The sequence below is a fragment of the Lentzea albidocapillata genome (genome assembly GCF_000719115.1).
Lineage (GTDB): Bacteria > Actinomycetota > Actinomycetes > Mycobacteriales > Pseudonocardiaceae > Lentzea > Lentzea albidocapillata.
In genome coordinates, this window is sequence record NZ_JOEA01000014.1 from 1 (window position 1) to 460,212 (window position 460,212).

401 protein-coding genes, 1 pseudogene and 1 riboswitch (1 of these 403 only partly in view) are annotated in these 460,212 nt (G+C 69.2%); of the genes and pseudogenes, 185 read left to right on the forward strand and 217 right to left on the reverse strand.

The features are described from left to right. On the reverse strand, positions 1-265 hold a 265-nt coding region (locus IG04_RS0121805), incomplete at its 3' end, for a hypothetical protein (protein ID WP_211257790.1). A gap of 23 nt (positions 266-288) precedes the next feature. Here IG04_RS0121805 and tnpA point away from each other — a divergent pair. Then, entirely contained in the window at positions 289-705 is a 417-nt protein-coding gene (gene tnpA / locus IG04_RS0121810; protein WP_084401131.1) for an IS200/IS605 family transposase, read from the forward strand. 81 nt (positions 706-786) lie between these two features. Continuing rightward, positions 787-1,110: an anti-sigma factor family protein gene (locus IG04_RS0121815; protein ID WP_051770383.1), complete on the forward strand. Its 324-nt coding sequence runs from the start codon at positions 787-789 to the stop codon at positions 1,108-1,110. A 10-nt stretch (positions 1,111-1,120) separates the two neighbouring features. Here the strand turns inward: IG04_RS0121815 and IG04_RS0121820 are convergent, their stop codons facing one another. The 6 genes from IG04_RS0121820 to IG04_RS0121845 all read right to left on the reverse strand — a co-directional run bounded on the left by IG04_RS0121820 (position 1,121) and on the right by IG04_RS0121845 (position 8,889). After that, the gene (locus tag IG04_RS0121820) at positions 1,121-3,049 is read right to left on the reverse strand and encodes a family 43 glycosylhydrolase (protein WP_030478534.1); all 1,929 of its coding nucleotides are present in this window, start codon (positions 3,047-3,049) and stop codon (positions 1,121-1,123) included. Further along, complete coding sequence (locus tag IG04_RS0121825; RefSeq protein WP_030478535.1) at positions 3,046-4,677, reverse strand: glycoside hydrolase family 27 protein; 1,632 nt, start codon at positions 4,675-4,677, stop codon at positions 3,046-3,048. The genes IG04_RS0121820 and IG04_RS0121825 overlap by 4 nt, the downstream gene beginning before the upstream one ends. A 63-nt stretch (positions 4,678-4,740) precedes the next feature. Then, positions 4,741-6,189, reverse strand: a complete 1,449-nt coding sequence (locus IG04_RS0121830; RefSeq protein ID WP_084401165.1) for a glycoside hydrolase family 62 protein — start codon at positions 6,187-6,189, stop codon at positions 4,741-4,743. A 31-nt stretch (positions 6,190-6,220) separates the two neighbouring features. Further along, positions 6,221-6,781 carry an SGNH/GDSL hydrolase family protein gene (locus tag IG04_RS0121835; RefSeq protein WP_030478537.1) on the reverse strand — a complete coding sequence of 187 codons (561 nt, stop codon included), beginning with the start codon at positions 6,779-6,781 and terminating at the stop codon, positions 6,221-6,223. A gap of 170 nt (positions 6,782-6,951) precedes the next feature. Then, positions 6,952-7,992: a LacI family DNA-binding transcriptional regulator gene (locus tag IG04_RS0121840; protein WP_030478538.1), complete on the reverse strand. Its 1,041-nt coding sequence runs from the start codon at positions 7,990-7,992 to the stop codon at positions 6,952-6,954. Positions 7,993-8,133: 141 nt separating this feature from the next. Further along, positions 8,134-8,889 carry a FadR/GntR family transcriptional regulator gene (locus IG04_RS0121845; RefSeq protein WP_084401129.1) on the reverse strand — a complete coding sequence of 252 codons (756 nt, stop codon included), beginning with the start codon at positions 8,887-8,889 and terminating at the stop codon, positions 8,134-8,136. 277 nt (positions 8,890-9,166) lie between these two features. Between IG04_RS0121845 and IG04_RS0121850 the strand changes: the two genes are divergently transcribed. Beyond that, entirely contained in the window at positions 9,167-11,539 is a 2,373-nt protein-coding gene (locus IG04_RS0121850; RefSeq protein WP_084401128.1) for an RICIN domain-containing protein, read from the forward strand. A gap of 49 nt (positions 11,540-11,588) precedes the next feature. Here the strand turns inward: IG04_RS0121850 and IG04_RS0121855 are convergent, their stop codons facing one another. Then, a complete protein-coding gene (locus IG04_RS0121855) occupies positions 11,589-12,956 on the reverse strand; it encodes a glycoside hydrolase family 6 protein (RefSeq protein WP_084401127.1) in 1,368 nt (455 codons plus the stop codon). 456 nt (positions 12,957-13,412) lie between these two features. Between IG04_RS0121855 and IG04_RS48810 the strand changes: the two are divergent. The 6 genes and pseudogenes from IG04_RS48810 to IG04_RS0121880 all read left to right on the forward strand — a co-directional run. Then, positions 13,413-13,893 (forward strand): annotated as a pseudogene (locus tag IG04_RS48810) (endo-1,4-beta-xylanase); the annotation flags it as partial. Between the two features lie 18 nt (positions 13,894-13,911). Beyond that, complete coding sequence (locus tag IG04_RS48815) at positions 13,912-14,595, forward strand: endo-1,4-beta-xylanase (protein WP_338043557.1); 684 nt, start codon at positions 13,912-13,914, stop codon at positions 14,593-14,595. Between the two features lie 77 nt (positions 14,596-14,672). Beyond that, the gene (locus IG04_RS0121865) at positions 14,673-16,046 is read left to right on the forward strand and encodes a glycoside hydrolase family 43 protein (RefSeq protein ID WP_030478542.1); all 1,374 of its coding nucleotides are present in this window, start codon (positions 14,673-14,675) and stop codon (positions 16,044-16,046) included. Further along, complete coding sequence (locus IG04_RS0121870; RefSeq protein ID WP_030478543.1) at positions 16,043-17,350, forward strand: extracellular catalytic domain type 1 short-chain-length polyhydroxyalkanoate depolymerase; 1,308 nt, start codon at positions 16,043-16,045, stop codon at positions 17,348-17,350. Before IG04_RS0121865 ends, IG04_RS0121870 begins: the two co-directional genes overlap by 4 nt. Positions 17,351-17,419: 69 nt before the next feature. Beyond that, positions 17,420-18,697, forward strand: a complete 1,278-nt coding sequence (locus tag IG04_RS0121875) for a CE1 family esterase (protein ID WP_030478544.1) — start codon at positions 17,420-17,422, stop codon at positions 18,695-18,697. A gap of 29 nt (positions 18,698-18,726) precedes the next feature. Then, a complete protein-coding gene (locus IG04_RS0121880; protein WP_030478545.1) occupies positions 18,727-20,007 on the forward strand; it encodes a ricin-type beta-trefoil lectin domain protein in 1,281 nt (426 codons plus the stop codon). A 48-nt stretch (positions 20,008-20,055) separates the two neighbouring features. On the opposite strand, the gene mmuM is transcribed toward IG04_RS0121880, so the two are convergent. From mmuM to IG04_RS0121915, 7 genes are all read right to left on the reverse strand, one after another. Further along, on the reverse strand, positions 20,056-20,952 hold the full coding sequence (gene mmuM, locus IG04_RS0121885) for a homocysteine S-methyltransferase (protein ID WP_030478546.1): 897 nt from the start codon (positions 20,950-20,952) through the stop codon (positions 20,056-20,058). A gap of 183 nt (positions 20,953-21,135) precedes the next feature. Continuing rightward, the gene (locus IG04_RS0121890) at positions 21,136-22,161 is read right to left on the reverse strand and encodes a LacI family DNA-binding transcriptional regulator (RefSeq protein ID WP_030478547.1); all 1,026 of its coding nucleotides are present in this window, start codon (positions 22,159-22,161) and stop codon (positions 21,136-21,138) included. Between the two features lie 235 nt (positions 22,162-22,396). After that, the gene (locus tag IG04_RS0121895) at positions 22,397-24,139 is read right to left on the reverse strand and encodes a glycoside hydrolase family 6 protein (RefSeq protein WP_030478548.1); all 1,743 of its coding nucleotides are present in this window, start codon (positions 24,137-24,139) and stop codon (positions 22,397-22,399) included. Between the two features lie 20 nt (positions 24,140-24,159). Next, entirely contained in the window at positions 24,160-24,627 is a 468-nt protein-coding gene (locus IG04_RS0121900; RefSeq protein WP_030478549.1) for a hypothetical protein, read from the reverse strand. Then, entirely contained in the window at positions 24,612-25,880 is a 1,269-nt protein-coding gene (locus tag IG04_RS0121905; RefSeq protein ID WP_036015456.1) for a lytic polysaccharide monooxygenase, read from the reverse strand. The genes IG04_RS0121900 and IG04_RS0121905 overlap by 16 nt, the downstream gene beginning before the upstream one ends. A gap of 11 nt (positions 25,881-25,891) precedes the next feature. Beyond that, positions 25,892-28,768 carry a glycoside hydrolase family 48 protein gene (locus IG04_RS0121910; protein WP_030478551.1) on the reverse strand — a complete coding sequence of 959 codons (2,877 nt, stop codon included), beginning with the start codon at positions 28,766-28,768 and terminating at the stop codon, positions 25,892-25,894. 241 nt (positions 28,769-29,009) lie between these two features. After that, complete coding sequence (locus IG04_RS0121915; RefSeq protein ID WP_030478552.1) at positions 29,010-29,942, reverse strand: pectate lyase family protein; 933 nt, start codon at positions 29,940-29,942, stop codon at positions 29,010-29,012. 182 nt (positions 29,943-30,124) lie between these two features. Here IG04_RS0121915 and IG04_RS0121920 point away from each other — a divergent pair, with 182 nt between their 5' ends. Further along, positions 30,125-30,880 carry a pectate lyase gene (locus tag IG04_RS0121920; protein ID WP_030478553.1) on the forward strand — a complete coding sequence of 252 codons (756 nt, stop codon included), beginning with the start codon at positions 30,125-30,127 and terminating at the stop codon, positions 30,878-30,880. Between the two features lie 34 nt (positions 30,881-30,914). Here the strand turns inward: IG04_RS0121920 and IG04_RS0121925 are convergent, their stop codons facing one another. The 6 genes from IG04_RS0121925 to IG04_RS0121955 form a co-directional block, all read right to left on the reverse strand. Further along, the gene (locus tag IG04_RS0121925) at positions 30,915-32,060 is read right to left on the reverse strand and encodes an enolase C-terminal domain-like protein (protein WP_051770390.1); all 1,146 of its coding nucleotides are present in this window, start codon (positions 32,058-32,060) and stop codon (positions 30,915-30,917) included. Further along, on the reverse strand, positions 32,057-33,325 hold the full coding sequence (locus IG04_RS0121930) for an ABC transporter substrate-binding protein (protein WP_030478555.1): 1,269 nt from the start codon (positions 33,323-33,325) through the stop codon (positions 32,057-32,059). The genes IG04_RS0121925 and IG04_RS0121930 overlap by 4 nt, the downstream gene beginning before the upstream one ends. Positions 33,326-33,335: 10 nt before the next feature. After that, positions 33,336-34,217: a carbohydrate ABC transporter permease gene (locus tag IG04_RS0121935; protein WP_030478556.1), complete on the reverse strand. Its 882-nt coding sequence runs from the start codon at positions 34,215-34,217 to the stop codon at positions 33,336-33,338. Continuing rightward, on the reverse strand, positions 34,214-35,089 hold the full coding sequence (locus IG04_RS0121940) for a carbohydrate ABC transporter permease (protein WP_036015593.1): 876 nt from the start codon (positions 35,087-35,089) through the stop codon (positions 34,214-34,216). Before IG04_RS0121940 ends, IG04_RS0121935 begins: the two co-directional genes overlap by 4 nt. Next, complete coding sequence (locus IG04_RS48195; RefSeq protein ID WP_084401125.1) at positions 35,086-37,269, reverse strand: pectinesterase family protein; 2,184 nt, start codon at positions 37,267-37,269, stop codon at positions 35,086-35,088. Before IG04_RS48195 ends, IG04_RS0121940 begins: the two co-directional genes overlap by 4 nt. 208 nt (positions 37,270-37,477) lie before the next feature. Continuing rightward, entirely contained in the window at positions 37,478-38,650 is a 1,173-nt protein-coding gene (locus tag IG04_RS0121955; protein ID WP_030478559.1) for an MFS transporter, read from the reverse strand. Positions 38,651-38,723: 73 nt separating this feature from the next. On the opposite strand from IG04_RS0121955, the gene IG04_RS0121960 reads away from it, so the two are divergent. Further along, on the forward strand, positions 38,724-39,707 hold the full coding sequence (locus IG04_RS0121960; RefSeq protein WP_030478560.1) for a LacI family DNA-binding transcriptional regulator: 984 nt from the start codon (positions 38,724-38,726) through the stop codon (positions 39,705-39,707). Here the strand turns inward: IG04_RS0121960 and IG04_RS0121965 are convergent, their stop codons facing one another. The 3 genes from IG04_RS0121965 to IG04_RS0121975 form a co-directional block, all read right to left on the reverse strand. Beyond that, positions 39,708-40,640, reverse strand: a complete 933-nt coding sequence (locus IG04_RS0121965; protein WP_030478561.1) for a cellulose binding domain-containing protein — start codon at positions 40,638-40,640, stop codon at positions 39,708-39,710. 74 nt (positions 40,641-40,714) lie between these two features. Next, positions 40,715-42,691 (reverse strand): RICIN domain-containing protein, encoded by a 1,977-nt coding sequence (locus IG04_RS0121970; protein WP_030478562.1) that lies wholly within the window; start codon positions 42,689-42,691, stop codon positions 40,715-40,717. A 157-nt stretch (positions 42,692-42,848) separates the two neighbouring features. Beyond that, positions 42,849-43,616, reverse strand: a complete 768-nt coding sequence (locus IG04_RS0121975) for a hypothetical protein (RefSeq protein ID WP_030478563.1) — start codon at positions 43,614-43,616, stop codon at positions 42,849-42,851. A 154-nt stretch (positions 43,617-43,770) separates the two neighbouring features. Here IG04_RS0121975 and IG04_RS0121980 point away from each other — a divergent pair, with 154 nt between their 5' ends. After that, a complete protein-coding gene (locus IG04_RS0121980) occupies positions 43,771-44,598 on the forward strand; it encodes an alpha/beta fold hydrolase (RefSeq protein WP_036015458.1) in 828 nt (275 codons plus the stop codon). Here IG04_RS0121980 and araA read toward each other — a convergent pair. The 6 genes from araA to IG04_RS0122010 form a co-directional block, all read right to left on the reverse strand. After that, the gene (gene araA, locus IG04_RS0121985; protein WP_030478565.1) at positions 44,568-46,070 is read right to left on the reverse strand and encodes an L-arabinose isomerase; all 1,503 of its coding nucleotides are present in this window, start codon (positions 46,068-46,070) and stop codon (positions 44,568-44,570) included. The two genes, IG04_RS0121980 and araA, sit on opposite strands and share 31 nt — an antisense overlap. Before the next feature lie 17 nt (positions 46,071-46,087). Then, on the reverse strand, positions 46,088-46,741 hold the full coding sequence (locus IG04_RS0121990) for an L-ribulose-5-phosphate 4-epimerase (protein ID WP_030478566.1): 654 nt from the start codon (positions 46,739-46,741) through the stop codon (positions 46,088-46,090). After that, complete coding sequence (gene araB / locus IG04_RS0121995) at positions 46,741-48,414, reverse strand: ribulokinase (protein WP_030478567.1); 1,674 nt, start codon at positions 48,412-48,414, stop codon at positions 46,741-46,743. Before araB ends, IG04_RS0121990 begins: the two co-directional genes overlap by 1 nt. Before the next feature lie 395 nt (positions 48,415-48,809). Then, on the reverse strand, positions 48,810-49,796 hold the full coding sequence (locus tag IG04_RS0122000) for a LacI family DNA-binding transcriptional regulator (RefSeq protein ID WP_030478568.1): 987 nt from the start codon (positions 49,794-49,796) through the stop codon (positions 48,810-48,812). 108 nt (positions 49,797-49,904) lie between these two features. Further along, positions 49,905-51,341 carry a family 43 glycosylhydrolase gene (locus tag IG04_RS0122005; RefSeq protein WP_030478569.1) on the reverse strand — a complete coding sequence of 479 codons (1,437 nt, stop codon included), beginning with the start codon at positions 51,339-51,341 and terminating at the stop codon, positions 49,905-49,907. Next, positions 51,338-53,806 (reverse strand): alpha-L-arabinofuranosidase C-terminal domain-containing protein, encoded by a 2,469-nt coding sequence (locus tag IG04_RS0122010; RefSeq protein ID WP_030478570.1) that lies wholly within the window; start codon positions 53,804-53,806, stop codon positions 51,338-51,340. Before IG04_RS0122010 ends, IG04_RS0122005 begins: the two co-directional genes overlap by 4 nt. Positions 53,807-53,965: 159 nt before the next feature. Here IG04_RS0122010 and IG04_RS0122015 point away from each other — a divergent pair, with 159 nt between their 5' ends. The 6 genes from IG04_RS0122015 to IG04_RS0122040 all read left to right on the forward strand — a co-directional run bounded on the left by IG04_RS0122015 (position 53,966) and on the right by IG04_RS0122040 (position 59,898). Further along, positions 53,966-54,937 (forward strand): ABC transporter substrate-binding protein, encoded by a 972-nt coding sequence (locus IG04_RS0122015; RefSeq protein WP_420843958.1) that lies wholly within the window; start codon positions 53,966-53,968, stop codon positions 54,935-54,937. 154 nt (positions 54,938-55,091) lie between these two features. Beyond that, positions 55,092-56,624 carry a sugar ABC transporter ATP-binding protein gene (locus IG04_RS0122020; protein ID WP_030478572.1) on the forward strand — a complete coding sequence of 511 codons (1,533 nt, stop codon included), beginning with the start codon at positions 55,092-55,094 and terminating at the stop codon, positions 56,622-56,624. A gap of 55 nt (positions 56,625-56,679) precedes the next feature. Next, the gene (locus IG04_RS0122025; protein WP_030478573.1) at positions 56,680-57,663 is read left to right on the forward strand and encodes an ABC transporter permease; all 984 of its coding nucleotides are present in this window, start codon (positions 56,680-56,682) and stop codon (positions 57,661-57,663) included. Continuing rightward, a complete protein-coding gene (gene yjfF, locus IG04_RS0122030; protein WP_030478574.1) occupies positions 57,660-58,622 on the forward strand; it encodes a galactofuranose ABC transporter, permease protein YjfF in 963 nt (320 codons plus the stop codon). Before IG04_RS0122025 ends, yjfF begins: the two co-directional genes overlap by 4 nt. Further along, positions 58,619-59,443, forward strand: coding sequence for an expansin EXLX1 family cellulose-binding protein (locus IG04_RS0122035; protein ID WP_030478575.1), 825 nt, complete (start codon positions 58,619-58,621; stop codon positions 59,441-59,443). The genes yjfF and IG04_RS0122035 overlap by 4 nt, the downstream gene beginning before the upstream one ends. A 29-nt stretch (positions 59,444-59,472) precedes the next feature. Then, positions 59,473-59,898 (forward strand): nitroreductase family deazaflavin-dependent oxidoreductase, encoded by a 426-nt coding sequence (locus IG04_RS0122040; RefSeq protein WP_030478576.1) that lies wholly within the window; start codon positions 59,473-59,475, stop codon positions 59,896-59,898. A gap of 7 nt (positions 59,899-59,905) precedes the next feature. Here IG04_RS0122040 and IG04_RS0122045 read toward each other — a convergent pair whose 3' ends face one another. The 10 genes from IG04_RS0122045 to IG04_RS0122090 form a co-directional block, all read right to left on the reverse strand. Then, complete coding sequence (locus IG04_RS0122045) at positions 59,906-61,324, reverse strand: cellulose binding domain-containing protein (RefSeq protein ID WP_245816115.1); 1,419 nt, start codon at positions 61,322-61,324, stop codon at positions 59,906-59,908. Between the two features lie 179 nt (positions 61,325-61,503). After that, on the reverse strand, positions 61,504-63,099 hold the full coding sequence (locus IG04_RS0122050; RefSeq protein ID WP_051770391.1) for a PHP domain-containing protein: 1,596 nt from the start codon (positions 63,097-63,099) through the stop codon (positions 61,504-61,506). 151 nt (positions 63,100-63,250) lie between these two features. After that, complete coding sequence (locus tag IG04_RS0122055) at positions 63,251-65,257, reverse strand: cellulase family glycosylhydrolase (RefSeq protein WP_030478579.1); 2,007 nt, start codon at positions 65,255-65,257, stop codon at positions 63,251-63,253. A 12-nt stretch (positions 65,258-65,269) separates the two neighbouring features. Next, complete coding sequence (locus IG04_RS0122060) at positions 65,270-66,724, reverse strand: glycoside hydrolase family 43 protein (RefSeq protein WP_245816113.1); 1,455 nt, start codon at positions 66,722-66,724, stop codon at positions 65,270-65,272. Continuing rightward, entirely contained in the window at positions 66,721-68,697 is a 1,977-nt protein-coding gene (locus IG04_RS0122065; RefSeq protein WP_211257791.1) for a beta-galactosidase, read from the reverse strand. Before IG04_RS0122065 ends, IG04_RS0122060 begins: the two co-directional genes overlap by 4 nt. Further along, positions 68,694-70,730 carry a glycoside hydrolase family 31 protein gene (locus IG04_RS0122070; RefSeq protein ID WP_036015466.1) on the reverse strand — a complete coding sequence of 679 codons (2,037 nt, stop codon included), beginning with the start codon at positions 70,728-70,730 and terminating at the stop codon, positions 68,694-68,696. The genes IG04_RS0122065 and IG04_RS0122070 overlap by 4 nt, the downstream gene beginning before the upstream one ends. A gap of 39 nt (positions 70,731-70,769) precedes the next feature. Further along, entirely contained in the window at positions 70,770-71,798 is a 1,029-nt protein-coding gene (locus tag IG04_RS0122075) for a LacI family DNA-binding transcriptional regulator (protein ID WP_030478583.1), read from the reverse strand. A gap of 6 nt (positions 71,799-71,804) precedes the next feature. Then, positions 71,805-72,773, reverse strand: a complete 969-nt coding sequence (locus IG04_RS0122080) for a carbohydrate ABC transporter permease (RefSeq protein WP_030478584.1) — start codon at positions 72,771-72,773, stop codon at positions 71,805-71,807. 5 nt (positions 72,774-72,778) lie between these two features. Beyond that, positions 72,779-73,672 carry an ABC transporter permease gene (locus IG04_RS0122085; RefSeq protein ID WP_030478585.1) on the reverse strand — a complete coding sequence of 298 codons (894 nt, stop codon included), beginning with the start codon at positions 73,670-73,672 and terminating at the stop codon, positions 72,779-72,781. A gap of 59 nt (positions 73,673-73,731) precedes the next feature. Further along, positions 73,732-75,414, reverse strand: a complete 1,683-nt coding sequence (locus IG04_RS0122090) for a type 2 periplasmic-binding domain-containing protein (protein ID WP_051770398.1) — start codon at positions 75,412-75,414, stop codon at positions 73,732-73,734. A 160-nt stretch (positions 75,415-75,574) separates the two neighbouring features. On the opposite strand from IG04_RS0122090, the gene IG04_RS0122095 reads away from it, so the two are divergent. Both IG04_RS0122095 and IG04_RS0122100 read left to right on the forward strand, forming a co-directional pair. After that, complete coding sequence (locus IG04_RS0122095) at positions 75,575-78,397, forward strand: glycoside hydrolase family 3 protein (protein ID WP_030478587.1); 2,823 nt, start codon at positions 75,575-75,577, stop codon at positions 78,395-78,397. Positions 78,398-78,427: 30 nt separating this feature from the next. After that, positions 78,428-79,402, forward strand: coding sequence for an acetylxylan esterase (locus tag IG04_RS0122100; protein ID WP_030478588.1), 975 nt, complete (start codon positions 78,428-78,430; stop codon positions 79,400-79,402). Positions 79,403-79,411: 9 nt separating this feature from the next. Here the strand turns inward: IG04_RS0122100 and IG04_RS0122105 are convergent, their stop codons facing one another. Both IG04_RS0122105 and IG04_RS0122110 read right to left on the reverse strand, forming a co-directional pair. After that, positions 79,412-80,101 carry a GH12 family glycosyl hydrolase domain-containing protein gene (locus tag IG04_RS0122105; protein WP_030478589.1) on the reverse strand — a complete coding sequence of 230 codons (690 nt, stop codon included), beginning with the start codon at positions 80,099-80,101 and terminating at the stop codon, positions 79,412-79,414. A gap of 152 nt (positions 80,102-80,253) precedes the next feature. After that, entirely contained in the window at positions 80,254-81,285 is a 1,032-nt protein-coding gene (locus IG04_RS0122110) for a LacI family DNA-binding transcriptional regulator (RefSeq protein WP_030478590.1), read from the reverse strand. 212 nt (positions 81,286-81,497) lie between these two features. Between IG04_RS0122110 and IG04_RS0122115 the strand changes: the two genes are divergently transcribed. Together IG04_RS0122115 and IG04_RS0122120 are read left to right on the forward strand one after the other, a co-directional pair. Next, positions 81,498-82,499 carry a LacI family DNA-binding transcriptional regulator gene (locus tag IG04_RS0122115; RefSeq protein WP_030478591.1) on the forward strand — a complete coding sequence of 334 codons (1,002 nt, stop codon included), beginning with the start codon at positions 81,498-81,500 and terminating at the stop codon, positions 82,497-82,499. 186 nt (positions 82,500-82,685) lie between these two features. After that, the gene (locus IG04_RS0122120) at positions 82,686-83,585 is read left to right on the forward strand and encodes a cellulose binding domain-containing protein (RefSeq protein WP_030478592.1); all 900 of its coding nucleotides are present in this window, start codon (positions 82,686-82,688) and stop codon (positions 83,583-83,585) included. A 15-nt stretch (positions 83,586-83,600) separates the two neighbouring features. On the opposite strand, the gene IG04_RS0122125 is transcribed toward IG04_RS0122120, so the two are convergent. The 4 genes from IG04_RS0122125 to IG04_RS0122140 are packed head-to-tail and all read right to left on the reverse strand — an operon-like array spanning position 83,601 to position 87,680. After that, entirely contained in the window at positions 83,601-84,596 is a 996-nt protein-coding gene (locus IG04_RS0122125) for an endo-1,4-beta-xylanase (protein WP_245816105.1), read from the reverse strand. 18 nt (positions 84,597-84,614) lie between these two features. Then, positions 84,615-85,430: a carbohydrate ABC transporter permease gene (locus tag IG04_RS0122130; protein WP_030478594.1), complete on the reverse strand. Its 816-nt coding sequence runs from the start codon at positions 85,428-85,430 to the stop codon at positions 84,615-84,617. A 1-nt stretch (position 85,431) separates the two neighbouring features. Then, a complete protein-coding gene (locus IG04_RS0122135) occupies positions 85,432-86,403 on the reverse strand; it encodes a carbohydrate ABC transporter permease (RefSeq protein ID WP_030478595.1) in 972 nt (323 codons plus the stop codon). Further along, positions 86,403-87,680, reverse strand: coding sequence for an extracellular solute-binding protein (locus IG04_RS0122140; RefSeq protein WP_030478596.1), 1,278 nt, complete (start codon positions 87,678-87,680; stop codon positions 86,403-86,405). The genes IG04_RS0122135 and IG04_RS0122140 overlap by 1 nt, the downstream gene beginning before the upstream one ends. Before the next feature lie 121 nt (positions 87,681-87,801). On the opposite strand from IG04_RS0122140, the gene IG04_RS0122145 reads away from it, so the two are divergent. From IG04_RS0122145 to IG04_RS0122160, 4 genes are all read left to right on the forward strand, one after another. Continuing rightward, positions 87,802-88,815, forward strand: a complete 1,014-nt coding sequence (locus IG04_RS0122145) for a LacI family DNA-binding transcriptional regulator (protein ID WP_030478597.1) — start codon at positions 87,802-87,804, stop codon at positions 88,813-88,815. A 7-nt stretch (positions 88,816-88,822) separates the two neighbouring features. Further along, positions 88,823-91,120, forward strand: coding sequence for a beta-xylosidase/alpha-l-arabinosidase (locus tag IG04_RS0122150; protein WP_030478598.1), 2,298 nt, complete (start codon positions 88,823-88,825; stop codon positions 91,118-91,120). A gap of 70 nt (positions 91,121-91,190) precedes the next feature. Beyond that, positions 91,191-92,186, forward strand: coding sequence for a TerC family protein (locus IG04_RS0122155; protein ID WP_030478599.1), 996 nt, complete (start codon positions 91,191-91,193; stop codon positions 92,184-92,186). 214 nt (positions 92,187-92,400) lie between these two features. After that, positions 92,401-92,670: a CocE/NonD family hydrolase C-terminal non-catalytic domain-containing protein gene (locus IG04_RS0122160; RefSeq protein ID WP_030478600.1), complete on the forward strand. Its 270-nt coding sequence runs from the start codon at positions 92,401-92,403 to the stop codon at positions 92,668-92,670. Positions 92,671-92,677: 7 nt separating this feature from the next. On the opposite strand, the gene IG04_RS0122165 is transcribed toward IG04_RS0122160, so the two are convergent. Then, positions 92,678-93,796, reverse strand: coding sequence for a serine/threonine-protein kinase (locus tag IG04_RS0122165; RefSeq protein ID WP_030478601.1), 1,119 nt, complete (start codon positions 93,794-93,796; stop codon positions 92,678-92,680). On the opposite strand from IG04_RS0122165, the gene IG04_RS0122170 reads away from it, so the two are divergent. Further along, a complete protein-coding gene (locus IG04_RS0122170; RefSeq protein WP_144065319.1) occupies positions 93,786-94,403 on the forward strand; it encodes a hypothetical protein in 618 nt (205 codons plus the stop codon). The genes IG04_RS0122165 and IG04_RS0122170 overlap by 11 nt on opposite strands. Here IG04_RS0122170 and IG04_RS0122175 read toward each other — a convergent pair whose 3' ends face one another. Beyond that, on the reverse strand, positions 94,404-95,417 hold the full coding sequence (locus IG04_RS0122175; protein WP_245816103.1) for a LacI family DNA-binding transcriptional regulator: 1,014 nt from the start codon (positions 95,415-95,417) through the stop codon (positions 94,404-94,406). It lies immediately after the preceding gene. A gap of 108 nt (positions 95,418-95,525) precedes the next feature. On the opposite strand from IG04_RS0122175, the gene IG04_RS0122180 reads away from it, so the two are divergent. The 9 genes from IG04_RS0122180 to IG04_RS0122220 all read left to right on the forward strand — a co-directional run bounded on the left by IG04_RS0122180 (position 95,526) and on the right by IG04_RS0122220 (position 106,243). After that, the gene (locus IG04_RS0122180; RefSeq protein WP_030478604.1) at positions 95,526-97,043 is read left to right on the forward strand and encodes a sugar ABC transporter ATP-binding protein; all 1,518 of its coding nucleotides are present in this window, start codon (positions 95,526-95,528) and stop codon (positions 97,041-97,043) included. Beyond that, positions 97,040-98,086 (forward strand): ABC transporter permease, encoded by a 1,047-nt coding sequence (locus tag IG04_RS0122185; RefSeq protein WP_030478605.1) that lies wholly within the window; start codon positions 97,040-97,042, stop codon positions 98,084-98,086. The genes IG04_RS0122180 and IG04_RS0122185 overlap by 4 nt, the downstream gene beginning before the upstream one ends. Beyond that, entirely contained in the window at positions 98,079-99,038 is a 960-nt protein-coding gene (locus tag IG04_RS0122190; RefSeq protein WP_036015473.1) for an ABC transporter permease, read from the forward strand. The genes IG04_RS0122185 and IG04_RS0122190 overlap by 8 nt, the downstream gene beginning before the upstream one ends. Beyond that, complete coding sequence (rhaS, locus tag IG04_RS0122195; protein WP_030478607.1) at positions 99,035-100,096, forward strand: rhamnose ABC transporter substrate-binding protein; 1,062 nt, start codon at positions 99,035-99,037, stop codon at positions 100,094-100,096. The genes IG04_RS0122190 and rhaS overlap by 4 nt, the downstream gene beginning before the upstream one ends. A 1-nt stretch (position 100,097) precedes the next feature. Beyond that, positions 100,098-100,409 carry an L-rhamnose mutarotase gene (locus tag IG04_RS0122200; RefSeq protein WP_030478608.1) on the forward strand — a complete coding sequence of 104 codons (312 nt, stop codon included), beginning with the start codon at positions 100,098-100,100 and terminating at the stop codon, positions 100,407-100,409. 18 nt (positions 100,410-100,427) lie between these two features. Then, positions 100,428-101,582 carry an L-rhamnose isomerase gene (gene rhaI, locus IG04_RS0122205; protein ID WP_030478609.1) on the forward strand — a complete coding sequence of 385 codons (1,155 nt, stop codon included), beginning with the start codon at positions 100,428-100,430 and terminating at the stop codon, positions 101,580-101,582. Next, a complete protein-coding gene (locus IG04_RS0122210; RefSeq protein ID WP_030478610.1) occupies positions 101,582-103,606 on the forward strand; it encodes a bifunctional rhamnulose-1-phosphate aldolase/short-chain dehydrogenase in 2,025 nt (674 codons plus the stop codon). The genes rhaI and IG04_RS0122210 overlap by 1 nt, the downstream gene beginning before the upstream one ends. Further along, positions 103,603-104,898, forward strand: a complete 1,296-nt coding sequence (locus tag IG04_RS0122215; protein WP_030478611.1) for a rhamnulokinase — start codon at positions 103,603-103,605, stop codon at positions 104,896-104,898. The genes IG04_RS0122210 and IG04_RS0122215 overlap by 4 nt, the downstream gene beginning before the upstream one ends. Before the next feature lie 109 nt (positions 104,899-105,007). Further along, positions 105,008-106,243, forward strand: a complete 1,236-nt coding sequence (locus tag IG04_RS0122220) for an SGNH/GDSL hydrolase family protein (protein ID WP_030478612.1) — start codon at positions 105,008-105,010, stop codon at positions 106,241-106,243. Positions 106,244-106,261: 18 nt separating this feature from the next. Here the strand turns inward: IG04_RS0122220 and IG04_RS0122225 are convergent, their stop codons facing one another. Together IG04_RS0122225 and IG04_RS0122230 are read right to left on the reverse strand one after the other, a co-directional pair. After that, positions 106,262-109,381, reverse strand: a complete 3,120-nt coding sequence (locus tag IG04_RS0122225) for a family 78 glycoside hydrolase catalytic domain (RefSeq protein ID WP_245816099.1) — start codon at positions 109,379-109,381, stop codon at positions 106,262-106,264. A gap of 141 nt (positions 109,382-109,522) precedes the next feature. Next, positions 109,523-111,784: a cellulase family glycosylhydrolase gene (locus IG04_RS0122230; RefSeq protein WP_030478614.1), complete on the reverse strand. Its 2,262-nt coding sequence runs from the start codon at positions 111,782-111,784 to the stop codon at positions 109,523-109,525. A gap of 379 nt (positions 111,785-112,163) precedes the next feature. On the opposite strand from IG04_RS0122230, the gene IG04_RS0122235 reads away from it, so the two are divergent. After that, the gene (locus IG04_RS0122235) at positions 112,164-113,456 is read left to right on the forward strand and encodes a jacalin-like lectin (protein WP_030478615.1); all 1,293 of its coding nucleotides are present in this window, start codon (positions 112,164-112,166) and stop codon (positions 113,454-113,456) included. 161 nt (positions 113,457-113,617) lie between these two features. Here IG04_RS0122235 and IG04_RS0122240 read toward each other — a convergent pair whose 3' ends face one another. Then, complete coding sequence (locus IG04_RS0122240) at positions 113,618-115,843, reverse strand: glycosyl hydrolase family 95 catalytic domain-containing protein (RefSeq protein ID WP_159460453.1); 2,226 nt, start codon at positions 115,841-115,843, stop codon at positions 113,618-113,620. A gap of 184 nt (positions 115,844-116,027) precedes the next feature. Between IG04_RS0122240 and IG04_RS46630 the strand changes: the two genes are divergently transcribed. Together IG04_RS46630 and IG04_RS46635 are read left to right on the forward strand one after the other, a co-directional pair. Next, on the forward strand, positions 116,028-118,271 hold the full coding sequence (locus IG04_RS46630; protein ID WP_030478617.1) for a rhamnogalacturonan lyase: 2,244 nt from the start codon (positions 116,028-116,030) through the stop codon (positions 118,269-118,271). Continuing rightward, a complete protein-coding gene (locus tag IG04_RS46635; RefSeq protein WP_030478618.1) occupies positions 118,268-119,269 on the forward strand; it encodes an SGNH/GDSL hydrolase family protein in 1,002 nt (333 codons plus the stop codon). Before IG04_RS46630 ends, IG04_RS46635 begins: the two co-directional genes overlap by 4 nt. On the opposite strand, the gene IG04_RS0122255 is transcribed toward IG04_RS46635, so the two are convergent. Beyond that, a complete protein-coding gene (locus tag IG04_RS0122255) occupies positions 119,266-122,100 on the reverse strand; it encodes a glycoside hydrolase (RefSeq protein ID WP_051770408.1) in 2,835 nt (944 codons plus the stop codon). The two genes, IG04_RS46635 and IG04_RS0122255, sit on opposite strands and share 4 nt — an antisense overlap. A gap of 1 nt (position 122,101) precedes the next feature. Next, positions 122,102-123,502, reverse strand: a complete 1,401-nt coding sequence (locus IG04_RS0122260) for a BNR repeat-containing protein (RefSeq protein ID WP_030478620.1) — start codon at positions 123,500-123,502, stop codon at positions 122,102-122,104. Between the two features lie 277 nt (positions 123,503-123,779). Between IG04_RS0122260 and IG04_RS0122265 the strand changes: the two genes are divergently transcribed. Next, positions 123,780-127,430 carry a glycoside hydrolase family 2 TIM barrel-domain containing protein gene (locus tag IG04_RS0122265; protein WP_245816097.1) on the forward strand — a complete coding sequence of 1,217 codons (3,651 nt, stop codon included), beginning with the start codon at positions 123,780-123,782 and terminating at the stop codon, positions 127,428-127,430. A gap of 42 nt (positions 127,431-127,472) precedes the next feature. Here the strand turns inward: IG04_RS0122265 and IG04_RS0122270 are convergent, their stop codons facing one another. The 10 genes from IG04_RS0122270 to IG04_RS0122315 form a co-directional block, all read right to left on the reverse strand. Then, entirely contained in the window at positions 127,473-128,255 is a 783-nt protein-coding gene (locus tag IG04_RS0122270) for a family 16 glycosylhydrolase (RefSeq protein WP_051770410.1), read from the reverse strand. Between the two features lie 74 nt (positions 128,256-128,329). Then, the gene (locus IG04_RS0122275; RefSeq protein ID WP_063758300.1) at positions 128,330-129,043 is read right to left on the reverse strand and encodes a cupin domain-containing protein; all 714 of its coding nucleotides are present in this window, start codon (positions 129,041-129,043) and stop codon (positions 128,330-128,332) included. Further along, positions 129,037-129,918, reverse strand: coding sequence for a DUF6807 domain-containing protein (locus tag IG04_RS0122280; RefSeq protein ID WP_211257792.1), 882 nt, complete (start codon positions 129,916-129,918; stop codon positions 129,037-129,039). The genes IG04_RS0122275 and IG04_RS0122280 overlap by 7 nt, the downstream gene beginning before the upstream one ends. Beyond that, positions 129,900-130,982: a Gfo/Idh/MocA family protein gene (locus tag IG04_RS0122285; protein WP_030478625.1), complete on the reverse strand. Its 1,083-nt coding sequence runs from the start codon at positions 130,980-130,982 to the stop codon at positions 129,900-129,902. Before IG04_RS0122285 ends, IG04_RS0122280 begins: the two co-directional genes overlap by 19 nt. Then, positions 130,979-132,289, reverse strand: coding sequence for an ABC transporter substrate-binding protein (locus IG04_RS0122290; protein ID WP_030478626.1), 1,311 nt, complete (start codon positions 132,287-132,289; stop codon positions 130,979-130,981). The genes IG04_RS0122285 and IG04_RS0122290 overlap by 4 nt, the downstream gene beginning before the upstream one ends. A 15-nt stretch (positions 132,290-132,304) precedes the next feature. Beyond that, a complete protein-coding gene (locus tag IG04_RS0122295) occupies positions 132,305-133,138 on the reverse strand; it encodes a carbohydrate ABC transporter permease (RefSeq protein WP_051770412.1) in 834 nt (277 codons plus the stop codon). Continuing rightward, the gene (locus tag IG04_RS0122300) at positions 133,128-134,051 is read right to left on the reverse strand and encodes a carbohydrate ABC transporter permease (protein WP_030478628.1); all 924 of its coding nucleotides are present in this window, start codon (positions 134,049-134,051) and stop codon (positions 133,128-133,130) included. The genes IG04_RS0122295 and IG04_RS0122300 overlap by 11 nt, the downstream gene beginning before the upstream one ends. A 214-nt stretch (positions 134,052-134,265) precedes the next feature. Continuing rightward, entirely contained in the window at positions 134,266-135,153 is an 888-nt protein-coding gene (locus IG04_RS0122305; protein WP_159460452.1) for a cellulose binding domain-containing protein, read from the reverse strand. 43 nt (positions 135,154-135,196) lie between these two features. Continuing rightward, complete coding sequence (locus IG04_RS0122310) at positions 135,197-135,742, reverse strand: PH domain-containing protein (RefSeq protein WP_084401118.1); 546 nt, start codon at positions 135,740-135,742, stop codon at positions 135,197-135,199. 9 nt (positions 135,743-135,751) lie between these two features. Continuing rightward, positions 135,752-136,993, reverse strand: coding sequence for an ROK family protein (locus IG04_RS0122315; protein WP_051770418.1), 1,242 nt, complete (start codon positions 136,991-136,993; stop codon positions 135,752-135,754). Between the two features lie 135 nt (positions 136,994-137,128). Between IG04_RS0122315 and IG04_RS0122320 the strand changes: the two genes are divergently transcribed. The 7 genes from IG04_RS0122320 to IG04_RS0122350 all read left to right on the forward strand — a co-directional run bounded on the left by IG04_RS0122320 (position 137,129) and on the right by IG04_RS0122350 (position 148,034). After that, positions 137,129-138,793 carry an ABC transporter substrate-binding protein gene (locus IG04_RS0122320; protein ID WP_030478632.1) on the forward strand — a complete coding sequence of 555 codons (1,665 nt, stop codon included), beginning with the start codon at positions 137,129-137,131 and terminating at the stop codon, positions 138,791-138,793. Between the two features lie 2 nt (positions 138,794-138,795). Then, positions 138,796-139,794, forward strand: a complete 999-nt coding sequence (locus IG04_RS0122325; protein WP_030478633.1) for an ABC transporter permease — start codon at positions 138,796-138,798, stop codon at positions 139,792-139,794. Further along, positions 139,791-141,470 (forward strand): dipeptide/oligopeptide/nickel ABC transporter permease/ATP-binding protein, encoded by a 1,680-nt coding sequence (locus tag IG04_RS0122330; RefSeq protein WP_084401116.1) that lies wholly within the window; start codon positions 139,791-139,793, stop codon positions 141,468-141,470. The genes IG04_RS0122325 and IG04_RS0122330 overlap by 4 nt, the downstream gene beginning before the upstream one ends. After that, positions 141,467-142,222: an ABC transporter ATP-binding protein gene (locus IG04_RS0122335; protein WP_030478635.1), complete on the forward strand. Its 756-nt coding sequence runs from the start codon at positions 141,467-141,469 to the stop codon at positions 142,220-142,222. The genes IG04_RS0122330 and IG04_RS0122335 overlap by 4 nt, the downstream gene beginning before the upstream one ends. Then, complete coding sequence (locus IG04_RS0122340) at positions 142,219-144,678, forward strand: glycoside hydrolase family 2 protein (RefSeq protein ID WP_030478636.1); 2,460 nt, start codon at positions 142,219-142,221, stop codon at positions 144,676-144,678. The genes IG04_RS0122335 and IG04_RS0122340 overlap by 4 nt, the downstream gene beginning before the upstream one ends. After that, positions 144,668-145,507, forward strand: coding sequence for a LacI family DNA-binding transcriptional regulator (locus IG04_RS0122345; protein ID WP_030478637.1), 840 nt, complete (start codon positions 144,668-144,670; stop codon positions 145,505-145,507). Before IG04_RS0122340 ends, IG04_RS0122345 begins: the two co-directional genes overlap by 11 nt. A gap of 214 nt (positions 145,508-145,721) precedes the next feature. Next, positions 145,722-148,034, forward strand: a complete 2,313-nt coding sequence (locus IG04_RS0122350) for a beta-L-arabinofuranosidase domain-containing protein (RefSeq protein ID WP_030478638.1) — start codon at positions 145,722-145,724, stop codon at positions 148,032-148,034. A gap of 51 nt (positions 148,035-148,085) precedes the next feature. On the opposite strand, the gene IG04_RS0122355 is transcribed toward IG04_RS0122350, so the two are convergent. Next, the gene (locus IG04_RS0122355; RefSeq protein WP_030478639.1) at positions 148,086-148,748 is read right to left on the reverse strand and encodes a lytic polysaccharide monooxygenase auxiliary activity family 9 protein; all 663 of its coding nucleotides are present in this window, start codon (positions 148,746-148,748) and stop codon (positions 148,086-148,088) included. 188 nt (positions 148,749-148,936) lie between these two features. On the opposite strand from IG04_RS0122355, the gene IG04_RS0122360 reads away from it, so the two are divergent. From IG04_RS0122360 to IG04_RS0122405, 10 genes are all read left to right on the forward strand, one after another. Beyond that, positions 148,937-150,262, forward strand: coding sequence for a TIGR01777 family oxidoreductase (locus tag IG04_RS0122360; RefSeq protein WP_030478640.1), 1,326 nt, complete (start codon positions 148,937-148,939; stop codon positions 150,260-150,262). 39 nt (positions 150,263-150,301) lie between these two features. Next, the gene (locus IG04_RS0122365; RefSeq protein ID WP_030478641.1) at positions 150,302-151,186 is read left to right on the forward strand and encodes an alpha/beta hydrolase; all 885 of its coding nucleotides are present in this window, start codon (positions 150,302-150,304) and stop codon (positions 151,184-151,186) included. A gap of 41 nt (positions 151,187-151,227) precedes the next feature. Further along, complete coding sequence (locus tag IG04_RS0122370; protein ID WP_030478642.1) at positions 151,228-152,283, forward strand: FecCD family ABC transporter permease; 1,056 nt, start codon at positions 151,228-151,230, stop codon at positions 152,281-152,283. Beyond that, entirely contained in the window at positions 152,280-153,344 is a 1,065-nt protein-coding gene (locus IG04_RS0122375; RefSeq protein ID WP_030478643.1) for a FecCD family ABC transporter permease, read from the forward strand. Before IG04_RS0122370 ends, IG04_RS0122375 begins: the two co-directional genes overlap by 4 nt. A gap of 29 nt (positions 153,345-153,373) precedes the next feature. Beyond that, positions 153,374-154,207: an ABC transporter ATP-binding protein gene (locus tag IG04_RS0122380; protein WP_030478644.1), complete on the forward strand. Its 834-nt coding sequence runs from the start codon at positions 153,374-153,376 to the stop codon at positions 154,205-154,207. Positions 154,208-154,301: 94 nt separating this feature from the next. After that, positions 154,302-155,330 carry an iron-siderophore ABC transporter substrate-binding protein gene (locus IG04_RS0122385; RefSeq protein WP_211257793.1) on the forward strand — a complete coding sequence of 343 codons (1,029 nt, stop codon included), beginning with the start codon at positions 154,302-154,304 and terminating at the stop codon, positions 155,328-155,330. A 142-nt stretch (positions 155,331-155,472) separates the two neighbouring features. Continuing rightward, a complete protein-coding gene (locus IG04_RS0122390) occupies positions 155,473-157,269 on the forward strand; it encodes an ABC transporter ATP-binding protein (protein WP_030478646.1) in 1,797 nt (598 codons plus the stop codon). Between the two features lie 29 nt (positions 157,270-157,298). Then, the gene (locus IG04_RS0122395) at positions 157,299-168,092 is read left to right on the forward strand and encodes a non-ribosomal peptide synthetase (RefSeq protein ID WP_211257794.1); all 10,794 of its coding nucleotides are present in this window, start codon (positions 157,299-157,301) and stop codon (positions 168,090-168,092) included. Further along, positions 168,079-169,770: an ABC transporter ATP-binding protein gene (locus tag IG04_RS0122400; protein ID WP_030478648.1), complete on the forward strand. Its 1,692-nt coding sequence runs from the start codon at positions 168,079-168,081 to the stop codon at positions 169,768-169,770. The genes IG04_RS0122395 and IG04_RS0122400 overlap by 14 nt, the downstream gene beginning before the upstream one ends. Then, positions 169,767-170,723 carry an alpha/beta hydrolase gene (locus tag IG04_RS0122405; protein ID WP_051770420.1) on the forward strand — a complete coding sequence of 319 codons (957 nt, stop codon included), beginning with the start codon at positions 169,767-169,769 and terminating at the stop codon, positions 170,721-170,723. Before IG04_RS0122400 ends, IG04_RS0122405 begins: the two co-directional genes overlap by 4 nt. Positions 170,724-170,738: 15 nt before the next feature. Here the strand turns inward: IG04_RS0122405 and IG04_RS0122410 are convergent, their stop codons facing one another. Further along, positions 170,739-171,071: a YciI family protein gene (locus IG04_RS0122410; RefSeq protein WP_036015480.1), complete on the reverse strand. Its 333-nt coding sequence runs from the start codon at positions 171,069-171,071 to the stop codon at positions 170,739-170,741. Between the two features lie 171 nt (positions 171,072-171,242). Between IG04_RS0122410 and IG04_RS0122415 the strand changes: the two genes are divergently transcribed. From IG04_RS0122415 to IG04_RS0122430, 4 genes are read left to right on the forward strand one after another with little or no spacing between them, the layout of a single operon-like run. Next, positions 171,243-172,316, forward strand: coding sequence for a hypothetical protein (locus tag IG04_RS0122415; protein ID WP_030478651.1), 1,074 nt, complete (start codon positions 171,243-171,245; stop codon positions 172,314-172,316). A 2-nt stretch (positions 172,317-172,318) separates the two neighbouring features. Beyond that, on the forward strand, positions 172,319-173,455 hold the full coding sequence (locus tag IG04_RS0122420) for a toxic anion resistance protein (protein ID WP_030478652.1): 1,137 nt from the start codon (positions 172,319-172,321) through the stop codon (positions 173,453-173,455). Positions 173,456-173,499: 44 nt separating this feature from the next. Further along, on the forward strand, positions 173,500-175,095 hold the full coding sequence (locus IG04_RS0122425; RefSeq protein ID WP_144065318.1) for a VWA domain-containing protein: 1,596 nt from the start codon (positions 173,500-173,502) through the stop codon (positions 175,093-175,095). After that, positions 175,082-175,648 (forward strand): hypothetical protein, encoded by a 567-nt coding sequence (locus IG04_RS0122430; RefSeq protein WP_338043561.1) that lies wholly within the window; start codon positions 175,082-175,084, stop codon positions 175,646-175,648. The genes IG04_RS0122425 and IG04_RS0122430 overlap by 14 nt, the downstream gene beginning before the upstream one ends. An 18-nt stretch (positions 175,649-175,666) precedes the next feature. Here the strand turns inward: IG04_RS0122430 and IG04_RS0122435 are convergent, their stop codons facing one another. Continuing rightward, positions 175,667-176,503: an IclR family transcriptional regulator gene (locus tag IG04_RS0122435; RefSeq protein WP_030478655.1), complete on the reverse strand. Its 837-nt coding sequence runs from the start codon at positions 176,501-176,503 to the stop codon at positions 175,667-175,669. A gap of 110 nt (positions 176,504-176,613) precedes the next feature. On the opposite strand from IG04_RS0122435, the gene IG04_RS0122440 reads away from it, so the two are divergent. From IG04_RS0122440 to IG04_RS44140, 19 genes are all read left to right on the forward strand, one after another. Next, the gene (locus IG04_RS0122440) at positions 176,614-177,267 is read left to right on the forward strand and encodes an ABC transporter permease (protein WP_338043562.1); all 654 of its coding nucleotides are present in this window, start codon (positions 176,614-176,616) and stop codon (positions 177,265-177,267) included. Further along, a complete protein-coding gene (locus tag IG04_RS0122445) occupies positions 177,260-178,231 on the forward strand; it encodes an ABC transporter ATP-binding protein (RefSeq protein WP_030478657.1) in 972 nt (323 codons plus the stop codon). The genes IG04_RS0122440 and IG04_RS0122445 overlap by 8 nt, the downstream gene beginning before the upstream one ends. Then, a complete protein-coding gene (locus tag IG04_RS0122450; RefSeq protein ID WP_030478658.1) occupies positions 178,228-178,974 on the forward strand; it encodes an ABC transporter permease in 747 nt (248 codons plus the stop codon). Before IG04_RS0122445 ends, IG04_RS0122450 begins: the two co-directional genes overlap by 4 nt. Before the next feature lie 32 nt (positions 178,975-179,006). Further along, positions 179,007-179,927, forward strand: coding sequence for a glycine betaine ABC transporter substrate-binding protein (locus tag IG04_RS0122455; protein ID WP_030478659.1), 921 nt, complete (start codon positions 179,007-179,009; stop codon positions 179,925-179,927). Positions 179,928-179,929: 2 nt separating this feature from the next. Then, entirely contained in the window at positions 179,930-180,433 is a 504-nt protein-coding gene (fae, locus tag IG04_RS0122460) for a formaldehyde-activating enzyme (RefSeq protein ID WP_030478660.1), read from the forward strand. Next, the gene (locus tag IG04_RS0122465) at positions 180,430-181,323 is read left to right on the forward strand and encodes an NAD(P)-dependent oxidoreductase (protein ID WP_245816094.1); all 894 of its coding nucleotides are present in this window, start codon (positions 180,430-180,432) and stop codon (positions 181,321-181,323) included. Before fae ends, IG04_RS0122465 begins: the two co-directional genes overlap by 4 nt. 11 nt (positions 181,324-181,334) lie before the next feature. Beyond that, the gene (locus IG04_RS0122470; protein WP_051770424.1) at positions 181,335-182,747 is read left to right on the forward strand and encodes an NAD-dependent succinate-semialdehyde dehydrogenase; all 1,413 of its coding nucleotides are present in this window, start codon (positions 181,335-181,337) and stop codon (positions 182,745-182,747) included. Further along, positions 182,747-183,514, forward strand: a complete 768-nt coding sequence (locus IG04_RS0122475; RefSeq protein ID WP_030478663.1) for an SDR family oxidoreductase — start codon at positions 182,747-182,749, stop codon at positions 183,512-183,514. Before IG04_RS0122470 ends, IG04_RS0122475 begins: the two co-directional genes overlap by 1 nt. Before the next feature lie 22 nt (positions 183,515-183,536). Beyond that, complete coding sequence (locus tag IG04_RS0122480; protein ID WP_030478664.1) at positions 183,537-185,012, forward strand: FAD-binding oxidoreductase; 1,476 nt, start codon at positions 183,537-183,539, stop codon at positions 185,010-185,012. Then, positions 185,009-186,397 (forward strand): FGGY-family carbohydrate kinase, encoded by a 1,389-nt coding sequence (locus IG04_RS0122485; RefSeq protein ID WP_051770429.1) that lies wholly within the window; start codon positions 185,009-185,011, stop codon positions 186,395-186,397. Before IG04_RS0122480 ends, IG04_RS0122485 begins: the two co-directional genes overlap by 4 nt. 65 nt (positions 186,398-186,462) lie before the next feature. Then, positions 186,463-188,787 (forward strand): glycoside hydrolase family 3 protein, encoded by a 2,325-nt coding sequence (locus IG04_RS0122490; protein ID WP_036015484.1) that lies wholly within the window; start codon positions 186,463-186,465, stop codon positions 188,785-188,787. Positions 188,788-188,796: 9 nt separating this feature from the next. Beyond that, positions 188,797-189,420 carry a TetR/AcrR family transcriptional regulator gene (locus IG04_RS0122495; protein WP_030478667.1) on the forward strand — a complete coding sequence of 208 codons (624 nt, stop codon included), beginning with the start codon at positions 188,797-188,799 and terminating at the stop codon, positions 189,418-189,420. A 307-nt stretch (positions 189,421-189,727) separates the two neighbouring features. Next, complete coding sequence (locus IG04_RS0122500) at positions 189,728-192,412, forward strand: AfsR/SARP family transcriptional regulator (protein ID WP_051770432.1); 2,685 nt, start codon at positions 189,728-189,730, stop codon at positions 192,410-192,412. A gap of 105 nt (positions 192,413-192,517) precedes the next feature. Beyond that, positions 192,518-192,700 carry a thiazolylpeptide-type bacteriocin gene (locus tag IG04_RS0122505; RefSeq protein ID WP_030478669.1) on the forward strand — a complete coding sequence of 61 codons (183 nt, stop codon included), beginning with the start codon at positions 192,518-192,520 and terminating at the stop codon, positions 192,698-192,700. After that, positions 192,697-195,114: a lantibiotic dehydratase gene (locus IG04_RS0122510; RefSeq protein ID WP_084401114.1), complete on the forward strand. Its 2,418-nt coding sequence runs from the start codon at positions 192,697-192,699 to the stop codon at positions 195,112-195,114. Before IG04_RS0122505 ends, IG04_RS0122510 begins: the two co-directional genes overlap by 4 nt. Continuing rightward, a complete protein-coding gene (locus IG04_RS0122515) occupies positions 195,111-196,190 on the forward strand; it encodes a hypothetical protein (RefSeq protein WP_030478671.1) in 1,080 nt (359 codons plus the stop codon). The genes IG04_RS0122510 and IG04_RS0122515 overlap by 4 nt, the downstream gene beginning before the upstream one ends. Then, the gene (locus IG04_RS47240; RefSeq protein WP_030478672.1) at positions 196,187-197,671 is read left to right on the forward strand and encodes a hypothetical protein; all 1,485 of its coding nucleotides are present in this window, start codon (positions 196,187-196,189) and stop codon (positions 197,669-197,671) included. Before IG04_RS0122515 ends, IG04_RS47240 begins: the two co-directional genes overlap by 4 nt. Further along, positions 197,668-199,182 (forward strand): YcaO-like family protein, encoded by a 1,515-nt coding sequence (locus tag IG04_RS0122525; protein ID WP_159460451.1) that lies wholly within the window; start codon positions 197,668-197,670, stop codon positions 199,180-199,182. The genes IG04_RS47240 and IG04_RS0122525 overlap by 4 nt, the downstream gene beginning before the upstream one ends. Positions 199,183-199,200: 18 nt before the next feature. Beyond that, positions 199,201-200,691, forward strand: coding sequence for a thiopeptide-type bacteriocin biosynthesis protein (locus IG04_RS44140; protein ID WP_051770436.1), 1,491 nt, complete (start codon positions 199,201-199,203; stop codon positions 200,689-200,691). Here the strand turns inward: IG04_RS44140 and IG04_RS0122535 are convergent. The 9 genes from IG04_RS0122535 to IG04_RS0122575 all read right to left on the reverse strand — a co-directional run bounded on the left by IG04_RS0122535 (position 200,686) and on the right by IG04_RS0122575 (position 210,159). After that, on the reverse strand, positions 200,686-200,955 hold the full coding sequence (locus IG04_RS0122535; RefSeq protein ID WP_030478675.1) for a hypothetical protein: 270 nt from the start codon (positions 200,953-200,955) through the stop codon (positions 200,686-200,688). The genes IG04_RS44140 and IG04_RS0122535 overlap by 6 nt on opposite strands. Before the next feature lie 25 nt (positions 200,956-200,980). After that, entirely contained in the window at positions 200,981-201,967 is a 987-nt protein-coding gene (locus tag IG04_RS0122540; RefSeq protein WP_051770438.1) for an acyl-CoA dehydrogenase family protein, read from the reverse strand. Next, on the reverse strand, positions 201,964-203,505 hold the full coding sequence (locus IG04_RS0122545; RefSeq protein ID WP_030478677.1) for an aldehyde dehydrogenase family protein: 1,542 nt from the start codon (positions 203,503-203,505) through the stop codon (positions 201,964-201,966). Before IG04_RS0122545 ends, IG04_RS0122540 begins: the two co-directional genes overlap by 4 nt. Before the next feature lie 36 nt (positions 203,506-203,541). Beyond that, positions 203,542-204,465, reverse strand: a complete 924-nt coding sequence (locus IG04_RS0122550) for a 2Fe-2S iron-sulfur cluster-binding protein (RefSeq protein WP_030478678.1) — start codon at positions 204,463-204,465, stop codon at positions 203,542-203,544. Further along, on the reverse strand, positions 204,462-206,231 hold the full coding sequence (locus IG04_RS0122555) for an NAD(P)H-dependent oxidoreductase subunit E (protein WP_030478679.1): 1,770 nt from the start codon (positions 206,229-206,231) through the stop codon (positions 204,462-204,464). The genes IG04_RS0122550 and IG04_RS0122555 overlap by 4 nt, the downstream gene beginning before the upstream one ends. Beyond that, positions 206,232-208,157 (reverse strand): molybdopterin oxidoreductase family protein, encoded by a 1,926-nt coding sequence (locus IG04_RS0122560; RefSeq protein WP_030478680.1) that lies wholly within the window; start codon positions 208,155-208,157, stop codon positions 206,232-206,234. A gap of 73 nt (positions 208,158-208,230) precedes the next feature. Then, positions 208,231-209,274: an MAB_1171c family putative transporter gene (locus IG04_RS0122565; RefSeq protein ID WP_030478681.1), complete on the reverse strand. Its 1,044-nt coding sequence runs from the start codon at positions 209,272-209,274 to the stop codon at positions 208,231-208,233. Further along, a complete protein-coding gene (locus IG04_RS0122570; protein ID WP_030478682.1) occupies positions 209,267-209,737 on the reverse strand; it encodes a hypothetical protein in 471 nt (156 codons plus the stop codon). The genes IG04_RS0122565 and IG04_RS0122570 overlap by 8 nt, the downstream gene beginning before the upstream one ends. Next, positions 209,734-210,159, reverse strand: a complete 426-nt coding sequence (locus tag IG04_RS0122575; RefSeq protein ID WP_030478683.1) for a helix-turn-helix domain-containing protein — start codon at positions 210,157-210,159, stop codon at positions 209,734-209,736. The genes IG04_RS0122570 and IG04_RS0122575 overlap by 4 nt, the downstream gene beginning before the upstream one ends. 139 nt (positions 210,160-210,298) lie before the next feature. Between IG04_RS0122575 and IG04_RS0122580 the strand changes: the two genes are divergently transcribed. Next, complete coding sequence (locus IG04_RS0122580; RefSeq protein ID WP_084401112.1) at positions 210,299-210,802, forward strand: hypothetical protein; 504 nt, start codon at positions 210,299-210,301, stop codon at positions 210,800-210,802. Between the two features lie 75 nt (positions 210,803-210,877). Here the strand turns inward: IG04_RS0122580 and IG04_RS0122585 are convergent, their stop codons facing one another. Beyond that, positions 210,878-211,855, reverse strand: coding sequence for a 2-dehydropantoate 2-reductase (locus IG04_RS0122585; RefSeq protein WP_030478685.1), 978 nt, complete (start codon positions 211,853-211,855; stop codon positions 210,878-210,880). Between the two features lie 98 nt (positions 211,856-211,953). Here IG04_RS0122585 and IG04_RS0122590 point away from each other — a divergent pair, with 98 nt between their 5' ends. Continuing rightward, on the forward strand, positions 211,954-212,679 hold the full coding sequence (locus IG04_RS0122590; RefSeq protein ID WP_030478686.1) for a GntR family transcriptional regulator: 726 nt from the start codon (positions 211,954-211,956) through the stop codon (positions 212,677-212,679). Between the two features lie 266 nt (positions 212,680-212,945). Next, on the forward strand, positions 212,946-213,131 hold the full coding sequence (locus IG04_RS0122595; RefSeq protein WP_030478687.1) for a hypothetical protein: 186 nt from the start codon (positions 212,946-212,948) through the stop codon (positions 213,129-213,131). Here IG04_RS0122595 and IG04_RS0122600 read toward each other — a convergent pair. From IG04_RS0122600 to IG04_RS0122625, 6 genes are all read right to left on the reverse strand, one after another. Next, positions 213,122-214,138 (reverse strand): TerC family protein, encoded by a 1,017-nt coding sequence (locus IG04_RS0122600; RefSeq protein WP_051770603.1) that lies wholly within the window; start codon positions 214,136-214,138, stop codon positions 213,122-213,124. The genes IG04_RS0122595 and IG04_RS0122600 overlap by 10 nt on opposite strands. 24 nt (positions 214,139-214,162) lie before the next feature. Continuing rightward, positions 214,163-214,609, reverse strand: a complete 447-nt coding sequence (locus tag IG04_RS0122605; RefSeq protein ID WP_051770440.1) for a hypothetical protein — start codon at positions 214,607-214,609, stop codon at positions 214,163-214,165. A 1-nt stretch (position 214,610) separates the two neighbouring features. After that, positions 214,611-216,104: an Nramp family divalent metal transporter gene (locus tag IG04_RS0122610; protein ID WP_051770441.1), complete on the reverse strand. Its 1,494-nt coding sequence runs from the start codon at positions 216,102-216,104 to the stop codon at positions 214,611-214,613. Between the two features lie 153 nt (positions 216,105-216,257). After that, positions 216,258-218,405, reverse strand: coding sequence for an acetate--CoA ligase family protein (locus IG04_RS0122615; protein ID WP_030478691.1), 2,148 nt, complete (start codon positions 218,403-218,405; stop codon positions 216,258-216,260). Between the two features lie 20 nt (positions 218,406-218,425). Continuing rightward, positions 218,426-219,655: a formyl-CoA transferase gene (gene frc, locus IG04_RS0122620; protein WP_030478692.1), complete on the reverse strand. Its 1,230-nt coding sequence runs from the start codon at positions 219,653-219,655 to the stop codon at positions 218,426-218,428. 10 nt (positions 219,656-219,665) lie between these two features. Next, positions 219,666-221,363, reverse strand: a complete 1,698-nt coding sequence (locus tag IG04_RS0122625; RefSeq protein WP_030478693.1) for a thiamine pyrophosphate-binding protein — start codon at positions 221,361-221,363, stop codon at positions 219,666-219,668. 126 nt (positions 221,364-221,489) lie between these two features. Between IG04_RS0122625 and sucC the strand changes: the two genes are divergently transcribed. Beyond that, positions 221,490-222,590, forward strand: a complete 1,101-nt coding sequence (gene sucC / locus IG04_RS0122630; protein ID WP_030478694.1) for an ADP-forming succinate--CoA ligase subunit beta — start codon at positions 221,490-221,492, stop codon at positions 222,588-222,590. After that, positions 222,590-223,468: a succinate--CoA ligase subunit alpha gene (gene sucD, locus IG04_RS0122635; protein WP_030478695.1), complete on the forward strand. Its 879-nt coding sequence runs from the start codon at positions 222,590-222,592 to the stop codon at positions 223,466-223,468. The genes sucC and sucD overlap by 1 nt, the downstream gene beginning before the upstream one ends. Here the strand turns inward: sucD and IG04_RS0122640 are convergent. From IG04_RS0122640 to IG04_RS0122675, 8 genes are all read right to left on the reverse strand, one after another. Next, entirely contained in the window at positions 223,465-224,526 is a 1,062-nt protein-coding gene (locus IG04_RS0122640; RefSeq protein ID WP_030478696.1) for a serine hydrolase domain-containing protein, read from the reverse strand. The two genes, sucD and IG04_RS0122640, sit on opposite strands and share 4 nt — an antisense overlap. Continuing rightward, on the reverse strand, positions 224,523-225,320 hold the full coding sequence (locus IG04_RS0122645) for a hypothetical protein (protein WP_051770442.1): 798 nt from the start codon (positions 225,318-225,320) through the stop codon (positions 224,523-224,525). The genes IG04_RS0122640 and IG04_RS0122645 overlap by 4 nt, the downstream gene beginning before the upstream one ends. Next, entirely contained in the window at positions 225,317-225,616 is a 300-nt protein-coding gene (locus IG04_RS0122650; RefSeq protein WP_030478698.1) for a type VII secretion target, read from the reverse strand. The genes IG04_RS0122645 and IG04_RS0122650 overlap by 4 nt, the downstream gene beginning before the upstream one ends. After that, positions 225,613-225,957, reverse strand: a complete 345-nt coding sequence (locus tag IG04_RS0122655; protein WP_030478699.1) for a YbaB/EbfC family nucleoid-associated protein — start codon at positions 225,955-225,957, stop codon at positions 225,613-225,615. The genes IG04_RS0122650 and IG04_RS0122655 overlap by 4 nt, the downstream gene beginning before the upstream one ends. A gap of 13 nt (positions 225,958-225,970) precedes the next feature. Further along, on the reverse strand, positions 225,971-226,588 hold the full coding sequence (locus tag IG04_RS0122660; protein ID WP_030478700.1) for an ESX secretion-associated protein EspG: 618 nt from the start codon (positions 226,586-226,588) through the stop codon (positions 225,971-225,973). Then, positions 226,585-226,887, reverse strand: coding sequence for a hypothetical protein (locus IG04_RS0122665; protein WP_030478701.1), 303 nt, complete (start codon positions 226,885-226,887; stop codon positions 226,585-226,587). The genes IG04_RS0122660 and IG04_RS0122665 overlap by 4 nt, the downstream gene beginning before the upstream one ends. Beyond that, complete coding sequence (locus IG04_RS0122670; protein WP_051770443.1) at positions 226,884-227,924, reverse strand: hypothetical protein; 1,041 nt, start codon at positions 227,922-227,924, stop codon at positions 226,884-226,886. Before IG04_RS0122670 ends, IG04_RS0122665 begins: the two co-directional genes overlap by 4 nt. A 96-nt stretch (positions 227,925-228,020) precedes the next feature. Next, positions 228,021-230,129: an XRE family transcriptional regulator gene (locus IG04_RS0122675; RefSeq protein WP_030478703.1), complete on the reverse strand. Its 2,109-nt coding sequence runs from the start codon at positions 230,127-230,129 to the stop codon at positions 228,021-228,023. Between the two features lie 88 nt (positions 230,130-230,217). Here IG04_RS0122675 and IG04_RS0122680 point away from each other — a divergent pair, with 88 nt between their 5' ends. Then, positions 230,218-230,817: a DedA family protein gene (locus IG04_RS0122680; protein WP_245816092.1), complete on the forward strand. Its 600-nt coding sequence runs from the start codon at positions 230,218-230,220 to the stop codon at positions 230,815-230,817. Here IG04_RS0122680 and IG04_RS0122685 read toward each other — a convergent pair. After that, complete coding sequence (locus IG04_RS0122685) at positions 230,780-231,499, reverse strand: SDR family NAD(P)-dependent oxidoreductase (RefSeq protein WP_030478705.1); 720 nt, start codon at positions 231,497-231,499, stop codon at positions 230,780-230,782. The two genes, IG04_RS0122680 and IG04_RS0122685, sit on opposite strands and share 38 nt — an antisense overlap. A gap of 108 nt (positions 231,500-231,607) precedes the next feature. On the opposite strand from IG04_RS0122685, the gene IG04_RS0122690 reads away from it, so the two are divergent. Then, on the forward strand, positions 231,608-232,450 hold the full coding sequence (locus IG04_RS0122690; RefSeq protein WP_030478706.1) for an alpha/beta fold hydrolase: 843 nt from the start codon (positions 231,608-231,610) through the stop codon (positions 232,448-232,450). Here IG04_RS0122690 and IG04_RS0122695 read toward each other — a convergent pair. The 7 genes from IG04_RS0122695 to IG04_RS0122720 all read right to left on the reverse strand — a co-directional run bounded on the left by IG04_RS0122695 (position 232,425) and on the right by IG04_RS0122720 (position 238,372). Continuing rightward, complete coding sequence (locus IG04_RS0122695; protein ID WP_030478707.1) at positions 232,425-232,643, reverse strand: hypothetical protein; 219 nt, start codon at positions 232,641-232,643, stop codon at positions 232,425-232,427. The genes IG04_RS0122690 and IG04_RS0122695 overlap by 26 nt on opposite strands. Before the next feature lie 307 nt (positions 232,644-232,950). Beyond that, a complete protein-coding gene (locus tag IG04_RS0122700) occupies positions 232,951-233,862 on the reverse strand; it encodes a Gfo/Idh/MocA family protein (protein ID WP_030478708.1) in 912 nt (303 codons plus the stop codon). 4 nt (positions 233,863-233,866) lie between these two features. Beyond that, positions 233,867-234,934, reverse strand: a complete 1,068-nt coding sequence (locus IG04_RS0122705) for an ABC transporter permease (protein WP_030478709.1) — start codon at positions 234,932-234,934, stop codon at positions 233,867-233,869. Between the two features lies 1 nt (position 234,935). After that, the gene (locus IG04_RS0122710) at positions 234,936-235,805 is read right to left on the reverse strand and encodes an ABC transporter ATP-binding protein (protein ID WP_030478710.1); all 870 of its coding nucleotides are present in this window, start codon (positions 235,803-235,805) and stop codon (positions 234,936-234,938) included. 95 nt (positions 235,806-235,900) lie between these two features. Continuing rightward, positions 235,901-236,701 carry a formate dehydrogenase accessory sulfurtransferase FdhD gene (gene fdhD, locus IG04_RS0122715; protein ID WP_245816091.1) on the reverse strand — a complete coding sequence of 267 codons (801 nt, stop codon included), beginning with the start codon at positions 236,699-236,701 and terminating at the stop codon, positions 235,901-235,903. Continuing rightward, on the reverse strand, positions 236,595-237,134 hold the full coding sequence (locus IG04_RS48200) for a hypothetical protein (protein WP_248782532.1): 540 nt from the start codon (positions 237,132-237,134) through the stop codon (positions 236,595-236,597). Before IG04_RS48200 ends, fdhD begins: the two co-directional genes overlap by 107 nt. Next, positions 237,131-238,372 (reverse strand): MFS transporter, encoded by a 1,242-nt coding sequence (locus IG04_RS0122720; protein ID WP_030478712.1) that lies wholly within the window; start codon positions 238,370-238,372, stop codon positions 237,131-237,133. The genes IG04_RS48200 and IG04_RS0122720 overlap by 4 nt, the downstream gene beginning before the upstream one ends. A gap of 62 nt (positions 238,373-238,434) precedes the next feature. On the opposite strand from IG04_RS0122720, the gene IG04_RS0122725 reads away from it, so the two are divergent. Continuing rightward, positions 238,435-239,577, forward strand: a complete 1,143-nt coding sequence (locus tag IG04_RS0122725) for a molybdopterin molybdotransferase MoeA (protein ID WP_030478713.1) — start codon at positions 238,435-238,437, stop codon at positions 239,575-239,577. Here IG04_RS0122725 and IG04_RS0122730 read toward each other — a convergent pair. The 8 genes from IG04_RS0122730 to IG04_RS47700 form a co-directional block, all read right to left on the reverse strand. After that, entirely contained in the window at positions 239,555-240,643 is a 1,089-nt protein-coding gene (locus IG04_RS0122730) for a winged helix DNA-binding domain-containing protein (RefSeq protein ID WP_051770445.1), read from the reverse strand. The genes IG04_RS0122725 and IG04_RS0122730 overlap by 23 nt on opposite strands. A gap of 34 nt (positions 240,644-240,677) precedes the next feature. Continuing rightward, complete coding sequence (locus IG04_RS0122735) at positions 240,678-241,847, reverse strand: 4-hydroxybenzoate 3-monooxygenase (RefSeq protein WP_030478715.1); 1,170 nt, start codon at positions 241,845-241,847, stop codon at positions 240,678-240,680. 61 nt (positions 241,848-241,908) lie between these two features. Further along, entirely contained in the window at positions 241,909-242,250 is a 342-nt protein-coding gene (locus IG04_RS42750; RefSeq protein ID WP_051770610.1) for a carboxymuconolactone decarboxylase family protein, read from the reverse strand. Then, positions 242,247-243,002: an alpha/beta fold hydrolase gene (locus IG04_RS42755; RefSeq protein ID WP_036015490.1), complete on the reverse strand. Its 756-nt coding sequence runs from the start codon at positions 243,000-243,002 to the stop codon at positions 242,247-242,249. The genes IG04_RS42750 and IG04_RS42755 overlap by 4 nt, the downstream gene beginning before the upstream one ends. Then, on the reverse strand, positions 242,999-244,177 hold the full coding sequence (locus IG04_RS0122745) for a lyase family protein (RefSeq protein WP_030478716.1): 1,179 nt from the start codon (positions 244,175-244,177) through the stop codon (positions 242,999-243,001). The genes IG04_RS42755 and IG04_RS0122745 overlap by 4 nt, the downstream gene beginning before the upstream one ends. Next, positions 244,174-244,668: a dioxygenase family protein gene (locus tag IG04_RS0122750; protein WP_030478717.1), complete on the reverse strand. Its 495-nt coding sequence runs from the start codon at positions 244,666-244,668 to the stop codon at positions 244,174-244,176. The genes IG04_RS0122745 and IG04_RS0122750 overlap by 4 nt, the downstream gene beginning before the upstream one ends. Next, positions 244,661-245,398, reverse strand: a complete 738-nt coding sequence (pcaH, locus tag IG04_RS0122755; RefSeq protein WP_030478718.1) for a protocatechuate 3,4-dioxygenase subunit beta — start codon at positions 245,396-245,398, stop codon at positions 244,661-244,663. The genes IG04_RS0122750 and pcaH overlap by 8 nt, the downstream gene beginning before the upstream one ends. Before the next feature lie 84 nt (positions 245,399-245,482). Further along, positions 245,483-246,169: a cellulose binding domain-containing protein gene (locus IG04_RS47700; RefSeq protein ID WP_030478719.1), complete on the reverse strand. Its 687-nt coding sequence runs from the start codon at positions 246,167-246,169 to the stop codon at positions 245,483-245,485. A 369-nt stretch (positions 246,170-246,538) separates the two neighbouring features. On the opposite strand from IG04_RS47700, the gene IG04_RS0122765 reads away from it, so the two are divergent. Beyond that, positions 246,539-246,949 carry a ribonuclease domain-containing protein gene (locus IG04_RS0122765; RefSeq protein WP_030478720.1) on the forward strand — a complete coding sequence of 137 codons (411 nt, stop codon included), beginning with the start codon at positions 246,539-246,541 and terminating at the stop codon, positions 246,947-246,949. 6 nt (positions 246,950-246,955) lie between these two features. On the opposite strand, the gene IG04_RS0122770 is transcribed toward IG04_RS0122765, so the two are convergent. Further along, complete coding sequence (locus IG04_RS0122770; RefSeq protein ID WP_030478721.1) at positions 246,956-248,086, reverse strand: PucR family transcriptional regulator; 1,131 nt, start codon at positions 248,084-248,086, stop codon at positions 246,956-246,958. A gap of 162 nt (positions 248,087-248,248) precedes the next feature. Here IG04_RS0122770 and IG04_RS0122775 point away from each other — a divergent pair, with 162 nt between their 5' ends. Further along, complete coding sequence (locus IG04_RS0122775) at positions 248,249-250,030, forward strand: FAD-binding dehydrogenase (protein ID WP_030478722.1); 1,782 nt, start codon at positions 248,249-248,251, stop codon at positions 250,028-250,030. On the opposite strand, the gene IG04_RS46645 is transcribed toward IG04_RS0122775, so the two are convergent. Beyond that, positions 250,027-250,179 (reverse strand): hypothetical protein, encoded by a 153-nt coding sequence (locus tag IG04_RS46645; protein WP_157512971.1) that lies wholly within the window; start codon positions 250,177-250,179, stop codon positions 250,027-250,029. The two genes, IG04_RS0122775 and IG04_RS46645, sit on opposite strands and share 4 nt — an antisense overlap. Before the next feature lie 133 nt (positions 250,180-250,312). Beyond that, entirely contained in the window at positions 250,313-250,555 is a 243-nt protein-coding gene (locus IG04_RS0122785; RefSeq protein ID WP_030478723.1) for a P-loop nucleotide/nucleoside kinase family protein, read from the reverse strand. 463 nt (positions 250,556-251,018) lie between these two features. On the opposite strand from IG04_RS0122785, the gene IG04_RS0122790 reads away from it, so the two are divergent. Together IG04_RS0122790 and IG04_RS0122795 are read left to right on the forward strand one after the other, a co-directional pair. After that, entirely contained in the window at positions 251,019-251,735 is a 717-nt protein-coding gene (locus tag IG04_RS0122790; RefSeq protein ID WP_030478724.1) for an SGNH/GDSL hydrolase family protein, read from the forward strand. A gap of 119 nt (positions 251,736-251,854) precedes the next feature. Further along, on the forward strand, positions 251,855-252,808 hold the full coding sequence (locus tag IG04_RS0122795; RefSeq protein ID WP_030478725.1) for a class I SAM-dependent methyltransferase: 954 nt from the start codon (positions 251,855-251,857) through the stop codon (positions 252,806-252,808). Between the two features lie 24 nt (positions 252,809-252,832). On the opposite strand, the gene IG04_RS0122800 is transcribed toward IG04_RS0122795, so the two are convergent. Beyond that, a complete protein-coding gene (locus IG04_RS0122800) occupies positions 252,833-253,444 on the reverse strand; it encodes a TetR/AcrR family transcriptional regulator (protein ID WP_030478726.1) in 612 nt (203 codons plus the stop codon). A 71-nt stretch (positions 253,445-253,515) separates the two neighbouring features. Here IG04_RS0122800 and IG04_RS0122805 point away from each other — a divergent pair, with 71 nt between their 5' ends. The 3 genes from IG04_RS0122805 to IG04_RS0122815 are packed head-to-tail and all read left to right on the forward strand — an operon-like array spanning position 253,516 to position 256,938. Next, a complete protein-coding gene (locus IG04_RS0122805) occupies positions 253,516-254,373 on the forward strand; it encodes a metal-dependent hydrolase (protein WP_030478727.1) in 858 nt (285 codons plus the stop codon). Between the two features lie 52 nt (positions 254,374-254,425). Next, a complete protein-coding gene (locus IG04_RS42765; RefSeq protein WP_051770450.1) occupies positions 254,426-255,322 on the forward strand; it encodes a PDR/VanB family oxidoreductase in 897 nt (298 codons plus the stop codon). Positions 255,323-255,324: 2 nt separating this feature from the next. Beyond that, entirely contained in the window at positions 255,325-256,938 is a 1,614-nt protein-coding gene (locus tag IG04_RS0122815) for an SDR family oxidoreductase (protein WP_245816089.1), read from the forward strand. Here IG04_RS0122815 and IG04_RS0122820 read toward each other — a convergent pair. From IG04_RS0122820 to IG04_RS0122845, 7 genes are all read right to left on the reverse strand, one after another. Next, positions 256,935-257,375: a tetratricopeptide repeat protein gene (locus tag IG04_RS0122820; RefSeq protein WP_245816088.1), complete on the reverse strand. Its 441-nt coding sequence runs from the start codon at positions 257,373-257,375 to the stop codon at positions 256,935-256,937. The two genes, IG04_RS0122815 and IG04_RS0122820, sit on opposite strands and share 4 nt — an antisense overlap. Beyond that, positions 257,372-258,532: a carboxylesterase/lipase family protein gene (locus tag IG04_RS48640; protein ID WP_276326704.1), complete on the reverse strand. Its 1,161-nt coding sequence runs from the start codon at positions 258,530-258,532 to the stop codon at positions 257,372-257,374. The genes IG04_RS0122820 and IG04_RS48640 overlap by 4 nt, the downstream gene beginning before the upstream one ends. Continuing rightward, positions 258,472-258,846 carry a carboxylesterase family protein gene (locus IG04_RS48645; protein WP_276326695.1) on the reverse strand — a complete coding sequence of 125 codons (375 nt, stop codon included), beginning with the start codon at positions 258,844-258,846 and terminating at the stop codon, positions 258,472-258,474. The genes IG04_RS48640 and IG04_RS48645 overlap by 61 nt, the downstream gene beginning before the upstream one ends. A 68-nt stretch (positions 258,847-258,914) precedes the next feature. After that, on the reverse strand, positions 258,915-259,883 hold the full coding sequence (locus IG04_RS0122830) for an NAD(P)-dependent alcohol dehydrogenase (RefSeq protein WP_030478731.1): 969 nt from the start codon (positions 259,881-259,883) through the stop codon (positions 258,915-258,917). 53 nt (positions 259,884-259,936) lie between these two features. Further along, complete coding sequence (locus IG04_RS0122835) at positions 259,937-261,946, reverse strand: leucine-rich repeat domain-containing protein (protein ID WP_063758302.1); 2,010 nt, start codon at positions 261,944-261,946, stop codon at positions 259,937-259,939. Positions 261,947-262,032: 86 nt separating this feature from the next. Continuing rightward, the gene (locus tag IG04_RS0122840) at positions 262,033-262,779 is read right to left on the reverse strand and encodes an SDR family oxidoreductase (protein ID WP_030478733.1); all 747 of its coding nucleotides are present in this window, start codon (positions 262,777-262,779) and stop codon (positions 262,033-262,035) included. Between the two features lie 80 nt (positions 262,780-262,859). Continuing rightward, positions 262,860-263,726 (reverse strand): RNA polymerase sigma-70 factor, encoded by an 867-nt coding sequence (locus IG04_RS0122845; protein ID WP_030478734.1) that lies wholly within the window; start codon positions 263,724-263,726, stop codon positions 262,860-262,862. A gap of 185 nt (positions 263,727-263,911) precedes the next feature. On the opposite strand from IG04_RS0122845, the gene IG04_RS48650 reads away from it, so the two are divergent. The 4 genes from IG04_RS48650 to IG04_RS0122865 all read left to right on the forward strand — a co-directional run bounded on the left by IG04_RS48650 (position 263,912) and on the right by IG04_RS0122865 (position 265,209). After that, positions 263,912-264,034 carry a hypothetical protein gene (locus tag IG04_RS48650; protein ID WP_276326696.1) on the forward strand — a complete coding sequence of 41 codons (123 nt, stop codon included), beginning with the start codon at positions 263,912-263,914 and terminating at the stop codon, positions 264,032-264,034. Positions 264,035-264,036: 2 nt separating this feature from the next. Next, on the forward strand, positions 264,037-264,324 hold the full coding sequence (gene catC / locus IG04_RS0122855) for a muconolactone Delta-isomerase (protein ID WP_030478736.1): 288 nt from the start codon (positions 264,037-264,039) through the stop codon (positions 264,322-264,324). Positions 264,325-264,398: 74 nt separating this feature from the next. Then, positions 264,399-264,812: a hypothetical protein gene (locus tag IG04_RS44150; protein WP_030478737.1), complete on the forward strand. Its 414-nt coding sequence runs from the start codon at positions 264,399-264,401 to the stop codon at positions 264,810-264,812. A 10-nt stretch (positions 264,813-264,822) separates the two neighbouring features. Further along, positions 264,823-265,209 carry an LLM class oxidoreductase gene (locus IG04_RS0122865; RefSeq protein ID WP_030478738.1) on the forward strand — a complete coding sequence of 129 codons (387 nt, stop codon included), beginning with the start codon at positions 264,823-264,825 and terminating at the stop codon, positions 265,207-265,209. 60 nt (positions 265,210-265,269) lie between these two features. On the opposite strand, the gene IG04_RS0122870 is transcribed toward IG04_RS0122865, so the two are convergent. After that, positions 265,270-266,187: a trypsin-like serine peptidase gene (locus IG04_RS0122870; RefSeq protein WP_144065317.1), complete on the reverse strand. Its 918-nt coding sequence runs from the start codon at positions 266,185-266,187 to the stop codon at positions 265,270-265,272. Between the two features lie 97 nt (positions 266,188-266,284). Here IG04_RS0122870 and IG04_RS0122875 point away from each other — a divergent pair, with 97 nt between their 5' ends. The 10 genes from IG04_RS0122875 (at position 266,285) to IG04_RS0122920 (ending at position 274,704) form a co-directional block, all read left to right on the forward strand. Then, complete coding sequence (locus IG04_RS0122875) at positions 266,285-266,971, forward strand: response regulator transcription factor (RefSeq protein ID WP_030478740.1); 687 nt, start codon at positions 266,285-266,287, stop codon at positions 266,969-266,971. Then, a complete protein-coding gene (locus IG04_RS0122880; RefSeq protein WP_030478741.1) occupies positions 266,958-268,640 on the forward strand; it encodes a sensor histidine kinase in 1,683 nt (560 codons plus the stop codon). Before IG04_RS0122875 ends, IG04_RS0122880 begins: the two co-directional genes overlap by 14 nt. Positions 268,641-268,680: 40 nt before the next feature. Continuing rightward, positions 268,681-269,208, forward strand: a complete 528-nt coding sequence (locus tag IG04_RS0122885; RefSeq protein WP_144065316.1) for a hypothetical protein — start codon at positions 268,681-268,683, stop codon at positions 269,206-269,208. Then, a complete protein-coding gene (locus IG04_RS0122890; protein WP_030478743.1) occupies positions 269,205-270,227 on the forward strand; it encodes a peptidoglycan-binding protein in 1,023 nt (340 codons plus the stop codon). Before IG04_RS0122885 ends, IG04_RS0122890 begins: the two co-directional genes overlap by 4 nt. Next, positions 270,224-270,898, forward strand: a complete 675-nt coding sequence (locus tag IG04_RS0122895) for an ABC transporter ATP-binding protein (RefSeq protein ID WP_030478744.1) — start codon at positions 270,224-270,226, stop codon at positions 270,896-270,898. The genes IG04_RS0122890 and IG04_RS0122895 overlap by 4 nt, the downstream gene beginning before the upstream one ends. A gap of 2 nt (positions 270,899-270,900) precedes the next feature. Next, the gene (locus IG04_RS0122900) at positions 270,901-272,079 is read left to right on the forward strand and encodes an ABC transporter permease (RefSeq protein ID WP_030478745.1); all 1,179 of its coding nucleotides are present in this window, start codon (positions 270,901-270,903) and stop codon (positions 272,077-272,079) included. A gap of 72 nt (positions 272,080-272,151) precedes the next feature. Further along, positions 272,152-272,523, forward strand: coding sequence for a YciI family protein (locus IG04_RS0122905; RefSeq protein ID WP_030478746.1), 372 nt, complete (start codon positions 272,152-272,154; stop codon positions 272,521-272,523). Next, entirely contained in the window at positions 272,520-273,713 is a 1,194-nt protein-coding gene (locus tag IG04_RS0122910) for an RNA polymerase sigma factor (protein ID WP_030478747.1), read from the forward strand. Before IG04_RS0122905 ends, IG04_RS0122910 begins: the two co-directional genes overlap by 4 nt. 113 nt (positions 273,714-273,826) lie before the next feature. Next, positions 273,827-274,162, forward strand: coding sequence for a VOC family protein (locus IG04_RS0122915; protein WP_030478748.1), 336 nt, complete (start codon positions 273,827-273,829; stop codon positions 274,160-274,162). A gap of 71 nt (positions 274,163-274,233) precedes the next feature. Then, positions 274,234-274,704: a MarR family winged helix-turn-helix transcriptional regulator gene (locus IG04_RS0122920; RefSeq protein ID WP_051770457.1), complete on the forward strand. Its 471-nt coding sequence runs from the start codon at positions 274,234-274,236 to the stop codon at positions 274,702-274,704. Here the strand turns inward: IG04_RS0122920 and IG04_RS0122925 are convergent. Both IG04_RS0122925 and IG04_RS0122930 read right to left on the reverse strand, forming a co-directional pair. Then, positions 274,641-275,072 (reverse strand): MarR family winged helix-turn-helix transcriptional regulator, encoded by a 432-nt coding sequence (locus IG04_RS0122925; RefSeq protein ID WP_030478750.1) that lies wholly within the window; start codon positions 275,070-275,072, stop codon positions 274,641-274,643. The genes IG04_RS0122920 and IG04_RS0122925 overlap by 64 nt on opposite strands. Positions 275,073-275,137: 65 nt before the next feature. After that, complete coding sequence (locus tag IG04_RS0122930) at positions 275,138-276,061, reverse strand: NmrA/HSCARG family protein (RefSeq protein WP_030478751.1); 924 nt, start codon at positions 276,059-276,061, stop codon at positions 275,138-275,140. 99 nt (positions 276,062-276,160) lie between these two features. Between IG04_RS0122930 and IG04_RS0122935 the strand changes: the two genes are divergently transcribed. Both IG04_RS0122935 and IG04_RS0122940 read left to right on the forward strand, forming a co-directional pair. Then, complete coding sequence (locus IG04_RS0122935; RefSeq protein WP_030478752.1) at positions 276,161-276,727, forward strand: TetR/AcrR family transcriptional regulator; 567 nt, start codon at positions 276,161-276,163, stop codon at positions 276,725-276,727. Positions 276,728-277,067: 340 nt separating this feature from the next. Next, positions 277,068-277,457: a nuclear transport factor 2 family protein gene (locus IG04_RS0122940; RefSeq protein ID WP_030478753.1), complete on the forward strand. Its 390-nt coding sequence runs from the start codon at positions 277,068-277,070 to the stop codon at positions 277,455-277,457. A 175-nt stretch (positions 277,458-277,632) separates the two neighbouring features. Here IG04_RS0122940 and IG04_RS0122945 read toward each other — a convergent pair whose 3' ends face one another. Next, positions 277,633-278,703 carry a lipocalin family protein gene (locus IG04_RS0122945; RefSeq protein ID WP_030478754.1) on the reverse strand — a complete coding sequence of 357 codons (1,071 nt, stop codon included), beginning with the start codon at positions 278,701-278,703 and terminating at the stop codon, positions 277,633-277,635. Between the two features lie 166 nt (positions 278,704-278,869). Continuing rightward, the gene (locus IG04_RS0122950; RefSeq protein ID WP_245816086.1) at positions 278,870-279,289 is read right to left on the reverse strand and encodes a winged helix-turn-helix transcriptional regulator; all 420 of its coding nucleotides are present in this window, start codon (positions 279,287-279,289) and stop codon (positions 278,870-278,872) included. Between the two features lie 50 nt (positions 279,290-279,339). On the opposite strand from IG04_RS0122950, the gene IG04_RS0122955 reads away from it, so the two are divergent. Both IG04_RS0122955 and IG04_RS0122960 read left to right on the forward strand, forming a co-directional pair. Continuing rightward, positions 279,340-279,729 (forward strand): RidA family protein, encoded by a 390-nt coding sequence (locus tag IG04_RS0122955; RefSeq protein WP_030478756.1) that lies wholly within the window; start codon positions 279,340-279,342, stop codon positions 279,727-279,729. Between the two features lie 58 nt (positions 279,730-279,787). Then, positions 279,788-280,204, forward strand: a complete 417-nt coding sequence (locus IG04_RS0122960; protein ID WP_051770459.1) for a hypothetical protein — start codon at positions 279,788-279,790, stop codon at positions 280,202-280,204. 84 nt (positions 280,205-280,288) lie between these two features. Here IG04_RS0122960 and IG04_RS0122970 read toward each other — a convergent pair whose 3' ends face one another. Continuing rightward, entirely contained in the window at positions 280,289-280,654 is a 366-nt protein-coding gene (locus tag IG04_RS0122970) for a hypothetical protein (RefSeq protein WP_030478758.1), read from the reverse strand. A 42-nt stretch (positions 280,655-280,696) separates the two neighbouring features. Next, positions 280,697-281,473, reverse strand: coding sequence for a heparin lyase I family protein (locus tag IG04_RS0122975; protein WP_036015495.1), 777 nt, complete (start codon positions 281,471-281,473; stop codon positions 280,697-280,699). 171 nt (positions 281,474-281,644) lie between these two features. Between IG04_RS0122975 and IG04_RS0122980 the strand changes: the two genes are divergently transcribed. Further along, on the forward strand, positions 281,645-282,676 hold the full coding sequence (locus IG04_RS0122980; RefSeq protein ID WP_051770461.1) for an FAD-dependent oxidoreductase: 1,032 nt from the start codon (positions 281,645-281,647) through the stop codon (positions 282,674-282,676). Between the two features lie 56 nt (positions 282,677-282,732). Here IG04_RS0122980 and IG04_RS0122985 read toward each other — a convergent pair whose 3' ends face one another. Genes IG04_RS0122985 through IG04_RS0123005 form a run of 5 tightly spaced genes read right to left on the reverse strand, consistent with a single transcriptional unit; the run spans position 282,733 to position 289,859 of the window. Continuing rightward, complete coding sequence (locus IG04_RS0122985) at positions 282,733-285,447, reverse strand: AbfB domain-containing protein (protein WP_030478761.1); 2,715 nt, start codon at positions 285,445-285,447, stop codon at positions 282,733-282,735. A 7-nt stretch (positions 285,448-285,454) separates the two neighbouring features. Beyond that, positions 285,455-286,417: an ABC transporter permease gene (locus tag IG04_RS0122990; RefSeq protein WP_030478762.1), complete on the reverse strand. Its 963-nt coding sequence runs from the start codon at positions 286,415-286,417 to the stop codon at positions 285,455-285,457. Further along, entirely contained in the window at positions 286,414-287,358 is a 945-nt protein-coding gene (locus IG04_RS0122995; RefSeq protein ID WP_030478763.1) for an ABC transporter permease, read from the reverse strand. Before IG04_RS0122995 ends, IG04_RS0122990 begins: the two co-directional genes overlap by 4 nt. Next, positions 287,339-288,829: a sugar ABC transporter ATP-binding protein gene (locus IG04_RS0123000; RefSeq protein WP_030478764.1), complete on the reverse strand. Its 1,491-nt coding sequence runs from the start codon at positions 288,827-288,829 to the stop codon at positions 287,339-287,341. Before IG04_RS0123000 ends, IG04_RS0122995 begins: the two co-directional genes overlap by 20 nt. Continuing rightward, the gene (locus IG04_RS0123005; RefSeq protein ID WP_030478765.1) at positions 288,819-289,859 is read right to left on the reverse strand and encodes an ABC transporter substrate-binding protein; all 1,041 of its coding nucleotides are present in this window, start codon (positions 289,857-289,859) and stop codon (positions 288,819-288,821) included. The genes IG04_RS0123000 and IG04_RS0123005 overlap by 11 nt, the downstream gene beginning before the upstream one ends. 127 nt (positions 289,860-289,986) lie before the next feature. Here IG04_RS0123005 and IG04_RS0123010 point away from each other — a divergent pair, with 127 nt between their 5' ends. Then, positions 289,987-290,973 carry a LacI family DNA-binding transcriptional regulator gene (locus tag IG04_RS0123010; protein ID WP_030478766.1) on the forward strand — a complete coding sequence of 329 codons (987 nt, stop codon included), beginning with the start codon at positions 289,987-289,989 and terminating at the stop codon, positions 290,971-290,973. Between the two features lie 37 nt (positions 290,974-291,010). Here IG04_RS0123010 and IG04_RS0123015 read toward each other — a convergent pair whose 3' ends face one another. The 4 genes from IG04_RS0123015 to IG04_RS44155 all read right to left on the reverse strand — a co-directional run bounded on the left by IG04_RS0123015 (position 291,011) and on the right by IG04_RS44155 (position 294,600). After that, positions 291,011-292,276, reverse strand: coding sequence for an alpha/beta hydrolase family protein (locus tag IG04_RS0123015; RefSeq protein ID WP_030478767.1), 1,266 nt, complete (start codon positions 292,274-292,276; stop codon positions 291,011-291,013). An 11-nt stretch (positions 292,277-292,287) separates the two neighbouring features. Beyond that, a complete protein-coding gene (locus IG04_RS0123020) occupies positions 292,288-292,656 on the reverse strand; it encodes an STAS domain-containing protein (RefSeq protein WP_159460450.1) in 369 nt (122 codons plus the stop codon). Positions 292,657-292,730: 74 nt separating this feature from the next. Beyond that, positions 292,731-293,639 (reverse strand): helix-turn-helix transcriptional regulator, encoded by a 909-nt coding sequence (locus IG04_RS0123025; RefSeq protein ID WP_144065314.1) that lies wholly within the window; start codon positions 293,637-293,639, stop codon positions 292,731-292,733. Positions 293,640-293,730: 91 nt separating this feature from the next. Continuing rightward, complete coding sequence (locus IG04_RS44155; RefSeq protein WP_159460449.1) at positions 293,731-294,600, reverse strand: SGNH/GDSL hydrolase family protein; 870 nt, start codon at positions 294,598-294,600, stop codon at positions 293,731-293,733. A 241-nt stretch (positions 294,601-294,841) separates the two neighbouring features. Here IG04_RS44155 and IG04_RS0123035 point away from each other — a divergent pair, with 241 nt between their 5' ends. Further along, positions 294,842-295,450: a methyltransferase domain-containing protein gene (locus IG04_RS0123035; RefSeq protein WP_211257795.1), complete on the forward strand. Its 609-nt coding sequence runs from the start codon at positions 294,842-294,844 to the stop codon at positions 295,448-295,450. 9 nt (positions 295,451-295,459) lie between these two features. On the opposite strand, the gene IG04_RS0123040 is transcribed toward IG04_RS0123035, so the two are convergent. Further along, positions 295,460-295,855, reverse strand: a complete 396-nt coding sequence (locus tag IG04_RS0123040; RefSeq protein WP_030478772.1) for a nuclear transport factor 2 family protein — start codon at positions 295,853-295,855, stop codon at positions 295,460-295,462. 58 nt (positions 295,856-295,913) lie between these two features. Between IG04_RS0123040 and IG04_RS0123045 the strand changes: the two genes are divergently transcribed. Together IG04_RS0123045 and IG04_RS44160 are read left to right on the forward strand one after the other, a co-directional pair. Further along, a complete protein-coding gene (locus IG04_RS0123045; protein ID WP_030478773.1) occupies positions 295,914-296,486 on the forward strand; it encodes a PadR family transcriptional regulator in 573 nt (190 codons plus the stop codon). Positions 296,487-296,501: 15 nt separating this feature from the next. Next, positions 296,502-296,810 (forward strand): hypothetical protein, encoded by a 309-nt coding sequence (locus IG04_RS44160; RefSeq protein ID WP_051770467.1) that lies wholly within the window; start codon positions 296,502-296,504, stop codon positions 296,808-296,810. Here IG04_RS44160 and IG04_RS0123055 read toward each other — a convergent pair. Then, positions 296,807-297,199: a GNAT family N-acetyltransferase gene (locus IG04_RS0123055; RefSeq protein ID WP_051770469.1), complete on the reverse strand. Its 393-nt coding sequence runs from the start codon at positions 297,197-297,199 to the stop codon at positions 296,807-296,809. The two genes, IG04_RS44160 and IG04_RS0123055, sit on opposite strands and share 4 nt — an antisense overlap. Positions 297,200-297,271: 72 nt before the next feature. Here IG04_RS0123055 and IG04_RS0123060 point away from each other — a divergent pair, with 72 nt between their 5' ends. From IG04_RS0123060 to IG04_RS0123075, 4 genes are all read left to right on the forward strand, one after another. Further along, complete coding sequence (locus IG04_RS0123060) at positions 297,272-297,784, forward strand: hypothetical protein (RefSeq protein ID WP_051770470.1); 513 nt, start codon at positions 297,272-297,274, stop codon at positions 297,782-297,784. 62 nt (positions 297,785-297,846) lie between these two features. Further along, the gene (locus IG04_RS0123065) at positions 297,847-299,142 is read left to right on the forward strand and encodes a PepSY-associated TM helix domain-containing protein (RefSeq protein WP_245816085.1); all 1,296 of its coding nucleotides are present in this window, start codon (positions 297,847-297,849) and stop codon (positions 299,140-299,142) included. Between the two features lie 130 nt (positions 299,143-299,272). Beyond that, positions 299,273-300,292 carry a YbaB/EbfC family nucleoid-associated protein gene (locus IG04_RS0123070; protein WP_030478778.1) on the forward strand — a complete coding sequence of 340 codons (1,020 nt, stop codon included), beginning with the start codon at positions 299,273-299,275 and terminating at the stop codon, positions 300,290-300,292. Between the two features lie 54 nt (positions 300,293-300,346). Next, the gene (locus tag IG04_RS0123075; RefSeq protein WP_030478779.1) at positions 300,347-301,678 is read left to right on the forward strand and encodes a M28 family peptidase; all 1,332 of its coding nucleotides are present in this window, start codon (positions 300,347-300,349) and stop codon (positions 301,676-301,678) included. A gap of 47 nt (positions 301,679-301,725) precedes the next feature. Here the strand turns inward: IG04_RS0123075 and IG04_RS0123080 are convergent, their stop codons facing one another. Further along, the gene (locus IG04_RS0123080) at positions 301,726-302,586 is read right to left on the reverse strand and encodes a DUF5829 family protein (RefSeq protein ID WP_030478780.1); all 861 of its coding nucleotides are present in this window, start codon (positions 302,584-302,586) and stop codon (positions 301,726-301,728) included. Positions 302,587-302,669: 83 nt separating this feature from the next. On the opposite strand from IG04_RS0123080, the gene IG04_RS0123085 reads away from it, so the two are divergent. Further along, positions 302,670-303,734 carry a class I SAM-dependent methyltransferase gene (locus tag IG04_RS0123085; protein WP_051770472.1) on the forward strand — a complete coding sequence of 355 codons (1,065 nt, stop codon included), beginning with the start codon at positions 302,670-302,672 and terminating at the stop codon, positions 303,732-303,734. A 55-nt stretch (positions 303,735-303,789) separates the two neighbouring features. Here the strand turns inward: IG04_RS0123085 and IG04_RS0123090 are convergent, their stop codons facing one another. The 3 genes from IG04_RS0123090 to IG04_RS0123100 form a co-directional block, all read right to left on the reverse strand. Beyond that, positions 303,790-305,481 carry a glycosyl hydrolase family 8 gene (locus IG04_RS0123090; protein ID WP_030478782.1) on the reverse strand — a complete coding sequence of 564 codons (1,692 nt, stop codon included), beginning with the start codon at positions 305,479-305,481 and terminating at the stop codon, positions 303,790-303,792. Between the two features lie 117 nt (positions 305,482-305,598). Beyond that, positions 305,599-307,272, reverse strand: coding sequence for a glycosyl hydrolase family 8 (locus IG04_RS0123095; protein WP_030478783.1), 1,674 nt, complete (start codon positions 307,270-307,272; stop codon positions 305,599-305,601). 123 nt (positions 307,273-307,395) lie between these two features. Further along, a complete protein-coding gene (locus tag IG04_RS0123100; RefSeq protein WP_245816082.1) occupies positions 307,396-308,226 on the reverse strand; it encodes a patatin-like phospholipase family protein in 831 nt (276 codons plus the stop codon). 64 nt (positions 308,227-308,290) lie between these two features. Continuing rightward, positions 308,291-308,371: riboswitch (S-adenosyl-L-homocysteine riboswitch) on the forward strand. 13 nt (positions 308,372-308,384) lie between these two features. Here IG04_RS0123100 and metH point away from each other — a divergent pair. The 3 genes from metH to IG04_RS0123115 all read left to right on the forward strand — a co-directional run bounded on the left by metH (position 308,385) and on the right by IG04_RS0123115 (position 315,040). Beyond that, positions 308,385-311,960: a methionine synthase gene (gene metH, locus IG04_RS0123105; RefSeq protein ID WP_030478785.1), complete on the forward strand. Its 3,576-nt coding sequence runs from the start codon at positions 308,385-308,387 to the stop codon at positions 311,958-311,960. Positions 311,961-312,086: 126 nt separating this feature from the next. After that, a complete protein-coding gene (locus IG04_RS0123110) occupies positions 312,087-313,121 on the forward strand; it encodes a sugar ABC transporter substrate-binding protein (protein WP_030478786.1) in 1,035 nt (344 codons plus the stop codon). Beyond that, positions 313,118-315,040: a putative bifunctional diguanylate cyclase/phosphodiesterase gene (locus IG04_RS0123115; protein ID WP_144065313.1), complete on the forward strand. Its 1,923-nt coding sequence runs from the start codon at positions 313,118-313,120 to the stop codon at positions 315,038-315,040. Before IG04_RS0123110 ends, IG04_RS0123115 begins: the two co-directional genes overlap by 4 nt. Before the next feature lie 153 nt (positions 315,041-315,193). Here IG04_RS0123115 and IG04_RS0123120 read toward each other — a convergent pair whose 3' ends face one another. Further along, positions 315,194-316,132 carry a phosphotransferase gene (locus IG04_RS0123120; RefSeq protein WP_030478788.1) on the reverse strand — a complete coding sequence of 313 codons (939 nt, stop codon included), beginning with the start codon at positions 316,130-316,132 and terminating at the stop codon, positions 315,194-315,196. A 54-nt stretch (positions 316,133-316,186) separates the two neighbouring features. Between IG04_RS0123120 and IG04_RS0123125 the strand changes: the two genes are divergently transcribed. Further along, entirely contained in the window at positions 316,187-316,627 is a 441-nt protein-coding gene (locus tag IG04_RS0123125) for an NUDIX hydrolase (RefSeq protein ID WP_030478789.1), read from the forward strand. Here IG04_RS0123125 and IG04_RS0123130 read toward each other — a convergent pair. Next, the gene (locus IG04_RS0123130) at positions 316,582-317,193 is read right to left on the reverse strand and encodes a TetR/AcrR family transcriptional regulator (RefSeq protein ID WP_036015500.1); all 612 of its coding nucleotides are present in this window, start codon (positions 317,191-317,193) and stop codon (positions 316,582-316,584) included. The two genes, IG04_RS0123125 and IG04_RS0123130, sit on opposite strands and share 46 nt — an antisense overlap. A gap of 70 nt (positions 317,194-317,263) precedes the next feature. Here IG04_RS0123130 and IG04_RS0123135 point away from each other — a divergent pair, with 70 nt between their 5' ends. Further along, positions 317,264-318,211, forward strand: coding sequence for a ketopantoate reductase family protein (locus IG04_RS0123135; RefSeq protein WP_030478791.1), 948 nt, complete (start codon positions 317,264-317,266; stop codon positions 318,209-318,211). On the opposite strand, the gene IG04_RS0123140 is transcribed toward IG04_RS0123135, so the two are convergent. Both IG04_RS0123140 and IG04_RS42780 read right to left on the reverse strand, forming a co-directional pair. Continuing rightward, positions 318,205-321,210 carry an amidohydrolase family protein gene (locus IG04_RS0123140; protein WP_030478792.1) on the reverse strand — a complete coding sequence of 1,002 codons (3,006 nt, stop codon included), beginning with the start codon at positions 321,208-321,210 and terminating at the stop codon, positions 318,205-318,207. The genes IG04_RS0123135 and IG04_RS0123140 overlap by 7 nt on opposite strands. A 255-nt stretch (positions 321,211-321,465) precedes the next feature. Then, positions 321,466-321,693, reverse strand: coding sequence for a hypothetical protein (locus tag IG04_RS42780; protein WP_157512973.1), 228 nt, complete (start codon positions 321,691-321,693; stop codon positions 321,466-321,468). A 189-nt stretch (positions 321,694-321,882) separates the two neighbouring features. Here IG04_RS42780 and IG04_RS0123150 point away from each other — a divergent pair, with 189 nt between their 5' ends. Beyond that, the gene (locus IG04_RS0123150) at positions 321,883-323,037 is read left to right on the forward strand and encodes a metallophosphoesterase (RefSeq protein WP_030478793.1); all 1,155 of its coding nucleotides are present in this window, start codon (positions 321,883-321,885) and stop codon (positions 323,035-323,037) included. Here the strand turns inward: IG04_RS0123150 and IG04_RS0123155 are convergent. Further along, complete coding sequence (locus IG04_RS0123155) at positions 323,024-323,569, reverse strand: histidine phosphatase family protein (RefSeq protein ID WP_211257797.1); 546 nt, start codon at positions 323,567-323,569, stop codon at positions 323,024-323,026. The two genes, IG04_RS0123150 and IG04_RS0123155, sit on opposite strands and share 14 nt — an antisense overlap. Then, a complete protein-coding gene (locus tag IG04_RS0123160) occupies positions 323,566-324,480 on the reverse strand; it encodes a hypothetical protein (RefSeq protein WP_030478795.1) in 915 nt (304 codons plus the stop codon). Before IG04_RS0123160 ends, IG04_RS0123155 begins: the two co-directional genes overlap by 4 nt. Before the next feature lie 375 nt (positions 324,481-324,855). On the opposite strand from IG04_RS0123160, the gene IG04_RS0123165 reads away from it, so the two are divergent. Next, the gene (locus tag IG04_RS0123165) at positions 324,856-325,968 is read left to right on the forward strand and encodes a hypothetical protein (RefSeq protein WP_036015503.1); all 1,113 of its coding nucleotides are present in this window, start codon (positions 324,856-324,858) and stop codon (positions 325,966-325,968) included. Here the strand turns inward: IG04_RS0123165 and IG04_RS0123170 are convergent. Continuing rightward, positions 325,921-327,084 (reverse strand): sugar efflux transporter, encoded by a 1,164-nt coding sequence (locus IG04_RS0123170; protein WP_063758310.1) that lies wholly within the window; start codon positions 327,082-327,084, stop codon positions 325,921-325,923. The genes IG04_RS0123165 and IG04_RS0123170 overlap by 48 nt on opposite strands. Before the next feature lie 100 nt (positions 327,085-327,184). Beyond that, positions 327,185-328,537 (reverse strand): gamma-glutamyltransferase, encoded by a 1,353-nt coding sequence (locus tag IG04_RS0123175; protein WP_030478798.1) that lies wholly within the window; start codon positions 328,535-328,537, stop codon positions 327,185-327,187. 117 nt (positions 328,538-328,654) lie between these two features. On the opposite strand from IG04_RS0123175, the gene IG04_RS0123180 reads away from it, so the two are divergent. After that, positions 328,655-329,248, forward strand: coding sequence for a DedA family protein (locus IG04_RS0123180; protein ID WP_030478799.1), 594 nt, complete (start codon positions 328,655-328,657; stop codon positions 329,246-329,248). On the opposite strand, the gene IG04_RS0123185 is transcribed toward IG04_RS0123180, so the two are convergent. The 3 genes from IG04_RS0123185 to IG04_RS44165 form a co-directional block, all read right to left on the reverse strand. After that, on the reverse strand, positions 329,155-330,363 hold the full coding sequence (locus tag IG04_RS0123185; RefSeq protein ID WP_084401101.1) for an MFS transporter: 1,209 nt from the start codon (positions 330,361-330,363) through the stop codon (positions 329,155-329,157). The genes IG04_RS0123180 and IG04_RS0123185 overlap by 94 nt on opposite strands. Positions 330,364-330,411: 48 nt before the next feature. Then, positions 330,412-331,623, reverse strand: a complete 1,212-nt coding sequence (locus IG04_RS0123190; RefSeq protein ID WP_030478801.1) for an MFS transporter — start codon at positions 331,621-331,623, stop codon at positions 330,412-330,414. A 139-nt stretch (positions 331,624-331,762) separates the two neighbouring features. Then, complete coding sequence (locus tag IG04_RS44165) at positions 331,763-332,497, reverse strand: carbonic anhydrase family protein (RefSeq protein ID WP_051770480.1); 735 nt, start codon at positions 332,495-332,497, stop codon at positions 331,763-331,765. Positions 332,498-332,831: 334 nt separating this feature from the next. Here IG04_RS44165 and IG04_RS0123200 point away from each other — a divergent pair, with 334 nt between their 5' ends. Further along, complete coding sequence (locus tag IG04_RS0123200; protein ID WP_030478803.1) at positions 332,832-333,182, forward strand: MmcQ/YjbR family DNA-binding protein; 351 nt, start codon at positions 332,832-332,834, stop codon at positions 333,180-333,182. 24 nt (positions 333,183-333,206) lie between these two features. On the opposite strand, the gene IG04_RS0123205 is transcribed toward IG04_RS0123200, so the two are convergent. After that, positions 333,207-334,076 carry an MBL fold metallo-hydrolase gene (locus IG04_RS0123205; protein WP_030478804.1) on the reverse strand — a complete coding sequence of 290 codons (870 nt, stop codon included), beginning with the start codon at positions 334,074-334,076 and terminating at the stop codon, positions 333,207-333,209. A gap of 149 nt (positions 334,077-334,225) precedes the next feature. Between IG04_RS0123205 and IG04_RS0123210 the strand changes: the two genes are divergently transcribed. Next, positions 334,226-335,770 carry a recombinase family protein gene (locus IG04_RS0123210; RefSeq protein ID WP_030478805.1) on the forward strand — a complete coding sequence of 515 codons (1,545 nt, stop codon included), beginning with the start codon at positions 334,226-334,228 and terminating at the stop codon, positions 335,768-335,770. 339 nt (positions 335,771-336,109) lie between these two features. Here the strand turns inward: IG04_RS0123210 and IG04_RS0123215 are convergent, their stop codons facing one another. From IG04_RS0123215 to IG04_RS0123225, 3 genes are read right to left on the reverse strand one after another with little or no spacing between them, the layout of a single operon-like run. Next, a complete protein-coding gene (locus IG04_RS0123215; RefSeq protein ID WP_030478806.1) occupies positions 336,110-336,328 on the reverse strand; it encodes a hypothetical protein in 219 nt (72 codons plus the stop codon). A gap of 4 nt (positions 336,329-336,332) precedes the next feature. Then, complete coding sequence (locus tag IG04_RS44170; protein ID WP_144065312.1) at positions 336,333-338,522, reverse strand: DUF3631 domain-containing protein; 2,190 nt, start codon at positions 338,520-338,522, stop codon at positions 336,333-336,335. After that, on the reverse strand, positions 338,519-338,863 hold the full coding sequence (locus IG04_RS0123225) for a hypothetical protein (protein WP_144065311.1): 345 nt from the start codon (positions 338,861-338,863) through the stop codon (positions 338,519-338,521). Before IG04_RS0123225 ends, IG04_RS44170 begins: the two co-directional genes overlap by 4 nt. 471 nt (positions 338,864-339,334) lie before the next feature. On the opposite strand from IG04_RS0123225, the gene IG04_RS0123230 reads away from it, so the two are divergent. From IG04_RS0123230 to IG04_RS0123245, 4 genes are all read left to right on the forward strand, one after another. Beyond that, positions 339,335-339,775, forward strand: coding sequence for an Imm1 family immunity protein (locus IG04_RS0123230; protein WP_030478809.1), 441 nt, complete (start codon positions 339,335-339,337; stop codon positions 339,773-339,775). Further along, the gene (locus tag IG04_RS0123235) at positions 339,762-340,055 is read left to right on the forward strand and encodes a hypothetical protein (protein ID WP_030478810.1); all 294 of its coding nucleotides are present in this window, start codon (positions 339,762-339,764) and stop codon (positions 340,053-340,055) included. The genes IG04_RS0123230 and IG04_RS0123235 overlap by 14 nt, the downstream gene beginning before the upstream one ends. 538 nt (positions 340,056-340,593) lie before the next feature. Then, positions 340,594-340,845, forward strand: coding sequence for a hypothetical protein (locus IG04_RS0123240; protein WP_030478811.1), 252 nt, complete (start codon positions 340,594-340,596; stop codon positions 340,843-340,845). Positions 340,846-340,945: 100 nt separating this feature from the next. Further along, the gene (locus IG04_RS0123245; protein WP_030478812.1) at positions 340,946-341,503 is read left to right on the forward strand and encodes an NUDIX hydrolase; all 558 of its coding nucleotides are present in this window, start codon (positions 340,946-340,948) and stop codon (positions 341,501-341,503) included. On the opposite strand, the gene IG04_RS0123250 is transcribed toward IG04_RS0123245, so the two are convergent. After that, positions 341,500-342,729: an NsdA family TPR-like regulatory protein gene (locus IG04_RS0123250; protein WP_159460448.1), complete on the reverse strand. Its 1,230-nt coding sequence runs from the start codon at positions 342,727-342,729 to the stop codon at positions 341,500-341,502. The genes IG04_RS0123245 and IG04_RS0123250 overlap by 4 nt on opposite strands. A 756-nt stretch (positions 342,730-343,485) precedes the next feature. On the opposite strand from IG04_RS0123250, the gene IG04_RS0123255 reads away from it, so the two are divergent. Further along, positions 343,486-344,325, forward strand: coding sequence for a LysR family transcriptional regulator (locus IG04_RS0123255; RefSeq protein ID WP_051770612.1), 840 nt, complete (start codon positions 343,486-343,488; stop codon positions 344,323-344,325). Positions 344,326-344,328: 3 nt separating this feature from the next. Here IG04_RS0123255 and IG04_RS0123260 read toward each other — a convergent pair whose 3' ends face one another. Beyond that, the gene (locus IG04_RS0123260; protein ID WP_420843956.1) at positions 344,329-344,868 is read right to left on the reverse strand and encodes a class I SAM-dependent DNA methyltransferase; all 540 of its coding nucleotides are present in this window, start codon (positions 344,866-344,868) and stop codon (positions 344,329-344,331) included. Between the two features lie 66 nt (positions 344,869-344,934). Between IG04_RS0123260 and IG04_RS0123265 the strand changes: the two genes are divergently transcribed. Further along, on the forward strand, positions 344,935-346,110 hold the full coding sequence (locus tag IG04_RS0123265) for an SGNH/GDSL hydrolase family protein (protein WP_030478816.1): 1,176 nt from the start codon (positions 344,935-344,937) through the stop codon (positions 346,108-346,110). A 36-nt stretch (positions 346,111-346,146) separates the two neighbouring features. On the opposite strand, the gene IG04_RS0123270 is transcribed toward IG04_RS0123265, so the two are convergent. The 10 genes from IG04_RS0123270 to IG04_RS0123315 form a co-directional block, all read right to left on the reverse strand. Then, the gene (locus tag IG04_RS0123270) at positions 346,147-347,076 is read right to left on the reverse strand and encodes a LamG domain-containing protein (protein ID WP_036015506.1); all 930 of its coding nucleotides are present in this window, start codon (positions 347,074-347,076) and stop codon (positions 346,147-346,149) included. Then, positions 347,073-349,130, reverse strand: a complete 2,058-nt coding sequence (locus tag IG04_RS0123275) for a PQQ-dependent sugar dehydrogenase (RefSeq protein ID WP_051770614.1) — start codon at positions 349,128-349,130, stop codon at positions 347,073-347,075. Before IG04_RS0123275 ends, IG04_RS0123270 begins: the two co-directional genes overlap by 4 nt. 113 nt (positions 349,131-349,243) lie before the next feature. After that, the gene (locus tag IG04_RS0123280; RefSeq protein WP_245816078.1) at positions 349,244-349,984 is read right to left on the reverse strand and encodes an ABC transporter ATP-binding protein; all 741 of its coding nucleotides are present in this window, start codon (positions 349,982-349,984) and stop codon (positions 349,244-349,246) included. Between the two features lie 68 nt (positions 349,985-350,052). Next, positions 350,053-351,057 carry an ABC transporter substrate-binding protein gene (locus IG04_RS0123285; protein ID WP_030478820.1) on the reverse strand — a complete coding sequence of 335 codons (1,005 nt, stop codon included), beginning with the start codon at positions 351,055-351,057 and terminating at the stop codon, positions 350,053-350,055. Further along, positions 351,054-351,875 (reverse strand): ABC transporter permease, encoded by an 822-nt coding sequence (locus IG04_RS0123290; protein ID WP_051770486.1) that lies wholly within the window; start codon positions 351,873-351,875, stop codon positions 351,054-351,056. The genes IG04_RS0123285 and IG04_RS0123290 overlap by 4 nt, the downstream gene beginning before the upstream one ends. A 237-nt stretch (positions 351,876-352,112) precedes the next feature. Further along, the gene (locus IG04_RS0123295; protein WP_063758311.1) at positions 352,113-352,805 is read right to left on the reverse strand and encodes a phytanoyl-CoA dioxygenase family protein; all 693 of its coding nucleotides are present in this window, start codon (positions 352,803-352,805) and stop codon (positions 352,113-352,115) included. Between the two features lie 2 nt (positions 352,806-352,807). Further along, positions 352,808-353,791, reverse strand: a complete 984-nt coding sequence (locus IG04_RS0123300) for an ABC transporter ATP-binding protein (RefSeq protein ID WP_030478823.1) — start codon at positions 353,789-353,791, stop codon at positions 352,808-352,810. Further along, positions 353,791-354,612 (reverse strand): carbohydrate ABC transporter permease, encoded by an 822-nt coding sequence (locus IG04_RS0123305; protein WP_030478824.1) that lies wholly within the window; start codon positions 354,610-354,612, stop codon positions 353,791-353,793. Before IG04_RS0123305 ends, IG04_RS0123300 begins: the two co-directional genes overlap by 1 nt. Then, positions 354,609-355,475, reverse strand: coding sequence for a carbohydrate ABC transporter permease (locus tag IG04_RS0123310; RefSeq protein ID WP_030478825.1), 867 nt, complete (start codon positions 355,473-355,475; stop codon positions 354,609-354,611). The genes IG04_RS0123305 and IG04_RS0123310 overlap by 4 nt, the downstream gene beginning before the upstream one ends. Further along, positions 355,468-356,847, reverse strand: coding sequence for an ABC transporter substrate-binding protein (locus tag IG04_RS0123315; protein ID WP_051770487.1), 1,380 nt, complete (start codon positions 356,845-356,847; stop codon positions 355,468-355,470). Before IG04_RS0123315 ends, IG04_RS0123310 begins: the two co-directional genes overlap by 8 nt. Positions 356,848-356,960: 113 nt before the next feature. Between IG04_RS0123315 and IG04_RS42785 the strand changes: the two genes are divergently transcribed. Then, the gene (locus IG04_RS42785; RefSeq protein WP_036015508.1) at positions 356,961-360,473 is read left to right on the forward strand and encodes an ATP-binding protein; all 3,513 of its coding nucleotides are present in this window, start codon (positions 356,961-356,963) and stop codon (positions 360,471-360,473) included. A 9-nt stretch (positions 360,474-360,482) separates the two neighbouring features. After that, on the forward strand, positions 360,483-361,154 hold the full coding sequence (locus IG04_RS0123325; protein WP_051770489.1) for a GntR family transcriptional regulator: 672 nt from the start codon (positions 360,483-360,485) through the stop codon (positions 361,152-361,154). Here IG04_RS0123325 and pdxY read toward each other — a convergent pair. After that, positions 361,132-361,983 (reverse strand): pyridoxal kinase PdxY, encoded by an 852-nt coding sequence (pdxY, locus tag IG04_RS0123330; protein WP_030478828.1) that lies wholly within the window; start codon positions 361,981-361,983, stop codon positions 361,132-361,134. The genes IG04_RS0123325 and pdxY overlap by 23 nt on opposite strands. A gap of 55 nt (positions 361,984-362,038) precedes the next feature. Here pdxY and bla point away from each other — a divergent pair, with 55 nt between their 5' ends. Beyond that, positions 362,039-362,938 (forward strand): class A beta-lactamase, encoded by a 900-nt coding sequence (bla, locus tag IG04_RS0123335; protein WP_030478829.1) that lies wholly within the window; start codon positions 362,039-362,041, stop codon positions 362,936-362,938. Here the strand turns inward: bla and IG04_RS0123340 are convergent. Both IG04_RS0123340 and IG04_RS0123345 read right to left on the reverse strand, forming a co-directional pair. After that, entirely contained in the window at positions 362,931-363,338 is a 408-nt protein-coding gene (locus tag IG04_RS0123340) for an ATP-binding protein (RefSeq protein ID WP_338043568.1), read from the reverse strand. The two genes, bla and IG04_RS0123340, sit on opposite strands and share 8 nt — an antisense overlap. A gap of 76 nt (positions 363,339-363,414) precedes the next feature. Then, positions 363,415-363,810, reverse strand: a complete 396-nt coding sequence (locus IG04_RS0123345) for an ATP-binding protein (RefSeq protein WP_084401098.1) — start codon at positions 363,808-363,810, stop codon at positions 363,415-363,417. 137 nt (positions 363,811-363,947) lie between these two features. Between IG04_RS0123345 and IG04_RS0123350 the strand changes: the two genes are divergently transcribed. Then, a complete protein-coding gene (locus IG04_RS0123350) occupies positions 363,948-364,502 on the forward strand; it encodes a copper resistance CopC family protein (RefSeq protein WP_030478832.1) in 555 nt (184 codons plus the stop codon). On the opposite strand, the gene IG04_RS0123355 is transcribed toward IG04_RS0123350, so the two are convergent. Together IG04_RS0123355 and IG04_RS0123360 are read right to left on the reverse strand one after the other, a co-directional pair. Then, positions 364,446-365,639 (reverse strand): RNA polymerase sigma factor, encoded by a 1,194-nt coding sequence (locus IG04_RS0123355; protein ID WP_144065310.1) that lies wholly within the window; start codon positions 365,637-365,639, stop codon positions 364,446-364,448. The genes IG04_RS0123350 and IG04_RS0123355 overlap by 57 nt on opposite strands. Then, complete coding sequence (locus IG04_RS0123360) at positions 365,639-365,986, reverse strand: YciI family protein (protein ID WP_030478834.1); 348 nt, start codon at positions 365,984-365,986, stop codon at positions 365,639-365,641. Before IG04_RS0123360 ends, IG04_RS0123355 begins: the two co-directional genes overlap by 1 nt. A gap of 60 nt (positions 365,987-366,046) precedes the next feature. Here IG04_RS0123360 and IG04_RS0123365 point away from each other — a divergent pair, with 60 nt between their 5' ends. Further along, the gene (locus IG04_RS0123365) at positions 366,047-368,275 is read left to right on the forward strand and encodes a PEP/pyruvate-binding domain-containing protein (RefSeq protein ID WP_030478835.1); all 2,229 of its coding nucleotides are present in this window, start codon (positions 366,047-366,049) and stop codon (positions 368,273-368,275) included. A gap of 32 nt (positions 368,276-368,307) precedes the next feature. On the opposite strand, the gene IG04_RS0123370 is transcribed toward IG04_RS0123365, so the two are convergent. The 4 genes from IG04_RS0123370 to IG04_RS0123385 form a co-directional block, all read right to left on the reverse strand. Beyond that, the gene (locus tag IG04_RS0123370) at positions 368,308-368,598 is read right to left on the reverse strand and encodes an HPF/RaiA family ribosome-associated protein (protein WP_030478836.1); all 291 of its coding nucleotides are present in this window, start codon (positions 368,596-368,598) and stop codon (positions 368,308-368,310) included. Positions 368,599-368,754: 156 nt separating this feature from the next. Next, positions 368,755-369,228: a TlpA family protein disulfide reductase gene (locus tag IG04_RS0123375; RefSeq protein ID WP_036015511.1), complete on the reverse strand. Its 474-nt coding sequence runs from the start codon at positions 369,226-369,228 to the stop codon at positions 368,755-368,757. 70 nt (positions 369,229-369,298) lie between these two features. Next, complete coding sequence (locus IG04_RS44175; RefSeq protein ID WP_051770495.1) at positions 369,299-370,423, reverse strand: helix-turn-helix transcriptional regulator; 1,125 nt, start codon at positions 370,421-370,423, stop codon at positions 369,299-369,301. 187 nt (positions 370,424-370,610) lie between these two features. Continuing rightward, positions 370,611-372,635: an ATP-binding protein gene (locus IG04_RS0123385; RefSeq protein WP_030478839.1), complete on the reverse strand. Its 2,025-nt coding sequence runs from the start codon at positions 372,633-372,635 to the stop codon at positions 370,611-370,613. A 521-nt stretch (positions 372,636-373,156) separates the two neighbouring features. Between IG04_RS0123385 and IG04_RS0123395 the strand changes: the two genes are divergently transcribed. Then, the gene (locus tag IG04_RS0123395; RefSeq protein ID WP_030478840.1) at positions 373,157-373,900 is read left to right on the forward strand and encodes a class I SAM-dependent methyltransferase; all 744 of its coding nucleotides are present in this window, start codon (positions 373,157-373,159) and stop codon (positions 373,898-373,900) included. A gap of 292 nt (positions 373,901-374,192) precedes the next feature. Here the strand turns inward: IG04_RS0123395 and IG04_RS0123400 are convergent, their stop codons facing one another. Further along, positions 374,193-374,693 (reverse strand): hypothetical protein, encoded by a 501-nt coding sequence (locus IG04_RS0123400; protein ID WP_051770497.1) that lies wholly within the window; start codon positions 374,691-374,693, stop codon positions 374,193-374,195. 146 nt (positions 374,694-374,839) lie between these two features. On the opposite strand from IG04_RS0123400, the gene IG04_RS0123405 reads away from it, so the two are divergent. Continuing rightward, the gene (locus IG04_RS0123405; protein ID WP_030478842.1) at positions 374,840-375,823 is read left to right on the forward strand and encodes a helix-turn-helix domain-containing protein; all 984 of its coding nucleotides are present in this window, start codon (positions 374,840-374,842) and stop codon (positions 375,821-375,823) included. Positions 375,824-375,864: 41 nt separating this feature from the next. Here IG04_RS0123405 and IG04_RS0123410 read toward each other — a convergent pair whose 3' ends face one another. Continuing rightward, positions 375,865-376,782: a helix-turn-helix transcriptional regulator gene (locus IG04_RS0123410; RefSeq protein WP_051770499.1), complete on the reverse strand. Its 918-nt coding sequence runs from the start codon at positions 376,780-376,782 to the stop codon at positions 375,865-375,867. A gap of 185 nt (positions 376,783-376,967) precedes the next feature. Between IG04_RS0123410 and IG04_RS0123415 the strand changes: the two genes are divergently transcribed. Together IG04_RS0123415 and IG04_RS0123420 are read left to right on the forward strand one after the other, a co-directional pair. Then, positions 376,968-377,444, forward strand: a complete 477-nt coding sequence (locus tag IG04_RS0123415; protein ID WP_144065308.1) for a hypothetical protein — start codon at positions 376,968-376,970, stop codon at positions 377,442-377,444. A 230-nt stretch (positions 377,445-377,674) separates the two neighbouring features. Beyond that, positions 377,675-378,190, forward strand: a complete 516-nt coding sequence (locus IG04_RS0123420) for a lytic polysaccharide monooxygenase auxiliary activity family 9 protein (RefSeq protein ID WP_030478845.1) — start codon at positions 377,675-377,677, stop codon at positions 378,188-378,190. Here IG04_RS0123420 and IG04_RS45470 read toward each other — a convergent pair whose 3' ends face one another. From IG04_RS45470 to IG04_RS0123450, 6 genes are all read right to left on the reverse strand, one after another. Continuing rightward, the gene (locus IG04_RS45470; RefSeq protein WP_051770501.1) at positions 378,191-378,394 is read right to left on the reverse strand and encodes a hypothetical protein; all 204 of its coding nucleotides are present in this window, start codon (positions 378,392-378,394) and stop codon (positions 378,191-378,193) included. A 119-nt stretch (positions 378,395-378,513) separates the two neighbouring features. Continuing rightward, positions 378,514-378,678, reverse strand: a complete 165-nt coding sequence (locus IG04_RS45475) for a DnaJ family domain-containing protein (RefSeq protein ID WP_084401095.1) — start codon at positions 378,676-378,678, stop codon at positions 378,514-378,516. Beyond that, positions 378,675-379,592: a prolyl aminopeptidase gene (pip, locus tag IG04_RS0123435; protein WP_030478847.1), complete on the reverse strand. Its 918-nt coding sequence runs from the start codon at positions 379,590-379,592 to the stop codon at positions 378,675-378,677. The genes IG04_RS45475 and pip overlap by 4 nt, the downstream gene beginning before the upstream one ends. 18 nt (positions 379,593-379,610) lie before the next feature. Then, complete coding sequence (locus IG04_RS0123440; protein ID WP_144065307.1) at positions 379,611-380,618, reverse strand: hypothetical protein; 1,008 nt, start codon at positions 380,616-380,618, stop codon at positions 379,611-379,613. Positions 380,619-380,630: 12 nt separating this feature from the next. Then, positions 380,631-381,830, reverse strand: a complete 1,200-nt coding sequence (locus tag IG04_RS0123445) for an MFS transporter (RefSeq protein ID WP_211257798.1) — start codon at positions 381,828-381,830, stop codon at positions 380,631-380,633. A gap of 4 nt (positions 381,831-381,834) precedes the next feature. Next, a complete protein-coding gene (locus IG04_RS0123450; RefSeq protein ID WP_030478850.1) occupies positions 381,835-382,827 on the reverse strand; it encodes an ABC transporter substrate-binding protein in 993 nt (330 codons plus the stop codon). A 187-nt stretch (positions 382,828-383,014) separates the two neighbouring features. Here IG04_RS0123450 and IG04_RS0123455 point away from each other — a divergent pair, with 187 nt between their 5' ends. From IG04_RS0123455 to IG04_RS48655, 5 genes are all read left to right on the forward strand, one after another. Then, on the forward strand, positions 383,015-383,332 hold the full coding sequence (locus tag IG04_RS0123455; protein ID WP_030478851.1) for a hypothetical protein: 318 nt from the start codon (positions 383,015-383,017) through the stop codon (positions 383,330-383,332). A 49-nt stretch (positions 383,333-383,381) separates the two neighbouring features. Continuing rightward, positions 383,382-383,534, forward strand: a complete 153-nt coding sequence (locus IG04_RS46650; protein ID WP_157512975.1) for a hypothetical protein — start codon at positions 383,382-383,384, stop codon at positions 383,532-383,534. 102 nt (positions 383,535-383,636) lie between these two features. Next, positions 383,637-384,566 (forward strand): C40 family peptidase, encoded by a 930-nt coding sequence (locus IG04_RS0123465; RefSeq protein WP_248782534.1) that lies wholly within the window; start codon positions 383,637-383,639, stop codon positions 384,564-384,566. Positions 384,567-384,787: 221 nt separating this feature from the next. Continuing rightward, on the forward strand, positions 384,788-385,774 hold the full coding sequence (locus IG04_RS0123470; protein ID WP_030478853.1) for a C40 family peptidase: 987 nt from the start codon (positions 384,788-384,790) through the stop codon (positions 385,772-385,774). A 164-nt stretch (positions 385,775-385,938) separates the two neighbouring features. Further along, entirely contained in the window at positions 385,939-386,499 is a 561-nt protein-coding gene (locus IG04_RS48655) for a LysM peptidoglycan-binding domain-containing protein (protein WP_030478854.1), read from the forward strand. A 102-nt stretch (positions 386,500-386,601) separates the two neighbouring features. On the opposite strand, the gene IG04_RS0123480 is transcribed toward IG04_RS48655, so the two are convergent. Both IG04_RS0123480 and IG04_RS0123485 read right to left on the reverse strand, forming a co-directional pair. Next, positions 386,602-386,904, reverse strand: a complete 303-nt coding sequence (locus IG04_RS0123480; RefSeq protein ID WP_030478855.1) for a hypothetical protein — start codon at positions 386,902-386,904, stop codon at positions 386,602-386,604. Positions 386,905-387,030: 126 nt separating this feature from the next. Continuing rightward, entirely contained in the window at positions 387,031-387,675 is a 645-nt protein-coding gene (locus tag IG04_RS0123485) for a hypothetical protein (protein ID WP_030478856.1), read from the reverse strand. Between the two features lie 178 nt (positions 387,676-387,853). Between IG04_RS0123485 and IG04_RS0123490 the strand changes: the two genes are divergently transcribed. Genes IG04_RS0123490 through IG04_RS0123505 form a run of 4 tightly spaced genes read left to right on the forward strand, consistent with a single transcriptional unit; the run spans position 387,854 to position 391,796 of the window. After that, positions 387,854-388,555: a VIT1/CCC1 transporter family protein gene (locus IG04_RS0123490; RefSeq protein ID WP_030478857.1), complete on the forward strand. Its 702-nt coding sequence runs from the start codon at positions 387,854-387,856 to the stop codon at positions 388,553-388,555. A gap of 25 nt (positions 388,556-388,580) precedes the next feature. Then, positions 388,581-388,799: a hypothetical protein gene (locus tag IG04_RS42795; RefSeq protein ID WP_036015514.1), complete on the forward strand. Its 219-nt coding sequence runs from the start codon at positions 388,581-388,583 to the stop codon at positions 388,797-388,799. A gap of 7 nt (positions 388,800-388,806) precedes the next feature. Then, on the forward strand, positions 388,807-389,484 hold the full coding sequence (locus tag IG04_RS0123500; protein ID WP_030478858.1) for an HAD family hydrolase: 678 nt from the start codon (positions 388,807-388,809) through the stop codon (positions 389,482-389,484). Next, entirely contained in the window at positions 389,481-391,796 is a 2,316-nt protein-coding gene (locus tag IG04_RS0123505; protein ID WP_036015517.1) for a glycoside hydrolase family 65 protein, read from the forward strand. The genes IG04_RS0123500 and IG04_RS0123505 overlap by 4 nt, the downstream gene beginning before the upstream one ends. Here IG04_RS0123505 and IG04_RS0123510 read toward each other — a convergent pair. The 5 genes from IG04_RS0123510 to IG04_RS0123530 all read right to left on the reverse strand — a co-directional run bounded on the left by IG04_RS0123510 (position 391,793) and on the right by IG04_RS0123530 (position 396,104). Then, positions 391,793-392,884 (reverse strand): IS630 family transposase, encoded by a 1,092-nt coding sequence (locus tag IG04_RS0123510; protein ID WP_030478860.1) that lies wholly within the window; start codon positions 392,882-392,884, stop codon positions 391,793-391,795. The two genes, IG04_RS0123505 and IG04_RS0123510, sit on opposite strands and share 4 nt — an antisense overlap. Positions 392,885-393,031: 147 nt before the next feature. Next, entirely contained in the window at positions 393,032-393,367 is a 336-nt protein-coding gene (locus IG04_RS0123515) for an SgcJ/EcaC family oxidoreductase (protein WP_030478861.1), read from the reverse strand. Position 393,368: 1 nt separating this feature from the next. After that, positions 393,369-394,070, reverse strand: coding sequence for an SDR family NAD(P)-dependent oxidoreductase (locus tag IG04_RS0123520; protein WP_030478862.1), 702 nt, complete (start codon positions 394,068-394,070; stop codon positions 393,369-393,371). 107 nt (positions 394,071-394,177) lie between these two features. Continuing rightward, complete coding sequence (locus tag IG04_RS0123525) at positions 394,178-395,095, reverse strand: LysR family transcriptional regulator (RefSeq protein ID WP_036015672.1); 918 nt, start codon at positions 395,093-395,095, stop codon at positions 394,178-394,180. A 37-nt stretch (positions 395,096-395,132) separates the two neighbouring features. Beyond that, entirely contained in the window at positions 395,133-396,104 is a 972-nt protein-coding gene (locus IG04_RS0123530; protein WP_030478864.1) for an alcohol dehydrogenase catalytic domain-containing protein, read from the reverse strand. A gap of 83 nt (positions 396,105-396,187) precedes the next feature. Between IG04_RS0123530 and IG04_RS0123535 the strand changes: the two genes are divergently transcribed. The 4 genes from IG04_RS0123535 (at position 396,188) to IG04_RS0123550 (ending at position 400,524) form a co-directional block, all read left to right on the forward strand. Next, positions 396,188-397,354 (forward strand): beta-1,3-glucanase family protein, encoded by a 1,167-nt coding sequence (locus IG04_RS0123535; protein WP_030478865.1) that lies wholly within the window; start codon positions 396,188-396,190, stop codon positions 397,352-397,354. Positions 397,355-397,436: 82 nt separating this feature from the next. Next, positions 397,437-398,108, forward strand: coding sequence for a response regulator transcription factor (locus tag IG04_RS0123540; protein ID WP_030478866.1), 672 nt, complete (start codon positions 397,437-397,439; stop codon positions 398,106-398,108). After that, entirely contained in the window at positions 398,105-399,430 is a 1,326-nt protein-coding gene (locus IG04_RS0123545) for a sensor histidine kinase (protein ID WP_030478867.1), read from the forward strand. Before IG04_RS0123540 ends, IG04_RS0123545 begins: the two co-directional genes overlap by 4 nt. Before the next feature lie 53 nt (positions 399,431-399,483). Next, positions 399,484-400,524 (forward strand): NAD-dependent epimerase/dehydratase family protein, encoded by a 1,041-nt coding sequence (locus tag IG04_RS0123550; protein ID WP_030478868.1) that lies wholly within the window; start codon positions 399,484-399,486, stop codon positions 400,522-400,524. Here the strand turns inward: IG04_RS0123550 and IG04_RS0123555 are convergent. Further along, the gene (locus IG04_RS0123555) at positions 400,511-401,671 is read right to left on the reverse strand and encodes a hypothetical protein (RefSeq protein WP_144065305.1); all 1,161 of its coding nucleotides are present in this window, start codon (positions 401,669-401,671) and stop codon (positions 400,511-400,513) included. The genes IG04_RS0123550 and IG04_RS0123555 overlap by 14 nt on opposite strands. 121 nt (positions 401,672-401,792) lie before the next feature. On the opposite strand from IG04_RS0123555, the gene IG04_RS0123560 reads away from it, so the two are divergent. From IG04_RS0123560 to IG04_RS0123575, 4 genes are read left to right on the forward strand one after another with little or no spacing between them, the layout of a single operon-like run. After that, positions 401,793-402,431 (forward strand): glycosyltransferase family 2 protein, encoded by a 639-nt coding sequence (locus tag IG04_RS0123560; protein WP_030478870.1) that lies wholly within the window; start codon positions 401,793-401,795, stop codon positions 402,429-402,431. Next, complete coding sequence (locus IG04_RS0123565; protein WP_030478871.1) at positions 402,428-403,060, forward strand: TIGR04282 family arsenosugar biosynthesis glycosyltransferase; 633 nt, start codon at positions 402,428-402,430, stop codon at positions 403,058-403,060. The genes IG04_RS0123560 and IG04_RS0123565 overlap by 4 nt, the downstream gene beginning before the upstream one ends. Beyond that, entirely contained in the window at positions 403,057-403,656 is a 600-nt protein-coding gene (locus IG04_RS0123570; protein ID WP_030478872.1) for a class I SAM-dependent methyltransferase, read from the forward strand. Before IG04_RS0123565 ends, IG04_RS0123570 begins: the two co-directional genes overlap by 4 nt. Next, positions 403,653-404,696, forward strand: coding sequence for a molybdopterin-dependent oxidoreductase (locus IG04_RS0123575; RefSeq protein WP_030478873.1), 1,044 nt, complete (start codon positions 403,653-403,655; stop codon positions 404,694-404,696). The genes IG04_RS0123570 and IG04_RS0123575 overlap by 4 nt, the downstream gene beginning before the upstream one ends. 326 nt (positions 404,697-405,022) lie before the next feature. Here IG04_RS0123575 and IG04_RS0123580 read toward each other — a convergent pair whose 3' ends face one another. Both IG04_RS0123580 and IG04_RS0123585 read right to left on the reverse strand, forming a co-directional pair. Next, a complete protein-coding gene (locus IG04_RS0123580; protein WP_030478874.1) occupies positions 405,023-405,838 on the reverse strand; it encodes an ABC transporter permease subunit in 816 nt (271 codons plus the stop codon). Further along, positions 405,838-406,698: an ABC transporter ATP-binding protein gene (locus IG04_RS0123585; protein ID WP_030478875.1), complete on the reverse strand. Its 861-nt coding sequence runs from the start codon at positions 406,696-406,698 to the stop codon at positions 405,838-405,840. Before IG04_RS0123585 ends, IG04_RS0123580 begins: the two co-directional genes overlap by 1 nt. A gap of 99 nt (positions 406,699-406,797) precedes the next feature. On the opposite strand from IG04_RS0123585, the gene IG04_RS0123590 reads away from it, so the two are divergent. Next, positions 406,798-407,847: a sensor histidine kinase gene (locus tag IG04_RS0123590; protein ID WP_030478876.1), complete on the forward strand. Its 1,050-nt coding sequence runs from the start codon at positions 406,798-406,800 to the stop codon at positions 407,845-407,847. After that, the gene (locus tag IG04_RS0123595; protein ID WP_030478877.1) at positions 407,844-408,488 is read left to right on the forward strand and encodes a response regulator; all 645 of its coding nucleotides are present in this window, start codon (positions 407,844-407,846) and stop codon (positions 408,486-408,488) included. Before IG04_RS0123590 ends, IG04_RS0123595 begins: the two co-directional genes overlap by 4 nt. Here the strand turns inward: IG04_RS0123595 and IG04_RS0123600 are convergent. Both IG04_RS0123600 and IG04_RS0123605 read right to left on the reverse strand, forming a co-directional pair. Next, the gene (locus IG04_RS0123600) at positions 408,474-409,094 is read right to left on the reverse strand and encodes a DJ-1/PfpI family protein (RefSeq protein WP_030478878.1); all 621 of its coding nucleotides are present in this window, start codon (positions 409,092-409,094) and stop codon (positions 408,474-408,476) included. The two genes, IG04_RS0123595 and IG04_RS0123600, sit on opposite strands and share 15 nt — an antisense overlap. Then, entirely contained in the window at positions 409,094-410,032 is a 939-nt protein-coding gene (locus IG04_RS0123605) for a GlxA family transcriptional regulator (protein WP_051770505.1), read from the reverse strand. Before IG04_RS0123605 ends, IG04_RS0123600 begins: the two co-directional genes overlap by 1 nt. Positions 410,033-410,137: 105 nt before the next feature. On the opposite strand from IG04_RS0123605, the gene IG04_RS0123610 reads away from it, so the two are divergent. From IG04_RS0123610 to IG04_RS0123620, 3 genes are all read left to right on the forward strand, one after another. Then, a complete protein-coding gene (locus IG04_RS0123610; RefSeq protein WP_030478880.1) occupies positions 410,138-411,142 on the forward strand; it encodes a GDSL-type esterase/lipase family protein in 1,005 nt (334 codons plus the stop codon). Positions 411,143-411,245: 103 nt separating this feature from the next. Then, positions 411,246-411,671, forward strand: coding sequence for a polysaccharide biosynthesis C-terminal domain-containing protein (locus IG04_RS0123615; RefSeq protein ID WP_030478881.1), 426 nt, complete (start codon positions 411,246-411,248; stop codon positions 411,669-411,671). Next, the gene (locus IG04_RS0123620; RefSeq protein WP_030478882.1) at positions 411,668-412,864 is read left to right on the forward strand and encodes a hypothetical protein; all 1,197 of its coding nucleotides are present in this window, start codon (positions 411,668-411,670) and stop codon (positions 412,862-412,864) included. The genes IG04_RS0123615 and IG04_RS0123620 overlap by 4 nt, the downstream gene beginning before the upstream one ends. On the opposite strand, the gene IG04_RS0123625 is transcribed toward IG04_RS0123620, so the two are convergent. The 4 genes from IG04_RS0123625 to IG04_RS0123640 all read right to left on the reverse strand — a co-directional run bounded on the left by IG04_RS0123625 (position 412,865) and on the right by IG04_RS0123640 (position 417,271). Further along, entirely contained in the window at positions 412,865-413,653 is a 789-nt protein-coding gene (locus IG04_RS0123625; protein WP_051770507.1) for a carboxylesterase family protein, read from the reverse strand. It abuts the gene before it with no gap. Positions 413,654-413,709: 56 nt separating this feature from the next. Beyond that, entirely contained in the window at positions 413,710-416,109 is a 2,400-nt protein-coding gene (locus IG04_RS47705) for a hypothetical protein (protein WP_063758303.1), read from the reverse strand. 119 nt (positions 416,110-416,228) lie between these two features. After that, positions 416,229-416,906, reverse strand: coding sequence for a hypothetical protein (locus IG04_RS0123635; protein ID WP_030478885.1), 678 nt, complete (start codon positions 416,904-416,906; stop codon positions 416,229-416,231). Further along, entirely contained in the window at positions 416,903-417,271 is a 369-nt protein-coding gene (locus tag IG04_RS0123640) for a YchJ family protein (RefSeq protein ID WP_030478886.1), read from the reverse strand. Before IG04_RS0123640 ends, IG04_RS0123635 begins: the two co-directional genes overlap by 4 nt. Before the next feature lie 95 nt (positions 417,272-417,366). Here IG04_RS0123640 and IG04_RS42800 point away from each other — a divergent pair, with 95 nt between their 5' ends. Beyond that, positions 417,367-417,918: a DivIVA domain-containing protein gene (locus tag IG04_RS42800; RefSeq protein ID WP_030478887.1), complete on the forward strand. Its 552-nt coding sequence runs from the start codon at positions 417,367-417,369 to the stop codon at positions 417,916-417,918. Between the two features lie 121 nt (positions 417,919-418,039). Continuing rightward, a complete protein-coding gene (locus tag IG04_RS0123650) occupies positions 418,040-418,789 on the forward strand; it encodes an SDR family NAD(P)-dependent oxidoreductase (RefSeq protein WP_030478888.1) in 750 nt (249 codons plus the stop codon). Positions 418,790-418,850: 61 nt separating this feature from the next. On the opposite strand, the gene IG04_RS42805 is transcribed toward IG04_RS0123650, so the two are convergent. From IG04_RS42805 to IG04_RS0123670, 3 genes are all read right to left on the reverse strand, one after another. Beyond that, positions 418,851-422,627 (reverse strand): DNA topoisomerase (ATP-hydrolyzing), encoded by a 3,777-nt coding sequence (locus IG04_RS42805; protein WP_036015528.1) that lies wholly within the window; start codon positions 422,625-422,627, stop codon positions 418,851-418,853. Positions 422,628-422,658: 31 nt separating this feature from the next. Next, the gene (locus tag IG04_RS0123665; protein WP_030478890.1) at positions 422,659-426,165 is read right to left on the reverse strand and encodes an ATP-binding protein; all 3,507 of its coding nucleotides are present in this window, start codon (positions 426,163-426,165) and stop codon (positions 422,659-422,661) included. Positions 426,166-426,241: 76 nt separating this feature from the next. After that, entirely contained in the window at positions 426,242-427,549 is a 1,308-nt protein-coding gene (locus tag IG04_RS0123670) for an alpha/beta hydrolase (RefSeq protein ID WP_030478891.1), read from the reverse strand. 200 nt (positions 427,550-427,749) lie between these two features. Here IG04_RS0123670 and IG04_RS0123675 point away from each other — a divergent pair, with 200 nt between their 5' ends. Genes IG04_RS0123675 through IG04_RS0123690 form a run of 4 tightly spaced genes read left to right on the forward strand, consistent with a single transcriptional unit; the run spans position 427,750 to position 433,306 of the window. Continuing rightward, a complete protein-coding gene (locus tag IG04_RS0123675) occupies positions 427,750-428,922 on the forward strand; it encodes a pyridoxal phosphate-dependent aminotransferase (protein ID WP_030478892.1) in 1,173 nt (390 codons plus the stop codon). Between the two features lie 45 nt (positions 428,923-428,967). Then, positions 428,968-430,566, forward strand: coding sequence for a DUF4331 domain-containing protein (locus IG04_RS0123680; protein WP_030478893.1), 1,599 nt, complete (start codon positions 428,968-428,970; stop codon positions 430,564-430,566). Further along, positions 430,563-431,864: a tetratricopeptide repeat protein gene (locus IG04_RS0123685; RefSeq protein ID WP_030478894.1), complete on the forward strand. Its 1,302-nt coding sequence runs from the start codon at positions 430,563-430,565 to the stop codon at positions 431,862-431,864. The genes IG04_RS0123680 and IG04_RS0123685 overlap by 4 nt, the downstream gene beginning before the upstream one ends. After that, on the forward strand, positions 431,861-433,306 hold the full coding sequence (locus IG04_RS0123690; protein ID WP_084401089.1) for a nickel/cobalt transporter: 1,446 nt from the start codon (positions 431,861-431,863) through the stop codon (positions 433,304-433,306). The genes IG04_RS0123685 and IG04_RS0123690 overlap by 4 nt, the downstream gene beginning before the upstream one ends. Positions 433,307-433,371: 65 nt before the next feature. Here IG04_RS0123690 and IG04_RS44180 read toward each other — a convergent pair whose 3' ends face one another. Then, complete coding sequence (locus IG04_RS44180) at positions 433,372-434,130, reverse strand: anti-sigma factor family protein (RefSeq protein WP_051770509.1); 759 nt, start codon at positions 434,128-434,130, stop codon at positions 433,372-433,374. A gap of 206 nt (positions 434,131-434,336) precedes the next feature. Continuing rightward, positions 434,337-435,086 (reverse strand): TetR/AcrR family transcriptional regulator, encoded by a 750-nt coding sequence (locus IG04_RS0123700; RefSeq protein ID WP_063758304.1) that lies wholly within the window; start codon positions 435,084-435,086, stop codon positions 434,337-434,339. Between the two features lie 98 nt (positions 435,087-435,184). Between IG04_RS0123700 and IG04_RS0123705 the strand changes: the two genes are divergently transcribed. Next, complete coding sequence (locus tag IG04_RS0123705) at positions 435,185-436,129, forward strand: daunorubicin resistance protein DrrA family ABC transporter ATP-binding protein (protein WP_030478898.1); 945 nt, start codon at positions 435,185-435,187, stop codon at positions 436,127-436,129. After that, the gene (locus tag IG04_RS0123710) at positions 436,126-436,905 is read left to right on the forward strand and encodes an ABC transporter permease (protein ID WP_030478899.1); all 780 of its coding nucleotides are present in this window, start codon (positions 436,126-436,128) and stop codon (positions 436,903-436,905) included. Before IG04_RS0123705 ends, IG04_RS0123710 begins: the two co-directional genes overlap by 4 nt. 73 nt (positions 436,906-436,978) lie before the next feature. On the opposite strand, the gene IG04_RS0123715 is transcribed toward IG04_RS0123710, so the two are convergent. Beyond that, entirely contained in the window at positions 436,979-437,725 is a 747-nt protein-coding gene (locus tag IG04_RS0123715; RefSeq protein ID WP_159460447.1) for a lipopolysaccharide core heptose(II) kinase RfaY, read from the reverse strand. 102 nt (positions 437,726-437,827) lie between these two features. Between IG04_RS0123715 and IG04_RS0123720 the strand changes: the two genes are divergently transcribed. Next, on the forward strand, positions 437,828-439,342 hold the full coding sequence (locus IG04_RS0123720) for a M20/M25/M40 family metallo-hydrolase (protein WP_051770513.1): 1,515 nt from the start codon (positions 437,828-437,830) through the stop codon (positions 439,340-439,342). Here IG04_RS0123720 and IG04_RS0123725 read toward each other — a convergent pair. From IG04_RS0123725 to IG04_RS0123775, 11 genes are all read right to left on the reverse strand, one after another. After that, a complete protein-coding gene (locus IG04_RS0123725; protein WP_084401087.1) occupies positions 439,335-440,741 on the reverse strand; it encodes a carboxylesterase family protein in 1,407 nt (468 codons plus the stop codon). The genes IG04_RS0123720 and IG04_RS0123725 overlap by 8 nt on opposite strands. A 33-nt stretch (positions 440,742-440,774) precedes the next feature. Continuing rightward, on the reverse strand, positions 440,775-441,629 hold the full coding sequence (locus IG04_RS0123730; RefSeq protein ID WP_030478903.1) for a bile acid:sodium symporter family protein: 855 nt from the start codon (positions 441,627-441,629) through the stop codon (positions 440,775-440,777). Positions 441,630-441,766: 137 nt separating this feature from the next. Further along, the gene (locus tag IG04_RS0123735; protein ID WP_245816075.1) at positions 441,767-442,783 is read right to left on the reverse strand and encodes an MFS transporter; all 1,017 of its coding nucleotides are present in this window, start codon (positions 442,781-442,783) and stop codon (positions 441,767-441,769) included. 154 nt (positions 442,784-442,937) lie between these two features. Continuing rightward, positions 442,938-444,269, reverse strand: a complete 1,332-nt coding sequence (locus tag IG04_RS0123740; protein ID WP_030478905.1) for a cellulose binding domain-containing protein — start codon at positions 444,267-444,269, stop codon at positions 442,938-442,940. A 118-nt stretch (positions 444,270-444,387) separates the two neighbouring features. Then, a complete protein-coding gene (locus tag IG04_RS0123745) occupies positions 444,388-444,696 on the reverse strand; it encodes a hypothetical protein (protein ID WP_030478906.1) in 309 nt (102 codons plus the stop codon). A 3-nt stretch (positions 444,697-444,699) separates the two neighbouring features. Next, positions 444,700-445,944 carry a choice-of-anchor P family protein gene (locus IG04_RS0123750; protein WP_030478907.1) on the reverse strand — a complete coding sequence of 415 codons (1,245 nt, stop codon included), beginning with the start codon at positions 445,942-445,944 and terminating at the stop codon, positions 444,700-444,702. Next, positions 445,941-446,594, reverse strand: coding sequence for an ABC transporter ATP-binding protein (locus IG04_RS0123755; protein ID WP_211257799.1), 654 nt, complete (start codon positions 446,592-446,594; stop codon positions 445,941-445,943). The genes IG04_RS0123750 and IG04_RS0123755 overlap by 4 nt, the downstream gene beginning before the upstream one ends. A gap of 14 nt (positions 446,595-446,608) precedes the next feature. Further along, positions 446,609-447,301, reverse strand: coding sequence for an ABC transporter ATP-binding protein (locus IG04_RS0123760; RefSeq protein WP_030478909.1), 693 nt, complete (start codon positions 447,299-447,301; stop codon positions 446,609-446,611). Further along, entirely contained in the window at positions 447,298-449,115 is a 1,818-nt protein-coding gene (locus IG04_RS0123765) for an ABC transporter permease (RefSeq protein WP_051770517.1), read from the reverse strand. Before IG04_RS0123765 ends, IG04_RS0123760 begins: the two co-directional genes overlap by 4 nt. Next, entirely contained in the window at positions 449,112-450,506 is a 1,395-nt protein-coding gene (locus tag IG04_RS0123770) for an ABC transporter substrate-binding protein (protein WP_084401086.1), read from the reverse strand. Before IG04_RS0123770 ends, IG04_RS0123765 begins: the two co-directional genes overlap by 4 nt. A gap of 142 nt (positions 450,507-450,648) precedes the next feature. Beyond that, positions 450,649-451,407 (reverse strand): SGNH/GDSL hydrolase family protein, encoded by a 759-nt coding sequence (locus IG04_RS0123775; protein WP_144065302.1) that lies wholly within the window; start codon positions 451,405-451,407, stop codon positions 450,649-450,651. A gap of 137 nt (positions 451,408-451,544) precedes the next feature. On the opposite strand from IG04_RS0123775, the gene IG04_RS0123780 reads away from it, so the two are divergent. The 5 genes from IG04_RS0123780 (at position 451,545) to IG04_RS0123800 (ending at position 458,071) form a co-directional block, all read left to right on the forward strand. Further along, entirely contained in the window at positions 451,545-452,444 is a 900-nt protein-coding gene (locus IG04_RS0123780) for a DUF4142 domain-containing protein (RefSeq protein ID WP_051770519.1), read from the forward strand. A gap of 94 nt (positions 452,445-452,538) precedes the next feature. Then, complete coding sequence (locus tag IG04_RS0123785; RefSeq protein WP_030478914.1) at positions 452,539-454,008, forward strand: DUF1996 domain-containing protein; 1,470 nt, start codon at positions 452,539-452,541, stop codon at positions 454,006-454,008. Positions 454,009-454,160: 152 nt separating this feature from the next. Next, a complete protein-coding gene (locus IG04_RS0123790) occupies positions 454,161-455,324 on the forward strand; it encodes an alginate lyase family protein (protein ID WP_030478915.1) in 1,164 nt (387 codons plus the stop codon). 177 nt (positions 455,325-455,501) lie between these two features. Further along, positions 455,502-457,190 carry a dihydroxy-acid dehydratase gene (ilvD, locus tag IG04_RS0123795; RefSeq protein ID WP_030478916.1) on the forward strand — a complete coding sequence of 563 codons (1,689 nt, stop codon included), beginning with the start codon at positions 455,502-455,504 and terminating at the stop codon, positions 457,188-457,190. Positions 457,191-457,330: 140 nt separating this feature from the next. Next, positions 457,331-458,071: a DUF2382 domain-containing protein gene (locus IG04_RS0123800; protein WP_030478917.1), complete on the forward strand. Its 741-nt coding sequence runs from the start codon at positions 457,331-457,333 to the stop codon at positions 458,069-458,071. A 61-nt stretch (positions 458,072-458,132) separates the two neighbouring features. Here the strand turns inward: IG04_RS0123800 and IG04_RS0123805 are convergent, their stop codons facing one another. Then, complete coding sequence (locus IG04_RS0123805; protein ID WP_030478918.1) at positions 458,133-459,731, reverse strand: AMP-dependent synthetase/ligase; 1,599 nt, start codon at positions 459,729-459,731, stop codon at positions 458,133-458,135. A 50-nt stretch (positions 459,732-459,781) separates the two neighbouring features. Here IG04_RS0123805 and IG04_RS0123810 point away from each other — a divergent pair, with 50 nt between their 5' ends. After that, positions 459,782-460,212: the 5' portion of a TetR/AcrR family transcriptional regulator gene (locus tag IG04_RS0123810; RefSeq protein WP_051770521.1), read on the forward strand. Its footprint extends 109 nt past the window's final position; only the first 431 of its 540 coding nucleotides appear in the window; the start codon lies at positions 459,782-459,784; its stop codon lies off the right edge, out of view.

Here is a 460,212-nt window from a genome sequence, read left to right on the forward strand (position 1 = left end):
TGCCTGCCTTGAGATTGGCCCGCAGGGTCGTGCAGGCGTCCACGGTCTTGCCGATCACCCGGATCGCCGGCTGGGCGGCCAGCCCGAACCGTTCCCGCAATTCGGCGTAGAAGCGCTTCTGCACATCAAACTTCCGCACGACCCCGGCAGTGTGCATCTGCTCAGACAGCCACGACGCGGCCGTGTTGCAGGCGCGCAGGGTATCGCCCAGCGCCGACGCCTGCTCAGGCGTCGGCAGCAACCGCACCTGCACAACCTGCTTCACGCTGATCACCATAGCGTTGGTCCATGTCACCACGATGGGAACCCGACCCCGACATACGCAGGGGACGCAGTGTCATCCACCACCTTCACGTCCACCTGGTCTTCGTCACAAAGTACCGGCATGGCGCGTTCACCGATCAGTTCCTGCGCCGCTGCAAGGAGATCATGCGGGACGTGTGCGCCGGCCAGGGCGCGGAGCTGCGCGAGTTCAACGGCGACACCGACCACGTGCACTACCCGCCCAGCCTGGCCCTGTCCACACTGGTCAACAGTCTCAAAGGCGTCTCCTCTCGACGCCTGCGGCAGGAATTCCCCGCGCACATCCGCCGATACCTGTGGCGGCAGCACTTCTGGTCACCCTCCTACTTCGCCGGCTCGTGCGCAGGCGCGCCCCTGTCACTCATCAAGGACTACATCGACCAGCAGAAGCGTCCCGACTGACGGCCCGCCGCGCGGGCCGGACAAGCCGCGATCGGCACCTCCTGGCCGCAAACGACCAGCCTCCCCCCGATTGGAGTTCAGGTGAACACACCGGATCCGTTCCGGGAGTGGGACGGCGCCTACGTCCTGGGATCGCTGTCGGCCGCGGACCGGCTGGCCTACGAGCAGCACCTCGCGCAGTGCGCCTCGTGCGAGCGCGAGGTCTGCGGGCTCGCGGGGGTGACGGGCCTGCTGTCGCGCGTGCCGGAGGCGTGGGCGGTGCTGGGCGACGGCCCGGAGGTGCCCACCGCCGTCCTGCCCCGGCTCGTCCGGACCGTGCGGCGGCGTCACCTCGTGGTCACGGCGGCGGCGGTCCTCGGCGCCGCCGTGACCGGTGCGGTGCTCGGTGTGCTGTTCTGGTGCTAACTGTGACCTGTCACGGAGTGGACAGCTCGAAGCGCTGCAGGCCTACCGAGCCGCCGAGCGCCTGCGTGGCGTGGTTGAAGACGCCGAACCGGTAGCCCATGAAGAACTGCCACTCGTTCTTCAGCGTGAAGCCGCTGCCCAGCGACGTGAAGTTCACGCCGTCCGTGCTGTAGGAGAACCGGGCCTGCCGTCCGCTGCCGGGACGGATGTCGGCGTTGGCGCGCAACCAGATCCGGGTGCCGGTGAGGTTCGCGCTCGCGACCTCGGTGCCGGTGCCGGTGGTGTTCCAGTTGCTGTCCATGGTCAGGCCGTTGACCATGGCCACGCGGTTGCGGCCGTTGTCGCGCTTGACCCCGATCCACGCCGAGGAGTCGCGCAGCATCGCCAGGCCGGTGCGGTCGCCGTCGCGCATCGAGGCGAGGTCGAGCGTGACGGTGGCCGTCGAGGCCGGGCCCTGTATTCGGTGGGTGAGGGTGTTGCGGGCGTTGTACAGATCGTTGGTGACGGTCGCGGTGGACAGCCACAGACCGTTGTCGACGCTGTACTTCGTGGTGTCCGGGTTGTGGTTCCACTCCCACTGCGGCCCGAGTCTCGTGCCGTCGAAGGTGTCCACCCCGGTCATGGGTTTGACCTGGCGCGGTGGCGCGGGCAGGTTCGGCATCGGGTAGTTCGCGCCCCAGCCGCCGTTGACGGTGGTGACGCGCGGCCAGCCGTCGGAGGTCCAGGTGATCGGCGCGAGCACCGGCACGCGGCCGCCGGGATAGGCGTCCACGAAGGCCATGTAGTACCAGTCGCCGTTCTGCGTCTGCACCATGCCGCCCTGGTGCGGCACTCCCCCGCCCTGGATCGGCGTGGGCATGTTCAGCAGCACCTGCTGCACGGTGTACGGGCCGAACGGGCTCGACGACTTGAGCACGTACTGGCCGTTCGCCGGCCTGGTCAGCCAGATGTAGTAGCTGCCGTTGCGCTTGTAGAACCTCGCGCCTTCCAGCGTGCCGATGTTGGACGGCGTCTGGAACACCTGCTGCGAGCGCACTTCCGACTTTCCATCCGCCGACAGCTGCGCGACGCTGATCGTGGTGTTGCCGTACGCGACGTACATCGTGTCGTTGTCGTCGACCAGCATTCCCGCGTCGTAGTAGCACTTGTTGATCGTGGACAGCTTCGACCACTGCCCGTCCACGGCCGCGGCGGTGTAGATGTGGGTCTGGGCGAAGTCGACGCACCCGCCCCAGTAGAAGGTGTTGTTGCTCTTGCGGTGGTTGAACATCGACGCCCAGATACCCCGCACGTACGCCCGGCCGCCGTTGAGGTCGTACTTGGAGCCGAAGTCCAGGCGTGGCACGGAGTGCCCGGCGAACTCCCAGTTCACCAGGTCGTAGGAACGCAGGATCGGCGCTCCCGGCGAATAGTGCATGGTCGACGCCGAGTAGTAGTACGCGTCGCCCACGCGGATGATGTCGATGTCCGCGAAGTCCTGCCACAGCACCGGGTTACTGAACGACGCAGGCCGGGGTGTGGTGGTGGTCGGTTCTGTGCCGCCGTTGCAGCTGGTTCCGTTGAGGCGGAAGGACACCGGGTCGGGGTTGGCGGAACCGGACGTGGCGTTGAACCCGAACTCGACCTTGCCCCCGGCCGGCACCGACCCGTTGTAGGAGGCGTTGCGCGCGCTGACCTGGCCGCCGCTCTGCGTGATCACGGCGTTCCAGTGCTGCCCGACCTGCTGGCCGGAGGCGTAAGCCCACTCGAGCGTCCAGCCGGTGATCGCGTCACCGGTGTTCGTGATGGACACGGACGCGCCGAAGCCGCCCTGCCATTCGGAGGTCTTGGTGTAGGTGACCGAACAGCCGGGAGCGGCCTGTGCCGTCGTGCTCGCGGCAAGTCCGGCGGCCACCAGCGTGAGGGCGGACACCGCCGCCGCCACGGGAGCCCACCTCATGATCGTGACCACCTCTGGTTGGTCTGGCCGTTGCAGGTCCACAGCACCAGCTTCGAGCCGTTGCCGGTCGCGGCCCGTTCCACGTCGAGGCACAGACCGGCGTTCGTGTTGCGCAGCGTCCCGTCGGAGCCCAGCGTCCAGCGCTGGTTCGCCTGGCCGTTGCACTGCCAGACGATGACCCTCGTGCCGTTGGCGGTGCCCTGGTCGTACGCGTCGAGGCACTTGTCGCCGAACACGCGGACCTCGCCGTTCGTCCAGGACGTCCAACGCTGCGAGGCGGGAGTGAGACAGTCCTGGATCACCACCGCGGCCCCTGCCGCCGTGGACCCGTTCTCGACATCTAGGCAGCGGTTCGACCCGGCCCCGCGCAACCGGGAGGTGGTGTTCTGCAGCGGGCTGCCGCCGGTCACCCGGAACGCGGTGACGCCGTGCGCGGTAACTGAGGCGGAGATCGCGCCAGGCGTGCTGGACGTGCCACCGGTCCAGAGGTCCGTCAGGGTGAAGTTGCCGCCGGACAGGCCGATCTGGGCGGCCGTGGTGGCGATGGTGGCGGCGGCACCGCCCCGGTTGAACAGGCCGACGGCGACCGAGCCGTCCGCGAGCGGTTTGGCGAACACCTCGGTGGCGCCGTCGTCACGCACCCGGCGGCCGCCCGCGCCGAGGCTGTCCTGGTTCACGGCGATCAGGCGCTGGTTGCGCAGGATCGCGCTGACGTCGGCGGACATGGTGCGGATGTCGTTGCCCGCCATGAGCGGCGCCGCCATCAGCGACCACAGCGTGAAGTGCGACCGCGACTCGGTGAGTGTGAGGCCGGGACGTCCGACGACGAGCATGTCCGGGTCGTTCCAGTGGCCGGGACCGGCCTGCACGGCGAGCGGGGCGGTGATGTCGACGACGTTGCCCACGCCCATCGGGTAGCTGTTGGTGTTGCCGTTCTGCCAGATGTCCAGCAGGTCCTCGGTGGTGCGCCACAGGTCGGCGACCTCGCTCCAGTCGTACCTGTCGCCGGTGGGAGCGTGGAAGCTGTTGGAGTTGATGCTGTAGACGATCGGGCGGCCGGTGGCGCGCAGGGCGTCGCGCATGATCGTGAACCGGGCGATCTGCTCGTCCCGGGTGCCGGCGCCCGAGCACCAGTCGTACTTCAGGTAGTCGACGCCCCACGACGCGAAGATCCGCGCGTCCTGGACCTCGTGGCCCTTGCTGCCGGTCGAACCGGGGTGCGCGCCGGTGCCCTGCGCGCACGTCTTCTCGTTCGGCGCCTGGTAGATGCCGAACTTCAGGCCGCGGCCGTGGATGTAGTCGCCCAGCGCCTTCATCCCGCCCGGGAACTTCGACGGGTGCGCCCGCAGGTTGCCGGCGGAGTCGCGCTGCGGGTCGAACCAGCAGTCGTCCACGACGACGTACTGGTAGCCGGCGTCGCGCATGCCCGACGACACCATCGCGTCGGCGGCCTGGCGCACCTGGCCCTCGGTGATGCCGCAGCCGAAGCTGTTCCAGCTGTTCCAGCCGAGCGGCGGGGTGAGCGCCGGACTGCCGGGAGCGGCGGTGGCGGGGTTCGCGGTGCCGGTCGCCAACGCCGCCAGCAGGACGGCGGCGAGGTGCGTGAGTTTCCTTGACCAGGAGGGCATCGTTGCCCCTTTCTCGCAGGGTGACGCCGCCGGTGGGCGTGCCCGGCGGCGTCGGTCCCGCACTCAGCAGGTCGAGTTGGTCTGGGTCAGCAGGCCGAGCCGCCAGGGCAGCCGGTTGTACTCACCGCCGGCGTTGGGATCCATGCCCTGGTAGAGGTAACTGAGCTTGCAAGGGCTGATCTCCATGGTCTGGTCGACGTTCGTGCGCACCATCTCGCCGTGGCTGATGTCGCGGGTCCACTGTCCACTTGGGAATGTAACATTGTTGGCGCGGGCGAACGGGTTCGACTCGCTCTCGGCCAGCCCCGTCCACGGACCGGTGATCGAGGGCGCGGTCCAGGAGCGGAACCAGCGGCGGCCGTCCGTGCCGATCGCCTCGTGCACCAGCAGCCACTGGTTCTTGCCGGCGATCTTGTAGACGTTGGCGGCCTCGAACAACCGGTTGCGGTCGCTGTCCTGCATGGCGATCACCGTGTTGGTGAAGCCGTTGGGGAACTGCGCGAGGCTGGTCTCCGACCGGTAGAGGTGGCCGTTGTCGTCGGAGGAGAACAGGTAGCACTTCCCGGTGTCGCACACCGTCCAGAAGTCGACCCAGTAGCCGTTGCCGATGTTGTCGCGGATGATCTGCGGCATCCCGTTGGCGTAGAAGTTCTTCGGCGTGGACCACGACGCCGGGTCGGCGATGTCCGTGGTCGTGGAGTACGACGCGTTGGACCCGGTCTGGTAGACGAGGTACCAGAGGCGTTGCGGCGCAAAGTAGAACACCTGCGGCGCGGCCCGGTACCCGGTGCCGATGCCGGAGCGGTCGAGGTAGTAGTGGGGTGCGGCCGACGCCTGGGACCAGTCGCTGAAGCTGGTGTACATCAGGTTGTAGCCGTTGGTGTACGTGGACGCGAACACGTGGTACTTGCCGTTGTAGAAGATGACGCTCGGGTCCTTGACCGCGACGTTCGCGTGCGTGGCGTCCGGCTTCGGACTGATCAGCACACCGCTGGAGTTCCAGCGGAAGCTCGACGGCAGGCTGCCCACGGGCGGGTTGCCGGTCGTGGTCGTGGTGGTCGTCGTGGTGGGGCCGACATCGCCGGTGCACAGGGTTCCGTTGAGGGTGAACGCCGTGGGGTTCGGGTTCGCCGTGCCCGTGGAGGAACCGTTGAACCCGAACTCGACCCGGCCACCGGTGGGGATCGCCGCGTTGTACGAGACGTTGCGGACGGTCACCTCGGTCCCCGACTGGGTCGCCTCGGCGTTCCAGGTCTGCTTCACCTGCTGGCCGGCGGAGAAGCTCCAGGTGAGCGTCCAGCCGTTGACGGCGTCACCGAGGTTGGTGACGCTGACGTTCGCCGTGAAGCCACCGTCCCATTGCGACGGTGCGGAGTAGGTCACCGAGCAGCCCGGTGCGGCAGCGGCGGGAGGCACCGCCACCGCGGCGAGCGTGGACACCGCGATGAGCGGCACGGCGGCGACGGCCGTGAGCAGGGCTCGTCGTGATGTGAACGATCGTGCGAAGAACATGATCACCCTTCGTCGTCGGAGGGAGCAGGGATCACGCGCCGGCGCAGGTGGCGGTTCCGACCGCCGCCGCACCGGGACCGGACGCGAGGAAGCCGAACGTCGCCGAGGCGCCGGGGCTCGGAACCGACGACAGCGCGGTGAACCAGACCGTCGCCATCTTGCTGTAGCCGGCGGCGTTCGGGTGGATGCCGTCGGGCAGGTCGGAGATCGGCACCGCCGGGTACATGTCCACGACGTGCACCCGCTTGCCCGCCGCGGCCTTAGCCCGCAGCAGCGGGACGATGGCGGCGTTGTAGCCGCGCACGGTGGCGTCGGCGAAGCGGATCGGGATGATGGTCAAGACGAACACGTCCGCGAGCGAGCCTGCGAAGTCGGCGGCGTGTCCGGCGGCACGCAGCTTCGTGCCGAGGTCGAGGCGGTAGCCGCCGATGGAACCGCCCTGGGTGATCGAGTCACCCAGCGGCATCACCCGCACCGGGCCGGCGGAGGCGGCCGGATAATCCACAGTGGACTGGTCGGCGGCGACGGCGGGAGACGCGGTCAGCAGGATGGCGATCAGCGCACCGCACAACGCTTTGAGCGGGCTCGGCATGATGAGCCTTTCGACGAGCGGTCAGCGGCGGGGCGGCTTCCAGCAATGTAGAAGACCCCGTCACGCCGGGTCAAAGCTAAATGTGAGCGCTAACCTTTAGCAGAACAGCATTCGGCTGCATCCATCACTCGACCAGACGCCTTCGCGCTGTTAGCGCGAACAAACGCTGTTCACGGCTGCGGCCGCGTGACCGAACCACCCTCGCGCACCGGCATCGGCACCCGGCGGATCAACGGAGGGCGGGCCCCGCGTCCCCGCCGGCCCAGCATCTCCACCAGCACCTCGACCGCCTGCACGCCGAGTTCGTGGTGCGGCAGGGCGATGGTGGTCAGCCGGGGACGCATCCACGAGGCGACGGGGTGGTCGTCGAACCCGAGCACGGAGACGTCGCCCGGTACCGAGAGCCCGGCCTCCCCGAGCGCCTGGTAGGCCCCGAACGCCAGGCGGTCGTCGAAGCACACCAGCGCCTTGGGCAGGTGGCGGCGCAGCAGTTCCCTGGTCGCGTCGTACCCGTCCTCGGGTGTCCACCTGGGACAGCGATGCGCGCTGACCACCTCGACGCCCGCGGCCGCGAACACCTCGCGCATCCCGATGAGGCGCTGCACGGCCGCGATGCTGTGGGGCGGGACATCGTAGAAACCCGGTCCCGCGCCGATCAGGTGCACGCCCTGGCGGTGCCCGGCATCAACGAGGAGGCGTGCCGCCGAACGTCCGCCCTGCACCTCGTCGGACACCACCGACGGAATGGCCGAGCGGGTGCCGGCGGTCGCGTTGAGCAGCACGGCGGGCCCGTGGTGCAGACGTTCCGGCACCGCGATCGCCCTCGTGTGCGTGGTGGCGAGAACGATGCCGTCCGCGCGCCGGTCGCGCATCGCCTCGACCAGCGACCGCTCGAGTCCCGGGTCCCCGCCGGTCTCCCCGGCGAACAGCATGAAGCCGTGCCCGTAGGCGGCCTCCACCGCGCCTTTCACCACCTCGCCCGCCAGGCCGGAGGAGGTGACGGTGTCGAGCACGAGCCCGATCGTCCGCGACGGTCCCGGACGTGGTCCGCTCACCAGCGTGCCGCGCCGGTAGCCCAACTCCTGGGCCGTCGACCGAACCCTCCGTTCGGCGTCCTCGGAGATGCGCAGTTCGCGCGCACGTCCGGTCAGCACGAGCGATGCCGTCGTCACCGACACCCCGCTCGCCGCCGCGACGTCGGCCAGGGTCACGCGAGTTCGTCCCACCGCAGATCCGCCTCCCGTGCCGTACGGGCCCGACCGCGTTCCAGCCGGATGTTCCACGAATTGGTTGTGGTCACGCGCCTTCCGCCGAACGGTCCTGGCGGAGGGACCGTCCGGCGACCGAGCGCTCTACCGCTTCAGGCGACCGGGGTCGCCTGCCTCGCCGCGGCGCACGAGCCAAGCCTCGGTGATGTGCGTGAACATGGCCTGCGCCGCACCGGCCCCGTCGTGGGCGGCGATGCGTTCGAAGATGCGGCGATGCCCTTTGTTGGACGCCTTGCACATGTCCCTGCCGCTGCGGCCGTGGTAACCGGCGGAGCCGAGGACCTGGCTCTCCAGCGAGCGCACCACGCCGCGGGCGATGCGGTTGCCCGAGGCCTGCATGATCGTGTCGTGGAACAGGCGGTCGTGCTCCTCGTAGGTGGCGGTGTCGCCGACGAGTTCGTCCATCCGGTCCACCAGGGCGCGCAACCGGTCCAGGACGGCCTGATCGGCGGTGCGCGCGGCGACCTGTGCCATGTCCGACTCGAGCAACCGGCGCGTCACCACCAGGTCGTCGAGGATCGCGAGGCTCTCGTCCCCGGCGACGGCGGCGGCGAGGACCAGCTCGTCGAGCATGTTCCACTGCGCCATCGGGGTGACCGTGGTGCCCGCGCCCTGGCGCACCCGCACCAACCCCTTCTCCTGCAGGACCTTCACCGCCTCGCGGATCACCGTCCTGCTCACCGAGAAGGTCTCGCACAGCACCGGCTCGGGCGGGAGCGTGGTGCCAGGGGCATAGGTACCGCGCACGACGCGTTGCACGAGCTCGGCGGTGACCGCGGCGGCCAGGCTCGCTGGTCTCCGCGTCCATCCAGGGATCTCCGCCGCACCCTGCTCCGACATCTCGCCTCCGTTGTGCCGCAACCTGTTGCCAGGACCCGACAGTATACGTAACACCATTGACGTCACACGTCATACGAGTTACGTTCGGATTGTTCCTGAACCGGCCCGGACGCCCGGTCCTCCCGTCCACGGAGACCCGTCCGCACGCCCCGTTCCACGGTGCCGTCGCCGCGAATTCCTCCGGCCGGCACGACGAACCCGAACGTCCACACAGGACACGAGCTGTCCCGTCCGCCGCAGCGGGAGAGGTGATCAGGCCACACCACCAGGAGGTCACTTGTCCACGTCCTCGTTCCCCGCTGTACGCGGGTGGATCGCACTCGCTGCCACGGCAGCGGTGATCGCCGCCCTCGCCACCGCTCCCCCGGCGACCGCTGCCACCACGACCCTCTACGCCTCTCCGTCGGGCACCGGCGCCGCCTGCTCCGCCACGGCGCCGTGCTCGTTACCTGGCGCGCAGGCCGCGGTGCGGTCCCGCAACACGTCGATGTCCGGTGACATCGTCGTGGAACTGGCCGGCGGGACCTACCGGCTCACCGCGCCGTTCCGGCTCACCGCGGCGGATTCCGGCAGCAACGGGTACCGCGTGCTGTGGCAGGCCGCGGCGTCGGCGCGTCCCGTCATCAGCGGCGCCAGGGCGGTCACCGGGTGGTCGCTGGCCGATGCCGGCAGGAACATCTGGCGGGCCGGCGTCGGCACCGGCGTGGAAAGCCGTCAGCTGTACGTCAACGGTGCGATCGCCACTCGCGCGCGGACCCTGGTGAACCGCGCCGACTTCACGTTCACCGACACCGGCATGCGCTTCTCGAACAGCTCGCTGAACTACCTCAACAACCTGGCGAACCAGAACCGCGTCGAGGTGGAGAGCGTCAACTCGTTCACCGACCGCTACTCGCCGGTGCAGAGCATCGCGGGCAACTTTCTCACGATGCAACAACCCGCGTGGAACAACAACACCTTCGGCTACGACACGCTCAGCAAGCCGCACCGGGCCGGACCGCTGTACCTGGCGAACGCGTACGAGTTCCTCGACGCGCAAGGCGAGTGGTACCTCAACCCCGGCGCGGGCGCGCTCTACTACATCCCGCTCGCCGGGCAGAACATGAGCAACGTCAGCGTGGAACTGCCGGTGCTGCAGTCACTGGTCAACGTCGGCGGCACCTACGACGCTCCGGCGCGCGACATCACGTTCGCCGGCATCACGTTCACCGGTACGTCGTGGCTCGGCCCCAGCAGCAACCAGGGGTTCGCCGACCAGCAGACCGGCGCCTACCTGGCGGGCAACCAGAACTGGCCGGCCGACCGCATCAACTCGTGCCAGCAGGGCTGTGCGCAGTTCGAGGCGGCGCGGCCGCACTGGTCCCAGATGCCCGCGGCGGTACAGGTTTCGGCGGCCGGCGGCATCACCTTCACCGACTCGCAGTTCGTCAACCTCGGCCAGACCGCGATCGGCATCGGCAACGACGCCAACGCGCACGCCAGCGGGGTGGGACTGGGCGCGTCCGGCGTCACGATCACCAGGTCGGAGATCGCCCGCAACTCGGCGGGCGGCGTCGTGGTCGGTGGCGTGCGAGCCGACGCGCACCACCCGAGCGACCAGCGGATGGTCAACCGGAACATCACGGTCAGCCACAACCGCATCCACGACATCGCCGTCGAGTACCGCGGCAACGTGTCGGTGCTCAACACCTACGTCAGCACGGCCACCGTGTCCCACAACGAGATCTACAACATGCCGTACTCCGGACTGTCCCTCGGCTACGGCTGGGGCGCCAACGACGCAGGCGGCAGCAACCACTACGCGAACCGCGGTCTGTACGACTACCAGCCGCGGTACTCCACGCCCACCACAGCGTCCAACAACAAGCTCATCAACAACTACGTCCACGACGTCATGCAGCAGATGACCGACGGCGGCTGCATCTACACGCTCGCCTGGAACCCGAACGCGGAGATCAGCGGCAACCACTGCGTGCGCACCAACGGATGGTTCGGGCTCTACTTCGACGAGGGCTCCAAGTACTACCGCGCGACCGGCAACGTCTTCTCCTCCACCGGCACGTGGGCCACCGCCAACTACTGGGGCGGCGAGAACATGGGCAACTGGACCCTCACCGGCAACTGGTCGACCAACAACAGCACCAACGTGACCAACGGCGACCGCGGCAACGTGGTCAACGGCAACGTCGTCGTCCCGGGCGGCAACTGGCCGTCCGGAGCCCAGGCCGTGATCGCCAATGCGGGGCCGGGCGGTAGCGGAGGCGGCCGGGAGAACGTCACGGTCGTCGGCAGCCAGTCGGGCCGTTGCCTCGACGTCGCCGGCACCGGCAACAACACCCAGGCAAGGCTCTGGGACTGCAACGGCGGCACGAACCAGCGCTGGAACCACACCGCCGGCAGGCAGCTCACCGTGCAGGGCAAGTGCCTCGACGCCTCCGGCGGAGGAACCGCCAACGGCACCGCGGCGATCCTCTGGGATTGCCACGGCGGCGTGAACCAGCAGTGGAACGTCAACGGTGACGGCACCATCACCGGCGCGCAGTCGGGGCTGTGCCTCGACGCCAGCGGCAACGGCACCGCGAACGGCACGCTGATCCACCTCTGGCCGTGCCACGGCGGGACGAACCAGCAGTGGAGCCTGCGCGGCTGAGAACGGGTCCCCGCACCGGCCGGTGCGGGGACCCGTTCACTCATCGCCCTCAGGAGCAGGCGACGCCGTTCAGCACCGCTGACGAGAACGGAGGCGTGCCACCGTTGTAGTTCGCGTTGAACCCGATACTCAGCTGCGCACCGGCGCCCAGAGAGCCGTTCCAGGCCGTGTTCGCCACGCGGACCTCACCGCCCGTGTCGGTCCACGTCCCGTTCCAGCCCTGCGTGACGGACACGCCGGGAGCGGCGAACGAGAACGTCCAGCCGTTGATCGCCTGGCCGCGGTTCTCGATCACGATCTCGCCGGTGTAGCCGCCCTGCCACTGGCTGACGACGCGGTGGGTCGCCTTGCAGCCGCCCGGGTTGCCGCCGCCCGTGGTGGTCGTCGTGGTCGTGGTGGTCGTCGTCGTGGTGATCGGGCCCGCCGCCATCGCGAGCTCGTAGGCGCGCTGCGGCACGAACTGACCGGCTGGCGCGATGCAGCCGTCGGACTCACCCGGCAGCTTGACCCACAGGAACGCCTCGATCTTCGAATCGCCCGTGTTCGTCGTGCTGGGCGTGCCGATCGCGCGTCCCGGCGGGTCGCACCACTCGCTGCCGGCGGGGCCGTTGCCGTTGCGGCTCGTGTCGACCACGGCCTTGAGGCGGCTGTCACCGACGGCGTTGAGCACGTTCTTGGCGAAGTTGACCTCGTCGGAGCTGGCGCGGTAGTTCGACACGTTCGTCGAGATGCCGTCGGCGCTGTTGGAGATGTCCGCGCCGCGCAGCCGGTTCGCGGCCTCCGCCGGGGTCAGCCACGCGGAGTGCCCGATGTCGAAGTACACCTTGGCCTGCCCGGAGCCGGACTTGAGCTTCTTGCCGGCGTAGGCCATCGACGCCTTGGTCTGGTTCTGCTGGTCCGCGCTCTGGCAGTTGGTCATCAAAGGCAGCACATCCGGTTCCAGCACGATCGTCGCGGGACGACCCGCCAGTCCCGCCGCCACCTCGTCCACCCATGCCCGGTAGGCCGCGTGGGAGGAGGCACCGCCGCCGCTGGGTCCTCCGCAGTCACGGTTGGGGACGTTGTAGACCACCAGGATCGGGATCTTCCCGGCGGAGGCCGCCGCGCCGACGAAGGAGCTGACCTCCGAGCGCACGGTCGACGTGTTGGTCGTCGTGTACCACCGCGCCTGCGGAACCGACGCGACGCGGTCACGGATGACCGCCGCGCGCGAGTCTCCCGGATTGGCGGCGACCCACCTGGCGCTCGAGCTGGACGGGTCGGTGTAGAAGGCCGACTCCGCCGCGTTGACGGTCGTGCCGCCGCTGACCACCAGGGTGGTGACCCCGGCGACGAGCGCGGACGCGAACAGGCACGCGCCCGCCGCCCGCCTCCTCGGTGCCGTCGTGTCTTCTCGGGACGGAACAGTTGCTGTCATTCAGGTCCTCGCAGCGTCGTTGCCATGGGGAAAGGGGGCGCGATGCATGAGAGCGCTCTCACAGACCGTGCGCGAATCGTGCGGCGCACAGCCGAGCACTCGGTCCGCTTCGGACCGGCATCGCGAAAAGCGAATACGAGTTCGGGTCAACGTAGCCTCGGAACACCGGTCCGTCAACGCTAAAAATGTTAGCGCTAACTTTAGCCGAATGCGGTTTCAATGCCGTTCGACGGCCGTGTTCAAACGATTTGACGTTTGCACTGGGAGCGCTCCCCTACATTCGTACGCCGATCGAGTCAACCTGCTGTCGAATTCGACAGTGCGTTCTTGTGAGCGTGAACAGGGAGCTGAGACACTCCTTGTCACTCAACGGGATCCGGCACTGGCGCACCGGACCTCATGAGCTGACCCCGTCCATCACACCCCGCAACGGGTGTTCCTGCGAAAGCGTGAATGATGAGACTGACATCGAAGTCAGTGGCTCTGATCCCGATCATTGCCACGGTCGCGACAGTGGTAATCGGCGCCACCCTGATCGCACCTCCCGCCGCGAACGCGGCGACCACCCTCGGAGCGGCCGCCCAGCAGAGCGGTCGTTACTTCGGTACCGCAGTCGCCGCGGGCAGACTCGGTGACTCGACCTACACCGGGATCCTGAACCGTGAGTTCGACATGGTCACGGCCGAGAACGAGATGAAGATGGACGCGACCGAGCCGAACCAGGGGCAGTTCAGCTACGGCAACGCCGACAGGATCGTCAACCTGGCGCGCAACCAGGGCAAGCGAATCCGCGGACACGCGCTGGCGTGGCACTCGCAGCAGCCCGGCTGGATGCAGAACATGTCCGGCACGGCGCTGCGCAACGCGATGCTGAACCACGTCACGCAGGTCGCGAGCTACTACCGGGGCAAGATCTACGCCTGGGACGTGGTGAACGAGGCCTTCGCCGACCGGCGTGCCGATCGACTGCGTCGGCTTACAGTCCCACTTCAACTCGCAGAGCCCGGTTCCCTCCAACTACCAGACCACCCTGCAGAACTTCGCCAACCTCGGCGTCGACGTGCAGATCACCGAACTGGACATCGAGGGCTCCGGCACCTCGCAGGCCCAGAACTACCGGAACGTCACCCAGGCCTGTCTGGCCGTGGCGCGGTGCACCGGCATCACCGTGTGGGGCATCCGCGACACCGACTCGTGGCGCGCTTCCGGCACCCCGCTGCTGTTCGACGGCAACGGCAACAAGAAGGCCGCCTACAACTCCGTGCTGGACGCGCTCAACGCGGGTGGTGGTCCGGGCCCGACGACGACCACGACGACCACCACAACGACGACGAGCAACGGCCCCGGCCCGGGCGGCTGCACCGCGTCGGTGTCGCTGAACCAGTGGGACGGTGGTTTCGTCGCCACGATCAAGGTGACCGCCGGTTCCAGCGCCCTGCGCGGCTGGAGCGTCGCCACCACGCTGTCGAACGGCACGGTCACCGGTTCCTGGAGTGCCAACCGCAGCGGCACCAGCGGAGCCGTCAACTGGTCCAACGTGGACTACAACGGGAACGTGCCCGCCGGCCAGTCCACCGAGTTCGGCTTCCAGGGCACCGGAAGCGGAGCCGGGCTGAACCCGGCCTGCAACGCGAGCTGATTCCCGAGCCACACGACCGGCAAGCTCCGGCGAACGGGTGACCGTTCGCCGGAGCGCCCTGCCCTGGGAAGAAGAAGATGGTCAAGACACGAAGGCTTTGGGCGAGCATCGCCCTGGTGGTGGGCACGATCCTGACGGTGGTCTCGCCGGTGAGGGCGGACAACCCGATCGTGCAGCACATCTACACGGCCGACCCGGCGCCGTTGGTCCACAACGGACGGGTCTACCTCTACACCGGCCACGACGAGGACGGCTCGACCTGGTTCACCATGAAGGAGTGGCGGGTCTGGTCCTCGGCCGACATGGTGAACTGGACCGACCACGGTTCTCCCCTGAGCATCGCCTCGTTCAGCTGGGCGAAACAGGACGCGTGGGCGGGCCAGGCCGTGGAACGCAACGGCAAGTTCTACTGGTACGTCCCCGTCGTCACCAAGGCCACCGGCCGCCCGGCCATCGGTGTCGCCGTCGCCGACAGCCCCACCGGCCCGTTCCGCGACGCCCTCGGCCGGCCCCTGGTGGAGAACGGCGAGATCGACCCCTCGGTCATGATCGACGACGGCGGTCAGGCGTACCTGTACTGGGGCAACCCCAACCTCTCCTACGTCCGCCTCAACGCCGACATGACGTCCTACTCGGGCGGCATCACCAGGATCCCGCTCACCACGGCCGGGTTCGGCACCCGCACCGGCGACCCGAACCGGCCCACCCTCTACGAGGAAGGTCCCTGGGTCTACAAGCGCAACGGCCTATACTACAACGTCTTCGCCGCCAAGTGCTGCTCGGAGTTCATCGCCTACTCCACCTCCCCCGGACCGACGGGGCCGTGGACCTACCGCGGCACCGTGATGGCCACGCAGGGCAGCAGCTTCACCAACCACCCCGGCATCATCGACTTCAAGGGCAGCTCGTACTTCTTCTACCACAACGGCGCCCTGCCCGGCGGTGGCGGCTTCACCCGCTCCGTCGCCGTCGAGAAGTTCACCTACAACGCCGACGGCACCATCCCGTCCCTCACCATGACGACGGCCGGACCACCGGCGGCGGACACCCTCAACCCCTATGCACGGCAAGAAGCCGAGACCATCGCCTGGGGCAACGGCATCGAGACCGAGGCCTCCAGCGAAGGCGGCATGAACGTCGGCTACATCAACAACGGTGACCACATCAAGGTCAAGAACGTCGCCTTCGGCAACGGCGCCTCGACGTTCACCGCCCGCGTCGCGTCCACCGTCGCGGGAAGCTCCGTCGAGGTGCGCAGCGGCAGCCCGACGGGCACTCTCGCCGGCCGTTGCACCGTGCCCAGCACCGGCGGCTGGCAGGCGTGGACCACGGTCACCTGCCCGGTGAGCGGGCTGACCGGCACGCGTGACCTCTACCTGAGGTTCAGCGGTGGCAGCGGTTATCTGCTCAACATGAACTGGTGGCAGTTCAGCGGAGGGAGCTCGTCATGAGCAACGCGAACCGGACGAGCCTCGACGGGCTCAGTCTTGCCGGCATCATCGCGGCCGTGCTGGTGCTGGTCGCGGCGGTGGCGATCTCACTCGTGCCGCAGCCGGCGCAGGCCGCGTCCCTGGTGCGGGTCACGAACTTCGGCACCAACCCGACCGGCCTGAACATGTACGTCTACGCGCCGGACAGGCTCGCGGAACGCCCGGCCCTGCTCGTGATGGTGCACTACTGCACCGGTTCCGCGAGCGCGGTGCACAACGGCGGCGGACGCGACTACGTCACCGCCGCGGACCGCAACGGGTACGTGATCATCTACCCGGAGGCGACGAGGGACGGGCACTGCTTCGACGTGTCGACCCAGAACGCGTTGCGCCGCAACGGAGGCAGTGACTCGACGGGTATCATGTCGATGGTGTCGTACGCGCGCCAGCGCTACAACGTCGACCCGGAGCGCATCGTCGTCTCGGGCATCTCGTCCGGCGCGATGATGACCAACGTGCTGGCCGCCCAGTACCCGGACGTGTTCAGCGCCGGCGCGGCCTTCGCGGGTGTCCCGGCGGGCTGCTTCGCGACGACGGACGGGTCGATGTGGAACAGCCAGTGCTCGGGCGGGACCCTGCTGAAGACCCCGCAGCAGTGGGGAGACCAGGCGAGGGCGATGTACCCCGGGTACACCGGGCGCTACCCGCGGATGCAGCTGTGGCACGGCACCTCCGACACGACGCTGGCGTACCCGAACTTCGGTGAGGCGCTCGACCAGTGGACGAACGTGCACGGGGTGAGCAGGACACCGGCGACCACCGACCAGCCCCAGCCGAACTGGACGCGCACCCGCTACGGCACCGGCACGCCGGCCGTCGTCGAGGGCATCAGCGCGCAGGGCACCGGGCACGACGTGCCGACGGCGGGGATGGTCGCGCACGCCATCACCTTCCTCGGCTTGGACCGCCCGCCCACGACGACGACCACGACCACACCGCCGCCGTCTCAGGGCTGCTCGGTCAAGGCAGTGGTCAACGCCTGGAACACCGGCCTCACCGAGACGATCACCATCACCAACACGTCCTCGACACCGGTGAACGGCTGGGCGCTGCAGTTCACGCTGCCCGGCGGGCAAACCGTCACGGGTGGCTGGAGTGCCACCTACTCCCCCGCCACCGGCGAGGTGACCGCCCGCAACGTCGGCTACAACGCGCAGGTCCAGCCCTCCGCCCAGGTGTCCATTGGCTTCCAGGCCACGCACACGGGCAACAGCGCACCCGCGGACGGATTCACGCTCAACGGCGTGCGTTGTGCCGTGAGCTGACCACGCACACCACTGGAAGCGTGACGAGCGAAGGGGACGACGATGTTCCACCTGCACAAGGGGTCTGCCATGTCCCGGCATAGGTCCGTGCTCGCGGCGGCCGTCGCGAGCGCCGTGGTCTTCCTGGGCGCGGCGGGGATCGCGCTGGGCGCCGGGGAGACCGGCACCGCGGCGGCGACGGCGGGGTGCGGCAAGCCACCGGCGCTGACGAGCGGCCAGCACACGATCAACAGCGGTGGTCAGAACCGCTCGTTCATCCTGCGGCTGCCGCCCGACTACGACAACAACCGCCAGTACCGGCTGTTCGTCGGCTTCCACTGGCGCGGCGGCACCGCGAACGACGTCGACTCCGGCGGCACCGACGGCTACAACTGGTCCTACTACGGGCTGCGGCGGCTCTCCGACGCCGCGAACAACGGCACGATCTTCGTGGCGCCGCAGGGCAACGGCAACGGCTGGGCCAACCCCGGCGGCCAGGACCTGAGGTTCGTCGACGACCTGGTCAACCGCCTCGACTCGGGGCTGTGCGTCGACACGACGCAGCGCTTCGCCGGTGGCTTCAGCTACGGCGGCGGCATGTCGTACGCGGTGGCCTGTGCCCGCGCGAACGTCTTCCGCGCGGTGGTCGCCTACTCGGGCGCGCAGCTCAGCGGGTGCGACGGCGGCACCCAGCCGATCGGCTACATGGGCATCCACGGCATCAGCGACAACGTGCTCGGCATCGGCCTGGGCCGCGGACTGCGCGACACGTTCGTGCGCAACAACGGCTGCACGCCGCAGAACGCTCTCGAACCGCGTGCGGGCAGCCGGACGCACATCGTCACGAACTACAGCGGCTGCCGTGCGGGGTACCCCGTGGTGTGGGCGGCGTTCGACGGCGGTCACACGCCGGGTCCGATCGACTCGGGCGGTGACGGCTGGCGGACCTGGACGTCCGGTGAGGCGTGGAAGTTCATCACCCAGTTCGCGGGCGGCGGCGGCCCGACGAGCACCACCACGACGACCACGACCACCCCGCCTCCCGGCGACGCGGCCTGCCGCGTGAGCAACGTGATCAGCGCCTGGAACAACGGGTTGACGTCGAACATCACCATCACGAACACCGGTTCCGCGACGATCAGCGGGTGGTCACTGGTCTTCACGCTGCCCGGCGGGCAGACGATCACGTCCGGCTGGAGCGCCACCTACTCCCCCGGTTCCGGGCAGGTCACCGCGAGAAACGTCCAGTACAACGGTGACATCGCGCCGAACGCGTCGATCACCGTCGGCTTCCAGGCCACGCACACCGGCAACAACTCGGCGCCGGCGTCGTACAGCCTCAACGGCAACACGTGCTCAGTCGCCTGACCGCCACTACGGGGAGCGCGAACAAACCCATGCACCAGCACAAGAAGTGGTGGCTCACCGCGGTGGCCGTCGCCACGCTCGTCCTCTCCGGCGTCAGCACCGCTGCCGCCGGCCCGCAGACACCTCTCGCCGCGACCCCGGGTTGCGGCAAGGCCCCGACCCTGCGCAGCGGCACGCAGACGATCCAGAGCGGGGGCAAGACCCGGTCGTTCGTCCTGAGCGTCCCGGACAACTACGACAACACCCGGCAGTACCGGCTGGTCTTCGGCTTCCACTGGTGGGGCGGCACGATGAACGACGTCGCCTCCGGCGGGAGCGACGGCGACGTCTACGCCCACTACGGCCTGCGGCGGCTGGCGAACAACTCCGCGATCTTCGTCGCGCCGCAGGGGATCGGCAACGGCTGGGCCAACTCCGGCGGCGAGGACGTCACCTTCGTCGACGACATGCTGCGCCGGATCGAGAACGACCTCTGCGTCGACACCACGCAGCGCTTCTCTCTCGGCTTCAGCTACGGCGGCGCGATGAGCATCTCGCTCGCGTGCTCCCGGCCGAACGTCTTCCGCGCGATCGCCGCCATCGCGAGCCCCGGCGAGATCAGCGGGTGCGCGGGCGGTACAGCACCGGTCGCGTTCATGGGCATCCACGGCATCGGCGACAACATCGGCTCGGGCCGCGGCCAGCGCGACAGGTGGGTGCGCAACAACGGCTGCCGGTCCCAGAACGCACCGGAACCGGCAGCGGGCAGCCGCACGCACATCACCACCACCTACGCGGGCTGCCGGGCCGGGTACCCGGTGGTGTGGGCGCCCTTCGACGGAGGCCACCAGCAGGGACCGGTGGACGGCTGCGCGGGCTGCGAGAGCGGAGCCCGCAGCTGGGTCAAGACCGAGGTCTGGAGGTTCTTCACCGGCGGCACCACTCCTACCCCGACCACGTTCCGGCTGCGCGGCGAGGCCTCGGGCCGTTGCCTGGACGTGAGCGGTGCCGGCACGGCCAACGGCTCCCCGATGGTCGTGTGGGACTGCCACAGCAACGCCAACCAGCAGTTCACCCGCACCGGCCAGACGCTGCAGGTCCTGGGCAAGTGCCTGGACGCTCCCGGCAACGCGACCGCGGGCACCGCGGTGCGGCTCTGGGACTGCCAGGGCGGCGCGAACCAGCAGTGGAACGTCAACGCAGGCGGCACGATCGGCAACGCCCAGACCGGGCTGTGTCTGGACGTCAACGGCGCCGGCACCGCCAACGGGACGGCCGCGATCGTGTGGACCTGCCACGGAGGCGCGAACCAGCGCTGGTCGCAGGTGTAGGCCGGTCGAACGGAGGGCTTTCACCGCCCCAGGTCGGTGAAAGCCCTCTCACCCTGCCGCCGCGAGCCCTTCCGCCAGCACCGCGATCGCGTCCGGCCCGGTCCGGCAGCACCCGCCCACCAACCGGGCACCGCCGTCGACCCACCCCTCGGCCTGCGCGGCGAACCCGCCCCCGTCCCCCGACCACGACCGCGCCGCCGCGTCCCATTGCTCACCACTGTTCGGGTACACCACGACCGGCAGTCCGGTCACCCGGCGGGCCACGGCGACCGCGCCCGCCACGTCTTCCGGTGCGCAGCAGTTCACGCCGACGGCGATGACCTCGTCCACACCGGACACGACGGCAAACGCCTCCTCGAGCGGTTGCCCGGCGCAGGTCCGGTCGCCGCGCACGGTGTAGGAGAGCCAGACCGGCACGCCGCTGCCGCGCACCACCTCCAGCACGGCCTCGGCCTCGTCCACGTCGGGGACGGTCTCGACCGCGAGCACGTCCGGGCCGGCCTCGCAGAGCGTCTCGACGCGAGAGGCGTGGAAGCGGACCAGCTCCGGCCGGCTCAGGCCGTAGCGGCCGCGGTACTCCGAGCCGTCGGCCAGCACCGCGCCGTACGGGCCGACCGACGCCGCGACCCAGCGGGGTCCGTCCACTTCGGACGCGGCGGACCGGGCGAGCTCGACGCTGGAGCGCAGCAGCCGTGCCGTCTCGGCCGCGCTGATGCCGCGGCGGGCGAAGCCCTCGAAGCTCGCCTGGTAGCTCGCGGTGATGGCGACCTCGGCGCCCGCCCGGTAGTAGGCGAGGTGCGCGGCTCGCACGGCGTCCGGGTCGGTGAGCAGCAGCCGGGCCGACCAGAGTTCGTCGGACAGGTCGTGCCCGGCGAGTTCCAGAACCGTCGACATCCCGCCGTCGAGCACGACCGCCCTGCGCGCCAAAGCCTCTGCCAGTTCCACCCCGGCGAGTCTACGGCCACCGAAATGAAGGGGAGGGGTGCGCGACGGCCGCTCCGCCGTGGTGTCGCGCACCCCTCCGGGACGATCTTCGGGGGCCTCCGCGTGTGCGCGCCGCATTTCCGCACGCGCGGAGGCCGTCCCAGCGACCGCCCGTCATGTCCCGGTCCGCCCGTGGCGGACCGGTCAGCCCGTCGCGCCGCGGTGTGCGGCGTGGTCCGGTGTGCTCGCCCGCCGGGAGAGCCTGGGGGGCAACAGCATCAGCGGTGGCGGCTGTTTCCCCTCCAGCTTGGCGACGAGCAGGTCGACCGCGTGCCTGCCGAGCTCCTCCGCGGGCAGGCGCACCGAGGTGAGCAGCGGTGACGTCTGTTCGGCCAGTTCGTCCGGGCAGATCGCGACCACGGCCACGTCACCGGGGACCTGGCGGCCGGCCGCGCGCAGGCACGCGGTGATCCAGCCGAGTGCCGCCTCGTTGTGCACGACCAGCGCCGTCATGGACGGGTGCGCGCGGATCAGGGCCTTGGTCGCCCTGAGCACCGAGTCGTGGTCACCCTCGACGGCCAGTGCCGTCGCGGCGACTCCCCTGCGCATCGCGGCCGCGCTGAACCCGTTCATGGTGCGGTGGGCGAAGCCGGTGCTGCGGCGGTAGACCGCGCTCGGCGCGCCGAGGAAACCGATGGAGCGGTGTCCGAGGTCGGCGAGGTGGTCGACGCACTTCGCGCCCGCCGCCTCGAAGTCCAGGTCCACGCAGGTGAGGCCGCGGGCGGCCGCCGGATGTCCGATGAGGACGGACGGTTTGGACAGCTGCCGGAGCAACGGCACGCGGTCGTCGTCCATCTCCACGTCCATCACCAGGAAACCGTCGACCTGGGCGCTGTTCGCGGCACGGCGCAGGCCCGCCGCGCCATCGTCCGCGGTCATCAGCAGGAGGTCCATGTCGTACCTGCGCGCTGTCGTCACCGCCGCCGTGACGAAGCGCATCACCGCGGGCAGGTGGGTGCCCGCCCGCAGCGGGAGCACCAGGCCGATCACGTTGGTCCTGCCGGTGGACAACACGCGATCCGAGGCGTGGGGCTGGTAGCCCAGTTCCCTGATGCTCTCCCGAACTCTCGTCTTCGTGTCCGCGGAGATCGATCTTTTGCCTGTGAGCACGTAGGAGACTGTGCTCGGGGCGACCCCCGCGTGCCGCGCGACATCCGCGATGGTGACCACACAGCCTCCATTCACACTTTCACTCACCGAGCGTGTCGACACCATAGGGAGCACCTTCTGATGACATCAAGAGAGATGTGCGCGTTAACATTGCGCGTCAACGGTGGTCCAGACGAATTCCGCACCGTCTGGAAAGTTGCCGGACAGAACTCCGTATCAATTAAGAAGAGCGTGCCCACGCGTCCGGAACTCCAGACGCGAGGCCGTCCGCGTGGGCACGCTCACATGCTCAGGCTCAGAGCGCCGGGTAGGCGTTGCGCATGAGCTCCTGGAGCTGGGCCGGGAACCAGTGCCCGGCCAGCGGCGCGTTGCCCAGCGAGCCGGACATGCTGTTGCCGTTGCGCGCGTTTCCGGTGTACGTGGGGTCGCACATCCGGTCGAAGCCCTTGCCCTCGTTGTTCGGGATCTCCTCGCTCGCGCCGTCGGACTCGCCCGGCGGCTTGATCCACACGTAGGCGTCGACGCCCGCCGCGGGTGCGGCCTTCGGGCGTTCGCCGATGCCCGCCCCGGCCTGGTTGCACCAGTTGCCGAGGTGGATGCGCCGGTCGAGCCTGCCTCCGTCGACGTAGGCGTCCACGCTCGTCCTCGGTCCGGGACCGGACGGACGGGCCGTGCCACCCCAGCCGTTGCGGCTGGTGTCGATCAGCATGCCCACGTTCGCGTCGAAGCCCGCCTGCACGGCCCGCTGCCGGAACGCCTGCGCGTAGGGCAGCTCACCGGTGTAGCGGTTCCAGTCCACCCACTTCGACTGGCGCACCGGCGTGCCGTTGATCGACTCGTCGATCGAGAAGTTCGGCTCGGTGAGGATGCCGTAGTTGGCGGTGTTGGCGACGAAGCCGTGCACGTTGGCCTTCGTGCTGCCGGACGCGTTGGCCGCCTGGAAGAGCAGCTCCGCCGACGGGCCGAAGTTGTCGTCCCAGCCCAGCCAGCCGTGGTGGCCGATGTCGATGTAGTTGTAGGTGTTCGGGACGGCACCCAGCTTCGCGAGCGCGTAGCCGACACCGGTGACGTAGTTCCCGTTCGCCTTCATGACGTCGCACTGCGGCGTCTGGGTCGGCCGCGGCGTCACGTTGGTGATCAGGTTCGGCAGCGAGTCGATCTCCACCACGGTCACGATGCGCAGGCTCGCGTACGCGGGCCTGGCGAGGATCGCCGCGATCGGATCGATGTACTCCGTCTTGTAGCGATCGATCTCCGTGGGCTTGAGCTCACCGTTGGACGCCAGCGCCGCGCAGTCGCGACCCGGCAGGTTGTAGATCACGACCTGGATGGTGAGTGGTGAGCCCGCAGCCTGGCGCACCGCCTCGTCGAGGTGCGAGGCGAGTCCGCGGGCACCGGGGGTGCCGTTGATCGCCGCGATGCGGTCCATCCACACGGCGGTCGGCTGGTTCGCGATCCTGCTGCCGCCCGGCTCCGCGTTCGCCTTGGCCGCCCAGTCCGGGTTCACGTACTGCTTCGCGCCGACGTACGGGTTGTCGACGCGGTTGCCGGGGTCCGGGTTGTTCGACGTCGTGGTGGTCGTGGTGGTGGTCGTCGTCGTACTCGTGGGCGGCGCTCCGGTGCACACAGTGCCGTTCAACGTGAACGTCGTCGGGTTCACGTCACCGCTGGCGGCGCCGGAGCCGTTGAAACCGATGTCGATGGACGCGCTGGTGCCGAGGCTCCCGTTCCACGACATGCTCGCAGCGGTCACGTTCGCGCCCGACTGCGTCCAGGTCGCGCTCCAGCCCTGCGCCACGCGCTGGCTGCCGGGCAACGCGAACTTCAGCGTCCAGCCGCCCGAGATCGCGTCACCGAGGTTGGTGATCTTCACCGAAGCGCCGAACCCTCCGCCGCCCCAGTTGTTCGCCGTGTAGTCCACACGGCAGCCGGGTGCGGCGCCCGCGGGTGGCGCGACAAGCGCCACCGCGATCGTCGCCGCGGTGGTGGCGACCACGACTCCAGTCGCGGCCCACCGCCTCTGTCCGTTGAGCTTCATTGCTCCGGATCTCCTGTCTGTCAATGATGTTCTATCTTCATGAGCGAACACGCGGTGGGCGTGCACTCAAGTCTTTTCAGCCCCAGGTACTCCATGCCGATCGAGCCGGTGAGCGCGAATCCGTCCCCGAAGGCGAGGTCCGGATCGCCGCGTACCTCGCCGTTGGCGAGCGCGGTGCGCCAGGCCTGTTCGAGTCCTGGCCTCAGGATCAGCAACCCGAGCCGTTCGTACGGTGCCTTGGCACAGGTCCCCCACTCCGCGACGAACGGCGCGTAGACCTTCGACCGCACCGGACCGGCGAAGCCCACGAAGTCGTCGTCCCGCCTGACGGTCGTGCACTCGTCGGTCAGGTCGTGCAACCACGCGGCGACGCCGTCGACGCCCCTGCTGAGGTCCGGGGCGGGTTCGGCGCGTCCGACGAGGAGGACGAACGCGACCGAACCCACCACCAGGAGGGCGGCCAGGGCCCTCGTCACCGGATGGCGCACGCCGACCCGTTGAGCGTGAAGGACGACGGATCAGCCGGTGCGGACGCCGTCGTGGCGTTGAACCCGAACGTCACCGAGCCTCCGGCCGGGATGTCCGCGTTGTACGACACGCCCTTCGCGGTCGCCTGCCCGCTCGCGACGGTCACCGTCGACGACCAGGCCTGCGAAAGCTGCTGCCCCGAAGGGAACGCCCACACGAGCTGCCACGCGCTGATCGCGCTGGTGCCACTGTTGGACACCGTCACGTTCGCGGTGAAGCCGCCGTTCCACGTGCTCGGCCGCGTGTACGCCACCGTGCAGGAACCGGTACTGCCGCCACCTGTCGCCGTTCTGACCGTGACGCCGGAAGACGCCGGCGAGGCGTTGCCCGCCGAGTCCGTCGCCACGACCGTGAACGAGTACTGGGTGTCCGCGGTCAGGCCGCTGACCGTCACCGAGTTGGTGGCGGAGGTGGCGACCACCTGGCTGCCGCTGTAGACGCGATAGCCCGTCACGCCCACGTTGTCCGTCGCCGCGGTCCAGTCCAGCTTCACCGTGGTGCCGGTGATGCCGGACGCGGCCGGCGTGCCGGGCGTCGAGGGCGCACTGGTGTCGGGCGTACCGGTGCCACCGCCGAACACGACGTCCGAACAGCTGTAGAACGCCTCCGGGCTGTCCGAACGCTGCCAGAGCGAGTAGATGATGTGCCGGCCGGACTTGTTGGGCAGCCGGGCCTGCCAGGCGTACTCGCCGTTCGCCAGCGGCGGGTTCGTCACCTTGTCGAACGGGGCCGGCTCGAGGTCGGACCACTTGAGCGGCATCGTCGGGTCGAAGCCGTCCTTGGTGACGTACTGCTCCCAGGTGCCGGGGTGCGGCGCCCACGCGTTGTACCGCAACGTGACCGTGCTGTTCGCCTGCACCTGGGTCACGGGCCAGTCGGCCCGCGTCAGGTTGTAGGCCGAGTACTTCGTGGTGGGACCGCACAGGTTGCCGTCGGGAATGATCTCCCGATGGCGCCCGGCGGCGTTGCTGATCAGGTTGCCAAACCAGTCCCACAACGGCTGCTTCCCGCCCTGGGCGACAGCCGCGGCGCACGCCGGGTTGGTGGGCTGGAGATCACCGCCACCGCCGCCGGCGCGGCCGTCCTCGTAGCAGAGGTAGGTGCGGCTGCCGGGCCAGACCATCGACCCGTGCGCGACGGCCGTGCCACCGGTATGCACCAACACAGCGCCTACCGCGGCTGCGACTGCTAACAACGCTATGCGTTTCTTCATCGCGGGACTCCTCACCCGTAGATCTCGGCGTGCAGGGAGAACGCCGTGGCGATCTCGGCTTGTGCCCAGAACCGGTGGTAGGTGAACGTCGGTGCCGGTCCACCGTCCAGATAGGACTGCACCTTCGGCCACTGCGGGTCGTTGCGGAACATCGAGCGCATCGACAGGAACGACGAGCCCTGCCCGATCTGGTCACCGTTGGGCATGCGCCCGGTCCAGCCGTTGGGCACGTACGGGCCCTCGGCGGTGGAGGTGTTGTAGACGTCGTCGAACCGGTTGTAGTCCGTGCGGGTCTCCGGCGTCGCGATGCCCAGACTGTCCTGATGCGAGAGCAACGACGTCAGCAACGACTCACCCGTGGTTTTGGCCTGGGCGTTGCCCGACCTCGCCGCGTAGTTGAGCAGGACCTTGGCGTACGACGCGGCGATCCCGACGTCCTGGTTGTGGTTGAGCACGCGGACCCGCAGGTTCGCGTTCGCGCCGGGGTTGGTCGCGTTCCACGTGTCCGGCGCTCCCGACCACTCCATGTCCGCGGGGATCCGGAAGTTCGTGCCGGTGGTGGTGTTCGCGATCGCCCACGGCACCCACTTGTCGAGGATCTTCTTGGCGCGTGCGTCACCGGTCAGCCGGTACAGCGCCGCCGTGCGCTCGATCCCCCACACCTGGAAGCCGAACCACCGGTTGCTCGGCGGGTCGCGCCACACCGGGTGGGCGTCGTAGTGCATGCCGTAGAACGTCGGCGTGCCCGCGGGAGGCGAGGCGTACTGGCCCTCCCAGCTGTTCGTGACGCCACCGGCGAGACCACCGTCGGCCGACTGCAGCCACTGCAGCATCTCGAGCTGCCGATTCAGGCTCGTCGCCCAGTCCTGCTGCCCGGTGGCGGACAACGGCTTGAGCGCCGGCACGTTCGCGAGAGCGTGCGCTGCCAACGGGTTCTGGTAGCCCTGGTGCGAGGCACCGTCGCCGATGCGCCACGCCCAGCCCGCGGAGGTGTCGGTCGCGCCACCCCACGCGTAGTACCAGGACATCAGGTAGTGCGCGCTGTCCTTGCCCGTCGCGCCGGGGCACGACGAGGGGCTGTTGCAGTTGCCGATGCGCTTGAAGTACTTGTCGAACATGGCGTACCGCAGGTAGTCGCCCATCTTCGCGGACTTGCCGATCTCACTGGAGATGTCCCCGGCCTTGCCCTGGGCCGTGGCCCACTGCTGGGCGAGCAGCGCCACCTGCACCACGCGGGCGTCCGCGTCCGGTGCGTTGGTGTACTTCCACTGCTTGGCGTAGGAGGCGTCCTTGGTGAACAGGTCCAGGAAGCCGTTGGGGCCACCGTGCTTGAACGTGTCGCACGAGGGCTGCGGGATGGTCTCCCACACCGACTCCGACGAGCCGCGCTGATAGGTGTTGATGTACGCGGGGGCCGTCGTGCCGTCACCGCACCGGCCGAAGCCGTACGTGTTGTCGACGTCGATGAGCCAGTGCATGCCGTAGACGTCCGAGTTGCCGTACGCGGTCTTCAGTTCCGCCGCGATCGGGTCCTGGCCCACGGGAACCGTGCCGTCCAGCGTCGACGGGTAGGCGTCCATCCTCGGGTGCTCGGGCGCGTAGGTAGCCGGCTTCGACGGGTCGTACTTGTCGTTGGTCGGCTGGTCGGCCTTCGCCGGGATGATGAACTTCTCCATCGACGCGAACGCGGACTTGAACGGCGCCCAGTCACCGGTGACCCGGCCGTAGCTCGCCTCCAGCCACAGGTAGTAGCTGAACGCCTCGGACGTGGTCTGGTGACCGTGGTCCGGTGCCTCCACCATCAGCGTCTCGACCGAGTGGTAGGGCACGAGCAGGTCGCCGAACTTGCGGAAGTAGCCGCTCGCCGGGTCCTTGATCTTGTTGTACTGGTCGAGGAACGCCTTGTTGAAGTCCGATGTGGACGGGTCGATCTCGTTCACCGTGACGCTCGCCGGGCTGTACCCGGTGGCCGACGCCGTGAACGTGGCGGTCCCGAGCGCGCCACCGTTGTTCGCCGACGTCACCGTCACCGTCTGCTTCGCGGTGCCGGAGAACGTGAGCGTGGCCGGGGTCGCCGTCAGGTCCGCACTGCCGCTGCGGGCGAGCGTGACGGTGACGGGCTGGCTCGGTGCCGTGGCCAGGGAGACGTCGAACGTGGCCGTCTGGCCCTGCTTGACCGAGACCGTGCTCGGCGAGGCCAGCACCGCCGGTCCGGACAGGACCTTGACCGCGGCCGGTGCCGAGGTCGTGGTGGCACCGCGGTTGTCCGTCGCCCGTGCGGTGATGCTGTGGTCACCCGCCGGCGCCGACGTCCACGTGCCGCTGAACGGCGCGCTGGTGTCGGTGGCGATCAGGGTGTCCCCCGCGTAGAAGTCGACCTTGGCCACCGTTCCGTCGGTGTCCTGCGCGGTCGCCGCCAGCGGGATCTGAGCGGGCACGGTGTAGCTGCTGCCGCTCGCAGGCGCCGTCAGCGCCACCGAGGGCGACTGGTTGGGGCCGGTGCAGGACACGCCGTTCACGGCGAAGTCCGTCGGTGGCCGGTTCGTCGAGCCCTTGCTGCCGTTGAACCCGACCTGCGCCGTGCCGCCAGAGGCCAGCGTGGGGGCCCAGGCAGGGTTGGTCACGCTCACCACCGCGCCGGTCTGCGTGAAGTTGCCGCTCCAGCCCTGCGTGACGCGTTGCCCGTCCGGGAACGTCCAGGTCAGGTTCCAGCCGTTCAGCGCCTCCCCGTCGTTGCGGATCGACACGGCCGCGCCGAATCCGGTGTTCCACTCGTTGGTGATCTGGTAGGTGACGGTGCAGGCCACCGCGGCCGGTGCCGCGACGGCGGGAGTTCCGCCGACCAGCACCACCGCCGCAACCGTCAACGCCACTTTTCGTCGAGTCATGCCGCCGCCCTCTCGACCTGGGAGCGCTCCCAGAGTTCACGGCACTGTAACGTGGCCCACAGCGATCAAAGGATCAGAGGTGTAATCGATTCTGAGCCGGAAAGCCCTTGGCATTACGCCTTTCGGCACAACACCCGTTGGTCTACCGGTTCCTCTTACTACTCTCTTCGAGTGGAATTCTGGGAGCGGTCCCAGAAGAGGGTGGGGGCGCCCACGCCACTTCGGGCGCCCCCTGGTCTCGTCAGCCGCGCCCGGCTCCGGCACCGGCCGTGACCACGCTCTTCACGCTGCTCGCGCTGTCCAGCGGGTACGAATAGGGAAGGCTCTTGACCGAGCCGCCCTGGTCGCCCGTTCCGGAGTTGACGAAGTGGTTGTTGCGCGCCACCAGCGAACCACCGGGCGAGCTGCCCTCACCGCGGTGGAACGGGTCCTCGGTGTTCTCGAAGTAGTTGCCTTCGACCAGGACCCCGGCCTCGACGGTCGACGCGACGCCGTAGTCGGTCACACCGCCGTAATAGTTGTTGTAGACGTGCACCGGGTTGCCGAACCGCACGCGCGGGTGGCGCTGCTGAGTGCCGGCGAACCAGTTGTGGTGGTAGGTCACCCGGAGCTTGCCGCGATCCTCCGAGCCGTTGCCGTCGCTGTGGCCCAGCAGCATCGCCTTGTTGTGACTGCTGAACTTGTTCCAGGACACCGTGACGTAGTCCGAGGCCCGCTTGACGTCGACCGCACCGTCGTAGCCGTTGGAGAAGGTGTTGTGGTCGATCCACACGCGGGTGGAGTACTGAACATTGACCGCGTCGTCACCCCAGCTTCGGAAATTGAGGTTGCGCACGATCACGTTCGAGGCGTTGGCGATGTTCAGGCCCTGCCCGGTGATCGTCGCGGTCGAGCCGACTCCCTCGATGGTCTTGTTCGAGGCGACCTTCGTCATGCTCGGCAGCGAGATCGTGCCGGAGACCCGGATCACCGCCGCGCCCGACGCCTTCGCGGCCGCGACGAACGCGGACGCCGTGGTGACGGTGACCGGAGAGGCGCTGCCGCCACCCGTCGTGCCACCACCCTGAGTGGCCCAGCCGACCAGCCCGAACGGAGCGGCGGCCGCCTGGGGAACAGATATCGCGCCCAGGACCAGCGCGACGGCGGAAATCAATGCTGTGCGCTTTGGAATCATTTACTCGCTCCCAATGAGAGTGAGCGGCGGTAGAACTCACACAACCAGCACCCGGCAGCACGGTCAACCAATTCGACGATATTCGATTCGAACGTTCGAATAGAGGTTGACAGGAAAGATCTCCGCTCTACCATCGAATTACCGCCGCGCATCCCCCTGCAAGCGGAGCGCACATGAAGAAAATGGCACCATTGGTGTTGGCCGCGGCCTTGGCCGCGTTTCTCGCACCTCAGGCACAGGCTGCGGGCAGCACCTTCCCCACCCCGTCCGGATCGAAACCGGTCGGCACGACCATCAAGGTCGGATCGAGCGGTTACGACGGTGGCATGCAACGGTTCTACGGCACCGGCGACCTCGGTTCGGGCGGTCAGAACGAGGACCAGGGCCCGATCTTCCAGCTGGCGAACGGCGCGACGCTGAAGAACGTCGTGCTCGGCTCGCCGACCGCGGACGGCGTCCACTGCCTCGGCACCTGCACGCTCACCAACGTCTGGTGGGAGGACGTCGGCGAGGACGCGGCCACGTTCAAGGGCACGTCGTCATCGCAGACCATGACCATCAGCGGTGGTGGCGCGCGCAAGGCGTCGGACAAGGTGTTCCAGCACAACGGGCCGGGCACGATGATCATCCGCAACTTCCAGGTGGACGACTTCGGCAAGCTCTACCGGTCCTGCGGCAACTGCAAGACGCAGCACAAGCGGCACGTCGTGCTGGAGAACGTCACCGCGTTCTCCCCCGGCAAGGCGCTGGTCGGCATCAACACCAACTACGGCGACACAGCGCGGTTCTCGAGGATCACCATCGTCGGGGACGGCAGCAAGAAGATCGCGATCTGCGACAAGTACCAGGGTGTCACGAGCGGTGAACCGAAGAAAATCGGCACCGGCGCGGACAGCACGAACTGCCTGTTCAAGTCCTCGGACATCACCTACCGCTAGAAGAAATGCCCCGGCCGCCCGGCCGGGGCATTTCTCACCTCACTTCAAGAGTGTGAACTCCGATGTGTTCGAAATTCCAGTCGTCCCCGATTCCGGGTATCAGCGGAAGCGCCACGTCGCCGTTCTCGTCCAGCGGATCGGCGATGGAGTTCCGGTGTGGCGGGACCCGGTCGAAGTCGACGTGCGGGTGCAGCAGACCCCGTTCGTACCAGCGGCCGCCATCGGTCGCGCCGAGCACGGTGAGGCTGCCCGCCCCGTTGCCGTGGATCTCGCAGTCCATGTTGAACGACTCCGCGAGGTGCACGGTCTTGAGCACCGGCGTGATGCCGCCACTGCCCGCGGGACCGGCTCGCAGGATGTCGCACGCCCCGGCGGTGATCCACTCGGCACGGGTGAGGTGCTTGCCCCACGCCACCTCCGGGCCGATCACCGGGATGTCCAGCTGCTCGGCGAGCCACCGGTAGGAGCTGATCGACGCCTCCTCCATCGGCTCCTCGAACCAGTAGTAGTCCATTTCCTGCAACGCCCTGCCGAGCCGCAGCGCCTCCGTCCGCGAGTACCAGTGGCTCGCGTCGAGCATCAATGCGATGTCTGGCCCCACCGCGTCCCGCACCGCCTGGCACGCCTCGACGTCCCGCGAGACGCTGGGCGCACCGGGCACCGGCGGCATCCACGTGTGCAGCTTGATCGCCCGGTAGCCCACCGACACGAGGTGCTTCGCGAAGTCCGCGTAGTCGCCCGGTGTCGCGAGGCCGTCCGTGTCACCGCACATCGTGCTGCCGTAGGCGGGGATCCGGTCACGCGCGCCCCCGGCGAGCTTCCACGCCGGGAGTCCGGCCTTCCGCGCGACGAGGTCCCACAGCGCCTGGTCGACGAACCCGAGCGCGCGGTCGGTGAACCCGCCGTGCGCGCCCCGCTGCCTTCGCCCGAGCAGCCGCCACAGCCGTTCCCGGTCCCACGGGTCCTGGCCCAGCAGCACCGGCCGCACGTGCTTGTCCAGCACGGCGGGCCGCAGCTGGTCGGGCTGGACCTGGCAGTACCCCGTGGCACCGTCGGTGTCGGTGATCTCCAGCAGTGCCTCGACCACCTCGTGCTCGGGCGCCGGGTGCCGGTGCCCCTCCGGGTCGACGGACGTGGCCGCCGTGGTCCTGAACGTCCGCACCACCACCCGTTCGATCACTTGCGCTGCTCCCAGTCCTGCTGGGCGGTGGTGAGCTTGGCCGCGAGCTGGTCGAGGAACTCCTGCGCGGACATCTGGCCCAGCAACACCTTCTGGTAGAGCGGTTCGGTGTCGGTCTTGGTGATCGACGAGTACTCGGGCAGGTAGACCGGCGCGGGCACGAGCACGGTGGCCGGGTCCTCCAGCACCCCGAGCGCCATCTTCACGGCCGGGTTCTTCTGGATCCACTCGGCGCCGCGCACGTCCGTGTTCGCCGGGATCTGGCCGACCTTCTCGTTCCAGTAGCCGTTGCTCTCGGCCGACGTCAGGAACTCGACGAACTTCCAGGACGCCTCACGGTTCTTGCCGCCCTTGAACACCGCGAAACCGTCGGTCGGGTTCGGCACCACCGTGCGCTTCCCGGACGGGCCCTTCGGCAACGGCATGGCGGCGACGCGTTCCGGGCCGAGCGCCTTCATCACGTCCGCGGTCGAGCCGAGGTTGTGGTGCATCATCGCCACCGTGCCGCCGGTGAACTGCGCGACCATCTGCGTGTAGCTGTTGTTCACGTCGGCCTCGGGCGTGGCCTTCTTGTACAGCTCGGCCACCTTGCGCACGAGCTCGGCGTTGCGCGGGTCGGCGACCGTGCTCTTGCCGCCGTCGTAGAACTTCTCGACACCGGAGTAGGAGTAGGCCTCGGACAGCAGCTGGAAGACGGACCCCGCACCACCGCGGATCGTGAAGCCGTACTGGTTGTCCGCCGGCCTCGTCAGCTGGGTGGCGGCCTTGGCCAGATCATCCCATGTGGACGGTTCCGGGATCTTGTTCTCCTCGAACCGGTCGGACCGGTACCAGATGATGTCCATGTTGCCCGACGCGGGAACGGCGTAGAGCTTGCCGTCGGGCGCGGTCTGCCGCACGGTCTCGAGCAGCCCCGGCAACAGCTTGTCCTTGAGCGCGCCGTTCTCGATCCGGTCGTCGGCCGGTTCGAGCGCGTCCTGGCCGACGAGGTGCGCGAGGTAGGACGTCGTCACGCCACCAACGTCCGGAGTGGACCCTCCCGCGATGGCCGTGTCGTACTTCTGCTGCACCGACGAGCTGGGAATGCCGACGTACTCGATCTTGATGTCGGGGTTCGCCGCCTCGAACCGCTTGATCAGCTCCTGGTAGATGGGTGTGCGGCCGGGGCCGCCGTTGTTGTCCCAGAACGTGACCGTCGTGGGCCCGTCCTGTCCCGCGGAACAACCGCTCAGCACGAGCACCAATGCGATCAGCAGCTTTCTCATGACCTCTCCCTCATCCTTTGACCGCACCGGCGCTGAGCCCCTGCACCAGGAACCGTTGCACCACGGCGAAAACCAGTACGACCGGCACCGCGGCGATGACTCCGCCCGCCGCGAGCGCCCCGAAGTCGGTGTTGAACTCCCCCAGCGCGTAGCTCAGCCCGACCGGCAGCGTGAACTTGTCCTGCTTGCTTGCGAACATCAGCGCGAACAGGAAGTTGTTCCAGGCACCGATGAACGCGAACGACCCGACCGCCACGATCGCGGGCTTGAGCTGCGGCAGCGTCACCGCGAAGAACGCGCGCAGCCGCGAGCACCCGTCGACCATCGCGGCCTCTTCGAGCTCGATCGGGACGTTGCGCACGAAGCCGCTCATCAGGATCAGCGCGAGCGGCAGCTGGAACGCGGTGTCCGCGATCACCAGGCCGGTGAGGCTGTTCAGCAGCCCGGCGGACTTGAAGATCACGAACAACGGGATCAGCATCATCGCGCCCGGGATGAACTGCGTGCACAGCAACGCCAGCAGGAACACCCGCTGACCGCGGAACCTGAAGCGCGCCAGCGCGTAGCCGCCCATCAGCGCGAACACGGTGACGACGATCATCGTGCCGACCCCGATGATCAGGCTGTTCTGGAAGAACAACCCGAACCCGATGCCGTTCCACACCGTGTCGAAGTGCTCGAAGGTGATCGGCCACGGCACGAGCGAGGTCTGGCCCGTCGGCCGGAACGCGAAGACGAGCATCCAGTAGAACGGGATCAGCGTGAACAGCAGGTAGAGCACCAGCGGGAGGTGCAGCCGGAAGTACCGGCTCGGGTCGCGGTGCTTCCTGCGGCGCGGCGGCGCCGGAGGCGGCACGACCGTCGTCGCCGGGCGGGTGAGTGTCTGGGTCATGCCCTGCTCCCGAACTTGGACAGCCTCAGGTAGAGGATCGAGAAGAACAGCAGGATCACGAAGCCGGCCATCGTCAGCGCGGAGCCGTACCCGAAGTCGTGCGAGTCGACGGCTTTGCGCGCCACGTAGAGCGGCAGCGTGGTGGTCTGGTTGGCCGGTCCACCACCGGTGAGCGTGTAGATGAGGTCGACGTTGTTGAACTCCCACACCGCGCGCAGCAACGTGGACAGCACGATCGCGTCGCGCAGGTGCGGCAGCGTGACGCTGATGAACTGGCGCCACCGCCCGGCACCGTCGACCGAGGCGGCCTCGTACAGGTCGTTCGGGATGGTCTGGAGGTCGGCGAGCAGCAGGATCGCGAAGAACGGCACCCCGCGCCACAGCTCGGTGACGACGGTCGCGGGGAACACGGTCGCCGGATCACCGAGCACCGAGGTGCCGGGATCACCGATGCCCCACTGGGCGAGCTGCTGGAAGATCCCCGTCGACGGGTTGTAGAGCAGGATCCAGATGCCCGTGGTGAGCACACCGGACACCGCCCACGGCGAGAACACCAGCGCCCGCGCGAGTCCCCGGCCGATGAACGTCTCGTTGACGATCAGCGCGAGGACGAGTCCCAGCACCAGTTGCAGACCGACCTCGACGACCACCCACTTGGCGCTGAACGCGAGGCTCTGCCAGAACAGCTGGTCCTCGAACAGCATCCGCCGGAAGTTCTCGAACCCGATGAAGCCGTTCTTCCACGGCTGCGTGACGGTGTGCTGGCGGAGGCTGAACCACCCGACGCTGGCGATCGGGTAGACCAGGAACACCGCCATCAGCACGAGCGTCGGGGCGATCAGGGCGTACGGCGCCCACGTGCGGGTCCTCACGCCGGGTTCCACCCGCTCAGGTAGGTGGCCTTCGTGTGCTGCCGCGCCTGCTCGTCGGTGAGCTGCGGACGGTCCGTTCCGGTACCCGCGCCGGGCCCGGTGTTGCGGTACTCGGCGAACTTGGCGTCCCGCCACGGGAATCCGGACATGTCGGTCCACGGCTGGCGTTTGATCGCCGCGGGCAGCTCGGTGTCGCGGATGACCACCTGCGCGATCGCGTCCGGGTCACCGCCGGGGTGCCAGGGCCTGCCGAGGAAGTACGTGCCGGCCGGGGCGTCACTGCGGATCTTCGAGTTGACGATCAGGAAGCCGTGCGGGTTGTCCCTGCGGGTGCTGGCGGCGGTCACGTACCCGTTGGGGTCGCCGCCGCGGTTCAGCGCGGTGATGGTCGCCCGTTCGAAGACCGCCGTCGCCCTGCCGAACAGGAAGTCGACGTCGCCGGTGATCGCGCAGTCCCGGTAGTACTGCCGCGACCGCGTGTTCACGGCCGGTGTGTCGGCGTACAGGGTGTCCTGGTGGCCTTCGAAGCGCACGCGGTCGAACAGCATTCGATCGCCGGTGGCCTTGACCGCGACCGCCTGCGTGGCCGTGATCTCCGGGTGCTTCGCGCGGTCGAACGAGTTGCGGAAGGTGACGTCACGGGCGGTGAACCCGTCCGCGGCGATGGTCGCCGTGGCGCTGCCCGTCGTTCCGTACGTGGTGCCGTCGGGTTTCTTCGTGCCGTTGGCGTTGTCGAAGTCGATCACCACGTCCTGGGCACGCCCGGTGGCGCCGCGCAGGGTGAGGTCCTTCTTGGTCGCCGGGATCATGACGACCTCCCGGTACACGCCCTTCGGCAGCGTGATCACGCCTCCCGCCGGTGCCGCGTCGATCGCGGACTGCACGGTGGCGAAACCCTTGCCCACCACGAGGTGGTGTCCCGCCGGTGGCGCGCCCGCCCGGAGGTGCCTGATCCGGTGCGCGGGTTCGAGACCGCGGTTCAGCGTCGGCGTCCACCCGGCGTCGGTGCCGAGGGCCTTGTCGGGGAACGCCGCGTTGTGCGCGTTCACCAGGCTCACCGGCCTGCCGTCCACCAGGTTGCCGGTGTCGGTGATCGCCGTGCCGCCCCAGTTGTAGACGATCCTCTCCGGCGCGATGCCCTTGATGTAGTTGTTCTGCGCGTGGATCTGGGACTTGACGCCGACGCCCCAGCTGTAGGTCTGCGCGCCTTCGTACAGGTTGTTGTAGACGTGCACCTGGCCGAACCGCACGCGGGGAGCGCGTTCCAGCACGTTGCGGAAGACGTTGTGGTGCACTGAGACCCGCAGCTTGCCTGGATCGGTCGTCGAGGAGTTCGACGAGCCGATCAGCATGGTTTTGCCGTGCTCGGCGAAGACGTTGCGGGACACGGTGACGAGGTCGGAGCCGTTCGTGATGTCGAGCTGCCCGTCGTGCACCTGGTACGGCCGTCCGAAGTGGAGCGGCTGGGTGCTGTCGACGTTCGGCTCGTCGGTGAACGTGCTGTGGTCGACCCACACGTGCTCGGACCGCTGGACCGACACCGAGTCGTAGAGCGAGTTCCAGTTGCCGGGCGGCGAGCCGGGGCTGTTGTCCGTGGGATCCCACTGCGGGAAGCAGTCGCGGGTGTCGCGGAAGGTCAGGTTGCGCACGATCACGTTGCGCGCGTTGTGGATCCTGAGACTGCCGCCGGTGATCCCGGCCCCGCGACCGACCCCGATGATCGTGGTGTCCGCGAGGACGTTCAGCCCGATGACCGCTTCCTGCTTCTTCGCCGACGCCACCCGAGCGTCCTCGAGCGCCCCTTCGGGTTCGCGCTCCCATCCCCAGACCGCCGGGTCGTACGCCGCGAGGTAACCGGCCAGCGTGTAGCCGTCGGTCGCGTAATCCTCACACCGCAACGGTTTCCCGTCGGCGCCGGTGTTCGCGTCGATCACACCCCTGACCTTGATGATCCGCGGAGCCGGCGAGGCCAGCGCCGCGACGAGCTCGGCCCGCGTGCGCACCTCGTGCACGTTCGCGGCGGGGGCCGCCGCTCCCCCGGTCGTGCCCGGCCCGGCCGACGCCCAGCCGTCCCCTGCGGCCAGCACCTGCCGCGCGGGGTCGTGACCGGCGTGCGCGGGAAGGCTCACCACCCCGGCGGATGCGCAGGCCAGAACCAGCGCGCCAACGAAAAGCCGCATGACGGAATACCCTTCGGAAAGGATTCACATTCTTGAACAAGGTCCACGATCGTGAACCGAGTATTACGAATGCTTCCGGCATGCGTCAACGAAGTGAATTCATTCGATGATTCGGCACGGTGTTCGACTATTCTTCGAATCGAATACCGTCGAACAACGCGAACGCCGCGATCAGAACTTGATCGCGGCGTTCGTGTTCCGTAGAGCCTCAGCTCTTGGGCTGTCGCAGCGAAGGCGTGAGCACCAGCGCGGGCAGCAACAACAGCGGCACGATCAGCAAGGCCCGCAACACCCCCGAATGGTTGCCGAGCAGCCCCACGAGCGGCGGCCCCGCCAGGAACGCCGTGTAGCCGATCACCGCGACAACGCTGACCCGAGCCGCGGCACGGTCGGGATCGTCGGCGGCCGCGCTCATGCCCACCGGGAAGCCCAATGCGGTCCCGAGACCCCAGATGGCCACGCCGGCGACCGCCAGACCGAACGACCCCGCGAACACCGCCAGCGTCACGCCCGAAGCGGCCAGCAGCATCGACAGAACTACCGCGGGGACGCGGCCCCAGCGGTCCAGCGCGATGGTGCCGAAGATCCTGCCGAACGTCATCGTCGTGACGAACACGCCGAACACCAGGGCACCCAGGGCCGGGTCGACCTCGTAGCCGTCGATGAACGCCACCGCCACCCAGTCGTTCGCGGTGCCCTCGGTGAACGCCAGCACCAGCACCAGCAGTCCGATCAGCAACGTGCGGGGCTCGCGCCACGCCGCCATGACACCGCTGCCGCTGCCGTGCTCCGCCTCGGCGGCCAGGCTGTACCTGCGCGCGGCCAGCAGCGTGCCGCCGGCGACCACCACAGCCACCACGGCCAGGTGTGCGGTGACCGGCAGGACCGCCCACGCCGCCAACGACGCCAGGGCCGCGGCTGCGACCGTGCCGAGGCTCCACATCGCGTGGAAGCGCGGCATCACCGTCTTGCCGAGAGCGCGTTCCACCTCCGCGGCCTCGACGTTCATCGCGACGTCGCACAACCCAGACCCGTAGCCGAGCACGAAGATCCCGATCGCCGTCACCACCGGCGACGGGTAGGCGCCGATGCCGACACCTGCCACCGCAAGTCCCAGCGCGACCGTCATCGCCGACAGGCTGACCGTCCGTTTCGGCCTGAGCCGGTGCGTGACCTCGCCCGCGGTGAGCATCGCCAGGCACGCGCCCACGGACATCGACAGCAGCAGCAACCCCAGCGCGCCCGGTGTGAGACCCAGCGCGTCACGGGCGGCGGGCACGCGGGCGAACCACGTCGCCACGGCCACGCCGTTCAGCCCGAAGGTGACCGCGACCCCCGCGGCGGCGGCTCGGACCTGACTGCGTGGCACCGTGACCGACATCCCGGCCCTCCTTTCTCGATACACGAAGTACCTACCCCATACATGGAAGCGCTTCCACCGCAATACTGCTGAGATGACGGGAGAACGCACCGCGACACTCGACGACGTGGCACGGGCCGCAGGCGTGTCCCGGGCCACCGCCTCGCGCGTGGTCACCGGCCAGGGTCCGGCATCGCCGCGGGCACGGGACAGGGTGACCGCGGCCGTGGCGGCGCTGGGCTACGTGCCGGACGCCTCCGCCCGCGCGCTGGTCACCCGTACCGGCACACGTCTCGCCATCGCCGTCATCGGCCACACCGCCGCCGTGCTCGACGATCCCTACGTCGGCCGCGTCCTGACGTCTGCGGCGCACGTCGCCGCCGAGCGCGAGGTCGGCGTCTCCCTGCACTGGCTGCCCCTGCGTGACCCCGGTTCGCTCGCCCGGCTCGCCGACGGGCGCGGGCTCGGTGGCCTGGTGGTGGTGAACCCCACGCGACCGGCGCTGGAGAGCGTGCCGCGGACCCTGCGCGGCCGGGTCGCCGCGGTCGGGGTCGGCGCACGGCACGTGCCGTCGTTCGACGTCGACAACCGCGCCGGCACGGACGGGGTCGTGCGGCACCTCGTGCGCACCGGCAGGCAGCGGATCGCGATGGTCACCGGACCGTCCTGGCTGCTCTGCTGCGACCGCGCCGTCGACGCCTACCGGCGGGTGCTGCGCGACAGCGGTGGCGAACCCCGGGTCGTCACCGGTGACTTCACCGCCGCCCGCGGCGCCGAGGCCGCCACCGAGATCATGGCGCGATGGCCGGACACCGACGCGGTGTTCGCGCTCAGCGACCTCACCGCGCTGGGTGTCCTCGACGGACTTCACGCGCTGGGCGTGCGGGTGCCGGGGGACGTGGCCGTCGCCGGGTTCGACGACATCGCGTTCGCCGGGCTCAGCCGCCCGGCGCTCACGACGAGCACACACCCGGTGGAGGACATCGCCGCGGCGGCGGCCCAGGCCGTCCTCGACCGCCGTGACACCTCCGGGGCGACGTTCTACCCCTCCGCCCTCGTCGTGCGGGACAGCGCGTGATCACTCGACCGAACAGGACTGGCCGTTGAGCGTGAACGCGCCGGGAACGGAGTTCCCGCCCCGCACCGAACCGTTGAATCCGATCGACACCGAACCGCCGGGCTGGATCTCCGGGTTGTAGTCGGCGTTCGCGGCGTTGACGGTCGCGCCGGACTGCCGTGCTTTCGCATTCCACATGTCGGTGACGTTCTGCCCGTTCGCGAAACTCCACCGCAGCGCCCAGCCGTGGACGGACGTGGAACCGGTGTTGCGCACGCTCACATTCGCCTGGAAGCCACCCGGCCACTGGCCGGAGATGCGATAAGCGACCGCGCACGCCCGTGCGGGCGGGCGTGGCACCGTCGTCGTGGGTGCCGGGCGGGGAGGCGCCGCGGTGGTGGGAGCCGGTCGCGGCGGCACTGTGGTCGTGCCCGGCGCCGGAAGATCCGTGGTGGCGGGAGGCAGGGGCGCGTCGAGACCGTCACAGGGCGGTCCCCACAGGCCCTTGTTCGCCCCGGCCGCCTCGGACTCCGCCGTGAGCAGCGCACCGCCGTCGACGCCTTCCGCCCGCAGCACGCCTTGCCGCACCGCGAGTAACGCGTAGTCGGTGCCGTCCTCCAGTGCCAGGTTCACGTCGCCGGAGACGACGGGACTGATGCGGACGGCGCTGGCCAGCAGCGTCGTCCTGGCGAACGACACCGCGCCCTCGGCCCAGCAGGCCGGAGGTTCCGCCAGCTGCGCGATGCGGGCCTTCGTGCCGTCCGCCAGCTCGACGGTCCGGCCGTCGATCACGTCGCGCACGAAGTGCAGCACGCCCTGGTACCGCGCCTCCTCGTTGACGAGGGAGGGCGGTTTCCAGGGCGTGCTGGTGGAAGGCGCCGGCGACGGCGGCCCTGCCGTGCAGGCTCCGGTGAGCAGGACCAGAACCACGAGCCAGTGCTTGCGCGCCACCACTACCCCAATTGTCGTTGAACCCTCAACAACCCTAGAGGGTCGCGGGCCCGGTTCAATCGACCGTTCGGAGTGGACTACCTGCGCGGAACGGCGGTCATCGACCAACGCTGGTTGGCACCGGATGTCGCTTGGTACAAACCAATTCTGGCACCGTCCTCACGCGACTCACCGGCCACGTCGAGCAGACTTCCGTTCTCCTGGTTGACGAAAGTCCACGTACCGTCCCCGGTCGACGACAGCACCCATCTCGCGGCCGGCCCGTCGGAGGAGCTCAGCACGACGTTCCCGCCACCCGCCGCGATCCTCTGGCCGGTGGCGGTGTTGACGATGGAGAACTGGGCGCGGTTGTCGTAGCCGCCGGTCCGCCGTTCCACGCGCCACACCTGGTTCGCCGCGGCCGGATCGGTGGTGCGCTGGACGAGCGAGGTACCCGACGGCGCAAGCGACTTGCCGCTCTGCACCCCGGTGAGCCGGTACTCGCCGCCCAGAGCCGCCGCGCGGTTCACCCCGCTCACCCCGGTCACCTCGAACGTGGTGACCGACTTCGCCGGCACGGAGAGCGTCGCCTTGCGGTCCTTCACCCGCACAGCGGCGCCCTTCATCAACGCGCCGTGCTGGTCCGTCACCACCGGACGTACCGAAGCGTTATGCCGCACCGACGCGAACGCCGACAGGTCCAGCGTCACGGACTGCGCCTGATCGGACTTGTTCAAGTGCACCACGGACTTCAGCTCGGTGTTGCGCACCGCCGCCACGTCGGTCGTGGTGTTGACCTTCACGAGGCGGTCGCCGGGCTTGACGAAGTGGGTGAAGTTGCGCAGCGCGTGGAACTTCGTGTTGACGCGCGCCGGGCACGTCGCGAGCGTGTCCTGCGCCCCGCAGTCGAACGGGATCTGGATCACGCCCCAGTTCATGCCGTCCGGTGACTCGGCACCGGGCGTCATGTTGTTGTAGTCCTCGATCGCCTGCCACAGCAGCCACGCACGCGGTTCCAGCTCGCGCAGGTCGTCGATCACGCGCTCGGCGATGCCCAGCCCCGGCTCCATGCTGGTGAAGCTCTGCCCCGAACCCCAGTGCCCGTCGACCTCGCTCATCCACAACGGCTTGTGCGAGCCCTTGGCGATGTCACGGGCGGACGTGCGGCGTGCCGTGCCGTACGTGTGCACGTTCAGCTGGCTGACCTGCGCGCGCACCGAGGCGGGATAGGCCGCCCAGTCGTCGGCGAAGATGCCGGGGTTGGTCTCGTCCGGCGCGGACACCGTGGCCTTCAACCTGTTGGCGCGCAACGCCTGCGCCATCGCGGGCACCACCTTCGCCTGCAGGGCGGGCCCGATGTGAGCGCCTTCCTGCCGCCCGCCCGTCGGGTTGCCGTCCGGGCCGAGCGTCGTGCGCCAGTAGGAGGTGTTGGGCTCGTTGAACGGGTCGACCGTGGCGAACTTGATGCCGTGGGCCCGTTCCAGTTCGGCGGTGGCCTGGGCGAGGTAGGCGGCGAAGTCGCCGATCCGATCCTCCCGCAACTGATCCGCGTTCGGGTCGAAGCCTCCGGAGACGTACCCGCTGACGGTCTGGAACCACGGCGGCGAGTTGCTGAACGACTCCCAGCGGGTCACGTCCTGCTTGATCCGGTCGACCCACCACCGCTGCCGCGGATCCGCGTCGGCGTCGAAGAAACGCGGATCGCCCGGCTTCCACCAGTCGGTGTCCGTGCGGGTGGTACCGGCGGGCGCCTTCCACCAGCCGGGCACCGCGGCACCCGCGCGCAGGTACTCCGGCACGTCCGGGGCATTGCCGCCGCCGACGTTGTACCGCGCGATGTTGAGGTTGAGACCGTCCTCGCCGAACAGGAGTTCCGCCAGCTGGTTGCGGATCTCGTCCGGGTAACCACCCGTGGCGTTGGCGAACCACACCAGGCTCGTGCCCCAGCCCTGGAACGGCTCCTGCTGATAGGTCGGATCCGGTCTCACCGTGACGGAACCGACGGCGGCCGTGGCAGGCACCGCAGTGGAGAGCGTGAGCGCCGAAGCGGCGAGCAGAGCGACAATTCTGGTCATCGGTTCTCCGTTGAACGCGCGATGTTCACGCTAACATCTATCGATGACCCGCTGGCACGTCAAGGTCCTGCCGGACGGAGGCGCAGCCGCCCGGCAGGACCCGCGGGAACGCTCGCCCCCGAGGAGACGGGCCCGCACGCTCGAACCCCGAGGAGAGTTACTTGAGCGAGCAGGTGGCGAAGCGCTCCAGCCCTTGAGGCCGCGCCCCCACGCGGCCGATGGAGATCGCGATCCGGTCCAGCGCCGCGGTCCGCTTGCTCGCCAGCGGGCCCAGGATCGCGTTCTGCACGAAGTTCGGCCCTCCCTGACCGGCCGACGTGCGCAGCCGCTCGTTGGCCTCCAGCAACTGCTTGCCGAGGTTGGCGAGTTCGCGGTCGACCTCGGCGCGCGCGGCTGCGGGGACGTTCTGCACCACCGGAAGCGGGCATTCGATCACCCGCCCGGCCGCCGAACCGGTGCCGGCGTTCGTGCTCGTGGACGCCGGTCGCGTCGTCGTCGGTGGTGCGGACACGGCGGGCGCCTGGCCAAGCCCGCAGGTCGCGAACCTTTCCAGCCCCTCTGGCTTGTCCGCGACCCGGCCGATGGCGGTCTCGATGCGGTTCAGCGCCGCGACCCGCTTGCTCGCCAGGGGGCCGAGAATCGCGTTCTGCACGAAGTTCGGCCCGCCTTCACCGGCCGACGTGCGCAGCCGGTTGTTCGCCTCCGCTATCTGCTTGTCGAGGTTGGCCAGCTCTCGCTGGACCTCGGCCTGCGCCGCGTCCGGCACCGCCGGGACGACCGGCTGCGGGCACGCGACCGAGCCGGTGGCGGTCTCCCCGCCGGCGAAGGCGACGGCCGCGGTCACCGCGGTGAGCGTCGCGGCGACGGCGACTCCGGCCACGAGCACCCGCTTGCCTCGCTGGGGTCGTGCATGCGCTCTCGACATATTCGAACCTCACGACTAGGGGACGGTTTGTGCCGGCACAACGGGATACGGACCGGGAAAGCAAAAAGTTCAACTACTTGTGAGCGTTCACAGCAAATGGCATGCTCACGACTCATTCCGCAGTCCCGCACCTGCGAAGAACCGGGGAACAGCCATGCCATCGGCAGACAGAGTCGTCCACGAGCAGATCCCGTTGCGCGTCCACGGCGTGAACCTCAAGGTCGCGTCGGTGCGTCGCGGGGGCGTCGACGCCCCCGTCGTCTTCCTGCACGGGTTCGGCACGAGCAAGGAGGACTACCTCGACGTCCTGCAGCGGCACGAGTTCGCCGGGCGCCCGTTCCTCGCCTACGACACACCCGGTGCGGGCGCCACGGAGTGCGCCGACCTGGGTGAGGTGGACCTGCCGTTCCTGGCGGAGACCGCGCGGGCGATGCTCGACCGCGCGGGCATCGGCCGGTTCCACGTCGTCGGGCACTCGACGGGAGCGCTCACGGCGCTTCTCCTGGCGCACAAGGAACCGGGCCGGGTGCTGAGCTTCGTCAACATCAAGGGTGTGCTGGCACCCGAGGACTGCGTGCTGAGCAGACAGGCGCTGAACCACCGCGATCCCGGTGACTTCCTCTTCAAGCTCGCGGAACGCAGCCGGGAGACGCCCTGCTACGGCGGCGGCCTGTACGCGGCGAACCTGCCGGGCAAGGTCCAGCGCGGCGCCGTGTCCACGCTCTTCCGGTCGATGGTCGAGCTCGCCGACCACGGGAACCTGCTGCAGAAGTTCCTGTCACTGCCCTGTCCGAAGATGTACCTCTACGGCGAGCAGTGCGCCGGTCTGTCCTACCTTCCGATCCTCGACGCGAACGGGGTGGAGCTGGCGGAGATCCCCCACAGCGGGCATCTCCCCCTGTACTCCAACCCCGTCGCGACGTGGCGGCAGATTGCCGAGTTCCACGCTCGTCAGCTGATTCCCAGTGCCAGGCGGTGGTAGGCGGAGTTCCAGCGCAGCCGGTCGGTGAACGAGGCCGGCGTCGTCGCGGAGTCGATCAGCACGAGCTCCGTGGCGGCCATCTGCGCGAAGTCGCGCAGCACCTCGGCTCCGACGGCCTGCGTCATCACCGTGTGGTGCGGGCCGCCCGCGGTGAGCCAGCACTCCGCGGACGTCGAGAGCGACGGCGCCGGCTTCCAGACGGCCCGTGCGACCGGCAGCTTCGGCAGCGGCTCGTCGGGCTCGACCACCGTGACCTCGTTGGCCACCAGGCGGAACCGGTCGCCCATGTCGGCCAGACCGACCACCACGGCGGGTCCGGGCTGGGCGTCGAACACCAGCCGCACCGGGTCCTCGCGGTCGCCGATACCCAGCGGGTGGATCTCGCAGGACGGCTGCGCCGCGGCGATCGTCGGGCAGACCTCCAGCATGTGCGCGCCGAGGATCTTCGGCTCGCCCGGCCCGAAGTGGTAGGTGTAGTCCTCCATGAACGACGTGCCGCGGCCGGTGCCGGTGCCCATGGCCTTCACGGCCGCGAGCAGCGCCGAGGTCTTCCAGTCGCCCTCGCCGCCGAAGCCGTAGCCGTCCGCCATCAGCCGCTGCACGGCGAGACCGGGTAGCTGCCGCAACCCGCCGAGGTCCTGGAAGTTCGTGGTGAACGCCCCGAACCCGCCGTCGTCCAAAAAGGACCGCAGTCCGATCTCGATGCGGGCCGCGTACCGCAGCGAGTCGTGCCGCTCTCCCCCGCGCGCCAGTTCCGCCGAAAGCCGGTAGGTCTCGGCGTAGTCGGTAACCAGCAGGTCGATGCTCGCGTCGGGTACGGCGTCGACCACGGCGACGAGGTCGTTGACGCCGTAGGTGTTGACCGAGACGCCGAACCGCAGCTCCGCCTCGACCTTGTCGCCCTCGGTCACGGCGACGTCGCGCATGTTGTCGCCGAACCGCGCCAGCTTCAGGCCTCGCAGGTGCGCGCGACCGGCCGCGGCACGGGCCCAGCCGTCGATCCGCTCGGCCACCACGGGATCACTCGCGTGCCCGGCGACCGTCTTGCGCGCCACCCCGATCCGGGTCTGCACGTAGGCGAACTCGCGGTCGCCGTGCGCGGCCTGGTTGAGGTTCATGAAGTCCATGTCGATGGTGGACCACGGCAGCGCCTCGTTGAGCTGCGTGTGCAGGTGCAGCAACGGTTTGCGCAGCAGGTCCAGCCCGGTGATCCACATCTTCGCGGGCGAGAACGTGTGCATCCACGCGATCACGCCGACACACGACGGGTCGTTGTTCGCCTCCTGCATGATCGCGCGAATGGCGCCGGAGTCGGTCAGCACCGGCTTCCACACGATCTCCGCGCTGATCCGGCCGGACTCGGTGAGCATCCGCTGGATCTGCTGGGACTGGGCCGCGACCTGGTCGAGCGTCTCGGGGCCGTAGAGGTGCTGGCTGCCGGTGAGGAACCAGATCTGGGGCTTGTCCGGCATGTGCTCTCCTTCTGGGCTCACTGGCCGTAAACGTTCTGGTAGCGCTCGTAGAGCCGGTCGACGTGCTCTTGCTCGATCACGTCCGGCTTGCCGAGCTGGAGTGCGAAGTGGACGGTGCGGGCGACGTCTTCCACCAGCACCGCGGCTTTCACGGCGGCGCGGGCGGTCGCGCCGACGGTGAACGGGCCGTGGTTGCGCATCAGCACGGCAGGAGACCTGCTGGCACTGAGGGTTTCCACGATCCCCTTGCCGATCGAGTCGTCGCCGATCAACGCGAACGGCCCGACCGGGATGGCTCCGCCGAACTCGTCCGCGATCATGGTGAGCACGCACGGGATGGGCTCACCGCGCGCCGCCCACGCTGTCGCGTAAGGAGAATGCGTATGCACGACACCGCCGACGTGGGGCATGTGCCGGTACACGTACGCGTGGGCCGCGGTGTCGGAGGACGGCGCGAGCTCACCCTCGACGAGGGTGCCGTGCAGGTCCGTCACGACCATCGCGTGCGGTCCCAGCTCGTCGTAGGACACCCCGGACGGCTTGATCACCATCAGCTCGTGGCCGGGCACCCGTGCCGACACGTTGCCCGCCGTCCAGCTCACCAGTTCGTAGCGGGTCAGCTCGCGGTGGAGTTCGGCGACCGTGCGGCGAAGTTCTGCCGTTGCGGACATCAGCTCTTCCCCTCCAGGGCGGCGCGGCGGTACTCACGCAGCCGGTGCATGACATCGTTGGCACCCCGGCCGAAGTAGTCGTGCAGCTCCAGGTAGTCGTGGAAGAGCCGTTCGTACGCCTCGACGTTCTCCTGAACGGGCATGAAGACGTTGCGCCGCACCGATCCCATCGAGTCCGACGCCTCGCGGATGTCCTGGTACGCGCCCGCCGCCACCGCGGCGTGCATCGCGGAGCCGAGCGCCGGGCCCTGCTCCGAGCCGATCACCGACAGCGGCAGGTTCACGACGTCGGCGTAGATCTGCATCATCAGCGTGTTCTTGACGAGCCCGCCGGCGATGACGAACTCGGTCACCGGCACGCCCGCGTCGGTGAAGGTGTCGATGATCATCCGCGTGCCGAACGCCGTGGCCTCCAGCAACGCGCGGTAGACGTCCTCGGCCTTCGTGGCGAGCGTCTGACCGACGACCACACCGGACAGTTCGTGGTCGACCAGCACGGACCTGTTGCCGCTGTGCCAGTCGAGCGCGACGAGCCCGTGCTCGCCGACCTGCTGGTCAGCCGCCAACTCGGAGAGCAGGTCGTGCACCGTGATGCCGCGCTCGCTCGCCTGCTCGTGGTAGGCGGGCGGCACCTGGTTGCGCAGGAACCACGCGAAGATGTCGCCGACACCGCTCTGCCCGGCCTCGTACCCCCACAACCCCGGCACGATGCCGCCGTCGACGACGCCGCACATGCCCGGCACCTCGCGCAGCACGTCTCCGCTCATCACGTGGCACGTGGAGGTGCCCATGATCGCGACCATCTGGCCGGGCCCGACGGCCTGCGCGGCGGGCGCCGTGACGTGGGCGTCGACGTTGCCGACCGACACCGCGATGCCCTGGGACAGCCCGGTCCACTCCGCGGCCTGCGCGGTCAGTGCGCCGGCCCGGTCGCCGAGCGCGGACAGCGGGTGGTCGAGCTTGTCCGCGACGAAGGTCGCGAAGTCGGGGTTGAGCTCGGCGAGGAAGTCGTCGCTCGGATACCGGCCGTCCTGGTGGATGCCCTTGTAGCCGGCGGTACAGGCGTTGCGCGTGTAGGTGCCGGTGAGCTGCCAGACGATCCAGTCGGCGGCCTCGACCCAGTGCGACATCGCCGCGTAGACCTCGGGTGCCTCCTCCAGCACCTGCAGCCCCTTGGCGAACTCCCACTCCGAGGAGATCAGGCCGCCGTAGCGCGCGAGCCACGGCTCCTTGCGCCGACGGGCGAGTTCGTTGATCCGGTCCGCCTGCGGCTGGGCGGCATGGTGGCGCCAGAGCTTGATGTAGGCGTGCGGGTTCTCCGCGAACTCCGGCAGGTCGCACAGCGGTGTGCCGTCCGCGGTGACCGGCACCATCGTGCAGGCGGTGAAGTCGGTCCCGATGCCGATCACCTGGTCCGCGGAGATCCCGGCCGCCTCGACCGCCTGCGGGACGGCGGTGCGCAGGACGTCGAGGTAGTCGGCCGGGACCTGCAGCGCCCACTCCGGCGGCAGCGGCCGGCCGGTAGCGGGCAGCACCTGGTCCACCACTCCGTGGCGGTACTCGTGCACAGCGGTGCCGAGCTCCGCGCCGTCGCGGACGCGCACGACCACGGCGCGGCCGGACAGCGTGCCGAAGTCGACACCCACCACGCACGCGTCGCGGTCGATCGTCATGTCAGTCACGACCTGAGTGTTATCGCTAACAATCAGGGAGTCAAGATGTGCCCGATACATCGTGATTTCCCTGTGAGTGAGGGAAATGGGTGCGACGTGAGCGCACGACAAACCGGTCCACGCCGAAGTCGCGCCACGAGACCCCGACAAGGACCACGCTCCGGGGAGTGCCCTGCTCCAGCCGCGCGTCCCAGCCCCCGCTGTTCGCGGCTCACGCGGGAGCCTTCGCACTCTCCTGGGGTACGAAAGTTCCCCGCGTGCACTCCGCGACGGCGGGACAGGACGAACCAACGGAGCCGCGCCTGCCGCGAAGCGAGTACGCGGGGAGCCTTCGTACTCTCCTACGGCACGGAAGGGCCCCGCGTGCGGCAAGCAGCGGCGCGGTTCGGTGTGGGTTATCGGGGCGGCGGCGCCACGCTGTCCCGCTTCACCAGGGTCGGCGCGACCGTCCGCCGCGGCCGGGTGGTCTCCCCGTCGCTGACCTGCTCGAGCAGCAGGCCGAGCGTCTCGTGCGCGACCGCGGCGAAGTCCGGGCGCACGGTGGTGAGCGGCGGGATGAAGTAGGCCGCCTCGGGCACGTCGTCGAAGCCCACGACGCTCACGTCGTGCGGCACCCTCCTGCCGCGCTCGCTCATCGCCCGCAGCACGCCGAGGGCTAGGTGGTCGTTCGAGCAGAACACGGCCGTCACCTCGGGCATCCTGGCCAGCATCTGCCCTGCCCGGTAGCCCGACGCCGCGCTCCAGTCGGCCGCCACGACCGGGGGCACCTCGGCCGAGGTGGCGTCGAGTGCCGCGCGCCAGCCCTGCACGCGGCCCGCCGCGTCGAACCAGTCGGCGGGGCCCGACACGTGCCAGACGGTCTCGTGGCCCGCGTCGATCAGGTGCTTCGTGGCTTCGAACGCGCCGGTCGCCTGGTCGACGGTGACCAGCGGGGTGGAGCGGTCCGGGTCGCCGTCCACGGTCACCAGCGGCACGCCGGCGGGTACGTCGGCCAGCGCGTCGGCCGCGGACGAGTTCGGCGCGATCACCACGATGCCGGCCACGCGCTGGTCGCGGTGCCGTTCCACGGCGGCGGCGATGGAGTCGCGGTCGAGCACCTTCACCCTGCCGACGCTGACCGCGAACCCGGCCTCGCCCGCCGCCTCCTCGAAGGCGGACAGCAACGAGGCCGGGCCGTACAGCGTCGAGTTCTGCGCGACGACGCCGATGAGCTGCGTCTTGCCGGTGACGAGCGCGCGGGCCGCGCGGTTGGGCCGGTAGTCGAGCTCCTTGATGGCGGCCTTCACCCGCAGCCGGGTCTGCTCGCGGACGTTCGGGTGGTTGTTGAGCACACGCGAGACCGTCTGGTGCGACACCCCGGCAAGTCGTGCCACATCGGTCATCGCGGGGTCACGCGACGTCTTCTCCACGAGCGGTCTCCGATCTTCGATCTGAGCCGGTGATGTTAGCGATAACACCAGGCCGGCTTCGATGCAGTGCTCATTGTCCACTTATTCGAGGCGGAATGTGGCACGTCGGCGCGCGTCGCGGTCGCTTCCTGGTCTGGACAACACGACACGGCCGTTGTCGTGGGCGAGGTACGTGTCCGCGCCGACCCGCAGCGACACGGCGCCACGGTCCGCAAGTCCCGGTACACGAACGAAACTCGCCGCCCGGCCGTACGCGTCGGTGTCCTCGAACGGGTCGATGCGGATCACGTCCCCGTCCACCCGCACGTACCGGTCCGGGAAGTTCACCGACTGCACCGCGACCGTGCCGGCACCGAGGAGTCCCGGTACGAAGCGGAACTGGCTGTCGCCGAGGTCCCGGACGTTGCCGTCGACCCGCAGCCGGTACTCGTAGTGCCGCACCACCAGCGAGGGCGCGTCCACAGGCGACAGCCGCACGATCGGCCCGCCACGCCCGACCGGAACGCCGAACGACGGTGTGCCGTCCGCGTTCCAGTGGAGCTTCTGAACGCGGGTGTGCCGGTTCGGGTCGAACAGCGGATCGCCGGTGATGTCGCGGTAGTCGCGGGCGTGGTAGACGAGCACGTCGGTGGAACCGACCGTGGTGAACGAGTTGTGCCCCGGCCCGTACTGCGACGTCGGCACGTGAGTCGCGAACACCGGGTTCGGCGACTTCGTCCACGACCGCGCGTCCAGGAGGTTCGCGTTCTCATCGGCGGTCAGCAGGCCCATGCAGTAACGGGCGTCGGTGGCGCTCGCGGAGAACGTCACGAACACGCGGCCGTTGCGGACCAGCACCGCGGGCCCCTCGTTCACCTTGAAGCCCTGCACCTCCCAGGGCAGCGTCGGCGTCGCGATGCGCACCGGGGCGGTCTTCAGCGCGAGCGGCGAGGCCATCTCGGCGATGTAGAGGTTGGTGTTGGTGGCGATGCCGGGTTCGCTCTGCGCCCACAGGAAGTAGCGTTTTCCCCGGTGGGCGAAGGTGGTCGCGTCCAGGGTGAACGTGTCCCACGCCGTCACCATCTGCCCGCGCAGTACCCAGCCGCCCTCGCGGGGGTCGGCGTTCGGCGACTCCAGCACGTAGGTGCGAATGCGGAACGGTTCGTCCTTGTCGCCGGCGGCGAAGTAGACGTACCACTTGCCGTCGATGCGGTGCAGTTCCGGCGCCCAGATGTAGCCGCCCATCCTGCCCGACGCGGGCCGCCGCCAGATGGTGCGCTCACGGGCGGCGGACAGACCGTCCAGAGTGGACGCGCCGCGGATGACGACCCGGTCGTACTCGGGCACGGACCCGGTCAGGTAGTACATGCCGTCGGCCGGCGGGGTGATGAACGGGTCGGCGCGCTGTTCGACGAGCGGGTTGCCGGTCGGCAGCCCTGCCTCGGGTTCGGCGGCGGTGGCGACGGGCGCGGCGGAGCTGAGCGCCCCGGTCGCGGCGAGCACGCCGCCCGTGGCCAGCAGAGATCGTCGGGTGATCACGAGCGGCTCCTGATCCGGAGGAACGTGACGGAGTTGGGCGGGAACGTGTGGGTGAAGCTGCTCGCCACCCTGACCTGCTCGGCACGCGAGCGGATCGGCTGGCTGAACTCGGTGTTCACGTCATCGGGACGGCCCTGCAGCACGGTCGCCCGCGCCGTCGACGCCACCGGGACGCCGAGGTCGATGCGCGTGCGAGCGGCGTTGTCCTGGGCGTTGACCACCTTGACGATCAGCTCACCGGTGGCGAGGTCGCGCGTGACGACCTGGCGGAACGGCTCGGCGAGCTTGTCGTCGGTGAACTCGCCCCACTTCTGGCCGTCGAGGAACAGCGCGACGTGACGTCCGCGGACCTCGACGCGCACGTCGTACGTGCGGCCGGCGTCGATGCGGGTGCCGTTGGTCATCAACGTGCTCTTGGCCCCGCCGACTGCCTTCTCCACCGCCGACTGGGTGTTGTTCCAGCCACCGAGGTTCCACCAGTAGTAGTTGCCGGTGTCCTGCACGCCGAACGCGACGAGGAAGCCCTCGCGCCCCGACTGCTTCGTGGCCTTGAGGTTCAGCGTGTAGTCACGCCACGTCTTGTCCCCCGCCGTGACGAGCGTGTCCTCGGCGGCCGCGTCGGACTGGACGTAGGCGCCGTTCACGACGTTCCACGCGCCGCGGCCGGACTTCGTCCACCGAGCGTCGGTGCCGGAGAAGTCGTCGCTGAACAACGCCTGACCGGACGCGCTGGTCACGCTCACATCGTCGTAGCTGGCCGCGGTCGCCCAGGTGGAGAGCCCGATCGCGCCGGTGATGGGCGCCTGGGTGGACGGCGTGGCGGACGCGGTGCTCGGCACGACGTGGTCACCCACGTTGGTCATGAAGAGCTTCTGCATCTCGTAGCTCGCCGAGCCCCACGACGCGTGGTTGTTGAACCAGATCATGTCCGGGCGCCACTGGACGTAGTCCTCGTTGGCCAGCAGCGGAGCGTACGAGGCGAGCTTCACGACGTCGGCGTTGCGTTCGAGACCGGTCATGAACGCCGCTTCGCTCAGCGCGTTGAAGTACCTGTTGTCCTGCGAGGCGTACTCGCCGAGGAACACCTTGGGGCCGTTGCGGTCGTAGGAGTCGTAGCGGTTGTTGTTCTCCAGGAACCAGCTCGGGCTGTTGTAGTAGTGCTCGTCGATCATCTTCACGCCGGCCTGCTTGTTCAGCTGCCACAGGCGGTCGAACGTGCCGCCCGTGTCGTCGGGGCCGGAGTTGCTGACGACGGTGATGTCCGGGTACTTCGCGTTGATGGCGTCGCGGAACTGGGTGAAGCGGGCCATGAACTCGTCGGGCAGGTTCTCCTCGTTGCCGACCCCGAGGTGGGTCAGCCTGAACGGCTTGGGATGGCCCATCTCGGCGCGCTTGCGGCCCCAGGTGGAGTCGGCGGGACCGTTGGCGAACTCGATCAGGTCGAGCGTGTCCTGGATGTGCCTGGCCAGCAACGCCGGGTCGTCCGTGGCGCGGTTCTGGCCGCAGCCGGTGACCAGCGCGGGGACGACGGGCAGCGGCATGGCGCCGATGTCCTCGGAGAACTGGAAGTACTCGTAGTAGCCGAGCCCGTAGGACTGGTTGTAGCCCCAGAAGTTCCAGTTCGTGGCGCGCTGCTCGACCGGGCCGATGGTGTCCTTCCACTGGTACGAGCGGCGGCGCTCGAAGTTCGGCGCGTCGTAGCCGTAGTGGCTGCCGGTGTTGACCAGGCAGCCGCCGGGGAACCGGACGAAGCCGGGCTTGAGCGCGGCGATCTTCTCGGCCAGGTCGCGGCGCAGGCCGTGGCCCTTGAAGGTGTCCTGCGGCATCAGCGAGACCATGTCGAGGCGCAGGGTCCCGGTGCCGCCGCCGGTGACCAGCAGCCTGCCCGTGGTGGTGGACTTCTGCGCGCGGATCGTTCCGGTGTAGCGGGTCCAGCCGTCGCCGTTGACCTGCACCTTCACCGGGTCGCCCAAGGCGGCTCCGGCGGGATCGGTGATCGTGGCGGTGAGCTGCGCGGCCTGATCGGCTCGCGCCCAGACGGAGAAGTCGTAGCGCTGGCCGCTCTGGACCGCGATGCCGCTGTTGTAGCCGGAGTTGATGACCCCGGCCGGCAGGCCCAGCTTCAGATAACGGCGGTTGCGTTCGTTCATCCGGCCGGTGTCATCGGCGAGGTCTACGGTGCCGCTGTGCGGTGCCCAGGAGGTCAGGCCGTGGTAGCTCGCGTTGTCCGCCGGGTCGTACTCGAACGAGCGGTTCTGCACGAGTTCGGCGTACAGGCCGCCGTCGGCGGCACGGTTGATGTCCTCGAAGAAGACGCCGTACATCGAGTCGTCGATCGACGGACCCTTCTTCGTGGCGTCGATCTTGAGCGTGTAGTCGGTGTCGGCAGCCGCGCCCGATCCGGGAACGGCGACCAGCAGGCTGGCCGCGAGTGCGGCGCTCAACAGGACGTGCTTGCGGGACACGGGGTTCCTCCCCAAGGCTCGGAAGTGAGCGTTAACATAGGGCTGCGAACTCGTTACGAGCAAGGCCTTGACGACAACAGTTGTGAGCGTTCACTCTTGTCCACCTGACAACCGCGGACACGCGGTCGAGCTCCGCGACACCGTCGTCACCCCGGAGGAATCCCAGTGCTGAAGAAGATCACGACAGTCGCCAGCGTGGTCCTGCTGAGCGCGCTCACCGCGTGCGGCTCGGGAGGCGGTGCGGAGACCGGTTCGACCGGTGGCACCATCACGATGGGCTTCGCCCAGGTGGGCGCCGAAAGCGGCTGGCGCACCGCCAACACCAAGTCGATCCAGGACGAGGCCAAGACGGCCGGGATCGACCTGAAGTTCTCCGACGCGCAGCAGAAGCAGGAGAACCAGATCAAGGCGATCCGCTCCTACATCCAGCAGAAGGTGTCGGTGATCGCGTTCAGCCCGGTCGTGGAGACCGGGTGGGACACCGTGCTGCTGGAAGCCAAGCGCGCCAACATCCCGGTGATCCTCACCGACCGCTCGATCGACTCCGACGACACGTCGCTGTACAAGACGTTCCTCGGTTCGGACTTCGTCGAGGAGGGTCGCAAGGCCGGCGACTGGCTGGTGGCCAACGCCTCCGGCCCGACGAACGTCGTGGAGCTGCAGGGCACCACGGGCGCGGCGCCGGCGATCGACCGCAAGAAGGGCTTCGAGGAGAAGATCGCCTCCAAGCCGGACATCAAGGTCGTGGCGTCGCAGACCGGTGACTTCACGCGGTCCGGCGGCAAGCAGGTCATGGAGGCCTTCCTCAAGTCCCAGCCGAAGATCGACGTGGTGTACGCGCACAACGACGACATGGGCCTGGGCGCGATCGAGGCGATCAAGGCCGCGGGCAAGGTGCCCGGCAAGGACATCAAGATCATCACCGTGGACGCGGTGAAGGACGGCATGCAGGCGCTGGCCAACGGCGAGATCAACTTCATCGTCGAGTGCAACCCCTTGCTGGGCAAGCAGTTGATGGAGCTCGCGAAGAAGGTCGTGGCCGGCGAGCAGGTGCCGGAGCGAGTCGTGACCGAGGAAGGCACGTTCACGCAGGAGCAGGCGAAGACCGTGCTCCCGCAACGCCAGTACTGAGTTCTCGGCAGTTAGGCCCTGTCCTGCAAGTCTGTTCGACTATCGCGAACGAGACTTACAGGACAGGGCCTTGACCCCCAAGACCCGCGGGGCCCGTCATTCGCGCGCATCCGCGTGACGGGTCCCGCGGCCCCATCGACGAAGGCCAGAGCCCATGACCGAGTCACCGCCACCTGTCGTCGAGATGCGGGGCATCAGCCTCGCGTTTCCCGGCGTGAAGGCGTTGCAGGACGTCGACTTCCGGCTGTTCCCCGGTGAGGTGCACGCCCTCATGGGCGAGAACGGCGCCGGGAAGTCCACCCTCATCAAGACCCTGACCGGCGTGCACCGGCCCGACGCCGGCCAGGTCGTGCTGGCGGGCGAGGACGTGGCGTTCTCCTCCCCCGGCGAGGCCCAGCACGCCGGGATCAGCACGGTGTACCAGGAGGTCAACCTCTGCGCGAACCTCACGGTCGCGGAGAACATCCTGCTGGGCCGGGAACCTCGCCGCCTCGGCGGCATCGACTTCCCGGCGATGCGGCGCCGTGCCGCGGAGGTGCTGGCGCGCATCGGCGTGCACATCGACCCGGCGTCGAGCCTCAGCGAGCACCCGATCGCGGTGCAGCAGCTGGTCGCCATCGCCCGTGCGATCGCGGTCGACTGCAGCGTGCTCGTGCTCGACGAGCCGACGTCCAGTCTGGACGCCGGCGAGGTCGCGGAGCTGTTCCGGATCATGCGGGTCCTGCGCGACGAGGGCGTGGCGATCCTGTTCGTATCCCACTTCCTCGACCAGGTCTACGAGATCTCCGACCGGATGACGGTGCTGCGCAACGGAACGCTCGTCGGCGAGCACCTCACCGCCGACGTGGACCGGCGCACGCTCATCGCGCAGATGATCGGCCGCGACCTCGGCACGCTGGAGGCGATCGAGGACGCCGCGGAGAAGCGCAGGCCCGGCGGTCCGGCGCTGGTGCGGGCCGAAGGACTCGGCAAGCGCGGCGCGATCGAACCGTTCGACCTCGACATCCGGGCGGGTGAGGTCGTCGGCCTCGCCGGTCTGCTCGGGTCGGGCCGCACGGAGCTCGCCCGGCTGCTGTTCGGCGCCGACCGCGCGGACTCGGGCAGGCTGCTCGTGGACGGCGCGCCGCTGCGACTGCGCGGGCCGCGTTCGGCGATCGCGGCGGGCATCGCGTTCAGCTCGGAGGACCGCAAGGGCGAGGGCCTCGTCGCGGACCTGTCGATCCGCGACAACCTGGTGCTCGCGATGCAGGCGGCCCGCGGCTGGACCCGTCCGCTGCCGCGCAGGACCAAGGACCACCTGGTCGAGAAGTACTTGAAGGCACTGGACATCCGGCCCGCCAACCCGGACGCCCTGGTGCGCACCCTGTCCGGCGGCAACCAGCAGAAGGTGTTGCTCGCGCGCTGGCTCGTCACCGAGCCGCGACTGCTGATCCTGGACGAGCCGACCAGGGGCATCGACATCGGCGCGAAGGCCCAGATCCAGCAGCTCGTCACCACGCTCGCCGCGGAGGGCACCGCGATCCTGTTCATCTCCGCGGAGCTGGAGGAGGTCGTGCGCATCGCCGACCGGATCGTCGTGCTGCGCGACCGTCGCAAGATCGCCGAGCTGGACGGTTCGGTGACCGGCGTGGACGAGGTCGTCGAGCTGATCGCGGGCGGGGCCGCACCGGAGAAGGTGGTGTCGTGAACCGCCCGGACGAACTCATCGCCCACGGCCAGACCGCACCGGAAAAGGTGACCCCATGAAGAACCGGTTGCTGTGGCCGCTGCTGGCGCTGGTCGCGCTGTTGCTGCTCAACCTCGCCGTAACGCCGTCCTTCTTCGCGTTGCGCATGCAGGACGGCCACCTCTACGGCGGCCTGGTCGACGTGCTGAAGAACGGCGCGCCGACCCTGCTGATCGCCCTCGGCATGACGCTGGTGATCGCCACCCGTGGCATCGACCTCTCCGTCGGCGCGGTGGCCGCGATCGCCGGGGCCGTGACGTGTGTCCACATCGGAACGTCGGGCAGCGCCGCCACCGCGTTCGCCGGCATGGCGCTCGCACTGGTGCTCTGCGCGGTGCTGGGCCTGTGGAACGGGTTCCTGGTGGCGGGGCTCGGCATCCAGCCGATCATCGCGACCCTGGTGCTGATGACCGCGGGCCGTGGCGTCGCGATGCTCGTGACCGAGGGGCAGATCGTCACGGTCAACAACACCGCCTACCGCCAGGTCGGCGCCGGGTTCGTGGTGCTGCCGGTCTCGATCCTGATCGCCCTGCTGGTGCTGGGGCTGGTGGCGTTCGTGACCCGGCGGACCGCGCTCGGCATGCTGATCGAGGCGGTCGGCGTCAACCCCGAGGCGTCGCGGCTGGCCGGGGTGCGGTCCCGCACGATCATCTGGACCGTCTACGTGTTCGCCGCGGTGTGCGCGGGCATCGCCGGGCTGATGATCAGTTCCAACGTCAGCGCGGCCGACGCCAACAACGCCGGGTTGTGGATCGAGATGGACGCGATCCTCGCCGTCGTCATCGGCGGCACGTCGCTCGCCGGCGGGCGCTACTCGCTCACCGGCACGCTGATCGGCGCGCTGATCATCCAGACCCTCACCACCACCGTCTACACGATCGGCGTCGCCCCGGAGGTGACGCTGGTCTTCAAGGCCATCGTCGTCATCGCCGTGTGCCTGGTCCAGGCACCGAAGGCCCGTGCCGCACTGAGCTTCCGGAAGGTGGCCGTCCCATCATGACCACTCTCACCCAACGGGTGCCCTCGCGGTTCCTGCCGGTGCTCGCGACCGTCGTGCTGCTCGTCCTGGCGTTCGGCTTCGGCTCGGTGCGCTACGACGGGTTCGCGTCCGGTCAGGTGATCGCGAACCTGTTCATCGACAACGCCTTCCTGATCGTGCTCGCCGCCGGCATGACGTTCGTGATCCTGAGCGGCGGCATCGACCTGTCCGTCGGCTCGGTCGTCGCACTGTCCACAATGGTCACGGCCTCGGGCCTGCAGGCCGGGTGGCCCGTGCCGCTGGTGGTCCTCGCGGTGCTGCTCACCGGCTCCACGCTCGGTCTGCTGATGGGCCTGGTGATCCACAAGTTCGACATCCAGCCGTTCATCGTCACGCTCGCCGGCATGTTCCTCGCGCGCGGCCTGTGCTTCCTGATCAGCGTGGAGTCGGTGTCCATCAAGGACAGGACGTTCCGCGACGTCGCCACCACCGCGATCGAACTGCCCGGCGGCGTGACCATCACCTACAACGTGGTGATCGCGTTGCTGGTCGTCGCCGCGGCGATGTACGTGCTGCACCGCACCCGCTTCGGCCGCACGGTCTACGCCGTCGGCGGCAACGAGTCGTCCGCGCTGCTGATGGGCCTGCCGACCACCCGCGTGAAGGTGGGCGTCTACGTCATCAGCGGCCTGTGCTCGTCGCTGGCCGGTCTGCTGTTCAGCCTCTACATGCTGTCCGGCTACGGCCTGCACGCCGTCGGCATGGAACTGGACGCCATCGCGGCCGTCGTGATCGGCGGGACGTTGCTGGCGGGCGGTGTCGGGTACGTGCTCGGCGGGCTGGCCGGCGTGCTGGTGCTCGGCACGATCCAGACGCTGATCTCGTTCCAGGGCACGCTCAGCTCGTGGTGGACGAAGATCGTGATCGGTGTTCTGCTGCTGGTGTTCATCGCCGTGCAGCGGACTATGGTTCGGCGGTGAGACGCACCCGCCCACTGCTGTTCGTCCTGCTCGCGTTGCTGGTGGCGGTCGTCGGCGTGGTCGTGCTGCGTGATCCTCAGGGCGTCGCGGGCACCCCCGTGGCCGGCCCGAGCGCTGCGCCCACGACCACCACGACCACGTCGGTCCCAAGTCCGACGACGACCACCACGACTACTACGACGACTACTCGGGCGGGCGCTCCCCTGGCCGGGAAGATCGAGCCGGGCGAGCCACGCCAGGGAGTCGCGACGTTCTACGACTCCGACGGCGGCGGCGCGTGCTCGTACGATCCGGGCCCCGATCCGCTGACCGCCGCGATGAACGAGGCGGACTACGACGGCTCGGCCGCGTGCGGCGCGCACGTCCTGGTCCAGGCCGGCGGGAAGAGCATCACGGTGCGGATCACGAACCTCTGCCCCGCGCCGTGCCGTCCAGGCCAGCTGGACCTCAGCGCGGAGGCGTTCGCGATGCTGGCGCCACCCGTGAAGGGCGAGATCCCGATCAGCTGGACCCTCGTCAGCCCGGAGACGGCAAAGACCATCGCGATCCGCTACAAGACCGGTTCCAGCCAGTACTGGTGCGGGATCCAGGTCCTCGACCACCGCAACCCGGTGGCCCGGCTGGAGGTCCAGGCGGGCGGGCAGTGGCGGCAGCTGAAACGATTCGAGTACAACTACTTCCTCTCCGAGAACGGCGCCGGGTGCGGAGGGGCCATCGGGGTCACCGACATCCACGGCGAACGCCTGGTGGTGAACGCCCTGCCGGTCAGGCCGGACGCGGTCCAGGCCACGAACGTGCAGTTCGCCCGCGCCGGGGAATGAGACGGGCGCCGACGTCGTTGATCGTGGACATGGCAGATGTGAAGCTCAGCCCGACCGAGTGGGTCCAGGAGCAGACGAAGAAGATCCTCGAGACGGGGACGACCGAGGGCATCAAGGTCCTCGGCAAACCGATCGTGCTGCTGACCGTGCGCGGCGCGAAGAGCGGTGCCCTGCGCTACACCCCGGTCATGCGCGTGGAGCACGACGGCAGCTACGCGGTCGTCGCGTCCAAGGGCGGCGCGCCTGAGCACCCCACCTGGTATTTCAATATCAAGGCACACCCGGAGATCGTTCTGCAGGACGGCACCGTGGTGAAGGACTACATCGCCCGCGAGGTCGACGGCGCCGAGCGGGCCGAGTGGTGGGAACGCGCTGTCGCGGCCTACCCCAGCTACGCCGAGTACCAGGAGAAGACCGACCGGCAGATCCCGGTGTTCGTGCTCGACCCGAAGTGACGGACCGCTACCAGGCCAGGGGAAGCGTGGCGAGGTAGTCGCCGAGCTTCCCCGCGATCAGCCGGTGGTCACGCGCGGAGAAGTGCCAGTCGCACCCGAGGCGGTCCAGCGCCGGGTCGCTGTAGTTCCAGTGGCGGACCCGGCTGTCGCCCTGGCCGTTGCGGTCCTGCACGACCTGGCGGACGGCGTCGGCGAACGCGCCGGACGCCTCGGGGACGCTCACGACGATCGTCGTGGCCGGGCCGTACCGGGTGCGCAGCTTGTCGAGGAAGCCCTGGTACGCGGACTTGTATGCGGTGACCAGGCTTTCCTGGGTGGGCCACTGCTCACCGGGGTTGAGCGCGGTGGAGAAGTCGTTGGTGCCCAGGCCGACCACGACGAGCTGCGGCCGCCACGTGCCGGGGTTGCGCCACACGTCGCCGTCGACGTGCAGCAACGCCCGGTCGTAGTAGGTGCGGTAGCTCGTTCCGGGCGTGTGACCGTTGTAGTTGCGCACCACGCCCAGCCCGGAGAACGCGTTGACCTGGTAGTCGGCGTTCAGCGCCTTCGCGGCGAGCGCTCCGAAGCTGATGTCGGTGTTGGTGTTGCGGGCGACGCCCCCGTTCGCGGAGCAGTCACGGGTGGTCGAGAGGTTGCCGTAGCCCGCGGTCAGCGAGTCGCCGATGAACTCGATCTGCCGGGTCCGTGCGGCGGGCTTGGCGAGAATCGACCCTCCGTTCGCCGCCACGAAACCACCGAACTCCCCCGCCGCCCAGGTGCTCTCGGTCCGCTTGACCAGCCGCACGCGGTGCTCGGTGTTCGCGAGGTCGCGGACCCAGTGCGTCGTCCTGCCCGGCGTCACCAGCGTCGCGACGGTGGCGCCGTCGATCTGCACGTCGTAGTCGTTCACCGTGTCGTCGAGGACGATCCCGACACCGGTGCCCCGGAACCGGCCCTCGAAGTAGACCCCCGGCCAGGTGTACTGACCGGACGCGGTGACCCGGCCCGCCGTGTGCGCCCGGGTCAGCGGGTCCGGTGCGGGCGCCGTTCCCGTGCACGCCGTGCCGTTGAGCGCGAAGCCGGCGGGGACGGGGTTCGCGCCGCTCTTGGTGCCGGTGAACCCCAGTCCGGTGCTCGCCCCGGTACCGAGGGAGCCGTTGTAACCGGCGTTGCCGACCGTCACGTCCGCGCCGGTCTGGCGCACGGTCCCGTTCCACAGCTGGGCGACCGTCTGCCCGGCACCGAACGTCCACGTCAGCTGCCAGCCATTGACGGCGTCACCTAGGTTGGTGACGGTCACGTCGGCGATGAAGCCGCCCTGCCACTCCTGGGTCACCTGGTAGGAGACCTCGCACCCGGCGGCGGCCCCGGCCTGGGGAGCACCGCCCAGCGCGGCCGCCGCGGTCAGGACGAGGACGGCCGTGGCCGCCGACTTGGACCGGTACACCTGCACCTCCGCAAACATCCACTGTGGACAGCTGAGACCGCCCACCTCACGAACCTAGCCCAGACACCGCCGCGTTCCTAGATCTCGTTTCACAGCAACAGTTTTCCAGCGAATCGACGGCGGCGTTTCGACAGCGGACGCGGATCGGATCGACGCCGTTCGACGATTTCGGGCCGCGGTCAGCGTTCCACCGCCGCGAACACCGGGTTCGAGTAGAACCAGAGGTCCTCCCACGGATCAGACTTACCGGCGACGTCGAGCGCGGGCCCGGCCGGATCGACCGCGGCGCCGTGGTGTCCCGGCGCGCTCCGCTTGCCGTCGGTGCCGCGGACACGGAGGTAGAACGGCCCGTCGGCGGTGATCTGGTGGACCAGCTCGACGACGCCGGTCCGCTGCCGGACGTCCCAGGACTTCACGACCTTCGTGTGCGGTGCGTGCAGCACCGACCGGTCCGCGGCGGGACCGGTGATCCTGCCGGTGATCAGGTCGACCCTGGCGAGCTCCGGCACGAACCCCGCGAAGTTCACGCTGTCCGCGAGGTCGATCCTGATCACCGCCTCCACCACGGCACCGCGGCGCACCCGCAGCGTGCCGCCCATCCCCGCACCGGGCTCGCGCGACCCGCGCGGGCGCAGCCGCACGTCCAGACCTGCCACGAGATCACCGTGGCAGACCCACATCCGGCCCGCCCGCATCGCCCGCATCACCTCGCGGTGCTCACGCCGGGTGACGCCGGTCCACGTCTTGCTGTAGGCACCGGGCGGGAACGAGCTGTACTCGATGATCGGCCGGCCGGAGTTGACCGGGTCCGGGAAGCGGCCGGTGCTGGTGAACGTGCGTCCCTCGCTGTCGTACGGCACGTTGTCGTAGGCCTGCTGGTCCAGCCGGTCGACGGGGTTCTTCACCCAGTCCCCGCAGCCCTGGTGGCCGTCGGAGGTCGCGGTGATCCACCACGGCCTTCCCTCGGCCAGCAGGCTGTCCCAGAAGCCGCCGACGGTGGCCGCGGTCCAGTCGAAGCCTCCCCAGGTGCGGTAGCTCTCGGCGGGATAGCCGGGGAAGGAGAACCTGCCGGGCGCCGAGTCGTACAGCCCGCGGCCCCGCGCCATGCCCGGCGCGGGCAGGCCGGCCGCCTGGTGCCCCGGCGCGCCCTCCATGCCGATCACGATGCCGGGGGCCGTGTCCCGCCAGTTCCTGGTCTCCTGCGGGGAGTTGATGCCGAGCCGGGACGGGTGGTTGGGCAGCACCAGCGCGTCGGCGACGCGTCCGGTGGCCACGGCGTCGCGCAGGAACTTCAACGCCTCCACCGCGATCGCCTGGTTGGCGGGCGTGCCGTCCCTGGTGCCGTTCACCCGCGCGTCGAACCTGGTGACGAACTCCTGCAGGAGATCGCCCTCGTGCCGGCCCGGAGCGAGCATCAGCGTGGTGTGCTCCCCCGCCGGGATGTTCCACTCCAGGCCGGTGAACACGAGCATGTCCTCGTACTGCCGCCGCGCCGCCGCGATGTCCGCGACCAGCGGAGGAACGCTGTGCGTCGCGAACGGCACGTTGCCGTGGTCGGTGATGGTGAGCCAGCTCAGGCCGTGCTTCGCCGCTCGTTGCACCTGAGCTGCCACCGGGTACATGGCGTCGTTGCTGTACTGGCTGTGGATGTGGTGGTCACCGGCGAGCCACAGGTAGCCGCCACGACGCTCGCCGTGCGCGTGTGCCGGCGTGCTGCTGAGCACGGCTCCGGCCGCGAGACCCGTGCCCTTCAGGAATCCGCGTCGATCGGTCATCGGGAGGTCCTGGTGTAGATCCGGACCATTCTCATCGCACGACTCCTGACGCCCGTTCGAGCTGACGTCCAGAGACTAGGACGATATGAATCAGATTCACATACTGCCGAAGTGACAACAACATGTACACAAGGCAACGTGAACGGCGATCCTAATTGGACTGGACGGCCGTACCGGTGACCGTACCGCCGGATTTGGTGACGTGGTAGCCGACCTCGACACCACTCCAGTAGTGGAACGTTAGCGTCACCCGCGCGTTCTCTCTGACAGCGGCGAAGAAGTCCGGCGTCAGAGTGGTGTGCCCGCCGGAGTAGTTGGGCAGGAAGGTCCGGTCGTACTCCTTGAAGGACGTCCAGTCGTGCGGTCCGGCGTTGGTGCCGTCGTCGTACTTCGCCTCCATGGTGGCGAGCTGGTCACCGCGGAACGCCGTCGGGATCTCGAACTTCTCCGTCGTCCCGGAAGCGTTCGACAGCAGCGGGGTGTCGTAGGTGATGACGTAAAGCCGCCACGGCACGCCCTGGGAGAAACGGGCCGTCAGCACCGCGTTCGTGCCGTAGCCCCGGGAACCGCTCAGCCTCGTCAGCGCCGGTGCGGTCAGGGTGAGCTGGTCGCCCGAGATCGTGTAGTCACGGCCGCGCGTCAGCTTCGTGGAGCCGTGGTAGAGGTCGGTGAACTTCGTGCCGTTGAGGTTGAGCGCGATGGTCTTCGCCGTGATGGGGCTCGACTTCGCGCTGAACACCTGGTCGGTGTAGGCCGTGCCGGAGCGGGTCGTCCAGCTCGACCTGATCTGCGCGTAGAGCTCGGGGTCGTTCCACTGCCCCGAGGTGCGGTTGAGGTGCTGACCGTTGTCCCACAACATGGTGGTGAGCCGCTTGGAGCGGGCGTAGTGGCCGAGGTACTCGAAGAACTTGAGCTTCTCGCCCTGCTCGATGGTGCCGGTGTGCCGGTCGAAGCCAAGCAGGCCGTACTCACCGATGATCACCGGGATGCCCCGCGCGACAAAGCTGTCGTGCACGCGGTCGAACGAGTCGGTGACGTCCTTCTGCACGGTCGCGTCGAAGCGCGTACCACCGGCCACGTTCACGCTGAACGGCCAGTAGCCGTAGTAGTGCACGGTCGCGATCAGGTTGGGATCGGCGAGCCCGCGGATCTGCTCGCCCAGCGCGTCGACGTACGTCTGCTCGGACGAGGTGTGCAGGGTCGGCAGGACCAGCAGGCGGGTGGCGTTGTTGCCGCCCGACCGGCGCACGATGTCGTGGAACGACGCGTTCAGCTCGCTGTTGAGCTGGATCTCCTGCGGTTTGCCGGTGCTCCCGGCGAACTGCGGCTCGTTCCAGCTCTCGAAGGTCAGCCTGGGCCCGAACTCGGCGAACGCGCCCACGAGCTGCGTCCAGATCGCGTTGAACCGGGTGAGCACGCCGTCGTGCTCCGCCGGCATGTTCAGGATCCACTGCCACGAGTCGTGGTGGATGTTGAGCATCACGTAGAGGTCGCGCGCCAACGCCCAGCGCACGACCTCCTTGACACGGGCCAGGTACGCCGGCTCGATCACGTGGTCGGAACCCAGGTGCGCGCTCCACGTGACGGGCAGGCGCACGCTCTTGAAGCCCTGCGCCTTCACGTTGTCCAGCAAGGCTTCCGTGATGCGCGGGTTGCCCCACGACGTCTCGTCGCTGCCGGTCGAGTCGAGCGTGTTGCCGAGGTTCCATCCCGGCTGCATCGCCGCGGTGTGCTGCATCGCGCTGAGGCGCGGGCCGCCGTGGACGCAGGTGACTCCGTTGAGCGAGAACGACAACGGCGCCGTGTTGGCCTCCGCCCAGGTGCCGTAGAAGCCGAACTTCACCGTCGCACCGGTCGCGATCCTGGCGTTGTACCCGGCGTCCTCGGCGGTGACCTGGTGGTCGGACTCGACGATCTTCGCGTTCCAGCCGTGGCCCGCCTGCTGGCCGGACGGCCACTCCCAGCTCAGCTCCCAGCCGTCGAGAGCCGCGCCGCGGTTGGTCACGGCGACGTCGGCGACGAAGCCGCCCTGCCACTGGCTCGTCGTGGAGTAGGTGATCTCACAGCCGGTCTCGGCGGCCGCGGACGCTGTCGCCGGCACGACGGTGGCCACCAGGGCCACCACCGCGCCGAGCACTGCCCTGCGTGATCCGAACATGAACCCTCGCTCTCAGTTGAGCTGCTGGTACTCGAACCAGTCGAAGTGGACGGTCCCCGCCGCGGCGTACAGGCCGATGACGCGGCCGGTGAACCCACCGGCCACCTCGGTCGAGAGGTACTTGCCATCTAGCGTGGCGAGTGAGGTGAAGGTGCCGTCGGGCTCCTCCACGCCGAACGACAGGGTGTCGGGCCCGGAGCGCGCGTCTAGCAGCGTCCGGGCCTCGTATACCCGCACCACCAGCACAATCGGTCCCTCCGGCACCGGCCGGGACGCGACCACGGTGGCCACCGGTCCTATGCGGGCGAGAACCCGTACCTCTCCGTACGCGGCCTCGATCTCGTAGTGGTGTGCCTCGTCGAGCCGGACCGCCAGACCACCGCGGCCCTCCGCCGGGTCGAGCAGCGTGCGGACGAGGCAGGAAAGGTGTTGCTGGCGCCGCCCGGCGAACACGACGGCGGGATCGTCCATTCCGGACCCGCGGGCGTGCAGCGTGAGCCGGCCCGGTCGTTCCTTCGTGGTGCAGTGCTGCTCGAAGCGGTCGCGCAGGGAGATCCAGGACGGCCGCAGTTCGGGGAGGTCGAAGTCGTCCCGTTCCGATGCGGGGGAACCGGGCTCGCCGGACGTCAGCTCGCCGACCACCGGCCAGCCGTCGGTCCAGGTCACCGGCGCCAGGAAGGTCTCCCGGCCGAGCACGTGCCAGCCGGGAGTGCCGCCGCCGGGCCGCACGCCGAGCAGCACCATCCACCACGCGCCGTCCGCTGCCTGCACGAGATCCGCGTGACCGGTGTTCTGGACGCGCTCGTCAGTACTGCGGTGGCTCAGAATCGGGTTGGCCGGGCACGGCTCGAACGGGCCGTTCGGCGACGCGGCGCGGGCGATCGAGACGCCGTGGCCGCGTTCGGTGCCGCCCTCGGCGATCAGCAGGTACCAGTGGCCGCCGATCCGGTACAGGTGCGGCGCTTCCGGTGCCTTGGCGCCGGGGGTGCCGGACCACAGCCGTCGCGGCTCACCGAACGTCTCGCCGGTGGCCGGGTCGACGCGGTACTGCTGCACGCCGGCGACCGTGCACCAGCAGTTGCCCTCGTCGTCCCAGGCCAGGTCCGGGTCGATGCCGGCGACACCGGGCAGCGGGACGGGATCGGACCACGGTCCGGCCGGATCCGTGGCGGTGAACACCATGTTGCCGCCGCCGTGGCTCACGCTCGTGACGACCAGCCAGAACCGGCCGTCGTGGTGGCGCAGCGTCGGCGCGTAGATCCCCGCCGACGACGGCGTTTCGGCGGTCAGGTGCAGTTGGCTCGGGCGCTCCAGGGCGTTGCCGATCTGGTTCCAGTGCACCAGGTCCCGGCTGTGGAAGACCGGGATACCGGGGAAGTACTCGAAGCTGGAGCACACCAGGTAGTAGTCCTCCCCCACCCGGCACACGCTCGGGTCCGGGTGCATTCCCGGAATCACGGGGTTCACAGCGGACCTCCCGTCAGCACAGCGCACCCGCCGGGTGGCAGCTCCCGCACCGGCCCGCCCGTCAGCACGTCGTGGGCGTCAAGCAGGGACACGGGTTCGGCAAGGTGGTTGAGCACGAACTGCCAGCGGCGGCCGTCCTCGCTTTGGCGGACAACGACTTCGACCCCGGGCGGCAGGCCTGGCAGGACCGGGCCGACACCGGCGGCGTCCAGCAGCCGGGACACCAGTGCCGTGTAGTCCGCGTCGTCGAGCCGCGTGGACAGGTACCAGGCATCGCCCGCACCGCAGTGGTTCCGGGTCAGCGCGGGAGAACCGGCGAGCGCGCCGTGGGTGTAGGCGGCGATGGTTTCCGCGCCCTGCGCCCGTACCGACTCGCTCCAGACCGTGCCGTGCGAGGAGTCGGAGAGGACGATCCGTTCCTCGTGCCGCAGCGGCCGGTACTCCTCGACCCGGATCCCCAGCGCCTCACGCAACGGGGCGGCCGGGTAGCCACCGAGACGGGCGTGCCCGCGGCTGTCGACGACTCCGCTGAAGTACTGGACCAGCAACGTTCCGCCGTGGACGACGTAACGGCGCAGGTTCTCCGCGCCCGCGTCGGAGAGCAGGTACAGCGCCGGGGCGACGACCAGCCGGTACCGGCCCAGGTCCGCTTCCGGATGCGCGAAGTCGGTGACGACGCCGTTGTCCCACAACGCCCGGTGCGCGTTTCGCAGTGCGGAGTGGTAGCCGAGTTCGGACGAGGGCAGGCCGTCCGAGTTCATCGCCCACCAGGCGTCGGAGTCGTGCAGCACGGCCACGTCGGCGGTCACGGTCGAGCCCGCGAGGTCTCCGAGCCGGGACACGGCCTCGCCCGTCGCCTTCACCTCGGTGAAGACACGGCTGTCCGGGCCGGCGTGCGGGACCATCGCCGAGTGCCACTGCTCGGCGCCCGCCTTCGACTGGCGCCACTGGAAGAACAGCGCCCCGTCCGAGCCGCGGGCGATGTGGCCGAGCGAGTGCCGCAGGATCTCGCCGGGTTCCTTGGCCAGCGTCCGACCTCGCTCGTAGACCGTGCTCGTGCCCTGTTCCATCAGCAGCCACGGCCTGCCGTGGCCGTACGAGCGGGCCCGGTCCGCGGCGAACGCCACGTCCGCCGCCGCGTCGAGGCCCGGCCGGTCCGGGTAGTGGTCGATCGCGACCACGTCGACCTCGCGGCTCAGCGCCCACAGGTCCACGTTCTGGTAGCCGGGCTGCATCATGTTCGTCGTCACGGGCCGGTCGCTGTGCGCGCGGATGGCGTCACGCTGCTCGGAGTAGGCGGCGACCACCTCGTCGGAGAAGAACCGGCTGAAGTCCAGCGTGAGGCCGGGGTTGCGGTGCCACTGGGTGGCGCGCGGCGGCAGCACCTGTTCCCAGCTGCCGTACCGCTGGCTCCAGAACGCCGTCCCCCACGCCTCGTTGAGCGCGTCCAGCGAGCCGTGCCGGGCGCGCAGCCAGACCCGGAACGCGGCAGCGGTGTGTTCGCACCAGCACAACGTCACGTACTCGTTGTGCACGTGCCACATCGCGACCGCCGGGTGGTCGCCGTAGCGTTCCGCGAGCGCGGAGGCGATGCGCCGGGCCGCCGTGCGGTAGGCCGGGGCGCTGAGGCAGTAAGTGTCGCGGCTGCCGTGCACCAGCCTGGTGCCGTCGCGGGTGACGGGCATGGCGTCCGGGTGGGCCAGCGTGAACCACGGCGGCGGGGAGGCGGTCGGCGTGGCCAGGTCGACCGCGATCCCGTTGGCGTGCAGTCGGTCCAGGTGCGCGTCGAGCCACGCGAAGTCGTAACGGCCTTCCTCCGGCTCGAGCAGGGCCCAGGAGAAGACGCCGACCGTGGCCAGGTTGACCCTGGCCTCGCGCATCAGCTCGTCGTCCTCCTTCCACACCGGCTCGTCCCACTGCTCGGGGTTGTAGTCGCCGCCGAAAGCGAGGCCGCCCAGCCGATCCGCGATCACGTCTCCTCCCGCACAGACAGCTGAGCGCCGTCGCGCAGGAAAAGCGGGATGCGGTCGAGCGGGGCCGCGACGGTGACCGTCCGTCCGCCGTCGTGTTCCTCGCCGGTCCACGCGTCGGTCCACCGCGCGCCGGCGGGCAGGTGGACGTCGCGTTCGCGGGCGCCCGCCTCGGTGATCGGAGCCACGAGCAGGTCGGGGCCGAGCAGGAACGCGTCCTCGACCCGCCACGCCGCCGGGTCGTCCGGGAACTCCAGGAACACCGGCCGCATCGGCGGCACGCCGGTCTCCGAGGCCGTGCGCATCTGCTCCATCACGTAGGGGCGCAGGCGTTCCCGCAGCCGCAGGTGCCCGGCGAGGATCTCGTACGCCTCCTCGCCGTAGGACCAGACCTCGTTGGCCAGCCCGGTCATCGCGGGCTCCAGCACCTGCTCGTCGCCGCGGAAGCCGTGCAGGCGGAACAGCGGGCAGAAGGTGCCGTACTGGAACCAGCGCACGAGGACCTCACGGTAGGCGGGATCGTCCGGATCGCCGCCGTGGAAACCGCCGATGTCCGTTGTCCACCACGGAATGCCGGACATCATCACGTTCAGCCCGGCCTTGATCTGCGTGCGCAACGTGGCGAAGTCCGTACCGATGTCACCGGACCACAGCGCGGCGCCGTACCGCTGCGCGCCCGCCCACGAGGAGCGGTTGAGCGAGATGATCTCGGTCTCCCCCGCCGCGCGCAGTCCGTCGTGGACGGTCCGGGCGTTCTCGCGCGGGTAGAGGTTGCCGACCTCCAGACCGGGACCCGCGTGGTAGCGCAGGTTGTACTGGTGACCGGGTTTGAGCTCGGGTTCGCCGGCGTCCAGCCAGAACACCGTGATGCCGAGGTCGTGGTAGCCGCACCGGATCCGGTCCCACACGTACTCGCGCGCCTCGGGGTTGGTGGCGTCGTAGAACGCGACCTGGGCGGAGTAGGCGCCGAGCCCCTTGTCCGGCCAGTCGGCGTGCGCCATCGGCCCGAACTCGGTGCCGACGAACAGGCCCTGGTTCAGCATGGGGTGGTAGTTCTCGCTGGCCGGGCTGACCGAGGGCCAGACCGAGACCATCAGCTTGACGCCCATCTCGTCCAGCTCGCGCACCATCGCCGCCGGGTCCGGCCACTCGGCGGGGTCGAACTTCCACTCGCCGAGGTGCGTCCAGTGGAAGAAGTCGCAGACGATCACGGACAAGGGCAGGCCGCGCCGCCGGTACTCGCGGGCGACTTCCAGCAGTTCCTCCTGGGTGCGGTAGCGCAGCTTGCACTGCCAGAAACCGGAGGCCCACTCGGGAAGCTCGGGCGAGTGCCCTGTCACGTCCGCGTAGCGCCGCAGCACGTCGGCCGGCTTGCCCGCGGTGATCCAGTAGTCGATCTGGCGGGCACTGTCGGACACCCAGCGAGTGCCGGTCTCCGCGAGCTCCACCCGTCCGATCGCGGGCGAGTTCCACAGCAGGCCGTAGCCGCGGTCGGAGACCAGCAACGGGATGGTGACCTCGGCGTTGCGCTGGACGAGGTCGATGACCGCGCCCTTCTGGTCGAGCATGCCGTGGGTGTGCTGGCCGAGGCCGTAGAGCCGTTCCCCCCGGTAGGCGCGGAAACGCTGCTCCAGCCGGTGGTGGCCGTTGCCCGTCGCGGTGGCGAGACGCGGCCCCGGCCACCAGAAGTGCGCCGGCTCCTCAGCGAGGAGTTCGGTGCCGTCCTCGGTCCTGGTGAACGTCAGCGTGCCCGCGGTCGCCCCGAGTTCCGGAGTCAGGGCGCCTTCGGTGCCGGCGTCGATCCGCACGGTGAGCGCGCCGTGGACGAGGGTGGCGTGGTGCTCGGAGATCTTGATCTCCACCGCGCCGCCGTCCGGTGGTGTGCCGAGCAACGCGCCGGGGAGGTCGTCGAGCAGCGGACCGGCGGGCGTGGCGCGCACGCGGACCCCGTCGGAGCCCCACGCCTCGACTCGGAGCGTCTCGCCCCTGGCCCGCCATTCGAGCGCGGTGCCGAGGTCTCGGAAGTACTGGGGCATGCGGAAGCTCCTCACGTTCCTGGATGAGTGCGGAGAAGGTCAGGGAAGCAGTGGCGCGGGTCCCGTGCTCTCGCGCACGGTCAGCGTCGGGGTGAGCAGAGCCCGGTCGTCGTCCGGACGGCCGCCGTCGCTCGACGTGGCGAGCCTGCCGACGATCTGCTCCACGGCGACCCGGCCGAGCTCCTGCGCGGACCCGGTCACCGCCGTGAGCCTCGGCGCGAACTGCTCGGCGAGCTGGTCCTGGCACAACGCGATCACCGAGACGTCCTCGGGGACCGTCCGCCCGCTGGTGCGCAGCAGGGTGAGCAACGGGCCGATCGCACCCTCGTTCTGCACCACGAACCCGGTCGTGCCGGGACGGTCCGCGAGAACGCGCGCGAGGGTGCCCGCGGTGCTCTCGTAGGTGCCCTCGCAGGTCCGGTGCAGGAAGCGCAGACCGCGCTGCCCCGCCCTGTTCCGGAACCCGGCGAGCGTGCGCTCGGCGTACCCGGCATGCCGGTGGTAGACCCCGGAGCCGTAACCGATGAACGCGATCTCGCGGTGACCGAGATCGGCGAGGTGGTCCGCGCACAACGCGCCGGCCGCGACGAAGTCGTGGTCCACACAGGACACTCCGCGCGCGTCGTCGGCCAGCCCGATTAGCGTGGCCTGGGTGCCCTGCGCGCGCAGCACCGGGATGCGCTCGTCGTCCAGCTCGACGTCCATCAGGATCAGGCCGTCCGCCAGGCCGCTGGCGGCGATCCTGCGGACCCCGCCCGGCCCCTCGTCGTTGGTGATCAGCAGGACGTCGTACCCGTGCTGACGGGCCGCCGTGGTCACCGAGATCGCGATCTCCATCATGACCGGGACGTAGACGTCGGTGCGCAACGGCACCATCAGCGCGATGATGTGCGACCGCCGTGCGGCCAGTGCCCGCGCACCGGCGTTGGGGTGGTACCCGAGCTCCCGCACGGAACTCCGCACCCGGCGGCGGGTCTCCTCGGAGATCGCGCGCTTGCCGCTGAGCACGTAGCTGACCGTGCTGGACGACACGCCCGCGTGCCTGGCCACGTCGGCAATGGTCACCATGGATGTTCAGCCCTTGATCGCGCCGGTCAGGACGCCCGTGCGGAAGTGCTTCTGCACGAACGGGTAAACGATGAGCAACGGCACGAGTGTCAGCACCACCACGGCCATCTGCAGCGACAGCGGCGCCGTCTGGGAGAACGCCGTGCCGAAGCCCGAGTTCACCGAGCCCGGCATGCCGTTGCCGCGGTTGACGTACGTGTAGAGCACGTACTGCAGCGGCCACTTCTCGCTGTCCGTCGGCATGTACAACATGACGTTGAAGAAGGAGTTCCAGTAGCCGACGCCGTAGAAGAGCGCCATCACCGCGGTCACCGCGCGTGAGGTCGGCAGCACGATGGACCACAGGATCCGCCAGTCCCCCGCGCCGTCGATCCGCGCGGCCTCGATCAGGTCGGCCGAGGTGCTGGAGTAGAACGACCGCAGGATCAGGATGTTGAAGACGGAGATCGCGCTCGGCAGGATCAGCGCCCACCACTGGCCGTAGCCGCCCAGACCGGTGACGACCAGGAAGGTGGGGATCAGGCCGCCGTTGACGAACATGGTGAGGATCAGCAGGGTCAGCAGGAAGCGGTGCGCGAACGAACGCGAACGGGACAGGCCGTAGGCGCACATGACGGAGACCGCCATCGACACGAGGGTGCCGATGGCGGTGATGCCGAGACTCACCAGCAGCGCGGTGCGCACCGTGGTGTCCCCCAGCATCACCCGGTAGGCCTCGACGGTCAGTCCGTCCGGCCAGACCACGAGACCACCGGCGCGGTTGACCGCGCCCTGGGTGGACAGGCTGGTCACCACGATGATCCACAACGGCACCAGCATCACCAGCAGCACGCCGCCGAGGGTGAGGCCCTTGACGGCCTCGCCGGCGATCGTCGGCGGTTCCTCCCACGCCGGCCTCGTGTTCCGCTTCTTCCTGCGGACCGCCTGCGGTGCAGGAGTTTCCGCGGCCTCGAGCGTGCGTTCGATCGTGAGCATGTCGGTCACCTCCGGTACAACCCGTCTTCGCCGAAGGCGTGCGCCAGCTTGTTCGCACCCCAGATGAGCAACAGCGAGATCACGCTCTTGAACAACCCTGCCGCCGCGCCGTAGCTGTAGTCGCCGGTCGCGATGCCGTAGTAGAACGAGAAGGTGTCCAGCACGTCCGCCGTGTCGTAGCCCACGGCGTCGCGCTGGATCAGGAACTGCTCGAAGCCGACGGTCAGCGCGTTGCCCAGGCGCAGCACCAGCATCAGCACGATGACGCCACGCAGGCCGGGCAGGGTGATGTGCCACAGCCGCCGCCACCGCCCGGCGCCGTCCGCCGCCGCGGCCTCGTACAGGTCGGTGTTGACGGCGGCGAGCGCGGCCAGGAAGACGATGATCCCCCAGCCCGCCTCCTTCCAGATCACCTGGGCGGAGACCAGCAACGCGAAGGTGTCCGGGTTCGTCATGACGTCCCAGGTACCGATGTCGTTGTTACGCAGGAAGTGGTTGAGCGCGCCCGCGCCGCCGAGCATCTGCTGGAAGATCGTGATGGCGAGCACCCACGAGAAGAAGTGCGGCAGGTAGACGACCGACTGGATGAAGTTGCGGATCCTCAGCGACAGCACCGAGTTGAGCAGCAGTGCCAGCGCGATCGGTACCGGGAAGAACAGGACGAGCTGGACGAAGCTCAGGTACAGCGTGTTCTGCACCGCGTTCCAGAAGTTCGCGTCACCGAACAGCCGCTGGAACTGGTCGAGTCCCGCCCACGTGCTGTACCAGATCCCGGCCAGCGGGTCGTACTCCTGGAACGCGGTGACGAGCCCGAACAGCGGGACGTAGTTGAAGACCAGCAGCAGGACGACGGCCGGCAGCGTCATCAGGATCAGCGACCGGTCGCGGCGCAACCTCACCCGCCAGCTCTGTCGCGCCGGTCGCGTCCCGCGGTCCGGCCGCGTCGGGGTCGCCGTGGTCACTGCCCGGTGCCGTGCTTCTGCAGGACGTTGTCATTGGTCCACTGGATCAGCTTGTCCCCGCCACCGCTGGTCTTCCAGCTCGCCACGGCCTCCCTCACCTCGGCCACCGACTTCTTGCCGTGGATGCAGTCCTTGATCGCGTCCTCGACCTGCTGTCCGGCGTCCGCCGTGGCCTGCGCCTGGGGCATGCTGATGTTCATGCTCCAGAAGACCGGCTTGGCCAGCGCCTTCACGTTGGCGGCCTGCCAGGCGAGGTAGTCCTTGGTGACGATCGGCACGCCGGGGCTGTTGGTCGCGGCGGCCGGCGCGGCCAGGAACGGGAAGGTCTGCGCCTGGACCTCCTTCTTGCCGGCCTCGGTGGCCGTCGGCACGCCGTCGACCATGGTGAAGTGGGTGCCCTCGACACCGAAGTTGACCATCGTGAACTCGGCCGAGCCGTACGGCGCGGCGAGGTAGTTCGCGATGGCCAGGCATTCCTCGATCTGTTCCGGCTTCAGGTTGATGTTGAGGTAGCTCATGATGCTGGCGCCTGGGCCCATGTCGACCCGCGGTGCGCTCTTGCCGTCGGCGGCGATGATGTTCAGGGCCCCGCGCCGGTAGTTCGGGTCGGCGGCCCTGCCGGACTGGAGGTCGGCGAGGTTCCACGTTCCCGTGCCACCACTGGAGATCAGCGTCTTCCCGCCGAAGAACCTGGTGTTGCCGTTGGCGTTGTCGCCCGCCAGCGCGTCCGGGTGCACGTACCCGGCGGTGGCGAGCCGGTTGTTCCAGTCGAGCGCCGCGAAGAACTCCTCGGTCTCGAACAGGTGGACCAGCTTCCCGTTGTCCACCCGCCACTTCAGCGGCGCACCGAAGGAGGTGTAGAGGTAGCGGTACACGTCGTCGAACGCCCACACGCCGTTCTTGGCGTCGGTCAGCTCCTTGCCGAGCCTCATCAGGTCGTCGGCCGACTTCACCTGGTCGGCGGTGATCCCCCTGGCGTCAAGGATGTCGCGCCGGTAGTAGAGCATGCCCGCGATCTGGAAGCCGCTGGCGTGGGAGGGGATCCCGTACAGCTTCTCGCCCCACGCCCCGGTGCGCCACGCGGCGGTCGGGATGGCCGCGAGGTTGGGGTACTTCTTGATGTTGTCGCCGGACAGGTAGGGCGTCAGATCAGCGAGCTGGTTCCCCACCAGCCCGCCGACGTTCATCTGGGAGTTCCACCAGGTCGGCAGCTGGATCCAGTCCGGCAGCCGCTTCGAGGCGGTCATCGTCGGGATGATGGTGTTGTAGGTGTTGCCGTCCGCCGGCTTCATCTGCAGCTGGACGCCCAGAGCCTTGTTCATGGCCGTGTAGAACGCGTTGTCGGCGGGCGGGATGGTGCCCCACAGCGGCGTGACCGCCGAGTACGTGCCGCCCTTGCCCGGGATGCCGGACACCGTGGCGACCTGGTTCGCCGGGTAGCTGAGGAAGCCCGGGTTCGTGAACACGTCGGGGCCGCCCGCGATGGACGGGATGTCCGGTTTGATCGCCGTGTTCGGCACGTAAGCCGGTAACACGGCCTTGAGAGCGGCTTCCGAACCGACTCCGGCCCGCTGCGCCGGGCCACTCCCGCAGGCGGACAGCAGTGGTCCCATCGCGACGAGCCCGGCCGCCGAGACGGCGACGTTCAGGAAGCTTCTGCGGTTCAACTCGTTGCCCATGGCGGAACCGATCCTTCATCGTTGAAGTGTCGAAGCGCTTAAACAGATGCCGGGGAGGTTAGTGACGCAGGTCGCAGGAAACAAGACCGTTGACAGCAGAAACCACAGCGTGACACCGTCGAAACGCTTCAACGCTAGCTCTGAGCTGAGGGGTCACCACGTGGTTTCCGAGTCCGTGCCCGCCGTCGATCGGCTGCCTTTTCGCGACTCCGCGCTGTCGACGCGCAAGCGCGTCGACGACCTCCTCGGGCGTCTCACGCTCGACGAGCGGATCGCGATGCTGCACCAGTACTCACCGGCCGTGCCCCGGCTCGGCGTGGACGCGTTCCGCACCGGATCGGAGGCACTGCACGGCGTCGCGTGGCTAGGTCCCGCCACCGTCTTCCCCCAGGCGGTCGGGCTGGGCGCGACCTGGGACGAGGAACTGGTGCGCCGCGTCGCCGAGGCCACCTCGGTCGAGCTGAGGGCGTTCCACTACCACCGCCCGGCCGCCGTCGGCACGGGCCGGAACAGCCTGCAGGCGTGGGCTCCGGTGCTGAACCTGCTGCGTGACCCGCGCTGGGGCCGCAACGAGGAGGGCTACTCCGAGGACCCGGTGCACACCGCGCGGATCGGCACGGCGTTCTGCCTCGGCCTCACGGGCGACCACCACCGGTTCCTGCGCACGGCCCCGGTGCTCAAGCACTTCCTGGCCTACAACAACGAGGACGACCGCTGCGTCACCTCCTCCGGTCTGCGCCCGCGCGTGCTGCAGGAGTACGACCTCGCGGCCTTCCGCCCGGTGGTCGCCTCGGGCGCCGCCACCGGTGCCATGGCCGGCTACAACCTCGTCAACGGCCGCCCGTGCCACGTCACGCCGCTCATCGAGACGGAACTGCGCCGCTGGGCCGAGCCGACCGGGCACGAGCTCTTCGTGGTCAGCGACGCGGAGGCGCCGTCCAACCTGGTGGAACCGGAGCACTACTTCGACGACCACGCCGAGTCCCACGCCGCCGCACTCAAGGCGGGCATCGACAGCTTCACCGATCACGGTCAGGACAGCGCTGTCCCGATCGGCAGGCTCCGCGAGGCGCTGGAGCGTGGCCTGATCGACGAGGAGGACGTGGACCGCGCCGTGCGCCGGCAGCTGGAGCTCCGCTTCCGCCTCGGTGAGTTCGACCCCGATCTCGACCCGTACGCCACCATCGGCCCCGAGGTCGTCGGCTGCGCCGAGCACCGCGCCCTCGCGTTGCGGTCCGCGACGGAGTCGGTCGTACTGCTGCGCAACGAAGGACTGCTTCCGCTGGACGCGGGCAAGACGCCACGGATCGCCGTGATCGGCCCGCTCGCCGACATGGTGTGCGAGGACTGGTACAGCGGCACACTTCCATACGAGGTCACTGTCGCGAGTGGACTCCGGTCCGTCCTGGGCGAAGGCGGCGAGGTGGTCGTCGCGGACGGCTCGGACCGCATCGCGCTGCGCTCGCACACGAGCGGCGAACTGCTGGGCAAGACGGCGTTCGACGTCGTCGACTGGGGCGACGGCGTGCTGACGCTGCGGTCGGTGGAGTCCGGGCGCTACCTGAGCCTCCAGGACACCTCGCTCGCCGCCGACCAGGAGCGGATCAAGAGCTGGGAGGTCCGTGAGACGTTCCGCCTCGTGCCCGTCGAGGACTCGGTGCTGCTGCAGAACGTGCTCACGGGCCGGTACGCCGTCGTCGATCCCGTCGACGGCCGGGTGACCGTCACCGCGGAGACCGCCGACGCCGCCGAACGCTGGGAGCGCGAGGTCCTGCGGGACGGCACCGCGGCAGCGCTGGCCGCCGCACTGTCGGCGGACGTCGCCGTGGTGGTCCTCGGCAACCACCCGCTGATCCACGGCCGGGAGACCGAGGACCGCGCCGGAATCGCGCTCCCGGCCGCCCAGGACGCGCTGCTGCGCGCGGTCGCGGAAGTCCGGCCCGAGACGACGCTGGTCGTGATGAGCAGCTACCCCTACGCCCTGGACTGGGCCGACGAACACCTGCCCGCGGTGGTGTGGACGTCGCACGGCGGGCAGGAGACGGGCAGGGCGCTGGCCGCCGTCCTGCTCGGCCAGGCCGATCCCGGCGGACGCCTGCCGCAGACCTGGTACCGCGGCGGCGACGCGCTGCCGGACCCGCTCGACTACGACGTCATCAAGGCGGGCTGGACCTACCAGTACCACCGGGCCACGCCGCTGTACCCCTTCGGCCACGGCCTCTCCTACACCGGCTTCGCCCACCGCGACCTGATCCTGTCGTCGGGCACCGCCACCCCGGGCAGCGCCATCGACCTCTCGGTGACGCTGGCCAACACCGGCACCAGGACCGGCAGCGACGTCGTCCAGCTCTACGTCCGCGCGCTGCACACCCGGTACGAGGCCCCGCTGCTGCGGCTCGCCGACTTCCGCAAGGTCACGCTGGATCCCGGCGAAAGCACGGTCCTGTCGTTCCGGCTGCCCATGGACCGGCTCGCCCACTGGGACGTCGCGACCGGTGCCTTCGCGGTGGATCCCGGCGCCTACGAGGTTCTCGTCGCCCGTTCCGCCGGGGACGTCGTGCTCACCGCCCCGCTCACGGTGGCGGGACCGGCGCCCTCTCCTCGCGCGGGCATCGGTCGCCTTCTCGCCGCCGACTTCGACGACTACGACAACGTGACCCTCGTCGACGCGACGCGCGTGACCGGTGACGCGGTCACCCCTGCCGGCGCCGACCGGCCGGGCACGCTGTGGTTCGGGCGAACCGACCTGTCGGGTGCGGTCCGCGTCGAGGCGGAGGTCTCGTCGGAGAATCCCTTGGCACGATTGGAGTTCAGGACGGACGAGGGAGTGCTGGCGGAACTTCCGGTGCCGGCCACCGGAGGCCGTTACGAGTGGACGACCATCTCGGCGGCACTGCCCTCACCGGTGACCGGGATCCAGGACCTGCGGGTCGTCCTGCACGGCTCCTTCCGGCTCACGGCCTTCCGCTTCTCCGCAGACTGAGATCCACCAGACCCGCCTGAAGGAGCCTCGATGCCGCTGACGGACGCCCCGCTCGACGAACTCGTCGTCTACCGCCCGGAAATGCAGGCACCGCCGGACTTCGACGAGTTCTGGGAGCGGACCCTCGCCGAAGCGCGCTCGGCCGGTGGCGCGGTGGAGGCCGCCGACGTCACCGACCGGCACCTGCTGCGCACCGTCGAGGTCGCCGACGTCCGCTTCCCCGGTTTCGGCGGCGAGCCGGTGGCCGCCTGGCTGCTGCGCCCGCGCGGCAGCGACGGCCCGCTGCCCGTCGTCGTCACGTACATCGGCTACAGCGGCGGTCGCGGCCTGCCCACCGACCACCTGCTGTGGTCCGCCGCCGGGTACGCCCAGCTCGTGGTCGACAGCCGTGGCCAGGGCCACGACACCCCGGACCGCACGGCGGGCGGCACCCAGTGGGCCAAGGGTTTCATGACCCGCGGCATCGACTCTCCGGACGACTACTACTACCGCCGTCTCATCACCGACTGCGTCCGCGCTGTGGACGCGGTCGCGCACCTGCCGGGCGTCGACCCGGAACGGGTGGTCGTCGCGGGTGGCAGCCAGGGCGGAGGGCTGACGATCGCCGTCGCCGGGCTGGCGCGGGACCGCGTCGCGGCCGCACTGCCGGACGTACCGTTCCTGTGCCACTTCCGGCGTGCGGCGGCGATGGCCGGCGAAGGGCCTTACGTGGAGATCGCGGAGTACCTGCGCTGGCACAGCAGGCACCGCGTGGAGCCTGCCTTCACCACGTTGTCCTACTTCGACGGTGTGCACTTCGCGCAACGGGCGACGGCGCCGGCGTTGTTCAGCATCGGGCTGATGGACCCGATCTGCCCACCGTCCACTGTGTACGCCGCCTTCAACCACTACGCGGGCGAGGACCGGACCATGACCGTGTGGCCGTTCGCCGACCACGGCGGCGGACACGGGTCCAACCCGGTCGCGCAGCTGGAGTGGCTGCGCGACCGGGCGCTGGCGCCGTGAGCCCCGGCGTCAGCCGTAGGAGACGGAGTAGCTGTTGGTGTTGAAGTTGAGACCGCCGCTGGACGAGGTGATCTCGTAGCCGAACTGGACGGAACCGACCGTGACGTCACCGAACCAGCCGCGGTTGCGGATCCAGTCCATCACCGCCTTGATGTTGACCGTGCCGGACCCGGTGTTGGACGTGCGGACGAACGAGAACACCTGGTTCGAGCCGTTCGAGCCGCGGTGGACGTCCCAGGTGTGGCCGCCCACCGACACCGTCGTCACCCGCGCCCCGATCGGGCCGACGGGGCCGACCTTGTTCATCCACAGCATGATCTCGTAGGCGTGGTTGTCGGCCCAGATGTCGTAGGCGGTCGTGTAGGCGCCGGACCTCGGGTAGGAGACGTTGAAGCTGCTCGACAGGCTCCCGAGAGAGCTGAGCCGCCGGTTCACCTGCCGTTCCGAGTGCGGGTAGGACTTGATGCCACCGGTGTTGGGGTGGTTCGCCCAGACGCCCCAGTTGCTGTAGGAGTTGGCCCAGACCGTCTGCGGCCCGTACCCGCTGCCCCAGATGTTGTTGCGCACCGTGTAGCCGCCGTTCGACCACGTCCCCCACCTGTCCGAGGAACTCCAGGCCGCGGCGGACGCGGTGCCGGCCGCCAGGGGGACCGTCAGGACAGCGGCCATCACGACAACAAGTGCACGCACGATTTTCATCTTTGTTTTCCTTCCGCACACCATTGAACGGAATTCGCACGGCCCGAGAAGCCGAAGCGGTTCAGCGAATTGAACCTAACATCGAAATCATCGAACACACCCGAGCGAAAAAATTCGATGGGGAATGACGTGCGCCGAATCCGATTCGCGGCTCAGCCGACCTGCCGGGGCGGGGGCGCCACCACGAGTCTGGGACCGGCCTGACCCGTCCGGCTGAACAGTTTCGGCGGCAGCAACGTGAGCGCGGGAGGCCGCTGCCCGTTCAGCTTGGCCATCAGCAGCTCGACCGCGCGCCGTCCCAGCACGTCGGCGGGCAGCTGCACCGAGGTGAGCCGCAGCTGTTCGGCCAGTTCGTCCGGGCAGATCGCGACCACGGTGACGTCCTCCGGCACGCGGCGCCCCTCGGCCCGCAGGGACTCCACGACCCAGCCCAGCGCCGCCTCGTTGTGCACGACCAGCGCGGTCATCCGCGTCAGTTCCCTGAGCAGCGTCGCGACCACGGCGCGCACGGCCTCACGCTGCCGCTCGGCGGGCAGGGCGGTCGAGGCGACACCACGCCGCATGGCCGCGCTGCTGAACCCCGCGAGGGTGCGCTGCGCGAACCCCGTGTTGCGCGCGTAGACCGCTCCCGGCGCCCCGAGGAAGCCGATGGTGCGGTGCCCGAGCTCGACGAGGTGGTCGACGCACCGCGCGCCCGCCGCCTCGAAGTCCAGATCGACGCAGGTCAGGCCGTTCGCCACGGTGGGATGCCCGAGCAGGACGGCCGGGCGGCCGAGGTCGCGCAGCACCGGGACCCGCTCGTCGTCCAGCCCCACGTCCATCACGAGGAACCCGTCCACCCTGGCGGTGCCGGCCACTCGCCGGAGTCCGGCGGCACCCTCGTTCGCGGTCACCAGCAGCACGTCCATGTCGTGCTCGCGGGCGGTGGTGACGACCGAGGACGCGAACCGCATCACCACCGGCAGGTGCACGCCCTCCCGCAGCGGCAGGACGAGGGCCAGCACGTTCGTCCGGCTGCCCGCCAGCGCTCTTGCCCCCGCGTGCGGCTGGTAGCCGAGCAGCCGAATGCTTTCCCCCACCCGCATTCGGGTTTCGGCCGAAACCGGGCGTTTGCCGGTCAGCACGTAGGAAACCGTGCTGGGCGCGACACCCGCGTGCTTCGCCACGTCCACAATGGTGACCACGCCGACACCTCCGGTCCCGCAGCGCCTGAGCAGAATTGAATCGAAGCGCTTCGAACGTGGTTTCAGAATGTGACACAGGCGAAACCCGCACGTCAAGCACACTCCGGCTGTTCGACGAGTTCGACCAATATCGAGCGGGCGTTCGACAGCTGTTCGACCACACAGGTCTTACGCACTACGATGCCGGTGGCGAACCAGCGCGAAGGGCGGGCATGATCACGATCAAGGAGGTCGCCCACCACGCCGGCGTCTCGATGAGCACGGTCTCGTACGTGCTGAGCGGCAAGCGCAGCATCTCCGAGGAGACCAAGCGCCGCGTCGAGCAGAGCATCGTGGCCCTCGGTTACCACCCGAACGCCGGAGCGCGGGCACTCGCCTCGAACCGGGCGCGCGTGGTCGGCCTGGTCGTGCCGCTGCACTCCGACCAGAACCTGCCGATCATCATGCGGTTCGTGTCGTCGATCGTGGCACGTGCCCGTGACCACGACTACGACGTGCTGCTGCTGACCAAGGAGGCGGGCCCCGGCGAGGCCCACCGCGTCATCGCGCGGTCCATGGCGGACGCGATCGTCGTGATGGACGTCGAGAGCGCGGATCCGCGCGTGCCGGAACTGCGTGCCGTCGACGCGCCGGTGGTCCTGCTCGGCGTGCCCGACGACCACGAGGGCCTGAGCTGCCTCGACCTCGACTTCACCACCGCCGGAAGGCAGATGGCGAGCCATCTGGCGGATCGCGGCCACCGTTCGATCGCGCTGATCGGCTCGCCTCCCCCGGTCTACGAACGCGGCACGAGCTTCGCCGCGCGGCTGCTGGCCGGGTTCCAGGGTGAGACCGCCAAACGCGGGCTGCTCGCCTCGGTCCACTCGTGCGCGGCCGGCTACGACGCGGTGTCCAAGTGCCTGGACGACGTGCTGCACCCGGACCGGGGCACCACCGGACTGGTGGTGCACAACGAGGCGGTCCTCGGCCCGTTGCTGCTCGAACTGCGGCGCCGGTCGCTGGACGTCCCCGGCGACCTGTCGGTGATCACGCTGTGTCCCGACGACGTCGCGGCGACCCTGCCCGTCCCGCTCACCTCGATCGCCGTTCCCGCGGAGGAACTGGGCGCGATCGCCGTCGAGATGGTGATGGCCCGCCTGGGCCGTGAACTCGCGCCGGAGGTGCGCCTCCTCCAGCCACTGCTCACCGATCGCGGCAGCACCGCCGTCCGCTGAACCCGCGTTCGCCATTTTCGCGCGCGCCATGCGTTCGACAGAAATTCGACTGGAAAGCGTCGAAGAACACTTTTCGTTGACACGAAATATCTTCCGTGTTCGTCCGAAAGGTCGTAGCCTCCCGGGACCACATCGACCGTTCGGGCGTACACCTCTTGGTGCTCGCCGCATCCCCGCAGAGGAACAATGACACGTTCACGAGGCGACGCGCGGTCCGCTCAGGCGACCAGGTGGCCGGTGATCGCCGCGGTTCTGCTGATCGGCGTCGCCGGCTGCGGCGGGGAGCCGGCACCACCGGTCGCCACCACGACGCCGCCCGCGTTCCCCTCGATCATCGAGCCGCCGCGCAAGACCGCGTACTCCTCGACCGTCCAGGACGTCGTGGACGTCCGGACGGTGCGGTTCTCCGACGGTGAGGAGGTGCGCGTCAAGGGACTCGCCGCAGCGGACGCTTGCTGGGCCGAAGCGTCGACGACGTTCGCGAAGACGATGCTGCTCGCAAAGCCGGTCGAGCGGACCCCGGACGGCGAACCGGTGGTGTCGCTACGCCTGGCGGACGGCACCGACTACGCGCTGCTCGCCGTCGAGATGGGCATGACGCGCAACGAGAATCCGGACGACCGCGCGATGCGGGAGGCGGAGGCGTCCGCGTCCACCAAGCGGCTCGGACGGTGGGGTCCGCCCTGCGTCGCTCCGAGCGCCACGACGGCACCGGCCCCCACCGCCCCGGCCGCGTCCACACCCGCCGCCCCGCCCGCGCCGAAGCCGGTGACCGGTTGTTCGGTCGCCTACGTCGTCACCCACACCTGGCAGGGCGGCTTCCGCACCGACGTCACCCTCCGCAACACCGGTACCTCGGAGATCAACGGCTGGACGTTGCGGTGGAGTTTCTCGGGCGGGCAGACGGTGTCCGAGATGTGGAACGCGACCCAGCGGCAGACAGGCAGGGACGTCTACGCGACCGCCGTACCGTACAACGTCACGATTCCCGCGGGATCGTCGTTGCTGATGGGTTTCACCGCGTCCGGGAGCAGCACCACGCCGCGCGCCTTCACTCTCAACGGGCACGCCTGCTCACTCGGCTGAAGCCCCGGCACACCGCTAGGAGTTGAGCCGGGCGTAGGCCGGCTTCGGCCTCAGGTTCTCGTCGAACAGGCAGGCCGCGCCCTCACCGGGGAACACGTCCGGCACCCACGAGTGCCGGTCGGTGAAGCCCCACGTGGTGAACTCGACGCACCGCCGCACCGCGTGGCAGGCGTCCCAGACCTGTTCGAAGTAGTCCGCCTGCGCTTCGAGCTTCTCCGGGGTGACGGGCAGCGGGATCCGCACGTCCGCCTCGGTGATCGCGACGTCCAGCCCGAGCGCGGCGAACCTGGCGATGTTCTCCTTGACGCCCGCCGGGAAGCCGTACATCAGCGAGAGGTGTGCCTGGATGCCGACGCCGTGGATCGGCACGCCCTGCCGCTTCAACGACTTCACCAGGTCGTAGACCGCGTCGCTCTTGGGGTTGAGCCCCTCGACGTTGTAGTCGTTGATGTAGAGCTTCGCCTTCGGGTCCGCCGCGTGGGCCCAGCGGAACGCGTCGGCGATGTAACGGTCGCCCAGCTTCTCCTGGAACACCGTCTGCCTGCGCGTGCCGTCCTCGTTGAACGCCTCGTTGACGACGTCCCACGCGCGGATCTTCCCGCGGTAGCGGCCCGCCTCGGTTCTGATGTGGTTCTTGACCACGTCCCGCAGTTCCGCCGCTCCGAGGTCGTCGACCCAGTCGGGCAGCTGGCTGTGCCAGACCAGCGTGTGCCCGCGCACGGACTTGCCGGTCTTCTTGGCGTACTTGACGATCTCGTCCGCCCCGGACCAGTCGTACTGGCCGCGGACCGCTTCGACAACGCCCCACTTCATCTCGTTCTCGGGCGTGACGCTGTCGAACTCCCGCGTCAGCACCTTCTTGTAGTCGGCCTCGGCATTCAGGTGCTGGGCGGCCACCGCGCTGCCCACGTACCTGTTCGTGACGCTCTTCAACGGCCCTGCCGCCGAAGCGGGAACTGTCTGCGACAGCACCACCAGAACGGCGATGCCGGCAGCTAAGCGGGTACGCACGATTCACTCCCTTGTGAGTCAGCCCTTCACGGAACCGGTGAGGCCCCCGACCATGCGGCGTTCGGCAAACACGAAGAACGTGAGTGCGGGGATCATGGACAGCGCCGTGAAGGCGAGTACCTTCGCGGTGTCCTGGGTGTGCTCGGACTGGAACATCGCCACGCCGAGCGGAAGCGTGAAGTTCGTGGAGTCGTTGAACACCAGCAACGGCAACAGGTAGAAGTTCCAGCTGGTGACGAACGCGAGCACGGACACCGTGATCAGCGCCGGTCGCGAGAGCGGGAGCAGGATCCGCCAGAAGAAGCCGAGCTTGGCCGCGCCGTCGAGCAGGGCGGCGTCCTCGAGCTCACCGGGGATCGCGTTCATGAACGGCCGCAGGATCACGATCGTGACGGGCAGTGAGAACGCCGCCTCCGGAATCGCGACACCGAGCGGGTTCTCCAGCAGGTTCAGCTGTCGCAGCCACAGGTACAGCGGCAGGGTGGCCACGCCGAGCGGGAACAGCAGGCCCAGCGTGAACAACGTGTAGAACGCCTCGCGGCCCCGGAACACGTAGCGGGACAACGCGAACGCCGCCATCGACCCGAGCACGACCGCCAGCGTGGTCGCGATCACCGCGATCAGCATGCTGTTGCCGAGCAGGCGCCAGAACTGCGGTGAGGTCGCCACCTCGCGGTAGTTGTCCCACACGAACGGGCCGGGCAACCCGGCCGGCGACGAGTTGATCTGGGCCGTGGTGCGGAAACCGCCCAGCACCACGAACAACAGCGGCACCATCGTCACGCCGATGACGGCGAACGCGGCGAGGTAGCCGACGGTGTTACGACGTGACATCTCAGCGCACTCCCGTCAACGCGCCCTGGGTGTCGCGACGCAGAGCGAACCTCTGGTACAGCAACGCGAACAGGAAGCAGATGATGAACAGGATCACCGCGACCGCGCTGCCGAAACCGAACTCGTAGCGCTTGAAGCCGTGGTCGACCAGGTAGGTGGCCATGGTCGTCGACGCGTTGGCGGGACCGCCGAGCGTCATGATCCAGACCAGGTCGAAGAGTTGCAGCGACCCGATCACGGACAGGAACACCCAGATCCTGATCGTCGGTCCCAGCAACGGGAGCACGACGTGCCGGGTGGTCTGCCAGGCACTCGCGCCGTCCAGTGCGGCGGCCTCCCGCAGCTCGGGCGGAACACCCTGCAGGCCGGCCAGCAGCAGGATCACGCCGAACCCGATGTACTTCCACGTGATCACGATGAAGAGCGTGTAGAGCACGAGCGACTGGTCGGCGAGCCACAGCTGCACAAGACCACCCAGGCCCACACCGCGCAGGATCTCGTCGACGAACCCGCCCGGCTGCAACATGAGCAGCCAGATCACCGCGGTCACCGCCTCCGACAGCACGTACGGCGCGAAAACCACCATCCGCAGGAACGTCCGGCCGCGCAGCTTCCGGTTGAGCAGCAACGCGAGTCCGATGCTCAACGGCAGCTGCACGACGACGGACAGCACGGCGATGATCAGGTTGTGCCCGATGGCGCCCTGGAAGACGTCACCGGAGAAGGCTGCGACGTAGTTGCCCAGTCCCACGAAATCCGTGAGCGGGCCGAAGCCGTTCCACGAGTAGAGGCTGTAGTACCCGGCGACCCCGATCGGGATCAGTACGAACCCGACGAACAGCACCAAAGCCGGGGTCAGCAGCAGAGCGAGTTCTAGGCGGGTGCGGAGCCGGGACCGCCGCCGGGTGCCCCCGGCCGCTGGCGCGTGCGGCACGGGGGCGGTCGGCGGCCGCGTGGTGATCGCGGCACTCATCATTTGTTCCCGGCTGCTGCTTCGCTGACCGATTTCACGATGGTGTCGGGTCCGCCCTGACCCGCGAAGAAGTTCGCGATGGTGTCGTTGAGGGCCTGACCGACCTTGGTCGGGAACGCGGTGTCGAAGTAGAACTGGAGGAACGACGCCTTGGTCATGGCCTCGGCGATCGTCTTGTGCGGCTCGCTCTTCAGCGCGGCCACCCCGGCAGGGGTCACCGGCAGACCGGAGTTGGTCTCGGCGAGGATCTTCTGCACGTCGTCGCCGACGAGGTGCCCGAGGAACTCCGCGCACGCCTTGGCCGCGCGGGTGGTGCAGGAGAACCCGTCACCACCGCCGAGCAGCACGCTCGGATCGCCCTGCCCGCCCGGCACGCTCGGGAACGGGAACCAGCCGATCTTCGAGCCGATCTCCTTGTCCTCGGTGAGCGCCTGCATCACGTCGGGGTTCCAGTCGCCCTGCAGCTCCATGGCGGCCTTGCCGTTGGCCACCAGGCCCGCCGAGCTGCCCGCCCCCTGCTGAGCGGGCGTCCCGACGAACCCGTCCTGGAACGGTTTCGTGTCCAGGAAACTCTTGAGGTTCTCGCCTGCCTTGAGGAAGCACGGGTCGGCGAGCTCGGTCTTCTCGACCGCCTTCTTCAGCGTGTCGACCGAGCACTGGCGCACCGCGAAGTAGGCCCAGTAGAACGCGTCGGGCCAGCGGTCCTTGCCGCCGAGCGCGATCGGCACGACGCCCGCGGCCTTCAGCTTCGTGACCGCCGCGTTCAGCTCGTCCACAGTGGTCGGTGTCGCGGTGATTCCCGCGGTGGCGAAGATGTCCTTGCGATACCAGAACCCGACCGCGTGCATCAGGTACGGCGCACCGTACTGCTTGCCGCCGGCCTTCCAGCCGTCGGCGTTCTTGGCCAGCGGGCCGATCCAGCCCGACGAGGCCTGCGTGATGTCGGCGATCTTGCCCGACTTCAGCTGGTCGGCGAGCGCTCCGCCGCCCCACTGCTGGAAGAGGTCCGGCGGGGTGTTTCCCTGCAGGGCGAGGGGCACCTTGGTCTGGAACTGCTCGTTCTGCAGCGGTTCGATCGTGAACGAGGTGTTCGGGTGGGTCTTGTGGAAGTCGTCCGCGATCTGCTGCCACTTCGACTTCATGGGCTCGGTGGTCCGGTTGTGCCACCAGGTGAGCGTGACGGGACCTTCCGTGGAGGCGTCGCCGCCACCACCACCGCATCCGGCCAGCACGAAAGCCGCGGCGGCGAAGAGGGCAAGGGGCTTTCTCGAACGCATTTCAGGTCCACTCCTGACGACGTCGGCCGAGTTGGACTGCTGTGTTGGGGCCAGAGACTGGCGCGAAATCCGGCTCGTGTCAATCGTTGTCGATAACGTTTTACACGGCTAGCCTGTGCCGGTGCCTCCACGCTCTCGCGTCACGATCAAGGACGTCGCCGCTCAGGCCGGCGTCTCGGTAGCCACCGTGTCCAAAGTCCTCAACCAGCGGTACGGCGTCTCCGCGGAGACGTTCGCGCGGGTCACCGCCGTGATCAAGGACCTCGGGTACGAGGCGAGCCTCGTCGCGCAGAGCCTGCGCAACCACCGCACGAACGTCATCGGGATCCTGGTCGCCGACATAGAGCCGTTCAGCACCGAACTGCTCAAGGGCGCCGCGGATGCCATCCGCGGCACGGGTTTCGAGCTGGTCGTGTACTCGGCGGGCGGCCGCACCGGCGACCCCCACGGCTGGGAACAGCGGTACCTCACGCGGCTGAGCGGCACCCTCGTCGACGGCGCCGTGCTGGTCACGCCGGCCGTCGACCTCGAAGGCCTGCCCGGCACACCCGTCGTCGCCGTCGACCCGCACACCGGGCGCGCGGCGCTGCCCACGGTCGACTCCGACAACCTGCACGGCGGACGGCTCGCGACCGAGCACCTGCTCGAACTCGGCCACCGCCGGATCGGGCTGCTCACCGGCCGCGAGGACCTGAAATCCGCGCAGCAGCGCGAAACCGGCTACCGGGGAGCCCTCGCCAGCGCGGGCGTCGCGGTGGACGAGACCCTGGTCCGGCGCGGCGACTACGACGCGGACGTGGCCGCCGCGTCCGCGCGGTACCTGCTGAGCCGCCCCGACCGGCCGACCGCGATCTTCGCCGCCAACGACATCACCGCCATCGCGGCCATCGACGCCGCCCGTGAGCTCGGCCTGCGGGTGCCGGAGGACCTGTCGGTGGTCGGCTTCGACAACATCCCCGAGTCCGCGCTGTGCACACCGCCGCTCTCGACGGTGCAGCAGCCGATCCGCGAGATGGGCCACCGCGCCGTCGAGCTGCTGGTGCGACTCATCAACGGCACCGAGCCCGGCGAAACCCACATCACCCTGGGCACCGAACTGGTCGTCCGGCAGTCGACCCGCCCACTGACCCCCTGAGGTTGTCGTGACGACAGAAGCCACCACGCCGGACGAACTCTGGCGGAACCCGCATGCCCCCGTGGAAGACCGCGTGCGCGATCTCGTCGCGCGGATGACCCCGGAAGAGAAGATCGCGCAGCTGCAAGGGATCTGGGCCGGCATCGACGCCGCCGGCGAGATGGCCCCGCACCAGCACGAGTTCGCCGTGACACCGCAGGACTTCGACGAGCTGATTCGCCACGGCATCGGCCAGCTCACCCGCGTCTTCGGCACCCGGCCGATCGCGCCGGAGGTCGGCGCGCGCACGCTCGCGCGCACCCAGCGGCAGATCATCGAGGCGAGCCGCTTCGGGATTCCCGCCGTGGCGCACGAAGAGTGCCTGACCGGGCTGGCCGCGTGGCAGGCGACCGTGTACCCCTCACCGCTGTGCTGGGGTGCGACCTTCGAACCGGACCTGGTGCGGCGCATGGCCGCGCGGTTCGGCGACTCGATGCGCCGCCTCGGCGTGCGCCAGGGCCTGGCCCCCGTCCTCGACGTCGCGCGCGACCTGCGCTGGGGCCGGGTCGAGGAGACGATCGGCGAGGACCCGCACCTCGTGGGCACCATCGGCGCCGCCTACGTCGCGGGCCTGGAGTCGGCCGGGATCGTGTCGACGCTGAAGCACTTCGCCGGGTACTCGGCCTCGCGTGCGGGACGCAACCTCGCGCCGGTGTCGATCGGGCCGCGCGAACTCGCGGACGTGATCCTGCCGCCGTTCGAGATGGCGCTGCGCGCCGGCGCCAGGTCGGTGATGAACTCCTACTCCGACAACGACGGTGTGCCCGTCGCCGCCGATCCGGCGATGCTCACCGAGCGGCTCCGCGACGAGTACGGCTTCACCGGCACCGTGGTCGCCGACTACTTCTCGGTGGCGTTCCTGCACAAGCTGCACGGTGTCGCCGCCGGACGCGAGGACGCGGCCGTACAGGCTCTGACCGCCGGAATCGACGTCGAACTGCCCACTGTGGACTGTTACGGCGAGCCGCTGCTCGAAGGCCTCCGTTTCGACCGGGTGGACACGGCGGTCGTCGACCGGGCGCTGTCGCGGGTGCTGGCGCAGAAGTTCGAACTGGGCCTGCTCGACCCCGGCTACTCCCCCGCGCCCGACGCGGACCTCGACCTGGACGACCCCGAGTCCCGCGCCCTCGCCCGCGAGGTGGCGGAACGCTCGATCGTGTTGCTGCAGAACGACGGCGTACTGCCGTTGGCCGGCCGGCGACTGGCCGTCGTCGGCCCGCGCGCGGACGAGCCCGGCGCGATGATGGGCTGCTACTCGTTCCCGCTGCACGTAGGCGTGCACCACCCGGACGCCGAGATGGGCATCGAGGTCACCACCGTGCTGGAGGCGTTGCGCGCGGACCACGACGTGGTGTTCGCGCGGGGATGTCCGGTGCTCGGCGGGACCGACGACGAGATCGCCGAAGCGGTCGAGGCCGCGCGGCAGGCGGAGATCTGCGTCGTGGTGCTGGGCGACCAGGCCGGCCTGTTCGGCAAGGGCACGTCCGGTGAGGGGTGCGACGTCGCGGACCTGAAGTTACCCGGCCGCCAAGAGGAACTGCTGGAGGCGGTGCTCGGCACCGGCACGCCGGTGGTGCTCGTGCTGCTGTCGGGCCGGCCCTACGACCTGTCCCGGCAGGCCGACCGGCTCGCCGCCGTCGTGTGCGGCTTCTACCCCGGCCAGGAGGGCGCGGCGGCGATCGCGGATGTCCTCAGTGGACGCGTCAATCCGTCCGGCAGGCTCCCGGTCAGCTTCCCCGGCGCCGGCTCCACCCAGCCGTCCACCTACCTCAGCGCCCCGCTCGGCACCCGCAGCGAGGTCAGCACGGTCGACCCGACCCCGTTGTTCCCGTTCGGCCACGGCCTGTCCTACGTGCCCGTCACGTGGGTGACGGCGGGGTGCGAGGAACGCGAGTGGCCGACCGACGGAACCTGCGCGGTGCACGTCGTCCTGCGCAACGACACGGACGTCGCGACCGCCGAGGTCGTCCAGATCTACCTGCACGACCCGGTGGCGGAGGTCGCCCGGCCCGTCCGGCAGCTGATCGGCGCGGTGAAGGTGGACCTCGCTCCCGGCGAGACCCGCACGGTCACCGCACGGCTGCACGCGGACCTCACCTCCTACACCGGCCGGGCGGGTAACCGCCAGGTCGACCCCGGCGACGTCGAGCTGCACGTCGGCACGTCGAGCGCGAACATCCACACCTCGTTGAAGCTCGCGCTGACCGGGCCCGCGCGGCAGGTCGGGTTCGACCGCGTCCTGACACCCGAGTTCGACACACCCTGACCTCCGACGGCCGCCTCCGCCGCCCGGTAACATCCATTGCGGACGGACCGGGCGGGTGGAGGGACTTGCGGTGCTGGAGATCAGCGGACTGACGTGGGCGACGACGATCGGGGTGATCGTCGCGCTGCTGGCGGTCGACCTTGTGCTCGCGGCGTGGCGGCCGCACCGGATCGGCTTCCGCGAAGCCAGTCTGTGGTCGGTGTTCTACATCCTCGTGGCCATCGGCTTCGGCGTGTGGTTCGCGAGCGCGCACGGCGGCGGGTTCGGAGCGGAGTACTTCGCCGGCTACATCGTCGAGAAGAGCCTGTCGGTCGACAACCTCTTCGTCTTCGTGATCATCATGACCACGTTCCTCGTGCCCGAGGAGCACCAGCACAAGGTGCTGACGTTCGGCATCGTGCTCGCGCTGATCATGCGGGGCATCTTCATCGCGGTCGGCGCGACGCTGCTGTCGTTGTTCTCGTTCATGTTCCTGCTGTTCGGCCTGCTGCTGATCTTCACCGCGGTGCAGCTGTTCCGGCACCGTGACGAGGATCCCGACGTCGAGAACAACGTCGTGGTGAAGACCGCACGCAAGCTCCTGCCCGTCACGGACGACTACGTCGGCGGCAAGATCTTCACCCGCGTCGACGGCAAGCGGATGGCCACTCCCCTGTTCGTCGTGCTGGTCGCGATCGGCGGCGTCGACCTGCTCTTCGCGCTCGACTCGATCCCCGCGGTGTTCGGCGTGACCGAGGAGCCCTACATCGTCTTCACCGCCAACGCCTTCGCGTTGCTCGGCCTGCGCGCGTTGTTCTTCCTCGTCAAGGGCCTGCTCGACCGGCTCGTCTACCTGTCGGCCGGGCTGGCGATCATCCTCGCGTTCATCGGCGTCAAGCTGATCCTGCACTGGGCGCACGTGGACATCTCCGCGAGCGTGCCCGAGATCCCGACGCCGGTGAGCCTCGGCGTGATCATCACGATCCTGGTCGTCGTCACGGTCGCCAGCCTGATCAAGACGCGCAACGACCCGTCGGCCAAGGCGCACCCCGGTTCGCTGCGCGGCCACCGCGACGAAGATAAGTAACACTTGACTATTCAGTAACATCCGGCCGTGGTCGGCCTGGTGACGGAACGGGGCACGACGGCGATCACGGTGTCCGAGGTCGCCGAGTCGTCTACCAGCCACTTCGGAGACCCGGACTCGCTGCTGCTGGTGGTGGGACTCGACCTCGCCTCTCCGACCAGACGCCGCCCGTGGACGCACGGGCCGAGACTCTCTCCCTACTCCTGGAGCCTCGATGATCAGCCGTCTTCTCCGGCGCGGGCTCAAGCTCTCGCCGCCGCTGGCCCGCGACATCGGGGTGCGGCGGGACCTGCTCGTGCCCATGCCCACGGCGTCGACCTACGTGTTCGTCCGGCTGTGCGATGTCGACCCGGAGGGATGTTCGTGGAACGTCTGCGACGGACCGGTGAATCTTACGTCGGCGGAGGAAGCGCGGTGCGCCGCAGTCCGGTTGTGGCCGACGGCGTACCGCTTCCAGCGCGGGCACCCCATCCCCGTGCGCTGACGGACCGTCAGTCTCCGTCCTTCTTGTCCTTGCCCTTGCCTTTGCCTTTGCCGCTGTTGCCCGCTCCGGCCGGCGTGTCCCTGTCCACGACCTGGACCGGTGGTGGCGTCACGACCGGAGCGGTCGGCTGCACCACGACGGGCGTGGGAGCGAAGTCGGCGGTGCGCGCGGGATTGGACGCCGGCGCGTTCGTGGCCGGCGGCTCGGAACCCGTCGAGGTGACGCCGTTCCACGCGCTGATCCCCGTGCCGATGGCCGAGATCAGCGCCACGGCCGACGCGGCCGCGAGCAGTCCTCGTGAGCGGGGCGGCCGGGCCACGACGGCAGTCGGCGGGTCCGCCACCGGAGAGCGCAGGGCCTCGGCGCACTCGCGCGCCGTCGGCCGGCGGGCCACGCTCAGGGCCGTCATCCTGGACAGCAGCCGCACGAGGTCGAACGGGAGGTGGTCCGGCACCACCGGCGGCCGATGCAGACGGGCGACGGCGGATTCGACCCCCGTGCCCTCGTACTCGCGGTGCCCGGTCAGGCACTCCAGCAGCACCAGCCCCAGCGCGTACACGTCGGCCGCGGCCGTGACCTCCTGACCCCGCACCTGTTCCGGCGCGAGGTAGGCGGCCGTGCCGACGACCTGGCCGGTCCTGGTGAGACCGGCCCCGCCCGCCATGCTCACCAGACCGAAGTCGGCGAGGCGGGGGATCTCGTCGTCGTCGAGCAGCACGTTGGAGGGCTTGATGTCGCGGTGGATGAAACCGCGGGCGTGCACGTGGGCCAGTGCGTCGGCCAGGGCCGCCCCCAGCCGGCGCATGTCCTCGACGGCCATCGGCCCGTCCTCGACGCGTTCGCGCAGCGTCCGGCCCTCGATCAACTCCAGCACCACGTACGGCGTCTCGCCGCCGGGATCCGCGTCGTAGACCGTGACCAGGCCGGGATGGGACAGTCCCGCGAGCGCGCAGATCTCGTTGTCGATCCGGCGTGCGTCGGAGAGATCCTCGCCCGGCCGGAACAGCTTGACCGCGACGTCACGCGCCAGCAGCACGTCCCTGGCCCGGCGCACCTGCGCGACCCCGCCGGTGCCGAGCACCTCGCCCAGCCGGTACCGGTCGGCCAGGAGACTCGTGTTCGACATGGGCACGGCCTTTCCGTTCGGGCGGTACCGCACTGGGGTGCCCACCCGAGCGGTGATCCAACCGTGCCGCAGGTCGGGCGTGCCGGCACACGCGGAATCGCGCGACGATCAATGGCCCCTCGCACCACTGAACACCTCGTGGCTAATGTCGGCGTGCGGCCGCATTCCGCTCTTCCACAAGAACGAGGTGAAAATCGTGCGTGCAGTTTCGGCGTTCGTGCTGACCGCGGCCGCATTACTGGCCACCGCATTGCCGGCGTCGGCGGGGACGGTGGAGGCCGCGGTGGCCCTTCAGTCCCAGGCCAGGCTGGAGGCGCGAGGCGCCGCGGTCGTCGTGCCGGTGCGGGTGATGTGCCAGAACGGTGCCACCGGGTCGTTGTGGGTGCAGGTCACGCAGAACGTGCGCGGTGAGCTCGCGACCGGCGACAAATACACGGCGAACGTTCCGTGCACCGGCGATCACCACAAGGTCGACGTGACCGTGGTGGCCCGCACGAAAGCGTTCCGGCCGGGCATCGCATTCACTTCCGCCTCGCTGAACGTCTACCTTCCGCCGGACAGTTCCGGCACTGTCGAAAGTGACAGGGAAATGATGCTCGTCCGATAGTTACGCTCGCCGCTTCACGGCGGTGGAGGCTCGGACCACGAGCTCCGGCTGGAACTTCACGTGCCGGTGCTCGTGGTCCGGCTCGTTCTCCGTCAGCAGCAACTGGGCGGCGGTGCGGCCCAGCTGCTCGCGCGGCTGGCGCACCGACGTCAGCGGAACGGCGGCGGCCGCGGCGAACTCGATGTCGTCGTAACCCACGACTGCGAGGTCGTCCGGTACGCGCAGGCCCTGCTGCGTCATCGACTGCAGCAGGCCGAGCGCGAGCAGATCGTTGGCGCAGAACGCCGCCGTGGGGCGGCGGGAGGCGGGCAGGCCCACCAGCCGCTCCCCCGCGCCCCTGCCTTCCGCCACCTGCAAGCTCCTGGTTTCGAGGAACGTGAGCGAATCCGCAGGCAGCCCCGCGTTTGTTAACGCTCGCAACGCGCCTTGGCGCCGGTCGCGCACCTGCTGGATGGACAGCGGTCCACCGACCATCGCGATGCGGGTGTGGCCGTTCTCGATGAGGTGGGTGACCGCGAGTTCGCCGCCGAGCACGTCGTCCACGGCAACCGAACAGCGCGTTCCGTCCGCCGCCTCGCGGTCGACCAGCACGACGGGCGTGCCGCGCTCGGCGATCTGCGCGCTCTCCGCGTCGACCGGGGTGATCAGGATGCCCTCGACGCGTTGTTCGTGCAACAGCTCCAGGTACTCGCGTTCCCGGCCGACGTCGGAGGCGCTGTTGCACAGGAACAACGCGAGGCCTGCTTCCCGTGCCGCGTCCTCGACGCCGCGTGCCACGTCCGTGAAGAACGGGTTCGCCGCGTCCAGCACGACGTAGGCGATCACCCGGCTGCTGCCCGCGCGCAGCTGGCGCGCGGACTCGTTGCGCACGAAACCGAGTTCCTCGATGGCGGCCAGCACCCGCTGGCGCGTGGCGGGAGCGACGACGTCGGGCCGGTTCAGCACGTTCGAAACGGTCGCGTTGGACACGCCGGCGTGCTGCGCGACGTCGCGGATGCCCACTGACGGCCTCACCGGCGGCTCCTTTGTTGAAACGTGACAACGAATCGTACCCCGGAACTCTTGACACAGTGGCGTAACACACCCAGAGTGCTCGTAACTCAGGCTTTAAAACGTTTCAACATCGAGGAGACGGACGTGGACCGACCTCCCGTGGTGGCACTGGACGAGGTGAGCAAGTCCTTCGGCGCCGTCCGCGCGTTGTCCGGGGTGTCGCTGCGACTGCTGCCCGGCGAGGCCCACGCGTTGCTCGGGGAGAACGGCGCCGGCAAGTCGACGCTGATCAAGACACTCGCCGGGGTCCACCGCCCGGACGCGGGCCAGGTGCTGGTCGACGGCTCCGCGCGGCGGTTCTCCGGGCCGGCCGACGCACTGGCGGCGGGCATCGCGATCATCTACCAGGAGCCCACGCTGTTCGGCGACCTGTCGGTGGCCGAGAACGTGTTCATGGGACGTCAGCCGCTCGGGTTCGGCCGTCGCATCGACGTCGCCGAGATGCACGCCCGCACGTCGGAGTTGTTCTCCCGCCTGGGAGTCAAGCTCGATCCGGCACGTCCGGCGCGCGGACTGTCCATTGCGGACCAGCAGCTCGTCGAGATCGCCAAGGCGTTGTCGTTCGACGCCCGCGTGATCGTCATGGACGAACCCACCGCCGCCCTGTCCGCACACGAGGTGCAGCGGCTTTTCGGTGTGGTGCAGGCGTTGCGCGCGCAGGACGCAGCTGTTCTGTTCGTCTCGCACCGGCTCGGCGAGGTGTTCGAGCTGTGCCAGCGCGCCACGGTGCTGCGCGACGGCGAGTTCGTGTGGTCCGGCGAACTCACCGACGAGACACCGGACTCCTTGGTGCGCCGGATGGTCGGCCGTGAGCTGTCGGCACTCTTCCCCAAGCAGGACACGACAGCGGGTGACGTGCTGCTCTCGGTGCAACGGCTGACCCGCGAGGGCGTGTTCACCGACGTGTCGTTCGACGTCCGCGCGGGCGAGATCGTCGCCCTGTCAGGGCTGGTCGGCGCCGGACGCAGCGAGGTGGCACGGGCGATCTTCGGCATCGACCGTCCCGACGCCGGTTCCGTGCACGTGGACGGCAGGCGGCTGAAGTACGGCTCGCCCACCGCCGCGATGGCCGCGGGCATCGGGTTCGTGCCCGAAGACCGCCGCCAGCAGGGACTTGTGATGGACGCGTCCATCGAACGCAACACCGCGCTCGCCTCGCTGGGCCGGCTCTCGACGTTCGGGTTGCTGCGCCGTCGTAGTGAACGTGCACTCGCCCAGGACTGGGCGGTGAAGCTGCGGCTGAAGTTCTCGAAGCTGAGCGACCCCGTCGGCGTGCTGTCCGGCGGCAACCAGCAGAAGGTCGTGCTGGCGAAGTGGCTGGCGCGCAACCCGTCCGTGCTGATCGTCGACGAACCGACGCGCGGCATCGACGTCGGCACGAAGGCCGAGGTGCACCGGCTGCTGTCCGAACTGGCCGGACAGGGCGTGGCGGTGCTGATGATCTCGTCGGAACTGCCGGAGGTGCTCGGCATGGCCGACCGCGTGCTGGTGATGCACGAGGGCCGGCTCGTCGAGGAGCTGTCACGGGCCGAGGCGACGGAGGAACGGGTGGCGATGGCGGCCGCGGGACAGGCGGTGGCGCCATGACCACCCAGCTCACCCCCGCCGTCACCCCACCCGCCCGGCGCACCGCGGCCCGCCGTCTCTCCACCCGCGTCGGCCGGGTCCGCGAGCTCGGCATCGTCGTGGCGCTGGCCCTCGTGGTCATCCCCACCGCGATCGTCAACCCGAGGTTCATCCAGCCCCAGAGCCTGCGCGACCTCCTCCTCAACGCCTCGATCGTCGCTCTCCTCGCGGTGGGCCAGACCCTCGTCGTCATCACCCGCAACGTCGACCTGTCCGTCGGCTCGGTGCTGGGCCTGTCCGCGTTCCTCACCGCCCAGCACTTCGCCGACAACCCAGGTACCCCGCTCCTGCTGGGCATCGGTTTCGGCGTCGCGGTCGGCCTCGCCTGCGGACTCCTCAACGGACTGCTGGTGGCGCTGGGCAATGTCCCCAGCCTCGTCGTCACGCTCGGCACGCTGTACGTGTTCCGGGGCATCGACTACGCGCTCGCCCAAGGCAAGCAGGTCAACGCCGCCAACCTCCCCGACGCCCTGCTGGACCTCGGCAGCAGCCGCGTCCTCGGCATCCCGATCCTCGTGCTGGTCGCCGTCGTGGTGATCGTGGTGGCCGCCGTCTACCTGCGTTCCTACCGGTCCGGCCGCGAGCTGTACGCCATCGGCTCGAACCCGGAGGCCGCCACGCTCGCGGGCATCCCGGTCGCCAGGCGCACGCTCACAACGTTCGCCGTCTCCGGGCTGATCGCCGGTCTCGCGGGTGCGCTGTGGGTCGCCCGCTACGGCACCGTCGACGCGGCCGCGGGCACCGGCCTCGAACTCCAGGTCGTCGCGGCGGTCGTCGTCGGCGGCGTCGCGATCTTCGGCGGGTCCGGCACGGTGACCGGGGCCGCGCTCGGCGCGCTCCTGCTGGGCACGATCACGAGTTGCCTGGTGGTGCTGCAGATCCCCGCGTTCTGGCAGCAGGCGATCGCGGGCGCGCTCCTGCTCAGCGCGATCACCGTCGACCGGCTCCTGGCACTGCGACTGGCCAAAGCCCTGCGCACCTCCGAAGGGACCAGCCATGCGTAACCTCCTGCGGTGGGAGACCGCGCTGGTGTTCCTGCTCGTCGTGGTAGCGCTCACCGGCCAGGTCAGCACCGACGGCTCGTTCCTGTCCGGTGGCAACCTCTTCTACCTCGGCCTCGACATCGGCGAGATCGCGCTGATCGCGCTCCCGCTCACGCTGGTGATTGTCGCGGGCGAGATCGACCTGTCCGTCGCGTCGGTGCTGGGCCTGTCCAGCGCGCTGATCGGCTGGCTGTGGAACGCGGGCTGGTCACTGGAGACGATCCTGCCGACCGTGATCGTCGCGGGCGCGGTGTGCGGAGCGGTCAACGGCCTGCTGGTCACGAGGCTCGGTCTGCCGTCGCTCGCGGTCACCATCGGCACGCTCGCGCTCTACCGCGGCCTCGCCCTGGTGGTCCTGGGCGACACCGCGGTCGCCGACTTCCCGGCGAGCTACACGTCGTTCGGCACGACCCCGTTGCCCGGCACCGACATCCCGTATCCGATCGTGCTGGCCGCGGTCCTCGCCGTCCTGTTCGGCGTCGCCCTGCACGCCAGCTCGTTCGGCCGGTCCGTCTTCGCGATCGGGGCCAACGAAGAGGGTGCGCGCTTCTCCGGCATCCGGGTCAAGCGCGTGAAGCTCAGCTTGTTCGTGCTCGCCGGAGCCGTGGCGGCGATCGCGGGCATCGTCTACACGTTCCGCTTCTCCAGCGCCCGCGCGGACAACGGCGTCGGGCTCGAACTGGCCGTCGTCGCCGCCGTGCTCCTCGGCGGCGTGTCCATCTTCGGTGGCAAGGGATCGCTCTTCGGCGTGCTCGCGGGCGTGCTGCTGCTGGGCGGCCTGCGCAACCTCCTGATCCTGCAGGACACCTCCACCGAGGTCCTCACCATCGTCACCGGGCTCCTGCTCCTGGTGAGCGTGCTCGCCCCGTCCGTCACCCGTCGCGTCGGAAGTCTGAGGAAGGCCGCACCATGAACACACGTCTAGTGCTCGCCCTGGTGATGTCCGGGGCCGTCGCGCTCACCGCCTGCGGTGGCACCACGAAGGACAGCGCCGGTGATCAGACCGGCGGCGCCACCAACGCCGCCAAGGGTGATCCCAACGCGGCGCTCAAAGAAGGTCTGAAGATCACGTTCCTGCCCAAGCAGGTCAACAACCCGTACTTCACGGTGGCACAGAAGGGTGCCGAACAGGCGGGCACGGCGATCAAGGCCGAGGTCAAGGCCACCGGACCGTCCGACGCGGCCGCGTCCTCGCAGGTCACCTACATCAACACCGCCGCGCAGCAGAAGCAGGACGCGCTGGTGATCTCCGCGAACGACGCCAACGCCGTCGCGCCCGCGCTGAAGAGCGCACGTTCACAAGGGCTCAAGGTCGTCACGTTCGACTCCGACGCCGCCCCGGACGCCCGCGACGTCTTCATCAACCAGGCCACCTCGACCGAGATCGCGGCGGGCCAGGTGAAGCTGATGTCCGAGGCCGTCGGCGGGTCCGGTGAGATCGCGATCCTGTCCGCGACTCCCAACGCCACCAACCAGAACGCGTGGATCGAGGTCATGAAGACAGAGCTCGCGAAGCCGGAGTACTCAGGCCTCAAGCTCGTGGAGACCGCGTACGGCAACGACGAAGACCAGACGTCGTTCCAGAAGACCCAGGGCCTGCTGCAGGCGCACCCGAACCTCAAGGGCATCATCTCGCCGACCACCGTCGGTGTCGCGGCGGCCGCGCGTTACCTCAGCTCGTCGGAGTACAAGGGCAAGGTGCAGCTGACCGGTCTCGGCACGCCGAACCAGATGCGCAAGTTCGTCCAGGACGGCACGGTGAAGTCGTTCTCGCTGTGGGACCCGACCAAGCTCGGCTACCTCGCCGCCTACACCGCCGCCGCGCTCGCGTCCGGGCAGATCACCGGCGCGGAGGGCGAGAAGTACAAGGCCGGCGAGCTCGGCGACTACACGGTCGGCGCCAAGGGTGAGGTCGTACTCGGCCCGCCGACCGTGTTCACCAAGGACAACATCGACAAGTTCGACTTCTGACATGCGCGTCTGCTTCACCTTGCGGGTCCGCCCGGATCGTCTCGACGACTACCGGGCGCGGCACCGCGAGGTGTGGCCGGAGATGCGGGCCGCCCTCAGCGAAGCGGGATGGCGCAACTACTCCCTCTACCTCGCTGAGGACGGCCTGCTCGTCGGCTACCTCGAGTGCGACGACTTCGACGCGGCGCTCGCGGAGATGGCGCGCACCGAGGTGAACGCGCGCTGGCAGACCGAGATGGCGGAGTTCTTCGTCGGCGACGGCAACGCCGACGAACGGATGCGGCCGCTCGACGAGGTCTTCCACCTCGACTGAAAAGCTTTGGGGAGAACAATGAGCGTGAAGGACGCGCTGCGCGAGCAGCGGATCGAGACGCCCTCGTGGGCGTACGGCAACTCCGGCACCCGGTTCAAGGTGTTCGCGCAGCAGGGAGTTCCGCGCACGCCGTACGAGAAGATCGACGACGCCGCGGTGGTGCACCGGCTCACCGGGATCGCGCCGACCGTCGCGTTGCACATCCCGTGGGACAGGGTCGACGACTACGGCAAGCTCGCCTCCTACGCGCTGGACCGGGGGGTCGCGCTCGGGGCGATCAACTCCAACGTGTTCCAGGACGACGACTACAAGCTCGGCAGCGTCTGCCACCCGGACGCGACGGTGCGGCGCAAGGCGGTCGGGCACCTGCTGGAGTGCGTCGACATCATGGACCGGACGGGGTCGCGCGATCTCAAGCTGTGGTTCGCCGACGGCCTCAACTACCCCGGCCAGGACAACCTGCGCGCCCGCCAGGACCGGCTCGCCGAAGCGCTGCGCGAGACCTACGACCGGCTCGGTTCCGGCCAGCGGATGTTGCTGGAGTACAAGCTCTTCGAGCCCGCCTTCTACGCCACGGACGTACCGGACTGGGGCACGGCGTTCGCGCATTGCCTGCAGCTGGGCGAACGTGCGCAGGTCGTGATCGACACCGGGCACCACGCCCCCGGCACGAACATCGAGTTCATCGTGTCGTTCCTGCTGCGGGCGGACAAGCTCGGCGCGTTCGACTTCAACTCGCGCTTCTACGCCGACGACGACCTGATGGCCGGGGCGGCCGACCCGTTCCAGCTGTTCCGGATCATGCACGAGATCGTCCTGGCCGACGCGCTGAAGCCCGCCGCCGGCATCGCGTTCATGCTCGACCAGTGCCACAACCTGGAGCCGAAGATCCCGGCGATCATCAGGTCCGTGCTCAACGTCCAGGAGGCCACGGCGAAGGCGCTGCTCGTCGACCACAGCGCGTTGGACGCGGCCCAGCGGGCCGGTGACGTACTGGAGGCGAACGCCGCGTTGATGGACGCCTACAACACCGACGTGCGGCCACTTCTGCGGGAACTGCGCGAGGACATGGGGCTGGATCCCGATCCGATGGCCGCGTACCGGCGGTCCGGGTACGCCGAGCAGATCGTCCGGGAACGAGTCGGTGGCGAGGCCGCCGGGTGGGGTGCGTGATGGAGCAGGTCCAAGCGCTGCTGGGGCGGAGCAACCGGCTCGGCGCCGATCCGCGCAACACCAACTACGCGGGCGGCAACACTTCGGCCAAGGACCAGGCGCCCGACCCGGTGACCGGGCAGCCCGTGGAACTGATGTGGGTCAAGGGATCCGGCGGTGACCTCGGGACGCTGGAGGAGTCCGGGCTCGCGGTGTTGCGGCTCGACCGGCTCCGCGCGCTGACCGAGGTCTATCCCGGTGTGGAGCGCGAGGACGAGATGGTCGCCGCGTTCGACTTCTGCCTGCACGGCAAGGGAGGCGCGGCGCCGTCGATCGACACGGCCATGCACGGTCTCGTCGATGCCGCGCACGTCGACCACCTGCACCCGGACGCCGGTATCGCATTCGCGACGGCGGCGGACGGCGAGGCACTGGTCAAGGCGTGCTTCGGTGAACGCGTGGCGTGGGTGCCGTGGCGGCGGCCGGGTTTCCAGCTGGGACTGGACATCGCGGCGATCAGGCGGGACCACCCGCAGGCCATCGGCGTCGTCCTGGGCGGGCACGGCATCACCGCGTGGGGTGCGACGAGCGAGGAGTGCGAGGCGCACTCGCTGGAGATCATCCAGACCGCGCAGCGCTACCTCGACGACCACGGCCGCGCGGAGCCGTTCGGACCGGTGGTCCACGAGCCGCTGTCCGCGGAGGAGCGCCGGGTGCGGGCCGCCGAACTGGCGCCGGTGATCCGCGGCCTGGCCTCCGCGGACAGCCCGCAGGCCGGCCACTTCACGGACTCCGGCGTGGTGCTGGACTTCCTGTCGCGGGAACGGCATCCGGAACTCGCCGCGCGCGGCACGTCCTGCCCCGACCACTTCCTGCGCACCAAGGTCCGGCCGTTGGTGCTCGACCTGCCGCCGAGCGCGCCGGTCGAAGACGTCGTGGAGCGCCTGCGACAACTCCACGCCGCCTACCGCGAGGAGTACCGGGCCTACTACGAGCGGCACGCCGAGCCGGACAGCCCGCCGATGCGCGGCGCGGACCCGGCCATCGTGCTCGTGCCGGGCGTCGGCATGTTCAGCTTCGGCCGGAACAAGCAGACCGCGCGGGTGGCGGGCGAGTTCTATGTGAACGCGATCAACGTCATGCGGGGCGCCGAATCGGTCTCGCGGTACGCGCCGATCGACGAGCGCGAGAAGTTCCGCATCGAGTACTGGTCCCTCGAAGAGGCCAAGCTGCGGCGGATGCCGAAGCCCAAGCCCTTGGCCACCCGCGTCGCCCTCGTCACCGGCGGCGGTTCGGGCATCGGCCGGGCGGTCGCCGAACGGCTGGCGGCTGAGGGCGCGTGCGTCGTGGTCGCCGACCGCGACGGTGACGCCGCACGTGAAGTCGCTTCAGGCATCGGTTCCTCCGACGTGGCGGTGCCGGTGACCGTCGACGTCACCGACGCGGCAGGCATCGCCGAGGCGTTCCGCGCGGCGGCACTCGCGTTCGGCGGCGTGGACCTGGTGGTCAACAACGCCGGCCTGTCGATCTCCAAGCCGCTCGACCAGACCACCGAGGCCGACTGGGACCTGCAGCACGACGTGATGGCCAAGGGTTCGTTCCTGGTCTCACAGCAGGCCGCCAGGGTCATGCGCGCTCAGGGCATGGGCGGCGACATCATCTACATCTCCAGCAAGAACGCGGTCTTCGCCGGCCCGAACAACGTCGCGTACGGGGCGGCCAAGGCCAACCAGGCGCACCAGGTCCGGTTGCTCGCGGCCGAACTGGGCGAGGACGGCATCCGCGTCAACGGCATCAATCCGGACGGCGTGGTCCGCGGTTCCGGGATCTTCGCCGGCGGCTGGGGCGCCCAGCGCGCCGCCGTCTACGGCGTGCCCGAGGAGAAGCTCGGCGAGTTCTACGCCCAGCGCACCCTGCTGAAGCGCGAGGTGCTGCCCGAACACGTTGCCGCGGCGGTGTTCGCGCTCACAGCGGGAGACCTGTCGCTCACGACCGGCCTGCACGTGCCGGTCGACGCCGGTGTCGCCGCGGCGTTCCTGCGATGACGGCGGTCGCGGCGGTCGACCTCGGTGCGTCCAGCGGCCGGGTGGTGCGAGGCGTCGTCACCGATGGCCGCGTTCACATCGAGGAGGTGCACCGGTTCGCCAACGGTCCGGTGCACCGGCGCGGCTCGCTGCACTGGGACCTGCCCGGCCTGTACCGCGAGGTGCTGGCCGGGCTGCGGCTCGCCGGTGAGGTCGACAGCATCGGCATCGACAGCTGGGCGGTCGACTACGGCCTGCTCGACGCGCGGGGCGAGTTGCTCGGAGACCCCGTCTGCTACCGCGATTCCCGCACCGACGGGATCAAGCCGCCCGACGGCCTGTACGAGATCAACGGGCTGCAGTTCCAGCCGTTCAACACGATGTTCCAGCTCATGGCCGAACCGCTGCTCCCCCAGACCTCCCAGCTCCTGCTCATCCCCGACCTGATCTCCTACTGGCTCACCGGCGACCGCGGCGCCGAGTACACCAACGCCACCACGACCGGCCTGATAGACGTCCGAACAGGACAGTGGTCACCCGAGCTGACCCGCGTACTGCCAGGCCTTCTCCCCGCGCTGCGCCGGCCTGGCGACCCCGCCGGTACGTACAACGGAGTCCCGGTCATCGCGGTCGGATCGCACGACACCGCGTCCGCCGTAGTCGCCGTGCCCGCCGAGACGGACCGGTTCGCCTACATCTCCTGCGGCACCTGGTCACTGGTCGGCGTCGAACTCTCCGAACCCGTGCTCACCGCCGAGAGCCGCGCTGCCAACTTCACCAACGAGGGCGGCGTGGACGGCACGATCCGCTACCTCCGCAACGTGATGGGCCTGTGGCTGCTGCAGGAATGCCTGCGGACCTGGAACGCCGAGCTGGCACCGTTGCTGCGGGAAGCCGCGCACTCGACCGGTTCGGTGTTCGATCCCAACGACCCGGTGTTCCTGCCGCCCGGTGACATGCCCGCCCGGATCGAGCGGTGGTGCGGGAAGAGCATGACTCGGGCCGAGATCGTCCGGTCCATTCTGGACAGTCTCGCGCTCGCCCACCGCGACGCGATCGTCGACGCGCAGCGGTTGTCCGGCAAGGAAGTCGACGTCGTGCACATCGTCGGCGGCGGCTCACACAACGAGCTGCTGTGCCAGCTCACCGCCGATGCGTGCGGGCTGCCGGTGGTCGCGGGTCCGGCCGAGGCGACCGCGCTGGGCAACGTCCTGGTGCAGGCGCGCGCTGTGGGCGCCGCGCACGGCACGCTCATGGACCTCAGGATGCTCGTCCAGCGATCACAGGCGTTGCACCGTTACCTCCCGCGATGATCCTGCCGAGAAGTTTCGAAAATTATTCTTCTGGCCCAAGCGATTGACTCTCGTTCGCGCGCGCTCCTACGTTCGTCTTTCAACCCCCTTCTCGAAAGGGATGTGAGAGATGCGCAGGCGTTCGTTCCTCGGTCTGGCCGCCACCGGCGTACTCGTTCCCACCGTCGCCCCGGCCGATGCCAGGAGCGAACGCTGGGTCACCACGTGGACGTCGATGCCACAGTTGACGGAACCGCACAACATGCCACCGCCGCCGTTCACCCAGGAAGGCCTGGTACTGGCGGATGCCACGCTGCGCCAGACCGTTCAGGTCTCCGTCGGCGGGCGGCGGATGCGGCTGCGGTTCTCCAACGCGTTCGGCGGGGTGGTGCTGCCGATCACCGCGGTCACCGTCGCACTGCCGGCGGACGGCCGCGCGGGCGTCAGCGCCATCCAGCCGGGAACGGTGCGGCCCGTGACGTTCAGCGGAAGGGCCTCGGCGAACGTTCCGGTCGGCGCGCTGGTCCTGTCCGATCCGCTCGCCTTCACGCTGGTTCCGGGCACGAACATCACCGTGACCGTCTACCTCGCGAACGGCCAGGCATCCACCGCGATCACCTCGCATCCCGGCTCCCGCACCACGTCCCACCTGGTGGCGGGCAACCACGTCGACTCCCCCGGCCTGCCGGGCGCGACGCCCACCGACCACTGGTACTTCCTCAGCGGCGTCGAGGTGCGCGCGGACGCCTCCAGCGTGGTCGTGATCGGCGACTCGCTGACCGACGGCCGCGGCTCGACCACCAACGGCAACGACCGCTGGCCCAACCAGCTCTTCGAACGGTTGCAAGGCAAGGACGTCGCGGTCCTCAACCAGGCCGCGGGCGGCAACCGCGTGCTGAACGACGGCCTCGGTCCCAGCGTGCTGGCCCGGCTCGACCGCGACCTCCTCGCGCAGTGCGCCGTCCGGTGGCTGATCCTCTTCGAGGGCGTCAACGACATCGGCACCGCCGCGCCGGAGGAAACGGCGCAGAAGCAGGTGTCCGACGACCTGATCGCCGCCTACCAGCAGATCACCGGCCGCGCCCACGCCCACGACATCCAGGTCTACGGCGCCACGCTGCTCCCGTTCGGCGGCAGCGGCTACGACGACCCCGGCGGCTTCCGCGAGTCGGCCAGGCAGGCCGTCAACCGCTGGATCCGCACCAGCCGCCGCTTCGACGCGGTCATCGACTTCGACGCCGCCGTGCGCGATCCGGCCGATCCGCGGCGACTCCTGGCCGCCGCGGACGTCGGTGACCACCTGCACCTGAACCCGGCCGGCTACCGGATGCTCGCGGAGGCGGTGCCGGCCCGGCTGTTCCGCTAGCTGTATCGACCGCGGACCTCAGGAAGCCGGTACAGCGGTCGCAGCCACCGCGGCACTACCTCCCCCGCTGAACCTCCACCGCCCGTGCGGCACCTTCACCACCGCGACACCGCCGGCATGCGGCACGTGTACCTCAGCGGTCGACCCCACCGGCACCTCGACGGTCAGCCGCAGCACGCCGTCGACCTTCGCCCACGCCACGCTGATGCGTCCGCGCACGCTCTCGAACTCGATCCGCGCCCAGGACAGGGCGGTCGTGGAAGGCCGGACCACGAACGTGCGGTAGCCCGCGTCGCCCGGCCGCAGACCGGCGACGTGCTCGTACAGCCACTGCGCGATGGTGCCCTTGAAGTAGTGGTTGCGCGAACGGGTGCCGGTGTCCCACATTTCCCACATGGTGTCGGCGCCGTTCGAGAACCAGTGGCCCCAGCTCGGGTACGACCGCTCGGTGGCCATGGCGTGCGCGACGTCGGCGTGACCGTTGTCGCCCAGCGCCTGTAGCAGCACGCTGGCGCCGAGGCAGCCGACGTTGACGTGGTTGCCGTTCGCCCGGACCTCGCTCGCGAGCTTGTCCGCGACGGTCTGGACGGAGCCGGCGGGCACCATGCCGAACGCGAGCGGGATCGCGTTGGACGTCTGCCGGTAGTCCTTGTCCTTGGCGGTGCGGTAGTAGCCGTCCAGGAACGCCTTGTTGAACGCTGACAACAAACCGGCCGCTACTTCGCGGTAGCGCGGGACGGGTTTGCCGATCACGTCACCGAGTTCGGCGGTGTGGAGCAGCGCCCGGTAGAGGTACGCGGTCGCGGTGAGCCGGGTGTCCTCCGGCGGGATGCCACCGGAGCCGGGCGGCAGGAAGTCGCCGAGCGCGGTGACCGCGAGGCCGTCCCGCAGCCTGCCGATCTCCCAGTCCAGGTAGCGGGTGAGTACCGGCCAGTGCTGCGCGGGCAACCGGTCGTCGCCGTAGATCCGGTACATCTCCCGCAGCACGAACGGGTACACGGTCGTCCACTCGGGCGCGGGGGCGAGTTCGCGGTAACCCCAGCCGCCGCTCGGCACGATCACCGGTAGCTGACCGGCGGCGTCCTGGCTGTCCGCGAGGTCGCCGAGCCACTTCGTGAAGAACTTCGCCATGCCGAACTCGGCGAGCATCGACGGCGCGCCGACCTGGGCGTCGCCCGTCCAGCCGTTCTTCTCGTAGGTCGGGGTGTCGGTGGGGATGCCGTGCAGGTTGTTCGCGACCGTGCGGCGCATCGCGGCGTCGTACTGCTCGAACAACGGCTCGGAGCAGCGGAACGTGCTGACCTGCGACACGTCCGAGTGCACCAGGCGCCCGACCAGCTTCGGTGCCTCCGTCAGGCCGGTCACCTCGACGTAGCGGAAGCCCTTGTAGGAGAACTTCGGTTCCCAGGTCTCCGTGCCCCCGGCACAGATGTACTCGTCGAGCTGGATCCGGCCACCGCTGACGTGACCGTTCTCCATGTGAACACTGCCATCGGAGTTCAGCGTCTCGCCGTGTTTGAGCCGCACTGTCGTGCCCGCAGGAGCGGTGACGGTGAGCTGGGTCCAGCCGGACATCGTGCGGCCCATGTCGGCCACGAAGACCCCGGGCTTGAGAACGCTCACAGTCGGCGTGACCGACTCGATCACACGGATCGGTTCGTGCTCCTGGGCTTTCAGCGTGCCCTTCGGTGCGGGCCTGACGGAAGTGCGCTGCCACGCGCCGTCGTCGAAACCGGGTTTCGTCCAGTCGCGCGGGGCGAGGCGGGCGTCGTAGGTCTCGCCGGTGTAGAGCGAGTTCGACACCGTGGGGCCGTCGGTCAGGCGCCACTGGTCGTCCGACGTGATGGTGGTGCGCGTGCCGTCCGGGTGGTCGATCTCCAGCTGTGCCAGCAGTTTCGGCTCGTCGTGCCACGGCGGGCGCTCCCACCGCCACACGTTCGGCGTCTTCATGCCGTAGAAGCCGCGGCCCAGCGTCACGCCGATCGCGTTGCGGCCACTGCGAACCAGGCTCGTGACGTCATGGGTCGCGTAGAGGACCGTGTTGTCGTAGTCGGTGAAGCCGGGGTCGAGCACTCGGTCGCCGACGCGGCGGCCGTTGATCTCGGTCTCGTGGTAGGCGAGGCCGCTGACGTACAGCCGGGCCCGCCTGACCGGCTTGGTGAGCGCGAACTCCCTGCGCAGCAACGGCGCCGGCTGCTCCTTCACCGTGACGTTCGCACCCCACGGCCCCTGGCCGTACGGGTCGAGCACGGTCGCCGGACCCCACGCCGAGTCGTCGAAGTCCGTTGTCTGCCAGCCGGGTTGCTCTGTCTCGGCGACCTTCCAGCCGGGGCCGGTGACCACCTCGCGCTGACCGTCGGCCAGATCGACCAGCAGGCGCAGCAGGAATCCGGCCGGTCCCGCCGACCTGTTGGTGGCGCGGGCGGCCAGCACGATCCGCCGGCCGGCCAGGCGGGTCACGTCCGCGCGTTGCCCGACCTTCCAGACGTCGACCTGCTCGGGCACGTGCAGGACCTCGGACCCGTTGACGTACAGGGTGAAGTCGTCGTCCGCCGTCGCGACGAGCCTGGCTCTGACCGCGTCCGCCGGAAGCTCGACCGACGTGCGGAACCACCGGCTCGCGGCCGGTGTTGTGGCCGACCAGATCCACCGCGCGCCGGTGAAGCCGATCGACGTGTCCGTCGCGCCGATCCACCGCGCCTGCCACGGCGTGCCGAGCAGCGCCGTCTCCCACCAGTTCGTGCTGCTCCACGCCGACGGCCGGTTCGCGCCGTCCCACACCCGGACGCGCCAGTGGTAGCGGGTGCGCGGCTTCAGTTCCTTGCCCGCGTAGGCGACTCCCGTGGTGCGGTCGGAGCCGACCTTGCCGGTCTGCCAGACGTCCGCACGGCCGGGCGCGGTGCCGACCTCGACCTGGTAGGCGGTCTGCCGGGCACCGGTGCCACCGGCCGCGAGCACCCAGCCGAGCCGGGGCGCGGTGACGTCCGTGCCCAGCAACGTTTCCGCGTACTCCACGCTCGTGCGCACCACGCGCACCCCACCGGCGCGCTCCGGCGGTGCGGCGTGTGCCATCCCGACCGGCAGTGCGGTGGCGGTCAGCCCGACCGCCGACGTCCTGAGGAACACCCGTCTGCGCACGTCGCCTCCACCTTCGTCGCTGGATGAAACGTTTCAATCGCGGCAGCGGGCCCAGCGTGTTGGGTGCGCGGAGGTGTGTCAAGGCACACGACAACAGGCTGTCCGCAATCGGACAGCCTGTTGAATCGTGTAAACGTCAGCTCAGCCGACCGTGCAGGTGCTCCCGTTGAGCGTGAACGACGACGGTGCCGGGTTGGACCCGCTGAACGTGCCGTTGAACCCGATGGTCGTGGACGCGTTCGGTGCGAGAGTGCCGTTCCAGGTCAGGTTGGTCGCGGTGACGGCTGCGCCGGACTGGGCGAACGTCGCGCCCCACCCCGGCAGGGTCACGCGCTGGCCGTTCGCGTAGCTGAAGGCCAGCGTCCAGCCGTTGATCGCGCTCGTGCCGGTGTTGGTGACGGCGATGCTGGCAGTGAAGCCGTTGCCGCCGCCCCAGTTCTGGCCCGAGTAGCCGACCTTGCAGGCACCGGTGCCGCCACCCGTGCCGGTCGTCGCCGACACGATGCCGGAACTCGCCGACACGTTGCCGGCCGCGTCCTTCGCCCGCACCTGGTACCGGTAGGTGGTCGACGGGGTCAGGCCGCTGTCGGCGAACGACGTCGTCGCTGTTGAGCCGACCTGCGTGAAGGAGCCGCTGCCCACGGCACGGAGCACGTCGTAACCGGTGACGCCGACGTTGTCCGTCGACGCCGTCCAGTTCAGCGTCAGGCCCGTGGACGTCACGCCTGACGACGTCGGAGTGCCGGGCGTCGACGGCGGCTGGGTGTCACCGGGACTGCCGCCGTAGATCGTGGCCTCCTTCGACGTCTGCCGGATCCCGTTGGCGCCGTTGAGGATCCGCTGACCCCACGAGGTCAGGCTCGCCGGGTTGAAGGAGTTGACCATGTCGAGGTAGCCGACATCGCTGCTGTTGCCGCTCCACGACCAGCCGAGATACCCGAGGCCGCGGGCCTGCGCCTGAGCCAGGATCGTGTCCTCGTCCGGGTCACCATCACTGTGGTTGTGGCCGAACTCCCCCACCACCAGGGGCAGACCCGCCGACTTGAACGAGTCGAAGTACGCGTTGACCTTGTCCGCGGTGTTGTAGACGCCGTACATGTGGATGGAGAACACGGTGTTGCGCTGCGGATCGGCGTTCAGCACCGACGCCGCGTTGTCGCGCATGATGTTCCCCCAGTCCTGGCCCCACATCGGCGCGTCCGCCATCAGCAGGTGCTGCAGCCCGGCTCCGCGCAACCGGCTGATCGCGCTGCTCGTCGCGCTCGCCCACGTGGCACTGATCTGGGCGTTGTTGCCGAACGGCTCGTTGCCCAGGTTGATGACGACGTAGTTCTCCTGCCCCTTGAGCGCGCTGGCCACGCTGATCCAGTAACTGGCCGCCTGGTCGAGGGTCGCGGCGCCGCTCTGCTCGCCGTAGCCGGTGGTGTCGTGGACCTCCAGCACGCAGATCAGCTTCGACTGCTTGCACAGCCCGATGACGCTCCCGACCTCCGCCGCCGGGGTCGGGCCCCACCGCTGACCGCTGCCGAGCACGACGCGCACCGTGTTGGCGCCGAAGGACTTGATGTCCGCGAACGCCCTCGTCTGCGACTGGTACCAGACGTGGGCGTGGTTCACGCCGCGCATGACGAACGGCGTGCCGTTGCCCTCGACGACCCGCGCGCCCTCGACGTGCAGGCCCACGGCGGCCGGGGGTTCGGTCCCCAGCGCGGACACGAGCGCCGGGTACCAGCGGCTCTCGATCTTCTGAATACCGGTGGAAGTGTTCGGGTGCACACCGTCGGTGGTGTCGGCCGCGGTGCTGAACCCGGTCCACTGGTCCACCACCGTGATCGGTGAGGCCGCCGTGCTGTTCGCCCGTGCCCAGCCGGGGATCGCGGCGTTCAGGTCGGTCACGCGCTGCCCGCACGCGGAGCAGTTCGACGGGTTCATCGGGATGATCTGGGCGACGACCAGCTTGATCGCCGGGTTGCTCGCCCGCATCTGACGGAGCAACGTGCTGTAGGCGTTCAGGATCGTGCTCGCGGGGATGTTGTTCCAGACGTCGTTGGTGCCCAGGTGCATGAGCACGACGTCCGGCCGCGCCGAGGAGAGCCAGCCGGGAAGCTGGTTGTCCCGCGCGATGTTCGTCGCGAGGTAGCCGCCGTGGCCCTCGTTCTCGCCGTCGTAGGTGAAGCCACAGCCCGGCGCCGGCAGTGAGCCGACGAAGTCGACGTCGGTGTGCCCGGTGTCCTGCAGGTGTTTCCAGAGCAGCGCCCGCCAGCACCCCGGAGAGCCGGTGATGGAGTCACCGAGCGCCATCACTCGTGCGGGAGCGGCGGCGTTCGCCGCGGTGGGAGCGATGACCACACAGGCCGCCAGCAGCAGACCGGTCACCACCGCTCGGAGAAATCGCAAGGTCACGACGACCTCCTGGGGAAATGTTCGGCTGAACTCAAGGATTCTGGGAGCGCTCCCAGAATCCGGACACTAGCCAGCCGATCACCCGAGGACACCGCCGAGTGGCCCACCGCCGGAACCTGTCCGGTGCGGACACGCGGCTGACGTCGGGTTTGTCCTGCCGGACAACCTCTGCCACACCGTCGAAGGCGTGCATCGAATCGTTCGCGAACATCCACCAGGCAGTTGACGGCCCCACTCCGCCGCCTCAGGATGTCAGCGCTCACATCATTTTCAGAACGCTTCTCCCTCGAAAACACCCTGCAAGCGAAAGTGGGCCTGCACCAATGCTTTTAACGCTCACTCACGACGGCGCCGTCAATCAGAAGTGGACGCGCAACTGATGATCAGACCCCTGCTCCTGATCCCGGTGGTGCTGGCAGCACTCGCCACGCCCGCACACGCCGCCACCGGTGGCAGCTTCGAGGTGCTGACCTACAACGTGGCGGGTCTGCCGGAGCCGCTGTCGTCCGGCGACCCCGCCGTGAACACGCCGTTGATCAGCCCGCGTCTCGCGCCCTACGACGTCGTCAACGTCCAGGAGGACTTCAACTACCACGCGGCCCTGTACGCGGGCGACAACCACGCCCATCGCACGCCCACGAGCGGCGGCGTCCCGTTCGGCAGCGGCCTGAACACACTGTCGCACCGGCCGTACAGCGACCTCGAACGCACGAAGTGGTCGTCCTGCAACGGCACGGACTGCCTCACGCCCAAGGGGTTCACCTACAAGCGGATCACGCTGGCGGCCGGCGTGAGCGTCGACCTGTACAACCTGCACCCCAACGCGGGCGTCGAGACCGCCGACCTCGCGGCGCGCAGGGCGAACATCACCCAGCTCTCCCGTCACATCGCCGCGCACTCGGCGGGCAACGCGGTCATCGTCATGGGCGACACCAACACCCGCTACACCCGTGCCGACGACAACATCCGCGAGCTCGTCACCACCAACGGCCTGACCGACGCGTGGGTCCAGCTCGAACGCGGCGGCCAGGCACCTGCGGCGGGCGCCCCTGCACTCGTGTGCGACCCGGCCGCGGTCACCGACTCCTGCGAGGTGGTCGACAAGATCCTCTACCGCGGCAACCGGCAGATCACCCTGACCGCGCGGGACTACCGCAACGACAACGCGGCCTTCCTCGACTCCCAGGGCAAGCCGCTGTCCGACCACTACCCGATCGCCACCCGGTTCGACTGGACGGCGGACGACAACATCCAGCTCAGTGCCGAAGCCGGCGGTCCGCACGGAAGCCCGTTCACCGACGTCGCGGCGGTGGACCTGGGTGCCGTGCGCACGCTCACATTGCGCGGTGGCAGCAGGTTGGACCAGATCGCGGCCACGCTCACGAACGGCACGACGCTCACCCACGGCGGCTCCGGCGGCACGGCCACGTCCCTGACGCTGGAACCGGGTGAACACTTCGTGTCCGCGAAACTGAGCCAGAGCAAGTACAACGGCCACACGCGGGTGTTCTCGGCAGCCTTCACCACCAACCGGGGGCGCACGCTCTCGGCGGGGCAGCCGACCGGGGAGACGGTCACCGTCATCGCACCCGCGGGCTGGCGCATCGCCGGGTTCACCGGCCGGTCGGGCACGGAGATCGACCGGCTCGGCGCGATCTTCGTGCCCGCCTGAAAGACCCGCGCGGTGCTTCGCACAAGATGACGTCCGCGCCCCGTGCGGGGCGCGGACGTTCGTCACCGCGGGACGAGGTTCTCGCCTGGTGCCGCGACTGGCGGCCTTTGCCCCGTATTTCGGTGGTCAGACGGGTGCATCGTGGTGCCGGCCCCGCGTCCTCATCCTGGTTGGATTCGGGCGTGGGGCCGGTGCAGCGAGGCGCCCTGCTGAGCGTCGGAAGACGCGGCGAAGGTTGCCAGTCGCGGCACCAGCATCAGCTGAACGTCCGGCCGGACCGTCACTTCCGCTACATGGCCCTGGCACGTCACGACAACCGTCTTCTCAGCGTGCAGACCTCGTAACGCGACAGCCTGCAACTTCCCTCCGTCCCACCACAGGTCGACCACCACGCCGCCCCGCGCCCGCAGTCCGCGCACCACCCCGGTCGGCCACGCCGAGGGCAGCGCGGGCAGCAGGCGCAGCTCACCGGTATGGCTCTGCAGCAGCATTTCCGCGATCGCGGCGGTGGCGCCGAAGTTGCCGTCGATCTGGAACGGAGGGTGCGCGCACAGCAGGTTGCGGTACACCCCTCCGCCGTGCGGGCTGCCGTCCGTCGCCTCCGTCAGCAACATCGACAGCAACGCGTGCGCGCGGTCGCCGTCACCGAGCCGGGCCCACAGCGCGGCTTTCCAGGCCAGCGACCAGCCGGTGCCCGCGTCTCCCCTGGCGACGAGCGCACGCCGTGCGGCCTCGGCCAGTTCCGGGGTGCGCACGGGATCGATCTGGTCACCGGGGTAGAGACCGAACAGGTGCGACACGTGCCGATGGTCCGGCTCCGCGTCGGGCACCTCGTCGGCCCATTCCAGCAGCCCGCCGTGCGATCCGATCGGCGGTGGCGGCAGCTCGATCCTCCGCACCTCGTCCACCACGTCGTCGCGCAGCCCCAGCACCTCGGCGACCTCGACCAGACCGGCGAAGAGGTCCGCCGTCAACGCCAGGTCCATCGTCGACCCGATGCCGGCCGCGACCGGTTCTCCCCCGGCCAGGTAGTGGTTCTCGGGTGACGTCGACGGCGCCGTCGTGAGCACGCCGTCGCGGGAGATCAGCCAGTGCAGGCAGAACTCGGCCGCTCCGCGCAGCACCGGCCACGCGTGGTCGCGCAACCAGTCGACGTCACCGGTGAAGGCGTAGTGGTCCCGGAGGTGCCGGCACAGCCACGCCGCGGCCATCGGCCAGTTCGCCCACGCCGGGTCGCCACCGCCGGCGCCGACCGGGGTGGTGAGGCACCACGGGTCGCTGTTGTGGTGCGCCACCCAGCCCGGCGCGCCGTAGAGCGCCTTCGCCGTCGCCGCACCGGGGCCCGCCAACAGTGCGACGAACTCCAGCAGCGGCTCGTGGCATTCGGGCAACGCGGTGACCTCGGCCGGCCAGTAGTTCATCTGCAGGTTGATGTTGAGGGTGTAGTTGCCGCGCCACGGCGGATCGGTGTGCGGGTTCCAGATGCCCTGCAGGTTCGCGGGCAGCGTGCCCGGCCGGGAACTGGTGATCAGCAGGTAGCGGCCGTACTGGAACAGCAACGCCGGCAACGCCCGGTCGGGCCGCGCGATCCGCTCGCCGGTCGGCAGGTCCGGCACCGGGCCCAGTTGGAGGCTCACCCGGTCGAACAACGTCCGGTGCGCCTGGACGGCCTGGTCGTGGAACGTCACCCAGCCCAGCCCGCGCGCCTGTTGGACCCGTTCGACCGCCACGCGGGAGCATTCCGCGGGATCGTCCACCGGCGCGGTGCCAGGCCCGCGGTAGCCGGCCTCGGTGGCGACGTAGACCGTGTCGCCGTCCACCGCCACGACCGCCGCCCAGGCCATTCCGGACGGCACCACGCCCCGCACGCCGACGATCCCGCCGGACGCGGTGAAATGCTCGCCGGGCAACGACCCGCTCAGCACCGGACTCATGGCGGCACCGGTCACCCGCAGTGCCAGGACGTGCAGGCCCGCGTGGCACACGGCCTCCCGCCGCACCACCGTCTCCCCGGTCCGGTAGGAGACCGAGTACACGCCGGTGCGCAGGTCGAGCTCACGCCGGTAGGCCTCGGCCGGGCCGGGGTCACCGACGAGCGAGACCTCGGCCAGCGGCAGGTACTTCGCGGTGTCAGGCCCCTGGACGCGTCGCAACACCTCTTCCGCCGCACGAGGTGACCCGGCCAGCACGTGCGATCGGGCCTGCTCCACCAGGTCCGGATCACCGGTCGGCGCCGGCAGCGGCGACCCTGTCCACAGCCGGTCGTCGTTGAGCTGCACCAGTTCGGTGCCGATGCCGCCGAAGCACATCGCGCCGAGCCTGCCGGTGCCCAGCGGCAACGCTTCCTCCCACGCCTCGGCGGGGGCCTCGAACCACAGACGGGTCACCGCGGCACCACCGCTGTGCGTGGACGGTTCGCGGAGGCGATGACGTCGATTCGACTCGTTCGACACCTCTTCCGTCGAACGCCGAGGTCGATTCGACGGGTGATCTGGAAAACGCTTTCCGCATTATGCAGCAACACATTCAAGCCCTTGCGTCAGGTGCTGGACAGGGTCCATCGTAGCCGTCGTGGATCTGCGACGAGGGGTTCTGCTGCCGTTGGTGTTCACAGCCGTCCTGGCCGGGCAGCTGCCTGCTGCCGCGCACCCCACACCGGATGAACACCGCGGGCTCGTCGCGGCCTCCGTCGAGGGTGGCGTGCACCTGAGCTGGCGCATGCTCGGCCGGGAAGCCACCGGCTCCACCGCCACCGGTCTCTCGGGTCCCGGCTTCGCGGTGTACCGGGACGGGAAGCGCATCGCGACCGTCAGCGACAGCACCACGTACGTCGACACCGGCGGGGCACCCGGTGCGCGGTACCAGGTCGCTCCCGTACGACGCGGTGTCCCGCTGGGGCGCAGCAAGCCCGTGACGGCGTGGACGGCGTCCCATCACGACCTGCCGCTGCGCAAGCCGGCGGACGGCGTGACGCCGGCCGGTGAGCACTACACCTACTCCCCCAACGACGTCAGCGTCGGCGACGTGGACGGCGACGGCCAGTACGAGTACGTCGTCAAGTGGGATCCCAGCAACTCCAAGGACGTCTCGCAGGTCGGCTACACCGGACCGGTGTACCTCGACACGTACCGCTTCGACGGCACGCTGCTGCACCGGATCGACCTCGGTGTGAACATCCGGGCGGGCGCGCACTACACCCAGTTCCTGTTCTACGACTTCGACGGTGACGGCCGCGCGGAGCTGATGACGAAGACCGCGCCGGGCACTCGGGACGGACGCGAGCGGTTCATCACGATGCCGCGCGAGGACGTGCGCGCCGGGTACCGGCACACCGACGACTACCGGCTCAGCCCGGAGGGCTACCACGACCACCTCGCCGGCGTGTTCCGCGGCTGGGACTCCCATCCCGAGGTGGTCGCCGGCCGGTGGCCCGCGACGCTGGAGCAGGCGTTCGGCATCGAGCAACGGTACACCTACCCGTTGTCCACAGAGGACGCTGCCGCGCTGGCCGACCACTTCATCGACGTGTACGCGCCGTCCCGCAGTGCCAACAACAAACTGCGCCAGTTCGCCGGGTTCGTCATCGACGGCCCGGAATACCTGACCGTGTTCGACGGCGCCACGGGACGCGAGCTGCAGACCGTCCGCTACGAACCCGGCCGCACCGACGACGGGCTCCTGTGGGGCGACTACGCGATGTCCCGCATCGAACCGGGCAACCGTGTCGACCGGTTCCTGTCGGGAGTCGCCTACCTGGACGGCAAGCGCCCTTCCGCGATCTTCGCCCGTGGCTACTACACCCGTTCCACGGTCGCGACCTACGACTGGGACGGCAGGCGACTCAAGAAGCGCTGGCTCGTCGACAGCGGCTGGGTGCCGATGACGAACCCGTTCCGCGACTCCCCGCACGGCCGCGACGGCACGAGCCCCAGCCATGCCAAGCTCACGACGCAGGGCTCGCACTCGTTGAGTGTCGCCGACGTGGACGGTGACGGCAAGCAGGAGATCATCTACGGCGGCGCGACACTCGACGACGACGGCTCGTTGCTGTACAGCTCGGTCGGTGTGCTGCCACCGGGCAGCGTGGAACCGGGAGCCACGGTCCGGGTCGGACACGGTGATGCCCTGCACGTCACCGACATCGACCCGAACCGTCCCGGCCTCGAGATCTTCATGGTCCACGAGGGCGCCCGCTCCGCCCCGTACGGCTACGCGATGCGCGACGCCCGCACCGGTGCGACGATCTACGGCACCTACTCCGGAATGGACACCGGCCGCGGCATGATCGGTGACGTCCGCCCCGACGTGCCCGGCATCGAGACGTGGGCGTCCATGCCGAACGGCTCCGAGTCCGCGGGCATCTGGAGCGCGGACGGCCGCCGGCTCGACACCCGTTCTCCCGGAACGAACATGAGCATCCGCTGGGCCGGTGACCTGACCACCCAGATCGTGACCGGCGCCCAGGACGCGACGCCGGCCGTCGAGGACTGGCAGCGCGGCACGCTGCTCACCGCCACCGGAACGCGCACCAACAACGGCACCAAGGGAAACCCGTCGCTCGTGGCCGACGTGTTCGGCGACTGGCGCGAGGAGCTGGTTGTGCGCACGCAGGACAGCACCGCACTGCGCTTCTACCTCAGCACCGAGCCGACGAACCACAAGATGTACACGCTCATGCACGACCGCCAGTACCGCGTCGATGTCGCCCGTCAGCAGACCTCCTACAACCAGCCGTCGTACCCGGGCTTCTACTTCGCCTCGGACGTCGACTGGTCGCGCGTTCCCCTGCCCTCGCACCGATTGGCCGGATCATGATCAAAGGACTTCTCGTCACGGTGGCGGTTCTCGTGAGCACCGCCGCCCCGCCGGCGTCCGCCGCCACCTCGAGCTCGCCCACCGACCCGAACGTCAAGTACTTCGGCCGCTGGAACACGAGCTCGTCGAGCGCCTACGTCTCCGAATGGGCGGGCGCCTACCTCGTCGTCGGCTTCACCGGCCGGACGGTGAAGCTCAAGCAACGCCGCGCGATCGACTTCTTCGTGAGCATCGACGGCGGACCTGACGTGTCCTATGTGAACCGAACCGGCACAGTGAACCTCACCCCGGCGCCACTGGCCGCGGGCAACCACACCCTGCGTGTCTCCTACCGCCCGATCGCGGGCTCCTACAAGGGCGACGCGGTGTACCAGGGCATCGAGATCGACACCGGCGCACGCACGTTCACGCCCGCCGTGCCGTCGAAGACCATCGAGTTCGTCGGCGACTCGATCACCGTCGGCCAGCAGTCGTCGAAGCAGGCGCTCACCGCGTACGGCTGGCTGACCGGCGAGAAGCTCAAGGTCGGCCACACCCAGATCGCGGTGGGCGGCGCGTGCCTGCACCCGGCGGCGGACGGCTGCCTGAGCATGCGGGAGGGCTTCCTGCGCACCGGCCTGGCACTGAACGCGCCCGCGTGGAACTTCAGCCGGTACAGGGCGAACGCCGTCGTGATCAACCTCGGCACGAACGACGTCGGCCACAGCGTGACCAAGGAGCAGTTCCGCTCCTCCTATGTCACTCTTCTCCGGCGTGCGCGGGAGAAATACCCGACCGCGGCGATCTTCGCCCTCACCACGTTCCGCAAGCGGTACGTCCCGGAGACCCAGGCGGCGGTGAAGGCGCTCACCGACGGCGGCGACCGCAACGTGCACTTCGTCGACACCCTGGGCTGGATCAACGAGGCCACCGACACGACGGACAACGTGCATCCCAACGACCAGGGTCACCGCAAGATCGCCGACCGGCTGGCGCCGATCGTGGCAGCCAGAATCTAAGCAGGTGCCTTCGCCAGCACCTCGATCTCGCCAAGAGTGAGGTACCCGGACGGGCGCGCGGTGAGGACGACTCGCACGGCGGTCGCCGGCGGCGATGGGTTCAGCACGACCTCGGTCCGCAGCGCGGTGACTTCGACGTCGCCGCTCGCGTCGACCCACGTGCCCTCGACCGTCCGCACCTGGACCTTGAGGCTCTGGGCGATACCGCCCTCGCCGTCGCGGTGAGAATGCACGGCCACCCGCGTGAGATCACGGGTTCCGGGCAACGAGAAGGTGATCGTGTCGGCAGGGTTCTTGGTGCCGGACCTCCAGTTCGACCATGCCTTCTCCTCCGTGACGCCGTTGCGCAGCCGTTCCGCGGAGTAGCCGGACTCGGTGTAGGTCGCCGCGACAGCAGCGTCCAGCGCCGCGTTCACCTCCACCGGCTCGGTCACCTGCACCACCGCCGTCGCGGCCACCGTGCTGCCGTCGACGACCTGGGCGCGGCCGGTCACCGTCACCGTCCCGACGTGGTCGAACTCCGCGGCGTCCCACACGACGGGGAGTTCGGCCCTGCCGCCTCGTTTACCCACACCTGTGACGGTGGCCGGCAGTTCGGGCCGCCCGCCGACGTAGGTCTTCGCGCGAGCGGGCAGTGTCGTGGCGATCGTGTCGACGGTGACCACGGCCAGCGCGGGCAGCTTGCGCCCGAGCACGTCCGTCGCCGTGCCGTGGACGCGCACGGTGCCGGGCTGTTGCCAGCGCCAGTCCGGCGGGAGGTTCCAGACCACGGGAACTGCGCCCCGTGCTCCGTCCGGGTACACCGGCGTCACGGTCTGCGGCAGCACGGGCCGAAGCTTGGGAACCGTGAACACAGCGGTGTCCTGAGTGCGCTGCACGGTCTCGTCGACCGGTGTCCAGCGCTGGTTCGCGCCTGATGTCGGGGTCTTCGCCGACACGGTCTCACCGGTCGCCTCGATCAGCGTGCCGGTGGCAGCGTTCACAAAAGTCCAGCTGCCGTCACCGGTCGTCGACATGATCCACTGAGCCGCGGTGTCCCTGGCCGACTGCAGCACGACGGCGTCACCCGATGCGGCCAGCCGGGTTCCGGTCACGGCGCTGACGATCTCGTACCGCTCGCGGTTTCCGTTGCCGTGTCCCAGTTTCCGCACCGCCCACAGCTGCCGTGCGCTTGTGGTGTCGGTCGTCCGCAGGACCGCTTTCGCCCAGTCGTCGGACGGCTGCAGGGACTTCCCGCCCGTGGCGATCCGGTACACGTGATCGGGCTGGACGAGCGCGGCGTCACCGGACACCCCCGCCACACCGTCGACGAGGAACGTGGTGACCGACTTCGCCGGCACCGTGACCGTCGCCGACTTCCCGGCCACCCGCACGGGCTTGCCTCGCACGAGGGCTCCGGACGCGTCGGTGACGACCGGGGTCACCTTGGCCAGCGGCGAGACGAGCCCGAACCGGGACAGGTCCAGCGTCACCGCACGGCCGGTGTTGCCGCTGTTGACGTGCACGACCGTCGCGTCCAGACCGGACCGCTTCACCGCGGCCACGCTCGACGGGTCGTCGGTCTTGACGAACCGGTCGCCCGGCCGGACGAAGTGGGTGAAGTTGCGGATGGTGTGGAACTTGGTGTTGGTCCTGATCGGACAGGACTCCAGCGTGTCGTCCGCCGTGCAGTCGAACGGGATGTGGATGCTGCCCCAGTTCTTGCCGGCGGCCGCCTGCGGGACGGTGTCCTCGATCGGTTGCCAGAACACCCAGGCGGACGGTTCGAGCTCGCGGATGTCCTCGAGCATCCTGGTCGCCATGCCCAGGCCGGGTTCCATGCTCGTGTAGTCGGTGGTGCCGTTGCCCCAGGTGCCCTCGACCTCGCTCATCCAGAGCTTCTCGTCGGCGCCCTTGGCGATGTCGCGGACGCTGGTGCGCTGGCCCGTGCCGTAGGTGTGCACGTTGAGCTGGTCGACCACGTCCCGCGCCGGGCCGTAGCCGTTCCAGTTGCGCACGAACGTGCCTGGGTTCGTCTCGTCCATCGCGGACACCTTCACCCGCGACCTCAGTTGGTCGAGCGCGCGGCGCGTGGCGAGCAGAACCTCTTGCTGCAACTCGGGTCCGGCGTGCGCGCCCTCCTGGCGTCCACCGGTCGGCTGGCCGTCAGGACCGATCTGCGTGCCCCAGTAGTTCGTGTTGGGCTCGTTCAACGGCGCGAGCGTGTCGAACTTGATGCCGTGCGCGCGTTCCATCTCCTGGGTCACGCGCGCCAGGTAGGTGGCGAAGTCCTCGACGCGGTCCCGGCGAATCTGGTCGGTGTTCGCGTCGAAGCCGCCGGAGACGTAGCCGCTGACGGTCTGGAACCACGGCGGTGAGTTGCTGAACGCCTCCCATTTCGTGACCTCGCGCTTGATCTGGTCGACCCACCAGCGCTGGTTGGCGTCCGCGGAGAAGTCCCAGTGGTCCGGGTTGTCCGGCTGCCACCAGTCCACATCGGCGCGCGTGGTGCCGGGAGGGGCTTTCCAGAAGCCCTCCATCGTCGCGCCCTTCTTCATGTAGTCCTTGCGGACGTCGGGCGCGTTGCCGCCGCCGATGTTGTACCGCGCGATGTTCAGGCGCAGTCCGTCCTCACCGAACAGCAGGTCGACGAGCTTGCGGCGGATCGGCTCCGGATAACCACCGGTGATGTTCGCGAACCACACCAGGCTGGTGCCCCAGCCCTCGAACTCCGGTTGCTGGTACGACGGGTCGACGCGAACGGTGACCCCGTTCTGCGGCAACGGGTCCGCGGCGGCCGGCGTGGCGAGACCGGCGGCGAGGAGGACGAGAACCAGCAGAAGTCGCGCCATGTCAGGCTCCCAGCCGGAAGTCGGCGACACGGATCGGCGACGGCGTGGTGCCGCTGGAGGTTTGCTGGTACTGCACCGACAGAATTCCCTGGGACGCGACGCGGGACGCGTCCACGTTCACCTCGCCGAACGCCCGCAGTGACGGGCGGTCGAACAACGTCGTCCAGTTCGTCCAGCCGCTCGCCTTGCTCGCCGCCACGATCTTCCCGCGCGGCAGCACGAGGTACGCGTTGTCGTCCCGGTCGAACACGATCTTCGTGCGCTGGGTGTGGTTCGGCGGGATCGGCACCTCCATCTTGGTCCACCTGCCGTCGGCTCCGCGGAAGACGTGGAAGGTGCGGCCGTACTGCGTGCGCTGCTGCGCGTAGTTCGACACGCACTGGGTGAACCGGCCGGGTACATAGCTGATCACGACGTGCGGCCGGCCCTGCGCGTCCACGGCCTGGCTCTCCTGGTTCATCAGGCCGTGGTTCGGGTCGAGCGGATCCGCCACCAGACCTGGCGAGTTGACGCTCACCCGCGCGCCACCGGTCGTGCCCACCACTGTTCCGGCACCGTTGCGCCACGTCCGGCCGCGGTCGTCGCTGTAGACGTAGCCGGTGTCGTGGTTGGTCAGCCCGCCCGCGTTGCACAGCACGCCGGTGTTGCCTTCACGCCAGGTAAAAGCGGCGTGCAACCGTCCACTTCGGTCATAGGTCAGGCCGTGCAGGTACATGTTGCGGGTCGTGGACACCACGCCGTTCGGGCCGGTGTACGAACCGGTGGCGGACGACCATCCGCCGAGCTTGCGCCACGTGCCGCCGGAGTACTCGGCCAGCTCGTTGACGCCGTTGCCGGAGCCACCGGTGCGGTAGCTGAACTGCAGTCTGCCTTCGGGTGTCACCACGAACTGCGGGTAGGTCATGGAACCGAGCTCGACGCCGCCGAGCGTACGCTGCACCGCACCGAACGCGGCGGCGTTCCACTGCTGGGCGCCGGTCGCGAGGCCGGGCTGGGACCGGAAGTAGAACAATCGTGTGTTGTGCGTGTCCAGCGCGACGTGGATCGTGTTGTCCTGCGGGGAGATTCCCAGCGAGATCACGTTGTGCGAATCGTTGGCGCTGAGCCGGTGCGGCAGCACCACGCTCTCCCACCGCGAGCTGCCCACGGTCCGCCGCGCCACCACGGCGTTGCGGCTCGCGGTGTACCAGGTGGCGTACTGACGTCCCTGGTAGGTCAGGATCGCGTCCTGCTGGAACGAGTTGTTGTTCACCACCCCGTCGTAGGACACGAAGTACAGCGCTGAAGGATCAAGCAGTGTGTCGGCCACGAGGCTCACCGCCGGTGCCGCCGCGGGCGCACCCAACGCGGTTCCCGACGACGCCAGCAGCACCGTCACCAAGCTCAGAACGATCCTCTTCACGGTTCCCCCGGCTGTCGCGGTTCGGCATGTTCCACGGAGCGTGAAGTCGAACAAAATCGAACGCAAGCCTTGAGTTGTTCGATAACACAATGCGCGCTGTGAACGGCGCGAACCTCGTGGCCTCTTGTCGCCCCTTCGCCCCGACTGTTCACTTGTGTTCAGTTCTGTCTGAACATGGAGGTTCAGCGTGCGGCGCGCGATTGTTCTTGCCACGGTGCTGTTAGTTGCGGTTGGTTCGACGACACCGATCGCCTCCGCAGTCGATCCACCTCCGGACGTGCACACCTACCTGGAGGATCCGCGCAAGATCGCCGAGGGCCAGGAGCCGCACCACGCATTGCTGCTCCCTCAGGCCGATGTCGCCTCGGCCGTCCGCGGCGACGAGCGCACCCCGTTCACGCAGTCGCTGGACGGCAAGTGGCGGATCTCCATGGCGGACAGGCCCGCCGACGTTCCGGCGCGGTTCTACGCCGACGACCACGACACGTCCGGCTGGCGCACCGTGACCGTGCCGCACACCTGGCAGACCGACGGCCTCGACCACCCGATCTTCCGCAACATCGCCACCGAGGTGCAGCCGGACGACCCGCCCCGCGTGCCCCGCGACGTGAACCCGACTGGTGCTTACGTCCGCGACTTCGACGTGCCCGCCGACTGGACGAAGCGCGCCACGTTCGTGCGCTTCGAGGGCGTGACGTCCGGCTACTTCGTGTGGGTCAACGGCACGTACATCGGCTACGACCAGGGCGGCTACACCCCGGCCGAGTTCGACATCTCCTCCGCGCTGCGACCGGGCCACAACAAGATCGCGGTCCAGGTGCACCGTTGGAGCGCCGGTTCCTACCTCGAGGACTACGACCAGTGGCGGTACTCGGGCATCTTCCGCTCGGTGTCGCTGTACTCGACGCCCGCCACGTTCATCCAGGACGTCACGCTCAGGACCGACCTCGACGCCACCTACACCGACGCGACCCTCACCGCGGACGTCGAGCTCGGCCACAAGCCCGGTGGCACCACCGGGACGCACCGCGTCACCGCCAGCCTGCGTGACTCCCGTGGCGCCGAAGTCGGTTCGGCGAGCCAGGAGACCGACGGCAGCACCGCCCGTCTCACCCTGCCGGTGCGCAACCCGGCCAAGTGGACCGACGAGACGCCGAACCTCTACACCGTCGTGCTGACGCTGACCGCGCCCGACGGCAAGATCACACACATCACCAGTGACACCACCGGTTTCCGCGAGATCGAGATCCGGAACAGGACGTTGCTGATCAACGGCAAGCGCGTGCTGTTCAAGGGCGTCAACCGCGCGGAGACAAACCCGGACCACGGCCGGCACGTCCCGCGTGCGGCGCAGGAACGCGACGTGGCGCTGATGGAGCAGCTCAACGTCAACGCCGTGCGCACCTCGCACTACCCGAGCGACCCGTACTTCTACGACCTCGCCGACAAGCACGGCATCTGGATCGGCGACGAGGTCGACATCGAGACCCACAACCACGAGAACTGCGCCCGGTGGTGCCAGGCCAACCAGCCGGAGTGGCGCGACACGTTCCTGGATCGCCTGATCGGCATGGTCGAGCGGGACAAGAACCACCCGAGCGTCTTCCTGTGGGACACCGGCAACGAGGCGGGGCTCGGCGCGCACCACTTCGAGATGGCGAAGTGGCTCAAGGCCAACGACCCGTCGCGGCCGATCTACCACCAGTCCAACAACCCCGACGGTGACGCGCCGTTCGCCGACATCTGGGGACCGCGCTACCCGTCGCCGGAGCGGTTCGCCGAGCAGGCGAAGAGCACGACCAAGCCGCTGATCTTCGGCGAGTACGCCCACGCGATGGGCAACAGCCTGGGCAACTTCCGGGAGTTCTGGGACATCATCCGGGCCAACCCGCAGACCCAGGGCGGCTTCATCTGGGACTGGGCCGAGCAGAACATCAAGCAGAAGACCCGCATCGCACCGGACAGTTCCGGCAACGACATCACGGCGCTGCTGTCCGGTGCGCCCAAGCTCGTCGACGGCCACCGCGGCAAGGCGCTGTCGCTGTCCGGGCTCGACGACTTCGTCGAGGTCTACCGCGACCGCAAGCTCGACATCACCGGCACGGCGCTGACGCTCGACGCCTGGGTCAAGCCCGGCAAGTGGACCGGCCAGTTCCCCATCATCGCCAAGGGCGACCACCAGTGGACGCTCAAGATGAAGGACGAGACCACGCTCGAGTTCTTCATCCACAGCGGCACGTGGCGCGCGGTGCAGGCGAAGGTGCCCGCCGACTTCTACGGCAAGTGGCACCGGGTCAGCGGTACGTACGACGGCACCGCGCTGCGGCTGTACATCGACGGCGCCGAGGTCGGCACCCTGCCGTTCACCGGCGCGATCGACTACTCGGCAGCGGACGTGAACATCGGCCGCGACTTCGAGATGTCGTGGAACGACCCGTCGACCGTCGGCTGGATGGCTCGCGGTGAGGTCGACGACGTCCGCGTCTACGACCGGGCGTTGCCGGCCGCCGAACTCGGCGTGTCCGCCGCCCCGGCCGGCGGCGCCGTGCTGGCGCTCGACTTCGACAGCGTGCAGGAACGTGGCACCCACTTCGCCTACGGGTCGACGCTGTCCGGTGTGGACGGTCTGATCGGCACGGACCGCAAGCCCCAGCCGGAGACCACGCAGATGGCGTGGGCACACCAGCCGATCCGGTTCGGCTACTCCGGCGGTGTGCTGTCGGTGACCAACGAACGCCAGTTCACCGGCACCGACGACCTCACCCTGCGCTGGCGCGTCACCGAAGGCTCGCGGGTGGTCAGGAGCGGTGAACAGCCGTTGCGGGTCGCCGCCGGATCGACCGCGCCGATCTCGCTGCCGGTGCCGGTCAACGACGCCGACCGGGAACGGTTCCTGACCGTCGAAACGGTCACGTCGTCGGCGGCACCGCTGCTCCCGGCCGGGCACGTGCTCGCGCACGACCAGTTCGCACTGGGCGGCAGCCGCGTTCCCGGTCTGGACAAGGCGCCGCTCGACTGGGCCGCCGTGTTCACCCACGAGGACGCCCAGAAGGTCACCGCCACCGCGGCGGGCGCCACCTACACGGTGGACAAGAAGTCCGGTGCGCTGACGTCCATCAAGTCGTGGGGCCGCGAGCTGCTTGCCAGCGGTCCAAAGCTCGACGCGTGGCGTGCGCCGATCAGCAACGAGACCTACACGTGGGGCCGCGCCGAGGGTGAGGACTGGCGCAAGGCCGGCCTGGACCGGCTGGAGACCACGGTGTCCGGTGTGCGGGTGGAGAAGGATGGGCACAAGACCACCAGGATCATCGTGGACAGCAAGGTGGCCGCGCCCGGTGTGAGCGGGGCGTGGTTCGACCAGACGATGGTCTACTCGGTCGACTCGGCCGGTGTGCTGCGACTCGGGCACCGCGTGACGCCGCAGGGTTCTATGCGGACGCTGCCGTACCTGCCCCGCATCGGTGTCCAGCTGTCCGTGCCCGACCGCTACTCCGAGTTCTCCTGGTACGGCCGGAAGGCGGAGAGCTACGTCGACCGCAAGGACGGCACGCCGATCGGGGTGCACTCCACCTCGGTGGCCGACCAGTACGTCGAGTACCACCGCCCGCAGGACCACGGCAACCACACCGACACCCGGTGGGCGTTGCTCACCGACGGACGCACGTCCGGTCTGCTGGTGTCGGGGGCTCGCGAGGTCAGCGTGACGCAGTACGACGACATCGAGCGCGCCGCGTACCCGTTCATGTTGCAGCGCAACAAGGGGTACTTCACGCTGCACGCCGACCACGCCGTGACAGGTGTCGGTGACACGCCGAACCCGGTGCGGCAGCGCAGCCAGGTCCGTCCTGACAGCACCTACGAGTACACGATCACCATGCGGCCGCTGACGTCGCAGGAAGCCAGGTCGGGCCTTCCGGCGGGGGCCTGACCGGTGGAGGTGGCCCCGGTGTTCGCCGGGGCCACCTCACTTTCACGCCCGTGTGCGTCCGATGTAGACGTTGCGGGCCCGGTACACGGTCTCCGCGGTCGGGCCAGGGCTGCCGGACGAGCCCTCCATCTGCATGTTGATGATCACCCAGAGCCGCTTGCCGACGAAGTTCCTCGCGGTGTGCTTGGCGATCCACTTGCCGTCGAGGTAGTAGTGGATGTCGACGTCGGTGCCGTTCACCTTGGTCATCCAGGCCCGGTAGGTGTGCCACGAGCCCGGCGACGAGACGGCGACGATCGAGCTCGACACGTCACTGGACGTCCGGAAGGTGTTGAACCAGTTCCGGTTGTCCCCCTTGAACTCCAGGATGTCGCTCTCCGGCGGCCAGCTGTTGACGCCGGTCAGCCAGAACGCGGGCCAGGTGCCGCGGGTAGACGGCGCCTGGAAGTCGCCCTTCACCTCCCAGTTCGGGAACTGGTCGTTCACCACGACGTGTTCCTTCGCGTGGATAGCGCCGGAGTGGTAGCGGATGGGCAGGTGCGGATCGGCCGTGCTGTTACCCTCGTCCCAGGAGATGCGCGTCGCCTTCACCGTCAGCACGCCGCCGGAGAGCGACACGTGGTTGTGGTCGCTGGAGCTCGCGTACATCCTGGCCGTGCCGTTGTGGTCGGAACCCCACGGGTAACGGTAGTTCCACTCCGACTCCAGCGCGCCGTAGCCGCTGAAGGAACCTGTCCCGATCACCTCTTCCCACGCCGCCGCGTTCGCGGGGGTCGTGGAAGCGGCGGTGAGGACGACGACGAGTGCGCCTGCTGCGATTCTCATCGCCTTACTGTCCTGGACAGACTCGTTGCCGCACAACAGTTCCGTCGATTCGACGGACGGTTCGATCGACGGTGTCAGTCGTGCGGTGAGCTGCCCTCAGCCGGGTCGTGGACGTCGAGCCGGCCGCACATCCCGAACCGCCTCGGGCCTTCCGCGCGGACCACGTGGACGTCCGCCTCCGCGAGGTGGCCGATGTCGCCGTCCCGCAACCGGTCCAACTGCTCACCGGTGCGTTCGGCCGACGCCAGCGCGCCGGTCCGCCACCGTTCCTCCCAATCGTCCAGAACGCCCTGCTTCAGCCGCACAGCCGAGCGGTAGAAGGCGTCCAGCGCCGCATCCTCGCCCGCCTCGACGCGTTGCCGCAGCTCCAGGAACCCTTCGAGGGCGAGGTCCCTGCGCCGCCGGGCGGACTCCTCGTCACCGGCCTGAGCGTGCGCGGCGTAGTTCCCGGCATCGGCCAGCACTTCGGCGGGAAAGGTGAACACCGCGTCCCCGGCCTCGGGCAGGCCGCTGTTCTGCATCACGACGATGATCCGCAGATCGCCGTCGTTGACCAGGCGGTGGATCGTGCCGGGCGTGAACCAGACGACGCCGCCCTCGCGCAGCGGCGTCTCGGCGAACCCGCGCCGGGTCAGGGTCTGGACGCTGCCCTGCCCGCCGATCACGTAGTAGCACTCCGAGCAGGCGAGGTGGACGTGCGGTGAACCACCGCACACCCCGTCCACCGTCGGCCAGTCGTACACCCGCAGGCCGGAGATGCCCACCCCGCCCGGAAACGGCGTCACCACGGATGTTCCTCCACATAGGATTCCAGTTGCGCGGCGTCCCACTCGCCGTTGGCCACGACGAGCCGGTAGCGCAGGTTCAGCGCGTCGCCCGGAGCCAGCTCCACCGTGTCGTGGAAGGCGAAGGACGGGTTGACCGCCGCGAACGGCGTGCTGCGCACGAACCAGTGTGTACCCATGTTGTCCGGGTGGTCCAGGAACAGCAGCGTCGACGAGCGATCCACCTCGTCGTGCCGGCCGACGAACGCGAGCCAGCGCGCTGTCCTGCCCATCATCTCCTGCCCGGCTCCCCCGTCCGCGGCGATCACAGTGCCCTCGGTGAACGAACGCGGGCCGCGCCAGAAGAACCCGGTGTAGCCGGCGAGCTCACGCCCGTTGGTGGTCGGGCTGCCGAACACCAGCGGCTCGGCACGCAGATTCGTCAGCGTGGTGGCGAACTCCAGCGTCCACGAGTCGTCCTCGACATCGCGCACCGCCATCGAACGCGTCTCACCGACCCAGCGTTCTCCCTCCTCGGTGAACCACGACAGCCGCTCGCCGATCCGGGAACCGTCGACCTCGAACTCCTCGTGCCGCATGGTTCCGACGTTCGACAGCGCCGCGTAGCCCCGGTCACGCACGTACGTGACGCCACCCCAGAAGTTCTCCCCCGACACGTCGGTCGCGGTCATCTGCACACCCTTGTGCCAGCGGTGGTCGTGCGGCCGGAACGCCGTCACCACGTCACCGGCGAGCGTGCGCACCGGGTGCAGGTAGGGTTTCGGCCCCTCGAACGCGGGCGTGGAGGGCCGGTAGACGTACCGGAAGAGCTCGACGTCGCCCACCGACACGGTGAGCACCTCGTCGTCCTGCCGCGTGATCACCGGGTGTTCACCCACGGGGCACCGATCCCTTCCATCGTCGCGTGGAACGGGCTGTCCGGGCCGATCTGGCCTGCCTTCACCACGGTGCCGGTGAACGCGGAGGCGTAGAGCGCCGCGATGAACTCCATCGTGTTCCTGGTGTCCGCGAGGGTCACCGGTGGCGTCTCGCCGCTGTCCAGCGCGTCCAGGAACGCCGCCAGCTGGCACCGGTGACCACTGACGATCCCCGACGGCTCCTCGCGCCAGCGCGTGACGATCTCGTCGTGGCCGGGCGCGGGAGTCACGGTCCAATGCGCGTCGGTGTAGCCGTAGAGGTGCTCGACCTCGACCGTGGCGCGTTCGAAGTCGAACCTCAGCTGCGACGTCTCCCTGGGCGACAGCACTGAGTTGATCACCGAGGCGACCGTGCCGTCGGCGAAGGTCACCAGTGCCATCGAGACGTCCTCGGTCTGCACGTCCCGCGCCTGCCGGACCGCCACCGCCCGGATCTCCTGCCAGGGTCCGAGGACCGACAGCAGGAGGTCGAACTGGTGGATGCCGTGGCCCATCGTCGGGCCGCCGCCCTCGCTCTCCCACGTCCCGCGCCACGGCATGTCGAAGTAGGCGTCGCCGCGGTACCAGAGCGTGTCGCACTTGGCGACGAACGACCTGCCGAACACGCCTTCGGAGACCAGCCGCCGCAGGCGTACCGCGGCCGGCCCGAAGCGGTGCTGGAACACGGTGGCGACGCGGCCGGTCGAAGCGCGTTCGGCCGCGATCAGCGTGTCGATCTCGCTCAGCGACAACGCCGGCGGCTTCTCCACCAGCACGTTCACGTTCGCGGCGAGGCAGTCCAGCGCCACCGGCACGTGATGGCGTGGTGGCGTGCACACGTGCACGACGTCCAGTTCTTCCGCCTCCAGCAACGCGGTGGCGGTGAGGTGCACGCGCGGCACACCCCACTCCGCGGCGAACGCCGAGGCGCGATCGGCGTCCACGTCCACCACCGCCACCAGTTCGACGCGCTCGCCCATCACCCGCAACGACTCGGCGTGGGCCGCCGCGATCGCCCCCGTGCCGACGATGGCCGCCCGCCTCACCGTGCGGCGTCCACTTCGGACTGGACTTCCCTGATGAACGCCGCCGCCGCGGTGTCGGGCGTGGTCCTGCCGAACAGGACGTCCTCGGTGTGCCGCTTGAGGATCGTGTCGAGCGTGCTGGCGCCGTTCGGCGTGATCCTCGGCGGATCGCTGACCGGAACGGTGTCGAGGTACTCCTTGGCGGCCTTGTCGGTGTCCTTGAGCTGCCCGGCGATCGCCTCGCGGATCTTCTGGTTGGCGGGCACGCCGCGTTCGGTCAGCAGGACCTTGGCCGCCTCGTCGTCGTTGGCGAGGAAGCTCACGAACGCCGCGGCCTCGGCCGGGTACTTCGACCTCGCGGACACCGACCAGAACATCGACGGCTTGTAGTAGGCGCCGGGCGAGGCGCCCTGGGTCTCGCCGGGCAGCCGCAGCAGCTTCAGCCTGGCGCCACTGGCGGCGGTCAGCGCGGTCAGCTGGGTGTTCCACCACAGGCCGAACACCGCGGTGCCGGTCGCGGTGGCCGACTGGTTCAGCCCGGCGGACGCCTTCTCGACGCTCACCGACGGCGGCGGCGCGACACCGGACTTGGACAGGTCGAGGATGTACTGCCAGTAGTCACGGGCGATCTCCTGCGGCAGCACGACCTTGGCGTCGGCGTCGAACATCGCCTTGCCCTGCTGCCGCGCCCGGATGCTCAGCCCGGCCGCGTCGTTGATGCCCGGCGACTGCACGCCGAACACCGCGCCGCCCCCGGCCTTCGACACCTGCTCGCCGATCTTCCTCAGGTCGTCCCACGACCACTTCGTGTCGTCGGGCACCGGGATGCCGTACTTCTCCAGCAGGTCGAGGTTGACCATGATCGAGTACATGCCGAGGCCGACCGGCAGCCCGTACTGCTTGCCGGCGATCGCACCGGTCGCGAGCGCCTTCTGGTCGAAGTTCGTGGTGTCCAGGTGCTTCTTGGCCTCGTTCAGGTCGAGCAGCGCGCCACGCTCGGCGTAGGAGGCGATGTAGAGCTCGTCCATCTGCATGATGTCGGGGGCGTCGTTGGCCGCCATGGTGGTGGCGAGGCTGTCCCAGTAACCGTTCCACTCCTTGAACTCACCTTTGACGGTGATGTTCGGGTGCTTGCGCTGGAACATCTCGATGACCTGCTGGGTGCGCTTGTGCCGGTCGTCCGCGCCCCACCAGGTGAAGCGCAGCGTGACCTTCTCGGTCGTGAGGTCGGCACCCGCCTCCGTTCCGGAACCACACGCCGCCAGCATGGACGCGGTCAGCGACAGCAGGACCGCCCACGCGGTCCCTCTGCGAACACCTCTGAGCATCAGCTTTCCTTTCGGCTACTTGCCACCGGTCGTCGCGATCCCCTTGACGAGGTACCGCTGGCCGACGAGGAAGGCGAGGAAGATCGGTAGGAGTGACACCACGCTCATCGCGAACTGCGAGCCCCACGAGGTGGCGACCGTCGAGTCCACGAACGAGCGCAGGGCGACGGGAACCGTGTACATGTCCGGGTCCGTCAGGTAGATCAGCTGGCTGAAGAAGTCGTTCCACGTCCAGATGAACGTGAAGATCGTGGTGGTGGCGAGCGCCGGTGTCATCAACGGCAGGATGATCTGGAGGAAGATCCGCGGGTGGCCGCAGCCGTCGATGCGCGCCGCCTCGTCGAGTTCGCGCGGCAGGCCGCGGATGAACTGCACCATCAGGAAGACGAAGAACGCGTCGGTGGCGAGGATCTTCGGCACGATCAGCGGCAGGAACGTGTTGACCCAGCCGATGTTCGAGAACAGCACGTACTGCGGCACGATGATCACGTGGATCGGCAGCATGATCGTGCCGAGCATGATGCCGAACCACCACCGCTTGCCGGTGAACTGCAGCCGGGCGAAGGCGTAGGCGGCCATCGAGCACGACACGAGGTTGCCGACGATGCAGCCGAGCACCAGGATCGCCGAGTTCAGCAGGTAGGTGCCGAACGACGGCGTGAGAGCGTTCCAGCCCTCGGTGTAGTTCTCGGTCTGGAGTCCGTCGAGGATCAGGCCGGGACTGCGGAAGATCTCGTCGCCCGGCCGCAACGAGCTCGCGATCATCCACAGCACCGGGTACAGCATCACGAACCCGATCAGGACCAGGCCGAGATGCTTGACCGGGGTGGCGAGCCTTCTAGTCGTCATAGAACACCCAGTACTTCGCCGCCCAGAAGTTGACCGCGGTGAACGCGGCGATGATCAGCAGCAGGAACCACGCCAGCGCCGACGCGTAACCCATGTCGAACCGGCTGAAACCCTGCTGGTACAGGTAGAGCGTGTAGAACATGGTCGAGTCGGACGGGCCGCCGGTGCCGCCGGAGACGACGAACGCCTGCGTGAACGACTGGAACGCGTGGATGATCTGCAGCACCAGGTTGAAGAACAGGATCGGCGAGAGCAGCGGCAGGGTGATCCGCCGGAACTGTGACCACCTGCTCGCCCCGTCGATCGCGGCGGCCTCGTAGTAGACCTCCGGGATCTGCCTCAGCCCGGCCAGAAAGATGATCATCGGCGAGCCGAACGTCCACACGTTCAGCACGATCAGCGTCGACAGCGCGGTGTCCGGGTCGGAGATCCAGCCCCTGCCCTCGACGCCGAAGAAGCCCAGCAACCGGTTCACCAGTCCGTCGGTGCCGAAGACCTGCGTCCACAGCACCGCGATCGCCACGCTCGACCCGAGCAGTGACGGCAGGTAGAACGCCGAGCGGTAGAACGCGAGCCCGCGCAGCCCGCGGTTGAGCAGCAGCGCGACGCCCAGCGCGCACGCCAGCTGCAGCGGCACGGAGACGAGCACGTAGGTGAACGTGACCCGCAGGGCGTTGTGCAGCCGGGAGTCGCTGAGGATGCGCAGGAAGTTGTCGAATCCGATGAACCTCGGCGGCTGGATCAGGTTGTACTTCGTGAAGCCCAGCGCGAAGGACGCGATCACCGGGCCGATCGTGACGAGGAGCAGTCCGGCGAACCAGGGCGCGAGGAACCAGAACGCGGCTCTGTTGTCACTTTTCCGTACCTGGACGCCACCTCGGCGCAGTTGACGCAGTTCGTCTAGAGCGCTCATCGACCCCCGACCTCGCCGTGTGGAAAACGCTTTCCGGAGTCTGCATCGGTGCCTGATGAGCGTCAAGCAAGCTGTCGAATGCCGTCGAACGACCGTGTCGAACGGCGTCGAACAGCAGAGGTTTCGAAACCATGGCGGCAGTTGACAACGTTCCACCGCGGTCGCTGAAGCTGTTGCGCCCCAGCGCAAAACCTCACCCAGCGCCAGCGAGTCCCTACTCCACCGCGCACTTCACACCGTTGAACGAGAACGCGGCGGGCGGGACCGGACGGCCGCGGGAGTTGCCGTTGAAGCCGAACTGCACCGACTTGCCCGCCTCGATCTGCCGGTTGTAGCTCGTGTTCGCGGCGCTCACAATCGACCCGTACTGCCTGCCGGACGCGTCCCACATCTCGCGGACGCTCTCGCCGTTCGAGAAGGCCCACTGCAGCGACCAGCCGTTCACCGCGGCGGTACCGGTGTTACGCACGGTCACGCTCGCCTGGAACCCGCCCTGCCACTGGCCGGTGATCCGGTAGGAGACGGCACAGGCCTTCGCCGGAGGCGGCGGGGTCGTGGTCGTGGGAGGCGGTGGTGGCGGCGCGGGGGTCGTGGTCGTCGTGGTGGGGGCGGGTTTCGAGGTGTCGGAACCCTCGCAGGGCGGGCCCCACAGCCCTCGCCTGGCCGCGGACGCCTCGTCCCGGGCGTTGATCAGCGGCCCGCTCTCGACACCCTCGGGTTTCAGGGCGCCCTGCTGCACGGCGAGCACGGCGTAGTCGGTGCCGTTCTCCAGTTCCAGGTCCACCACGCCGATCTCCAGTCCGGTGAACCTGACGGAGCTCGCCAGCAGGGTCGACCTGGCGAAGGAGAGCGAGGCCTGCGCGAAGCACGCCTTCGGTTCCGCCAGCGACGCGACGCGGACTATCGTGCCGTCGGCGAACTCGACGGTCCGCGCGTCGATCACGTCCCGCACGACGGTGAGCACGTCCTGCGGCGGCACCACCTCGTTGACCAGCGTCGGCGGTTTCAGCGGGGACTGGGGCGATGACGACGGTGCCGGGGGTTCCGCTGAGCACGCGCCCGTGAGCAGCAACAACATCACCAGCAGGTGCTTGCGCGCCACCGTCATTCTCCCCCGACAGGCTGTCTCGTGTGGACGACAGTACTCACCCGAGCCACAACCCGATCCAGGCGACGACGAGCAGGAACGCCACCATGCCCGCGAAGTGCCACGGCGCCAGGTCGAGGCTCCTGCGCACACCACCGCCATCGGACGGCGCCGGGTGCGGCCGGTGCTGCTCGATGGCCTCCCGGATCCGGGACTGCACCCGGCTGCCCCGCAACGAGCTGGCCGCGGAGAAGGCGCCGACGGCGACGTTGATCCGCTGCCCCGAGGTCGTGACGAGGGCGACCTCCCGCGTCGCCTCGACCGACGCGAGCTCGGCCCACGGCACCCAGTACCTGCGGAACCAGTTCACGACCAGCACACCCGAGTCGTGGACCTCCACCACCGAGTGCGCGCCGACCATCCACATGAACCACGTGAGCGGCGCCATGATCGCGATGAACTCCAGCTGGTGCCCGAACCCGTTGCCGGGGAACGGGTTGAGCAGCACGTACGTGCTCGTGCCGAGCGCGCCCAGCGTCACGACCCAGCTGAAGGTGCTGTCGAACTTCCTGCGCAGCACCACCGCTGCCCTGCCCCGGTTCATGGGCACACCCTAGTGGCGTGACCCGGAACGTCGGCGAGGTAATCCACGCTCAGCAGGACACCTCGCGGCGCCGCCCCCACGCCCCCGTACAACCAGTACGAGAACGTGGGGGCGACACCACGATGCACCCGTCTGACCCCGAATTCCCCCGGCAACGTTCCACAACCGCACGGAGATCGGGTGGGCGTCGCGCGCGATGAACGCGCTGTCGAGCTCGGCGCGCAGTACGGGCAGGTAGACCGAGCCCGCGATCGCGAAGCTCGGGCCGGTGAGCACCAGCACCTCCAGGTCCAGCACGTTCGCCAGCGTGCGCGCGGCGGCCGCGAAGTACCGGGCCGACCGTTCGAGCAACGCGACCGCACGGGTGTTGCCCTGCCGGGCCGCCCTGCTGATCGCCGCGAAGTCCGCCGCGACCGGCGTGGCCGCGCGGGTCCGGCCTCCGACGAGGCCCGCCGCGCGACTCAGCGCCCGGTCGGCCCGCGCCTGCTCCACGACCGCGGCGGGACCGGCCAGCACCTCCAGGCACCCACGCGCGCCGCACCGGCACCACGGGCCGTCGATGTCGAGGCAGGTGTGGCCGATCTCGCCGGTGTGACCGCTCGGGCCCCGGTAGGTGGCGCCGCCGAGTACGACGCCGGCGCCGACATCCGTTCCCATGAACAGCGCGGCGAACGTCGACGTCGCGCCGACGCCGCCGGACCAGTGCTCGCCGATCGCCGCCGCCGTCGCGTCGTTGTCGAGCACCACCGGCAGGCCCGTCGCCCGCTCGAGCGCACGGCCGAACTCGTGGTGCTCCGACGGACGTGCCGCCACGAGTCCCAGCCCGAGGATTCGATCGCGTTCGACGCCGACGCTGTCGATCAGCGCGCCGACCTCGCGAGCCACCCTGGCGACCACGACCGCCGGCTCGTCGGCGGCCGCGCCAGGGCGCGAGATCCTGGCGACGACCGCTCCGCCGAGGTTCGTCAGGACGTAGGTGATCCGCGCGTCGTCGAGGTGCACGCCGACGGCGTAGCGCGCGAAGTGGTTGAGCTGCAACATGACCCGGCGCTTGCCGCCGGTCGACTCGGCGTGCCCGGTCTCGGCCACCAGCCCCTCGTCGATCAGGCCGCGCACGACGGTGGAGATCGTGCCGCCGGTCAGGCCGGTGGCGTTGACCAGGCCGACGCGGCTGATCATGCCCGCCGCCCTGACCAGGTCCAGCACGGCCGCCCTGGTGCTGGCGTGGGTTACCCGCGCCGGTCCGCTCACAGCACTCCTCCGTCGAACGACGAACTTGATCCATCGACAACCTCGGATCAGTAAAGCATCCCGAGGCGTTGACTTTCTTTGTTTAGTCACTGAAGAATCCTCGCCGCGAACCACCCAGCCTCGGGAGGATCAACGATGTTCCTGCACAAGCGGCTCTGCGCATTAGGTCTCGCGGTCCTCGTCGCGGCCACTGCTGCCTGCTCCGGCTCCAGTGGCGCGGGCCGGCCACGCGACACGCTCGTCGTCTACACCGGGCAGGCCGGCGACTTCCAGCTGAACTTCAACCCGTACGCACCCACCCAGATCGAGGGGCCCGGAACGATCTACGAACCGCTGTTCTTCTTCAACATCGCGAAGGACGGACCGCCGAAGCCCGTGCTCGGCACCGAGTTCGGGTGGAACGCGGACGGCACGGAGCTGTCCGTCACCCTGAGAGACGACGTGACCTGGTCCGACGGCGAGAAGTTCACCGCCGAGGACGTCAAGTTCACGTTCGACATGGTCGCGAAGACCCCAGCGGTCAACAAGACCGGCTTCAAGGGGACGACGACCGCGGTCGACGACACGCACGTGGTCATCAAGTTCCCCGAACCGTCCTACATGGACGGACCTCAGGTGCTGGGCCAGCTGTGGATCATGCCCGAGCACGTCTGGAAGAACTACCCGACGCCGGCGACCGAGGTGAACGCGAACCCGGTCGGCACCGGTCCGTTCCAGCTCGGCGAGTTCAAGGCGCAGTCGTTCACCCTCAAGGCGAACCCGAAGTACTGGGGCGGCGAGCCGGCGGTGAAGCAGGTCCGCTACCTGTCGCTGTCGGGCAACCAGGCGGGCGTCGACGCGCTCAAGGCCGGTTCGATCGACTGGCAGACCGGCCCGGTCCCGGACGTCAAGGACGTCGAGAAGAACTACCCCGGCTACCGGGCGGTCACGTTGCCGCTCAACCAGGTCGCGCTGTTCACGTGCTCCGACGCGCGGCTCGGCTGCCAGGGGCCGCAGACCGATCCGGCCGTGCGCAGGGCGATCTACCACGGGATGAACCGCACCCAGATCAACTCGCTGGCCTTCCAGAACACCGGCAGCGAGATGTCCCCCGGCTTCACGCTGCAGCCGCGCGACACGGCGTTGCTGTCGGACAAGCTGACCGACCGCATGGCGCCGATGAACGCCGACGTCGCCAAGGCCACCGAGCTGCTCACGTCCGCCGGGTACGTCAAGGGTGCGGACGGCATCTACGCCAAGGACGGCAAACCGCTGGCACTGACCGTGAAGGTGGTCGCCGGCTGGACCGACTACATCACCGCGCTGGAGACCCTGAGCCAGCAGCTGCTCCAGATCGGCGTCAAGATCACGCCGCAGCAGCTGTCGTGGAACGAGTGGGCCGACGCGCGCGGCCGCGGCCAGTTCGAGCTGCTGATCGACTCGGTCGAGCAGGGTCCGGCGCCGGACCCGTACTACACCTACAGCTACTTCTTCTCGACCGCGACCACCGCACCGGTCGGGCAGGCCGCCAACCCGAACTTCGCCCGGTTCAGCAACCCGGTCGTGGACGCGGCGCTGGCCGAGCTCAAGAAGACCGACCGCGGCGACCCCGCGCGGCAGGCGCACTACGACACCATCCAGGTCGAGCTCGAGAAGTCCATGCCGTACATCCCGGTGCTGACCGGCGGTGTGCCGAACGTGTACAACGACAAGGCGTTCACCGGCTGGCCGACGAAGGACGACCTCTACGCGTTCCCCGCCGTGTGGAAGCGGCCGGACGCCTCGCAGGTGTACGCGAAGCTCAAGCCCGCCGGGTCCTGACGATGGGCTACCACCTGCGCAAGGTCGCCTTCTACCTGGTGGCACTGTGGGCGGCGGTGACGCTGAACTTCGTCATCCCGCGGCTGTTGCCTGGCAACCCGGTGGACATCCTGATGGCCAAGCTCCAGCAGCGCGGCGGGTCCGTCGACCCCGCCGCCCGGCAGGCCTACGAGACGTTGCTCGGCACCGGCGGGCGCGACTCGTTCGCCCAGGAGTACCTGGCGTACCTGAGGAACCTGCTGCGTGGGGACCTCGGGGTGTCGGTCAGCGCGTTCCCGGCGAAGGTCACCGACGTGATCGGCGACTCGCTGCCGTGGACGATCGTGCTCGTCGGGCTCGCGACCCTGATCTCGTTCGTGCTCGGGGTCGGGCTCGGCGCGCTCGTCGGCTGGAAGCGCGGCACCTGGCTCGACTCGCTGGTGCCCGCGACCACGATGCTGTCCGCGGTGCCGTACTTCTGGCTGGCACTGATCCTGGTCGCGCTGCTCTCGTCGGGGCTCGGCTGGTTCCCGCTCAACGGCGGCTACGACGTGGTCCTGGATCCTGGCTGGAGCGCGGAGTTCCTCGGTTCGGCGCTCTACCACGGCACGCTGCCCGCGCTGACGATCGTGCTCTCCTCGGTCGGCAGCTGGTTGCTCGGCATGCGCAACATGATGGTGTCGGCCATGTCGGAGGACTACGTGCTTACCGCGCGGGCCAAGGGCCTGACCGGCAGCCGGGTCATGGTCCGGTACGCGGCGCGCAACGCCGTGCTGCCCTCCGTCGCCGGGTTCGCGATCTCACTCGGGTTCGTCGTGTCCGGGTCGATCGTCACCGAGCAGGTCTTCTCCTACCCCGGCATCGGCTCGAAGCTCCTGCAGGCCGTGCAGAACAACGACTACGCGCTCATGCAGGGGATCTTCCTGGTGATCACGATCGCGGTGCTCGGCGCGAACCTCGTCGTCGACCTGCTGTACGGGTTGATCGACGCCCGCACGAGGGATCGGAGCACGGTGTCATGACCTGGTCGGGAAAACTCGCCGCAGGGCTCGGCCTTGCGGGTCTGATCGTCCTCTTCGGACTCGTCGGTCCGCTGCTCACCGGTGATCCCGCCACGATCAGGGACATCGGGCTCACCCCGCCCGGCGACGGGTACCTGCTGGGCACCACGGTCACCGGCCAGGACGTGCTCGCCCAGCTCACCCACGCCACCCGAGGATCGTTGTGGATCGGCGTGCTCGTCGGGGTCATGGCGACGGTGCTGTCCGGTGTCTTCGGCATCGTCGGCGCGTACGCGGGCGGTGTCGTGGACGAGGCGTTCTCGTTGTTCTCCAACGTGATGCTGGTGATCCCCGGCCTGCCGCTGGTGATCGTCGTCGCCGGGTTCGTGCCCGCCGACCAGCGCGGTACGTGGACGATCTCGCTGGTGCTCGCGATCACCGGGTGGGCGGCGGCCGCCCGAGTGCTGCGCGCGCAAACGTTGTCGTTGCGCAACAGGGACTACGTGGCCGCCGCACGGGTGTCCGGCGAGAAGACGTGGCGGGTGATCTGCGTGGAGATCCTGCCGAACCTGTTGCCTATCCTGGCCTCCCAGTTCGTGTTCGCCGTCATCCTCGCGATCCTGAGCGAGGCGGGCCTGTCGTTCCTCGGGCTCGGGGCAGCCGACTCCTCAACGCTCGGCACGATGCTCTACTACGCGCAGAACGGCTTCGCGCTGCAACGCGAGGCGTGGTGGTGGTTCGTCCCGCCGGGGTTGGTCATCGCTCTGTTCGGCGGCGCGCTCGCCCTCGTCAACTTCAGCATCGACGAGATCATCAACCCCGCGCTGCGCGAACGGGTCCGGCGCCGGCGTGACGTCGTGGCCACCACACCCGTGGTCGCGGCCGAGGACGAGGACGTGGTGCTGACGGTCAGCGACCTCAACGTCGTCTACCAGGGCACCACACCCGTGCACGCCGTCAAGAACGTGTCACTCACGTTGCGGCGCGGCGAGATCCTCGGACTGGCGGGCGAGTCCGGCTGCGGCAAGACCACCCTCGCCTACGCGATCAACCGCCTGCACCGGCCGCCGGCCGAGGTCACCTCGGGGTCGGTCGTGTTCGACGGCGTCGACGTACTGGCGCTGGGCCCGGAGGAGCTCCGCGCGTTCCGGTGGGTCAGGCTGTCCATGGTCTTCCAGGGCGCCATGAACTCCCTGAACCCGGTCACCCCGATCCGCGCGCAACTGCAGGACGTCCTGCGCACGCACCGCCCGGCGATGTCCACTTCGGACCGTGAGGCCCGGTGTGCGGAGGTGCTCCGGCTCGTCGGCGTCGATCCGGCCCGGCTCGGCTCCTACCCGCACGAGCTGTCCGGCGGCATGCGGCAACGCGTGATGATCGCCATGGCGTTGCTGCTCGAACCGCAGGTCATGATCATGGACGAGCCCACCACCGCTCTCGACGTGCTGGTGCAGCGCGAGATCCTCAACGAGATCAAGCGGCTGCGCGACGAGCTGCGGTTCGCGGTCGTGTTCATCACGCACGACCTGCCGTTGTTGCTGGAGCTGAGCGACCGGATCGCGGTCATGCGCGAGGGCGAGGTCGTCGAGTACGCGACGGCGGAGGAGATGTACCTGCGGCCACAGCACCCCTACACGCGGCAGCTGCTCGCGTCGTTCCCCAGTCTGACCGGCGAGCGAGGAGCCCTGATCCGATGACCACGCTCGAAGTCCGCGACCTCACCAAGACATTCCACCGGCACCGCGCGGTCGACGGTGTCTCCTTCACGCTCACCGCCGGCCGGACCGTCGCGCTGGTCGGCGAGTCCGGGTCGGGCAAGTCGACGATCGCGCGGATGATCGCCCGCCTGGTCCGTCCCACCTCCGGCGAGATCACGCTGACCGGCCAGGGCGGCGAACCCGTGGCGCGGCGGGCGTACCGCGACCACGTGCAGATGATCTTCCAGGACCCGTTCGCCTCGCTCAACCCGTTCCACACCGTCGAACACCACCTCGCCCGGCCGCTTGTCCTGCACGGGCGCTCGCGTGCGGAGGTGCCTCACCTGCTGGAGCGCGTGAGCCTCACCCCGGACCTCGCCCGCCGCCGGCCGCACGAGCTGTCCGGCGGGCAGCGGCAACGGGTGGCGATAGCCCGCGCACTCGCACCGGGCGCGAAGGTGATCATCGCCGACGAACCGGTGTCCATGCTGGACGTCTCGATCCGGCTCGGCGTGCTCAAGCTGCTCGACCGGCTGCAACGCGAGGAGGACCTCGCGGTCCTCTACATCACGCACGACCTGGCCACCGCCCGGCACTTCTCCGACGAGGTCCTGGTGATGCACCGGGGCCGCATCGTCGAACGAGGGCCCGGCGACGACGTGCTCCTACGTCCGCAGGACCCGTACACCCGGCAGCTCGCCGCCGCCGCGCCCGATCCGGAAGCCCGTTTCCGACAAGGAGGACAGCCTTGATCCGCCAGTACCTGCACGACGGCTGGCAGCTGACCGCGGCCACGAACGAGGTGCCGGACAACATCCGGGGCCGCACGGTGCCCGCCGCGGTGCCCGGCAGCACCCACCTCGACCTGCTCGCGTCCGGGCTGATCACCGACCCGTTCCTCGACCGGGCGGAGGAGGAGCTCGCCTGGATGCACCGTGCGGACTGGCGCTACAGCACCACCTTCCTCGCTGCCACGGCCAGGCCCGGACAACGGGCCGACCTCGTGTTCGACGGCCTCGACACCGTCGCCACCGTCGAGCTGAACGGGCATGTGGCCGGGCAGACGGCGAACATGCACCGCGGCTACCGGTTCGACGTCCGCGAGTTCCTGGTGGACGGCGGCAACGACCTGACGGTGTCGTTCTCGTCGGCGCTCGCGCACGCCGAGAAGGTCGAGGCCGCTCTCGGCAGCCGGCCGCACGTCAACGCGCACCCGTTCAACATGGTGCGCAAGATGGCGTGCAGCTTCGGCTGGGACTGGGGTCCGGACCTGCAGACCGCGGGCATCTGGCGGCCGGTGCGGCTGGAGCGCTGGCACACCGCGCGCCTGGCCCGAGTTCGCCCGATCGTCACCGTCGCCGGCACGACCGGGCAGGTCGAGCTGCACGTCGACATCGAGTGGACGCCGGACGCCGCCGAGAACCTGACACTGCTGATCACCCTGGGCGCGCACAAGCGCACCGTCATCGTCCCGGCCGGTCAGACGACCGTGGTCGCCCGCGTGGACGTGCCCGGCGCCGAGCTCTGGTGGCCGGCCGGACACGGCGAACAACCGCTCTACAACCTGGACGTCGTGCTGCGCGGCGAGTCCGAGCGGCTCGACAGCACGGCCAAGCGGATCGGGTTCCGCACGATCACCGTCGACACGACCCCGGACGAGCACGGCACGCCGTTCACCGTCGTCGTGAACGACAGGCCGCTCTTCGTCAAGGGCGCCAACTGGATCCCCGACGACCACTTCCTCACCAGGATCACCCGTGAGCGGCTGGTGCGGCGGGTGGACCAGGCCGTGGCCGCGCACGTCAACCTGCTGCGGGTGTGGGGCGGCGGGATCTACGAGTCCGACGACTTCTACGACGTCTGCGACGAGCGCGGAGTCCTGGTGTGGCAGGACTTCCCGCTCGCGTGCGCCGCGTACCCGGAGGAGGAGCCGATCCGCGGTGAGCTGGAGGCCGAGGCACGCGAGAACGTCGCGCGCCTGATGTCCCACGCCTCGCTGGCGTTGTGGAACGGCGGCAACGAGAACCTCTGGGGGTTCGCCGACTGGGGCTGGCCCGAGCAGCTGGACGGCCGGACGTGGGGCCTCGGTCACTACGACGAGCTGCTGCCCGGCATCGTGGCCGAACTCGACCCGACCCGGTTCTACTGCCCCGGCAGCCCGTACAGCCCGGTGGACGGCTTGCACCCCAACGACGAGGACCACGGCACGCGCCACGACTGGCACGTCTGGAACGAGGCCGGCTACGAGCACTACCGCGACCACGTGCCGCGGTTCTGCTCGGAGTTCGGGTTCCAGGGCCCGCCGGCGTGGGCCACGCTCACCCGCTGGATCCACGACCGGCCGCTGACCCCGGACTCGCCGAGCTTCCTGGCGCACCAGAAGGCCGAGGACGGCAACGGGAAGCTCGCGCGCGGACTGGCGGCGCGCCTGCCCTTGCCGGCGCGGTTCGAGGACTGGCACTGGGCGACGCAGCTCAACCAGGCGCGGGCGGTGGGCTTCGGCATCGAGCACTTCCGCTCGTGGTGGCCGCGCACGGCCGGTGCGATCGTGTGGCAGCTCAACGACTGCTGGCCGGTCACGTCCTGGGCGGCGATCGACAGCGAGGAACGGCTCAAACCGCTGTGGTACGGGCTGCGCCACGCCTACGCGCCCCGGCTCCTCACCTTCCAGCCGCGCGGCGACCGGCTCGTGCTCGTCGCGGTCAACGACCACGACGAGCCGTGGGACGCGCACCTCACCCTTGATCGGCAGACGTTCCGGGGGGTCACGTTGCACCTGACTAGACTGCGCCGGACGGTGCCGCCCCGCTCGGTCCTCTGCCTGGACCTGGAGGACGCGCTGCTACAGCCGGCGAACGACGACGCGGAGGTAATGGTGGCGACCACCGCCGAAGCCCGCGCGATCCTGCCGTTCCGGGAGGACGTCGAACTCGCGTACGACCCGAGTCCCCTTACCGCGCAGGCACAAGCCGTGCGCGGCGGGTACGAGGTCGAGGTGCGGGCCGGCTCGTTCGCACGGGACGTCGCCGTCCTGGCCGACCGGGTGGCGCCGGACGCGGTCGTGGACGACTCGCTCGTGCCGTTGCTGGCCGGAGAGGTGCGCGTGTTCCACATCCGCACGGACGCCGTCGTCGACCCGGCTGCCTTCACCGATCCGCTGGTCCTGCGCTGTGCCAACGACCTCCGTGCGGTGCCCGATGTCCGGTGAACCGACGGGCGCGGTGGGCCTGGTGCTCGCGAGGCCCGCACGCCTGCTCGGGGTCGAGCCGTTCTTCATGGAGTTCATCGCGGGCATAGAGGAACGGCTCGCCGAGCGCGACCTGTCCGTTCTGCTGCACATCGTGGCGGACCACGAGGCCGAGATCGCCGCCTACCGCCGCTGGGCGAGCCGCGGCCTGGTGGACGCCGTCGTGGTGGTGAACCCGGTGGCGGACGACCCGCGCCCGGCCGTGCTCGCGGAGATCGCACTGCCCGCGGTGGTCGTCGGCGACGATCCCCGGCTGCCCTCGGTCCGCACCGACCACGCCGGGCCGGTCGCCGAGGCGCTCGGGCACCTGCTCGACCTGGGGCACCGGCGGATCGCCAGGGTCACCGGCCCCTCGGCGTTGCTGCACACGCGGGCCCGCACGGACGCGCTGCTGGCCGGATGCGCACGGGCGGGCGTCGACCCGATGATCGTCGAGGGCGACTACTCCGAGGAGGCGGGCGCCAAGCTCACTACCGCGCTCCTGAGCGGGCCGGAGCCGCCCACCGCGATCCTCTACGACAACGACGTGATGGCCGTGGCGGGACTCGCCGCGGCCGCCGCGCTCGGTGTCGCGGTGCCGGACCGGCTCAGCCTGGTGGCGTGGGACGACTCGACGCTGTGCCGGCTCGCCTCCCCCGCCCTCACGACCATGAGCGTCGACGTCCACCAGTTCGGCGTGTCGGTGGCGGAGTCGGTGCTGGAGCGGATCGACGGCGGCCCGGTCACGCCGCGCTGGTCGCCGACCGCCCGCTACCTGGCGCGCGGCACGACGGCCCCCGCGTCCACTTAGGACACGTCCGTCCCTGAGGACACCACGGCACCGGTGGCAGACAGGCGGTGTGAACGCTAACAGATCTGGGCCGAACACAGCATGAGAGATGCTTTCAGTCGCGACATTGCTCAAAGTTAACGCTCACATTGAGCGTTGACCTCTCGGCAACCTCGTGGCTACATTCCGTTGCAGCGCCGCGACCGCAGTTTCGCCGAGCGACTGGAGCATCCTCATGTCCTCATCGTTGAGTCGACGCAGGCTCTTCCAAGCCGCGGGCGTGGCCGCCATCGCGACCACGGCACCGTCACTGGTGGCGGGGTCAGCGCAGGCGGCCTCGGTACCGCCTGTGCGCGCCGACGCCGGCGTGTCGGCCCACCCGTTCGACCTGTCCGAGGTCCGGCTGACACAGGGCCGGTGGCTGGACAACCAGAACCGGACGCTGTCCTACCTGCGTTTCGTCGACGTCGACCGGCTGCTCTACAACTTCCGCGCCAACCACCGGCTGTCCACGAACGGCGCCGCCGCGCTGGGCGGATGGGAGGCGCCGGACTTCCCGTTCCGCACGCACAGCCAGGGGCACTTCCTCACGGCCTGGGCGCAGGCGTGGGCGGTCCTGGGCGACACGACGTGCCGGGACAGGGCGAACCACATGGTCGCGGAACTGGCCAAGTGCCAGGCGAACAACGCGGCGGCCGGCTTCAACACCGGGTACCTCTCGGGCTTCCCCGAGTCGGACTTCGACGCGCTGGAGAACGGCTCCCCCAAGTCCGTCTCGTACTACTCGCTGCACAAGACCCTCGCGGGGCTGCTGGACGTGTGGCGCCACATCGGCAACACCCAGGCGCGCGACGTGCTGCTGCGCTTCGCCGGATGGGTCGACTGGCGCACGGCCCGGCTGTCCTACAGCAGGATGCAGTCCGTTCTGGGCACCGAGTTCGGCGGGATGAACGCCGTGCTCGCCGATCTCTACCAGCAGACGGGCGACTCCCGCTGGCTGACGGCGGCCCAGCGGTTCGACCACGCCGCCGTGTTCGACCCGCTCGCGTCCGGCCAGGACCGCCTCAACGGCCTGCACGCCAACACCCAGGTGCCGAAGTGGATCGGCGCGGCACGTGAGTACAAGGCGACGGGGACCACCCGCTACCGCGACATCGCCCTCAACGCCTGGAACATCACCATCGGCGCGCACACCTACGCCATCGGCGGCAACAGCCAGGCAGAGCACTTCCGCGCACCCAACGCCATCGCCGCCTACCTGAGCACCGATACGTGCGAGGCATGCAACACCTACAACATGCTCAGGCTGACGCGCGAACTGTGGCTGACCGACCCCGGCCGGGCGGCCTACTTCGACTACTACGAGCGCGCCCTGCTCAACCACCTGATCGGCCAGCAGAACCCGGCGGACCCTCACGGCCACACCTGCTACTTCACCGGGCTCAATCCCGGTCACCGGCGCGGCGACACCGGCCCGGCGTGGGGCGGCGGTCACTGGAGCACGGACTACGGCACGTTCTGGTGCTGCCAGGGCACCGGACTGGAGACCAACACCAAGCTCGCCGACTCGATCTACTTCTTCAGCGGCAGCACCCTGACCGTGAACCTGTACGCGCCGTCGGTGCTGACGTGGTCGTCCCGGCGCATCACCGTCACCCAGACCACGAGCTACCCGGCGAGCGACACCACGACGCTCACCGTCACCGGCAACGCGGCCGGTTCGTGGACGATGCGGTTGCGCATCCCCGCCTGGACCACGGGCGCGACCGTCAGCGTCAACGGCGTGGCGCAGAACGTGACCACGACGCCCGGCACCTACGCGACCCTGACACGCTCGTGGACGTCCGGCGACGTAGTAGCGCTGCGGCTGCCGATGCGCGTGATCGCCCAGCCCGCCAACGACAACGCCGGTGTCGTCGCGCTGACCTACGGCCCGGCGGTGCTCGCGGGCAACTACGGCAACACCAAGCCCTCCGGGCTGCCGTCACTGGACATCGGCTCCGTCACGCGCACCAGCACCTCGTCGCTGGCGTTCACCGCGACGGCGAACGGGACGCGGATCAACCTCGGGCCGTTCCACGACGCCCACGGCTTCAACTACAACGTCTACTGGAGCACCGGCGGCGCCACCGCGAGCCACCGGCTGGTCAACGCGGGCACCGGCATGGTGCTGGGCATCCAGAACATGTCCACAGTGGATGGCGGCCTCGCCGTGCAGTGGCACGACAGCGGAACCGCCGACCACGACTGGCAGATCGTCACCGACGGGTCCGACGTGCGGCTGCGCAACGTCCACAGCGGCAAGGTCCTCGGTGTGGAGAACATGTCCACGGCCGACAACGCCCGCGTCCTGCAGTGGTCCGACAACGGAACCGCCGACCACAGGTGGACGTTCGTCCCCGGCGGCGACGGCACCTACAAGATCCGCAACGCCCACAGCGGAAAGCTGCTCGGCGTCCTCGACGGCTCCACCACCGCGGGTGCGCAGGTCGTGCAGGACTCGGACAACGGCACCGCGGACAACCGCTGGCGCCTGGTCGCGAACTGAACGCGTGGTGCGTGTCCCCGGTGGTTTCCGGGACACGCACCACGTCGGTTCTCAGCCGAAGTTCACGTCACTGCACCACATGTACGCCTGGTCCAGGTGTGAGGCCTGCCAGATCGTGAACACCACGTGGTGGCCGCGGTACGCGCCGGAGGTCTGGACGTCGAACCTGATGTCCTTGGCCGGAGCGAACCTGCCGGTCTGCGTGATGAAGTCGAGGTTGCCCCAGCCCAGTCTCTGGGTGGCCGGGTCGAACCCGTTCTTGCTGATGTAGACGCGCAGGTAGTCGGCTCCGTGACTGGCCTGGTCGTACAGGTGCATCGAGAAGCTGCTGCCCAGGTTGGTGGTCTTCCACCGGCCGGGCGTGTTCAGGGAGTTGTTGCGCGTCAGGGCGTTGCTGCAGAGCTGTCCGTCCGGAGTGGCCGCCTGGAAGTTCCCGCGGAGGCCGTCCCGCAGCGCGCTCATCCAGTTCCACATGGTGTCGGCGTTGGCCTGGAAGGCCTGCCAGCACATGGGATCCTGTTGCTGCATGGCCGGGTTCGTGTGCTGGCTGCCCCACGTCTGCCAGCACTGGTAGGCGCGGGTGGCCGGACCGACGATCGTGCCGTGGGCCGACGCCGTGGGCGTCCAGAGGAACGTGCAGACCAGCACGCTGACGACGAGCGCGATCAAGCCCCGCCGTCTGGTGAGCGACCCGAAGGTGCTGCGCTTGCGCATGAATGAGCCTCCGATCTCCGATGATCGACGTTCAAACAGCAGCGGCGGATTGGGAGCGCTCCCAGGCCATCAACCCTACAGATAACGCTGAGAGATCACAAGAGTACGCGGAGTGATCACGGGGATCGGCCTGGCCTTGCCGGCGAATCCATCAAGCGAACGCCACCGGGCGCACTTAGCGTCGGGGCATGTCCCTGATCTTCTCCAGCGTCGTCGACGCTCCCCTCGACGAGGTGTTCGCCTGGCACGCGCGGCCGGGCGCCATCCACCGGCTCTCGCCGCCGTGGCAGCCGGTGGGGGTCGTGAGCGAGGCGAGCACCCTCGACGGTGGTCGTGCCGTGCTGGGGTTGCCGCTCGGACTGCGCTGGGGTGCGCGGCACACCGGCTTCGAGCCGCCGCACCGGTTCGTCGACGAGCTGGACTCCGCGCCGCTGAGCTGGGCGCTGAAGTGGCGGCACATCCACGAGTTCGCGGCGGAGGGCGAGCGGACGAGGATGACCGACCGCGTGGAGACGCCGGTTCCCGGTGCGCTGCTGCGGTCGATGTTCGCCTACCGGCACCGCCAGCTCGCCGCCGACCTGGCGGCCCAGGCCTCCGCGCGGAAGGCGGGCGACCGGCCGCTCACGGTGGCGATCACCGGTGGCAGCGGGTTCGTGGGCACGGCACTGTGGTCGTTCCTGAGCACGGCGGGCCACCGGGTGGTGAAGCTGGTCCGCCGCTCCCCCGCCGCTGTGGACGAGCGACGCTGGGATCCCGGTCACCCGGCGCCCGATCTTCTGTCCGATGTGGACGCTGTGGTGCACCTGGCGGGCGCGTCGATCGCGGGCAGGTTCACCGACGCGCACCGGCGGGCGATCCGTTCGTCCAGGATCGGACCGACCAGAGCACTCGCCGAGCTTGCCTCCGCCACCGGTGTGCCGGTGTTCGTCAGCGCGTCCGCGATCGGCTTCTACGGCGCCGACCGCGGCAACGAGGAGCTCACCGAGGACAGCGAGCGGGGCGAGGGCTTCCTCGCGGACGTGGTCGCCGACTGGGAGGCCGCGACCGCACCGGCCGCGTCGGCCGGCGTGCGGGTGGTGAACGTTCGCACCGGACTGGTCCAGTCCCCCGACGGCGGCACGCTGCGACTCTTCCACCCGCTGTTCGCCGCCGGGCTGGGCGGGCGGCTCGGTGACGGGCGAATGTGGCAGTCGTGGATCGGCATGGACGACCTGGTCGACGTCTACCACCGCGCGCTCTACGACAACGAGCTCAGCGGACCGGTCAACGCCGTCGCCCCCGACGCCGTGCGCAACAGCACCTACGCCGCCACGCTCGCGAAGGTGCTGCGCCGGCCCGCGCTGCTGCCGGTGCCGTTGTCCGGGCCGCGGCTCCTGCTGGGTGAGCAGGGCGCGCGCGAGCTCGCCGAGGCGAGTCAGCTGGTCCGGCCCGCCGCGCTGGCCAAGGCCGGGCACCGGTTCCGGTATCCGGACCTGGAACCGGCACTGCGGCACGTGCTGGGCCGCGTGCGTTAGTTGACTCGACACACCGAACAAGGCAAGGGGGATGCCCGAGTGCGACTGAGGTTGAACGACTTCATGGACCCGGAGCTGGCGCGGCACGTCGAGGAGGCCCAGGCCGAGAACACCCGCAGGGGAAGCAGAAGGGGCCCGGCCAACGCCGGTGAACTGGGGGAGATGAGGCCCGCCACGCTCGGCGGTTCGACGACGGTCGAGGCGAACGGCCGGCGGGTGCCCGTCAGGATCCACGAGCCGGCAGGCCGTCCGAACGGCGTCTACCTCCACTTCCACGGCGGCGGCTTCTACCTGGGTGTCACGGCGCAGGACGACGAACGCGACCGGCGGCTCGCGGACGCGCTCGGCATCGTGGTCGTCGGCGTCGAGTACCGGCTCGCTCCGGAGCACCCGTGGCCGGCCGCGCCCGACGACGCCGAGACGGCGGCGCGGTGGCTGATCGAGCACGCCGAGGAACGCTTCGGCACCCGCCGGATGGTCATCGGCGGCTTCTCGGCGGGCGCCACCCTCGCCGTGACGACGCTGCTCCGGCTGCGCGACCACCCGTTCGCCGGCGCGGCACTCCAGTTCGGCACGTACGACCTGAGCGGCCTCACCCCCGCCGGGCGGCTGATCGCGGACGAGTACTTCATCGAGGCCTACGCGGGACAGGCGCCCGACCGCACCGTCCCGGACATCTCACCGGTCTACGGCGACCTGCGCGGTCTGCCGCCGCTGCTGATGGTCGTCGGAGCCCTGGACGTCCTGCTGGAGGACAACCTGGCGATGGCGGCACGGGTGGCGGCGGTGGGCGAGGTGGACCTGCGGGTCTACCCGGAGTCCCGGCACGGCTTCACCAACCGCGACACGACGATCGCCCGGACGGCACGCCACGACATCGAGCAGTGGATCGCCGCGCGCGCGATCGAGGTAAGGGTGCCCTGACCGACCAGGCCGGGCGGGAGCTAACGTAGCCCGTCGTGAGCATGGTCGTGGAGCAACGCGTGCCCGAGGCCGCGCCCGGGGAGAGTCCGCACCGGCGGCGCCGGCTCGGGCTGGCGGGTCTGCTGGTGCTGCTCGCCGTGACGGCGGTGCTGTCGCTGGTGATCGGCGCGCGGTCGCTCACCCCGGCCGAGGTGTGGCAGGGGTTGTTCGGCGATCCCGGCGACGACCAGCGGCTCGTCGAGATCACGCTGATCGTGCAGACGCTGCGCGTGCCGCGGACGGTGCTCGCGATCGTGGCGGGCATCGGGCTCGGCGTCGCGGGCGCGTTGATCCAGGGGCACACCCGCAACCCCATCGCGGACACCGGACTCCTCGGCGTCAACTCCGGGGCGTCGTTCGCCGTGGTGCTCTCGGTCTACCTGTTCGGCCTGCAGAACCCGGTCCAGTACATGTGGTTCGCGTTCCTCGGGGCCGGGGTGGCGGGCGTGGTGGTGTTCGGGCTCTCGAGCCTCGGGCGCGGCGCGGGCAACCCCCTCACGCTCGCGCTGGCCGGGCAGGGCGTCACGGTGTTCCTGGCCGCGATGACGACCGCGGTCGCGCTGGGCGACAAGCAGACGCTCGACGTGCTGCGGTTCTGGAACGCGGGTTCGGTGCAGGGCGTCGGGTTCGACGTGATCATGGTCGCGGCGATCTTCATCGGTGTCGGCCTCGTGCTGGCGCTGATCAACCTGCCCGTGATCAACCTGCTCAACCTCGGTGACGACGTCGCGCGCGGCCTCGGCGTGAACATCGTGGCCGGCCGCACCGTCGGCGTCCTGGCCGTCACGCTGCTCGCGGGCGCGGCCACGGCGGCGTGCGGGCCGATCGCGTTCCTCGGCCTGATGGTCGCGCACGTCGCGCGGTGGTTCACCGGGCCGGACTACCGCTGGCTGGTGCCGTACGCGGGGTTGCTCGGCGCGGGCGTGCTGCTGCTCGGCGACATCGCGGGCCGGCTTGTCGTGCGTCCCGCCGAACTGCAGGCCGGCATCGTCATCGCACTCATCGGCGCCCCGTTCTTCGCGGTGCTGGTCTGGCTCGGGAAGTTCAGGCAGACATGACCATCGCACCGGAAGCACCCGAAATGCACCGCGGCCTGCGCGTCGGCGGCTGGTCCTGGGTCTGGCGGCCGTGGTCGGTGCTCGTCACGGTCGTGCTGGCCGCGCTGACGTTCCTGATCTTCTGCGTGTCGATCGCGGTCGGCGACTTCACCATCGAACTGCCCGCCGTGTTCAGGACGCTCATCGGGCAGGGCGAGCGGGTCGACGAGTTCGTGATCATGGATCTGCGGATGCCGCGATCTCTCGTCGGTCTCATCGCCGGGGTCGCGCTCGGCATCTCCGGCGCGCTGACCCAGTCGATCGCCCGCAACGCGCTGGCCAGCCCGGACGTGCTCGGCATCACCGGCGGCGCCAGCGCCACGGCGGTCTTCGTCGTGACGGCCGGCGGCGGCACGGCGATCGGCAGCGCCGTCGGGCTTTCCACGGCCGCGCTCACCGGCGGGCTGCTGACCGGCCTGCTCGTCTACTTCATGGCGTGGAAGAAGGGCATCGACGGGTTCCGGCTGATCCTCATCGGTGTCTCGGTCAACGCGGTCATGCAGGCGCTCACGACGTGGATCCTGGTGCTCGCCGACATCCGCGATGTGGCCCGCGCGCAGCGGTGGCTCGTCGGTTCGCTCGACTCGCGGTCGTGGACCGAGGTGTGGGCGTCGCTCTGGATCATGGCCGCGCTGGTCGTCGTCGTGCTGGTCGTCGCGTTCCAGATGCAGCCCATGCACTTCGGTGACGACGTCGCCGCGGGGCTCGGTGTGCGCTACTCGGCTGTGCGCGCGGTGCTCCTCCTCTGCGCGGTGCTGTTGGCCGGTGTCGCGGTCTCCGCCGCAGGTCCGGTGCCGTTCGTGGCACTGGTCGCGCCGCAGATCACCATGCGGCTGTTGCGCTCCCCCGTGCCGCCGGTGATGGCGTCGGGGCTCTTCGGCGCGCTGCTGCTGATCGGGTCGGACCTGATCGCGCGGACCTTGCTGCCCAACGACCTGCCCGTCGGCGTCGTCACGGCGATCATCGGTGGTCCGTTCCTCGTCTACCTGCTGGTGCGCTCGAACCTCCGACGCGCGGCCTGAGGTAAGCCTGCATTAAGTAAGGTTGACCTATGACCGCGCTGCGCAACGATGCCGCCCGACTGGGGGCCGAGGGCGTCACGGTCGGGTACGCCGACCGGGTCGTGCTCGACAACCTGGACGTCGCCATCCCGGCCGGGGTGATCACCACGGTCATCGGACCCAACGGCTGCGGCAAGTCGACGTTGCTGCGGACGCTGTCCCGGTTGCTCAAACCGCGCCAGGGCACGGTGCTGCTCGACGGCGGCGACATCGCGCGGCTGAAGACCAAGGACATCGCGAAGCGGATGGGCCTGCTCCCGCAGACCCCGATCGCGCCGGAGGGACTCACGGTCGCCGACCTGGTCGCCCGCGGCCGGCACCCGCACCAGAGCTGGGTGCGCCAGTGGTCGAGCGACGACGCGGACATCGTCGCCAGGGCGTTGCACATGACGGGCGTGGCCGATCTCGCCCACCGTCCGGTCGACTCGCTCTCGGGCGGCCAGCGGCAGCGGGTGTGGATCTCCATGACGCTCGCGCAGGGCACCGATCTGCTGCTGCTGGACGAACCGACGACCTATCTCGACCTCGCGCACGCGATCGACGTGATCGACCTCGTCGACGACCTCCACGAGGGCGGCTGCACGATCGTCATGGTCCTGCACGATCTGAACCTGGCCGTTCGGTACAGCGACAACCTGATCGTGATGAAGTCGGGATCAATCGTCGCGCAGGGGCATCCGAGCGAAGTGATCACGAGCGAGTTGTTGCTGGACACGTTCGGTCTGCAGGCGAAAGTCATCGACGATCCCGTCAGCGAGCGTCCATTGATCGTCCCTATCGGCCGGACACACGTGGTATCGAAGAGTGACCAAGACCTAAGTTAGCCTGCCCTAACCGGGTGATAAGGTTCGGCTGTCCTAATTTCCCCCGCCGCGTGGGCAGCGAAGAACGAGGTGCCGAATGGGCCAGAGAACGACCATGACCTGGAAGCGACTGACCGCTGTGGCAGCAGCCGTGGTGGTCGGTGCCAGCGTCCTCGCCGGGTGCGGTTCTTCCACGCCTGCCACGACCCCGGGCGCGGGCAACGCCTCCGGTGGCACGTTCCCGACCAAGGTCGAGCACTTCTTCGGCACGACGGAGATCAAGGAAGCGCCCAAGCGCGTCGTCTCCGTCGGCTACACCGACGAACAGACGCTGCTCGCGCTGGGCGTCGTCCCGGTCGGCATGGTCGACCAGTACCCGAACCCCGAGGGCAAGAAGCCCGACATCAACACCCAGTGGCCGTGGGTGAAGGACAAGTGGGGTTCGGCCACGCCCGAGGTCATCATGAAGAACGGCGACACCGAGCCGAACTTCGAGAAGATCGCCGAGCTCCGCCCGGACCTGATCGTCGCCGTCTACTCCGAGGCGACCCAGGAGTGGTACGACAAGCTCAGCAAGATCGCCCCGACGGTCGGCCGCACCAAGGAGGAGAAGGAGCCCTTCTCCGCCAAGTGGCAGGACAACGCGCTGCAGGTCGCGAAGGCGATCGGCAAGGCTGACGAGGGCGCCAAGGCCATCAAGGCGATCGACGACAAGCTCGCCGAGGCCAAGAAGGCGAACCCGGCCTGGGCGAACGAGACCGCGGTCGTCGCGTCCTGGTACAAGGACGCCATCGGGCCGTTCGCCACGACCGACGTGCGCGGACAGGTCCTCTCCGGCATCGGTTTCAAGGGCAACACGAAGGTCGACGAGCTCGCGGCCGGCAAGTTCTTCGTGTCGCTGTCCCCCGAGCGCATCGACGTGATGAACGTCGACCGCATCTTCATCATCAACGACGAGGCGGACCTGAAGGCGCTCAAGGGTTTCGAGCTCTTCAACAACCTGCCCGCGGTCAAGGCCGGCAAGGTCCACTACATCCTCGACGGCGAGGGCCCGGCCATCGGTGCCGCGATCTCGCAGGCGACCCTCGCGTCCATGCCGTACGCGGTGGACGAGCTCGTGAAGGCCGCCAAGTCCGTCGGCTGATCCAGTGGTGTGGCTCGGAACGTCGGCGAGGTAATCCACGCTCAGCAGGGCACCTCGCGGCGTCTGACCGCGAATTCCCCGGCAACCTTCCGACCCACACCACTAGTTCTGACACAACAGTTCCAGCGAAAGGCCTCCCCTCGTGACCACGAGCGTCTCCGGCGCGCCGGCGAAGATCCTGCGCACGGCGTCCGGGCGGGAGGCTTCTCGCTGGGTGTACGACCACTGCCGTTCCGCCCCCGGTCTGCCGATCGCCACCGTGCTGGCGACGGTGGCCGGGGCGGTGCTGCAGATCGTCCCGGTGTTCCTGCTGGGCACCGTCGTGGACGGGGTCGTGCAGGGCCGCGACGCGTCGATCCTCTGGACGATCGGCATCGCGACGGTCGTCTCGGCACTGGCCGGCGCGGCCATGACCGCGGTCTCGACCTACCTCGTCGGCCGGGTGGGCGCGGACATGCTGGCGCGCCTGCGGGAAGGCGCGGTCCGCGCGGTGCTCGGGATGCCCAGCGCGCGCATCGAGGAAGTCGGCCGCGGTGACGTGCTCTCCCGCGTGGGTGACGACGTCGCCGTCATCTCCAAGGGTTTCCGCACGGCGATCCCGACGATCTTCTCCGCGGTGGTCCTGGTCGTCATCGCCACCGGCGGCATGTTCGGGCTCGACTGGCGGCTCGGTCTCGCCGGCGCCTGCGCGCTGCCCGCCTACTGGCTGGCGTTGCGCTGGTACCTGCCGCGGTCGCAGCCGCTCTACCGCGCCCGTTCCGAGGCCCAGGCCGATCGCGCGCAGGCGTTGATCAGCGGCCTCGACGGCATTGCGACCGTGCGTGCCTACCGCCTGGAGAACGCGTTCCGGGACAAGGTGACCGCCGAATCGTGGCGGGTGCGCAACATCGGCATCGACGTCTTCCGGTTCTTCGGCCGGTTCATCGGACGCGAGAACCGCGCCGAGTTCATCGGGCTCGGGCTGATCATCGTCGTCGGCTACCTCCTGGTGACCAACGGGCAGTCGTCGCTGGGCCAGGTCTCCGTCGCGGCCCTGTTGTTCCACAAGTTGTTCGTACCGCTCGGCCTGATCATGGCCTTCTTCGACGAGGCGCAGAAATCCGGCGCGGGGCTGACGCGTCTGGTCGGCGTGACCACCGAATCCGACGGTGACGAACTCGTGCGCAGCGCGGTGGCCGTCGATCCCGACGCACGGCCACTTCCGGTGTCGGTGCGCGGGCTTTCCTTCCGCTACCCCGAATCCGAGCACGACGTGCTGCGGGACGTCGACCTGGAGATCCCGGCGGGAACGTCGCTGGCGCTCGTCGGCGCGACCGGCGCGGGCAAGACGACGCTGGCGGCGCTGGTCGCCGGGACCGGCACGCCGCTGACCGGATCCGTGCACATCGGCGAGTCCGACCTGGCCGGTCTGGACGAGGCGGGAGCCCGCGCGCTCGTCAGCATCCTGACCCAGGAAGCGCACGTGTTCGCCGGTCCACTGGCCGAGGATCTCCGTTTGGCCGCACCGGATGCGACCGACGACGAGCTGATGGACGCGTTGCGGACCGTGGGCGCGGATTCGTGGGTCGAAGCGTTGCCGCAGGGCCTGCGGACCGATGTCGGCGAGGGCGGCGAACGACTCGACGTGACCAAGGTCGCCCAGATCGCGCTGGCCCGCCTGGTGCTCGGCCGCTCCCCCGTCGTCGTGCTGGACGAGTCGACGGCCGAGGCCGGCAGCCAGGGTGCCGCCGCGCTGGAACGAGCCGCGCTCGCGGCGTGCCGGGGCCGCACCACACTCCTGGTCGCGCACCGCCTGACCCAGGCCATCGCGGCGGACCGGATCGCCGTTCTCGACGCGGGTCGCGTGCTGGAACACGGAACTCACGAAGAACTTGTCGCGCGTGACGGGCGTTACGCTGCCCTTTGGGCCGCTTGGCGATTCGGAACCTCAAGTACTTAGGTTAGGCTTCCTTCACCGATCGTGAAGGGATGGCTGAGTCGTCGATGGAACAGATGGCCGAGCACGACGTACTTCTTTCGACCGCCCGGATCGCCTCCGTCCGGCGCCGTGCCGGTGAGTACCCGCAGCGGACCATCGCCGTCGCGAGTGCCGTCGCCCTGAACCACTGGGCCATTCCCGGTTTCGCGGTCGACGGGTTCGAGCTCACCCCCGCGACGTTGTTCAGCGACGTGCTCGTGTGGGCCGACAAGGGCCAGAACTCCGATGTCGCCGAACGGCCCGACGGCTGGGCGATCCCCTTGCCGAACGGCGTCGACCTGGCTGCGGCGCAACGGGTCCTGGGCGACCTGGCCGAGTTCCCCAACCGCGCCATCGGCACCCTGACGTCCCGGACGGCCGACGACCGGCTCGCGGACCTGGCCCGCTGGAACGACAACGAGTTCCCGCGCGACCGGCCGAGCATCGTCGAGCTGTTCCGCGAGCAGGCCCGGCAACGCCCGGACGCCGTCGCGATCAACGACGGCGACCGCGCGTTCACCTACGGCGAGGCGCTGGCCCGGTCCAACCAGCTCGCCCGCCACCTGATCGCCCGCGGTCTCACCACCGAACAGGTCGTCGGCATCTCGCTGCCCCGCTCGGCCGAGATGGTGATCAGCCTGCTCGCCGTGCTGCAGGCGGGGGCCGCGTTCGTGCCGCTCGATCCGCAGTGGCCGGTTTCCCGCCGCGAGTCCGTCATCACCGACGCGCAGGTCGTCCTGCTTCTGGGCGCCGGTCAGGAGAACGAGCCCGAAGCAGTCGCGGTCGACCTGGACGACTGGGGGTTCGGCGAGCACTCCGCCGATCCCACCGATGTCACGATCCGCGGCGCGCAGCTGGCGTACGTGATGTTCACGTCCGGCTCGACCGGCCGCCCCAAGGGCGCCATGATCCGGCACGAGGCGATCAGCGAACGCCTGCTGTGGCAGGTCGACCAGATCCTCCACTTCGGACACTCCGACGCGTCGCTGTTCAAGGCGCCGCTGTCGTTCGACATCTCCATCAACGAGATCTTCCTGCCGCTGGTGTGCGGCGGCCGGACCGTTGTGGTGCGGTCCGGTGGTGAACGCGATCCGCACCACCTGCTGCACACGATCGACCGCCACCGCGTGACGTTCGTGTACCTGGTGTCGTCGATGCTGGACGTGCTGCTGAACATCGCGGGCGACGGCGAACTCGCCAGCCTGCGGCACGTGTGGTGCGGCGGCGAGGTGCTCACGCCCGAGCTGTACGAACGGTTCCGCACGCGGCTCGACATCCCGATGTACCACGGCTACGGCCCGGCCGAGGCCACGATCGGCGTCTCGCACGTGATCTACCGCGGCGAGGCCGAGCGGCTGTCGACGTCGATCGGCAAGGCCAACCCCAACACCGACCTGTACGTGCTGGACGACGAGCTGCGGCCATGCCCGGTCGGCGTCGGCGGTGAGCTCTACATCGGCGGATTCCTGCTGGGGCGCGGTTATGTGAACGCTCCGGGGCTGACGGCGTCGCGGTTCGTCGCGAACCCGTTCGCCACCGACGGTTCGCGCCTCTACCGGACCGGCGACCTGGCGCGGTTCGCGCCGGACGGTTCGCTCGACTTCCTCGGCCGCGTCGACAACCAGGTCAAGATCCGCGGCATGCGGCTGGAGCTGGAGGACGTCGAGGTCGCGCTCGCCGAGCACCCCGCGGTCCGCCACACCTGTGTCGTGGTGCGCAAGAACTCCGCCGGTGGCAACTACCTCGTCGGGTACGTCGTGCCGTCGGACGAGGGCCTGACCTCGGACGCCGTGAAGCAGTGGGCGACCGGGCACCTCGTCGAGTACATGGTGCCCACGCACATCGTGGTGATGAGCGAGTTCCCGTTGACCGCCAACGGAAAGCTCGACCGCCGCGCGCTGCCCGAGCCCGTGGTGGAGACCGGTCCGGTGACCGCCGCCGCCACCGACGACGAGGCCGTGATCTGCGCGGCCGTCGCCTCGGTGCTGCGGGTCGAGCAGGTCGGCGCGGACCAGGACTTCTTCGAGCTGGGCGGCGACAGCATCCTCGCGATCTCGTTGCTCAGCGCGTTGCGCGCGGAAGGCGTGTTCGTCACCGCCACTCAGATCTTCGTCAACCGCACGCCGCGCGCGCTCGCCGCCGTCGCGTCCCGTGATGGTGCTTCGACTGTCGACCACGACGACGTGCCGACCGGCCCGGTGGCTGGTCTGCCGATCGTGCAGTGGCTCGGCGAGACGACGGACGCGATCGACGGGTTCGTGCAGTCGGTCGTGCTCAACACCCCGGCCGAGCTGACTCCAGAGGCGCTCACCCAGATCCTGAACGCGCTGGTCGAGCGGCACGACATGTTGCGCGCCAAGCTGGTCCGGGGCTCGAGCTGGTCGTTCGACATCCCCGCGGACGGGCCTGTGCTGTGGGAGGAGAGCGACGCGCCGCTGGAGGAGTGCGTCGCCGCGGCCACCGGGGGACTCGACCCGGACGCGGGCATCATGCTGCGCGCGGTGTGGCGGCCGCAGGCCCGGCAGCTCGTGCTCGTGATCCACCACGTCGTGATCGACGGTGTCTCGTGGCGCATCCTGTTCGACGACCTCGCGCTGGCGTGGCAGCAGATCTCCTCCGGTACGGCCGTGGAACTCCGCCCCGTCGGCACATCGTTCCGGCGCTGGACCCAGTTGCTGGAGCAGGCCTCGTTCTCGGCCGACCGCGCGTACTACGAGCGCGCACTGCCGGGCGTGGACCAGTTGCTCGGCCGGCGTGAGCTGACTGACGCCGACGTGGTCGCGGGTGAGCAGGTCCGCACCGTGACGGTCGGTTCCCGGGCCACCGCGGCGTTGCTGAGCGACGTGCCGGCGTTGTTCCACGCAGGAGTCAACGACGTGCTGCTGACCGGTCTCGCGGTCGCGCTGGCCCGGTGGCGGCGTGACAACGGTCAGGACCAGACGTTCGCGCACGTCGAACTCGAGGGCCACGGCCGCGAAGGCCGGTTCGTGCCGCGCGACCCCGATCTGTCGCGCACGGTCGGCTGGTTCACGACGTTGTTCCCGGTGACGGTGGACCCGGTCGACGTCGACGACCTCGGTACGGCTCTCAAGCGCGTCAAGGAAGACCTCGCTCGGGTGCCGAGCAACGGCGTCTCCTACGGTGCTCTGAAGTACCTGCGCGACGAGCGGTTCGACGCGTCGCGCCCGCAGGTGCTGTTCAACTACCTCGGCCGGTTCGCCGGCGGCACGACCGGGGACTGGCAGCTCGCGGAGAACGCCGGGCAGCTCGGCGAGAAGCGCGATCCGGCGATGCGGCTGCCGCGCGCCCTGGAGTTCAACGCCTCCGCCGAACCCGGTGCCGACGGCGAACTCGAACTGGTCACCGTCCTGTCGTGGCCGTCCGGGGTCTTCACCGACTCCGACATCGCCAGGATCGGCGAGTACTTCGTCGCCGCGCTCGAAGGCCTGGCGGAGATCACCGCCGGTGGCCACTCCCCCAGCGACTTCCCGTTGCTGCCGCTCACCCAGGCCGACGTCGACGCGCTGGACTCCCCGGCGTTGCGCGAGATCCTGCCGCTGACGCCGTTGCAGGAAGGCCTGTACTTCCACTCCATCTTCGACGACGACTCCGCGCACCGCTACGTCGAGCAGCAGCTGCTGACGCTGACCGGCGCCGTCGACGCCAAGCGGCTCGAGGAAGCGGCGACGCGGGTGTTCGACCTGTTCCCGAACCTGGCCGCGCGGTTCACGAGCCTCGCCGACGGCCGGGTCGTGTCGGTACTGGAGTCGGGTGTGCGGCCGGTGTTCACCACGGTGAACGGCCAGGGCATGTCCGACGAGGAGATCGGCGCGCTCGCCGAACGCGACCGCGTCGCCGGGTTCGACCTCGCCACCGGACCGCTGATGCGCTACACGCTGGTGCTCACCGCGCCACAGCGGTACGTGCTGATCCAGACCGTGCACCACATCATCGCCGACGGCTGGTCGGTGCCGCCGATGCTGCGCGCACTGCTGGCCGAGTACGACGCGCCGGGTTCGGTGCACGTGCGCGGCAGCTACTCCGGCTACGTGCGGTGGCTCGTCGAGAGCGACGCCGCCGAGAGCGACCGCGTCTGGGCGCACGAACTGGAAGGCCTGACCGGACCGTCGATCACCGTGCCGGAGCACCTGCCGTCCGAGCGGTTCGCCGACATGGCCCTGGACGCACCGTCCGATGTGGACGAACGACTGCGGGCGGCCGGGGTGTCGCTCAGCGTCGCCGTGCACAGCGCGTGGGCCGTGACACTCGGCGGGATCCTGGGCAGTCAGGACGTCGTGTTCGGCTCGACGGTGTCGGGCCGTGACGCCGACGTGCCCGGCATCGACGAGCTCGTCGGCCTGTTCATCAACACCATTCCCGTGCGCGCCAGGTGGTCCGGCGACACGACCGCCCGCGAACTGCTGGACGCGATGCGCGAGCACCAGACAGCGGTGTTGCCGCACCAGCACGTGTCGCTGACCAGGATCGGCCGACTCGTAGGCGCCGGTTCGCTCTTCGACACGCTCGTGGTGTTCGACGTCGCGACCGACGTGACCTCGTTGCGCAGCGACTCGTTCGGCATCGCGGACGTCGTCAACGAGGGCGCGCCGCACTACCCGCTGACCCTGGTGGTCGCACGCCGGCACGACGGCTCGCTGTGGTTCAACCTGGTGCACGACACCGCGGTCGTCCGCCCGGCGGGTGCCCGCCGGATCGTGGAGACCTTCGCCGGCACCCTCACCGCGCTGCTGGCCGGAGAGAGCGTTCCCGTGCCGCGGAGCGTCGAGGGTGCTGTGGTCGAGCCCGCCACGCTGGCCGGCCTCGTCGACGCGGCCGCGGATCGTGCACCCGACGCGCGTGCCGTGACGTTCTGCCGGATCGACGGCACCTCGGAAAGCCTGTCGTACGGTGAACTGGCCGAGGCGAAGACCCGGCTGGCGCGCACGCTCGCAAACGCGGGGGTCGGGCCGCACCAGCGGGTCGCGGTCGCCGTGCCCCGGTCGCTGGAGCAGGTCGTCTCGCTCATCGCGGTCGTGTCCGCCGGTGGCGCGTACGTGCCGCTGGACGCGGCGTACCCGGACGACCGGCTCGAGTACCTGATCTCCGACACCGCGCCGCAGGTCGTGCTCATCGCCCCCGAACAGCGCGACCGCTTCGCCGCGATCGTCTCCCGGACCGGCGGCACCGCACGGGTGGTGGCGATCGGCGACGAGGTGCCCGGTGCCGGCGTGATCACCCCGGCGTCCTGTGACCACCCGGCGTACGTGATCTACACGTCCGGGTCGACGGGCAAGCCCAAGGGCGCGGTGGTGTCGCACCGCAACGCGGTGACGTACCTGGCGAACATCCAGCCGGACACAGGTTTCGGGCCCGGCGACGTGATTCCGCTGTTCCACTCGTTCTCGTTCGACTCCTCGGTGCTGGAGCTGTGGGGCGCGCTGACCAACGGCGCCGAACTGGTGGTGCCCGATCGCGGGCTGACCCGCTCGCCGGTCGACTTCCACCGGCTGGTGCGCGAGCGCGGCCTCACCTACGTCGTCCAGACGCCGTCGGCGTTCTACCAGTTCATCGAGGCGGACAAGCACTGCGAGCCGGTCACGTCCGTGCGCCGGTTCTCCATCGGCGGTGAGCTGCTGGAGCTCAGCCGGTTGCGCGACTGGGTGGCGCGGTACGGCACCCGCCGGCCGGAGCTGATCAACACCTACGGCCCGACCGAGTCCACTGTGTACACCTCACGGCACGTGCTCGACGACTCCGACTTCGAGCCCGGCCGTGCCGACGGCTGCCCGATCGGCACGCCCGTGCCCGGGCAGCGGACCTACGTGCTCGACGAGCGGTTGCGGCCGGTCGGGCCTGGTGTCGCCGGCACGCTCTACCTCTCCGGCCCGCAGGTCTCGTACGGCTACTCGAACCGGCCGGGGCTCTCGGCGAGCCGGTTCGTCGCCGACCCGTTCGCGGGCGACGGATCCCGGATGTACCACACCGGTGACCTGGCCCAGTGGAACCTGGACGGCGAGCTCGAGTTCCTCGGCCGAAGCGACGACCAGGTGCAGCTGCACGGCTTCCGCATCGAAATGGGCGAGGTCGAGGCCGTCCTGCGCGAGGTCGCCGGCGTGGTCGACGCGGCGGTGACCGTGGCGGACACCGCCGACCACCTCGTCGCGCACGTCGTGGGCACGCCGCCCGCCGACTTCGCGGCCGTGCTCGCCGCGAAACTGCCGCAGCACATGGTGCCGCAGCGGATCATCGCGCTGGACGAGCTGCCGCTGAACGTCAGCGGCAAGCTGGACCGCGCCGCGCTGCTGGCACGTGCCCGCGAAGATGAGACACCGGTCGTCGCGGCGGACACCTCCGTGCTCGACTCATTGGTCGAGATCTTCCGCTCCGCCCTGCCGGAGTCCGATGTGGACGCTGACACCGACTACTTCGTGGCGGGCGGCGACAGCATCATCGCGATCGGTGTGGTGAACCGGGCGCGGGCGCTGGGGGTGAGGTTCTCGCCCCGCGACATGTTCCTGCACAAGACCCCGCGGGCGCTTGCGGAGAAGTTCGCCGCGCAGCAGCAGGCCCCGGTCGTGGAGGAGATCTCCGACGGCCCGGTCGTGCCGACGCCGATCGTGTTGCGGCTGCGGGAGCTCGGCGGGTCGCTCGACGGTTTCGCGCAGGCCAGGCAGCTGGAGTGCGCAAGCCTGGAGAACGCCCGGCGCGCGGCGAACGCGGTCGTGGCAACGCATCCCGCGTTGCGGCTGCGGCTGAACACCGACCAGGGCGTGTGGTCGCTGCGGACCGAACCGGCGGCAGAGATCGACGTCGTGGTGTCGGCGGACGACCCGCAGGAGGCCGCCGAGGCCGCCGCAGGAAGGCTGGACGCCGAAGCCGGTGTCATGGCGGCGTTCACGTGGCTGGAGAACAGCCACACGCTCGTCGTCGTGGTGCACCACTTCGCCGTGGACGCCGTGTCCTGGATGATCCTGCTCGAAGACCTCGCCGTCGCAATGCGCGGCAACGAGCTGGCGCCGGTGACGACGTCGTTCGCCTCGTACGCCGCGGCGTTGACGCTGGACGCCCAGTCCGGCGGCGACCTGAGCCGGTGGATCGAGACGCTCAGCGCCCCGGTGCTCACACCGCAGCTCGGTGAGCGGCGCGAGGTCACCGTCACGCTGGCCGCCGACATCACCGGCCGCGTCGTGCGGACCGCACCGACCGCACTCGGCGTCGGCCTGACCGAACTGCTGTGCGGCGCGTTGCGGACCGCGCTCACCGAGATCCAGAGCACGCCGACGGACCTGGTGATCGACCTGGAACGGCACGGCCGCGTCCCTGCCGCCGAGCACCACGACTACACCCGCACGGTCGGCTGGTTCACCGCGGTCGCGCCCGTGCGGCTCGGCCCCGCCACCGATCCGGTCGCGGCGGCCCGGGAGGTCGTCACGCGGCAACCGGACGAGGTCGCGCACGTCGGGTTCGGTCAGCTGCGCTACCTGAACCCACAGACGGGACCCGTGCTGGCCACGTTGCCCCGGCCGCAGGTGCTGTTCAACTACCTCGGCCGCGCCAGCGAGTCGCAGGCACTGCACGTCGATCCCGAGAACCGGCCGAGCCCGTACGCGGTCGAGGTCAACTGCTGGGTCGACGCCACCGGCTCGCTGCGCGCCACGTTCGGGCTGACCGAGGACGTGTCGGACGAGATCGCGGCACGGTGGCTGATGGCGCTCGAACGGATCGCGGACGCCTCGGTGACCGTGCGGCGCACCGCGCCGGTCTCGCCACTGCAGCGCGGCCTCTACTTCCAGGCGGAGCTGGCCGGGAAGTCCGGTCAGTACGTGGCGCAGAGCTCCTTCACGTTCGACCGGCGGCTCGACCCCCACGCGCTCGGCAGGGCGTTCGCACACGTCGTCGCGAAGCACCCGGTGGTCGGTGCGGGCTTCGAGTCCGACGAGAACGGCACGCCGGTGCAGGTGCTGGGCGTCAGCGGCAAGGTGCCGGTGCGGACCGTCGACGTGCTGAACGAGGACGCCGTCGAGGCGTTGCGCGTCGAGGACCGCGCGACGGGCTTCGACCTGACCATACCGCCGCTGGTGCGGCTGACGATCCTGCGACTGCCGAACGGCCAGGACACGCTGCTGTTCACCAGCCACCTGCTGCTGTGGGACGGCTGGTCGCGCGGGATCGTGCTGGACGACCTGTTCGACGCCTACCGCGCGCTCCTCGCGGGCGAGACCGTCGACTCGACGCCCGCCACGCCGAGTTTCGAGAGCTACACCCGTGCGCTGGCCGAGAAGGACGCCGAGGCGGCGCAACGGTTCTGGGCGGACTACCTCGCCGGCCTCCCCGGCCCGACACTCCTCGGTGACGGGTCCACTTCGGACTCGCTGCCGGCCAAGATCGTGCGGACGTTGCCGGTCGAGGCGTCGAACCGGGTGCGGGAGGCCGCGCGCCGGTACGGCGTGACGGTGAACTCGGTGGTCACCGGTGCGCTCGGGCTGGCGCTCGGCCGGGAGACAGGTCGCGGCGACGCGGTGTTCGGCGTGACGGTGTCCGGACGTGAGCAGGAGGGCACCGAGGGCATCGTCGGCGTCCTGCTGAACACCGTGCCGATGCGGGTGACAGCTCGGCCACACGACACCGTGGGCGAGTTCCTGGCGTCCGTTCAGGACTCGCGGGTCGCGACGATGGAGCACGAGCACTTCGGGCTCGGCGAGATCCAGCGCGCGAGCGGCCACGACCAGCTGTTCGACAGCCTGTTCGTGCTGCAGAACTTCCTGGACGACGACACGTTCACCGAGTTCAACGAGAAGAACGGCATCACCGGCCACGAGGCGGAGGACTCGACGCACTACCCGTTCACGTGGGTCGTGACGCCGGGCGAGGAGCTCACGGTCAAGGTCGAGTACCGGCCGGACGTCACCGATCCCGCGTTCGCACAACGGTTGTTCGACGGGTACCTGCGGGTGCTCGACGAACTCACCCGCGCGGACGGCCTGCTCGGCGCGGTCGGCGGCTCGGTGGTGACGCCGGAGCTCAACCCCGCCAACGACTTCGGCGACCTCACCGTGGTCGACCTCTTCGACCAGGCGGCCGACCGCGACCCGGACCGCGTCGCTCTCGTCGCGCACGGCAGGACGATGACGTTCGCGGAACTGCGCGACCGCAGCCGGCACCTGGCCGGAGTGTTGTCCGCCAAGGGGATCGGCGTCGAAACCTCGGTCGCCATCGCGGTGCCGCGGTCGCTCGACTGGGTCGTGGCGTTGTTCGGCATCCTGCGCTGCGGCGCGGCGTACGTGCCGCTGGAGCTGGACCACCCGGACGAGCGGATCGCCTCGATCATCGACGACGCGCAACCGGCGTTGATCATCACGACGAGCGCGGTGGCACCGAGGATCCAGGGCACCACGTTCAAGCTGGACGAGCCGTGGCCGGACGCCGAGCCGGTGATCACGTTCGCACCCGGCGATCCCGACCGGCTCAAGCACGCGGCCTACACGATCTACACCTCGGGTTCGACCGGCAAGCCCAAGGGCGTCGTGACCGAGTACGCCGGCCTGACCAACATGCTCGTCAACCACCAGCGGCGGATCTTCGAGCCGGTGCTGGCCGAGCACGGGCACCGGACGTTCCGGATCGCGCACACCGTGTCGTTCGCCTTCGACATGTCGTGGGAGGAGCTGCTCTGGCTCGCCGACGGCCACGAGGTGCACATCTGCGACGAGGAGCTGCGCCGCGACGCGACGGGCCTGGTCGAGTACTGCCTGCAGCACGAGATCGACGTCATCAACGTGACACCGACCTACGCGCAGCAACTGGTGGCCGAAGGGCTGCTGGGCGCCGAACACAAGCCGGCGCTCGTGCTGCTGGGCGGTGAGGCCGTCACGCCGACGCTGTGGCAGCAGCTCGCGGACACTCCGGGCACGATCGGCTACAACCTCTACGGGCCGACGGAGTACACGATCAACACGCTGGGCGTCGGCACGTTCGACTGCGTCGACCCGGTGGTCGGCGTGGCGATCGACAACACCGACGTCTACGTCCTCGACCCGTGGCTGCGGCACGTGCCGGACGGCGTCGCCGGTGAGCTCTACGTGTCTGGCGTGGGCATCGCGCGCGGCTACCTCGGGCAGCCGGGGCAGTCCGCCGAACGGTTCGTGGCCTGCCCGTGGGTGCCCGGTGAGCGGATGTACCGGACCGGTGACCTGGTGATCCGGCGCCCGGACGGCAACCTGCTCTACCTGGGCCGCACGGACAAGCAGGTCAAGATCCGCGGCCACCGCGTCGAGCTGGGCGAGGTCGAGGCACGGTTCGCGGCACATCCGGGCGTCCGGTTCGTCGCGGCCGTCGCGCAGGCCGACCCGCAGGTCGACGGCGCGTACCGGCTCGCGGCCTACCTGGTGCTGGCCGACGGGGCGGACATCCCGTCGATCGCGGCGGAGGCCGGGGCCGGTTTGCCGGACTACCTGCGGCCGTCGCACTACGCCGCGGTGGACGCGATCCCGCTCACGGTCAACGGCAAGGCGGACACGTCGGCCTTGCCCGAGGCCCGTCCGCTCGGCACCCTGATGACCAAGGCCGAGGACCGGGAACTGACCGAGACCGAGACGCTCGTCCGCGAGATGTTCGCGGAGGCACTCGACCTCGACGAGGACGAGGTGGGCATGGCGAGCGGCTTCACCGAGCTGGGCGGGCACTCGATGCTCGCGGTGCGGCTCATCGGACTGCTCCGCCGCGAGTTCGGCCCCGTCGTCACGATCCGCGACCTGCTGTCCCTCTCCACCCCCGAAGCGATTGCGCGCCAAGTTGACGAACACTGAAGTCCACACGGGCAAGGAGATCCTGAGGATCGCCTTGCGCCGCAACCGCGGCGCCATGACGTCCGGGACCCTGCTGATGGGGTCCTACCAGGCCGCCGAGACCGCTGTGCCGATCCTGCTCGGCGTGATCGTCGAGTACGCGCTGCGCGGCGGGCAGCTCAGCTCGCTCGGGCTGGCGCTGCTCACGCTCGGGCTCGTCATGGCGACGGTGTCGTACTCGTGGCGGTTCGGCATGCGGATCCTGCAGAAGGCGAACACGACCGAGGCGCACCGGTGGCGGGTCGAGGTCGCGGACCGCGGCCTGCAGCCGGTGGCGCGCGAGGTCGACCTGAAGTCCGGCGAGGTGCTCACCATCGCCACCGAGGACGCCGACCAGACCGCGGACATCATCGAGGTGGTGCCGCTGCTGGTCAGCTCGCTGGTGTCGGTGGTCATCACGGGTGTCGTGCTGGCGGTGATCAGCGTGCCGCTGGGTGTGCTGGTGTTCGCCGGCACGGCGGCGATCCTCAGCGTGCTCAGCGTGATGTCGCGGCGAATCGGCAGCAACACCCAGGTGCAGCAGGCGAAGGTGGCACGGGCCGGGGCGAAGGTGTCCGACCTGATCGCCGGCTTGCGGCCGCTGCACGGGTTCGGCGGCAGCTACGCGGCCTTCCAGGCCTACCGCCGGGTGAGCACCGAGGCGAAGCAGCAGTCGATCGTCGTGGCGCGGGTCAACGGCGTCTACGCCGGGCTGGCGCTGGCCCTGAACTCGTTGCTGGCGGCGGCGGTGACGCTGTGGGCGGGCTTGCTGACGTTCCGGGGCGAGATCACCATCGGCCAGCTGGTGATGGTGGTCGGGCTGGCGCAGTTCCTGATCGAGCCGCTGAAGCTGTTCTCGGAGATGCCCAAGTACGTGATGATGGCGCGGGCCTCCGCCGAACGGATGGCGCTGGTCCTCGCCGCCCCCGCGCGGATGACCCCCGGTGTCGAGGAGGTCGTTTCGGCGAGCGGGCTCGAAGTCGCCGATGTCACGCACGGAACGTTGCGGGACCTGACGTTCTCGGTGCAGCCCGGTGAGTTCGTGGCCATCGCCGCGTACCAGCCGCAGGCCGCCGCCGAACTGGCCGCCGTGCTGTCCGTCGAGGTTCCTCCGGCTTCGTACTCGGGTGTGGTCCGGGTGGGCAAGCAGGAGGTCGCGGCGCTGACGATCGAGAGCGTGCGCACCCACCTGCTGGTCAACCCGTCGCACCACGAGGTGTTCGCGGGAACGTTGCGGGAGAACGTCGATCCGGCCGGCACCAGCACGCTGGTGGACGAGGCGGTGTCCGCCGCGATGCTGACCGACGTCGTGGCCCTGCACTCCGACGGCCTCGACTACGCCGTGCGCGACCGGGGCGCGAACCTGTCCGGCGGGCAGCGGCAGCGGCTGTCGCTCGCGCGGGCGTTGGCCGCGAACCCGGAGATCCTGGTGCTGCACGACCCGACGACGGCCGTCGACGCGGTGACCGAGCAGCTCATCGCCCGCAACCTGACCGAGTTGCGCCGCGGCCGGACGACCATCGTGATCACCAGCAGCCCGGCGTTGCTCGACGTGGCCGACCGGGTGATCGTGCTGGACGGCGGCACGGTCGCGTCCGAGGGCACGCACCGCGAACTGCTCGGCCGCGACTCCTCCTACCAGCTGGCGGTGGCACGATGACGAGGTTCGAGTGGCGTGGAGGCCCGGCCTCCCTGCGGTTCGAGAGCGTGCTGGACCCGGTCGAGCTGACCCACGAGAAGGACGACCTGTGGTCCGCCGATGTCGAGATGCCGGCCCGGCTGCGCGTGACCTACCACTTCTTCGCGGAGGGCGAGGAGCACGCCGACCCGTCGAATCCCGCCGGGGCGGGCCCGAACCGGTCGATCTTCACCACACCGGACCTGGAGCCGCAGCCGCACTGGCCCATCGTGGGGCCGGACGAGGTGCTGGACGTACCAACGCTCCGCATCCGCTGGAACGGTTCGTTGGGACGCAAGACGGTTCGCGTGCACCAGGGCGGCGAGCCGGTCGTGCTGCTGCTCGACGGCGACGACTGGATGTACGTGCACCCTGCCGTCGCCGCGTTCGAGTCGGCGGTGAAGAACGGCGAGATGCCGCCCGCCACGCTGGTCTTCCTTCCCACGCCTCGTGATCGCGATGCCGAGTACAGCTCTTCCAAGCTGTGGCAGGCGATCCGGGACGAGCTGCTGCCGTTGCTCGCCTCGAACGGCGTGACCGTGGACCTGTCGCGGTTCGTGGTGGCCGGGCAGAGCCTGGGCGGCCTCAGCGCGTTCCAGGCGGCGCTGGACTTCCCCTCGCTGGTGTCGAAGGTGGCGTGCCAGTCCGGGTCGTTCTGGTACGCCCGCGACCTGCCCGAGCACGGACTCTCGCTCGACGGCCCAGCCGGTGGTGACACCGCTTCACGTCTGCCCGCGGTGCCGGATCTGTCCGGGCTGCGGGTCGCGTTCGACGTCGGTGAGCACGAGCCGAGGATGCACCGGCACTGCTCGGTGGTGGAAGAGCTTGCGGCGCAGGCAGGTGCGACCGTGCGGGTGAACCGCTCCCCCGCCGGGCACGACCGGGCAGGCTGGCGGCACGCGCTGGTGCGCGACGTCGCCTGGTTGCTCAGTTAGGTTCCGGCCCTCCGGTCACCCCTGGGCTGACTGGAGCGGCCACACCTCGACGACTCCGTGAGCGACCGCGCACGGAGTCCCGGCCACCATGCGCACGGCGTCCTCCACCGAATCGGCCTCGATGATCGCGAAACCCGCGATCGGGAGGTCGGACCGGAGGAACGCCCCTTCCTTCGTGGTCGTGCCGGTGTTGCCGGGGTTGCGCACCTGCACGGGCTCCCCGGCGATGCCCATCTCCACCCCCTGCGCGCGCAGACGTGCGTCGTGCGCGTGCGCCTCGTCCCGGACGGCCGCTGCCGTTCGGTCGTAGTCCGCACGCTCTCCATAGCCGATCGTCACGAACTTCATCGCGGAACCTCCTCGATTCTGGCTCTTCAGCCGTACCGACTCCCGCGCGGCCCGAAACTCATCGGCCCGTTCATGGACTGTTCACCTCACGATTGCGACGACCCACCCGGAAACGGCGTCGAAGTGACGAAAGATCTGTTCTCTGACAGGGCTTTTCCGTAGAGGTGGACAGTGAAGAGAACGCTCGGTATAGGTCTTGCGGTCGTGCTGCTGGCCGGCGTCGTGACGGCGATCGTCCTGGGCCAGGGTTCCGGCGAACGGGCCCAGCTCCAGACCGTCCGCGGTGTGATCGGTTCGGAGAAGCTCGCCTTCTTCGCCGACCAGCGGGTCAAGGACGTGTTCGCGAAGCACGGTCTGAAGGTCGAGGTGGATCCGGCGGGATCGCGGCAGATCGCGACGGCCACCGACCTGAACTCGTACGACTTCGCCTTTCCCTCCTCGGCGCCCGCCGCCGAGAAGATCCAGCGCGACCGCAGGGCGGCGCGGACGTACGCGCCGTTCTCGTCGCCGATGGTGGTCGCCACGTTCGACCCGGTCGTCGACCTGCTGACGAAGGCCGGCGTGGTCAAGTCCGGGCCGGGCTACCAGACGTTCGACGTGCAGGCGTACCTGGAGCTCGCGGCCAAGGCCACCCGCTGGAACCAGCTGCCGGGCAACACGGCCTATCCCGCGCGCAAGAACCTCCTCGTCACGACGACCGATCCGCGTGACTCGAACTCGGCGGCGATGTACCTGGCGATCACGTCGTTCGTCGCCAACGGCGGGGTGGTGTCGTCCCAGGACGCCGAGGCCAAGGTGCTGCCGGCGGTGTCGAAGCTGTTCCTGGACCAGGGATACACGCAGAGCAGCACCGAGGGACCGTTCGAGGACTACCTGTCCGCGGGGATGGGCAAGACGCCGCTCGTGCTGGCGTACGAGGCACAGTTCGTGGACCGGGTGGTGCGGGGCGACTCGTCGGTCCGGCCGGACATGAAGCTGCTCTACCCGGCGCCGACCGTGCTGTCCAAGCACACGCTGGTGCCGTTGCGCGAGGCCGGCGACCGGGTCGGGCAGCTGCTGCAGGGCGACGCCGAACTGGGCAGGCTCGCCGCGACGTTCGGGTTCCGCACCGCTGATCCGAAACACTTCGACGACATCGTCAAGGAGAAGAGCCTGACCGTGCCGCAGACGATCGTGGACGTGGTCGAGCCGCCCGCGCACGAGACCCTGGAGCGGATGCTCGAGGCGATCGCGAAGCAGTACTGACGATGACCGACTTCGTTCTCACACCACCGGATCCCGTCGAGCCCGTGCCGGTCGACCGCGCGGCCGGGCTCATTCCCGTCGCCGACAGGACCGAGTTGTCGTCGCGCGCCGAGGCCTTCGTGTCGGCCCTGGGCGCCGTTGACCCGCAGTCACCGGACTTCGGCCGGATCGCCGACGAGGCACTGGTGCTCGGCGAGGCGGAGATGCGGCTGGCGGCGCAGATCGCGGGCCGGCTGCTCGACCGCACGCTCGCGTCCGTCTCGTCCCCGCACGGCGCCCAGGTCTCGACGAGCCTGACCGAGCTGCGGCGCTCCGTTCGCGAGCTCGACCCGCAGGACCTGAGCAAGCTGACCGGCCGCAAGATCCTCGGCTTCCTCCCCGGCGGCAACTCGGCCCGCGGCCTGCTGGCACGGCTGCGCGCGGCCGACGAGCCGCTCAACCGCATCGTGCTGAGGCTGCGGTCCGGCCAGGACGCGCTGAAGCGCGACAACGCCGCCATCAAGGGCGAGCGGCAACGGCTGTGGGACCTGATGACCAAGCTGTCACAGGACGCCGCCCTCGCCGCCGAGATGGACGAGGCAGTGCAGCGCCAGGTGGCGATCCTCGACCTCGCCGAACCCGCACGCGCCCAGGCGTTGCGCGCCGACGTGCTCTTCGGCCTGCGGCAACGACATCAGGACCTGCTGACCCAGCTCGCCGTGTGCGCGCAGGGGTACATGGCACTGGACGTGGTGCGCCGCAACAACGACGAGCTGGTCAAGGGCATCGAACGGGCGGTCAGCACGACCGTCACCGCGTTGCGGATCGGCGTGGCGGTCGCGGCGGCGCTGGCAGGCCAGCGCGAGGTGATCGACCAGGTCGACGCCGTGCGCGGCCTGACCGACTCGATCCTGCGCTCGAACGCGACGCTGATGTCGTTGCAGGGTGAGGAGATCCAGCGCATCGCCTCGACTCCGGCCGTCGGCGTCGAGGCGGTGCGGACCTCGTTCGACCAGATCTACGCGGCGATCGACGCGATCGACACGTTCAAGGCCCGTGCGGCCGACTCCATGTCCAGCACGGTCTCCGCGCTGGACACCGAGATCCGGCGCGCACACGACCACCTGACCCGCGTGCGGGAGATCGGGGACCAGCCGTGACCCGCCGCTGCCACGAGCCATCAGCGCGACTCCCAGGAGCCAGCATGATCCGCCGTCTCATTCCCGCGGCCGCCGTCGTGGCGCTGCTGGCGGGATGTTCCGACTCGACAGATCCGGCCAGACCGGTCGGCGACGCCGCCCCCGGCACCCTCCGCGTCCTCGCGGGCAGCGAACTGGCCGACCTCCAGCCGATCCTCGACGAGGCCGCCAAAGCCACCGGCATCAGCGTGAGGTTCAGCTTCACCGGCACCATCGAGGGTGCCGAGAAGGTCGCGAGCGGCGCGGCCGAGCAGGGCTTCGACGCGGTCTGGTTCTCCTCCAACCGCTACCTCGAACTCGTGCCGGAGGCCCAGAAGCGGCTCGGTACGCCGGCCAAGGTGATGTCCTCGCCCGTCGTGCTCGGTCTGCCCGCCGCCAAGGTGCGGGAACTGGGCTGGGACACCGAACGCGTCGGCTGGACGGAGATCGCCGAAGCCGCGGGCGCGCAGAAGTTCACCTACGGCATGACCGATCCGTCCGTCTCCAACTCCGGGTTCTCCGCGCTGGTCGGCGTCGCGGCGGCGTTGTCCGGGTCGGGTTCGGCGCTCGACGCGGCACGGATCGACGCGGTCGCGCCGCAGCTCAAGCAGTTCTTCTCGGCCCAGAAACTGTCGGCGGGCTCGTCCGGCTGGTTGTCGGAGGCCTACCAGCGGCGCGCACAGGACCCCGGCGCCCAAGTGGACGGTCTGATCAACTACGAGTCGGTGCTGCTGTCGATGCCCCAGCCGCTGACGCTGGTCTACCCGAGCGACGGCGTGGTGACGGCCGACTACCCGCTCACGTTGCTCACGTCGGCGTCGTCGGAAGCCCGTGAGGCGCACCAGAAGCTGTCCGACCACCTCAGGGGCGCGGACGTCCAGCGCAAGATCATGGAGACCACGCACCGCCGGCCCGCCGTGCCGCAGGTGCGGCTGGACGGCAAGTTCGCCACGAAGGACCTCGTGGAACTCCCGTTCCCCGGCAGTCAGTCCGCTGTGGACGGTCTGATCACCACGTACTTCGACCGGCTGCGCCGCCCGTCCCGGACGCTCTACGTGCTCGACACGTCCGGCTCGATGCAGGGCGACCGGATCGACGGCCTGCGTCAGGCCCTCACGGGGCTGACCGGCGCCGACGAGTCACTCGCCGGCAGGTTCAGCCGGTTCCACGGCCGCGAGCAGGTGACGTTGCTGCCGTTCAGCAGCAGCGCGCGGCCGCCGCTGAAGTACGAGGTGCCGCAGGACGACCCGCGGCCCGTCCTCGACCAGATCCGCACCACCGCCACGAGCCTCGACGCGTCCGGCGGCACGGCGATCTACAGCAGTCTGCGCGGCGGTTACGACGTGCTGCGCCGGCAGATCGACGCTGACCCGGACCGGTTCACGTCGATCGTGCTGATGACCGACGGCGAGAACACCGGCAGCGAGGGCATCACCGACTTCCAGCTGTTCCACCAGAGCCTGTCGCCGGACCTCAAGGGCATCCCGATCTTCCCGGTGCTGTTCGGTGAGAGCGCCACGACCGAGATGGAGCAGGTGGCGAAGATGAGCGGCGGCAAGGTGTTCGACGCCCGCAGCCGTTCGCTCTCGGCCGCCTTCAAGGAGATTCGTGGTTATCAGTAGGTACCTCGCCTCCTGGAAGAACCTGGCCGGCTGCGCGGGCGGGCTGATCGGCCTCGCCCTGCACCTCGCCGGGCTCGCCGGGTCGTACTGGGTCGTGGTCGTGATCGGCCTCTACGGCGTGGGCGCGCTGGCCGCGCCACCCGAGCGGATCACCCTGGTGACCGACCCGGAGGAGGAGGCGGGCGCGCTGCGGTCCGAGTTGGACGCGCTGGTGCAACGGGTGCAAGGCCTGCGAGTGCCGGACGAGGTCGCGCCGAAGCTCGCGGAGATCGCCGAGGTCCTGCGCGGCATGCTCGACCGCCCTCGCGCCCTGCGGGCCGACCCGGACGCCCTGCACGCCGTCACCCGGCTCGTCGGCACCGACCTGCCGCTGTCCGTGCAGACCTACCTCAACCTGCCGCGGTGGTACGCCGCCGCACGGGGATCGGGCACGGAACTGGTGCGGCAGCTCGACTTGCTGCACGCCGACGCGAGGAGGACCGCGGAGCGGTTCCATGCGGCCGACGCGCAACGGCAGGCCGACCACACCCGCTACCTCGAAGACCGCGAGTAGCGTCGTGACGTTCCCGGATCAGCCCGGATAGCCCAGCGCGGCCGACAGATCCCGGGCGGCACCGGAAACGATCCGGCCCAGCTTGTCCAGTTGCGCGCCGATCCGTTCCTTGGGCGCCGACACGTTCAACGCCGCCACCACCCGCGAAGTGAAGTCGTACACCGGTGCCGAAGCCGCGACCACGCCCCGTTCCAGCTCCTCGTCCGAGGTCGCGTAGCCGCGCTCGCGCACTCGCCGCAGTTCGGCGACCAGCGCGTCCAGGTCGGTGATCGAGTTGGGCCGCGACGAGGGCTGCTCCAGCACCGCGAACGTCGAGTCGGCCCGCTCCCCCGCCTCCAGCACACCTTCGTCGTGGCCGTGCTCGGCGTACCAGACGCCGAGCGACCCGGCGTCCCAGTCGCTGAGCAACGCGCGCCCGGACGGCGTCCGCCAGGCTGCCGTCGTCACGCCCTCCCAGCCGGTGGTGTGGAAGCGGTTCGGGCTCAGTTCGCTCAGCAACGTCAGCACGTTGCCGCCCCGCAGCACGCAGAGGTGCGCGGTCTCGCGCGTCACCTGTGCCAGGTGCTTCAGGTGCCCGCGCGCGTTCCAGGCCAGCGCGCCCTCCGCGGTCCGGGCCGCCAGCGCGTACAGGCGCGACCCGAGCCGGTAGGCCTGCGTGTCCGGGTCGCGGTCGACGAGCCCGCTTTCGCCGAGGGTCGCGAGTGTGCGCGACACGACCGTCTTGTCCCGGCCGAGGAGCGTGGCGATCCGGACGACGCCGAGGCCGCCGGACTGCACCGCCTCGGGCCGGCCGAGCAACTCCAGCACCTCGATGTCACGGGCCAGACCTGCGGAGTTGCGTCGAGATCCCTGCATGGCGCGGCACTCTACGAGGTCTGTTGCCATATCGCCAACACCTGTTGTGCATAAGACCACACCAAATCTACCGTTCCCGGCCATCGGCACCGATGCCGGAAGGAGGCCCCGTGTTCGGTTCTCTCGACGTGTTCCTGGCCCGCCGCTGGGAAGACCTCGTCATGCTGACGCTGCAACACCTCGCCGTGGTGGCCCTGAGCCTCGCCATCGCCACCGTTCTCGGCGTTCTGATCGGCTTGCTGGTGTGGGACAGGAACGTCCCGCGCACGGCGGCGCTCACCGCCGCCGGCATCGCGATCACCATCCCGTCGCTGGCACTGCTCGCGCTGCTGAGCCCCGTGCTCGGACTCGGCTGGGCGCCCACGGTGGTGTCGCTGGTCTTCTACTCGCTGCTGCCGATCGTGCGGAACACCGTGGTCGGCCTGCGCGAGGTGCCCGCACACCTCATCGAGTCGGCCAGGGGCATGGGGATGACGCCCGCGAAGACCCTGCTGAGCATCCAGCTGCCGCTCGCGTGGCCGGTCATCGTGACCGGCATCAGGGTCGCGGCGCAGCTCACGGTCGGCATCGCGGCGATCGCGGCCTACGTCGCCGGTCCCGGTCTCGGCCTCTACATCTTCAAGGGCCTGTCGTCACTCGGCTCGGTCAACGCGCTCAACTTCACGCTCACCGGCACGATCTGCGTCGTGCTGCTGGCCCTGCTCCTCGACGGCGCCTTCGTCCTGATCGCCCGCTACAGCACTTCTAGGGGTCTCCGTGTCTGAGCCAGGAGCCGGCATCGAACTGAGCCACGTCACCAAGCGGTACGCGGGCCAGCAGCAGGCCGCCGTCGAGGACTTCTCGCTGAGCGTCGACCCCGGCGAGCTGGTCATGTTCGTCGGGCCGTCCGGCTGCGGCAAGACCACGACGATGAAGATGATCAACCGCATCATCGAGCCGTCGAGCGGGTCGATCACGATCGACGGCCAGGACGTGTTGTCGCTGGACCCCAACGAGCTCCGCCGTCACATCGGGTACGTCATCCAGCAGATCGGCCTGTTCCCGCACATGACGATCGCGGAGAACATCGCCACCGTGCCGAAGCTTTTGGGCTGGTCCAAGGAGCGCACCGGCAACCGCGTCGACGAGCTGCTGCGAACCGTCCAGCTCGACCCCGGGACGTTCGCGCACCGCTATCCCAAGCAGCTCTCCGGTGGTCAGCAGCAACGCGTCGGTGTCGCCCGCGCCCTGGCCGCCGATCCGCCGGTGATGCTGATGGACGAACCGTTCGGCGCCACCGACCCGATCACGCGGCAGAAGCTGCAGGCCGAGTTCCTCAAGCTCCAGGCCGACATCGGCAAGACGATCATCTTCGTCACGCACGACTTCGACGAGGCCATCCGGCTCGGCGACCGGATCGCGGTGCTGAGCGAACGCAGCCGGATCGAGCAGTTCGACACGCCCGCGAACATCCTCGCCAACCCGGCCAACGACTACGTGTCGAGCTTCATCGGCCACGGCGCCGGCCTCATGCGCCTCGCGCTGATCCCGATCTCCGACGTCGAGCTCGACGCGCCGGACGCGAGTGCGCCCGCCGTCGATGCCGACGCCTCGCTGCGGGACGCGCTGGACCTGTTGATGGTCACGGGTGCCGAACGTGTCAACGTGCCGGGAGCGAACGGTTCGCTGACGCACGCGAAGATCTCGGCCGCGCTGAACAGGGTCAAGCAACCGGTGGAGGCGTCATGAGCGTCCACACAGGACAGGCTCCGCGGCTGGGGCTCAAGCGGTTCACGACACCGCTCGCGGTCGTGGTCGCGCTGGTCGCGTTGTTCGCCTGGCTCAGCAGCCTCACGCTCGACTCCATCGAGCAGCGCACACTCAACACGAGCTACCTCCTCGACCGCACGCAGGAACACGTCCTGCTCACCGTCGTCTCGTCCGCGCTCGTCGCTCTACTCGCGATCCCGGCGGGCATCGCCGCCTACCGGGTCCGCTCGAAGGCGGTCCGCGCGTTCGTGATCGGCCTGGGCAACATCGGCCAGGCGACCCCTGCGGTCGGTGTGGTGATCCTGCTGGCGATCGTGTGGCAGACGGGCTTCTACACCGCCCTGATCTCGCTGGTCGCCTACTGCTTCCTCCCGGTGCTGCGCAACACCCTGACCGGCCTCGAACAGGTCGACCAGGCAACCCGCGAAGCAGCCAGGGGCATGGGCATGACCCCGCGCCAGGTCCTGTGGCGCATCGAGCTCCCGCTGGCCTCACCGGTGATCCTGGCCGGGCTGCGGACCGCTCTCGTGTTCTCCGTCGGCGTCGCGACCATCGCGACGTTCATCAACGCAGGCGGCCTCGGCGACATGATCGTCAACGGCCTGAAGCTCCAGCGCTACCCCGTGATCGTCGTCGGCGCAGTGCTCGTCGCCGCGATCGCCGTCCTCATCGACTGGGCAGCCGGTCTCGTCGAGGACCTCGTCCGCCCCCGCGGTCTGTAAGTACCTCTCCTCCTCCGCCAGAAGGACATTCCATGTACAAGCGCGCCCTCATCGGCGTGCTGGCCCTCGGGCTGGCCGCCTGTTCGAGTTCCCCGTCCGCCGACACCGCCGCGAAGACCAGTGATCTCGCGGGCCTGTCCGGCGAGATCGGTTCGAAGGACTTCGCCGAGCAGTACATCCTCGCCCACCTGACGACCAAGCTGCTCAACGCCCACGGCGCGACGCTGGAGGCCAACACCAAGCTGGTCGGCTCCGCGAACGTGCGGCAAGCCCTGGAGAACAAGCAGTTCGTGGGCTACTGGGAGTACACCGGCACGTCCTGGATCACCTACAACAAGCAGACGGCGCCGATCAAGACCGAGCAGGAGCAGTTCGACGCGGTGAAGAAGGCCGACGAGGCCAAGAGCATCGCGTGGGTCTCGCCCGCGCCGTTCAACAACACCTACACCTTCGCGATCCGCAACGAGAAGGCGAAGGAGCTCAACGTCTCCAAGATGAGCGACATCGCCAAGCTGCCCGCGAACGAGCGGACGTTCTGCATCGAGAGCGAGTTCTCCACGCGGGACGACGGCTGGCCGGGCGTCTCGAAGGAGTACGCGTTCGACGCGCCGAAGGACAACGTGAAGCTGCTCGACACCGGTGTCATCTACACCGCCACCAAGGACGGCAAGGACTGCAACTTCGGCGAGGTGTTCGCGACCGACGGCCGCATCGCCGCGCTCGGGCTCACCGTGCTGCAGGACGACAAGGCGTTCTTCCCGATCTACCAGGGCGGGTTCACGCTGCAGGCCGACGTGCTCAAGAGCCACCCGAAGATCGCGGACGTGCTGGGGCCCATGGCGGACAAGCTGACCACCGAGGAGATGCAGAAGCTCAACGCCAAGGTCGACGTCGACGGTGACGAGCCGGACGAGGTCGCGCAGGAGTGGCTGACCGCGCAGGGGCTGATCTGATCATGCTGATCGGAGAGAGCTTCGTCGGCGAGGGCGTCAACGCCGCCCACATCAACACGGTGCTCGGTCATCGCGACGGACCGGCCGGCACCGCCTGGGCGACGGCCCTGGCCACGCCCTCAGCGGGCCACGTCCCGTTCGTCGCCGTGCTGCGGCCTTCGTTGCCGGTCAAGCCGATGACGTTGTTCGTCACCAAGGCCGCTCCCGCGAACGACGACCACGGGCTGCTGATCTGGGGTCCCGCGCAGGCCGGCGTCGCCGCCGGTGTCGCCGACGCGGTGGCCGCGGGCAGCATCCCGGAACCGGACACCTCGACACACGTGCTGATCGCGGCGGTCTGGGTCAACCCCGGCGCCGACGACGCGGACACCGTGTACCGCAACAACCGCGAGGCCACTCGGACAGCACTTGCCAACGGTGCCAAGGACCTGCCGGCGATCGACGCGGTGCTCGCCGCGAAGGACACCCCGAGCAACCCCTTCTACACGCCCAAGGAGAGAGCGTGAGTCCTACCGTCGGTTTCATCGGCCTTGGCAGCATGGGGTCGGGCATGACCCGCAACCTGCAGAAGGCCGGGTTCTCCCTGGTGGTCAACGACATCCGCCGCGAGTCGGCGGACGAGCTGGTCGACGGCGGCGCCAAGTGGGCGGCCACGCCCGCCGAGGTCGCCGCCGACAGCGACCTCGTGATCACCATGCTGCCCACGCCCAAGCACGTCCACGAGGTCATGAACGGCCAGGCCGGTGTGCTCGCCGGCATGGTCCCCAGCGGCACCTGGATCGACATGTCCACCTCGGTGCCCGAGGTGGCGGACGAGATCCGCAGGAAGAACCCGGGCCTGCACGTACTGGACGCCCCGGTGAGCGGCATGTCGGTGGGCGCCGCGAACGGCACGTTGCAGATCTTCGTCGGCGGTGACCTCGATGACGTGACGCGCCTGCGGCCGGTGTTTGACGCCATGGGAGATCGGGAACGCATCCTGCACGTCGGCGGTCATGGTGCGGGCTACACCGTGAAGCTGATGCTGAACCAACTGTGGTTCTCGCACCTGGTCGCGACGGCCGAGGTGCTGGCGATCGGCGTCAAGGCGGGTGTGGAGCTGGGTGTGCTGCGCAACGCGCTCGTCAACAGCCCGGCCCGGAGCAACTTCGTCGAGCACGACGTGCTGTCCGTCCTGGACCACGGTGACTACGACGAGGGCTTCGCGATCGCGCTGGCCTGTAAGGACCTCGGCCTGTCGACCAGCCTCGCGGCGTCCGTCGGAGTGCCCGCCGAGCTGTCCGCGCTGGTTGAGCAGATCTTCCGCCGCGCCCGCGCCTCGTACGGCGACACGGCCGGCGAGATGACCCCGGTGAAGCTCTACGAGGACCTCATCCGGGTCGACCTGAGGCTGTGAGGGGACAAGCCATGCACACCAAGTTGTACATCGACGGCAAGTGGCTCGATTCGAGTGACGGCCGCACGTTCGAGGTACTGGATCCGTCCACAGAGGAGGTTCTGGCCTCGGTCGCCGAGGCCACGCCTCAGGACGGCGTGCGCGCTCTGGACGCCGCCGTCGCCGCCCAGGCCGCGTGGGGCAGGACCGCACCGCGTGCGCGGGCCGAGATCCTGCGCAGGGCCTTCGAACTGGTGACCGAGCGGACCGAGGAGTTCGCTCGGCTGATCACCTCGGAGATGGGCAAACCGCTCGCCGAGTCACGGGCCGAGGTCGCCTACGGCGCGGAGTTCCTGCGGTGGTTCTCCGAGGAGGCACCGCGGATCTCCGGCCGGTTCACGACCGCGCCGGACGGCCGCAACCGCCTGGTCACGGTGAAGCGTCCGGTCGGGCCGTGCCTGTTCGTGACGCCGTGGAACTTCCCGCTGGCGATGGCCACGCGCAAGATCGCGCCGGCCATCGCGGCGGGCTGCACGATGGTGCTCAAGCCCGCCGAGCTCACTCCGTTGACCGCGTTGCTGTTCGCCGAGGTGCTGACCGAGGCCGGGCTGCCGGCGGGCGTGCTCAACGTGATCACCACAACGGATCCGGGCGCGGTGACCGGCCCGTTGCTCACCGATCCGCGGCTACGCAAGCTGTCGTTCACCGGTTCGACGGCGGTGGGCAAGAGGCTCATCGCGCAGTCCGCCGACCAGGTACTGCGGGTCTCGATGGAACTGGGCGGCAACGCGCCGTTCCTGGTCTTCGAGGACGCGGACGTCGACGCGGCCGCGGACGGTGCCGTGCTCGCCAAGCTGCGCAACGGCGGCGAGGCCTGCGTGGCGGCCAACCGGTTCCTCGTGCACGCCTCGGTAGCCGATGAGTTCACGGCGAAGCTGGCCGAGCGCATGAAGAACTACCCGCTCGGGCCGTTGGTCGACGCCAAGACCAGGGCGAAGGTGACCGAACTGGTCGAGGACGCGCTCGATCGTGGAGCCGAGCTCGCTTTGGGCGGAGCCGCGTTGGAGGGCAAGGGTTTCTTCTTCGAAGCGACCGTGCTCACCGGCGTGCCCGGCGACGCCAGGATGCTGGCGGAGGAGATCTTCGGCCCGGTGGCGCCGATCGTCACGTTCGAGACCGAGGAAGAAGCGGTCCGGCTGGCCAACGCCACCGAGTACGGCCTGGTCTGCTTCGCCTACACCCGTGACCTGAACCGGGGTCTGCGGCTCGCGGAGTCGCTGGAGACCGGGATGCTCGGCCTCAACACGGGAATCGTGTCGAACCCCGCCGCACCGTTCGGTGGCGTCAAGCACTCGGGCATCGGCCGTGAAGGCGGCGCCGAGGGCATCGAGGAGTACCTCGAAACCACTTATGTCGCGGTATCTGACCCGTTCGGGAGCAGCTGATGGACTTCGGGTTGGATCTCTTCTCCTTGAAGGGGAAGAACGCGATCGTCACCGGTGGCAACACGGGGCTGGGCCAGGCGTTCGCGCTCGGCCTGGCCGCCGCCGGGGCCGACGTGTTCGTGCCGAGCCTCGTCTCCGACGACGGTGAGACGCAGAAGCTCGTCGAAGCGCAAGGCCAGCGGTTCGCCGGGATGACGGCGGACATCACGGCACCGGGCGCGTGTGCGTCCGTTGTGGACGCGTGTTTCGAGCAGCTCGGATCCGTGGACGTCGTCGTCAACTCGGCCGGCATCAGCCTGCTCGACGACGTGGAGAACTTCGACCGCGCCAAGTGGGACCCGATGATCGCGATCAACCTGACCGCGGCCTTCGAACTGGCCCACGAGGCGACCAGGTACATGATCCCGCAGCGGTCCGGGAAGATCATCAACATCGCGTCGCTGTTCTCGTTCCTCGGTGGCCGCCAGTCCCCCGCCTACGCCGCGACCAAGCACGGCATCGCGGGGTTCACCAAGGCCTACTGCGACGAGCTGGCGCAGCACAACATCCAGGTCAACGCGCTGGCGCCGGGCTACTTCGCCACGAAGATCACCGAGGCCACCCGGTCGGATCCCGCGGCCAACCAGCGCGTGATCGACCACATCCCGGCCGGTCGCTGGGGCGACCCGAGCGACCTCATGGGCGCACTGGTGTTCCTCGCCTGCCGCGCCTCCGACTACGTCAACGGCCACACGCTGGTGGTCGACGGCGGTTATCTCGTCCGCTGACTCTCTTCTCGAAGGCAGAGCCATGTTTCCTGCACCGCCGCCCTCCGTCCCCTCCGCCTCCGGCCTGAGCCGCGAGCAGATCGTCGCCGGGCTGGTCGACCTGCTCGGCTCCGGGAAGGTCGACACCGACGAGCAAGAGCTTAAGGAAGCCAGCGTCGACAGGTTCCGCAAGTACACCTCGGTGCACGGCATCTTCACCGGCCCGATCCCGGCCGCGATCGTCAAGCCGGGGTCCGCCGAAGAGGTCGGCAGGGTGCTGGCGTTCGCGAACGAGCACCGGATCAACGTCGTCCCGCGCACCGGCCGGACCGCGACCGAGGGCGGGCTGGAGACGCTGGTGGAGAACACCGTCGTACTCGACGGCTCCACAATGGACGCGATCGTGAAGATCGACCCGGTCAACATGATGGTCACCGCGCAGTGCGGTGTTCCGTTGCAGCGCCTGGAGGACGCGCTGCGCGAGCAGGGCCTGACGACCGGCCACTCGCCGCAGTCCAAGCCGCTCGCACAGATGGGCGGACTGGTCGCGACCCGCTCGATCGGCCAGTTCTCCACGCTGTACGGCGGCATCGAGGACATGGTCGTGGGCCTGGAGGCGGTGTTCCCGGACGGCACCGTCAGCCGGATCAAGAACGTCCCGCGCCGCGCGGCCGGTCCGGACATCCGGCACGTCGTGATCGGCAACGAGGGCGCGCTGTGCGTGATCACCGAGGTCACCGTGAAGCTGTTCCGCTACCAGCCGGAGCACAACCACTACTTCGGCTTCCTGACCGACGACTTCGGTGACGCGGTGGAGCGGCTGCGCACGCTGATCACCGACGGCTACCGGCCTTCAGTCTGCCGCGTCTACTCCCCCGATGACGCGAACCAGCACTTCAGCCACTTCTCTGGCAACAAGAACGTGGTCGTGCTCGTCGCGGAGGGCCCGGAGGGCATCGCGCGGGCAACCGCCGAGGCGATCGAGAAGACGTTCGCGGGCACCGAGGCCGTGGATCCGAAGCTGATCGTCGAGTGGTTCGACAACCTCAACTGGGGCCAGGACAAGATCGACGCGGAGAGGCGCGCGATGCTGGAGACCCGGCACCTCGGCTACACCACCGAGGTCTCCGTCGACTGGTCGAACGTGACGCCGCTCTACGACGCGATCATGAACCGGGTGCGTCGGGAGTTCCCGCGCTTCGCCGACCTCACGATGCTGGGCGCGCACTCGTCGCACAGCTACCAGACCGGGACGAACCTCTACTTCGTCTACGACTACGACATCACCTGCGAACCGGAGCAGGAGATCACCGAGTACCACATCCCGCTCAACGCGATCATCGTCGAGGAGTCGCTGCGGCTGGGCGGTTCGATGGTGCACCACCACGGCATCGGCAAGTACCGCACGCCGTGGACGCGCGATGAGCACGGCAGCGCCTACCGGATGCTCGAAGTGCTCAAGCACGGCTTCGACCCGAACGGGATCATGAACGCCGGCACGATCTTCCCGGTGTCATGAGCTACCTGATCGCGATCGACAACGGCTCGCAGAGCACGAAGGTGTCGATCGTCGACGAGGTCGGCCGCGTGCACGCCTCGGCCCAGCGCCCGCTGCGGCCGTACGAGCACCCGAAGCCCGGCCAGGTCGTGCACCCGGACGACGACGTGTGGGACTCGATCGCCGAGGCCTGCACCGAGGCGATGCAACGGTTCACCGGCGCACCGGGCGAGATCGCGGGCGTCGGGCTGTGCACGATCCGGTTCTGCCGGGCCGTGATGGACCCCGGCGGCCGGCTCACCGAGCCGTTGCTGAGCTGGATGGACGAGCGGCTCGCGCAGCCGCAGCAGCCTGCCGGGACGAGACGTCTCGTCTCGGCGTCCTCGGGATACGTGACGCTCCGGCTCACCGGCGAGCGGCGCGACACGGCCGGCAACTACGAGGGCATGTGGCCGATCGACCACGAGACGTGGCGCTGGCCGGACTCATCACCGTCCTATGCGGACACCGGCATGCGCCGCGAGCAGCTGTTCGACCTCGTCGACCCGGGCGCGTTGCTGGGGAACGTGACCGGCGAGGCTTCCAGGGCCACCGGTCTGCCCGCCGGGCTGCCGGTGTTCGCGACCTCGAACGACAAGGCGGTCGAGGCACTGGGCAGTGGCCTGGGCGACGAACTGCTGGTGTCGCTGGGCACCTACATCGCCGCGATGACCACCGGGGACCGGCACACCGTCGATCCCGAAGGACGCTTCTGGTCGAACTTCGGCTCCGTGCCGGGAAAATACCTGTACGAGAGCAACGGGATCCGGCGCGGGATGTGGACGGTCAGCTGGTACCGCCAGCTGGTCGGCTCCGACCTCGGTGAACTGGAGGCCGGTGCGGCAAGCGTCGAACCTGGCTGCGGCGGGCTGATGACCGTCCTCGACTGGCTGGCCCCCGGCGACCACCCGTACCGGCGCGGCGCGCTGCTCGGGTTCGACGGCACACAGGGCCGCTACCACGTGTACCGGTCGATCCTGGAGGGCATCGCGCTGACCATGAGCCGCCACAGCGCGTTGATGGGGGATGCTCTCGGACGTGAGTTCCCGGAGCTGATCGTGTCCGGCGGCGGATCGCGGTCCGACCTGATGATGCAGATCTTCGCCGACGTGTTCGACCGGCCGGTGCGGCGCACGAGGATGAGCGACGCCGCCGGTCTGGGTGCCGCGATCTGCGCGGCGGTCGGCAGCGGCGTGCACCCGGACTGGGACAGCGCGGTCAAGGCCATGGTCACCACGGCCGATGTCTTCACACCGTCCGCCGCGGCGCCGGTGTACGCGAAGCTCGCGCAGGACCATGCCCGCATCACGGACCACACCGATCCGCTGTTCGCATCCCTGAACCAGCAAGACATCACGGCCAGATAACCGATTGATAACGGCAAGACATACCGACCGACTACTCGGTCGGTACTTCTGGTCTGCTCGAAGGCATGGACATCAAGAAGGCGATCGCCGGGCTGGACCTGCCGCGGAAGGTCCGGCTTCTCACCGGTTCCGCCCTGTTCGCGCTGCACGCGGAGCCGGAGATCGGCCTGGCGTCGCTGAAGTTGTCCGACGGCCCTACGGGTGTCCGCGGCGCCGAACTCAGGGGCGGCACGATCGCGTGCGTGCTGCCGAACGCGACGTTGCTCGCTCAGCACTGGGACGTGGCACTGGCGCGCGAGGTCGGCGAGGTACTCGCGGACGAGGCGGCGGCGCAACAGGTCCACGTCGTGCTCGGCCCGACGATCAACCTGCACCGCACGGCGCTCGGCGGCCGGCTGTTCGAGGCCTACAGCGAGGACCCGCTGCTCACCGGCGTCATCGCGGCCGCCTACGTGCGCGGCCTGCAGCACAAGGGCATCGCGGCGACGCCGAAGCACTACGTGGCCAACGAGTCCGAGACCGAGCGGCGCACGGCGAGCATGGTGCTGGACGAGAAGACGTTGCGCGAGGTCTACCTGCTGCCGTTCGAGATCGTGGTCGAGGACTCCTCACCGTGGGCGGTCATGGCGGCCTACAACAACGTCAACGGCATCCCCGCGACCGAGCACACCGAACTCGTCGAGGGCGTACTGAAGGGCGAATGGGGCTTCGACGGCCTGGTCATGTCGGACTGGTTCGCCACGAAGTCCACCGCGGCGAGCGCCAACGGCGGCCTCGACCTGGCCATGCCCGGCCCTGGCGGTCCGTGGGAGGACAAGCTGGTCGCGGCTGTGCAGGCGGGCGAGGTCGCGGAGTCGGTCATCGACGACCACCTCGCCCGGTTGCTGCTGCTGGCGTCACGGACCGGAGCGTTCGGCGAGCCGCGCTCCTGGCCTCAGGATCTGCCCGCGCCTGACAGCGCGGGCCGCCGCGAGCAGTTGCGCCGGTTCGCGGCGGGCGGCATGACCGTGCTGAAGAACTCCGGTGTGCTGCCGTTGCCGGAGTCCCGCGTCGCGCTGATCGGCCGTCACGCGATCGACACCGTCGCGCAGGGCGGTGGCTCCGCCGGCGTGCGGCCGCCGCACATCATCAGCATCGCGGACGGCCTGACCTCGCGACTCGGCTCCGTGTCCGTTGTGGACGGTGTCGAGGTCCGGCTCCGGTACGCCGCTCCCGGCGCCGGGGTGCTGAAGGACATCCGCGCGACGACGTACGACACGGACGGCCAGGTGCTGGCTACGCGAGACATGGAGATCGCCGAGCTCGCGGCGTACGGCGGCTGGGCACAGGGTGCCGCGTCGATCGAGGTGTCCGGCGAGGTCGTGCTGGACGAGCCGACGCGGCTGCTGGTCGGCGTGCGCGGCTTCGGCGACTGGACGATCGACGTCGCCGGACGGCAGTACGCCACACGTCTGGCCTGGGCGAACGGCATCGTCGAGGAAGCACTGCTCAAGCCGCCGCACTGGACGGCCGAGGTGCTGCTGTCGCCGGGCGACCGGATCACGGCCCGCGTTCGCGAGGCCAGCGCGCTGGTCGGCCTGATCACCCAGCCGGTCCCCCGCGCTCCCGCCGACGCGATCGGTGCCGCGGTGCGGGCCGCGCGCGAGGCGGACGTGGCGGTCGTGGTCGTCGGCCTCACCGAGGAGCAGGAGACCGAGGGCTTCGACAAGACCACGCTCGCGTTGCCCGGCGAGCAGGACGCGCTGGTCGCAGCGGTCGCGGCGGCCGCGCAACGCACGGTCGTCGTGGTGAACGCCGCCACGCCGGTGCTCATGCCGTGGCTCGCGCAGGTCGACGCCGTGCTGTGGGCGGGACTGCCCGGCCAGGAGGCCGGTGACGCGGTGGCGGCCGCGTTGCTCGGCGACATCGAACCGGCCGGGCGCCTGGTCACGACGTTCCCCCGCTCCGACGCCGACGCCCTGCCGCTGATTCCGGCCGATGGCGAGCTGCTGTACTCCGAAGGCACCGCGATCGGCTACCGGGGCGCGTCCGAGCCGTTGTTCTGGTTCGGCCACGGTCTCGGCTACACGACCTGGGAGTACGGGGCTGCGCACGCGTCCACTGTGGATGGCGTGCTCGCCTCGGTCTCGGTGGAGCTCACCAACACCGGCGAACGGGCCGGCCGCGAGGTCGTGCAGGTCTACCTCCGCCCGCGAGACGAGACGGTCCGTCTCGTCGGATTCGCGGTGGCGGACGTCGAGGCCGGGCGGACCGTGCGGGTCGAGGTGCCGTGCGACCCGCGGGCCCAACGGACTTGGGCGGCCGGTTGGCACCCTCTGACCGGCGGCGACGTGCTGATCGCCCGCGGGCTCGGCGACGTCCGCGCTACCCTGCCCGCTGATCAGGATTGAGGTGACGCCGTGTCGGTCCCGCCCCGGTACCGAGCCAAGTCGCGGGTGGACGTCTCCGGCGAGGAGTCCAGGGCCAAAGCAGTGGCCGTCGCGACCGAACTGTTCGCGCTGACGGGCTTCAAGGGCACGTCGGTCGCGGCCGTGGCGGCCAGGACCGGACTGTCGCAGTCCGGCCTGCTGCACCACTTCCCGAGCAAGGCGGTCCTGCTGACGGCCGTGCTGGAGGAACGCGACCGGCAGGACGGCGACTTCCTGGCCGGAAGCGCGGGGCCTCCGCTGGGCTGGGCGGCGTTCGACGCGCTGACCGCCCTGGTGGCGCGCAACTCGGCGCGCCCGCACCTGGTCGGCCTGTTCGTGCGGCTGGCCGCCGAGGCGACCGAACCCGGCCACCCCGCGCACGCGTGGGTGCGTCAGCACTACAGCGGGCTGCGGCAATGGCTGTCCGAGGCCGTGCGCACAGGCCAGGAACGAGGAGAGATCGCGGCGGACGCCCCGGTCGAGTCGATGGTGCGCACGACGATCGCGGTGATCGACGGGTTGCAGCAGCAGTGGCTGCTCCAACCGGACGAGGTGTCGATGACGGCGGAGTTCGAGGAGTTCACCCGAACCCTGCGAGCCCGCTGGGCGGGCTGACCGCGAAACGCAAGGTGGTGGCCCGGTTCAGTCTGGGGGACCCGTCCGGGCCACCGGTCTTGCGGTAGGTGGCCGACGTGCGCGGTGACTTTCACACGCCGGCCGGGTTCTGGGGGAACCGGACCCGGCAACTGCGCCGACCCCCACTCCCGGGAGTTCTCGGGCCCGGCGGCGCAGGTACCGGATCTGGACACAAAGATGACAGGGGGCGTGCACAGATTTCGCCCAGGCCGTGCACAGACCGTCAGGAAGTGCGCGAGGATGGCTGTGCACCCCAACGCCTGGATCATCGAGGAGCGATCGACCTGTGGAGTTCCTGCTGCTCGGCTCGCTGGCGGTACGGCGGACGGGCACGTTGCTCGAGCTGGGCGGCCCCCGGCAGCGCGCGGTGCTCACCATGCTGCTGCTGCACGCCAACGAGGCCGTCAGCGTCGCACAACTGACGGAGGCGGTGTGGGATTCGCCGCCGGTGTCGCCCGAATCGAACCTCCGCACGTACGTCGCCGGGTTGCGCAAGGTCCTCGGCGACCGGTTGATGACCCGGGCCGGCCACGGCTACCAGCTCGTGGTCGAGCCCGGCGAACTGGACCTCGACTCGTTCGACCGGCTGGTGCGCGAAGGGGAGGACGCGCTCGCGGACGGCGACACGGCGGCCGCGGCCGACCTGTTCGGCCAGGCGCTGGCCAGGTGGCACGGCATCCCGACCGCCGAGCTGAACGCGGGACCGTTGCTGCGCGCGGAGTTCACCCGCATCCAGGAACGCCGGCTCACGGCCGTCGAGCGGTTCGCCAAGGCGTCGCTGGAACTCGGCCGGTTCGACGACGTGATCGACCGGTTGCGGCGGGAGACGGCGCTGCACCCGTTGCGCGAGGAGCTCTGGGCGCTGCTGATGGTGGCGCTGGACCGCTCCGGCCGCCGCAGTGAGGCACTCGAGGCCTACGCGACGGCCCGCAGGCACGTGATCGAGCAGGTCGGCGTCGAGCCCGGCGCGCGGTTGCGCCAGTTGCAGCAGGTGGTCCTCGAAAGCCGGGTGCCCTCGCCCGCGGCTTTGAACGCGCATCGGCAGCTGCCGATGGACATCGCGGAGTTCACCGGGCGCGAGTCCGAACTGAAGCGGCTGTGCGAGCCGGGGCCCCAGACCACCGTCGTGATCTCCGCGATCGAGGGCATGGCCGGTGTCGGCAAGACGAAACTCGCTGTGCGCGCGGCCCACCGGCTCGTTGAGCGCTATCCGGACGTGCAGCTGTGGGCCGACCTGCACGGCTTCGACGCCGACGAGCTGCCCGCGGACCCGTCCGCCGTGCTGGAGAGCTTCCTGCGGCTGCTGGGCGTGCCCGGCGGGCAGATCCCGGAGTCGCTGGAGGACCGGGCGGCGCTCTACCGCGACCGGCTGACGGACAAGCGCGCCCTGGTGCTGCTCGACAACGCCGCCGGCGAGGACCAGGTGCGGCCGTTGCTGCCCGGCGGTTCCAGCTGCATGGTGCTGATCACGAGCCGCCGTACGCTGCTGCTGCTGGACGGCGTGAAGTCGGTCTTCCTCGACGTCTTCACGCCCGGCGAGGCGCTCGCGCTGCTCTCCCGGATCGCCGGTGAGGACCGGGTGCGGGCCGATCACGAGGCCGCGGAACGGATCGCGGAGCTGTGCGGGCACCTGCCGATCGCCGTCGCGCTCGCCGCGAAACGCCTGGCTCGCCGTCCACAGTGGACGCTGCGGGACCTGGTGGACCGGCTCGAACGGGGAGGCGGTCTCGGTACACGGGGCGTGTTCGACCTCTCGTACCAGGCGTTGCCGGAGAACCAGAGGCGCCTGTTTCGCCTCCTCGGACTCCACCCCGGCGAAGACGTCACCGCCGACTCGGCCGCCGCACTCGCCGGGCTGACCGCGTACGAGGCGGGCGACCTGCTGGAGACGTTGCTCGACGAACACCTGCTGCAGCAGCACACCCCCGGCCGCTACAGCCTGCACGACCTGCTGCGCGCGTACGCCGTCGAGCAGGTCATGGCCGCCGATCCGCCGCCCGCCCGCGCACTCGCTCGGCGCCGGGTGCTCGACTGGTACGTCCACACGTCCTGGCACAGCGCGCTGCAGCTCAACCCGCAGCGCAAGCTGGAGATCGGTCCCGCGGACCCGGCCGTGCACCCGCGCACGTTCCCGGACCGTGACGCGGCCCTGCTGTGGTGCGACACGGAACGAGCGAACCTCGTCGCCGCGATCCGCGACGCCGCCCAGCACGAGTTGCCCGAGCAGTCCTGGAGCCTGGCTCAATGCCTGTGGGACTTCTTCAACCTGCGCAAGCACTGGGCGGACTGGATCGACACGCACGGCGTCGCGCTGGCCGCCGCACGCTCGGTCGGCGACCGCGGCGCCGAGGGCCGGATGCTGATCACGCTGGGCATCGCGCTGCGCGAGGTCCGGCGGCACGACGAGTCCGTCGAGTGCTACCAGCAGGCGCTCGCGATCTTCCGTGCTACCGGCGACAGGTCGCGCCAGGTGCCGACGCTCAACAACCTCGGCATCGTCCGCATGGTGCAGGGCCGGACCGAGGACGCGCTGGCGTGCTACGAGCAGTGCGCCGAGATCGCCCGTGAGCTGGGCGACCTGCACACGGAAGCCGTGACGCTGAACAACATCGCACTGCTGCACGCCGACGCGGGCCGGTTCGACGTCGCGTTGTCGCGGTACCTGCGGGCGTTGGAGATCCGCGGGGACATCAAGGACCCGTACAGCGAGGCCATCCTGCTCAACAACATCGGCGAGGTGTACCGGGGGCTGCTCGACTTCACCGAGGCCGTGTCGTACGTCGAACGGGCGCTGGAGACGTTCCGGGCGATCGGTGACCTCTACGGACAGGCCGAGTCGCTGGACAACCTCGGCCTGGCGCTGGACGGGTTCGGTGATCGCCGTGGCGCGGAGAAGTGCTGGCTGGAGTCCGTGACGTTGTTCGAGGAGCTGGGCGAGCCCAAGGCCGCCGAGGTCCGTTCACGTCTTTGACCGGCCGATCAAGCAAAGTGCGATCCGTGCCGTATCGCGTTTCTTCAGCCTGTTCCGAACAGCCCGCGGGCGAGTTCGCCACAACTGAAGACGTGAGGACACGGCATGAAGGATCTCTCTTTCGACCCTGACGACCTGGAACTCGGCGACCTCGCGGTCACCTCCCTGCGCGACTCGGTCGCTTTGCCGGAGTCCGGAGCGTCCGGTGGCGCCTCGTCGTGCTCGTGCGGCAGCTCGTCGTGCAGCAGCTGCACCCAGCCGCCCCAGCTTCCCGCCCAGAACGCATGAGCGATCGCGTGCAGGGAGAAACAGCGCCATACGCACTCGTGCGCCTGGCGGCCCTGCCGCACCCGGACGGCGCTGCGACGGCAGCGCCGTTCCGGCGGGCGGTGGAGGCGCTGGCGGAGGTGGATGCCTCGCTGGCGTCGCTGGCCGGCCCGGTGTCCGACCTGTTGCACGACAGCGCCGGCACGCACTCCGATGCCTACCACCGCACCGTCGTGCTGCCGTTGCGCCGCGACGTCCACAACGGACGGTCGCCTCGCCCCTCTCTGCGCGGTGAGGCGGATTCGCTGGGCTCGCGCTTTCCGCAGCTCGGCGAGTGGCTGTCCGCGATGGACCAGCGGGCCGCGCTCACCGACGAGATCGAACGGCTGCTGCCGGACGCGCTCGCCGCCGAACGTGAGGTGCTCGCGTCGTTGTGCGGCAACGAGTCCGTGCGGAAGGCGGCCGTCTTCAGCGGCCGCGACCTGTGGCAGGGACTCGCGCGGGCGGGCGCCGGCGACAAGCGTTCCCGCAAGGCCGAACCGACAGTGCTGCGCTACGCCCTGCGCGCGACGTCGAAGACCAGTCCCCTGTCCTGGTACGCGGCGGTCGGCTGGGCCACCTGGTCCCCCGACGCGCCCGCACCCGACTGGGGCACGCCGGTCGCCGTCACGCGGGTCAGCCAGGTGCTGCTGTCGCGGTTGACCGCCGCCCTGCTCGCCGACCGCGCACACCTCTTCGACCACCCGCACCGCCTCGCCCCCGACGTGCACCTCGACGGCGGCCAGCTGAAGTTCCGCCGCGACGTTCCCGCTCGGGGACCGTTGCGCGCGTACGTCGGCATCCAGGAGGACGTGGAACTGGCGTCGAGTGCGCCGCTGCAGTTCCTCGTCGGCCTCACCGGCGCGAACCCCAAGGGCATCAGCCCCGCCGAGCTCGCCAGCGCGCTCGCGACCCGGCTGCCCGACGGCGAATCCGATCGCGCGCAGCACTACGTCGCGTTGCTGCTCGACATCAAGCTGCTCGTGCCGGTGCTGCCGATGGACCCTCAGGATCCCGCCGCCTGTCCCGCGCTGGCCTCGTGGCTACGTGACACCGGACGTCCCGAACTCGCCGACCGGGTCGTCTCGATCTACCGCGACACCTTGGCATTCGCCGAGATCGACGCCGCTGAACGGCCTGCCGCGCTCGCCGCCCTGTTCGCGGCCTGGGAGGAACTGGGCTCGGTCGTCGGGGTGGACCTGGGCGGCGTGACGCCGTTGAGCGAGGACGTCGTGCTGCCCCAGCCGGTCCGGCTCGGCCGTGCGCACGGCTACGACGGCGTGCGGTCGCTGGCCGGGCTGACCCCGTTGCTGATGCTGTTCGACCGGCACCTCGCGATCCGGCGGCACTCACGCGACCTGTTCGTCACGAAGTTCGGTCACGGCGGATCCGCCCGCCTCGCCGAGTGCGCGCCACTGATGCACGAAGCCATGTCCGGTGCGCCGACCGGTGGTCTCGGGGCGAGCCGCGCCCAGGTCGCCGATCTGGTGCGGGACGGCGTGATCACCGACGAGGTCGTCACCGCCGCCGCGGACCTGCTGCCCTCGTGGATGAAGACCAGGCCCGTCTCGTACTCGTTCTTCGCCCAGCCCTCGCCGGACGGCCTGGTGGTGAACCACGTCTACGGCGGGTTCGGCCGTTTCCCCGGCCGGTTCCTCGACCTGCTGCCGCCCGAGGCCTACGCGACCGTCCGGGCCACTTTGGACGGTGTGTTCCCGCGCGGGTTCGCCGAGTACCGGCCGGTGCAGGGCTTCAACCCGAACCTGCACCCACTGCTCGGGCGCGCCGAGATCGGCGAGGACCCGCGCTGGGCCGACCACACACCGGACGCGCTGGAGATCTTCCACGACCAGGAGACCGACGAGCTGCGGCTGCGGCGCCGGGACAACGGTGCCGTGCTGGACGTGCTGTATCTCGGCTACCTCATGCCGATCTCGCTGCCCGACCGCGTCGCCGCCCTGCACGCCGACCTCTCGTGCGGCGCCGCCGACCTCTCGCCGTTGCAACCCGTCGAGGTGCGCGGTGACGTGCGCGTCGCCGATCGGCTGCGCTACCGCGATGTCGTGCTCGGCCGGCGCTACTGGGACTTCCCCTCAGCTGCACTGGGAGACGCGTTCTCTTCCGTGGCCGGTGCGACCGCGCTGCGCGCCCGGTACGGCATGCCCGCGCAGCTGTTCGCGGGCATGGGCGGCGTCATCACCTCCCGCGAGGACTTCGAGGCGCGCGTGAACGGCCCGAAACCGCAATACGCCGACCTCACCAACGCGTTGCACCTGCGTTGCCTGCCGCGTCTTACGCCCCGCTACGGCGCCCACGTCCGGCTGACCGAGGCGCTCCCGGTGCCGTCCGGGCAGGTGCTGGAGGTCGTCGCGGAGACCTATCGGAGGGCCGGATGACCGACGTCGTCTGCTATTACCACGATCCGATCAAGGCACCGCTGCTGCGCGACGGCGTCCTGCCCGCTCTCGCCGCCACCGAAGCCGCCTTCTCCGACGTCACAGGCCACGTGGAACGCCACTGGCTGCACGGCCCGCACGTGCGGGTCGTGCTGTCCGGCCCGTCCTCACCGACCGCGGCGTTGCTGCTGGCCACCCTGCTGCGCTCCTACCTGGCCGCTCATCCGTCCACTGTGGAACTCTCCGAGGCCTCGCTACTCGCCCACGCCGAGTCTGCGGCCGTCGCCGAACTGCTCCTGCCGCCGTTCACCCCGTTCCACCCCAACAACTCCGTGCGCATCGAGCCGACCGACGACACTCGTCTGCGTTCGCTCCTGTCAGAGGCGCACATCGACGTGCGCGCCGAAGGCCTGAGGTTGGGCGTTCCGGCCTTACGCCAATCCTTCTCCGTGCCTCGCGCAACACTCGCGCTGACCTCGATGGCCGTCCACGCCAGCCGTTACCCGGCCGGCCTGCGGTACGGCTACCACTCGTTCGTCTCGCACGTCGAAGACTTCCTGCTGGCCAACGACTCCGACGGCACCATCCGGTCCAAACTGGACTCGGTCTGGACCGCGAACGCTTCCGCCGCCTGCGCCTTGGTCGAGCAGGTGGCGCTGGGCCACCCCACCAGCCACCTGGAAGCGGCCTGGCAGACCTGGACCATCGCCCTGCGGCTGACCACCCAGGAACGCTACGACGCGGGCCTGCTCACCGCGGACCCCAACCCCCGTCACGGCGAACGGGCCTACGAAGTGGGTGACGAGGACGCGATCCGCCGCTACAACTACGGCGAGCGAACGAAGTTCAGCGATTACCACACAGCGATGTGGACCGTGGACCTCTCCGACCCGGCGATCGCGCGCTCGATGGCCGTCTACCGCATCGGCACCAACGTCCTCTACCAGCTGCTGGCGATCTGCGACGTCACCCCGATGGAGCGTTACGCCGCGGCCCACCTCCTCGCCAACGCCGCGCAGCAGGTTCTGGGCACCACGTGGGCCGAACAGTTCGCCGCACTGCCGAAGGTCGGGTGACGCGCATGCTCGTGCGGCTGCGCCCGGTCGTCCAGGCCACCCGGACCGCCGACGGACTGCACCTGCGCGGCTGGGCGTCGAGCTGCACGCTCTCCGGCGGCTCCGGCCTGTGGAAGGTGTGGCAGCGCGTGGCCCCGCAGTTGGAGGCGGGAATCCCGCGCGCCTCGCTGGAGGTACCCGAAGACACTGCTCCGGCCGTGCGGGCCGCGGTCTCGCTGATCCTGGAACAGTTGTGGGAGCACGACATGCTGGTCGAGATGCCTTCCTGGGGTGCGGACACGCCTGCTCCGGAGGTGGCGGCCTGGCTGGAGTCGGCGGCCACGGAGCCGGTGGAGGCCTGGCGACGGCTTCGCGCGGCCACGATGGTCGTGGCGGGGCGCGGGGCGCTGGAGGACGCGGCCGTCGGGGCGGCGGAGGCGGTCGGGCTGAAGGTTCAGCGGTCGGACGGCAACCGCGAACTCGTTGTGTCCGCAGGAGATCTTGTTGTCGTGGCGGGCTGTGGAACTGATGTCGGCTATGTACTGCCACCGACAGTGGGGTTATCTTCGGTCAACACTGAAGTCACTATGCGAATCGCCGCGCGGCTCGGCGTCACGGGCGAACCGCCCGAGATCCTGGCCACCCTCATCGGATCCGCCGCCGTGCACCGCCTCGTCTGCGCCGTCGCCGGCCTGCCGGATCCCGCCGCCGAACTCGCCACGGGCACCTACCCGATGGCCCTGGTCGCCCACGCCGACCCCCTCACCGCGACCTACCACCCACTCCTGCAGGGCGCTCCCCCGTCAGATCCCTGGCAAGCCCTCGAAGCGCTCACCGACCACGAACTCGGCCCGGTCGACACCCCGGAGTTCGGCCCTCTCCCCCAGGTCCCGGCCAACCTCGCCACCTCGGGAGACGCACTGGGCATCGGCACCACGGCCGACAGCGCCCGCCTCAACGCCGCCCTCAACGCCCTCAAGACCGACGGCGTGATCGGCATCGACGAGGCCCATGCCCGAGGCGCCGCCCTCCGCCTGGCCGCACGCCACCACCGGGGCGAGCCGGCCGACGCGCACGAGTGGACCAGCGACCCGACCGCGCACCGGTGGTGGAAGGCGCTGACCGCGAGGTTCGGCATCCCCGCCGTGGTCCGGACCGAGCGCCTCGCACCGGGCGTCCACAAGGCGGAGATCAGCAACGGTCAGCGCGTTCTGGCGTGGGCCGTCGAAGCGACGGCCGCGGACGCCGTGGCCTTCGCCGCCCTGGCTGCCACCGGTTACGCCCAGGCGGGTCGCACCGGCACCGCCCACCTCAACGGCGCCGCTCCGCTCAGGCCCGCCGACCACCCCGACTGGGTCACCCGGCAATGGCACTGGCCCGCCGATGTGCGGGACCGCGAAGAACGGCTCCAGCAAGCGATCGCGATGTTGCCCGGCGTCAGGATCCGGCCGCTCCGGCTCGACCCGGAACTCCGTGCCGCCGGCCTCAGGGCATACCGATGAGCCGCGTGGACGGCGGCCTCACCCTCATCGGCCCGACCGTGAACGTCTGCGTCGACTGTGCGGAGAGCGCACGGCTCGCAACGGCCAAAGCGCCCCGCGACGTGCGGCTGAAAGGTCTGGTCGCACCGGCGTTCCAGCCGCTGGTGACCGCACTCGAAAGCCAGCAGCACGACACCGTGATCGCGATCCGCACCGACCTGGGGTTGGTGTCCACCCACCGGATCACCCCCGGCGCCTGCTGCTCCCCGACGCCCAAGGCCAACGAGGACACCAGGACTCCCAACGGCGAACTCCGCACCCCGAACAGGAGCACCGGGTTGAGGGACGCCGTGGTCGACTTCCGGCACGGACCGGTCACCGCGCTGTTCCGCACGGGGGACCTGCCGCTCGCCACGGTCACCGCCGAACTCGACTCCCACACCGCCGGCTACGGCCGCACCACGTCGTTCGAAGAAGCCGAACGCGTGGCCATCTTCGAAGCGATCGAACGCCGCAACGGCATGCGTCCGCGCCACCCGGACCCGAGGGAGATCTCTTTCGCCGAACTGGGACCAGACCAGGCGCTAGACCCGGAACGCCTGGGACTCAACGACTTCGGCAACGCCTACCACCCGGACCTGAGGATGCGCTGGGCGGAAGGCTGGTCCTACACGCACAAAAGGCCGATCCAGGTGCCGGAGCAGGTCGCGTACTGGGCCGCACACACACCGGCAGAGCAGCGGTTCGTCCACGAGACGTCCAACGGTTGCGGGCTCGGCAACAGCCTGACCGAGGCGGTGCTGCACGGCCTGTTCGAGGTGGCCGAACGCGACGCGTTCCTGCTGGCCTGGTACGCCGAGACGCCGTTGACCAGGATCAAGATCCCACCGGACCCGCTGCTGCAGCACCTCACCGACCGGCTCGAAGAACTCGGCTACGAGCTGCTGTTCCTCAACGCCACCAACGACCTGGGCATCCCGGCCGTGCTGACCCTGGCGAGAACCACCAGGAAAGGCCTGCCCCAGGCGTTCTTCGCCGCCGGCGCCAGCCCGGACCCGGCGAAGGCCCTGCGGTCGGCCGCCGTCGAGGTGGCCGTGGACGTCGAGGCGTTCGCCGACCGCACAAGGGCGAATCCCGAGAACTACAGCAGAGAACGCCTGTTGAGCCTCCTTCGCGACCCGGCGCAGGTCCGGAGCATGGACGACCACGTCGCCGTCAACACCCTGCCGGAGGCGAGGGAGCGGTACGCGAACATGGTCAGTGACGAGCCTCCGGAGGTCCTCCCCGACCGGCGAGACCACACCGACCTGCGCGATCTGCTCGACCGCTACACGGAAGACCTGCGCGGCCAGGGCCTGGAGCTGATCGCGGTCGACCAGTCCGACCCGCACACCACGAACACCCTCGGGCTGCACTGCGCCAAGGTCATCGTGCCGGGGACGCTGCCCATGACGTTCGGCCACCTGCACCGCCGGACGACAGGCCTGTCCCGCCTCGGCACGACCGCCGGCCACCCCCACCCGTTCCCCTGAACCACCGTTGGAGCAGCTGTGACCTGGACCGGCCTGCACTGCAGGGTGAACTGGAACCGAGCGGACCTCGATACGTTCGTCGCCGACGCCTTGGCCCCCGCGATGGCCGGCCAGGAGTGGTACTTCCTGCGCTACTGGGAAACCGGGCCGCACCTCCGAGTCAGGATCAGGAACGCGCAGAACGCCGACAAGCTCGAAGTGCGCCTGCGGGAGCTCATCGCGGCTCAGGACTTCGCGCAGGAGCATGGAGAACCGGACTGGCTCCCGCACGGCGACGTCCGCGAGGTCGAGTACGTCCCGGAGACCGAACGGTACGGCGGCCCGCAGGCGCTGCCGATCGCCGAAGAAGTCTTCTGCCACAGCACGGAGGTGGCGGTCGCGGTGCTCAAGGCGACCCACACGGACAGCGCCCGCCTCACCGCCGCCATCGACCTCACGATCGCCACGGCGAAGGCGCTCGACCTGAACCTGCCGCAGGCCGCGAGCTGGTTGCGCAGCCTGGGTTCCGGCTGGCGCAACGTCCAGGAGCAGGCACCCGTGCCCACCATCGGCTCCCAGCACGCCGCCAACCAGCTCATGGCCAAGCGCGGCCGCGACCTGGCCGCGCGCTGGCACCGCGAACCCCGAGGCGCGGTCGCCCACTGGCGGAGCACGATCAACGAAGCCAAGCAAAAACTCGACGTCTGGTTGCCGTACGTCTGGGCCTCGCAGCTGCACATGCTGCTCAACCGCCTGGGCATCACCCCCAACGAAGAACGCATGATCTGCTGGACCACCGCGGCCGCCGCCATGTCCCCCAACGGTCTGACGGACTTCCACGACGACGGCGAGACGGCGCCTGACCGCCGTTACCTGGAGGCGAGCAAGTTCCTGCCGGGCTTCAATGACCAGCTGCCCCGCAAGGCCGCACCGAACAGGCAGAAGTGGCCCGCCACCACGTCGTTGCCGTCCACAGTGGACACCGACACGCTCAGAGCGCGCAGGACCAGCCGCGACCTGACCGGTGACCTGAACGCGGAACAGCTCGGCACCCTGCTGTGGAACTCCATGTCCCCCAAGGACGGCCGGTGGCCGTACCCGAGCGCCGGAGCCCAGTACTGCGCCAGGATCAGGCTCATCGCGCTGAACGTCGACGGCCTGGCCAGGGGCCGGTACGAGGTGAACGAGGTCGAGCGCGCCCTGACGTGGTTCGGCGAGGCGCCGCCGATCGAGGACCTGGAGGCGACCTCGATGTGGTTCGGCCCCGGCACCACGGAACTCTCCGGCACCCCCGCCGTGCTGGCCCTCTACATCAGACTCGGCTCGCTGCGGCAGACCTACGGCCTGCGGGCGCTCAGGTTCGCGTTCACCGAGGCCGGGCACCTCGCCCAGAACCTCACCGTCACAGCGGCGAACCTGGGCATCCGCACCGGACTCGTCGGCGGGTTCTACGACGACATCGCCCACGACGTCATCGGGCTCGACGGCGTGGACGACGCTCTCGTCTACTTCCTGCCGCTGGCCTCATGACTTCGCGACGACGTTGCCCATCGCGATGACACCGATGAGCACGGCCAGCAACGACAGCAAGGCGCCCGCCACGGCGAACGCCTTGCCCCTGCGGTTCCCGAGCAGGCCGAGGATCGCGACCACGAACCCCGGCAGCCCGAAAGCCCAGGCGGAGTAAGGGCGTACACCGTCGAGGTTCATCGGCAGGAACGTCACCACGACCCCGAGCAACCCCAGCACCAGCGCGGCCACCCCGAGTCCGGGGCCCTTGGGTCCGTCAGACATGCCCGCGACCCTAGCCAAGCGACATTCAGATCTCCACTGATTCCAGGAGAACGTCGACCGTCGGTTCGATCGCGGCCGCCGCCCGTGCGTCCCGGAACCGCCGCTCGATACCCAGATCCCGGCGGAAGGCCGCGTCCCCGCACACCTTCATCGCCAGGTCCGTCACCGCGACGGCGGCCTCGGTCGCGGTGACCGCCAGCAGCCGGACGCGGTCGGCCGACCGTTCCGGATGCCACGTCACCGCGGACAGCGTGTCGTTGTACAGCACCCGGACCGCGTCCGTGCGCAACCGCATCCGGGCCAGATCGGACCGGGTGCGCGGATCACCGCCACCGAGGTGCCCGATCGCCGCCGCGAGCGCGCCCTCCATCAGCCCCAGCGACACCGCCGCCCCGAGCACCATGAACCACGGGAACGCCAGTTCCTCCGACCACAGCCGGTTGGACGCGGGTACTCGCACGGGATCCGCCTCCACGCAGGTGGCGACGGTCCCCCGCAGGCCCATCCCGGCATGATCGGCCGGGACCAGCAGCCCCGGCGCCTCGGCGGGAACGAGCCACAACGCCGAGCCGCACGACCAGACGTAGCTGTCCGCCTCGCCGGCCGCGATCACCCAGCTCTTGCGCGCCCGCACCTGCACCACGTCGCCATGGGTCGACATCTCGCCAGTCGGACCGAAGGCCGCCAACGTAGACAGGTGCCGGCCCGCCGCGATCTCGGCTCGCAACCAGTGTGGGCCCGAGCGGTCCAGCACGGCGGCCGCGGAGTAGTGCGAGCGCAGCACGGAAGCCGTTGCGCCACAGACCCTGGCGACCTCCTCGACCACCCTGCCGGCCGACCGGACGTCCTGGCCTCCCCCGCCGACCGTGCGGGAGATCGTCATTCCCAGCAGGCCCCGCGCGCCCAGGGCGTTCACGGCGGCGCGCGGGAATCTGGGGTGCTGGTCGACGTCCGCGGCGTTCGGCGCCACCACGGTCTGCACGATGCGGAGCAGGTCCGCCCGGTACGTCACGTGGGTGGGTAGAGCGAGTAGGACGGGAAGTTGCCGTACGGCCGTTCGTCGGCCGGGCCCTCGGTGACGGCGTGGACCAGCAACGAGCCGCCGACGAACGCGCCACGCCAGGAGGCACCGCGACCGCCGAACACCTCGTCCCGGTCACCCCTCGACCGGGGCTTGTTTATGCCGACCTTGAACGCCTGCACGTCCTCGCTCAGCCGCCGCGCGGTGGCCTCGTCGTCGCAGGCCAGTGACGCGACCAGGGCGCCGTTGGAGGCGTTCATCGCGGCCAGCAGCTCGGCCTCGGTGTCGACCAGGACGATCGTGTCGACCGGCCCGAACGGCTCGGCGTGGTGCAGCACCGACGAGCGTGGCGGGTCGAGGATCGCGACCGGCGCGAGGTACGCGGCGGTCTGCTGGCCCGGCAGGAACCGGCCGGAGTCCACCGATCCCCGGTACAGCGGCACGCCGCCGGCCCGGATCGCCTCGTCCACGACGTCGCCGAGCTCCTTGGCCTTCGCGTCGTTGATCAACGGCCCGAAGTCCAGCTCCGGCAGCTCATCACCAGGCGAAGCGACGGCGAGCGGGTGCCCGAACCTCACGTCCCGCACCGCGGGCAGGTAGACGCTCAGGAACTTGTCGAACAGCGACCGTTGCACCACGTACCTCGGATAGGCGGTGCAGCGCTGCTTGCCGTAGTCGAACGCCTTGCGGATCTGCGTGCCGAGCATGTCCCACGAGTCGGTCTCCCAGACGCCCCAGCAGTTCAGGCCCTCCTGCTCCAGGACGTGCCGCCGGTTCGAGTCGACCAGGCGCGTCGCGATGGCGCTGCCGACATCGCGACCGCCCACAAAGGACACACAGCCCAGGAACGACGACCCGACCAGCACCGGCGCGAGTTCGCTCCCGCTGCCGGACACGAGCGTCAACGGCAGTCCCGACCGGACGGCCAGCGCGGTCGCCAGCGTCAGGCAGCTGACGCCGCCGTCCGTCGGCGCCTTGGCGATGACGGCGTTGCCCGCCAGCGCCTGCACCAGCATCGCGTGCATCAGCACGCTCATCGGGTAGTTCCACGAGGCGATGTTGCTGACCGGGCCGTTCAGCGGCGCACGACCGGCCAGCATCGAGTCGATCTCGTCGACGTACCAGCGCACGCCCTCGATGCAGCGGTCGACGTCGGCCGTGGCGAGCCGCCACGGCTTGCCGATCTCCCACACCAGCAGCAACGACAGCAGGTCGCGGTGCTCGGTCAGAGCGTCCAAAGCCTCCGACACACGCGCCTTGCGGTCCGCCAGAGACACGTTGCGCCACTCGATGTGCTGGTCGACGGCCGCGACGACCGCCCGTCCCGCGACGTCGAAGTCGAGGAACGGCGGGCCCGCGATGGTGGAACCGTCGACCGGACTGGTGGCGGGCATCGGTTCGCCGGAACGACTCCACTCGCCGCCGAAGTGGTTGAGCAGCCGGTCGTCGTGGAACGCTTCGGGTGCAACCTTCACGCACTGCGAGTAGACGTCGTGCCACGACGTGCCGGGCTTGAGGATCAACGGCATTGGGCGGCCCTCCACTCCAGAAGGAGATGTCACTGCTCAGCGATTTTGCACGTGCTGCCAGCCGAAACGGCCCTTGATGCACAGGTTTCCGCGCGTGACCGTGCTTTCGTGCGGCGACGTGACCTTCACGATCTCGTTGTCCTGCACGTGCAGGGTGAGGTTGCACCCGACACCGCAGAAAGTGCAGATGGTCGTGGTCTGCGTCTGGGCCTCTTCGTCCCAGGTGCCGTCCTCGCGCTTGTCGTGCTCGCGCTTGAAGCTCAGCGCACCCGTCGGACAGACCTCGATGCAGTTGCCGCAGTAGACACAAGCGCTTTCGGGCAGCGGTGTGGAGAACTCCGTGGAGATCCGCGAGTCGAAGCCGCGGCCGGCCACCGAGATCGCGAAGGTGTTCTGCCACTGGTCGCCGCACGCGTCGACGCACTTGTAACACATGATGCACTTGCCCAGGTCGCGGACGTAGAGCGGATTGTCCACTTTGATCGGCTGCCGCACGGTGGCGGCCGTCTGGCCGTCGGGTTCCTCGTGCTCGCCCGGACGGCGGTCGTCCCGGTCGGTCGACGGCGGTGCCGGCGGGCCGAAGCGGGAGGGGTCGGCACCGCACGCGGACATCCACTCGTCCACGTGCGGCGTGGTGGAGAGGTCCGTCGCGGACCCGAGAAGTTCGAGAACCAGCTTGCGGCTGTGCGTCGTGCGCTCCGAGTCCGTGTGCACGACCATGCCCGGCTCGACCTTGCGCGAGCACGACGGCACGAGCGTGCGGGAGCCCTCGACCTCGACCATGCAGACGCGGCAGGCGTTCGCCGGCTTCAGTGTGTCGCCGTAGCAGAGCGTGGGGATCGACTTTCCCTTGGCCGTGCAGGCGTCCAGGATCGTCGCTCCCTCCGGCACGCGCACGGACTCGCCGTCCAAAGTCAGCTCGACCAGTCGTTTCGGGAGTCCGATTTCGACGATCGTCATGACGCTGCCTCCTCTGCGTAACCCAGGCGGTCGAGGGCTGATTCGATGGCGTTCCAGGCTGTTTGCCCGAGACCGCAGATGGACGAGTCGCGCATGACCTGCCCGACCTCCCGCAGCAGCTGGAGATCCTCCGCGCTGGTGCTCAGCGGACGCTTCCCCACGAGCCGGTGCATCGCCTCTTCCTGGCGCACGGTGCCGATCCGGCACGGCACGCACTGCCCGCACGACTCGTCGCGGAAGAACGCGGCAATGCGCAACAGGAAGCTGCCCAGGTCGGCCGTGTCGTCGAGCACCAGCACGACGCCGGAGCCGAGCGTGGTGTTCGCCGCCCGCGCGTCCTCCATGGTGAGCGGCAGGTCGAGCTCGTCCGGGCGGACGAACCCGCCTGCCGCCCCGCCGAGCAGTACCGCTCGCAGCTCCCGGCCTGGCGGCACGCCACCCGCCAGATCGAGGAGTTCCCCGAGCGTGGTGCCGAACGGCACCTCGTACACGCCCGGACGACTGACGTTGCCAGACAGGCAGAAGAGCTTCGGGCCCGCCGAGCCGGAGGTGCCGATGCGGGTGTAGGCCTCGCATCCCTCCGTGAGGATCACCGGTACGTTGACCAGCGTCTCCACGTTGTTGACCACCGTCGGTTTGCCGAAGAGCCCCGACTCCACCGGGAACGGCGGCTTCGACCTCGGCTCACCGCGGAAGCCCTCGATGGAGTTGAAGATCGCCGTTTCCTCGCCGCAGATGTACGCCCCCGCGCCGCGGCGGATCTCGATCTCGAACGAGAAACCCTCGTGGCCCATGATGTTCTCGCCGAGGAAGTTGCGTTCCTTGGCCCGCGCGATGGCGTTGCGCAGCAGGTGCAGCGCCCTCGGGTACTCGCCGCGCAGGTAGAGGTAGCCGCGCGAGCAGCCGGCCGCGTACCCGGCGATCGTCATCGACTCGATCACCGCGTACGGGTCGCCCTCCATCAGCAGGCGGTCCTTGAACGTGCCGGGCTCGCTCTCGTCCGCGTTGCACACCAGGTAGTGCGGGCGCACGGGCTGGCGGGCGGTCGCGTCCCACTTCCGGCCGGTCGGGAACGCCGCACCGCCGCGGCCCATCAGTTTGGCGTCGGTGACCTCGCGAATCACCCCCGACGGCCCCAGCAGGAGAGCCGTCCGCAACGCCGAATAGCCGCCCGTCGCCCGGTAGTCGTCGAGCGACTCCGGATCGACGACGCCAACCCGCTTGAGCAGCCGCAGGCCAGGGGACCCGGCCTGCGGCACCTCCGCGCGCTCACCGTCCACATGAGAGGGACCGGCGGCCGCCACCGCGATCACCTCCTCGGCGGTGGTGGGCGCCAGGAGCTGCTCCGCCGCCACCTCCCCCGCCTCGAACGCGAGCGCGACCGGAGCCTTCTCGCACACCCCCAGACACGGGCTGCGCAACCAGCCGCTCTTCGCCCCCGCCGGACCGAGCTCGGCGGTCAGCCTGTCGCACAACGACTTCGCGCCGTTGACCTGGCAGGCCAGGTCGACACAGACGTGCACGACCTTCGGCGGCCGTTCGGACAGCGAGAACAGCGAGTAGAAACTCGCCACCCCGTACGCCTCCGCCGGAGGGATGTGCAGGACGCGGCAGATGTGGTTCAGCGCGCCCTGACTGATCCAGCCGACCCTGTCGTTGACCGCGTGCAGGGCGGGCAACAGCTGGTCCCTGCCCATGCCGGTGAACAGGTCCACGACGACGCGTTCGGCCTCGGACGGCTCGACGTCGAGCAGTTTGAGATCCACTCAGCCCACCTTCACCGGAAGCTTGTCGATGCGGATTGCCGCGGCCTTGTACTCCGCCGTTCCCGCGATCGGGCAGGTCGCCTCGATCGTGAGCACGTTGACGTCGATCTCGTCCGGGAAGTGGAACGTCATGAACACCAGACCCGGCGTCAGTCCGTCGTCGATCCGCACCGGCGCCTGGATCTGCCCGCGCCTGCTGGTGATCGACACCTCCTCACCCGCGGTGACCCCGAGCGTCTCGGCGTCCTGCGGGCACAGGTCGAGCGTCTCGCCCATGCGCAGCGGCGACTCGAACCCGGCCGACTGCACACCGGTGTTGTAGGAGTCGAGCCGCCGGCCGGTGGTGAGCCGGAACGGGAACTCACTCGTCAGCTCGTCGACGGGCGGGCTGTGCAGCACCGGCGAGAACGTCGCGGGCATGCCGCGCTTGACCGGGTCCTCCTCCCACAACCTGCCGTGCAGGAAGCTGGGTTCGAGGGAGTCCTCGTCCGGGCACGGCCACTGGATGCCGCCGAGCTTCTCGAGCCGGTCATACGTCATGCCGGTGTGGATCGGCGACAGGCTGCGGAGTTCGTCCCACACGGCCTGGCCGGTCATGTGCTGCCAGGCCGCGCCGAGCCGCGTGGCGATCTCGCCCATGATCTCGATGTCGTCACGCGCACCCTCTGGTGGGGTGAGAGCTTTCCTGACGCGTTGAACCCGGCGCTCGCTGTTCGTGAACGTGCCGTCGGTCTCGCACCAGGCCGCGGCGGCGGGCAGCACGACGTGTGCGAGCTGCGCGGTCTTGGTGAGGAAGATGTCCTGCACCACCACGTGGTCCAAGTTGGACAGACGCTTGATCGTGTGCTCGCAGTCAGCCTCGGACTGCACCGGGTTCTCGCCGATGATGTACACGGTGGTCATGTCACCGCGTTCCATCGCCTCCAGCATCTGGGTGAGGTTCCAGCCCTTCGAGGCCTTGAAGTTCGAGCCCCACGCGTCGTTGAACTTCTTGGCGACACCGGGATCCGTGATGTCCTGGAAGCCGGGCAGCCGGTCGGGGATGGCGCCCATGTCGCCGCCGCCCTGCACGTTGTTCTGCCCGCGCAACGGGTTCAGCCCCGCGCCGTACCGCCCGACCTGGCCGGTCAGCAGCGACAGGTTGATGAGGCTCAGCACGTTGTCGGTGCCGTTGTGGTGCTCGGTGATGCCGAGCGTCCAGCTGAGCTGACCGCGGTCCGCTTTGGCGTAGGCGTGCGCGAGCTCGCGGATGAGCTCGGCCGGCACCCCGGTCTCCAGTTCGGCGACCGGCAGCGTCCACGGCTCGACGGCCTTCACGAACTCCTGGAAGCCCTCGGTGGCCCGCTCGACGAACGACATGTTGGTGAGGTTCGACGCGATGATCTCCCGCGCGATCGCGTGCGCCAGCGGGATGTCCGTGCCGACCTTGAGCCGCAACCACCCGTGCGCCCACTTGCCGGTGCTGGTCAGCCGGGGGTCGACCACGTAGAGCTTCGCGCCCTTGTTGACCGCCTTCAGCACGTGCTGGAAGAAGATCGGATGCGCCTCGCGTGCGTTCGACCCCCAGAGCACGATCAGGTCGGCGTCCTCGATCTCCTGGTAGGAGGAGGTACCGCCACCGCTGCCGAACACCTTGGCCAGCCCGGCCACGCTCGGGGCGTGACAGGTGCGGTTGCAGCTGTCGACGTTGTTCGAGCCGATCACGGCCCTGGTGAACTTCTGGGCCATGTAGTTCATCTCGTTGGTGGCCCTCGCACAGGAGAACATGCCGAACGCGTCCGGGCCACCGTTGGCCACGTTCCTGCGGAAGCCCTCTGCTGCCTTGTCCAGCGCCTCGTCCCAGGTGGCCGGCCGCAGGACTCCCGCGTCGCGCACCAGTGGCTGGGTCAGCCGCACGTAGGGCTCGGTCTTCTTCCGCCTGCTCATCGTCTGCACCTCCTACGCCCATACTGTATGCAATCTTCGGTATGCGCTAGCCCCCAGTTGCGGTTTCGTGCCACTACGCCTGCAGAACGCGGCGATCGTCCAGGAGTGAGAACGCGTCCGACACCTCGCACAGGAACGCGGTGTCGCCGTCCAGATCCGGTGCCCCCGCACCGGGTTCCACCCTGGGCGGTGTCATCCCCCGCGCCCTGATGGCCGCGGCGACCACCGCGGCCTCGACCTGTGCCGGGCTCGCCGCCGCGGCCCGTGCGGCGGCGGCGACGTCCGCGTCGCGACACGGCTGGAGGTCGAGCAGGCCGTCACGGATCTCGATCACGCGCCGGTACAGGCGCATCCGCATGTTCCACCAGCCGACGCGCGGGTTGAGCGCGATCCGCGGGTCCGCGTCGGCCAACGCGCGCCAGAGCGGTTCGAGCCGGGTGTACTGGCGGTATCGCCGCCTCCATGCCGCCACGGCCGGCACGGCGGCGCCCACCAGCACGACGACATGGGCGGCATTGGGCAGCACCGCACTCATCCAGAAGTTCCACCCGAGCGGATAGGCGAACTCGAAGCGGCTCGACCCGACGCGCACGACCCGGTTCACCAGATACACCAACGCCATCGCCGCACCGGCCACGATCAGGTGCAACCCGGACCGCAGCGCGCGGCCGGAGGTGGTGCGGGCATATCGCAGGCCGAGCCGGATCACGTTGCCGAACGCGGGTGCCAGCGCGAGCAGGTACGCCGTCCAGTACTCGAGAACCCACGGTGCCTGGGGAAGAAGGCTCGGCTTCAGCGCGAAGCACAGGCACATCACCCCGAACATGCCCGCCGTCCACCAGGTGCTCCACCGGCTACGCCGCAAGCCGTTGAGGTGCGCGAGGAGATCATGCGCCGACCACGCGACGAGCACCATTCCCGCGTGCCCGGCCAACCGTGCGAGCGTGGCCGTTCCGGTCAGGTGTCCCACCGCCAGCTGGACCGCCGGGGTGAGCGCGGTCAGCGACACGGCGAGCCCGAGGAACAACCTGCGGATCGCGTCCTGGCCGTCGCGCCAGCTGAACACCATCAGCCACGCGACGGCGGGCGGCACGTACCGCAGCAGGAGCTCACCCATGGAAACCGTCGAACGCGGCGTGCAGCCGGTCGGCCAGCGTGGTGCCGGTGTGCACGCGCTGGCGGATCAGGGTCGCGAGCAACTCCGCCTCGCGTTCCTCCTCGGTGGAGTACCCGGTGCGGCCGAGCACGCGCCGGACCAGCGCCGGATCGAGGCTGGGCAGCAGGAGCTCCGCCATCTCGGTGAGACTCGCCGACGCCGGGTAGTGGTCGCACAGCACATGGCTCAGCTCATGCAGCACGATGTGTTCCTGGTGGAACGGCGCGGTCTCCTCCTCGAAGAAGATGATGTCCGCGGCGTCGGTGGCGATCCAGAGACCGCACACACCGGTGAGCCCCGCGAAGGGCATCAGGTGGATCGGCCTGCCCCGGCGTGCGGCGATGCGGCCCGCGAACGACGACACGTCGAACGGGACCGGAATGTCCAGGCCGCGCAGGAGCTTTCGCAGCCTTCGAGCACTCACCTCGAGCCGTCCTCCTGGGACAGTCCTTCGAGCTCGCGCACTCGCTCGACCATCTCGGCGATGGTGGCGAGGCTCTTGTCCGACAGCCCTCTGGCACGCAGGGCGAGCTGGCGCACGGGCGCGTCCCGCAACGCGTTGAGCAGCGTCAGCTCGGCGTCGATCCGGGCGGCCTCGGCGGCGTCGAAGAAGTAGGCAGGCGGCACGCCGAAGAAGCTCGCCAGCGCCTCGACGTGGCGCTTGGTCGGGTTGTCCCGCACGCCCTTGCGCAACTGCCACAGGTAGGTGGCGGAGATCGTGGGGCCGCCCTTGGCCCTGATCGCCTCGGCGACCTCCTCGAAGGTGTACTCGCCGCCGTCGTCCGCCCGCACCGTGCGGAACAGGTGGTCGACCCGCGCGGCCAGCACCCCTTCGTCCTCTGACATGGCGACATCCTACCGACCGGCCCATGAACTCCCGTGGCACGGATTGGAGCTTTCGTCTACACGCGAGTTGACAGGTCCTGGCCATCTCAGTTTACTGCGTACGGCGCCTCATGAACTGAGGCAAATGGAGGGGGATTCCATGCTGACCAGAACGCTTGCTGCCGTCGGTACGGCAGCGCTGCTCGTAGCCACGCTTTTCAGTGGGTCCGCGGGGGCGGCCGACACTCCGGAGGTCGTCGAGGCCCTGCCGGTCACCGGCGCGCAGGTTCCAGGAACCGCCGACGACGCGTTCGCCGCGGCGGCCGCGACCCTGCCGTTCACCTTCAGCTTCCAGATGTGCTGCTCGCTGGACTCACGCCAGTTCACGCCTCCCGGCCGCGAGAACAGGGGTAAGGCCTGCGTGACCCTGCGGGGCACCAAGAGCGACGATCCGAAGTGGAAGGGCAAGATCGTCAAGGTGATCATGTGGGACGAGGACGGGATCGACGGTAAGAAGGGGCCCACGGTCGACTTCAAGCTCGACGGCACGTACTACAAGTACTGCTGGACCGGCCTCACCGTCGCCCACCCGCACCACTTCGAGATCCAGAAGCCGTGGGGACCGGCCCAGCTGTGGGGAGACGGCAAGGCCACCGGTAGCTGATCTGAGGGAGAGGGGAAACGGGGGCCGGTGCGTGACGCACCGGCCCCCGTTCGTCGTTGCGTCACAGGTCGCGACTCAGGACACCAGCGACGTGCGCGACAGCAGGTCGATCGCCGCGTAGACGTGCCGCAACGTCGGCGCCGGCACGCGGGTGAGCTCGGCGATCTCCACCACGGCGGCGATGATCGCGTCGATCTCCAGCCGCTTCCCGGCCTCCAGGTCCTGCAGCATCGACGTCTTGTGGTGCCCGACGCGGCGGGCACCGTCGATGCGCTTGTCGATGGAGATCCGCGGGTCGCAGCCCGCGGCCCGCGCGATGGTCAGGGTCTCCGCCATCATCTGGGCCACGAGGTCGCGGCTGTCGTCGTGGTCGCAGATCTCCACCATGGTCGCGCGGGTCAGCGCGCTCAGCGGGTTGAACGCCACGTTGCCCATGAGCTTGATCCAGATGTCCTCGCGGACGTCCTTCTCCACCGGGCACTTCAGCCCGCCCGCGATCATCGCCTCGCTCAGCGCGACGCACCGCGCGGAAATGCTGCGATCCGGCTCGCCGATCGAGAACCGCGTGCCCTCCAGGTGCCGGATCACACCCGGCGACTCGATCTCGGTCGAGCAGTAGACGACGCAGCCGATCGCCCGTTCCATGGGCAGCACGGCGGTGACCGACCCGCCGGGGTCCACGGCCTCGATCCGTTGTCCCTCAAGGGGATGTCCGGTCATGCCGTGGAAGTACCACCACGGGATCCCGTTCTGCGCCGCGATCACGGCCGTGTCCTGGCCCATCAGCGGTGCCAGCAGATCGCCTGATGACGCGTACGAGTACGCCTTCAGACCGAGGAAAACGTAGTCGACCTCGCCCACCTCCGCGGGATCCGAGGTCGCATGTGGACGCGCGGTGAAATCACCACGCGGGCTCAGCACTCGCACGCCGTGTTCACGCATTGCGGCGAGATGAGCTCCACGCGCGATCAGATGGACTTCCACGCCCGCACGATGCAAAGCCGCACCGACGTAGGCACCGATCGCTCCGGCTCCGAGAACAGCGATCTTCATAGCACGCCCCGCTCGCTAAGATTGCATACAGTATACGGCCAACATGCCCGAATCTCTAGAAGTGCTTTTTGCATACGAAAAGCTGTATTCTGTCCGGCATGACCTCTTTGCCCAGTGGCCGCCGGGCGCCCCGCGGTTCACTCAGTGCCGCGGCGACCCGCCGGGTCGAACGTCCCGCACCGCTGCGACAGGCCGTCTACGACGCCTTGCTCGAGCTGATCGTCAACCGCACCCTCGCCCCCGGCCAGCACCTGGTCGAGGCCGAGCTGGCCGAGTACCTGGGCGTGAGCAGGCAGCCGGTGCGCGAGGCCCTGCAACGGCTCCAGACCGACGGGTGGGTCGACCTGCGCCCCGCCCAGGGTGCCTTCGTGCACACCCCGACCGAGGAGGAGGCCGACCAGCTGCTCGCCGTGCGCAGCGTGCTGGAGACCTACTCGGCCAAGCTCGCCGCCGAGCACGCCACCGCGGCCGACGTGAAGCTTCTCAGGAAGCTGCAGAAGGCCGGCGAGGAGGCCCTGGGCACCGCGAACGTAGAGCGCCTGGTCAAGGCGAATGCCGACCTGCACGCGGCCGTCGCGGCGATCGGCCGCAACAAGGTCCTGTCCGAGATGATCGGCCTGGTCGACCGCCGGGTGCGCTGGTACTACACCCCGATCGCCCGCCCGCGCAGCCGCGACTCCTGGAACGAGCACGCCGAGCTGGTCACGGCCATCGCCGACGGCGACGCGGAACGAGCCGGCGAGGTCATGCACCGCCACGCAGAGCAGACCCGCCAGACCTACCACGACCGCAAGGCACCCGAAAGCTCCACCGAGAGCGACTGACTCATCACTCTCGGATCGCCCAATTCGGTCATTTGACACCATACGGGTGATCCGCGACACGATGGCGGACGATTGCATACAAAACGCAGTATGCTGAATCGCAACAGGGACGGGGTCAACGGAGACCCGCGAGAGGTTTCCCGCCGGGTACCCACACGATGGACATCCGGTGGAACAGACCCCGGCCGCAACCCTGTTCCTCCCGTGGCGCAGTGCCTGTCAGGTCTCTGCGCGCCCCGGGAACCACCATCGACAGGAGGAAGACCATGTCCCGCTTGAAGAACTTCGCGCGTTCCCTCACCGAGCCGCGCAACGGTGCTTCCGCTGACGGCCGCGCGCTGGGCCTCGGACTGTCCACCGCGCTGACGGAACAGCGCAAGGACGCCGAGGCCCAGGCGGCCGTGGCCAGGACGCTCCGCAAGGACGCCGAAGGCCACAGCATTCACGGCTGAGAGTCCCTGACAGGAGCGTCTTCTTCGCTCCTTCGCGCACTCTCGGCATCCTCCACGGCGGAACGGGCAGCCCGTCGTGAGGTGTGCAGGCTCCACACCGTCGTGACGGCCAGCGTCGCCACGATGACCCCGAGAGACACCACGATCGGAATCTCCGGAGCCCACGAGACACCGTGGTGGTGCATCGCCTCGAAGATGAGCTTGAACCCGATGAACGCGAGCACCACCGCGAGGCCCTTGCTCAGGTGCACCAGGCGATCCAGGAGACCGCCCACCAGGAAGAAGAGCTGGCGCAGGCCCATCAACGCGAACGCGTTGGCGGTCAGCACCAGGTACGGCTCCTTGGTGAGCCCGAAGATCGCCGGGATCGAGTCCACCGCGAACAGCAGGTCCGTGGTGCCCACGGCGACCATGACGATGAGCATCGGCGTCACGACGCGTTTGCCGTCGATGCGCGTCGTCAACGCGGCGCCGTGGTAGACCGTGGTCGCCGGCAGGAACTTCTTCACCGCGCGCAGGGCGGCGTTCTCCGGGACGTCGGCCTCCTCGGTCTCGTCCTGCTTCAGCAGCTTCCACGCCGTGAAGATCAGGAAGGCACCGAAGAAGTAGAACAGCCAGTCGAACCGCGAGATCGCCTGTGCTCCCAGGGCGATGAACACGGTGCGCAGCAACAGGGCCAGGACGATGCCGACGATGAGCACCTTCTGCCGGTACTCCCGCGGCACCGCGAACCGGGCCATGATGATCACGAACACGAACAGGTTGTCGACGCTCAGCGAGTACTCGGTGATCCAGCCGGCGAAGAACTCACCGCCGTGGCCGGGCCCGGCGAACACCGTGACGCCGAGTCCGAACAGGACGGCCAGGCCGACGTAGAACAGCACCCAGTACAACGACTCGCGGAACGACGGTTCGTGCGGTTTGCGTGCCACCAGATAGAAGTCGAACGCGATGACGGCGGCGATGCCGCCCATCGTCGCGATCCAGACCCAGACGGGAAGATCCAACATCCTTGCTCCTTCGGCGGAAGGTCAGCGGGAGGCGGTGGCTCGCAAACGATGTCGCAGTCGCAGGCGCATCGCGATGCGCTCGTGCAGCCACAGGAAACCGATGGCCCAGCCGAGGCTCACGATGCCTTGGTAGGCGAGGAAACCGGCCAGATCCGGGGGCAGCCGGACCTGACCGGCGAGCACGAGGCTCACCGTGATCTCGTGCACCAGCCGAGCCACGGGAAACGCGACCAGCCAGTACAGAGCCACCGGAGCGAACCGTCCCGCTGGGAGCCGGCCCGCCGCCACCAGCAGGCTGAAACCGCCGCCGAACGCGCCCAGCGGCAGGCCGAGCGCCACCGTCGTGACGAGTGCCCACCCGAGCGGCTGGCCGACGAGCGCGGCCAGCCCTCCCGCGATGAGCCCGGCGGCGAGACCGACGAACGCGCCGGGCACCGCTTCTTTGAGAAAGCCTTCGCGGATCGCCATCTCAGCCCACCACTACTCCGAACTTGACGAGACTGAAGAACAGCATGCCCAGGTAGAACACCGCGCCGAAGCCGATGATGATGTTCGTGATCAGCTTGGGGCGGATGGGTTTGGGCAGCATCCGGTTGTTCACCAGCAGGAGCACCACGCAGTAGGCGCCCATGGCGAACGTCGACAGGAACGCGAGCACGTCTAGGATCGCGCCCGGTCCGTCGGCGGGCCCGAACAGCAGGATCAGGATGCCGAAGGTGATGACACCCCAGAGGAATCCCGCGTAGAGGTGCGACATGCGGAACTTCTTCGCGCCCTTGACGAAGTGGTACGTCATGTCCGCCTGGCCGCGCGAGAACGAGTCGAACAGGCCCAGCGTGGCGTTCATGCCGATCAACGCGATGAACCCGAGGAACACCGCGCCGAGCACCGGTCCCCCCGCCGCCGCGAAGGCGTCCGACATGGCGTTCAGAGCGGCCTCCCGCTCACCGGACTCGATGAGCGCCTTGACGTCCGGCGACGTGCGGCTCGCCGACTGGGCGAGGACCGTGAAAGACACCGTGACGAGCATCGTGATACCCCAGAACAGCAACAGCGCGTCGAACGTGACCCAGCGCCGCCAGCCCTTCCACTTCGCGAGCTCCGCCTTGTCGTCGGTGTCGAACATGAAGCCGCGGGACGGCATCTTCTCCTCGTCGCCCGCGTGCCGCAGCCCGCGGACCTTCGGGATGTGCGCGCCCATGCCGGCGCCGCTGTCGCGCAGGTGCAGCGTGTACCACATCTGCTGCATGCCGGACGGGCCGGCGAACGCGATCGAGCCGACGATGATCGGGAACCACTCCGGTGACATGGCCTGCGCCGGGAAGTACCCGAACTGGAACATGCCGGACACCGTGCTGGTCAGGTCTCCCCAGGTGCCGACCATCGCCGCCACCACCGCGGTGCTGACGACGAGCAGTCCGATGAGGATGGACAGCAGGTTCTCGAGCAGGTTGTAGATGACCTTGGCGAGGCTGAACAGCACCCCGACCAGGATCAGGCCCACGCAGGCCGACACCGTCCAGGGTATGCCGGTGATCTTTTCCAGAGCCGCCGCTCCGGCCGACAGGTGACCTGGCCAGATGTAGACGAGTATGGCCACCACGAAGAAGAACCACATGATCGGTTTGAACACGCGTGCGGCGCCGAAGAAGATGCTCTCCCCAGTCGCCATCGCGTACCGCGCCATCTCGAGCATGACGACGGCCTGCAGCGTCACGCCGATCAGGAAGAGCCACCTGATGTCCGGTCCGAAGACCAGCACCAGGCGTGGCCACATGTAGGACTCGCCCATGCCCACGCCAAGAGCCACCAGGAACACCGTGGGGCCGAGCAGGTGGATCGACGGTGGTGCGTCGGGGAGTTTCCTGATGGGCATCGCTTCCAGCTTGCCCGCGGCCCAGACACGTTCCTTCTCGGGTGGTGTGCTGGTATCTGTGCGAGCGGCCAGATTTGGATCATCCACGGTTAACAACCTCCAGAGGACCGGCTGTCTTCGTTGACCTCCTTGGCGGGTTCGCGACCGTGGGCGTGTTCACGGTCGCGGACGGGCCATCTCTCCTTGTACTGCCGCAAAATGGTCGTGGCCTCTCCCAAGGCCACGACCACTCGCGACTACCTATAGCAAGCCGGCAGCACGGGCCCACCTGTACTTGGCGCCCAGTACTGCGACAGGCTTCTCCGTTGTGTACGGATACGCAACCACTCCGTGCCGGTACAGGTACTCGCTCGCTTCCTCCACCTCGACGTCACCTGCGAGGGAAGCGACGACGGGCTTGTGGATCCCGTTCGCCCGGTACTCCTCCACGACGTCGACCACGAGCTTCGCGAACACCATCGGTGGCGTGACGATGGTGTGCCAGTAGCCGAGGATCAACGAGTGGATGCGGTCGTCGGCGAGACCGAGCGCGATCGTGTTCCGGTAGGTCGAGGGCGGTTCCCCGCCGGTGATGTCGACGGGGTTGCCCGCCGCGCCGAAGGGCGGGATGAACTTCCGGAACGCCGCGTCCAGGTCGTCCGGGATGCTCATGAGGCTGAGTCCGTTGTCCACACAGGCGTCCGAGAGCAGCACGCCCGAGCCGCCCGCGCCGGTGATGATGACGACGTTCTCGCCCTTGGGCGTGGCCAGCAGCGGGATTCCGCGCGCGTACTCCAGCAGGTCGTTGAGGCCGGGAGCGCGGATCACACCGCTCTGCCTGAGGATGTCGTCGTAGACCCGGTCGTTGCCGGCGAGTGCGCCGGTGTGCGAGCTCGCGGCCTTGGCACCCTGGTCGGTCCGTCCCGCTTTGAGCACCACGACCGGTTTCTTCGCCGAGACGCGTTTCGCCGTTTCCGCGAAGGACCGGCCGTCCTTGAGGTCCTCCAGGTGCATCGCGACGAGCTGGGTGTTCGGATCGGACTCGAAGAACGTCAGCAGGTCGTCCTCGTCGATGTCGGCCTTGTTGCCCACACCCACGATCGACGAGACGCCCATGCCCGCGGAACGGCTGAATCCGAGGATCGCCATGCCGATTCCGCCGCTTTGCGACGTGAGGGCGACGCCGCCCTTGACGTCGTACGGCGTGCAGAACGTCGCCGAGAGGTTCTCCGGCGTGTAGTAGTAGCCGTAGATGTTCGGGCCGAGGATGCGCACGCCGTGCTTGCGCGCGATCGCCACGATCTCGTTCTGCAGCTCGATGTTGCCCGTCTCGCCGAAGCCGGACGGGATCATGATCGCGCCGCCGACGCCCTTCTTGCCGACCTCTTCGAGAGCGGCCGGCACGAACTTCGCCGGGATGGCGAACACCGCGACGTCGATGTCTCCCGGGACGTCGGCGATGCCGGCGAACGCCTTGCGGTCGAGGATCTCGTCGGCCTTGGGGTTGATCGGGTAGATCTCGCCCTGGTAGCCGCCGTTGACGAGGTTCTTCATCACCGAGTTGCCGATCTTGCCCTCTTCGTTCGAGGCGCCGATCACGGCCACGGCGGACGGCCTCATGATCCGGTTCATCGAGGCGAGGATCTCGTCCTGGGTGAACCTGTGCGGTTGCCTGGCGGCGTCCTCGTCCACCAGGATGCGGACATCGACCGCGGTGGCCCCGGAAGGCGTTGCCAGCACGGGGTTGAGGTCGACCTCCGCGAGCTGCGGGAAGTCCGTGACCAGGTCCGACACGCGGTGGATCAGGTCGGCGAGCAAGCCTGCGTCGACGCCCTGCGCGCCGCGGACACCGCGGAGGATCTCCGCCGCCGCGATGCCGTCGACCATCGACAGGGCCTCGTCCTGGCTGGTGGGCGCCAGCCGGAACGTGACGTCCTTGAGCACCTCGACCAGGATGCCGCCGAGGCCGAACGCGACAATCTTGCCGAACGTCTCGTCGGTGGTGGCGCCCACGATGACCTCGTGGACCTCTTTCCCGGTCGGCAGCTGCTGCTGGACCTGGACGCCGGTGATGTCCGCGTCCGCCTTGTAGTTCCCGGCGTTGTGGATGATCGTGCGGTAGCCCTCGGCGACCTCACCGGCGTTGCGCAGGCCCACCAGCACACCGCCGGCCTCGGTCTTGTGCAGGATGTCCGGTGAGACGATCTTGAGCACGACCGGGTAGCCGATCTCCTCGGCGAACGCGACGGCGCCCTCCGACGACTTCGCCAGCGCCTCGGCCGGGGTCGCGATCCCGTAGGCGTCGCAGACCCGCTTGCCCTCCGGCGCGGTGAGCGACGATCGTCCCTCCGCCCGCACCTTCGCGAGTACGTTCTCGACCGCGGCGCGGTCGTAGCCGTTGTCCGGCATGAGATTCCGTCTCCTAGAGGTTAGATGACGCCGGCGGCGCGCAGTCCGGCCAGCCGGTCGGCGCTGTAGCCCAGGGCTCCGAGGACCTCGTCGTTGTGCTCACCGAGCAACGGCGGACGCTGGATCTCGACGACCGAGTCGGAGAGCTTGAGCGGGTTGCCGACCGTCTTGAACGCGCCGCGCTCGGGGTGCTCGACCTCGACCACGGTGCCCAGTTCGGCCAGCGTCTCGTCCTCGATGATCTCCTTCGTGGACAGGATCGGTCCGCACGGGATGTTGTGGGCGTTGAGCTTGTCCATCACCTCCCACTTGGTGTGCTTCTCCGTCCACTCCTCGATCAGCGCGAACGCCTTGTCCAGCTTGGAGAGCCTGACCTCCGGCGTGTTCCACGCCGGGTCGTCGGCGAGCTCGGGCCTGCCGATCAGCTCGGTCAGCGGGGCCCAGCCGACGGGCTGGATGATCACGTAGATGTAGTCGTTCGGGCCGCCGGGGGCACAGCGCACCGCCCAGCCGGGCTGGCCACCACCGGATGCGTTGCCGGAGCGGGGCACCTCGTCCCCGAACTGCTCGTTCGGGTACTCCCCCAGCGGCCCGTGGGTGAGCCGCTGCTGGTCGCGCAGCTTCACCCGGCACAGGTTCAGGACGGCGTCCTGCATCGCGACCTGGACGCGCTGCCCGCGTCCGGTGTTGGTCCGTTGGTACAGCGCGGCCAGGATCGCGGCCACCAGGTGGATGCCGGTGCCCGAGTCGCCGATCTGCGCGCCGGTGGCGAGCGGCGGGCCTTCCTCGAACCCGGTGGTGCTCATCGAGCCGCCCATCGCCTGCGCGATCACCTCGTACGCCTTGAAGTCGGCGTAACGGCCGGGCCCGAAGCCCTTGATCGACGCGTAGATGAGCTTGTCGTTGAGCTCCTGCAGCTTCTCCCACGGGTAGCCGAACCGCTCGACGACGCCGGGGCCGAAGTTCTCGACGAGGATGTCGACGTCGCCGACGAGCTTCTCGAAGACCTCTTTGCCTTCGGGGGACTTCATGTTGAGGGTGATGCTCCGCTTGTTGCAGTTGAGCATCGTGAAGTAGAGACTGTCCACTTCGGGCAGATCGCGCAGCTGGCCGCGGGTGATGTCGCCCCGTCCCGGCGTTTCCAGCTTGATGACGTCGGCGCCCAGCCAGGCGAGCAGCTGGGTCGACGACGGTCCGGACTGCACGTGCGTCATGTCGAGGACTTTGACGCCCTCCAGGGCCTTGGCCATCTCAGCTCACCTACTTGTACATCGTCTGGTTCATGGTTCCGGGCGCGTACACGTCGGGGTCGATCCACACGTTGATCAGCGAGGGCTTGCCGGACTCGCGAGCACGCCGCAACGCGGGCCCGATGTCCTTGGGGTCGCGCACTTCCTCGCCGTAGCCGCCGAGCATCTTGGCGAACTGGTCGTAGCGGACGTCGCCGAGCGTGTTGCCGACGCGCTCGCGCTCCAGCCCGTACTTGGCCGCCTGGCCGTAGCGGATCTGGTTCATCGACGAGTTGTTGCCGACGATGCCGACGAACGGCAGGTTGTAGCGGACGAGCGTCTCGAAGTCCCAGCCGGTGAGGCTGAACGCGCCGTCACCGAACAGGGCCACGACCTCCTTGTCCGGCCTGGCCAGTTTCGCGGCCAGCACGAACGGGATGCCGACGCCGAGCGTCCCGAGTGGACCGGGGTCCATCCAGTGCCCGGGCGACTTCGGCTGCACGACCTGGCCGGAGAACGTGACGACGTCGCCGCCGTCGCCGATGTAGATCGAGTCCTCGGTGAGGAAGTCGTTGATCTCGCTCACCAGGCGGTACGGGTGGATCGGCATGTCCTCGGAGAGCAGGTGCTCGGCGCGCTTCTGCCGGGCCTTCTCCTCGACCGCCTGCAGTTCCTCCAGCCACACCTTGCGGCCCATCGCGCCGTTGTCCTCGCGACCCGACGCGGCCTGCGCGACACTCGACAGGACCAGGTCCGCGTCACCGACGATGCCGAGGTCGATGTCGCGGTTCTTGCCGACGGTGCGGTAGTCGAGGTCGATCTGGACGACCGTCGCGTTCGCGGACAGCCTTCGGCCGTAGCCCATCCGGAAGTCGAACGGGGTTCCGACGATCACGATGACGTCGGCGTTGTCGAAGGCGTACCGCCGCGACAGTTGGAAGTGGTGCGGGTCGCCGGGCGGCAGGGTGCCGCGGCCCGCGCCGTTCATGTAGGCGGGGATGTTGAGGGTGCGGACGAGGTCGATCGCGGAGTCCGTGGCCCGCGTCGTCCACACCTGACTGCCCAGCAGGATCGCGGGCTTGCGGGCGTGCACCAGCAGGTCCGCGAGCTTCTCGATGTCCGCCGGGTCACCGACGCTGCGCGTGGACGCGCGGTAGTGCCCCGCTTCGGGTACTCGGGCGGTGCTCACCGGCACCTTGGCGTCCAGGACGTCGCGCGGGATCTCCAGGAACGACGGTCCCGGCGCGCCGGCGTTGGCCTCGCGGAACGCCATCGACACCATGTCCGCGATGCGGGCGGTGTGCGGGACGTTCGCGGCGAACTTCGTGATCGGCGTCATCATGTCGACGTGCGGGAGGTCCTGCAGCGAGCCCATCTTGTGCTGGCTCAACGCACCCTGGCCGCCGATCAGCAGCATCGGGCTCTCCGCGCGGAACGCGTTCGCGACACCCGTGACGGCGTCGGTGGTACCCGGCCCCGCGGTCACGACGGCACAACCGGGCTTGCCGGTGATCCGCGCGTACCCGTCGGCCGCGTGCGCCGCGACCTGTTCGTGCCGGACGTCGATGACGGCGATGCCCTCGTCCACGCAGCCGTCGTAGATGTCGATGATGTGCCCGCCGCACAGTGTGAAGATGGTGTCGACGCCCTCTGCTTTGAGGGCCTTCGCCACCAGGTGGCCACCAGAGATGGACTCAGGAATCGACTCCGGCTCCGCGGAACTCGTCATCGGCGATCAGCTCCCCTTGGCGCTTCGACTGTAGATTGCATACCGTATGAGGTAGGCATATCGTTACTCCGCTACCAACCGGATGTCCAGAGATGGCCGCAAGTTTTCGGCGAGAGGACGTAGACGGTGGATCTTTTCGAACACGAGGCGCGGGACCTCTTCGAGCGGTACGGGGTGCCCGTTCCGCGTGGTTTCGTGGCGGACACTCCTGAATCCGCGCGCGAGGCCGCCGCGCAGCTGGGCGGCACCGTTGTCGTCAAGGCTCAGGTGAAGACCGGCGGACGCGGCAAGGCCGGTGGCATCAAACTCGCTTCGTCACCCGACGAAGCTCAGGCCGCCGCCACAGCCATCCTGGGGATGGACATCAAGGGCCACACCGTGCACAAGGTCCTGATCACCGAGGCGAGCGAGATCGCCGAGGAGTACTACCTGTCGTTCCTGCTCGATCGTGCCAACAGGACGTTCATCGGCATGACCTCAGCCACCGGTGGCATGGAGATCGAGGAGATGGCGGACTCCATCACTCGAATGCCGGCCTCGTCCTTCGACGCATCGGCGGCGTTCCCGCCTTCGATCGCGGCGGAAGTGAACGCGGTCGCTTCCGCCCTGTGGAAGGTCTTCGTCTCCGAGGACGCCACCCTGGTCGAGGTGAACCCGTTGGCGCGCACCAAGGATGGCCGGATCATCGCCTTGGACGGCAAAGTGACACTGGACGACAACGCGTCGTTCCGGCACTCTCGACCAACGGATGCTGTTTCCGGTGACCCGCTGGAGGTACGGGCCGCCGAGAAGGGCCTCAACTACGTCAAGCTCGATGGCACCGTCGGTGTCATCGGCAACGGCGCCGGACTCGTCATGTCCACTCTGGACGTCGTGGCGCTGGCCGGTGCCGCGCCCGCGAACTTCCTCGACATCGGCGGCGGCGCCTCGGCCCAGGTGATGGCCGACGGCCTCGACGTCATCCTCTCGGACCCGTCGGTCCGCAGCGTGTTCGTGAACGTGTTCGGCGGCATCACCGCGTGCGACGCGGTGGCAAACGGAATCGTGCAGGCCCTCGGCATGCTCGGTGACCGCGCCGACAAGCCCCTGGTCGTCCGTCTCGACGGCAACAACGCCGAAGCGGGCCACCGCATCCTCGACGCGGCCCGGCACCCGCTGATCACCGTGGCGCACACGATGGACGACGCGGCGGGCCGTGCCGCCGCCCTGGCCGGCAAGGAGTCCTGATGGCGATCTTCCTCGACGAGAACAGCCGCGTGATCGTGCAGGGCATGACGGGCTCGGAGGGTGCCAAGCACACCCGCCGCATGCTCGCGGCCGGCACGAAGGTCGTCGGCGGCGTCAACGCCCGCAAGGCCGGCACGTCCGTGGACTTCGACGACGTGACGCTGCCGGTGTACGGCACGGTCGCCCAGGCGATGGCGGAGACCGGCGCGACCGTGTCGGTGCTCTTCGTCCCGCCCGCGTTCACCGGCGACGCGGTGATCGAGGCCATCGACGCCGAGATCGGCCTGGCCGTGGTGATCACCGAGGGCGTACCGGTCCACGACACGGCACGGTTCTGGGCGCACGCCCAGGGCAGGTCCACGCGGATCATCGGCCCGAACTGCCCCGGCATCATCAGTCCCGGCAAGTCCAACGCGGGCATCATCCCCGCGGACATCACCAAGCCGGGGTCGATCGGTCTCGTGTCGAAGTCGGGAACGCTGACGTACCAGCTGATGCACGAGCTGAAGGACTTCGGCTTCACCACGTGCGTCGGCATCGGCGGCGACCCGATCGTCGGCACCACGCACATCGACGCCATCAAGGCGTTCGAGGCGGACCCGGAGACCGAGCTGATCGTGATGATCGGCGAGATCGGCGGCGACGCGGAGGAACGGGCGGCGGAGTTCGTGCGGGACAGCGTGTCCAAGCCCGTGGTCGGCTACGTCGCCGGCTTCACCGCGCCCGAGGGCAAGACGATGGGCCACGCGGGCGCCATCGTCTCGGGTTCCTCGGGCACGGCGGAGGCCAAGAAGCTGGCCATGGAGGCGGCGGGGATCAAGGTCGGCAAGACGCCGTCCGAGACCGCGGCCCTGGCTCGGGCCATCCTCACCGGCTAACCGGCGCAGATCGCTCTGTCGGCCACGTCGACGGCCGAGGGCTTGCCGGAGCCCTGCCAGTTCGTGTTGGTCACGACCGACGCGAACCGGCCGTCGTCGGTGGTCAGGGTGAACGAGTAGTGCCCGGTGGTCAGGGCACCGTTGTGACCCCATGCGACCACGCCGCACGACAGCGGCATCTTCACCAGGGCCAGGCCGTAGACGTCGGCGGGGCCGAAGGTGCGCTTCATCTCGGCCAGCGCCGCGGGTGAGACGAGCCTGCCGCCGACCAACGCGCGGTAGAACCGCTGGAGGTCGTCCAAAGTGGACTCCATGGCACCGGCGGTGCTCCAGAACGACAGCTCGACGGCGGTGGTCGCCTCGGTCCAGAAGAAGAGCTGGCCGAGGCGGCCACCCAGATAGCCGTTCAGGAAAGGCGTCTTCAGCGCACGGTCACCGGGTGCCGGGAAGCGCGTCCCGGTCAGGCCGAGAGGGTGGATGACCCGCTCGGTGATCGCGTCGCCGGCCTGCCTGCCGGTGAGACGTTCGATCAGCATGCCCAGCACCAGGAAGCCGACGTTCGAGTAGTTCTGAGCGGCACCGGGGGCGTTCTGGGCGGGCTCGTCCATCGCCGAGCGGACGAGCTCGGCCAGGGTGTACGTGCCGCCCGGGCCCGCCTTCGCGTCGCGGACGTCGCGGACGAGCCCAGCGGTGTGCTGCAGCAACTGGCGGACGGTGATCACATCACCGTTGTAGTTGCCGGTGACCACGCCGGGCAGGTACCGCGAGATGGGGGCATCCAGTTCGGCGCGGCCCTCGTCGACGAGTTGGAGCACCACCACGGCGGTGAACGTCTTGGTCTGACTACCGATCCGGAAGTGGTCGGCCGCGGTGATCGGGCGCCGCTCGTGGAGCTTCCCGGTGCCGGTCGACCGCGTGCCGGACCCGGTGTGCACGGCGGCACCCGGTCCCGCCTGCATCAGGTACTGGTCGAGCACCGTCTGCACACCGTCGTCGGCCTTCGCCGGCGCGGCACCGAGGAGCAGCAGCGCGCAGACGAGCACGGTGAGGCGCTTCACGCGGTCACCTCCTTCGCCGTCGGCAGTTCGGCCGAGCCGGACGCCTTGTCCCCGATCACCGACATCGCCTGCTGCACGATCTTTAGCACCGCCTGCGCGCCCTCGACGAGCTTGATCAGGTTCTCGCCGCTGGCCAGCAGTTCGCCGAGCTTGGCCGCGATCTGCCCACCGCACTCGACGGCGATCTGCACGCACTGCGGGATCGCCACGGCGATGCTCTGCCCGAACGTCACGCCCGCCGCCGCGATCGCCTGGGTCATGATCGGCACGATCTTGCCGACCGCCTCGGTGATCAGCCTCGTCACCTCGACGACCACCTGCGCGACCACCTCGCCCGCCTTGATCAGCGCGGTGGCGTTGGTCAGCGCGGTCTCGGCCACGGACAGCACGCCGTCGACGAGTTCCTTGCCCGTCTTGGCGTACTCGGCCGCGCTGTCGCCGGTCCAGCCGTCGGTCTCGCTGCTCGCCTTGGCGCCGTACTCGCCGGCGAGGCTGGTCGCGGCCTTGCTCGCGTTCTGGAACTCGCCCGCGCCCTGCTGGACGCCGTCCGGGTCGCCGCGCAGCTCGTTCAGCGGCTCCTCCAGGAACGAGATCATCGGCGTGAGGAAGCCGGCACCCGCGCTGTCCAGGGCCTGCAACGGTTTCCCGTTCGACCCCAGTTCGCTCATCGGGGCCTTGGGCGTCGCGGCGAGGTCGGACGACAGCCACTCGTCGCCCGCGATGGCGTTCGTGGTGGTGCGGAGCTCGTTCAGCAGGGCGGCGATCGTGCCCGCGTCCGTCGTGGTGGCGGTCATCGGCCCGCTCCCGTGATGTCCTCGGCGTTGCGCTCGTCGGTGCGCTGGTAGTTCTCGGCGGTCCGCCGCACGCCCTCACCGACCTTGTCCATTGTGGACGCGACGTGGGCGAAGGCGCCCATCGTCTCCCCCATCGGGCCGCTCAGGCCGGAGCTGAGGAACTGGGCGAACGAGCCGAGCGAGGACTGACCGACCTGGCCGGGCAACCGGGTGCCGGTGCCGGACAGCTGGTCGGCGTACCTGGTCAGGGTCCTGGCATGGCAGCGCAACTGCTCGTGGTCGGCGGTGAAGCTCATCGCACGGCCTCCGGCAGGTGCCTGGTGATCTGGTGCAACGCGTCGCTTTCGCCGAGGTAGTCCGCCATGACCTCGGTCATCCGCGCGCTCGCCAGCCGTTGCGCCTCCCGCGCGGTGCTGACGATCAGCATCGCGAGCGTGTCGACGTCGAGCTTGCGCGCCGCCGGCGTCAGCGCGACGTCGCCGAGCACGCCGCCCGCGTTCACCGTCACGGTGACCTCACCGCGTGGCGAGGTCGCCTTCGCCCCCACCTCGGCCAGGCTCGCGCTCGCCGACCGCGCGCTGTACGCGACGCGCTCCAGGCGTTCCTGGTAGTCCGCCAGCCACTGTGCTGGATCCACTTCTCCCCCTCAATCAGGCTCGCGCGACTGCGGCGAGCTCACCGATCATGCGGACCAGGTCGTGGTGCCGCAGCGGGTTGACGCTCACCCAGCCGTCATCACCGGCGTCGACCCTGACCCGTCCGCTCGCACTGTCCAACCAGGACACTTCCTGCCGCTGCCCGCCCCTGACCACGCCCGCCTGGCCCTGTCCGGTGACCTCCAGGTCGAGCCCGGCGCCGGGCGGCAGGGTGATCGGCATGAGCTGCGCGGGCCGGGCGTGCGGGACCAACGCCACGAGCTCGTCGCCGAGCGTCTCCGCCTCGACGTGCGCCACCCGGACCGTGCTCTCGGACTGCGTGCACACCACGGCTTCGTCGCCGTAGACCATCGCGACCGCACCCGTGCCGGGCACGACGAGATCGACCACGGCGGTGTGCTCGTGCAGCGCGGTGACCAGCGACGCGGCCATGCCGACAGGTCCGTGCGCTGCGGCGAGGCCGCGCGCCTGCAACCCGTGGCCCGCCTCGGCGAGGAGCCGCGCGCGTTCGTCGGCGAGCTTGCCGAACGACGGCACCCGCAGCGGGAACGGCCAGCGCACGCCTGCGTGCGTGGCGAGCAGGTCCATCTCCACCAGGTCGAAGGCGATCACCGGTCCGCCTTCCGCGCCTGCTCGGCGTCGGTCTCGGCGTAGGTGGACCGGATGTCGGCGAGCATCTGCCGGAACTCGCGCACCTCGCGTTCGGCGGCCCCCACCTCGCCCGCGAGCCCCGACCCGGCGTCCTTGAGCCGGCGCGACAGGTCCTGGGCGGGCGGCGCGGTCCCGAGCAACGGCTGCCGCTCGGCCAGCCTGCTCGACGTCGCCACAAGGTCGGCGGTCAGCTCGGCCAGTCTGCCCAGGATCCTCACCCGGTCCTGCAACTGGTCGGGCGCGACTTCGAAGCCGGTCACTGTTCCTCCCCGATCACGGCCGGAGACACCCGTTCGGTCACCGCGAACAGGTCGTGGTCGAGCGTCGGCATCTGGTTCTCGTGCTCCTGGTCCTCGTCCTTGCGCCCCGCTCCCGCCGGAGGTGCGCCCATCGCGTTGTTATGGCCGGACGTGCGCGCGTCGGCGGTGAGAGTGCCGGCCGCCGCGATTCCGCCGTGCTGACCGAACATCACCCCTGCCCGCATGCCCGGTGTGAGCTGCTGGCTGACCGGGGTGGCCCCGCCGATCACCGGACCCCGCGTGGCCGTCGCCACCGAACCGCCCACCAGCCGCTGCCACGGCACGCCACCCGAACTGGGCGTCTTCACCTGGGCCACGGCCGCGGCACGGGGAGTGGGGGCGGCCTGCGGGACGTTGCTCCTGGCGTCCTCGATGAGGCGGCCGCTGCCGTTGAGGCTGGACTCGTAGGTCTGCATCGCCCGGACCGCCTGGGCCTTCTGCTGGTCGGCGGAAGCGGCGCCGAAGTAGAAGTAGAAGCCCGAGGTCGCGCCCGAGGGCATCGTGGGCGCACTCGGCAGGGCCATCGGCGCGGGCGCGCTCGGCAACGCGAACGGCGCGGGCGCAAAAGACCCGGGCGCACTCGGCAATGCGAACGGCGCAGGCGCGAAGGAGCCCGGCGCGCTGGGCAGCCCGGCGAACGCCGGCATCGTCGTCCCCGGAGACGGTGGCGGCGGCATCGCGGCCCGCGCCGCGGCCAGCGCGTCGGCCGAGTCCTGCGCGGCCTTCTGCCCCGCCGCGGCCAGTTCGCTGATCTTCCCGATCCGCTCGGCCAGCGCACCGAGCCGCGTCGAGGCCTCCTCCGCCGCGGCCCCGGTCCACCCGTCGATCAACGCCGCCCGCTGCTCCCGAAGCACTTCGGCGTGCGCGTCCAGCGCGGCACGGTGACGCGTCCACTCGTCGGCGACCGTGCTCACGTCCGCGACGTCAGCGTCCTGCCACAGCATCCGGTGCAACTCTTCGTGGCTGTACGCCTCCCAGTTGATCTCACCAGGCGACACCCCTCGACCCCCTTCGTCCGTCCCGGCAAAACGATCACAGCGGGGCCGAACGAAAGACAGGCCAGACGACCGGCCACTTTTGGCCGGTCTGTCTGATCAGGGCAAACGCGCGAAATGCTCCTGCAGGCGCGCGTGCCGGAACTGGTAGACCGCACCCGCCCGGCGCAGCACGCCACGCCGGTAGGCGTCGTCGAGGAACGCCGGCATCCCCCACGGCAGCTTCCCGGTCAGCGGCAGCCAGATGCGCGCGAACACCACCCACTGTCCCCACGCGGTCAGGCTCAGTACGTACGCCAGCCCACCGCCGATCCCGCCGACGAGGCCGAGCGCCAGGGCCGTTGTCGGACTCCACACCACCACGAACCGCAACGCCGTGAGCCCGCTCGCGACGACCCCGGTGGCCCCCGCGACGAACACCGCGAACACCGGCACCATCACCCCGACGAGCCCGAGCACCGCACGCCGGTTCGCCGCCAGCAACCCGTCGGGACTGCCCGCGGACCGCACGTCGAGCGGTGCCTCCATCGCGGCGACCACGGCGAACACCATCCCGGCGCCGAACCCGAACACCAGCCCGAACACGCCGACGTCGACCAGCACCCCGGCCGTCATCTCGAAACCGGGCGTGACCAGCCAGTACGCCATGGCGCGCACCAGCCCGTACGCGGCACCGACCGCGCCGCCGAACGCCAGCCCGAGCAGTCCGCGCGACCACACCCGTCGCCCGGCACGGCCGCGCAGCCGCAGCCGGGTCCGCACGGGTTCGATCGGCGTCCTGCTCACCACGTACCGGTGCGCCACCCCGAACAACACCCCGGTGACCAGCCCGATCATCACCGCGAACGCCACTCCCCTGGCGACCAGCCCGCCTACCAGTACAGCCTCCAGCACCAGGTCCGCGACCCCGACCGCCACCCCGACGGTCAGTCCGGTCACCGCCGACGACGTGCCGAACCGCCACCAGGCCACGTCGTGCGTGCCGAGCCTGGTCAGGTGGACGGCGAGATGGCTGAGCCAAGGCTGCACACGTTCGGCATGCGCGCCGTACACAGCCGGTATGAAGCTGCCGAGCAGGTGGCGTTCGATCTGCTCCGGCTCGTGGAAGTCCAGCAGCGCGATCGGATCGTGGTCCGGGGTGTCGCTGTAGATCCGCCGCGCCAGCGCCACCATCAGCGGCGTCGTCAGCACCTCCGCGAGCGGACCGCCGTTGCGCACCTCGTCCAGCACGGGCTTCCAGGCGTTGCCGCCCGGCCCGGTCTTGCGGGTGGTGCGCGGCAGGTAGTCCGCCAGGTCGTCGCACGTCAGATCGGCCAGCACGACCGTGGCGGCCGACGTCAGCACGTCCGTGCCCTCGACGGCGTCGCGATACTCGTCCACCCGGCTGGTCAGCAGCAACGGCAGAGTGGTGGTGTTCAACGCGTTGAGCGCCGGTCGGTGCAGTCCGGCCGCGATCTCGTCGAAACCGTCCAGCACGGGCAGCACGCGCTGCGAGTCGACCAGCGCCGCCGCCAGCGTGCCGCCGCCGGGTCCCGGTGCCGCGAGGAACGGGTGGTCGCGCGTCAGCTGGCCGGCGAGCCAGTCGCGGAGCCCCAGGCGTCCGGGATGCCACGCACCGAGGTGGAAGATCACCGGCACCGGGTCGGCCGGGTTCCGCGCACCGAGCAGGTCCAGCACGAACCGCGTGGTCAGCACCGTCTTTCCGGCCCCGGCCCGCCCCAGCACGACCAGCCGCCGCGAGCCGACCCTGCGGTAGACCTCGACGACCTGGTCCAGCCGCCCGCCGAGCACGGCATCGGCGCCGATGTTGAGCCGGCTGTCCATCCACGTCGCGGGCGCCTCGTCCCACCGCACCGGCAGCGGCACCGGGTCGTGGACCTGCCGCTGCTCCTCCTCCCGCCGCCAGCGGGCCTCGACCGCGACCTTCAACGTCTCGACGGCCTCGTGCAGGGGGTCGAACCGGACCGGCTCCACGACCAGCGGTTCGTCCCGCCCGGCAGCGGAGAACAGCTCGACGCGTTCGGCGCCGGTGAGCTCCAGAGCGTCCGCCAGCGCGCGCACGGTGCCCATGCGGGGATCGGTCCGTTCGCCTGTCTCCAGCCCACGCACCGTGCGAATGCCCACGGCAGCGCGCTGAGCGAGCGCTTCCTGACTCAAGCCCGCCCGCTGCCGCCATTGACGCAGCAGTAAGCCGAACTGGCTCGCCACAACCGCCCCCTCGTCCAGATGATCAGCAGAGTACCGAGACGGCCGCGTCTCGTGGCCGATGCCATCCGGTTGGAGGAAGATCACGGATGTGCTGACTGAGTGGCTCGACGCTGTTCCGCCGTTGCTGGTCTACGTCGCCGTGGGCCTGGTGATCGGGATCGAGAGCATGGGGATCCCGTTGCCGGGCGAGGTCGTGCTCGTCGCGGCGGCACTCATGGCCTCGCACCACGACGGCGTCTCGCCGCTCTGGGTCGGCGTCGCCGCGTCCGCCGGCGCGATCATCGGCGACACCGCCGGGTACGCGCTGGGCAAGCGGTTCGGGCCGCGGATCTTCGGCTGGGCGGGCGAGAAGTTCCCCAGCCACTTCAGCCAGGACAAGGTCGGCCGCGCCCAGGCGCTGTTCGAACGGTTCGGCGCCTGGGCGGTCTTCTTCGGCCGGTTCGTGGCGTTGCTGCGGATCCTGTCCGGTCCGCTCGCGGCCACGATGGGCATGCACTACGGCAAGTTCCTGCTGGCCAACGCCGCCGGCGGCATCGCGTGGGCCGGTGGCACGACGGCGGCCGTCTACTTCGTCGGGGAGGCCGCCGAGCACTACCTCGCGGAGTTCTCCTGGATCGCGCTCGTGGTCGTGCTGCTGGCGGTCGTCGGGTTCAGCGTCCGAGCCCGGCTCCGCCGTTCACCCCGATGACCTGGGCGGTGACGTGCCCGGCCTCCGGCGAGGTCAGGAACGCGATCGCCGCGGCCACGTCCGCCGGGGTACCCGCGCGGCCGTTCGCCGGGTTGCCGACGAGCTTCCTGCGCCGTTCCTCGCTCAGGGTCCCGCCGAAGAACTCGGTGTCCTCGATGACTCCCGGCGACACCACGTTGACCGTGATCCCCCTCGCCCCCAGGGCGAACGCGAGGTCCGCCGTCCACGCCTCGACCGCGGACTTGGCCGCGCCGTAGGCACCCGAACCCCGCCGGCCCGCGATCGAGCCGAGCGTCACCACCCGTGCGTTGTCCGCCAGGCGCGGTTCCAGCGCGGTCGTCACCAGGACGGCGCTGATCACGTTGGACTCGTAGTTGGCGAGCCACAGGTTCCGCACGTCGGTCAGGTTCTCCGGCGCGGGCAGGCGGCGGGTCATGTTGCCGCCCGCGTTGTTGACGAGCACGTCCACAGAGGACGGCAGATCGCTCAGCGACGCCTCCACCGACTCCGGGTCGGCCGCGTCGAACACCACCGCCCGTGCGCCGATCTCCTCGGCCGCCGCCTTGAGCACGTCCTCCCTGCGTCCCGTGATCACCACGTCCAGGCCCTGTCCGGCGAGCCGGGCCGCCACCGCCTTGCCGATGCCGGTACCGCCGCCGGTCACCACTGCTGTGCGTGTCATGCGATCTTGATAACAGGGGAATACATGCAGGTCGATCGGCCTGTTAGCCCATCGGGGTTCACGTGTGTGACTAGGCTGATCAGACCCGACTCCACTGGGGAGAATCACATGGAAACTCATGTTCTGGAAACCGGCAGAGCCGCCATCACGTACGACGTGAGCGGTTCCGGTGGGCGTCCGTTGATGATGATCGGCCAGCCGATGGACGCCAGCGGGTTCGTCGCGTTGCGCGCCCAGTTCCCCGACCGCACGGTGATCACCTACGACCCGCGCGGCCTCGGCCGCAGCACCCGTTCGGACGGTCGCACCGACAACACCCCCGAGATCCAGGCCGCGGACGTCCACGCGGTGATCGAGGCCGTCGGCGGTCCGGTCGACCTGTTCGCGTCGAGCGGTGGCGCGGTCACGGCTCTCGAACTCGTCGCCGCGTACCCGGACGACGTCGTCACGCTCGTCGCGCACGAGCCGCCGATCATCGACGTGCTGCCCGACGCGGCCGCCGCTCGCCGGGCGCGCGACGCGTTCATGAACGCCTACCAGGCCAAGGGCCAGGGCGCGGGCATGGCGGCGTTCATTCAGATGAGCTCGTGGCAGGGCGAGTACACCGACGAGTACTTCGCGTTGCCCCTGCCGGATCCCGCGCAGTTCGGGATGCCGGCCGAGGACGACGGCAAGCGCGACGACCCGTTGCTCGGGACCACCTCGCTCGCCATCACCGACTACCACCCGCGCGTGCAGGCACTGGCCGCCGCGCCCACTCGCGTCGTGATCGCCGTCGGCGAGGAGACCGGTGACACGTTCACCGGCCGCACGGCCGTCCACACGGCACGCCTGCTCGGCCAGGAGGCTGCGGTGTTCCCCAGCCACCACGGTGGTTTCCTCGGCGGCGAGTTCGGTTACGCGGGCAAGCCGGAGGAGTTCGGCGTCAAGCTCCGCGAAGTCCTCGGCTGAGGATGACTCCGGCCGCTCTGAGGTCCGCGTGGTCGTCGACCCGTTCGCTGAGGCCGAGTTCGGCGACTCGGTCGGCGTTCGCGGCCTGTTCCGGCGTCTGCGGGACGACGACCCGGTAGAAGGCGGCGTCGCTCATGATCGAGCCGAGCGAGACGAACACCAGCGCGCCAGGTCGTCGCGGCGCGGTGACCACACCTCGTCGAGCCGGGCGCCCAGCACCGGGCCGGCGAAGTGGAACGACTCGTCGAAGGTCTCCGCGCGAGGCTGGAACTCGCGCAGTGGTCGAGCACGACCGGGTAGGTCGCGGCCATCGCCCTGAAGTAGTGCGGAAACACTCGTCGATCGGGTGGGCGGTGACGGGCTGGAAGGCGGGCAGTGCGGGGAGTTCCACCCACCGCGCGCCCGCTCCGGTCACCGCCTCGGCGTGACGTGGCCATGTCCTGCGAGCGTGACGAACAAGATCCCCATTGCGTCGATCCTGCCGAACGCACGCACGCGGATTACCGCAGGAAAGCCTCGACCACCTCGGCCACCCGCTGCCCGCTGGCGAAGTCCGCCAGGTCACGCGGGTGCTCGCCCCGCACGGCCTGCGCGAACAGCGTGAGCCGTGAGTAGTCGGAGCCGGTCTGCTCCAGCGCCACCGGTTCCCACGCGCCGCCGTCCGAAGTGGACAGCAGGGCCCACTGGTCGAGGCGCAGCGATCGTTCGGTGCCCCAAACAGTCCACTCGTAGACCTCGGGCCCGGCCAGTCCGGAGAACGCCGACACGTGCACCGGCACGCCATTGCCCCGCAGCACACCCCGTGCCGCCACCTCGGCCGCGCCGGGCTCGGGGAAGTCCGACGACATCGACTCGACCGTGAGCGGTCCGAGCATCCGGTCGGTCAGGTAGACGAAGTGCGACAACACCTCGCGGACGAACCCGCCCTGCTCGGAGCGAGACAGCCAGGCCGCCTCCGCCTGGAACGCCCTGGGCCAGCGCGGGAACTGCAGCCGGATCTCGACGCCCCGCAGCGTGCCCAGTTCGGGCAGCCGCCGTTCGACCTCGATCGTCGCCACCATGTCCGACAGCGCGAAGTTCACGGCGTTCGGCCGTCCGGCGGCGGCTTCGGCCATCGCGCGGGCTTCGGCGAGGTCGACGGCCAGCGGCTTCTCGCAGAACACCGCCTTGCCCGCCGCGAAGGCCTTCAGCACCAGCTCGGCGTGCGAGGCGGGTGGCGTCGAGATGTACACGGCGTCCACATCGGACAGCACGTCGTCCAGCGTCGTGACGACCGGGATGTCGAGCGTGCGGGGTACGACGTCGACGCCGGCGACCACGGTGAAGCCGGGATGCTGCCGCGCCGCCGTCAGCATCCGGGTGCCCATGGCTCCCAGGCCGACGACGGCGAGGCGAATCGGATCAGCGATCATGGCCCTATTCTGCAGGTGCCCAGGCCTTGGACAGCTTCACCCGTGCTCCGGTCTGCAACAACGAGTTGGTGTAGAGCCTGGACGCGACCAGCAGGATCGTCACCACGGTCGCCGCGAGGATGCCGAGTGACAGGATCGCCTCCCACGGCTTCGCCTGTTCGGCGAACAACCGCACCGGCATCGCGACGCCCGCCGTGAAGGGCACGAACGACATCCACTTCAGCACCACGGGGTTCTCGAAGAAGAACTGCACGCCGAAGTACGGCCCCATCACCGCGATCATGACCAGGCCCATGGTCGAGCCGAGGTCCTCCTGGCGGCTGACCAGGGCGCCGGCGACCGCCCACATGGACGAGATCAGCACGAACCCGAGCATCAGGAACGGCACGAACCAGCCGAGCGCGGGCGCCACCACTCCCAGCAGTTCGCCGAGTCCCGCGACCCGCAGCGCTATCGGTGCCGCGAGCGCCAGCACGACGACCTGTCCCAGTGTGAGGATCGTGTGGCCGAGGATCTTGCCGGCGAGCAGGGCCCGCACCGGCACCGTCGACACGAGGATCTCCACGATCCGGGTCTGCTTCTCGGTCACGGTGCTCTGCGCGATGGCCGCGCCGCCCATGCCGAACATCAGGAAGACCAGCCCGAACACGAGAACCGTGACGAACCGCTGGCCGGAGTTGACCGCCGAGGCCTCCAGCAGCTCCACCGGGGGCGCCTGGACGAGCTGGCTGACCACGTCGCTCGGCGCGTCGTTGAGCGCGAGGACCTTGATTCCGCCGCCGTCCGGCACGATCGCGGCCTCGACCTCGTCGGCCCTGACCAGGTCGGCGGCTTCCTCGACGGTGCCGACCTCCCGCACGTCGAGTTCCTTGCCCTGCACCACCTGCACGGCCGAGCCGACCGCGGCGATCTTGGGGTCGTCGCCGCCGAACACCGTCGGCAGCACGGTGAGCGCGAACAACCCGACGATCGTGAAGGCGAAACCGATCCAGAATCCCTTGGTGGTGACCAAGGTCTTCATCTCACGTTCGGCGACGAGCCACGTCGCCTGGCTGAAGGAGGCGCGAGCCATCTCAGATCACTTCCCTGAAGATCTCGTCCAGCGTGGGCACGACCGGCGTGAACGAGCGAACCTCGCCGCGTTCGAGTGCTGCCCTGAGCACCTGCTGGGGTTCCGCCTCGAACACCGCGCGCGGCCCGTCGAGCTCCAGGATCCTGGCGCCGGGCACATCGCGAACCCAGCCCGCGTCCTCCGCGACGACGATCTCGTAGCGGCTGCCCGCGTGCCTGGCACGCAGCTCCTCGCGTGACCCGTTGGCCACGACCCGTCCCTTCGAGATGATCACGACGTCGTCGCAGAGCCGTTCCACGATCGCCAGCTGGTGGCTCGAGAACAACACCGGCACGCCATTGGCGGCCCGCTTGCGCAGCACGTCCAGGACGGTCTCGACGGCGATCGGGTCGAGGCCGGAGAACGGCTCGTCCAGGATCAGCACGGCCGGCTCGTGCACCAGCGCGGCCGCGATCTGCACGCGCTGCTGGTTGCCGAGCGACAACTCCTCGAGCCGGTCCCCGGCCCGTTCGGTCAGCTCCAGGTCCTCGAGCAGCGCGTCGGTGTTGCGCTGCGCGGTCTCCCGGTCGACGCCGTGCAACCGCGCCAGCCACGTGATCTGGTCGCGCACCTTCATCTTGGGGTAGAGCCCGCGTTCCTCCGGCATGTACCCGAAGTCCGGCCGCGTCTGCGCCGTGACCTCCTGCCCCTGCCAGCTCACCGTTCCCCCGTGTGCGGCGAGCACCCCCAGCACGATGCGCATCGTGGTCGTCTTGCCCGAACCGTTGGCGCCCAGGAAGCCCGTCATCCGGCCGGGCCGGACGTCGAAGCTCACCTCGTCGAGCACCCTGTGATCGCCGAAGCTCCGGCTGATCCCCCTGACAGTCAACATGGGAGGAACGGTAAATCGTCGCGTTCAAGATCGCGTCCGCCGCGCGGCATCATCCTCGCGGAGGACGCCTTACGGGCTAACGGCCTGGTCCTGCACTAGCGAGCCCCGGCGGTGACCCCCAGCCGATGTCCGCCGGTGTAGACGTTCATCGAAGTCCCGCGCAGGAACCCGACCAGCGTCACGCCCATCTCCTCCGCCAGATCGGCGGCGAGCGACGACGGCGCGGACACGGCGGTGAGCACCGGAATCCCTGCCATGACCGCCTTCTGCACCAGTTCGAACGACGCCCGCCCGCTCACCATCAGCACGGTGCTCGTCAGCGGCAACCTGCCGTTGCGCGTCGCCCAGCCGACGACCTTGTCGACGGCGTTGTGCCGGCCGACGTCCTCTCGCAGGCACAGCAGGGTGCCCTGGGCGTCGAACAGCCCGGCCGCGTGCAGGCCGCCGGTGCGGTCGAAGACCCGTTGCGCGGCACGGAGTTTCGTCGGAAACTCCGTGATCGTCTTCGGGTCGAGGCGGATCGGGTCGGCAGCCACCTGCCAGGTCGCCACGGTGCGCACGGCGTCCAGGCTCGCCTTGCCGCACAGGCCGCACGACGAGGTGGTGTAGAAGTTGCGCTCGATCGACGGGTCTGGCGGCGCGACGCCTTCCCCGAGGCCGACGTCGAGCACGTTGTAGGTGTTGCCGCCGTCGGCCGTGGCGCCCGCGCAGTACCGGATCGACACGATGTCGGACGGCGCGCGCACCACCCCCTCGCTGACCAGGAAGCCGGCCGCCAGGTCGAAGTCGTCACCCGGCGTGCGCATGGTCACGGCGAGGGACTTGCCCCGCACGCGGATCTCCAGTGGTTCCTCGACCGCCAGCGTGTCCGGTCGCACGGTGGCCGCGTCGTCCACCAGCCGCACCACGCGCCGCCTGCTCGTCACTCGTCCCATGCCCTGCCTCCCAGCAGATCGCGACGCACTCGTCGAGCAGCCGCCGCAACACCTCGTCCCCGGACATCGCCCTGACGGCCCTGGCCACGACCCAGTCGCGCGGCCACCACTTCGGCGCGACGATCCCGGCCCTGCTCGCGCAGTGCGCGATCAGGCGTTCGGCGGGCGCCTGATCCGTGCCGATCACCTTGGTGGCGAAGGGCAGCAGCCTTCTCCGCCCGTCCTCTGTGGACTGGTCGTTGACGCACCGCGCCACGCACGCCAGCACCGGGTGCACGCAGGCGGGCCGGTCCGACCACACCTCGCCCGCGAGCAGGGACGTCAGTTCCATCAGGCAACAGCCGTCCGCCTGCGTCCGGTGCCAGCCTTTCGCGAGCCGCGGCACGCGGCTCACAGGCGTGGCCTTCCCGGTTGCGACAGGTGCGCGGTGAGTACCGCGCCCGCCAGCCCGAGCACGCCCGCCGCGATGAACGCGAACGTGGGCCCTTGCGAGGCAAGGACAACGGCGGCCAGCAACGCGCCCGCGGCCTTCGCGGTGTAAAGAACGCCGAAGTTCTGCGCGCCGTTCGTCTCGCCGAAGTACTCCCTCGTCACGCCGACCAGCAGCGAATAACAGCAGCCGGTGCCGAGGCCCGCGAGCGTGGCGCCGATGAGCAGCCCCGCGACGTTCTGGGAGTACAGCAACACGAACTGTGCCAGCCCGCCCGTCGCGAGCGTCCAGACCAGCGCCTTCCTGCGGCCGACCCGGTCCGAGATCCACCCGACCAGCACGCGCCCGGTGCCCGTCGCCGCCGCCAGCGTGGCCAGCGCGACGCCTCCGAGCACCTTGTCGCCGACGAACAACGGCAGGTACGCCAGGTCGTAGAGGGACACCGCCGCCGCGAAAGCGATACCGCCGTACAGCCACCAGAACGTGCCGCACCGCATGGCCTCGTGCGTCCGGAACTCCCTGAGCGCGGACCTGTTCGGCACGCGCGCCCGGTCGAGCGCCCACTCGCGGGGCGGGATGTGCGGCGGCCACCAGTGCTCGGGCGGGTCCTTCATCAACGCGCCCGCTACCGCCACGACGACGGCGATCACGATCCCGGCCTGCAGGAGGAACCCGCCACCGAAGAACAGCCCGGCGGCCAGCACGAACGGCACCGACCCGTACGCGAACGCCCCGCTGACGAACGCGACCTTCCGCGTGACGCGCTCCGGGTACCACCGCACGACAACGCCGAGGCACGTCGCGTAGACCAGCCCGGCGCCGATGCCGCCGAGGATCGCGTAGCCGACCAGCCAGCCCTGCCCCAGCGTCAAAAGCCCAGCGCCGCACAGGACCGCCCCGATCCACATCGCACCGGTGGGTGTGAGCCTCTTCTGCTCTCTCAACCAGGCCGCCGGAAACGCCGTGCCCGCCTGGCAGACGGTCCACAACGCCAGTGCCCAGAACAACTCCGGCACGCTCCACCGGTCCTGCAACTGAGGGATCAGCGCTCCGAACCCGTACTGCCCGATGCCGGCCGCGAGCATCGCCGCCCAAGCGGCCCACAGCACCGTGCGACGCGAACGCCCCGACGCCTCGACGTCGGTCTCCCCTACCCGGTAGAGCCTGCCGACGTGATCACGTACGTAAGTCGCGACTGGCATGCCCTTCACCCCGTCCCGAGGATTGCATACAGTATTCGGTAGGCTATACCACGGGAGCGACGATGAACATGCCCTGGACGCTCGCCCGACAGACGGCACGCGACGCCGCGAAGCCGTTGGACGCGAACGAACTCGCCCTGCCCGACGCACTGGGCCTCGCGCTCGCCTCCGGCGTGCGGGCCCTCACCGACCAGCCGACCTGCGCCACCTCGGCCATGGACGGCTACGCGGTGACGGGCCCCGGCCCGTGGCGCATCGTCGGCCGGGTGGCGGCCGGAGACCCGGTACCCGAGGCGTTCCTGCGTTCGGGCGAGGCGTTCGGGGTGGCCACGGGGGCGCCGGTACCGGACGGCTCGGACGCGGTCGTTCCCGTCGAACTCTGTTCGACCGACGGTGCCCTCCTGGTCGCCGACGCCCTGCCCGGCAAGCACATCCGCCGCCAAGCCGAGGACTGGACGGCCGGCGACGAACTGGTCCCCGCCGGTTCCCCGATCACCCCGGCCGTCCTGGGTCTGGCAGCCGGAGCGGGCCACGACACCCTCCTGGCCCACCGCCGCCCGAGGGTCGCCGTGATCGTGACCGGCGACGAACTCCTCCACGCCGGCCTGCCCCGCCCAGGCCGCGTGCGCGACGCCATCGGCCCGATGCTCCCCGGCCTGCTCACCAGGGCCGACCTCATCGGCACCACCCACCTGCGCGACGACCCGGCCGCCCTCGTCGACGCCCTCGCGTCCGGCCAGGCCGACGTCCTCGTCACGTGCGGCGCCACCTCGGTCGGCCCGGCCGACCACCTGCGCCGGGTGCTCGCCGACCTGGACGCCGAGGTCCTGATCAGCGGCGTCGCCTGCCGCCCCGGCCACCCGATGCTGCTCGCCGTCCTGCCCGACGGCCGCTGCGTCGTCGGACTGCCCGGCAACCCGTTCGCCGCCCTGGCCGCCGTGCTGACCCTGCTCCACCCGCTGCTCGACGCCCTCGGCGGCCACACCGCCCGTCCACCGGTCACGGCCTGGCTTCCCGACGTCGGTGCTCACCGGACGGACACCCGCCTGGTCCCCGTCACCCGGTCCGGCGGCCTGGCCGTTCCCGCCGGGCACGACCGCCCCGGTTCCCTGTGGGGCGCCGCCCTCGCCGACGCGCTCGCGGTCGTTCCGCCCGGTCACCGGGGCGGCGAGGTGGAGGTGCTCACCTTCGGGAGCGCCAGCTGACCTTCGACGAACCCACCTCGGGCGCGTCCTTCACGACCGTCCGCACCGGCAGCCCGAGGAACTCGCCGAACCGCGCGGTGTGCTCGGCGAGCCGGTCGACGTCGAAACCCGGCAGCGGCCGCAGTTCCACGTCGACCGAGGTCTTCTTCATGACCCGCCGCCACAGGCCCGCGATCTGGCCGTCCTCGATGATCGTCGCGTGGAACATGCCGTTGTAGGTGGAGATCGGGATCTCGTCGTACCGGGTGAAGAACGCGCTGCGGTCCTTGTAGCCGATCAGCAGTTCGTCGTAGGCGGGCAGCACGAACGCGCCCGAGCCCGGCGTGAGGTCGGGCGGCAGCCAGTACTCCTTGCCGTCGAACTCCTCACGCACCAACGAGTGCTTCACCGCCTCCAGGCCGCGGGAGGCCTCGCGCACGCCGATGCCGCACCAGTTCGCGAAGTCGGCCAGGGTCGCCGGGCCGTGGCTGCCGAAGAACCGTGACGCCAGCACGGCCATCGCCTCGTCACCCTCCAGTGAACGCTGCTTCGGCGCCCATTCGTCCAGCAGCACGAACGTCTGCTCCTTGCCGCGCGGGGGGCCTGGCACCACCAGGCCCTCCTGGGCGAGGTGGATGAACGTGAAGTAGCTCTGCTGCCGGTCGTCCGGGATGCCGACGCCCGCCATCAGGTCGATCATCTCGCGCCGGGTGAGGCAGCCCCCGCCGCTGAGCGCCTCGACGAACGTCTTGCGCGCCAACGACATCAGCTCGGGCGTCATGTGGTGGTACTGCCACGCCTTGGGCGTCAGCCGGGCCAGGTCGCGCGCGCCGAACAGGCCGAGCATCCACCGGACGTCCTCGGCCAGTACGTAGTGGATGGTGCCGCGCATCAGCCAGGTGCGGACGACGCGTCCGGTCCGCAGCGCCTCCTCGACGTCGGCGATGCGGGCCGCGGCGGTGCGCAGCCCGATCGCCCACAGCGACTGGCCGTAGTCCTGGCCCTGCACGGCTCCGAGCGAGCGGACGACGTCCTCCGCCGACTGGAGCCGCCCGATGTTGCCGAGGCGCAGTGCCGCGATGTCCATCAGGACAGTCTCGGCGACGGCGCTCCAGCCTCGCTCAAGCGGGCCGGCAGCCGGTGTACCCCTCGGCCAGGTACCTCGATCCGGCCTCCGACCCGACGACCGAGGCCAGCTCACCGAGTTGCCTGCGCACGTCGAAGTCCGTCGCGCCAGGCAGGGCGTGCAGCATCGTGGTCATCCAGTAGGAGAAGTGCTGCGCCTTCCACACCCGCTCCAGTGCGCGCGGGCCGTACTCGTCCAGCGCGTCCGGGTCGTTCTTGAGCAACGCGCGTTCGATCACCTCGCTGAGCACGCTCACATCGGCCAGCGCAAGGTTCAGGCCCTTGGCGCCGGTCGGCGGCACGGTGTGGGCCGCGTCGCCGGCGAGCAGCAGCTTGCCGTGGCGCATCGGTTCCGCGACGAACGACCGGAAGCGCAGCACCGTCTTCTCGGTGATCGGGCCTTCGTTGAGCGTGAACCCGTCCGGGCCGGCGACGCGCTCCTGCAGTTCCTCCCAGATCCGGTCGTCGGACCACGTCGCGGCCTTGGTCTCCGGGGCGCACTGGAAGTACATGCGCTGGTGGGTCTCGGTGCGCTGGCTGATCAACGCGAACCCGCGCGGCGAGTGCGCGTAGACCAGTTCGGGGGCGCTGCGCGGCGCCTCGGTGATGATGCCGAACCAGGCGAACGGGTACTCGCGGGAACTGTGCCTGCGCAACGCTTCCGGTACCTCGGCGCGGCAGATCGAGCGGGAGCCGTCCGCGCCGACGAGCAGGTCGCAGCGCACCTCCTGCGGCACGCCGTCGCTGTCGGTGAACCGGATCGCGGGCTGGGTGATGTCGACCGACGTGTCGCTGACGCCGAACCGCACGTCGCCGCCGTCGCGTTCGCGCGCGTTCGCGAGGTCCACGAACACGTCGGTCTGCGGGTAGAGCCAGACCGATTCGCCCACCAGGGCGCGGAAGTCGACGCGGTGGCTCTCGCCGCCGAACCGCAGGTCGATGCCCTCGTGCGGATGCCCTTCGCGCAGCACCCGGTCCGACACCCCGGTGCCGGCCAGCAGTCGCGCGCTGTCGGCTTCCAGGATGCCGGCGCGGACCGTGTTCTCGATCTCGGCGCGTGTTCTGTTGTCGATCACAACGCTGTCGATCCCGTTGAGGGACAACAGGTGCGAGAGCATCAACCCCGCCGGTCCCGCACCGACGATGCCGACCTGGGTACGCGTCATCGAAGCTCCTTCGTGAACGGGAATGGAAGTGGCGAGGTTGATCGCGCCACCGAGTGAACGTTCACAGGCCCTTCTTCAGGACCTGACGCGCCACCGAGAACGCGTGGTTCGCCGCCGGCACCCCGCAGTAGATCGCGCTCTGCAAGATCACTTCGCCGATCTCCGCCTCGCTCAGCCCGTTCCGCACGGCAGCGGCGACGTGCAGCTTCAGCTCGTCCCAGTGCCCGTGCGCGATCAACGCCGTGAGCGTGATCGCACTGCGCATCCGGCGGTCGAGACCGGGCCGCGTCCAGATCTCGCCCCACGCGTACTTGGTGATGAACTCCTGGAAGTCGCGGGTGAACTCGTCCGGTGCCGCTCTGTCCACATGCGCGTCCCCGAGCACCTCACGCCGAACCTTCATGCCGTCGTCGTAGGACACCGCATCTCCCTGAACAGCTCGATCAACGTCCGCGCCACCGCCGCCGGATCCTCCGCGGGCGGCAGATGCCCGCATCCCGCGAGCACCACGTCCGCCCCGTCCGGCGAGACCACGACGTCGTGCTCCCCCACCACCACACGCAGGGGCCTGACCGCCTCACCGGCCTGGAACACCGCCAACGCCTCACAAGCCAGGGCGTACGACTCGTTGTCGGTCTCCGCCAGCGCCGTGAGCAATCCCCCGGCTACCCGCGGCACCCGCTCGACGAACCCCGGCGCGAACCAGCGCCGCGCGGACCCGTCCACCATCACCGATGTCCCGGCCCGCCGCACCAGCGCGGCCCGCGCACGCCACATCTCCGGCTCGCCGATCCGCGGCGCCGCCCCGATGCCCACAACGGCCTCGAACGGCCCTTCGCGCCGCGCCGCCAGTTCGAACCCGACGGCCCCGCCGAACGACACCCCGGCATAAGCACACTGCCGCCCACCCGCCAACGCCCCGGCGCGTTCCGTCAGCTCGTCCGCGATGCCGGGCACGGTGAAGGCCTCTCTCGCCGGCGCACCGTTGCCGTGCCCAGGCAGATCCCACCCGATCACCTCGAACCCGTCACCGAGCGCCGCCGCACAGTCCCGCCACAGCAGGCTCACCGACGTGCCCAGCGAGGGCCCGACCACCAGCAGCAGTCCGGACCCTTCGGCCCCGGCCAGCCGCGTCAGGCTCAGCTCAGTCGTCATTTTCTGTCGGACCCCTCTGAGACGATTGGAGTGGGGGCCTCCGTGCTCCCCCGGAGGAGGCCGAATCGGGATCGATTCCGACGGAGCGCCTCGTCCACGAACGCCTCCGCAGCCCCGAGATACGAGGCCGGATCAGTGCCGCCGCCCCGCTCGGCCAGCAGTTCCGGAGCGGCGTCGGCGGCCCGGCGCGCCATCACGTCCGCATGCACCTCGAGCCCCTCCACCAGTTCCGCGGCCTGCGACGCCGCCACCACCGCCAGCTCCAGCAACGCCCGCAACGCCGGCCACTCCGCGTGCCACGCCCCGTCCGGCCGCTCGTCCACCGCCCGCGCCGCGCAGAGGTGCAGCTGCGCGCCCAGTCCGGGAGCCCGCAGGGCCGCGCTGTTCACCAGCACCGACAGCACCGGGTTCCGCTTGTGCGGCATGGTCGACGACCCACCCCGCCCGGCCACGAACCCCTCGCGGACCTCACCGATCTCCGGCCGTCCCAATGTCAGCAGATCAGCCGCCATCACTCCGAGCGCGTCACAAGAACGCACCACCGCGTCACCCAGCCGCGTGATCGGCGCGCGGTAGGTGTGCCAGGGCATTCCGGGCCACACCAGCCCCAGATGGCCGGCGAACGCCGATGCCGCCGCGACCGGATCCGCCACACGCGACAACGTCCCCGCCGCACCCCCGCACTGCACGGGCAGGGTGCGCGCCACGACCTCCAGTTCGTCGATGGCGTCGAGCACGCCCACCAGCCACCGCGCGGCCTTGAGGCCGAACGTGATCGGCACGGCGTGCTGCGTCAACGTCCGGCCCGCCATCACGCTGGACCGGTGCTCGTCCGCCAGCCCGGCCAGCGCATCGGCGACCCGGCCCAGGTCCGCCGACATCCGTTCCAGAGCCCCGCGCGCCAGCAGCATCAACGCGGAGTCGAGCACGTCCTGACTGGTCAGTCCGGTGTGGACGGTGTCGGAGACGCGCGCCCGCAAGGCGTTGACCAGTGGCAGCACCGGGTTGCCGGCGGCCTCCACCTCGACCGGGTCCAGCGACGGAACCCAGTCGCCGAGCGAGAGCGACGTCCCGAGCACGCGTGCCCAGGCGACCTCCGCCTCCAGCATCGCCCGCACCAGCGCGGCATCGTCGACGAGGCCGGCGGCACGATGAGAACCAGGCAGCACGATCACGTCCGCGGGAACTTGAGGAACACCGTCTCGGACGGCCCCTGCAGGTGGATGTCGAACCTGAGGCGCCCGTCGGACTCCCGCGAGGCGACCAGCCCGTCGACCGCGTCCGTGGCACCGGGCAGGTAGATGCGGGTGAACAGCCGGTCGAGCAGGCCGCGCGCGAACACCGTCACCGCGAAGAACGGCAGCGCGGGCTCGACCGTGCTGAACCAGTAGTGCCCGGCGCTGTCGGTGCAGGACCGGCCCCAGCCCGTGAAGCCGGCACCGCGCCGCCGCAGCGACCCGCCGACGCGCGGCACGACACCGGAGGCATCGGACTGGCGGATCTCGATCATCGCGTCCGGCACGGGATCGCCCGCGCCGTCGTGGACGTAGCCGTGCAGCACCACGGATCCGGCCGAGCCGAACGGCACCAGTTCGGAGTCGCCGGGGAACGCGAGCGCGTGGTGGAAGAACGGGCCGATGGTCTGGCCGGGAGTCGCTTCAGTCATCGGACGGCTCCAGATAGGTCGCGTGACTGCCGGTCAGCACTATGTCCCAGCGGTAGCCGAGCAGCCACTCGTGCTCGGACCGCGAGTGGTCGTACGACGCGATCAGCCGCGCCAGGGCGGCGGGGTCGGTGATCGACTGCGCGATCGGGTCCAACGCCAGCAGTTGGTCGCCGGGGAAGTACATCTGCGTGATCAGTCGCTGCGTGAAGTCGGTGCCGAACAACGAGAAGTGGATGTGCGCGGGCCGCCAGGCGTTGTGGTGGTTGCGCCACGGGTAGGGGCCCGGCTTGATCGAGGTGAACGAGTACCAGCCGTCGTCGTCGGTCAGGCAGCGGCCGACGCCGGTGAAGTTCGGGTCCAGCGGCGCCGGGTGCTGGTCGCCCTGGTGCGGGTAGCGGCCGGCGGCGTTGGCCTGCCAGACCTCGACGAGCTGGCGGCGCACCGGACGGCCGTCGCCGTCGAGCACGCGGCCGTGCACGCGGATGCGTTCGCCGATCGGCTCGCCACCGCGCTGCACGGTCAGGTCGGCCTCGATCGCGGCGACGTCGGAGTGGCCGAAGACGGGCGCGAGCAGCTCGGCGCCCTCGGGGTCGACGTGGCGCGGCTCCTTCGTCGGGTGGCGCAATGTCGTGCTGCGGTACGGCGCGAAGTCCAGCAGCGGCGCACCTCTCGGTGAGTCGGCCTGGATCTTCGCGATCTCGTCGCTGATCTCTTCCTGGCTGGTCGTCACACGAACGAACGCTAGGCAAACGTCGCATCGGAGTCGACCGACTCTTTCCATTCAGCGGAAAGCCACTCCATCGAGTGTCTGGCCTCAACCGGTCGTGCAGGCAGTCCCGTTGACGCTGAACGAACTCGGCGCCTCGATCGGCCCGGTGGCGGCGCCGTTGAACCCGAACGTCACCGAGCCGTCCTTGACGATCAGCGCGTTGTAGCCGGCGTTGGTCACGCTCACATCGGCACCGGACTGGGACACCGTGCCGTTCCACAGCTGCGCCACGGTCTCTCCGTCGGCGAACCGCCAGCGCACCGTCCAGCCCTCGACCAACGCGCCGCTGACGTTGCGGATGGTCACGTCGGCCTGGAACGCGCCGGCCCACTGGTTGGTGATCCGGTAGACCACGATGCACGGCGGGGCGGGCGGCGGAGCCGTGACGCTGGTCGACGAGGGCGGCGGAGCGGTCGGCGTGGGGCATCCGCCCTGCGCCCAGAGGCCGAGTTTCGCCTTCTCCGCCTTGCTTTCCGCCTCGACCAGCGGGCCACCGTCCACGCCGGCGGTGCGCAGAAAGCCGTACTGGACGGCCAGCAACGCGTAGTCGGTGCCGTCCGGCAGCGCCAGCGAGACCTCGCCCGGCGTGATGCTGCTCACCCGGACTTCTTTGTCCAGCAACGCCTTCGTGGCGAAGTCGAGAGCAGCGGGAGCGGCGCACGGCGTCGGCTCGGCGAGCAGCGAGATGCGGGCGCGCGTGCCGTCCGCCAGTTCGACGGTGCGGCCGTCCACAACGGCACGCACCTTTGTGGACGGCTCTTTCGCTGCTGTGTCAGGAGAAGAGACGCGGGGTGCGGGGAAAGGTCTGCCGTCCTGCGGGGCCGTGCACCCGGCCACGAGCAAGGTCAACAGCACCAACAAGTGCTTTCGTGCTGTCATTGGACAAATCTATCGCCGGAGGCAGCATCCGCAATCGGCTGTTCGGAGTTGATCAACTCGGGCGTTCAGAGTCGTGGACGGCCCGAGCCGTGCGCGGGGGCGCCGGATGTGCGAGCTTGGGGTGGCCACAGTTGCGCGGATGGTTCCCTGCCGTTCATCAGCTCGTGGTGATCAACAGAAAGGATCACGACGTTCCTCGTTCCCTGCCGATGGAGGTCTGAAGTGCAAACCCTGCAACCGCACCGGACACGTCGCCTGTTCGCCGCCCTCGCCGTCGTCGCGTCCGTCCTGGGCGTGACCACGGCCGTCGCTCCCGCGGCCGACGCCGCCGTCTACAACTCGTGCACGCAGTCGCGCTGTTCCGCGGCCCGTACCGCCAACTCGACCTGGTCGGGCAAGGGTTACCCGAGCACGCGTGGCTGGAACAGCTGGCCGAACGGCCAGTGCAACTTCGCGGGCGGTGTGCACCAGAACCGCGAGGGCCAGCTGCCCGCAGGCCACAGCTACCTGGAGTTCGACGTCTACCCGCGTGCCTGCGGCGCGTCCCGGGACGCGTACCGGATCATCGTCGACCGCACCGCCGGCACGGTCTACTTCTCCCCCGACCACTACGCCAACTTCTACCGCCTTTAAAGGGCGTCACCCGGCGCTGCGGTCGATCCACGACCGCAGCGCCCACCAGGTGTGCAGCGTCGTCAGCACGTGTGAACGTCCCGCATCCGGGTTCTCGCCGAGGTCCGTGCCGGTCAGCTCCACCAGCCGGTCCAACCGGTACCGCACGGTGTTCGCGTGGATGTGCAGCGCGGTGGCCGTCGCACTGAGCCGGCCACCGTTGTCCAGGTAGCACAACGCCGTCACGACCATCTCGTGGTGGAACGTGCTCTTCGGGTCCAACTGGCCGAGCAGCGCGTCGGCGAGTGTGTCCGCCAGCCCGGGGAACGCCGCGAGAGCGGTCTCACCAGCGAGATCGGTCAACAGCCGCACGCCCAGAGAGGCTCCCGCGGCCGCCAGCGCCCGCGTGCACATCGAGTACGTGCCCCGCAACGACTTCAGCGCGGTCGCGGGCGACACCACGAGCAGATCGTCCGACCACGACGGCGGCACGTGCGTGAGTCCCGCCAGGCGCCCCTCGACCAGCCCGTACACACCGCCGAACGCGTGCAGCCGCTGTTCCAGCGTCCGCGCGTGGCTCGGGTCGGTCACCCCGGACACCACGCAGTGATAACGCCCGTCGGGACGCAGGCCGGCGCGCGCGAGTTCGGAAACGTCCGGGAACTCGCCGGACACCAGCAACCGCCGCAGCACCTGGGCGTTGAGATCGCGGGCCGTGCGCGACAGCTGTATTTCGGCTGTGTGGTAGCCGCTGATGATGTGCCGCTCGACCGCGCCGACGTAGTGGTCCAGGTCGATCATGAAGTCCAGGATCGTGCCGTCGTCGACCCCCAGCGACCGCGCGAGCTCGACACTCGCCCTGATCAACTCGGTGCGCCCGGCGTGCACTCCGCGTAGCAACCCCGCCATCGACACGCCCTGGGCAGCGCGGTCGGCCCCGAGCGACAACGCGGCGGAGAAGTCGCCGTCGTCGGGCGAGCCGCCGCGTTCGAGGTGCGCGACCCCTTCGGACAGCAGGAACGCGATGTGCCGGCGGTTCTCCTCCGCGGGCAGCCGGGCGACCTCCGGCGAGTTGCCGCGGGCCGCGTCGACGACTCGTTCGACGACCTTGTCATCGGCGGCGACCGCTGCGAGCACCTGGCGGACCATCGCGGACATACCCGGCACGTCGACTCCCGAACACCACGTTGTGTGACGGCCACAACACAGCCGTCGCCGTTTGGTGGCGGGACCCTATCCCCCGCTCTCCGGTTACTGGTTAGTTCCTATACGCGAGAGTAATTCGCGTTGGCTCCACCCTTCAACGAGGAAGGCCCTGGGATGTCAGACCGGAACATCAGCCGCCGCGACCTGCTGGCCGCGAGTGGCGCGATCGGCGCGATCGCCGCGAGCGGGACTCTGGGGCAGGCAGTCGCCGGGGCGGCGCCGCGGGTCGACGCGGACGTGATCGTCATCGGACACGGCCTGGCGGGTCTCGTGGCGACCTCCGAACTGGCCGCGGCGGGCCGCAAGGTCCTGCTGCTGGACCAGGAACCCGAGGCCAGCCTGGGCGGACAGGCGTTCTGGTCGCTCGGCGGCCTCTTCTTCGTCAACTCGCAGGAGCAGCGGACCGCGGGCATCAAGGACTCGCTGGAGCTGGCCCGCGCCGACTGGTTCAACACCGCCGGGTTCGACCGCGGTGTGAACGATCCCCTGGGCGAGGACCACTGGGCCGCGAAGTGGGCAGAGGCGTACCTGAACTTCGCCGCCGGCGAGAAGCGCGACTGGCTGTACGGCCTCGGCGTGCGCTGGGTGCCGATCGTCGGCTGGGCCGAACGCGGCGGGCAGCTCGCGGACGGCCCCGGCAACTCGGTGCCGCGCTTCCACATGACGCTGGGCACCGGTCCGGGCGTGATGGAGCCGTTCGAGAAGAAGACGCGCGAGGGAGTCCGCGACGGCAAGGTCACCTTCAAGTTCCGCCACCAGGTCGACGGCCTGATCACCAGCAACGGCGCCGTCACCGGCGTGCGTGGCAGCCTGCTGGAGCCCAGCAGCGCGGCACGCGGCACCCCCAGCTCCCGCACCAAGGTCGGCGACTTCGAGCTGTACGCGCCGATGGTGATCGTCACCTCGGGCGGCATCGGCGCGAACCACGACCTGGTACGGCGCAACTGGCCCGCCCGCCTCGGCCCCGCACCCCAGCGGCTGGTCACCGGCGTCCCCGCGCACGTCGACGGCCGGATGCTGGCGATCACCGAGCTGGCAGGCGGCCGCCTGGTCAACCGCGACCGCATGTGGCACTACACCGAGGGCATGATCAACCACACGCCGATCTGGCCGGACCACGGCATCCGCGTGCTGGCGGCACCGTCGTCCCTGTGGCTCGACGCCCGAGGCAAGCGCTTCCCCAACCCCGGCATCCCGTCACTGGACACGCTGGGCACGCTGGAGCTGATCGGCAAGTCCGGCTACGACTACTCGTGGTTCGTCCTCAACAAGAAGATCATCGACAAGGAGTTCGTGCTCTCCGGTTCCGAGCAGAACCCGGAGATCACCGCCAAGAACCTCATCGCCTACCTCGCGATGCGACTGCTCAACAGCACGCCGCCGCCAGTGAAGGCGTTCATGGACAAGGGCGTCGACTTCGTCATCAAGAACAACCTGCCGGACCTCGTGGCGGGCATGAACGCGCTGACCGGCCAGAACCTGATCAACCTGGACGACCTGCGCCGCCAGATCACCGTCCGCGACCAGCAGACCGACAACCCGTTCACCAAGGACGTGCAGGTGATGGGAATCCGCAACTCCCTCGCCTACAGCGGCGACAGCCTCGCCCGCACGGCAAGCCTGCACAAGCTCCTCGACCCAGGCTCCGGCCCGCTGATCGCGATCAGGATGAACATCCTGACCCGCAAAACACTGGGCGGCCTGCAAACAGACCTGCAGGGCCGCGTACTGAACGCGAACGGCCAACCGATCCGCGGCCTGTACGCCGCAGGCGAAGTAGCCGGCTTCGGCGGCGGCGGCGTACACGGCTACCGCGCACTGGAAGGCACGTTCCTGGGCGGCTGCCTCTTCTCCGGCCGCGCGGCAGGCCGAGCAGCCGCAGCAGAAAGCGCCTAACGCCCCACGATCCCGGGGTCTGCGGTCTCCCCTGTTGACCGCAGACCCCGCACCAACTCCACCACAAGCGACACCGACCCGTCCGGAGTCTCCACGGCCGAGTCGAGCACCAGGTGGTCCTCGTCCCACGGCTCCCACAGCCCACGCATCCGCTCAACGTGCTGCCACGGAACCGTTGCGTGCCAACCAGGAATCCCCCGGCTACGCCCCTCGACCCGCTGCCGATGCACCACCGCGTCAGAACAAACACACTCGACGCCGACAAATACACCACCAAGCCGCTCAACGAGCGTCGATCCCCAACTGAACATGCCGGGCAACGGCAGCCGTGAGCTGGAGGTCAACCACCTCGGCCGCATTCTCGTCAGTGACCGCACGGGCAAGCACTAGCGACCCCATCACCCAGTCCATCGAGAAGATCGGCGTGCGAAGCCGCCTGGCCACTCCTTCAGCCAGCGTGCTCTTATCCGCACCCGGAATGCCCGCGACCAGCACGACCACCGGCGCCTCGGTGGTCGGCTCCACAGATCGCACGCGACGCCGAAGGCGAGCCGTCCTTACCGAACGGGCCAGGCGATGGGACCCCACCGCCAACGCAACCCTCAAACCAACCGGCAGCCGCCCAACTCAACAGGCGTGCCATCAACCCACCCGTGGCGTGGACCCCCTGATCAGATTGCCGGGGGTCTGGGGGCAGCGCCCCCAGGGGAAGCACGCAACCGCAAGCCCGCCGCCCGCAAGGTGACCACCCACAAGAGTCGCGGCCCGCAAAGCCGACCACCCACCAAAGCCGCCGCCCGCTGACAGGCCCCTCACGCACGGTTTCGTAGCCTCAACACATCAGTTCCAGACAAAAGGAGCAGTTGTGCCGAGGTTTGCGCTGTTCCTGACGCTACTGCTGGCGTTGGGCGCGTGCTCCTCAACGCCACCCACCCCAATCCCGGCACCCACATCAAGCACACAGCCACCGGACGACCAGCAGGTCCACGTGTCCATCGGCGACTCCTACGCGACGGGCTTCGGCCCGAACGGCCCCACCGAGAGCTTCGCGCAGATCGTCGCCAGGCAGTCGGGCCTCAAGCTGATCAACCTGGCCTGTAACGGCGCCACGTCCGCCGACCTCGCCTCCAAGCCGGCCTGCGGCCCGGACGCCGGCGGCAAGACCCAGCTAGACGCTGCGGTGGACGCGTTGCGCGGCAGGAAGACCGGCCTGGTCACGGTGGTGATCGGCGGCAACGACCTGGCGCCGTGCGCACTGTCGCAGGAACCGCTGGAGTGCGCGACCAGGACCGTCGCCGACATCCAGACCAACGTCGCCGGCACGCTCACCGAACTGCGGGAGGCCGCGCCGGACGTGAAGATCGTCGGGCTGACCTACCCGGACGTGTTCCTCGGCGCGTGGGTGAACCCGTCGTTCCCCAACGGCAAGAACCTCGCCCGGCTGTCGGTCACGATGTTCCAGGACTTCAACACCAGGATCGCGGCCCAGTACGGCCGGTTCGGCGCAAAGTTCGCCGACGTCACGAGCTCGACCGGCGGCTACGGCGCGCTGACCGAGCTGACCCAGGACCCGAAGTACGGCCAGATCCCGGCCTCGGTCGCCAAGGTGTGCACGCTCACCTACTTCTGCGACCGCACCGACGTGCACCCGACGCCCGCCGGCCACCAGGCGATCGCGGAGGCCGTCACCGCGGCGAGCCGCTGAGCTCGGGTGTTCTCCGGCGAACCGGGGCGGGGTTTTCCCCGTATTACCCGAAAGACTCTGTTGATCAGCCGCTCGGCCTGACAGGCTCTGGAACCGTTGCCGCACCGAGGAAGTGGTTGATGACCGTGCTCCCGCACAGCACCGACGTCCTGCACCGGCTCAACGACGCCGTCGACGGATTCCTGCGCAGCGAGCGGGAGTTCGACCTCGCCGATCCGTCGGCGCACATGCTGGTCGGTGGCCGTTTCCGCACGCTCAGCACGCAGATCGGCGCCGGCGTGCTCGCGGGCGTGCCGGACGAGGACATCGCCGCGATCGTCCAGCCCGCGCGCTCGAAATGTTCACGCTCTCCCTTCATGCGCGACGAGAACGAGTGGGCGCGCGGCTACCCGAGCGACTTCCAGCTGGTCGAGCACGTGATGGCGCAGGCCAACAACGCCCAGGCGGGCACGCTCGGCTGGCACGTCGAGGCGCACCTGCAGGGCTCCGCGATCACCCAGCAGCAGCGCAACCGGGTGATGCACCAGGCCCGCCTGATCAGCGACACCCTGACCGCGCCGCGCAACGGCCCGCGTTCGGTGCTGCTGATCGCCTCCGGCGCCGCCCCCGACCTGCGGCTCATCCCGCCCGGCATCCTGCGGCCCGGTGACCGGTTCGTGCTCACCGACGTGGACCCGGACGCGCTGGAACTGGCCCAGAAGCGGCTCGGGCTGCTCAACGAGGTCACGACCGCGGTCCCCGGCAACGTGTTCCGCGCGCTGCCGAAGCTCGCCGAACTGGGGCCGTTCGACCTGGTGCTGGTCAACGGCCTGTACGACTACCTCAACGACCGCGCGGCCGTGCGGCTGACCGAGGCCGTGCTGACCAGGCTCTGCCGTCCCGGCGGCACGTTCTACTTCTCCAGCAGCACGACCGGCAACCCGTTCCGGTGGTCGCTCGAGTACCTGATGGACTGGTCGGTGGTCGAACGCGACGAGCGCGCCGTCCGCGCGTTGCTGCCGGGCTGCGACGTGTCAGCCGGTCTCGACCCGACCGGGCTGGCACTGCTCACGCACGTCCGCACCAGGCGGTGACGACGTCCCGGACGCAGGCGGCGCTCAGCGCAGGCCGTGCGCGATCCGGGTCACGAAGGCCGCCAGCCGGTCCGGCGTGAACTTCTCCGGTTCGGTGAGGACCAGCCGTCCGGACATCTCCGCCAGTGCGAGCATCGCGTGGCCCAGCAGGGCCGAGTCGAGGTCGTCGAGGCGGCCGAGCTCCTTCAGGCCCAGCGCGGCGAGGTCCTCGATCTGGGCAAGGACGCCGGCGCGGACCAGTTCGACCTGGTCGCGGAACTCGTGCGGGGTGCCCTCCGGCGGGAGCAGCACGAGGCGCCAGCGGTCGGGCGCTTCGACCACGGCGTTCACGAAGACCCGGACGGCGTAGGCGAAGGCGTCGTCCGGGGATCGGGTGGCGAAGTCCGTGGGCAGTGCGGCCAGGACCTGTTCGGTGGCGCGGCCCGCCTCGCGTTCGAGCAGGGCGCTGATGAGCTCGCCCCGGTTGGCGAACAGGTCGTAGAGCACGGGCTTGGTGACTTCGGCGTGTTTCGCGACCGACTCCATGGTGACGGTGTCGAAGCCGGCGGGGATGAGGCTGAGGGCGGCGTCCAGCAGCTGCTCGCGGCGCTGCTCCGGCGGCAGGCGGCGGGCGTACTTACGACGCGTTGTGTTCACCCGACCATATTGCTACGGTGGCGTAGCTTTCACAAAGCTACGCAGGCGTAGTAATTGGCGGAGGTACTGCGATGGAGCCGGACAACCTCGTTCTGCAGCCGCGTGACGTGCAGTTCGACTGGTCGACCCTGCCGATGCACTGGGTCCCGGACGAGCCGGTGACCACGCACGTCATGAACGTCCTGCACCTGCTGCTGCCCGAGGGCGAACGGTGGTTCGTGCGGACGTTCCAGCAGGCCGTGCCGCTGATCTCCGACGACACGTTGCGCGAGGACGTGCTCGGGTTCATCGGGCAGGAGGCGATGCACGCCGAGGCGCACAGCGAGGTCCTCGATCACCTGCTCGCCAACGGACTGGACCCGCGGCCGTTCACACGGCAGATGGAGCACGTGTTCCAGCGGATCCTCGGACCCAGGCCGGGCCTCACCGAGGCGCAGGCACGCGAGCAACTGATCGAACGGGTCGCGATCGTCGCCGCCGTCGAGCACTTCACCGCGTACCTGGGCGACTGGATGCTGAACGCCGACGCGCTCGACCGGGCGGGCATCCACCCGGTGATGCTGGACCTGCTGCGCTGGCACGCCGCCGAGGAGGTCGAGCACCGCAGCGTCGCGTACGACCTGATGTGCCACCTCGACCGCCGGTACGTGCGGCGGGCGCGGGCGATGCTGCTGGTCGCGCCGGTGCTGTTCTGGCTGTGGGTGCGCGGAGCGCGGTTCATGGTGCGCGCGGACAGGACCACGCGGGTGCGGCTCACCTGGCGGGAGTCGATGCGGGCCGGGCGGCGCGGGCTGCTGCCGAAGCTGTCGGAGATCTTCCGCGCGTTCCTGCGGTACTTCCACCCCGCGTACCACCCGAAGCAGGAAGGGTCGACATCGCAGGCGATCGCGTACCTCGCCTCCTCCCCCGCCGCCCGCGAGGCGCACTGATGCGCCGCGACTCGACCGAGGCCGCCCCCTCCACGCACGGAGAGGCGGTTCGATGCTGCGGGGCCTGACTCGGTTCGGGAACCTCTACGACGCCGCGGTCACCCGGTTCGGCGGCCGGGCGCGACCCGGCACCGCACGGGATTCCTTGTGGCTCAACGTTGTCGAACGCTCACAAGTCGCGGAGGGTGTGGTCGGCCTCCGTTTCGGCGGGCCGGCACTGCCCGCCTGGCAGCCAGGCTGCCACCTCGACCTGCACCTGCCGTCCGGGCTGCGCCGCCAGTACTCGCTGTGCGGTGATCCGGGTGAGAACACCTACCGGATCGCGGTCCGCGAGGTCGGCGCCGGTTCGCGTGAGGTGCAGGCGTTGCGGGTCGGTGACCGGATCCAGGTGCGGGGGCCGCGCAACGCCTTCCCGTTCGCCGGGATCGGGCCGGTCGTGTTCGTGGCGGGCGGCATCGGGATCACCGCGATCCTGCCGATGGTGCACGCGGCCGCGCGGGCGGGCCTCGACTGGCGTCTCGTGTACTGCGGGCGTTCGATGGCGGCGATGCCGTTCCTGGACGAACTCCCGGTCGGGCGCGTCGACGTGCGGATCGGACGCGGTCAGGCACTGCTCGGGGAGGCAACGCCGCGCAGCGCGGTGTACTGCTGCGGACCGGCGTCGATGCTCGACCAGGTGCGGGCCGAGTTCTCCTCGCGCTGGCTGCACTTCGAACGCTTCAGCCCGCCACCGATCGTCGACGGGCGGCCGTTCACGGTCGAACTGCGGCGCAGCGGGGTATCCCTCGACGTGCCGGCCGACCGGTCGGCGCTCGACGTGATCAGGGACTTCCGGCCGTCGGTCCCCTACTCCTGCCGGCAGGGGTTCTGCGGCACATGCGACGTCGGCGGCGTGCGGATCTGCGTGGACCGGCCCGCTGGTGACAGGCTCGTCTTGGAGGAACTGTGAAGGTGCGTTCCGGGGAAGTCGAACTCGCCGTGCAGGTGCGCGGCACGTCCGGGCCGACGGTGGTCCTGGTCCACGGGTATCCGGACACGCACGAGGTCTGGGACCGCGTGGCCGCCCTGCTGGAGAAGGACTTCCGCGTCGTCACGTACGACGTCCGGGGCGCCGGTGCTTCGACGCCGCCGTCCACTGAGGACGGTTACCGGCTCGAACGACTGGCGGCGGACCTGTTCGCGGTGATCGACGCGGTCAGCCCGGACGAGCCGGTGCACCTGGTCGGCCACGACTGGGGTTCGATCCAGTCGTGGGAGGCGGTGACCACGCCCGGCGCGCGGATCGCCACGTTCACCTCCATCTCTGGACCGTGCCTCGACCACATGGGGCACTGGTCGCGGAAGGGGTTGTCGATCGCCCACCTCCGGCAGTTCCTCCGGTCCTGGTACATCGGCGCGTTCCACCTGCCGGTGCTCGCGCCCCTGTTCTGGCGGCTCTACCTCGGCCCGCGCTGGGGAGGCGCGCTGCGGCGGCTGGAGGGCGTGCAGGTCAAGCCCGCGCGCACGATCACATCCGACGCGGTGCGCGGGATCTCGTTGTACCGGGCCAACATCCGGCAGGTCATGCGCTCGCCGCGACAGCGGTTCGCACCCATGCCGGTGCAGGTCGTCCAGCCGGTCCACGACCGCTACATCCGCACCGAACCCCTGGACCTCGAACGCTGGGTGCCGTCGCTCACCCGCAGGAAGATCGCGGCCGGGCACTGGGCGCCGCTGAGCCACCCGGAGCCGCTCGCCCGGATGATCAGCGAGTTCGTCGCGGACTCCACGCCGAAGCGCGAGCTCGTCGTGATCACGGGTGGCGGCAGCGGCATCGGGCGCGCGACCGCGGTGGCGTTCGCCAGGACCGGCGCTCGCGTCGTGGTGTCCGACGTGGACTTCGCCGCGGCCAAGGAGACCGCAGGCATGGTCGACGGCCACGCCTACGAGGTCGACGTGCGCTCCGAAGAGGCGGTACGGGCCTGGGCGCGGCAGGTCGCGGACGAGCACGGCGTGCCCGATGTGATCGTGAACAACGCAGGTATCGGCCACTCCGGGTCGTTCCTGTCGACCTCGACCGAGCAGTGGCAACGGGTGCTGGACGTCAACCTGTGGGGTGTCGTGCACGGCTGCCGGGCGTTCGGCGAGCTGATGGTCGAACGCGGAGAGGGCGGCCACATCGTGAACCTGTCCTCGGCGGCGGCCTACCTGCCGTCGAAGATCCTCTCCGCGTACGCCACCAGCAAGGCGGCGGTGTTCATGCTGTCGGACTGCCTGCGGGCCGAGCTCGCGCCGCACGCCATCGGCGTCAGCGCCATCTGCCCGGGGCTGGTGAACACGAACATCACCGCGACCACGACGTTCTCCGGCGTCAGCTCCGAGGAGGAACGCCGCAAGCAGGACCGCGCGTCCCGGATCTACGCCCGGCGCGGCTTCGGCCCGGAGGGTGTCGCCACCCAGATCGTGCGCGCGGTGCGCCGCAACAAGCCGGTGGTCCCGGTGACGGTGGAGGCCAAGGCGGCCCGGCTCGCCGGCCGGGTCGCGCCGGGCCTCCTGCGCACGTTCGCCAAGCTGGACGTCGGCTAGACCTCGGCCAGTTCGCCACCGAACGCGGAGGCGAGACGGAGCCAGGGCGCGGCCTCCTCGGGCCGGCCCTGCCGCTCCAGCGTGCGGCCGAGCAGCAAGTGGGCGTAGTGCTCGACCGGGTCGCGGTCCACGATCACACGGAGCTGCGCCTCGGCCCTGCCCAGCTGCGCCGAGTGGTAGTAGGCGCGGGCGAGCAGCAGGTGGAGGTCCGTCTGGAACGGCACCTCGCCGACGACAGCGGCCAGCAGTTCCGCGGCCCTGACGTAGTCGCGGGACTCGAACAGCAGCTGTGCACGCTCCCACTTCTCGGCGGGAGTCTCGACGTGTTCGGCGTCGAACAGGCGCCTCGCCGTCACCCAGCGATCTGCCGCCACCTCACCGTTCGGCTGGTAGGCGTTGAACATCGTGCTGTCGTGCACCGAGAGTTCGTTGTTCATCGAACCTCCCTTCCGGCGCGTACAACGCCTTTCAGGGGCAGGTATTCCCACGTGTGGTCCTGCCAGATCAGCCGCGACCGCTCCTCCGGGTACGCGGTCACCTCGTCCTGGACGTCGAACACCCGCGTCGCGCGGCCGGCGAGGTCGTAGGCGGGCCAGCCCGGATCGCCGTTCAGGGCGAACCCCGTCCACGCCGCCCGCATCCGGGCGGACACCTCCCGCACCTCCGGCGTGATCTCGCCGAGCACCACGGCCGCCTGACCACGGTCGAGGTTGCCGAACACCAGCGGCACGTCGATCCCGTGGCACGCGCGGAACACGTCGGTCGGCTCGAAAGCCACCACGTACACGTGCGCCCGGCCGCCCGCCGCCACCTGTGCCTCCGCGAGGTGCAGCGACGGCATCCGGAACAGCCAGTCCGAGCAGACCACCTCGAACAGCTCCTCCGGCTCCATCGCCGGATAAGCGAGGCCGGGCGCGAACACCTCCAGCGCCTCCGACGCCTGCTCCGGCGTCACGCTGCCCACCAGGCCCTCCAACACGGACAGCAGCCGTTGCTCGTGACGCGTGTGCCCGGCGATCAGCTCTACGTCACGGCCGGCGCCGGACTTCAGCGCCTCCCACGGCGTCGTCGGCAGGACGTCACCGTCGACCACGGGCGCGAACGGGATCATCTTGTGCGCTGCCTGCCCCCACCAGGTGAACTGCCGCATCCTGGCCATGACCTCGTCGCCCGCGACCGGCAGCAGTTCCGGCTCCACAGTGGACAGATCGGCGACGGTGGGCCGCAACCCGAGCTCGGCGGCGCACGCGGTCGCGATGTCCGCGGCCAGCTCCGGCGCGAAGAACATGCCCGGCACGCTGCTCGCGATCGCCCGATGGAACAGCCCTGCAGCCCGTGGCATCGCTAACAACGCCGCCACCGAACCACCACCCGCGGACTGACCGAAGACCGTCACGCGGGCCGGATCACCACCGAACGCGCGGATGTTGTCGCGCACCCACTCCAGCGCCGCGACCTGGTCCAGCAGCCCGCGGTTCGCGGGGGCGCCCTCGATCAGCGCGAACCCCTCGATGCCGACGCGGTAGTTGAACGTCACCACGACGACACCGCCGGACGCGAGCCGCGCGCCGTCGTACTCGGGCAGGCCGGACATGCCGCCGTGTAGGCGCCGCCCTGGATCCACACCATCACCGGCAGGTCGCCGACGATGCCGGGCGACCAGACGTTCACCGTCAGCCACTCGTCACCGGCCGCGCCCATGCCGTCCATGCCGAACACCTCGGCCTGCGGTGGCGGTGGCCCGAACGCCGGCGTCTCCCGCACGCCGTCCCACGCCTCGACCGGCTGCGGCGCGGCGAAGCGGAACTCCCCGACCGGCGGCGCCGCGAACGGGATGCCGCGGAACACCGCCATCCCCCGCTCGGCGGTGCCGCGAACCGTCCCGCCGGTGACTCGAACCTCGACCATGGCCGAATGGTCGGCGGACGCCCGCGAAGAAGCCAGGGAATTACCGCTGAACGGTCCGGCCGACGCGCTCAGGCCGTGACGACGACCTTCGCTCGCGCGTGTTCCGACTCGACGTGCCGGATGGCGTCGGCCACGTCGGTCAGCGGGTAGGTCCGCTCGATCACCGGTACGAGCTGCCCCGACTCCGCGAGTTCCCCGAGCGCGGCCAGGTTCTCCTTGCTGGGCTTGGCTTCCAGCACCACAAGCCGCTGCCGCGAGAACGACGCGAGCAGCTTGCCCTGGATGATCAGCCGGTACGGCCCGAACAACACGCCGCCGGTGAAGCTGCCGCCGCCGGACAGCACCAGCGTGCCGTCGTCGGCGAGCAACGCCCGCAACTCGCCCATCGACCTGTTCCCCACCAGGTCGAAGACGACGTCGTAGCGCTGCCCGGAGCGGGTGAAGTCCGTCGTGCGGTAGTCGACGACGTGGTCGGCGCCGACCGAACGGACCTGCTCGACGTTGCGCGTGCTGCACACACCGGTCACGATCGCCTTGCGCGCCTTGGCGATCTGCACCGCCATCAGCCCCACCCCGCCGGACGCGCCGTTGATCAGCACCTTCTGCCCGGCCCGCAGTTCTTTCAGGCCCATCCACGCGGTGTTGCCCGCCAGCGGGAGCGTCGCCGCCTGCTCGAACGTGAGGTTGGACGGCTTGTGCTGGACCAGGTTCGCGGGCACCCGGACGTATTCGGCGAAGGACCCCTCGACCTCGCCGAACACCTCGTCCCCGACCTGCACCATGCCGCCCACACCGGGCCCGGTCTCCTCGACCACGCCCGCGAAGTCCATCCCCCGGATCCGCGTCTTCGGGCCCTTCAACCCCAGGAACAGCCGTGCGAAGTACGGGTCGCCGCGCATGATGTGCCAGTCGGCGGCGTTCACCGACGACGCCCGCACCCGCACCAGCACCTCGCCGGCGGCGGGCACGGGCCGTTCGACCTCCTGCAGTTCCAACACGTCCGCGGAGCCATATCTGTCCTGGACGATCGCCTTCATCGCGGCCTCCCTCGCTTGTGCAGGAAGGTAAGCGGCGGCAACACCCCAGCACATCAGGGACGCCCCCTAGGGTCTGTATCGAACGGGACTTCGATACAGACCCTAGGGTCCCCCGACACCACCTTGCGGGCGAACTCCTCGGCGGCGGCGAACTCCTCGGCGTACCGGGTCAGGCGTTCGGAGCGGTAGTCCTCCGTCGCCGGGTCCCAGTCCTCGTTCTCGCCGGGGAGGTACTTGAAGAGGTCGACGTGTGAGAGGAACGCGGCCAGCTCGGGACGTCCGGTCCTGATCAGTTCTTCGAGCTGGTCGCGCGGAAACCCGCACGAGTTGCGATGACCGTGGTAGTCGTCGATCACGCCGAGGTACAGCGCGTCCAGGTTCGGGAACGACTCCAGCGCCACGACCTCGGCCGGCAGCGGCACGCTGTGGCGGCGGCGGTGCGCGGTCCGGACGTCCTGTTCCAGGTCCAGTTCGAGAAGTCGTTGTGCCGCGCGGGATCTGGCCAGATCGACCAGGCCGTCGTCACCGATGATGTTCTCGTGCAGGTTCAGTTCCCACAGCTGCGGCAGCACCGCCCAACCGGCGAGCGCACGCGCGCCATCGGAGCCGATGTTGTTGTGCGCCAGGGAAATGCTCTCCAGGTGAGGAACGTTCGGTGGCAGCAACGCCGGGTCTCCGAACGCGCAGTCGTCCAGTACCAGCGTCCGGAGGGTGCGCCAGGCGGGTGCGTCCGGGAGCTGCGGCAGGTCGCCCAGCGGGTTGCTCGACACGTCCAGGAATTCGAGCGGCAGCTCCAGCACCGGACGAAGGCCGGCCGGTGTGAGACCCGTCGCCGAGAGGTACACCCGCTTCAGGCCCTTGTGCCGCGCCACGGCCTGAGCACCCGCATCGCCGATCGGCTGTGGCCGCGCGCAGCTGTAGTGCGGGGACGCGCTCACACAACCGAGGTCGAGGTGTTCGAGTGCGGGCATGCGTGCGGCGAGCAGCTTTCGCGCGCCGTCCGGGCCGAGGTAGTTCCCGCGCAGCCCCAGGTGACCCAGCCTCGGGTATTCGGTGGCGAACGCGTCCGCGATGCGGTCGGTGGCGACGAGGCCGGTCAGCGTGAGCTTCTCGATGATCGCGGCCTCGGTGGCGCCGAGGACGCGGGCGATCACGTCGTCGCCGCCCGGCAGTTCCGCGAGGGACAGTTCGGTGAGTTGCCCGAGCACGCCGCCGGCCGCGGTCAATCCGCGCGCGCCGCCCCTGTTCATGTCCGACCCGTGCACGGTGAGGCTGCGAAGGTTCGCCAGTTTCGCGCGGGAGAAGAACTCCTCGGACGCGATCTCGTCCGCGTCGATCGCGTTCTTGCCGCAGCGGAACCCGATCTCAAGCCGGTCCAGGGCGGAGAGTTCCTCGAACCCGGCCAGTTCACGTGCCTCGTCAACGCTCTGCACGAGCACGGTGACCGAGGTCAGGTCCGGCGCGAAACCGTTGCGCAGCAGGTGGATCAGGTCGGCCGCGAGCAGGCCGGCGTGCTTGAGCCTGGTCGGCCGCTCGATGCGCAGCGGCGGGTTGTCGAGGCCCCACAGGCTGTCCCGCACCCGCACGACCGTCAACGACTCCAACCGGGAGACCGCCTCGCTCGCCGCGAACCGCGCCATCGGTGCCTCGTCGTACTCCCACAGACCAGCGAACTCCACCGAACGCAGATTCTGCCAGTGGTCCGCGGTCTCGGCGAACGCCGCCACCTGGTGTTGGCCGTACTGGGTGAACTTCAGGTCGGTGACGGCACGCACCTCGGCACAGGTCCGCGGGTCGGGCAGCTCCAGTTCGCGCATCCCCTGGCGGACACCGCTGCCGAGGTCGAGCGAGCGGACCAGCGGCCACACCGGTCTGGTGAAACCGGACCGCAGCGCGGCGATCCAGGAGTACGGCGCCTGCCGGGTGTCGTCCGGCCAGGAGGCCAGCTGTTCTTCGCACCACGAAAGGAGATCCTCGCCGGACCTCGTCACGGCAGCACAAAGCGCGCGGAACGCCAAGGGACTCGGCGTTCCGCGCAGCGTTCTTGCGATTTCTTCGTTCACCCGCCCGAACCTACTGCGGGAGCGGCTCGCCCGTCCGGTCTTTGACCATGTACTCGGAAGCGATGACCGCGTCCCGGCCCATAGGTTCAGTTCCCGGCTGCCAGCCACTCCCGCAGGCTGGTCGGCTGCAGCTGCGCGCCGTCGTTCGGCACGAGCTGCTTGCCGGTCAGCAACGTACCGAAGTACTTGGCCTGCGGGTCACCGACGACCTCACGCGGGTCCTCGCGCTGCGTCAGCACCGTGCGGATCCAACCGTCCATTGTGAACTCTTCCGGCCCGCCGATCTCCAGCACGCCGTTGACCGGCTCGGTCGCGGCGGTCCGCGCGACCACCGCGGCGACGTCGGACGCGGCGATCGGCTGGACGCCACCGTGCGGGAGGTGCACGGCGCCGTCCAGCTCGGCGGAGTTCGCGATGGCACCCGCGAACTCGAAGAACTGGGTGGCGCGGATGATCGAGTACGTGAGGCCCGACTCCTTGATGAGCTTCTCCTGCGCGACCTTCGCGCGCAGGTAGCCGGACTCGGGCAGCTCGTCCGTGCCGACGATCGACAGCGCGACGTAGTGGCCGACGCCCGCCTCGGCGGCGGCCTTGGCCAGGTTCGTCGTGGCCGTGGTGAAGAAGTTCATGACGTCGTCGTCGGCGAACGACGGCGAGTTCGACACGTCGACCACCACGTCGGCGCCCTTCAGCACCTCCTCGACGCCCTCTCCGGTCAGCGTGTTGACGCCGCTGTTCGGGGACGCCGGCACAGCGTCGTGGCCGTGCTCGCCGAGCCGCTTCACGACCTGGCTGCCGATCAACCCGGTGCCGCCGATGACAACGATCCTCATGGGCCCGTCCCTCTCGTGATCCCCGCCCCGTGCGGGTGTTCACGAGCTAAGACAGGACAGGGCCCGAAGTTGTGACAGGCCTACTGGAACGCGGCCAGCTTCTCCGGGTTGACCAGCCACAACACCTGGTCGATGCCTTCCGCGGACGCCGTCACGGTGATCACCGCGTAGGTGCCGTCGGCCTTGCGCAGCCGCACGGCGGTGAGCCCGTTCGCCTCGACGAACGACGTTTCGGAGCCGGCCCAGAACGACGGTGCCCAGCCCGAGATGATCTTCGCCAGGGAGGCCGCGCCGAACAGCGGGCGACCGGCCGCCCGGATCGCGCCGTTGCTGTCCGAGTAGCTCACGACGTCCTGCGCGAACAGCTTCTCGAGCGCCGCCAGGTCACCGGCCTGCGCCGCGGCCACGAACGCCTCCAGCAGCTTGTGCTGGTCCGCGCGCTCGACGGGCACCCGGCGTTCGTCCGCGAGGTGCTTGCGCGCCCGGCTGACCAGCTGGCGCGTCGCGACCTCGCTGGTCTGCACGATCTCGGCGATCTCCCGGTACGGGTAGTCGAACGCCTCGCGCAGCACGTACGCGGCGCGTTCGGTCGGGGTCAGCTTCTCCAGCAGCATCAGCACCGCGAGTTCGAGCACCGCGCCCTGCTCCGCCCCGACCTGCGGGTCCGCGGAGGTGTCGACGGGTTCGGGCAGCCACGGCCCGACGTAGGTCTCGCGGCGGGCCCGCGCGGTCTGCGACTCGTTGATCGCGAGCCGGGTGATCGCGGTGGCCAGGTACGCCTCGGGGTTGAGCACGGCGGCGCGGTCCGCGAGCTGCCAGCGCAGCCACACCTCCTGCACCAGGTCCTCGGCGTCGGCCACGCTGCTGGTCATGCGGTAGGCGATGCCGAACAGCCTCGGCCGGGCCGCCGCGAACACCGACTCGGCCTCGTCGAGCTGCTGCGTCATCAGCCACCCCTCTCCTCACGGCAACGTTAGCGCTGATCGGAGGGGGTGGTGCTGTGGCGCCTCACACGGGGCTAGGCGCAGGTCGTCGATGTGGCGAACTCCCGCGTCACTCGATGCCCCCGTCCACGCTCACGCTGCTCGGCGACATCCCACTGGTGTGGTCCGGGGCGTGAGGGTCCGCGGACGTGTTCTGGCTGAAGACCGCCAAGTCCGGCGGGCTGCGCGCGACGGCGGCCATCGCTTCGATCGCGGCCGCGGCGGGTATTCCCTCTGGACCCGCGGCCGTCGCGGCCTTCACCAGGAGGTGACCGTGCTCTTCCACGTGCGGATGGACGTCTCCCTGCCCCACGGCATGGACCCCAACGACCGTGCCGAGTTGGTGCGCGCCGAGAAGGAACGCGCGCTGGAGCTGCAGAAGCTGGGTGTCTGGCCACATCTGTGGCGTGTCGTCGGGCAGTACAGCAACATCAGCGTCTTCGACGTGCCGTCCAACGACGAGCTGCACGCGTTCCTGTCGTCGTTACCGCTGTGGGAGTACATGCGGGTGCAGGTGACGCCGCTGGCGACGCATCCCTCGGACCTCGCGGCCCAGCCATGACGGCTGGTCACGAAGGCCAGGTGTGACGAACCGGCGTTTTACCGCCGGCTAACCGGCCCGCGTCACCGTGGGGCATGCGCAAAGTGATGTTGCTCCTGCCCGCCGTGGCGCTGTCGGCACTGGCCTGCATGGGCACGGCCCAGGCCGAGTCCGCGCCGGGATGCGCGAGCACCGTGCAGATCGGCTCCACCGGGTACGTGAAGAAGAACGGCACGATCATCGCCTCGGTGAAGCAGTTCAAGGGCTGCGGCAAGAACTGGGCCTACACCTACGTGTGGGACTCCTACGCCGCGCAGCCCGGTGGCTTCAGCTCCAGCGCCGCGATGGTCGTGAACGGCGACCGCGACTACGGCAGCAACGTCAACGGGCGCAACAAGCAGGACGTCTGGTCCAAGGGCACCAACACACTCACCAAGTGCACTCGCGCGTATGGCGAGGTTTGGGGCGACGGCAACGTCTACTGGGGACAGACCGACGAACGCTGCTAGCCCTGGGGACATGGGGCTGCGCTTGCCGGTGCCGATGAAAGGCGGCGACGTGCCGGAACTGTGGCTGCTGGGCTCGTCGCCGAGCACCTCGGTGCCGGCTGCGGAGCTGGACATGCGGTTCGCGTTCGCCCGGCACCTCCGCCCTGAACTGACCAGCGAGGCCGATCTGGTCAGCGTCTCGGTGATCTGCACGGAGGACGACGAACGGGCCGAGTGGCTCGCCGGGCCGATCAGGACGAGGGTGCGCAGCCGCCAGGAAGGCGACCGGATCCTGCCGCCAGCCCGCAGGACGCGGCCACGCTCCCCGACGACGGCCGCGTGCTGGTCGGCGGGCCCGGGATGGTCTCGCGCAGGCTCCAGGCCGTACTCGACGAGATCGGCACGTCCGAGCCGATGATCACCTCGCCGGTCTACCACCACGCGGACCGTCGTCGCAGCTACGAGCTGGTCTCCGCGATCAGTGGGTCGTTGACGCCCGCTGGTACAGCGGAGCGGTGATCTTCCAGCTGAACTGGGCCCCACCGAGGTGCCGCACGCACGGCTCCGTCTCGCAGTACCCGCCGGCCGCGTTCACCCGGAAGCTCTGGATGTTCACGCCCACAACCGCGTTGCCGCTGGTCCTGGGCCCGCCGCTGGACCCGCCGCCCATGTCGCACGGCACGCCCCAAACGTTCTCCGAGGGCAGTTCAGGGTGTCCGGGGTTGAGGACGGGCGTTCCCCAGCACTGCGCGAGCCGCTGGCCGGTGAATTCTGGCCTGCCCTGGTGGCCGGGCTGCCCCGCCGCACGGGGATAGCCGTACTCGCGGGCGAACCGGTCCGCCCGCCTGCCGAACGCGATGTTCTCGCTCGCGGCCGACGGCTTGTCCAGCACCAGGAAAGCCTGGTCGTACTCGGACTGCTGGTCGTCGGTGATCCACGTCCTGTTCACGATCGCCTTGCGCACCACGAACTCACCGAACGGCCGGGCACCGTCGCGGAACCCCGGCACGAACAGCATCTTGGAGTGCCACCGCGGGTCCTGGCCGATCAGGTTCGCCGTGTGGACGCAGTGCCCGCCGGTCACCGCCGTGCGCCTGTTAGCGCTCACCACAGAGGTCGCGGTGCAGCTGGAGTCCTCGCCGTCGCGGTCGACGAAGAACAGGCGGCCGATGCTGCGGCTGTCCGGAGCCGGAGCGCCGGTCGAGTCGTCCACCGGAGGCGTTTCGGGTGGGGCGGGTGGTCCGACCGGCATCGCCGCGATGCGTTCGGGGGTCCAGTAGGCCGCCACGCCGTCCGTGTCGAGGTCGTGCACGACCACGTCGGAACCTGCTGGAGAAGCCGCTGCCACGCCCGGCACGCCGAGGACGAGCAACACGACCACGCTCAGTATTCGCATGCCGCCGACCGTGGCAGTCAGTTGTGAGGATCTTGTGCGGAACGAGTCCTCATACCGTGCGGCGGCTGCGCGAGTGGCTATGTTGCGACGCATGAGCATGTGCGTTCTGGTGGCTGAGGACAACGTGATGCAGGCCGACATGCTCGGGAGATACCTGCGCCACGAGGGCTACCTGGTGCGGATCGTCCACGACGGACTCGCCGCGCTCGAAGAGGTGCGCCGCGATCCGCCCGATCTGCTCGTCCTCGACGTGATGATGCCGAAGGTCGACGGGCTGGAGGTCGTGCGGACACTGCGCAACGAGACCGACATCCCCGTGCTCATGCTCACCGCCAGGTCCACAGAGGACGATCTGTTGCACGGGCTCGGCCTCGGCGCCGACGACTACGTCACCAAGCCCTACAGCCCGCGCGAGCTGGTGGCACGGGTGCACACGTTGCTCAGGCGGGTTCAGCGCACGGCCGCGAACGACGTCGCGCTCGGCGAGCTCGTCATCGATCCCGACCGCCATGAGGTGCGGGTGCGCGGCGACCTGGCCGACTGCACCGCCTCGGAGTTCCGGATCCTGCACACGATGGCGGCGAGTCCCGGCCGGGTGTTCAGCCGCGCGCAGCTGCTCAGCGCCGTGCACGGGCTCGACGGGTACATCACCTCCCGCACCATCGACGCGCACGTCATGAACCTGCGCAAGAAGATCGAGGTCCACCCGCGCAAGCCCGCGTACCTGCTGACCGTGCACGGCGTCGGCTACAAGCTGGTGGACGGTTCAGGTGCAGGTGCATAGCGTCCTGGCGCGGCTGCTGGCCGCGTCGGTGCTCGTCGCGCTCTGCTCGATCACCGCGACCGCGTGGCTCGCCGCCCAGAGCACGTCGACGTCGATCAAGCAGGAGCTCGGGAACGCGCTGGCCGGCGACGCCGCCACCTACCAGACGCTGATCACGTTCGCCGTCGAGCACCGCGACTGGAACGGTGTCGCGCTGCATCCGGGCAAGGGCCGGTTGATCCTCACCACGGCCGACCGCAAGGTCATCGCCGACACCGGCACGAACCTCGACCCCGGCCAGTTGCCCGCCGTGCCGTCCGCGGTGATCAACCCGCTGGAGCTCGACCTCGCCCAGGCCCCGGGCTCCCCCGCCGACCGGATCGACGCGAGGATCGCGGGTCCGTTCCAGCTCACAGGCCGCGAGAAGGCGAGCCTGACGCAGGACGCGGAGGCCTACCAGACGCGGTGCCGTGGCACGGCCGGCCAACTGGAGACGGCAACGACCGCCTGGGGTCGTCCGATCGTGAACGTGGACAGAACGGGTCCTTCCCCGGTCACGCCCTCGTGCGAGGAGATCGAGACCCGGCTGAGCACGCTTACACTCGGCGAGTCCGCCGCGTTCGACGACCTCGGCCTCCGGGTGAACGACTGCCTGCGGCAGCACGGCCTGCCCGCCGAACAGCTGAGGATGAACGCGTCGTGGCAGCCCGTCGCGTCCAACGCCGACTGCCTGACGAGCGCACGCAAGGCTCAGCTGCGGCCTTACGTAGCACCGCCTGCGCTGCTGTTCGTGACCGACGCCGCGGGCAGGACCACCCAGGCGACGGTCGTGCGGTTCGACGTCGGCCGGATCGTGCTGGTCGCCGCCGTCGTGCTGGTCCTGACGGTCGGGGTCAGCGTGGTCGTCGCGCTGCGCATGACCAGGCCGTTGCGCACGCTCACAGCCGCCGCCGAGCGGTTGCGGCACGGCGACGACGCGCAGGTCGACATCAGGTCGCGCAGCGAGATCGGCCAGCTCGCGCGGGCGTTCAACGACATGGCCGCGCACCGGGCCCGCACCGACACCCAGCGCAAGGCGATGACCAGCGACATCTCGCACGAGCTGCGCAATCCTCTCGGCACGATCCGAAGCTGGCTGGAGGGCGCGCGCGATGGGGTGGTCGTGCTGGACCGGACCACGCTGACGTCGTTGCTCGACGAGGCTCTGGTGTTGCAGCACCTCATCGACGACCTGCAGGATCTCGCGCTGGCCGACAGCGGTGAGCTGCGGCTGCACCCCGAGCCCGTCGACCTGCGGGAACTGTTCGACCAGTTCGCCGCCGCGCATCCCGGCCTGATCGCGGAGGGCAGCGGGGTGGTGACCGCGGACCCGGTGCGGCTGCGGCAGGTGCTCACCAACCTCGTCACGAACGCCTTCCGCCACGCCCTCTCTGACGGGACGGTCCGTCTCGTCTCGGCGGAGGGCAGGATCATGGTGACCGACACCGGCTCCGGCATCTCCGCCGAGGACCTGCCGCACGTGTTCGACCGGTTCTGGCGCGCGGACCGCTCGCGCACCCGTGACACCGGCGGCAGCGGCCTCGGGCTGGCGATCGTGCACGCGATAGTGAGCGCTCACGGTGGCGCCATCACGGTGGAGAGCACGGTGGGGCGCGGGACCACGTTCACGATCACGCTCCCGGCACGCTGAGCGCATATTTACCTCACAACCGCCCGGCAGCATCGCCGCCATGAACCCAAGGCTGTCGATCGGCGCTGCCGTGCTGCTGCTTTCCGCGTGCAGCCAGGCCGCGCCGCCGTCCTCGAACGTCGCGTCCCTGCAGTCCACTGGGGCCGTCGCCTCTTCCTCCGCCGCGGCTCCGCCGGCCGACGGCGAGCAGCCGCGGTTGCGCATGGACATGACCGAGGAGGAGAAGCAGCGGTTGTACGACGCTCACACCGCCTGCCTCGCCGAGAAGGACCCGAACGCGACGGGCACCGGAGCCGGTCCGGCCGGGCGCGGGCAGTACAGCGACGAGGCGCGGAAGCTGTGCGCGAAGAAGTGGCCGCTGCCGCCGTGGGAGATGGACTCCGGCAACCCGGCGTTCGCGGACAACTGGCACAAGAACGTCCAGTGCCTGAACAGCCGCGGCATGAAGGTCATCGAGACCGAGCCTGGCAGCTGGACCTACGACGGCGAGCAGACCCTGCCGGACGAGCAGCGCCACCAGATCGAGAAGGAGTGCGAGCAGGAAGTCTTCGGCGGTGGACGCAAATGAGGCGGTGGATCATCGCCGGAGTCGTCGCTCTGGTTGTCGTCAGCGGGGTGCTGGCGCTCACTTGGACGCGCCGCGCACCCGCGCAGACCGCGCAGCCACCGGCGCCGCGGACGGTCGCCGTGGTGAAGACCGACCTGACCGACGTCCGGGAGTTCAAGGCCACCCTCGGTTTCGGCGCCCCGCAGGAGGTGACCGGGCGGCGGCCGGGCACACTCACCTGGCTTCCCGCGCCCGGCGCGACCGTCGACCGCGGCGCCGCGATGTACAAAGTGGACAATCGTCCGGTGTGGTTGTTCTTCGGGGAGACCCCGTTGTGGCGCAAGCTCGACAAGGTCGGCATCAAGGGCCCGGACGTCAAGATCGTGAAGGACAACCTGGCCGCCCTCGGTTACAAACTCGGCGGTGCCGCGGACGAACTGACGCAGGCCACCATCGACGCCGTCAAGCGGTGGCAGAAGGCCGAGAAGGTCGAGGAGAGCGGTGTGCTCGACCCTGGCGACGTCGTCGTGCTGTCCGGCAAGGTCCGGGTCGAGTCGGTCGCCGCCAAGCTGTCAGGGTCTGGTGAGGGCCCGCTGATGAGCGTGACCGCGACGGGCAAGGCCGTCGACGCCTCGATCGACGCGCGGCAGGCCGAAGTGTTCACAAAGGACCTGAAGGTCACCGTCGTGCTGCCCAACGGCACCGAGACGGCGGGAACCGTGCGGTCGGTGAGCACCGAGGCCAAGTCCGAGAAGAACGGCAACGGCGAGGAGACCGCGGTGATCGCGGTGGACATCGGTCTCGACGGCGAGGTCGGCGAGTTCGACTCGGGCCCGGTGCGGATCAGGCTGACGAGCACCGCGCGGACGGGTGTCCTGGCCGTGCCGGTGACCGCGCTGCTGGCGTTGCGGGAAGGCGGTTACGCGGTGCAGACCAAAGAGGGCGGGCTGCTCGCCGTGAAGACCGGCCTGTTCGCCGGCGGGCTCGTCGAGATCAGCGGCGGCGTCAGCGAGGGCATGCAGGTGGTGACGACGTCATGACCCCGGTTCTCCAGATCGTGGACGCCGTCAAGGAGTACGCGGGTGGTGTGCGTGCGTTGGACAGCGTTTCCCTGACGCTGCACGAGGGTGAGGCGGTCGCGATCGTCGGCCCGTCGGGCTCGGGCAAGTCGACGCTGCTCAACCTGCTCGGCACGCTCGACCGGCCGTCGAGCGGCACGGTGATGCTGGACGGGCACGACATCGCCACGCTGTCCGACCGCCGGCTGTCGGCGTTGCGCGGCCGGCGGATCGGGTTCGTGTTCCAGCAGTTCCACCTCGCGGACGGCCTCACCGCCATCGACAACGTCGCAACCGGCCTGCTCTACGCAGGCACGCCGCGTAAGTGGCGGGCCGCGATGGCGACCGAGGCGTTGACCCGCGTGGGGCTGGGCCATCGCCTCAGGCACCGCCCGCACGAACTCTCCGGCGGTGAACGCCAGCGCGTCGCCATCGCCCGCGCCGTGGTGAACCGCCCCGCGCTGGTGCTCGCCGACGAACCGACCGGCGCCCTCGACACGGCGACCGGGCGCGCCGTGCTGGACCTGCTGCTCGACCTGAACGGCGAGGGCACGACGCTCGCGGTCATCACCCACGACCGAGAGGTGGCGGCGAGGCTGCCGCGCCAGGTGGAGATCCGCGACGGCCGAATCCGGGCGGAGGTGCCGGTGTGAGCGTGAAACCGACCAGGCTCAGCCCGGCCGATCTCCTGCTGCTCGGCCTGTCCCCGCTGCGGACCAGGCCGATGCGGGCCGTGCTGTCCGCGCTCGGCATCTCCATCGGCATCGCGACGCTGGTCGTGGTCACCGGCATCCCGGCGTCGAGCCGCGCCGCGCTGATGGAGGAGTTCGACGCGCTGGGCACCAACCTACTGCGCGCCGAGGCCGCCACCGGTCTGAACGACGAGCCCGCCTCACTGCCGCCGGACTCCGTCGCGATGGTGGAACGCATCGGGCCGGCCGACGAGGTCAGCTCAGTGGCGAACACGCACGCCGTGATCCGCCGTTCGGACCGGATCCCGGACTCGGAGACGTCCGGGTTGACCGTGCTGGCCTCCCGGCTCAACCTCCTGGACACGCTCAACGGACGCGTTCGGACTGGCACGTTCCTCAACGAGGCCACCGAGAAGTTCCCGGCCGTCGTGCTGGGCGACGTCGCCGCGGCGCGGCTCGGCATCACCGCCCCGGACGCACAGGTCAGGATCAACGACACGTGGTTCACGGTGATCGGGATCCTCGCTCCCCTGCCGCTCGCGCCCGACGTCGAACGGTCGGCGCTCGTCGGGTGGGAGTCGGCGAGGAGCCTCGGCTTCGACCAGCGGCCCACGGTGCTCTACCTGCGGGCGGAGGAGCCGGCGATCGACAACGTGCGGGCGGTGTTGCCGCAGACCGTCCACCCGGAGCAGCCGTCGCAGGTACGGGTCAGCCGGCCGTCCGACGCGCTCACGGCCAAGCGGCTCACCGAGAACACCTTCTCGGCGCTGATGCTGGGCCTGGCCGGGGTGGCTCTGCTGGTCGGCGGCATCGGGGTCGCGAACACGATGGTGATCTCCGTGCTGGAACGCAAGCGCGAGATCGGGCTGCGCCGGGCGCTGGGCGCCCACCGCGGGCAGATCAGGACCCAGTTCCTGACCGAGTCGGTCGTGCTGTGCCTGCTCGGCGGCGTCGCGGGAGTGTTGTTGGGGCTCACGGGGACGGCCGGGTACGCGTTCGCGCACAACTGGCCCGCGGTGATCCCGGCGGAGATGGTCCTGGCCGGGCTCGGCGCCGCCGTGGTGACGGGCGTCGTGGCCGGGGTATACCCGGCGGTGCGGGCGTCGCGGCTCACCCCGACGGAGGCGCTCGCCGCGCCGTGAGAAACACCGCGTGCTCGAATGTCGACTTCCGGAGGTCTCGTTCGTCCTTGGATCGACGACTGGAGGGCACGCATGCATTACATGTTTCTCATTTATAACTGCAAAGACCGCCCGCACCCCGGTGACCCGCGGTTCGAGGAGATCCTCACGCGGGTCAACGCGTTCGCCGACGAGTGCCGGCGCCGGGGCGCGTTCGTGGCCGGTGACCCGCTGAAACCCGTCACCACCGCGACCACGGTGCGGGTGCGGGACGGCAAGGCGCTGCTCACCGACGGGCCGTTCGCCGAGACCCACGAGCACCTCGGCGGTTACTACCTGCTCGACTGCCGCGACCTCGACGAGGCGCTGGAACTGGCCGAGATGATCCCGCAGGCGCACTTCGGCTCGACGATCGAGGTGCGCCCCGTCGACCACATCCCCGGCCTGAACCACGGGGTGGCATGAGCGACCTCGCGTCGGCGGCGGTCGAACGGGTGTACCGCGAGCACCGGAGCCGGATGCTCGCGGCGTTGGTGCGGGCGCTGGGCGACTTCGAACTGGCCGAGGACGCGCTGCAGGAGGCGTGCTCGCAGGCGTTGCGGAAATGGCCACGTTCACAAGTGCCGGACGACCCGTTCGCCTGGCTGCTCACCGTCGCCCGCAACCACGCGCTGGACCGGCTGCGGCACGCCCAGATGGCCCGCACGAAGCTGCCCACACCGCCCGCGCCGATCACGATGACGGAGAAGCAGCTCGTCGACCTGGGCGACGAACGCCTGAGCCTGATCTTCACCTGCTGCCACCCGGCGCTCGCCGAGGACGCGCGGTTAGCGCTCACACTCCAGGCGGTCGCAGGATTCACCGCCGCGCAGATCGCCAGGACGTTCCTCGTCGCCGAACCCGCGCTGGCCCAGCGGCTGGTCAGGGCCAAGCGCAAGATCCGCGACGCCGGGATCACCTTCGAGGTGCCCGCCGACCACCTGCTGCCCGAACGGCTGCAGGGCGTGCTCGGCGTCCTCTACCTGATCTTCACGCGCGGCTACACGACGGCGGACGCCTCGCTGCGGCTGGAAGCGTTGCGGCTGGGCAAGCTCGTGGCCACGCTGATGCCCGACGAACCGGAGGCGCACGGCCTGGTGGCGCTGATGCTGCTGCACGACTCGCGCAGCGCCGCACGGGTCAACGCCGACGGCGATCTCGTGCTGTTCGAGGACCAGGACCGGACGCTCTGGAACGCCGACGAGATCTCGGAAGGCATGGCACTGCTTGACCGGGCGCTGCGCTTCGGCTCACCCGGCCCGTACGTGCTGCACGCCGTGATCGCCGCCCTGCACGTCCAGGACCCGGTGGACTGGGCACGCGTGGCGGCCCTCTACGCCGAACTCCTCGCGGTGGCACCGACTCCGGTGATCGAGCTCAACCACGCGGTCGCCGTCGCGATGACCGACGGACCGCTGGCGGGACTTGAGTTGATCGACCGGATCACCGGACTCGACTCCTACCACCTGCTGCACTCCGCCCGCGCCGACCTGCTGCGGCGCCTGGGCCGGCGGTCCGAAGCCGTTGTGGCGTACCGGCTGGCCTGCGAACTGGCGGCGAACCCGGCCGATCGCCGTTTCCTCGCCGGACGCCTGCGTTCCCTGGAGGTCTCCTGATGCGGCTCGACCACTACGACCAGGGCCGGAAGAATCTCGGCGGCTGATGTCGAGTTCCGGCGCATTCGATCGTCCTTCGCTCGTAAGTCACGGCAACCGAAGGAGCGATCGAGATGTCCGGACAGGTCAACTGGTTCGAGCTGCCCGCCGAGGACACCGCGCGGGCACGGGCGTTCTACGCGGGCGTGTTCGGCTGGGAAACCAGCCCCATGGGCGAGGACTACCACATGGTCACGAACGGCGCGGCCGGCGCGATCGCGGTCCGCGACGCCCAGCTCACCCAGCCGCGGATCTACTTCCACACCACGGACATCGACGCGTCCGTGCGCAAGGTCGCCGAACTCGGCGGCAAGAGCGACGACGTCCAGACCGTGCCGGACGTCGGCCGCATCGCCCACTGCGCGGACGACCAGGGCACGCCGTTCAGCCTGTACGAGCCCAAGGTCTGACCCGAGAGACAGGCGTGCCGAGTTCGTCCGTCCTCTTCGGACTCGGCCGCCGTCGGGTTAACATCGCCCCCATGCCAGACGTCGGCGTCCTTTCCGCGCACCTGCTCTCCGGGTTCCAGAAAGAGCTCTTCACCCGCCTCGCTGAGGCAGGCCACGAGCACCTGCGCCCGCGCCACGGCGCCGTCATGGCCTACGTCGACAAGGACGGCACGCGCGCGAGCGAGCTGTCCGAACGCTCGGGCCAGCACAAGCAGGTCGTCGGCACGCTGATCGACGAGCTCGAACGCCTCGGCTACGTCGCCCGCCGGCCCGACCCCGCGGACCGCAGGGCGAAGCTGGTCGTACCCACCGAACTCGGCCTCGACCAGATGGCTCAGGCCAGGAGGATCGTCTCCGAGATCGAGGCACGGCTCGCCGAACTCGTCGGCCGCGAGCGGTTCTACGAGTTCAAGGCGGTCTTCACGGAGATCACGCGCGGCTACAGCGCGTTCGTCGCCCCTGTCGTACCGGACACGGCGTTGAGCAGTTCCGTGAGCGAGTGACGGTCATCCGCTCGTAGACGGTCCGTGAAGGGCGCAAGAGCCGCACGAACCTCCTCTTGCAGCCGTTCCGCGAGTTCGCTGCCCATCGGAGTGATGAACACGTCGACGACGCGGCGATCATCCGGCGACTTGCCCCGTGCCACGAGACCTCGGCGCTCGGCTCGTTCGACGAGGCCGGACATCGTGGACTTGTCCAGCCCCAGGAACGCCGCCAGATCGGACATACGTGGCCGGCGGTCCCGCAGGAGGCCCAGCAGCCGCAGCTGCGTCAGGGACAGGTCGTGCTCCGAGCCGATGCGGGTGAGCACCGCCATCACCCGGAAGGACGTCCGGACGAGTGCGTCCTCGAGCGCGTCGTCAGATTTCATGCCGCGATCCTACTTGGCATGGTTTGCATTACCAATCACCCTGACAACTGCCGCCTGAACCGGAATCAGGCTTCAGCACGCATACGGTCCCGTGCCCATTCCGCGAAGCCGGTGAGAGGAATGCCGAGATCGCGCGCGTACTGCGGGCGGCCAGCCATGCCGTTGGCGTTCATCCATTCGTGCACAACGCCCATCGCCGGCATACCGGCGGCGACTGCCTGCTCCTCGGTCATGTTCGGCGCGGACAGCGGCGCACCGAGCGCGCGGGACAGCACCTCGGCGATCTCCGTCATCGACAGGTAGTCGCTCGCCAGCTCCAACTCGACCTTGTGGAAACGCTCCGGTTCGGCGATGGCGGCAGCCGCGGCCGCGCCGATGTCCTCCACCGCGACGAGGGACAACCGCGTGTCCGGTTTCAGCAGGGTCACCAGGCCGCCCTCGACCCCGCGCGGGAACAGGAACGCCGCGGAAGGCAGGAGGTTCTCCATGAAGAATCCGGGCTTGAGCAGCGTCCAGCGCTCGAAATCCGCCTCACGTAGCCGGTCCTGGATCTCGGCCTTGGCATTCAGCGTGGGCTTCATGAAGTCCCAACGACCTTCCGCCCAGCCGGGAACCCGAGTGTGCTGCCCCGCGCCGTCGACGGAGGTGTGCACGAACTGCCGCACGCCCGCGGTCCTGGCGCCCTCGATGAGGTTGACGCCCTGCGTCACCTCCCCGGCGAAATCGACGCCGTCGGCGCTCAGGGCGGGCATCTGCACGGAGAAGACAGCGCGAGCACCGTCTGCGGCACGGACCACCGAGTCGCGGTCGTGCAGGTCGCCGGTGACCAGCTCGGCGCCGAGCGCCGCGACGGCCTTGGCCCGATCGGTGGCTGGATCGCGCACGAGTGCACGGACTGGCACATCGGCGGCACGCAGAGCGCGCACCACGGCTCCGCCCTGTTTACCCGTGGCACCGGTGACGAGAACGGGCGCTGACGTTGCGGACATGATGCTCCTCATCGACTCGAACCCTAAACGGCGGACCCCGCCGTTTAGCTGCCGCTACGATATGGCGGGCCCCGCCATTTAGCAAGCAGGAGATCGATCATGGCCGACCGTCAACGCGCCGACGCCCGGCGCAACTACGCGCACATCCTCGCCGTGGCCGAGTCGGAAGTGGCCGAGCACGGCGGCAGCGCGTCACTGGAACAGATCGCCCGCGTCGCCGGAGTCGGCTCGGCAACGGTGCGCCGCCACTTCCCCACCCGCCGCGCACTGCTGGAAGCCGTGTCACGGCAACGGATCGAAGCGCTGGCCACCCGCGCCCACGAGCTGACCGGCACCGGGGACAGCCGGGACGCGCTGCTGGAATGGCTGACCGAGGTCCTGACCCACGCGGTCACCGTTCGCGGGCTGGCGGCAGCGTTGGCCTACGACGGCACGCAGACCGAGCCGGCGCAGGAGAACTCCTGCACAGCGGCACTGGAGGAAGCGGCAGAACCGCTGCTGCGCCGAGCCGCACAGCAGGGCGCCGTGGCCGCGGACGCCACCGTCACCGACCTGATCACACTGATCGTGGGCATCGTCCTGGCCACCGAGCACCACCCCGCCCCCGCCGCCCAGGCCAACCGACTGTTCCAGCTGGCCGTGACCGGTCTCGCCCCGCGACGCTGACGAACGGCCGGCAAACGTGACTCGAGCGCGCGGCAGACGCGGTAGAGCGCTCCCACCATGTCCGTGCCGCGCCGCTGTGGTGCATCTCGCAACCGAAGCCGGCCGCTTGCCGACCCGGCGTCGTCTCGGTAACGTTGTGTCGCAATTGGACGGTGCGTACCGACTGAGATAGTTCGTGCGCAAGATTCTGCCGTTCGATCGCAACGGAAAGTAGTACTAGCGCCGACTGCCCGCCCAGGCAGTTGTCTTCGGCGCGTGGGCATACCCGCACATCACGGGTTCCCGACTGCTTTTCCGTCATCGAAGCGCTCTCGGGAACCCTTTGGAGAGAGAGCCAACGATGTCCGATCTCGAACACAACAAGCAGGTCGTCGTCGACTACTACCAGACGGCGTTCAACGGCAACCCCGAGAAGGCGGTCGCCGACCACTTCGGACCGACCTACGTCCAGCACAACCCCGAGGCCGAGGACGGGCCGGAGGCGTTCATCGGCTTCGTGCACTACCTGCGTGGTGAGTTCCCCAACCTGCGGCTGGACATCAAGCGCATCATCGCCGAGGGCGACCTGGTCGTCACCCACTCCCACCTCGACCTGGAGCCGGGCAACCCGGACAACCCCGGGCAGGCACTCGCCGACTACTTCCGCCTGGAGAACGGCAAGGTCGTCGAGCACTGGGACGTCATCCAGCCCGTGCCGGCGAAGGCCGCCAACCCCAACGGCATGTTCTGAGGACGAACTGACGACGCAGGTCGAGTTCCGGGCCGACGGCGGGTAGCCGTGGCGCCTGGCTGACAGGTCCGCACGGCATCCCTGCCCCTTCGCCGGCGAGGGGGCAGGGATCGCGGGGCCTACAGCGCCGAGCGCTGATTGGGATGGTCTCAGGTGAGGATGATCTCGCCGGTGATCAGGGTTTCCACTCGCCGGTCATCTCGACGTAGTTCTCGCCACGGACGTTCTTGCCGTTGTACTTGCCGGTGAAGGCCGCCGTCGCCTCCAGGTAGCCGCCCCCGTCGGGAGTCTGGATCTCCTGGTCCGGATTTCCGGTGACCCGCACGTCGAGTTCGGTCTGGAGGGCGGGAATCCTGATGCGCCAACGAGTGGGGTACGTCTGGCCAGTTGCCGGACTGGTCCACTGCCGGGAGGCGCCCTGCGCGACCGGCTCGACGTCGACCACGTCGTAGGAGCCGTCCGGATGGAGAACCGTCGCCCAGCTGTCCTTGGATTCGGCGCCGATCGTGTCCCAGATGGCGATCTTGTCGCCGTTGGGCATGCCGAGGTTCATCCACGTCCACCGCAGCAGCGACGTCGGCATCTCGCCCCATTGCCTGTCCAGCCAGGAGGTGCCCCTGATCTGGTGCTTCCTGCCGTCGACGACGAGCGTTCCGGACGTCTGCATCTCCGGGAGTGCGAACTCGTAGTTCGGCACGCCGTCGGCCAGGTTGAAAATGCCGGTCGACGCGTAGTTCATGGCGGGGCCGGTGGGCGCCAGCTGGACGTCGAGGGATCCCCAGGGCGTCTCGACCTGCACCGACTGACGGACTGCGTCACCCGTCCAGCTCAGCCCTGGCGCCTTGATGTCGAGCTTGCCCTCGCTCCACCGATAGTCCTTCTGCTCGACCATCGCGTCGTAGTCCCTGTACCACCCGGTCGTCTTGTTGATCACCGAGAACGTCCAGCGATACGCGGCCTCGTCCCGGTTCGGGAGGATGCGCGTGTGGACCTGAAGGCCGAACTCCTGACCGTTGGCCCGCACCGAACTGGTGAAGTAGATCGAGTCGAACCAGGTCTGCTGGGGCCCCGGTGCGTGCCGGCCGAGGTCGGCCGCGGGGTCGACAAGCGCCGGGATCCCCGACGTGGCAGTCGGTGCCGCGGAGGAGACAGCCTGGACGGAAGAGCTGACGACCGCACTGAACGCTAACGTCGCCGTTGCGGCGACCAGGGCCGCCACTCGGCGCCTGGCCAGGATTGAGGGCATGACAAGTCTCCTTGCATGAGGATGGACGAGGCGTCGGGGACGGCCTGAGCCGGACACTTAGTTTGTAATCCCAACGACTTCATAATGGTTGGTAATCCAAACCATGTCAACCGCCCCGTGAACCGCGCGGTCCGAGGCCTCACCATTAGTCACCTATCGGTGACGATCAAGCTGGGCGACCAAAGCGACTGCGGGCCTCCTCGATCTCACCCAGATACCGCGTCGTCCAGGCGCACATCGCGTCCACGGTCGCCCGCAGCGCCTGTCCCGGTTCGGTGAGCGTGTAGTCGACGCGCGGCGGCACGGTCGGGTGCACGACGCGCGAGACGAGGCCGTTGCGTTCGAGCAGCCGCAGGTTCTGGGTCAGCATCTTGTGGCTGATGCCGTCGACCTCGGTCTTCAGTTCGGTGAAGCGCTTCGTGGTGTCGCCGATGGTCTCGACGATCAGCAGCGCCCACTTGTTGGCGATGTCGGAGAAGATCTCGCGTGCCAGCGAATCCGCGCGGGCCAGATCCCCGCTGAGCTGCTTGCTCACCTTGTGGTGCCCCACTCTCGAAGAAGTGCGTTCTTCCAGGTCGGCTTTCACTCTCCTACGGTGAGTGAGTAACTGCAAGAGAGCTAACAGGAGAACCGAAGATGGCCGTCACGCTCATCAACCCCGACGCGCTGCCGCAGATCGACGTCTACCACCACGTGGCCGTCGCGAGCGGCGCGAAGACGATCTACCTGGCCGGGCAGGTCGCCTGGGACGCCACGCCGGACCTCGCCATCCAGACCGAGCAGGCCTATGTGAACGTGCACACCGCGTTGAAGGCCGCGGGGGCGTCGTTCAAGGACCTGGCCAGGGTGCGGGTGTACGTCGTGGACTGGACGCCGGACAAGATGCCTGCGCTCCTCGAGGGCATCGAGAACGCCATGAAGAAGGTCGGCGAGTCCGCCAAGCCGCCCGCCACGTTGATCGGCGTGGCCGCGCTGGACGTGCCGGAGCACCTGGTCGAGATCGAGGCCACGGCCGTGATCGACTGATTTACCGACGGATAACCGGTGCGGCGCAGGCTCCTGGGCAAACGAGGAGGAGCACCGGATGCGCAAGATCCTGGCGGCGGTCGCCACAACGGCGGCCGCCCTGAGCATGACGGCCGGCATCGCCCAGGCCGAGACGAACCCCGCCTGCCCCAGCGCCACCCAGATCGGGTCGACCGCCTACGTGAAGAACGGCAGCACGACCGTCGCTTCGGTCAAGCAGTACGCGGGCTGTGGCAGGAACTACTCCTACGTCTACGTGTGGGACTCGTGGATCTCCAGCCATGGCAGGGACTTCACGCTCCGCACGTACGTCCAGACGCGGCCGAACAACTCGAACGGCTACAGGACCGGCGCTCGCGGGCAGCAGGAGTTGTGGTCCGGCGGAGCGGACACGCTCGACAAGTGCACGCGCGCTCACGGTGAGGTCGACGGGAGCAGCTACTTCCTGTTCGCGAAGACCAGCGAGCGCTGCTGAGTCAGCGGAACTCCGCCACCTCGACGGTGACGGTGGCGCGCCCGGCCGGACTGTGCCGGTCGGGCCCGTACTCCGGCAGCCGCGTCATCTGCGCAAGCTGATCAACCATGCCAATGCGGCCGACAGCGCGATGAGAGCGCTGACAACCAGTTGGTTGAGCCAAACGGCCGCACTGCCACCGTCCGCCGGCATCAACGCGACGACGATGAGGCACACCGCCAGCGCGATCGTCAGGTGCCGGATGAACGGCACGTCCAGCGGCGCCATCGCCCGCACCATGCCGAGCAGCATGATCACGACGGCCAGGCCCATCGACACCCAGTACGGGCGAAAGGCGTGCAGCGACGCGCTGAAGTGCAGGACCGGTGGTGCGGCGATCAGCCACACGCCCGCCAGGAAGGCGGTGACACCGGCCCTGCTCTCGGCGGTTCGTCCGTGAAGGTCCCCCACGCGAGTGATTCTCACCTCTGGAGGCTCTTCTGGGAACACCCACTATTCGTTTCGGTACGCCTTCATGTTGCGCAGCAACAGATAGGTGTCCTGCAGTTGCGCGGAGTCGTTGATGCTCCGGTAGATGCCCCACTTCGGATGCGCCTGGTCACCGCCCAGCCACGTGTCGAAACCGGAGCGCGACGCGTTGACCACGGTCGTGCCGCCGTCTTTCAGCGAGTAGCGCAGGCTGCCGGAGTCGGCGACCTTGATCTCGATCTCGACGTCGATCCACCTGTTGCGCAACGGCGCCAGCGGCGTGCTGCCGAGTTTCGCCTGGCCCGCGCCGAACAGTCTCATCTCGACGGTTTCCAGCGACCCCGAGCGGAACAACGACATGGTGACCACGGGCGAGGCCACGCCGGTGTGCTTGACCTGGAAGATGTGCGAGAAGCTGGTGGTGCCCTTCAACGACGTGGGGATGTACATCTGGTAGTTGTAGCGCCAGGTCTCGCCCTTCTTCATGTCGTGCCGGGTGCTGCCGGTCCGGATCGCGCGCACCTCGTTGCGCTGCCGGTCGGAACCGTCCCGATCGGACTTGTGCATGACGAACCGGTACTGGTTGCTCTCGGCGAAGATGTGCGTGGCCGAAGGGTGCGAGTTCGAGCGGTCGTCCTCGATGCCGGCGAACGCGCCGAGGCCCGCCGAACCGGGGTTCGGGGCCCACTTCTGCACGAACGCCATCGCACCCACATCGGCTGATGCCACCCCCGCGGCCAGTGGCGTGGCCGCGACGGCGAGCGCACCTCGCATCGCGGTGCGGCGGTTGAACAACTCCATCGGTCTTCCTCCTCGAACCAGGGCGGCGATTCGAGGCAGCGGTAGGCACACGATCAGCGACAGGCCTCCGGCGTGTCAAGGGCTCACGTCTGTGGAGAAACCGTGCAGATCCGGTGAAGGTGTTGCCTGGAAACGGGAGGCGGCCCCGTGATCGGATCTAGCGTCGGCGGCATGGACACCGTGGACGTGCTCGTCGTCGGCGCCGGGCTGGCCGGCCTCAACACCGCGCGCCTGCTCGCCGAAGCAGGCCTCGACGTGGCCGTTTGTGAACGCAGGACGAGCCTGGAGACCGGCATCCGGACGACCGGGATCTTCGTCCGGCGCACCCTCGACGACTACGAGCTTCCGCACCTGGGCCCGGCGGTCCGGCGCGTGCTGCTCTACCCGCCGTCGGGCGAAAATCCGGTGGAACTCCTGAGCGCGCGCGACGAGTTCCGCGTGGGCGACATGGAAGGCATCTACGCCGCCGCGGTCAAGGACGCCGAACGGGCGGGTGCGCGGGTCAGCCTGAACTCCAGCTATCCGGCGAAGTCCACGAAGGCCCGCTTCACGATCGGCGCGGACGGCGCGCGGTCCACCGTCGCGAAGACCCTCGGCCTGGACGTCAACCGGCGGCTGATCACCGGCATCGAGGAGGTCTACCCGGTCCGCACCGGTTCGACGCCGACGTTCCACTGCGTGGTCGATCCGCGGCTCGCACCCGGTTACATCGCCTGGGTCATCGACGACGGCGAGCACGCGCACGTCGGGCTGGCGGGCCGTGCCGACCGGTTCACCGCGCCGCTCCCCCAGCTGCTGCAACGGTTCCGCGAGAGCTTCCCGACGCCGGAACCCATCGGCCCGGTGAAGCGCCGGGGCGGACCGATCCCGGTCGGCGGGCTGCTGCGCCGGATCGTGTCGCCACAGGGGTTGCTGGTCGGCGACGCCGCAGGCGCCGTCTCGCCGCTCACGGCGGGCGGGCTCGACCCGTGCATGCGGATGTCCGAGCTCGCTGCCTCGGTCACGTTCGACTACCTGCGCAGCGGCAACAGATACGTGCTGGAGCACTACGACGGCGCGGCGATGCGCCGCCGCTACCTGCTGCGGTCACAGCTGCGGCGCGGACTGTCGCTCGTCCGGGGGCCCGGTCTCGCCGAGTTCGCGTTCACACTGCTGCGCACGCCGCCGGGAAAGGCCGTGGCCAAGAGGATCCTGTTCAACTAGGGATCCACCGGGACGCGCGTTGAGCACGCGTCCCGGTGGACACAGCATGTTCTTCCCTACGGTGCCCAAGGTGAGCTAACGGCCCAGCTCACGTCCTGGTTGTACGAGGCAGGGTTGTCGTACGTGTGCGCGCCGCCGTTTGAGGCGACCCAAACCTCCTCCTGGTAATGCCGGATGTTGGTGCCGAGCTCGTTGACCGACTCCAGCCGCACGCCGCCACTCCCCTGCTGCGCACAGAAAGTCGCGTCACGCCGGAACAGGTCGGTGTTGTCGTTGGTGCCGAGCCGGACGCGGAAGTCCGCGTGCCGCAGGAACTGCCCGGGGATGTTGCGGGACTCGAGCGAGTAGCAGGTCGGGTCGGCGAGCCCGCGCCGGACGACGAACGTCGCGTCCGCCTTCGTCAGACCGTCGCTCGCGCTGGTCACGACATCCGTGCGTGCCAACGACTCCCGGTGGCGCAGGTAGCGGTCCGTGAAGCCGGGCGTGGTCACGCGGAACGAGCGGGCCTGGTCCAGCGGCAGGTCCGCACCGCTGTGCCACAACCCGGTCCCGACCGCCCACGTGGAGTCCGCGGCGAAGGAGTTCGCGGTGTCCCAGGGGTTCGGGCCACCGGAGCGCGCCAGGTAGACGCCCTCGTTGTAGTGCCGCACGAAGGAACCGCGCACGTTGAACGACTCCAGCGCGGTGCCGCCCGAACCTTCACGGGCGCAGAACGTCGCGTCGGCCGCGATCGTGCCGTTGTTCACGTCCACACGGATGCGGCCGTTGCTGTGCCTGAGGAACTGGCCAGGGAAGTTCCGCGACTCGAACGAGAGGCAGGCCGCGTCGGCGAGTCCGGGACGTGGGTGGAACGTGGCGTCCAGCCTGCCCAGGTCCGTGCCGATCACGTCGGTGCGGGCCAGCGCGTCCTGGTGGCGCAGGTAGCGGTTCGTGTAACCGGTCGTGGTGACGCGCAACGACACCACGTCGTCCGGGCTGACCGCCGTGCCGCGGGCGACCGCGAGCACCCTCTGGTTGACGTCCCGCACCCGCGACTCGGTCATCTTCAGTACACGCCGATCGTAGGTGTAGAAGCCGTTGACCTCGTTCTCCACGTCGTACGGCTCGGTGTAGACCATCGCGGAGAGGCCACGGGTGTGGATCAGCCGCTGGACCTGCTTGATGACCTCCTCGTAGCGCTTGGTCAGCGACTGCTCGTCCGGATACAGGGCGCCGTAGGCGAATCCGGCGCCGGGCTGGTACTCGTGGCCGACGACCCTGCGGCCGAGGCCACCGAACTCGCCGAGCATCGCGACCCGGTTGTTGTCCGGCGGACGGGTGTTGGCCGAGATCTGGTAATGGTGGTCGTCGATCACGTCGCCGTTGCCCGGGTCGGGATCAGAGACGCAGCAGTTGGAGCCCGAGTTGTGGTTGATCAGCCGGGTGTTGTCGATCGAGCGGATCAGGTTCACGATCCGGCCGGCGTCGTACTCGCCCCAACCCTCGTTGAACGGCACCCACTGCACGATCGACGTGATGCCCTTGAGCTGGTCGATCATCCGGCGCAGCTCGGACTCGAAGTTCGCGTGCGAGTTCGGCGCCTCGTCGATCGAGTCGACGGACGGCATGTCCTGCCAGACCATCAGGCCGAGCCGGTCGGCGTGGTAGAACCAGCGCGCCGGTTCGACCTTGATGTGCTTGCGGACCATGTTGAACCCCAGCGCCTTCTGGCGTTCGAGGTCGAACCGCAGCGCCTCGTCGGTCGGCGCGGTGTAGATGCCGTCCGGCCAGTAGCCCTGGTCGAGCGTGCCGCTCTGGAAAACGAACTTCCCGTTCAGCAACGGCCGCATGACGCCGCCGACCATCGCCTTGCCGAGCGAGCGCATGCCGAAGTAGCCCGTCACGGCGTCCCCGCCGGCCAGCGTCACGCGCAGGTCGTAGAGGAACGGGTCGTCCGGCGACCACAGCCGGGCGTTCGGCACCGGCACTCGCAGCGCACTACCGGTCGTGCCGGTCTGCCGGCCGACCACCTGCCCGCCGCTGAGCACCTCGGCGGTGACCGACTGGCCCGCGGTGCCCTGCACGACCAGGTCGAGCGCGCCCGCACCGACGTTCGGGGTGGTGTCGAGACGCGTGATGTTCGCCGCCCGCACCGGTTCCAGCCAGACCGTCTGCCAGATTCCGGACGCCGCGGTGTAGAAGATCCCGCTCGGGTCGCGGCGTTGCTTGCCGATCGGATAGCGGCTGCCGTCGACCGTCGAGGTGACGCCGACGATGATCTCGTTCGCGCCGCCCGTCAGCGCGGAGGTGATGTCGAACGAGAACGCGTCGAAGCCGCCGGTGTGCGTGCCGACCTGCCTGCCGTTGACCCAGACCCGCGTCTCCCAGGTCACCGCGCCGAAGTTGAGCTTGACCTGACGACCGTTCCAAGAGGACGGAACGGTGAAGGTTCGGCGGTAGAACATGTTGTCCTCGTGCCGTTTGATCCCCGACAGAGCGGACTCGATCGGGAACGGCACGAGGACGCCCTCGGCCAGTGGCCGGCCGATGGGCGGGTTGTTCAGGTTCGGTGCCCCGGCGAACTCCCAGACACCGTTGAGGTTCTGCCACTCCGGGCGCTGGAGTTGCGGTCGCGGGTACTCGGGCAGTGCATTGGCCGGCGACACCTGGGAGGTCCAGGGTGTCGAGAGCGGAGGGACTTTCGGTACCCACTCCGCGGCGTGCGCTGTTGGTGTCAGGAAGGTTGCTGTGATCAGGATCGAGACCAACACGCCCAGGACGCGTCTGGTCATGGCTCTCCTATCTTCGCAATATTCGCTGCAGGACAACGACGATGAGCAAGAACACGCCGCTGACCACCGACTGGTAGTTGCTGTCGAGCGTGCCGATCTGGTTGATGACGTTCTGGATGACCTTGATCAGGCCGACGCCGATCACGGTGCCGAGGATCGTGCCCATGCCACCGGTCAGCAGGGTTCCGCCGATGACGACGACCGCGATGGCGTCCAGTTCGAGGCCGACGCCGATGACCGTGACGCCCGACTGCAGATAGGCGGCGGTCAGCGCGCCGGCGAGACCCGCCAGCGTGCCGCTCATGGTGTAGACGAGGACCTTGGTCTTCGCGACGGGCACGCCCAGGAGGACCGCCGACTGTTCGGCACCGCCTGTCGCGAACACGTTCTGGCCGAAGCTGGTGCGGTTGAGGATCATGCCGCCCAGGACGGCGAGCACGGCCGCGACGAAGATCGGATAACCGAACCCGAACACCGTGCCGCGGCCCAGTTCGACGAACGCGCTGTCCCCCGGGATCTGGTAGGTGTTGGCGCCCTCGTCGGTGATCGCCAGCAGCAGCCCGCGGGCGAACAGCAACGACGCCAGCGTGACGATGAACGGCGCCATGTTCGTGCGGGCGATCAGCAGGCCGTTGACCAGGCCGATCAACCCGCACACCACCAGCGGCAGTGTGAGCGCTGCCAGGAACCCGTACTGCGAGCCCCAGGCCGCGAGCACGCCGCCGAGGGCGTAGAGCGAGCCGACGGACAGGTCGATGCCGCCGGTGATGATCACGAACGTCATGCCGATCGCGATCACGACGAGGAACGAGCCCTGCAGGGCGAGGTCACGCAGGTTGTCGAGGCTGCCGAAGCGCGGGAAGACCAGCCAGGACACCGCGACCATCAGCACGAGCGCGACGGCGGCGCCCTGGCGTTGCAGGACCTTCGTCCTCGCTGCCGCCTTGGGAACGGAAGAAGTGGTGATCATCGGCGCTCCCGTGCCACGTACACGGCTGCGATGATGATCGCGGCCTGGATCATCTGCGCGATCGAGTCCGGCAGGTTGTGCTTGATCAGGGTGGCCCGGACGAGCTGCATGAGGATCACACCGAACACCGTGCCGAGCACGCGGACCTTGCCCCCGGTGAGCGGGGTGCCGCCGACGACCACCGCGGTGATCGCGGACAGTTCCATGAGCAGGCCCATGTCCGCCGGGTCGCTGGCGGCGAGCCGGGAGGTGGCCAGCACGCCGGCGATCGCCGCGAGCACGCCGGTGATCGCGTAGACACCGATCAGCACCCGGTTGACCGGAAGTCCCGCGAGCGTGGCCGCCTTGCGGTTGCCACCGATCGCGACGAGCTGGCGCCCGAACGTGGTGCGGTTCGTGAGGCCCGCGACGACGAGCGCCAGCAGACCCGCGATCAGCACGCTGATCGGGATGCCGAGCACGTCACCGGTGCCGAGCTCCAGGAACGTCTCGTCGTGCAGCTGGACGAGCTGACCGTCCGCGATGACCAGCGCGAGGCCGCGTCCGCCGACCAGCAACGCGAGCGTGGCGACGATCGGCTGGATGCCGACCTTGGCAACGAGGAAACCGTTGAACGCTCCCGCCAGCACGCCGACGACGAGCGCCATCGTGATGGCCGTGAGCGGACCGGCGCCGAGGTAGAGCGGGATGATCGCGGCGGCCAGCGCCATCACCGCGCCGACGCTCAGGTCGACGCCCTCGGTGCCGATCACCAGCGCCATGCCGAGCGCGACGATCAGGACGGGCGCTGCCTGCACGAGCTGGGTCGTGAAGTTGCCCAGCGTCAGGAAGTTGGCCGTGAACAGGGCGTTGAACAGCAGCAGCACGGCAACGGCGACGTAGACACCGTTGTCCTGCAACCAGCGCGTCCGCGCCGCTGTTCTACTGGCGGTCAGCGTCATCCATCACCTCCGCCGCGATGGCCGCGAGCACGTGTTCACGGGTGAGCTGGTCTCCTTCGAGTTCGCCCGCGACCGAGCCGTCGCGCAGCACGACGAGCCGGTCGGCGCCGTCGAGCAGTTCGTCCAGTTCGGAGCTGATCAGCAGCACCGCCAGGCCCTCCCGCGCGAGTTCGTCGATCAGCGCCTGCACCTCGGCCTTGGCGCCGACGTCGATGCCGCGCGTCGGTTCGTCGAGGAGCAGGATCTTGGGTTCCGTGCACAACCACCTGGCCAGCAACACCTTCTGCTGGTTGCCGCCGGACAGTTCCGCGACCTTCTGCTCCGGGCTGGACACCTTGATGCGCAGGCGTTCGATGAACGTGTCCACGATCCGGTCCTGTTTGGACCGGCTGGTCACGCCGAACCGGCTGAGCCTCGGCAGTGCGGCCAGCACGATGTTCTCGCGCACGGACAGGTTCGGGATGATGCCCTCGGTCTTGCGGTCCTCGGCGAGCATGCTGATGCCCGCCTTCATCGACGCCTTCACGTTGTGCGCCACCGGTTTGCCGGCGACGAGCACCGTGCCGCCGTCGAGCGGGAGCGCACCGATGACCGCCTTCGCGGTCTCGGTGCGGCCCGAACCGAGCAGGCCGGCGAGACCGACGACCTCACCGGGCCGGATCGACACGCTGACCCCGCCGATGCGCGGCTTGCTCGTGAGGTCGCGAGCTTCCAGTACCGGCTGCGTGTCGGCATGATGGCCTTCACCGAACGCCGTGGTGCCGTGTTTCTCGATCTCCTTGACCGATCTGCCGAGCATCAGCGAGACCAGTTCGATGCGTGGAAGTTCTTTGAGGGGCCCACCGTGAACGTTCACACCGTCCCGCAGGACCGTGACGGTGTCGCAGATCCGGTACAGCTCGTCCATGCGGTGGCTGACGTAGATGATCGCGATACCCGCCTCGTGGAGCTTCTGCACGACGCCGAGCAGCGTCTCGACCTCGCGTGGTTCCAGCGACGACGTGGGCTCGTCCATGATCACGACGTCCGCGTCCGCCGCGACCGCCCTGGCGAGCGCGACCATCTGCTGCTCGCCGACCGCGAGCGTCCCGAGTGGACTGCTCACGTCCGCCGTGATGCCGTAGCCCCGCAACAGTTCCGCCGCGTCGGCGTCGCGGCGGGCGCGGTCGATCAGGCCGAACCGGTTGCGCGGCTCGCGGCCGAGGAACAGGTTGGCGGACACGCTCATCAACGGGACGAGGTTCACCTCCTGGTAGATCGTGGAGATGTGCCCGTTGCGGGTGACGGAACCGGCATCCGGGGTGTGGATGCCGGTCAGCACCTTGATCAGCGTCGACTTGCCGGCGCCGTTCTCCCCGACCAGCGCGTGGATCTCGCCGCGCTGGAGAGTGAAGTCCACGTCGCCGAGTGCCCGGACGCCGGCGAACGTCTTCGTCACGCCGGCGACCTCGATCACCGGATCAGTAGGCATTGCCGAGCTTCTGCGCCGCGTTCGTGGAGTCGTACTCGTCGTCGGAGATCACGATGGTCTGCGGGATCTCGTCGCCCTTGCCGAACTTCTCCAGCGTGTCGAACGCGAGCGGGCCGAAGCGCGGGTTGGACTCGACGACGGCGGTGTAGCTGCCGTCCGCGATGAGCTGCACGGCGTTGCGCGTGCCGTCGACGGACACGATCTTGACGTCCTTGCCCGGCTGCTTGCCGGCGGCCTTGAGAGCGGTGACGGCGCCGATGCCCATCTCGTCGTTCTCGGCGTAGACGGCGGTGATGTCCGGGTTGCTCTGGATCAGCTGCTCCATCACGGCCTGGCCCTTGGACCTGTCGAACTCGCCGGTCTGCTCGGCGACGACGGTGAGGCCGGGGGTGCCGGCGATGCCGTCCTTGAAGCCCTTGGTGCGGTCGACCGTGACGTTGTTGCCCGAGGCGCCGAGCAGGATCGCGACCTTGCCGGTGCCGCCGGTCGCCTTGATCATCTGCTGGGCGGCGCGTTTGCCCTGTTCGACGAAGTCGGAGCCGATGAACGTGAGGTAGTCGGTGCAGGGCTTCGACGTCACCTTGCGGTCGATCGTGATGACCGGCACCTGCTTGGCCCTGGCCGCGTCGAACGCGGGCTGCAGGCCGTCGGAGTTGAGCGGCGCCACGATCAGCAGCTTCGCCCCGCGGTCGATCAGCGACTTGATGTCGCTGATCTGCTTGTTCAGGTCGCTCTGCGCGTTCGTGTACAGCAGCTCGGCTCCCCGCTTCGCGGCCTCGTCCCTGATCGACTGCGTCTCGGCGGTGCGGAACGGGTTGGCTTCCTTCTCCGACTGGGAGAAGCCGACCATCGCGCCCTTGACGGCGACCTGCGGGTATCCGGTCGTGCTGCGCGCACAGCCGGGACCAGCGCTTTGGTTCTGCGCGGCAGACGCGGCGGGCCCTCCACTGGTCGCGGTCGTCGGGGTTTCTCTGCTGGTGCACCCCGTCACGAGCAAGGCTGCGACGGCGATGAGCAACATGCGAGACATCGTTGGCTCCTACACGGCGGGCTATGCGTGGACGCGCTCTCAGGCGCTAGATTTGCATCGTTGTTCCAACGATGTAAAGACCGAGGACTTCCCGGTACTTTTCCCGGTACTTTTTCTGGAGGCTGTGTTGGCCACGCTCAAGGACGTCGCTCGGCTGGCGGGCGTCTCGGTGAAGACCGTGTCGAACGTGGTCAACGGCTACTCGTTCGTGAAACCGGACAACCGCCGCCGCGTCGAGGAGGCGCTGGAGGCGACCGGTTACCGGCCGAACCTCGGCGCCCGCAACCTGCGCCGCGGCCGCACCGGTTTCATCGCCCTGGTCCTGCCCGAGCTCTCGATCCCCTACTTCGCCGAGCTCGCCGGCCTCGTCATCGCCGCCGCCCAGGACCACGAGTGGAACGTGCTCATCGAGCAGACGTTCGGCACCCTGGCCGGCGAACGTTCCGCGCTGGCCTCCCTGGGTCCGCACCTGGTCGACGCCGCGATCCTCAGCCCGGAGGCCCTGCAGGTGGACGACTTCCAGCTGCCGGTGCCCGCCGTCCTGCTGGGCGAGCACGCCGTCGACGTCCCGATCTCCCGCGTGGGCATCGACAACGTGGCCGCCGCCCAGGCCGCCGTCCGCCACCTGATCTCGCTGGGCCACCAGCGCATCGCCGCGATCGGCGCCCACCCCCACCGCGGCACCGCCGCGCTGCGCCTGGAGGGCTACCGCCTCGCACTGGCCGAAGCCTCGCTGCCGTTCGTCGACGAACTCGTCGTGCCCGCCCTGAACTACCACCGAGCGGACGGCGCCGCCGCGATGAGGTCGTTGCTGGACCTGCGCAACCCACCGGACGCCGTGTTCTGCTTCAACGACCTCCTGGCCATCGGCGCCATGCGAGCGGCCGGCGAACGTTTCGTGCGCGTGCCTCAGGACCTCGCCGTGGTCGGCTTCGACAACAACGAGGAAAGCGCCTACAGCTCCCCGTCACTCACGTCCGTCGCGCCCGACAAGGCCGCCATCGCCCAGGCCGCCGTCGACCTGCTGCACCGGCGCGTCGAGGCCGCCGACGTCCTCGAGAACGTCGAGACGCCGTTCTCCTTGCAGGTGAGGGAAAGTACCGTCGCCCGATGACCGGCCCACGTGCACCCGCATGGCCAGGTCACCATCATCAGGAAAGCGGACAGGTCGCCACATCGGCCGGCCGAGGCAAAGTCGCCGACCGAGGCGGCTCCACCCCGTCCAGCCACCGCTCCAAAGCCACGAACGCCGCCCGATGGCAAGGCGCAAGTGGCCGCAACCGATCCGGATAGGCATCCACAAGCCCATCCACGTGTGTCCCCTGCTCCACCCGGTAGTACCGATGCAACCGATCAGGCGTCATAGCCGCGTACACGTCCGAATCCTGGCTGATAGGCAGCAGCACGTCATAAGTCCCATGCACGGTCAGCAAAGGCCGCTTCACCTTCCCGGTCAAGGCGACCGGAGACACCGCAGGCCCGGCAACGCGACGCCGCGCCGCATACGAGTAGTCCGCGTCGCAGGAAGGGGTGCCAGGAGCGCAGAAAGGCACCCCGGCCTCCAGGTCCCCGTCGAACCCCGGATCGAACTCCTCGCGGTAGATGCGTTGGGTGAGATCCCAGTAGTAGCGGTAGTGGTAGTCCCACAGGAATTCCGTGCCGGCCGGAAAGCCCGCCGCGACCATCGCCTCGTGCGCGCCCGGTTCGCCTGCCAGGTAGGCCGGGTAGGCGCGGAGGACGGGTGGCAGGAACGTCAGGGGGTTCGGGCCCTTGACCGTCCACAGTGTCCCCTCCCAGTCGACGCCGCCGTCGTAGAGGTGCGGGCGGTTCTCCAGTTGCCAGCGGACCAGGTAGCCGCCGTTGGAGATGCCGGTGGCGATGGTCCGGCGTGGGGTCCGGCCGTAGCGTTGGGAGACAACGGACTTCGCCGCGATGGTGAGCTGGGTGAAGCGGTGGTTCCACTCCTCCATCGCGCGGCCGTCGCGGTAGAACCGGGCTCCGGTGTTGCCCTTGTCCGTTGAGGCGAAGGCGTAGCCGCGGGAGAGGACCCAGTCGGAGATCGCGCGGTCGTTGGCGTACTGCTCGCGGACGCCCGGTGCGCCGGTGACGACCAGGCCGCCGTTCCAGCGGTCGGGCAGTCTGACCACGAACTCGGAGTCGTGCCAGCCGTGGTTGGTGTTGGTGCGCGAGGTGTCCGGGAAGTAGCCGTCGATCTGGATGCCAGGGACCGCGGCGGGGACGGGCAGGGCGGTGCTCGTGAGGCCCGCCCAGTCGGCCGGGTCGGTGTGGCCGGTGGCGGTGAGGCCGGTCGTGGTGAGGTCGGTCAGGCGGGCGAGTTGCTGGTGTTCGGCGCCGGGGACCGTCATCGCGGACGTCGGCGGGGTCAGCGCGAGTACCAGTACCAGCGGGAGCAACATAGCTGGTCAAGCTAGTTGCAGGGGCTCGGCGGCGACATGGTTGTCTCCCACACAAGGCCCGCTTTGAAGGTGGTGAAGCCGAACAGGTCCAGCACCCGGCGGACCCGGGGCTGGGTGTTGTGCACGCTGAACGACTTGCCGTTGCGGTGGGCCGCGCAGAGCAGGAGCAGCAGGGTGCGCAGGCCGCCCGCGGACATGAACGTCACCTCGGCCAGGTCGACCGAGACGCGGTCGGTGGTGGTGTCGGTGACGCCGGGCAGCACGGCGGCGAAGAACACGTCGCAGGTCGTCATGTCCATCTCGCCCTGGCAGGTGGCCACGAAGCGGGTGCCGGAGCGTTGTGTCCGCACGGTGAACGGACTGGTCTCGCAGGCGGTCATGAACCACTTCACCGCACTGCGAGCGCGGACGATAGCAGCGGAAACGAAGTCCGCGACCGGGAAAACGAAGCGCCCTAGCCTGACCGCAGGGTCTTCGACGGCAGGACGTCGTACGCGGCGCGGTAGTGCGCGGCGAAGACGCTCGGACGGGCGTATCCCCATCGGGCCGCGATCTCGGTGACAGAACCGTTGCCAGCCCTCAGATCCTCGTGGGCGCATGACAGACGCACGCCCCGGAGGTAGGCCATCGGTGTCGTGGCGAGGTGGCGGCGGAAGGCGAGTTGCAACGCCCGGATGGACACGCGAGCCGCACGCGCTATGTCGGCGGCGGAGATGTCGATCTCGGCGTTGTCCTCGATGAACGTGACCGCACGGCGCAGGCTCTTCGGGTGCGCGTCACGCCGGTCACCACACGTCGGCGCGGCGTGTGTGGTGTTCGGGAACGCGGCGAGGGTGGTGCTCACCAGCAGGCGAGTCGCATTCGCCATCACCAATGGGTTGTCGCCGAAGTGCGGCAGCACCTCGTCACGCAGATGCACGCAGGTGGACCACCACACCGCCGCGACCCGGGACGAGACCGGCCGGAAACCGGAGAACCGGACACCGTCGGCCACCTCGTCGATCACCGACTGGGTCAGCGTCACCGTCGACAGCAGCGGGTCGAAGATCGCCCCGATGAAGGAACTTTCGGGTGGTGCGCACAGGAACACGTCACCGGGCATCCAGTATCGGTCCTCGCCACCGGAACGGTAGTAGACCATCCCGGCGCCCGTGTGCCCGAAGACGAAGTTGTTCATCGGGTCGACGCTGACTTCCAGCGCGATGCGCCCGTACAGCTCGTCGAACCGGATGTGCCCGTGTATTCGTGACGACATCCGCATGTGAGGGTGCTCGATGCCGGCGTTGAGACGCATGTGGCCGTAAGCCGCGTTCAACAACTCGTGCACGGCATCCAAGTCCGCCACCTCGACGACCCGTTCCACGTGCTGCACGATCCTCGTCCGTTCAGCCGGTGTCCATCGCCAAGACGGCTGCTTCCGCTCACCCGGTGGACAGGCGGAAGCAGCCGGCACCCTAGGCCCGGACGAGCGAGGCCAGCGCGGTCTGTCCCTGCTGGTTCGGGTGGAACACGGCCTCCGGCCCCTCCTGGCCGGGCGCCAGCGCGTCGAATCCACGCAGGAACGGCGTGCCCGACTCGCACAGCGCGTGACCCTCGAACGTGCCGGGACGGGAGAACGGGCTGGCGTAAGTGGCGTGGACGCCCTTGTGCGTCGCCTTGGCCACGGCGGTGCGGAGGGTGGCGTCGATGCCGTCGGCCACCTGGTTGCCCTGGCTGCGCTCCGCGGCGGTCAGGATGCCCTCACCGCAGATCGGGTCGAGCGTGGCGCCGGGCGGGTTGTCCGAAGCGGATACCTGGCGGCCGTAGCCCACGACGACCACTCGCGCGTGCGGGCTGCGCTTGCGGATCTCGGTGAGCAGGGCGGTGACGTTGCTGCCCATCTGCGGCAGCCTGGCCAGGATCGCCTCGGTCGGGGCACCCGTGCAGTCCGCCTGGATGCAGATACCGCCGTACGTCGCGTAGCCGATGTCGTTGGTGCCGACGGTGAGCAGCACCAGGTCGGTGCTGCGCCGCAGGGCGTCCAGCTGGGCCGGACGGTCCTTGAACGGGCGGGAGAAGTCCGCGGTGGCGGCGCCGCTGCAGCTCACGTTGGTGAACGAGCCGAGCCGGCCGGCCGCGCGCAGGCCGGCAGCCACCTGTTCGCCGTAGGAGTTGTTGCTGCGCCAGCAGTTGCCGGCGGTTCCGTCCTGGTAGGACCCCGCGCCGGTGCCGGAGGCGTACGAGTCACCGAGCACCACGAGCGACGTGGAGCGAGCCGCGCCGGCCGCGGGAGCAATCCCCAAAGCAGCCAGAACCGCTGTGAGGACGACGATCGTTCTTTTCACCAGACCCCCGATGTTGATGTCATTGCCGCTCCATGGTGCCCGAACGACCACCTCGTGCGCCGCCGAACGCGACACTGCGGGATCTTCAGCGCAAAGCTCCCCATGCGAGGCTTGGATTACCCCGCCGACGTTCCGGGTCGCCCTAGGGCGTGTCCCGTAAGTCTCGTCCGCGATAGTCGCGGCCGAGGGCCCCGGAGGCGGCACCGCCGCAACGCCCGAATACGCCCGGTATGAGGCCGTCTTGGAGTTCGCGATCGGCACGGGCCGCATCGCGTTGCCCCTCAGGGAATCCGGTGTCGAGGTGGACGGCGTCGAGCTCTCCCCCGACATGGTCGCGCGCATGCGGGAGAAACCCGGCGGCGACGACGTCGACGTGGTCATGGGCGACATGTCCAGCGTCGGCACCGGGCGCACGTATCCGTTGGTGTACCTGGTCTACAACACGATCACCAACCTGCTCACCCAGGACGACCAGGTGCGGTGCTTCGAGAACGCCGCGCGCCACCTCACCGCGGACGGTGTGTTCGTGATCGAGTGCGGTGTGCCGAGCTGGGCTGCGCGGCAACGTCATCAGTTCATCGACGTGGAGGCCGTCGAGGTCGACCACGTCGAGCTGGACGTCAACCGCTACGACCCGGTCACCCAGCTGCTCGACGAGAACCACGTGCACATCGGCGCGGACGGCATCCGGTTCGGCGCGATCCGGCAGCGGCTGTCCTACCCGTCGGAGTTCGACCTCATGGCGCGGATCGCGGGACTGCGGCTGCGCGAGCGGCACGGCGGCTGGAACGGCGAGCCGTTCGTCGCCGACAGCAGGCGGCACGTGAGCGTGTACGAAAGATCCGCGTGACGTTCCGCGTCAGGAGTTGAACGCCTCCAGCGCCTCGGCCTTGATCTGCTCGAACTGGGCGGCCATCGCCTCGGACAGGGCCTGGGCGCCGGACAGCGGGCGCACCATGACGGTGAACTCGTCGATCAGCCCGTCCTCGTCGAGGTGCAGGAAGTCGCATCCCTGGATCTCCTTGCCGCCCACCTCGGTCCGGAACACCAGCGCGTGGTTCCGGCCGTCGATGATCTCGCGTTCGTAGCGGAAGTTCTCGAACACCCGCATGACGCCGCGCAGGATCGCCGCGGTGATCGGCTTGCCGGGGTACGGCGTGAACGCGACAGGGCTGGTGAACACGACGTTGTCGGCCAGGCACGCCGCCATCGCCTCGGTGTCCCGTGCTTCGACCGCCTTGCGGAATGCGTTCACAGCGACGCCCTCACATACTCAACTTGTTGACTAGGTCGATGCACCGTAACCTGCTGCTATGTCGCTGCGCAACGCCGTGATGGCGGCCCTGCTCGACGGGGAGTCGTCCGGCTACGACCTGGCCAAGGCGTTCGACGCGTCGGTGGCGAACTTCTGGATCTGCACGCCGCAGCAGCTCTACCGGGAGCTGGACCGCATGGAGACGGACGGGCTGATCGTCGCCAGGACGGTCGAGCAGGAACGCCGGCCGAACAAGCGCCTGTTCTCGCTCACCGAGCAGGGCCGTGAGGAGCTGACGGGGTTCACGGCCGGGCCGCACAAGCCCACCGCGATCCGCGACGAACTGCTGGTGGCGGTACTGGCGGCGGACTCCGGTGACGTCGAGGGGGTGCTGGCCTCGATCCGCGAACGCAAGCAGTGGGCCGAGGCGAAGGTCGCGCGCTACGAACGACTCAGGGCCAAGTTGCTCGACGGCCGTTCGGAGGAGGACTTTCTGGCCACCGCCGAACGGGTCGGGCCGTACCTGACTTTGTTGCGCGGCTTGTCGTTCGAGCGGGACAACGTGCGGTGGTGTGCCAGGAGCCTCACCGTGCTGGAGCGGCGTGGTGCCCGGCTCGACGCGCCGGGGTGAGGTTGAATCGGGTCCATGAACGGCATTTCGCTCTTGCAGGAGGCACTCAGCGCGCCCGCGGCAGAGGCGCGCAACCGGTTCGCGGGGCGGCTCAACGGCTACCTCGACGGGTCCGATGTCGTGCACGCCGTGCGGTTGCAGGGCTGGCTCGGGCTGGAGGTGCCGGGCCCCGGCTGTCACGTCGGCACCGGCAGCTGGGACTTCACCCGCTTCAAGGCGACCACGTCACCGGTGACGTGCGGGCGCTGCCGTTCCGCCGGGCTGCTCACCAGCTCGTTCACCGGAGGCCCGCACCAGCAGACGCTGGACCTGGAAGGGATCTAGAGCGCGGCGCGGTTGCGCAGCCCCATCCCCGTCAGCGCGGTCATGCCCAGGCGCTCGTAGTACGGCCGCAACGCGTCGTCGCACGTGAGGTCCACCGAGTACAGGTGCGCGGCCTCGGCCACGATGCGCCGCATCAGCTCCGTGCCGATGCCCTGGCCCTGGAACTCCGGCCGCACCTCCAGCCACGGGACGAACGCGGTCAGCACGCCGTCGCTGATCATGTTCACGAAGCCGACGACGTCGTCCGGTGAACGCGCGATCACCACGCGATAGCTTCCGCGCAGCACGGCGAGGTGCTGGGCCGGTGACGGCGGGGTGGGCCAGCCCACGAAGAACCCGGCGAGGTCGGCCTCGGTCAGTCCGTTGAGATCGGTGCGGTACGAGATCACCGCTGCATTGAACCGTTCCTCCCGGACATCCGTAGGGTGGTTTCTACCAATTCGGTCGCTAAGCTGCTGGTCATGACCCTGCCGACTGCTCCGCTGCGCCGTGCGCGCTGTGCTGCCGCCGGCATCGTCAACGGGACGCTCGCGGTTGTCGCGCACTCCAGCGCGGACGGCCGGTTACCCGACGCCGGGCTGGTCCTCTCGCTGGTCGCGCTGCTCACGTGGGCGACGGCCGGGTTCGCCCGGCACGAGCTGACCTGGCGAAAACTGCTCCTGCTGATCGGCGGCGGACAGCTCGCGATGCACGTCCTGGTATCACTCGCGGCGTTCCGGCACACGCACGAAGCCGAACCGGCGCGCATGATCGCCTCGCACGTCGTGGCCACGGCACTGACGGTCGTCGTGCTCGCCGTCGCGGAACGGTCCGTCCTCGCGCTCGCCCGCGCGGTCACGTCCGCACTCCCCCGCAGGCTCACCGTCCTGCCCGCCACCGCACCCCTGGTCGTCGCCACGCCTTCGCTCGCGCCGACCGCGATCGTCTTCCTGACCGTGCTGTCGTGGCGCGGTCCTCCGGCTGAACAGGCCTGAATCCCCTTCACAGGGCCGCTCACCGAGCGGTCCTGCCCCTGTTCACGCCCATTGGGAGCACCATGACCACCACAGCCGCTCCGTCACGCACGTCGTTCGCGTGGCGGGGACTCTTCCTGCGCCTGCACTTCTACGCCGGCGTGCTCGTCGGCCCGTTCATCCTGATCGCCGCGCTGACCGGCGTGCTCTACGCCCTGACACCGCAACTGGAGTCCTGGGTCTACTCCGATCAGCTCCGCGTTCCCGCTACCGCGCAACAACTTCCGCTGTCCCAGCAGGTCGACGCCGCGCTCGCGACCTCACCCCGGGGCGAGCTCGTCGCGGTCCGGCCCGCCCCCGAACCCGGTGCCACGACCCGCGTCCTGTTCTCCGAGAAGGGACTGGGCGAGTCCGAACGGCGGGCGGTCTTCGTCGACCCCGGCACCGGACGCGTCACCGGTGATCTCGTGGTCTACGGGTCGAGCGGTGTGCTGCCGCTGCGCACGACGCTCGACCAGTTGCACCGCAACCTGATGCTCGGCGAACCCGGCCGCCTCTACAGCGAACTCGCCGCCTCCTGGCTGTGGGTGGTCGCGCTGGGCGGCCTGGTCCTGTGGATCTCCCGGGCACGCAACAGCAAGCGCATCCGGACGCACGGGCTGATCGGCGTGTGGGTGCTGGCCGGCGCGTTGTTCCTGTCCGCCACCGGTCTCACGTGGTCGGCCTACGCGGGCGAGAACGTCGCCATGCTGCGCACCGCGGTCGGCTGGTCCACGCCGACGCTGACGATGCCCGGCGCCGGCGAGAGCCACGGTGACCACGGTTCGAGCACCTCGCCCTCCGGTGGGCACGGCGAGATCGACACGGTGTCCGCCATCGCGAAGCTGTCCGGCATCGACGCGAACGCGGTCGAGATCAGTCTGCCCGCCGTCCCGGACGGTGCCTGGAAGGTGGCCGAGATCGAGAAGGGCCTGCCCACCCAGAACGACTCCGTCGCGGTCCACGGCGGCGAGGTGGTCGGTTCGCTGAAGTTCGCCGACTTCCCGCTGGGTGCGAAGCTGACGAGGTGGGGCATCGACGCGCACATGGGCTTGCTGTTCGGCTGGCCCAACCAGTTGCTGCTGTTGCTCGTCGGCGGCGGACTGGTCGCTTCGGTCGTGCTCGGTTACCGCATGTGGTGGAAGCGCAGGCCCACGACCGGCTTCGGCCGCCCGGCCCCGCGTGGCCAGTGGCGCAGGGCCCCGCGCGGAGCGTTGATCGGGCTCGGCCTCGGCACGCTGCTCGCAGGGTGGTTCCTGCCGCTGCTCGGGGTCAGCCTGGTGATCTTCCTGGCCGTCGACGTGCTGCTCGGAAGGCGGGCGAAAACGGCGGACTCCTGACCGTCCACAGTGGACAAGGCTTGCCTGATCTGGACATTTACGGCATATTAATGGCCAGGTGCGCCGGGAAGCCTGGTCGGCTCGCACGCCACACCACCGTGGCGGCGGAGAGCTGACGAGGAGCGCCCACATGACGCTCATTCCCCATGCGATCCCTCTGATCAACGATCCCCAGGTCGTCCAGGCGCTCGCCGCCCGATGGCGCCGTACCAGGACGTTGCTCCTGCTTTCGGCCGGTGTCCTGCCCGTCGCCATCGGCATCGTGTGCATCGTGCTCGCCGGGATGACGTCGGCCGGGCAGCGCATCATGCCGTGGTGGTCGGCCATTCCGGCGGTCGCCGCGGCGGCGTGCGCGTGGGCGTTGCTGACCTGGTTGCGGCGCAACGGGTTGAGCGATCCGCACTCGTGGCTGCCCGCCACCACCCTGATGACGGGCGCGCAGCTCGTGCTCGGTGTGCTGCCGGGCTCGGGCATCGCGTTGCGGCTCAGTCCCGGCGCGGCGATCGCGGTGAAGGCGTTGTGCGCCGCCGGAGTGCTCGGCGCCGGATCCGCCAGCGCACTCGCCCGGCTGGCCCACCGATCACTGCTCTCGGCTCCCGTCCTCGAACTCGGGTCGACCGCGTTCCCGCTCGTGCTGGACAGCAGCGGCGCACGCGTGGTGATCGGCACGGATCGCGTCGACTGGACCACGCGCACGGGCGCGCGGGTCGACGCCGGGGTCTCGTTCGTGCGCATCCTCAGCGTGACAGCGCATTCGCACGCGATCACGCTGCACACCACGTCCGGCTCGTGGACGGTTCCCGTGGCGGATCCGGCGACCGCGCAGGCGTTGCTGCGCCGCCGGATCACGTGGTGGGAGGAGCGCCGTGACGCGGCCGCCGAACGCGAGCAGCGCCGTTACCTCGACCTGGTCAAGCTGCTCGCGGTCGTGAGCGGTGAGGGCACGCGCGGCGGCATCAGCGTGACGGTCGACTCGAACGGCCTCACGACGGGCATCGCGCTGAGCCCCGAGGTGCGCGAGCTCGAACCGGAACTGCTCGCGGCGCAGCTGATGGCGTGCGTGCAGAAGGCGAGGGCGGACGCGCGCAGGCAGGTTCAGGATCTGGTGCTCGACCACGCCGGCGACCAGATGGTGAAAGCCAGCCACTAGTCGCTTGTCCCGCGCCCGTCGACCTGCATACCTTCGCCCGGAGAACTTCCGGAGATGGGGGACGACTTGCGCAGACGTGACTTCTTCGCGGCGGCGGCCGGGGTGGCCGCCGTCGTGGCCAACCCCGCGAGCGCGCTCGCGGCCAACGAGCAGCGGCCGGGCGCCTCGCACCTGCCGGACCTCGACCTCGGCGATTTCCCGGTCGTGGCAAGGGTCCGTGCTCGCAAGGCGCTGGAGCACCTCAAGGTCCTGAGTGACGGGATCGGGCCGCGCATCGGCGGCACCGCGTCGGAGCACCGGGCGCGTGACTACCTCGTCCGCGAGCTCAAGGCGCTGCGGTACCAGGTGACGACGCAGCCGTTCACCGTGCCGGACAAGTACCTCGCCGACGTCAACGGCGGCTGGCAGGCCGGCGCCTCGCGCTTCGGCTCCCTCGGCGTCACCGTCAAGGCCCCGTTCGTCGAGGTCGTCGACGGGCAGCTGCCCGATCTCACCGGCAAGATCGCGTTCTACGTCAACGCTCCCGCCGGCTCCGCGCCGACGCACGCGGCGATCGAACGCGGTGCGGTGGCGGTGGTCCTCGGCCGGATCTCCGCGACGGCGAACAAGTCCAGTGCCTTCTCCCCCGCGCTCGACCGCAACGTCACCGTGCCGGTCATCGGCCTCGCCCAGGTGCACACGGAGAAGCTGCGCGCGCAGGGCTCCGGCGAGCTGACGATCAGCACCATCCACCACCCGAACCTCACGTCCTACAACGTGATCGCGGACCGGCCGGCGACGTTCCCGTGGCGTGACAACGGGGTCGTGATGGTCACCGCGCACTACGACAGCGTGCCGGGCTCACCGGGCGCCAACGACGACGGCAGCGGCACGGTCCTCTGCCTCGAACTGGCCCGCGTGCTGCGGTACCTGCCCACGCACAAGGCGCTGCGGTTCGCGTTGTGGGGTTCGGAGGAGCAGGGCCTGCTCGGGTCACGGCACTACGTCTCGCAGCTTCCGCCGGAGGAGATCGCGCGGATCAAGGGCGTGTTCCAGAACGACATGGTCGCCACCAGCCACGACCCGGCCACGGCGTACTGGCTGCTGTCGGTGGACGGCGCCGACAACGCCACGACGGCCGGGGTCCGCGCCGCGGCACAGCGGCTCGGCTACGACCCGAGGGTGCACGGGCCGGTGGCGCGCGGGTCGAGCGACCACGTGCCGTTCCACGAGAAGGGCATGGCGTCGGCGAACTTCAGCTGGCGCGGCGAGGGCGGGCCGGCGCAGCTGGAGCCGATCTACCACACCCCGGAGGACACGATCCGCGACAACATCAGCCTGGACCGGCTGCAGGTGTCACTGGAGCTGATCGGGGCGGCGGCGTACCGGCTCGCAGCCCAGAAGTAGGTGGTGCGCCCCGACCAGCGACACCCCAGTTCGTTCGGACTGGGGTGTCAGAAAGTCCAGACCGCTCGCTTGCCCGGACCCACCACCAGCGTGGACGAGCCCAGCTTCTCGACGTGCCGCGCGGCCGCGCGGTTGAGCTCGAACTCGACGCGCTTGAGCCCGGTCTGCCCCAGCGGCACCTCGTCGAACCGCATCGTGGTGCCGCCACGGGTGGCCACGACCGTGCCGGGGTCGGTCCGCAGCGTGAAGCCGCCGGCGCGCAGCAACGGCACGGTGTCGGCCAGGTCCGAGGCGGTGACTGCGAGGCGGACGAGCGTGACGTCGCGCATCAGCCTGTTCTCGTACGCGTCCGGCAGGTAGCGCTCACGTGTCACGTCGCCGGGGAACCGGGCGGGCCCCACTTTGCTGCGGGGATCGTTCAGGTACTCGTCGCGGTACTCCATGGCCCAGGCGCCGAACTTCTCGTACTTTTCGATCAGGAACAGCGAGTCGAACCACGGCACGGGCTTGCCGTCGCCGAAGTCGCGGGTCTGCAGGAAGTCGATCGGCTTCTGTCCCGCGGCGCGCAGCCGGGCGCCGAGCTTGTTGATGTCACCGTCGCGCTCGGTGGAGAGCCCCAGACCGGCGGAGCCCGGTTCGCCGTCCTGGCCCGGCACGTCGCCCGGCCCGAACACCTCCAGGTAGGTCTCGCGGCCGCGCAGGTAGCGCCCCGTCCAGACCCTGCCGTCCGCGCCGGTCGTCGTGCGCACCTCGAAGTCCGCGAAGTCCCTGAGGTAGCGCGAGTGCTCGACCGCGTCCGCGGTGGCTCGATCGAGCGTTCCCCATGCGTGGTTGTAGTACAACAACTGCCGCGCTCCCGCCAATGCCGGTCCCGCACCCGACACGACCAGAACTGCGGCCAAGATCATGCAAGACACCCGTCGGACACCCATACATTCGATCATAAAACGGACACGCTCGAGCCAGACTCAAGCCAGACGAGGGGAACCCCGTGCTCGACACCGCCCGATGGACGGTTCTAGCCCCGCTGCTGCAGGCCGCCACCGCCGGCCGCGACCTGCTGGACGACACGATCCGCAGGCTCACCCCGGCCGCCGTCGCCGCGGAGGTCCTGCGCGAGATCGGCGAGCACGACGTGCGCCTGGACCTGAGCTTCGACGGCCAGACCACCACCCACCTGTGCACGGACGCCGAAGTGGTGATCACGCTCGACCTGGCCGACGCCGTCCGCGGTCTCTACGGCACCGGCAGTCGGCCCTGGCCGAGCCTCGCCGTCACCACCCCGGACCCCGATCTCGACGAACGCGGGATCGCCGGGTGGTTCCAGGACCGCAAGGGCGTCGCGCAGTCCGTCCAGGAACTCCTGTCCGCGCTCAAGCCCGGCCACCGAGACCTGGGCGAGCTGGCCGTGGAGCACGGCTCGGACAAGTGGGGAGACCTGCACTGGTACACGCAGCACTACGAACGCCACTTCGCCCACATGCGCGACGAACCCGTACGGCTACTGGAGATCGGCATCGGCGGCTACGACGACCCGGACCGCGGCGGTGGCTCACTGCGGATGTGGCAGCGGTACTTCCGGCGTGGCCTCGTGCACGGCCTCGACATCGCGCGCAAGAACGTCATCGGCCCGCGGATCATGACCGTGCTGGGCGACCAGTCCGACGCCGGGTTCCTCGACCGGATGGGCCGCGAGCTCGGACCGTTCGACGTGGTCATCGACGACGGCAGCCACCTCAACGAGCACGTGCGAACCTCGTTCCACGCGCTGTTTCCGCACGTCCGCGCGGGCGGCCTCTACGTCGTGGAGGACCTGCAGACCGCGTACTGGCCGAGCTGGGGCGGCCATCCCGAGGCGACCGCCGGCACGTCGATGGGGATGCTCAAGTCCTTTGTGGACGGCCTGAACCAGGCCGAGGTCCGGGATCCGCGCGGCGAGGGCTCCTACCTGGAGCGCAACATCAGCGGGATCTCGTTCCACCACAACATCGCGTTCGTCGAGAAAGGACTGAACGCTGAGGAGGGCGGGCCGGCGTTCCTGCGCACCCTGATCTAGCTTGCGGAAAACCGCCCTGTCGCCGCATTCAGCGCGGCGACAGGACGGAACCGGGCTACGGGATCCAGTGGTTGCCGGACACCGTGATCATCACCTGGAGCTGGATGCTCGCACCGAAGTACGTGTTCGTGTTGACCGGCGCGTTCAGCATCTTGTTCCACAACGCGTCCAGCCACGCCTGGCTGCCCGCGTCCGTCGTGGCCGCGACCGCGAACGGCGCGAAGAACGCCGCGTCGCTGCCGCTCGCGATCTGGGTGCCGCCCAGCGAGTAGCCGACCGCGATCTTGTTCGGGTCACCGCCGGTCTTGCTCTTGATCCACGAGTTCATCTTGCGGGCCGCCGCCAGCGACCTGCCGTCACCGGTCAGCGCGGCGTCCGCACCGATGCGCCACGGGTCGCGGCACGCGTTGTACCAGTACTTGCCGTCGGTGTCGGACCGTTCGAGCATCTTGCCGACCGCGGGCTTCACCGTGGAGTTGGTGTCCTGCACGAAGTCCGGCAGCAGGCCGGTGCTCGACGCGTACTGCGACTGCAGGGTGGCGATCACGTCCTGGTGCTTGGTGCGGATCGTGTCCCACGCCGAGTCGCCGGTGGCCTTGCGGAACGCCCGGAAGTGGTCGGACATCCAGTCGGAGGAGCGGGAGCCGTAGTAGTGCCTGCTGTTGCTCGAAGTGGACCAGTCGCCCATCAGCAGCAGGTTCGTGTTCGGGTTGACCAGGCTCTTCTTGATCGCGTTGATGTTCCTGATCGCGAGCTGCTTGTAGTTGTACGTGCCACTGCTGCCCCACTGCCGGTCGGCCAGCAGCAGGCCGTAGGCGGTGTCCATGTCGCCGTCGGTCGCGCTGTCGCTGCCGTTGACGCTCTGACAGGAAGGATCCTGCTCGGCGGCCAGCAGGTCGGGGTTGTTGACGGACGGGTGCGCGAGCTTGTACTTCAGCAGGCCGTCGAAGATCTTCTTCGCGTCCGGGTCCGCGCCCGCCATCTGCGCGGTGATCACCATGCCGTAGCCCTGCGCCTCGGCGACGTACGGGTGGTCGGCGTCCGGCGAGATGATCTGGTACCAGCCGTTGCCGCAGTTCTGCTTGACGAACGCGGCCTTCCACCTCTGGTAGTACTCGACGATCTTGGCGTCCATAGTGGACGTGCTGCCGGACGGCCGCAGGATGCCGGCCGCGTACGGGGTCTGCCTGCTGCCGAACGGGTAGCCGAGGCCGGTCGACGGCGGAGTCGTCGTGGTCGTGGGCGGAGTGGTCGTCGTGGGCGGGGTGCCGTCACCGACTCCGTAGACCTCGAACTCCCACAACGAGTAGCCGTACGTCGTGCCGCGGGCCATGCCATAAACACGGACATATCGCCCGGAACCGGACACCGTCAAGTCGTCGATGCCACCGTCGCCGGCGCTGGTCGAGTACACGTCGGACCAGGCGGAGCCGTCAGGAGAGGTCTGCACGCGGTACGACCTGGCGTACGCGGCCTCCCAGTTCAGCTTCACCCGACTGATCGCGTGCGCCGAGCCGAGGTCGACCCGCAGCCACTCCGGGTCGTGCCCTTCCACCGACGCCCAACGGGTCGACGTACTTCCGTCGACCGCTTTGGCTGCCTCGAATCCCGGCCCCTCAAGGGAAGAGGCCGTCACCGCCTTGCCGCGGGAGACCAGTGGGTCCGCCGCCGATGCGATGGTCGTTCCCGCGACGAGGAGGCCGAGCACGAGCCCGGCCGCCCCGATCGCCGTCGTTCTGCCGCCCACGACCGCCTCCAGCAATTAGTTAACAAAGCTGTCAATGCGAGTGGTTGGCGACGGTATGCAGGTCAGACCTCGTCAACAAGAGGTGCAGACCTTTGTTGCGCGATCGAACAGTGCTGGTCAGGGAACCCAGTGGTTGCCCGTGACCGTGATCATCACCTGGAGCTGGATGCTCGCCGAGAAGTAGCTGCCGCCGTCGATCGGCGTCTGCAGCATCCTGGTCCACAACGCGTCCAGCCACGCCTGACTGCCCGGATCGGTCGTCGCCGCCACCGCGAACGGCGCGAAGAACGCGGCGGCGCTGCCACCGGAGAGCTGCGTGCCATTGAGCTGGTAGCCGATCGCGATGTTGCCGGGGTTGTTGCCCGCCTTGGACTTCACCCACGTGTTGAGCTTGCGGGAGGCCGCGAGCGACTGGGAGTCACCGCTGGTCACCGCGTCCGCGCCGATGCGCCACGGCACGCGGCAGGCGTTCCAGTAGTACTTGCCGTCGTTCACGCTCTCCAGCACCTGCCCGGCCGGCGGGCGCGGGGAGGAGTTCGTGTTCTCCACGAAGTCCGGCAGCAGACCGGTGTTCGGCGCGTAGTTCCGCTGCAGCTGCCCGATGAGGTTCTGGTGCGCGGCGCGGATCGTGTCCCACGCCGAGTCACCCGTCGCCTTCCGGAACGCCCGGAAGTGGTCGACCATCCAGTCCGACGACCGCGAGAGGTAGTAGTACTGGTCGCCCGCACTGGACCAGTCGCCCAGCTTGAGCAGGTTCGTCGACGGGTTCACCTCGCTGGCCTTGATCGCGTTGATGTGCCGGATCGCCAGCTGCTTGTAGTTGTGAGTGCCGGTGCTGCCCCACTGCCGGTCGGCGAGCAGCAGCCCGTAGGCCACGTCCATGTCGCCGTCCGTGGCGCCGTCACCGCCGTTGACGCTGCGGCAGTTCACGTCCTGCTCGGCCGCGAGGAGATCGCGGTTGATCGAGGACGGGTGGTCGATCTTCCACTTCACCAGGCCGTCGAAGATCTTCCGCGCGTCCGGGTCGGCCCCGGCCATCTGCGCGGCGATCACCATGCCGTAGCCCTGCGCCTCGGCGACGTACGGGTGGTCGGCGTCCGGCGAGATCACCTGGTACCAGCCGTTGCCGCAGTTCTGCCGCACGAACGCGGACTTCCAGCGCTGGTAGTAGTCCACCACCGCGGCGTCCAGAGTGGACGTCGCGCCGGAGGGCCGCAGGATGCCCGCCGCGTAGGGGGTCTTCCTGCTGCCGAACGCATAACCGAGGCCGTTCGAGGGCGGAGTGGTCGTGGTCGTCGGCGGGTTGCCGCCGGCCACGCCGTAGACCTCGAGCTCCCACAGCGAGTAGCCCCACTGCGTGCCACGAGCCGTGCTGAGAACCCGCACATACCGCCCGGAACCGGACACCGTCAAGTCGTCGACGCCTCCGTCACCGGCGCCGGTCGAGAAGACGTCCGTCCAAACCGAGTCGTCGGGAGAGGTCTGCACGCGATAGGACCTGGCGTACGCGGCCTCCCAGTTCAGCCGCACCCGGCTGACCGCGTGCGCCGAGCCGAGGTCGACCCGGATCCACTCGGAGTCACTGCCCTCCGCCGAGGCCCACCGGGTCGTTGTGCTGCCGTCCACGGCTTTCGCCGCCTCCAGCCCGGCACCCTCGACAGAGGACGCCACGACCGCCTTGCCCTGCGACACCAGCGGGTCCGCGGCCGTCGCACTGGTCGTCCCCGCCACCAGGAGACCGATCACGAGCCCGGCCGCGCTCACCGCCGCCACTGCCGATCGTCTGTCCACAACCACCTCCACCCAATAGTTAACAAACCTGCCTAAAAGGGCGATCGCGGCGACCATAGGCGGGTCTGCCCACTTGGACAAGAGGTGTGGACCAGTCATCTGAGCCGGAGCCGGTTGCGGAAACTACGCCCAGACCTTCCGCACGGCCTCCGCGATCGAGACGGCCTGCGCGTACCCCGCCTCCGCGGCGGGCTTGCGCCGGGCCGGGTCCAGCAGGTTCGTGCCGATGGCGGCCAGCGCGGCACGGTCCGGGCTGATCACGATCGACGGCACCCCGAGCTTCGCGGCCTGCGCACCGGGCGTCGCCGCCGGACTGGCCGACCGCGTCAACGGCGCGACGACCACCACCCGCGAGTACCCGGCGGCGAGGTCGGCGTTCGCCACGGAGCGCATGCCGCCGTCCATGTACCGGCTGCCGTTGATGCTGACCGGCGGCCACACCAGCGGGACCGCGCAGCTCGACGCCACCGCGTGCACCAGCGGCACCCCGCTGTCCCGGTCGAACGCCACGAACTTCCCGTTCACGGCGTCCACGGCGGTGACCTTGAGCGGACGCTCCGGCCAGTCCTTCGTGGACAGCCGGGAGTCGAACACCGCCAGCCGGGACTCCTCGGACGGCGTGCGGGCCCTGAGCGCGGCACGGCCGAGACGCGCCCGCTTCCGCGCCGGTGTCCCCGGCATCACGTAGGAAAGCGCGTACCTGACCACCATCCACGAAGCGAGACGGGCCGGGATCTCCCCGTCGGGCGGCGCCAGCTGACCCGCGTAGAGCTCGGCGAGCGGAGCACCTCCCGCCAGCTCCGCCGCCACCACGGACCCGGCGGACGTCCCGACGAACAGGTCGGCACCCGTCAGGTCGACTCCCTGCTCTGCCAGTCCGTGCAGAACCCCTGTCTCCCAGGCGATTCCGGTGACTCCACCGCCGCCCAGCACCAACGCGCGTTCTCCTGTCACAGCGGCCATCCTATGGAGTGGGACGGGTTCCTGGTCCATGGTCGTGGTTGGTAAACTTGACGGCGAAGCCGAGAAGCGCTGCAACGGGCCTCACGCCTGCCACGCTCGGCCTCGCACCACCACGTAACAAGGGCGCTTCCGACTATTCGGGAGCGCGCGTGGCTGGTCTCAGGTCTCTGTTGAACTCGCGCATCGCCGTGCTCGACGGCGCGTGGGGCACGATGTTCCAGCAGGCCAAGCTCTCCCCCGCCGACTACTACGGCACGGAGTTCGGCGACCACCGCCTCGACGTCGCGGGCGACCCGGACCTGCTCAACCTCACCCGCCCGGACCTGGTGCTCGACGTGCACCGGCAGTACCTCGCGGCGGGCGCGGACATCACGACCACCAACACGTTCACCGCCACCTCGATCGGCCAGGCCGACTACGGGCTGGAGGACCGCGTCCGCGAGATGAACCTCGCCGGCGCGCGACTCGCCCGGCAGGCCGCGGACGAGTTCGGCGGCCGGTTCGTCGCCGGGTCGGTCGGCCCGCTCAACGTCACCCTGTCCCTGTCGCCCAAGGTCGAGGACCCCGCGTACCGCGCCGTCACGTTCGACCAGGTCAAGGCCTCCTACGCGGAGCAGATCGCGGCGCTGCACGAGGGTGGCGTCGACCTGCTGCTGATCGAGACGATCTTCGACACGCTGAACTGCAAGGCCGCCATCGCCGCGGCCCGCGAGGTGGCGCCCGACCTGCCGCTGTGGATCTCGGTGACGATCGTCGACCTGTCCGGCCGCACGCTGTCGGGCCAGACCGTCGAGGCGTTCTGGGACTCGATCACGCACGCCGAGCCGCTGGTCGTCGGCGTGAACTGCTCGCTGGGCGCCGAGGAGATGCGTCCGCACGTCGCCGACCTGTCACGCCTCGCGAACACCTACGTCGCCTGCCACCCGAACGCGGGCCTGCCCAACGCGTTCGGCGGCTACGACGAGACCCCGGACGAGACCGCGGCCCTGCTGAAGGACTTCGCGGGCAACGGCATCGTCAACGTCGTCGGCGGCTGCTGCGGCACCTCCCCCGCGCACATCAAGGCCATCGCCGACGCCGTGCGCGGTACCCGGCCGCGCGAGGTGGTCAAGCCCCGCCACACCACCCGCTACAGCGGCCTGGAGACGTTCGAGATCGGCCCCGACACCGGGTTCGTGATGATCGGCGAGCGCACCAACGTCACCGGCTCGGCCAAGTTCCGCAGGCTGATCGAGGCCGACGACCACCAGGCCGCGCTCACCGTGGCGCTGGACCAGGTGCGCGGCGGCGCGAACCTGCTGGACGTCAACATGGACGCCGACCTGCTCGACGGCGAGCAGGCGATGACGACGTTCCTGAACCTCATCGCGACCGAGCCGGAGATCGCCCGCATCCCGGTGATGATCGACAGCTCCCGCTGGACCGTGCTGGAGGCCGGGCTGCGGTGCGTGCAGGGCAAGGGCGTGGTCAACTCGATCAGTCTCAAGGAGGGCGAGGAGCCGTTCCTGCGGCAGGCCCGCACCATCCGCGACTACGGCGCCGGTGTCGTCGTGATGGCGTTCGACGAGCAGGGCCAGGCCGACACGACCGACCGCAAGGTCGAGATCTGCGGCCGCGCCTACGACCTGCTGACGAAGAAGGCCGGGTTCCCGGCCGAGGACATCATCTTCGACCCGAACGTACTCGCGGTCGCGACCGGCATCGAGGAGCACAACGGCTACGCCAAGGCGTTCATCGACGCCCTGCCGCGGATCAAGGAGCGCTGTCCCGGCGTCCGCATCAGCGGCGGCATCTCGAACCTGTCGTTCTCCTTCCGCGGCAACGACGTCGTCCGCGAGGCCATGCACTCGGCGTTCCTGTTCCACGCCGTCAAGGCCGGGCTGGACATGGGCATCGTCAACGCGGGCCAGCTCGTCGTCTACCAGGACATCAATGCAGACCTGCTGGAACTGGTCGAGGACGTCATCTTCGACCGGCGTGAGGACGCGACGGACCGTCTCGTCTCGCACGCCGAGACCGTCAAGGGCCCCGGCCAGAAGCGCGTCGTGGACCTGTCGTGGCGCGAGGCCCCGGTCGGCAAGCGCCTGGAGCACGCGATCCTGCGCGGTGTCGTCGACTTCATCGAGGAGGACACCGAGGAGGCCCGGCAGGCCCTGCCGCGTCCGCTCGACGTCATCGAGGGCCCGCTGATGGACGGCATGAAGATCGTCGGCGACCTGTTCGGCGCGGGCAAGATGTTCCTGCCCCAGGTCGTGAAGAGCGCTCGCGTGATGAAGCGCGCGGTCGCGTACCTGGAGCCGTTCATGGACGCCGAGCCGAAGGCCACGGCGGGCGGCAACGGCAAGGTCGTGCTGGCCACGGTCAAGGGCGACGTGCACGACATCGGCAAGAACATCGTCGGCGTCGTGCTGGGCTGCAACAACTACGAGGTGATCGACCTCGGCGTGATGGTGCCGGCCGCGAAGATCCTCGACACGGCGATCAAGGAACACGCCGACGTCATCGGCCTGTCCGGACTGATCACGCCGTCGCTGGACGAGATGGTCTCGGTCGCCGAGGAGATGCAGCGGCGCGGCATGAAGCTGCCGTTGCTGATCGGCGGCGCGACGACCTCGAAGCAGCACAACGCCGTGAAGATCGCCCCTGTCTACGACGAGCCGGTCGTGCACGTGCTCGACGCCTCACGGGTCGTCGGCGTCGTCTCCGACCTGCTGGACGGCAAGCGCGCGCATGACCTGAACATCGCGAACCGCGCGGAGCAGGCCCGGCTGCGTGAGCAGCACGAAAACCGCAAGTCTGTGCCGTTGCTCAAACTCGACGCGGCGCGCACGAATCGGGAAGTGGTCGATTTCTCCGATCTGCCCACTCCTCAGTTCACCGGAACCCGTGTGATGACGCCTTCTCTCGCTGAACTGCGCGAGTTCATCGACTGGACGTTCCTGTTCCTCGCCTGGGAGCTCAAAGGCAAGTTCCCCGCGATCCTCGACCAGCCGGTGGCCCGCGAACTCTACGAGGACGCGACCACGTTGCTGGACGAAATCGTCGCCGGGGAACTGCTCGAGGCAAAGGGCGTGTACAGCTACTGGCCCGCGCATTCCGAGGGCGACGACATCATGCTCGACAACGGCGTGCGGATCCCGATGCTGCGCCAGCAGACGCAGAAGCCGCTCTCGCGCCCGAATCGCTGCCTCTCCGACTACGTGGCACCCGAGGGCGACCACATCGGCGGATTCGCGGTGACGATCCTCGGCGCCGGAAAGCTGGCCGCGAAGTACGAGGCCGAGAACGACGACTACCGCGCCATCATGGTGAAGGCGCTGGCGGACAGGCTCGCCGAGGCGTTCGCCGAATGGATCCACCTGCGGGCGCGACGCGACTGGTTCGAGCCGGACGCCCAGCCGGAACTCGCTGACCTGCACGCGGAGAAGTTCCGCGGCATCCGGCCCGCGCTGGGCTACCCGGCCTGCCCCGACCACACCGTGAAGCGTGAACTGTTCGATCTGCTCGGCGCGGAGGAGGAAATCGGGATCTCGCTCACCGAATCGTTCGCGATGAACCCGGCGGCGAGCGTGAGCGGCCTGATCTTCCAGCACCCCGGGGCGAAGTACTTCACCGTGGGCAGGCTCGGCCGCGACCAGGTGCAGGACTACGCGCGGCGGTACGGCAAGCCGCTCAAGGAAGTCGAGCAGTGGCTGCGTCCCAACCTCGGTTACGAACCCGCCTGATCGGTTCCGGAACGTGAAAGCGCTTGCCGGTATCGGCAGGCGTTATCCGGTTTGGCACCGTCCGATGTAGCATCGGCCGCTCTGGAGATCAATCACTCCGTAGGTCGAGCGAGCCCGAGGTCATCCATGCGAGCTGCGGCGCTGGTGCTGGTTCTGGTGCTGTCAGCGGGCTGCGGTGCCGCCGCGGAGTCCCAGGCGTTGCCGCACGTGGGTTTCGTGGTGAAGCGCACCGGTAGTTCCTTCGCACAGGAGATGACCAGTGGCTTTCACGAGGGCGTCGGCCGCGTCGGCGGGGTCAGCGCGACGGTGACCGGGCCTCCCGGACAGGACGGGCACAAGGAAGTCGAGTTGTTCCGCGATTTGACGATGGCCGCGAAAGGCGGAATCGCCGTGGCGACGTCGGAGCCGTCACTGATGGCGCCGTCCATCGGTGAGGCATTGGCGCAGCACGTCGCGGTCGTCGGCGTGGACATGCGGCTCACCAAGAGCGCAGGGGTGAAACTCCACGTCGGTAACGACAACTACGAACTCGGCGAAAAGCTGGCTGACGAGTTGATGCGCCGAATGCCCTCGGACGCGACCGGGACGGTGGTGCTGGGAAACACCGCTCCGGGACTCGCCGGGTTCGACGACCGGGCAGAAGGAATCCGGGGACGATTCGCCGAAAAGCTACCGGGGGTAGTGGTGCTGGGCCCGTTCGACACGCAACGTGACGACTCCGCGAATCGCGATACGTGGAAACGTCTCGTGGCGGCGAACCCGAACGCCCTCGCGTTCGTTGGTACGGGCGACTGCGACGGCGTCAACCTCGCCGCGTTGAAGACCGAGAAGTCGGCGAGGTGGCTGGTGGGCGGGTTCGGGGTCGACCCGAGAACGTTGCAGGCGGTGCGGGACGGCGCGATGGTGGCGTCGATCTCTCCCGAGCACTACCTCAAGGGCGCTGTGGCAGGCTGGCTTCTCGCGCGGCACGCCAAGGGCGGCGCGGCGCTGCCGGAGGGCTGGATCGAGACGCCGGGACTGACGGTGACCACGACGAACCTGGACCAGGTCCTGCACCGGCAGGAGTCCGAGAAGGCGCGCAGGGAGTTCTTCCAGCCTCAGATCGACAGCTTCGTCGAGGATCCGGCGAGCTGGGTGCGACCGTTGGAGCAGGCACGGTGAGCTTTTGGGAGGGCCGCGCCACCGCGAGGGTGGCGACGGTCGGGCTGACGTTCGGACTGCTGGTCCTGGCGGGACTGGCGCTGTGGAGCAGCATCAGCGCGCAGGCCACGACCGCGCACGTGCGGGAGCTCAACAGGACCAGCGAGCGGTGGGCCCGCGTGCTGGAACACATCAACGTCGCCGACAACGCGTTGCGCGACCTGCAGGTCGCGCGGACCGAGCAGACCGTCGAACCGCTGGAGAACTCCGTCGGTTCCGCACGCGCCGAGCTGGAGTGGCTGCGCGCCAACGGCCTGCCGCCCGACGCGGCGGAGGCCGGCAAGCTGCTGGCGCTGTACGACCAGAGCACGGCCATGCTGCGCGCGGTCGTCGCCGGCACCGACCCGTTGCAGGCGGACCAGGCAGGGCTCGCGCACTCGTCGTTGCGGCGCCAGATCTCCTCGACGATCGGGGTCAAGCGCCTCGACACCACCGAGTACCTGCGCTCGGCCGACGAGAAGAACGCGCAGCTGCGGATCGCGCAGATCGTGGTGTTCGTGCTGGACGCGGCCCTGGTCGCGTTGTTCGGCATGGTGCTGCTCGGACAGCGCCGCATGATCCTGCGCCAGGCCGCGAAGAACGAGCACGAGGCCCACCACGACGCCCTGACCGGCCTCGCGAACCGGACGCTGCTCGCGCGGCGGATGGAACAGGCCGTCGACAAGGCGCGCAAGAAGGACGAGGCGCTGGCGTTGCTGATCGTGGACCTCGACAGGTTCAAGGAGGTCAACGACTCACTCGGGCACCACACCGGCGACCTGCTGCTGCGCCAGGTGGCGAACCGCCTGTCGTGGGCGGTGCGCGACACGGACCTGGTGGCACGGCTGGGCGGCGACGAGTTCGCCGTGCTGCTGCCCGGCGTCGGCTCGGCGGAGAACGCGAGCATGGTCGCGGACAAGATCCTGCAGGCACTGGCCATGCCGGTGACGCTGGAGGGCCTGGAGCTCGAGATAGCGGGCAGCGTCGGCGTGGCCCTGTGCCCGTCGGACTCCGGCGACGGCCACGAACTGCTGCGGCACGCCGACATCGCGATGTACGCGGCGAAGCGCGAGAAGTCCGGTGTCGCCGTCTACGACGCCCGCCTGCACGAACGCGGCGCCGCCCACCTGACCGCCGTGACGGAGCTCCGGCACGCGATCGACCGCGGCGAGTTGCTCCTGCACTACCAGCCCAAGGCGCTGGCCGACACGGGCGCGGTGTGCGGGGTCGAGGCCCTGGCCCGCTGGCAACACCCGACGCGCGGCCTGGTGCGCCCGGACGAGTTCATCCCGATCGCCGAGGAGAACGGGCTCATCGAGCCGCTGACCCGGTACGTGATCGACGCGGCCCTGCGCCAGTGCCGTTCCTGGTCGGACGCGGGCTGGGAGGTGCCGGTCTCGGTGAACGTGGGCGCGGCCTGCCTGCACCACACCGAGTTCCCCGGCGACGTGGCCGACCTGATCAAGCGGCACGGGCTGCCCGCCCGCCTGCTGACGCTGGAGATCACCGAGTCTGCGATCATCTCGGACCCGGACCGAGCGGTGGAGGTGTTGCGCGGCCTGACCGAACTGGGCGTGCGGCTGTCCATCGACGACTTCGGCACCGGCTACTCGTCGATCTCGTACCTGCGCAGCATGCGCGTGCACGAGATGAAGCTCGACCGCTCGTTCGTGACGCACATGTGCACGGATGCCGGCGACAGCGCGATCGTGCACGCCCTGGTGGCGCTGGCCCGGAACTTCGGGCTGCAGGCCGTCGCGGAGGGCGTGGAGGACCAGGACACGTGGACGGCTCTGGCCAAGGCCGGGTGTGACGTGGTGCAGGGGTACTTCCTCAGCGAGCCGTTGCCCGCTGAGGAGATCGTCGCCTGGCTTGGGGATCGAGCGGCCGCTCACGCGTAAGCGCGGTGACCACTGACCTTTGCCGCGTCTTTCGCCCCTCAGACGGGTGCATCGTGGTGTCGGCCCCCGCCCCTCATATCGGGCATATGGGGGGCGGGGGCCGACGCCGCGAGGTGCCCTGCTGAGCGGTGAAAGACGTGGTGAAGATCGTGGTCACCGCGCGTAAGACTCGGTGTCCCGCCACTGGTTGATGAACGGCTGCATGAAGTCCACCATGGCGGGCAGCTGGTCCGCGCACGACAGGTAGGCGATCACCCGGATCGCGCCGACCGCGTTGACGAACCGGAGCACCTCCCTGTCAAGCTCACGCAGGCCGTTCTTGCGCGCACCCCGGTTGTAGGCGGCTTCGTACTCCAGGCCGAGGCCGGCCAGGTCCCATTCGACCGGGCCGTAGGTGATCAGCTCGAAGTCGGAGAACAGCGGGCCGTCGGTGCCGGCGAAGATGTTCGCGGGCGGTGAGTCGCCGTGGATGGGCTGCAGTCCGATGCCGGGGAACTTCGCCTCGAACGCGGCCTGGGAGCTGACGAGCGGCTCCAGGACCTCCCATTCCGCCTGCGCCCGCTGGAGATCCTCCTCGGTCACGATGTCGAGGCCGTGAAGTTTCTGCAGGCCCTCGCGGACGAACCGCGGTTCCGCCGACGACAGGAACTCGAGCTCGCCGGGATAGTCCTGCAGCGCCTTGTGCAGGTCGGCGGAGAGCTCGGAGTTCTTGATGTAGTCCGGTTCCGCGGACTTGTCCTCGTCGGTGAACGGCCAGAAGGTGATCGAGAAACCGTCGCGCTGCACGGGTTCGCGCGGTACCAGCGGGCTCGGCGGGATGACCGGAGTGCCCTGGTCGTGCAGCCACCGCGCGACGTCGAGTTCCTGCTGCTGGCGCCTGGCCAGTGACTCGAGGGTCGTGGTGTGCGGCAGGACGGTCGGGACGCGGGCCACGACGGGCGACGGTGCGAGGTGCACGACGACGGAGAACAGGTCGTAGAGCACCTTGCCCTCGGTGATCTCCAGGCCTAGTTCGCGACCTGCCGCCACCGCGGCGTCTCGTGCGGCGTTGGTGCGGGCGGCGATGTTCTCGGGGGTCGCGAAGGCTGTCATGGCACGATCGTGTCACGACCCCGTGGCTCAACGCAGATCATTTACGGTGGGCGCATGGCCGACCGCCACCTGATCGACGTCCACGTGCTGCTCGTGCGCGACGGCGAGGTGCTGCTCACCCGGCGCCGCGACGCCGACCCTCGGTTCGACGGCCTCTGGCACCTGCCCTCGGGCAAGCTCGACGCGGGCGAGTCCGTGCTCGATGGTGCCGTGCGTGAGGCCGCGGAGGAGGTCGGGGTGGTGATCGAGCCCGGCGACCTGCGGCACGTGCACACCTTGCACGCCAACGGATCCGGCGTGGAACCGCGGCTCGGGCTGTACTTCGAGGTCCGGCGGTGGAGCGGGGAGCCGGTCAACCGCGAGCCGGAGAAGTGTTCCGAGTTGCGGTGGTTCGGGCTGGACGCGCTGCCCGAGGACATCATCTCCTATCCCGCCGCCGGGATCACCGGCTACCTGGCCGGGGAGTCGTTCGGCATGCTCGGCTGGGCCCCCTGAACGAGCCCGTCCAGCACCAGGGTGATGACGCCGTCAGCCTCCGCCCGCCACCCAGGGCGGTCGTGGGCCGCACCGATGCCGTGCAGCGCCATCATGACGGCGCCGGCGCCCACGTCGCCCCGGACGGTGCCCTCCTCGACGGCGGCGGCCACCAGGTCGGTGACAGCCTCCTCCAAGGCCCTGCTGCCGTCGGCGAGCGCCTCCGAGCCGGTGGTCATGAGCGTGGCCAGCGTCCGGGCCAGGCCGTGGTGTTCGTGCAGGTAGTCGACGAAGTCGCGAAGGAAGGCCGCCAGGGCCTCCAGCGGGGGTGACGTGGCCAGCAGCCGGCGAGCCCGGTCGCACAGTGCGACGACCTCCTCGCGGTAGACCGCTTCGGCCAGCGCTTCCCTGGTCGGGAAGTGGCGGTACAGCGTGCCCGTGCCGACGCCGGCCAGCCGGGCGAAGTCGTCGAAGCGCAGGTCGAAGAACTCCCCGGCGTCGAAGATCTCCCTGGCCTTGGCCAGCAGCGCCTGGCGGTTGCGCTGGGCGTCCGCACGCAGCGGCCTGTCACTGCCTCGCGTTGACAAACTGAACCTGCCTCCCTACGTTCGAAAGTGGAGATTGTCTCCACTTTAATCGTAACCCACGAGGTGCACCGTGAAGATCCTGATGTTCGGCCGCGGCGTGATCGCCACCGTGTACGGCTGGGCGCTGGAACAGGCCGGGCACGACGTCGAGTTCTACGTCCGGCCCGGCCGCGCGGCGCAGTACGGGGACACGACGAGCCTGGACCTGCGCGACACGCGGCGGCGCGTGTGGGGGCAGCGTGTCGAGCAGGAGTGGCCGGTGCGCTTCCGCGAGGAACTGGAGCCGGACCACGACTTCGACCTGATCGTGCTGAGCGTGGGGCACCACCGGTTGACCGAGGCGGCGGACTTCCTGGCACCCCGCGTCGGCAAGGCCACGGTGCTGGTGTTCGGCAACATCTGGGCCGAGCCGCTGGACGCGATCGGCGCGCTTCCCGCCGAGCAGGTCGCGTGGGGCTTTCCCCAGGCGGGCGGCGGTTTCGACGAGAACGGCGTGCTGCGTGGCGCCATCCTGCCGTCCGTCCTCTTCGGAACCGTCGGCCCGCAGACGGAACGGGGGCGGGTCGTGCGGCGGGTGTTCCGCGAGGCGGGGTTCCGGATCAAGGAGGAACCGGACTTCCGCGGCTGGCTGCTGATCCACTTCGTGTCGGACGCCGGGCTGTTCTCACAGGGGCTGAGGCTGGGCGCGCTGGCCGATCTCGCGGGACGCAGGCGCGACCTGCGCGAGGCGTTGCTGGCCGGGCGCGAACTGCTGCCGCTGGTCGAGGCACGGGGTGTCGTAGTGGGACGCCGTGCGCTGCTGTTCCGCGCGCCGACCTGGCTGACGGCTCCCCTGTTCGCCTGGCTGACCGCTCACTTCGGGCCGGTGCGCGACAACTTCGCGGCGCACTCCGACCCCGAAGCCGAGGAGCCGCGGGTGATCTGCCGGGACACGCTGGCGGAGGCACGCCGGCTGGGCGTTCCCGCACCGCGGCTGGCGGCGGCGGAACCGAGCTTCGCGGCGGCACCCGTTCAGTGATCGCAGCAGACGCGCTCGGCCCACTCCGGCTCGTGCCACCAATGCTTGTTCTCCGCCGACGGCAACGGGTCCAGCGCGGCTGACATCGTGAGCGCCTGCGACTGCCGGTAGGGCGCAAGCAGGTCAGGGACCCGGTGGAGCACTCCGCCGACCATGACCTGCTCGACGTTCGCCGCCGCCTTGATGTCGGTCAGCGGGTTGCCCTGCACGAACGCGATGTCCGCTGGGGCGCCGGGCTTGATCGCGCCGAGCGGCAGGCCCAGCCACTTCGCCGGGTTGCGGGTCGCGGTGATGAGCGCTTCCCTTGGCGTGAAGCCGTATTCGACCAGTGCGCGCAGGTTCTGGTGCGTGGCGGTGGCGGGGCTGTCGAGCGGCGCGTCGGTGCCGGTGATGACGAACCCGCCGCCCCGGTGGACGTTCAGCGCGAACTCGACCCAGCCCTTCAGGATCGCCCGGGAGGCCGTGGCCGCCGGGGTGCCCTGGCTGTTGGCGTCGGCCAGGTTCCGCTCGTACTCCCACGGCGGGTAGAGCACGCGGGTGCGTTCGTCGGTGGCCAGCGACTTGTCGTTGTCGTACAGGGCGCGTGACTGGAACAGCGTGGGCGTCATCGACATGCCGGACCTGGTGAACAGCGCCACCACGTCCTGGTAGGCCTTGCCCTGCCTGGTGATGGTGTGGGAGTAGCCGAGCCGGTTGGTGGCGCCGACGTGTTCCATGCCGTCCATGCCGATGTTGGCGGCCGGGTACAGGTAGTGGGACGACAGCGGCACCTGGGACCGTTGCACGGCGGCGCGATGCAGTTCGACGGGCAGGCGGACGTAGGTCTTGATCATGTCGTAGCCGAGCTCGTGGGCTCGGCGCAGTTCGAGGTCGAGCTGGGCCTTGCCGAGCGTCGGGCGCATGAAGTTGTAGTAGACGCGCGAGCCGTCGACGGCCTCGCCGGTGGCGTAGAACCGCGGCCCCGTCAGGGTTCCCGCCGCCAGCGCCTCCCTGGTCTCGATCATCTGGTAGACCGGGTCGCCCGGTGAGCGGACGGTCGTGACGCCGTACGCGAGCCAGACGTTGCCCTGCCGCGCTCCCCACTGGCGGCCGCGCAGGTGCCAGTGGTTGTGGGCGTCGATCAGGCCCGGGATGGCGGTGAGGCCCGACGCGTCCACGTCCGCCCTGCCGCGGTGCGGGCGGATCTCCTCGACCTTGCCGTTCTCGACGACGATGTCGACGTTGTGCTTGAGCTCGTGCGCCTCGCCGTCCCAGTAGGCGCCGACGTGGACCACCTTGCGTTCCGGCGCCTTCGGCCTGCGCCAGGTCAGGCCGTGCCGGAGGGTCGTGACCCTGCCGTCCAGAGTGGACTTCCGGATCCGGCCGTTGTTCAGGTACACCAACGCTTCGTTGCCGTGCCACGCCAGCGAGTCCGTGACCTCGCGGGTGATCTGGCGCGGCTCGCCCTGGAAGGTGCCCTTGCCGTCGACCGGGACGACCCACGCGACGCTCTCGACGACGAACGCGAGGTGCCTGCCGTCCGGCGACCACACCGGGCCGTCGTCGCCGCGGGTGGCGATCGAGCGGAACGGCATCGGCTCGGTGTACTTCAGCTCGCCGCTCACGAGGTCGATGCTCAGGATCTGGCTGGTGCCTTCGCGGAACCGGCGGGAGAACGGCTTCACCGCGGCGAGTGCGACCGTGCCGCCGTCCTTCGACCAGGTCGGGCGGCCCGGCTGGAACAGCGTCGGCGTGACCCGCCTGCGCGCCTGCCGGTCGGTGATCCACACCTGGCCGTCCTGGTCCAGGTAGGCGACCTTGGTGCCGTCCGGCGAGAAGCGCGGCGTGATCTGCGCGTGCGGCGCCGGCGCGTACAGCTCGTCCTTGCCGGTGTCCAGGTCGCGAACCCACAGCTGCGCGACGCCGGTGCGATCACTGGCATAGACGATCTTCTTGCCGTCGGGCGAGAAGTCCGGGTCGGAGTCGAAGTACCTGCCGTCCGTGAGCTTCGTGGCCTTGCCGTCGCTCAGCACGTACAGCGCGTTCAACGCCCGGAAGGCGATCTTCCCGTCACTGGACACCACCGGACCGGCGATGCCCTTGACCGCGCCGCCGGTGAGGTTCCTGGTGCGGTGCGGCCTGCGGTTCGTGCGCACCGGAACCATGGCCTCGAACGGAATGTCCTCAGTGGACCCGTTGGCACGCCTGCGGATTCGGCCGTCCGCGGTGTAGAGCACGCTGTCGCCGTCCCAGACCGGCGCGAACCCGAAGACGTCCTGGCCCGTGACCACCGCGGTCGTCCCGAGCATCAACTCGGCCTGACCGGGCCGCATCCGCGTGTAGCTGGGCTGACCACCAGGCCCGAACGCCGCCCCGAACAACTGCGTACCCGCCGGAGCCGTGACGAGCCGCTCACGTACGCCGTCCAGCGTCACCGTGTCGACCGCCGCGTTGCCGACGGTGAAGATGATCCGCTTGCCGTCACCCGACCACTGCGGCGCCGCGGCCTCGTCCGGTACGCCGGTCAGCTGCGTGATGGTGCCGGTCGCGAGTTCGAGCAGGTGCACGCCGTAGCTGCCGGCCCGGTCGCTGACGAACGCGAGGTGCCTGCCGTCCGGCGAGAACGCGGGCTCCCGGTGGTCGTACCTCCCCCGCGTGAGTTGCCTGAGCCCCTTGCCGTCCAGCCCGATGACGTAGAGGTGGTAGTTGCCGTCCCGATAGGACTGGAACGCGATCTGCCCGCCCGGCCCGAACGACGGCAGCGAGGCGTCCTGCAGCTCGTCGGTGAGCTTGCGCGCTTCCCCGCCGGTGGAGGGCAGCACCCAGATGGCGGTGACGAGATCGATGGCGAGCCACTTGCCGTCCCGCGACCGCGAGACCGAGATGTTCGTGCCCTGCGTCAGCCTCACCCGCTCGCCGGGCTCCGCCTGGGCGGCGCCGATCGTGAGCGTGGACGCGGCGGTGGCGACAGCGGCGGCTTGGCCGGAGCGGGTCAGCAGTTCGCGACGCGACAGTTCCATAGCGGCAGCACTCCCCCGAATGATGTTCCCCTAGGAACCCCACCCTGGCACCGCCGCCGCCTTCCGCCATCGGCCGTTCGGACCAGCGCCCACCACTCGGGACGCTGGTCCCAGTCAACGGGCTAGGCCCTGTCCTGCAGGTCCGTTCGATGAGAGTCACGGTCGAGAGACCCGGAGACGGTGCCGCCGCAATGCCCTCATACCGGGCGTATTCGGGCTTTGCGGCGGTGCCGTCTCCGGGGCCCTCGGCCGCGACTATCGCGGACGAGACCTGCAGTCGATCTCCTCGTCGGTGCCGGCGGGCACGGACGGGCGGGCGCTGCCCAGGACGAGGCGCAGGTCGGGTGACAGGTTCGCGAGAGCGCGCAGGCCGGCGAAGCGTTCCTCCAGCACGGGGCCGGGGTCGGCGTGGGAAACCAGCAGCATGGCGCCGTACACGGCGGTGCGCAGCGTGCGGCTCTCCTCGTCGGTGTAGAAGATCATGTGGCCCACTCTATGTCGTCGGGTCAGGCGGTTGTTCTGGCGTTGATTAGAGGACTCCCCAAGCTCTCTCGCGGTTGCTCCTCAGCTGCGAAAACGCCTGTGACGGACGTCTATCGCGGACGAAGCGAACAAACTGACCGGTCTGCGCGTTGAGATGGGTTGAGACCGTCCAGCCAGGAGGATGCACGCATGACGACCACCGCTACCCGGCCCCGCATCACGGTTCGGCGGGTGGTGTTCACGCTCGTCCTCTTCAGCGTGACGACGTTGCTGTTCTGGGTGCCGTTCGAGGGGCTGTTCGCGGCCAGCGCGGAGTGGCCCGACCCGGTCCGGCCGATCGCCGCCGTCGTGTTCGTCGCGGCCGCCATCACGATGATCGTGCTGTTCACCCAGCGTGGCAGCGACCGCGCCGCGCGGGTCTCCCAGTTCTTGCTGGGCTTCGTGTGGATCGCGTTCGTATGGACGCTGATCTCCGACGTCGTGCGGCTCGGGCTCGCGCTGGGCGGCGTCGAGAACCCGTTCCGCTCCCGTTTCATCGCCGTGCTGCTCGCGGTCCTCATCGTCACCGTGACGGTCTATGGGGTGTACGAGGCGATGCGCGTGCCGCGGATCAAGCGGCAAGACGTGACGATTCCCCGGCTCGACCCCGCGTTCGACGGCCTGACCGTCGCGGTCATCACCGACACGCACTACGGCGCCATCAACCGCGCGAAGTGGTCGAGGGGCATGGTCGACGCGGTCAACGAACTCGGCGCCGACGTCGCCGTGCACGTCGGTGACATCGCGGACGGCACCGCCGAGCAGCGCCTGGAGCAGGCCACCCCGCTCGGTGAGGTGAACACGGAGCACCGCTTCTACATCACCGGCAACCACGAGTACTACTCGAACGCGCAGGGCTGGATCGACCTGATGACCCGGCTGGGCTGGAAGGCGTTGCGCAACGAGCACGTGGCACTGGAGCGCGGCGACGCCAAGCTGGTGTTCGCGGGCATCGACGACATCACGGCCGGCCACTCCGGCGAACCCGGCCACGCCGCCGACCTCGCGCTCGCGTTGCGCGGCGCCGACTCCACGGCGCCGGTCGTGCTGCTCGCGCACCAGCCGTCCGAGATCAAGAAGGCCGTCGGCGCCGGGGTGGACCTGCAGCTGTCCGGGCACACGCACGGCGGGCAGATCTGGCCGTTCCACTACCTGGTGCGGCTGCAGCAGCCGGTGGTCGCCGGCCTGAGCAGGCACAGCGACCGCACCCAGCTCTACACCAGCCGCGGCGCCGGCTTCTGGGGCCCGCCGATGCGCGTCTTCGCGCCCAGCGAGATCACGCTGCTGACGCTCAAAGCTGCGTGAGGTGCTCCCCGGCAAGATGGCCAGTGTCGTTGAACCTGATCAGCCGGGGTGACTCGCCGGTCGTGTAGCGGATGACCGTGAGCGCCGCGTGGTCGTGGTTCAGCGTCAGCCACCGCTCGGGCGGGGCGTCCAGCGCGTCCCGCACGAGCCAGCTGATCAGGAACGAGTGCGTCACGACCAGCACCGGGCCGTCACCGGGCCGGGCGAACCGCGTCTCGGCCTCGTGGGCCAGCGCGGGGCCGCGAGTGCGTTCCGACTCCGGGAACCGGTCGAAGAACTCGTCGTGGTCAGGGACGAAGTGCGGCACGTAGTCGTCCGCCGCCGCCTCGGCGCGGCAGGGCACGCGCAGCACGTCGGCGAGGATCGACGCGGTCTCGGTGGCTCGAGGCAGGGGGCCGTGGTGCACGGCCGCGAAACCCGTGCCCCGCAACCGTTCCGCCAGGGCCTCGGCCTGCTTGCGGCCACGCGCCGTCAGCCGGGACTCGTCCTTCGTCGCCTCACCGTGCCGGACCAGATGCAGATCTCTTGTCACGCCGTGCAGTCTGCCTTGACCGCACTCGCGGCGTGATGGGCATAGGTCGGTCCGGAGTTGTTCCAGTCCTGACCTCGCGTGACGAGCTGCACGGTCAGGTTTCCGCTGGCCTTGAACCTCCCGGCGGCGACCCACTGCCCGCGCTTGTCGACCTGCTTGATCGCGAACGACGCCATCGGGGTGCCGCCGACACCGTTGCGGTCGAAGACGTAGTACACGGTCGGGTTACCCCCGACCTCCTGCAGACCGCCGTTCGGGATGTGCACGGAGATGTCACACGTGCCGGTCGCCGCGAACGTCCACATGGCGTAGGCCGAGGTGTCGTCGCGGCGGGCGTCGCCGGACATCGGGATCGACACGAACGTCGAGCCGCACTTGCCGTCGCCGTGGTCGACCCAGCCCTTGCGGCCGTCGCGGTACGAACCGACGCTGGTGTAGCCGCCGCAGCCGGGACCCGTCGTGAACGACTTGGCGCCGCTGGGAACCCTGGCGGTGTCACCGGCGGGGGGCGGAGCGACGTTCCGCGTCGTCGTCGGCATCAGCCCCAGGGCGGACGAGGCGAGTGACGGGTCCAGGCTGTTCGCCGACGTCGACTCCGACGGCAACTCCTCCGGTGGGGTGATCAGGCCGGGGATGTAGCTGTGCGAGGGATTCGCGACGTCCGTGCCACCGCTGCCGGAGTCCCCGTCGAACGTCACGATGGCGATCCCGCCGAGAACGAGGAGCGCGGTGATGGCGACGATCGCGGCGGTGCGGGGCTTGAACGGACCGGCCGGCGGCTTCTCCTCCTGCTCCGGGAGGTCACCGGCCGAGGCCCAGCGGGCGGCTCCCCGGGCGCGGGCGGCCTCCATCAGCGCCTGGTCGGGCGCCAGATGGCGCTCGGTCGGTTCGTCAGGGAACTGGGTGGGCACGGAGCGCAGTGTGCCAGGGACACAGGGCCACTCGAACGTGTGGTTGTTTCACGAACGGGTTGTTTGAACTCAATGGACCGCACGCTGTGCAGGCGGTTACGCCGTTTCGTCCACGCACCGTGACGGCGACCGGCGGAGCAGACCCTGATTCCTGACTCGTGAGTCAGGCTAAGCACCGGGTCGCACCTGCGTACACCCGCCGCACCGACCCCGAAAAACCGGATCTTGTTCCGGTTGCCGTGTCACAGAACGAAAACGCCTGCAGAACGCCTTGATCTCGGTGCGTTTCGGGGGCGACAGAACCGGTTCAGCGTCTCGATCTTCCCGCGAGAACGGCGGTAGCCAAGCTCTTCCGGCCCGCCTAGGGTGCCCGCCATGCCCTCAGGTAGACAGGCCGTCGTGCTGCTTGCCGCCCTCGTGGCGGGTTGCGGCACGGCGATCCCCGGTACCCCCGTCGCCGGACCGCAGCAGTCACCTCAGACCTCGGCGTCCCAGACCGTCACCGTCGTGACGACGACGCCTCCGCCGGGCAGCAGCGCCGTCCCACCGCCTGCTCCTCCGCCCCCGCCTCCTCCCGTCGCGAAGTTCGGCAACCCGAACGGCACCGCCGCCGTGCCACCGGCCGCCGCCGCCGAGGACACCTCGAAGCCCACCCGCGTGATCGGCACCGGCGCGCCCGCGAGTTGCACGTCGCAGGCCGTGGTCGACGCGGTCGCGGCCGGCGGGATCGTCACCTTCAGCTGCGGCCCGCAACCGCTCACCATCCCGATGGCCACGACCGCGAAGGTCCGCGCGAGGACCGTTCTCGACGGCGGTGGCCGCATCACGTTGAGCGGCCAGGGTCAGCGCCGGGTGCTCGACCACAACGCGCCGAGGCTCGTGGTCCAGAACATCACCCTCGCCGACGGCAACTCGACCGGCGACACGGCCGACGGCGGGGGTGGCGGCGCGATCATGGTGCGCGGCGGTCAGCTCAAGGTCGTGAACTCCCGCTTCGCGAACAACAGGTGCGACGCCAACGGTCCCGACCTCGGCGGTGCCGCGATCCGCGTGACCGACTGGGCCGAGAAGGTGCCGGTCTACGTCACCGGCAGCACGTTCGAGGGCGGCGTGTGCTCCAACGGCGGAGCGTTGAGCAGCATCGGCGCTTCGTGGGTCGTGCTCAACAGCCTGATGAAGAACAACAAGGCCGTCGGCCGCGGCGCCAACCCTGCCCGCGGTGGCACGCCGGGTGGCGGCAGCGGTGGCGCGATCTACAACGACGGCAACACGTTCACGCTGCGCCTCGCCGGTTCGCTGATCGAGGACAACCAGGCCAACGAGGGCGGTGGCGCGGTGTTCTTCGTCAGCAACGACAACTCGGGCTCGATGTCGGTCGAGGGCTCCACGTTGCGCCGCAACCCGAGCCTGGGTTTCGAGACCGTCAAGGGGATCTTCTACCTAGGCGTGGGCGGCAAGCCGAAGGTCACCGCCTCGACGATCCAGTGAGCCCGCGACCAGCAGCAGCGCCAGGCCGGCGACGCACATCGTCAGGCTGAAGCCGTAAACCCAGCGGAACCCCAACTGCTGGGAGACACCGAGCAACGCGCCCGCGACCATGCCGCCGACGATCTGGGTGTTGCTGAACATCGTCGTGGCGTGACCAGGGCGGCCGGGGTCGAGGCTCTGGAAGTACGTGATGCCGACGCCCATGATCAACGAGATCACGGTGGCATGCAGGAGTTGCGCGGCCATCACCTGCCAGATGGCGTCGGTGAACACCATCAACCCGTGATAGCTCAACGAGATCACCGCGCCGATGAGCACGAGCCGGTGCTGCGACATCCGGTTCGCCAGCGAGCCGAACCACAGCATCATCGGGATCTCCAGCGCCGCGCACAGGCCCATCGCGAGCCCGGCATCACCGGCCGTGCCGTGCAGTTCGGTCGTGATGAACAACGGCAGGCCGCTCACCGCGAGGGCCACGGCCCCCTGCAGGAACAGGAAAGCGGCGGAGACGACCACCATGGTGCCGCCGGTCGAGCCTGCGGCCTCCTCGGCCTTCTCCTCCTCCGGCCGCGCGGGCGGCACCGGAAGCGTGAGGGCGAGGACCGCGACGCCGAGCTGCAGCACGGCGGTGGACGCGAAGAGACCCATCCACCCGGTCTGCGCGACGAGCAGCGCGGCCACCGGCGGCCCGGCGACCCACGCGACCGACAGCAACGTCCGCAGCACGCTGACGACCATCGACGGCCCCTGGGAGACCTGGCGGCCGTACGCGAAGAGCTGGGGCAGCAACGACGACGTGATCGCGACGAACACCACGGACGTGCCAAGCAGGAACCAGTAGTCGCGCAGTACTGCGAACAGGCCGTAGCCGATCGCACCGGCGACACCGCCCACGGCGAGCAGGTACCGGCGCTGCACCCGGCCGTCGGACAGCTTGCCCATGATCGTGCTGGCGACCACCGACGCGAGCGGGCTCGCGATCAGGAAGAAGCCGAGCTGGAACGGCGTGACCTTGATTTCGCTCGTGAGGAACAGCGAGCCGAACGGCAGTGCGAACGCCATCGACACGCCCGACACGACGCTGATGCCGGAGAGTTGGAGGAACGTACGGGACAAGAACGGCGAGGATGTTCTCTCGCTGAGTGCCGTCACCCGCTGATCGTGCTCGTTGAGCGGTCAATCAGGAAACTAGATATCCCATTATGCGGGCAATGTCTCACACCACGACGATCGCACCGTCGCGACGGTGATCTGCACCACCCCTGAGCAGGCCGGATTCGGTCATCTCGACCACCTGGCAACCGCCGAAGAACATGTTCGGCGCGCGGAATCGCGTCACCGGGAGTTCGCTTTCCGGTCTAATTCCCGGTTCGACGTGGAGGTGATCTCCGCTCAGGTGCATGCGCGGCGCGTCTACAGCGGCCTGGGCGGGCATGCCGCGGTCGAGCACGTTCACGAGCACCTGGAGGATCGCGCCGCAGATGCGGCTGGAGCCAGCGCTGCCGAGCACGAGTCCGGCCTGGCCGTGCTTCGTCACCACGGTCGGCGCCATCATCGACGGCAGCCGGTCGCCAGGCGCGTGGCTGAAGAACCCGTCCGGCGACAGGTCCTCCTCCCCCATCATGTTGTTCAGGTGCACGCCGGCGATCGAGATCCCGGACCCCGCGCCGTTCGTCGTGGTGACGCTGCACGCCGTGCCGTCCGCGTCGAGCACGGAGATGTGCGTGGTGGAGCCGAGGCGGTTCAGGTGCGCCTTCGGGGTGGCGAGCGCGCGGATGAGGTCCTGCTGCGACGGGTTGTCGGGCAACGCTTCCAGCATCTGCGTGAGCAACGCACCGCCCGCCGCGGGTGGTGGGTTCGTGTGGATGTCACGGCCGCGATGCCGCACGTGCAACGGCTCGCGCCGCACGGCTTCATAGGCTTCCAGGTCCTGGCGAGTGAGGTCACCGCCCTTCGACCTGATCCACTCGGTGACGGCGCCCGCGATGTCGCCGGTGTAGAACGGCGCCGCGCCGTCGCTGCCGAGCCGGTCGAGGGCCTCGGCGAGTGCGGGCTGCACGAGGAGTTCGCCTTCTTCGAACGCGGTGAGACCCGCGCTGTGGGCGAGCGGCAGCAGCAACGACGTGACGTACGCCTGGTACCTGTTGATCCGATGGCCTTCACGGGCGTGCATCGCCGCCGTGGCCACCAGTTCGTGCAGCGGCGCACGGCCGTAGGTGGCGGCTTTCGCGGCACCGGCGGGCATTCCGTACGCGGCGACCGAGGACGGTCCCACGTGGAATTCCTGCTCCGCGTCACCGAAGTGGACGGTGATGGGGTCCAGCGGAGCGCGGTCGCCCGCCGTCCCGCGTCCCGGCGCGACGGCCGAGAAGTCCAGCAGCACAGGGGTCTCCCCGGCGGGCGCGATCATCATGTACCCGGCGGAGCCGAGCCCGGTCAGCAACGGCTCGGTGACGCAGGACGTCAGCATCGCCGCGACCGCCCCGTCCACGGCGTTCCCACCGGCGCGCAGCATCGCCGCGCCCGCCTGTGCGGTGAGCGGGTGGCCCGCCGCGATCGCGCCTCGCACCGTCGACCTCCAGAAGAGAAGGCGGTCAACGGTAGACCTGGATGAGGCACGCCGACCACTCGGCCCGCTCTGACCCCGGAGGTTGAGACCCCGGGCAGAACGGGTATTTCGACGACCATGGAGTGGATCACTCGCCTGATGGAGGCGCTGGGCTCGCCCGGCGCGGGCCTCGCGATCGCGCTGGAGAACGTGTTCCCCCCGGTGCCGAGCGAGGTGATCCTGCCGCTCGCGGGGTTCACCGCCGGCCAGGGCAAGATCTCGCTGATCGCCGCCATCCTGTGGACGACGGCGGGCTCGGTCGTCGGCGCCCTGGTGCTGTACGGCCTGGGGGCGTGGCTCGGACTGGAACGGCTGCGCAAGGTCGCGGACAAGATCCCGTTCGTCACGGTGTCCGATGTGGACAAATCTGACGCGTGGTTCGACAAGCACGGCAGCAAGGCCGTGTTCTTCGGGCGGATGGTGCCGGTCGTGCGGAGCCTGATCTCCATCCCCGCCGGCGTGTCCGGGATGCCGGTCCTCAAGTTCACGCTCTACACGGCGGCGGGCAGCCTCGTGTGGAACACCGCGCTGATCCTCGCCGGCTACGCGCTGGGCGACAACTACGAGCTGGTCGACCGCTACCTGGGGTGGGTGTCGACGGTGGTGCTGGCCGCGCTGGCCATCGCCATCGTCTGGTTCGTCGTCTCACGCGTCAAGGCGCGCCGTTCGTAGAGCACCGAGGCCACCGCGATCGCGAGACCCGCCACCGACAGCGCCACGCCGACCCACGCCGTCGAGGTGTAGCCCCAGCCGGCCGCGATGGCCAGGCCGCCGAGCCACGCACCCGCGCCGTTCGCGACGTTGAGCGACGAGTGGTTGGACGAGGCCGCCAGCGACGGCGCGTCCGGCGAGGCGTCCATCAGCCTGATCTGCAGGGCGGCCGCGAGGATCTGGATGGTGAAGCCCAGCAGGAACAGCAGGAGCAACAGGAACACCGGGATGGTCGCGGTGAGCCCGAAGAGCACCAGGATCACGCAGACCGCGATCAGCCCGCCGAAGACCGAGCCCGCCGGCGAGCGGTCCACGAACCGGCCGCCGAACGTCGCCCCGAGCGTCATGCCGAGCCCGAACACCGCGAGGACCCACGGCACGGCACCGCCGGGCAGCCCGGCGACCTCGGTCGTCAGCGGGGCGACGTAGGAGTAGACGGCGAACATGCCGCCGAAGCCGATCATGCCGGTGAAGATCGCGAACCACACCGTCGGACGGCCGAACGCGCGGACCTCGCCCTTCATCGACGCACCCTCGACCTTGGGCACCAGCGGCACCCAAGCCGCGATCGCCGCGGCCGTGAGGAGCGCGATCACCGCGACCGCGAGGTACGCCGTACGCCACCCGATCTGCTGCCCCGCCGCTGTCGCGAGTGGCACGCCCACGAGGTTCGCCAAGGTCAGACCGACCATCACGCGTGCAACGGCCGTGCCGCGCCGTTCGGGAGCAACGAGCGTGGCGGCGACAACGGCCGCGATGCCGAAGAACGCACCGTGCGGCAGTCCGGCGACGAACCGCGCGAGGAGCAGCAACGTCTTGTCCTGCGCGGCAGCCGACAACCCGTTGCCCAGGGCGACCGCGAGCATGAGGCCGATCAGCATGCCCTTGCGCGGGAGCTTGGCACCGAGCACCGCGATCAACGGCGCGCCGACGACGACACCGGCGGCGTAGAGGCTGATCGCGTGGCCCGCCTCGTAGTCGGGGATGCCGAACGTCTCCGCGATCTGCGGCAGCAGGCCCATCGTCGCGAACTCGGTCGTACCGATGCCAAACCCGCCGAGCGCGAGAGCGGTCATGGCGCGGGTGGTGTTCAAGGCTTCCCCAATGGGTGTCAGCAGCAGAGACTAGTTAGCTACTGGAACGATTTTAGGGTCTTTCTGACGCGCTTCAGAAGAGCCCGGGGCGGTGCCGCTGCTCACACGCCGTTCGAGCACCACGGACACCACTGCGATCGCCAGGCCACCGACCGCGAGCAGGGCTCCGATCCAGTTCGGGGCGGTGTAACCGAGGCCATGCCCGATCGCGAGCCCGCCCAGCCACGCGCCGGCGGCGTTGCCCAGGTTGAACGCCGCGATGTTCGCCGCCGACGCCAGTGCCGGCGCGCCCGCCGCGGTCTGCATGACCCGCATCTGCAGTGGCGGCACCGTGGCGAACCCGGCCGCGCCGAACAGCACGATGGTGATCGCGGCCAGCACCGGTGAGTGCGCGGTGAACACGAACGCCGTCAGCACGGCGGCCAGCGAGATCAGGATGACGATCACGCTCTTCATCACCGACCGGTCCGCGGCCTTGCCGCCCAGCAGGTTGCCCGCGAACAAGCCGACGCCGAACAGCACCAGCAACCACGTCACGGCACCCGATGAGAAGCCCGCGACCTCGGTCATCATCGGCGCGATGTAGGTGAACGACGCGAAGACGCCCGCGAAGCCGAACGCGGTCATCAGCAGCGCGAGCCACACCTGTGGGTTGCGGAACACGGCGAGTTCACTGCGCAGGTCACCGCCCTGAGCCTGCTGCCGCGGCACGAGGAACACGATGCCGAGCAGCCCGATCACACCGAGCACGGTCACCGCCCAGAACGTCGAGCGCCACCCGAGTTCCTGACCGAGCGCCGTGCCCATAGGCACGCCCAGAACGTTCGCCACGGTCAGACCGGTGAACATCAACGCGATGGCGCTCGCCCGGCGTTGCGGCGCGACGAGGTCAGCGGCGACGACCGAGCCGATGCCGAAGAACGCGCCGTGCGCCAGTGCCGCGACCACGCGACCGCTCATCAGCACGCCGTAGGTGTCCGCGAGAGCAGAGACCAGGTTGCCCGCGATGAACAGCACCATCAGCCCGAGCAGCATCTTCTTGCGCGGCAGGCGGCCGCCGAGAACGGTCAGCAACGGCGCGCCGATCACGACGCCCAGCGCGTAGCCGGAGATCAACAGTCCCGCGTCCGGAATGGAAACGCCGAGGTCGGCGGCGACCTCGGGTAGCAGCCCCATGATCACGAACTCAGTCGTGCCGATGGCGAAGGCGCTGATCGCGAGGGCGAGCAGGGCGACAGGCATGTCACACAGTCCTTGAAGTCGTAGGTTGCCAGCGTGGGCAATAGTTGCACACGCGGGCATTTGTCTGCGACTCCTGAATCGGTGAAGCGCGTCACGCACAAGAGGCCGGCCCCGTGGGACCGGCCTCTTGTCGGCTACCTCAGATGCGCGGGACGTCCACGAACGTGCGGCCGTTGAGCGGCTGCGTCGCACGGGCGTTGCCCGCGGTGAACAGACCCTTGAAGCGCGCGATGGTCGCGGCCGACACGTGCTGCTCGCGGGTCAGGTACCACTCGACGCCCTCGGTGAACGGCGCCGTGGTGAGCGAGCCGGTGTAGTGCAGCGTGTGGTGACCCGAGGGCAGCAACCGGTTGAGGTCGATGGGCTCGATGTCGACCGGCGCGCCACACTCGGGCGAGAGCGTCGCCAGCACGTCGTCCACGACGGAGTGCGAGCCGACGACCAGCGGAACGCCGACCACCAGCAGCTTGCCCTCGGCACTGCGGTGCACGAGGTGCATCTCGAGCGGGGTGTTGCGGCCGCCGAACCTGTGCTCGGACGGCGTGTGGAAGTGGAACTGGACCAGGTCGTATCTGGTGCCCGCCACCGTGACGTGGCCGGCCCCTGGCTCGACCTCCGCCTCTTCTGTCTCCTCGTGGTCGCGGGTCGTGCAGCCGTCGGCCTGGTCCGCGTCCTTGCGGACGTATTTCAACTCCAGTGCGGAGCGCCCGTAGGACACGTCGAGCTTCGGCGCGTGCGGGTCGAACCGGATCGCGTTGGACGTGACGTTCACCGGGCTTTGCTTCGGCGTCGCCGACTCGGCCGGGCCATTCGCGAAGAAGGTCGCGGTGAGCACGAGCGGAAGAAGCGCCGGAAGGGACCGCTTGATGTTCATGACGCTACTTTTCACCCGATCGAGTGAAATGGGGAAGAGAATGTGGTCGCGCTCTCATCCACCGGAAATATTCCCGCCGTTCCGATCAGGACAAGCCTGAACTGATTCAGTCTCCTCACGTGCGAACATGCAGGTCAGAACGCTGCAACTTACTTGCAACAGCAGTTTTCGCAACCAGGTCGTTGAGGATGCAAATTCGAATTGAGACAGCACCCGATCGGTCTTCGAAATTGAAGAACGGGGCGTTCTCGATCACTATTGTCCGATTCAAGCTGATTTGCCGAATTTGCCTGAAGTGACTCCGTTGCCGCGGCGTATGCGACAAGATGGACCGATGGTGACCGTCGCCGACATCCGCGCCGTGGCTCTCACGCTGCCGCGCACCACCGAACACCTCATCCGCGACCGCGTGAAGTTCCGCGTGGGCCAGATCGTCTACGCGGCCCTCTCCCGCGACGAGACCGTGCTGGGCTTCGGCTATCCGCGCGAGGAACGCGAAGCGCTCGTCGCGAGCGATCCGGTCAAGTTCGCGTTCCCCAGCCAGTCCGACATGCGCTTCCAGTGGGTGCACGCCTCGATGGCCGAGCTCGATGTCGAGGAGATGACCGAGCTCGTCATCGGCGCTTGGACCATGTGCGTGCCCAAGAAGGTCATCCGCGAGCGCCTTGGTGACGACTTTATTTAGTCAACACTGAAGATATCGAGCCCACTACTCAGCGCAGAGGCAGCCCACGCCGGGTTCGATCCATTCCCGACCGGCCCACTCGGGATGCCGCTCCACCAGCACCGCCGTCACCTCGGCGACGATCTCGTCGAGCCCCGCCGCGGAGTCGCGCCGCCGCCAGGTCTCGTCCCGCAGCTCCCCCAGGTAGTCCCGGACCCCCTGCAGCACCGCGACATCGCCCACCGACCCGTGTCCAGGCACGACCACGCGCGGCTCGCCGGCGATCAGCCCGTCCAGCACACCGATCCACCCGAGCCCGGACACGTCGGTGTCGTGCGGAGGGAACCACGGGAAGATCGCGAACTGCCCCGTCTCGGCCAGGTCGCCGGTGAACAGCACGCCCGCGTCGGGTACCTCCACCACCTGGTCCCCCAGCGTGTGCCCGCGCCCGGTCGGCCGCAGCAGCACCGTGCGGCCGCCGAGGTCGAGTGAGCGGACGCCGTCGAACACCTCGTCCGGCACCGGGATCTCGACGTCCGCGAGCCGTTCGGCGATCGCGCCGCCGAAGCCGCGGAACATCTGCAGGTAGCCGGATCCCTTGCGCCGCAGATCGTCGGCCTGCGCGCGGTTCACCAGGTACGAGTCCTCGAACACGGACGCGCCGAACGCGTGCTCGGGGTGGAAGTGCGTCGTCGTCAGGTGGATCCGCCGGCCGCGCGCCACCCCTTCCGCGAAGTCCCGTACGAGCGACGCGTTCGTGAGGCCGAGTCCCGTGTCCACCACGAGGATCGCCTCAGTGCCGCTGACGATGCCGATGTTGGGCACCAGACCGACGTGCTCGTTGGGGATCACCAGCACGCCGCCGGCCACCTCGGTGGCACCGGAGACGTGGACGGCGGGGTCAGGAAGGTTCATGTCCCCACTCCACCCGCGCGGGCCGGGTGACGTCCAAGACCATCTGCGCAATCCCGATACCGTGCGAGTATCGTGCCTGATCATGGAGCTGCGGACCCTGCGGTACTTCGTCGCGGTCGCCAAGGATCTTTTAGTGCACACTTGCCCGCATGGCTAAGACACCGCGCAGGGAGATGGGCCGGACACTGATCGACACGGCCCCTGACCAGCTAGTTTGGATTCTGTCGGCCCGTGAGTCGAGGACCGAGGCAGACCGCGCGGCCGACGATGGCAAGGTCGATCACCAGTTGAGCGACCTGCGCAAGTTCGTCGGAAACATTGGCGGGCGGATTGCAAAAGAAGTCCCTGAGGCAAATGTGTCCTCATTCAAACGCAAGCGCGTTCTACTTCCTGACGGCACGTATGGGTATCGGGTGGTGCGGCCTGACTGGGAGTCGATTCTCACGTCATTGAGGCGTGGTGAGGCCAACGCGTTGGCGTGTGTGGATCTGGACCGCGCGACACGTGATCCGCGCCTGTTGGAAGACGTGATTGACGCGGTCGAGTTGTACGGCGTTTACGTGGTGTCGATGACGGGGAACATCGACCTGTCGACTGACCACGGTATTTCCGCCGCGCGTAGCACTGTGAACCAGCGTAATGACGAGTCGCGCAATACCTCGCGTCGTGTGGCTGTCGGCAAGCGCAAGGCAGCCGCGAAGGGAAAGAACCACGGCGGGCCGAACCGCTCTTACGGGTGGCGCAAGGACCGGGTGACGCTGCACAAGCGGGAGTCTGCTCACATCCTCGCGGCCGTTCCCCGCATCATCGCTGGCGCGCTGACGCCGTTGACGCTGGCGAAAGAATGGAACGATCGGAAGATTCCGACCGTGAAGGGTGGCGAGTGGCGGGCCGCGACGATCCGGAACATGTTCCTGCGTCCGCGCATGTGCGGGAAAGTCGTCTACCGGGAAGAAATTCTCATGGACGAGAACAACGAACCGGTGCGAGGCCAGTGGGAACCGATGATGACCGATAGCCAGTGGGATGCGGTGGTAGCGCAATGGACACCGGTCAACTCGGATAAGAGCGACCGTACGCGTCTGGGTTCGCGGGGTACCGGTTTCCGAACCAATACCCTGCTATCGCCGTTCGTGCGGTGCGGGAAATGCAAGGCGCGGATGATCGGTTCTCGCCGACCCAGCAGCCAAGGTGAAATGGCAAAGTATTACCTGTGCCCCTCGAAAGGGCAGGGCGGTTGTGGTGGCGTGGCCCGGTTGGCCGCTCCGGTAGATGAGTACATCACAGCACTGGTGATCGCCGATCAGGAGCGTATGGCGTCGCACAAGGTCGAGGACCTGCCGCCATGGCCACGCCGGAAAGAACTTGACGATCTCGAAGCGCGGATCAACGAATCCACACGCCGTTATGAGGCAGGCAAGTACCGCGCGGAACGCTACTTTCCGAGCTTGTCGCGTATGGAAAGCGATCTCGCGGTGCTGCGCCGTGAGCATCGTGAGTACGAGACGCAACGCGAGGGGATCAAAACCGTTGTCGCGAACCTGGCGCAGGAATGGGAGAAACCAGCGTTCACGATGGAGCAGCGGCAGGCCGCGATCGCGCGCAGCCTCACAGCCGTCATCATCGCCCCAGTGGGCAAAGGCAAAAAGTTCAATCCGGAGCAGATCACGCCAGTATGGCGAGAGATCCGCTGACCGGATAGCCGGACACGCGAGAGGGCGGCAGGGAAGATCCCTGCCGCCCTCTCCCTTTGGTGTGTGCTCACTGTCTAGTTGGGAAGCGTGAACCCGTAAACGGCCGCAACCGATCGTGCCCACTCTGGGGTGCGTTCGGGAGCGTTCGCCAGTTGTTGCTGTGCCCATTCCCGAGGTGTCGGGACTCTGACCTGTTCATCCTCGTTCTCCTTGCTGTGTTTCTGGTTGGGCGTGGCGTCGTCTAGTGCGGATTCACCTCCCTGTTGAATTGTCTCGTGTTCTTCGTTCATCGCGGTTTTCTCACCTCCTTTCGTGCTTGTGTCACCGGTCGCGGGGTGTTCATCCGAACAACCCGGACAGTGCGGTGATCCCGGAAATAATCAGTGCGTTGACCGCGCGGCCGATGTGTCCGGCGAGTCCGGTCGGCGCGAGGCTCACGCCGAACGCGATTCCGAGCAGTACCCCGAGGATCTTCTGTTTGCCGTGCTTGACGGCGTAGAAGATCACCAGCGCCAGAATCAGCGGGACGGCCACGGTCACGGTTGCTGTGGTGGTCATATGTTCACCCCCTCTCCGAGCGGCTGAGAGCGTCACTGACGGCCTGGCGGTGGTAGCCCTGCCGGTTACGCCCGTCCTGCCGTATCTGGGCCGGAGAGAGCCCCAGAGGCCGCAACGCGTCCGCCAGGTCTTCCGGGGTCCACTCCGCGTACCGCTCGTGCCGCCCGGCAAGCCGGGCCAGCAGGTCCACGGTCCACACGCGTTCGTCATCGCCGAACGCGGCCAGCACATCCGCTACTGCCATCCGGTCCAGCGGGGCAGGCTCCCCGCTACGCGGGGACGGCAACGCGAGTGCCGCACGGTGACGGCCACTCTTGCCGGGCGTGAAGCCGGATTCGTTGCTGTGACGGCGTTTGCGTGCCGCTTCCCATGACACCGCGTCCACCCTTGGGCGGTGCGGTGCGCGCTGTCGAGCGCGTTCGGCTGTGTCCTCATCGGACACGGGCCGGAACTTCGACAGCACGGGGTCGCGGTAGTGCGGGGCGTAGACGTACCCGCACCCGGCATCCTCGGGGCTGTCGGCCGATGCCGGGTTCAACCGGTCCGGCCGCCACCCCTCCCCGAGCATCGACGGCCCGAGCACCAACCGGACGTCCGCGTGTCGGCACGCGTGCAGGATCTTGAGCGCCGTGGTGTCGGCGATCGCATCCCCGAGCGTGTCCGACGTCGCCTCTGTCGAGGCGAGCAACAGAGACACCCGCGCCTTGCGTCCGATGCGGAGGATGTCCACCGCCATTTCCTTGGCAGCATTGGACAATCGCGGGTACTCGTCCACGAACACGACCACCGCCGGATGCTCCGGTGAAGGCACCCACTCACGCCCCGCCATCCCCATCTCCCGCAACAGATGCGGCCTGACTTCCGCCAAGGCCAGCGCGTCCGCGAGAGCGTCCTCAATGCCCGCGCGGGTGCGCTCACTGCGCTCGATCGAGTCGGCCAGCACGTCCAGCCCGGTCCCGGCAGGGTCGAGGTCCCACACGGTCGCGTCGGCACAGTCGGTCACCGCGTCGGCCAGCGTGCACAGGGTCGAGGACTTGCCCGAACCGGTGTCGCCGATCACGACCCCGTGCACCCCGAGCAACCCCAGTGCCAACGGCTCACCCGTGATCACCGAACCCACGTGCAACCGGGCGGTGATCGACCGCGACACCAACGGCAAGGCAGGGCGCGAGGGTGCCGCCGACAGGCCCGTGAACGGGTCCCGTTCGGCTAGCCGGATGACCACCCGGGCGCGCCGGGTGCGGTCCGGGGACGCCATCGCCCCGCCCGCTGGTAGGTCGAGGGTGGTCTCCAGCGCGGCCAACTTGTCGACCACCTGACTCGGGGTGCCCCGGCGCAAGATCACCGGGACTTCCCAGCCCCACCCCTGACGGACCGCTTCGCCGACCATCCGAAGATCCACACCTTCGGTCCGCAGCGCCCTAGCTACCGCGTCGGCCGCTTCGGCGCGGGTGTGCGCGTCGGCGATCGGGAACGGCTCATCCGGGCCACTGTGGACAATCACCTCCGGACCATGATCATCTCCGGCCGGCGTGGACCTGATAACCCGTCCTACCAGCGCAAACACGCCGCTGACGATGACAGCCGCGGTGACGGTCCCGATCTTGTTCGCGACACCGGTCACGACCAGCGCCACGACCACAGCGACGATCAGAACGAGCACCGACCGCAGCGCGGCCATACGCGCCCATTCCTCCCGCAACCGCTTCGCGGTCCCGTGCCGCTGGTCGTCATCCATCTGCCGGACCAGACCCGCATAGGAGGCATGCCCGGACGCCCATCGCACCGTGCGCGACAGCACCCACCACGCACCCACGAACGCGTAGAACGTGGCCCGCCAGATCCAGCGGGGAACACGCCGCGCCAACCAGCACAGACCCCGCCACACCACACCGGGCGCACGGTGCCGCAGCCAACCGACCGCGTCCCGCACAGGCGGCCCGACAACTCGCCACACCGCCCGTGCGACCGCCCGAATCCACTCCGCCAGAACGGGCCAGACGCGCCAATCCCTAATGCTTCCAACGGTTTTCTGCACTGACACCGATGCGGTGAGGTAGGCGGGCGAGCACAGCACGCGCTCGATCCACCATGCCGCCACCGCGTCGACCACGGCACCGACTGAGCTCAGCCACCCGAGCAGGGTGGCGCGCACCCGCGCCACCGCTGCCCGCGTCACACCACGCACGCTCATCGGTCACCGTCCACGCGCAACGGCACCTCGGGTGTGCGCTGTGTCGGCACCCAGCTGGCAGAGATCGACTCTTCGGTGTCTTGCCACGCTGCCCGCACCGCGTCCCGAGACTGCTCCCCGGGGGAGACTGCCGACAGCGTTCCGCGAGCGTCCATGAACACCCGCGCCAATTCGTGCTCCGACATGTACTCGGTAGCCACGGCCAGCACGGCCGCCGCTTCCCTGGCGATCTGCCGGTAAATCCACCCCCCGTCACGCTGTGCTGCGATCGTCGGGAGTTCCTCACCCAGCCACGCCAGGTGAAACAAACGGTCCTGCATTTGTTCTGGTGTTTCGAACATGAGGTGAACCCAATCTCTTGGTGGGGACTCTCTTGTGAGAGCCGTTGCCCCGCTCGGTGCGGGGCGATGACTCAAGTAAGCCGCCCGCCAAGAGAAACCTCTATGACAGATTCCGCATACGTTATTCTTCTGCGCGCATAACGCCAGGTCAGACGATCGCGCGTCATGATCGACATACAAAAGATGGGTAATTAGAGCCGGATATTCCGGATCTGTATGTTGATCTCTGTTTCTGTGACGGCATCCCTGTATGGCCTGCTCACGGCCTGCCCGTTCGCCCTGACGAGTGAGCGCCACCACGAACGCTTCCGACGTGCAGCCGCCCTGAACTGCGGATATGCAGGATCGCGGGTAGCGGCACCCGTGAACTGTCATAGACCTCGCTGGCCGCTGGTGAGCTAATCGGTGCGGTTGGTCGCACACGTGACCGGACAAACAAGCCGAGGCCTGATGAGATTGTGATCGGATGCGATGATCGTGACGGCGATCCTCACCACGCAGATAGGCCGCGTAGCACGCGGAGTCATCGAATGCACGCAACTGATAGACCAGGTACTCGACACCGAACACATGACCTGGGAAACACTTCTCGCGGTCGGGGATGTCGAGTTCTACAGCGACCAATCAGGGCCTTACCCTAATCATCAAATCAGGGTCAGCGTGTCACCGAAGAACGGTGTCGCCGCTTTGAGTTACACCGACCACGACGACCCCGCGTTATCCATCGCCAACTCTCACAACCAGAGCGATCGCAGTCCCGCTGTCGACCTGGTTTTTAATGGCGACACCGGAGCGCTATTCCCGCGCTCCGCATTGATCCCGATTCCTCGCGCACGCGTGGCGCTGATGGAGTGGCTGAGAACCCGCACGCGCCCGACGTGCATCGAATGGGTGCCCTATGACGAGTATTGACCACTACGCCCACACCTACGACATTCCCGCGATTGACAGCTACGGCAACAACATCACCATGCGGCTCAGTTGTATCGGACCGGCCATCGTCACCATGGAATTCCTGACGGCGAATAGCGCCCGGCTTGCCGAGTACCACGTCTCCATCACCAACACGGGCAGCCTGCTCACTGCGATGAGTGCCTGTGACCGATCGGCCCGCATGTGGCCCGGCTACAGCGAAACCGTTGCCACGCAACAGGAAACCCCCAGCGCCCGAGGGGACGGCGACGCGGTATGAGCGAGCCGTTGTCTCCCCAAACCCAAGTCCACATCGCCAACGAAATGCTCATTACCGCACTAGGGCCACACAGAGACTCGATCGCATACACGGAAGCACGAAAGTGGCTAGACGTGTTGCACGGATACGCAAAAGCAGGTGTCGAAATTCCGCTGGTCCTCGGACGGGAGAGCGCTGATGGCGATCAAGCCAACATCGTGGATCTACGTTAGCGAACTCAACATCAGCCTCCGGTGGATACAAGGCGAAAACCACCAAAGTGTCCTGCGTGGAAACTGGTCACTGTGCAGAGACCTGCCGGAGATCGAACGCGCATCTACGCCTAGTACATGGGTAGATGACGCCGACGTCTACAGGGAAGCAAATCGGTACCTCAAAGCTAGGTATGAGAACTGGCACGCCATACACGGCGCACTCCGGCCACCTTCGCTCGCCAACGGACCGCGAGTAATTCCTTCGACGCGTGCACCACTATCGACCCGTAGTCAAGAGGGACGATCCACGGACTTCGTAAAGCGATAAGAAGAGAGGTAATGCCGTGGCTACGGAGATTCTGACCGAAGATCTGTTGCGCGTTTCCTTGGTGCGATTGTCGCGCGAGGTCGTGAAGACCTATCCCGAATTCGGTGATGTGCTCACGCAGAAAACAATGCGCACGTGCGAACTGATTCCGGATTCGAAGCGGGCAGAATACTTTCACGAGCTTGGCGTGTTGCTCATAGATCTTGGACGTCTATATCTAGCTGAGTCGGACATTCTTGCGGGAGCATCCGAAGAGACGATGACCTAATTTGGAAACGTGCAGGATAGATCGGTGCGTACGTCCTACCGCGTGCAAGGGTGGCGCTCCCTGTGTCGCAACGCGCTGTGAACGGTGTAGATTGCTCCCCGTGGACTACTCTTCTAGCGATTTCGACGCCACTCGGTGGACCATTCACTCCGAGCGCGTTCTTGACGACACCCGTCGAATGCGCCTATCGGTCGCGTCTGTGGAATTGCCTGACGGCGTCAAGTTCGAGCAGTACGTCATGCGTATGCCAAAGGCTGCGATGACGGTTGTTCTCGACGACTCACGCGAGAATGTGCTGATGATCTGGCGTCATCGCTTTGTCATGGACACGTGGACTTGGGAACTTCCAGGTGGTTATGTTGACGAGAACGAAGATGTTGCTATAACTGCCGCGCGCGAGGTTGAAGAGGAGACTGGGTGGAAGCCGCGTTCTATGCGGCTCCTTCGGAAGTTTCAGCCGCTGACTGGAACCGCTGATTTCGAAAATCTCGTGTACCTTGCGGAAGGTGCTGACAACACAGGCTCAACGCCAGACATCAACGAGGCAGCGCGCGTCGCATGGGTTCCCCTACGGGAAGTCATCGCTTTGATCGACGCTGGTAAAATCATTGGTGCCGCAGCGCAAATTGGGCTTCTGAGCGTTTTGGCGGAACGCTAACGCGTAGGCGCGATACCCGCGCGGATGTATAGTTCGAATACGGACGATACATCCGCGCTGTGCCGATATTGCGCCAGTTTGGACGCGATCTCAGATAGATATTTGGCAGTCCGATTTGATTGCATTCTGGACGCCATCTTCAAGGCAAGCTTGCTCAACATGCATGCTTCGTCAAAGCTGCCCTTTTCGAAGAGGATCGTAGCAAGCAGAGCAGTGTTGAAGAGTTTGCCGCGATCATATCCGTCGGACATCTCTAGGGAGCGGCGCGCAAACGACTCAGCCTCATCAAAACTTCCTATCTCCCGGAAGCAGTGCGCGAACTTAGCGGCAAGATAGGCTTCATCGAAGTATTTCAACCAGTCAGGCCGCTGTGATTGATCCGCAAGCTCAAACAATGCCTCAGCTTTATGGAGCTTCTGACGGCATGCTGACGCGTCGTTCTTGATTGCGAACCCATGTGCCGCCATAACTGCGGCTTCTGTTTCAAGAAGTACGATTCCTGACCTTGCGGCGTGGCTTTGTGCTCCCTCTGCAAAATCAACGGCCAAGCCAGCTTCACGCAGGAAAGCCGCGTGATGACTCAATCCCGAAAGCATCTCCGAGGAACGAGCGTGGTCGGCTACTTCCATGCTCATGCGCAAGGCTTCTTTTAGGTGCCGTCGACCAGACTGAGCGTCACCGACGTCATAAGCCATCCATCCAGCTAGTTGGTTGAGGTCTGCTACCGCGCCGAAATATTCTTCACGGGCGCCGATGACAAATTTTCCCTCATGCAGGATTGGCGTAACTTCGGTGTGCAAGAAATTGTTCACGAGTGTGCGGGCGCGCCCGCCGCCGAACTTATTGTCTAGCTTCCGGAAGGTCGAAACCATTTCCCGAACCATCTCAACGTCATCGACGTCGACCTCTTGCTGCCGCGACTCTTTGCGATGTGTGGACTCAAACCAAATCGGGTTGCCGGATGGCTGCGCCAAGTTGACAATGTTGATGACCGTAACCTCAGCGTCCGAGGTTTTTTCGGTCGATCCTGCGGCGACGCTCCAGGGTTTCTCACCGCTTGTTGCGGTCATCTCGATCGCAGTGCGGGCCAGCTTGGATTCTGCGTGTTGCTCTCGCACGATGTCGGCCCGGTTTTCGCCAGGAAAGTCGAACCACAGTAGGTCCTTAGGCAAGTGCAGGGCCGTCGCATACTCGCGGAGCACTTTGATGTTTTGCTCAGGCTTCACGCCTTCGAGCCTGCTCACTGCCGTTTGGCTTAGGCCAAGCCACCGACCGAATTCTTCTTGGCTAAGTGGCCGACCAAGAAGCTTAAGAAACCGCTCATGCTGCCTGTACGCCTTGAATACCCTGCCGATGTGGTGACTGTTAAAGGCTGCGCACATCTCGGCTGTAAGGAAGAACTCTTTCGTTAGCCCGGCAGGTGGCTTGTCTAGTCCGCCGAAGTCGCGGAGACAGCGACCGCACATCCGTGTTGTGTTGTCAGCAGCCAACGGCGTATCGCATTTTCCGCATCGACGCTCATGCGGGGTTGAGGCACCACGTCCACGGTTCGGACTCATGACCGGACGCTCACCCCCATACGCTCCACCAGTGCTAAGAGCTCTCCAGACTACTCCCTGGTCACACCGGCTTCCTGCATTTGCAAATTGCAGTCTGTAGGGCCTCACTCGCGGGCACAGTCGGACGGACGCCGTCAGACCTGTTGTCGCCGGAAGACGTATGTGTTTCTGCGGCTGGCACCTACCGACCTACGTCGCAGGTCAGACGGCGTGTGAGGCCGCTACCTCGCTGCCCCTACGCCCCTACGTTGTAGGGGCGGCAACTCTTCGCTGTAGGGCCACCGGGGATGCTCGTCATACACGTCCGGAGCGGCGTGAAACCGTTGCTATGCTTGGACTTCCGCCACTGCCGACGTGCGGCGACATAGGCAGGATGAGGAACCTAACGCGGAGCTTCCGTGCAGACTCGCGAGGCGTTCCCGCATCTCCGCAGCTCAGGCGCAGTATGGAGAGTTCACTAGAGGCGCCTTAGTTGTCGCCGAGGAGTTGCACTTCGGGCGCGCCGCGCGACGGCTCCATCTGAGCCAGCCGCCGCTGAGCCGGGCGATCAAGCACCTGGAGGCCGACCTCGGCGCCACGCTGCTGCACCGCTCCCCCGCCGGCGTCACGCTGACCGACGCGGGTCACGTCCTGCTCGCCGAGGCGAGGGCGCTGCTCGACCACGCCGACCGCATCCGCGCCAAGCTCGCCAGGACGACGATCACCGTCGGCATGCTCGGTGACCACGGGACCCGCGTGGCCGAGGCGTTCCGGCGCAGGCACCCGCACGTCGAGATCCGCGTCCGCGAGACCGACCTGACCGATCCGACCTGCGGCCTGCGCACCGGCCAGGTGGACGTCGCCCTGACGCGCGGGCCGTTCGACGAGAGCGGCCTGAAAACCCTTGTGCTGCACCAGGACCCGGTCGGTGCGGTGCTGCGGCGCGACGATCCGCTCGCGGCTCGGGAGCGGATCACCACGGAGGACCTCGCCGGTCGCGACTGGTTCCAGTTCCCGGACGGGACCGACGAGATCTGGCGGAACTACTGGAACGGCGGGAGACCGCGCAGCGGCCCGACCGTCCGCGCGGTCCAGGAGTGCGTGCAGTCCGTGCTGTGGAACGGTTCCGTGGGCCTGGCGCCGCTCGGCCACGACCTGGGCGAGCTCGTCGTGGTGCCGCTGGCCGACATGTCGCCCAGCCCTGTCGTGATCGCGTGGATCAAGGACGACCCGCTGACCCTGGACTTCGTGGAGGCAGCCGCCCAGGCGTACAGGACCGGGTGACAGTCAGGGCCTGTTGAGACGGCTCACGGTCACCGCGTAGTCGCCGCCCTCGAAAGGTTTCCGGTCCCACGTCGCGAACCTTTCGACCAGCGTGAGCCCGGCTTGGGCGCAGTGCTCGTCGTAGTCCTCGGCGGTGTAGCCGCGGTCCAGGCTGAACCCGGCGACCAGCACGTTCCCGACGTGCCTGGCCACGCCTGCGACGAGCGCGCCCTGCGTGCCGGGCGGGGTGAACAGCGGCACGTTGCCCGCCATGACGACCACGTCGAACGTCCGGCCCAGGTCGAGTTCGGCCAGGTCGGACCGCACCCACGTGATGTCCGGCGCCTGCTCGCGCGCGTAGGCGAGCATCGAGGCGTCGACGTCCGCTCCGACCACCTCGATGCCGTGCCTGGCCAGCTCGATCCCGACCCGTCCGGTGCCGCAGCCGGCGTCCAGGACGGAGGCCGGCTCGAACGCGCGCACGAAGGTCGCCTCTCCGTGCACGTCCATCCCCGACTCGGCGAGCGAGTCGAACCTGCGCTGGTACTCCGCCCCGTTCCACACGACTCGCATCATAGATCCGAAGATCGGCGGATACCGGACGCGTGGGAGCGCTGCCAAGGTCAGAGCATGACGCGCTTTCTGCTGGCAGTGGCGTTGCTCGTGGCCGCGGCCTCACCCGCACAGGCCGCACCGCCGCGTTGGGTGGGCACGTGGGCCACCGCGCCGTCCTCGGCGGTCTCCGGTACCGAGAACGGTTATCCGAACTTCTCGATGCGCAACATCGTGCACGTCAGCGCCGGAGGCAAGGAGATCCGCGTCCGGCTCTCCAACGCCTACGGCCGCACGCCGATCCTGTTCGGCCAGGTCACGGTCGCCCGCGCGGCCGGTCCGGACACGCCCCTGGCGTTGCCCGGCACGATGCGCACGCTGACGTTCGGCGGCGCCCAGTCGATCACCGCCCCGCCCGGTGCCGACGTGGTCAGCGACGGCGTGGCGCTGAACGTCCCCGCCGACTCCGACCTGCTGGTGAGCGTCTACACGCCGGAGCCGGGCGGCCCCGTCACGCGCCACCAGCTCACGATGCAGAACTCGTACTTCACCCGCGACGGCAACCACACGGCCGACGAGTCCGCCGCCGCCTACCGCGAACGCACCACGAACTGGCACTACGTCTCGGGCGTGGACGTCAGGTCGTCCAGCCTGCGCGGCAGCGTCGTGGCGCTGGGAGACTCGATCACCGACGGCGCGAACTCGACGTGGGGCGCGAACCTGCGCTGGCCCGACCAGCTCGCCGACCGCGTGAACACCCGCCTGGGCGTGCTGAACGCGGGCATCAGCGGCAACCGCCTGCTGCTCGACGGCACCAGCGCCGGTCCCAACGCGCTGGCCAGGCTGAACCGTGACGTGCTCACCCAGTCCGGCGTCCGCTCGGTGATCGTGTTCGAGGGCATCAACGACATCCAGCAGACCCCGCACCAGACCGATCCGGCCAAGATCATCGCCGCGCTGAAGCAGATCGCGTCCCGGTCACACGACCGCGGCCTGCGGGTGATCGGCGCGACGATCACGCCGTTCAAGGGCTGGCGCAGCTACACCGATGAGCTCGAGTCGGTGCGCCAGGCCGTGAACGCGTACATCCGGACGAGCCCTGACTTCGACACCGTCGTCGACTTCGACCAGGTGATCCGCGACCCCGCCGACCCGCAGCGGATCAGGCCCGACTACGACGAGGGCGACCACCTGCACCCTGGTGACAAGGGCTTCGAGGCGATGGCGAAGGCGGTGCGGATCGCCACCCTCTGACACCCGGTGCAGCCGGCCGCCCAGGGCGTCCCGGTGTCAGCTCCTCATCCAGCGGTACTGCAATTGCACCTCCCACGGACGGACGGCCCGGTCGAGGAACATCAGGCTGTCCATCCGGCAGTTGCAGGCGTTGCCCTCGCGGGTGTTCTGCGGGTAGCTGCCGCCGATCTTGTACCCGCGCGGGTCGGTCGCCGTGGCGAGGTCCGGTTCCGGTTCGCCTTCGAGCTTCCACGGGTCACCGGCGGCGACGTACCTGCCCGCCAGCGGGCTTCCGTTGCGGTACAGGGCCATCGTGCCGGTGTCGAAGTCGAACGTGGCGGCGAGGAACACCCATTCGTTCTGCGGCAACAACTTCTGCCAGTCTTCTGAAGCCGCGAACGTCTGCGACTCGCCGCCGTCGAGCCTGCGGGCCAGGGCGACCAGCTTCAGTTCGCCGCCGACCTGGATCAGTTCCAGTAACGCGCGCACCGCGTGGCCGTTGGAGTCTCCGGTCAGGACGCCGGCCAGGCCGATGGCTCCGTAGAGGTCGGAAGGGTCGCCGGAGTTCGAGTTCGGGGCCGGGTTCTGGCCCGTCATCTTGACCCAGCCCATGATCGACGCCTGGCGTGCGCCGTTGAACGCCTTCAGCGTGGGCACGCCGGTTTCGCTGTACAGGCCCGCCTTCCAGTCGTCGTTGCCGGCCACAGCCGGGGTGATCTGCTTGAGCTGCAACGAGTTATGGCTGCGCCGGAACGCTCCGTCGCGCACGCGCATGTCGGCGCCGCCGTTGATCAGCTGCAGCTGGGTGCCTGAGCGGCCGCTGTCCTGTTCCAGGGTCTTGTTGCCGCGTACCGGGTGCTCGAAGTCGTAGTAGGACACAAGGTTGCGCTGCAAGGTGGGCAGGACCGTGCCGAACGTGGCCTGCGCCGGTGCTGCCAGGCCCACGCTGAACACAGCGACTAACCCGAGTGTGAGGAGCCGCTTCATCGGACCCCCTTGCCCTGCACGCGCAGGTCGCGGAGTCTGCCGATGTTGTCGAACGAGCCGAAGCCGACGCGGCCGCAGGCGAAAGTCTTGTCCACGGCGGTCATCAGCGGGTACGGCGATCCGTCCATGTACACGGCGATCTCGCCCGAATCCGCACAATGCTTGACCCGCACGCGATGCCACGCCGTGTCGGTGACGGCGGGAGGCGCGCCGACCGAGCGGACCGCGTCCCACTGGTGGTCCAGGCGCAGCCGGTCGGCGTTGTTCACGACGAATATGCCGTTGTGGGGGTAGATCCTGTTGTCCGACGAGAGGTGTGCGTAGTAGAACTCGGTGTCCGAGCGGTGACCGAACACGATGATCACGTCCCGGTTGGGCTCCGCGACCGGGGTGTCCAGCCGCACCGAGGCGTCGACCTGCACCGAGCCGAACGCCGGTCCCTTCTGCAGCACCGCGTACTCGAACGGGCGGCGCGGACCCGGTCGTGCGACCCCGGGCTGGGCCAGCACGACCTCACGGCCGGGGAACTGCCAGAGCGAAGGCGTCACCGGCTGCCACGACCGCGCGGAACCGGTGCCGGCGACGAAGTCGTGGCCGGAATCGCAGGAGGCGAAGGTGCGCGCACCCGTCACCTTCCAGACCTTGCCGTTCGCCTTGGCCAGTACGTAGAGCTCGCCGGCCGCGTCCTGGCCGAAGCGCAGGTCGACCCGGTTCGGGTCGTTCACCAGTGCCTTCATCGTGGTCAGCCGGCCGTTGACGTAGACCATCAGTTCGCGTGACACGGCCATCGGCCGGCCCGCCCGCATCTCGCGTTCGTCGGCGTAGTAGAGCAGGCCCTTCACGCCCTCGCCGTAGATGTACTTGCCACGCAACGAAGGAATCTTCGAGCCGCGGTAGACGAAGCCGCCCATCAACGCGTTGCCGCTGTCGGCGCACGGCCGCTGGGTCGACAGGCGGTTGTGGTCGAACGCGGTGACCGGGTAGGTGTAGCCGTACTTCGCGTCGTCGGCGGGCAGCGGGAACACACCGCACGACGGGTCGCCGCGCCGGTACTCCCAGATGCCCTCGCGTTCGCTCCAGCCCAGGTTGGCGCCCTTGCGGACCTCGTAGACCGCGTCGACGGCCTTCTCGCCGATGTGGCCCATGTACATCCGGCGGGTGACGCGGTCCCAGCTGAAGCGGTACGGGTCGCGCATGCCGTACGCGTAGATCTCGCCCAGCGCGCCTGCCGTGCGCACGAACGGGTTCGTGGGTGGGATGCCGTACTGCCCGTTCACACCGTCACGGCCGGCCGGATCGATGCGCAGGATCTTGCCCTGCGGCAGTGCCAGGTCCTGCGGCACGGTGGTCGAGACGCCGATGCCGCCGTCACCGGACGCGACGTAGAGCAGTTCGTGGTCCTCGTCCCACCGGCGCGCCGTCGGGTTGAAGCCGATCTCCTGGAAGCCGTGGATGAACGACGCGAAGCCGACCCGCAGCAGTTCGCGGTGCGTGCCGGAGAAGACGTCCGCGCGCGGGTCCGAGGCGGTCCACTCGGTGATCACGCCGTGCACCTGCGTGTCCGCGGGTGAGGGCAGGTCGGGCTTCTTCGTGGTCAATGCGGAACCGGTCTCGGTGTGCACGGTGTAGAACTTGCCGTTGCGACTGAAGTCCGGGTGGAACGCGGCGAACCCGAAGCCGCTGCCCAGGCCGCGATGGGTGTGGAAGTCGGGGCCGATGGCCGCCCCCAGGTCGAGGAACGCGTGCTGGACTCCGTCGTCCAGCAGGTAGAGCTTGCCGTTCATGTCGGGCACGAACATCCGGCCGGAGCCGTCCGGCACCTCGCCGAGGTAGTTGATCCTGTTGTAGCGCACCAGTCTGGAGTCGGTCGGCGGTGGCACGGGCTGCGACTTCGGCAGCTGCGCGACCTCGGTCAGCTCCAGGCCGATACCGGAGGCACCCGGCGTCGGCAGCGGGTCGGCGATCGGCACATCGGCCTGCGCCGACGCGATGGGCACGAGCAACGCGGAGAACACGAAGGTTGTTACTGCCAACCGGGATAAGCGTCGGAACATCCCCACCACCCTGTGGGCCAGGCCGTGCAGCACGGCGACGGAAAGCGCTTTCCAACGCGGCGGAACCCGAAATCTACCCAGTTAATAAAGTGGTTACAACCCTGCCCGAGCGATCAGTCCTGTCCTGTCACCGCTCCCAGGAGATCGCGGATGTGCGCGGTCGCCGACGCGAACTCCGGACGGGCCATCGTCGCGGAGTAGTCCCGTTCGGCGGGCAGGTCGACCTCGATGACCTCCTTGACCACGGCAGGACGTTGCGTCAGCACGATCACCCGGTTCGCCAGGTACACCGACTCCGCGATCGAGTGCGTCACGAGCAACACCGTCGTGCCGGTCTCCCGCCACACCCGATGCAGTTCGACGTTCATCTGCTCGCGCGTCAACGCGTCCAGTGCGCCGAACGGTTCGTCCATCAGCAGCACGCGCGGCTGGTGCAACAACGCACGGCACAACGCCACGCGCTGCTGCATGCCACCGGACAGCTCGTGCGGCAGGGCGTTCTCGAACCCGGAAAGCCCTGTCATCTCGATGAGCTCGTCGGCCCGCCTGCCGGCCTCGGCCGAGTTCATGCCGCGCATCTCGGCCTGCAGCAGGATGTTCCTGCGTGCCGACCGCCACTCCAGCAACGCGGCGCGCTGGAACACGAACCCGATGTCGTGGCGCGGCCCGCGCACCTGCTCGCCGAGCAACGTCACCGTGCCCGACGACGGCATCAGCAGACCGGACACCAGCTTCAGCAACGTCGACTTGCCGCAGCCGGACGGCCCGACGATGGACACGAACTCGCCCGGCGCGACGTCGATGGAGACCTGCTGGATCGCCGTCACCTCCGTGCGCTTCGACTGGAAGCGCACGGAGACGTCGTTTATCTCAACGGCGGAAGTGGTGGTTGCAGCCACATCAGTACTCATCCCTGCTGCGCTCATCCTTTCGGGGCAACGCTTTCTTCCCAGTAAGCCGACGGTTCAGCAGCTTCCTTGATGATGCCGGTCTTCTGGAAGGTCTCGATCGTCTTCTTCCAGTCCTCGACGGTGTTGACTCCCGGCGCCTTGCCCTTGGTGGCGTCGGTGTGCAGCAGCGTCAGCGTCGTCCTGAACTGCTCCAGCACGACGGTCGGCGACGGCAGCTGCTCGGCGGCGCCCTTCATCGACTCGGCCGCGGCCTCCGGCGCCTTCTCGGCCTCCGCCCACGCCTCCTGCGTGGCCGTGACCATCTTCTTCACCAGCTCGGGGTCCTTCTGCAGCATCGACTTCGACGTCAGCAGCCCGTTGCTGAAGTAGTTCAGCCCGAACTCGGAGAAGCGCAGGTAGCTCACGTCCTTGCCGGACTTCTCCTTGATCGTCGGCCCCTGGTCGGACGCGAACCCGAGCAGCACGTCGGTCCGGTTCGAGATGACCGCGGCCATCTTGCCCGCCGGGTCGATGTTCTGGATGGAGACGTCGGACTCCTGCATGCCGTTCTGCTTCAGGAAAGCCGGGAACGTCTTCGTCAGCGCGTCCCCCGCCGTGGTGGCGACGGACTTGCCCTTCAGGTCCTCCGGCTTCTTGATGTTCTTGTCGGTGAAGAACTGCACGGAGGCCGGAGTGGTCTGCAGGAACACACCGATGCTCTTGGCCGGCACGCCCTGCTCGACCGCGGTGGCCAGTGCGGACGTGTCGGCCCAGCCGAAGTCGGTCTGGCCGGCGCCGGTCGCCGTCACGGTCTTGCCGGAGCCCTGGCCCGCCTGGATCTTCAGCTTGATGCCGTGCTTCTCGTAGATGCCCTGCTTGACCCCGTAGTAGAACGGCGCGTGCTCGCCGTACGGGTACCAGTTGAGGGTCAGCGTGACCTCCTTGGCCTCACCGCCGGCCCCGGACGTCGTGTCGCCGCCACCACAGGCGGCGACCAGCAGCAATGCGGGAAGTAAGCCTGCGAGCAGTTTCTTCATGAACCGGCCTTCGCTAGGAGAGTGGTGACGGCGGCGCCGCGCCGGCTGGCGTGCCACGGCAGCATCAGCTTCTCGGCGAGGTCGAGCAGGAGGAAGAGCAGGACGCCGACCAGCGAGATGACGATCAGGCCGGCGAACAGCATCGGGGTGTCCATGTTGCCGTTGGCCTGCAGGATCACGTAGCCGAGGCCTTCGTTGGAACCGACGAACTCGCCGACCACGGCACCGGTCACGGCGAGCGTGACCGCGACCTTCAGGCCCGCGAAGAGGTGCGGGAGCGCCGCCGGGAAGCGGATCTTCACGAACGTCTTGACCGGGCCGCCGCCCATCGTCGCGGCGAGTTCGAGCATCTCCGTGTCGACCGACTTGAGGCCGGTGACCGTGGAGATGACCACGGGGAAGAACGCCATCAGCACGGCCACGATCACCTTGGGCTCGAAGCCGAAGCCGAGCCACACCACGAACAGCGGCGCGATGGCGATCTTCGGGATGACCTGTGCGAACAGCAGGATCGGGTACGCGGTGCTCTCGATCGTCCTCGAGTAGACCATCGCGACGGCCACGAGCACGCCGAGCACCCCCGCGATGACGAAGCCGAGGACGGTCTCGTAGGTCGTCACCCAGGTGTGACCCCAGAGGTACGACCACTTGTCGGCCAGCAGGCCGAAGGTCTTGGCCGGCGAGGGCACGAGATAGGCCTCGACCATGCCGGTGACGGTGATGAGGTGCCAGATGGCGAGGCAGGCGGCGAGCAGCGCGGCCGGACGCCACGTCCGCTCCACGACGCCGCGCCGGCGGTCCGCCCGATCCGTGTCCACGAAACTCCCTGAGGTCTCGGAAAGCGCTTTCCAGATACGCTATGTCCGGTCCACTGAACGGTCAAGACGGAGGAGGAGATGAAGCTGAACTGACGACCGATCGCGGGTCAGCGCGGACGGGGTCTGCGGATGGGGCGAGGCCACGCCGATCCTCGCTTGGACGAATGAGACGACTGAATCGATTTTCTCGACTATTAGTCATTATCTGACGCAGGTGGAGGTCGACGAGGCGGCGGTTCAGGAGTTGTCCGTCGAGCTGTAGGTGTTGCCGGCGTGATCGCGTCCGCGCGCGAGGTAGATCTTGTGACCGTCGGGCTTGAGGAACCGGACCGTCGTCGGCATGTACCGCATCGTGTACCCGCAGCGACGCAAGGTGCTGCGGTTCGGCGGACTGCCGTGCACCAGCATGGCAGAGTGCACGCTGCACGCCCCGCGCTCCAGTTCCACGTCGACAGCGCGTGACTGGTCCACCGCCGTCTCCTGGTTGAAGAACGAGTCGGCGGTGCCGGTGTGCTCGGCGGCCGCGAGATGGCTGCCCGGGATCACCCGCAGACAGCCGTTCTCGACGGTCGACGGGTCGATCGCCAGCCACACGGTGATCGCGTCGCCCGCGGGTGAGATGCTGTCGCGCCAGAAGTGCGCGTCCTGGTGCCACGGCACGGGTTTGCCGTCGCCGGCGGGTTTGCAGATGAAGTGCGACGAGAACAGCGCGATGTCCGGGCCGATCAGCGACTCGACGAGGTCCAGCACGTCCGAGTCGAGCAGCCACTCGAACAGGGCGGGGTCGGTCAGGTGCGGCACGTCCATGTGCTCGGGACGCTGCCCGTCGGGCAGGGCCGCGAGCTTGGCCTCGAAGTGCGCGGCCAGTGCCTCGAACTTCGCCGGCGCGAGCACGCTGGAGTGCGTCTCGTAGCCATCGGTCTGGAACATCGTCACCTCACGAGTAGGCCGGTCTCCTTGTCGTAACGCAGAACGCGCGCCGGCGGGGCGTCCACGGTCACCGTCGTGCCGATCGCGGGCTCGTCGTCCTCGGGCACGACGTAGCCGATCTGGTCCTCGCCGCAGTCGAGTGTCACGAGCGACGTCACGCCTAGGTTCTCCACAATGGACACCTCGCCGGTGAACAGCCCTTCCGCAGCGGGTGACAGGTATTCGGGCCGCACGCCGATGATCTCCGAGCCGCGCGGCACGAGGTTCATGGGCGTCGAGCCGATGAAGTTGGCAACGAACGTGTCCGCGGGCCGCTGGAACACCTCGCGCGGCGTGCCGAGCTGCCGGATCCGGCCTACGTCCATCACCGCGATCCGGTCGGCCAGCGCCAGTGCCTCGGCCTGGTCGTGCGTCACGAACACCGTCGTCAGCGCCAGCTCGCGCTGCAGCTTCTTGAGGAACGTCCGCGCCTCCAGGCGCAACCTTGCGTCCAGATTGGACAGTGGCTCGTCCAGCAGCAGCACCTCGGCCGACGCCGCAACGGCGCGGGCGAGCGCCGCCCGTTGCTGCTGACCGCCCGAGAGCTGGCCGGGCCGCCGGTCCAGCAGGGCGCCCAGGCTCAGCCCTTCGGCGGTGCGCACGGCCGTCTCCTGCTGCACGGACTTCGCGACGCCCCGCACCCGCAGCGGATAGGCGATGTTCTCCGACACCGTCATGTGCGGGAACAGCGCGTAGTCCTGGAACACCATCGCGATCCGGCGCTCACCGGGTTGCAGCCGCGTGACGTCGCGGTCGCCGATCGCCACGGCCCCGTCGGTGGCACCCTCCAGGCCCGCGATCGTGCGCAGCAACGTGGTCTTGCCGCAGCCGGACGGGCCGAGCAGGGCGAACAGCTCGCCGTCGGCGATCTCCAGGTCCAGCGCGTCCACCGCCCGCACCCCGTTGGGATACACAGTGGACAGACCCTCGACAGTGATACCCGCCATCAGCTCTTGATGCCTCCGTGGAATCGGAACCCGTACCGCTTGCTCACGAACAGGTACAGCACGACCACCGGGATCGAGTACAGCAGCGAGAACACCGGGATCACCGTCAGGTTGGCGCTGCCGCCCTCGTCGTAGAGGGTGCGCAGCAGCACGGCCGCCGGCTGCTGGCCGACGTCGCGCAGCAGCAGGAACGGCAGCAAAAAGTTGCCCCAGGCGTTGACGAAAGCCCACACGAAGATCGTCGCGACACCGGGCCGCGCGACCGGCAGCACGACGTGGGCGAGCACCTGCCGGGGTGAGGCGCCGAACACCCGCGCCGACTCCTCGTACGACCGCGGCACGGCGTCCATGAAGTCCTTGAGGATGAAGATGGCCGCGGGCAGCATGCCGCCCGCGAGCACCAGCGCCGTGCCGAACTGCGAGTTGATCAGGCCGAGCTGCAGCATCATCACGAAGATCGGCACCATCGCGGCCGTGCCCGTGACGACGCTCGACAACAGCAGGAGCAGGTACAGCAGCAGGTCCCGGCCGGGGATCCGCACCCGTGACAACGCGTAGGCCGCCAGCGCCGCGAGGACCGTCGTCACCACGGTCGCGATCACGCACAGCACCAGCGAGTTCACCAGCGACGTCAGCGTGTACGGGTGCTCGAAGGTCGCCACGACGTTGCGCAACGTCCAGTCCGGCCAGCGCAACCCTAGTCCGGGCTTCGCGTCGAACGGCGCCGAGGCCAGCCACAACATCGGCACCGCGAAGAACGCCAGCACCACCGTGATCAGCACGTAGAAGCCGATCCGCCGGACGATCCACAGAGGACTCACGCCCGCCTCCGCAGGAGCCGCAGGTACACCAGGGCGATCGCCAGGTTGCCCAGGAGCAGCAGCATCGACATCGCCGACGCGTACCCGAGCTGACCTCCTTCCAGCGCCTGCCGGTAGATCAGCACCGGCAGCACCTCGGACTGGTGGTTCGGGCCACCGGAGGTCAGCAGGAACGGCGTGAAGTCGTTGGCCGTCCACAGGCTGATCAGCAGCGTGTTCGTCAGCACGTGCCCGCGGATGTGCGGGAACACCACGTCCCGCACGGTCTGCCAGCCCGACGCGCCCACGAGCCGCGCGGTCTCCAGCTGTGATGGCGGCACAGCGGCCAACGCCGAGGTGTAGAGCAGCATCGAGAACGCCGTGCCGCGCCAGACGTTGAAGATGATCAGGCTGGTCATCGGGTACTGCACCAGCCACGACGTCTCCGGCTGCCCGAGCAGCAGGCCCAGGGTGCCCGTGTCGCGGCTCAGCACCGCGAACCACAGGAACGCCACGACCGTGCTGGGCAGGATCCAGGAGAGCAGCACCAGGCCCTCGGTCGTGCGCCGCAGCCACGGGCTCACCGAGCGCAGCAGCCACGCCAGCAGGAAGCCGACCACGTTCTGCCCGATGACGGCCGAGAACAGCACGAACAACGCCGTGAGCCACAGCGAGTTGGTGAACAGCGGGTCGCGGACGGCCTCGGCCAGGTTGTCGAGCCCGACCACCTGGGGGTTCGCCGCCGCGAGCCCGGTGAGCTGGTAGTTCGTGATGCCAATGTAGAGCGTCCACAGCGCCGGGAAGACCAGGAAGATCCCGATCAGGACCAGCGCCGGCGCGACGAACCCGACGGCGCGCCGGACGCCCAGGCCGGAGCTATCCAACGTTCTGCTCGCCGACCGCCTTCACCAACGCCTCTCTGTAGGACCGCGCGACGTCGTCAGCGCTCTTGCCGGACACCACGTCCGCGGTCGCCTGTTGCAGCGCGGCCGACACTTTGGGGTAGTCGGCGAGGCCCGGCCGGTACCGGGTGATCGGCAGGACCTTCTCGGCGATGAACGACAGCATCGGGTCGCCGCCGAGCACCTGGTCGTTCACGTCCTGGCGCTGGGTGAGCTGTGCGGTGCCGGCGAGCGACTCCTTGACGGCCTCTGCGGAGTTGAGGAACTGCATGAACTCCCAGGCCTGCCTGGGGTACTGGGTGTTCGGGTTGATCACGCGCACACCCCCGCCGGACATGCTCACGAAGTCCTGCCCGCCGACACCCGCCTTGGGCTCCTTGGCCGGGACCAGCGCCCAGCCGACGGCGGCGTCGCGGTCCGCCATCGCGGCCACGCCGTTCTTCGGTTCCACGACGGACCGCCAGAAGTAGTCGCTCTCCAGCAGGATGCCGATCCTGTTCTCGCTGAACAACGTGAACGAGCGCTGCCGGCCGTTGGCCTCCTGCTGCAGCACGGGATCGCCGAGCCCGCCGCCGTAGATCTTCTGGTAGAGCGTCAGGACGTCCTTGACCTGCGCCGAATCTCCTTGCCACTTCCCGTTCTCGTAGATCGGCCTGCCGGTGCCCACGAGTGCGGGCAGCACGCCCTGCATGGTCGTGGCCTCGCCCATCGCGCTGCCGGCGTTGAGCTGGATCGGCGTCACACCCTGGAGGGTCCTGAGCTTCGCCCCTGCGTCGAGCACGTCCTGCCACGACTTGGGCTGCCACTCCGCGGGCAACCCGGCCTGGGCGAACAGCTTCTTGTTGAAAAACAGCACGCGCCCGTCCGTGCCCATCGGCACGCCGTACCGCTTGCCGTCGAACTCGCCGAGCCCCTGCACGGCCTTGGGAATCTGGTTCCAGCCGTCCCAGCCGGTGTCGCCGACGACCTCGTCGAGTGGCTTGATCTGCCCGGCCTGCGCGAACTCTCCAAGCCAGATGCCGTCGATCTCGATGATGTCGCCACCACCGCCGGTCTTCAGGTCGAGCGCGACCTTGGTCTTGAAGTCCTCGTCGCCGGTGCCGTTCTGCTCGAACTTGATCGTCGCCGCGACGCCCTTGGCCTTCTGCATCTCCGTGAACTTCGGGATCACCCAGTTCTGGATCCAGTTCGCCCCGCGCGCGTTCTTCCCGCCCACCGCCGCGTTGGCGACGATCGTCAGCGTGATCTCCTTGGCGCCGGCGTTGCGCGCCTGATCACCGCTCTGCGTCTGCCCCAGACATCCCGCCAGCAGCCCGCACACCACCAGCAGCCCGAACCCCTTTGTTCGCCCCATCGGTCCAACTTGGCACTGGACCACGGCGGCCACAAGCTCTCAGCGCCGTCTCAGTGCGCAGCGGCGGGGAAGGCACCCGTCTGGCGCGGTGATCGGCGGTATGGTCCAGACCGATGTCTGTCGAGTTCGCGGTACTCGGTCCCCTGCAGGTCCGCGTGAACGGCAGGGAGCACCGGGTCGGCGGGTTCACCCGCCGGGCGACGCTGGGTCTCCTGCTGCTCAACGCGGGCCGCGTGGTGTCGATCAGCGAGCTCACGGCGGCGTTGTGGCCCGGCGGGCATCCGCCCACGGCACGCGGGATCCTGCTCAACGTCGTGTCGGCGTTGCGCAAGGCCGGGCTCGACATCGTCACCCGCAAGCCCGGCTACCTGCTGCGCGCGGAACCGGACCGCGTCGACCTGCACCGGTTCCGTGCCGCCCTCCACCGCGCTTCGGCCGCGCCGGGGCCCGAGCAGACCGCCGCGATCCTGCGGGACGCGCTGGCGTTGTGGCGCGGGCCCGTGCTCGCGGACCTGGTGGCGGACGGCGTCACGTGGCCGGCGCTGGTGGAGATCACACATCTTCGGGACGCGGCGGTGGAGGACAGGTTCGACGCCGAGCTGGCGTGCCGGCGTCACCGCGAGGTGATCGCGGAACTCGAGGCGCTGGTGAGCGATCACCCGTTGCGCGAACGCCTGCAGGGGCAGCTGATGCTCGCGCTCTACCGGTCCGGCAGGCAGGCCGACGCGCTCGCGGTCTTCCGTGCGGCGCGGGAACGCTTCGCCGCCGAGCTCGGCATCGATCCCGGGCCCGAACTGGCCGGGCTGGAACGGGCGATCCTCACCCAGGACCCGGCTCTCGCGGCCACCCCGTCCCTTACCCAGACCATGCTGGAGCGCAAGAAGGTCAGCGTCCTCGTCGTCCGGCTGGAGCTGCCGGGAGCGGACGAGGCCGCCGACGAACGGCTGGAAACCGCGGTCGCACAAGTGCTCAGGCACGTCGAGGACCTCGGTGGCACCACCGTCACGACGCTCGGTTCGACGGTCTGCGCGGTGTTCGGGGCGCCGGTCAACCGCGAGGACGACGCCGCACGGGCCGTGCGTGCCGCGTTCGAAATCACCGGCGATCATCCGGCGGCCGCCGCGGTGTCCACCGGGCCCGCGCTTGTCACGTCCGGCGATCGCGTCGAGGTCGGCGGCACGGTGCTCGACGCCGGTCTGAGATTGCTCGCCCAGACCGCGCAAGGCGACGTCAGGACGTGCCCCGTGACCGACCGGGCGCTCACACCGGCCGGGGACGACGCGCCGTTCGTGGGCCGCTCGCGCGAGATGGCCGTGCTCGTCGAGACATACGCGCAGGTCAGGGCGACGAGCCGGCCGAGGACGATCACGCTGGTCGGCGAGCCGGGCGTGGGCAAGAGCAGACTCGTCCGCGAGTTCGCCACGGGCCGCCGGACGCTCACCGGCCGCACGCCCCCGTTCGCACGCGACGACGTGTTCGCCCCGCTGGCGGAGATCGTGCGGAGCCACGCGCAGATCTTCGACACCGACGACGCCGCCGCGGTCACCGCCAAGATTCAAGCGATCAGCGACGATCCGTGGCTCGTCACGCAGCTCTGCGCGCTGGCCGGGGCCGGCCCGCAGGGCAGCGACGTGCTGATGGCGTGGCGCAGGCTGGTCGAGCACCTCGCGGAGGAACCGCTGGTGGTGATCGTCGAGGACGTGCACTGGGCCGACGGCCTGCTGCTCGGCTTCCTGCACGGACTGGCCGACACCGCGGACGACGTGCCGTTGCTGGTTCTCCTCACCGCACGCCCTGGGCCACCGGTCAGAGGTGAGTCGGTCGTGCTGGACGCACTGTCCGAAGAGGACACCGCGCAGCTGCTCGAAACCCTGATGGCCCGCCATGACGTGGTGGCGGACGTGCCGACACTGTTGCGACGGGCGGCAGGCAACCCGCTCTTCGCCGCCGAGTACGTCCGCATGCTCCGCGACGGTGCCCCGGACGCCCTGCCGGAGACGGTGCAGACCGTCATCGGCGCGCGGCTGGATTCGTTGCCCCAGCCGGAGAGGTCCGTGCTGCAGGACGCCGCGGTCCTCGGTCCGGCGGTCTGGCCGGGCGCGGTGGCGGTCGTCGCGGAACGGGACGCCGCCGAGATCGCGCGCAGCCTGGAGGTGCTGGCACAGCGGGACTTCCTCAAGCGCCAGACCAGCAGGGTCTTCGGCGAGGCCGAGTACGCCTTCAGCCACGTGCTGGTGCGCGACGTCGCCTACGACCGGGTTCCGCGTGGCACCAAGGCGATGAAGCACTACCACGCGGCCGAGTGGGTGCAGGCGCTGCCGCTGGAGCACGTTCCCCTGCTGGCGTACCACTTCCAGGAGGCGGTGTGGATCGCCGAGGCCTCCGGGAAACCGTGCGACATCATGGGCCGCAAGGCACGGACGGCCCTGACCGACGCGGGCCGCAGGGCCACCGCACTGGCCGCCAGGGACACCGCGATCCGGTGCTACCGAGCCGCGCTGGCCGTCTGCCCGCCCGGCCACCCCGACAAGGCCGGCCTGCTCACGTTGCTGGGATCGAGCCTGGCCTGGAGCGGCGAAGGGCTCGGGGAACTGACCGAAGCCGTCGAACTCCACTGCGGTGTCAAGAACTTCGCGGGCGCGGCGGAGGCCTCCCGGGCGTCCTGGCGCGCCACGTGGCACCAGGGCGACCACGCGGCCGCCGAACGGCACCTCGACCGCACGATCGAGTTCCTCGCGCTGGCCCGGCCGGACGAGCGGGTGTTCGGCGTGCAGGCGTACCTCGCGCACTCCCTCACGCTCGTGGACAGGCTGGACGACGCGGTCAGCGCCGCGCGGGAGGCGTTGCGAGGTACCACCGGCGTCGAACGAGCCATCGCGCTGGAAGCCCTGGGACTGGCCAGGGTCAAGCAGGGCGACCCGGACGGCATCGGTGACCTGCGCCAGGCCGTGACCGAGCGCAGGACGGCCGGCGTCTCGCCCAGCCTGTGCCTGTTCAACACGGGCACCGCCTACGCCGTGCTCGGCGACGCCAAGGCACGACTCGCGGTGAGAGCCGAGGCACGGGTGGCCGCTCAACGGCACGGCGACGACGACACGATCACCTGGCTCGACTCGTCCAGGTACCTGGACCTGTTCTGGGACGGCAGGTACGCGGAGGCCCTCCGGCACGTGGACGAGTCCATCGCCCGCTCCCCCGGCCAGTCCCACCTGCACGCCGCCCGCGGCCGCGTCCGGTTGCTGACCGGCGATCTCACCGGGGCCGCCGAGGATGCGGACCGGGCCCTGGAACTCGCGAGGAGCAAAGGCCATCCCGGCGAGTTGCAGCACCCGCTGACGCTGAAGGCCAGCATCGCGCTCCGGAACGGCGACCCGGCCGAGGTCAGCGAACTGCTCATCCTGCTGCGCGGCCGCCAGATCACCGGCCCGATCGGCGTCGGCCTGCCGATCGTCCTCTCCGCCGCGGGCCACGGCCCCGACTGCCTCGCCGAGGTGTCCTGGTCACGCTGGAAGGACGCCGCGGTCGCCTACCTCGGCGGGGACCGGCACGAAGCCGCCCGGATCTACCGGGAGATCGGCTCCGTGCCCGACGCCGACGATGAGTCGCTGGTTATCGGCCGGAAATAGCGTCCGGGTGTGCCCGCGATCCCGCGCTACTACCAGGCCAAGACCAGGCTGCTCGACCTGGTGAACGAGCTGCCCGACAACACCCCGTTCCCGCCGGAACGCGAGCTCTCGGACGTGTTCGGCATGTCCCGCACCACCATCCGCAAGGCGATGGACGAGCTCGTGCTGGAGGGCAGGCTCGTCCGCGGGGCCGGCCGGCAGGGCACCGCCGTCGCGCCCCGCAAGCAGGTCCACCAACTCAGTCTCGACGCGTTGGTGCAGGACCTCGCCGCCCGCGAACAGGTCACGGTCAGGACCATCGGCGCGCAGGACGTGATCAACGTCGAGTCGGTCCTCGTGCGCCGGGACGAACCGGTCGGCGTGCGGTCGACCTACCTGCGCGCGTCGCGGTTCCCCGGCTTCGCCGAGCGCTACGACGGCACGACCCCGCTGCGGCGGTTCCTCTCCGACGCCTACGGGATCCGGTTCGGCGAGCTGTGTCCCTGGTGCACCACCGCTCTCGCCACGCCCCGCGTCGCCGGACTGCTCGACGTCCGCCCCGCCACACCGGTGCTGTCGGTCGCGTGGCTCGACCACGACCTCCGCGGTGCGCCGGTCGAACGGTCGTGGGTCGTGCTGCGGGGCGACCGCGCGCACCTCACGGTGCAGGGCCTTCAGCTCAGCGCACCTGCTCGGCCTTGAACTGCATCCGCGGCGCCGCATAGAACTCCTGGGCCTGCACCAGCCGCAACTCGCGCTCACCGGAGCGGTAGGTCAGATCGATCAGGTCGAAGACACTGGACGCGGTGCGCTCCAGCGCCAGCGCCGCGTCCTTCGTCTGCACGTAGTGGGCGGTGAACAGCGCGGCCGTGACATCGCCGGACCCGTTGGCCTTGAACGGCAGATGCGGGGTGGTCACCAGCCACGCCCCGGCGCCGTCCACGACGAGCATCTCGATCGTGCCCTCCTCCCGGTCGAGCCGCTCGACGCTCGTGACCAGCACGGTCGACGGGCCCATCGCGCGGGCGAGATCGGCCGAGGCGAGCGTCGAGTCGATGCTCACCGGCTCGGTGCCGGTCAGGAACCCCAGTTCGAACTGGTTCGGGGTGATGATGTCGGCCACCGGCACGACCCGGTCGCGCAGCAGCACGGGGATCTCGGGAGCCACGAAACAGCCGGACTTGGCGTTGCCCATGACCGGGTCGCACGCGTAGAGCGCCGCCGGGTTCGCGGCCTTCACCCGGCGCACCGCGTCGATGATCACGTCGGCGATGCCCGCCCCGCCCTGGTAACCGGACAGCACGGCGTCGACCTGGGGGAAGATCCCGCGCTCCTCCACCCCGAGCAGGATCTCGGCCACGTCCGGCGGCGGGATGAGCGGCCCGCGCCAGGCGCCGTACCCGGTGTGGTTGGAGAAGTTGACCGTGGGGATCGGGACGACCTCGACCCCGATGCGCTGCAGCGGGAACACGGCCGCGGAATTCCCGACGTGGCCGTGAGCGACCACCGACTGGATGGACAGAACCTTCATTTCCCCAGCCTAGAGCGCCACTCCCCGCCCCGATCGTTGAACGTAGTGTGATCGGGTGGCCGACCGACGCACAGTCCTGAAAACCTTCGCCCTGCTCCCGCTCGCCGGATGCGCTGCCCCGCAGGCGCCGGCTCCGATCAGTACGGCACCACCGGCCACGACGACCAGCGCGGCGCCCGTGCGGCACGACGCGTTGTCCGAACTGGAGAAGAAGTTCGACGCACGGCTGGGCGTCTACGCGATGAGCGACAACGGCAGCACGATCGAGCACCGGGCGGACGAACGGTTCGCGTTCTGCTCGACGTTCAAGGGCCTTGCCGCGGCGGCCGTGCTGCACCGCAACCCGATGTCTCATTTGGACACCGTCGTCACGTACACCGAAGCCGACCTCATGAAGAGTTCGGCCATCACGAGGCAGAACGTCCGAACGGGCATGAAGCTGCGCGACCTGTGCGACGCAGCGGTCCGGTACAGCGACGGCACGGCGGGCAACCTGCTGCTGCGCGACCTCGGCGGCCCGGCGGAGCTCACGAAGTACCTGCGCGAACTCGGCGACACCGAGACCCGCATGGACCGCGTCGAGCCCGCCATCACCTCCGCCACGCCCGGCGACCCGCGTGACACCGCCACCCCGCGCTCACTCGGCACCGACTACCAGCGGATCGTGCTCGGCGACGCCCTCGAACCGGCGAAGCGCGACTTCCTGACCGGTCTGCTGGAACGCTCGGTCACCGGGGCGAAACGCGTCCGGGCCGCAGTGCCCGCGGGCAGCAGGGTCGCGAACAAGACCGGCACCGGGGAGCACGGCACGGTCAACGACATCGCGGTCGTGTGGCCGCCGGGCCGGGAGCCGGTCCTGATCGCGATCATGTCCAGCAAGTCCGCCGCGGACGCCAAGTACGACGAGGCTCTCGTCGCCGAAGCCGCCGCCTACGTCGTCAGGACGCTCACCTGACGGTCGACACGTCCGCCCACACGGTCTTGGAGTCCGGGAACCGGTTGTGCCCCCACACCTGAGCCAGGCCGTTGACCAGCAACAAACCCCGCTGCCGGCGCCCGAGGAACCCCATCCGGCCGAGTTGCGGGAACCGGCCGGGCGTTCCGTCGTCGACCTCGACCCGCACCACCTCGCGCTCCGGCAGGCACAGAATGCGCGCGCGTCGCTGCGGGGCGGCGTGGTGGTAGGCGTTGCTCACGAGTTCCGTGGCCACGACCATCACGTCGACCACGACGTTCTCGTGCATTCCTCTCAGGAGACGACGAACCTCCGCACGCACGTTCGCGAGCGGTAGAACACCCTCCGGTAGGACGAGGTCCAGTCGTTCGGTGGACCGTCCTGCAATACCCATCAGCATCTCCCCGCACCCTGTTGATTCAAGGCACGAGCCTCGGTACCCCAGAACGCACAGAATAAAACCTGCCGGCCTTCCATCACGTCGCCCTGGGAAGAACGGCCCAGACCACGGTGCCACCGTGAGCCCTGTCCACCCCCCAGCGATCCGACAGCCGGGCCACCAGGACCAGGCCGTAGCCGCGCTGCGGGCGGGACACCTTGCGCAACGGCGGATGGGCACGGGCGTCGTGCGCGATCTCGATGCGGATCTTGTGCGGTTCCACCACGACGCGCAGGAACGACGGTTCCGACGTGTACCGGTAGGCGTTGCTGACCAGCTCGTTCACCACCAGCAACACATCGGCGACGGCGTCGGTGTCCTCGCCCGTCAACTCCAGCCGTACCCAGCGGCGGACGGCCGCGAGTGACGGCCGGTGCCTGCCCAGGGGCAGATCCGCCGCCTCACCCGTCCTGGCTGCCTGGTCGCGAGCCAAACCGCTCCTCGGTCAGTTGATCAGTTCGGCCGCGGGTTACCCAGCTGCATCCGCCGCCAAACCACTCGTTCATCAACTTGATCTACCCTCGGTCCTGAGACTGCCGGACTGATCGACACAGCCACTACGCTGCGCACGTGACGCGTTACCTAAGCGTGCTCGTGCTGGCACTGCTCGCAGCGACGGCCATGGCCGTCCCCGCGCAGGCCCACGCCGAGCTCAAGAGCAGCAATCCGGCGTCCGGCGCGGCCCTGGCGGCTCCGCCCGAGCAGATCGAGCTGGTGTTCAGCGAGGCCGTCCAGCTGCCGGACGGGGACGCGGTCACCGTCACGGGGGCCGACGGCACCACGCTGCCGGTCACCCAGGTACACGCCGTCGACAGGACGATCACGGCGAAGATCGACACCGCCGCGGCCAAGTCCGGCGCGCACACGATCGCATGGTCGGCCAGGTCCGACGACGGCGACACCGTCAACGGCACGTTCAGCTTCACGATGACCGTCGTGGCGCAGTCCACGTCGGCCAGTGCCCCGCCGTCTGCGGTGACGCCGAGCGCGCCCGTGTCGAACGCTCCCCCGTCGACCACGTCCTCCGACTCCGGTGGCGTGCCGGTCTGGGTGTGGATCCTGGTCGGGCTAGCGGTCGTCGTCGGCGCGATCCTCCTGGTCCGCCGCAAGCCGGAGAGCCCGTAGCCGTTCGCCCAGGAGTTCGCGTTCGGCCGGGTGTTCGGCCCGGTCGAGTGCGGCCTCCAGTGCCGCCGCCGGGTCTTTCCCGAGCCGTTGCAGCAGGTCCGCGCGCACGGCGTGGAACAGGTGGTAGCGGTCGAGGTCGAGCGCGTCGACCTCCAGCAACGCCCGCTCCGGGCCTTCCGTCTCGGCCAGGGCGACGGCGCGGTGCAGGGCCACGACGGGGCTCGGCGTGATCGCCATCAGCTGGTCGTAGAGGGCGACGACCTGGTGCCAGTCGGCCGGCGGGTCGCTGTGCACGGCGTTGATCGCGGCCTGGAGCTGGTACGGGCCGGGCCGGTTCCAGCGCAGGCACCGGCGCACGAGGTCCTGGCCCTCCCGCACGAGATCCGCGTTCCACCGCGCCCTGTCCTGGTCCTGGAGCAGGACGATCCTGCCGTCGCGCAGCCGCGCCTCCCGGCGGGACGCGACGAGCAGCATCAACGCGAGCAGCCCCCACACCTCGGGCTCGTCCGGCATGAGCCCCGCGAGCACCCGGCCGAGCCGGATCGCCTCCTCCGCGAGTTCCGCCCGGTCGAGGTAGCCCTCGTTGAAGATCAGGTAGACGACGGCGAGCACGGCCTTCAGACGTTCGGGCAGGTCGGCGTCGCGCGGCACCCGGTACGGGATGCGGGCCGCGCGGATCTTGCCCTTCGCGCGCACGATCCGTTGCGCCATCGTGGGTTCCGGTACCAGGAACGCCTTGGCGATCTCCGCCGTCGTCAGGCCGCCGAGCAGTTTCAACGTCAGCGCGACCTGGGCCGGCAACGCGAGCGACGGGTGGCAGCAGGTGAAGATCAGCCGCAACCGGTCGTCGGGCACGTCCCCCACCTCCTGCTCTTCCGGTTCGTGGTGCAGCAGTGCCGCCTGCGCCTGCTTCTCGTGGCCCTTGGCTTCCCGGCGCAGCCGGTCGATCGCGCGGTTGCGGGCCGTCGTGATGATCCAACCGGCCGGAGCGGGCGGGATGCCGTCGACCGGCCACCGCAGCACCGCCGTGGCGAAGGCGTCCTGCACCGCCTCCTCGGCGAGGTCGATGTCGCCGAGCAGGCGGGTCAGAACGGACACCGCACGGCCGTACTGGGCCCGGAAGACGTCCTCGATCATCAGAACGCGACGGGCCTGATCTCGATCGACAACGGACTGAGCACGCCCGCGAGCCGGCGGCCCCACTCGAGTGCCTCGTCGAGGTCGGCGGCCTGGATGATCGTGAAGCCGCCGATGTGCTCCTTGCCCTCGGCGAACGGCCCGTCCGTCATCAGCACGTCGCCGTCCTTCGCCCTGAGCACGGTCGCGGTCGACGGCGGGTGCAGGCCGGCGGCGAACACCCAGACGCCCTTGGCCTGCATCTCCTCGTTCAGCGCGCCGAGATTCGCCATGATCGGTTCGAGCACCTCGGGCGGCGGGGTCTCACCGTCTGGCTGGTAGATGCTGAGCAGGTACTTCTGCGTCATGGTGGTCTCCTTTCACCCTTTGTACGAACGGGACAGGCCCGTTTCGACGACCATGGCGACATGATCCCGTTGATCCTCCCGCTCGACGACCCGCGAGCCGTGCTGGCCGTGGCCGGCGGCAAGGGCGAGTCGCTGGCAAGGCTCATCCGGGCAGGCCTGCCGGTGCCCGCCGGATTCCACCTCACGACCCGCGCCTACCGCGAGCGGTCGATGGAGGGCGTCCTGGAGGCGTTCCGCGAGCTCGGCGGACCCGTGGCGGTGCGGTCGTCGGCGACCGCGGAGGACCTGCCGGGGCTGTCGTTCGCGGGCCAGCACGACACCGTGCTGAACGTGTCCGAGGACGGGCTGTTCGACGCGGTCCTGCGGTGCTGGGACTCGCTGTGCTCCGAACGCGCCGTCGCCTACCGCGAGCACAACGGGATCACCTCGGCCGAGATGGCGGTCGTCGTGCAACGGATGGTGCCCGCGGAGATCTCCGGCGTGCTGTTCACCGCGGACCCCGTGACCGGGCGGGCCGAGCCGGTCGTCAACGCGGTCCGCGGGCTCGGTGAGGCACTCGTCAGCGGAACAGAGAACCCGGCCGACGTCCTGTCCGGCGACCAGAAGGCGTCGCTGGTCGCCCTGGGTGCGCAGATCGAGGCCCTGTACGGCACGCCGATGGACATCGAGTGGGCGCTGGCCGGGGGCGAGTTCCAGATCCTGCAGGCGCGGCCGATCACGTCGTTGCGGGTCGAGTGGAACGACACGCTCGACGGCGACTACCTGTGGTCCAACGGCAACGTCGGCGAGGCGATCCCCGAGGTGATGACGCCGGTGACGTGGTCGCTGGTGAAGGTGCTGTCGGGCACGGCGATCGGGCCGCACCGGATCTCCGGCAACATCGGCGGCCGCTTCTACCTCAACATCAGCACCTTCACCGCGCTCGGCGCGGCCGTCGGCAGGGCCGGCGAGATGCTGCGCTCCGGCGAGGAGACGTTCGGGCGCATCCCGGCCGGCGTGACCGTGCCGCCGCTGCCGATGTCGCGGGCGGCGATCCTCGGCGCGGTGCTGCGGAGTGCGGGCGGGCCGTTGAAGCAGCAGATCCTGTACCGGACGCGGTTGCCGCGGCTGGTCCGCGACAACCCCGCGCGCTGCGCCGCCGCACGCGAGGCCGTCGCCGCCTGTGCCACGCCGGACGCGCTGCTCGCCCTGTGGCACAACGATCTCGACCAGCTGCTGCGGTTCGTCTGCCCGATCCTCGACGCCGGTGCGCGCATGATCGGGGGCGGGCCGGTGGCGTTGCGGCGCGAGCTCGTGGCGCTGGCCGGCGAGGAGGACGCCGCCACGTTGCTGACCGGGTTCCACGCGGGTGCCGGGCTGTCGAGTGTGGGGCCGCTGATCGGGCTGGCGCGGGTGCGCTCGGGAGAGCTGAGCTGGGAGGAGTACGCGGAGCAGTGGGGTCATCGGTCCCACGACGAGTTCGAGATCCACCAGGCGCGTCCCGCCGAGGACCCGGCGTGGATGAAGACGCAACTGGACGCGCTGGCGGATCCCGTCGCGTTGCTGGAGCGGCAGGCGGCGGCGCGGGCCGCTGCCTGGGACCGGCTGATGGCGGCGCATCCGCGGCGGGCGCAGCGGATCGAACGGCGGCTGGCGCGGATCGGGGCCGGGGCGCGGGCCCGGGAACAGGCACGTTCCGAGATGGTGCGCGCGTTCTGGGTGATGCGGGCGTTCGTGCTGCGAGCCGGGGAGCTGACATCGTCCGGCGACGACCTGTTCTTCCTGCCGATCGACGACGTGCTGCGCGTGCTGGGCGGCGAGACCTCGTTGCTGGACCGCGTTCCCGCTCAACGGCAGGCCTACGAGCGCTATCGCGCGCTGCCGCCCTATCCGGCCGTGATCCGCGGGCGGTTCGATCCGGAGTCCTGGGCCGCCTCACCGGACCGCCGCGCCGACCTCTACGACGCGACCTCGGACGTGCCGATGCCGTCGGACGTCACCGGGTTCCCCGGCTCGGCGGGCGTGGTCGAGGGAGTGGCCCGCGTGCTCGCCAGGATCGACGAGGGCGGGGCGCTGGAATCCGGCGAGATCCTGGTGACGTCGGTGACGAACGTCGGCTGGACGCCGTTGTTCACCCGTGCCGCGGCCGTCGTGACCGATGTCGGCGCGCCCTTGTCGCATGCGGCGATCGTGGCGCGGGAACTGGGCATCCCGGCGGTGGTGGGCTGCGGCAACGCGACGACCCGCATCGCCACTGGGGACGTCATCCGGGTCGACGGTGCTCGGGGCACCGTGCAGAAGGTGCGCTGAGCCCACCACCCGTCCGCCGTGGTGGGCCGTGGTCAGTTGTGCGCGAGCACGCCGTGCATCGAGACGAGCTGACGGCGCATGCGCTCCCGCACCAGGTCGATCACCTCGGTCACCGTGTCACCCTCCGCGTACGCCTGCACCTCGACCCACTTCAGGTCGAGCCGGGCATGCGCGTGGATCACGGACTTGTCCGAGGTCAGGTTGACCCACGCGAAGTCGACCCGGTCCGGCGCGTAGCGGTCCAGCGAGCCGATCCGAGCGGACGCGTAGGCCCTGGCCTGCTCGGGAATGGCCTCCGCGAGCGAGACCTGGATGTAGTCCATCGACACCTGCCTCCTCAAGGCCATGCGGCACCGCCACGTGGCCGGTTCGACGATACGAATCCGATCGCGACGCCGAACCAGGCGTTGGTCCCGACAGCACAGGGACTTTCTACCGAGAAGACGGTGCCACCACCCGACCCGGCGATGTCACCGGGATCAAGTCTTTGGTACCAAAGAGGAAACTCGCTGGTCCAGCTGCTCCTCGGTGGGCGAGCCGGTGAGCAGCTCCACGGAACCGTCGGTGCCCACGAACGCGAACGTCGGCTGCGCGGTGACGCCGAACCGCTTCCACACCGCGCCGTCCAGGTCCGCCAGGTGGGGGAAGGCGGACATCCTGTGGTCGCTTACGAACTTCCTCATCGCGTCGAGCTGGTCCTCCGCCGCGACACCGACGAACTGGACCTTGCCGTGCCGCTTGGCCAGCGCCTCGACCGTCTTCGCCTCGGCGTTGCATGCCGGGCACCACGGCGTCCAGAACCAGAGCACGGCGGGCTGGCCGACGAGCTTGTCGCCGCGGAACTCCGCGCCCTCCAGGGTCTTGGCGGTGAACTGGAACTTCTCGGGCGCCGGCGCCTTCTCCGCGCAGCCGGCGAGCAGCAGGATCCCTAGCAGCAGTCCGAGGACGCGCATTCGCTCCTCACCTCCTGTCCGGACGTACGGCCTTGCGCCGCATCCGGTTCAGCCACCGGGCAGAAGGAAGTCAGGCCTGCGTAGTCCAGGCGGCGATCTGGGCGCGCGACCGCACGCCCAGCACGGACTTGAGGTCACGCACGTCCGCCTCCACGGTCCGCAGCGACACGTGCAGCCCGTCCGCGATCTGCTTGTTCGTCAGGCCTTCCGCGACCATCGCGGCGACGCGCAGCAGCCGTTCGTCGCGCCACGAGAGCGCGGCCTCCTCCGGTTCCGCCTGCGGGCGCGGCGTCGTGACCGACACCCCCGGCAACGCGAACTGCCGGACGGATTCGAGCATCGTGAAGTCGGGTTCGAGCAGTGACCGCGACCGCAGCCGCTCCGCCATCGCCTGCCCGACGGTCCCCGGCGTCAGCGCAAACCTGTGCAGCGCGACCTTCTCGGCCTCGGTCAGCAACTCGTAGCCGCGGTCGAACGCGGCGTGCAGCGACCGATGGTGCGCCGGAGCGTCACGAGGTCCCGTGGTGAGGACGGCGAACCGGTCGTCCAGCCGTGCCACGATCTCCTCCAGCGTCAGCACGCGCACCAGCCGTGCCGCGAGTTCGAGCGCCAGCGGCAACCGGTCCAGCCGCGCGCACACGACGTCCAGCAGCGCGGCGTTCTCGTCGAACTCGCTGTCGAGCGCCACCGCCCGGTCGACGAACAACCGCTTCGCGTCGCGCGCGCCGAGCGGCTTCAGCCGGTACACCTGCTCCCCCGGCACGTGCAGCGGCTCGTGGCTGGTGGCCAGGACGCGAAGCGAGGGGTGCGCGGCGATGAGGTGCGCGCAGTCGGCCAGCACGTGCTCGCAGCCGTCCAGCACCAGCAGACCGGGCCGCGAAGCGTCGGCGAGCAGGTCCGGGACCGTGGTGACGTCCGCCAGTTCTGTCAGCAGGACGTGCTGCCGGTTCGCGATCACCTCGTGCACGAGCCGCGACTTGCCGACCCCGGGCGGCCCGGTGACGGTGACGATCCTGTTGCGCGCCAGCAGTGTGGTGAGCTCGGCCAGCTCGGTGGTGCGGCCGGCGAAGGTGTCGAGGCGTGGCGAGGCGGGGACTACGTCGCGGGCACGTTTGCGGTAGGCGCGCTGACGGCACGCGCCGGAGCAGTACTTGGCGGTGGTGGTCAGCTTGGTGCCGCACTCCTCACACGTCACGAGGAACCGCCAGGGCGCTGCGGGGCAGGCTCGCGCAGGGGTCCCCTTCGGCTTCGGGTCCCCCGCGTCCCACCGTAGCCAGCAGGTCTGACAGTGCGGCTCGTCGCGCCGTCTCCGCCGGCACTGCGGGCACGCCCACTTACCGCGCCCTCGCCGTCCGCGCCGCCAGCGGCTCCGGCACGCCCACTCACCGGGCCCTCGCCGTCCGCGCCGCCAGCTGGGTCCGCGAGCTCAATCCCAGCCGCGACAGCATCTGCGTCACGTGCGACCGCACGGTCGCGACCGAGATCCCCAGCCGCACCGCGATCTCGGTGTTGGTCAGCCCGTCCGCCACGAGATCGGCGATCTCCCGCTGTCGCGCGGTCAGCGGTCCGTCCTGCCGCGGCGTGCTCACGTACGCGAGCAGCCCGGCGTGGTCGAGCCGCTCCCCCAGCGACCAGGCCCGCGACGCCCGCCGTGGCCCGGCGGAGGACAGCGCCAGCTCGCGTGCGTCCGCCACCATGCGGTTCCAGGGCTCCTCCTGCCGTGAGCCCCGTGTCCGGCGGGTGGCGGCCGCGGCGGCCATCAGCACCACGGCGCGGTCGGCGTCGCCCCGGTGTGCCGCCACGATGCCCAGTCCTTCGAGCAGACCTGCTTCCGAGACGGCTGCGGGGGCTCCTACGCGCAGGGCGATCGTGAAGTGGTGCTCGGCCTGGTCGACGTCGTTCGCCGCCAGCGCGATCACCCCCGCGGTGTGCCGGGAGGCCATCAGGCGGAAGCCGTCCCGGACACCGAGCGACAGCGATTCCAGCGCGGCCGCGAGGGCGGCGGTCAGGTCGTTCAGGCGCATCAGGAGCCAGGCGTGGTTGTTCAGGAACGTCATCAGCAGTTCCGGGTCGCCCAGGAAGCGCGCCGCGGCCACCGACCGTTCGTTGGCGGTGTGGGCGCCGGCGAGGTCGGAGTTGATCCCTCGCGCGTAGCCCAGGGTGTTCCACCCGCGGGCCTCCCAGGCCGGCCGGCTCATGGCCGGGTGTGCGACGAGGGCCTCCGCGTACCGCAGCGCGGCCGCCTCGTCGCCGGTGAAGCCGGCTAACCACACCGCGCGGAAGAGCAGCAACTCCGCGTGGGACGTCAGCGGGCCGTGCGCCAGGGCGGTGGACGCCAGGCGCATCGCCTCGTTGTAGGAACGGTGCAGGTACCAGACGTGCACGATGCCCGCGACGAGCCACGTGTGGCGCGAATCGGTGCGCGGGACGCGCCCCACGGCCTGCAGCAGCTGGTGTTCCTGGCTCGCCAGCCACGTGTCCATCCCGGCCGTGACCACCGGGGCCGCCGAGATGGACTGGATGGTCCCGGTCAGCGAGTCGACCAGCAGGTCGAACGTCGCGTCCGTCTCGCCGTTCTCCTCCAGCCGCGCCAGGCCGAACAGGCGGATCGACTCGAGCATCCGGAACCGCGCGCCCGACAACGACGGCGAGCGCACCACCAAGGACTTGGCGCGCAACGAAGCCATCAGTTGCACGACGTCCACCCGGTCGCCGCACACCGCGGCGGCCAGGTTCAGGTCGAAGTCGCCGATCAGCGCGGAGAGCCTGCGAAACGCGGACTGTTCGGCCGGCGGCAGCAGGTCGTAGCTCCAGCCGATCACGGCGTCGAGCGTGCGGTGGCGGGCGGGCACGTCGGTGCGGGCCGCGGCGAGTTCGATCGCCAGCGGCAGGTGGTCCCGCACCGAGTCGGCGAGTTCCGGGGCACCGCCGCATTCCACGAACAACTGCCGCGCGTCGGCCGGAGACAGCGGGCCGACCTCGACGCACATCTCCCCGGCCAGGTCGAGGGGTTCGCGGCTGGTCACCAGGACGCGCAGACGCGGGCACGCGGCGAGCAGCTCCGCCACCGCCGAGGCGGCCTCGTGGATCAGGTGCTCGCAGTTGTCCAGCACCAGGACGCGGTGATCGGCCAGTGCGCGCCGCACGGTCTCGCGCAGCGGCGAACCGGGCTCCTCCCACACGTTCAGCGAGAACGCGATCACGTGCCACAGCAGGTCCGGCCGGCGCACGGGCTCCAGTTCGACGACGGCGTCGCCGAGGCTCAGTTCGGCCGCCAGCCTCGACTTCCCCGCCCCGCCGGGCCCGACGAGCGTCACCAGCCGGTGCCGCCGCAGCAGCCGTCGCACGGTGGTCAGTTCCCGCTCTCGTCCCACCAGACGAGTTCGCGAGTCCAGCGACCACCACATGCGCGCGATTCTAGAAGCGGAGGCAATGCGAACAATCGTCGCCCGAGAAATGCAATACCGCTCACAAACCGGTTTGAACTGCGCGAACACCGATTTCCACAGGCAGGAGCCCGTGTCCAGGTGAAGATGGCGGATGGTCATGTTGCTGACCTGCGGCGGTTGTCTCGTCCAGCTGAAGTTTGCGGTGGTGCAGATCTGTGAGCTGCGGTCCGCAAGGTAGCGCGGACGGATGCGGACGGCTGTCGTCCAGGGCTAGCTTGCGGATTCCTGGCCCTGGGTCGTCGATGTTGGCCAAGGGCCAGGGCGGGAACGAACCGTCTGTCGTGGTCGGGGAGGCCAGGGAATCGGCTCGATCGCGGTGTCCCAGAACGGTGAGGACACTGGCTGTGGGCGTTCGAACTGCTCGCCTGCGAGCGCGAGGGTGTCTCCTTCGATGCCGGGGAGCGCGCTGCCCAAGCGGGCGATTGGCGAGGGAGATGATCTCCTGGCGCCCTGATTGATCACTGGGCAGTATGGGAAACATGCCTGCCATTCCCGAGAGCTCCGCCGTCATCGCCGATGTGGCCGTGGAGAACGACTACGACGGCTTCGCCGAGGCGTACACGGCCGAGAACGAGACCAGCCTCCTCAACGCCTACTACGTCCGGCCCGCGATCGTGGACCTGGCCGGCGACGTGGCCGGTCGACGAATTCTCGACGCCGGCTGCGGTGCTGGTCCTGTGTCCGTGGCGCTACGTGATCGGGGAGCCGTCGTGAGCGGCTTCGACCGCAGCGCCAAGATGGTGGAGCTGGCCCGGCAGCGGCTCGGCGACGACGTGGACCTGCGGGTCGCCGACATAACGGGCCCGCTGCCGTACCCCGACGGCGCGTTCGACGACGCCGTCGCCGCTTTGGTGCTGCACTACCTGGAGGACTGGACCGCACCTCTGGCTGAGCTGCGGCGGGTGCTGAAGCCCGGTGGCCGGCTGATCGTGGTCGTCAACCACCCCATCCTCCTCAAGATGGTGCATCGCGAGACTGACTACTTCGCGACCACCAAGTGGTCCGACGAGTACAACTTCAACGGCCAGAAGGCCGTGCTCACCTACTGGCACCGGCCGCTGCACGCGATGACCGATGCCTTCACCGCAGCAGGCTTCCGCACCGCCGTCATCAGCGAGCCGCCTCCGGCGCCGGAAGCCCACGAACTCTTTCCCGACGAGATGGCGAGGTTCCCCTCCGGGGCCTTCCTGAGCTTCATGTTCTTCGTCCTGGAGGCCGCCTAACTACGGCGTGGCACATGGGTGGCCGCAAGGTCGCGGCATGCTTGCTGACCTTGAGGCTGCGTACAGGCGCTACAGGCCGTTGGCAAGGAACCAACGCGGTTGTTGAGAATGCGCCAACTTCAGGCAGAACGTGTGGCGGCCCGCAAACTAGCTCGGACGCCGTAGCAAGCACCGCAAACTTGCCCTGGACACCGCAATGTTCGGCTGGACAGGATAGCGGTCGGCCAGGTAGGTCCGGACGGCCGGTCCGAGTTGTCCGGACCTACCTGGCGGATGCGGCGCCCCTACGCGGTCACGGGCTCAGGCCGGACGCTGCCGCAACCGCCGGCTTGTCCAGGGGCGGCACCCAGGGCCTCCCCACAGTGGGTCCGACGCAGACGCTGTTGCCGCGATAGCAAGTGAAGTATTCGAGGCCGTCGTAGGGGTTTCCGCTGGTCATCCAGACATCGACCGAGTAGGCCCCGCCTTCGACGTTCGCGGTGAGGGCAAGGGACGCGGGTCCGGACCTGTTGGACCAGGTGCTGGAACTCTGCCAGTCCAGCCAGGTCCCTGACCACGCCTGCGCGTAGATCCGCCGGTCCCCGACGGCCTTGAAAGCTCCGTCGACACCGACCGACCGGTTGTAGAAGGTGACCGTGCCTTTGTAGTAGCTCGCTCCGACCTCGATCGAGAAGGTGCTGGTGGGGTAGGCGGCGGCGGTGGCAGGCGCCGCCGCCGCGAAGACCATCCCCGCCGCCGACGTCACCGCGGCCACGACCGCCCCGATCTTCCTTCTGCGGTTCTTTGCCTTCATCGTGTCTCTCAGCCTCACTGTGACGACCACTCCCAATTCTTCGAGTACGGGTGTTCGGCTAACACCACTCAACCCCGCGTGGACCTCGCGCCGGAAAGCATTCGAGCCAGTTCAAATCCGCCGCGACGACTGCTAGCGTCGGGGCAGTGCTCACGCTGCGTGTAGACGCCGACACGGTCGCCAGGACACGGTTGGCGCCTTCCCCGGCGTCGGAGTCCGTGGCGTGGCTGAAGCTCACCGCCGCGTCGGGACGGCACCCGGTGTTCGGAGATCCCGGACCACTCGCCCGCGCGTCTCTTGCCCATCCGGACGTCGCCCTGCTCGCGGACCTGTTGCCGCAGAACGGCGACACCTACACGCCCGATCTGCTCACCCCGCAGCCGGGAACGGACGCGCAGCGCCGAGACGTGCTCGACGAGCAGATCGCGCAGATCGAGGCGGCAGCGCAGGACGACCTCGAAACCCAGCTCTTCACCTACACGCGGACCCACTGGAGCAGGCCGCTGCGGCCCGCGACCCGCCGGATCGCGGAGTCGGGACGGATGCAGCGACGTCTCGCGAACGGTCTCGCCCGGTTCTGGCGGGATGCGCTCTCCGACGGTTGGCCTGAACTGCGCTCGATCATCGATCAGGACATCGCCCAGCGCGCGACGGCCATCGTCACCCATGGCGTCGGCCGGGCGCTTGGAGCACTCCACCCCGACATCGACTGGACCGGGGACGCGGTCACCCTCGCCACGTCGTGGGACGGCGACATCGACGTCACCGGCCGTGACCTGGTCTTCGCCCCCAGCGTGCTCGGCAGGCCCGACGTCGTCGTCCAGGTCGACACCCCCGGGAAGTTCGTCCTGTACTACCCCGCCCAGCGGATCGGCGCCGGTCGGGACCGCAGGTCCGGAAGCATCGAGCAGGTGGTCGGCAACGTCCGGGCGGCCCTGCTGGCCGATCTCGAAACCGCCCGGTCCACCGCGGAACTCGCCACCCGGATCGGATACACCCCGGGCACCGTCTCCTACCACCTCAGCGCACTGCACCGCGCACGTCTCGTCACCAAAGTCAGAGCCGGGCGCTACGTGATGTACCAGCGGACCGCACGGGCGGCAGGTCTGCTGGAAGAAGCACGCGGCTAGATGCCGCTCGCGTGCCAGGTCGTCGAAGTGCTGTCCCAGTCTCAGGAACCGGGTTCCCGCCGATCCGACGGCGGCGGAGGAGTCCGGATGGCGACGTCGATGCTGCCGCCCAGGAAGATCTCGCCGTGCAGGCCGTCGAGGGTGAACATGTCGGTGGGGGCGTGGCCGGTCAGCGCGCGGAAGTCGAGATTGAGGTGCGGCTGGTCGGTGTAACCGCAGGTCGCGGCGATGTCGGACCAGCGCGGCGGGTCCGGCTTGGTCATCAACCGGATCGCGTGGTGCAGCCGGGCGATCCGGGCCACAGTCTTGGGGGCCAGCCCGACCTGCTCACGGAACCGGGCGTGCAGGTGCGCACGCGTCCAGCCGACCTCGTCGGCGAGTGAGCTGATCGTGGTGCGCCCGGCGGCGGTGATCAACCGCTGCCAGGCGGCCTGCACCGGCAAGGCCAGCCTGGGACCGTCGAGCATCCACTCTGACAGCCGTTCGTCAAGCAGTCGGAACCGGGCGGTCCAGCCGCGGGCCTCGGCGAGCTGTTCGGTCAGCCGCCGGGCGCGGGCGCCGAGCAGGTCGATCAGGCCGACGCGGGTGTTGGCCAGTTCCCGCAACGGCATGCCGAACAACGCGTGGGCGCCCAGCGGGGTCAGTTCCACGGTCATGCCGCGTTCCCGACCGGCTTGCTCGAACACCATCGGCCGGTCACTGAGTCCGCTCACCGGTGACACCGCCGCTGATGGTGGTGGCATGCCGGCCTCGGCCGTGATCATTCGCCGGCTGGGGGTGTCGAGGTCGATGGCGACGGTGATCGAGCCCAGCGCGGCGACACGTCGCAGAATCGGCTGGGTGTGGGTGCGGTCCTGCCCCAGGTAGATCCCGACGTGCCGGGACAGCCTGGGGTGCGGCGGGCGCGCGACCAGGGGTGCGTTGTCGTAGTCGTGGGACACGGTTTCCTGGCGGTCCATGACCTCAACCCCCTGGAATGCCGGTTGCCACCCGTACGTCCACCTTACATTTTTCCAAGCCTGGGGCACGTGGCGATCAGTAGTTTCGGCAGGGCAACGCGTGACCGCGAAACCGTTGCCGGGGGACACACTCATTTATCGCACGAGAACTCTCCTGACTCAATCCGGACAATAGGGGGCCGTTTATGCGAACGCTTTCCAGGTTATTGGTCGGCCTTTTTTCGGTGTTGTTCCTTGCCGGCTTCAGCACCGTTCCCGCCTCAGCTGCCGAGACCGCTCGGGCCGAGACCTCGGTGACAATTCAGGCTCTGTGCCATCCGTGCAACGGATTCAGGTATCAGAACCCCGGTTCGAAGGCTGTCTACGTGGTGATCGACGGCCTCCGGCACTACGTCCCCGACCCTACGACCTACTTCAACCTGTGGGGCGGCTGGGATGGGCTGCGTCCTGACGGCAGCACCATCACCATCGGGGATTCATTGATTCATGGAGCATTCCTTGCCAAGGAAGTCGAAACAGGCAAGGTATATCTGGTCGGCCGCACCAAACGCTGGATCCCGAGCCCGACCGTGTTCAACCAGTACGCGTTCGACCCGTCCAAGATCCGCTCGATGAGCCGGGCAAGTCTGCCCGCGGCGGGACCCAACATCCCCGGACGGTGAATCGCCGGTTTCAGGATGTCTCCGGCACCTGACATCCGTTGATGACCGCCTTGCCGGGTGATCACCGTTGCCGCGGTGATCACCCGGCGAGGACGCGGTCGGGGCAGGGCGCGCCACACCAGCCGTCAGCCACGTCTTGTGTCGCCGCGATTACGCGCGGTATGGTCTAGACCTTCAATCGCCGCCGCGATGTAACGGGAGTACGCACACATCAAGGCAAAGGAAGACACATGAAGATTGGACGTAAGGTTACGGCCGCCATGGCCGGCGTTCTCGCTGCACCGTTGATCGTCGTGGCACTCCCCAGCGGCACGGCGTTCGCGCACGGCTACGTGAACTCGCCTCCGAGCCGTCAGGCGCAGTGCGCCGCCCGCACGATCTCCTGTGGCGCCATCCAGTACGAACCGCAGTCGGTCGAGGGCCCCAAGGGTCTGCAGAGCTGCCACGCCAACCTGTCGCAGTTCTCCGAGCTGAGCAACGACAACAAGGGGTGGAGGGTCACCAACACCGGCCGTTCGGTGACGTTCAACTGGACGTTCACCGCGCGGCACCGCACGCGTGACTACGACTATTTCGTCGACGGCCGCAAGGTCGCGACGTTCAGCGGCAATAACCAGCAGCCGCCGGCCAACGTGCAGCACACCGTGAACGTGGGTTCGGCCGGCAGGCACAAGATCCTGGCCGTGTGGAACATCGGTGACACGCCGATGGCGTTCTACTCCTGCATCGACATCAACGCGAGCTGATCACTCTCCGCGTGAGGTCCCCTTCCTCTCACGCAGCAGCTCGCCGACGTCGAACGGCATCAGGTTCAACGGCGGACCGGACAACGGTTTCCGCAGCGCGTCGAGGATCTCCGCGTTCATCCGCTCGATGATCGAGCGCGCCTCCTCGTCGGTCGCGGCCGCCAGGGCACGGGCCCTGGCGGTCTCGGCCTGCCTGCGCAGCACCAGGGAAGGGGGCAACCCTGCCGTGCCCTCTTCCTCCCGGACCTTCTTCCTGATCCGCCAGTCTTCTTCTGGGGCCTGTATCGAAGTCTGGTTCGATGAGAGTCGCGCTTGAGGCCCGGCTATCGCGGATCAGACTTCGATACAGGCCCCAGCGCCTCACCCGCGCCGGGCAACGGTTTGCCCGCGCTCGGCAGGTTGTCGAACTCGCCCCGCTCCTGGGCTTCGCGGATCTGCCTGTCGATCCACGACTCGAAGCCCATTCCGGGCGGTTTCCGTTGTGTCATGGGGAGAACCTCCTGACCGCGGCCCCGATCGCCTCTCCGAAGGCGGGGCTGCCCTTGTGGCCACTGTCGTCCACGAGGGTCAGCTCGGCGTCCGGCCACGCCTGCGCGAGAGCGTAGGCCGTGTCCGGCGTGCAGCTCATGTCCCTGCGGCCGTGGATCAGCGCGGCCGGGATGCCGGCCAGCTTGCCGGCGCCACCCAGCAGATCATCCACGAAACCGCCGCGCGAGTAGTAGTGCGCGATGATCCGCGCGAGCGCGATCACCTCGCCGGACGCACGGTCGGCGAACACGTCCGGCTTGCCGAAGTTCTCCAGCGACAGCACGGTGTCCTCCCACCGGCACCACTCCAGCGCCGCCTGCTCCCGGACGTCGTGATCCGGGCTCTCCATCAGGTCCGCGTACGCGCGGACGACGTCGGGCGCGCCACCGGCATGCGCGCTGAACCGGGCCCAGGCCTCCGGGAAGAACCGGGAAACACCCTGGTAGAGCCAATCCAGCTCGCGCTGCGACGACAGCGTGACCGCGATCAGGATCATCTCCGACACCCGCTCGGGATGCCGCTGGGCGTAGGCGACCGCGAGTGTCGTGCCCCAGGAACCGCCGTACAGCAACCACTTCTCGATGCCGAGGTGCTCACGGAGCTGCTCCATGTCCGCGATCAGGTGCTCGGTGGTGTTGACGCTCATGTCCGCGGCCGGGTCGCTCGCGTGGGGAGTGCTCTGGCCGCACCCGCGCTGATGGAAGATCACGATGCGGAACTTCGCCGCGTCGAGCGACTTCCGCGCGCCCTTCGCCGGGCCGCCGGGGCCGCCGTGGAGGAACACGGCGGGCTTGCCGCCGGGATCGCCGACGGTCTCCCAGTAGATCCGGTTGCCGTCGCCGACGTCGAGCATGCCCTGGTCGTAAGGCTCCATGAGAACGAGCGTACCGAGCTACACCGACAAGATCTTCCAGGTCAGTCCGGCGTCGTCCGACCGGTGGACCTCGGCGAACTCCTGGCCGGGCCCGCCGCGCACCAGCGTGGCGTGGCGCGGGTCCGAGAACGCCAGGTCCTCGAACGGTGGTCCACCCAGTGTGAGCGGCGTGTCCCACTTCGCGCCGGCACCGCGGTGCACGAACGACCAGTCGCGTCCGGTCGCGGCCACGAGCGCCGCCTCCGATGACACCGCGAAGCCCGTCGTGATGCCCTCGCGCGGCGGCACGCTGACGGTCTTGAACGGCCCACCGCCCACAGCCTGACGCAGTTCCTTCGTCATGTTCCCGAAGCCGGGATCGAAGCTGCACAACGCATAACGGTCGGCGCCGACCGTGCCGAGCCGGGTGGCCGAGAACTCCGTGCACGGCGCCGGTTCCTCCAGCCAGCCCGCCGGTGACCGCGTCCAGTACCGGTTCTCCACGCCGATCGTCGACAGTGAGACCTGACCGGGAGCGATCTCACCATGCGACTGACCCTTGACCTCGACGCCCGGCACCGGCTGCCACGAGCCGAACCACAGCTCGCGGTGGAACAGCCGCGACGACGTGCCGTCGTAGATCACCGCGAGGAAGCCGGAGTCGTCGAAGCCCAGCGCGCCAACGGTTCCCTTGATGCCGGACGGTTCCCAGCGCGTGCCACCGTTGCTGGTGACGAACAGCTGCTCGCCGTCGGTCACCATGCCCGCCGCGTCGTTCGCGAACAACACCCGCAGCCGGTCGGTCTCCGGCACGGACAGCGCCGGGGTCTTCACCCGCGTCCACGACGCGCCGCCGTCGAGCGTGCGGACGAGCTGCGGGCAGTTCGCGGTCTGGCACAGGGTGTCGAGGCCCAGGACGAAACCCCGGTCAGCGGACGTCCACGAGGTCGACGCGGGCACGACCCCGGTGCCCGCCCGCGCGACGGAGGCGGTCGATCCGGTCAGCAGCAACGAAACAGCAAGAACAGCAATGCGTTTCCCCCACATCGCCTTCTCCCCTCAAGAGGCTGCTTCCCACTCAACACCTCTCGCCCGTGCGGCGGCAACCACCCACAACGACACCAAAACCCCCGCGCCGCCCGCGATCACGAGAATCAGCTGCGGCCCCAGCACGTCGATGAGCAGACCACCGGCGATGTACGACACCGCGGCCGCCACGCCGATCCCGCCGTAGAAGTTGCCGAACACCCTGCCTGTCCGATCACCGGGCACGAGCCGCTGGATCAGCGTGCTGTGCGCGACGTCCATCGCCGCGATTCCCAGTCCGCGCACCGCTTGCAGCGCGAACGCGGACGCGACGCCCCACGCCAGGCCGGTGAACAGGTTGCCGGCACTGCTGATCAGGAACCCGGTGACGAGCAACGCGACCATGCTCCACCGCGCAGAACCCTTGGCCAGCAACGCATAGCCGATCAGCAGACCAATACCCACCGCGCCGAGCACGACACCGGCCACGCTCTCCGACTCACCGAAGACCCCCATGGTCAGCTGCAGCACGGCGACGTCGTCGATGGCGGTGCACGCGACGACCCCGCAGAAGCCGAGGAACATGATCCGCAGCGCCCGGTTGCGCCAGATCTCGCTCACCCCGGCCTTCACGTCGGTGAACACCGTCTCCCCCGGCTCGGCCGGCACCACGAGTTTCGGCAGGCGCAGCAACAGCAACGCCGACAGGCCGAACGAGACCGCGTCCACGAGCAGCACGCCACGGGTGTCCATGAACTGCAGCAGCACGGCGGCGAGGAACGGCCCGATGACGTCGGCGCTGTTGGATCCCAGGCCCAGCGCGGTGTTCGCCTGCGCGAGGTCCTTCGGGGCGACCAGGCTCGGCACCGCCGCTCGCGAGGCGGGGATGAAGACCTGCCCGATCACGGCCCGCACGCCCACCAGCGCGAGCAGGATCGGCAACGGCGGCAGCGTGAGCGCGATGACGGCCAGCAGCACGCCCTGCGCGACCTCGCAGACGATCATGACGGTGCGCCGGTCGAACCTGTCGCTGATGACGCCCGTCAGGGGGCTGAGCAACGACGGCGCGAAGTCGCCCACGAGCAGCAGCGCCGCCACCGCGATGGCTTTCCCCAGCACGGACTGCACGTGCACCATCAGTGTGACGAGACTGAGCGCGTCCCCCACAACAGAAACGACCCGTGCCGTGCTGAGCACGCGCAACGGGCCGTTTTCCTTCAGAAGCGTCAGCACATGGCTACTTTGCCAACACCTGGTCCAGCTGGTCAGCCAGTTTGTTCATGATGCCGGCGTAGGAGGAGTAGCTCAGCGGCGCGACCGCGTTCCACTCGACGAACCGGCCGGCCTGCACGGCGGGCAGGCCCTGGAAGACCGGGTGGCCCTCCTTCATCTGCTCCGGGGCGAGCACGTGCTGGCGGGTGTCCCACATGATCACGTGCTCTTTGTACGTGCCTGAGTTCTCCCACGACAGCGACTGGAAGTAGCCGCCACCCTCGGCGTCGGGCGTGTCCGGCGTGAGCATCGGCAGCCCGAGCTCCTTGACGTACCAGTCGAGGTCGGGGTTGCGGGCGGGCACGGCGACGTAGAGGAGCTTCGGGTCCGCGCCGATCACCTGGATCTTCTGCTTCGCGTCCGTCATCTTCCTGCCGATGGCCTTGAGCCTGTCGGCGGCCTTGGTGAACGCCTCCTCGTCGGCCTTCACCTTCGCGGAGTCGACGTCGGCGCCGAGCGCCTTCGCGAGCTCCTTGAAGCGCTTGATCCCGTCCGGCAGCTGGATCTTCGACTGGCCGATGCCGACGGTCGGGGCGACCTTGAGGACCTTCTCCTCGAACTCGGCGGTGAGGTGCCAGAGCCCGGAGACCTCGGGGTAGTAGCCGGCGACGACCAGGTCGGCGTTCAGCGCGGCGAACTTCTCGAAGTCGATCTCGCCGTAGCCAGGGCCGGTGACGTCGGTGACCTGGCTCGGGTCGATGCTGCCGGCCTCCGGGTCGGTCGTGCCGTCCGCGCGCTTGAGCGGGCCGAACGTGCCGACGACGTTGATGCCGTAGTCCTTGAGTGCGCCCGCGGCGGACACCTGCGCGACGACGCGCTCCGGCCGTTTCGGCGCGGTGACCTCCTTACCGCGATCGTCCTTGAAGGACCACTGGCCACTTCCCTGCTCTGTGGGAGCGTTTCCACCGCACCCGGCCACTAGGCCGAGCAGCAGAACCGCGGCGACTGTCCTGCGCACCTGTCCACCTCCTGATTTAGGCTTGCCTAACCTATCAAGAGGGTTTGCGGACCAGGAATTCGCGGTAGGTGGCTCACCGTGCGGAATCACGCGGCGACTGCGCGTCGAAAGCCGGCGGCGCGTGTCGATTTCGCCGGCGCCGGTTCGACGTTCCAGCAGAAGGCAGGTTCCGGATCGGAGGGTCGCCATGATCGCCACGCTCATCGCAACACTGGTCGAAGAGGACCACGCCGAGGACGACGGCGTGCTGGCGCCCGACGACCGCCTGACCTGCCACGTGCACGGGAGGTGGATCCACCAGTGCGTCTCGTCGCCCGTGCACATCAACCCGGTCACGCGGCACCGCTGGTGCCGTGGCTGCGACTCGCCGCTGGGCGTCGTGGTCGACGAGCTCACCGGTGCCGTCGCGATGCGCTGCCCCCGCTGTGGGCGCGGGGGCAGCGCCGCCACCGCCCGCCTGATTGCCGCGTGCCGTGCCTCGATCGAGGCACGGCGGGCCGCCTGATCGGGTGAGGCCGCCCGATTTGCGACTTTTGGTCGTTAGGTTGCTCTTCGTGTCTTTTCCTTCACGCATCGCAACCGTCCTGGCCGCCACCGCGGGAGCCGCGCTGGTGACGGCCTTGCCCGCCCTCGCCGACGAGCTGGTGGACGTCGAGTTCGACGCACCCGTCCTCGTCGTCGAAGGACCGCTCGTCGACCTCGACTGAACCCCTGCACCCGTTCGGCCGTAGGCCTCCTCAGAAGCCGATTCCGACTCCTGAGGAGGCCGCGTGCCCGGCCGTGCTGCAAGGACTACCGCTTTGGCCGCCGTGATCGCCGCGACGGTGGTGTCGATGCCTTCGGCGCACGCGCAACCCGCCGACGACGCGCTGAAGGTCTACAACGACCTGACGCGGGAGGCGGAAAAGCTCAGCCAGGACCACCTCAAGGCGCAGGGCGACCTGTCGAGGGCGAACGGGATCGTGGTCGCCGCCACCGAGGCCGAGAAGAAGGCGCTGGCCGAGTCGGAGCAGTTCCGCGGCCAGGTCGACACGCTGACCGAGGCGACGTTCGAGGGAGCCCGGCTGGGCGACCTCTCGGCGTTCCTGACCTCGACGTCCCAGCAGGACTTCCTGGAACGCATGCAGGCGATGAACATCATCGCCGCCGACCAGAACGCGGCGGTGTCGCGGATGAACGCCACGCTGACCGAGGCGACGAAGGCCCGCACCGACGCGACCAACGCCGCGGCCGCCGCGGAGAAGCTCGCCGCGGACGTCTCCACCCGCAAGGTCGCCATGGAACAGCAGGTGTCCACCGCGCGGACGAAGTACCAGTCGTTGTCCGCGCCGCAGAAGCAGACCCTGGCCGCTCCCGGCCCCAAGGTCACCGTGAACGCGCCCGCGGGTGCGGCCGGCGCCGCGCTCACCTTCGCGCTGGGCGAGCAGGGCAAGCCGTACGTGTTCGGCTCGAACGGACCGAACTCGTGGGACTGCTCGTCGCTGATGCAGGCCGCCTACCGGGCCGCCGGGGTGTCCATTCCGCGCGTCACCTACGACCAGGCGAAGGTCGGCCGCGGCGTGGGTCGCGGCGAGGTCGCGCCGGGCGACCTCATCATCTATTACTCAGGACAGTCGCACGTGGCGATGGCCGTGGACGGCACCCGAGCGGTGCACGCGTCCACCGAGGGCGTGCCGGTGAAGATCGCGAACATCGACTCGATCGGGCCCATTTCGGTGATCCGCCGGGTTGTCGGGTGACGCGTCTCTCCCACCCCGCGATAAACCCACGTGGACGACTGTGAGAGCGTGCTGGCCGGTGAACTGATGGGCCCCGGTGCTAGACGAAGGCAAGGTCATTCCGTAACCTGTCCGAGACCTTCGGCCCAGCAGTTAACCCACTCGGGGCACACGCCAAGGTTGCCGCGTTACGCGCAGTAATTCTCGCGGAGCGGCTGCCAGGAAAAAGGAGGACCCGCGACGTGGTGTCGCAACCCTCACGCCGCATCGTGCGTGGAGCACTCGTGGCGACGGCAGCAGTTGTCGCCGCAGCACTGCCCACGGCACCGGCCACCGCACAGCCCAACGCCGCGGACGCGCTCAAGAAGTACAACGAGCTGTCCGAGCAGGCGTCCAAGCTCAACCAGGACCACCTCAAGGCTCAGGAAGACCTGAAGGCCAAGCAGGGCGAGCTGGACAAGGCCAAGGGCGACCTGGCCGGCGCTCAGCAGGCCGAGGAGTCCCTCCGCGGTCAGGTCGACCTCCTCACCGAGGCGACCAACTCCGGCGCGAACTTCAGCCAGATCTCCGCGCTGCTGGTGAGCGACTCGCAGCAGGACTTCCTCAACCGCATGTCGGCCATCAACATCCTCGCGGCCGACAACGCGGACGCACTGCAGAAGCTGACCGACGCCGTCAACGCGGCGGACGCGGCGACGAAGTCGGCCAACGAGGCGACCGAGACGTCGAAGAAGCTGCTCGCCGAGATGAGCCAGAAGAAGGCCGATCTCGACAAGCAGCTCGCCGAGGCGCAGACCCAGTACCGGTCGCTCAGCAACACGGTGAAGAACCAGCTGGCCGCGTCCGGCGACATGTCGAACATCAACGTCCCGGCGGGCACCGCGGGCCGTGCTCTGCAGTTCGCGCTCAACCAGCGTGGTCTGCCCTACGTCTACGGGTCGAACGGCCCGAACTCGTGGGACTGCTCGTCGCTGATCCAGGCCGCCTACCGCTCAGCAGGCGTGAGCATCGGCCGCACCAGTTACGCGCAGGCGGTCGCCGGTCGCCCGGTGAGCCGCAGCGAGGTCAAGGCCGGGGACATCCTGGTCTACTACTCGAGCCAGTCCCACGTGGCGATGGCGGTGGACGGCATTCGCGCCGTGCACGCGTCGACCGAGGGCGTGCCGGTGAAGATCGCCGACATCGACTCGATCGGCCCGATCTCGGGCATCCGCCGCATCGAGGGCTGATCTCCTTCTCGTGCTGAACGCCCCCTGCCTCCGGGCAGGGGGCGTTTTTCACTCCCTCGGGTGCACGTGCGCCGCTCACCCGGCGGCACGGTCGCGGCCTGACTAGGTTCCGCTTCGGGCGCCGCCGATTCGGGCGGTCGACATCGTCCGAAGTGGAGCTTCTTGTGGACACCTTGCAAGCCGGGCAGGAACTCACCCGCGGCCAGCAGCTGACCAGTGCCAACGGATACCTGCTGACCCTGCAGTCCGACGGCAACCTGGTCCTGTCTGAGAACACCGGCACGGTGTGGGCCAGCGGCACCGACGGCAAGGGCGCGGTGCGGGCCGCGCTGCAGGACGACGGCAACTTCGTGCTCTACACGAGCGACAACAACGCCGTGTGGTCCACCGGCACCCAGGGTAACCAGGGCGCGCGCCTGGTCCTGCAGGACGACAGGAACCTGGTCGTGTTCGGCAGTGACGGCGGCGCGAAGTGGGCCTCCAACACCAACACAGACTCGCCGCAGGCCTCCCCCGAGGCGGCCGCTCCCGCTCCGGTCGAGGAGGCGCCCGCCGCTCCGGCCGCTCCGGCCGTGCAGACCTACACCGTTGCGGGCGGCGACACGCTCTGGGCGATCGCCGAGCGCTTCTACGGCGACGGCAACCGCTACGGCGCGATCGCGTCCGCCAACGGCATCGCGAACCCGGACCTCATCCACCCCGGTCAGGTGCTGACCATCCCCTGATCCCGGGGCTGCCACGAACCGGGCCGGACACCTTCTTCACGGAGGGGGTCCGGCCCGGTTCGCATGTCGGGGAATCGCCGTTGATCCCGCCTGATCAGAATCTCAGCCGGACTGCTCCTGGCGCGCGATCGCGAAAGCCGGGTTGCCCTCGTCGTCCTGACGCACGTCGAGGACCTTGTCCTCCAGGTACTGGGCGGCCGCCGGTTCCAGGATGACCTTGGCGCCCGCTGGGGTCGCCACCACCTCGTCGCCGTCGGTGGCCTCGCTGAGTGACAGCTCCAGCGCCGCCTGACTGTTCTGCTCGGTGGCCAGGGCGAAACGCAGGCCGATGTCGTCGGTGGTGCCCTCTGACTGTGACGTCAGCTCGTTGATGACCTCCGCAGCCATCGGCGTGACTTCGAGCATGTCGGCCCCTTATATCGGAAACAAGAAACTCGTTCCGTGTTCCCGGCCTGGGCCGATTTCAATCATCGATCACCGAAGTCGCAGGTAGAACGCCCTTTTCTGGTCGGCCAGGCACCCTGCCGCCTCCTAGGCGACGCGGTGTGCCTGCCTCGACACCTCGTTCCGCACGTGCCCGCAGGACGAGCACACCCGCTGCACCGGGATCAGCTCGGCGACCAGCCGCCACGAGTCGGCGAACGACGGCACCTCCTGCCCCGGCACGAGCAGGCTGTCGAGCACCTCCTGCCGGCGCCGGCCCCTCTCGCGGCTGCGCTCCACCGGGTCGCGCCGGTGGGCGAGCGCACGCGTCTCCGCCTGCGCCTGGCGGCCCTGCGAGCTGAGGGCGCCGCCCCGGCGAGGGGCGTTCAGAGCGGCGTTGCGGCGGTTCACCCGGTACCACTCGCCGAGGGTGATGCCCGCCAGCGGCGGCTTGGCGAGGCCCGCGCCGTCCGCCGTCCAGGTGCGCAGGCGGGCCCGCAGGAACTCGTGCGCCACCTGCGCGCGGGAACGGGGGCGGCCCTGGCTGGTGCCGTCCGGCTTCTTGTCGATGGCCACGAGCAGGGCGTCGACGCTCCAGCCCGCCCTGAACCACGGCTCGAGCAGGCGCCGCACCCAGCGGCGGTCGGCGTCGGCCCACGAGGCGCGCACGCACAGGGACTCCACGGCGACGTCCACGTCGGAACCGGTGGACGGCACCACGCGGCCTGGCCAGCGGCTGGGTTCGATCTGCATCGGGAACTGACCTCCTCTAGCACGCACACGAACACCTGTTCGACATGCTGCCACGGGGGTCTGACAAAAAATGAACCTCCAGCCTCTGACCAGGGAGAACTCACCCGTTCAGCAGAGTCCGAACGATGCGGCGGCGTGGTCGTCCCGCACGCCGCGAAACCAGCGCTAACCTGCGGAAATGACCCACCACGAGCCCCACGACGAGGTCACCGGCGACCGGATGAACTGGCTGCGCGCGGGCGTTCTCGGCGCCAACGACGGCATCGTGTCGACCGCCAGCCTCGTGGTGGGCGTCGCGGGCGCCACCACGGACCGCGCCCAGATCCTCGTCGCGGGCCTCGCGGGTCTCTTCGCGGGCGCCATGTCCATGGCCAGCGGCGAGTACGTGTCCGTCAGCAGCCAGCGCGACGCCGAACGCGCCCTCCTCGCCCAGGAGCGCAGAGAGCTCCGGGACATGCCCGAACAGGAACTCGAAGAGCTCAAGGAGATCTACGAGGACAAGGGCCTCGACGAGCAGACCGCGGAGGAGGTCGCCAGGCAGCTCACCGAGCACGACGCGCTGGCCGCCCACGCCGAGGCCGAGCTGCACATCGACCCGGACGGGCTGACGAACCCGTGGGGCGCCGCCATCGCGAGCTTCGTCTCGTTCACCATCGGCGCGCTCCTCCCCCTCGCCGCGATCGCCCTGACCACGACCGGCCTGCGCGTGCCGATCACGGTCGCCGCCGCCGTCCTCACCCTCGCCCTGACGGGTTTCGTGAGCGCGAGGCTCAGCGGCGCCGGCAAACGACGGGCGGTCGTCCGCAACGTCGTGGGCGGGCTGATCGCCATGGGCGTCACGTACGCCATCGGCTCGCTGGCCGGCCAAAGCATCGGATAGCACCGAACTGGGTACTGGGAAGGATATGAGCGAAGAACGCGGCGCGTACATCCAGGAGAACTCCGACGACTTCGAGGGTCTGGACGAGGACAACCTCAAGCACGACCCGCTGGAGACCGAGCCGGAGGAAGGCTGGGCGGAGTCCACCAAGTACGGGATGACCGAGTACGAACAGGCGCACCCACGGCCGCTGGACGAGCGGCTCGCGGAAGAACGCGGCGATGTCGGCGAGACAGGTGCATGATCGAAACATGAGCCTCGGCATCCCGGAGAAGATCACAGCGTTGCTGTTCGACCTCGACGGCGTGCTCACCAGCACCGCCGTGCTGCACAGGCAGGCGTGGCGGCAGACGTTCGAGGCCATGGGCCAGCCGTTCAGCGAACAGGACTACCTGGCCTACGTGGACGGAAAGCCACGCTACGACGGTGTGCGCAGCTTCTTGGCGTCACGCGGCCTCACGCCGCTGGAGGACGAGGTCCGCCGCATCGGCGACCAGAAGAACGAGCTGGTCAACTCGATCATCGACGAACAGGGCATCACGCCGTACCCGGCCTCGGTCGACTACCTGAAGGCCGCCAGGGCAGCGGGCATGCCGATCGGCGTCGTCACGTCGTCCGCCAACGCCATGCGCGTCCTGCGGGCGGGCAACCTGCTGGACTACGTCGACGCACTGGTGGACGGCAACGTCATCACCGCGTCGAACCTGCGGGGCAAACCGGCACCGGACTCGTTCGTCGAGGGCGCCAGAAGACTCAGGACCGCACCCGGGAACGCCGCCGTCTTCGAGGACGCGCTGGCGGGCGTGCAGGCAGGTCGCGACGGCGGGTTCGGGTTCGTCGTCGGCGTCGACCGCGGCAACCAGGCGGAGGCGCTCAAGGCCGGCGGCGCCGACGTGGTGGTCGACGAGCTCGACGAGCTGCTGTCATGAGCTACGCCATCGAACCGTGGCAGCTGCGCTGGCAGGGCCTGTCCGTGGACCACCTGCACCAGACCGAGTCGACGTTCGCGTTGTCCAACGGCCACATCGGCATGCGCGGCAGCCTGGACGAGGGCGAGCCGAGGGGCCTGCCCGGCACCTACCTCAACGGCTTCTACGAAGAGCACCAGCTGCCGTACGGGGAGGGTGGCTACGGCTATCCGGAGGCGGGCCAGACCGTCGTCAACGTCACCGACGGCAAGATCATCCGGCTGCTGGTCGAGGACGAGCCGCTGGACATGCGCTACGGCAACGCCGTCGAGCACGAACGCACCCTCGACTTCCGCTCCGGCACGTTGCGCCGCCGCACGGTCTGGGAGTCACCGACGGGCAGGCGTGTGACCGTGCGCAGCGAACGGCTCGTGTCGTTCACGCAGCGCGCAGTGGCGGCCATCAGGTACGAAGTCGAGCCGATGGACGACCTGCAGCTCGTCGTCCAGTCCGACCTGCTGGCCAACGAGCCGACCAAGAGCCGCAGCAACGACCCGCGGGTCGCCGCCGCACTCGATTCCCCGCTGGTCAACGACTTCACGATGGCCGAGAAGACGCGGGCCGTGCTGTGCCACCACACCAGGGTGTCCGGCCTGCGCATGGCCGCCGCGATGGACCACGAGATCGACGTCGACGGCGTCGACATCCGCACGGAGATCCACGCCGAGGACGACCTGGCCCGGTTCACCGCGGCCGTCGACGTGCCCGCGGGCGGCTGCCTGAAGCTCACGAAGTACATCGCCTACGGCTGGTCCGGCCAGCGCTCGACGCCCGCGCTGCGAGCCCAGGTGGAGGCCGCGCTCGCCGGCGCCGGCCAGACGGGCTGGGAGGGGCTCCTCCAGGAGCAGAGGGTGTTCCTGGACGACTTCTGGGAAGTCGCGGACATCGAGATCGACGGCGACGACCAGCTGCAGCAGGCGATCAGGTTCGCGCTGTTCCATATCCTGCAGGCCGGGGCACGCGGCGAGTCCCGTGCCATCGCCGGCAAGGGCCTCACCGGACCGGGCTACGACGGCCACGCGTTCTGGGACACCGAGATGTTCGTGCTCCCGGTGCTCACCTACACGGTCCCGGACGCGGCCCGCGACGCCCTGCGCTGGCGTCACTCCACTTTGGACAAAGCCCGCGAGCGGGCGAAGGTGCTGGGGCTCAAGGGTGCCGCGTTCCCGTGGCGTTCGATCAACGGCGCCGAGTGCGGCGCGTACTGGCCGGCGGGCACGGCGGCGTTCCACGTCTCCGGCGACGTCGCGTACGCCACCCAGCAGTACCTGAACGCCACCGGGGACAGGGACTTCGATCGCTGCGAAGCCACCGAGATCCTCGTGGCAACAGCACGGCTGTGGTTGTCGCTGGGTCACCACGACCCGCACGACGGGTTCCGCATCGACGGCGTGACAGGCCCGGACGAGTACTCGGCGATCGTCGACAACAACGTCTACACCAACCTGATCGCCCAGCAGAACCTGTGGGCCGCCGCCGACGCCGCCGAGCGAAACCCTTGTGACGCCACGGAAGAAGAGATCGCGGCCTGGCGCAGGGCCGCGGACGCGATGTCGATTCCGTACGACGAGATGCTGCAGGTGCACCCGCAGGCGGACAACTTCACCAAGCACGCGGAGTGGGACTTCGAGAACACCCCGCAGGAGAAGTACCCACTGCTGCTGCACTTCCCGTACTTCGACCTGTACCGGCGCCAAGTGATCAAGCAGGCGGACCTGGTGCTCGCCATGCACGTGCGCGGTGACGCGTTCACCAAAGATGAGAAGGCGCGCAACTTCGCCTACTACGAGGCTCGCACGGTGCGTGACTCGTCGTTGTCGGCAGGTACGCAGGCGGTGCTGGCGGCCGAGGTCGGGCACCTCGGACTCGCGTACGACTACCTGGTCGAGGCCGCGTTCACCGATCTCCACGACCTGCACGACAATGTCACCAACGGCCTGCACATGGCCTCGCTGGCGGGTGCGTGGACGGCGCTGGTGGCCGGGTTCGGCGGCATGCGCGACCACGGCGGCGAGCTCACGTTCGCGCCACGGCTGCCGGACGACCTGACCCGCTTCTCGTTCCGGATGTCCTTCCGGGGCACGAGGATCTCGGTGGACGTGTGCGAGTCCGGGGCCACCTACCGGATCGTGGACGGCACCGAGCTGACCACGAGGCACCACGGCGAGCCGATCACGATCACCGCGGACGCTCCGGTGACCCTGCCGATCCCGAAGGCTCCCGACCTGGAGCGACCGAAGTCGCCGTTCGGCCGGGAGCCGCGCAGCCACTAGTGTGCTGCGCCGGAAATTCGCCTGCAAAAGCGTGCGAGTGACTCGAGGATCTCTTCGGCGGTCTTGGTCCAGAGGAACGGCCGGGGATGGGTGTTCCAGTCCGCGATCCAGGCCCGGACGTCCTTCTCGAGTGCTTGCACGCTCTTGTGGGCGCCGCGTTTGATCTTCTGCTCGGCCAGGAACCCGAACCAGCGTTCGACCTGGTTGATCCACGAGGATCCGGTCGGGGTGAAGTGCATGTGGAACCGGGGATGCTTGGCGAGCCAGGCCTTGATCGCCGCGGTCTTGTGCGTGCCGTAGTTGTCACAGACCAGATGCACGTCCAGCCCGGCGGGCACGGTCTTGTCGATCGTGATCAGGAACTTGCGGAACTCGGCGGCACGGTGCTGGCGGTGCAACTCGCCGATCACCGTGCCGTCAGCGACATTGAACGCGGCGAACAGGCTGGTGATGCCGTTGCGGACGTAGTCGTGCGTGCGGCGCTCGGGCATACCCGGCATCATCGGCAGCACCGGCTGCGAGCGGTCCAGCGCCTGCATCTGAGACTTCTCGTCCACGCACAGCACCACCGCCCGCTCGGGCGGATTGTGATACAGGCCAACAACATCCACGACCTTCTCCACGAACAACGGATCAGTGGAGAGCTTGAACGTCTCGGCACGATGAGGCTTGAGACCGAAATCGCGCCAGATCCGCCCGACGGTCGACTTGCTCAACCCGGTGCGCTCCGCCATCGACGTCCGAGACCAGTGCGTGGCGCCCCGCGGGACCTCCTCCAGCGTCGCCACGATCACCTCTTCGACTTGATCGACCGTGATCGACGGCGGCCGGCCCGGCCGTTGTTCATCGACCAGGCCGTCCAGCCGATCCCGCAGAAACCGCCTGCGCCACTTCGTCACCGTCGCCGGATGCACCCGCAGATCCTCGGCGATCCGCGTGCCCGGCACACCATCCGCACACGCCAGCACAATCCTGCACCTCTGCGCCAGCACCTGCGACGACTTCGCCCGCCGCGCCCACCGCTGCAACGTTTCCCGCTCCTGCTCGGTCAACGTCACCTCAGCAGGAGGACGTCCAATCCGCGCCATCACCCCACCATAGACTTACCCAGCGGATTTCAGGCGCAGGACACTAGTGGCGTGACCCAGAACGTCGGCTGGGTAATTCACGCTCAGCAGGACGCCTCGTCGTGCGTCTGACCGCGAATTCGCCCGGCAACGTTCTGGGCCACGCCACTAGCCGAGTCGGGAGACCTGGTAGTGCGCGATCAGGTCTCTCTTCACGAGCACACTGAGGTGGACGTTGAGCGTCGGACGGTCGATGAACGAGAAATCGACGTTCAGATAACCCAGAACGAGGTCATCGGCCAGCCGGCGCGTTTCCAGAACCTTGTACTCGGCTCTCAGCCCAATGGGCTGGGAATCGTAGTAGGCGGCGACCGCAGCCCTTCCCACGCTGTACGGGCGAAGCCCCTGGAAAATGGCGTCCTCGGTGAAGTTCGCGGCCACGCCCTCGGGGTCGTGCGCGTCCACGGCGGCCTTCCACCGGTCCATGACGGTCTCGATGATCATGTCAGTGCCCCGCGCTCTGGCCGCCGTCGACGTGCAGGACCTCGCCCGTGACGAACCCGGCCTGTTCCAGGAAGGTGATCGCGTCGACCACCTCGGAGATCTCACCGATGCGGCCGACGGGGTGCAGCCCGGCGAGCGCCTCGTGGGTCTCCGGGGCGTGCATCGGCGTCTTGATGATGCCGAGCGCGATCGTGTTGAAGCGGATGTTCCGCGCCGCGTACTCGACCGCCAGCGACCTGGTGACGGCGTTCAGACCGCCCTTGGTCAGCGACGCGAGGGCGGACGGCACCGCCGACAGCGCGTGGTCGACGAGGCTGGTGGACACGTTCACGACGTGGCCGCCGTTCGCCTCCATCGCCTTGACGGCGCTGCGCGTGACGTCGAAGAACCCGGTGAGGTTGGTGCCGGTGACGGCGGCGAAGTCCTCGTCGGTGTACTCGGTGAACGGCTTGGCGACGAAGATGCCGGCGTTGTTCACGAGCGAGTCGACCCGGCCGAACCGCGCCAGCGTCTCCCGCACGGCCCGAGCGCCCTCACCGGTCTTCGAGAGGTCGGCGCGGATCGCGAGCACCTCGGGGTCGTCCGAGTTCTCGATGGAACGCGAGACCGCGACAACCGAATAGCCGAGCTTGCGATAAGCGGGAACGAGTGCCGCGCCAATTCCCTGCGACGCTCCCGTGACGATTGCCACCTTGCTGGTCATTTTCCTGCTCGCTTTCGAAGGAGGAGTAGCGGATCTGACAGCCACAACCACCCGCGAACCGGCTTCATTTCACGGAATTGCGACCCCTTTCCTCCTTCGTGGAAGGCTCAGCCTCCCAGCGCACGGTAAGGGTCGTCCGAGGGCAGCCAGGCGCGGTCCAGACCGAGGTCGCCCACGTTCCGCACGATCGCGTCGGCCGCGGCGACGACGTCCGCGCGCTCCTCGTCCTCCCGGCGCACCAGCGACCAGGTCCACAGCACCTCGGGGTCGACGACGGGCCGTGCCACGAGATCCGGCGGCAACGGTGTGGTCTGCCCCTTCGGGGAGTTCAGCACCGGCGTCGTGCACACCCGCACGTGGTCGAAGAACGCCGGTCCGGTGATCGCGCCGTTGTGGATGCGCCGGACACGGCAGCCGGTGTCCTCGGCGAACTCCTCGGCGTAGTCGTTCCAGGACTGCCACGACGTCACGTCGTCGTCCACCAGCACCGCGATGTCCTTCGCCCTGACCGGGCTCGTGTCCGTGCCCACGGCCACCGCGTAGAGCCGGTCGGCGCCGAGCAGCTGCGCCTTCAGCCCGAGCTGCGCGGCCTCGGACTTGCGGATCCAGCACACGGCCAGGTCGAGGCTGCCGTCCGCCACCCGCGCCGCCTGCTGGTGCGACGGCACGACCCACGCGTCCACGTAGAGCTGCGCGACCCCGGCCGTGCGGGCGGTCAGGTCCGGCGGCAGCCAGTTCACGTACCCGATGCGCACCGGCCGCGACCCGGACAGCTGCCGTGCGTGCCGTTGCAGCTCGCCGGCCCGTTCCAGCAGCGCCCGCACCTCCGGCACCAGCGCGGCACCGGCGGACGTCAGCGCCACGGTGCGGCGGTCGCGGGCGAACAGCGGCACGCCGAGATCCCGTTCGAGCGCCTTGATCTGCTGCGACAACGACGGCCCCGCGATCAGCAGCCGAGCCGCCGCCCGGCCGAAGTGCAGCTCCTCGGCGACCGCGAGGAAGTACCTGAGTTGACGCAGTTCCACGCCGGACAGCATAGGAGGCCCTGGCTCATCGTCGAGATCACAGCTCCAGCACCACTTTCACGTCGCCGGGCCGCGACTCGAACGCCTCCGCGAAGGACTCCAGCGGCACCCGCCGAGTGATCATCGCCGACAGCCAGGCGTCGTCGGCACGGTCCAGCACGGCCGAAGCCTCCCGGTAGTGGCGCGGGTTCGAGTTGACCGTCCCGAACACGATCCCGTTGCGCAGCACCAGATCCCGGTTGATCTGCCCGACGTCGGCCGGCAGCACCTCGGTGGACGGCACCCCGGTCAGGCACACCAGATCCCGCCCGAGCAGCCGCGCGACCAGCGACGGTGCACCGGTCGCCTCGATCACGACCGGGCAGTCGGGCAACGTCCGGTGGTAGGTGGCGCCCAGCGACTCGACCAGCGCGGGCTTCGGGCCGTCCGCCGCCAGGTCGAACACGTGCACGTCCAGCCCCCGCTGCACCCCGATCAACGCCGCCAGCAGCCCGATCGGCCCGGCCCCGGTCACCAGCACGCTCTCGAACGGGTACAACGCCAGCCGGTCGAGCCGCTCCCACGCCTTGACCACGACGGAGGCAGGCTCGACCAGGACACCTGTCGCGGAGCTGACACCCACCGCATAAGCGGCAGGCACTGTCCACAAAGTGGAGCCGTAGCCGTCGAGTCCGGTGATGCCGCGCTCGGTGTACTGCCCGTTCCGGCACATGTCGAACTCCCCGCGCGCACACGCCACGCACGGCACCGGGTCCGGTCTGCGGACCACCCCGGCGACCAGTGAGCCCGGTTCGAACCCCGGACCGCTGATCACCCGGCCCAGGGACTCGTGCCCGATCACGAGAGTTCCGCCGACGCCGAACTCGCCGCGCACGATCTCGCGGTCCGTCCCGCAGATGCCGATCGCCACGCCCTCGACCAGCAGGTCCTCCGGTCCCGGCACCGGGTCGGGCAGTTCGGTCAGGGCCAGCGACCCGGCTCGTGCAAGATCCACCGTCAGTGCGCGCATGAAGACCATTCTTGACATATGAACAGCAACGCGCTGGTATGAGAGCGCTCTCACAGAACCCTGTCTCAGTGAGGAGATAGTCGATGCGCAAGCTCCTGCTGCTGGCGACATCGGCCCTACTTGGGCTGACAACGATGTCTGCACCGGTGCAAGCGGCTCCACCCAGCCAGCTCCCGCTCACCGTCACCAACAACTCGGGCCGCGGCGACGCGGTCCACCTGTACATCACCGGGATCATGAACGGCCGGCTCGGCTACCTGAACGGCAACGGCCAGTTCACGCCGTGGTCGGGCGGGGCGATCCCGCCCGTTCCCGCGCCGGACTTCTCGATCCCCGGCCCCGGCAACGGCGCCAGCAAGACCGTCCAGATCCCGATCAACTTCGCCGGCGGCCGGATCTACATGTCGTTCCGGGACAAGCTGAAGTTCAGCCTGGTCCCGAACGGTCTCGTGCAGCCGGCCCCGTGGGCGGGCGGCGACCCGAACCGCGACATCCTGTTCGACTGGAGCGAGTTCAGCTACGACGGCGGCGGTCTGTGGCTCAACAGCTCCCAGGTGGACATGTTCTCGGTCCCGCACGCGGTCGAGGCGACGTCCCAGGGCGGTGCCACGACGAAGAGGGGCCAGCTGGTCGCGAACGGGCGCAACCGCGTCTTCGACCAGCACCAGCAGCTCGGCGGCGACTGGGCGAAGCTGGCGTACAGCCGTTCCGACGGCACCCGGCTGCGCGTGCTGAACCCGAGCAAGGGCCTCGACGCGGGCCTGTTCTCCGGCTCGTACTTCCAGAACTACGTCAACAGCGTCTGGTCGACGTACCAGAACACGCCGCTGACCGTGGTCCCGTTCCAGCACGAGCCGAACCGCCGGTTCACCGGCCGCGTGAGCGGCGGGGTCATGCGGTTCACGAACACCTCGGGCCAGCAGGTCGCGGAGTTCCAGCAGCCGTCCACCCGGGACGTGCTCAACTGCGACGGCAGGCTCGCGGCGCCGAACAACGAGCTCGGCGCGATCTCGCGGTCGCTGTGCGCGGCGCTCAACCGGTCGACGCTCGGCTTCATCCACACCCAGCCGACGTACAACGCGAGCCAGTTCTACACCCGCGCGACCACGAACCACTTCTCGAAGATCGTGCACGCCAACATGACCGACGGACGGGCCTACGGGTTCGCGTTCGATGACGTCGGCGGGTTCGAGTCACTTGTCCACGAACCGAACCCGCGTTCGGCGAAAATCACGCTGACCGGATTTTAGGCCGAAGTATTCTTGCGTTTGATCGACTTTCACTCCACTGTGTGAGACGCCGTCGCCGCGGCTCTCACACAGTGGAGTCGTTGTGTGCGTACGGGTCTTGCTGGTCGAGGACGACGAGCGAATCCGGCAGGCTTTGGGCCTCGCCTTGTCCGATGAGGGTTTCTCTGTGGATCAGGCGGGTTCGGGCGAAGAGGCGTTACACCGTTTGGAGACGGAATCGTTCGACGTGGTGCTGGTCGACCTCACGTTGCCGGGCATGGACGGCCTGGAGGTCGTACGGACGCTCCGCACACGCGGTGACCTGCCGATCATCGTGGTGACGGCGCGCACCGACGCCCGTGACATGATCGCCGGACTGGAGGCGGGAGCGGACGACTACGTCACGAAACCGTTGATGGCAAGCGTTCTCGCCGCCCGCGTCCGCGCGTTGTTGCGCCGCCGCGGACCGGGCCGCGAATCCGTTCGGGTCGGGGCACTGGAAATCCGTCCGCAGGAAGGGCTCGTGCACCGGGCGGGTGAACGCGTTCACCTCACCAGGACGGAATTTCGGCTGTTGCTGGAACTCGCTGGTGCGGGCGGCCGAATCGTCACCAGGGAACAGTTGCTGCAGAAGGTCTGGGGATACGACTACTTCGGTGACACCCGACTGCTCGACGTGCACATAAGGCGCCTTCGCCGCAAGATCGAGGCGAACCCGGACGATCCGGAGCTGCTCCTCACCGTGCGCGGCAGCGGCTATCGGATCCGCTCGTGAAACTGACGTTGCGCTGCCGGGTCACCCTCTCGTTCGGTTTCGGCCTGCTGGTCGTCACGAGCGTGCTGGCGTTCGCCACCTGGAACCTCGCTTCCGGCTACATGCTGCGGCAACGGGAGGCGAGCGCGACGCGGCAGGCCGAGGTCAACGTACGACTGGTCGAGAGATCTCTCGCCTCACCCGGTCTCGACGAACTGCTGACCGGCCTCACCACCGGGCCCGACTCGTCGATCCTGGTGCTGAGCCACGACGGCCTGGTGAGGGCGGGCCGGGAGGTCGACCCGTCCCAGCTGCCGGCCGGGCTGGTGGAGCATCCACCGGGCACGGAGCGGATCACCGTGGACGGCCTGCCGATGCTCGCCGTCGCGCGGCCGGTGGCGGGCGACGCCGTCTACGTCGAGCTGTTCGGGTTGCAGCAGCTGAACCGGACGTTCGCGTTCCTGAGCGCGGTGCTGATCGCCGGCACGATCGCCTCGGCGCTGCTCGGGGCGGCGCTGGGCTCGTGGGCGTCGCGGCGGGCGCTGAAGCCGCTGGCGGAGCTGAACTCCGCGGCGGGCCGGATCGCCGGCGGCGATCTGCACGCCCGGCTGCCCGACCAGGACGACCCGGACCTCGCGGCGCTGGCGGCGAAGTTCAACTCGACGGCGCACGCGCTGGAGCAGAGAGCGTTGCGGGACGCCCGGTTCGCCTCGGACGTCTCGCACGAGCTGCGGTCGCCGCTGACGACGATGGTGAACGCGGGCGCGGTGCTGCGCCGGCGTCGTGACCACCTGCCGGGCACCGCCGGGACCGCGCTGGAACTGCTGACCTCGGAGGTCGACAGGTTCGCGCGGATGGTCGTGGACCTGCTGGAGATCTCGCGCGCCGACCAGACCGACGACTACGAGCCGGAAGAGCTCGACCTGAGCGCGTTGGTGCGCAACGTGATCGGCACCCGCTGGAGCGCGGTGCCGGTCGAGGCGGGCCCGGTGCGGGTGCTCGGTGACCGGAGGCGGCTGGACCGGGTCCTGGCCAACCTCGTGGAGAACGCCGAACGGCACGCGGGCGGCGCGATCTTCGTGGCGGTGAGCAGAGCGGGCGACAGGGCACGCGTCGAGGTCGAGGACGACGGTCCGGGTGTGCCGGAAGCGTTGCGGGAACAGATCTTCGAGCGGTTCACGCGGGGCAGGCCCGGCAGCCGGGGCGACGACTCCGGCAGCGGGCTCGGGCTAGCTCTGGTGCGTGAGCACGTGCAGCGCCACCACGGCCGCGTGTGGGTCGAGGACCGCTTCCCGCACGGCGCACGATTCGTGATGGAGTTGCCAGCTCTTACGAAGTCATGACGTGATGGGGTCTGGCGGCGCGCTACCCGGCGGTCCGGTCCTACGGTCGGTCCATGCGAGTACTCATCACTGGCGGGGCCGGGTTCATCGGGTCGCACGTCGCGGACGAGCTGACCTCCCAGGGCCATGAATGCGTGGTGCTCGACGCGTTGCTGCCCGAAGCGCACGGCGCCGTTCCTTCGCTGGAGCACGAACTTGTCGTCGGCGACGTGACCGACGCCGCCGTGCTGCGGCCGTTGCTGTCCACAGTGGACGCCGTGTGCCACCAGGCGGCGATGGTCGGGCACGGCGTGGATCCGTTCGACGCGCCTTCCTACGCGCGCCACAACGACCTGGGCACAGCGGTGCTGCTGGCCGAGATGCACCGGGCCGGGGTGTCGCGGCTGGTGCTGGCGTCGTCGATGGTCGTCTACGGCGAGGGGCGCTACCGGTGCCTCTCGCACGGAATCGTGCGGGCTGAACGGACCGCCGCCGACTTGGCTGCCGGCATGTACGAGCCGCGCTGCTTCTGCGGTGACTTCGTGGTGTCCGAACTGGTGCCGGAGAACGCTCCGCTGGAGCCACGCAGCACCTACGCGGCCACCAAGCTGGCGCAGGAGCACCTCGCGCTGGCGTGGGCCCGGCAGACCGGCGGCAGCGTGTGGGCTCTGCGGTACCACAACGTCTACGGCCCGCGGATGCCGCGCGACACCCCGTACGCCGGAGTGGCGTCGATCTTCCGGTCCGCGCTGCGGAACGGTGCCGCACCGCGGGTGATGGAGGACGGGCGGCAGCGGCGCGACTTCGTGCACGTCACCGACGTGGCTCGGGCCAACGCGCTGGCCCTGGCGTCCCCGCGCCCCGGTTTCGAGGCCGTCAACGTCTGCTCCGGCACCCCGCACACGATCGGTGACCTGGCGTTCGCGCTGGCCGACGCGTGTGACGGGCCGACGCCGGAGATCGTGGGCGGGGCTCGGCCGGGCGACGTCCGGCACGTCGTGGCGTCGCCCGCGAAGGCGTTGGACGTGCTGGGTTTCGAGGCCAGGGTCGGGTTCGAGGAAGGTGTGCGGGAGTTCGCCTTCGCGTCGCAGCGCGAGCCGGTCACCAGTTCGTGAGCACCAGGTGGTTCACCGCCAGGGCCGTGACGGCCTGGGCGGTGAGCCACCGCTTGTCCAGCCTCGCCGTGCCGGCGAGCAGCCAGACCGCGAACGGCAGCCAGATCCGCTCGGTCTCGGCCTTGCTCAGGCCGGAGAGGTCCGCCGCCAGGATCGCGATGCCTGCGGCGATGACCCACTTGTCCCTGCGCAGCCCCTTGATCCCGGCCGGGCCGATCACCAGCGCGAGTGCCGCGAGGTTCGCCCACGCCCAGTACCAGTACGGCCTGGTGTCGCCGATCCCCTGGTAGTAGCGGAGTTTCACGAGCTCGTAGCCGTCGAGCCACCAGAACCCGCTGATCGCGAACGCCGCCACTACCGCGAGCGCGCCCGCGACGGCCCAGCCGATCCTCCGGCCGACCGCGACGATCGCGAGCGGCGCCAGCAACACCAGGCCGTAGGACAGGAACAGGCACCAGCCGAGCACGATGCCGCCCAGCAACGGCCACCGGGTGAGCAGGTAGATGCCGACGGCCGCCACCCCCATGAACATCCCGTCCGCGGACGCCCCCACCCACACCGCGCCGGGGAACAGGACGAGGAACGGCAGCACCGCGTTGGAGCCGATGGCCTTGGGAATCGCCACGACGGCAAGCGATCCGACGAGGACGCAGAAGATCGACGCCGCCGCTCCCCCGCCGAGACCGATGCGGTCGAGCGCGACGAACGTGAGCAGCGCGCCCGGCGGGTGCCCGGAGACGTGCGTGGTCCACGAGTCGGGCTGGAAGTCCGGGATGCGCGCGGCGAAACCGCGCAGCATCGCGGGAATGTCGGTGACGCCCGGAACCTCGTGCAGGTACTCGTCCTCGGTCGTCAGCCTGGTGACGAACCGGGTCCAGCCGTCGACCATCGCCAGCGAGAACGTCCACGCCGTCGCGGCCATGTAGGCGATCGGCAGCGCGAACCGATGGTGCGCCAACTCCGGTCCCTTGGCGACGACGAGAAACGCGATCAGGACCGCGACGGGCGTGCCGGGGCCCACGTGCGGCTGCCAGTCACCGAAGAGCGGCGCGGCGGCGGCGAATAGGACGCCGGGGTCGTTGCCGTTGACGACGACCCCGGTGATGATGGCGGCAGCGACGAGCAGCCCTGCGATGACCAGACGCACCGCGCCCAACCTAGGGGGTCGGCCGGGTGCCCGCGGACCTCGCAAGACAATCGTAAGAACTCTTTGGTGCGTCACAATTCCGTAAGCACCACAACACTTTCCCATGGTCCAGGCTGGACGCATGGATGTCGTGTTGCCCTGCCTGGACGAGGCCGCCGCACTGCCCGCGGTCCTCGCCTCCCTGCCGGCCGGTTACCGCGCGATCGTCGTGGACAACGGGTCTTCCGACGGCTCGCCCGAGGTGGCTGCCGCGTACGGCGCTCTGGTCGTGCACGAGTCGAAGCGCGGCTACGGCGCCGCCATACACACCGGTCTGCTCGCGGCCACCTCCGGTCTCGTGGCGTTCGCCGACGCGGACGGTTCACTGGACCTGGCCGAACTACCCGCGATGGCCGCGCTCCTGGCCGATGCCGACCTCGTGGTCGGCCGGCGAAGGCCCGTGCACGCCGGAGTGTGGCCGTGGCACGCACGTGCGGGTAACGCCGTGATCGCGTCCCTGTTGCGGCGCAGGGGTTTGGACGTGCACGACATCGCACCGCTGCGCGTGTGCCGGCGGGAGGCGTTGCTGGCGCTGGACGTCCAGGACCGCGCGTTCGGCTATCCGCTGGAACTGCTGGTGCGCGCGGCGGAGGCGGACTGGCGGGTGCGCGAGGTCGACGTGGCCTATCGCGCCCGTGCGGCCGGCACTCGGTCGAAGGTCTCGGGCTCGGTGCGCGGCACGCTGCGGGCGGCACGGGACATGGCGGGGGTGCTGCGATGAGGTTCTGCCTGCTGATCATGGCGAAGTCGCCGGTGCCGGGCCAGGTCAAGACGCGGCTGTGCCCGCCGCTGTCGGCCGAGGAGGCTGCTGACGTGGCGGCGGCTTCGTTGCTGGACACGATCTCGGCCGCTCTGGACACCTCCGGCGCCGTGCCGGTGGTGGCGCTGGCCGGGATGGTGCGGCGTGAGGACGTCCGTGACGCTCTGGCCGAGTGCGTGGTGATCCCGCAGCGCGGTGTCTCGTTCGCCGAGCGGCTGGTGAACGCGCACGCCGACATCGCGCGGTTCCGGATGCCGGTGCTGCAGATCGGGATGGACACGCCGCAGGTCACGCCGTCGCTGCTGGAGTCGTGCGCCGAGTTCGGGGAGGCGGCGCTCGGGTTCGCGCTGGACGGCGGCTGGTGGGCGCTCGGTCTGCGGGATCCGTTGCGGGCCGAAGTGTTGCGGGACGTGCCGATGTCGCGCGCCGATACGGGAGCGCTGACGCTGGAGGCGTTGCACGGGCTGGAGGTGCGGCCGCTGCCGATGCTGTCCGATGTGGACACGATGGCGGACGCCCGCGCGGTGGCCCGGCTGGTGCCGGGCAGCCGGTTCGCGGCGGCGCTGACCCAGGCGGCGGTGGCGCGATGATGTTCGACCAGGCCCTGAAGGGTCATCCCGGCTGGCTCGACCTCCCCGGCACCACCTCGCGCGAACTCAGCGTCGCGCGCTGGCACGCCGACGCGGACGGCGGCGACTCCGTCCTCCTCGACGCCTGCACCGGCCCCACTCTCGACGTCGGCTGCGGCCCCGGCCGGCTCGTCGCCGCGCTACTGGCCCGCCGGGTCCGCGCGCTCGGCGTCGACGTGTCCCCGGAGGCGATCCGGCGCACCACCGAACGCGGCGGCATCGCGATCCGCCGCGACGTGTTCGACCTGCTGCCGGGCGAGGGCCGCTGGCAGCACGTCCTGCTCGCCGACGGCAACATCGGCATCGGCGGCGACCCGGCCGCACTCCTGCGCCGCGTCCGGAACCTGCTCAGGCCCAGCGGAACCGTCGTCGTCGAGGTCGAGCCACCCGGTGCGGGCCTGACGACCGGCCAGGCGCGGGTGCGGACCGAGGACACCCGCGGCCAGTGGTTCCCGTGGGCCTGGAGCGACGCGGAGTCCCTGACCACCGACGGTTTCTTCCTGCTGTGGCAGGCCGAACGCGCCGGGCGCTGGTTCGCGTGCTGGGAGCGACTGTGAAACTCCCCGTCTTCAGGGCCCCCGCCCACCACACGGGCGTGACCAGCCGGGTCGGCACGTGGCTCGGCATCACGTTCGGGCTGTGCTTCGTCACCGGGCTGCTCAGCCACGGCGCGCAGCACGACTGGGTGTGGCCGACCCGCCCGGTCGACCTCTACCGCGTCACCCAGGGCGTGCACGTGATCTCCGGGGTCGCCTCGATCCCGTTGCTGCTGGCCAAGTTGTGGAGCGTCTACCCGAAGCTGTTCGAACGTCCGCTGGTGAAGTCCGTGCCGCACGCCCTGGAGCGCGGCTCGATCCTCGTACTGATCGCGGCGTCGTTCTTCGAACTGGTCACCGGCCTGTTCAACGCGGCGCAGAACTACCCGTGGTCGTTCTACTTCCCCACCGCCCACTACGCCGTGGCGTGGATCGTGATCGGCGCCCTGCTGGTCCACATCGCCGTCAAGATCCCGCTGATCCGCCGCACGCTCGAACCGGCGTCGGAAGAGCGGACCATCCTGTCCCGCAGGGCTTTCCTGCGCACGACCGCGTTGACCACCGGCGTCGCCGTCGTGGCCACGGCGGGGGTGACGGTGCCGTGGCTGCGCAAGATCTCGGTGCTGGCGTGGCGGTCGGACGGCGACCTGCCGGTGAACCGGACCGCGCAGGCCGCGAACATCGTGGTACCGCAGGACTGGCGGCTGAAAGCAGGCGCGAAGAGCTACTCGCTGGCGGACCTCCAGGCGATGCCGCAGACCACCGTCGACCTGCCGATCGCGTGCGTCGAGGGCTGGAGCCAGAACGCGACCTGGACCGGCGTCCGCGTCTCCGAGCTGGTGGGACGCGGGGACGTGCGGGTCGAGTCGCTGGAGAAGGACGGGCTCTACCGCGCGAGCACACTGCCGGAGGCCTTCGCCCAGGATCCGCTGACCTTGCTGGCACTTCAGCTCGACGGCGAGGAGCTCAGCCTGGACCACGGATACCCGTGCCGGCTAATCGCGCCGAACCGGCCTGGTGTGTTGCAGACGAAGTGGGTCACGTCGCTGGAGGTGCGGTGAGAATCGCTCTGGGCATCCTCGGCGTGGCACTGGGAGCGTGGGGCGCCTGGCTGCTCCTCCCCCAGGTCACCGTCGAGCTCCTGATCTGGCTCGGCGGCGGCGTGGTCCTGCACGACCTCCTGATCGCCCCGCTCGTCGGTGCCGCCGGACTCGTGGTCAGACGCCCGTCCATCGGCATCGGCCTGACCGTCTCCGGCATCGTCACGCTCCTCGCGGTTCCGTTGCTGTGGCGCGAGGACAGCGGGCCGGTCAACCCAGGCCTGCACGACCGCGACTACCCCGCAGGAGTCGCGGTCGCACTGGGCGTGACCTGGGCCGCCGTCGTCCTATACGAGGTCGCGGCGCACCTTCAGCAGCGTCGCCGCACCAACGAAGAACACCACGTACCCGACGAGGAACAACGCCGCGGTGGTGCCGCTGAGGTCGGTCAGCACACCGGGAGCACCGGACCCGCCCACGGCACCGGCGAGGTTGCCGGCCGATCCGCCGGGCAGGACCCTGGTCAGCGACTCGACCGGTCCGAGCAGGGAACCCACGCCCCGCAACAGGTTCTCGGTGACGATCGCCCACATCAGCCCGAGGCCGACGGCCAGCGCGGGTCCCTTGGTGACGACGCCGAGGAACACGCCGAACGCCGTCCACATGGCGGCGATCAGCAGTGACGCACCCAGAGCCTGGAAGACACCGAGCCCCGGCAGACTCCAGTCCCAGCCTTCCAGCGACGCCACCGTGATGGACGCGCCGAGGTTCACGACGAACGTCAACGCCACCAACAGGACCACGACGATGCCGAGCGCGCCCAGCGTGCCGGCCATCGCCGAGACCCGGCGCGGGCCGGCCGTCAGGGTCGTCTTCCAGGTGCCCCAGCCATATCCGCTGCCGATGGCCAGCGCCGCCAGCACCAGGATGATCGCGCCGCCGAACATGGGCAGGCCGCGCACCACGGCCGCGCCGACGTTCTCCGGCTGCATCGCGCTGATCAGCTGCTGCTGGGACATCGACCGCGTGTTGGTGCCGCCGTTCAGGGCGAGGTAGTTGAACACGTAGCCGAACGTCAGCGTCATCACCAGCCAGACGCCGATCAGCACCCAGGTCGCCGGCCACTTCCACAGCCTCAGCAGCTCCGCCTTCACGCTGCCCATCACGCCGCTCCCGTCATCTCGAAGAAGACCTCTTCCAGCGTCCGGCGCAGCGGCCGGACCTCCTGCACGTCCACGTCGGCGTGCACCAGCGTGCGCACCAACGCCCCCGCGTCCGTCTCCCGCACGTGCAGCACGTCGCCGTGCAGCGAACTGCCCTCGATCAGCACGTGCGCCTTCTCGATCGGGTCGGCCTTGATCACCAGGACCGTCTCGCCGCGCAGCTGCTCGACCGTGCTCTCGGCGACGAGCTTCCCGTTCGAGATCACGCCGACGCGGTCGCAGATCTCCTCGACCTCGCCGAGCAGGTGGCTCGACAGCAGCACCGTCTGGCCCTGCGCGGCCAGCGCCCGCACCAGGTCGCGCATGTCGGCCATGCCCGCCGGGTCGAGGCCGTTGGTCGGCTCGTCGAGGATCAGCAGCTCCGGCCGGCCGAGCAGTGCCGCGGCGACGCCGAGCCGTTGCTTCATGCCGAGCGAGTACCGGCGGAACTTCTCGGCGGCGGCACCCACCAGGTCGACCTGCTCCAGCGCGGCCTCGACGTGCGTCCTGTCCACGCCCCTGCGAGCGGCGTGCACGCGCAGGTTGTCGCGGCCGGACAGGTACGGGTAGAAGCCGGGCCCCTCGATCAGCGACCCGACCTTGAGCAACGCCCTGGGAGTGCCCGGCTTCTCGCCGAGGACCCTGGCAGATCCGCTGGTCGGCCTCACGAGCCCGAGCAGCATGCGGATCGTGGTCGTCTTGCCCGCGCCGTTGGGACCGAGGAACCCGTAGACCTCGCCCCGCCGCACGGACAGACTGACCTCGTCCACCACGGCGCGGTCGCCGTAGCGCTTCGTCAGCTTCTCCGTCGTCACGATCATGGGCTCAACTGTGGTCCCGCGGGACCTCTAAGGCGTCCGCTCCGGAGCGTCATGAAGATACGCACATCTGCGTACGTCCCCAGTCGTATGGTCGGCGGCATGCGGATCAAATGGCAGGACGGCGCGCTGGCCGTGGCGCTGCTCGTCTTCGGCATCGGGGGGACGCGGTTCGCCGCGCGCCTTCAAGGCGCGGAAACCCTCGACGCCCTCGCGTACGTGTTGATCGCCGTGGCCGCCGCGGGGCTGCTGTTCCGCTCGGTTCGTCCGCTGTGGACGGTCGGCATCACGACCGTCGCCATCGCGGTCTACCTGGCGCAGGGGTACCCGTTCGGACCGGTCCTGCTGAGCGGCGTCGCGGCGATGTACGCCGTGGCCGTGTACGCGCGCGTCGAACTGGCAGCCGCGTCCGCGCTGGTCTACGCGCTGGCGATCCTGCCGTGGTGGAACGACTCGCTCACGTCGTGGATCACCTGGTCGGCGGGGTGGATCCTGCTGCCCGCCGCGGCGGGCGTGCTGATGAAGCTGCGCAAGAAGTCCGTTGTGGACGTTCGTGAGCGCACCGCGATCTCCGAACGGCTGCGGCTCGCCCAGGAGGTCCACGACGTCGTCGGCCACGGTCTCTCGGTGATCGCCATGCAGGCCGGAGTCGCGCTCTACGTGCTGGACAAGGATCCCGCGAAGGCGCGCGCCTCGCTGGAGGCGATCCGCGACACGTCCAAGGAGGCGCTGGACGGCCTGCGGTCCGAACTGGACACCCTGCGCGGCTCGGCTCCCCTGGCACCGGCGATCACGCTCGACGACATCCCGGCACTGGCGGCACGAATGCGCGAGGCAGGGCTCGAGGTGTCCGTCGAGGTCGCCGAGATCGAGCTGCCGGACACCTACCAGCTCGCGGTCTACCGGATCGTGCAGGAGTCGCTGACCAACGTCCTGCGCCACTCCTCCCCCGGCGTCACCGCGGCCGTTCGCGTGTATGCCGTGCGCAACGAGCTGGTCGTCCACGTGACCGACACCGGCACGCCCACCGTCTTCACCGAGGGCCACGGCATCACGGGCATGCGCTCACGGGCCGAAGCGCTCGGCGGCACGCTCGAAGCCGACGCATCGCACGGCTTCGCGGTGATCGCCCGGATACCGTTGCCGTCATGATTCGCGTGGTGGTGGCCGACGACCAGCCGCTGGTCCGGATGGGCCTGCGGACGTTGATCGAGACCGAGGACGGCGTCCAGCTCGCCGGCGAGGCCGCCGACGGACGCGAAGCCCTGTCGCTGATCCAGTCGGTGAAGCCCGACGTGGTGTTCCTCGACATCCGCATGCCGCTGATGGACGGCCTGGAGGTGTTGCGCCGCATCAGCGCCGACCCGGCGTGCGCCGAGGTCAGGATCATCATGCTCACGACGTTCGACCTCGACGAGTACGTGTTCGAGGCGCTGCGGACGGGCGCGTCCGGGTTCCTGGTGAAGGACTCCGACCCGACGGACCTCCTGCGCGCGGTGCACGTGGTGGCCGACGGCGGTTCGCTGCTCTCGCCGTCCGTCACCCGCCGGGTGATCGACCGGTTCGCGTCCGGGGCGTCGGCGCGGCCCGTGCCGCACCTGGACAGGCTGACCGAACGCGAGCGGGAGATCATGCGGCACGTGGCGTCCGGCGCGTCCAACGACGAGATCGCGGCGGTGCTGGTGATCTCGCCCGCGACGGTGCGCACGCACGTATCGCGGGCGATGGTGAAGCTGGGCGCACGTGATCGCGCCCAGCTCGTCGTGTTCGCCGTCCAGTCAGGCCTGACTTGATTCGAACGCGGCCTTGAGGCCTTGGGCGATCTCCGGCGGGATCGAGTCGTAGGCGCGCGGCGGCTGCGGGTCGTACTCGATCCCGACCTGCACGGCCTGCGCGACCATCTCACCGAACTCGGCCTCGACCAGCCGCAATGCCATGTCGATGCCCGCCGACACGCCCGCCCCGCTGACGACCTTGCCGTCGAACACCACGCGGTCGGTCGACACCTCGACACCACGCGTCTCCAGGTCCTCCCGCGCGGCCCAGTGCGTCGTGGCCTTCGAGACCAGCCCGGCCTCCGCGAGGAGCGTCGACCCCGTGCACACCGACGTCGTCCACTTCGTCGTCGGGTGGACGGCCTGCAGCCACTCGACGACGCCGCCGGAGTCCTTCAGCAGCTCGCGCCAGTGTCCGGAGCCCGGCACCACGACGATGTCGGTCGACCTCAGCGAGGAGAACGTGTCGGTCGGCAGCACGGTCAGTCCGTTGTCGGACGTCACCGGGTCGAGCGTCGCGGCGACGAACCTCGTCGTGACGACCGGCACGGAGCCGAGCACCTCGAACGGGCCGACGAAGTCGAGCGCCGTCATGTTCGGGTAGAGCACGAACGTGGCTTCCATCAGGCAACCCCAGTGGTCCGGAAACGGGCGCGGTAGCTGCCCGGCGACACGCCGAGCACGCGCAGGAAGGCCCTCCGCAGGGTCTCGGCCGAGCCGAACCCCGACTGGCGGGCGACGAGGTCGAGCGAGTCACCGCTGCTGGCCAGCCGGTCGGCGGCGGCCTCGACGCGGGCTCGTTCGACGTACTGCGCGGGCGAGACGCCCACGCTGCGGGAGAAGACCCTGGCGAAGTGCCGCACGCTCATCAGGGCCTTGCGGGCCATGACCGGCACCGTCCACTCCCGCGTCGGATCGGCGTGGATGTCGTCGAGCAACGCGCGCAGCGAGCCGTCCGGCACCGGCTTCGCGCGGGTGTGCACGCTGAACTGCGACTGGCCGCCCGAGCGTTGCAGGAAGACGACCAGGTACTGCGCGATCCTGCGGGCCAGCGCGGGCCCGTGGTCCTGCTCGACCATGGCCAGCGCCAGGTCGATGCCCGCCGTCACCCCTGCCGACGTGGCCACCTCGCCGTCGCACACGAAGATCGCGTCCGGCTCCACCTCGACGCCGCGGTCCTCCAGTTCGCCGGTGAACGCCCAGTGCGTCGTCGCCTTCTTGCCCTTCAGCAGCCCGGCCCCGGCCAGCACCACGGCGCCCGTGCAGACACCCGCGACGCGACGGGACCGCAGCGCCAGCCGCCGCAGGTTCGTCGTGAGCACCGCGTCGGACGCGGCCTCCTCGTACCCCCAGCCGCCGACCACGAGCAGCGTGTCGATCGGACGGTCCAGCGTGCTCAGATCGGCGCCCGCCTCGACGCGCACACCCGCGGTGGCGGTGAACGGTCCTCCCCCGAGCGTGGCGACGGTGATCTGGTAGCGCTGCTCGCCGTAGTTCGCCGCCTGGAACACCTCGATGGGCCCCGCCAGGTCCAGCAGTGCGGTGCGGTCGTAGCCGACCACGACTATCTCCCTCAGATTCCCCACACCTCCACTTTCCTCACCCCTGCCTGAGGCGGCAACGCCATATCGCCCTCGCATTCGGCCACCCACGTAAAGTGGTGCGCGATGCGCAGACTGCTCCTCCTCGCGGCAATCGGGCTGCTCACGATCGTCCTGGTCGTGAGCGACCACGTGTTCCCGCCACCCTCCGACCCGGACCGAGAGTCCAGGACCGCGGTCGTGGCACTGGGCGACAGCACGATGTCCGGCGAGGGCGCCGGCGCCTACGAGGCCGGGACCGACGGCGAGGACGGCGGCAACTGGTGCCACCGCTCACGCGAGGCCGAGATCATGAAGATCTCGTTCGAGGCCGACCAGAAGATCAACCTGGCATGCTCCGGCACGAACTCCGACAAGCTGCGCAACGAGCAGTTGCCCCGGCTGCGCGCGATCGCCGGGTCGAACCAGGTGGTCGCGATCGTCGTGGCCGTCGGCGCGAACGACGACCCGCGTTTCTCCGACATCCTCAACAAGTGCTTCGAGGCGTGGGGCAAGCGCACCGACTGCACGTCGTCCGTGGCGCCGGACTGGACCAAGCGCGTGCGGCGGATGATCCCGAAGGTCGAGGCCACGCTGAACGCCATCCGCCAGACCATGCGCGACTCCGGCTACCTCGACTCCTCCTACCAGCTCATCGTGCAGTCGTACGCGGCCCCCGTGTCACCGAAGATGCCCCAGTCGCTGCAGAACCTCTCCGGCTGCCCGCTGCGCAGCGCCGACCTGGAGTGGGTCGTCGAGGAGGCCGTGCCGGAGCTGTCGAACGGGCTGCGCGCCGCCGCGGGCAAGGTCAACGCGCGGTTCCTCGACCTGGCGCGAGCCGGCGAGGGCCACGAGGCGTGCGTGGGCGGGGACGAGCCGGAGACCGAGTGGTTCACGCGGCTGACGGTCGACTTCGACGGTCTGAAGGATGAGAGGCGCGCACCGCACGCGTTGCAGGAGTCGTTCCACCCCAACGCGCGCGGGCATGAGCAGATCGGCCGGTGCCTCACCGAGTTCCTGGCCTCGGACAAGCGCGACGGGGCGTGCGTGCCCCGGCTGGACGGCACGCTCGGCCTCAACACCGAGAGCTAGTGGCGCGACCCGGAACGTCGGCGAGGTAATCCACGCTCAGCAGGGCACCTCGCGGCGCCCTTCGCCTCGCTCGCCGACGACTTCTCTCGAGGAGACAGCGGACATGGTCGACCAGATGCAGATCGTCGAGCTGGACGACTCGACCGACGACCGCGGGTTCAGCTTCTCGCTGCTGCGGGAGCACCTGGGGTTGATCGACACGATCCGAGACGTGCACATCGCCGAGATCCGGCCAGGCGCGGTACGCGGCAACCATTATCACGCGCACCGGCGTGAGCTGATCGCCGTCGTCTTCACTGGCAGGTGGTCGGTCCACTGGGACACCGGTGAAGGCACGGAAGTGCACCAGCGGTCCTTCGAGGGACGTGGCGCCGTGGCCGTCGTGCCTCCCCGCGGCTGGTCGCACGCCGTCAGGAACGACGGCGACGACAGCATGTGGATCTACGCCGCGAGCGATGCCGCCTACGACCGGCACGACCCCGATCCGGTTGCCCGGGACGCGGTGCGCAGATTGGTCGTGCGGCCATGACCGATGTCTTTCGGACGTTCTGCCACATCAGCGAATACGGCGAGGCGGGATACGCGAACCTGCACCGGATGATCGCGACGAGCTCACCGCTCGTGCTCTGGGCACCGTCCAGCAAGCTGGTCGGCTCGCCGGGCTGCCGGGTGACCGAGCGGGAGTTCGTCGCGCTGGTCGAACGCGGCACGGTGCGGATCATCGGCAGGGAGTGGTGGCTGACCGACCGCGCGCGCCGCGACGACCACTCGTGGGACGGCGCCTCGTGGAGGCCGCTGATCGACGACGCGATCAAGGCAATCGCACGGCAGGACGCGAGCCTGCCGCGAAACGCGCGGCGCGTCGTCATCGCCGAGGAGGAGCGGGGAGACGCGTGGGGACGCGCGCACGTCGCGGAGAACCCCGTGCTGGCCACTCTCCTGCACGAGACGCTCCTGGCGCCGAACGCGGCACTGCACTTCCCGGTCGGTGTGGTCGAGAAGGCGAAGCGGTACTCCGAAGATCCAATCGGCCTCGCCGAGCACATCACGCGCGACGCCTACAACCACGACGCCGCCATCGCCCAGTCGGGGACCAGGACGCCCTTCCTGCTGGAGCGACGGGAAAGCCGGTTCAACGAGTTGCTGTGCTCGGTGCGCGACGCGTCGGACGTCGAGTTCCCGGCCGTGGTGCCCGCCGCCGAACTGTCCCGCTCCGACCTGGCCGAGCTCACCTCGGAGGTCCTCCAGGTGCTCGCGCACCTGGAGAACGGAGCCGGCAGCGGCGTCGGGAAGTTCGTGCGGGGAGACGGACATCAGCTGCTGGCCACGTGGATGAGGAACAGCTGCGAGTCGTTCGAGCGCACCAGTCCCACGAGCGTCCGCGGCGAGGTGATCGCCCGCCTGCAGCGGGAATTCGAGAGCGGCAGGCTCGAGAACAGCTGGCCGGAGATCTTCGGGACCCAGGACTCGATGGCCGGGTCGGTCGGAACCTCTGCGGGGATCATCGAGGCCGTCGCCTCCGAGCTGACCATCTGCGGTGCGGTGGGGCTGGCCGCCGGTACGTACTCGATCGGCAAGGGACTAGCCCAACGACTGGGCTACGCCGCCGTTCCCTACACCGGCCCGCAGTGGGCGTTCCTCTACGCGTTCGGCCGACGCGCTTCGGGACGCCGGCACGCGCGGCTGCAGCTCACCCTCGACAACCTCGGTTCCAGCGACTGATCAGACCCAGCGCTTCACTTCGTGCCGCGGCCAGCCGGGGTCGCCCGTGCGGGCGAACCTCGCCCAGGCCTCGGCGATGTCGCCGCGGAACATGTCCGGCACGTCCGCGCCGTGATGCGCCGGCGTGCGGGCGTAGACCGACCGGAACGCGCGCCCGTGCTCGTCGGCCAGCCGCATCGTCGGGCGCTGGAACAGTTCAGCGTCCTCGTCCGCGGTGTGGCAGACCATCAGGTCCACGTCGTACGGGCCTTCGAGCGGGCTGCGCGGCAGCGTGTCGCCGTCGATGATCGGCTGGTACAGCACGACTTCCGGGTCTGCCCGCCGCTGGACCTCGACGGCTTCGAGCGGCGTGAAGAACCTGCCGGCGAGGCTGTGCGCGATCGCCCGGTGGAACAGACCGGCAGCGGACGGCATGACCATCAGGCTCGCGACGGTCTGCGCGCCGGACGACTGGCCGGCCACGGTGACGTTCGCCGGATCTCCGCCGTAACGGGCGATGTTGCGCTGGATCCACCTCAGTGCCGAGACGACGTCGAGCAGTCCGCGGTTGTGCTGGATCCCTTCCAGGGCACCGTATCCGTCGGCCGCCAGCCGGTAGTCGCAGCTGACGAACACGATGCCGTGCGACGCGATGACGTCACCCGCGTACTCGGGCTGTGCCGACGATCCGACGGTGTTCGCGCCGCCGTGGACCCAGAGGAGCACCGGCGCTCCGGAGTCCGCTGCAGACCAGACGTTCAGCGTGTGCCGGTCGCCGAACGCGCCGGTCGGCTCGCCGTCGCAGTCCACCGGTGGGTGGAGGCGCAGCGGGCCGACCGGCGGTTCCGCATAGCGGATGCCGAGGTTCAGGCCGTCACCTGGTGCGAGACCGGCAGCACGCGCAGGTTCGCCGCCGCCCGTTCCAACTGGGAGAGCACGCTCGGCCGCAGTCCCGCGATCTCCTGGTCCGCGGCCGGTCCGGCGACCTCCTGCAGCAGCACCTGCTGCGGGTGGTCACCCTCGGCCTCGGCCACCGCGAGCACCCGGAAGGGCGTGCCGGGCGCGAAGACCACGCGTTCTTCGGTGGCCACGGCGACCCGGTCGGACACCTCGACCCGGCGGCCGGTGACCGACCAGATCAGGTACTCGGTGACGCCGTCGACGCGCTGGGACGGGTTCGCGATGGCGTCCAGCAGGCCGTGCTCGACCAGCACGTCACCGCTGCGGTAGCGCCTCGGCCCGGTCGGGCCGCTGACACCCCACACCGTCGCCACGCCGCTGTGCACGGGCAGGCGGTTCAGGCCCGAGACGATGCACGCGACGTACGGGCGCAGGCGGCCCAGACGTCCCATGCGGAGCGTCTCGACGACCATCTCCTCGTCCTGCGACACGCACGCCAGCAACGCCGTGAGGTCGGTGACCATGGCCTCGAACGCGGCCGGGTCCTCCTCCGCGTCCGGACGCTGGGAGAGCAGGCGGACGACCGTCGCCGCGTGCACGCCGTAGCGCTCACCGAGGGCACGGCGGACCGTGTCGCGTTCGGCGTCGGAGCTGCTGTGGTCCTGGGCGACCGTCTCGCGCTCGCCGTTGTCCTCCGGCGGGGCCTCCCACATGGCCAGTGGCTGCTGCGGGAGTGGGCCGTCGACGCGGAACCGCACCGGGGTGGAGTCCGGGTCGTCCGACGGGAACGCGGCCTCGTCCGGGTCGTCCGCCAGCGCGTGCGACGTCACGGTCGCCATCGCCGGACCGGCGCCCATGCTCGCGTACGCGGGCCGGTCCTGTTCGGGCTCGACCGGCGTGACGGCGGTGAAGAAGCCGGTGCCGTTGTCCGCCGGCTCACGCGTCGACAACGCGTGCGCCGCCGTGCTCGGAGCCACGGCGTGACTGCCGGACGGGGGCGGAGGCGGCGCGATGACCTTGGAGTCGCAGAACACCAGGCGCAGGAGCTTGCGCACCTCGGGTTCCAGGCGTTCCACGAGAGCAGCACCGTGCACCGCGACCGCACCGGGCGTCGTGCGTCCCGGCGTGCCCACGGTCAGACGAGCCCACTCCGGGTCCAACGGCAGAGTGCGCACCTCGGCGGCGTTGTACGGCTCGTCCTGCTCACGCACCCACAGGCCTGAGGGCACGACTTCCAGCACAACGCCGTCGCCGAGGGAGAACACCCCGGGCGAGACCTCGGTCAGGCCCTGCACCGGCGTCCGGTAGCCGGAAACGACGGGCACGGCCTCGTCCGGCACGCACAGCACCTCGGTGACGAACGGGCGCCACGTCTGCTGCCCGCGCGGGTCGACCGCGATCACCGCGGGTCCGCCGCCGCGCAGGTTGCCCACCGGCAGGCCGGTGAACATCGCGATCGGCTCGCCGATCTGGTCGGCGACGAGGCTGCCGATGGCGGCGTCGATGCCGTACGGGACCAGCCGCACGCGCGACCGGGCCGCCTGGGGCAGCGCCGTGAGCAGGCGGCACACCTCGTCGATCGGGATCGACGACTGGCCGGGCCCGCCGACGACGACCGTCAGCACGTTGTCGCGGCACGGCAGCGCCACGATCGGCCGCGAGTCCTGGGCGGCCGGGTCGAACGGCGGCTGCTGCGCGCGCAGCCAGAGTCCGCTCGGGATCGGCTCGGAGACGCCGATCTCGCCCGTCGGCCACGGCGAGTTCGGGTCCATCGCCTCCCACTGCGGCACCGGGAAGCGGCGGCCGTACGGCATCGGGGACGCGTTCGGCTGGAACTTCACCCAGCTGCCGTAGCCCTGCGTGCCGACGACGAACGCGGCACCGGGCACCGTGGTCAGCACGCCGTCCGGCGCCACGACCTCGGCCTGCAGCTGCTCGGCGAGCCACTGCGCGGGAGCGGTCGGCCGCATCGTCCCGGCGTGCGAGACCGCGAGCCGGATGGGCCCGCGGCCGTGCAGCGCCGTCACGACGTGCGGCCAGAAAGTGCTTTGGTCCCCGCCCGGGAAGTCGACCACGACGACGGTCCTGCCGTTGTCGGCCGGAAGCGCGCGGGCCAGGCCCGCGGCGCCCTGACTCGGGCCCTCGGGAGCGGAGACGACGAGCGTCGACCCGACGGAGTTCGCCGCGAACGGCGTCCTCTGGGGCACCTGCTCCGGCTGCGGTACCGCTGCCGGGGGCTGCTCGACGGGGTACAGATCCAGGTCCTGGTCGGTGCTCGTGATGGTCTGAACTCCGAAACTGTTCTGGCCAGAACTGTGCTGGGTCTGTGGTTGCTGGTCGCCATGGGCGGCGGCACGTCGGCCCATCAAGCGCCTGATCACCTCCGTGCCATCCCGGTCACTCGCCCTTTCGGCTTAATCGGGCAACGGTCGTGCACGCTATCAAGACGCGCCGCACTTCTGTCACCCAGTCGGGTTATTTGATCTCATCCGATCGATACCCACACGGCCCGTGCTCGTCCGCACACTCCGTGAGGTCCGATGATGGCGGACGCCGAGTAGGCCTTGCGTCCGTCCTTTCCAAGCTCCCACGCCAGGAGCACGTGGTCCACGCCCAGTTCGACCGGCCGCTCCACCTGGGCGACGAAGGTGCCGAGCACGAACGCCGGACCCCCGTCCGGTGCGACGGGCTGCGCGGACGGGCAGTCGAGCGCGGCCCAGACGATCTCCGGGAGCACGCCGGCCCCGTCGTTCGGCAGGAGGTCCGTCGGCCTCCACACACCGGCCCACTCGTCGCGGCCGTCGAGCGGGCCGAGCAGCGCGGCGATGCCGTCCTCGCGACCGGGACCGCAGCCGAAGCACGTCGGGAACGGGTGCCTGTCACGCCACGGCACCTTCGCGGAGGCCTTCAGCGCCTCGTCGAGCGTCGGCGCGGCGGGAACCTCCAGGTCGAGCGCGGCGGGCTCGGCCGAGGCGATCACGACGTCGCCGTCGAGCAACTGCCCGTCCCTGACCTGCAGCTCCCGGTCCAGCGGCACCGGCTTGCGCAACCGGACGCTCACGGTCCGGGCATCAACGTGCGCGGCGAGCAGACCGGCCGAGTAGCCGCCGTTGCCCATGCCGGGCGGCCCGTTGAACCTGCTCGCGACCGTCACCGTGCTCATTCCAGGCCCTCCGCGTACACCCACTGGCCGTTCTCCCTGATGAACCTGCTCCGCTCGTGCACGACACCGCCGACGTAGTGCGCCCGGAACTCCACCACACCTTCGGCCTGGAGCAAACCGCCGTTCTCGGTCGACAGGATTTCGAGCTTCAACCAGCGGTCGGTCGAGTCGATCCCGGCACTCGAGGGACGGTGCCTCGCGGCCCACGTGCGCAGCAGGTAGTCCTCATCGGACACGGCGAAAGCGCTGTAGCGAGAACGCATCAGCTGCTCGGCGGTGGCCGCCTTGCGGGCCCCGGAGTGCAGCGCACCGCAACAGTCCACATAGGACTGACCGGTACCGCAGGGGCACAGTTTGTTGTTCACGTCCACATTGTGCCTGGTGAACCCGTTAGAACCGATGCCGCGCCCCGTACGTACCCCTTGTCAGGACTGACTCGCGGGAGGCAGAGGAGACGGCAGTGAGTGTCGACAGCAGGACTGAGCTCGTACCGCTACGCACGTGGTTCGGGCTCCGATGGCGCGGTTACGACCGCGACGAGGTGGACGACTACGTCGCCGAACTGGAAGCCGAGCTTCGCCTGGTCACAGCCGACCGGGACGCCTCGGAGGCCCGCGCGGAGGCCCTGGCCGCGAGACTGGTCACGGTCCAGGAGGAGAACGCCGCCCTGCAGGACGGCCTGCACCGCATCTGCCTGACCCCGATCGACCTGAAGGGCCTGCCCGAACGGCTCGCCCGGATGGTCGCCCTGGCCGAGGAAGAACGCCGTGAGGTCATCAGGGATGCCCAGCTCAAAGCGTTGATGATCGTGGGCGAGGCCGAACAACGAGCCCGCCGGCTCGACGAGGAGGCGGCCGAGAAGCGCGACGGGATCCGCGAGGACTTCCGGCTCGCGATGTCGGCCCGCCGCGCCGAGGCGATGCGGGCCCTGGCCGAACTGCGCAACGTCGCCCGTGACGAGGCGGACCGCATCGTCACGGAGGCGAAGATCCAGAGCCTGCACATCGAATAGCCACGAGCCTCTGCGGGAGGATCAGGCAAGAAGCCGACAGCATTGGTCTCCTACTGACACTGTCCCCACTGGTCTTATTGGTTCATCCAAAACCAATAAGACCAGGACAGGCGGTAGGAACATGTCAGTCGCGATCGTGACCGGCGGCAGCTCGGGCATCGGCTGGAGCACAGCGGTGGAACTGGCCAGGCGAGGCGCCGCCGTGATCCTCACCTACAGCTCGAACGAGACCGGCGCCCAACAGGCGGTCGCGGCCATCGAGCAGAACGGCGGCAAGGCCACCGCGCTGCACCTGGACGTCGGCCGCAGCGACACCTTCGCGGCGTTCCGGGACCAGGTCGGCGAGGTGCTGCGCGGCTGGGGCCGGGACGAGTTCGACGTCCTGGTCAACAACGCGGGCTTCGCCCAGACCGCCCTGTTCCCGGACACGACGGAAGAACTCTTCGACAGGTTCTACCGCGTTCTGCTCAAGGGCCCGTTCTTCCTCACCCAGACCCTGCTCCCGCTCCTCGCCGACGGCGGCGCGGTGGTCAACACGACGAGCAGCTCCACCGACCAGGCCGAGCCCGGCTACTCCGGCTACGCCACCATGAAGGGCGCCCTGGTCGTGCTGACGCGCTACCTGGCCAAGGAGCTCAGCCCTCGCCGCATCCGCGTCAACTCCGTCTCCCCCGGCGCCACCCGGACCAGGCTGGGCGGCGACGCCTTCGAGAAGTTCCCGGAGTTCATCCCCGTGCTGGCCGAGAAGACCGCACTGGGCCGTGTCGGTGAGCCCGGCGACGTGGCGGTGGCGATCGCGGCGCTCGCCGGTGAGGACGGCCGGTGGATCACCGCGCAGAACGTCGAGGTGTCCGGCGGTTTCGGGCTCTAGCGCCGGATCAGCCCGGCGTCGGCGAGAAGGAGTTGCTCCTCCTCGCCGGCGCCGGGGCACGCTAGTCCCGTTCGATCAGGTGCCCGATGATGTCCGGACCGGGGTGCGCGTGGCCGGAGCCGTCGCGACGCGGGTCGATGGCCGGCAACTCCACCGGCGTGCCCTTGTCGTCCGCGCCCGCGGGCCTGGTGCCGATCCACGCGAGCACCAGGTGCGTCTCGCCCTTGAGGAAGCGTTGCGATCGCACGCCGCCCGTCGCGCGGCCCTTGGCCGGGTACTCGCTGAACGGCGTTACCTTGACGCTCTGGCCGGACGAGGTGACGACCATCGGCTCGCCGTGTTCGTCGTCGTCCGTGCGGATCGCACCGAAGAACACCACATACGCGTCACCACTCAGGTTGATCCCCGCCATGCCGCCGCCCTTGAGGCCCTGTGGCCGCACGAGTTTCGCGTCGTAGCGCAGAAGTGACGAGTCGGAGCTGACGAACGCGAGAGTCTCACTGCCGTCCGTGAGCCAGGTGCAGCCGACGATCTCGTCGCCGTCCTTGAGCGAGATGACCTCGAACTCGTCCGAGCGGACCGGCCACTCCGGGACGCAGATCTTCACGGTGCCCAGCTTCGTGCCCAGCGCGATGCCCGGTGAGTCCTTCGGGTCCAGCGGTGCGATGCCGACGACCTTCTCGCCCTTGTCGAGCGGCACCAGCTCGGACGCGGCCATGCCACCGCGCAGCGACACCGTGCCGCTTTGTTCTGGCAGCACGGGTAGTGGGAGCACGTCCGTCTTGAACGCGCGGCCCAGGTTCGTGATGAGGACGACCTGGCCTCGCGCCGTGGAGTGCACCACGGCCAGCACCGCGTCGTGCTTCACACGGCCCGCCCGGCGCTTGCCCTCGGAGGCCTCCTCCGACTCGGCCGCGGTGCGCGCGACGAGACCGGCGGCGCTCAGGATGACCTGGCACGGGTCGTCCGCGACCTCCAGCGGACCGGCGGGCTTGGACGCCGCCAGCACCTCCTTGAGGTCGCCGTCGATGAGGCTGGTCCGGCGCTCGCCGCCCAGTTCCTTGGCCACGACGGCGAGTTCGCTCGAGACGAGCTTCTTGAGGACGCCCTCGTCGTCCAGGATCGCGCTCAGTTCGGCGATCTCCTGGCGGAGCTTCTCCTGCTCGCTCTCGAGTTCGAGCTTGTCGTAACGGGTGAGGCGGCGCAGCGGCGTGTCGAGGATGTAGGTGGCCTGGACCTCGGACAGCCTGAACTGCTTCATCAGGCCGTCCTTGGCGGCCGCCGCGTTCTCGCTGCCCCGGATCAGCTTGATGACCTTGTCGATGTCGAGCAACGCGAGCAGGAGGCCCTCGACGAGGTGCAGGCGTTCCTCACGCTTGCGGCGGCGGAACTTCGTACGCCGCGTGACGACCTCGTAGCGGTGCTGAAGGAAGACCTCCAGCAGTTCCTTGAGCCCCAGCGTCTGCGGCTGGCCGCCCACCAGCACCAGGTTGTTGATGCCGAACGACTGCTCCATCGGCGTCAGCCGGTAGAGGTCGGCGAGCAGCGCCTGCGGGTTGACGCCGACCTTGCACTCGATGACGAGACGGATGCCGTTCTCACGGTCGGTCAGGTCCTTGACGTCCGCGATGCCCGTGAGGCGCTTGGACTTGTTGACCTCGTCGGTGATCTTCTCGACGATCCGCTCCGAGCCAACGCCGTACGGGAGCTCGGTGACCGTGATGGCCTGACGGCCGCGGCTGCCTTCCAGCGGGCCGATCTCGACCTTGGCGCGCATGCGGACGACACCGCGGCCCGTCTCGTAGGCCTTCCGGACCTCGTCGAGGCCGAGCAGGATGCCACCGGTCGGCAGGTCAGGACCCGGCACGAACTCCATGAGCTTGTCGAGGTTCGCGTCCGGGTGCGTGATCAGCCACCGCGCCGCGCCCACGATCTCGCGGAGGTTGTGCGGGATCATGTTCGTGGCCATGCCGACCGCGATACCGGACGTGCCGTTGACCAGCAGGTTCGGGAACGCCGCCGGCAGCACGACCGGCTCCTGCAGCGAGCCGTCGTAGTTGGGGCGGAAGTCGACCGTGTCCTCGTTCAGCTCGCCGACGAGCTGCATGGCGACCGGGGACATGCGGCACTCGGTGTAGCGGCTCGCGGCCGGTCCGTCGTCTGGGGACCCGAAGTTGCCGTGGCCGTCGATCAACGGCTCGTTGAGGCTGAAGTCCTGGGCGAGGCGGACCAACGCGTCGTAGATCGCCGTGTCGCCGTGAGGGTGGTATTTGCCCATGCAGTTGTGCACGACCTGGCCGTCGACGACGAACGCGTGCTCTTCGGTCGCGACCTGGATGTCGTATGTCGTGTCCGGTGCGACCGGCTCGACCGACACCACTTCGAGGAAGCTGAATCCTGACAACGCTTCCAGGTGGCCGGCCAGCGGCGACCCGATCCGGCGCAGCTTCTCGGACCAGCCGTTCTCGTGTGCTCGCCCGAGCGGGAAGGAACGGTCGGCGAGCGCCTTGCCGTGCCTGTCCTTGCCGTAGCGGACGTCCGTGCCCAACGAAGCCCGGAACGCGACGCCATCGGTGTCGCGGAACCAGCCACCGCCCTGGTGAGCAGCAGAGAACTCCGCCATCACCGGCGCGTAGGGCAGCCTGTCGTTGCCCTGTTTGCCGCCGTAGCGGTAGCCGATGGACAACACCTGCCGCAGGCCGTCCTGCTTGTAGCCGATCTTCGTCCAGGGCAACAACGCCAGCGCGAGCGCGGCGGCGTCACGACCCGAGATCGACAGGCCCAGCAACGTCTTGTTCCCGGTCGTGCTGACCCGCGACCAGTGGTGACCGTGGATACCGGCGTCCGCGAGCATGCCGTGCAACTGATCGATCAACCGCTGGCTGGTGCTGACCAGCACGATCTCGCGGTTCTGCTTGCGCACGTAGCCATCGCCGTCGAAGAACCCGGCGATGAACGGAGCCCACGCGGACCGGTCGGCCAGCACGCCCGGCGGCACGGCCTTCTCGGCGCTGCGAGGCGTCGCGGCCTCCAGCAACGCCTCGTGGCGCGCGAACGTGAGGATGTGCTGGTCCTTGTGCTTCGGGTTCTTCGCGACGCGCTTGCCACGCGACACGTTGACACCGTTGAGAATCGCCCAGCCATGTGCGACGTCCAACGGCTCGGCGTCGACCATGTGGATGCGCACCCGGCCATCGGCGGCACGCTTGCGGTCGACGGCGAACCCCTCGGCGACGATGAGGCCCTGCACGTAGGCGGTGACGTCGCCGGCGTCCGACGCGAGCCCGGCCTGCCGGTCCGCGCCGTAAGCGATCGTCTGGCGGCCTGACAGGTCCGTCGCCGCGGTCCAGCCGATGGACAGGTCGGATTCGACGGTCCGGAACCGCTGCCCCGGCGTGACGAGCATCGTGCGGCCGTTCGACCACGTGATGCGCACGAGATCGGAGATCGGGTTCTCGTACACCTCGTTCACGCGCACCGGAGTGCCATGGCCGTCGAGCACGAGATCACCGATCGAGATCTCCTCGATCGGCCGCAGCCCGCCGGGCGTCGACACGAGCGCGCCCCGCACGAAGCAGTCGCCCACGACGCGTGACGACTTCACGTACGCGTGGTTCGGGCGGTAGCCGTTCTCGTGCATCGAGTACAGGATGCGGCGGTGCACCGGCTTGAGGCCGTCCCGCGCGTCCGGCAGTGCCCGCGAGTGGATGACCGAGTACGCGTACTCCAGGTACGAGTCCTCGATCTCCGTCTTCAGCGGGTTGTCGAGCACCTTGGCGCCGGCCCGGTCGAACGCGGCTGGGTCGACCTTGGTCGTGGGTCCCTTGCGGCGTGCCATGACTTCGTGACTCCGTCTGTCTCTTGAAGGCTTAGAGGTCGATGGCCGACTGGTCGACCCGTGCGGCGGACTCGACGAGCCAGTTGCGGCGCGGTTCGACCTTCTCGCCCATCAGCAGTTCGAGGGCTTGCTCGGCGGCTTCGACGTCGTCCATGGTGATGCGCCGGACCGAGCGGGTGGACGGATTCATCGTGGTGTCCCACAACTCGTCCGCGTCCATCTCGCCCAGGCCCTTGAACCGCGGCACCGGCGTGACGACCGTCTTGCCGGCCTTCTCCAGCCTCGCGACGGTCTGTTCCATCTGGCGCTGGGTGAAGGTGAAGTGCGTTTCGGCGTTCCGGCCGCGCGTCACGACCTTGTGCAACGGGGGCATGGCCGCGTAGAGGCGGCCGTCCTCGATCACGGGGCGCATGTACTTGGCGAACAACGTGATCAGCAACGTCCGGATGTGGCTGCCGTCGACGTCCGCGTCGGCCATCAGGATCACGCGGCCGTACCGCATCTGCGGGAGGTCGAACGTGCGACCCGTTCCAGCGCCCAGGACCTGGACGATGGAGGCGATCTCGGCGTTGCGCAACGTGTCGGCCAGCGAGGCCTTCTGGACGTTGAGAATCTTGCCGCGCAAGGGAAGCAGCGCCTGGTACTCGGAGACGCGCGCCATGCGGGCACTGTTGTGGACGAACACACCGGCTTCGAGTGCGAAGTTGTGGTAGCCGTCGACGGTCAGGTCGTAGACGTCTTCCCGCTCCGGCAACGCCTCGACGGACGCGACCGAGTGGTTCACCATCGACGCCGCCTCACGCAACCGCGCGAAGTCGTCGTCGTAGTGCGCCAGCACCTTCAGGAACTTCAGTCCGGTCTTGGCGTTCTTCTTGCGGTCGAGCTCGTAGGACAACGCCAGTTCGAAGTTCGACGGCGTGTCCAGCATCGGTGCCATCCGCTTCAGCGCGGCGAGCCGACGGCCTTCGACCTGCTTGGCGACCCGCTCAGCGCGTGGAGTCGATTCCACGTACCGGCGGCGGCCCTTCTGGACCTTCTCCAGGTGACCGGGCGAGGCGTCGGCCATCCGCTGCTTCATCCGAGCCGAGTGCTCGCGGCCGAACTCCGGGTTGTTCTCGTGCCAGGAGAGGACCGCGTCACGCTGACGCTGACGCTCAGAGGGGTCCGAGAACTGGTCGATCGTGGTGCGGGAACGCCAGGCGAGCAGCTCCTCGTCCTGCCACTGCGCCAGGGACCGCTCGCTCCACTCCTCGCGCTTGCCGGGTTGCGTGAAGAACGCGCGCACCCGCTCTGCTGCGGCCGCGCGGTGCTCGGGCTTGGCCCAGTACTCGGCTTGCAGCGCACGCAGGCGCTCGGCGTAAGCCGTCTTCTCGGCCTCGCTCAGCGCCGAGTACCAGTCCAGAAAGCCCTGCTCGATGCGAGCGCGGAATTCCGGGTCCTGGTTGCGTTCAGCGAGCCGGGCGAGGCAGGAGGCGCGGAAATCAGGATTCTTCCACTGCTCGGACAGCATCGCGGATTTGAATTCGGTGCCGCCCGCTGTGAGCCATGCGCGGTAGCCCTCGTGCACGTGCTCGCCCATCATCGCAGCGTGCAGTGCTGAGTGGTCTTCCCACGTCATGCGCTTGAGGTTGCGCGGGTCGTTGTTCCGCTTGTTGACGTCGACGTGGTGCCGGACGTTGCCGTCCTCGGTGCTGTCGAAGCCGTGGCGCAGGTTGTACGCGTCGGCCAGGTAGTGGGTGTAGACCCATTCCTGCCGGTCGTTCATCCAGATCCGCTCATAGCCGTCGAGGTTGTGGCCCTCCGCCTTCGAGGACACCGACCGGTACAACGGCATCAGCGAGTCGCCGGCCTGCAGAGCGTCCGCACGGCGGTAGGAACCGTCACGCAGTCGGAACAGGTGGTCTGGCGTGCATCGCACGGACTCACCGCTGTCCAGGGTGACGCGGACGAGCGGCGCGTCCTTCTTGGTCAGCCGGGGCTCGACCAGCGGCACGACGACGACGCGGCCGGCCTTGTTGGTCGCATATCCGAAGTGCGTCACGCCGCGCTGCCAGTCCTCGACCAGTTCGAGGAACGACAACGACTTGCCGGACGCCAGCGCGACCTGAGTCTCTCCGACAAAACAGCCCAACGCGCTGTCGCCCTCGACGAGAAAAAGTTCGCTACGCGAAACACCTGTGGTGCGGCAGTCGACCAGCTTGGCCGGCATCGCCGCGCCCTCAAGGGCCGTCTTGCGCCGCGCCGCGTCCTTCTGCTGCTTCTGGGTCAGCCGGACACGCGAGGCGTCGACGACCTTCTGCAGCACGGTCTTGGCTTCGAGCTTGGTCTTGCGGTCCTCGGTCCACGCGCGGATCTGCTGGTCGACGATGCCCTGCAGCACCTTGGTGATGCCGGCGGTGGAGAGCTCGTCCTTGGTCTGCGAGGTGAACTGCGGTTCGGGGATGCGGACGTGGATGACGGCCGTCATGCCTTCGAGCACGTCGTCCAGGGTCGGCATCTCCTCCTTCGGCTTCAGCAGGCCGCGGGTCTTGGAGATGGCGTCCTGCACCGACTTCACCACGGCGCGGTCGAAGCCGCGGCGGTGCGTGCCGCCGTGCACGTTGCGGATCGTGTTGGTGAAGCATTCGACGGTGCGCTCGTAGCCGGTGCCCCAGCGCAGCGCTACCTCGATCTCGGCCTGACGCTCCACTTTGGACCGCATCACGCCGTTCTCGTCGGCGGCGTTCTCGAAGTAGGTGCCGGTGCCGGTGATCACCAGCGTGCCGGAGACCGCGCGGTCGCCTGAGGGGGCGAGGAAGTCGACCATGTCGGTCAGGCCGTGCGGGTAGTGGAAGACCTCTTCGGAGATGGTGTCTTCCAGCGCGGACCGCAGGACGTAGGTGACGCCCGGCACGAGGAACGCCGTGTTGCGCAGCTTCTGGCGGACGGTGTCCACGTCGAGCGCGGCGCCGTTCTCGAAGTAACGGGCGTCGTACCAGTAGCGGGTCGAGGTGCCGGTCGACTCGTTGCGCTTCATCTTGCCGACGATGTTCAGCCCGTTCTGGCGGGTGAACTTCGCCTTGGGGCCGGGGCCGTCGAAGACGCCGGGGACGCCGTGGGCGAACGACATCTCGTGGACCTTGCCACCGCGGCGCACCGTGACGTCGTAGCGGTGGGAGAGGGCGTTGACGGCGGAGGCGCCGACGCCGTGCAGGCCGCCGGAGGTCTTGTAGCCGGAGCCGCCGAACTTGCCGCCGGCGTGCAGCTTCGTGAGCACCAGTTCCACACCGGACAGACCGGACTTCGCGTGGACGTCGGTCGGGATGCCGCGGCCGTCGTCGTCGACCTGGACGCTGCCGTCGGCGTGCAGGGTCACCACGACCTTCGTCGCGTGGCCCGCGACGCCCTCGTCGGTGGAGTTGTCGATGATCTCGCTGAAGAGGTGGTTGATGCCCCGGCTGTCGGTCGACCCGATGTACATGCCTGGCCGTTTGCGTACGGCCTCCAGACCTTCCAGATGGGTGAGGTCGTCGGCCCCGTACAGGGTCTCTGCGGTCACGGGTATTGCTCCCTGATTGTGTGCGGACTGCCAGCAGGGTATCCGCACCCACTGACAATTCTTCGCAGGACGCCCGTCACGGTCGCGGAAACCGTCCTGGGTGGTGCGTCACAAAGCCCGGCGCCACGGTCTCCTCACGGGGTGGAGTCGTGGTCCAGTCCTGGAGTACCCGCATCTCAGGGCCGTACTGCCCGGCGAGGGCGTTCACGTCGGCGTGCTGCCAGCGGCCGGTCGAGATGCGGTCTTCCAGGACACGCAGAGCGACGAGTTCCTCTGCCGCCGTGTGCATGCAGTGCCCGGCGCGGTTGACGAAGAGTTGTCGTACGTCACGTCCCCGGTAGGCGCCGGAGTGCTCGACGGCGGTGGGGTCGCCGAGCGCGTGCAGTGTCACGACGGGTGACCGGGGGCGGCCGGAGGGATCGCCGAACGACCGAAGCCAGCGGACCGCGGAGGCGTCCGCGGTCACCCGTGGAGCGGCTGCCAGCGAAGCCAGGTCGTCCTCCAGGGCCACGCCGGCCTCCCGGTAGGCCGCCAGCACCAGTTCCCGCTGGGAGGAGCGCTCCAGCAACTGCCGGTAGTCCACACCCGTGTTCCAGCTCGGGTTGCCGCCGGCGCGCGCCTCGATGTCGGCGCGGCCGCTGCCCCACGCGAGCGACCGGGCGAGCGTTCGGTCGTGAACGGCTGCCTGCGTCACCGCCTCCACCACTTCCACCGGACGGGGTTCGTGCACCCGTGACCAGGCCGGGATACCCGCTACGGCGTTGGCCAACGCCAGCCGGGCGCGTCCGGTCCCGGAACCCAGCGCAGAGTCGACGGCCGCGACCGCCCGCGTCTCGTTCACGGCCACGTCGGAGATCCGCACGACCTCCAGGGACGGTTCCAGCAGGGTCCGGACCACGAACCCCAGGTCGAGCAGCTGGTTGGACCGCTCGACGGCTCCTCCGAGCGCCCCGCACAGGGCGAGCACCCCGTCGAACCGGCCGCGCTCCCCCAGCAGCACGGAGGTCAGCCCGCCCAGTGACGATCCCCAGGCGATCACTCGCCGTGGACGTCCCACGGCAGCCGAGAACCACGACACGAGCGCGGGTTGGTCGCGCAGCGCGTCGGGCACCGAATGGCCGTGCGGAACGCGGTATCGGGAGGCCGCGAGAGCGTAGCCACGCTCCAGGAGTTCGGCACGCGCGGCAGGCCGTGAGGCCATCTCGATCGGCGGCGTGTACCCGGCGGGGTAGGTGCCGTGGCTGTAGAGCAGAAGCGTTCCGTTCCAACGAGATGGCACCTCGACCCGGTACTCGGCGCCGTCGATCTGTCCGGTGTGGACAGTCGGCGAACCGGTCTCCACCGGCATCAGCAACGACACCGCGAGCAGCAACTTCCCGAGCATCACGACCCCCTCCGACGATCACGTGAGAAACAGCCTCCCGGGAACCGGACGAACCGGCGTCCGCCGAGCTGAGGATCCGGAGTACGCGAGGTTGCGTACGAGACCGTTCCGAGACCTTCCCGAAACGGACCCGTGAACCGGGATGAACATCGGCACGTATGCCCCGGTGTCGGAAGCGGATCGAAGGACGGAGTGGTCGCGTGCGGCATGGTGTGGACTCGGGTCTGTTCCAGCAGACCGCGCACAGCCCGTCCTACTTCGAGCTGTCGCGGACGGGTGCGGGTGAGCTCGTCGACTTCTGCATCCCGTGCAATCCGTACTTTCCGACGCCGGAGATGTTCGAGGAGCTGTCGAAGAGCCTGGAGTCGATCCTCAAGTTCTACCCGAGCGATTCCAGCAAGATCGCGGACCAGCTCTCCAAGGTGCTGGGGCTGAACCCGGCGACGCTCGCGATGTCGAACGGCTCGACCGAGCTGATCACCTGGATGGACCACCTGTGGATCCACGAGAGCATCGCCATCCCGATCCCGACCTTCGGGCGCTGGACCGACCAGCCGATGGAGAGCAACAAGCGCGTCGACATGTTCCTGCTCCAGGAGAGCAACAGCTTCGAGCTCGACATCGACGAGTACATCAAGTTCATCCGCACTCGCGGCAGCAGGGTCGCGGTCATCTGCAACCCGAACAATCCCGACGGCGGCTACCTGCCGCGCCGGGAGATCATCCGGTTCATGGACGAGCTGTCCGACCTCGATCTGATCGTGATCGACGAGTCGTTCATCGACTTCGTCGAGGTCGAGCGCAATCCGTCGGTCGCGGCCGAGGCGTCCATCCGGCCCAACGTGGTGGTGCTGAAGAGCCTCGGCAAGAACTTCGGCCTGCACGGCATCCGGTTCGGCTACCTGGTCGCGAACCCGGGACTGGCCGGGAAGATGCGCAGGACGCTGCCCAAGTGGAACCTGAACTCCCTCGCGGAGACCGTCGTGTTCATGCTGGCCGAGCACGAGGGCGAGTACGCCGAGAGCCTGCGGCTGCTGAGCCGCGACCGCTACCGCATGGGCATGGAGCTGTCGCGCATCCCCGACCTGACCGTCTACTCGTCACAGGCGAACTTCCTGTTCGTGAAGCTCGGCGGAGGCATGGACGGCCGCGAACTGCGCGACCACCTGCTGGCCAAGCACCAGGTCTTCATCCGTGAATGCGGCAACAAGCTCGGTATGACCAGCAAGTTCGCCCGGCTCGTCGTGCGGCCCGAACAGGACGTGGAACGACTCGTCGAGGGCATTCGCGACTTCACCCAGGCGAGGTGGACGAGCCACGCCGTGCACGCAAGCCACTCCAGCGAACCGTCGCTGCTCATGCACAGCGCCTGATCGCAGACAGCACCCCAGAACTCATCTCCGAAAGGTTGCCCACAGATGTCATCACCGCACGCCCTCAGCGGTCGGCGCGGCCAGGTGGCTGCGGCCGCGCTGGTGGCCGCCACACTGCTGAACGCGGCCATGTTCGGCGGTACCAACGCCACGGCGTCGTCTCACCGCGAGGCTCCGCTCATCGCGGGTGACCCGGCCGTGGACAACACGGACCTGTACGCGTTCGTGAGTCCCGACCACAAGGACACCGTGACGCTGGTCGGCAACTGGTCCGGGTTCCAGGAACCCAACGGTGGCCCCAACTTCTTCCCGTGGGCCGAGGACGCGCAGTACGACTTCAACGTCGACAGCGACGGCGACGCCAAACCCGACGTCACCCTGCGGTTCACCTTCCAGGACGACGACCGGCGCAAGAACAACACGTTCCTGTACGCCAACGGTGTCGTGGACTCGCTCGACGACGAGAACCTGCTGTTCCGGCAGCGCTACAACCTCGAGGCGATCTACCAGAACGGCCAGAAGGTCAAGCTGGTCAGCAACGCCCCGGTCGCGCCGTCCCCGAACGGCCCGGCGTCGATGCCGGACTTCAAGAAGCTGCGCGACCAGGCGATCACGCAGATCGCCGGTGGCGGCAAGGTCTACGTGGGCCCGTCGGAGGACGCGTTCTTCGCCGACCTGCGCGTGTTCGACCTGCTCTACGGCGGCAACCTGAGCGAGGTCGGCCAGGACACGCTGCGCGGCTACAACGTCAACACCATCGCGATCCAGCTGCCCAAGCAGGCGCTGGCCCTGCGCAACGACGCCCACCGCAACCCGAACATCGGCATCTGGAGCACCACGCAGCGCCGCACCCTGAAGCTCTCGCCCGGCAAGGCGGAGGCGGTCGGCGACTTCGTGCAGGTCTCCCGCCTGGGCAACCCGCTGGTGAACGAGGTCGTGGCCCCCGCGGGTCTCAAGGACGCGTTCAACGGCCTGCGCCCCGACCAGGACGCCGGCGTGAAGGAACTCGTCGACCGGGTCGTGAACCCGGAGCTGCCGAAGCTGATCGAGGCGATCTACAAGATCCCGGCGCCACAGGGTCAGCGCGACGACCTGGCCGAGATCTTCCTGACCGGCATCACCAAGAAGCTCGGCGCGCAGATCAACGCCGATCTGAACTCGCAGGTCAACAACGCGGACGTGGACGCGCGGCGGTTCCGCCCGTCCGAGATGCTGCGGCTGAACATGATGATCGAGCCGAACGCCAACCCGAACCGCCTGGGCCTGCTCGCGGGTGACACGCAGGGCTTCCCGAACGGCCGTCGGCTGACCGACGACGTGGTGGACATCGCGGTCCAGGCAATGGTGGGTGCGGCGGCGTCCGGCAAGCTCGTCGACGCACTGGCCACGGGTGACAAGGTCGACGCGAACGACCAGCCGTTCGAGGCGAACTTCCCGTACGTGGGCCTGCCCCGCAACGGCACCGCCGTCAACGCCTCGGGCACCACGGCCGAGGTCGCGGTCAACCCGGTCGGCCGGATCGGCAACATCGACCCGATGGCCATGACCACGGCGGTCGGTTCCGCGCTCGTGTTCGGCGCCGGCTTCCTGTTGTGGCGCAAGCGTCAGCAGCACATCCGCAAGTACGGGTCGCACTCGAAGTGAAGTACCAGCAACGGCAGGCCGTCGCGGTGGTTCTCCTGGTCACCGCGGCGCTTGCCTACCTCGCCGCCTCCGGTCCTGCCGACAGCAGGGCCGGGGGCGCGCCCCTTGAGCCCGTAGTTCCCGCCGTGGCGCAGCAGAACCAGATGCACAAGGTGGTACACCAGCTGCAGCAGCGGCTGCACGAGCTTCCGCAGGACAAGGACTCCTGGGCGCGGCTCGGTTCGTCCTATGTGGAACTGGCGAGGGTGACGGCCGACCCGGTCTACTACGCGAAGGCCGAAGGCGCACTGAAGAACGCGGGCGACACGGGTCCTGCCGCCATCGGCATGGGCACGCTGGCCAACGCCCGCCACGACTTCCACACGGCCCGTGACTGGGCCCTGAAGGCTGTTGCCGCACTGCCCGCCTCCGCGGAGGCGTACGGCGTGCTGGCGGACGCGTTGACGCAGCTCGGCGACGACGCGGGCGCGCAGGACGCGGTGCAGAAGATGCTGGACCTCAAACCGAACACGGCGTCGTTCGCCCGCGCTTCCTTCCACTTCGAACTCCACGGTGACGTCGAGGCCGCCCGCGACGCGATGCAGCGTGCGCTGAAGTCCTCCACGACACCCGAGGAGATCGCGTTCTGCCGTTACCGGCTGGGCGAACTCGCGTTCGACCACAACCGGCTGGATGTTGCCGCTGAGCACTACGAGCAGGGACTCGCGGCGAGAGGAGACGACATGACTCTCACTCAAGGCATGGCCAAGGTCGCGGCGGCACGGGGCGACGTCCCGGTGGCGCTGGAGTCGTACCGCAGGCTCGTGGCGCGCGCTCCCCTGCCCCAGTACCTGCAGGAGTACGCGGAACTGCTGGAAGCCGCCGGGAAGACCGCGGAGGCCGCCCAGCAGTACGCCGTGCTTTCCGAGCAGCAACGACTGATGGAGTCGCAGGGTGCTTCCGACGATCTGGCCGCGGCCCTCGTCGCCGCCGACCGCGGTGATGGCATGCAGGCGCTGCGCCGTGCGGAAAGCGAGTGGAGCCGCCGGCAGAGCGTCTTCGTCGCCGACGCCATGGCGTGGGCCCTGCACGTCAACGGAAGGGACGCGGAGGCGTTGAGCTACTCCGACCGCGCGGTGGCGCTGGGCTGGCAGAACGCCACGTTCTCCTACCACCGCGGCATGATCCTGGCCGCGCTCGGCCGGGTCGCCGAAGCGCAGGAGGCACTGGTGCAGGCACTCAGGCTGAACGCGAACTTCTCCCCGCTGCAGGCTCTGAAGGCGGGTCGCAAGCTCGCGGAGCTCCGAGGCGGCCGGTGAGCCTGTCCAGCTGGCTGGTGCGGCCCGTCCTGGTGGCGGCGTTGCTGCTCGCCGGCATCTTCTTCATCAACGGCGAGGCGTCCGCCCACCCGCTGGGCAACTTCAGCGTCAACCATTACCACGGGCTGCACCTGCACCCGGACCGGATCGACCTGCGGTCCGTGGTCGACGTGGCGGAGATCCCGACGCTGCAGGAGAACCTGAAGACCCGCGACGCGAAGCAGTGGTGCGACGAGGTCTCCAGGACCGATCGCTCCACTGTGGACGGTCGGCAGATCTCCTGGACGCTCTCCAGCTCCACCAAGGAACACCCCGTCGGCCAGGCTGACCTCCTCACCACCCGGCTGGTCTGCGAGTTCACCGCCAAGGTGGATCTCGACCGGCCGGCCAGGCTCGAGTTCCGCGACGAGTCGAACACCGACCGGGTCGGCTGGCGTGAGATCACCGCCGCCGGCAGCGGCATCCGGCTCACCGACTCGAAGGTGCCGACCGAGAGCATCAGCGACGAGCTGCGGACGTACCCGGAGGATCTGCTCAGCAGTCCGATGGACGTCCGTTCGGTCGTGTTCAGCGCCGAACCGGGCAGCGGGTCCGAGCCGAAGATCGCCACCGGCTCCCCCGTCCAGTCGTTGAGCGTCACGGCGGCCAGGCTCAACGACATCCTGGGCAGCGACGACCTCACGCCGTGGCTCGGGTTTTTGGCGTTGTTGCTGTCGTTGGTGCTCGGCGCCTCGCACGCCGCGTTGCCCGGTCACGGCAAGACGCTCATCGCCGCCTACCTGGCCGGACGACAGGGCACGCCGAAGGACGCGTTCATCGTCGGTGCGTCGGTCACGGCCACGCACACCGGTGGCGTGCTGGTCCTCGGCCTGATCATCAGCGCCTCCAGCGCGCTGGCCGGTGAACAGGTGCTGCGCTGGCTCGGACTGGTCAGCGGCGTGCTGATCGCGATGATCGGCGTGATGCTGCTGCGCTCGGCCCTGTCGACGACCCGCGAACCCGCACTCACCGGAGTCACGACGGGGCACGGACACGGCCATGGTCACGGTCATGGCCACGGACATGGGCACGGACATGGGCACGGGCACGGGCACGGGCACGGTCACGGGCACGGGCACGGGCACGGTCACGGCTACAGCCGCGCGAGCCTCGTCGGCATGGGCGCGGCCAACGGCCTGGTCCCCTCGCCGTCCGCGCTGGTGGTGCTGCTCGGCGCGATGGCCCTGGGCCGCACGTGGTTCGGCGTCCTGCTGGTACTGGGCTACGGCATCGGCATGGCCGGCACGCTCACCGCGGTCGGGCTGCTGCTCGTGAAGGCGCGCGATCGCGTCGAAAGAATCCTGGACGGCCGAGCCACCCGCCTGCTGTCGCATTACGCACCCGTCGGCACGGCCGCGACGGTCATCGTCGTCGGCGCCTGGCTGACATTGCAGGCCGTCTAATTACACCAATGTAAGTCGAAGGGCCCGGATTCAGATGAATCCGGGCCCTTCGTCTGTTTCCACCCTTACAGGTTCGCCACCACGAACTGCTTGCCCTCGGTGTTCTCGACCGCGATCGACTGCACCTGGTCCGACGGGACGCTCACCATGCCGCGTACCGTCGCGCCCTCGACCCTGCCCTTCTCGGACGAGGTCCACGCGAACGCCTCGGACTTCGTGCCGTCCTTGGCGATCACGACCAGCTTGCACTTCTGCAGGGCGGGCAGACCGTTGATCTTGGCCGTGACCAGGTACCGGCCCTGTGACGACGGTTCGATGCCCGCCACCAACCTGATCCCGCCCGTCGCCGTGGCCTCGCCCGAGCGAGGTCCGGCGATCGACGTCTGCGGCGCCTGGTTCTGCATGAACGCCGCGGCACCCCCGAACGCGACCACCGCGGCTACTGCCGCGGCGGCGAGATAGCCCGGCCAGCGCCGGGGCTTGGCGTGCAGCGGTTCGGGAAGGTCCTCCACCGGCTGCGGACTGGCTCTCGGGCGTGGGGCGGCCTCCCGCTGCTGCGGAATGGCCGACTCCTGCCTGATCTGCCGCAGCGTGCGCTGCAGCACCAGGTCCGACGGCATGGGCAGGTCGTCCTCGAGCTCGTGCAGAAATGCCTCACGAGGCACGTCGTCAAGTGCTGTTCGGATCCGATGGAAGTCGGCGACCTGCGCACGGCAGGACGGACAGCCCCGAAGGTGCTGCTCCACGCCAAGACTCTCGTGCGCGTCCAGAACGCCGAGCGCGTAGCAGCCAAGGGTGACCGCGTCGTGCGCGCCAGCTGTCATACGACCTCCTCGTCGTCCCGATTCGACCCCCGCGGCGAAACGGTGTCACAAGGAAAACGGGCAGATAGGAGTGGTCGGTTCAGCGTTCGAACGAGTTCATTCTGATTGCGCATAACAATGGCATTACGTAACCGCCCAACTACCCTTCCACCCCGCGCTGAGCTGCCCTTTTCACTCGATCGGACGACTCAAGGTGCGGTGATTGACTACAAGCACGCCTGTGGACGAACCAGCGGTCGTTCCTCGGACTCGATGAACACCGCGAGGCCGTCCAGGACCCGTGCGAGACCGAACTCGAACTCGTCGAGGAGGCGTTCGAAGCCGCCCGAGTTCCAGATGTGGGTCATCATCGGCAGCCGGTCCGGCGTGAAGTGCTCCCAGAGCGCCTCGTGGCCGTCCCACCAGTCCTCCTCGGACACGCCGGTCTCCCGTTCGGCCTGGACGCGGTCCGCCATCGTGCGGCCGACGCCGTCGACGAAGTGGGACACCGTCGTCACCACGGCGACGATCTCCTCGGACGCCAGCCCCAGCTCCGAGACAGCGGCGTAGGCCGCGTCCTGGCGCGTCATGGCGTGCGGGCCGGGCATCCGGCGCGAGGTCGTCAGCTGCAGCATCCACGGGTGCGCGCGGTACATCGCCCACACCTGCCGGGCGAAGAACTCCAGACCGGCACGCCACGGGCCCTTGGGCGTGGGCTCGGTCTCGCCCCACACCGCGTCGACCATCAGGTCCAGCAGCTCGGACTTGCCCGGCACGTGCCGGTAGAGCGACATCGCGGTGTTGCCCAGTGTCTCGGCGACCCGGCGCATGGTGAGCGCGTCGATGCCGTCGGCGTCGGCCACCTTGATGGCCGCCTCGACGACCCGCGACTGACTCAGCGCGGCCTTCGGTCCCCTGGTCGGCTCGGCCGGCGGCTCCCACAACAGGCGCACGCTCCGATCCCGATCGCTCTTCACCCAGCCCCCTTCACAAACCTGCTTGCTGTGAATCCTAGAACCGTGTACAACGTACACCCGGCGTACAAAGTAAGCAGTTAAGCCACGGGGGTGAAGTCGTGGGACACGCGGTACTCGCGGAAGGCCTGCGCAAGAGATTCGACAAGAACTGGGCGCTCGACGGGTTCGACCTGGCCGTGCCGACGGGGACGGTGTGCGGGCTGCTCGGCCCGAACGGCGCCGGCAAGACCACGGCGGTGCGGATCCTGGCCACCCTGCTGCGCCTGGACGGCGGCCGCGCCGAGGTCGCGGGCCACGACGTGGTGCGTGAGGCGCCGGCGGTGCGCCGGCAGGTGGCGTTGAACGGCCAGCAGTCCACGGTCGACGACGTGCTGACCGGCAAGGAGAACCTGGTGATGTGGGGACGGCTCTACCACCTCTCCAAGCGCCAGGCCGAGGCGCGGGCGGACGAGCTGCTGGAGCAGTTCGGGCTCACCGACGCGGCGGACAAGCGGGCCAAGCAGTACTCGGGCGGCATGCGGCGGCGCCTGGACCTGGCGTCGAGCTTCGTCATGCGGCCATCGGTGCTGTTCCTGGACGAACCGACGACCGGCCTCGACCCGCGCAACCGCGGTGAGGTCTGGCGGGAGGTGAAGCGGGTCGTCGCGGAGGGGACGACGGTGCTGCTGACCACGCAGTACCTCGACGAGGCCGACCAGCTCGCGGACCAGATCGTCGTGATGGACACCGGACGGGTCGCCGCGCAGGGCACGCCGGACCAGCTCAAGTCCAAGCTCGGCGGCGACCGGATCGAGGTCGTGGTCCGCAACGCCGACGAACTGCCGGTCGTGGCGGACGTGCTCGGCCCGGACGCCGAGGTGGACCCCGACACGTTCCGGGTGAGCGCGGCCGTCGCCGACCGGGTGGCGGCGCTGACGCGGGTGACGTCGGCACTGGCGGCACGCGGTGTCGAGGCCGAGGACATCGCGCTGCGGCGACCGACGCTGGACGACGTCTTCCTCGCCATCACCGGGCACAAGGCAGTCTCGGAGGTGCAGGCATGAGGTACGCGGTCGTCGACTCGTGGATCGTCGCCAAGCGGGACCTGATCCACTGGGTGCGCGAGCCCGTCAGGGTGTTCGCGAACCTCGCCTACCCGATCATCTCGGTGCTGATCTTCGGGCTGGTGTTCGGCAGCGCGATGAACGTCTTCGGCGGCGGCGACTACATCGAGTTCCTGCTGCCGGGCATGTTCGGCCAGACCATCGCGTTCGGTGTCGGCTCCACGCTGATGATGGTGTCGATGGACGCCGACCGGGGCGTCACGGACCGGTTCCGCGCCTCGCCGATGTCGCAGACCGGCGTCGTGGCCGGGCGCAGCATCGCGGACCTGGTGAACTCGTCGCTCGAACTGCTGGTGCTCGCTCTGTGCGGGCTGGTGATCGGCTGGTCGTTCCGCGACGGGCCGCTCAACGCGCTGCTGGCGTTCGCGCTGTTCCTGTGGCTGCGGTTCGCGCTGGTCTGGGTCGGCGTCTACATCGGCCTGCTGGTCAAGCCGGAGGCGGCGCAGGCGTCGTGGATGTTCCTGTTCCCGCTGACGATGTTCGCGAATACGTTCGTCTCGCCGGAACTGATGCCGGGCTGGCTGCGGGTGGTCGCGGAGTGGAACCCGCTGTCGTCGACCGTGGCGGCGGCGCGTGAGCTGTTCGGCAACCCCGGGGTCGGCGGCGACTCGTGGGCCGCGCAGAACTCGTTGCTACTCGCTGTGCTGTGGCCGGCGGTGTTCGTGGCGATCTTCTGGCCGCTCTCGGTGCTGAAGTACCGCAACCTGAGCCGATAGCGCGTTGCCCGCTAACCCTTGCCGGGTGAGTTCGCTGTCCAGACGGGTGCATCGTGGTGCCGACCCCCGCCCCTCATATTGGACATATGGGGGGCGGGGGTCGGTGCCGCGAGGCGCCCTGCTGGGCACCGAAATCGCCCGGCAAGGATTGCGGGCAGCGCGCTAGGTCTGTCCGGAACTGGTCGGCTAGCCACTGCGCGAGCAGTCGCCGCCAGTTCCGGACCCTGGCCAGCATCTCGGGCTTCAACGTCCGGTCGTTCTCCCACTCCTGCCAGTCCTCGCTCGCGAGCCAGCCGATGCACCCGGCGATCCGGTGCACGCGCAGCAGGTTCGGATCGGGCCGGGCGCCGTAACCGATCCAGAACGCCTGGGGCAGCACGGTTCCGTGCAGGTAGAGGTGTTCCTCGAACGCCGCGAGCTCGTCGAGCGGGTTGCCCAGGCCGGGGTTGTCCCAGTCGATCAGCGTCGCTGATCCCTCGCTGACGATGATGTTGTGGAGGTTCACGTCGTTGTGCAGCAGCCCGACCTCGTGGACCTTCGCGAACGCCTCGCCGATGCGCCGCCAGACCTCTTCGGACACCGGCAGCGCGTCCGCCAGCGTCCGGCCCTCCACGTACTCGACCAGCACGTCGCCCCGGCCGTTGTGCGCGAGGACCTCCGGCGCGCCGGGCACCACGAACTTCGGCAGGTCGCGCGCCACCTTGGGTTGCCGCAGCACGGCTCTGCGCCCGTCGGCCAGCGTCACGAGGTGCAGGACGTTGGTGAGGCCCTCCCCCTGCAGCGGCTCGACACGGATGGCGGTCTCCAGCAATCGGAACAAACACCCACCTCCAGTAGTGATCGGTGTAACACAAGGCACATCGGACAGATAAGGAATCTCGGGGGATGCATTCGGCGGCGAAGTACGCATGGAGGCATACCGATGGCTCAACGTCCACGGCGCTTGGCGCTGCTCGCGGTCCTGACACTGGTTCTACCACTGGCTGTGACCGGACAGGCACTCGCTGATCCCGACAACAACTCCCCTGCGAAGCTCACCAAGGCCGTGACGCTGGACGGTGTCCTGCGACATCTCGACGCGTTCCAGTCCATCGCGGACACCCACGGCGACCGCGCGGCCGGACGTCCTGGATACCAGGCGTCGGTGAACTACGTGGTCTCGCAACTGAGCGCGGCCGGCTACTCGCCCAGCGTGCAGGAGTTCGACTTCCCGTACGTGGAGGACAACTCACGGCTCGACCGCGTCGCGCCGGTCCCGCGGACCTTCCAGCGGGACAACGAGTTCACCCGCAACGGGTTCACGCCGACGTTCGAGGGAGACGTCACCGGCGTCATCCAGCCCGTCGACGTGATCGTCCCGCCCGCGCCCGTGCCGAACACGAGCAGCAGCGGGTGCGAGGCAGCCGACTTCGCCGGGTTCGCACCCGGCCGCGTCGCCATGCTGCAGCGCGGCACGTGCGGGTTCAGCGTCAAGGCGCTGAACGCGCAGGCCGCGGGTGCTGCCGCGGTCATCCTGTTCAACGAGGGTCAGCCCGGCCGCACCGGCCTGACCACACCGATCGGCGACACCCCCGGTCTCGCGATTCCCGTGGTGTTCGCGACCTACGCCGCCGCCGAGGAGCTCATCCTGCTCACGCCGGGCGCCACGGTGCGGGTGAAGGTCGACTTCACCGAGGAGACGCGCAAGGCGTGGAACGTGTTCGCCGAGTCCCGTGACGGCAACGCGAACAACGTCGTCATGGCCGGCGCGCACCTCGACAGCGTGCAGGACGGGCCGGGCATCAACGACAACGGCAGCGGCACGGCGGCGTTGCTGGAGACCGCGATCCACATGAAGAAGGTCAAGACCAACGCGAAGGTCCGCTTCGCCTGGTGGGGCGCCGAGGAGGAGGGCCTGCTCGGGTCCGAGCACTACATCGCCACGCTGCCGCAGGCCGACCAGGACAAGATCGCGCTGTACCTGAACTTCGACATGGTCGGCTCGCCGAACCACTTCTTCGGCATCTACGACGGTGACGACTCGAGCGGCACCGCTCCGGTGCCGATCCCGCCGGGGTCGGCGCAGATCGAGGACGTGTTCGAGAAGTTCTACGCCGACCGCGGCCTGCCGTCGGAGGACACGGACTTCTCCGGCCGCTCGGACTACGGGCCGTTCATCGCGGTCAACATCCCGGCCGGCGGCCTGTTCACCGGGGCCGAGGACGTGAAGACCGCCGAGCAGGCGGCACGGTACGGCGGCACCGCGGGCATCGCGTTCGACCCGTGCTACCACCAGCCGTGCGACACCAGGTCGAACCTGAACCTGACCGCCCTGGACGTCAACGCCGACGCGATCGCCACCGCGGTGATCACGTTCGCGTTCGACACCTCGACGGTGAACGGCGTGCGCGCGCCCGGCAAGTCGCACGGACGCGCGCCGCAGGGTTCTGCTAGCTAGCCCAGAGGTCGCACCGGTTGTCCACCGGTGCCACCTGCTCGGTCGCGAAGATCCGGACGTCCTGGCGTGACCAGCCGGGATGTCCGGTCTTCGCGAACCGGGTCCACGCCCGCACCATCTCGTCGGAGAGCTTCTGCTGCTTCCCGGCCGGCTCGACACCGGCGTACCGCAGCAGGAACGGCAGCTCCGAGCCGTGGTAGGCGCCGTACGGGAACTCCGGCATGCCCGGGAAGATCATCGGCGGCTCGGGTTCGGCGAACTCGTAGCCGAACGCCCGCGTCTGCGTGCGCAGCTCGGCGGTGGGGCAGACCGAGGTCATCGCCGAAAGCGCCGCGGAGAGCGGCACTCGTTCGTCGCCGCCGCGCGGCGGGTAGGCGGCCAGGATCCGCTGCGCCTTGGCCGCGCCGAAGCCTTCGACCAGCACCTGCTCGTACCCGGCGGCGTCCAGCGGCGGGTAGAACATCGCGGCGAACACCGAGAACTCGTCGCGCGCGGTGCCCGCGAGCACCGGGACCTTGTGGAAGCGGCCTTCGCGCACCGCCGTGATCGGGTTCTCCGGCAGGGCTTCCGTGCCGTAGGCGGGGGACGAGAACAGCGGCGTCAGCGCGTTCACCCGCTCGACCGGGAGCCGGCGCAGGCACGCGACGTCCGCACAGCCCGACGCTTGGGCACCGGCTCGTTCGACGTCTTCGCGCTTGGCCCAGATGTGCTGGACGTTGTTCTCGCCCGCCGGGAGGCCGAACTGGCACGGTCCACTTTGGATGATCGCCCGGTGGAACAGGCCGCGCGTCCGCGGCGTGGTCAGCTGCGCGCACGTCGACAGGCCACCCGCCGACGCCCCGAAGAGCGTGACGTTGTGCGGGTCGCCGCCGAACCGCCGGATGTTGCGCTGGACCCATTCGAGCGCGGCCTGCTGGTCGCGCAGGCCGAACGCGCCCGATCCGGCGAGTCCCGGGAAGCCGAAGTACCCGAACGCGCCGAGCCGGTAGTTGATCGTGACGACGACGGAACCGTTGCGCACCAGCTGGTCCACGCCGTAGTCGGCCCCGGCGCCGCTGGTGAAGCCGCCGCCGTGGATCCAGACCAGGACCGGGCGGTGCGCGGCTTTCACCGGCGTCGTGACGTTGAGGTACAGGCAGTCTTCGTCAGTCTCGCAACGAGGACCGGGCCTGTCGGCTTTCCGAACGCCCTGCCAGGGCTTCACGGGCTGCGGATCGCGCCAGCGGTTCTCCCCGGTCGGCGGCGCGGCGAACGGGACGCCCTGAAACGTTCGCTGGGCGTTGAGGATGGTTCCTGACACGAATCCGGTGTCAGTGCGGACGGTTCCCGCGGCGTGGGCGGGAACGGCGGTTGCGGCAACGAGTACGGCCGCCATCAAAAGGGTTGTGGTTGAACGCATGTCACGATCAACCTAACCCGTGCCGCAACCGCTTTAGACCACGGCTTTGTTCCGCGACAACAACCGTGCCGCCACCGCTGCCGGCAGGTACATCAGCACGCCGTACACGGCGGGCGGGATCGCCATCGTCTCGTCGTTGAGCACGGTCAGCGCCAGCGTGATCGCGATCGTGGCGTTGTGGATGCCGATCTCCATCGCGCTGGCGATCGCCTGCTTGCGCTCGACGTTGAACGCCTTGGGCACGTAGTAGCCGATCAGCAGGCTGAAGATGCTCAGCAGCAACGCCGCCGGGCCGAGCGTCCCGATGTTGTCGATCAGCTGCTGGTAGGCCTGCGCGATCGCGGCGATGATGACGAGCACCAGCACCACGACGGACGCGATGCGCACCGGGTCGTTCATCTTCAGCGCCCACGCCTCGAACCTGCGCCGCACCAGCATGCCGATCGCCACCGGCACCAGCACGATCGCGAAGACCTGCACGAACTTCGCGGGCTGCAGCCCGACCTCGGCGTTGTCCGCCATGAAGTGCGCCATGCTCAGGCCGACCACCAGCGGCAGGGTGAACACCGCGAGCACCGAGTTGATCGCGGTGAGCGTGATGTTGAGCGCGACGTCACCGCCGGCGAGGTGGCTGAAGAGGTTCGCCGACGTGCCGCCCGGCGACGCGACGAGCAGCATCATGCCGACCGCGAGCACGCCCTTGAGCCCGAACGCGAGCACCAGGCCGAGGCAGATCGCGGGCAGGACGATCACCTGGCAGGTGAGTGCGATGACCGCGGCCTTGGGGTACTTCGCGACCCTGGCGAAGTCCGCGACCGTGAGGGTGAGACCGAGTCCGAACATCACCAGGCCCAGTGCCAGCGGCAGGAAGATCTGTACGACTAGCACGGTGGCCTCCGCGGGTGTCCAGCTTGTCCAGTGTGATCTGTTCGGAAGATCCTGGCGTTACGCCCGGGCTGATGGAATAGGCCAAGTGGACGCCTCGCGGTGGAACCGTCTGAGCTCCCGGCCGCAGGCTGCGCGCCTCACCGGCGCCGGATCACCAGCGCCACCACCAGGACCATCACGCCGATCGCCACCGCAGATCCGAGCACCCACAGTGCGTAGACCGCGAACGCCACGAACTCCGCCCCGATCGCGGCCACGGACGTGACCGTCGCGCGGGAATCAGACTCGATCCGGTGCTGGAGCTCGGTCTCCACGTGCACCAGCACGAACCGGTACAGGCCGTAGAACAGTCCCAACAGGATGATCGCGAGCGGCACGGCCAGCAGCGCCGCCACGATCAGCAACGCACCCGAGGCGAACAGCACCCAGCAGCGGTTCGGCAACCGGCCGGCGAGCGAGGCACCGGCGGCGCCCATCAGCGGCACGCCGATCGTCGCCATCGGCACCCACACCGTCGGCACACTCCAGTCCTGCGCCAGCAGCGTGAAGTACTCCTCGAACGCGTCGATCGCGTACACCAGAGCCACCGCGAGCACGGCACGTTTGATCGGCACGGACGCGCGCAGGCCGGTCGTCAGCGTCGCGAGGTACCCGAGTTCGTCGTCGTCCTCGTCGTCGCGTTCGGGTTCCGGGAACCGCGACGCGATCACCGACGACGCGAGGCACATCGCGACCGACATCCAGCCGGCCAGCTCGTAGCCACCGAACGAGAACAACGCCGTGGCGATGACCGCGACCGGGACCTGAGCGATCAGCTCGATGGTGTCGACGCGGGCGTTGAGCCGTCCGTACCGGTCCTCGTCGCCGTTGGCCGCCAGCCCGTCGTAGAGCAGGGCTTCGAAGGCACCGGACTGCAGCGTGCCGCCCAGGCCCCACAGCACGAAGCCGGCCGCGAATCCCCAGAACGACGGGAACAGCACCCAGGCCGCGTACCCGAAGGCTTGCAGCACACCGGAAGCGACCAGGCAGCCTCGCCGCGAGAAGCGGTCCGCGAGCGCACCCGACGGCACCTCGAACACGACCGAGGTCAGCGACCAGATCGCGAGCAGCACCGAGATGGAGGCGTCCGACAGCCCGCTGTCGGCGAAGAGCAACGCGTACAGCGCGTAGATCGGGATGAGGTGCGAGCACCACGCCCACGCCGTCGCGGTTCGGGATAGATCAGTTGAAGATCAATGTCGTCGTCGCATGGGACAAGACTAGGCCGCCAGCGCCACCGAATAAATGGCGCTGACGGCCTGTAGTCGCCTAGAAACCGGCGGTGATCTTAGTGAACGCCAGCTCGGATTGCTGGATGCCGGAGCAGCTCGCGGACACCTGGCCGTCGCAGCCACCGCGGTCGCGGTTGACCGACCAGAAGGCCAGTCGCCCGAGGCCGTTGGACTTCGACCAGTCGCGGATCGCGGTCCAGTCGTCGACCGTGGTCAGCTCGCGCTGGTCCGACAGGCCGTTCATGCCCGAGATGCCGACGTGCTTGAACGCCTCGGCGTCGCTCCAGCCGAAGGTCGACTTGAGCTTGTTCTTCAGCCCCGTGGCCGCGTTGATGGTGTCGGTGCGGATGTTGGAGCTGCCGAAGTCGAACGGCATGATCGTGAACACGTCGATGTTCGCGTTCAGCGCCTTGGCCTGGTCGATCAGCCGGGCACCGTAGAAGTTCGGGCCGGTGGTCGAGGTGCCGAAGGTGACGATCGTCTGGATGCCCGGGTTGTTCTGCTTGACGATCCGCAGGGCGGTGATGATCCGGTCGGCCACGACGGTGTTCTCGAACTCGTCGGTGTTCTCGATGTCGATGTCGATGGCCTTGAGCCCGTAGGCGTCGATGACCTGCTGGTACGCGCCGGCCAGTGCCTCGGGGGTCGAGCAGTTCGGGCCGAGCTTGTTGCCGCTCCAGCCACCGAACGACGGCACGATGTCACCGCCGGCCGCGCGGATGGCGTTGATCGCCTGCTGGTCGGCGCCACCGGTCAGCGGACGCTGGCCGTCCCACGACGGGGTGCACCCGCCGCTGGACAAAATGAACGCGAGAGTGAACCACTTGACGCCGGTCTGGCTCATGACCTGCGTGGCGCTCTGCGGGTTGCCCCAGCCCAGGTACAGGTAGGGCGCGCCACGGCCGGTGCCCGGCAACGGCGGGTTCGACGTGGTGGTCGTGGTGGTCGTGGTCGTCGTCGGCGGGTTGCCGGTGCCGTCGCACGAACCACCGTTGACCTTGCAGCCGGACGGGCTCGCGCCGGAGCCCTTGACGGTGAAGCCGAAGCTCACCGAGCCGCCGACGGGCACGCTGCCGTTCCAGGTGTTGCGGACGGTGATGTTCTGACCGTTCGCCCCGTAGCTGCCGTCCCACAGCGACGCGATCGACTGCCCGCTCGGCAGCGTGAACTCGACGGTCCACGACGTGAGCGCGGACCCGCCGCTGTTGGAGATCGTGTACTTGGCCTCGTAACCGCTGCCCCAGTCCGAGGTCTTGGTGAACGCCGCCGTCACGCCCGGCGCGCCACTCGCGGGCGCGGCGACAACGCCTCCGACCACGGTGGCTATCGCCAGACCGAGGGTCAGGATCTGCCAGCGAAATTTCTTCATGGTGCTCCATTCACGCGCAGGGGGTACGTGATGGCAGGCACATTAACTGGTCTAAACCACCTGTTCAAGGGGATGAACCGGACATCGTTCGCCCTCGTCAGAGTGCACGAGAACGCTCTCACCGCACGCTGGATCGTTCCTCGGCGCGCTCCTCCAGCAGTTGCAGCAGGGCGTAGGCGGTCTGCCGCTGCTCCTCCACGAGCTTCGTCAGCCACGATCCGAAGTAGAGGAACCCGCCGACGCCGATCAGCCCGACACCCAGGATGCCGCCCGACACCACGTACGGGATCTGCTCGAACGTGTAGCCGGTGTGCGCGACGCCCCACCAGGCGAAGAGGATCGCCGCGATCCCCGCCGTCATCAGCATCGTGCCCACGAGCCCGAGTCCGCTGCGCATCCGTGCGCGGCGCCGGTCCTGGATCGTCATCGCTCACCCGTTGCGGAGGTCGGGGACACCGGTCGGGTGTCCGGAGGGACAGGGGGCGCCGCCCAGCAGGAAGGTGCCGAACGACTTCATGCCGAACGCTCCCGCCGCGGCGACCCCGAGACCGGTGAGCACCAGCAGTGCCGGTACGCCGGGGAAGTCGAGCAGCGAACGGGGTTTGGCGCGGGCCGACGCGACCGGTGTGACCGTCCTGGGCGGCGTCACGCCCGCGACCGGAGGCGCGCCCAGTGCCGGTGGCGGGATATCGGCGGCGGGCGGTACCACCGGCACGACCGGGGCCGGCACGTCAGGCGGTGTCAGAGACGTTGAGGCGGAAGCGTTTGCGACGGCCTCGGTGTCGCCGACGACCACCACCATCTTGCGTAGCGGGTTGAGCAGCGGCACGAGTTCCTTGGGCAGCAACGGAGCCAGGACGCCGTCCAGGATCCCGCCGAGGCCGAGCTTGGTGCGCAGCGCCAGCACGTCGACGGTCAGAGTGAGGCCGCTGCTGGAGGACGTCGCCGCCGTGCCTTCGAGCTTCGTCGCGGCCGTGGGCCAGGTGAGGGTGATGCCCAGCGGTTCCAACGCCTTCAGCAGTCCGTCCGGTGGCGCGTCCGGGGCCTTGACCGGGAACTTCTGGCCCAGCACGGCGAACTCGGCGATCGAGAACGTGCTCGTGCCGCTCCCCTTGCTGCCGTCGCTCACGGCGACGGACTCGAACTTCACGCCCGACAGCACGACCAGGCCCGCCAGCAGTGAGATCGTCTGCGCGGACGTGACGGCGGTCGAGCGGGCCTCGGACGCGCCGGCCGAACTGACACTGCTCGACGACAGCCCGTCGGCGGTCAGCAGGAACGGCACCTCCTGCTTCGCGCCCGCGTAGGACTCGGCCTTCGCGGCTCCGGCAGCGGCCTTCATGCCCGGCTTCGACTCGTCCGCCGGGCCGCCGGGGTGCGCCGCGTTGGCCTGCACCGGGTAGGCGAAGCCGAGCAGCTGCGGCAGGCCGGTGCCGACGGCCGCGCCCGGCCACAGCGAGCTGGCGACCGACCGGCCGATCGGGCCGGAGCCCAGTTCCGTCTGCGTGTAGGAGAGGTGCACCTCGCCCTGCGGTTCGGCCGGCACCGGGATCAGGTCGGTGTGCAGCAGCACGGACACAGGCGCGGCGTGGGCGGTCAGCGTGAACCCGCCGATGTCCGCCTTCGCGGGTGCCGGGAACAGCAGGAGGAGCAGCAGGACGAGCGCGTACCTCATGACGTCCCTCCGAAGTAGACGGTGGCCAGGTCGCTCCCGGCGGAGATCTCGCCGTGCGTCATCACGACGACCTGGTCGGCGACGGCCGAGGCGGTCTCGGCGAACTGCTCGACGATCAGCATCGTCACGCCGGACCGCGCCAGCTCCCCCACCACCTCGTACAGCTCGGCGACGATCACCGGGGCGAGGCCCATCGAGAGTTCGTCGATCACGAGCACGGCCGGGTCGGTGATCAACGCGCGGGAGAACGCGAGCATCTGCTGCTCGCCGCCGGACATCGAGCCCGCGAGCTGCCGGTGGCGCGCCTTGAGCTTCGGAAAACGTTGGTAGACCAGCTCGGCATCCCCGCGCATCAGCCTCAGGTTCTCCGCCACGGTCAGGTTCGGGAAGATCGCGCGGCCTTCCGGGATCGTGCACAGGCCGGCGCGGGCGAGTTCGTCGGGCGGGGCGTCGTTGACGTGCACCCCACCCAGATGGACGTGGCCGGCGGTGGCCCTGATCTGTCCACTGAGGACTTTGACCAGCGTGGACTTGCCCGCGCCGTTCGGGCCGAGCAACGCGGTGACGGTGCCGCGCGGCACGTTCAGCGACACCCCGCGCAGCACCTCGATCCGGCCGTAGCCGGCGTGGACGTCACTGAGTTCGATCATTTTGGCGAGGTCGATCATCCGAGGTACGCCTCCCGGACACCTTCGTGCGCACGGACGACGTCGGGCGTGCCGGAGACCAGCAGCCGTCCCAGGTTCAGCACGTGCACGTGGTCGCAGTAGCCCATCACGAGGTCCATGTCGTGCTCGACCAGCACGACCGAGCGGCCCTCCGCGCTCAGTTGCCGCAGCAGCTCACCGAACGCGTCGGTCTCCGCCCGGTCGAGGCCGGACGACGGTTCGTCGAGCAGCAGGAGGCTTGGGTCGGTGGCCAGTGCGCGAGCCAGTTCCAGCAGGCGCGCGGCGCCGGTCGGGACGGTGTCGGCCTGGTTGCCCGCGAACTCCGCGATCCCGACCCGTTCCAGCAGTTCCCTGGCCAGCTTCGCGGGCCTGCGGCGGCTTTCCAGCGCCACCACGACGTTCTCCCAGACCGTCAGCGACCCGAAGACCTCCAGCCGCTGGAACGTCCGCGCGACGCCCAGCCTCGACCGCTGGTGCGGCCCCTTGGTGGTGATGTCCTCGTCGTCGAGCAGCACCCGTCCGGCCGTCGGCTTGCGCAGCCCGCTGATCACGTCGAACAACGTCGTCTTGCCCGCGCCGTTGGGCCCGATCAGCCCGGTGACGCCGGGTTCGACGGTCAGGGACACGTCGCCGACCGCGGTCACCTCGCCGAAGCGGACCGTCACGCCCTCCACCCGCAACGTGCTCATGCGCGCCGCCAGGACCAGGCCCGGAAGCCCCAGCCGGCCAGCCCGTTGGGCTCGCGCGCGAGCCCGGCCGCCGCCACCCCGAGCAGCACGACCGCCACTCCCGCGAACGCCGGGAAACCGCTCTGCAGTACGGGGAGCAGCATCAGCAGCACCCCGCCGAGCAGCGCGCCGGACACCGACGTCACGCCCGCGATCACCGCGAACAGCAGCAGCGGCAGGTTGTTGAACAGCTGGAAGTCGCTCGCCGCGACGGTCTCCCGCAGCTGGGCGAACAGCCCGCCCGCCAGGCCCGCGATCGCCGCAGACAGGGAGAACACCCAGACCCGGATCCAGCGCACGTTCAGCCCGAGAGTCGCGCACGCCGCAGAGCTGTCCTTGACCGCGATCATCCGCCGCCCGAGCCGTCCGCGCCGGACGGCCAGCACGCCGACTCCGACCAGGACGAAGACGGCCGCGCACAGCAGCAGCTGAGCGGTCGCCGACTCGACGAGCTTCGGCACCTGCAGACTGCCCCGCACGCCGAACGCGATCGGTGACTGCAGCACGAGCTTGTCCATGAGCTGCGCGAACCCCAGCGTCGCCAGCGCCAGGTACAGCCCGCTGACCCGCAGTGCCGTCAACGCGATCAACGCCCCGACCGCCGCCGCGACTGCGGCCCCGATCAGCAACGTCACGGGCGACGGACTGCCGAGCCGCGCCACCGTCACCGCGCCCACGCCGACGAACGTGAACTGCCCCAGCGACACCACACCGCCGTACCCGGTGAGCAGCACCATCGACAGCAGCACGATCCCGAACACCAGTGCCAGCGCGAGTTGCCCGGCCACCACCGAGTCCACCAGCAACGCCAGCACGACGACCACACCCGCGAACAGCCCGGCGCCCACACCGGTCGTCAGCGCGTTCGGCACGGCCACTCCGCGCGATCCCCGGACACCGCCGATCCGCAGCGGCGACTGCGGCATCGCGAGCAGCACCACGAACAGCAGCAGGGCCGGAATCGCCGCCCGGAAGGAGATCCAGAACGGCGACGACGGCAGGTACGCCACCGCGTACGACTGCACCAGCCCGAGCCCGAGCGCGCCGGCGAACGTCCACGGCAGACTCCGCAACCGTCCCACCAGCGCGGCCGTGTACGCGGTGATCACGAGCAACGTCATCGTCACGTAGTCGAGCTGCACGACCGGCGTGAGCAGGATCCCGCCCAGCGCCGCCAGCGCCGACCCGATCGCCCAGCTCAGCGCCGACAACCTGGTCGGCCGCGTCCCGTAGAGCGCGGCCAGTTCCGGCGCGTCGACACAGGCCCGCATCGCGAGCCCGGTCCGCGTCCGGTTCAGCAGCACGTACAGCCCACCGGCGACGAGCACCGCGCAGGCCAGCGTCACCAGGTCGTGCCCGCTGACGAAGGACTGTCCGATGTGGACGCCGAGCTGGTCGAGGAACGGCCGCACCGGACGCGCCTGCGGCGGCCAGACCACCTGCGCCACCCCGATCAGCCCGACCAGCAACCCGACGCCGGCGACCAGCGTGATCCCGACCGGCGCACCCGCGAGCCGCCGCATGACGAACCGCTCGACCACCAGCCCGAACAGCGGCGCGCACACACCGACCACGAGCAGCAGCGCGAGCCACTGGGGCAGGCCGCGGTTCTCGGCGAGTTCCCAGTAGAGGAACGCCATGACCATGCCGATCGCGCCGTGGCCGACGTTGAAGACCTTGGAGGTGCTGTAGGTCAGCACGAGGCCGCCGGCGACTACGGCGTACGCGCCGCCCGTGACGAGGCCGAAGATGGTGTAGGCGAGGAGAGCCGTCATCCGCCCACCCCCGTGTCGATCAACGACCCGCACGAGTACCCCGAAGCCGGCGCCAACCGGCTCCACGTCCCGCCCTTCAACCGCACCAGCGTCATGCAGGCCGAAGTCCGTTTCCCTCCCACGTCCTGCGGCGCGACCATGCCCTCGGCGGTGAAGTCGTGCACCCCGCGCACCGCCTCGATCATCGCCTTGCGGGTGAGCTGCGGCCCGACCTTCGCCGCCGTGGTCACGAACAACCGGGCCGCCGCCCAGGCGAACATCCCGAAGTACGAGGGCGCGGCACCGGGCGCCACCCGCCCCAGCCACTGCTTGTACAGCGCCACCTGGGCGTTCGCCTCCTCGAACAGGGCGCCGTTCGTGTAGACCACGGTCCCGTCGACCGCCGCGCCGCCCTGCTTGATGTACTGCGGGTCGTACGCGGACGGGTCCGTGATGAACGCCTCCGGCGTGTACCCCTGCTGCCGCATGGCCTGCTGCAACCGCACCGCGTACTGCGCCGAGCCGATCCAGTACACGATCTTGGTGCCGGTCTCCTTCAGCTTCGCCACGTACGGCGCGTAGTTGACGTCGGTGATGTCGATGGCCTGCGAGTAGACGAACTTGATCCCGCGTGCCTCGGCCGCCTTCTGCATGCTGCGCGCGTTCTGCGCGCTCGCGTCGGCGTTGAGGTAGAGGTAGGCCGCGGCACCGATGCCGCCGGGGAAGCTCGACTTGACCAGGTCCGGTCCGGCCGACGACACGAGGTTCACGACGTTCGACGCCACACCGAAGCTCACGGGCGTGCGCTGGCGTTGTGCGGTGACGGTCGAGGCCCGCAGGTCGGGTATTCCGCAGCCGGCAGCCGCGGGTCCGCCGCCCTGGTCGAACGCCGACATCGAGCCGACCAGCGCGAAAGCCTGTTCGCAGGCCTGGGAGGTGGCCTGCTGGTCGCCTCCGCTGTCGGTGCGGGAGTCGAACGAGACGAGCTTGAGCTTGCGCCCGCACACCGAGCCCTGGGTGGCGTTGAAGTACTCGACGAACGCCTTGGTGGCCTGCTGGGCCGACTGGAAGAGGCCGGGCACCGGGCCGCTGATGTCGGAGATGTTGGCGATCGTGATCTCGCCGGCCGTGACGCCCTTGTCCGTGGCGCCGCCGGTGCCCTGGCAGCCGCCCGCGATGCTGCCGGGCGGGTTGGGCTTCTTGTCGGGCTGCTGCGGGTTCGCGGCGCCCGGCTGCTCCGCGGTGCCCTCGGGCACCGCGGCGTCCTCGCCGGTCACCGCACCGTCCTGGGTGCCGGCCGACCCTCCCTGCGGCACGACGAGTGCCGCCCGTTGCTCGTCGGTGAGCCTGCTTCCGCATCCGGCGAGCAACGCGCAGATCGTCAGTGCGATCAGTGCGGTCCTGCGACGCATGCGCACTGACGCTAGGGCTCTGCATCAATCCAGGTCTACGCATCTTCTAGAACGCGTTCTACATGCAAACAATCGTCGCAGAATCCGTCACCAAAACGCGGTCGCCTCGTTAGAAGCGACCGCGTCAAGGAACACGTTCTACCTACGACGGTGGCAGCGGCTCCGGACGGCGCGGCAGGATCACGTCACCGGACGACTCACCGCGCACCCGTCGCATCACCCACGGCACGACGTGCTCGCGCGCCCACTTCCAGTCCTCCGCGCGCCGGACGCGGCGGTCGACCAGCGGGGCCACGCCCAGCACGGTCCGCTGCAGCGAGTGCGGAACGCCGAGAGCGTCCAGAACGGAGATCGCGACCTCGGCGTGCCCGGACGAGTTGAGGTGCAGCCGATCCGGCGACCACATGCGACGGTCGCGCAGCTGACGCATGTTCCACATGTCGCCCAGCACGCACGAGTGCTCGGCGGCGATCGCGCGCACGTGCTCGTTGTAGATGGCCACGCGACCACGCATCTTGCGGAACACCGGGTCGTCCCCACCGTCGACGCCGGTGAAGAGGATCACGCGCGCGCCCGCGTTGGACAGGCGTGCGACGGCCGCGCGGTAGCGGCGCATCAGCGCGTCGATGTCCACCTTGGGCCGCATGAGGTCGTTGCCGCCCGCGTAGAGCGAGACCAGGTCCGGCTTCATCGCCAGAGCGCGTTCGAGTTGCTCGCCCAGCACCTGCGGCAGCAGCCGGCCGCGCACGGCCAGGTTGGCGTAGGTGAACTCGGGGTCCGCCGCCCCCAGCACGTCGGCGACGCGGTCCGCCCAGCCCCGCACACCATTAGGACGACCAGCGTCTTCGTCGCCCACACCCTCGGTGAACGAGTCCCCCAACGCCACGAAACGCTTGCTCATGCTCACGACCCTATGACGGGCATTCGGAGCAGAGTCGACGGGGGTTGCGGCCGCTTCGATAACGTTTCGGTAACGGCGACGTCTCGAACTGAGGCGGCTTCCCATTCCTGGCCGTATTCCCGTTCGTGCGACTCCCCATGGACTTGGCGAAGCCGACGCGACTGATGGTCGCGCTGGCAGGCTGTGCGCTGGCGGTGCTCCTGAACACCGGAACCGCTGCCGGGCAGCCCTCCACGCCGTCCACCCCCATCTCCACGCCGCCGCCGGACAGCAGCGGCAAGGGCGACGAGGTCGTCCAGACGCAGTGGGGGCCCCTCGGGCCGGCAGACCGGGACTTCATGAACCGGGTCAAGACAGCCGGCCTGTGGGAGAAGCCCGCAGGCGAGAAGGGCAAGGCCAAGCGGGCCGACCAGCCCAAGATCCAGGAGGCCTGCAAGCACCTCATCGAGGGGCACACCCTCCTGGACAACGTGGTGAACCGGGCGGGCGTTCTGCTCGGCCACACGTTGCCCACGGAGGCCTCGGACGAGCAGAAGGGCTGGCTCGCCGAGATGGACGCGGCGACCGGCGACGAGTTCGACGCCGTCTTCGCCAACCGGCTCCGCGCGGCGCACGGCAAGGTCTACGCCTACGCCGCGCAGATCCGGGCCGGCACCAAGAACGAGCTCATCCGCATCCTTTCCACGCAAGCGATGATCACCGTCTTCGACCACATCAAGGTGCTCGAGGAGACCGGTCGCGTCGACTTCGCCGGACTGGAATCGCCACAACCGCTCGCACCGCCCCCGCCCGCGAACGACTCCGGGACTCCGGAGGCGACGGGTGACCAGGCGGCCGAGCAGACGGCCAACCCGACCGACGGCGTGATCCCGACCGTGCCGCAGGGCACCAGGTTCACCCGCACCGCCGAGCAGGGCGTGTTCGGGGACAACAACGGTGTCTTCTTCGGTGCCATCGGAGTGCTCGCGCTCGCGCTGGTGGGGATGCGAATGATATCCCGGTCGAAGAAATCACGGCGGAAATCTCGTTCGTACTGACAAAACAGCACACCCAGGTTCATCCCGAAGATAGCGGCCCCTAACCGCCGTCAGCTTCACCATGCCGTTTTATCGGACTACCACGAGGTGGCAAATGGCTATTCACCGGAGGAAATCCACGATCTGGCTCACCGCCGCCGCTGCGGCGATGGCCGTGGTCGCGGGCGGTGCCGCGGTGGTGGCCATCAGTTCTTCTGATGGCTCCGCGCTCGCCGACGGTGCGGACAAGAGCTTGTTCGTCGACATCACCAAGGTGAAGCCGAACGTCAAGAAACCAAGGGCGGAAAACGACGCCACCACCGGCACGTTCACCGTGGACTGCGGCAGGAACGAGAACGGGCACTTCAACCCGGACAACTTCATCGCGCAGCCGGGCGTTCGCAACGGCGCCGAGCACCTGCACGACTACGTCGGCAACCTGTCCACGAACGCGGACTCGAACAACAAGTCGTTGCAGGCGGCAGGTACGACCTGCAAGAACGGCGACAAGTCCGCCTACTTCTGGCCGGTCGTCCGCATCGTCGACGAAGAGCCGGACGAGGCCGCACCGCCCGCGGAGCAGGCCCCGCCGAAGAAGGACGACAAGGCCCAGCAGGACAAGGACAAGGCGGCCAAGGAGGCTGCCCAGCTCGAGTGCCCCGATGTCGCGTCGCTGCTGCCCGAGGACGTGCCGGACGCCGCTCAGCCGGAGATCGACCGCGAGCTCGAGAACCTCGAGAAGGTGACCGCGGAGGCCGAGAAGAGGCTCGAGCAGATCAAGGCGCAGGACCGCGACAACATCATCGTCGGCCCGACGCGCAACAAGCGCGCCGCCATTCTGGACCGGATGATGCTGGCGTTCAGCCGCCTGGGCCAGCAGGCTCCCGACCTGAACCCGGCCGCCGCCTGCGCGGTGAAGGACAAGGCCGCGGGAGAGAAGGGCCTCGACAACGGCGGCGAGAACGCCGACGCCGCCCAGGCCGAGGGCACCGAGAACAAGAAGAACAAGAACAACCCCGAGGAGAACGGCAACAACGAGCTCGAGGGCAACGAGGGCAAGATCCAGCGCCCCGCCGTCGTCGACCTGACCTTCCGCGGCAGCCCGACCGGCAAGGTCACCGCGATGCCGAAGTTCCTCCGCGTTCTCTACGGTGACGCCAAGGCCGGCCAGAACGGCCCGAAGAACGCCAAGGCGTCCTGGACCTGCACCGGCTTCGAGGACAAGGTCCTGATGGACAAGTACCCGATCTGCCCGCAGGGCTCGAACGTCAAGCGCGTGCACGACTTCCCGAGCTGCTGGGACGGCAAGAACATCGACTCCGCGAACCACCGCGACCACATCGTGTTCCCCGACCAGAACGGCAAGTGCAAGAGGGGCTTCAAGGCCGTCCCTCAGCTGCGCATCTCGCTGACCTACAACATCCCGCTCGACGTCCAGAAGGACGGTCGCTACCTGGTCGACTCCTTCCCCGAGGAGGAGCACAACCCGCTCACCGACCACGACGACTTCGCGAACGTGATGTCGCAGAAGATCATGAACCGCCTCGTCAACTGCGTCAACACCGGCAAGAAGTGCCGCGAGTGACGCTCTGACCTTGCAGTTCAGATAGGCGAAATCCCCTGGTGCCCCTCCCGCGCACCAGGGGATTTTCGTTGTGCGGCTTGGCTTTGTTCACCAGCGTGAATCCTGTGCCGGAATAGTTGACCGCAAAGGTATAGACCACTGACACTGGCCGCATGGTCACCCGTTCCTGCACGGTTTTGATCGCACTGCTGGCATCCCTTCTGGTCCCGGTCACCGCCCAGGCGGCACCGGCGACGTTCGTCCATCCGGGAGTCGTGGTCTCCCGGCCACAGCTGGACTTCATGCGCACCAAGGTCCTGGCCGGCGCCCAGCCGTGGAGGACCGCCTACGACCGCATGATGGCGTCGAAGTACGCCGACCTGAACCGCACGCCGAAACCACGGGCGGTCGTGGAGTGCGGCCCCGTCAGCAAGCCCAACAACGGCTGCACCGACGAACGCGAGGACGCGCTCGCCGCCTACACGCTGTCGCTGGCCTGGTACGTCACCCGCGACGCCAGGTACGCGACCAAGGCCATCCAGATCATGGACGCCTGGTCCGCCACCATCCGCGACCACACCAACTCCAACGCCCCGCTGCAGACCGCGTGGTCGGCCAGCAGCTGGCCCAAGGCCGCCGAGATCATGAAACACGTCTACGGGACGTGGCCGGGCAGCGCGCGGTTCGGCACGATGCTGCGCAACGTCTACCTGCCCGAGATCCAGAACGGCCGCGCGAACACCAACGGCAACTGGGAACTCAGCATGATGGAGGCGTCGATCGGCATCGCCGTGTTCCTGGAGGACCGCGCGGCCTACGACAAGGCCGTGAGCATCTTCCGGACGCGCATCCAGGCGTTCATCTACCTGACCACCGACGGGTCGCTGCCGAAGACGCCGCCGGGCAGTGGCATCGACACCAGGGCCGAGATCATCTCGTACTGGCACAACCAGTCCACGTTCGTCGACGGCCTCACCCAGGAGACCTGCCGGGACTTCGCCCACACGGCCTACGGGCTCTCCGCCGCCTCGCACCTCGCGGAGACCGCGCGGCACCAGGGCCAGGACATCTGGGGTGAGATCAAGGACCGCATGCGGCACGCGTGGGGCCTGCACTCCAAGTACCAGAACGGCGCGCCCGTGCCGTCCTGGCTGTGCGGCGGTTCCTACCGCCGTGAGCTCGGGCCGACGCCGGAGGTCAGCTTCAACGCGCTGAACACCAGGCTGGGCATCGGGATGGCGAACACCAAGATCTACACCGAGTCGAAGCGTCCACACGGGACCGACAACCTGTTCATCGCCTGGGAGACGCTGACTCACGCAGCCAACCCCAGCTAGGACGTAGTGCCGTGGGGCGAAATTGGGCGAGCTAATTCACGCTCAGCAGGGCGGCTCGCGGCACCGCCCCCACGCCCCCATACGTCCAGTATGAGGACGTGGGGGCGGCACCACGATCCACCCGCCTGACCGCGAATTACCACGGCAAATTTCGCCCCACGGCACTAGCGTGCGCTCATGACCGAGACACCGGACGTGAAGCCACGCAGCCGCGACGTGACCGACGGCCTGGAGCGCACCGCCGCGCGCGGAATGCTCCGGGCCGTCGGCATGGGCGACGAGGACTGGGAGAAGCCGCAGATCGGCGTCGCCTCGTCGTGGAACGAGATCACGCCGTGCAACCTGTCCCTGGACCGGCTCGCGAAGGCGTCGAAGGACGGCGTGCACGCGGCCGGCGGCTATCCGCTGGAGTTCGGCACGATCTCGGTGTCGGACGGCATCTCGATGGGCCACGAGGGCATGCACTTCTCGCTGGTCTCGCGCGAGGTGATCGCCGACAGCGTCGAGACCGTGATGATGGCCGAGCGCCTCGACGGCTCGGTGCTGCTCGCGGGGTGCGACAAGTCGTTGCCCGGCATGCTGATGGCGGCGGCGCGGCTCGACCTGGCCAGCGTGTTCCTCTACGCGGGGTCGATCCTGCCTGGCCGGGTCACGCTGACCGACGGCACCGAGAAGGAAGTCACGATCATCGACGCGTTCGAGGCCGTCGGGGCCTGCGCGCGCGGACTGATGAGCCGTGAGGACGTCGACCGCATCGAACGCGCGATCTGCCCCGGCGAGGGCGCGTGCGGTGGCATGTACACGGCGAACACCATGGCGAGCGCGGCCGAGGCCCTGGGCATGTCGTTGCCCGGCAGTGCCGCTCCCCCGGCCACCGACCGGCGCCGGGACGGGTTCGCGCGCCGCTCCGGCCAGGCCGTGGTCGAGATGCTGCGCAAGGGCATCACCGCGCGGCAGATCATGACGCGCGAGGCGTTCGAGAACGCGATCGCCGTCGTGATGGCGTTCGGCGGCTCCACCAACGCGGTGCTGCACCTGCTCGCCATCGCGCACGAGGCCGGTGTCGAACTGAGCCTCGACGACTTCAGCCGCATCGGCGCGCGCGTGCCGCACCTGGCCGACGTGAAGCCGTTCGGCCGGCATGTCATGACGGACGTCGACCGCATCGGCGGCGTGCCCGTGGTGATGAAGGCGCTGCTGGACGCCGGTCTGCTGCACGGCGACTGCCTCACCGTCACCGGCCGCACGGTCGCCGAGAACCTCGCCGACATCGACCCGCCCGACCCGGACGGCCTCGTGCTGCGCGCGCTCGACAAGCCCATCCACCACACCGGCGGCATCACGATCCTGAAGGGCTCGCTCGCCCCGGAGGGCGCCGTGGTCAAGTCGGCGGGCTTCGACTCGGACGTCTTCACCGGCACCGCCCGCGTGTTCGACCGCGAACGCGCCGCCATGGACGCCCTGGAGGACGGCACCATCACCGCGGGCGACGTCGTCGTCATCCGCTACGAGGGTCCCAAGGGCGGGCCGGGCATGCGCGAGATGCTCGCGATCACCGCGGCGATCAAGGGCGCGGGCCTCGGCAAGGACGTCCTGCTGCTCACCGACGGCCGCTTCTCCGGCGGCACGACGGGCCTGTGCGTCGGGCACGTGGCGCCGGAGGCGGTCGACGGCGGCCCCATCGCGTTCGTGCGCGACGGCGACCAGATCACGCTGAACGTCGCCTCCGGGACCCTCGACGTGGCCGCGGACCTCGACAGCCGCCGCGAGGGCTGGGCTCCGCTGCCTCCTCGCTACCAGCGCGGCGTGCTCGCCAAGTACGCCAAGCTGGTCGGTTCGGCCTCGCGCGGCGCAGTGTGCGACTAGGCCTTGTCCTAGGTCCCCCACTCGGTTGAATTGCCAGGCGGGCGCGGGTCACCCGGTCGGTGGATGACCCGCGATCCGCCCGCGATGGTGGGTACTTCGCCTGCACACAGGCAGACAGCCAACGCGGAGGGACAAAGACGATGATCGACCAGGCGCACGTTGAGGCCCTGTACGACTGCGACGTGATCGACAACCATGGCGAGAAGATCGGTTCGGTCAAGCAGGTCTGGCTCGAAGACGGCACTGGCGCGCCCCTGTGGGCCGAGGTCCATACCGGACTGTTCGGGACGCGGCAGAGCTTCGTCCCGATCCAGGAGGGCCAGGTGGCGGGTGGCGCGATCACCGTTCCCGTCAGCAAGCAGCAGGTGAAGGACGCTCCGAGCGCGCGCACCTCGGCCGACCACATGTCGGACGAGGAGCAGGAGGCGCTCTACCGGCACTACGGGATGATCCCGCAGGCCAAGACCGGCGAACACGACCGGCTCGGTGGCAGGCGCGGTGGACGTGGCACGGGCGACGCGGCCGAGGTCACGCTCTCGGAGGAGAAGCTGGACGTCGGCACCCGCAACGTCGAGGCGGGCCGGGTGCGGCTGGTCAAGCACACGGTCACCGAGCAGCGCAACGTCACCGTGCCGGTGACACACGAGGAGGCCCGGGTCGTCCGCGAGCCCGCGAAGGGCAAGCCGGGCAAGGCGTTCGCCGACGAACAGGCGGAGGTCACCCTGCACCGCGAGGAACCGGTGGTGCAGAAGCACACGGAGGCAGTGGAGCGGGTCCGGCTGGAGAAGGACGCGGTCACCGAGCAGCGGGAGGTCAAGGGCGAGGTGCGCAAGGAACGCGCCGAGGTCGAGCGGGAGGGCGAGCGCCGCGACCGCCGCTGAATGATCTGGCGCGCACCGCTCACCACTTCCGCCGGTGGGCGGCGCGCGCCTGGTCGCCACCTCAGTACAGGCTGTCGAGCACGTCCGCGTAGCGCCTCTCGATCTCGCGGCGGCGCGGCTTCAGCGACGCGGTCAGCAGCCCGTCCTCGACGCTGAAGTCGTGCTCCAGCACCGCGAAGCGCTTGATCGTCTCGTGGCGTGCGAGCTGCGCGTTGACGGTCTTGATCGCGGCCTCGACCTCGGACTCCGCGTCGGTGAGCCCGCCGGCGGTGTCCGGGTCGAGCGTCACGAGTGCCACGCAGTACTTGCGCCGGTCGCCGTGCACGATCACGTTGCTGATGTACGGCGACGCCGCGTTGATCATGCTCTCGATCCGGGTCGGCGCCACGTACTTGCCGCCCGAGGTCTTGATGAGCTCCTTCTTGCGGTCGGTGATCTTCAGCCGCCCCGCGTCGTCGAGTTCGCCGATGTCGCCGGTGTGCAGCCAGCCGCCGACCAGCGACTCGGCGGTCGCGTCCGGCCGGTTGTGGTAGCCGCGCATGACGCCGGGGCCGCGGAGCAGCACCTCGCCGTCGGCGGCGATCTTGACCTCCATGCCGGGGATCGGCGGGCCGACCGTGCCGATGGCGATCATGCCCGGCCGGTTGAAGAACGTCGCCGCGGACGACTCGGTGAGCCCGTAGCCCTCCAGGATCGTGATGCCGGCGCGCTCGAAGAACTCGGCGATCTCCGGGGCGAGCGGCGCCGAGCCCGACACGAAGTAGCGGATCCGGCCACCCACGCGATCGCGCAACTTGCGGTACACCAGGCGATCCGCGAGCCAGCGCGTCGCCGGGCCGTGATCGCGGTCGGACCACCGGAAGATCTTCTCGGTGATCCCGCCCTTCTCCCGCGCGCCCGCGACGATCCGGCCGTGGATCTTCTCGAAGATGCGCGGCGCGGCGGCCACGATCGACGGCCGCAGCTCGCCGAGGTTGTCCACGATCCGCTCGACGCCGCCGTCGACGGCGGTCGGCACGCCCGCGGCGATCATCGCCATCGTCAGCACCTTGCCGAACGCGTGCGACAGCGGCAGCCACAGGAAGTGCAGGTCCGTCGGCTGCAGAATGCCCAGGGACGCAATGGCTTCCGCCGTCGTCAGCCAGTTCTCATGGGTGAGCTCGACGCCCTTGGGCGTGCCGGTGGTGCCCGAGGTGTAGATCAACGTCGCCAGGTCGTCCGGCGCCAGCCCGCCGATCAACGCCTCGTAGTCGCCCGAACCCCGTGGCACCGCACCGAACCGCAGCACCTCGACGCCGTCCGGCACCATCGCGGCGTGCTCGTCGGTCTCCACGACCACGATCCGGCTGCCGGAGTCACCGATGATGTGCGCGACCTCCGCGGCCGTGCTGTTCGGGTAGATCGTCGTGGTGGCGCCACCGGCGGCGAGCACGGCGAGGTCGGTGACGATCCACTCGATGCTCGTGCGGCCCATCAACGCCACGCGGTCGCCCTTGCGCAGGCCCTTCCCGGCGAGCCCGAACGCAACCGCTGCCACCCGTTCCTGCAGCTCGGACCACGTCAGCGAGACCCAGCCACCGTTGTCGCGGTACCGCATCGCCTCGGCGTCGGGCGTGCGCGCGACACGATCGCGCAGCAGGCCGGGAATCGACAGCGCCATTGCTTCTCCCCTTCTCTGGAGCGTCGCTCCAGAGCGGTACTCTAACCCTCATGCCCGACCGACGACAGTCTCTCCTCGACGCGGCGCTCCAGCTCGTCGGGGAAGGCGGCCTCGACGCCGTCACGATCGCGGCCCTGACCAAGCGGTCGGGCATGTCGAACGGCAGCATCTACCACCACTTCGGCAGCCGCGCGGGCGTGTTCGCGCAGCTCTACGCCGACAGTTACGGCCGGTGCGTCGCCGCGATGCTGCCCGCTCTTCAGGCCGGATCAGCCGAGGAGGGCGTGCGCGGCCTGACACTGAGCTACCTCGACTGGGTCATGGCGAACCCCAGCAGGGCACGCTTCCTCTACGCCGCACCGGACCACGCCGACCCGGCGGCCAAGATGGCGGAGTTCGCGCCGGTGCTGGCCTGGTTCCTCGACCGGATGGCGTCCGGCGAGCTGCGCACGGTGCCGCCGTGGGCGCTGGAACCCGTGGC

What these genes read in the sequence shown, in the direction of transcription:
- IG04_RS0123580 (WP_030478874.1), bottom strand. Translation starts at nt 405,838, where the DNA reads ATGGGCAGCGTGAAGGCGGAGCTGCTGAGGCTGTGGAAGTGGCCGGCG.
- IG04_RS0123275 (WP_051770614.1), bottom strand. Translation starts at nt 349,130, where the DNA reads ATGTTCCGACGCTTATCCCGGTTGGCAGTAACAACCTTCGTGTTCTCC.
- IG04_RS0122185 (WP_030478605.1), top strand. Translation starts at nt 97,040, where the DNA reads ATGACCACCCAGCTCACCCCCGCCGTCACCCCACCCGCCCGGCGCACC.
- IG04_RS0123285 (WP_030478820.1), bottom strand. Translation starts at nt 351,057, where the DNA reads ATGAAGAAACTGCTCGCAGGCTTACTTCCCGCATTGCTGCTGGTCGCC.
- IG04_RS42750 (WP_051770610.1), bottom strand. Translation starts at nt 242,250, where the DNA reads ATGAAGGTTCGGCGTGAGGTGCTCGGGGACGCGCATGTGGACAGAGCG.
- IG04_RS0121855 (WP_084401127.1), bottom strand. Translation starts at nt 12,956, where the DNA reads ATGACAGCAACTGTTCCGTCCCGAGAAGACACGACGGCACCGAGGAGG.
- IG04_RS0122435 (WP_030478655.1), bottom strand. Translation starts at nt 176,503, where the DNA reads ATGCAGGGATCTCGACGCAACTCCGCAGGTCTGGCCCGTGACATCGAG.
- IG04_RS0123205 (WP_030478804.1), bottom strand. Translation starts at nt 334,076, where the DNA reads ATGAACCTTCCTGACCCCGCCGTCCACGTCTCCGGTGCCACCGAGGTG.
- IG04_RS0123745 (WP_030478906.1), bottom strand. Translation starts at nt 444,696, where the DNA reads ATGACGATCCAGGACCGGCGCCGCGCACGGATGCGCAGCGGACTCGGG.
- IG04_RS0121895 (WP_030478548.1), bottom strand. Translation starts at nt 24,139, where the DNA reads ATGAAGCTCAACGGACAGAGGCGGTGGGCCGCGACTGGAGTCGTGGTC.
- IG04_RS0122930 (WP_030478751.1), bottom strand. Translation starts at nt 276,061, where the DNA reads ATGTCCGCAACGTCAGCGCCCGTTCTCGTCACCGGTGCCACGGGTAAA.
- IG04_RS0122025 (WP_030478573.1), top strand. Translation starts at nt 56,680, where the DNA reads ATGAAGAACCGGTTGCTGTGGCCGCTGCTGGCGCTGGTCGCGCTGTTG.
- IG04_RS44160 (WP_051770467.1), top strand. Translation starts at nt 296,502, where the DNA reads ATGAACGGCATTTCGCTCTTGCAGGAGGCACTCAGCGCGCCCGCGGCA.
- IG04_RS0122235 (WP_030478615.1), top strand. Translation starts at nt 112,164, where the DNA reads ATGATCAGACCCCTGCTCCTGATCCCGGTGGTGCTGGCAGCACTCGCC.
- IG04_RS0123805 (WP_030478918.1), bottom strand. Translation starts at nt 459,731, where the DNA reads ATGGCGCTGTCGATTCCCGGCCTGCTGCGCGATCGTGTCGCGCGCACG.
- IG04_RS44180 (WP_051770509.1), bottom strand. Translation starts at nt 434,130, where the DNA reads ATGACAGCTGGCGCGCACGACGCGGTCACCCTTGGCTGCTACGCGCTC.
- IG04_RS0123600 (WP_030478878.1), bottom strand. Translation starts at nt 409,094, where the DNA reads ATGGAAGCCACGTTCGTGCTCTACCCGAACATGACGGCGCTCGACTTC.
- IG04_RS0121870 (WP_030478543.1), top strand. Translation starts at nt 16,043, where the DNA reads ATGAGCAACGCGAACCGGACGAGCCTCGACGGGCTCAGTCTTGCCGGC.
- IG04_RS0122840 (WP_030478733.1), bottom strand. Translation starts at nt 262,779, where the DNA reads ATGAGGATCGTTGTCATCGGCGGCACCGGGTTGATCGGCAGCCAGGTC.
- IG04_RS0122525 (WP_159460451.1), top strand. Translation starts at nt 197,668, where the DNA reads ATGAGCCGCGTGGACGGCGGCCTCACCCTCATCGGCCCGACCGTGAAC.
- IG04_RS0122200 (WP_030478608.1), top strand. Translation starts at nt 100,098, where the DNA reads ATGCGCGTCTGCTTCACCTTGCGGGTCCGCCCGGATCGTCTCGACGAC.
- IG04_RS0122895 (WP_030478744.1), top strand. Translation starts at nt 270,224, where the DNA reads ATGACCCCGGTTCTCCAGATCGTGGACGCCGTCAAGGAGTACGCGGGT.
- IG04_RS0123670 (WP_030478891.1), bottom strand. Translation starts at nt 427,549, where the DNA reads ATGCTCGGGAAGTTGCTGCTCGCGGTGTCGTTGCTGATGCCGGTGGAG.
- IG04_RS0122625 (WP_030478693.1), bottom strand. Translation starts at nt 221,363, where the DNA reads ATGACGAGTTCCGCGGAGCCGGAGTCGATTCCTGAGTCCATCTCTGGT.
- IG04_RS0121935 (WP_030478556.1), bottom strand. Translation starts at nt 34,217, where the DNA reads ATGACCCAGACACTCACCCGCCCGGCGACGACGGTCGTGCCGCCTCCG.
- IG04_RS0123455 (WP_030478851.1), top strand. Translation starts at nt 383,015, where the DNA reads ATGATCGCCACGCTCATCGCAACACTGGTCGAAGAGGACCACGCCGAG.
- IG04_RS0121910 (WP_030478551.1), bottom strand. Translation starts at nt 28,768, where the DNA reads ATGACTCGACGAAAAGTGGCGTTGACGGTTGCGGCGGTGGTGCTGGTC.
- IG04_RS0122385 (WP_211257793.1), top strand. Translation starts at nt 154,302, where the DNA reads ATGACCTGGAAGCGACTGACCGCTGTGGCAGCAGCCGTGGTGGTCGGT.
- IG04_RS0122770 (WP_030478721.1), bottom strand. Translation starts at nt 248,086, where the DNA reads ATGTCCGCGATGGTCCGCCAGGTGCTCGCAGCGGTCGCCGCCGATGAC.
- IG04_RS42795 (WP_036015514.1), top strand. Translation starts at nt 388,581, where the DNA reads ATGAGCGAAGAACGCGGCGCGTACATCCAGGAGAACTCCGACGACTTC.
- IG04_RS0123560 (WP_030478870.1), top strand. Translation starts at nt 401,793, where the DNA reads ATGGATGTCGTGTTGCCCTGCCTGGACGAGGCCGCCGCACTGCCCGCG.
- pip (WP_030478847.1), bottom strand. Translation starts at nt 379,592, where the DNA reads ATGGAGCCTTACGACCAGGGCATGCTCGACGTCGGCGACGGCAACCGG.
- IG04_RS0122985 (WP_030478761.1), bottom strand. Translation starts at nt 285,447, where the DNA reads ATGACCAGACGCGTCCTGGGCGTGTTGGTCTCGATCCTGATCACAGCA.
- IG04_RS0122220 (WP_030478612.1), top strand. Translation starts at nt 105,008, where the DNA reads ATGCGCAGGCGTTCGTTCCTCGGTCTGGCCGCCACCGGCGTACTCGTT.
- IG04_RS0123420 (WP_030478845.1), top strand. Translation starts at nt 377,675, where the DNA reads ATGAAGATTGGACGTAAGGTTACGGCCGCCATGGCCGGCGTTCTCGCT.
- IG04_RS0122605 (WP_051770440.1), bottom strand. Translation starts at nt 214,609, where the DNA reads ATGGCGATCCGCGAAGGCTTTCTCAAAGAAGCGGTGCCCGGCGCGTTC.
- IG04_RS0122310 (WP_084401118.1), bottom strand. Translation starts at nt 135,742, where the DNA reads ATGAACCGGGGCAGGGCAGCGGTGGTGCTGCGCAGGAAGTTCGACAGC.
- IG04_RS0123080 (WP_030478780.1), bottom strand. Translation starts at nt 302,586, where the DNA reads ATGATCTTGGCCGCAGTTCTGGTCGTGTCGGGTGCGGGACCGGCATTG.
- IG04_RS0122995 (WP_030478763.1), bottom strand. Translation starts at nt 287,358, where the DNA reads ATGACGCTGACCGCCAGTAGAACAGCGGCGCGGACGCGCTGGTTGCAG.
- IG04_RS0122890 (WP_030478743.1), top strand. Translation starts at nt 269,205, where the DNA reads ATGAGGCGGTGGATCATCGCCGGAGTCGTCGCTCTGGTTGTCGTCAGC.
- IG04_RS0123440 (WP_144065307.1), bottom strand. Translation starts at nt 380,618, where the DNA reads ATGTGGGGGAAACGCATTGCTGTTCTTGCTGTTTCGTTGCTGCTGACC.
- IG04_RS0122215 (WP_030478611.1), top strand. Translation starts at nt 103,603, where the DNA reads ATGACGGCGGTCGCGGCGGTCGACCTCGGTGCGTCCAGCGGCCGGGTG.
- IG04_RS0122735 (WP_030478715.1), bottom strand. Translation starts at nt 241,847, where the DNA reads ATGACGCGTACCCAGGTCGGCATCGTCGGTGCGGGACCGGCGGGGTTG.
- IG04_RS0121970 (WP_030478562.1), bottom strand. Translation starts at nt 42,691, where the DNA reads ATGACCAGAATTGTCGCTCTGCTCGCCGCTTCGGCGCTCACGCTCTCC.
- IG04_RS0122120 (WP_030478592.1), top strand. Translation starts at nt 82,686, where the DNA reads ATGACACGTTCACGAGGCGACGCGCGGTCCGCTCAGGCGACCAGGTGG.
- IG04_RS0122885 (WP_144065316.1), top strand. Translation starts at nt 268,681, where the DNA reads ATGAACCCAAGGCTGTCGATCGGCGCTGCCGTGCTGCTGCTTTCCGCG.
- IG04_RS0123185 (WP_084401101.1), bottom strand. Translation starts at nt 330,363, where the DNA reads ATGACCGCTCTCGCGCTCGGCGGGTTTGGCATCGGTACGACCGAGTTC.
- IG04_RS0122795 (WP_030478725.1), top strand. Translation starts at nt 251,855, where the DNA reads ATGACCGTGCTCCCGCACAGCACCGACGTCCTGCACCGGCTCAACGAC.
- IG04_RS0123590 (WP_030478876.1), top strand. Translation starts at nt 406,798, where the DNA reads ATGCGGATCAAATGGCAGGACGGCGCGCTGGCCGTGGCGCTGCTCGTC.
- IG04_RS0122350 (WP_030478638.1), top strand. Translation starts at nt 145,722, where the DNA reads ATGTCCTCATCGTTGAGTCGACGCAGGCTCTTCCAAGCCGCGGGCGTG.
- IG04_RS0123395 (WP_030478840.1), top strand. Translation starts at nt 373,157, where the DNA reads ATGCCTGCCATTCCCGAGAGCTCCGCCGTCATCGCCGATGTGGCCGTG.
- IG04_RS42765 (WP_051770450.1), top strand. Translation starts at nt 254,426, where the DNA reads ATGCTGCGGGGCCTGACTCGGTTCGGGAACCTCTACGACGCCGCGGTC.
- IG04_RS0122295 (WP_051770412.1), bottom strand. Translation starts at nt 133,138, where the DNA reads ATGACGACTAGAAGGCTCGCCACCCCGGTCAAGCATCTCGGCCTGGTC.
- IG04_RS0122820 (WP_245816088.1), bottom strand. Translation starts at nt 257,375, where the DNA reads ATGAACAACGAACTCTCGGTGCACGACAGCACGATGTTCAACGCCTAC.
- IG04_RS0122080 (WP_030478584.1), bottom strand. Translation starts at nt 72,773, where the DNA reads ATGCTCACGATCGAACGCACGCTCGAGGCCGCGGAAACTCCTGCACCG.
- IG04_RS0121825 (WP_030478535.1), bottom strand. Translation starts at nt 4,677, where the DNA reads ATGCCCTCCTGGTCAAGGAAACTCACGCACCTCGCCGCCGTCCTGCTG.
- IG04_RS0122865 (WP_030478738.1), top strand. Translation starts at nt 264,823, where the DNA reads ATGGGGCTGCGCTTGCCGGTGCCGATGAAAGGCGGCGACGTGCCGGAA.
- IG04_RS45475 (WP_084401095.1), bottom strand. Translation starts at nt 378,678, where the DNA reads ATGACACAACGGAAACCGCCCGGAATGGGCTTCGAGTCGTGGATCGAC.
- IG04_RS44150 (WP_030478737.1), top strand. Translation starts at nt 264,399, where the DNA reads ATGCGCAAAGTGATGTTGCTCCTGCCCGCCGTGGCGCTGTCGGCACTG.
- IG04_RS0121865 (WP_030478542.1), top strand. Translation starts at nt 14,673, where the DNA reads ATGGTCAAGACACGAAGGCTTTGGGCGAGCATCGCCCTGGTGGTGGGC.
- IG04_RS0122455 (WP_030478659.1), top strand. Translation starts at nt 179,007, where the DNA reads ATGTACAAGCGCGCCCTCATCGGCGTGCTGGCCCTCGGGCTGGCCGCC.
- IG04_RS0122160 (WP_030478600.1), top strand. Translation starts at nt 92,401, where the DNA reads ATGATCAGCCGTCTTCTCCGGCGCGGGCTCAAGCTCTCGCCGCCGCTG.
- IG04_RS0121915 (WP_030478552.1), bottom strand. Translation starts at nt 29,942, where the DNA reads ATGATTCCAAAGCGCACAGCATTGATTTCCGCCGTCGCGCTGGTCCTG.
- IG04_RS0122830 (WP_030478731.1), bottom strand. Translation starts at nt 259,883, where the DNA reads ATGAAGGCGATCGTCCAGGACAGATATGGCTCCGCGGACGTGTTGGAA.
- IG04_RS0122935 (WP_030478752.1), top strand. Translation starts at nt 276,161, where the DNA reads ATGGCCGACCGTCAACGCGCCGACGCCCGGCGCAACTACGCGCACATC.
- IG04_RS42780 (WP_157512973.1), bottom strand. Translation starts at nt 321,693, where the DNA reads ATGATCTTCTACACCGACGAGGAGAGCCGCACGCTGCGCACCGCCGTG.
- IG04_RS0122710 (WP_030478710.1), bottom strand. Translation starts at nt 235,805, where the DNA reads ATGTTGACTGTCAGGGGGATCAGCCGGAGCTTCGGCGATCACAGGGTG.
- IG04_RS0123225 (WP_144065311.1), bottom strand. Translation starts at nt 338,863, where the DNA reads ATGTTCGAAACACCAGAACAAATGCAGGACCGTTTGTTTCACCTGGCG.
- IG04_RS0123760 (WP_030478909.1), bottom strand. Translation starts at nt 447,301, where the DNA reads ATGAGCACGTTGCGGGTGGAGGGCGTGACGGTCCGCTTCGGCGAGGTG.
- IG04_RS0122565 (WP_030478681.1), bottom strand. Translation starts at nt 209,274, where the DNA reads ATGGGTGAGCTCCTGCTGCGGTACGTGCCGCCCGCCGTCGCGTGGCTG.
- IG04_RS0122470 (WP_051770424.1), top strand. Translation starts at nt 181,335, where the DNA reads ATGCACACCAAGTTGTACATCGACGGCAAGTGGCTCGATTCGAGTGAC.
- IG04_RS0123270 (WP_036015506.1), bottom strand. Translation starts at nt 347,076, where the DNA reads ATGAAGCGGCTCCTCACACTCGGGTTAGTCGCTGTGTTCAGCGTGGGC.
- fae (WP_030478660.1), top strand. Translation starts at nt 179,930, where the DNA reads ATGCTGATCGGAGAGAGCTTCGTCGGCGAGGGCGTCAACGCCGCCCAC.
- IG04_RS0123535 (WP_030478865.1), top strand. Translation starts at nt 396,188, where the DNA reads ATGCGCAAGCTCCTGCTGCTGGCGACATCGGCCCTACTTGGGCTGACA.
- IG04_RS0123710 (WP_030478899.1), top strand. Translation starts at nt 436,126, where the DNA reads ATGAGGTACGCGGTCGTCGACTCGTGGATCGTCGCCAAGCGGGACCTG.
- IG04_RS42755 (WP_036015490.1), bottom strand. Translation starts at nt 243,002, where the DNA reads ATGACGACTGAGCTGAGCCTGACGCGGCTGGCCGGGGCCGAAGGGTCC.
- IG04_RS0123165 (WP_036015503.1), top strand. Translation starts at nt 324,856, where the DNA reads ATGCCCTCAGGTAGACAGGCCGTCGTGCTGCTTGCCGCCCTCGTGGCG.
- IG04_RS0122505 (WP_030478669.1), top strand. Translation starts at nt 192,518, where the DNA reads ATGAAGGATCTCTCTTTCGACCCTGACGACCTGGAACTCGGCGACCTC.
- IG04_RS0122335 (WP_030478635.1), top strand. Translation starts at nt 141,467, where the DNA reads ATGACCACGCTCGAAGTCCGCGACCTCACCAAGACATTCCACCGGCAC.
- IG04_RS0123490 (WP_030478857.1), top strand. Translation starts at nt 387,854, where the DNA reads ATGACCCACCACGAGCCCCACGACGAGGTCACCGGCGACCGGATGAAC.
- IG04_RS0123565 (WP_030478871.1), top strand. Translation starts at nt 402,428, where the DNA reads ATGAGGTTCTGCCTGCTGATCATGGCGAAGTCGCCGGTGCCGGGCCAG.
- IG04_RS0123140 (WP_030478792.1), bottom strand. Translation starts at nt 321,210, where the DNA reads ATGGAACTGTCGCGTCGCGAACTGCTGACCCGCTCCGGCCAAGCCGCC.
- IG04_RS0123765 (WP_051770517.1), bottom strand. Translation starts at nt 449,115, where the DNA reads ATGACGGCTCTCCTCGCCTACACCATCTTCGGCCTCGTCACGGGCGGC.
- IG04_RS0121835 (WP_030478537.1), bottom strand. Translation starts at nt 6,781, where the DNA reads ATGCCGAGCCCGCTCAAAGCGTTGTGCGGTGCGCTGATCGCCATCCTG.
- IG04_RS0122450 (WP_030478658.1), top strand. Translation starts at nt 178,228, where the DNA reads ATGAGCGTCCACACAGGACAGGCTCCGCGGCTGGGGCTCAAGCGGTTC.
- IG04_RS0122485 (WP_051770429.1), top strand. Translation starts at nt 185,009, where the DNA reads ATGAGCTACCTGATCGCGATCGACAACGGCTCGCAGAGCACGAAGGTG.
- frc (WP_030478692.1), bottom strand. Translation starts at nt 219,655, where the DNA reads ATGGCCAAGGCCCTGGAGGGCGTCAAAGTCCTCGACATGACGCACGTG.
- IG04_RS0122255 (WP_051770408.1), bottom strand. Translation starts at nt 122,100, where the DNA reads ATGGCGCGACTTCTGCTGGTTCTCGTCCTCCTCGCCGCCGGTCTCGCC.
- IG04_RS0122875 (WP_030478740.1), top strand. Translation starts at nt 266,285, where the DNA reads ATGTGCGTTCTGGTGGCTGAGGACAACGTGATGCAGGCCGACATGCTC.
- IG04_RS0122585 (WP_030478685.1), bottom strand. Translation starts at nt 211,855, where the DNA reads ATGAAGATCGCTGTTCTCGGAGCCGGAGCGATCGGTGCCTACGTCGGT.
- IG04_RS0123200 (WP_030478803.1), top strand. Translation starts at nt 332,832, where the DNA reads ATGGTGACCGTCGCCGACATCCGCGCCGTGGCTCTCACGCTGCCGCGC.
- IG04_RS0123570 (WP_030478872.1), top strand. Translation starts at nt 403,057, where the DNA reads ATGATGTTCGACCAGGCCCTGAAGGGTCATCCCGGCTGGCTCGACCTC.
- IG04_RS44165 (WP_051770480.1), bottom strand. Translation starts at nt 332,497, where the DNA reads ATGAACATCAAGCGGTCCCTTCCGGCGCTTCTTCCGCTCGTGCTCACC.
- IG04_RS0123750 (WP_030478907.1), bottom strand. Translation starts at nt 445,944, where the DNA reads ATGAGGTACGCGCTCGTCCTGCTGCTCCTCCTGCTGTTCCCGGCACCC.
- IG04_RS0122805 (WP_030478727.1), top strand. Translation starts at nt 253,516, where the DNA reads ATGGAGCCGGACAACCTCGTTCTGCAGCCGCGTGACGTGCAGTTCGAC.
- IG04_RS0122515 (WP_030478671.1), top strand. Translation starts at nt 195,111, where the DNA reads ATGACCGACGTCGTCTGCTATTACCACGATCCGATCAAGGCACCGCTG.
- IG04_RS0123680 (WP_030478893.1), top strand. Translation starts at nt 428,968, where the DNA reads ATGTCATCACCGCACGCCCTCAGCGGTCGGCGCGGCCAGGTGGCTGCG.
- IG04_RS0122355 (WP_030478639.1), bottom strand. Translation starts at nt 148,748, where the DNA reads ATGCGCAAGCGCAGCACCTTCGGGTCGCTCACCAGACGGCGGGGCTTG.
- IG04_RS0123125 (WP_030478789.1), top strand. Translation starts at nt 316,187, where the DNA reads ATGGCCGACCGCCACCTGATCGACGTCCACGTGCTGCTCGTGCGCGAC.
- IG04_RS0122590 (WP_030478686.1), top strand. Translation starts at nt 211,954, where the DNA reads ATGACCTCTTTGCCCAGTGGCCGCCGGGCGCCCCGCGGTTCACTCAGT.
- IG04_RS0122410 (WP_036015480.1), bottom strand. Translation starts at nt 171,071, where the DNA reads ATGAAGTTCGTGACGATCGGCTATGGAGAGCGTGCGGACTACGACCGA.
- IG04_RS0122300 (WP_030478628.1), bottom strand. Translation starts at nt 134,051, where the DNA reads ATGAGCGCTCTAGACGAACTGCGTCAACTGCGCCGAGGTGGCGTCCAG.
- IG04_RS0123755 (WP_211257799.1), bottom strand. Translation starts at nt 446,594, where the DNA reads ATGATCGAACTCAGTGACGTCCACGCCGGCTACGGCCGGATCGAGGTG.
- IG04_RS0123005 (WP_030478765.1), bottom strand. Translation starts at nt 289,859, where the DNA reads ATGTCTCGCATGTTGCTCATCGCCGTCGCAGCCTTGCTCGTGACGGGG.
- IG04_RS0123120 (WP_030478788.1), bottom strand. Translation starts at nt 316,132, where the DNA reads ATGACAGCCTTCGCGACCCCCGAGAACATCGCCGCCCGCACCAACGCC.
- IG04_RS0123385 (WP_030478839.1), bottom strand. Translation starts at nt 372,635, where the DNA reads ATGTGGTGGTCGCTGGACTCGCGAACTCGTCTGGTGGGACGAGAGCGG.
- IG04_RS0123790 (WP_030478915.1), top strand. Translation starts at nt 454,161, where the DNA reads ATGGTCACCCGTTCCTGCACGGTTTTGATCGCACTGCTGGCATCCCTT.
- rhaS (WP_030478607.1), top strand. Translation starts at nt 99,035, where the DNA reads ATGAACACACGTCTAGTGCTCGCCCTGGTGATGTCCGGGGCCGTCGCG.
- IG04_RS0123485 (WP_030478856.1), bottom strand. Translation starts at nt 387,675, where the DNA reads ATGCAGATCGAACCCAGCCGCTGGCCAGGCCGCGTGGTGCCGTCCACC.
- IG04_RS0122475 (WP_030478663.1), top strand. Translation starts at nt 182,747, where the DNA reads ATGGACTTCGGGTTGGATCTCTTCTCCTTGAAGGGGAAGAACGCGATC.
- IG04_RS0123000 (WP_030478764.1), bottom strand. Translation starts at nt 288,829, where the DNA reads ATGCCTACTGATCCGGTGATCGAGGTCGCCGGCGTGACGAAGACGTTC.
- IG04_RS42785 (WP_036015508.1), top strand. Translation starts at nt 356,961, where the DNA reads ATGTCTGTCGAGTTCGCGGTACTCGGTCCCCTGCAGGTCCGCGTGAAC.
- IG04_RS0121990 (WP_030478566.1), bottom strand. Translation starts at nt 46,741, where the DNA reads ATGTCCGCAACGGCAGAACTTCGCCGCACGGTCGCCGAACTCCACCGC.
- IG04_RS0122685 (WP_030478705.1), bottom strand. Translation starts at nt 231,499, where the DNA reads ATGACACGCACAGCAGTGGTGACCGGCGGCGGTACCGGCATCGGCAAG.
- IG04_RS0122960 (WP_051770459.1), top strand. Translation starts at nt 279,788, where the DNA reads ATGCGCAAGATCCTGGCGGCGGTCGCCACAACGGCGGCCGCCCTGAGC.
- IG04_RS0122650 (WP_030478698.1), bottom strand. Translation starts at nt 225,616, where the DNA reads ATGAGCTTCACCGCCGACCACGAGCAGTTGCGCTGCCATGCCAGGACC.
- IG04_RS0121880 (WP_030478545.1), top strand. Translation starts at nt 18,727, where the DNA reads ATGCACCAGCACAAGAAGTGGTGGCTCACCGCGGTGGCCGTCGCCACG.
- IG04_RS0122925 (WP_030478750.1), bottom strand. Translation starts at nt 275,072, where the DNA reads ATGAAATCTGACGACGCGCTCGAGGACGCACTCGTCCGGACGTCCTTC.
- IG04_RS0122870 (WP_144065317.1), bottom strand. Translation starts at nt 266,187, where the DNA reads ATGCGAATACTGAGCGTGGTCGTGTTGCTCGTCCTCGGCGTGCCGGGC.
- IG04_RS0122425 (WP_144065318.1), top strand. Translation starts at nt 173,500, where the DNA reads ATGATCCGCCGTCTCATTCCCGCGGCCGCCGTCGTGGCGCTGCTGGCG.
- IG04_RS0122190 (WP_036015473.1), top strand. Translation starts at nt 98,079, where the DNA reads ATGCGTAACCTCCTGCGGTGGGAGACCGCGCTGGTGTTCCTGCTCGTC.
- IG04_RS0122325 (WP_030478633.1), top strand. Translation starts at nt 138,796, where the DNA reads ATGGGCTACCACCTGCGCAAGGTCGCCTTCTACCTGGTGGCACTGTGG.
- IG04_RS0123020 (WP_159460450.1), bottom strand. Translation starts at nt 292,656, where the DNA reads ATGACCGCCTGCGAGACCAGTCCGTTCACCGTGCGGACACAACGCTCC.
- IG04_RS0122510 (WP_084401114.1), top strand. Translation starts at nt 192,697, where the DNA reads ATGAGCGATCGCGTGCAGGGAGAAACAGCGCCATACGCACTCGTGCGC.
- IG04_RS0123585 (WP_030478875.1), bottom strand. Translation starts at nt 406,698, where the DNA reads ATGATCGTGACGACGGAGAAGCTGACGAAGCGCTACGGCGACCGCGCC.
- IG04_RS0122645 (WP_051770442.1), bottom strand. Translation starts at nt 225,320, where the DNA reads ATGACCGCCACCACGACGGACGCGGGCACGATCGCCGCCCTGCTGAAC.
- IG04_RS0122075 (WP_030478583.1), bottom strand. Translation starts at nt 71,798, where the DNA reads ATGGTGACCATTGCCGACGTGGCCAGGCACGCGGGCGTGTCGTCCAGC.
- IG04_RS0122545 (WP_030478677.1), bottom strand. Translation starts at nt 203,505, where the DNA reads ATGCCGTTGATCCTCAAGCCCGGCACGTCGTGGCACGACGTCTACTCG.
- IG04_RS0122380 (WP_030478644.1), top strand. Translation starts at nt 153,374, where the DNA reads ATGACCGCGCTGCGCAACGATGCCGCCCGACTGGGGGCCGAGGGCGTC.
- IG04_RS0123075 (WP_030478779.1), top strand. Translation starts at nt 300,347, where the DNA reads ATGGGGGACGACTTGCGCAGACGTGACTTCTTCGCGGCGGCGGCCGGG.
- IG04_RS0123375 (WP_036015511.1), bottom strand. Translation starts at nt 369,228, where the DNA reads ATGCGCGTCCTCGGACTGCTGCTAGGGATCCTGCTGCTCGCCGGCTGC.
- IG04_RS0122140 (WP_030478596.1), bottom strand. Translation starts at nt 87,680, where the DNA reads ATGCGTTCGAGAAAGCCCCTTGCCCTCTTCGCCGCCGCGGCTTTCGTG.
- IG04_RS46635 (WP_030478618.1), top strand. Translation starts at nt 118,268, where the DNA reads ATGATCAAAGGACTTCTCGTCACGGTGGCGGTTCTCGTGAGCACCGCC.
- IG04_RS0122100 (WP_030478588.1), top strand. Translation starts at nt 78,428, where the DNA reads ATGCCGCTGACGGACGCCCCGCTCGACGAACTCGTCGTCTACCGCCCG.
- IG04_RS0122290 (WP_030478626.1), bottom strand. Translation starts at nt 132,289, where the DNA reads ATGCTCAGAGGTGTTCGCAGAGGGACCGCGTGGGCGGTCCTGCTGTCG.
- IG04_RS0123615 (WP_030478881.1), top strand. Translation starts at nt 411,246, where the DNA reads ATGGTCGACCAGATGCAGATCGTCGAGCTGGACGACTCGACCGACGAC.
- IG04_RS0123725 (WP_084401087.1), bottom strand. Translation starts at nt 440,741, where the DNA reads ATGCGTTCAACCACAACCCTTTTGATGGCGGCCGTACTCGTTGCCGCA.
- IG04_RS0122915 (WP_030478748.1), top strand. Translation starts at nt 273,827, where the DNA reads ATGTCCGGACAGGTCAACTGGTTCGAGCTGCCCGCCGAGGACACCGCG.
- IG04_RS0123210 (WP_030478805.1), top strand. Translation starts at nt 334,226, where the DNA reads ATGGCTAAGACACCGCGCAGGGAGATGGGCCGGACACTGATCGACACG.
- IG04_RS0122560 (WP_030478680.1), bottom strand. Translation starts at nt 208,157, where the DNA reads ATGAGCAGGCGGAAGAAGACCGAGCCCTACGTGCGGCTGACCCAGCCA.
- IG04_RS0122750 (WP_030478717.1), bottom strand. Translation starts at nt 244,668, where the DNA reads ATGACTGAAGCGACTCCCGGCCAGACCATCGGCCCGTTCTTCCACCAC.
- IG04_RS0123740 (WP_030478905.1), bottom strand. Translation starts at nt 444,269, where the DNA reads ATGAAGAAATTTCGCTGGCAGATCCTGACCCTCGGTCTGGCGATAGCC.
- IG04_RS0122210 (WP_030478610.1), top strand. Translation starts at nt 101,582, where the DNA reads ATGGAGCAGGTCCAAGCGCTGCTGGGGCGGAGCAACCGGCTCGGCGCC.
- IG04_RS0121930 (WP_030478555.1), bottom strand. Translation starts at nt 33,325, where the DNA reads ATGAGAAAGCTGCTGATCGCATTGGTGCTCGTGCTGAGCGGTTGTTCC.
- yjfF (WP_030478574.1), top strand. Translation starts at nt 57,660, where the DNA reads ATGACCACTCTCACCCAACGGGTGCCCTCGCGGTTCCTGCCGGTGCTC.
- IG04_RS42805 (WP_036015528.1), bottom strand. Translation starts at nt 422,627, where the DNA reads ATGGCACGCCGCAAGGGACCCACGACCAAGGTCGACCCAGCCGCGTTC.
- IG04_RS0122575 (WP_030478683.1), bottom strand. Translation starts at nt 210,159, where the DNA reads ATGTCAGAGGACGAAGGGGTGCTGGCCGCGCGGGTCGACCACCTGTTC.
- IG04_RS0122595 (WP_030478687.1), top strand. Translation starts at nt 212,946, where the DNA reads ATGTCCCGCTTGAAGAACTTCGCGCGTTCCCTCACCGAGCCGCGCAAC.
- IG04_RS0122000 (WP_030478568.1), bottom strand. Translation starts at nt 49,796, where the DNA reads ATGACCGATGTGGCACGACTTGCCGGGGTGTCGCACCAGACGGTCTCG.
- IG04_RS0123150 (WP_030478793.1), top strand. Translation starts at nt 321,883, where the DNA reads ATGACGACCACCGCTACCCGGCCCCGCATCACGGTTCGGCGGGTGGTG.
- IG04_RS0123295 (WP_063758311.1), bottom strand. Translation starts at nt 352,805, where the DNA reads ATGTTCCAGACCGATGGCTACGAGACGCACTCCAGCGTGCTCGCGCCG.
- IG04_RS48195 (WP_084401125.1), bottom strand. Translation starts at nt 37,269, where the DNA reads ATGCGGCTTTTCGTTGGCGCGCTGGTTCTGGCCTGCGCATCCGCCGGG.
- IG04_RS0122070 (WP_036015466.1), bottom strand. Translation starts at nt 70,730, where the DNA reads ATGCCCCAGTACTTCCGAGACCTCGGCACCGCGCTCGAATGGCGGGCC.
- IG04_RS0123550 (WP_030478868.1), top strand. Translation starts at nt 399,484, where the DNA reads ATGCGAGTACTCATCACTGGCGGGGCCGGGTTCATCGGGTCGCACGTC.
- IG04_RS0123500 (WP_030478858.1), top strand. Translation starts at nt 388,807, where the DNA reads ATGAGCCTCGGCATCCCGGAGAAGATCACAGCGTTGCTGTTCGACCTC.
- IG04_RS0121820 (WP_030478534.1), bottom strand. Translation starts at nt 3,049, where the DNA reads ATGAGGTGGGCTCCCGTGGCGGCGGCGGTGTCCGCCCTCACGCTGGTG.
- IG04_RS0122975 (WP_036015495.1), bottom strand. Translation starts at nt 281,473, where the DNA reads ATGGAGTTGTTCAACCGCCGCACCGCGATGCGAGGTGCGCTCGCCGTC.
- IG04_RS0121830 (WP_084401165.1), bottom strand. Translation starts at nt 6,189, where the DNA reads ATGTTCTTCGCACGATCGTTCACATCACGACGAGCCCTGCTCACGGCC.
- IG04_RS0123370 (WP_030478836.1), bottom strand. Translation starts at nt 368,598, where the DNA reads ATGGACTACATCCAGGTCTCGCTCGCGGAGGCCATTCCCGAGCAGGCC.
- IG04_RS0123315 (WP_051770487.1), bottom strand. Translation starts at nt 356,847, where the DNA reads ATGGGGCGAACAAAGGGGTTCGGGCTGCTGGTGGTGTGCGGGCTGCTG.
- IG04_RS0121845 (WP_084401129.1), bottom strand. Translation starts at nt 8,889, where the DNA reads ATGTCGGAGCAGGGTGCGGCGGAGATCCCTGGATGGACGCGGAGACCA.
- IG04_RS0123015 (WP_030478767.1), bottom strand. Translation starts at nt 292,276, where the DNA reads ATGTTGCTCCCGCTGGTACTGGTACTCGCGCTGACCCCGCCGACGTCC.
- IG04_RS0122720 (WP_030478712.1), bottom strand. Translation starts at nt 238,372, where the DNA reads ATGCCAGTCGCGACTTACGTACGTGATCACGTCGGCAGGCTCTACCGG.
- IG04_RS0122945 (WP_030478754.1), bottom strand. Translation starts at nt 278,703, where the DNA reads ATGCCCTCAATCCTGGCCAGGCGCCGAGTGGCGGCCCTGGTCGCCGCA.
- IG04_RS0122905 (WP_030478746.1), top strand. Translation starts at nt 272,152, where the DNA reads ATGCATTACATGTTTCTCATTTATAACTGCAAAGACCGCCCGCACCCC.
- IG04_RS0122050 (WP_051770391.1), bottom strand. Translation starts at nt 63,099, where the DNA reads ATGACCGATCGACGCGGATTCCTGAAGGGCACGGGTCTCGCGGCCGGA.
- IG04_RS0122360 (WP_030478640.1), top strand. Translation starts at nt 148,937, where the DNA reads ATGTCCCTGATCTTCTCCAGCGTCGTCGACGCTCCCCTCGACGAGGTG.
- IG04_RS0123180 (WP_030478799.1), top strand. Translation starts at nt 328,655, where the DNA reads ATGGAGTGGATCACTCGCCTGATGGAGGCGCTGGGCTCGCCCGGCGCG.
- IG04_RS48640 (WP_276326704.1), bottom strand. Translation starts at nt 258,532, where the DNA reads ATGTCCGGCCTGCCCGAGTACGACGGCGCGCGGCTCGCGTCCGGCGGT.
- IG04_RS0123355 (WP_144065310.1), bottom strand. Translation starts at nt 365,639, where the DNA reads ATGATCGAGGACGTCTTCCGGGCCCAGTACGGCCGTGCGGTGTCCGTT.
- IG04_RS0122615 (WP_030478691.1), bottom strand. Translation starts at nt 218,405, where the DNA reads ATGCCGGACAACGGCTACGACCGCGCCGCGGTCGAGAACGTACTCGCG.
- IG04_RS0122700 (WP_030478708.1), bottom strand. Translation starts at nt 233,862, where the DNA reads ATGATCGCTGATCCGATTCGCCTCGCCGTCGTCGGCCTGGGAGCCATG.
- IG04_RS0123800 (WP_030478917.1), top strand. Translation starts at nt 457,331, where the DNA reads ATGATCGACCAGGCGCACGTTGAGGCCCTGTACGACTGCGACGTGATC.
- IG04_RS0123110 (WP_030478786.1), top strand. Translation starts at nt 312,087, where the DNA reads ATGCGAGCTGCGGCGCTGGTGCTGGTTCTGGTGCTGTCAGCGGGCTGC.
- IG04_RS0123480 (WP_030478855.1), bottom strand. Translation starts at nt 386,904, where the DNA reads ATGCTCGAAGTCACGCCGATGGCTGCGGAGGTCATCAACGAGCTGACG.
- IG04_RS0123720 (WP_051770513.1), top strand. Translation starts at nt 437,828, where the DNA reads ATGGCTCAACGTCCACGGCGCTTGGCGCTGCTCGCGGTCCTGACACTG.
- IG04_RS0121875 (WP_030478544.1), top strand. Translation starts at nt 17,420, where the DNA reads ATGTCCCGGCATAGGTCCGTGCTCGCGGCGGCCGTCGCGAGCGCCGTG.
- IG04_RS0122920 (WP_051770457.1), top strand. Translation starts at nt 274,234, where the DNA reads ATGCCAGACGTCGGCGTCCTTTCCGCGCACCTGCTCTCCGGGTTCCAG.
- IG04_RS0123510 (WP_030478860.1), bottom strand. Translation starts at nt 392,884, where the DNA reads ATGGCGCGGATTGGACGTCCTCCTGCTGAGGTGACGTTGACCGAGCAG.
- IG04_RS0122135 (WP_030478595.1), bottom strand. Translation starts at nt 86,403, where the DNA reads ATGAGTGCCGCGATCACCACGCGGCCGCCGACCGCCCCCGTGCCGCAC.
- araA (WP_030478565.1), bottom strand. Translation starts at nt 46,070, where the DNA reads ATGCCGGACAAGCCCCAGATCTGGTTCCTCACCGGCAGCCAGCACCTC.
- IG04_RS0123505 (WP_036015517.1), top strand. Translation starts at nt 389,481, where the DNA reads ATGAGCTACGCCATCGAACCGTGGCAGCTGCGCTGGCAGGGCCTGTCC.
- IG04_RS0122020 (WP_030478572.1), top strand. Translation starts at nt 55,092, where the DNA reads ATGACCGAGTCACCGCCACCTGTCGTCGAGATGCGGGGCATCAGCCTC.
- sucD (WP_030478695.1), top strand. Translation starts at nt 222,590, where the DNA reads ATGGCGATCTTCCTCGACGAGAACAGCCGCGTGATCGTGCAGGGCATG.
- IG04_RS0123230 (WP_030478809.1), top strand. Translation starts at nt 339,335, where the DNA reads ATGATCGTGACGGCGATCCTCACCACGCAGATAGGCCGCGTAGCACGC.
- IG04_RS0122690 (WP_030478706.1), top strand. Translation starts at nt 231,608, where the DNA reads ATGGAAACTCATGTTCTGGAAACCGGCAGAGCCGCCATCACGTACGAC.
- IG04_RS0122115 (WP_030478591.1), top strand. Translation starts at nt 81,498, where the DNA reads ATGATCACGATCAAGGAGGTCGCCCACCACGCCGGCGTCTCGATGAGC.
- IG04_RS0123215 (WP_030478806.1), bottom strand. Translation starts at nt 336,328, where the DNA reads ATGACCACCACAGCAACCGTGACCGTGGCCGTCCCGCTGATTCTGGCG.
- IG04_RS0123365 (WP_030478835.1), top strand. Translation starts at nt 366,047, where the DNA reads ATGATCCCGTTGATCCTCCCGCTCGACGACCCGCGAGCCGTGCTGGCC.
- IG04_RS0122955 (WP_030478756.1), top strand. Translation starts at nt 279,340, where the DNA reads ATGGCCGTCACGCTCATCAACCCCGACGCGCTGCCGCAGATCGACGTC.
- IG04_RS0123045 (WP_030478773.1), top strand. Translation starts at nt 295,914, where the DNA reads ATGTCGCTGCGCAACGCCGTGATGGCGGCCCTGCTCGACGGGGAGTCG.
- IG04_RS0122105 (WP_030478589.1), bottom strand. Translation starts at nt 80,101, where the DNA reads ATGAAAATCGTGCGTGCACTTGTTGTCGTGATGGCCGCTGTCCTGACG.
- IG04_RS0122055 (WP_030478579.1), bottom strand. Translation starts at nt 65,257, where the DNA reads ATGTTCGGATCACGCAGGGCAGTGCTCGGCGCGGTGGTGGCCCTGGTG.
- IG04_RS0122405 (WP_051770420.1), top strand. Translation starts at nt 169,767, where the DNA reads ATGACGAGGTTCGAGTGGCGTGGAGGCCCGGCCTCCCTGCGGTTCGAG.
- IG04_RS0121975 (WP_030478563.1), bottom strand. Translation starts at nt 43,616, where the DNA reads ATGTCGAGAGCGCATGCACGACCCCAGCGAGGCAAGCGGGTGCTCGTG.
- IG04_RS0123410 (WP_051770499.1), bottom strand. Translation starts at nt 376,782, where the DNA reads ATGGACCGCCAGGAAACCGTGTCCCACGACTACGACAACGCACCCCTG.
- IG04_RS0122725 (WP_030478713.1), top strand. Translation starts at nt 238,435, where the DNA reads ATGAACATGCCCTGGACGCTCGCCCGACAGACGGCACGCGACGCCGCG.
- IG04_RS0123610 (WP_030478880.1), top strand. Translation starts at nt 410,138, where the DNA reads ATGCGCAGACTGCTCCTCCTCGCGGCAATCGGGCTGCTCACGATCGTC.
- IG04_RS0122910 (WP_030478747.1), top strand. Translation starts at nt 272,520, where the DNA reads ATGAGCGACCTCGCGTCGGCGGCGGTCGAACGGGTGTACCGCGAGCAC.
- IG04_RS0122165 (WP_030478601.1), bottom strand. Translation starts at nt 93,796, where the DNA reads ATGTCGAACACGAGTCTCCTGGCCGACCGGTACCGGCTGGGCGAGGTG.
- IG04_RS0122480 (WP_030478664.1), top strand. Translation starts at nt 183,537, where the DNA reads ATGTTTCCTGCACCGCCGCCCTCCGTCCCCTCCGCCTCCGGCCTGAGC.
- IG04_RS0123400 (WP_051770497.1), bottom strand. Translation starts at nt 374,693, where the DNA reads ATGAAGGCAAAGAACCGCAGAAGGAAGATCGGGGCGGTCGTGGCCGCG.
- pdxY (WP_030478828.1), bottom strand. Translation starts at nt 361,983, where the DNA reads ATGAAGGTTCTGTCCATCCAGTCGGTGGTCGCTCACGGCCACGTCGGG.
- IG04_RS0123770 (WP_084401086.1), bottom strand. Translation starts at nt 450,506, where the DNA reads ATGCGTCGCAGGACCGCACTGATCGCACTGACGATCTGCGCGTTGCTC.
- araB (WP_030478567.1), bottom strand. Translation starts at nt 48,414, where the DNA reads ATGACGATCGACCGCGACGCGTGCGTGGTGGGTGTCGACTTCGGCACG.
- IG04_RS0123620 (WP_030478882.1), top strand. Translation starts at nt 411,668, where the DNA reads ATGACCGATGTCTTTCGGACGTTCTGCCACATCAGCGAATACGGCGAG.
- IG04_RS0123785 (WP_030478914.1), top strand. Translation starts at nt 452,539, where the DNA reads ATGGCTATTCACCGGAGGAAATCCACGATCTGGCTCACCGCCGCCGCT.
- IG04_RS0123360 (WP_030478834.1), bottom strand. Translation starts at nt 365,986, where the DNA reads ATGACGCAGAAGTACCTGCTCAGCATCTACCAGCCAGACGGTGAGACC.
- IG04_RS0122345 (WP_030478637.1), top strand. Translation starts at nt 144,668, where the DNA reads ATGTCCGGTGAACCGACGGGCGCGGTGGGCCTGGTGCTCGCGAGGCCC.
- IG04_RS0122580 (WP_084401112.1), top strand. Translation starts at nt 210,299, where the DNA reads ATGCTGACCAGAACGCTTGCTGCCGTCGGTACGGCAGCGCTGCTCGTA.
- IG04_RS0123780 (WP_051770519.1), top strand. Translation starts at nt 451,545, where the DNA reads ATGGACTTGGCGAAGCCGACGCGACTGATGGTCGCGCTGGCAGGCTGT.
- IG04_RS48645 (WP_276326695.1), bottom strand. Translation starts at nt 258,846, where the DNA reads ATGGTCGAGGTTCGAGTCACCGGCGGGACGGTTCGCGGCACCGCCGAG.
- IG04_RS0121905 (WP_036015456.1), bottom strand. Translation starts at nt 25,880, where the DNA reads ATGAAGAAACGCATAGCGTTGTTAGCAGTCGCAGCCGCGGTAGGCGCT.
- IG04_RS0122550 (WP_030478678.1), bottom strand. Translation starts at nt 204,465, where the DNA reads ATGACGATCGTCGAAATCGGACTCCCGAAACGACTGGTCGAGCTGACT.
- IG04_RS0122370 (WP_030478642.1), top strand. Translation starts at nt 151,228, where the DNA reads ATGGTCGTGGAGCAACGCGTGCCCGAGGCCGCGCCCGGGGAGAGTCCG.
- IG04_RS47705 (WP_063758303.1), bottom strand. Translation starts at nt 416,109, where the DNA reads ATGGGCCGACGTGCCGCCGCCCATGGCGACCAGCAACCACAGACCCAG.
- IG04_RS0123595 (WP_030478877.1), top strand. Translation starts at nt 407,844, where the DNA reads ATGATTCGCGTGGTGGTGGCCGACGACCAGCCGCTGGTCCGGATGGGC.
- IG04_RS0122270 (WP_051770410.1), bottom strand. Translation starts at nt 128,255, where the DNA reads ATGAGAATCGCAGCAGGCGCACTCGTCGTCGTCCTCACCGCCGCTTCC.
- IG04_RS0122375 (WP_030478643.1), top strand. Translation starts at nt 152,280, where the DNA reads ATGACCATCGCACCGGAAGCACCCGAAATGCACCGCGGCCTGCGCGTC.
- ilvD (WP_030478916.1), top strand. Translation starts at nt 455,502, where the DNA reads ATGACCGAGACACCGGACGTGAAGCCACGCAGCCGCGACGTGACCGAC.
- IG04_RS0123065 (WP_245816085.1), top strand. Translation starts at nt 297,847, where the DNA reads ATGACCACCACAGCCGCTCCGTCACGCACGTCGTTCGCGTGGCGGGGA.
- IG04_RS0121955 (WP_030478559.1), bottom strand. Translation starts at nt 38,650, where the DNA reads ATGTCGGTCACGGTGCCACGCAGTCAGGTCCGAGCCGCCGCCGCGGGG.
- IG04_RS0123300 (WP_030478823.1), bottom strand. Translation starts at nt 353,791, where the DNA reads ATGGCGGGTATCACTGTCGAGGGTCTGTCCACTGTGTATCCCAACGGG.
- IG04_RS0123060 (WP_051770470.1), top strand. Translation starts at nt 297,272, where the DNA reads ATGACCCTGCCGACTGCTCCGCTGCGCCGTGCGCGCTGTGCTGCCGCC.
- IG04_RS0123340 (WP_338043568.1), bottom strand. Translation starts at nt 363,338, where the DNA reads ATGCTGATGGGTATTGCAGGACGGTCCACCGAACGACTGGACCTCGTC.
- IG04_RS0123515 (WP_030478861.1), bottom strand. Translation starts at nt 393,367, where the DNA reads ATGATCATCGAGACCGTCATGGACCGGTGGAAGGCCGCCGTGGACGCG.
- IG04_RS0121980 (WP_036015458.1), top strand. Translation starts at nt 43,771, where the DNA reads ATGCCATCGGCAGACAGAGTCGTCCACGAGCAGATCCCGTTGCGCGTC.
- IG04_RS0123635 (WP_030478885.1), bottom strand. Translation starts at nt 416,906, where the DNA reads ATGAGCACGGTGACGGTCGCGAGCAGGTTCAACGGGCCGCCCGGCATG.
- IG04_RS0122730 (WP_051770445.1), bottom strand. Translation starts at nt 240,643, where the DNA reads ATGGACATCGCGGCACTGCGCCTCGGCAACATCGGGCGGCTCCAGTCG.
- IG04_RS0121920 (WP_030478553.1), top strand. Translation starts at nt 30,125, where the DNA reads ATGGCACCATTGGTGTTGGCCGCGGCCTTGGCCGCGTTTCTCGCACCT.
- IG04_RS0122330 (WP_084401116.1), top strand. Translation starts at nt 139,791, where the DNA reads ATGACCTGGTCGGGAAAACTCGCCGCAGGGCTCGGCCTTGCGGGTCTG.
- IG04_RS0123070 (WP_030478778.1), top strand. Translation starts at nt 299,273, where the DNA reads ATGACGCTCATTCCCCATGCGATCCCTCTGATCAACGATCCCCAGGTC.
- IG04_RS0122705 (WP_030478709.1), bottom strand. Translation starts at nt 234,934, where the DNA reads ATGGCTCGCGCCTCCTTCAGCCAGGCGACGTGGCTCGTCGCCGAACGT.
- IG04_RS0122845 (WP_030478734.1), bottom strand. Translation starts at nt 263,726, where the DNA reads ATGACGCAGCAGCTCGACGAGGCCGAGTCGGTGTTCGCGGCGGCCCGG.
- IG04_RS0122940 (WP_030478753.1), top strand. Translation starts at nt 277,068, where the DNA reads ATGTCCGATCTCGAACACAACAAGCAGGTCGTCGTCGACTACTACCAG.
- IG04_RS0123775 (WP_144065302.1), bottom strand. Translation starts at nt 451,407, where the DNA reads ATGAGCAAGCGTTTCGTGGCGTTGGGGGACTCGTTCACCGAGGGTGTG.
- IG04_RS0123265 (WP_030478816.1), top strand. Translation starts at nt 344,935, where the DNA reads ATGACGCGCTTTCTGCTGGCAGTGGCGTTGCTCGTGGCCGCGGCCTCA.
- IG04_RS0121960 (WP_030478560.1), top strand. Translation starts at nt 38,724, where the DNA reads ATGACGGGAGAACGCACCGCGACACTCGACGACGTGGCACGGGCCGCA.
- IG04_RS0122090 (WP_051770398.1), bottom strand. Translation starts at nt 75,414, where the DNA reads ATGGGCAACGAGTTGAACCGCAGAAGCTTCCTGAACGTCGCCGTCTCG.
- IG04_RS0122040 (WP_030478576.1), top strand. Translation starts at nt 59,473, where the DNA reads ATGGCAGATGTGAAGCTCAGCCCGACCGAGTGGGTCCAGGAGCAGACG.
- IG04_RS0123520 (WP_030478862.1), bottom strand. Translation starts at nt 394,070, where the DNA reads ATGACCAGCAAGGTGGCAATCGTCACGGGAGCGTCGCAGGGAATTGGC.
- IG04_RS0123190 (WP_030478801.1), bottom strand. Translation starts at nt 331,623, where the DNA reads ATGCCTGTCGCCCTGCTCGCCCTCGCGATCAGCGCCTTCGCCATCGGC.
- IG04_RS0122320 (WP_030478632.1), top strand. Translation starts at nt 137,129, where the DNA reads ATGTTCCTGCACAAGCGGCTCTGCGCATTAGGTCTCGCGGTCCTCGTC.
- IG04_RS0122980 (WP_051770461.1), top strand. Translation starts at nt 281,645, where the DNA reads ATGGACACCGTGGACGTGCTCGTCGTCGGCGCCGGGCTGGCCGGCCTC.
- IG04_RS0123415 (WP_144065308.1), top strand. Translation starts at nt 376,968, where the DNA reads ATGCGAACGCTTTCCAGGTTATTGGTCGGCCTTTTTTCGGTGTTGTTC.
- rhaI (WP_030478609.1), top strand. Translation starts at nt 100,428, where the DNA reads ATGAGCGTGAAGGACGCGCTGCGCGAGCAGCGGATCGAGACGCCCTCG.
- IG04_RS0122130 (WP_030478594.1), bottom strand. Translation starts at nt 85,430, where the DNA reads ATGTCACGTCGTAACACCGTCGGCTACCTCGCCGCGTTCGCCGTCATC.
- tnpA (WP_084401131.1), top strand. Translation starts at nt 289, where the DNA reads ATGTCACCACGATGGGAACCCGACCCCGACATACGCAGGGGACGCAGT.
- IG04_RS44170 (WP_144065312.1), bottom strand. Translation starts at nt 338,522, where the DNA reads ATGAGCGTGCGTGGTGTGACGCGGGCAGCGGTGGCGCGGGTGCGCGCC.
- IG04_RS0122775 (WP_030478722.1), top strand. Translation starts at nt 248,249, where the DNA reads ATGTCAGACCGGAACATCAGCCGCCGCGACCTGCTGGCCGCGAGTGGC.
- IG04_RS46645 (WP_157512971.1), bottom strand. Translation starts at nt 250,179, where the DNA reads ATGCGTGGGCTGTGGGAGCCGTGGGACGAGGACCACCTGGTGCTCGAC.
- IG04_RS0123235 (WP_030478810.1), top strand. Translation starts at nt 339,762, where the DNA reads ATGACGAGTATTGACCACTACGCCCACACCTACGACATTCCCGCGATT.
- IG04_RS0122990 (WP_030478762.1), bottom strand. Translation starts at nt 286,417, where the DNA reads ATGATCACCACTTCTTCCGTTCCCAAGGCGGCAGCGAGGACGAAGGTC.
- IG04_RS0123530 (WP_030478864.1), bottom strand. Translation starts at nt 396,104, where the DNA reads ATGCGCGCACTGACGGTGGATCTTGCACGAGCCGGGTCGCTGGCCCTG.
- IG04_RS0122490 (WP_036015484.1), top strand. Translation starts at nt 186,463, where the DNA reads ATGGACATCAAGAAGGCGATCGCCGGGCTGGACCTGCCGCGGAAGGTC.
- IG04_RS0122420 (WP_030478652.1), top strand. Translation starts at nt 172,319, where the DNA reads ATGACCGACTTCGTTCTCACACCACCGGATCCCGTCGAGCCCGTGCCG.
- IG04_RS0122395 (WP_211257794.1), top strand. Translation starts at nt 157,299, where the DNA reads ATGGCTGAGTCGTCGATGGAACAGATGGCCGAGCACGACGTACTTCTT.
- IG04_RS0122535 (WP_030478675.1), bottom strand. Translation starts at nt 200,955, where the DNA reads ATGTCTGACGGACCCAAGGGCCCCGGACTCGGGGTGGCCGCGCTGGTG.
- IG04_RS0123650 (WP_030478888.1), top strand. Translation starts at nt 418,040, where the DNA reads ATGTCAGTCGCGATCGTGACCGGCGGCAGCTCGGGCATCGGCTGGAGC.